The organism is Dickeya dadantii NCPPB 898 (assembly GCF_000406145.1).
In the GTDB taxonomy this organism is placed as follows: domain Bacteria; phylum Pseudomonadota; class Gammaproteobacteria; order Enterobacterales; family Enterobacteriaceae; genus Dickeya; species Dickeya dadantii.
The window spans coordinates 2,173,543-2,500,966 of sequence record NZ_CM001976.1 but is presented as its reverse complement, the minus strand read 5'-3'; the positions used below and the strand labels follow the sequence as shown (position 1 = coordinate 2,500,966).

The 327,424-nt window shown below is 55.8% G+C and carries 279 protein-coding genes, 2 tRNA genes, 8 pseudogenes, 1 riboswitch and 1 other annotated feature; of the genes and pseudogenes, 139 read left to right on the top strand and 150 right to left on the bottom strand.

Annotated features, from left to right (window positions below; all coding sequences use genetic code 11):
• Nucleotides 1-3,822 (top strand): hemagglutinin repeat-containing protein (locus DDA898_RS11440; protein WP_236616656.1); only part of this gene is annotated, 3,822 nt, incomplete at its 5' end.
• 3 nt (nt 3,823-3,825) lie between these two features.
• Nucleotides 3,826-4,074, top strand: a complete 249-nt coding sequence (locus DDA898_RS22310) for a YxzC family protein (RefSeq protein WP_107768298.1) — start codon at nt 3,826-3,828, stop codon at nt 4,072-4,074.
• Between the two features lie 42 nt (nt 4,075-4,116).
• Here DDA898_RS22310 and DDA898_RS22305 read toward each other — a convergent pair.
• Together DDA898_RS22305 and DDA898_RS11435 are read right to left on the bottom strand one after the other, a co-directional pair.
• Nucleotides 4,117-4,242: pseudogene (locus DDA898_RS22305) on the bottom strand (SymE family type I addiction module toxin); the annotation flags it as partial.
• A 145-nt stretch (nt 4,243-4,387) separates the two neighbouring features.
• Nucleotides 4,388-4,645 (bottom strand): SymE family type I addiction module toxin, encoded by a 258-nt coding sequence (locus tag DDA898_RS11435; RefSeq protein ID WP_071604597.1) that lies wholly within the window; start codon nt 4,643-4,645, stop codon nt 4,388-4,390.
• On the opposite strand from DDA898_RS11435, the pseudogene DDA898_RS11430 reads away from it, so the two are divergent.
• The 5 genes and pseudogenes from DDA898_RS11430 to DDA898_RS11405 all read left to right on the top strand — a co-directional run.
• Nucleotides 4,634-5,053 (top strand): annotated as a pseudogene (locus DDA898_RS11430) (tyrosine-type recombinase/integrase); the annotation flags it as partial. The gene DDA898_RS11435 and the pseudogene DDA898_RS11430 overlap by 12 nt on opposite strands.
• 34 nt (nt 5,054-5,087) lie before the next feature.
• Nucleotides 5,088-5,351, top strand: coding sequence for a type II toxin-antitoxin system ParD family antitoxin (locus DDA898_RS11425; protein WP_038912543.1), 264 nt, complete (start codon nt 5,088-5,090; stop codon nt 5,349-5,351).
• Nucleotides 5,348-5,659 carry a type II toxin-antitoxin system RelE/ParE family toxin gene (locus DDA898_RS11420; protein ID WP_038911234.1) on the top strand — a complete coding sequence of 104 codons (312 nt, stop codon included), beginning with the start codon at nt 5,348-5,350 and terminating at the stop codon, nt 5,657-5,659. The genes DDA898_RS11425 and DDA898_RS11420 overlap by 4 nt, the downstream gene beginning before the upstream one ends.
• A gap of 590 nt (nt 5,660-6,249) precedes the next feature.
• Nucleotides 6,250-7,128, top strand: a complete 879-nt coding sequence (locus DDA898_RS21750; RefSeq protein ID WP_050570251.1) for a DUF6883 domain-containing protein — start codon at nt 6,250-6,252, stop codon at nt 7,126-7,128.
• 20 nt (nt 7,129-7,148) lie between these two features.
• Nucleotides 7,149-7,340: a DUF4926 domain-containing protein gene (locus DDA898_RS11405; RefSeq protein WP_038911233.1), complete on the top strand. Its 192-nt coding sequence runs from the start codon at nt 7,149-7,151 to the stop codon at nt 7,338-7,340.
• 62 nt (nt 7,341-7,402) lie between these two features.
• Here DDA898_RS11405 and DDA898_RS22300 read toward each other — a convergent pair.
• From DDA898_RS22300 to DDA898_RS11385, 5 genes and pseudogenes are all read right to left on the bottom strand, one after another.
• Nucleotides 7,403-7,498, bottom strand: a pseudogene (locus DDA898_RS22300) (SymE family type I addiction module toxin); the annotation flags it as partial.
• A 14-nt stretch (nt 7,499-7,512) separates the two neighbouring features.
• Nucleotides 7,513-7,716 carry a SymE family type I addiction module toxin gene (locus DDA898_RS23200; protein ID WP_038911232.1) on the bottom strand — a complete coding sequence of 68 codons (204 nt, stop codon included), beginning with the start codon at nt 7,714-7,716 and terminating at the stop codon, nt 7,513-7,515.
• Nucleotides 7,717-7,848: 132 nt separating this feature from the next.
• A complete protein-coding gene (locus DDA898_RS11395; RefSeq protein WP_038901269.1) occupies nt 7,849-8,970 on the bottom strand; it encodes an ABC transporter substrate-binding protein in 1,122 nt (373 codons plus the stop codon).
• Nucleotides 8,971-9,612: 642 nt separating this feature from the next.
• A complete protein-coding gene (locus tag DDA898_RS22290) occupies nt 9,613-10,224 on the bottom strand; it encodes a hemagglutinin (protein ID WP_071604534.1) in 612 nt (203 codons plus the stop codon).
• 403 nt (nt 10,225-10,627) lie between these two features.
• Nucleotides 10,628-10,807, bottom strand: coding sequence for a hypothetical protein (locus tag DDA898_RS11385; RefSeq protein WP_038901267.1), 180 nt, complete (start codon nt 10,805-10,807; stop codon nt 10,628-10,630).
• A gap of 182 nt (nt 10,808-10,989) precedes the next feature.
• Here DDA898_RS11385 and DDA898_RS11380 point away from each other — a divergent pair, with 182 nt between their 5' ends.
• Complete coding sequence (locus DDA898_RS11380; protein ID WP_038911231.1) at nt 10,990-12,705, top strand: type III effector HrpK domain-containing protein; 1,716 nt, start codon at nt 10,990-10,992, stop codon at nt 12,703-12,705.
• A 38-nt stretch (nt 12,706-12,743) separates the two neighbouring features.
• Here the strand turns inward: DDA898_RS11380 and DDA898_RS11375 are convergent, their stop codons facing one another.
• The 4 genes from DDA898_RS11375 to DDA898_RS11360 form a co-directional block, all read right to left on the bottom strand.
• Nucleotides 12,744-13,418, bottom strand: coding sequence for an SDR family oxidoreductase (locus DDA898_RS11375; RefSeq protein ID WP_038911229.1), 675 nt, complete (start codon nt 13,416-13,418; stop codon nt 12,744-12,746).
• Between the two features lie 175 nt (nt 13,419-13,593).
• A complete protein-coding gene (locus DDA898_RS11370; protein ID WP_013318017.1) occupies nt 13,594-13,926 on the bottom strand; it encodes a hypothetical protein in 333 nt (110 codons plus the stop codon).
• Nucleotides 13,927-13,939: 13 nt separating this feature from the next.
• Nucleotides 13,940-15,670: a pectate lyase gene (locus DDA898_RS11365; protein ID WP_038911228.1), complete on the bottom strand. Its 1,731-nt coding sequence runs from the start codon at nt 15,668-15,670 to the stop codon at nt 13,940-13,942.
• 128 nt (nt 15,671-15,798) lie between these two features.
• Entirely contained in the window at nt 15,799-16,845 is a 1,047-nt protein-coding gene (locus DDA898_RS11360) for a hypothetical protein (RefSeq protein ID WP_038911227.1), read from the bottom strand.
• 222 nt (nt 16,846-17,067) lie between these two features.
• On the opposite strand from DDA898_RS11360, the gene DDA898_RS11355 reads away from it, so the two are divergent.
• The 7 genes from DDA898_RS11355 to DDA898_RS11325 all read left to right on the top strand — a co-directional run bounded on the left by DDA898_RS11355 (nt 17,068) and on the right by DDA898_RS11325 (nt 34,400).
• Nucleotides 17,068-21,945: an AvrE-family type 3 secretion system effector gene (locus tag DDA898_RS11355; protein WP_038911226.1), complete on the top strand. Its 4,878-nt coding sequence runs from the start codon at nt 17,068-17,070 to the stop codon at nt 21,943-21,945.
• Between the two features lie 36 nt (nt 21,946-21,981).
• Nucleotides 21,982-22,449, top strand: a complete 468-nt coding sequence (locus tag DDA898_RS11350; RefSeq protein ID WP_050570146.1) for a type III secretion system chaperone — start codon at nt 21,982-21,984, stop codon at nt 22,447-22,449.
• A gap of 286 nt (nt 22,450-22,735) precedes the next feature.
• Nucleotides 22,736-26,266 (top strand): exodeoxyribonuclease V subunit gamma, encoded by a 3,531-nt coding sequence (gene recC, locus DDA898_RS11345; RefSeq protein WP_038909821.1) that lies wholly within the window; start codon nt 22,736-22,738, stop codon nt 26,264-26,266.
• Entirely contained in the window at nt 26,263-29,937 is a 3,675-nt protein-coding gene (gene recB, locus DDA898_RS11340; protein ID WP_038909820.1) for an exodeoxyribonuclease V subunit beta, read from the top strand. Before recC ends, recB begins: the two co-directional genes overlap by 4 nt.
• The gene (gene recD, locus DDA898_RS11335; protein WP_038909818.1) at nt 29,934-31,979 is read left to right on the top strand and encodes an exodeoxyribonuclease V subunit alpha; all 2,046 of its coding nucleotides are present in this window, start codon (nt 29,934-29,936) and stop codon (nt 31,977-31,979) included. The genes recB and recD overlap by 4 nt, the downstream gene beginning before the upstream one ends.
• A 251-nt stretch (nt 31,980-32,230) precedes the next feature.
• A complete protein-coding gene (locus tag DDA898_RS11330) occupies nt 32,231-33,688 on the top strand; it encodes a diguanylate cyclase (RefSeq protein WP_081639196.1) in 1,458 nt (485 codons plus the stop codon).
• Between the two features lie 136 nt (nt 33,689-33,824).
• Nucleotides 33,825-34,400, top strand: coding sequence for a YceI family protein (locus tag DDA898_RS11325; RefSeq protein WP_038909817.1), 576 nt, complete (start codon nt 33,825-33,827; stop codon nt 34,398-34,400).
• A gap of 62 nt (nt 34,401-34,462) precedes the next feature.
• Here DDA898_RS11325 and DDA898_RS11320 read toward each other — a convergent pair whose 3' ends face one another.
• The 3 genes from DDA898_RS11320 to DDA898_RS11310 are packed head-to-tail and all read right to left on the bottom strand — an operon-like array spanning nt 34,463 to nt 36,352.
• Complete coding sequence (locus DDA898_RS11320) at nt 34,463-35,266, bottom strand: anti-sigma factor family protein (RefSeq protein WP_038909816.1); 804 nt, start codon at nt 35,264-35,266, stop codon at nt 34,463-34,465.
• On the bottom strand, nt 35,263-35,778 hold the full coding sequence (locus DDA898_RS11315) for a sigma-70 family RNA polymerase sigma factor (RefSeq protein ID WP_171851947.1): 516 nt from the start codon (nt 35,776-35,778) through the stop codon (nt 35,263-35,265). Before DDA898_RS11315 ends, DDA898_RS11320 begins: the two co-directional genes overlap by 4 nt.
• Nucleotides 35,779-35,800: 22 nt before the next feature.
• On the bottom strand, nt 35,801-36,352 hold the full coding sequence (locus tag DDA898_RS11310; RefSeq protein ID WP_033111862.1) for a tetratricopeptide repeat protein: 552 nt from the start codon (nt 36,350-36,352) through the stop codon (nt 35,801-35,803).
• 262 nt (nt 36,353-36,614) lie between these two features.
• Here DDA898_RS11310 and dbpA point away from each other — a divergent pair, with 262 nt between their 5' ends.
• A complete protein-coding gene (gene dbpA / locus DDA898_RS11305) occupies nt 36,615-37,988 on the top strand; it encodes an ATP-dependent RNA helicase DbpA (RefSeq protein ID WP_038909815.1) in 1,374 nt (457 codons plus the stop codon).
• A gap of 369 nt (nt 37,989-38,357) precedes the next feature.
• Complete coding sequence (locus DDA898_RS11300) at nt 38,358-39,599, top strand: glycoside hydrolase family 30 protein (RefSeq protein WP_038909814.1); 1,242 nt, start codon at nt 38,358-38,360, stop codon at nt 39,597-39,599.
• A 663-nt stretch (nt 39,600-40,262) separates the two neighbouring features.
• Here DDA898_RS11300 and DDA898_RS11295 read toward each other — a convergent pair.
• The 5 genes and pseudogenes from DDA898_RS11295 to pth all read right to left on the bottom strand — a co-directional run bounded on the left by DDA898_RS11295 (nt 40,263) and on the right by pth (nt 50,267).
• Nucleotides 40,263-41,383 (bottom strand): IS3 family transposase gene (locus DDA898_RS11295; RefSeq protein ID WP_152490683.1). Its coding sequence is split into 2 segments (ribosomal slippage): nt 40,263-41,140 and nt 41,140-41,383, totalling 1,122 coding nucleotides; the frame shifts between segments, so codons are not numbered across the junction.
• Between the two features lie 272 nt (nt 41,384-41,655).
• Nucleotides 41,656-41,814 (bottom strand): annotated as a pseudogene (locus tag DDA898_RS23660) (recombinase family protein); the annotation flags it as partial.
• Between the two features lie 82 nt (nt 41,815-41,896).
• A complete protein-coding gene (gene proA, locus DDA898_RS11285) occupies nt 41,897-47,791 on the bottom strand; it encodes an anti-phage protein ProA (protein WP_038911224.1) in 5,895 nt (1,964 codons plus the stop codon).
• 667 nt (nt 47,792-48,458) lie between these two features.
• Nucleotides 48,459-49,550 carry a redox-regulated ATPase YchF gene (ychF, locus tag DDA898_RS11275; RefSeq protein ID WP_013317999.1) on the bottom strand — a complete coding sequence of 364 codons (1,092 nt, stop codon included), beginning with the start codon at nt 49,548-49,550 and terminating at the stop codon, nt 48,459-48,461.
• A gap of 129 nt (nt 49,551-49,679) precedes the next feature.
• A complete protein-coding gene (gene pth / locus DDA898_RS11270; protein ID WP_013317998.1) occupies nt 49,680-50,267 on the bottom strand; it encodes an aminoacyl-tRNA hydrolase in 588 nt (195 codons plus the stop codon).
• Between the two features lie 253 nt (nt 50,268-50,520).
• Here pth and ychH point away from each other — a divergent pair, with 253 nt between their 5' ends.
• On the top strand, nt 50,521-50,790 hold the full coding sequence (ychH, locus tag DDA898_RS11265) for a stress-induced protein YchH (RefSeq protein WP_013317997.1): 270 nt from the start codon (nt 50,521-50,523) through the stop codon (nt 50,788-50,790).
• Between the two features lie 228 nt (nt 50,791-51,018).
• On the opposite strand, the gene DDA898_RS11260 is transcribed toward ychH, so the two are convergent.
• Entirely contained in the window at nt 51,019-51,921 is a 903-nt protein-coding gene (locus tag DDA898_RS11260; protein WP_038909813.1) for a LysR family transcriptional regulator, read from the bottom strand.
• Between the two features lie 179 nt (nt 51,922-52,100).
• Here DDA898_RS11260 and DDA898_RS11255 point away from each other — a divergent pair, with 179 nt between their 5' ends.
• Nucleotides 52,101-52,886, top strand: a complete 786-nt coding sequence (locus DDA898_RS11255) for a type 1 glutamine amidotransferase domain-containing protein (RefSeq protein WP_038909812.1) — start codon at nt 52,101-52,103, stop codon at nt 52,884-52,886.
• 339 nt (nt 52,887-53,225) lie between these two features.
• On the opposite strand, the gene prs is transcribed toward DDA898_RS11255, so the two are convergent.
• From prs to lolB, 3 genes are all read right to left on the bottom strand, one after another.
• Nucleotides 53,226-54,173, bottom strand: a complete 948-nt coding sequence (gene prs / locus DDA898_RS11250; protein ID WP_012769780.1) for a ribose-phosphate diphosphokinase — start codon at nt 54,171-54,173, stop codon at nt 53,226-53,228.
• Between the two features lie 129 nt (nt 54,174-54,302).
• Nucleotides 54,303-55,175 (bottom strand): 4-(cytidine 5'-diphospho)-2-C-methyl-D-erythritol kinase, encoded by an 873-nt coding sequence (ispE, locus tag DDA898_RS11245; RefSeq protein ID WP_038901247.1) that lies wholly within the window; start codon nt 55,173-55,175, stop codon nt 54,303-54,305.
• Nucleotides 55,176-55,178: 3 nt separating this feature from the next.
• Nucleotides 55,179-55,799 (bottom strand): lipoprotein insertase outer membrane protein LolB, encoded by a 621-nt coding sequence (gene lolB, locus DDA898_RS11240; protein WP_013317992.1) that lies wholly within the window; start codon nt 55,797-55,799, stop codon nt 55,179-55,181.
• Nucleotides 55,800-56,008: 209 nt separating this feature from the next.
• Between lolB and hemA the strand changes: the two genes are divergently transcribed.
• From hemA to kdsA, 5 genes are all read left to right on the top strand, one after another.
• Complete coding sequence (gene hemA / locus DDA898_RS11235) at nt 56,009-57,265, top strand: glutamyl-tRNA reductase (RefSeq protein ID WP_038909811.1); 1,257 nt, start codon at nt 56,009-56,011, stop codon at nt 57,263-57,265.
• A gap of 47 nt (nt 57,266-57,312) precedes the next feature.
• The gene (gene prfA, locus DDA898_RS11230; protein ID WP_038909810.1) at nt 57,313-58,398 is read left to right on the top strand and encodes a peptide chain release factor 1; all 1,086 of its coding nucleotides are present in this window, start codon (nt 57,313-57,315) and stop codon (nt 58,396-58,398) included.
• Complete coding sequence (gene prmC, locus DDA898_RS11225) at nt 58,395-59,246, top strand: peptide chain release factor N(5)-glutamine methyltransferase (RefSeq protein ID WP_038909809.1); 852 nt, start codon at nt 58,395-58,397, stop codon at nt 59,244-59,246. The genes prfA and prmC overlap by 4 nt, the downstream gene beginning before the upstream one ends.
• A 221-nt stretch (nt 59,247-59,467) precedes the next feature.
• Nucleotides 59,468-60,277, top strand: coding sequence for an invasion regulator SirB1 (gene sirB1, locus DDA898_RS11220; protein WP_013317988.1), 810 nt, complete (start codon nt 59,468-59,470; stop codon nt 60,275-60,277).
• A gap of 56 nt (nt 60,278-60,333) precedes the next feature.
• On the top strand, nt 60,334-61,188 hold the full coding sequence (gene kdsA / locus DDA898_RS11215; RefSeq protein WP_038909808.1) for a 3-deoxy-8-phosphooctulonate synthase: 855 nt from the start codon (nt 60,334-60,336) through the stop codon (nt 61,186-61,188).
• A gap of 76 nt (nt 61,189-61,264) precedes the next feature.
• On the opposite strand, the gene ydgH is transcribed toward kdsA, so the two are convergent.
• Nucleotides 61,265-62,215, bottom strand: a complete 951-nt coding sequence (gene ydgH, locus DDA898_RS11210) for a DUF1471 family protein YdgH (protein WP_038909807.1) — start codon at nt 62,213-62,215, stop codon at nt 61,265-61,267.
• A gap of 510 nt (nt 62,216-62,725) precedes the next feature.
• On the opposite strand from ydgH, the gene pntA reads away from it, so the two are divergent.
• Both pntA and pntB read left to right on the top strand, forming a co-directional pair.
• Nucleotides 62,726-64,258 carry a Re/Si-specific NAD(P)(+) transhydrogenase subunit alpha gene (pntA, locus tag DDA898_RS11205; protein ID WP_013317984.1) on the top strand — a complete coding sequence of 511 codons (1,533 nt, stop codon included), beginning with the start codon at nt 62,726-62,728 and terminating at the stop codon, nt 64,256-64,258.
• A gap of 10 nt (nt 64,259-64,268) precedes the next feature.
• On the top strand, nt 64,269-65,657 hold the full coding sequence (gene pntB, locus DDA898_RS11200; RefSeq protein WP_038909805.1) for a Re/Si-specific NAD(P)(+) transhydrogenase subunit beta: 1,389 nt from the start codon (nt 64,269-64,271) through the stop codon (nt 65,655-65,657).
• Nucleotides 65,658-65,744: 87 nt separating this feature from the next.
• Here pntB and uspE read toward each other — a convergent pair whose 3' ends face one another.
• From uspE to sodC, 6 genes are all read right to left on the bottom strand, one after another.
• Nucleotides 65,745-66,710, bottom strand: coding sequence for a universal stress protein UspE (gene uspE / locus DDA898_RS11195; RefSeq protein WP_013317982.1), 966 nt, complete (start codon nt 66,708-66,710; stop codon nt 65,745-65,747).
• Nucleotides 66,711-66,843: 133 nt separating this feature from the next.
• Nucleotides 66,844-67,596, bottom strand: coding sequence for a fumarate/nitrate reduction transcriptional regulator Fnr (fnr, locus tag DDA898_RS11190; RefSeq protein ID WP_013317981.1), 753 nt, complete (start codon nt 67,594-67,596; stop codon nt 66,844-66,846).
• Between the two features lie 163 nt (nt 67,597-67,759).
• On the bottom strand, nt 67,760-68,299 hold the full coding sequence (ogt, locus tag DDA898_RS11185) for a methylated-DNA--[protein]-cysteine S-methyltransferase (RefSeq protein ID WP_038909804.1): 540 nt from the start codon (nt 68,297-68,299) through the stop codon (nt 67,760-67,762).
• A gap of 173 nt (nt 68,300-68,472) precedes the next feature.
• Nucleotides 68,473-70,416, bottom strand: a complete 1,944-nt coding sequence (locus DDA898_RS11180) for a methyl-accepting chemotaxis protein (protein ID WP_038909803.1) — start codon at nt 70,414-70,416, stop codon at nt 68,473-68,475.
• A 65-nt stretch (nt 70,417-70,481) separates the two neighbouring features.
• Complete coding sequence (locus DDA898_RS11175) at nt 70,482-70,742, bottom strand: hypothetical protein (protein WP_038909802.1); 261 nt, start codon at nt 70,740-70,742, stop codon at nt 70,482-70,484.
• A 1-nt stretch (nt 70,743) separates the two neighbouring features.
• Entirely contained in the window at nt 70,744-71,268 is a 525-nt protein-coding gene (gene sodC, locus DDA898_RS11170; protein WP_013317977.1) for a superoxide dismutase family protein, read from the bottom strand.
• Between the two features lie 456 nt (nt 71,269-71,724).
• Here sodC and DDA898_RS11165 point away from each other — a divergent pair, with 456 nt between their 5' ends.
• The 3 genes and pseudogenes from DDA898_RS11165 to tnpA all read left to right on the top strand — a co-directional run.
• On the top strand, nt 71,725-72,294 hold the full coding sequence (locus DDA898_RS11165) for a hypothetical protein (RefSeq protein ID WP_038901242.1): 570 nt from the start codon (nt 71,725-71,727) through the stop codon (nt 72,292-72,294).
• 234 nt (nt 72,295-72,528) lie between these two features.
• A complete protein-coding gene (locus tag DDA898_RS11160) occupies nt 72,529-74,505 on the top strand; it encodes a methyl-accepting chemotaxis protein (protein WP_038909801.1) in 1,977 nt (658 codons plus the stop codon).
• A gap of 201 nt (nt 74,506-74,706) precedes the next feature.
• Nucleotides 74,707-74,910: pseudogene (gene tnpA / locus DDA898_RS22270) on the top strand (IS200/IS605 family transposase); the annotation flags it as partial.
• 41 nt (nt 74,911-74,951) lie between these two features.
• Here the strand turns inward: tnpA and DDA898_RS22265 are convergent.
• Nucleotides 74,952-75,353: pseudogene (locus DDA898_RS22265) on the bottom strand (helix-turn-helix domain-containing protein); the annotation flags it as partial.
• A gap of 134 nt (nt 75,354-75,487) precedes the next feature.
• On the opposite strand from DDA898_RS22265, the gene DDA898_RS11155 reads away from it, so the two are divergent.
• Both DDA898_RS11155 and DDA898_RS23195 read left to right on the top strand, forming a co-directional pair.
• Nucleotides 75,488-75,946: a GNAT family N-acetyltransferase gene (locus DDA898_RS11155; RefSeq protein WP_038911222.1), complete on the top strand. Its 459-nt coding sequence runs from the start codon at nt 75,488-75,490 to the stop codon at nt 75,944-75,946.
• A gap of 83 nt (nt 75,947-76,029) precedes the next feature.
• Nucleotides 76,030-76,101: pseudogene (locus tag DDA898_RS23195) on the top strand (IS200/IS605 family transposase); the annotation flags it as partial.
• Between the two features lie 158 nt (nt 76,102-76,259).
• On the opposite strand, the gene ulaA reads toward DDA898_RS23195, so the two are convergent.
• On the bottom strand, nt 76,260-77,537 hold the full coding sequence (gene ulaA, locus DDA898_RS11150; RefSeq protein ID WP_038909799.1) for a PTS ascorbate transporter subunit IIC: 1,278 nt from the start codon (nt 77,535-77,537) through the stop codon (nt 76,260-76,262).
• Between the two features lie 235 nt (nt 77,538-77,772).
• Nucleotides 77,773-78,279 (bottom strand): phenolic acid decarboxylase, encoded by a 507-nt coding sequence (locus DDA898_RS11145; protein ID WP_013317972.1) that lies wholly within the window; start codon nt 78,277-78,279, stop codon nt 77,773-77,775.
• A 167-nt stretch (nt 78,280-78,446) separates the two neighbouring features.
• Here DDA898_RS11145 and DDA898_RS11140 point away from each other — a divergent pair, with 167 nt between their 5' ends.
• The gene (locus DDA898_RS11140; RefSeq protein ID WP_013317971.1) at nt 78,447-79,340 is read left to right on the top strand and encodes a LysR family transcriptional regulator; all 894 of its coding nucleotides are present in this window, start codon (nt 78,447-78,449) and stop codon (nt 79,338-79,340) included.
• Nucleotides 79,341-79,396: 56 nt separating this feature from the next.
• Here DDA898_RS11140 and DDA898_RS11135 read toward each other — a convergent pair whose 3' ends face one another.
• Entirely contained in the window at nt 79,397-80,521 is a 1,125-nt protein-coding gene (locus tag DDA898_RS11135; protein ID WP_038909798.1) for an ROK family protein, read from the bottom strand.
• A 349-nt stretch (nt 80,522-80,870) separates the two neighbouring features.
• Between DDA898_RS11135 and DDA898_RS11130 the strand changes: the two genes are divergently transcribed.
• The 6 genes from DDA898_RS11130 (at nt 80,871) to DDA898_RS11105 (ending at nt 86,576) form a co-directional block, all read left to right on the top strand.
• Entirely contained in the window at nt 80,871-81,953 is a 1,083-nt protein-coding gene (locus DDA898_RS11130) for an ABC transporter ATP-binding protein (RefSeq protein ID WP_038909797.1), read from the top strand.
• Nucleotides 81,950-82,804, top strand: coding sequence for an ABC transporter permease (locus tag DDA898_RS11125; RefSeq protein ID WP_013317968.1), 855 nt, complete (start codon nt 81,950-81,952; stop codon nt 82,802-82,804). Before DDA898_RS11130 ends, DDA898_RS11125 begins: the two co-directional genes overlap by 4 nt.
• A gap of 3 nt (nt 82,805-82,807) precedes the next feature.
• The gene (locus tag DDA898_RS11120; protein WP_038909796.1) at nt 82,808-83,641 is read left to right on the top strand and encodes an ABC transporter permease; all 834 of its coding nucleotides are present in this window, start codon (nt 82,808-82,810) and stop codon (nt 83,639-83,641) included.
• A 35-nt stretch (nt 83,642-83,676) separates the two neighbouring features.
• Nucleotides 83,677-84,810 carry an extracellular solute-binding protein gene (locus DDA898_RS11115; RefSeq protein WP_201765860.1) on the top strand — a complete coding sequence of 378 codons (1,134 nt, stop codon included), beginning with the start codon at nt 83,677-83,679 and terminating at the stop codon, nt 84,808-84,810.
• Between the two features lie 159 nt (nt 84,811-84,969).
• Nucleotides 84,970-85,728 (top strand): glycerophosphodiester phosphodiesterase family protein, encoded by a 759-nt coding sequence (locus DDA898_RS11110; RefSeq protein WP_038909795.1) that lies wholly within the window; start codon nt 84,970-84,972, stop codon nt 85,726-85,728.
• 83 nt (nt 85,729-85,811) lie between these two features.
• A complete protein-coding gene (locus tag DDA898_RS11105; protein WP_013317964.1) occupies nt 85,812-86,576 on the top strand; it encodes an inositol monophosphatase family protein in 765 nt (254 codons plus the stop codon).
• A 75-nt stretch (nt 86,577-86,651) separates the two neighbouring features.
• On the opposite strand, the gene DDA898_RS11100 is transcribed toward DDA898_RS11105, so the two are convergent.
• The 6 genes from DDA898_RS11100 to DDA898_RS11075 form a co-directional block, all read right to left on the bottom strand.
• Complete coding sequence (locus DDA898_RS11100; protein ID WP_038901235.1) at nt 86,652-88,208, bottom strand: ferritin-like domain-containing protein; 1,557 nt, start codon at nt 88,206-88,208, stop codon at nt 86,652-86,654.
• Nucleotides 88,209-88,323: 115 nt separating this feature from the next.
• Nucleotides 88,324-90,162, bottom strand: coding sequence for a GMC family oxidoreductase (locus DDA898_RS11095; RefSeq protein WP_038909794.1), 1,839 nt, complete (start codon nt 90,160-90,162; stop codon nt 88,324-88,326).
• Entirely contained in the window at nt 90,159-90,617 is a 459-nt protein-coding gene (locus DDA898_RS11090) for a hypothetical protein (RefSeq protein ID WP_038909793.1), read from the bottom strand. The genes DDA898_RS11095 and DDA898_RS11090 overlap by 4 nt, the downstream gene beginning before the upstream one ends.
• A 567-nt stretch (nt 90,618-91,184) precedes the next feature.
• A complete protein-coding gene (locus DDA898_RS11085; RefSeq protein WP_038909791.1) occupies nt 91,185-93,689 on the bottom strand; it encodes a putative virulence factor in 2,505 nt (834 codons plus the stop codon).
• Nucleotides 93,686-96,676 carry a virulence factor SrfB gene (locus tag DDA898_RS11080; RefSeq protein WP_038901231.1) on the bottom strand — a complete coding sequence of 997 codons (2,991 nt, stop codon included), beginning with the start codon at nt 96,674-96,676 and terminating at the stop codon, nt 93,686-93,688. Before DDA898_RS11080 ends, DDA898_RS11085 begins: the two co-directional genes overlap by 4 nt.
• Nucleotides 96,677-96,678: 2 nt before the next feature.
• Complete coding sequence (locus DDA898_RS11075; protein WP_038909790.1) at nt 96,679-97,995, bottom strand: SrfA family protein; 1,317 nt, start codon at nt 97,993-97,995, stop codon at nt 96,679-96,681.
• Nucleotides 97,996-98,404: 409 nt separating this feature from the next.
• Between DDA898_RS11075 and DDA898_RS11070 the strand changes: the two genes are divergently transcribed.
• The 9 genes from DDA898_RS11070 to DDA898_RS11030 all read left to right on the top strand — a co-directional run bounded on the left by DDA898_RS11070 (nt 98,405) and on the right by DDA898_RS11030 (nt 111,193).
• On the top strand, nt 98,405-99,262 hold the full coding sequence (locus DDA898_RS11070) for an SDR family oxidoreductase (RefSeq protein ID WP_038909788.1): 858 nt from the start codon (nt 98,405-98,407) through the stop codon (nt 99,260-99,262).
• A gap of 364 nt (nt 99,263-99,626) precedes the next feature.
• A complete protein-coding gene (locus DDA898_RS11065; protein WP_038909787.1) occupies nt 99,627-101,060 on the top strand; it encodes a serralysin family metalloprotease in 1,434 nt (477 codons plus the stop codon).
• Between the two features lie 151 nt (nt 101,061-101,211).
• A complete protein-coding gene (locus DDA898_RS11060; RefSeq protein ID WP_081639194.1) occupies nt 101,212-101,574 on the top strand; it encodes a protease inhibitor Inh/omp19 family protein in 363 nt (120 codons plus the stop codon).
• 16 nt (nt 101,575-101,590) lie between these two features.
• Complete coding sequence (locus DDA898_RS11055) at nt 101,591-103,318, top strand: type I secretion system permease/ATPase (RefSeq protein ID WP_038909786.1); 1,728 nt, start codon at nt 101,591-101,593, stop codon at nt 103,316-103,318.
• 13 nt (nt 103,319-103,331) lie between these two features.
• Entirely contained in the window at nt 103,332-104,678 is a 1,347-nt protein-coding gene (locus DDA898_RS11050; RefSeq protein WP_038901224.1) for an HlyD family type I secretion periplasmic adaptor subunit, read from the top strand.
• Between the two features lie 12 nt (nt 104,679-104,690).
• Complete coding sequence (locus DDA898_RS11045) at nt 104,691-106,079, top strand: TolC family outer membrane protein (RefSeq protein WP_038909784.1); 1,389 nt, start codon at nt 104,691-104,693, stop codon at nt 106,077-106,079.
• 211 nt (nt 106,080-106,290) lie between these two features.
• Nucleotides 106,291-107,736 (top strand): serralysin family metalloprotease, encoded by a 1,446-nt coding sequence (locus DDA898_RS11040; RefSeq protein WP_038901222.1) that lies wholly within the window; start codon nt 106,291-106,293, stop codon nt 107,734-107,736.
• 150 nt (nt 107,737-107,886) lie between these two features.
• The gene (locus tag DDA898_RS11035; protein ID WP_038909783.1) at nt 107,887-109,326 is read left to right on the top strand and encodes a serralysin family metalloprotease; all 1,440 of its coding nucleotides are present in this window, start codon (nt 107,887-107,889) and stop codon (nt 109,324-109,326) included.
• 433 nt (nt 109,327-109,759) lie between these two features.
• A complete protein-coding gene (locus DDA898_RS11030) occupies nt 109,760-111,193 on the top strand; it encodes a serralysin family metalloprotease (protein WP_013317949.1) in 1,434 nt (477 codons plus the stop codon).
• A 326-nt stretch (nt 111,194-111,519) separates the two neighbouring features.
• On the opposite strand, the gene DDA898_RS11025 is transcribed toward DDA898_RS11030, so the two are convergent.
• From DDA898_RS11025 to DDA898_RS11015, 3 genes are all read right to left on the bottom strand, one after another.
• Nucleotides 111,520-113,388 (bottom strand): potassium transporter Kup, encoded by a 1,869-nt coding sequence (locus DDA898_RS11025; RefSeq protein ID WP_038909781.1) that lies wholly within the window; start codon nt 113,386-113,388, stop codon nt 111,520-111,522.
• A gap of 309 nt (nt 113,389-113,697) precedes the next feature.
• Entirely contained in the window at nt 113,698-114,819 is a 1,122-nt protein-coding gene (locus DDA898_RS11020) for an ABC transporter substrate-binding protein (protein ID WP_038909780.1), read from the bottom strand.
• Nucleotides 114,820-115,061: 242 nt separating this feature from the next.
• Nucleotides 115,062-115,622: a TetR/AcrR family transcriptional regulator gene (locus tag DDA898_RS11015; RefSeq protein WP_038909778.1), complete on the bottom strand. Its 561-nt coding sequence runs from the start codon at nt 115,620-115,622 to the stop codon at nt 115,062-115,064.
• 441 nt (nt 115,623-116,063) lie between these two features.
• On the opposite strand from DDA898_RS11015, the gene DDA898_RS11010 reads away from it, so the two are divergent.
• Nucleotides 116,064-116,690, top strand: coding sequence for a TetR/AcrR family transcriptional regulator (locus DDA898_RS11010; RefSeq protein ID WP_013317946.1), 627 nt, complete (start codon nt 116,064-116,066; stop codon nt 116,688-116,690).
• Between the two features lie 540 nt (nt 116,691-117,230).
• On the opposite strand, the gene DDA898_RS11005 is transcribed toward DDA898_RS11010, so the two are convergent.
• The 6 genes from DDA898_RS11005 to DDA898_RS10980 all read right to left on the bottom strand — a co-directional run bounded on the left by DDA898_RS11005 (nt 117,231) and on the right by DDA898_RS10980 (nt 122,644).
• Complete coding sequence (locus DDA898_RS11005) at nt 117,231-117,833, bottom strand: PqiC family protein (RefSeq protein WP_050570145.1); 603 nt, start codon at nt 117,831-117,833, stop codon at nt 117,231-117,233.
• A 2-nt stretch (nt 117,834-117,835) separates the two neighbouring features.
• Nucleotides 117,836-119,506: a PqiB family protein gene (locus tag DDA898_RS11000; RefSeq protein ID WP_038909777.1), complete on the bottom strand. Its 1,671-nt coding sequence runs from the start codon at nt 119,504-119,506 to the stop codon at nt 117,836-117,838.
• On the bottom strand, nt 119,503-120,123 hold the full coding sequence (locus DDA898_RS10995; RefSeq protein WP_038909776.1) for a paraquat-inducible protein A: 621 nt from the start codon (nt 120,121-120,123) through the stop codon (nt 119,503-119,505). The genes DDA898_RS11000 and DDA898_RS10995 overlap by 4 nt, the downstream gene beginning before the upstream one ends.
• Nucleotides 120,116-120,745, bottom strand: a complete 630-nt coding sequence (locus DDA898_RS10990) for a paraquat-inducible protein A (protein WP_038909775.1) — start codon at nt 120,743-120,745, stop codon at nt 120,116-120,118. Before DDA898_RS10990 ends, DDA898_RS10995 begins: the two co-directional genes overlap by 8 nt.
• Nucleotides 120,746-120,877: 132 nt before the next feature.
• Complete coding sequence (locus DDA898_RS10985; protein ID WP_038909774.1) at nt 120,878-121,543, bottom strand: DUF3313 domain-containing protein; 666 nt, start codon at nt 121,541-121,543, stop codon at nt 120,878-120,880.
• Nucleotides 121,544-121,951: 408 nt separating this feature from the next.
• On the bottom strand, nt 121,952-122,644 hold the full coding sequence (locus DDA898_RS10980) for an expansin EXLX1 family cellulose-binding protein (protein ID WP_279629682.1): 693 nt from the start codon (nt 122,642-122,644) through the stop codon (nt 121,952-121,954).
• A gap of 410 nt (nt 122,645-123,054) precedes the next feature.
• On the opposite strand from DDA898_RS10980, the gene DDA898_RS10975 reads away from it, so the two are divergent.
• Complete coding sequence (locus DDA898_RS10975; protein WP_038909824.1) at nt 123,055-123,573, top strand: ClbS/DfsB family four-helix bundle protein; 519 nt, start codon at nt 123,055-123,057, stop codon at nt 123,571-123,573.
• Nucleotides 123,574-123,716: 143 nt separating this feature from the next.
• On the opposite strand, the gene tehA is transcribed toward DDA898_RS10975, so the two are convergent.
• The 3 genes from tehA to DDA898_RS23900 form a co-directional block, all read right to left on the bottom strand.
• Entirely contained in the window at nt 123,717-124,679 is a 963-nt protein-coding gene (gene tehA, locus DDA898_RS10970; protein ID WP_038909773.1) for a dicarboxylate transporter/tellurite-resistance protein TehA, read from the bottom strand.
• A 326-nt stretch (nt 124,680-125,005) separates the two neighbouring features.
• Nucleotides 125,006-125,380 (bottom strand): EamA family transporter, encoded by a 375-nt coding sequence (locus DDA898_RS23510; RefSeq protein WP_201765894.1) that lies wholly within the window; start codon nt 125,378-125,380, stop codon nt 125,006-125,008.
• Nucleotides 125,343-125,702, bottom strand: coding sequence for an EamA family transporter (locus DDA898_RS23900; RefSeq protein WP_201765893.1), 360 nt, complete (start codon nt 125,700-125,702; stop codon nt 125,343-125,345). The genes DDA898_RS23510 and DDA898_RS23900 overlap by 38 nt, the downstream gene beginning before the upstream one ends.
• 51 nt (nt 125,703-125,753) lie before the next feature.
• On the opposite strand from DDA898_RS23900, the gene DDA898_RS10960 reads away from it, so the two are divergent.
• The 3 genes from DDA898_RS10960 to DDA898_RS10950 all read left to right on the top strand — a co-directional run bounded on the left by DDA898_RS10960 (nt 125,754) and on the right by DDA898_RS10950 (nt 128,390).
• On the top strand, nt 125,754-126,509 hold the full coding sequence (locus DDA898_RS10960) for a LysR substrate-binding domain-containing protein (RefSeq protein ID WP_081639246.1): 756 nt from the start codon (nt 125,754-125,756) through the stop codon (nt 126,507-126,509).
• A gap of 329 nt (nt 126,510-126,838) precedes the next feature.
• Nucleotides 126,839-127,843, top strand: a complete 1,005-nt coding sequence (locus DDA898_RS10955; RefSeq protein WP_038911221.1) for an acyltransferase — start codon at nt 126,839-126,841, stop codon at nt 127,841-127,843.
• A gap of 73 nt (nt 127,844-127,916) precedes the next feature.
• Nucleotides 127,917-128,390: a DUF2441 domain-containing protein gene (locus DDA898_RS10950; RefSeq protein ID WP_038911220.1), complete on the top strand. Its 474-nt coding sequence runs from the start codon at nt 127,917-127,919 to the stop codon at nt 128,388-128,390.
• Between the two features lie 215 nt (nt 128,391-128,605).
• Here the strand turns inward: DDA898_RS10950 and DDA898_RS21740 are convergent, their stop codons facing one another.
• Nucleotides 128,606-129,058 (bottom strand): GNAT family N-acetyltransferase, encoded by a 453-nt coding sequence (locus DDA898_RS21740; protein ID WP_050570249.1) that lies wholly within the window; start codon nt 129,056-129,058, stop codon nt 128,606-128,608.
• Between the two features lie 260 nt (nt 129,059-129,318).
• Here DDA898_RS21740 and DDA898_RS10940 point away from each other — a divergent pair, with 260 nt between their 5' ends.
• The gene (locus DDA898_RS10940) at nt 129,319-130,152 is read left to right on the top strand and encodes a mannosyl-3-phosphoglycerate phosphatase-related protein (protein ID WP_038911219.1); all 834 of its coding nucleotides are present in this window, start codon (nt 129,319-129,321) and stop codon (nt 130,150-130,152) included.
• 17 nt (nt 130,153-130,169) lie between these two features.
• The gene (locus DDA898_RS10935) at nt 130,170-131,396 is read left to right on the top strand and encodes a glycosyltransferase family protein (RefSeq protein ID WP_038911217.1); all 1,227 of its coding nucleotides are present in this window, start codon (nt 130,170-130,172) and stop codon (nt 131,394-131,396) included.
• Between the two features lie 31 nt (nt 131,397-131,427).
• Here the strand turns inward: DDA898_RS10935 and DDA898_RS10930 are convergent, their stop codons facing one another.
• Entirely contained in the window at nt 131,428-132,198 is a 771-nt protein-coding gene (locus DDA898_RS10930; RefSeq protein WP_038911216.1) for a class I SAM-dependent methyltransferase, read from the bottom strand.
• A 374-nt stretch (nt 132,199-132,572) separates the two neighbouring features.
• Between DDA898_RS10930 and ydfG the strand changes: the two genes are divergently transcribed.
• From ydfG to DDA898_RS10915, 3 genes are all read left to right on the top strand, one after another.
• Nucleotides 132,573-133,322, top strand: coding sequence for a bifunctional NADP-dependent 3-hydroxy acid dehydrogenase/3-hydroxypropionate dehydrogenase YdfG (gene ydfG, locus DDA898_RS10925; RefSeq protein WP_038902665.1), 750 nt, complete (start codon nt 132,573-132,575; stop codon nt 133,320-133,322).
• Nucleotides 133,323-133,597: 275 nt separating this feature from the next.
• The gene (locus DDA898_RS10920; RefSeq protein WP_038911215.1) at nt 133,598-133,957 is read left to right on the top strand and encodes a DUF1283 family protein; all 360 of its coding nucleotides are present in this window, start codon (nt 133,598-133,600) and stop codon (nt 133,955-133,957) included.
• A 77-nt stretch (nt 133,958-134,034) separates the two neighbouring features.
• Nucleotides 134,035-134,322 carry a DUF1161 domain-containing protein gene (locus DDA898_RS10915; RefSeq protein WP_038911214.1) on the top strand — a complete coding sequence of 96 codons (288 nt, stop codon included), beginning with the start codon at nt 134,035-134,037 and terminating at the stop codon, nt 134,320-134,322.
• 242 nt (nt 134,323-134,564) lie between these two features.
• Here the strand turns inward: DDA898_RS10915 and bioD are convergent, their stop codons facing one another.
• The 3 genes from bioD to DDA898_RS10900 form a co-directional block, all read right to left on the bottom strand.
• On the bottom strand, nt 134,565-135,236 hold the full coding sequence (gene bioD, locus DDA898_RS10910; RefSeq protein ID WP_013317926.1) for a dethiobiotin synthase: 672 nt from the start codon (nt 135,234-135,236) through the stop codon (nt 134,565-134,567).
• A 188-nt stretch (nt 135,237-135,424) separates the two neighbouring features.
• Nucleotides 135,425-136,642, bottom strand: a complete 1,218-nt coding sequence (mlc, locus tag DDA898_RS10905) for a sugar metabolism global transcriptional regulator Mlc (protein ID WP_038901199.1) — start codon at nt 136,640-136,642, stop codon at nt 135,425-135,427.
• A 116-nt stretch (nt 136,643-136,758) separates the two neighbouring features.
• Entirely contained in the window at nt 136,759-137,673 is a 915-nt protein-coding gene (locus DDA898_RS10900; RefSeq protein ID WP_038901198.1) for a LysR family transcriptional regulator, read from the bottom strand.
• A gap of 138 nt (nt 137,674-137,811) precedes the next feature.
• Here DDA898_RS10900 and DDA898_RS10895 point away from each other — a divergent pair, with 138 nt between their 5' ends.
• A complete protein-coding gene (locus DDA898_RS10895) occupies nt 137,812-139,062 on the top strand; it encodes an MFS transporter (protein WP_038911213.1) in 1,251 nt (416 codons plus the stop codon).
• A gap of 181 nt (nt 139,063-139,243) precedes the next feature.
• Nucleotides 139,244-140,170: a DNA replication terminus site-binding protein gene (gene tus, locus DDA898_RS10890; RefSeq protein WP_038911212.1), complete on the top strand. Its 927-nt coding sequence runs from the start codon at nt 139,244-139,246 to the stop codon at nt 140,168-140,170.
• Nucleotides 140,171-140,173: 3 nt separating this feature from the next.
• Here tus and fumC read toward each other — a convergent pair whose 3' ends face one another.
• Nucleotides 140,174-141,571 carry a class II fumarate hydratase gene (gene fumC, locus DDA898_RS10885; RefSeq protein WP_038911211.1) on the bottom strand — a complete coding sequence of 466 codons (1,398 nt, stop codon included), beginning with the start codon at nt 141,569-141,571 and terminating at the stop codon, nt 140,174-140,176.
• A 177-nt stretch (nt 141,572-141,748) separates the two neighbouring features.
• Between fumC and manA the strand changes: the two genes are divergently transcribed.
• On the top strand, nt 141,749-142,933 hold the full coding sequence (gene manA, locus DDA898_RS10880) for a mannose-6-phosphate isomerase (protein ID WP_038911210.1): 1,185 nt from the start codon (nt 141,749-141,751) through the stop codon (nt 142,931-142,933).
• 58 nt (nt 142,934-142,991) lie between these two features.
• Nucleotides 142,992-144,548, top strand: coding sequence for a YdgA family protein (locus DDA898_RS10875; RefSeq protein ID WP_038911209.1), 1,557 nt, complete (start codon nt 142,992-142,994; stop codon nt 144,546-144,548).
• A gap of 197 nt (nt 144,549-144,745) precedes the next feature.
• On the opposite strand, the gene DDA898_RS10870 is transcribed toward DDA898_RS10875, so the two are convergent.
• On the bottom strand, nt 144,746-145,210 hold the full coding sequence (locus tag DDA898_RS10870) for an Lrp/AsnC family transcriptional regulator (RefSeq protein WP_033111848.1): 465 nt from the start codon (nt 145,208-145,210) through the stop codon (nt 144,746-144,748).
• A 113-nt stretch (nt 145,211-145,323) separates the two neighbouring features.
• Here DDA898_RS10870 and DDA898_RS10865 point away from each other — a divergent pair, with 113 nt between their 5' ends.
• A complete protein-coding gene (locus DDA898_RS10865; RefSeq protein ID WP_038911208.1) occupies nt 145,324-146,265 on the top strand; it encodes a DMT family transporter in 942 nt (313 codons plus the stop codon).
• Nucleotides 146,266-146,527: 262 nt separating this feature from the next.
• Nucleotides 146,528-147,553, top strand: a complete 1,026-nt coding sequence (gene add, locus DDA898_RS10860) for an adenosine deaminase (RefSeq protein WP_038911207.1) — start codon at nt 146,528-146,530, stop codon at nt 147,551-147,553.
• Between the two features lie 92 nt (nt 147,554-147,645).
• Here the strand turns inward: add and DDA898_RS10855 are convergent, their stop codons facing one another.
• The 7 genes from DDA898_RS10855 to DDA898_RS10825 all read right to left on the bottom strand — a co-directional run bounded on the left by DDA898_RS10855 (nt 147,646) and on the right by DDA898_RS10825 (nt 155,315).
• Nucleotides 147,646-148,107, bottom strand: a complete 462-nt coding sequence (locus DDA898_RS10855; RefSeq protein ID WP_038901189.1) for an SgcJ/EcaC family oxidoreductase — start codon at nt 148,105-148,107, stop codon at nt 147,646-147,648.
• Nucleotides 148,108-148,283: 176 nt separating this feature from the next.
• Complete coding sequence (locus DDA898_RS10850) at nt 148,284-149,285, bottom strand: bile acid:sodium symporter family protein (protein WP_013317914.1); 1,002 nt, start codon at nt 149,283-149,285, stop codon at nt 148,284-148,286.
• A gap of 153 nt (nt 149,286-149,438) precedes the next feature.
• Nucleotides 149,439-150,488, bottom strand: coding sequence for an oxidoreductase (locus DDA898_RS10845; protein WP_013317913.1), 1,050 nt, complete (start codon nt 150,486-150,488; stop codon nt 149,439-149,441).
• Between the two features lie 207 nt (nt 150,489-150,695).
• Entirely contained in the window at nt 150,696-151,646 is a 951-nt protein-coding gene (gene araC / locus DDA898_RS10840; protein WP_013317912.1) for an arabinose operon transcriptional regulator AraC, read from the bottom strand.
• Nucleotides 151,647-151,713: 67 nt separating this feature from the next.
• Complete coding sequence (gene araH, locus DDA898_RS10835; RefSeq protein WP_013317911.1) at nt 151,714-152,700, bottom strand: L-arabinose ABC transporter permease AraH; 987 nt, start codon at nt 152,698-152,700, stop codon at nt 151,714-151,716.
• Nucleotides 152,701-152,718: 18 nt separating this feature from the next.
• The gene (gene araG, locus DDA898_RS10830; protein ID WP_038902664.1) at nt 152,719-154,242 is read right to left on the bottom strand and encodes an L-arabinose ABC transporter ATP-binding protein AraG; all 1,524 of its coding nucleotides are present in this window, start codon (nt 154,240-154,242) and stop codon (nt 152,719-152,721) included.
• Nucleotides 154,243-154,331: 89 nt separating this feature from the next.
• Nucleotides 154,332-155,315, bottom strand: a complete 984-nt coding sequence (locus tag DDA898_RS10825) for an arabinose ABC transporter substrate-binding protein (protein WP_038911206.1) — start codon at nt 155,313-155,315, stop codon at nt 154,332-154,334.
• A gap of 382 nt (nt 155,316-155,697) precedes the next feature.
• On the opposite strand from DDA898_RS10825, the gene DDA898_RS10820 reads away from it, so the two are divergent.
• The 10 genes from DDA898_RS10820 to nth all read left to right on the top strand — a co-directional run bounded on the left by DDA898_RS10820 (nt 155,698) and on the right by nth (nt 166,193).
• Nucleotides 155,698-157,383, top strand: coding sequence for a ribulokinase (locus DDA898_RS10820; RefSeq protein WP_038911205.1), 1,686 nt, complete (start codon nt 155,698-155,700; stop codon nt 157,381-157,383).
• Nucleotides 157,384-157,437: 54 nt separating this feature from the next.
• Nucleotides 157,438-158,949: an L-arabinose isomerase gene (araA, locus tag DDA898_RS10815; protein ID WP_038911204.1), complete on the top strand. Its 1,512-nt coding sequence runs from the start codon at nt 157,438-157,440 to the stop codon at nt 158,947-158,949.
• Nucleotides 158,950-159,472: 523 nt separating this feature from the next.
• Nucleotides 159,473-159,688 (top strand): transcription modulator YdgT, encoded by a 216-nt coding sequence (gene ydgT / locus DDA898_RS10810; RefSeq protein WP_013317906.1) that lies wholly within the window; start codon nt 159,473-159,475, stop codon nt 159,686-159,688.
• A gap of 280 nt (nt 159,689-159,968) precedes the next feature.
• Nucleotides 159,969-160,550 (top strand): electron transport complex subunit RsxA, encoded by a 582-nt coding sequence (rsxA, locus tag DDA898_RS10805; protein ID WP_013317905.1) that lies wholly within the window; start codon nt 159,969-159,971, stop codon nt 160,548-160,550.
• Nucleotides 160,550-161,140 carry an electron transport complex subunit RsxB gene (rsxB, locus tag DDA898_RS10800; RefSeq protein ID WP_013317904.1) on the top strand — a complete coding sequence of 197 codons (591 nt, stop codon included), beginning with the start codon at nt 160,550-160,552 and terminating at the stop codon, nt 161,138-161,140. The genes rsxA and rsxB overlap by 1 nt, the downstream gene beginning before the upstream one ends.
• Nucleotides 161,133-163,172 carry an electron transport complex subunit RsxC gene (gene rsxC / locus DDA898_RS10795; protein ID WP_038911202.1) on the top strand — a complete coding sequence of 680 codons (2,040 nt, stop codon included), beginning with the start codon at nt 161,133-161,135 and terminating at the stop codon, nt 163,170-163,172. The genes rsxB and rsxC overlap by 8 nt, the downstream gene beginning before the upstream one ends.
• The gene (gene rsxD / locus DDA898_RS10790) at nt 163,173-164,225 is read left to right on the top strand and encodes an electron transport complex subunit RsxD (RefSeq protein ID WP_038911201.1); all 1,053 of its coding nucleotides are present in this window, start codon (nt 163,173-163,175) and stop codon (nt 164,223-164,225) included.
• Between the two features lie 12 nt (nt 164,226-164,237).
• Nucleotides 164,238-164,867 (top strand): electron transport complex subunit RsxG, encoded by a 630-nt coding sequence (gene rsxG, locus DDA898_RS10785; RefSeq protein ID WP_038902663.1) that lies wholly within the window; start codon nt 164,238-164,240, stop codon nt 164,865-164,867.
• Nucleotides 164,864-165,556, top strand: a complete 693-nt coding sequence (locus DDA898_RS10780) for an electron transport complex subunit E (RefSeq protein WP_013317900.1) — start codon at nt 164,864-164,866, stop codon at nt 165,554-165,556. The genes rsxG and DDA898_RS10780 overlap by 4 nt, the downstream gene beginning before the upstream one ends.
• 1 nt (nt 165,557) lies before the next feature.
• A complete protein-coding gene (gene nth, locus DDA898_RS10775; RefSeq protein WP_013317899.1) occupies nt 165,558-166,193 on the top strand; it encodes an endonuclease III in 636 nt (211 codons plus the stop codon).
• Between the two features lie 96 nt (nt 166,194-166,289).
• Here the strand turns inward: nth and cysB are convergent, their stop codons facing one another.
• Both cysB and topA read right to left on the bottom strand, forming a co-directional pair.
• The gene (cysB, locus tag DDA898_RS10770; RefSeq protein WP_013317898.1) at nt 166,290-167,264 is read right to left on the bottom strand and encodes an HTH-type transcriptional regulator CysB; all 975 of its coding nucleotides are present in this window, start codon (nt 167,262-167,264) and stop codon (nt 166,290-166,292) included.
• 336 nt (nt 167,265-167,600) lie between these two features.
• Nucleotides 167,601-170,207: a type I DNA topoisomerase gene (gene topA, locus DDA898_RS10765; RefSeq protein ID WP_038911200.1), complete on the bottom strand. Its 2,607-nt coding sequence runs from the start codon at nt 170,205-170,207 to the stop codon at nt 167,601-167,603.
• 441 nt (nt 170,208-170,648) lie between these two features.
• On the opposite strand from topA, the gene DDA898_RS10760 reads away from it, so the two are divergent.
• Both DDA898_RS10760 and DDA898_RS10755 read left to right on the top strand, forming a co-directional pair.
• Nucleotides 170,649-170,918, top strand: coding sequence for a YciN family protein (locus DDA898_RS10760; RefSeq protein ID WP_038901182.1), 270 nt, complete (start codon nt 170,649-170,651; stop codon nt 170,916-170,918).
• 441 nt (nt 170,919-171,359) lie between these two features.
• A complete protein-coding gene (locus tag DDA898_RS10755) occupies nt 171,360-171,953 on the top strand; it encodes a YolA family protein (protein ID WP_038901181.1) in 594 nt (197 codons plus the stop codon).
• A gap of 236 nt (nt 171,954-172,189) precedes the next feature.
• Here DDA898_RS10755 and DDA898_RS10750 read toward each other — a convergent pair whose 3' ends face one another.
• Both DDA898_RS10750 and sohB read right to left on the bottom strand, forming a co-directional pair.
• Nucleotides 172,190-172,681, bottom strand: coding sequence for a hypothetical protein (locus DDA898_RS10750; protein WP_038911199.1), 492 nt, complete (start codon nt 172,679-172,681; stop codon nt 172,190-172,192).
• A 483-nt stretch (nt 172,682-173,164) separates the two neighbouring features.
• Entirely contained in the window at nt 173,165-174,211 is a 1,047-nt protein-coding gene (gene sohB / locus DDA898_RS10745; protein WP_038912536.1) for a protease SohB, read from the bottom strand.
• A 284-nt stretch (nt 174,212-174,495) separates the two neighbouring features.
• Here sohB and DDA898_RS10740 point away from each other — a divergent pair, with 284 nt between their 5' ends.
• Together DDA898_RS10740 and cobO are read left to right on the top strand one after the other, a co-directional pair.
• Complete coding sequence (locus DDA898_RS10740; RefSeq protein WP_038911198.1) at nt 174,496-175,257, top strand: YciK family oxidoreductase; 762 nt, start codon at nt 174,496-174,498, stop codon at nt 175,255-175,257.
• Nucleotides 175,258-175,278: 21 nt separating this feature from the next.
• A complete protein-coding gene (gene cobO, locus DDA898_RS10735) occupies nt 175,279-175,869 on the top strand; it encodes a cob(I)yrinic acid a,c-diamide adenosyltransferase (RefSeq protein WP_013317891.1) in 591 nt (196 codons plus the stop codon).
• Between the two features lie 69 nt (nt 175,870-175,938).
• Here the strand turns inward: cobO and rluB are convergent, their stop codons facing one another.
• The 3 genes from rluB to rnm form a co-directional block, all read right to left on the bottom strand.
• A complete protein-coding gene (rluB, locus tag DDA898_RS10730) occupies nt 175,939-176,829 on the bottom strand; it encodes a 23S rRNA pseudouridine(2605) synthase RluB (protein ID WP_013317890.1) in 891 nt (296 codons plus the stop codon).
• Nucleotides 176,830-177,020: 191 nt separating this feature from the next.
• Complete coding sequence (locus DDA898_RS10725; protein ID WP_038911197.1) at nt 177,021-177,641, bottom strand: L-threonylcarbamoyladenylate synthase; 621 nt, start codon at nt 177,639-177,641, stop codon at nt 177,021-177,023.
• A 91-nt stretch (nt 177,642-177,732) separates the two neighbouring features.
• A complete protein-coding gene (gene rnm, locus DDA898_RS10720) occupies nt 177,733-178,605 on the bottom strand; it encodes an RNase RNM (protein WP_033111846.1) in 873 nt (290 codons plus the stop codon).
• A gap of 251 nt (nt 178,606-178,856) precedes the next feature.
• Nucleotides 178,857-178,956, top strand: a sequence feature (Trp leader region).
• A 22-nt stretch (nt 178,957-178,978) separates the two neighbouring features.
• On the opposite strand from rnm, the gene DDA898_RS10715 reads away from it, so the two are divergent.
• From DDA898_RS10715 to DDA898_RS10685, 6 genes and pseudogenes are all read left to right on the top strand, one after another.
• Complete coding sequence (locus DDA898_RS10715) at nt 178,979-180,541, top strand: anthranilate synthase component 1 (RefSeq protein ID WP_038911196.1); 1,563 nt, start codon at nt 178,979-178,981, stop codon at nt 180,539-180,541.
• Nucleotides 180,541-182,137: pseudogene (trpD, locus tag DDA898_RS23655) on the top strand (bifunctional anthranilate synthase glutamate amidotransferase component TrpG/anthranilate phosphoribosyltransferase TrpD). Before DDA898_RS10715 ends, trpD begins: the two are co-directional and overlap by 1 nt.
• 8 nt (nt 182,138-182,145) lie before the next feature.
• Nucleotides 182,146-183,531: a bifunctional indole-3-glycerol-phosphate synthase TrpC/phosphoribosylanthranilate isomerase TrpF gene (trpCF, locus tag DDA898_RS10700; RefSeq protein WP_038912535.1), complete on the top strand. Its 1,386-nt coding sequence runs from the start codon at nt 182,146-182,148 to the stop codon at nt 183,529-183,531.
• A 17-nt stretch (nt 183,532-183,548) separates the two neighbouring features.
• Nucleotides 183,549-184,739 carry a tryptophan synthase subunit beta gene (gene trpB, locus DDA898_RS10695; RefSeq protein ID WP_038911194.1) on the top strand — a complete coding sequence of 397 codons (1,191 nt, stop codon included), beginning with the start codon at nt 183,549-183,551 and terminating at the stop codon, nt 184,737-184,739.
• Complete coding sequence (gene trpA / locus DDA898_RS10690; protein ID WP_038911193.1) at nt 184,739-185,548, top strand: tryptophan synthase subunit alpha; 810 nt, start codon at nt 184,739-184,741, stop codon at nt 185,546-185,548. The genes trpB and trpA overlap by 1 nt, the downstream gene beginning before the upstream one ends.
• Nucleotides 185,549-186,022: 474 nt before the next feature.
• On the top strand, nt 186,023-186,748 hold the full coding sequence (locus DDA898_RS10685; RefSeq protein WP_038911192.1) for an oligogalacturonate-specific porin KdgM family protein: 726 nt from the start codon (nt 186,023-186,025) through the stop codon (nt 186,746-186,748).
• Between the two features lie 79 nt (nt 186,749-186,827).
• On the opposite strand, the gene ompW is transcribed toward DDA898_RS10685, so the two are convergent.
• Nucleotides 186,828-187,460, bottom strand: coding sequence for an outer membrane protein OmpW (gene ompW / locus DDA898_RS10680; RefSeq protein WP_013317880.1), 633 nt, complete (start codon nt 187,458-187,460; stop codon nt 186,828-186,830).
• A 256-nt stretch (nt 187,461-187,716) separates the two neighbouring features.
• Between ompW and DDA898_RS22255 the strand changes: the two genes are divergently transcribed.
• From DDA898_RS22255 to yciA, 4 genes are all read left to right on the top strand, one after another.
• Nucleotides 187,717-188,079, top strand: a complete 363-nt coding sequence (locus tag DDA898_RS22255) for a YkgJ family cysteine cluster protein (protein ID WP_071604529.1) — start codon at nt 187,717-187,719, stop codon at nt 188,077-188,079.
• A gap of 118 nt (nt 188,080-188,197) precedes the next feature.
• On the top strand, nt 188,198-188,950 hold the full coding sequence (locus tag DDA898_RS10675; protein WP_038911190.1) for a YciC family protein: 753 nt from the start codon (nt 188,198-188,200) through the stop codon (nt 188,948-188,950).
• Nucleotides 188,951-189,143: 193 nt separating this feature from the next.
• On the top strand, nt 189,144-189,704 hold the full coding sequence (locus tag DDA898_RS10670) for a septation protein A (protein ID WP_038901171.1): 561 nt from the start codon (nt 189,144-189,146) through the stop codon (nt 189,702-189,704).
• Nucleotides 189,705-189,755: 51 nt separating this feature from the next.
• Nucleotides 189,756-190,178 carry an acyl-CoA thioester hydrolase YciA gene (gene yciA / locus DDA898_RS10665; RefSeq protein WP_013317876.1) on the top strand — a complete coding sequence of 141 codons (423 nt, stop codon included), beginning with the start codon at nt 189,756-189,758 and terminating at the stop codon, nt 190,176-190,178.
• A gap of 79 nt (nt 190,179-190,257) precedes the next feature.
• Here yciA and tonB read toward each other — a convergent pair whose 3' ends face one another.
• The gene (tonB, locus tag DDA898_RS10660) at nt 190,258-191,016 is read right to left on the bottom strand and encodes a TonB system transport protein TonB (RefSeq protein ID WP_038911189.1); all 759 of its coding nucleotides are present in this window, start codon (nt 191,014-191,016) and stop codon (nt 190,258-190,260) included.
• A gap of 208 nt (nt 191,017-191,224) precedes the next feature.
• On the opposite strand from tonB, the gene DDA898_RS10655 reads away from it, so the two are divergent.
• Nucleotides 191,225-191,521, top strand: coding sequence for a YciI family protein (locus tag DDA898_RS10655; RefSeq protein ID WP_038911188.1), 297 nt, complete (start codon nt 191,225-191,227; stop codon nt 191,519-191,521).
• Between the two features lie 129 nt (nt 191,522-191,650).
• Entirely contained in the window at nt 191,651-193,354 is a 1,704-nt protein-coding gene (locus DDA898_RS10650) for a methyl-accepting chemotaxis protein (RefSeq protein WP_038911186.1), read from the top strand.
• Nucleotides 193,355-193,423: 69 nt separating this feature from the next.
• Here DDA898_RS10650 and DDA898_RS23190 read toward each other — a convergent pair whose 3' ends face one another.
• The gene (locus tag DDA898_RS23190) at nt 193,424-193,600 is read right to left on the bottom strand and encodes a YciY family protein (protein ID WP_139348305.1); all 177 of its coding nucleotides are present in this window, start codon (nt 193,598-193,600) and stop codon (nt 193,424-193,426) included.
• Between the two features lie 242 nt (nt 193,601-193,842).
• Here DDA898_RS23190 and cls point away from each other — a divergent pair, with 242 nt between their 5' ends.
• Together cls and DDA898_RS10640 are read left to right on the top strand one after the other, a co-directional pair.
• Entirely contained in the window at nt 193,843-195,303 is a 1,461-nt protein-coding gene (gene cls, locus DDA898_RS10645; protein WP_038911185.1) for a cardiolipin synthase, read from the top strand.
• A 54-nt stretch (nt 195,304-195,357) separates the two neighbouring features.
• Nucleotides 195,358-195,681 (top strand): HI1450 family dsDNA-mimic protein, encoded by a 324-nt coding sequence (locus tag DDA898_RS10640; RefSeq protein WP_013317870.1) that lies wholly within the window; start codon nt 195,358-195,360, stop codon nt 195,679-195,681.
• A 105-nt stretch (nt 195,682-195,786) separates the two neighbouring features.
• On the opposite strand, the gene oppF is transcribed toward DDA898_RS10640, so the two are convergent.
• From oppF to DDA898_RS10610, 7 genes are all read right to left on the bottom strand, one after another.
• Nucleotides 195,787-196,791 carry a murein tripeptide/oligopeptide ABC transporter ATP binding protein OppF gene (gene oppF, locus DDA898_RS10635; RefSeq protein ID WP_013317869.1) on the bottom strand — a complete coding sequence of 335 codons (1,005 nt, stop codon included), beginning with the start codon at nt 196,789-196,791 and terminating at the stop codon, nt 195,787-195,789.
• Nucleotides 196,788-197,777, bottom strand: coding sequence for an ABC transporter ATP-binding protein (locus tag DDA898_RS10630; protein WP_033111842.1), 990 nt, complete (start codon nt 197,775-197,777; stop codon nt 196,788-196,790). Before DDA898_RS10630 ends, oppF begins: the two co-directional genes overlap by 4 nt.
• A 16-nt stretch (nt 197,778-197,793) precedes the next feature.
• Nucleotides 197,794-198,702 carry an oligopeptide ABC transporter permease OppC gene (oppC, locus tag DDA898_RS10625; RefSeq protein WP_013317867.1) on the bottom strand — a complete coding sequence of 303 codons (909 nt, stop codon included), beginning with the start codon at nt 198,700-198,702 and terminating at the stop codon, nt 197,794-197,796.
• A gap of 12 nt (nt 198,703-198,714) precedes the next feature.
• Nucleotides 198,715-199,635 (bottom strand): oligopeptide ABC transporter permease OppB, encoded by a 921-nt coding sequence (oppB, locus tag DDA898_RS10620; RefSeq protein WP_013317866.1) that lies wholly within the window; start codon nt 199,633-199,635, stop codon nt 198,715-198,717.
• A gap of 91 nt (nt 199,636-199,726) precedes the next feature.
• Entirely contained in the window at nt 199,727-201,370 is a 1,644-nt protein-coding gene (gene oppA, locus DDA898_RS10615) for an oligopeptide ABC transporter substrate-binding protein OppA (protein ID WP_038901165.1), read from the bottom strand.
• Nucleotides 201,371-201,682: 312 nt separating this feature from the next.
• Nucleotides 201,683-202,057, bottom strand: coding sequence for a hypothetical protein (locus DDA898_RS23185; protein WP_013317864.1), 375 nt, complete (start codon nt 202,055-202,057; stop codon nt 201,683-201,685).
• Between the two features lie 186 nt (nt 202,058-202,243).
• Nucleotides 202,244-202,888, bottom strand: coding sequence for a YchE family NAAT transporter (locus DDA898_RS10610; RefSeq protein ID WP_013317863.1), 645 nt, complete (start codon nt 202,886-202,888; stop codon nt 202,244-202,246).
• A gap of 547 nt (nt 202,889-203,435) precedes the next feature.
• On the opposite strand from DDA898_RS10610, the gene adhE reads away from it, so the two are divergent.
• The gene (gene adhE, locus DDA898_RS10600) at nt 203,436-206,138 is read left to right on the top strand and encodes a bifunctional acetaldehyde-CoA/alcohol dehydrogenase (RefSeq protein WP_038911184.1); all 2,703 of its coding nucleotides are present in this window, start codon (nt 203,436-203,438) and stop codon (nt 206,136-206,138) included.
• A 573-nt stretch (nt 206,139-206,711) separates the two neighbouring features.
• Here the strand turns inward: adhE and DDA898_RS10595 are convergent.
• A complete protein-coding gene (locus DDA898_RS10595; RefSeq protein WP_013317860.1) occupies nt 206,712-207,311 on the bottom strand; it encodes a thymidine kinase in 600 nt (199 codons plus the stop codon).
• A gap of 386 nt (nt 207,312-207,697) precedes the next feature.
• Here DDA898_RS10595 and hns point away from each other — a divergent pair, with 386 nt between their 5' ends.
• Nucleotides 207,698-208,105 (top strand): histone-like nucleoid-structuring protein H-NS, encoded by a 408-nt coding sequence (gene hns / locus DDA898_RS10590; RefSeq protein WP_013317859.1) that lies wholly within the window; start codon nt 207,698-207,700, stop codon nt 208,103-208,105.
• Nucleotides 208,106-208,473: 368 nt separating this feature from the next.
• Here hns and galU read toward each other — a convergent pair whose 3' ends face one another.
• The 3 genes from galU to rssA all read right to left on the bottom strand — a co-directional run bounded on the left by galU (nt 208,474) and on the right by rssA (nt 211,567).
• A complete protein-coding gene (gene galU, locus DDA898_RS10585; protein WP_038911183.1) occupies nt 208,474-209,385 on the bottom strand; it encodes a UTP--glucose-1-phosphate uridylyltransferase GalU in 912 nt (303 codons plus the stop codon).
• Nucleotides 209,386-209,585: 200 nt separating this feature from the next.
• Nucleotides 209,586-210,602 (bottom strand): two-component system response regulator RssB, encoded by a 1,017-nt coding sequence (gene rssB / locus DDA898_RS10580; protein ID WP_038901161.1) that lies wholly within the window; start codon nt 210,600-210,602, stop codon nt 209,586-209,588.
• 59 nt (nt 210,603-210,661) lie between these two features.
• On the bottom strand, nt 210,662-211,567 hold the full coding sequence (gene rssA, locus DDA898_RS10575; protein WP_038902660.1) for a patatin-like phospholipase RssA: 906 nt from the start codon (nt 211,565-211,567) through the stop codon (nt 210,662-210,664).
• A gap of 168 nt (nt 211,568-211,735) precedes the next feature.
• Here rssA and DDA898_RS10570 point away from each other — a divergent pair, with 168 nt between their 5' ends.
• From DDA898_RS10570 to DDA898_RS10560, 3 genes are all read left to right on the top strand, one after another.
• Entirely contained in the window at nt 211,736-212,203 is a 468-nt protein-coding gene (locus DDA898_RS10570) for a YchJ family protein (protein WP_038901159.1), read from the top strand.
• 79 nt (nt 212,204-212,282) lie between these two features.
• Nucleotides 212,283-213,134 (top strand): formyltetrahydrofolate deformylase, encoded by an 852-nt coding sequence (gene purU, locus DDA898_RS10565; RefSeq protein ID WP_013317855.1) that lies wholly within the window; start codon nt 212,283-212,285, stop codon nt 213,132-213,134.
• Between the two features lie 147 nt (nt 213,135-213,281).
• Nucleotides 213,282-213,366 (top strand) — tRNA-Tyr (locus DDA898_RS10560).
• A gap of 199 nt (nt 213,367-213,565) precedes the next feature.
• On the opposite strand, the gene DDA898_RS10555 is transcribed toward DDA898_RS10560, so the two are convergent.
• On the bottom strand, nt 213,566-214,186 hold the full coding sequence (locus tag DDA898_RS10555; RefSeq protein WP_013317854.1) for a trimeric intracellular cation channel family protein: 621 nt from the start codon (nt 214,184-214,186) through the stop codon (nt 213,566-213,568).
• A gap of 21 nt (nt 214,187-214,207) precedes the next feature.
• Nucleotides 214,208-214,302: riboswitch (glycine riboswitch) on the bottom strand.
• Nucleotides 214,303-214,531: 229 nt separating this feature from the next.
• Here DDA898_RS10555 and xthA point away from each other — a divergent pair.
• The gene (gene xthA / locus DDA898_RS10550) at nt 214,532-215,338 is read left to right on the top strand and encodes an exodeoxyribonuclease III (RefSeq protein WP_038901158.1); all 807 of its coding nucleotides are present in this window, start codon (nt 214,532-214,534) and stop codon (nt 215,336-215,338) included.
• A gap of 48 nt (nt 215,339-215,386) precedes the next feature.
• On the opposite strand, the gene DDA898_RS10545 is transcribed toward xthA, so the two are convergent.
• The 3 genes from DDA898_RS10545 to DDA898_RS10535 all read right to left on the bottom strand — a co-directional run bounded on the left by DDA898_RS10545 (nt 215,387) and on the right by DDA898_RS10535 (nt 218,346).
• Nucleotides 215,387-215,779 (bottom strand): DUF1496 domain-containing protein, encoded by a 393-nt coding sequence (locus tag DDA898_RS10545; RefSeq protein ID WP_038911182.1) that lies wholly within the window; start codon nt 215,777-215,779, stop codon nt 215,387-215,389.
• Between the two features lie 5 nt (nt 215,780-215,784).
• Entirely contained in the window at nt 215,785-217,710 is a 1,926-nt protein-coding gene (locus DDA898_RS10540) for a DNA topoisomerase III (protein ID WP_038911181.1), read from the bottom strand.
• A gap of 84 nt (nt 217,711-217,794) precedes the next feature.
• Nucleotides 217,795-218,346 (bottom strand): NAD(P)H nitroreductase, encoded by a 552-nt coding sequence (locus tag DDA898_RS10535; protein WP_038911180.1) that lies wholly within the window; start codon nt 218,344-218,346, stop codon nt 217,795-217,797.
• Nucleotides 218,347-218,611: 265 nt separating this feature from the next.
• On the opposite strand from DDA898_RS10535, the gene sppA reads away from it, so the two are divergent.
• From sppA to pncA, 3 genes are all read left to right on the top strand, one after another.
• Nucleotides 218,612-220,462 carry a signal peptide peptidase SppA gene (gene sppA / locus DDA898_RS10530; protein ID WP_038911179.1) on the top strand — a complete coding sequence of 617 codons (1,851 nt, stop codon included), beginning with the start codon at nt 218,612-218,614 and terminating at the stop codon, nt 220,460-220,462.
• 123 nt (nt 220,463-220,585) lie between these two features.
• The gene (gene ansA / locus DDA898_RS10525; protein WP_038901154.1) at nt 220,586-221,605 is read left to right on the top strand and encodes an asparaginase; all 1,020 of its coding nucleotides are present in this window, start codon (nt 220,586-220,588) and stop codon (nt 221,603-221,605) included.
• 59 nt (nt 221,606-221,664) lie between these two features.
• The gene (gene pncA / locus DDA898_RS10520) at nt 221,665-222,306 is read left to right on the top strand and encodes a bifunctional nicotinamidase/pyrazinamidase (protein ID WP_038911178.1); all 642 of its coding nucleotides are present in this window, start codon (nt 221,665-221,667) and stop codon (nt 222,304-222,306) included.
• A gap of 45 nt (nt 222,307-222,351) precedes the next feature.
• Here pncA and DDA898_RS10515 read toward each other — a convergent pair whose 3' ends face one another.
• Together DDA898_RS10515 and msrB are read right to left on the bottom strand one after the other, a co-directional pair.
• Nucleotides 222,352-222,681 (bottom strand): YeaC family protein, encoded by a 330-nt coding sequence (locus DDA898_RS10515; protein ID WP_013317846.1) that lies wholly within the window; start codon nt 222,679-222,681, stop codon nt 222,352-222,354.
• A gap of 64 nt (nt 222,682-222,745) precedes the next feature.
• Nucleotides 222,746-223,162 carry a peptide-methionine (R)-S-oxide reductase MsrB gene (gene msrB, locus DDA898_RS10510; RefSeq protein WP_013317845.1) on the bottom strand — a complete coding sequence of 139 codons (417 nt, stop codon included), beginning with the start codon at nt 223,160-223,162 and terminating at the stop codon, nt 222,746-222,748.
• Nucleotides 223,163-223,510: 348 nt separating this feature from the next.
• Here msrB and gapA point away from each other — a divergent pair, with 348 nt between their 5' ends.
• Entirely contained in the window at nt 223,511-224,506 is a 996-nt protein-coding gene (gene gapA, locus DDA898_RS10505) for a glyceraldehyde-3-phosphate dehydrogenase (RefSeq protein WP_013317844.1), read from the top strand.
• Nucleotides 224,507-224,788: 282 nt separating this feature from the next.
• Nucleotides 224,789-225,661: a D-hexose-6-phosphate mutarotase gene (locus DDA898_RS10500; RefSeq protein WP_038911177.1), complete on the top strand. Its 873-nt coding sequence runs from the start codon at nt 224,789-224,791 to the stop codon at nt 225,659-225,661.
• 48 nt (nt 225,662-225,709) lie between these two features.
• On the opposite strand, the gene DDA898_RS10495 is transcribed toward DDA898_RS10500, so the two are convergent.
• A complete protein-coding gene (locus tag DDA898_RS10495) occupies nt 225,710-226,561 on the bottom strand; it encodes an aldo/keto reductase (protein WP_038911176.1) in 852 nt (283 codons plus the stop codon).
• 114 nt (nt 226,562-226,675) lie between these two features.
• The gene (locus DDA898_RS10490; RefSeq protein WP_038911175.1) at nt 226,676-227,425 is read right to left on the bottom strand and encodes a MipA/OmpV family protein; all 750 of its coding nucleotides are present in this window, start codon (nt 227,423-227,425) and stop codon (nt 226,676-226,678) included.
• A 449-nt stretch (nt 227,426-227,874) separates the two neighbouring features.
• On the opposite strand from DDA898_RS10490, the gene DDA898_RS10485 reads away from it, so the two are divergent.
• Both DDA898_RS10485 and DDA898_RS10480 read left to right on the top strand, forming a co-directional pair.
• Complete coding sequence (locus DDA898_RS10485; RefSeq protein ID WP_013317840.1) at nt 227,875-229,809, top strand: PrkA family serine protein kinase; 1,935 nt, start codon at nt 227,875-227,877, stop codon at nt 229,807-229,809.
• Nucleotides 229,810-229,845: 36 nt separating this feature from the next.
• Entirely contained in the window at nt 229,846-231,120 is a 1,275-nt protein-coding gene (locus tag DDA898_RS10480; protein WP_013317839.1) for a YeaH/YhbH family protein, read from the top strand.
• Between the two features lie 18 nt (nt 231,121-231,138).
• Here DDA898_RS10480 and DDA898_RS10475 read toward each other — a convergent pair whose 3' ends face one another.
• Entirely contained in the window at nt 231,139-231,378 is a 240-nt protein-coding gene (locus DDA898_RS10475) for a hypothetical protein (protein ID WP_152490682.1), read from the bottom strand.
• 191 nt (nt 231,379-231,569) lie between these two features.
• On the opposite strand from DDA898_RS10475, the gene DDA898_RS10470 reads away from it, so the two are divergent.
• From DDA898_RS10470 to DDA898_RS10455, 4 genes are read left to right on the top strand one after another with little or no spacing between them, the layout of a single operon-like run.
• Nucleotides 231,570-232,373, top strand: coding sequence for an ATP-binding cassette domain-containing protein (locus DDA898_RS10470; RefSeq protein ID WP_050570248.1), 804 nt, complete (start codon nt 231,570-231,572; stop codon nt 232,371-232,373).
• Nucleotides 232,374-232,377: 4 nt separating this feature from the next.
• A complete protein-coding gene (locus DDA898_RS10465; RefSeq protein WP_038911173.1) occupies nt 232,378-233,193 on the top strand; it encodes an ABC transporter ATP-binding protein in 816 nt (271 codons plus the stop codon).
• A gap of 26 nt (nt 233,194-233,219) precedes the next feature.
• A complete protein-coding gene (locus tag DDA898_RS10460) occupies nt 233,220-234,734 on the top strand; it encodes an ABC transporter substrate-binding protein (protein WP_438830414.1) in 1,515 nt (504 codons plus the stop codon).
• Nucleotides 234,731-236,473 carry an ABC transporter permease subunit gene (locus tag DDA898_RS10455; protein WP_038911171.1) on the top strand — a complete coding sequence of 581 codons (1,743 nt, stop codon included), beginning with the start codon at nt 234,731-234,733 and terminating at the stop codon, nt 236,471-236,473. Before DDA898_RS10460 ends, DDA898_RS10455 begins: the two co-directional genes overlap by 4 nt.
• Before the next feature lie 109 nt (nt 236,474-236,582).
• Here the strand turns inward: DDA898_RS10455 and DDA898_RS10450 are convergent, their stop codons facing one another.
• Together DDA898_RS10450 and DDA898_RS10445 are read right to left on the bottom strand one after the other, a co-directional pair.
• On the bottom strand, nt 236,583-236,831 hold the full coding sequence (locus DDA898_RS10450) for a GlsB/YeaQ/YmgE family stress response membrane protein (RefSeq protein WP_013317833.1): 249 nt from the start codon (nt 236,829-236,831) through the stop codon (nt 236,583-236,585).
• A 339-nt stretch (nt 236,832-237,170) separates the two neighbouring features.
• Entirely contained in the window at nt 237,171-237,587 is a 417-nt protein-coding gene (locus DDA898_RS10445; protein ID WP_374069511.1) for a cupin domain-containing protein, read from the bottom strand.
• Between the two features lie 385 nt (nt 237,588-237,972).
• Between DDA898_RS10445 and DDA898_RS10440 the strand changes: the two genes are divergently transcribed.
• From DDA898_RS10440 to DDA898_RS10420, 5 genes are all read left to right on the top strand, one after another.
• On the top strand, nt 237,973-238,311 hold the full coding sequence (locus DDA898_RS10440) for a YebY family protein (protein WP_038911168.1): 339 nt from the start codon (nt 237,973-237,975) through the stop codon (nt 238,309-238,311).
• Between the two features lie 901 nt (nt 238,312-239,212).
• Nucleotides 239,213-240,337 carry an FIST N-terminal domain-containing protein gene (locus DDA898_RS10435; protein WP_038901141.1) on the top strand — a complete coding sequence of 375 codons (1,125 nt, stop codon included), beginning with the start codon at nt 239,213-239,215 and terminating at the stop codon, nt 240,335-240,337.
• Entirely contained in the window at nt 240,330-241,445 is a 1,116-nt protein-coding gene (locus DDA898_RS10430) for a sensor histidine kinase (protein ID WP_038911167.1), read from the top strand. Before DDA898_RS10435 ends, DDA898_RS10430 begins: the two co-directional genes overlap by 8 nt.
• Nucleotides 241,436-242,533 carry an HDOD domain-containing protein gene (locus DDA898_RS10425; protein WP_038911166.1) on the top strand — a complete coding sequence of 366 codons (1,098 nt, stop codon included), beginning with the start codon at nt 241,436-241,438 and terminating at the stop codon, nt 242,531-242,533. The genes DDA898_RS10430 and DDA898_RS10425 overlap by 10 nt, the downstream gene beginning before the upstream one ends.
• Entirely contained in the window at nt 242,526-243,668 is a 1,143-nt protein-coding gene (locus DDA898_RS10420) for a response regulator (RefSeq protein ID WP_038911165.1), read from the top strand. The genes DDA898_RS10425 and DDA898_RS10420 overlap by 8 nt, the downstream gene beginning before the upstream one ends.
• A gap of 368 nt (nt 243,669-244,036) precedes the next feature.
• Here the strand turns inward: DDA898_RS10420 and DDA898_RS10415 are convergent, their stop codons facing one another.
• The 4 genes from DDA898_RS10415 to copC all read right to left on the bottom strand — a co-directional run bounded on the left by DDA898_RS10415 (nt 244,037) and on the right by copC (nt 247,388).
• Entirely contained in the window at nt 244,037-244,777 is a 741-nt protein-coding gene (locus DDA898_RS10415; RefSeq protein WP_038911164.1) for a DNA/RNA non-specific endonuclease, read from the bottom strand.
• Between the two features lie 551 nt (nt 244,778-245,328).
• Nucleotides 245,329-245,838, bottom strand: a complete 510-nt coding sequence (gene ftnA, locus DDA898_RS10410) for a non-heme ferritin (RefSeq protein ID WP_013317823.1) — start codon at nt 245,836-245,838, stop codon at nt 245,329-245,331.
• Between the two features lie 287 nt (nt 245,839-246,125).
• Complete coding sequence (gene copD, locus DDA898_RS10405) at nt 246,126-247,004, bottom strand: copper homeostasis membrane protein CopD (protein WP_038911163.1); 879 nt, start codon at nt 247,002-247,004, stop codon at nt 246,126-246,128.
• Between the two features lie 3 nt (nt 247,005-247,007).
• Nucleotides 247,008-247,388, bottom strand: a complete 381-nt coding sequence (copC, locus tag DDA898_RS10400; protein WP_038911162.1) for a copper homeostasis periplasmic binding protein CopC — start codon at nt 247,386-247,388, stop codon at nt 247,008-247,010.
• Nucleotides 247,389-247,549: 161 nt separating this feature from the next.
• Between copC and DDA898_RS10395 the strand changes: the two genes are divergently transcribed.
• Nucleotides 247,550-247,780, top strand: coding sequence for a DNA polymerase III subunit theta (locus DDA898_RS10395; protein WP_013317820.1), 231 nt, complete (start codon nt 247,550-247,552; stop codon nt 247,778-247,780).
• A gap of 517 nt (nt 247,781-248,297) precedes the next feature.
• Here the strand turns inward: DDA898_RS10395 and DDA898_RS10390 are convergent.
• Nucleotides 248,298-250,349: a S9 family peptidase gene (locus DDA898_RS10390; RefSeq protein ID WP_038911161.1), complete on the bottom strand. Its 2,052-nt coding sequence runs from the start codon at nt 250,347-250,349 to the stop codon at nt 248,298-248,300.
• A 279-nt stretch (nt 250,350-250,628) separates the two neighbouring features.
• Here DDA898_RS10390 and purT point away from each other — a divergent pair, with 279 nt between their 5' ends.
• Nucleotides 250,629-251,807, top strand: coding sequence for a formate-dependent phosphoribosylglycinamide formyltransferase (gene purT / locus DDA898_RS10385; protein ID WP_038911160.1), 1,179 nt, complete (start codon nt 250,629-250,631; stop codon nt 251,805-251,807).
• Between the two features lie 233 nt (nt 251,808-252,040).
• On the opposite strand, the gene DDA898_RS10380 is transcribed toward purT, so the two are convergent.
• Together DDA898_RS10380 and zwf are read right to left on the bottom strand one after the other, a co-directional pair.
• Nucleotides 252,041-252,682: a bifunctional 4-hydroxy-2-oxoglutarate aldolase/2-dehydro-3-deoxy-phosphogluconate aldolase gene (locus DDA898_RS10380; protein WP_038911159.1), complete on the bottom strand. Its 642-nt coding sequence runs from the start codon at nt 252,680-252,682 to the stop codon at nt 252,041-252,043.
• A 153-nt stretch (nt 252,683-252,835) separates the two neighbouring features.
• Nucleotides 252,836-254,311 carry a glucose-6-phosphate dehydrogenase gene (zwf, locus tag DDA898_RS10375; protein WP_013317812.1) on the bottom strand — a complete coding sequence of 492 codons (1,476 nt, stop codon included), beginning with the start codon at nt 254,309-254,311 and terminating at the stop codon, nt 252,836-252,838.
• Between the two features lie 365 nt (nt 254,312-254,676).
• Here zwf and DDA898_RS10370 point away from each other — a divergent pair, with 365 nt between their 5' ends.
• Together DDA898_RS10370 and pyk are read left to right on the top strand one after the other, a co-directional pair.
• Complete coding sequence (locus tag DDA898_RS10370) at nt 254,677-255,546, top strand: MurR/RpiR family transcriptional regulator (protein ID WP_013317811.1); 870 nt, start codon at nt 254,677-254,679, stop codon at nt 255,544-255,546.
• Nucleotides 255,547-255,724: 178 nt separating this feature from the next.
• Nucleotides 255,725-257,167 carry a pyruvate kinase gene (pyk, locus tag DDA898_RS10365; RefSeq protein ID WP_013317810.1) on the top strand — a complete coding sequence of 481 codons (1,443 nt, stop codon included), beginning with the start codon at nt 255,725-255,727 and terminating at the stop codon, nt 257,165-257,167.
• Nucleotides 257,168-257,310: 143 nt separating this feature from the next.
• Here the strand turns inward: pyk and DDA898_RS10360 are convergent, their stop codons facing one another.
• The 5 genes from DDA898_RS10360 to znuA all read right to left on the bottom strand — a co-directional run bounded on the left by DDA898_RS10360 (nt 257,311) and on the right by znuA (nt 262,345).
• The gene (locus DDA898_RS10360; RefSeq protein WP_033111838.1) at nt 257,311-257,715 is read right to left on the bottom strand and encodes a hypothetical protein; all 405 of its coding nucleotides are present in this window, start codon (nt 257,713-257,715) and stop codon (nt 257,311-257,313) included.
• 200 nt (nt 257,716-257,915) lie between these two features.
• Nucleotides 257,916-258,308 carry a hypothetical protein gene (locus tag DDA898_RS10355; RefSeq protein WP_038911158.1) on the bottom strand — a complete coding sequence of 131 codons (393 nt, stop codon included), beginning with the start codon at nt 258,306-258,308 and terminating at the stop codon, nt 257,916-257,918.
• Nucleotides 258,309-258,740: 432 nt separating this feature from the next.
• Entirely contained in the window at nt 258,741-259,727 is a 987-nt protein-coding gene (lpxM, locus tag DDA898_RS10350) for a lauroyl-Kdo(2)-lipid IV(A) myristoyltransferase (RefSeq protein ID WP_033111837.1), read from the bottom strand.
• A 152-nt stretch (nt 259,728-259,879) separates the two neighbouring features.
• Complete coding sequence (mepM, locus tag DDA898_RS10345) at nt 259,880-261,292, bottom strand: murein DD-endopeptidase MepM (RefSeq protein WP_038911157.1); 1,413 nt, start codon at nt 261,290-261,292, stop codon at nt 259,880-259,882.
• A gap of 15 nt (nt 261,293-261,307) precedes the next feature.
• Entirely contained in the window at nt 261,308-262,345 is a 1,038-nt protein-coding gene (gene znuA, locus DDA898_RS10340; RefSeq protein WP_050570247.1) for a zinc ABC transporter substrate-binding protein ZnuA, read from the bottom strand.
• Nucleotides 262,346-262,420: 75 nt separating this feature from the next.
• On the opposite strand from znuA, the gene znuC reads away from it, so the two are divergent.
• A complete protein-coding gene (gene znuC / locus DDA898_RS10335; protein ID WP_038911156.1) occupies nt 262,421-263,179 on the top strand; it encodes a zinc ABC transporter ATP-binding protein ZnuC in 759 nt (252 codons plus the stop codon).
• Nucleotides 263,176-263,997: a zinc ABC transporter permease subunit ZnuB gene (gene znuB / locus DDA898_RS10330; RefSeq protein ID WP_050570246.1), complete on the top strand. Its 822-nt coding sequence runs from the start codon at nt 263,176-263,178 to the stop codon at nt 263,995-263,997. The genes znuC and znuB overlap by 4 nt, the downstream gene beginning before the upstream one ends.
• A gap of 139 nt (nt 263,998-264,136) precedes the next feature.
• Here znuB and ruvB read toward each other — a convergent pair whose 3' ends face one another.
• The 7 genes from ruvB to aspS form a co-directional block, all read right to left on the bottom strand.
• Nucleotides 264,137-265,141 (bottom strand): Holliday junction branch migration DNA helicase RuvB, encoded by a 1,005-nt coding sequence (ruvB, locus tag DDA898_RS10325; RefSeq protein ID WP_013317802.1) that lies wholly within the window; start codon nt 265,139-265,141, stop codon nt 264,137-264,139.
• A 7-nt stretch (nt 265,142-265,148) separates the two neighbouring features.
• The gene (gene ruvA, locus DDA898_RS10320) at nt 265,149-265,766 is read right to left on the bottom strand and encodes a Holliday junction branch migration protein RuvA (RefSeq protein ID WP_038911155.1); all 618 of its coding nucleotides are present in this window, start codon (nt 265,764-265,766) and stop codon (nt 265,149-265,151) included.
• Between the two features lie 208 nt (nt 265,767-265,974).
• Nucleotides 265,975-267,006: a HoxN/HupN/NixA family nickel/cobalt transporter gene (locus DDA898_RS10315; RefSeq protein ID WP_038911154.1), complete on the bottom strand. Its 1,032-nt coding sequence runs from the start codon at nt 267,004-267,006 to the stop codon at nt 265,975-265,977.
• Nucleotides 267,007-267,299: 293 nt separating this feature from the next.
• Entirely contained in the window at nt 267,300-267,821 is a 522-nt protein-coding gene (gene ruvC, locus DDA898_RS10310) for a crossover junction endodeoxyribonuclease RuvC (protein WP_038901125.1), read from the bottom strand.
• Nucleotides 267,822-267,861: 40 nt separating this feature from the next.
• Nucleotides 267,862-268,605: a YebC/PmpR family DNA-binding transcriptional regulator gene (locus DDA898_RS10305; protein WP_013317798.1), complete on the bottom strand. Its 744-nt coding sequence runs from the start codon at nt 268,603-268,605 to the stop codon at nt 267,862-267,864.
• Between the two features lie 23 nt (nt 268,606-268,628).
• Entirely contained in the window at nt 268,629-269,072 is a 444-nt protein-coding gene (gene nudB / locus DDA898_RS10300) for a dihydroneopterin triphosphate diphosphatase (RefSeq protein WP_022633428.1), read from the bottom strand.
• Nucleotide 269,073: 1 nt separating this feature from the next.
• Nucleotides 269,074-270,864, bottom strand: a complete 1,791-nt coding sequence (gene aspS, locus DDA898_RS10295; RefSeq protein ID WP_038911153.1) for an aspartate--tRNA ligase — start codon at nt 270,862-270,864, stop codon at nt 269,074-269,076.
• Nucleotides 270,865-271,192: 328 nt separating this feature from the next.
• Between aspS and DDA898_RS10290 the strand changes: the two genes are divergently transcribed.
• The 4 genes from DDA898_RS10290 to cmoB all read left to right on the top strand — a co-directional run bounded on the left by DDA898_RS10290 (nt 271,193) and on the right by cmoB (nt 274,404).
• A complete protein-coding gene (locus DDA898_RS10290; protein WP_038901123.1) occupies nt 271,193-272,005 on the top strand; it encodes a DUF72 domain-containing protein in 813 nt (270 codons plus the stop codon).
• A 169-nt stretch (nt 272,006-272,174) separates the two neighbouring features.
• Complete coding sequence (locus DDA898_RS10285) at nt 272,175-272,570, top strand: MAPEG family protein (RefSeq protein WP_038901122.1); 396 nt, start codon at nt 272,175-272,177, stop codon at nt 272,568-272,570.
• Between the two features lie 122 nt (nt 272,571-272,692).
• Complete coding sequence (gene cmoA, locus DDA898_RS10280) at nt 272,693-273,436, top strand: carboxy-S-adenosyl-L-methionine synthase CmoA (RefSeq protein ID WP_013317791.1); 744 nt, start codon at nt 272,693-272,695, stop codon at nt 273,434-273,436.
• A complete protein-coding gene (cmoB, locus tag DDA898_RS10275) occupies nt 273,433-274,404 on the top strand; it encodes a tRNA 5-methoxyuridine(34)/uridine 5-oxyacetic acid(34) synthase CmoB (RefSeq protein ID WP_038911152.1) in 972 nt (323 codons plus the stop codon). Before cmoA ends, cmoB begins: the two co-directional genes overlap by 4 nt.
• An 85-nt stretch (nt 274,405-274,489) precedes the next feature.
• On the opposite strand, the gene DDA898_RS10270 is transcribed toward cmoB, so the two are convergent.
• From DDA898_RS10270 to DDA898_RS10260, 3 genes are all read right to left on the bottom strand, one after another.
• Nucleotides 274,490-274,786 (bottom strand): hypothetical protein, encoded by a 297-nt coding sequence (locus DDA898_RS10270; protein ID WP_013317789.1) that lies wholly within the window; start codon nt 274,784-274,786, stop codon nt 274,490-274,492.
• Nucleotides 274,787-275,089: 303 nt separating this feature from the next.
• Nucleotides 275,090-275,854: a copper homeostasis protein CutC gene (gene cutC, locus DDA898_RS10265; protein ID WP_038911151.1), complete on the bottom strand. Its 765-nt coding sequence runs from the start codon at nt 275,852-275,854 to the stop codon at nt 275,090-275,092.
• 202 nt (nt 275,855-276,056) lie between these two features.
• A complete protein-coding gene (locus tag DDA898_RS10260) occupies nt 276,057-276,629 on the bottom strand; it encodes a VOC family protein (RefSeq protein ID WP_038911150.1) in 573 nt (190 codons plus the stop codon).
• A gap of 702 nt (nt 276,630-277,331) precedes the next feature.
• Here DDA898_RS10260 and argS point away from each other — a divergent pair.
• Nucleotides 277,332-279,062, top strand: coding sequence for an arginine--tRNA ligase (argS, locus tag DDA898_RS10255; RefSeq protein WP_038911148.1), 1,731 nt, complete (start codon nt 277,332-277,334; stop codon nt 279,060-279,062).
• Nucleotides 279,063-279,181: 119 nt separating this feature from the next.
• Here the strand turns inward: argS and murJ are convergent, their stop codons facing one another.
• The 4 genes from murJ to rimJ form a co-directional block, all read right to left on the bottom strand.
• Nucleotides 279,182-280,717, bottom strand: a complete 1,536-nt coding sequence (gene murJ, locus DDA898_RS10250; RefSeq protein ID WP_038911147.1) for a murein biosynthesis integral membrane protein MurJ — start codon at nt 280,715-280,717, stop codon at nt 279,182-279,184.
• A gap of 224 nt (nt 280,718-280,941) precedes the next feature.
• Nucleotides 280,942-281,865, bottom strand: coding sequence for a Gfo/Idh/MocA family protein (locus DDA898_RS10245; protein ID WP_038911146.1), 924 nt, complete (start codon nt 281,863-281,865; stop codon nt 280,942-280,944).
• Between the two features lie 38 nt (nt 281,866-281,903).
• Nucleotides 281,904-282,548 (bottom strand): YceH family protein, encoded by a 645-nt coding sequence (locus tag DDA898_RS10240; protein WP_038911145.1) that lies wholly within the window; start codon nt 282,546-282,548, stop codon nt 281,904-281,906.
• Between the two features lie 25 nt (nt 282,549-282,573).
• On the bottom strand, nt 282,574-283,158 hold the full coding sequence (gene rimJ, locus DDA898_RS10235) for a ribosomal protein S5-alanine N-acetyltransferase (protein ID WP_013317780.1): 585 nt from the start codon (nt 283,156-283,158) through the stop codon (nt 282,574-282,576).
• Nucleotides 283,159-283,468: 310 nt separating this feature from the next.
• Between rimJ and mdtH the strand changes: the two genes are divergently transcribed.
• From mdtH to DDA898_RS10220, 3 genes are all read left to right on the top strand, one after another.
• On the top strand, nt 283,469-284,674 hold the full coding sequence (gene mdtH / locus DDA898_RS10230; protein WP_013317779.1) for a multidrug efflux MFS transporter MdtH: 1,206 nt from the start codon (nt 283,469-283,471) through the stop codon (nt 284,672-284,674).
• A gap of 216 nt (nt 284,675-284,890) precedes the next feature.
• Nucleotides 284,891-285,538: a glutaredoxin 2 gene (gene grxB / locus DDA898_RS10225; RefSeq protein WP_038911144.1), complete on the top strand. Its 648-nt coding sequence runs from the start codon at nt 284,891-284,893 to the stop codon at nt 285,536-285,538.
• 134 nt (nt 285,539-285,672) lie between these two features.
• Nucleotides 285,673-286,236 carry a lipoprotein gene (locus DDA898_RS10220; RefSeq protein ID WP_013317777.1) on the top strand — a complete coding sequence of 188 codons (564 nt, stop codon included), beginning with the start codon at nt 285,673-285,675 and terminating at the stop codon, nt 286,234-286,236.
• Nucleotides 286,237-286,270: 34 nt separating this feature from the next.
• On the opposite strand, the gene DDA898_RS10215 is transcribed toward DDA898_RS10220, so the two are convergent.
• Together DDA898_RS10215 and DDA898_RS10210 are read right to left on the bottom strand one after the other, a co-directional pair.
• A complete protein-coding gene (locus DDA898_RS10215; RefSeq protein WP_038911143.1) occupies nt 286,271-286,849 on the bottom strand; it encodes a TorD/DmsD family molecular chaperone in 579 nt (192 codons plus the stop codon).
• Between the two features lie 45 nt (nt 286,850-286,894).
• Nucleotides 286,895-287,632 carry a phosphatase gene (locus tag DDA898_RS10210; protein ID WP_038911142.1) on the bottom strand — a complete coding sequence of 246 codons (738 nt, stop codon included), beginning with the start codon at nt 287,630-287,632 and terminating at the stop codon, nt 286,895-286,897.
• A gap of 272 nt (nt 287,633-287,904) precedes the next feature.
• Here DDA898_RS10210 and DDA898_RS10205 point away from each other — a divergent pair.
• Together DDA898_RS10205 and DDA898_RS22245 are read left to right on the top strand one after the other, a co-directional pair.
• A tRNA-Ser gene (locus DDA898_RS10205) sits at nt 287,905-287,994 on the top strand.
• 300 nt (nt 287,995-288,294) lie between these two features.
• The gene (locus tag DDA898_RS22245; protein WP_071604527.1) at nt 288,295-288,714 is read left to right on the top strand and encodes a hypothetical protein; all 420 of its coding nucleotides are present in this window, start codon (nt 288,295-288,297) and stop codon (nt 288,712-288,714) included.
• 18 nt (nt 288,715-288,732) lie between these two features.
• Here DDA898_RS22245 and DDA898_RS10200 read toward each other — a convergent pair whose 3' ends face one another.
• Entirely contained in the window at nt 288,733-289,659 is a 927-nt protein-coding gene (locus DDA898_RS10200; RefSeq protein ID WP_038911141.1) for a carbon-nitrogen hydrolase family protein, read from the bottom strand.
• A 101-nt stretch (nt 289,660-289,760) separates the two neighbouring features.
• Here DDA898_RS10200 and DDA898_RS10195 point away from each other — a divergent pair, with 101 nt between their 5' ends.
• The gene (locus DDA898_RS10195) at nt 289,761-290,702 is read left to right on the top strand and encodes a LysR family transcriptional regulator (protein ID WP_038912530.1); all 942 of its coding nucleotides are present in this window, start codon (nt 289,761-289,763) and stop codon (nt 290,700-290,702) included.
• A 122-nt stretch (nt 290,703-290,824) separates the two neighbouring features.
• Here the strand turns inward: DDA898_RS10195 and DDA898_RS10190 are convergent, their stop codons facing one another.
• Nucleotides 290,825-291,580 (bottom strand): DeoR/GlpR family DNA-binding transcription regulator, encoded by a 756-nt coding sequence (locus DDA898_RS10190; RefSeq protein ID WP_013317771.1) that lies wholly within the window; start codon nt 291,578-291,580, stop codon nt 290,825-290,827.
• 181 nt (nt 291,581-291,761) lie between these two features.
• Between DDA898_RS10190 and DDA898_RS10185 the strand changes: the two genes are divergently transcribed.
• The 4 genes from DDA898_RS10185 to DDA898_RS10175 all read left to right on the top strand — a co-directional run bounded on the left by DDA898_RS10185 (nt 291,762) and on the right by DDA898_RS10175 (nt 294,392).
• Nucleotides 291,762-292,367 (top strand): NUDIX hydrolase, encoded by a 606-nt coding sequence (locus DDA898_RS10185; RefSeq protein WP_038901110.1) that lies wholly within the window; start codon nt 291,762-291,764, stop codon nt 292,365-292,367.
• A 57-nt stretch (nt 292,368-292,424) separates the two neighbouring features.
• Nucleotides 292,425-292,550 carry a hypothetical protein gene (locus tag DDA898_RS23800; RefSeq protein WP_269077945.1) on the top strand — a complete coding sequence of 42 codons (126 nt, stop codon included), beginning with the start codon at nt 292,425-292,427 and terminating at the stop codon, nt 292,548-292,550.
• A gap of 500 nt (nt 292,551-293,050) precedes the next feature.
• On the top strand, nt 293,051-293,689 hold the full coding sequence (locus DDA898_RS10180) for a ribonuclease T2 family protein (protein ID WP_038911139.1): 639 nt from the start codon (nt 293,051-293,053) through the stop codon (nt 293,687-293,689).
• A 214-nt stretch (nt 293,690-293,903) separates the two neighbouring features.
• Nucleotides 293,904-294,392 (top strand): NUDIX hydrolase, encoded by a 489-nt coding sequence (locus DDA898_RS10175; protein ID WP_033111831.1) that lies wholly within the window; start codon nt 293,904-293,906, stop codon nt 294,390-294,392.
• Nucleotides 294,393-294,503: 111 nt separating this feature from the next.
• Here DDA898_RS10175 and DDA898_RS10170 read toward each other — a convergent pair whose 3' ends face one another.
• On the bottom strand, nt 294,504-295,616 hold the full coding sequence (locus tag DDA898_RS10170) for an NADH:flavin oxidoreductase (RefSeq protein ID WP_038911138.1): 1,113 nt from the start codon (nt 295,614-295,616) through the stop codon (nt 294,504-294,506).
• A 100-nt stretch (nt 295,617-295,716) separates the two neighbouring features.
• On the opposite strand from DDA898_RS10170, the gene DDA898_RS10165 reads away from it, so the two are divergent.
• Complete coding sequence (locus DDA898_RS10165) at nt 295,717-296,121, top strand: winged helix-turn-helix transcriptional regulator (RefSeq protein ID WP_236615328.1); 405 nt, start codon at nt 295,717-295,719, stop codon at nt 296,119-296,121.
• Nucleotides 296,122-296,158: 37 nt separating this feature from the next.
• On the opposite strand, the gene cueO is transcribed toward DDA898_RS10165, so the two are convergent.
• Nucleotides 296,159-297,811 (bottom strand): multicopper oxidase CueO, encoded by a 1,653-nt coding sequence (gene cueO / locus DDA898_RS10160; RefSeq protein WP_038911136.1) that lies wholly within the window; start codon nt 297,809-297,811, stop codon nt 296,159-296,161.
• A gap of 307 nt (nt 297,812-298,118) precedes the next feature.
• Between cueO and DDA898_RS10155 the strand changes: the two genes are divergently transcribed.
• Nucleotides 298,119-299,153 carry a cyanophycin synthetase gene (locus DDA898_RS10155; RefSeq protein WP_038911134.1) on the top strand — a complete coding sequence of 345 codons (1,035 nt, stop codon included), beginning with the start codon at nt 298,119-298,121 and terminating at the stop codon, nt 299,151-299,153.
• Nucleotides 299,154-299,253: 100 nt separating this feature from the next.
• Here DDA898_RS10155 and DDA898_RS10150 read toward each other — a convergent pair whose 3' ends face one another.
• The 6 genes from DDA898_RS10150 to cmoM form a co-directional block, all read right to left on the bottom strand.
• A complete protein-coding gene (locus DDA898_RS10150) occupies nt 299,254-300,564 on the bottom strand; it encodes an NAD(P)/FAD-dependent oxidoreductase (RefSeq protein WP_038911133.1) in 1,311 nt (436 codons plus the stop codon).
• Between the two features lie 103 nt (nt 300,565-300,667).
• On the bottom strand, nt 300,668-302,107 hold the full coding sequence (locus DDA898_RS10145) for a hypothetical protein (RefSeq protein WP_038911132.1): 1,440 nt from the start codon (nt 302,105-302,107) through the stop codon (nt 300,668-300,670).
• A gap of 299 nt (nt 302,108-302,406) precedes the next feature.
• Nucleotides 302,407-306,843, bottom strand: coding sequence for a chromosome partition protein MukB (gene mukB / locus DDA898_RS10140; protein ID WP_038911131.1), 4,437 nt, complete (start codon nt 306,841-306,843; stop codon nt 302,407-302,409).
• Nucleotides 306,840-307,574 (bottom strand): chromosome partition protein MukE, encoded by a 735-nt coding sequence (mukE, locus tag DDA898_RS10135; protein WP_013317759.1) that lies wholly within the window; start codon nt 307,572-307,574, stop codon nt 306,840-306,842. Before mukE ends, mukB begins: the two co-directional genes overlap by 4 nt.
• A complete protein-coding gene (gene mukF / locus DDA898_RS10130) occupies nt 307,555-308,877 on the bottom strand; it encodes a chromosome partition protein MukF (protein WP_013317758.1) in 1,323 nt (440 codons plus the stop codon). The genes mukE and mukF overlap by 20 nt, the downstream gene beginning before the upstream one ends.
• Complete coding sequence (cmoM, locus tag DDA898_RS10125; protein ID WP_038911130.1) at nt 308,874-309,713, bottom strand: tRNA uridine 5-oxyacetic acid(34) methyltransferase CmoM; 840 nt, start codon at nt 309,711-309,713, stop codon at nt 308,874-308,876. Before cmoM ends, mukF begins: the two co-directional genes overlap by 4 nt.
• A 152-nt stretch (nt 309,714-309,865) precedes the next feature.
• On the opposite strand from cmoM, the gene elyC reads away from it, so the two are divergent.
• Entirely contained in the window at nt 309,866-310,645 is a 780-nt protein-coding gene (gene elyC, locus DDA898_RS10120) for an envelope biogenesis factor ElyC (RefSeq protein ID WP_038911129.1), read from the top strand.
• A gap of 40 nt (nt 310,646-310,685) precedes the next feature.
• Here the strand turns inward: elyC and DDA898_RS10115 are convergent, their stop codons facing one another.
• The 7 genes from DDA898_RS10115 to DDA898_RS10085 form a co-directional block, all read right to left on the bottom strand.
• A complete protein-coding gene (locus DDA898_RS10115; protein WP_038911128.1) occupies nt 310,686-311,582 on the bottom strand; it encodes a YcbJ family phosphotransferase in 897 nt (298 codons plus the stop codon).
• Between the two features lie 263 nt (nt 311,583-311,845).
• A complete protein-coding gene (pelN, locus tag DDA898_RS10110) occupies nt 311,846-313,165 on the bottom strand; it encodes a pectate lyase PelN (RefSeq protein WP_013317754.1) in 1,320 nt (439 codons plus the stop codon).
• A 299-nt stretch (nt 313,166-313,464) separates the two neighbouring features.
• A complete protein-coding gene (gene kdsB, locus DDA898_RS10105; protein WP_038901097.1) occupies nt 313,465-314,217 on the bottom strand; it encodes a 3-deoxy-manno-octulosonate cytidylyltransferase in 753 nt (250 codons plus the stop codon).
• On the bottom strand, nt 314,214-314,396 hold the full coding sequence (locus DDA898_RS10100) for a Trm112 family protein (protein WP_013317752.1): 183 nt from the start codon (nt 314,394-314,396) through the stop codon (nt 314,214-314,216). The genes kdsB and DDA898_RS10100 overlap by 4 nt, the downstream gene beginning before the upstream one ends.
• Nucleotides 314,397-314,434: 38 nt before the next feature.
• Nucleotides 314,435-315,448 carry a tetraacyldisaccharide 4'-kinase gene (gene lpxK, locus DDA898_RS10095; RefSeq protein ID WP_038911127.1) on the bottom strand — a complete coding sequence of 338 codons (1,014 nt, stop codon included), beginning with the start codon at nt 315,446-315,448 and terminating at the stop codon, nt 314,435-314,437.
• Complete coding sequence (msbA, locus tag DDA898_RS10090; RefSeq protein WP_013317750.1) at nt 315,445-317,193, bottom strand: lipid A ABC transporter ATP-binding protein/permease MsbA; 1,749 nt, start codon at nt 317,191-317,193, stop codon at nt 315,445-315,447. Before msbA ends, lpxK begins: the two co-directional genes overlap by 4 nt.
• A 38-nt stretch (nt 317,194-317,231) precedes the next feature.
• Nucleotides 317,232-319,484 (bottom strand): ComEC family protein, encoded by a 2,253-nt coding sequence (locus DDA898_RS10085; RefSeq protein WP_236616734.1) that lies wholly within the window; start codon nt 319,482-319,484, stop codon nt 317,232-317,234.
• A gap of 344 nt (nt 319,485-319,828) precedes the next feature.
• On the opposite strand from DDA898_RS10085, the gene DDA898_RS10080 reads away from it, so the two are divergent.
• Complete coding sequence (locus tag DDA898_RS10080; RefSeq protein ID WP_038911125.1) at nt 319,829-320,194, top strand: hypothetical protein; 366 nt, start codon at nt 319,829-319,831, stop codon at nt 320,192-320,194.
• Between the two features lie 67 nt (nt 320,195-320,261).
• On the opposite strand, the gene DDA898_RS10075 is transcribed toward DDA898_RS10080, so the two are convergent.
• Nucleotides 320,262-320,600 carry a DUF496 family protein gene (locus DDA898_RS10075; protein ID WP_013317748.1) on the bottom strand — a complete coding sequence of 113 codons (339 nt, stop codon included), beginning with the start codon at nt 320,598-320,600 and terminating at the stop codon, nt 320,262-320,264.
• 494 nt (nt 320,601-321,094) lie between these two features.
• Between DDA898_RS10075 and sbcB the strand changes: the two genes are divergently transcribed.
• Nucleotides 321,095-322,525, top strand: a complete 1,431-nt coding sequence (gene sbcB / locus DDA898_RS10070) for an exodeoxyribonuclease I (RefSeq protein ID WP_038911124.1) — start codon at nt 321,095-321,097, stop codon at nt 322,523-322,525.
• Between the two features lie 139 nt (nt 322,526-322,664).
• Here the strand turns inward: sbcB and DDA898_RS10065 are convergent, their stop codons facing one another.
• The 6 genes from DDA898_RS10065 to DDA898_RS10040 form a co-directional block, all read right to left on the bottom strand.
• Nucleotides 322,665-324,032 (bottom strand): APC family permease, encoded by a 1,368-nt coding sequence (locus DDA898_RS10065; RefSeq protein ID WP_013317744.1) that lies wholly within the window; start codon nt 324,030-324,032, stop codon nt 322,665-322,667.
• Nucleotides 324,022-324,291 (bottom strand): hypothetical protein, encoded by a 270-nt coding sequence (locus tag DDA898_RS10060; protein WP_013317743.1) that lies wholly within the window; start codon nt 324,289-324,291, stop codon nt 324,022-324,024. The genes DDA898_RS10065 and DDA898_RS10060 overlap by 11 nt, the downstream gene beginning before the upstream one ends.
• Before the next feature lie 253 nt (nt 324,292-324,544).
• On the bottom strand, nt 324,545-325,297 hold the full coding sequence (locus DDA898_RS10055) for a flagellar brake protein (protein ID WP_033111827.1): 753 nt from the start codon (nt 325,295-325,297) through the stop codon (nt 324,545-324,547).
• A 222-nt stretch (nt 325,298-325,519) separates the two neighbouring features.
• The gene (gene citG, locus DDA898_RS10050) at nt 325,520-326,428 is read right to left on the bottom strand and encodes a triphosphoribosyl-dephospho-CoA synthase CitG (protein ID WP_038901092.1); all 909 of its coding nucleotides are present in this window, start codon (nt 326,426-326,428) and stop codon (nt 325,520-325,522) included.
• The gene (citX, locus tag DDA898_RS10045) at nt 326,406-326,948 is read right to left on the bottom strand and encodes a citrate lyase holo-[acyl-carrier protein] synthase (protein ID WP_081639244.1); all 543 of its coding nucleotides are present in this window, start codon (nt 326,946-326,948) and stop codon (nt 326,406-326,408) included. The genes citG and citX overlap by 23 nt, the downstream gene beginning before the upstream one ends.
• On the bottom strand, nt 326,945-327,424 hold a 480-nt coding region (locus DDA898_RS10040), incomplete at its 5' end, for a citrate lyase subunit alpha (protein WP_038911123.1). The genes DDA898_RS10040 and citX, both read right to left, overlap by 4 nt.

Below are 327,424 nucleotides of genomic sequence, written 5' to 3'. Positions count from 1 at the left end.
GCGCGGGACGGGCGGGGCCGCGGGTCGCTGACGCGCACCGATATCGGGCAGGCGGGCTTAATCAGCGCACAGGGCGGGCTGACGCTGCAGGCGGGGCACGATATCGCGCTGAACGGGGCGCAGCTGAGCGCGGGCGGGCCGCTGCAGCTGGCGGCGGGTAATGACATCCGGCTGACGGCGCTGAGCACGATGACGGACACGGTACGTCAGGATGGCGGGGCCACCACCGAGCGGCGCCGTCAGGGGCTGGTGCAGAGCACGGTGGCCAGCGGGGGCGACCTGAGCCTGAGCGCCGGGCGCGACCTGAGCGGCACGGCGGCGCAGCTGAGCGCGGCGGGGACGCTGGGGCTGTCGGCGGGTCGTGACCTGAGCCTGCTGTCGGCCGGTGAGGAGCAGTTCAGCTCGAACGCGTGGAATCGTCATCAGGACTGGCAGCAGACGGTGACGCAGCAGGGGACGGTGCTGAACGCGGGCGAGGGGCTGAGCCTGCGGGCGGGTCAGGACCTGACGCTGCAGGGGGCGCAGGCGGAGACGCGTGGCGCGCTGACGGCGCAGGCGGGGCGCGACCTGAGCCTGCTGTCGGCGACGGAAAGCCGGCATGATTTTTTTGAAGAAACGACGGTGAAGAAGGGCTTCCTGTCGAAGACCACCACGCACACGCTGCGGGAGACGCAGCAGACGACGGAGAAAGGGACGCTGCTGTCGGCGGGCAGCGTGGCGCTGACGGCGGGGCACGACATCGGGGTGCAGGGCTCGGCGGTGGCGGCGGACGGGGAGGTGACGCTGACGGCGGGGCATGACATCACCACGGCGGCGAGCGTGGAGACCTACCGTAACTACGAGGAGCAGAGCCGCAAGAAGAGCGGGGTGTTCAGCGGGGGCGGGATAGGGTTTACCATCGGCAGCACGTCGCTGCGCCAGACGCTGGAGTCGGCCGGGACGACGCAAAGCCAGAGCGTCAGTACGCTGGGCAGCACCAGTGGGTCGGTGCGCCTGAATGCCGGGCAGGATGTGGCCCTGACGGGAACGGATATCATCGCGGCGCGGGACATCGACCTGAGCGGACGTAATGTGTCGGTGACGCCGGGGCATGATATCCGTCGTACCACGCAGACAATGGAGCAGAAACAGAGCGGTCTGACGATTGCGCTGAGCGGTAGCGTGGGCGGTGCGCTGAACAGCATGGTGGAAACCGTGCAGGCGGTGAGTCGCGAGAGCGACAGCCGGTTAAAAACCCTGGCCGGGGTGAAAGCCGCATTAAGCGCCGGGCAGGGTGCGCAGGCCGCAAGACTGGCGATGGCGCAACGAGAGGCGGCCGGCACGAAGGCGGCGGCAGGCGGCGGTGAGGATGGTGCACAGCCGCAGGCGGTCGGGGTGAGCATTTCGTACGGCAGCCAGTCGTCCTCCTCGCAGCAGACCCGGACGCAGGACACGGTGTCCGGCAGCAGTGTGACCGCCGGCGACAACCTGCGTATTCGTGCGACCGATGGCGATATCACTGTAGTGGGCAGCCAGTTGAAAGCCGGGCAGGACCTGACGCTGTCTGCCACGCAGGATATCCGGCTGCTGTCGGGGGCGAACACGCAGCACACCGAGGGCAGCAACCAGAGCCGGGGCGGCAGTATCGGGGTCAGTATCGGCGTCAGCGCCTCGGGGAGCTTCGGGCTGAGCGTGAGCGCCAGCGTCAATGCGGCGAAAGGCAACCTGCGTGGCGACGGGCTGGCACACAGCGAATCGCTGCTGGAAGCCGGCCGGGCCGCGATACTGAGCAGCGGCCGTGACACCACCCTGCAGGGGGCTCAGGTGGACGCCGGGGCGATAACCGCACGGGTGGGACGTGACCTGCTGGTACGCAGCGAGCAGGACAGCGACCGTTATGACAGCAAGCAGCAGAGTGTCAGCGCCGGGGTGACGATACCGATTTACGGCGGTGGTGGCGGGGCGAGCTTCAGCTTCAGTCGTGACAAGGTGCACAGCAACTTTGACAGTGTGCAGGAGCAGTCCGGTCTGTTTGCGGGCAACGGCGGCTACGACATCAGCGTCGGCAGCCACACGCAACTGGATGGCGGGGCGATAGCCTCCAACGCCAGCGCCGACAGGAACCGGCTGGAGACGGGGACACTGGGCTTCAGCAACATCGACAACCGGGCGGAGTACAGCGCGTCACATACCGGGGGCGGGTTCAGCACCAGTGCGCCGGTGGGACTGCAGGTGCTGAGCAACGTGGGCGGCCTGATGCTGGCAGGGGCGAATCAGAGTGGTTCATCGGCGGGAACCACCTACGCGGTGGTGAGCGACGGGGCGCTGATTATCCGCGACAAGGCGGGCCAGCAGCAGGACGTGAGCGGTCTGAGCCGGGATACGGCAGGGGCCAACAGCGGGGCACTGAACCCGATATTTGACAGGGAGAAGGTTGAAGGCAAACTGCGGCAGGCACAGGTGTTGTCGGAAATCGGTGCGCAGGTGCTGGATATCGCATCGACGGAAGGGGCGATAAACGCGACGAAGGCCGCGAATGCGAGGCTGGCGGCAGCCCCGGCGGAAGCGCGACAGGCGAAGGCGGACGAGCTGGCGACGGCCTCGCCGGGCAAGGCCGTCACGCAGGATGCGGTGACGCAGGCGCTGTATCAGGATTACTACAACGCGTCGCTGAACGAGTCGGTTTATCGTACGGGCGGTCCGGTGCGTCAGGGTATCCAGGCGGCGGTGGCGGCGCTGCAGGGCGTGCTGGCGGGGAATGTGGCGCAGGCGCTGACGGGGGCGGCGGCGCCGTACATTGCGGAGGAAATCCACCGTCAGACGACGGACGCGAAGGGCAACACGGATGTGGCGGCGAACACGCTGGCGCATGCGTTGCTGGGCGCGGTGGTGGCGCAGGCGGGCGGGAATAACGCGCAGGCGGGCGCGGCCGGTGAGGCGGGTGGCGAGCTGGCGGCCCGGGCGCTGATGGAGGCGTTGTACCCCGGGAAGAAAGCGGACGAACTGAATGAAGACCAGAGGCAACTGCTGAGCACGCTGTCGACGATAGCGGGCGGTCTGGCGGCGGGGGTGGTGGGTAATACCGGCACGGACGCGGTACAGGGCGCGCAGTCGGCTCAGGTGGCGGTGGAGAATAACTCGCTGGGGGATATTGCGCAGGCGCAGTCTGAAGGCAAGACGCTGGAGCAGAAGGCCGGTGAGTATGTTGAGGCGGAGAACGAACGCTACAAGAAGGAAAACTGTGCCGGATTAAGCGCGGAAGCCTGCTCGGTGAAGATGTACGACGAGCGGCGTGAAGCACTGAAAGAAACCCTTGCAGCCGGTGCAGATTTTGTGCCGGTGATAGGTGATATCAAGAGCGTTGCGGAAGCGCAGAGTGCGCTGGATTATCTTGCCGCCGCGGTAGGGTTGATACCGGGCGCAGGGGATGCGGCGGGCAAAGCCATCAAAGCGGCTGAGGCAGCGCTGAAGAAAGGGGAACTTGCTGAAGTCTCTAAGCTGATTAATCGGGCAAGCAGTGAAGTTTCTGCTGCCAGTTCCTTGCACGGTGCCCAACTTGCGGAATACTACAGACAGGCAGAAAAATACGGCCAAGATGGTATTAAATCACTAGAGGATGGACGTTTTAGATTTTATGGGAATACGACACCTGCTAAAACTCAAGGAGAAATGGTAGGTGCTCGATTAGTGAGAGAATGGGATCCGACTACTGGGCAAACTAGGACATGGTATGAAACGTTGGATCATTCAGGGAATGTAAGAAGTGTTGCTCCTAAGCCAGTAACTGACGAAAAAAATCATCATATTTTTGACGCTGATGGTAATTACCAGGGTAGGAGATAAATTATGAATACTCTTCCTAGTAGGCAAATGCTTAAGCAGATAATACAACAGCTAATTGCAGGTGTAGTGAATCGTTCACAGGTGTCTGAATGGGCTTTTTCAATCATAGATAATGATGACATTAGAGTGACAGATCAGGTCGTTTGGAAAACTCTAGAGTGTTTAGGTGCTGTGGATCTTCCTTCGACAGATCGTGATTATCTTTATGGGAAAGATGATTTTATCTGCTGGTTAAAAGAATTAGATGAATAGCAATGATCCCGGCCCCTGCGCCGGGATCGTCGTTTTTACCGGTTAGATCCTGAGTTCCGCCTCAATTACCAGCCGCCCGCGCTCCACGGTGACGATAACCGGCTGGCCAGTGTTAAAGCCGAGATCTTCCAGCCAGCGGCCCTTGAGGGTGAGTTGCGGCAGCGGGTTGCCTGAAAATACGTCAGTCTCCGGACAGGAAATGTTTTGTCATTACCGTAATGCCGACGGTATGACAAAACCATCCGGTCAGGGCCATGCCCCGACACCCCAGCGTTAAAACAAAAACCCCGGGTCTGGCCGGGGGTGGTGTTGGTTACTCGGCGAACGTCAGGCCGCCGGGGTAATGCCTGATCCAGTTGGCGGCGGCGTCCGGGTCAAAGGGTTCGATGCTGAGTCCTTCCAGACAGTGCCACAGCTCGCGGGTGTTCTGGGCGGTGATGACCATGCAGCCGGGCATGACCCGTATTTTTAACGGCATCCCGTCGGTAAAGCCGGCTTCGGTAAGCCAGGCACCTTGCAGCGACACCGCCTGAAAGCGGGTGCTGGGCTGGCTGGCGTTGTGAGGCCGCAACTGCTGGTCAATCCGCACTGCCCGGCACTGTTCGTGGCACTGGACGGCGTGGAAGGACTGACGCCGAACGGCATCACCAGTCTGGTGAGTCATTACATCAGGGCATCGGGAATAGCGAAATGGGGAAGCTGCCACCTGTTCCGGCACACGATGGCGACGCAGATGCTGGAGAACGGGGCGGACCTGCGGTGGATACAGGCGATGCTGGGCCATGCGAGCGTGGAGAGCACGCAAATCTACACGCAGGTCTCAATCCGGGCGTTGCAGGAGGTTCATGCGAGTACCCATCAGGCAGAGCAGTCGGACAGTGATGAAACCGGGCTGCTGGCTGACCTGATGGCAGATGATGACGCGCATCAGGACGAAGGGGTTGACGGCGCGGCAAAGGGAGAAAATACTAACAGATAGTAATAGATACTATCCTGTGGGGTTGGAGGTAATGATGGCAACCAGTATCGCGTTAAGTCCGTACTTCGAGCAGTTTATCCGTGAACAAATCGACAGCGGGCGTTACAACAATGTCAGCGAAGTGGTACGCGCCGGGCTGCGGGCGCTGGAAGATCGGGAGCAGCAGATGAAGCTGGATGCGCTGCGGGCGGCGGTAGAGCTGGGCGTGAACAGCGGTCCGGGCAAGGAGGCACAGGCGGTGTTTGGTCGTCTGTCGGAGAAATACCGCCGAATGGCGGAAGGTGAGCAGCCGGAATGAACGTGAGCATATCGCCGCTGGCCGAGCAGGATATCGAGGCGATAGGCGACTATATCGCGCAGGACAATCCGGTGCGGGCGGTGAGCTTCGTGGAAAGCCTGTACCAGCAGTGCATCCTGATAGGCGAGAACCCCTGGCTGTATCGTGAGCGCCCGGAACTGGGGAGCCACATCAGAAGTTGTACTTACGGGCGTTATCTTATCCTGTACGGCACAACGGAAACGGAGGTGCGGATAGAGCGTGTGCTGCATGGTGCGCGTGATATCGACAGTCTGTTCAGTGTGTTGCCGGACAGCCCGCAAAGCTAGCGCTCTCCGGGTGAGCCAGCCGGGAGCGGAGCGGTAGACAGCCCGGCAGGCTGACTGCCGTCAGGCGGCGTCGTGGGTGAGGCGCGGCGCGCAAGGCTGCGCCTTCCGCTGTCGGCTCCGGTGTTCCTTCTTCAGCACTTAGGTCAACCCCCAACCCCAAAGAAGCAGCCGGCGCTCCGCTGAAAGGCGTTACCTCGCCCCCGCCCCAACCCCGCTGCGACTTGCTGCGCCCGGCTCGTAGTCGTAGGCTCCTTGCTCGTTCCCGTGCGGCCCTCGCCGGGGGCCTCCCCGATGGCTACCTTGCGGGTTGCTGTCCGGCGTGGTCATGCAGGTGCGTTATCACCTTAACCGCCCACCATGGGTTGAGATGGAACCTCCAACACCGGATGGCAGCGACTGCCGCCGCTGCTATGATGCGTGGGTTGCAGGCGAAAGCCACAGCAGGGCGGTAGCGTATCGGGGGTCAAAACCGCGTATCGGGGCTTCGGAGTCCGGTTATCAAAATGCATCAGGGAAAACCGGCTGTAACCGGCTGACGGCACAGGGAAAAGTGGTGCTCGGCGGCTGACTTCGCAACGGATGACGTTGTTGTGGAGAATAACTATCTGAGCAGCACGGACAAGAGCCGCCAGACGTATCTCAACCACAAAGAGAACCTGACCGAGCAGGAAAAACAGGATCGCGATGCGCTAAATCGTAAGGATCTGGAAACCGATCTGGCTGTCATGCAGGCCTGTCATGGCGGAGAAGGTGACTGCCAGACAGAGAGGGCAAAAGCGAAAGAGGCGCTGGATACTTACATCAATCTGTCGTACCAGAACCCCAAAGAGGCACAGGCTGGTTATCAGCAAATTCAGACATTGCTGAACTCCACAGACCCGAATGCAAAAGATGTCTTTAACGTGCTGGAAGGCTATACCCAGGCGTTTATGCGCTTCGGGTATACAGAAGAGGAAGCCAAAGCACGGGCCGGGGTTTATGTCGGTTCAGTGTACACAGCCGGTGGCATTAGTGCTGTTGTTGCATCAGGGGCACTGGCGAAGCAGTTTGGGGAAGATATAGCTCAGGTAGAAAAACCGTCTGATGTTGGTAAAACTGAATCAATGGCTGCTAATGCTGGCAAGGGAAGTGCTAATACAGCCAAAAATACACCTGAAACACAAGCAAGCGTTGATAAAAAATTAGCTACCTATCTATTGGAAAAAGAGCACCCTGTTGGAGGCAGTAAAGCTGAATGGTTCGATAGTGCGCTTGGATTTAATAAGGAAAATTCGAGTGAGCTTGCAAAACAGATTGTCTTTGATCCTAAAACAGCGATTAAAACATCGGATACGCAATTCGGTACTAAATATGACCAAGTAATACCAATAACTGGTACTAATGGTAGAACTATTAACGTTAAATTTGGTTGGATAGAGAACAATGATGGTGTTGTCAGATTAGTTACCGCTATTCCGGCTAAAAAATAATCATATGTTGGTATTATTGTATGATCAGAGAATATGATGTTGTTGAGGCTAAAAAAGACTTGTCGGACACAGTGCTAAAAGGATGTAAAGGCGCTGTTGTCATGATTTATCAAGAGCCTACGTTAGGTTATGAAGTGGAATTCATTGATAATAAAGGTGATACATTGGATGTATTGACTGTTTATCCTGATGATATTGGGTTATTAGGGTAAAAACATATCTTGCCACTTATAAACGATCCCGGCCCCCGCGCCGGGATCGCTTTTTTTACCAGTTAGATCCTAAGCTCCGCCTCAATCACCAGCCGCCCACGCCCCACGGTGACAGTAACGGACTGGCCGGTGTTGAAACCGAGGTCTTCCAGCCAGCGGCCCTTGAGGGTGGTTACCCGGCGAACGTCAGGCCGCTGGGGTAATGCCTGATCAAATTGGCGGCGGCGTCCGGGTCAAAGGGTTCGATGCTGAGTCCTTCCAGACAGTGCCACAGCTCGCGGGTGTTCTGGGCGGTGATGACCATGCAGCCGGGCATGATTCGTATTTTTAACGGCATCCCGTCGGTAAACCCGACCTCGATGAACCACTCCCTCACTTAACGGCGATCATCATCGGTTGGTCGATGCAAAAACCCAGCAACCCGCACTCTTTACGGATGAACTGCCGCTACAGTCCGTCCCCCAGCCTAAAAAAAGGGACCCCATCGGGTCCCCTCAATACGTTCAACTTAGTTCGCCAGCGGCACCTCTGGGTGCAGGCCGAGCCAGCCTGGGGTCGGGTCGCCTTTGGCTTCGCCTACGTACAGGCTCATCTGTGCGCGGAAGCGCTCGACCGCGCCACGGTCGGACATGAAGTCAGCAAACGCCTGCGGGCGGGTGTTGCTGTATTCCCAGATGTGCTTGTAGCCAGCGGGTGGCGCCACATCGGTGCGTACCGACCACATGCGTGATACCTGGGTTTGCGTTTGCGGATCCAGCAGCCAGCTCAGGTACAGTTTGGCGCTTTCCGGGTGTTTGGCCTGTTTGAAGATGGCGGCGCGTTGCGCCCAGGAGACAAACGGGTCGGTCTTCGGCAGCACAAAGCGAGTCACTGAACCTGCCGCCGGAACCAGAGCGCCGGAGCTGGTGAAGGTGGCGCTGTATTTGCCGGTAGTGATCTGAGCGCCGGGTACGTTGGTGCCGCGCACGTAGACCGGGTCCTGCTCCTGCAGTTTTTCAACAAATTCCCAGCCGTATTTATCCACGATCTGCTTGTACCAGAACAGCACCGCGTCGTCGTCGTTAGGGTAGGCCAGAATCAGGTTGCCTTTCAGGTCGGGGCGCAGATAGTCGTTTGCTTCTCGCGGCCAGGATTTTTCATTCAGTAGCTGGGTGTTGACCAGGTTGCTGAAGGCGATGACATACGCGCCGATCCAGGCACCGTCCGCATCACGGAACTCCGGGTAGACCTTGTCCCAGCCCACCGGTTTGTAGTTCAGCAGCACGCCCTGCTTTTTCCAGCGTGGGAAATCCTGCACCGTTTGCAACTGCACCACATCCGGAATCAGGGTGTCGGTCGCCAGTTGGTTGTCGATACGCGCGTCGTGGTATTTGCTGTAATCGACGATGACGTTCAGTTTGATGCCGGGAAACCGGTTCTCAAACGCCTGTTTGAAGCCCGCTTGCTGCGACTGTACATCGCCGCCGGCATAAACGGTGACCGTACCGCCTTCCTTCAATGCGCTCTGATAGATTTCATCCAGCGAACGGGTGTCCGGCGCGACAGCCGCCTGACTTTGCCCGGCGCTGAGGCCGGCCATCATGGTCAGCATCAATGCGGTTTTCTTCAGGTACTTCCCAGTGTATTGCATAGTCGTTTCCTTTACTTGGGACAAAAATCCGGGCCGACGTACGTGGCGTAAGTAGACATTGAACGGCGACCACGGCGTGACCGGCGCATCACCAACGAATGACGCGCCGGGCTGGCCCGGCGATGCGGGATCGCCAGAGCCAGAATCAGGGGGGATTACGGCGGAGAGCCAATAACGAATGAAAAGAGGTGGCAGGCGAGACGGGTGAAAACGGTGAAGGGCATGGCGATATGAGTTGGCGCATGGCGGCGGAAGGCACGTTGTACTAGCTTGCCGGTTACCCATCTGGAACGCGCATGGACCTTCATCGTGATATCTCCCATCTGAGGCTTGTTTTTTCCCCTTTATCCGTAAGGGAATTGAAAATCGAGTGTATCGGATTCAATAAAAACGAACAGGAAGAAAAAATGAACGATATAGTTAAAAATGTTGAATGATTAATAAGGATAGCTTGTTCTGATTAAAGCGTGGTTGCTGGTGTTAAATGATATATCCGCGAGGGTGGAATAATAGAATGGTTATATTTTCTAATAATTTTCCATTGGGTAATGTAATGGTCTGATTATGACGAAAGTAGAGGCAGATCACAGACAATCGATTGTGATATGAAAACGCCCTGCCAGGCAGGGCGGAATAATGTTATCAGGCGGCGGTATTAACCAGGTTGCCCTGTGACGAGAACGACGCCAGCGAGGACGAGAAGCTTTGCAGGAAAGACGACAGCGACGCGCTGCTGCTGTCGCCGCCCAACGCGCTGACCATCGAGCTGAATGCGCTCTGCAATTCGCTCAATTGGCTGCTGGAAACCGAACTGCTGCTGGAGGACGAATCGGAAGAGAGCGCGCTGATCAACGAGGACAGATCGTTCTTCATCGGGTTGTCGGACAAGGACGACGAGTTGGACGACGCGCCGATGCTGTGCAGCGTATCCATCAGCGTGTGCAGGAAGGTCGCCACGGCTTCTTTCGCGCTGGACGACGAGGTGTCCGACGTGCTGTCCGTTGAGGATGTCGAGGACGTGGTGGAACTGGTTGCGCTGGTTTCCGCGGTGCTGCTGGTGCCCAGCGTGATACCGATGGAGGACAAGGCGCTGGTCAGCGCCGCAAATAATCCCCCTTCCTGATCGTCGTCCGGTTTACGGTAAGGGATCGCCGTAGCGGCAGAGGATGTGGAGGATGACGCGGAACTGACGCCGGATACCTGCCAGACGGAATTATATAATCCCGAATAGTTGGAGGAAATGGACATCACCATAGTATTTCTCCTTGTAATATTCGCCAGAAAATTAACTGCTGTCTTACGTGTTAACGTCGCGGAGATAAAAGACACGACGCCATATAGGTATATAGAATAATTGAAATTATTTTACTATCAGGAGGGATTCTGCGATGCAGCTGGCTAATAAAGCCCAAAAATCAATCAAATGAAAAGGCGGTGAATTATTTGTCATTTAAACGGATAAACAAAAAATGAACGTAATTTTCGTAAGGAACAAGAAAGAAGAATAGCATGCCGTTCACAGGTTGAAATATATAAAGCGAAAGGTAAGGAAAGCGTAAATTTATTATCAGGAAATAATAAATGGCGAAAGCGTTAATAACGGAACCTGCGGCGGGCGCTCCGTATCCCAGCCAAAAAGACGCGCCCGACAGGGCGGTCAGAGTTCGAAGCCGGGCGCCACTTCCTTCAGCGGTTTTCGGCAGGCCGCCGGTAGTTCAGATTTAGGCACCTGCGCGGAGCAATCCGGTTTAAACGGATTGAGCGACTCGCGATTAACGTAGATCAGCAGCAGAAGCAGAATGAGCAGCACGGTGCGCAGGCGTTTTCTCTTTTTCATGTTTATGTGTCGGATTGTGTCAACAAAGGGGCGTCAGGTTACTGAAGTGATTCGTTATTGTCTCGCTTTGCAAACTTTTGTCATCACCGTTATTGCGCCAGATCGTTCAGGGAACCGAACGGGTTTGTGATCCACTCAGAGAAGGGGACGTTATTGAACACATTCTGAGGGGAATCGACACCATGAGTCGTATTGATAACCGTATCGGCCTTTGGCCTGGCGCCGGACCGGCTGCGCAGCCGTTGACCACACCTGAGCATCGCCCGTCGCTTTTGCCTGCCCCCAAAGGGCAGGCGGTGGAGTTTGGCGGCCCTTCGCCGTCATTGGCGGCATTGCCTGCCGCGCCTGTTGCGGCGGCGGGTCGAACCCGCGCTGCGCCGCCGGCAACCACGCTGGCCGCGGAGCAGGCGACCGCCATGCTGGATCGGTCGAGTTACAGCGACGCCAAGGCGCTGGAGAAATGGATGCCGTTGCTGGGTTCGTTGCCGGCGCAGGAGCGGGAGGCGGCGGCTAAAGCGCTTAACCGGCCGATTGCCGCCGCCAACATGCTGAAAGCGGGTGGCGCGGAAGCGGACGTGGCGATGATCTACCTGCGGGCGAATCCGGCGCTGATGACGGCGCTGGATACGGGCAAAGACGGCGGTAAAGCCGATGGATACATTTCCCGGCGGGATATCGGCGCGTTCATAAAAAACATGACGCGCAGCGCCCAGAGCGCGCAACGTAGCCTTGATGATTATCGGCAGGCGCATCCGCAGGCGGACGCACGCTCGTTAAGGCTGGTGGAAACCTCGGCGCTGTTGCTGGCTAATGAGCCGTTGCTGCGCGCGGCCGACCCAAACCGCTCGGCGGCAAACGCCGACCCGCAGAGCGTCTCGTCACTTTCCCGCCAGACCGATTTGGCCGCGCTGGCCAGCGGCAATCCGCTGCTGTCGCCGGAGTTGCAAAATGCGGCCCGACTCTGGTCGCATCCAGGGCTGTTTGGCCTGCTGGAACATGCGGACGTGAAGGGGGAAAAGCTGGCGCGGGTGCCGCATGACGGCAAGCTGTCGGCGGGCGATATCAGAAGCTGGATAGCGGTTCAGGCGCCGGCGAATGATGAGCAGGCGACAGCGCTGTTTCACGATGCCGCCGCGCTGGGGCTGGCGGGCAAAACCGATATCAGCCGTCTGAATGATGACGTGTTTACCCATCCCGATCGTTACAGCGGCGCGCAGAAAGCGGCCACGTTGGTCAAATTACAACAGACGCTGGAGCAGGTGGCGGCAGGTCGACAGTATCGCAAGACCGACGAAACCGAACGGGTGTTGAATGAACGAATCGGTCAGCTACAGCAGGACGCCGATGTGGTGCGGCACTTTGAACAGGCGGTACCGGCCGACGTGTTACGGCTACAGATGTCGGACCCGCAGCTGGCGCTGTTAGCGCGTCAGGGGAATGGCGGCCGGTTGACGCCGCCCACGACCGGGCTTGACGGGGTGAACACCGTCGGCCAAACCGCGGCGGATCGCCGTGCGTCAGGCGGTGCGCAACTGGCCGGGCGGATGGAACGTCACCTGATGGATGCCGCCAAAGCGTCGTTGCATGTCACCGATCTGAGCAAGGCGGCCGGCAGCAAAACCGCGATTGGCCTGGCGGGGCGAGTGGGTGCCGCGGTAGCCGGCAAGGTGGTTGGCGCGGTGGCGGGTGAAGCCGCCGGCGCGGCGGCGGCTTCAGCGGTGGGCGCGGCGGCCGGGCCGGTGGGGTGGGCGGTCAGCGGCGCGCTCAGTATTGGGATGGGGATTGCCGAACTGGTCAATTTCTTCAAGGCGAAGAGCAAGCTCAAACACCGCCGGGCGGACTTTGCCAACACCGTCAACCCGACGCTGACGCAGTTCAACATCCCCAAACCGCGTTGAATCACGCCGTGTTATCCGTTGCGTTTAAACGGGCGGCATCACCACGCCAGCAGGTTGCCGGCATAATCGACAAAATGGTGACCGCCTTTGCCCTGATAACGCGCTATCTGTTGCAACAGACCGCTGACGCTAGTTTCCACCGTCAGCGGTGCGCTGCCGCCGCCGAGGTCGGTCTGCACCCAGCCGGGGTGTAAGGATAGCAGCGTGATCTGACGGCCGGACACCGCGTCGCTCAGGCCGCGCGTCAACATGTTCAGCGCCGCCTTGCTGGCGGCATAGAACGGCAGCTCCGCACCGGCATTTTCCGTCAGGCTGCCCAGCCGAGAGGTCATGAACGCCAGCGTGGCGTGCGGCGCCAGATGCGGCAGCAGCGCCGATGCCAGCGCGATCGGCGCCAGCGTGTTGGTCAGGAACAGCGGAATGAGCTGCTCGGGGTCGACAGCCGTCAGATCCTGTCGCTCCGGGCCATAGACGCCTGCATTAATCAGCACCAGATCAAAACTGTCCGACGCCAGCGTCTGGCAAAATGCGGTACGCTGCGCGGCGTCATTGATATCCAGCGCCAGCCAGCGCACCGGCAGGCTATCGGTGGCGGCGGAAGGCGAGCGCCGGGTGGCGGTGACGGCCCAACCCTGCTGATGCAAGGCGGTGGCGATGCCTAATCCCAGCCCGCGGGAAGCGCCGATAATCAATGCGCGTTGTCCTGAACCCATAACCTGTCACCTCCTGAGTGGTCTGATTACTGTCGGATGATGTCGCTCGAATAGCTGAAGAGAATAATTGTACGCGGCACCGGCGCGGCGTCACAAGCTGAAACAGGCCGCCGAACCCGAGGCATAAAAAAGCCAGCGTCTGGCGCTGGCTTGTGATGAGGGTAATGTCGGTAAGCTACAACGCATGCCGCTGCTGTTGCAGGGCGATCAGGTGGTCCGCTATCTGGCGAATTACCCAGAACGCCGTCTGTCCCACGTCGCTGTTCATTTCCGGATTCAGCGAAGTATCCACGCTTTTCAGAAAATCGGCTTCCAGTGAATCGACAAAGGCATCGAAATCGAACTGGCCGCTGCGCGGCAGTTCTTTCTGGCTCAACACCAGATTGAGACGCCGGGTCACCATCTGAATGGCCTGCTCGAATGCCTGACGCTGCGCTGGCGTGATATACCCACCCTGATCGACCAAATCGGTCCAGCGGGTAGGGAGGTCGGTATCATGCTCGGTCATGGTGTGCTTCCTGTCAGCTTACTTGCAGGTTGGTGGATTTGGGGACTTTGTAGTGATTGTTGACGTTATCCAGATTGGCGTTGTTAACCTTCACGTTCAGCCCTTCGCTGTCGCTTTTCACAAATGAGAACTTGCCGTTCTGTGCATCGATGTTGCTCAGGTTGAGGTTCCAGTTACCCTGCTGACCGCCATTGGTGCGAACGAAGGTACCGAAATCTTTCGCCTTGAAGTTATCGACGTTGAAGTTAGCGTCGGCATTCAACTGGAACACCTTATCAGAGGCGCCCTGTGCGCTGCTGTTGGTGATGGAGACGTTGGCCGGTTTGCCGGTGTTGCTCTTCACCGTCAGCGCGTCTTCACCGACGTTGGTCCAGTGTACGTTGTCGATTTTGGCGTCGCCGTGCAGGTGGATACCGTCAGCCGCGTTGTTGCCGAAAATCACGTTTTTGACGGAACCGCCGTCAGCTACTTCAAACAGCGGTTTCTGGCCTTCTTTCTGGCCGCCATCGCCTAATGCCGGGCCGGCAACGTAGGTTTTACCTTTACCGTCAAACACTTCGCCCGGACCAACCTTGATCGGCTCATTGACTACGATAGCGTTGGCATTATCCGCGGTGGGGAAAGACACCGGACCTGCTTTACCGGCGCTACCGGTGGATGCTGCGCTGTTGGTATCGCCTGCCGCGCTGGCGGCACTACCCCCACCGACGGTTGGCGTGGAGCCGCCGCCCACTGACGGCGCTGCGCCACCACCGGTGCCGCCGCCCACTGACGGCGCTGCGCCACCACCGGCGCCGCCGCCCACTGACGGCGCTGCACCGCCACCGGCACCGCCGCCCACTGACGGCGCTGCACCGCCGCCGGCGCCACCGCCCACTGACGGCGCTGCACCACCACCGGCACCACCGCCCACTGACGGCGCTGCACCGCCACCGGCGCCACCGCCCACTGACGGCGCTGCACCGCCACCGGCACCACCACCAACCGATGGAGCTGCGCCACCGCCGTTATTGCCGGCCGCGCCGTCCTGCGGCTGACCAAATTGGTTTTTCTGGTTTTCCATCAGCATGGCGATCAGCGCCATCAGGATTTTCAGCAACGGATTGTCGCTGATTTGGCCGCCGCCATCCTGGGTAGGGGAGATGCCGTTGCTGAGCGCGCTTTCGCCGCTATCCTGCAGCAGCGATTTGCCAAGACCTTCCAGGTCGGATGTGCCGCCTGTGCCCTGTGCTCCACCGGCTCCCTGTGCCCCACCGGCTCCCTGGGCGCCGCCCGCGCCCGGCGCGCCGGAAAGTCCGCCGTTGCCGCTCGTACCGCCGCCCTGTCCGTTGCCTTGCAGTCCCTGACCGCCCTGCGCGCCGTTTTTCGGCATGAGGATATCCATCAATTTAGTCAGAATATCGCCCAGGCCATTCTGACCCTGTTGTCCGCCGCCCAGCCCCTGATTGTTACCCAGACCGCCGTTTTGCGCACCGCCGGCGCCGCTGTTGCCGCCGATCGCGTCGTTGCTGCGCTCCAGCGGATTATTGCCGCTGCCTTGCGTACCGCCGTTGTTGCTCAGCAGGGCAGTCAGAACGATCGCCAGCGCTTCCAGTAATTTGGTGTCCTGCGAAGAGGATTTATTACCGGAAAGCCCGTTATTGCCCAGCCCGCTGTTGCTGGTACGGTCCGCGCCGCCCAAACCGCCCAGTCCGCCTTGCAGGCCTGCGTTGGGGATACTGAGTGTGATACTGATGTCAGCCATAATTTGCCTCTTTACCCAAAGATGAGATGCCGTTCCCAAAACAGGCAGACCCCTGCCTGCCATAAGATAAGTGAAAGAAGCGCCTGATAAGTTCCACGAGATGGATAACGATCAGGCGCATGGGATGGTTAAACCGTGGCTTTCCCGGTATCGGCGCCAACGGCATCCGGCGCAGGCGTCAGGCCGGGCTGATTGCCACCCGCGCCAGGTTGCCCTTTGCCGTCAGCCAGTTCGCCGGCGTTATTACTGGCTCCTGCCGCGGCGATACCGCCGGTTTCAGGGGCGGCACCGCTGAGGATGGGGGCTGCACCGCCGCCAACGGCAGGCGCCGCGCTGGTCGCGTTGCCAACGCCGGGTGCGGAACCGCCGCCGGCACCGCCACCGGAAACCGGAGCGGCGGCGCCGGAGCCGTTGCCGCCGCCCGACCCGCCTTGCGGCTGGCCGAACTGGTTTTTCTGGCTTTCCATCAGCAGCGCCACCAGCGCCAGCAGGATTTTCAACAACGGGTTGTCACTGATCTGACCGCCGCCGTCCTGCGTCGGGGAAATGCCGTTGCCGAGGCTGCTTTCGCCGGTATCCTGCAACAGCGATTTACTGAGGTCCTCCAGTCCGCCGGTGCCGCTCGCACCGCCAGCGCCGGATGCGCCCTCGGCACCCTGCGCACCGGAAGCCCCACCGCTGCCGCCGGCACCGCCCAGACCGCCGCCCAGACCATTGCCCTGGCCGCTTTGCGCCCCGTCTTTCGGCATCAGCATATCCAGCAGTTTGGTCAGAATGTCGGTCAACCCGTTCTGGCCCTGACCGCCGCTCGACCCGAGCCCACCGCCCAGTCCGCCCGAGCCGCTTCCCAGACCATTGTCCAGCCCGCCGCCTAACCCATTGCCCTGACCGCCCCCGAGCGCGTTGCCTGCGCCGCCGCCACCGAGCGCATCGCTGCTGCGGCCGAGCGGACTGTCGCCGCCCTGACCGCCGTTGTTATTCAACAGATTGGGCAGCAGGGCGGTCAGGACCACCGCCAGCGCCTCCAGCAGTTGATTTTCCTGCGCAGTCGATTTTTTGCCGGAAAGCCCGTTATTGCCCAAACCGCTATTCAGATTGTCTGCGCCGCCAACGCCCCCCAGTCCGCCGTTCATGCCGGCACTGGGAATACTGAGCGTGATGTTGATATCAGCCATAGTTCGCCTCTTTTCATCAGGATGTGGACGCCCGTTATGGAAAACGGGCGTGTGTCAGCACGGCAAATGCCCGCTGTTTGCTGAGTAAGAAAAGCGCGGCGGCGGTTCCGCGCCGTTATCGGCGCAGCCGCAAAGAAATTCCGCGGCGGACGGGAACCGGCGGCGGTGGCATACCACTCAGCAGTCATAACCCCCATTTATCCAGCACACGGGAGAAGGCCAATGTTGGGCAATATCAATCATATTCAGCGTCAGCAATCGGTGATGGACACACAGCCCGCCGCCGCGAAAGCAACTCATGCTCTGACGCAAGGCAGTGCGTCGGTGTCCGGGCAGTCCTCCTCGACGTCGTTGCAGCGGGAAGGAATGCAGGCCAGGATGACGTCGGTCAGTCAGCAACCGTCGTTGCCAAAAAACGAAGGCGCGCAGATTGGCCGCTCTCCCAATCTGAAGGACATGCAGTCGGCTATCGACCGTGCTCTGTCGCCCGCACCGGCGAAAGATCAGGTGTCGCTGGATAAAAAGGGCCAGCTTACGCTGGGCGATGGGGTGCCCGATCACCTGAAAACGCTGTTGTCACAGACGATAGGCAAAAACAGCCTGCCGTTTGTGGCGCATCAGGCCTCGGAAGACGGCAGCCAGCATGTACTCATGGACAAAAGCGGCCGCCTGTTCAGCCTGCAACAGTCCGGCGACAGTCTGGTGGCGTTGCACACCAGTACGCCGACGCAGGCCGCCAAAGCCGGCGAGGCGCTGTCGGGCAAGAATCAGGCCAGCTACACGCTGGGGATGGACGACACCCACGTACGCGCGTCGATCGTCAATCGTAACGGCGTCAACACCATCAACCTGCCGCAGCCCGGTCAGGCCGCGCAGGCGCAGTTGACCGGAGTGCATACCGACCCGGCGCACGGCAATGAAAAACTGCAAATACATGACAAGGCGCTTTATAGCCTGAACGCCGACCAGGTATGGGAGAAGAAAAGCGACACCCCGCACAGTCAGCTTGCCGGACAGGCGGATGGCAAGCTGTATGCCGTCAAGGATGATAAGACGCTGACCAACCTGTCGGCGGGGCACGATTCGGCGCCGTTTGCCGACAAAATCAAGTCGTTTTCGGCCAATGCGCAGGGCAATGTGGCGGTACTGACCGAAAAAGAGGACAACACTGCGCAGATTCATCTGTTGCCGAAAGCGGATGCACCTGCGGCGGATCGCCAAACCCTCGACCTGAAACTGGACGGTCAGGTGGCGCTGACGCGCGGCAGTGAGCAGGTGAACGCCAAAGCGGTCGGGCTGGAGGGCAATCGGCTGTTTGTCGCCGATGACGAAGGCAAGGTTTTCGCCGGCAAACTGCCGCAGGACGGCGGTAACGCCGTCAAACTTGAACCGTACCACAGTCCGGCGCTGGAGGCGGCGTTTGGCGAGAATCACAAGGTGCAGGGGTTTGTGGCGGGCGAGCACGGCACCATGCACGCGCTGGTCAACGACGCCGCCGGCCAGAAGCATCTGGCGCCGCTGGCCGACGGCAGCAAACCGGGGGAAACCGAAGGGTTCAAACCCGGCTGGAACCTGAGCGACGCGCTGGTGGTGGATAACAAGGCCGGGTTAAATGCGGTGCGGCCACAGCCCCACGATGTCATGGACATGGGGCGGCTCGGCACTATGGCGCTGCATGAAGGCAAAGTACACTACCTCGACAGCACCACCCAGAGCTGGACTAAAACCGACGTCGGCGCCAGCCAGTTGAAACGCGGGCTGGATAATCAGGCGTATGTGCTGGATGAAGGGCAGTTGAAGAAGCTGTCCATCAACCAAAAGGCGGACAGCGTCACCCACGGTGACAATAACGTGTTTGCCGTGACGCAGGGGCGCAACTCGCCGTCGGCGGGCGACCCGCTGACGGGGCTGGAGAAAAACAGCGGCACCACCGCGCTGGCAGTGGTGGATGGCAATAAGTTCGTCACCGCCAATGATCAGGGCGAGTTGCAATTGCACCTCAATAAGCCCGGCCTGCAGCGCGCGGCGGTGCCGCCCCAGCCGTTACCGACCGCCGGTTTGAGCGGCGAGGTGAAAGATCTGGCGCTGGATAAGGATCAAAACCTGTTTGCCCTGAATAAGGACGGCCAGTTATTCAAACTGGATAAACAGGCGTTACAGGGTAACGCCGAAGCGCGCGCCAATGCCCAATGGCAGCCGGTGACGCTGCCTGACAATGTCAAACCCGAACACCTGTCCACCACCAAAAACCATGAACCGGCGATCTCCGAAGACGGTCATCAGCAGCATCAACTGACCCAAAGCGGCTGGAAAACCGCGGTGCCGGATACGCAGCCCAACCACCCGCAGCCTCGTGCGGCTGAAACCACCTATGACCGACTGGCCGGCGCCACCAAGGCGGTGCACATTCCGTTGACGAATCTCACCGGTAAAGTGGAGGCGCAGGTTCTGGGGCGCTCCGGTATGGAAAGCCACAAGCTCAACAGTAACTTCGGCGACTTCCTCGGCGCTTATGTCAAAGAAACCGCCAAAGAGATGGTGAGAAAGCCGGTTGACGCCGCCCAGCACCAGATCAAAGGGCGCGAAGGGCTGTCATCGGTCTATGACGCGCAGGCGACGATGTTCAAAAAGCTGGAACAGGCGGTGTCATCCCATACCTGGAGCCCCAAACGCGACGACCTGCAAAGCCGGATGGAGAAACTTGACCTGGGCGAGGCGGGCAAGCCGCTGATGGCGGAGCTGAAATCGTTCCAGAACGACCTGGAAATGAGCGCCGCCAAGTCCGCGACCCTGCTGGGTAAACATCAGGGCGTGTTGAAGAACAGCGGCGAGGTGAACGAAAACTTCAAGCCGTCAGCCTTCAAAGCGGTAGCGCAATCCATCAATGATAAGCGCTCCGGCAAGGATCTGAGCGTGGCGTTATCGACGGTGATGAACGCGGCGCCGTTGTCCAAAGACAGCAAGGCGGGGGAATTGCTGAACACCTTCGTGGATAAGAAGCTGGATATGAGTTACCAGAGCGACAAGGTGGCGGCCGGGCCGCGCCGTGATTTGGGCGATGCGATGGCGCTGACCAAATCCCGTCTGGCGCTGGATGTGATGACCGCAAGCAGCCTGCACGGCATTGTCGATAAGCTGGAAGCCTTGTCCGGCAAGCAACCGACCGCGGCTGACCTGAAACCGATTCAGGCGGCGCTCGGCGAGCTGCGTGACCAGCAGTACGGCGGCAACGAGGTGAAAAAGGTCACCGATATGGGCTTTACCCGTTTCGGCGCGCTGGAAGCCGATTACGATGCGGTGAAAACCTTTACCCAGGCGTTCGGCAATGACAAGAGCGCGGTGAACCTGACCTCACAGAAATCATTGGATGCTGAGAATAAAACCGATCTGGCGAAGAAACTGAAAGACACCGTCTTATCGCTGGATAACGGTGAAAGTCTGGCCGTCAACCGTAGCTACAATGCGGGCGCCAGCACCGCGTATGTGCCTAAACAAGCCAGGGTTTTGGTTCACGCCACCACGTTCCCGATTATTCCCAGCGGCGGTGTGACGGGGGACCGTAGCTACAGTTTGAGTTTCAGCCGCGGCGATAACGGCATTGACGTTAACTTCGGGCGTAACGGCGGGCTGAACGCCAAGGTGGGCGTGGCGACGGGGCAATCCCCCAATGACGCCAAGAAAGGTTTTGACTTTGATGATAAAAAACACGCGCTGGCGCTGGATGTACGCTTTGGCGGCAGCGTCACCGCCGGGTTGGGAACCGTACAGCAAAACGGCCTGAAGTTTACGCTGAGCGAAAAAGAGCTGCCCGGTTTTGTCGACAAGCTGATCGATGGCAATGTAAATCCGTTGGATCTGGTCACCAGGGGCAATGACCACCGGGTTAAAGAGGGCTTCTCGATTAAATTCGATCTGGATGCCGCGCTGACGGCCGATGCGCGCGCCGAGGTCAACCTGGCGGATAAACCCAGCGCGGCGCAAAAAGGCAAAGTGCCGACGTCGGCAGGACGGCTTTCAGTCGGTTTAGGGGCCGGAGCGAACCTGATGTCGGCCAGCCATGAGCACAGCACGGTACGCGGTGAGTTCACCGAGCAGAATGCCACCACCAATAACCGGGTGCGCTTCATGAACCAGGTCAACGTGGGTGCGAATGCCACGGCGTTCGCCGGTATCACCAACCCTACGCCGAGCGGTTCGTGGACCGCGCCGATAACCAGCAACGCTTCCGTCACCATGACGGTGGATACCAAAACCAACCACAGCATCAGTATGCAGCTTAAAGCCGCGCAACCTGTTGAAAACCGGGATATGGATAGTTTGCTTTCGTCGCTGGAGAAAAAATTTACCGATCCGGAAACTCAGCAGGTGTTGAAGGGGGTGAAAGACTTGACGGACACCGGAGAAAAGCTGGCGATACTGAACAAGCATTTTGAGGCCAAAACCCCGGCCGATGATGGGCAATACGGTGCAATAAAGGACCTGCACACCAAAACCCGGCAGCATGAAACCGCGGAAAAACAGGGGGTAACGCTGGACAGCGCCAGCTACAGCACCACTTACGCCAACCTGTCGAAACTGGATAGCAACGGGATATTCCATGCGCTGCGTAAGCTGGTCAGCGATAACCTGCCGCCCACCAACGCCGAGCGCATTCACGGCTTCATGGAGGAAAACCCGGCGCTGAAAGCGGTGGTGCAGAAGATGCAGTCGCTGACCAACGCCACCGCCGGCGTCAGCCTGGAACTGAAAGACGAGGTGAAGGCGAAAGTCGAACAGGGCATCCAGAACAATACGATGGGTAAAGATGACATCGCGGCGATTTTCCGTGACAGCAACAACCTGCGTATCAAGTCGCTCGACTTTACCCAGACGGTGAAAAACAAGGAAGGGCTGGCGTTCCCGCTGCCGATTGTCAGCGCCGGCAGTAGTGCCGACGTCAGCATGACCAAGCTGCTGGGCAAGATCAATTTCAGCTACGGTCAGAACCAGAACAGCCCAAGCAGCTTCAGTCTGGAAGGGGCGATCGCCAAAGCCAATCCGGAAGTCTCTCAGGCGGTCAATCATATGAATCAGCAGGGCATCACGCTGGCGAAACAGTAATTCGGCAACGGAACGAACAACAACAGGAGCAATACGATGACATCAACGCACTTAGCCTCAACGCCTTCAGCCTCAACGCAAGCGACCTCGGCACAACAACTGGCGGCGCGGCTGCTGCAACATTTTAGCCAGTTCAACCGGCAGCGCCTGACGCTGAATAACGGCATCTGTGTACTGAACGGCGCGGACGGTCGGGAGGCGGCGGTGATTGAAGTGCCGGCGCACAGCGACAATCTGCTGCTGCACTGCCAGGTGGTGAGCCTGAAAGGCGAAGACCGGCTGGCTGTCTACCGCCTGATGCTGCTGCTCAATTTCGAGATGGCGGCGATGCGTGGTTGCTGGCTGGCGCTGGATGAGTACGACAATCTGCGCCTGTGCAGTCAGTATCCGCTCGACAAACTGGATGAAGCGGGTTTCAGCGCGCTGATGAACGGCTACATTCGGCAGGTGGAAGAAACCCGTACGTTTATCGAACGGACGCTGGCGGAGATTCAAGCCGCCTGAGCGCATTGCTGACAACATTGACGGCAAAGAGAGGAGCATACGGCAAAGAGAGAAGCGGTCATCGTCTCTCTTTGCCTTTCTTTGCGGTGCCGACAGCGCCCCATCCCTGATACAACCGTATCAGGAAAATCACACCGGTTAGGTTGCCTGAATCTCAACTGACTTCGCCGGCAACGCCCTGATATTGTTCGCGGTATCCCACCCAATCCCATTGAATGCTAAGATATTCGCTGGTCCGCCGTAATTCGGTGAGGCGTTAATGCAACCCAGTTGTCCAGAGAAAACGATGAGCGAAAACAGGTTACAACCCGGTTTGATGGCGATCCACAGCAACCATCCTGAAGCCCTGCGCGACGTACTGGTGTCGTGGATGGCGGCTAATCCGCTGGGCGGGCTGGAAAACGAGCTGATTCTGGTGCAAAGCAACGGCATCGGGCAGTGGCTGAAACTGGCGCTGGCGCGTGATGTCCGTGACGGCGGATGCGGCGTGGCGGCAGCGTTGGATGTCGAGTTACCGTCGCGTTTTTTCTGGCAGGTCTACCGCTCGGTGCTGGGTCACGATCAGGTGCCGGAAACCTCGCCGTTCGATAAATCGCTGCTGGTGTGGCGGCTGGTGCGGTTGTTGCCGGAGCTACTGGCGCAGCCTGAATTCGCCGCGCTGGCGCGATTTCTGCAACAGGATGCCGATCTACGTAAACGCTACCAGTTGGCCGAACGACTGGCCGACCTGTTTGATCAGTATCAGGTGTATCGCGCCGACTGGCTGGCTGACTGGACCGCCGGGCGTGATGTGCTGGCGACCAGCCGGCGCGGCGTGGAGCCATTGCCGGACGATCAGCGCTGGCAGCCGCTGCTGTGGCGCGCATTGCTGGCCGATACCGGCGAAGCGCTGTCCGGCACCAGCCGCGCCGCGCTGCATCGCCGCTTTCTGGATGAGGTAAAACGGCGGGGCGACGGCGACCGGCCGGCGGGATTGCCGTCCCGGGTGATGGTATTCGGGATTTCATCGCTGCCGCAGCAGGCGCTGGAACTGCTGGCGGCCATCGGCCGCTGGACCCAGGTGTTTATGTGCGTGCATAACCCGTGCGAGCACTACTGGGGCAATATTATCGCCGACAAGGATCTGCTGCGCGCCGAACGCGCCCGCCAGCAACGCAAACCCGGCATGCCGGAGGCGGTCGCGCTGGAAGAGCTGCATCAGCATGCCCACCCGCTGCTGGCGGCCTGGGGTAAACAGGGGCGGGATTACATCGGCCTGCTGGATGAATACGACCAGCGCGAGCAGTACGAATCGCTGTTGCAGCCGCTGATTTCACGCATTGACCTGTTCGACAGCAACGGCGAAAGCTGCCTGCTCAATCAACTACAGGACGACATTCGGGATTTGCGACCGCTGGCGGAAAGCCGAGCGCGCTGGCCTGCCATCGATCCGCATCAGGATCGCTCGATCCGTTTTCATGTCGCTCACAGCGCGCAGCGCGAAGTGGAAGTGCTGCACGACCAACTGCTGGCGGCGTTTGCCGCCGACCCGACGCTGCGCCCGCGCGACGTGATTGTGATGGTGCCGGACATCAACGGCTATGCGCCGCACATTCAGGCGGTGTTTGGGTTGATCGACCGGCAGAAAGACCCGCGTTATATCCCGTTTAGCGTGGCGGACCGCGGGCCGCGCCAGAACAACCTGCTGCTGGCGGCGCTGGAGCGGTTGTTGAATTTGCCGCAGTCGCGCGTGGCGGTCAGCGATGTGCTGGATTTGCTGGAAGTGCCGGCGGTGCGCCAGCGTTTTGCCATCACCGAAGAGCAGTTGCCGCTGCTGCAACGCTGGATTCGGGCCGCCAACGTGCGCTGGGGGCTGCACGCCCGCCAGCGCCAGAGCCTCGACTTGCCCGACGCGCCGGAACAAAACAGCTGGTTTTTCGGCCTGCGCCGCATGCTGCTGGGCTACGCGGTGGGTACCGGCGATGCCTGGCGGGATATCGAACCGCTGGATGAAATCGGCGGGCTGGATGCGGTACTGGCCGGTCAACTGGCGTTGCTGCTCGACCGGCTGGATTACAGCTGGCAGCAGCTGTGTCAGCCCGCGACGCCAACGCAATGGGGCGAACGGTTACGCGCGCTGCTGAGCACGTTTTTTACGGCGGATGAGGGCGAGGACGGCTTTATGCTGCTGCAACTGGATGAAGGGTTGCAGAACTGGCTGGAGGCCTGCGAATCGGTGGCGCTGGAACAGGCGTTGCCGCTGTCGGTGGTGCGGGAACACTGGCTGGGGCTGTTTGAGCAGTCGAGCCTGACCCAGCCGTTTTTTGCCGGCGCTGTTACCTTCGCCACCCTGATGCCGATGCGCGCCATCCCGTTTCGCCACGTCTGCCTGCTGGGCATGAACGATGGCGACTATCCCCGCAACCGGGTGCCGCTGGACTTCGACCTGATGGGGCAGGATTACCGCCCCGGTGACCGTTCCCGCCGCGAAGACGACCGCTATCTGTTTCTGGAGGCGCTGCTGTCGGCGCGTGAACGTTTATATATCAGTTGGGTGGGACGCAGCATTCACGACAACAGCGAGCGGCCGCCCTCGGTGCTGGTGGCACAACTGCGCGACCATTTGAGTAACGGCTGGCAGACCGCCGACGAGCAGGATGTGTTGTCGGCGCTGACGGTAGAGCACCGGTTGCAGCCATTCAGCCCGGATTATTTTACCGCCGGCAGCCCGTTGTTCAGCTATGCCCGCGAATGGCGCGCCGGGCTGTTGCCGCAGGATGACGGGCTGTTGCCGCAAGATAGATTGTTGCCGCAGAACGCGCCGGCGACGGAAACCGCGCTGGACGAGTATCGGCAGGACGGTGTGCTGACGCTGCGCCAACTGGCGGATTTTGTCCGCGACCCGGTGCGCAGCTTCTTCCGTCTGCGGCTCAATGTCTGGTTCGAGCAGGCAGACGCCACCAGCCAGGATCAGGAGCCGTTTGCTATCGACGCGCTGGAAAACTGGCGCCTGCAACACGAGCTGATTCAGGTGCAGCACGCGGCGTTACGCCAGCGTATCCCCCGCGAGCAGGCGCTGGCGGAACAGCTGGCGCGCATCGCCCGGCGCGGCGAACTGGCGCCGGGCGGCTTTACCGCGGTGCTGGAGCAGGATTTGGCGGAGCCGATGGCGGATCTGTTCACCCGTTACGAGCAGGAACGGGAAAAATGGCCTGAAGCGACGGCTGACGAAGCGCTGTCGCTGCCCGATGTCCCGCTGGAAGACTGGCTGAACGAGCTGCGCACAGACGGGCAGGGCAACCGGTGCCGGCTGGTGCTGGAAAGCGGTGGGTTGCTTCATCCCACGCGGCGCAGCTATCGCTTCGACAAGCTATTGCCGTTCTGGGTGGCGCATCTGGCCGGGCACCTTGGCGGGCAACCACTGCACAGCACGCTGGTCAGCAAAAACGGCACCGTTTACCTGCCGACGCTGGAGCCGGAGCAGGCGAAAGTATACTGGCAGGCGCTGGTGGATGCCTGGCGGGAAGGCATGCGTTACCCGCTGCCGCTGGCGGTGAAAAGCGGATTTCGCTGGCTGGAGACGGGCGGAGAACCGGATCAGCCGCCGGACGGTGAGGCGGGCAAGGCGGCACGTCAGTGTTATGAGGAACATGATCCGGCCAACCGCAAGTTTGCCGAATCGGCGTCTAACGCCTATCTGGCGCGGGCTTTCCCGAGTTTCGACCACCTGTGGGCCAACGGCGAGTTTGCCCGCTGGACGCAGCAACTGCTGGCGCCGCTGTACCTGACGATGAAAGCGGCGTCGGCGAAGAATAAAAAATCAGGAGGCCAGCCATGACGGCGCGTGCGTTACCTTCTCCGCTGGATGTGCTGCGCTTTCCGCTCGCCGGTAGCCGGCTGATCGAAGCCAGCGCCGGCACCGGCAAAACCTTCACCATCGCCATGCTGTATGTGCGGCTGGTGTTGGGGCACGGCGGCGAGCAGGCGTTCTCTCGCCCGCTCAATCCGCCGGACATTCTGGTGGTGACCTTTACCGATGCCGCCACCCGCGAGCTGCGCGACCGTATTCGCGCCCGGCTGGCGCAGGCGGCCGCTTACTTTCAGCCGGATGGCAAGGATGACGCGGTCGATCCGCTGCTGGGCGAACTGCGCGCCGACTACCCGCCGGAACAGTGGCCGGACTGCGCGCGCAAATTGCAGCTGGCCGCTGAATGGATGGACGAAGCGGCGGTGTCCACCATCCACAGCTGGTGTAATCGGATGCTGGGCGAACACGCCTTTGACAGCGGCAGCCTGTTTAACCAGACGCTGGAAACCGACCAGAGCGATTTGCTGCTGGAGGTGGTGCGCGATTACTGGCGCACGTTCTTTTTTCCGCTTGATGCCCGCGATGTGCTGGAACTGCGCGATAGCTGGCCGTCGCCGGAACACTTTTATCGCAGCGTGACGCCGCTGCTGGAGTACGCCGACGAGATTGGCATCGACGAGCTGCCCGCGCAGATTTTCAGCGCGGTCCGTGAAGAAAAAACGCGCCGTCTGAGCGCGCTGAAAGCGCCCTGGCCGCAGTGGTGCGTCGAGTTGCGCGACCTGTTGAACGACGCGGTGGCACAGAAAAAGGCGAATGGTCATAAGCTGCAGGCCCGCTATTTCGAGCCGTGGCTGGACAAACTGCACCACTGGGCCACCAGCGATGAGACGACGCTGGATATCGGCACCGGCTGGACGCGGCTGACCCCGCAAGGGTTGCGGGAGTGCTGGAAAGTGCCGGAAGAGGCGCCGCAGCATCCGGCCTTGACCGCGATGGAGACGTTGCCGCAGCAGCTGAGCGAATTACCGGAGCCGCGCAGTCAGTTACTGCGGCACGCCTGCCGTTGGGTCAGCCAGCGGTTTCGCCACGAGCAGGAGAGCCGGGCGCAAATGGGGTTTCAGGACCTGCTGACCCGGCTGGATGCCGCGCTGCGCAGCGACAACGGCGAACGGCTGGCGCAGCGTATTCGCCGTCAATTCCCGGTGGCGATGATCGACGAGTTTCAGGACACCGATCCGCTGCAATACCGCATTTTCGATACCCTTTACCGGGTGGCGGACAACGACCCGCAGCAAGGGCTGATTCTGATCGGCGACCCGAAACAGGCGATTTACGCGTTTCGCGGCGCCGATATCTATACCTATTTGCGCGCCCGCCGCGATACCGACGGGCGGCATTACACGCTGGGCACTAACTTCCGATCCACCCAGGCGATGGTCGGCGCCGTCAATCAGGTGTTCATGCAGGCGGAAAATCGTGCCGACGGCGCGGGGGCGTTTCTGTTTCGTCAGCCGGACGGCGACAATCCGGTGCCGTTTTTACCGGTGCAGGCCAACGGCCGCGACGAGGCGTGGGTGCTGGACGGCGCTGACGCCGCGGCGTTGACCTGCTGGACGCTGGCGACGGACGAACCGCTGTCGTCGGCGGAATACCGCCAGCGCATGGCTGCCGGCTGCGCCCGCGAAATGGTGCGGCTGCTGCAACTCGGCGGGCAAGGCCGGGCCGGTTTTGCCGTACCGGGGCAGCCGCTGCGCCCGGTCAAACCGGGGGATATGGCGGTGCTGGTCAATACCGGGCGCGAAGCGATGGCGGTGCGGGCGCAACTTTCCGCCCGTGGCGTGCGCAGCGTGTATCTGTCGGACCGGGAGTCGGTGTTCGACAGTCCGCAGGCCGGCGAACTGCACTGCTGGCTGGCGGCCTGCGCCGACCCAGAGAACGATCGGCTGCTGCGCGCCGCGCTGGCGACCCCAGCGCTGGGGCTGAGCTGGCAGGCGCTCGACCGCTTAAACCACGACGAGCAGGAGTGGGAACGCCGGGTGATGCAATTTGACCACTACCAGCGCTGCTGGCAACAGCAAGGCGTGTTGCCGATGCTGCGGCGGCTAATGTGGGATTTCGATGTGCCGCGCCGGCTGCTGGCCGCCGATAATACCCGCGCGCTGACCGATATGCTGCACCTGTCGGAATTGCTGCAACAGGCCAGCGTGCATCTGGACGGCGAGCACGCGCTGATCCGCTATCTGGCGGAGCAGCGCCAGGCGGATAACCCCGGCGGCGACACCCTGAAACTGCGGCTGGAAAGCGATGCCGATCTGGTGAAGGTGGTCACCGTCCACAAGTCCAAAGGGCTGGAGTATCCGCTGGTGTTTCTGCCGTTTGCCTGTGCGTTTCGCACCGTCAGCCACCGGGACGTGCCGCTGAAATTTCATGATGATGACGCGAAGCCGCGCCTTGAGTTGATTGCCAGCGACGAGGCGGTGCAGCGTGCCGACCATGAGCGGCTGGGCGAGGACCTGCGTAAATTTTATGTGGCGCTGACCCGCGCCCGCTACGCCATGTGGCTTGGCATGGCGCCGCTGAAAGAGCTGGAGAAAAGCGCGCCTGGTTACCTGCTCGGCGCCGGCGAACCGCTGGAACCGGCGCAACTGACGCAACAACTGTCGACCTGGTGCGGCGCGGACAGCCAGATTGCGCCGTTGCCGGAGACGGATGACGCTGTCTATCGCGCCGAGCTGCATACGCCGGCGTTGGGGCAGGAGCCGCCGTTGCCGGATATGCGCAGTCACCGCTGGCGTATCACCAGCTATTCCGGTTTACAACTGGCACCGGAAGGGCATTACCGCGAGTTTCGTGAACCTGCTGCGGGCGACGAGCCCGAAGTGCAGAGCGCGAAGCAGGAAACCTTTAGCGAACCGCAGGCGTCGACGGAGCGTCTGCCGCCGTTGCCGTCCGGCTTCGACATGTACAGTTTTCCACGCGGCGCGGCACCGGGCAGTTTTCTGCACGGCCTGCTGGAGTGGGCCGGGAAAGAGGGCTTCGCCTTGCTGGCGGCGGATCGGCCCCGGGTGGAGGATCAGGTGGCGCGGCGCTGTAACCGGCAAGGCTGGACGCAGTGGATACCGATGCTCACCGACTGGTTGATGACGCTGCTTAGCCAGCCACTGGCGTTGCCGACGCAACCCGGCAGCGCAGTCTCGCTGGCCGGGCTGACGCAGTATCAGGTGGAAATGGAGTTCTGGTTTGCGCTCAATCAGGTCGACACCCAGATATTGGATCAACAGGTCAGGGCCGCCACGCTGGCGGGTGAACCGCGTGCGGCGCTGATGCGTGAACAGCTTAACGGCATGCTGAAAGGGTTTATCGATTTGGTGTTTGAACATCAGGGGCGCTACTACGTGCTGGACTACAAATCCAACTGGCTGGGGGCGGACGCCGCCGACTATGACCCACCGCGTATGGCGAGCGACATGCTGGATCACCGTTACGATCTGCAACTGGCGCTGTATCTGTTCGCGCTGCACCGCTTGCTGAAATCCCGCCTGCCGGATTACGACTACGACCGTCACGTCGGCGGCGCGTTATACCTGTTCCTGCGCGGCAGTCAGGCGCCGGGCGGCGGCGTGTGCGCCGAGCGGCCGGACCGATCGCTGATTGAGGCGCTGGATCGCCTGTTTAGCGGCGAAACGGAGGCGACGGCATGAACATAACCCGTTATGACGAATTAACCCTGTTGCTGGACCAGTGGGTTGAGTGCGGCTGGTTGCGGGAGCTGGATCGGGCGTTGGTGCGCTTTCTGCATCAGGAGTGCCCGGAGGCGTCGCCCTTGTTGCTGCTGGGCGCGGCGCTGGTCAGCTATCAGCTTGGGCGCGGGCATGTGTGCCTCGATCTGGACGCCACGCTTGCCGACAGCGGGTTTTCATTGGCGCTGCCGCCGGAAGGCGATCGCAGTGAAAATCGTAAGATTGCGCGCCCGGCGGAGGTTCTGGCGGGCGTTACCCTGTCGTCCTGGCAGGCGGCGTTGCAACAGCCGCAACTGGTATCGTCGGGGGAAGGCAGCACGCCGCTGGTGCTGGTCGGCGCGCGTCTGTATCTGCGCCGTTACTGGCGATACGAGCAGGATGTGCGCCACGCCATTACGCAGCAACTGACACAAAACGACGCGCTGCGGGCGGCGATAACGCCAGCGGCGCTGCGCCAGCGGTTGGATGCGCTGTTTCCTGCCACCGCGGCCGGCTCCGCCAACTGGCAGAAACTGGCCTGCGCGCTGGCGGCGGGCAGTGCCTTCAGCATCATCACCGGCGGGCCGGGCACCGGGAAAACCACCACCGTGGTGAAACTGCTGGCGCTGTTGCAGTCGCTGGCGATGGAACAGCACGGCAAGCCGTTGCGGATTCGGCTGGCGGCGCCCACCGGCAAGGCGGCGGCCCGTCTGAACGAGTCGATTGCCGGGGCCATTGCCGGCCTGACGCTGGATGGGCTGGCGCAGGGAGAGGTTATTCGGGAGCATATCAATAGCGAGGTGGTGACCCTGCACCGGTTGCTGGGCAGCCGGCCGGATACCCGGCATTTCCGTCATCACGCCGATAATCCGTTGATGCTGGATGTGCTGGTGGTGGATGAAGCGTCGATGGTGGATCTGGAGATGATGGCGGCGCTGCTGGCGGCGATGCCGGCCCGGTCCCGCCTGATTCTGCTGGGCGATAAAGATCAACTGGCGTCGGTGGAAGCCGGCGCATTGATGGGCGAACTGTGCCAGCGCGCCGCACAAGGGCATTACCTGCCGCAGACCCGCGACTGGTTACGCGAGGTGGCGGGGGACGCGCCGGACGATTCGCTGCTCGACCCGCAAGGCAGCGCGCTGGATCAATCCATCGCCATGCTGCGTCACAGCTACCGCTTTGGCGCTGACAGCGGCATCGGCCAACTGGCGGAGGCGGTGAACGCCGGCGATGCGGCGGCGTTGGCGTCTGTCTGGCGGCAGGGGTATGCCGACCTGGCGCGCCTGACGTTGACGGCGAATGATAACCGCGCGCTGCGTGAATGGGTTATTGACGGCGCCGCCGATCGGTTCGGCGCTCAGCCCGCTGCGGCGGCGCCGGTGGGCTACGGCAACTACCTGAGACGGATGGCCTCGACTCGGCCGGCGCTGACGGCGCCGCAAAGCGAGTTCGACATCTGGGCGGCGCAGATTCTGGATGCCTTCGGCCAGTTCCAACTGTTGTGCGCGTTGCGCAACGGGCCGTGGGGCGTCGACAGTATGAATGGGCGCATCGCCCAACTGCTGTATCGGGACGGCTTGCTGGCGGCCTGGCAAGGCTGGTATCCGGGGCGGCCGGTGATGGTGACCCGCAACGATTATAGCCAGCGGCTGATGAACGGCGATATCGGCATCACCCTACAGGTGCCGCTGCTCCAGCCGGACGGTTCATGGGGGTGGGCGACCAGGGTGGCGTTTCCGGCCGGCGATGGCTCATCGGGTATCCGCTGGGTGCTGCCGGGGCGACTGCCCGCGGTGGAAACGGTGTTCGCCATGACGGTGCACAAATCCCAGGGGTCGGAATTCGCCCACACCGCCTTGCTGCTGCCGGATTCTTTAAGCCCGATCCTGACCCGCGAACTGGTGTACACCGGTATTACCCGCGCCAAACACGCGTTCAGCCTCGGCTGCGTGGGGAAGCACAGCACGGTGCTGGCGGAGGCGGTCGACCGGCGGGTGTTGCGGGTAAGCGGACTGGTGGAATAAACGGCGGTTATTATTAAGGCGGCATTATTGATTATGCGATGGTGCCGCCTTTCCGTAGCGATTAGTGCCGTATTATGGCGTTTTTTTAACGAATCATTACCAAAATAAGTAATTTTATTAATGTATTGGCGCTGAAATACATTTGGGAATTTGAGGTAAGTTGGGTACACTCCGTGGCGTCAAAAAGGGGCCACGAGTTTGTCAGGCGACGTCGTAGGACAATATGAAAACAACTTACTGTTAATTTAATAATGCATACTGAACAAAGTGATAATAATGAATTGCTGCTCGCTGAGTGGCAAGAGCTGGTTAATTTGACGTCTTCTGACGCTCATGAATTATTACGCGATTTATGTGAAGAAGAATTGCGTCAGCTGGTCAGCGTGTTTTACGACTATATGCTTCAGGATAAAAAGGCCAGTCTGTATCTCAATACCCAACAAGTCGCCAACCAACTCAACGAAAGTATGTATCACTGGCTACGTTCGGTATTGGGCAGCGCCACCGAGTCGTTATCGGCATTGCTGGAACGGCAGCAGCAGGTTGGCGTTATTCATGCGCGCATCGGTATTCCGACCGACCTGGTGGCCAGAGGCGCGCGTAAACTGAAAAATGAACTGTTCAGGTTATTGGACAGGAAACGCAACCTGGATGCCGCGCTGATTAATCAGGCGGTCTGTTTTAGCAGTCTGGTTATCGATACCGCGATTGAGGCGATGACCACCGCGTATTCTCCCGGTTACAAAAGCGCGATGCGCGATCAGGAACGCTATCGTATTTTGTCGATTTATGACGATGTGAATGTTGAACGAGAGCGGCAACTTGGCGCATTAATGAATTGGGAAAATCAGTTCATTTATAACGTGGCGACTGGGCTACCGTCTGAAGAGATTGTCCTGCTGGAAAAATCGGAATTTGGTCTGTGGTTTTTTCATAAAGGACGGCATTTGTTCAATGGTCCGGATTTATTGAAAAAGCTGGAGGCATTGATCCGGCAGGTGGATAATCGGGTGAGGGAGACATTTCCCCACCACGTCGAAAATACGGCGATACGCACTCAATTATTACGCGACGTCCGCCAGTTAGTTGGGCAGGTTAATTCAATACTCTGTTCCATGTTTGATGAACTGATTAAATTCGAAAACGGTAAGGATCCGCTGACTAATCTGCTCAATCGCCGCTTTATTCCGACCATTATGCGGCGGGAAATCGCGCTGGCTATCAGCTCGGGAAAGCCGTTTATTCTGGCGATGATTGATATCGATCATTTCAAAAAGATCAATGACAATTACGGGCATGAAACCGGTAATCTGACACTTAAGACAATCGCGACGAAAATATACGAAAGTGTGCGAAGCAGCGATTATGTCTTTCGCTATGGCGGCGAAGAATTCATGGTGCTGCTGGTCGAAACCCAGACGTCGCAAGCCGCCATGATCTTTGATTCGATTCGTCAATTGATCGCCGGGTTATATATTCCGGCAACGGCGGAAAAGGGCATCTCGGTAACCATCAGCGTTGGTATTGCCGAGTTCGATAACCACCCGGATTATCAGCAACTGATCAAAAAGGCCGATAACGCGTTATATCAGGCCAAGGCCAACGGCCGAAACCGTATCGAGATATTCGGATATTCGGTTAACTCAGAACACTCCCGGTATTTGCGCCGTTTGTCCGACCGGGAAATTCATCTGGCGTTTACTGTGTGAAAAATCAGCGCATGATTCATTTTTACGGTGAATGTCCGGGCCTTGATGCGGCCGTTTTTTGTCTGTCCCCAGGGGGAATGAATAAAGTAGCACCTTGAAGCGTTTACGCGTTGTCTGCTTTGAGGAGCTTCCCGTTATGATGCGCATCATTCCCGCAGTGGCCGTTGGGCTGCTGATAAGTTCAACGCTACACGCCACTCCCCTCAACTACACTATTTCAACGAATAAGACCGCCATTGCGTTGTCATGGCGCGCATTTGGCGATACCTCACAGGCGCATCTGGATGGCGTAACGGGGGACGTCACACTGGATTCCGCGAAGGAAACCGATGATCGCATTGAAGTGAAAATCCCCGTTGCTACGCTTGAAGCGTCCAACTCCCTGCTGACCTACCAGTTGAAAAGCGGTATGTTTTTTGACGCAAAACACTATCCCTGGATTGTTTTCACCAGCAATAGGGTTGTGGCGCAAGGGCATGGCCACTTTCGGGTGTTTGGTTCGCTGTCGGTAAAAAACATTCAGCGACCCGTCGTTCTGGAAACCACGCTGGAGGAATATACGGGCGCATCGCCGACCGGGGGGACGTTGTTTCTTCATGCGACAACCGCTATTTCACGTTCGGCCTTTGATATGGATCGGTTTATGGCGCTGGTGGATGACCGGGTCGCGATTAACATTGATATTCAGGCGCAGGTCCGGCGCGCATTATGAAACCCCTTCCTCCACGCGCTGGCTAGCGGGGCGTGGAGGGAAGGGCATCGTTGGGCCACAGGTTAGGTCAGTGAGGTCTGCAACCTGAGCGCGCTATCGCTAAGCTGCGAGACGGGATTGCGGCCGATCAATACGAACTGATAGCCCCCGGCATACCACCAGGCCAGATGCATTCCATGTCGCTGTTCATGGTTGATCGAGGTTGCGCTTTGTTGACGATCAGGGGAAATGCACAACGCCATCGGCCCGTAATCGGCATGCATCCAGGCAATCTGTGCGATTGAGGTGCTGTCGTAGCGCAGCATACGTACCATTTTCAGCTCCGCGCCTTGAATAGTAAGCTGCTGTTCGCTCAGATGTAGCCCAATGTCCTGCGCGGTACGCGCCAGTCCGCGAGCCAGCACGGGCGATGCGCTGTCCATATCGAGCAGCGTTTCCGCGCTGTATAGCGACATGTAGCGGGCCTCAAGATCGCGAATTTTCTCGCTCTCGCTACGCACCGCCGAGGCCGGGCGCGCCAGATACCCCAGCCCTGAACCCATCACCAGAAAACTGAGCGAGGCGGCAATCAGCGAACGGCGGCTAACCCCGGTGCGCGGTGAGGTTTCTCCCGCCGAGGGCGTCGTTGTTAGCAGTTGCTCAAGCCGATGCTGCATGCGGGCCTGGGGCGCGTCATCGAGCAACGGCTCGAAGGCTTCTTTAAACGCCAGATCGCTTTTCTGCAGCGTAGCGATGCGCACGGCAAGTTGATCGTCGCTTCTGAGCTCTTGTTCGAACCGCTGTGCATCGGTGTCATTCATCTCACCGTCAAGCCAGGCAACGATGGCTTCGTCGCTGTAAGGGGGAATAAAACTCGTTGATCTCATGAACGTTTTTCCTTCTCGGACACCGGGGCGTCAACCGATTGGGCCAGAATGGTCCGTGCCGCCGCCAGCCGGCTCATAATCGTGCCGATCGGTACCGATAACGTGTCTGCCGCCTCCTGATAGGTAAACCCTTCGACATAAACTAAAAATATGGCGTTGCGTTGCGCTTCAGGCAGCGCGTTTACCCGTTGCATGATTTTCTGGTAATGCCGGCGATCGTCATTCAGCGCGTGGGTATCCGGCGCCAACAATTCATCGCTTTCGACAAATCCTTGCCCCATACGCACGCGGCGGGCGCGCAGGTCGGAAATCCAAATAGAGTGAAGAATGGAAAATAGCCATCTGTCGATACGGGTACCCGGCGTAAATTGCGCGCTCTTTTCGAGCGCGCGAACGCAGGTGGACTGAACTAATTCTTCAGCAGCGTCGTGACTGCGCGACAGCACCAGACCATAGCGCCACAGGCGTGTCAGATGCGCGGCAAGCTGCTGGCGAACTTCACTGGTAGTGATTTTTTTGTCCTCGTGCTGATACTCAGGATTCAGGATGCCCGTTAATCGCGGCCTGTAAATCGCGATACTCTTCGCAGTTTTGGCCGCACAGACCGGCGATCGTTTTCAGTTGTTCCCGCGCCAGATCGGGGCGGCCTTTCACCAGCCACGCTTCGCCGAGATATTCGCGCACTTTCGCATAATTCGGGTTAAGCGCCAGCGAGCGTTGATAATAGCCGATGCCTTCGTCGGTACGCCCGAGTTTTCGCGTGGCGTACCCCCGGTAGTTCCAGGCTTCGGCGGTATTGCCGTTTTTCAGGGTATCCAGCAGGTTCAGCGCCGCCTGATACTCACCTTTTTTAGCCAGATGATAAGCATAGTTCGTTTTATCCTGATCGCTAAGACGGCTGGTTTTCTCCGGCACACACTGTTTCGTGGCGCTGTTATAAATCTGGCCGGCCGGGCAGTCGGGCGTTTTACGGTTGGTGTCGTCGTCGCCGGCAGCAAACACCTGCGGGACGTGCAAAGAAAACAGCAGTACCGGGATAGCCAGACGACGGGCAATGGAAGGTTGGAAGCGGGAGACAGGGTTCATCGTATTTACTCCAGGGTTAATGAATGCGCGGTGTGAATGATGAGTTAACGTCTCGGCATTCGTTTTTATTCGCCGCTCATTTCTCTTCGAATATTTCTTGTCGAACATTTCTTTTCGAAAGTCTCTCTTCGAAAAAAGTGACCTGAGCTAACCCTGCCTTGCGATATTAGCCGAACCCGATGGCGGCGAGGTGAAAACTCCTCACGGCGCGGCAGGAAAGGGATGGTATCATTGCCGGCTTATTTCATCTGGAATTCTCACCGTGACCTCATTTGCTGAACTTAACGCGCTTCCTGCGGAACAACTCACCACCCTTAACGAGCTGGGCTACCTGACCATGACCCCGATTCAGGCCGCGGCGTTACCAGCGATCCTCGCAGGTAAAGATGTCCGCGCGCAGGCGAAAACCGGCAGCGGCAAAACCGCGGCTTTCGGGCTGGGCCTGTTGCAGCAGTTGGATGCCGGGCAGTTCAACACCCAGTCGCTGGTGCTGTGCCCGACACGCGAACTCGCCGATCAGGTCGCCAATGAACTGCGCCGGCTGGCGCGCTACCTGCCGAACATCAAGGTGCTGACGCTGTGCGGCGGTGTGCCGTTCAGTCTCCAGCGCGACTCGCTGATCCATGCTCCTCACATCATTGTCGCCACGCCGGGCCGACTGCTGGATCACCTGAAAAAGGAGACGGTAAGCCTTGATGCCCTGCAGACGCTGGTGCTGGATGAAGCTGACCGGATGCTCGATATGGGTTTTGCCGACGCCATCGATGAGGTTATCGCCCACGTGCCCGCTCAGCGTCAAACGCTGCTGTTTTCCGCCACCTGGCCGGATGCCATTGCCGCCATTAGCCACCGTATTCAGCGCGATCCGCTGACCATCGCAATCGACACGGTGGATGAACTGCCGGCGATTGAACAGCAGTTCTATGAAGTTTCCCGCAGCGGTAAAATCGATCTGCTGCAAAAACTGCTCAGCCGCGAACAACCGGCTTCCTGCGTGGTGTTCTGCAATACCAAAAAAGATTGTCAGGCGGTATACGATGCCCTGACCGACAGTAACCAGAGCGTGCTGGCGCTGCACGGCGACATGGAACAGCGTGACCGCGACCAGACGCTGGTACGCTTCGCTAACGGTAGCAGCCGCGTGCTGGTGGCAACCGACGTTGCCGCGCGTGGGCTGGATATCAAAGCGCTGGAGATGGTGATTAACTACGAGTTGTCGTGGGATCCCGAGGTGCATATTCACCGCATCGGCCGTACCGCCCGCGCCGGTGAAAGCGGGCTGGCCATCAGTCTCTGCGCGCCGGAAGAGGCCCAGCGTGCCAATGCGCTGGAAGAGATGCTGAATATGAAACTCAGCTGGCATCCGCTGCCGACCGGATTACGCATCACCCCGCTGGAAGCGACGATGGCGACGCTGTGCATCGACGGCGGCAAGAAAGCCAAAATGCGTCCCGGCGATATTTTGGGCGCATTAACCGGCGACATGGGGCTGGATGGCGCTGATATCGGTAAGATTACGATTCATCCGATGCACGCCTATGTGGCGGTGAAGCAGTCGGTGGCGCGCCACGCGTGGAAGCAGTTGCAGCAGGGGAAAATTAAAGGGAAGGCGGTGAAGGTCAGGTTGCTGAAGTAAGGTGAGAAAAAGCAATCATGCTGTGCTCTGATGGGCCTTGACTAACTGGTGATATAGGGTTTTCTGGCCGCTCCTGCGGTCAGAACCTGCTCTGGTTTTCTCGTTTTATACTTTAGGAAAAAGACAGGAAAATAAGATAACGTCATTATTAGCCCGCATCTGATTAATCTGCTGATACTATTTACCCAATATAGAAGACGGGGATGCAGATTTTAGCGCTAGAACTAAATATAAAAATGGAATATAAATAAGATGCCATCAAAATTAAATATAGGTGGCTTTTGTTTGTTGTATTTATAGCTTTTCAGGAATAATAAAGTTAGTTTTTATAATTGTTTCCCAATATTCATGTTATTAAGGATGGATGCTATGAATGGAAATGTAACTTGCTGGGTTCGCCATTGTTTGAGTGCGGCTATTGTGGTTTCAGTCACGGCAGGAGCGTTTTCTGCCTATGCTGATACAGTGAAGATTGACGCAAAAGTTAATTACCAGACAATTCAAGGTTTTGGCGGGATGAATGGTGCTGGGTGGATAAATGATCTGACAACAGAGCAAATTAATACTGCATTCGGTAATGATGCTGGCCAGATAGGGCTATCAATTATGCGAATAAGAATTGATCCCGACTACAATAAATGGAATATACAAGTTCCGAGTGCGCGTAAGGCCGTCTCGCTGGGGGCTAAATTAATGGCTACCCCCTGGACGCCACCCGCGTATATGAAAAGCAACAACAGTTTGATAAACGGTGGGCGTTTGCTTCCGGCACATTACTCTGCCTATACCTCGCACCTGCTGGATTTTTCCAAATACATGCAGACTAACAGTGCCCCCATTTATGCTATTTCTATACAAAACGAGCCCGACTGGAAGCCTGATTATGAATCCTGCGAGTGGAGTGGTGATGAATTCAAAAACTATCTCAAATCGCAAGGATCTAAATTTGGTTCACTCAAAGTCATTGTCGCGGAATCGTTAGGTTTTAACCCTGCATTAACTGATCCGGTATTGAAAGATAGTGACGCATCAAAATATGTGTCAATCATCGGTGGGCACCTGTATGGAACGACGCCTAAACCGTATCCGTTAGCACAGAATGCAGGTAAGCAACTGTGGATGACCGAACACTATGTTGATTCCAAACAATCGGCCAATAACTGGACCTCAGCCCTTGACGTGGGTACTGAACTGAATGCCAGCATGGTGTCAAATTATAGCGCCTATGTCTGGTGGTATATCCGTCGCTCGTATGGATTACTGACTGAAGACGGTAAAGTCAGTAAGCGTGGTTACGTGATGTCGCAATATGCCCGGTTTGTTCGCCCTGGTGCCCTTCGTATTCAGGCTACGGAAAATCCCCAGTCAAATGTTCACCTTACAGCCTACAAGAACTCGGATGGAAAAATGGTTATTGTTGCTGTAAACACGAATGACTCAGACCAAATGTTGTCGCTGAATATCAGTAACGCTAACGTCGGTAAATTTGAAAAATACAGCACATCAGAAGTGCTGAATGTTGAATATGGCGGCTCATATCAGGTCGATGACAGCGGCAAGGCGACGGTATGGCTGAATCCGTTAAGTGTGACCACCTTTGTCGGTAAATAATCATTTGCATTATCCCGACCAGCTCTGACATATCAGCCTGAAAGCGTGAGAGTTACCGATGGTGGCGCCCTGATGCAAACACCTGATGCAAACAAAGGTAACTCTCATTTTTTACGAAAAAAATTATGCTCATAACTGAATATCTGCGAGCATCATGGTTTCTTATACATTTCTTATAATGCTGTTGTACCCGACTACCATAAAGATGGAAACTGTTTATACGCGTTTTTCAACGCGCCTCCACAAGACCTGGTAAGACAGCATAAAAAGAAAAATCCACGCAACTGCGTGGATTTTATGGGTTTGTCGGCCTTCATGAGATTCAGTGAATCCTCATGAAGACAACAGAAGAAAATTAGACGTTGAACTGTGATTTTAAGTTTAAAATTTTGATAAATAGTTTATTTATTTTTATACTCATTCATGTACTCACTTTGATTTGTGTCTTCCTCTAAGGCTAGCTACCACAACACCTGTTTATCCATTTTGGACTAATGTCTTCGAGATGACTGTGTCGCCGGGGGCCGTTTATCTGAATATGTACCGCTACACATTCAAACGCAACCAGCCCGTAGAGTTACCTAGGGAAAACACAGACACTCAATACGTACTGTGACGGTACGTCAGCGCAAACTGACCTGCCCCCAGTATTAGATACAACGATCAGTTAGTAATGTCGGTTTGTTTACCTTCTAATTTTCCATTTCTCCAGCTTGCTGCAAATTCAGACGGCGTCTGGTAATTCAGCGATGAATGAGGTCTGGACTCATTATAGTCCTGCCGCCAGTCATTAATGATTTTCCGGGCATGAAGAATATCGCTGAACCAGTGTTCATTCAGGCATTCATCCCGAAAGCGACCGTTGAAACTCTCAATAAATCCGCTCTGCGTTGGCTTACCTGGCTGGATAAGTCGCAACTCCACACCATGCTCAAAGGCCCATTGTTCGAGCGCGCGGCAAGTAAATTCCGGGCCCTGATCGGTTCTTATTGTCGCCGGATAGCCACGAAAGAGCGCGATGCTGTCCAGAATACGCGTGACCTGAACGCCTGAAATACCGAAAGCAGCAGTGATCGTCAGACATTCTTTCGTGAAATCATCCATACAAGTCAGGCACTTAATCCGGCGGCCGCTGGCAAGTGCATCCATGACAAAATCCATCGACCATGTCAGGTTCGGCGCATCCGGGCGAAGAAGCGGAAGCCGCTCAGTCGCCAGACCCTTACGGCGCTGTCTGCGTTTTACGCCCAGGCCATTGAGATGATAGATGCGGTAGACCCGTTTGTGGTTAACGCAAAGGCCTTCACGACGCAGAAGCTGCCAGATACGCCGGTAACCGAAACGTCGGCGTTCCATTGCCAGTTCGGTGATACGTGCAGACAGATACGCATCAGTAGCCGGGCGGTGCGCATCATAACGGCAGGTCGACAGGGACAAACCTGTCAGCCTGCAGGCACGCCGTTGCGACAGACCTGTCGCTTTGCACATCACTGTCACGGCTTCCCGCTTCTGGTCTGTCGTCAGTACTTTCGGTCCCAAGCCACCTGTAGTGCCTCTTTATCCAGCATGGCTTCGGCGAGCAGCTTCTTGAGGCGGGCGTTCTCTTCTTCAAGTGACTTAAGCCTTTTTACTTCAGGTAATTCCATGCCACCAAACTTCTTACGCCACGTATAAAACGTGGCGTCGGAGATGGCGTACTTACGGCAAAGTTCGCGGGCGGAAACACCCGCCTCGGCTTCGCGAAGAATATTGATGATCTGTTCGTCGGAAAAACGCTTCTTCATGGGGTTGTCCTCATGTTGCTGATGAAGACATTACTAACATCGTCGTGTGTTAATCAATGGGGAGCAGGTCAAACCCCCCAGCGGGGAGTTACTGCGTCTTACAGTTAAATAGAACAGCTAATAGTGATTGAACTCTATCCTTTATAGAGTCGACAATGCGAAGTATCTGAGCGGCGCAATGAGCGATGAGCGGAAGTTTGCGATTCTTTGAAAGCAGTTTTTAAGCGTCACTAACGTAGCCGAGTATTAATCAATGAGGAGCTGGTCACGGCCTCACGAATCCCTGAATAACCTGACACCGGAAGAGTACCGGCAGGGCTGGTTAAATCCACTTCTCCGAGTGCTAGGCAATTAACACGTATATCGGAAGTCGCCAGCTGTTCCACTGTTTTTCGAATATCCATCGCATTACGACCAAGGCGGTCAAATTTGCGCAGGTGGGAAAAAAAACAAGGGACTGAAGAATTGAATGATGGCTATTCCTGTCGATAACCCAGGAATAGCCTGTCTGACTTAGAGTAATGACTCCAGTTTTTGTCTTGCTTGGCTTGTTAGCCGCTTAATGCCCAATGATCGGGTGATATCTGCAATTTTGTACTCGCCTTTTGTATTCAGCACCAATGCGCGTAACTCTTCTGCAGGGATAGCATCAATCTGGCGAATATCATTTTCTGTCGCAGGCAAACGGAATGTATTCCAGTCTGCCTGCTGAGTTGTGGACTGCCAGACAAAATTTTCACCAAAATGATCTGTCGCAACATGATAATGCTGATCCACCAACTCCATCACCCTTTCACGAATTAGCCTGCCAGCACGATTGAAACCGTGGACGCGTGCAATGCGCTGCACCAACGTTGTTTCCAGCAGTGGAGATTCAGCTTTCACCACTGAGTCGATGAGCCCTCTCAGCGTTTCGTCATACCCACCAATGTAGAAGCGTTCGGCATCAACTCTGCTATTCCATTCTTGCAGGTCATTAACGATGTATTTAGCCCCCTGAGCGGGTAAGGTAATTTCCGGGGTCGGTGATGAGGCGTATTTTAGCTCTGGCACAGCGGTCTCTGCGCTATCGTCGTCTTCAGACTTTTTACTGGGTTGCTTTATCACTTCGACAGGTGCTGAGATTTCTTCATCGTTGGCTCCCTGCGCAATGGCGGTAGTTACGAGGAGATCATCCGACTCTGCAATCGCGGTTGTTTCACCGCTAATATCAGCAGGTTCCTCTGCCTCCGCCGTATGCATTGCATCAGTGGCTCTGGATTCTTCAAGCAGATCTCGAATGGCCGAATCAAGTCGCTCAAGCGCACCTTCTTTATCAATCCACCACTCCGTTGACCAGAGGCGTAATAATTTCCAGCCGAGGCCTTGCAGGATAGCGCTGCGAACTTTATCACGATCGCGGGCTGTGGCTGCGCTATGGTAGGTGGCGCCATCACACTCAACGCCGACCAGGTAATCGCCCGGTTTATCCGGATGAACGATCCCCAGATCAATACGGAAACGGGAGACACCTATTTGCGGAACAACATGCCAGCCTTTTCTTCTCAGACCACTAGCAACCGCTTCTTCAAAAGGTGAGTCATAGCCGCCAACCGAACCACGAACAGCCTGTGCCAATGCTACCGGGCCCCGTTGAGCAAATTCGATGAAATGCTTAAGGTCGGCGACAGCACGTGCGCTGGTTCGATTGAGGTCGATCATTGAAGAGTCGAATGAGGTAAATACCATCATCTCCTGACGCGCACGCGTGACGGCAACATTCAGGCGTCGCCAGCCTCCTTCACGATTGAGTGGGCCAAAGCTCATGGACATCGTATTGGCACCGGGTTCTGTAGGGCCGAACCCAATACCGAGCATAATCAGATCGCGCTCATCGCCCTGAACTGTCTCAAGGTTTTTAACCACCACGGGTTCTTCAAGCTCTTGCTGAAAGAAGGGCTCAATTGCAGGATGTTGCTGACGGGCTCTATCCAACAAGTCATTGATCAGTTTTTGTTGTTCGGTATTCAGGGTAATAATGCCAATCGACTTACCTGAAGCGACAAATTTTTTATCCGTCAGACGTTTTACGGTCTCTGCGACGATGGCTTCGGCTTCGGCCTGATTGTGACGACCTTTACCTTTCGAATAAACGCCAGCAACTTTGCACCACTGAACAGCACTTTGTCGCGTTTCCGACGCAGGGAAGGTGATCAGGTTCCCGTCATAATAGCGGTGGTTAGAGAAGGTGATCAAACTTTCATGGCGACTACGGTAGTGCCAGCTCAGGCTATGGTTGTATAACCCGGCGGCAAGGCATTCATCCAAAATGCTTTCCATATCCTCTTCAACATCATCGTCCACATCACTTGCCCCACGATTGAAGAAACTGGTTGGCGGCATCTGACGTGGGTCGCCAGCCACGACAACTTGTTTACCACGAGCCATTGCGCCAATGGCGTCCCAGGGGGATATCTGTGATGCTTCATCAAAGATCACCAAATCAAACAAAGCCTGGCTGGAAGGCAAAAATTGCGCTACTGAAAGAGGGCTCATAAGCATACAAGGTGCAAGTTTCGACATTGCATCGCCCATCTCTGCGGCCATTTGCCGAACAGGCTTATGACGACGAGATTTCTGTAGTTCATGCTTCAGTAAGGCAAAGCCACCCTGTTTGTCTATTTCGTTTTTTGCGGGGATCACGCCACACAGGCGGGCACGAATGTAACGAACCGTTAACTTTGCTAGGCGATCGGTATGCTGGCGATATGCCTCAATGTCACTCATATGTTCGGCCGGAACAAAATTATGCAGTAGCGGTTCCGAATCAATGACCCATGAGGCGAACCAGCGACAATAGGCAGTTTCGAAAATCTCTGAGGCACTCGTTTCTGAGGTATCAAGATGAGCCAGCGCATCCAGCATGGGCATCAGCCCCTGAGAAATGGCTTCTTCCCGCACGCGACTCCAGTCACTCCATGCTTTCAGTGCTGATGAATTCTGCATTATGTTTAACGCACAGTTCCGCAATGTGGGGATAGACGGATTTTCTTCTTGCGTTTTTATCAGGCCACAGAAGGTTGTTTTGGCTTCGCTAAACCCGGTAAGTGCAGTACGAAGGTTCTGGCATAAATTCGCAACCACACCGGCCGCACCCAGCAAATCATTGGCATCAATGACTAGGGTTTTAACGGCAGTGCGAATCCCTGCAAGTTGTTGTGGTGAAGACGCTAACGTACCGAGTTTGTTGCGGATCTCTTCCGCGAGTGCCACCGTCGCTGCTAATTTTGTGTAATCTGTTGCCAGACTGCTCCAGCCCGGTAGCGTTGCCGTCTCGCTACTTATCGCCGTCAGACGTTGTGACAACGGCTGCAGTAGATCAATAACAGGTAAATCGGCAGCCAAATCCGGTGCTGAACTGAGCGCATGTTGCTGCATTACACCCTGGATAACTTTTTTGCGTGCGCTGGTGGCGAAGAACCAGAACTTTTTACCCGCTTGCGTTAGTGCTTGTTGGATTTGCGGCACGTTGACGTGTTGCCAGCTATCCGCAGGATAGTTGACTGACAACCGTTCTTTAGTGGTGGTTATCTCCTGCAGCAGGGCGATTGCTGTATGGGCAGCCTGAATGCGGGCTGTCGCATCGGGAGTGAACATAAAACTGAGATCGATGTCGCCTGCTTTGGTCAGGAGTTCGCAAAAAGCGAGCAGCTGTGCCAGTTTTGCTGGCTCTTTGACGTCCAGTTCAAGTCCACTTGCCTGCAGTAGCGCATCAGCCGCTTGTTCTAGGTTTTCTATTTTTCCGGGCAGAGCTTTCGCACTGACAATCAGTGATGACTGCCATCCGTTCGTCCAGTCCGTTTGTGCAATGGCGGCAAAATGTTCGCCGTGTTGTTGAAAAGCAGCACGGTTAAGCTCCAGGCGTCTGGCTATCTGCCTGAAATATTCCATCTGTTCTGCGGTATGCAGCGTATCAGCCGGCCATGTAAATAGCGGTGTTGCTGCACTGACATCTTTTATAACTCGACCCATTGCATGATGTAGCGTTAAACCGTTAGGCCAACGTTTATGAAGCAAACGGACAACTTCGTTAAGCTTGTCACGAAGAGTTTGCAACTTGCTTGCTTCCTCTTCCCATTCCTGGGTGGTCAGCACGTCGCGTACGTCCCACGCGCGTTCGAGTTGCTTGAGGAAATCCATCTTCGAGGTTTTACTGGAGTGTAATTCTAGGCAAAACTCACCTAATCCTTGCGCCTCCAACCTGCGGTAAACGACATCCAGAGCGGCTTTTTTTTCAGCCACAAACAGCACGCGTCTACCCAGCGCAAGGTTGTGCGCAATCATATTGGCTATTGTTTGCGACTTGCCTGTTCCAGGCGGCCCGTCCAGCACAAAATCGCGACCTTTTGCCGATGCCACTACAGCTGCAACTTGCGACGAGTCTGCAGGTAATGGCAAAAAAAGTTCCTGTGTTCCTATTTCGTCATCTAGTTTATCGACATCTATGATTTCACCGCTCTTTTGCAACGTGGCATTTTCCTGTCCACGCTCAATCAGGTATTTGACCAACGGGCTTTCCATCAGTTGCGGCGTGCGGTCGACGAGATCCTTCCACATTAGATATTTGGCGAACGAAAAGGTACCAATCACGACATCGCGAGTGACCTCGAAGCCCGGGATATCACGGACTGCGCGGCGTATAACATTCCATATACCATCAACATCAATACCGCTTTCATCGGTTGGTAATTCGCCATCCAGCCCGTTGATGGTCAGCGCGAAATCGTTACGCAGTAGCTCGAGTAGCGTCAGATTGAAGCGAGGTTCTTCTTCCAGCAAGCGCATTGTCACACCAGAGAGCGCACTTTTCCGATCCAACTGAATGGGCAGAAGAATGAGTGGCGCGAAATAACTCTTAGGGTCATCGGCAGCCTTTTTCCATTTAAGGAAACCGACAGCCAGAAAAAGTGTATTGGCACCGCCTTCTTCGAGGTCACTTTTGGATTTGCGATAGAGATCAATTAGTGAAGATTCAAGGCGTTCTTGTTCAAGAGGGGAGACGACTTCGCCACGTTCCAGCGCGTTTTGTGCATACTCATCACGTAAGTTTTCATGCGTCTGTTGCTGGTATAATTCTGCATCCCGACCGCCCATTTCGAGATTTGGCAAAGAGACAATACGCAGACGCTTGCCTTCCGCAAGTTTATCTTCAAGCATCCCAGGGTTAGAACATACCAATCGGATGCCTTTCGCACTTTCCGGCAGATGCAATAGGCGGTTCCGGGTTGTTAAATCCAACAATTTTCGTTGCCATTGGACCAGCCGGCTGGTTGCACCTTTTTCATCAGTGATGTCGATCTCAATATCAAATGAAGGCAGCTGCGGCGCATCTTCAAATCCATGAGAAATGATCTGTTCCGTGTCGGCAGTCTGCCCTGTCGTACACAATGCTCCCAGCGCCAACGGGCGGATTTTTTGCATTCGAGCACGCCGTACATCAATGGCGGCGTAGAATTTTTTTTCTGTCAGATGCTGGAGAGCCTCTACGGAAGCCTGAGTAAACGATGCCGGGTACGCTTGTGTTGCCAGCGTCGTTTCAAATACGACCATCTCTTTTAAATCGATTCGCTTACGTACGGCGGAGACATCTTCGGTGACGAGTTGCGCAAACTCTTGCGGTTGCAACCACAGGCCGACAAAAGCATGACCTTCCGTTAAAAAGACCAGCGGATTTAGACCGAGTTGTTCTAGCGTGGATGCAAATAAGAGTGTGGTATCCAGACATGTGGCGACCCTTGCCTCCACGATGGCTCCGGGTGTACGAATCTTCTGACCGTTGTGTTCAAAGCTGGCAGGGGGAAGAGCGTAACTGATATTCATGTTGCAGATGGCAGTCCAGAGGGCGGAGGCTATCTCCCAGACCCGAGTTCTGGATTTGCTTTCGTAGCCATCCAGGGCTTCTCTTTTCCCTGCACTACGAAGAACATCCGATGTGGCTTTAAGCAGGCGATCAATCGCAGGGTCGTTAGGCGTAATGAAAGACGGCAACAATTCAACCATTGCATCGCCGCCCCATTCATTTTTTGCCAGGGCTTCAAGCGGATAATTAACGGTAAAAAGTTCATCCTCTCCCTGACGTAAACACAGCGTAATTTCGCACACCACGCTTTCAGTCAGTTCAGCCAGCCATTTTGCGTCGAGCTTAACATCGCGATCGCGAATATCTAGTGAGGAGTGAGGAAGCAAGCGATCAATTTTCCACTGTTTTGCTTCCAGCACCGCAGGTGTTGTCTGCAAATGCAGCGTTAAATCCTGGTACGTTTGGTCAGATTCGTTATGTAATACCAGTTCACGTAACAGGGGAACCGCATTTTGGTGCGAAGTGAATCCCAGCTTATGGGCGACACTGACATATGCCTTAATGCTCATAAAATTCCGTCTCCAATGAGAATATATCACTCAGGCCATGTTTATTGATGGAGGAGCCCGGTGAACACAAATCCTGCTGAATAGGGCTACCAGGCCAACTTATCGTCGACATGATATATAGCCTTAAGAATTGTCTTAATGCTTTATACGATAAAGGATAAAAGCCACCTAAGCCACATGAAACTTGGGATTTACCAGCAGTTCACAACGTCTATTAGCGCTATTTATTGCAGCAATAAGGTGGTGGATTGTTCCAGCTTCGATAAGCCAGTTATTGACAGGATAATGCGACTAATATTTCCCGCGAAGAATATATTCATTAAAAAAACAAACGGTTAAATATTATCGGGCTATTTTCTCTGCGACCTATTTTGTCAGTGTGTGATGGTGTAAGCACACCCGTTTTGGTTCCACGTACTTTTTGATATATCCGGTTTTTCAGCCATCATGCCGGTATTCTGCTGGCGTCAGATTATTCAGGGATTCATGGGGCTGTTTGCGGTTGTGGGGTCAGTCCAGGGCCAGTCCAGGATCGTCTACCGGGGAGGGGGTCAGTCCATTACATGAGACATTACGAAAAGAAAAATCCACGCAACTGCGTGGATTTTATGGGTTTGTCGGCCTTCATGAGAATCAGTGAAGCCTCATGAAGACAACAGAAGAAAATTTAGACGTTAAACAAGAAGTTCATAATATCGCCATCTTTAACGATATATTCTTTCCCTTCTGAACGCATTTTACCGGCTTCTTTGGCGCCTTGTTCACCTTTGTAAGTGATGAAATCATCAAAGGCGATAGTCTGGGCGCGAATAAACCCTTTTTCGAAGTCGGTGTGAATTTTACCGGCCGCCTGTGGGGCAGTGGCGCCAACCGGGATGGTCCAGGCGCGAACTTCTTTTACGCCAGCGGTGAAGTAGGTTTGCAGGTTCAGCAATTCATAACCCGCGCGGATTACGCGGTTTAAGCCTGGCTCTTCCAGACCCAGCTCCGCCATGAATTCATCGCGCTCTTCATCATCAAGTTCAGCAATGTCGGATTCAACCGCGGCACATACCGGCACTACCACGGAACCTTCTCTCGCTGCGATTTCGCGAACCTGATCCAGATAAGGGTTGTTCTCGAAGCCGTCTTCATTAACGTTGGCAATGTACATTGTTGGTTTAAGGGTCAGGAAGCTCAGATAGCGGATCGCCGCTTTCTCTTCCGCGCTTAGATCCAGCGCGCGCAGCATACCGGCGTTTTCCAACTGCGGCAGGCATTTTTCCAGCGCGGCTTGTTCAACTTTCGCGTCTTTATCGCCGCCTTTGGCTTTCTTCTGTACGCGATGCAGCGCGCGTTCACAGGTGTCCAGATCCGACAACGCCAGCTCAGTGTTGATGGTATCAATATCATCGGCAGGGTTCACTTTACCGGCAACGTGGATGATATTTTCATTTTCAAAGCAACGTACCACGTGGCCGATGGCTTCGGTTTCACGGATGTTGGTCAGGAACTGGTTGCCCAGACCTTCGCCTTTGGAGGCGCCTTTCACCAGACCGGCGATATCCACAAACTCCATGGTGGTGGGGACGGTACGCTGCGGTTTGACAATCTCGGCCAACTGGTCGAGGCGCAGGTCCGGCATCGGCACTACGCCGGTGTTGGGTTCGATAGTACAAAACGGAAAGTTGGCCGCTTCGATACCGGCTTTGGTCAGCGCGTTGAACAGAGTGGATTTACCCACGTTAGGCAGCCCAACGATACCGCATTTGAATCCCATGTTTATGTCACCTTAAAAATCACTAATCATCAGGCTTTGTTTGGAAAAAGCCTGTCATAATGGAAAAAGTCAGTCTTAATGCCAATTATACACATAATGTGGCATGAACTCGATTCGCCCGATCGCCCATCATGACGCTTTGAACGCGTGCAGGCGGTTCATGGCTTTGATCATGTCTTCCTTCATCAGGATATCGGTGCAGCGCAATGATTCGTCAATCGCTTGATCGATCAGCGTCTGTTCGCTGGCGGGCGGTTTGCCTAGCACAAATCCCACCACCTTGTTTTTATCACCCGGATGGCCGATGCCGATGCGTAAACGGTGAAAATTGGGGTTGTTGCCGAGTTTGCTGACGATATCCTTCAACCCATTGTGGCCGCCGTGACCGCCACCGAGCTTCAGTTTGGCGACGCCGGGCGGCAGGTCCAGTTCATCGTGCGCCACCAGAATTTCATCGGGCTGGATGCGATAGAAGGTTGCCATCGCCGCTACGGCTTTGCCGCTCAGGTTCATGAACGTTGTGGGCACCAGCAGGCGTACATCGTTACCCGCCATAGACAGACGTGCGGTATAGCCGAAAAATTTACTCTCTTCTTTCAGCGGCTGTCGGTAGGCTTCCGCCAGGCGGTCAATGTACCAGGCGCCGGCGTTATGGCGGGTGGTGGCGTATTCGGCACCAGGGTTCGCCAGACCTACAATCAATTTGATACCACTCACAATTTGATACCACTCACAGTTTGATACCACTCATAATTTGATACGACTCACATGATACGTTTTTAGGGGAGCCTAAGGTCACGACGTATCAGGATAATTGGTAAAACCGTTAGTGTAACGCAGGGGCACTTGATCACCAACATGTGATCCTTCACGCAACCCCATAGTGAAGTGCTGCTTATACTGTGAATAAATCAGAAAGACACGCAGCAATATTTTGGTTATTTCCACTGGATATTTCTGGAGGTGAAATATGAAACGTAGAAATGCTGTGATGATGGGCAACGTATTTATGGGATTAGGTATGTTGCTTATGATTGCCGGAATAGCTTATTCGATAGCTAATCAGCTGCCTGAATTGAATTTGCCGGGTTCGCTCTATTACGTGGAGTTACTGGCTATTTTTGCCGGCGCTATTTTGTGGCTGGCGGGCGCGCGTATTAGTGGACGGGAAAATGTGACGGATCGTTATTGGTGGCTGAAGCACTTTGATAAACGCTGTCGTCGCGAACGGCATCCCTGATTAACAAGTAACGGCTATATCCAATAAGCGCCAACTGGTGGAAACCGGATGGCGGCAGTGTCGCTTTATCCGTCGACATGTTTATACCCATAATACTTCAAGTTGCAGGTGCTCTGGCTTTGCTACTCGGTCCCCCTGTGTTTCGCTGCTTTGGGACCGTATTACAAGGCTAAAATGAGCCTTGTCCTGCAATTTGAATTATTTTAAACATAAAATATATTATAAATTTTAAACATTCATTATACGGGAACATGTCTCAATAAACGCGCGCAACTTGGGTTGATTTCTGCCTGCTTTCGAAAAATAGAGAAAAAGACCATCATTTCCTGGGGAACAGTCAAGCAGTGCGGGCTCCAGGCTTCCCGTTGCCAGTTCGCGCGAAGTGTGGAATGTAGACGAGTAGATGAGGCCGACCCCTTTAACAGCAAGGTTACGCATAAGTTCACCATCATTGACCGTAATGGCTCCTGTCGGGTCAATACGTACTGTTTCATTGTTCTCAATAAATTCCCAACGATAAATATCGCCTTTTTCCGGGCGACGAAACCGAATACATTCATGATGAACAAGATCATTGGTGACTTTAGGTTTCCCATGTAGTTTGAAATAGGCTGGAGCCCCAAAAACCGCCCATTGAAAAGGCCTGGAAAGTCGTATCGCAATCATATCCTGCTCAATGTATGAACCGATCAAGATACCCGCATCATAACCCTCAGAAATAAAATTGTTGTGGCGATTACTGACAGTAATATCCAGGTTTACATTTGGCCATTCCTGGCGGAATGCGGGTAATAAAGGTTCAATAACATGCGGTAAGGCCAGACGCTCTACGATTAACCTCAATGTCCCAGCCGGAGCCTTTGACGACTGAACCGCGTCTTCGAGACTTACTGAAATTGCACGCGCAGCGGGCTCTATCTTCAAGAGCAGGTTCTTTCCGGCCTCTGTCAATGCCATTTTACGCGTTGTCCTATGAAAAAGGAGCATGCCAAGGCGATTCTCCAATTTCTGCAACGCTTGACTGACTGAACCTGGTGTTTTGCCAAGATCGATAGCCGCTTTCCGAATACTAAGCCTTTTCGAGATAGCCAGAAATTCCGGCAACCCATCAAAATCATTGTTTTGGCTCATCTCGAATCCTCTCGTATTATTTTCATCTCGTTCGCGTATTTATATTCTGTGGTAATAATTCACCTTAATACAAGGCTATTGGCATGTTTTTTTAAACAATCTGTTCCGTTTTAGCCGTCTACCTCTGGGTTTTGAACTCAGATACAGTGAGGACACACCAACAATCCGAAGGAAATCATATGTCACTTGCAACGTATTTTGTGCGTCTCATCATCGCCATTACCGTATTCTCGGCATCTGTTATTGCGGGGGCTGCCCAGGAAACTCAACAACAGGAAAAGATATTAATTGTCGTCTCCAGTCTGGATAAGAAAACAGAAAATCTCGTTGGGGGATTTTGGTTTCCAGAATTGACTCATCCAGTAAAGGTCTTTGATAAAGCGGGTTTTGACTTTGACATTGCAAGTCCCAAAGGTGGCTTGGCTCCTTTCGATGGTTTCGACTTGAAAGATCAGGCTAGCCTGGATTTTTGGACCAACCCCCAACACCGAAACAAGCTTGGTCAAACGATTAAATTATCGGATGTTGACCCATCAAAATATTCTGCGATTCTGCTCGTCGGTGGTCATGGTCCGATGTGGGATTTTGTAAATAATACTGAACTCAATAATATTGTGCGAACTATGTACGAAAACAAGGATGTTATTAGTGCCGTTTGCCATGGCCCGGCAGGGCTCATAAATGTGAAACTCAGCAACGGTGAAAGCTTAATCAAAGGTCGTCGCCTCACAGGATTTACAGCAGCGGAAGAGGTTTCCCGGCAGTATGACAAGATCGTGCCATTTGAACTGGAAGGTGCTTTGAAGAAAGGCGGGGCAAAGTTTGAAGAAGCACCAATATTTGAGAACAACGTTGTTGTTGATGGGCGTTTAATTACCGGACAAAACCCAGCTTCTGCAACGGCGCTTGGGGAGGCTGTGGTTAAAGCGTTACAAGCCAGGACTCAGCGCAAAGTCGCTCTATAACCGATCATTCCGGTCTATACCCCAAATAATTCGAGTTGCAGGAAGGCGGCAAGTGAGTGAATCTCGATGAGCTTATTCAGACAAGTTATTCGGGTGAACGACAAATCTGCCGGGAGCAGATTTGAACGCAGCTTGCTGCGGCCCTGAAAGGGCGAGGCCCAAGGAGGGGCCGAGTAACGTAGCCAACACACCTGCAACTTGAAGTATGACGGGTATATTAAGGATCCTGTTGAACGATTGAGTATTTCAGTAAAAATACGGAAATGTTCTTCATCTCTAATAAAAACGCCACCGGATAATCATTATCCGGTGGCGTAGTCATTGCAGCCGAAATATCGATTAGTGCTCGAACATCGCAGAAATAGATTCTTCGTTGCTGATACGGCGGATGGCTTCTGCCAGCATACCTGATAAAGTCAGCGTGCGTACGTTCGGCAGCGACTTGATATTTTCCGACAGCGGAATGGTATCGCAGACAATCACTTCATCAATAACAGAGTTCTTGATGTTCTCGTAAGCGTTGCCAGAGAAGATCGGGTGGGTGGCGTAGGCGAAGACGCGTTTAGCGCCACGCTCTTTCAGGGCTTCCGCCGCTTTGCACAGGGTACCGCCGGTGTCGATCATGTCGTCGACCAGCACGCAATCGCGGCCGGCGACGTCACCGATGATGTGCATCACCTGAGAGACGTTGGCGCGCGGACGGCGCTTGTCGATGATCGCCATATCGGTGTCGTTCAGCAGTTTGGCGATAGCGCGAGCGCGAACCACGCCGCCGATATCCGGAGAAACCACGATCGGGTTGTCCAGATTCTGTTGCAACATGTCTTCCAGCAGAATCGGGCTGCCGAACACGTTGTCTACCGGTACGTCGAAGAACCCCTGAATCTGCTCGGCGTGGAGATCCACCGTCAGGACACGGTCAACGCCGACGCTGGAAAGAAAGTCAGCCACGACTTTGGCGGTAATCGGCACGCGGGCGGAGCGTACACGGCGATCCTGACGTGCATAGCCGAAGTAGGGGATGACAGCGGTAATACGTCCTGCGGAAGCGCGGCGCAGGGCATCAACCATTACGACCAGCTCCATCAGATTGTCATTGGTGGGAGCACAGGTCGACTGGATGATGAAAATATCACCACCGCGTACATTTTCGTTGATTTGTACGCTGACTTCGCCGTCGCTAAAACGACCAACAGCAGCGTCGCCCAGACTGGTGTACAAACGGTTGGCAATACGTTGTGCTAGTTCCGGTGTGGCGTTACCAGCAAAAAGCTTCATATCAGGCACGAGAAGAACCTCAAGCTTGCGTCCAGAGAAATATTCCGCCTGCGGAAGGCCGTGTGTCGTACCGCAAGCAGGATATACATACGGGTGTATGGAAAAGATCGCTAGAACATCACGGTCGGCGGTGGTGTTTTAGCAATCCTTGAATTGCCCGGAAAGCCGCCGCTGCAGCGGGGAAACGTTAACACCACGCGCAACAAAACCATGCAATCCTTCCGGGGCCCGGTTTAGCACCTGACGAGCGGCGGACTCGGTGTCGAATTCGGCAAACACGCAAGCGCCGGTGCCGGTCAGGCGCGACGGTGCGTATTCTAACAGCCATAAAAGTCGCTCTTCAACCTCACGAAAACGTTTTCTTGCGACAGCTTCACAATCGTTGCTGAAAGTTTGTGTCAGTAATTGTGACAGCGGGCGTACCGGCGTATCTCGCGTCAAATCCGGATCGGCAAAGATGAGCGGGGTGGGAATGCTGACGCCGGGGTGCACCACCAGATACCATTTTTCCGGCGGCGACGCGGGTGTTAACCGTTCTCCCACGCCTTCGGCGAACGCGGCGTGCCCATGCACGAATACCGGCACATCCGCCCCCAGCTTCAGGCCCAGTGCGGCCAATGTGTCGACCGGTATCCGGCTGCCCCACAGCTGATTCAGCGCCACCAGTACCGTGGCGGCGTTAGACGAACCACCGCCCAGGCCGCCGCCCATCGGCAGACGTTTGTCGACGGCGATATCGGCGCCGGCAAACGGCAATCCGGCCTGTCGACAATGGTCCTGCAACTGGCGGGCGGCGCGAACGGCCAGATTCTGTTCATCGGGAACGCCGGGCAGCGGTGTCAGTAAGACGATTTGCTGATCCTGCCGTGGCGTAATGGCCAGGGTGTCGCCGTAATCCAGAAACTGAAACAGCGTCTGCAGATTATGGTAACCGTCCGGGCGACGACCAGTGATGTATAAAAACAGATTCAGTTTGGCCGGGGAAGGCCAGCGGTTGCATGCGGTCGCCATGAGCTATTGCGTCGTCCAGTTGTCCATTTTCAGTTTGATGCGTTGCTCGCCCTGGGTCAGTTCCAGATTCTGCGGCAACGGCAGTGGACCGTCAGTATAGGACAGGTAGGACACGTTCCAGTGCTGGTCGCCCTGCTGATAGTTCACGCTGCGCAGCAGAGCGCGTTCATCCAGAGCGAAATCCTGCGCGTCGCCCGGCAGACCGAGCATCCACTGGCGCAAATTATCGAGCGGAATCGCCATGCCGGTGAGCTGCTGAACCATGTGCTGCGCGTCTTTACCCATGTAGCGCTTACCTTGATTGTCGGTAATCTGCACCAGGTCCGGGCTGACTTGTAGCTCCAGTTCTGTGCCCCCTAGCGGATTGCTGAGCAACAGACGGTAACGCTGTGGAGAAGGCTGTTGCCAGAAGAAACGGGCGTACAGCTTTTTCCTATCGGAAATATAGGCGAAGGAGCCGCGGGTCTGATACTGGGTCAGATTTTGTACTTTTTGCTCATGTTCGCGCCACTCGGGAGAGGTCGGTTTTTTACCCGGCAAGGTGGGCTGCGTCAGGGTACAGGCTGTCAGTAACACACTCGCCAAAGGCAGTAACCGTAAGGCGCGAACGGGATTATTGGGCATGTCGAAAAGGTCCTGTTACAAGCATCATGGGTTCACAACAAGGCGTCACGCTAGCGGGGTTGACTGGCAGCGTCAATGCCTGTGATGCTGCCCGGCGCGGTGGAACAACGTGAATGTAGTCGCCCAGGGTCACTTTTCTTGCCCGCAGGCTTCAAGTAGAATGCCACTCAGATGAAACCCATACTAACATCGGGATTACTCTGTAGACCATGACCCTGCTTGCGCTTGGCATCAATCATAAAACAGCACCAGTCTCTCTGCGGGAACGTGTAGCGTTCTCTCCGGACAGACAGGGGCAGGCGCTGCACAGTCTGTTACAGCAACCGCTGGTTCAGGGCGGGGTGTTGCTTTCCACCTGCAATCGCACCGAACTTTATCTCAGCGTGGAAGAGCAGGAAAACCGGCGCGAACAGTTGATCGCCTGGTTGTGTGATTATCACCGGCTCAGTCCTGATGAAATCCGTAAAAATCTCTACTGGCACGAAGGCAATGCTGCCGTCAGCCATCTGATGCGCGTCGCCAGCGGACTGGATTCGCTGGTGCTGGGCGAACCGCAGATTCTGGGGCAGGTCAAGAAAGCCTTCGCCGATTCTCAGCGCGAACGTTCATTGTCAGGCGAACTGGAGCGCATGTTCCAGAAGTCGTTTACCGTCGCCAAACGGGTACGCACCGAAACCGATATCGGCGCCAGCGCGGTGTCGGTGGCGTTTGCCGCCTGTACGCTGGCGCGGCAGATCTTCGAATCTTTGGCCGACGTCAATGTCCTGCTGGTGGGCGCAGGCGAAACCATCGAACTGGTGTCCCGTCATTTGCGCGAGCATCGCGTGAAGCGGATGGTGATTGCCAACCGGACGCGCGAGCGTGCTCAGTTGCTGGCCGAAGAAGTGGGCGCCGATGTGATTACGCTGGCGGAACTGGGTGCTTATTTGCCGCAGGCGGACATCGTCATCAGTTCTACCGCCAGTACGTTGCCCATCATCGGTAAAGGGATGATGGAGCGTACGATGAAAACCCGCCGTAATCAGCCGATGCTGATGGTGGACATCGCCGTACCGCGCGACATCGAGCCTGAAGTCGGGCGATTGCCGAACATTTATCTGTATAGCGTCGATGATCTGCAGGCGATCATTCAGCACAATCTGGCGCAGCGTAAGGCGGCGGCCATTCAGGCTGAGTCCATCGTGCAGCAGGAGTGTTCGGAGTTCATGGCCTGGCTGCGTGCGCAGGCGGCGGTGGACACCATCCGCGACTATCGTTCTCAGGCCGATCGCCTGCGTGATGATATGACCGCCAAAGCGCTGGCGGCGATACAGAACGGCGGCGATGTGGATGCCATCGTGCAGGAACTGGCGCACCGGCTGACCAATCGCCTGATTCATGCTCCCACCCGGTCATTGCAACAGGCCGCCCGCGACGGCGATCTGGAGCGTTTGCAGATTTTGCGTGACAGCCTCGGTCTGAACTAGCATTCTTCTTCCCCCATAATGATTCAACACAGGATTGAACTGCCCGCATGAAGCCTTCTATTGTTGCCAAACTGGAAGCGTTACAAGAGCGCCATGAAGAAGTGCAGGCGCTGCTGGGAGAACCCAGCGTGATTGCCGATATGGACCGTTTCCGGGCGTTGTCCCGCGAGTACGCGCAACTTACCGACATTACCCGTTGCTTTCAGCGCTGGCAGCAGACGCAGGACGATCTCGCCACGGCCGAACTGATGCTGGATGACCCCGAAATGCGCGATTTGGCGCAGGACGAACTGAAAACGGCTAAAGCGGCCAGCGAAGAACTGGAACAGCAATTACAGGTGTTGTTGCTACCGAAGGATCCGGATGACGAACGCGGTTGTTTCCTTGAAATTCGCGCCGGCACCGGCGGTGACGAAGCCGCGCTGTTTGCCGGCGATCTGTTCCGTATGTACAGCCGTTATGCCGAATCCCGCCGCTGGAAGGTTGAAGTCATGAGCGCCAGCGACGGCGAACACGGCGGCTACAAAGAGATGATCGCCAAGGTAGCGGGCGACGGCGCCTACGGCCAGTTGAAATTCGAATCCGGCGGCCACCGGGTGCAGCGGGTACCGGCCACTGAGTCGCAGGGGCGTATCCATACCTCCGCCTGTACCGTCGCGGTGATGCCGGAAGTACCGGAAGCGGAACTGCCGGATATCAACCCTGCCGATCTGAGAATCGATACCTTCCGCTCCTCCGGCGCCGGCGGGCAACACGTCAACACCACCGATTCCGCTATCCGTATCACCCACCTGCCGACCGGCATTGTGGTCGAGTGTCAGGATGAGCGTTCACAGCACAAGAACAAAGCCAAAGCATTGTCGGTGCTGGCTGCCCGCATTCGCGCCGCGGAAATGCAAAAGCGCCAGCAGGAAGAAGCCTCGACCCGGCGTAACCTGTTGGGCAGCGGCGACCGCTCCGACCGTATCCGCACCTACAACTTTCCGCAGGGAAGGGTGACCGATCATCGTATCAACCTGACGCTCTATCGGCTGGACGAGGCGATGGAAGGCAAACTGGATATGCTGATTCAGCCTATCGTGCAGGAATATCAGGCGGATCAACTGGCGGCGCTGGCCGAGCAGGATCAATGAATTATCAGGACTGGCTGAAACAGGCGGCAGCCCGACTGCAGGCCAGCGACAGCCCGAAGCGAGACGCCGAGATTCTGTTGGAACATGTGACCGGAAAAGGTCGCACGTTTCTGTTGGCGTTTGGTGAAACCGAGTTGACCGATGGCGAGGGCTCGGCGCTTGCAGCCTTGCTGGCGCGCCGCGCCACCGGCGAGCCGATTGCCTATCTGGTCGGGCATCGGGAGTTCTGGTCGCTATCGCTGGCCGTATCGCCGGCGACGCTGATCCCGCGTCCGGATACCGAATGTTTGGTTGAACACGCGCTGGCGCATTTGCCCGCCGGTGCCTCATCGGTGCTGGATTTGGGCACCGGCACCGGAGCGATTGCATTGGCGATTGCGCATGAGCGGCCGGATTGTCAGGTGGTGGGGATTGATCGTCAGCCCGACGCGGTGGCGCTGGCCAATCATAACGCCAGTCAGTTGGGAATCGCCAATGCCCGGTTTTTGCCGGGAGACTGGTTTTCGCCGCTGAATGGGCAGCGTTTCTCTCTGATTGTCAGCAATCCTCCCTACATTGACGAGCATGACCCGCACCTGTCGCGAGGCGATGTGCGTTTCGAACCCGCCAGCGCGCTGGTGGCGAGAGAGGCTGGGCTGGCTGATTTGCGGCAAATTATCCGGCAAGCGGGGGGATTTTTGCTGGATAGCGGCTGGCTACTGCTGGAACACGGCTGGCAGCAGGGCGATGCGGTACGGTCATTACTGACGCAGTATGGTTTTGTGCAAGTGAAAACCTACCGCGATTATGGCGATAATGAGCGAGTGACGCTGGGGCAATGGCCCGCCGGGGCAATCTACGGGCGTTGAATGCGGCCTCAACCTGCGTTGCCGGGGCTTGAGCCGGATCACATTGGTAATGATTAGCCATGATTATCGCTCGACGTTCTGGACAGACCTGCTGACGAGCGCCAGGTTTGGCATTATTATCTGATCCGCTGGCTTCCGCGCCCGCAAGGCGTGCATGGGCTGATGAATAATTTGCTTTTTCAGGCGTGCAGCTGACGTTATCTTTGCTTGATGGAATAACTATGAGTTCTATTGCTGATTTTGAATTTAACCAGTCCCCCTTAAGTGAAGGCGTGATTCTGGTTTCCCAGTCAATACGCCGCGATTTTTCCGCGCAGGAAGTGAGACAAAATCTGCAGCAACTCGTTGAAGAAGCGCGGGCGGTCATCTCCGCCGATCTGGATCAGGATCAACAGCTGGAACAGCTCATTGAGCTCTTCTTCCATTCCTGGGGCTTTGGCGGCGCCAGTGGCGTTTACCATTTGTCCGACGTACTGTGGCTGGACAACGTGCTGGCTACCCGACAGGGGATGCCGGTATCGTTGGGAATTATCTTCCTGCATATCGCTAATCAGCTGGGGTTGCCGCTGATGCCGGTAATTTTCCCGACCCAGCTGATTTTACGCGCCGACTGGCTCGACGATGAAATGTGGCTGATTAATCCGCTAAACGGCGACACGCTGAGCGAACACGTGCTGGAAGTGTGGCTAAAAGGCAACATTGGTCTTTCCGCCAGGCTGATGGACAGCGATCTGGATGAAGCGGAAAACGTGATGATTGTCCGCAAGCTGCTGGATACGCTCAAGGTCGCGCTGATGGAAGAGAAACAGATGGAGCTGGCGCTGCGCGCCAGTGAAGCCGTGCTGCAGTTCGACCCGGAAGATCCGTATGAAATCCGTGACCGTGGCCTGATTTACGCCCAACTGGAATGCGATCATATCGCCTTGTCAGACCTGAGCTATTTCGTGGAACAATGCCCGGAAGATCCGGTTAGCGAAATGATTAAGGTGCAGATTCACTCTATCGAGCAGAAGCAGATTGTGCTGCACTAGTTCGGTAAAACGCCTGAACCCCGATCATCTGATTTATCCGACAATAAGGTAAGTTTATGAACAATAAAGTGGTTAACATCGGAGATATCCCGGTTGCCAACTCTCTGCCGTTTGTTCTGTTTGGCGGCATGAATGTGCTCGAATCCCGCGATCTGGCGATGCGGATTTGCGAGCACTATGTCACGGTAACGCAGAAACTGGGTATCCCCTATGTTTTCAAAGCGTCTTTTGATAAGGCGAACCGCTCTTCCATCCACTCTTACCGTGGTCCGGGTCTGGAAGCAGGGATGAAGATTTTCCAGGAACTGAAGCAAACTTTTGGCGTGAAAATCATTACCGATGTGCATGAGCCGCAGCAGGCGCAACCGGTATCCGAAGTGGTGGATGTCATTCAGCTGCCGGCGTTCCTCGCCCGCCAGACTGACCTGGTGGAAGCGATGGCGAAAACCGACGCGGTCATCAACATCAAGAAACCGCAGTTCATCAGTCCGGGGCAGGTCGGCAATATCGTGGATAAATTCCGCGAGGGCGGCAACGAGCAGGTGATTCTGTGCGATCGCGGCAGTAACTTTGGCTACGACAACCTGGTGGTGGACATGCTGGGCTTTAATGTCATGAAGCAGGTTTCCCACGGCGCGCCGGTGATTTTTGATGTTACCCACGCGTTGCAATGCCGCGATCCGTTCGGCGCCGCGTCCGGCGGACGTCGTGCTCAGGTGGCCGAACTGGCGCGTGCCGGTATGGCGGTCGGAATTGCAGGGCTGTTTATTGAAGCACACCCGGAACCGAACAGCGCCATGTGCGACGGCCCTTCCGCTTTGCCGCTGGCTAAACTGGAACCGTTCCTGCAGCAGATGAAAGCGATCGATGAACTGGTCAAAAGCTTCCCGGAACTGGATACCAGCAACTGATTTACCCGCAGATGTAAAAAAACCGCCAACAGGCGGTTTTTTTATGCATCGAACCATGGTTATTTGTACAAAACGATTATTTATACAAGTCGGCGCTGATGGTGTAGTGGTCGCCGTTTTCCTGCCACTCTTTGGTGATGTGGTAGAACTTGGCGCCTTTTTTCGCCGCTCGCTTCGCTACCTCTTCAGAAATATCCGTGGGGCTACTGAAGCTATCACGGAAGCTAATGGAGTCAAACGGTGCCATCTGTGCCGCCGTCGCGTTATTCAGCTCCTGAATTTTTGTGCCATCGGGCATGGTGACGCTGTAACGTGATCCGACAGAGGAAGACTGGGTCTGGAAAAAGTTACCCACTTTATTACTCAGGCTAGAAGAGGTAGCTACGCCAGGGATTTCCACTTTGGAAGCCGCTGCGCCGCCAGCGGCAATCGCTGCTTTGCCGGCTTCCGAGTTTGCCGGGATGGCGTCCGGGCTTTGCACCTGACGTTTCGGCGCATCTTTTTTGTAGACGAAAGCGGTGATGGACTGGGTTGCGCCGCTGGAGTTGATATCGACCTGACGCACGATATAGAAGGAATACGCGTTTTTCTGCTTGGCTGCTTTGCCAATGGCTTCATTCACTTCCGGCTGGTTGCCAAAATAACCGGTGACTGTGACCGTGTCATAGGGTTCCAGACGTACCGCGTCATCTTTCGGCAGTTCTTTCACGCCGCTGAATTCACGGTAGTTGGTGTCTTTGGTCGCTTCCGGCGCGTCCTTGTGGTACAGATCCACGGTAACGGCCCAGCGCCCACCGTTCACTTCCGAGGTGCTTTGGATATAAAAAGCCGCCGCGCCACGCTCATCCGCCTTTTTAGAGGCATCGGACGCTGCTTCGTAAATGGCATCGTAACGACCTAAAAAGGTAATACGCTCAAAGGGTTTTAGTGATTCTGCTTTCTCTGGCGTAAGTTCCTGCGCAGCCTGCGCCGAAAACGCTACTATTGATAAAAGAGTTGATGCAACAACGCTAGTTTTCAGCTTCATAAAAAATCCTTTCGCCTGACGCATACGGTGAATACGTACCAAGCCATCTTCTGTGGTAGCCGCTGATTATGGCACGGAACCTGACGTTATGCCTCTGCATTTTAAGCCAAATCCCGCAAAACCGCTGAGTTGATAATGGAAGAAGAGAAAAATGGAAATAATCACTATTAATAACCGAATTCCTTTTATAAACGATATTTATCAGAATCAGTGCGCTTAACAAAGCGTTAACAGGGGCTTTTTGTGAGATGGCTCGAAACATTAATATGGTAATAATGTTAGAAAAATCTGTTTTAGCTGTGATTTTTAACCATAAATAGCCATCGTCACCTGTCAAAATTCTGCTTTTAGAACCTAATGGTTTTAGCGGTGGATCATTAATTCCATTTTAAGTAGGTTATAAAGGGACTTATCGCTATCGCCTGAGGGTGCTGGCAACGGCGACAAGTTAGTTTTTAGGTGATTGACACAACCATATAAAACCTTCGTGACAACGAAAAGGGATTCACAATGCGTATTGGTGTACCAAAAGAGAGGTTGGCCAATGAAGCCCGTGTCGCAGCCACGCCAAAAACGGTGGAGCAGCTGCTGAAACTGGGCTTTGAGGTCGCCATTGAGCGTGGGGCCGGAAAACTCGCCAGTTTTGAGGATGAGGCTTACGAGCAGGCCGGCGCAACGATTCTGGATACGGCGGCTGTCTGGCAGAGCGATATCCTGCTCAAGGTTAACGCCCCGCTGGATGAGGAAGTGGAATTGACCCGTGCCGGAAGCACGATCATCAGCTTCATCTGGCCGGCGCAGAACCCGGCATTGCTGGAAACGCTGGCGGCCCGCCAGGTGACGGTGCTGGCGATGGATTCCGTTCCCCGTATTTCGCGCGCACAGTCGATGGATGCGTTGAGTTCAATGGCGAATATTGCCGGTTATCGCGCCATTGTCGAAGCCGCGCATGAATTCGGCCGTTTCTTCACCGGTCAGATCACGGCGGCGGGTAAAGTGCCGCCGGCCAAGGTGCTGATCATCGGCGCGGGCGTGGCGGGTCTGGCCGCGATTGGCGCGGCAGGCAGCCTGGGCGCCATTGTGCGTGCGTTTGATACCCGCCCGGAAGTGAAAGAACAGGTTAAAAGCATGGGCGCCGAGTTCCTGGAGCTGGAATTCGAAGAAGAAGCCGGCAGCGGCGACGGCTACGCCAAGGTGATGTCTGAAGCCTTTATCAAGGCGGAAATGGCGTTGTTCGCGGCGCAGGCGCAAGAGGTGGATATTCTTGTCACCACGGCGCTGATCCCCGGCAAACCGGCTCCGCGCTTGATCACCAAAGAGATGGTGCAGAGCATGAAACCCGGCAGCGTGATTGTCGACCTGGCGGCCCAGACCGGCGGTAACTGCGAGCTGACCGTCGCGGATCGGGTCACGGTGACGGAAAATGGTGTGAAAATCATCGGTTATACCGATCTGCCGAGCCGTTTGCCGACCCAGTCTTCACAACTGTACGGCACCAATCTGGTGAACCTGTTGAAGCTGCTGTGCAAAGAGAAGAACGGCGAGATCGAGATCGATTTCGAGGATACCGTCATCCGTGGCGTAACGGTCATCAAGGCCGGCGAAATCACCTGGCCGGCGCCGCCGATTCAGGTTTCCGCTCAGCCGCAACAGGCCAAACCGGCCGCGGCGGCCGTCGCGCAGCAGGACGCTAAACCCGCGTCGCCCTGGAAGAAATTTATTTTCATCGCTATCGCGATTGTGCTGTTTGGCTGGCTGGCGAATGTGGCGCCGAAAGAGTTCCTGTCGCACTTCACCGTATTCGCGCTGTCCTGCGTGGTGGGGTACTACGTGGTCTGGAACGTCAGCCACGCGCTGCATACGCCGTTGATGTCGGTCACCAATGCCATTTCCGGCATCATTGTGGTGGGCGCGTTGTTGCAGATCGGACATGGTGGATGGGTGTCCTTTTTCTCTTTCATCGCCGTGCTGATCGCCAGCATCAATATTTTCGGCGGGTTTACCGTCACTCAGCGCATGCTGAAAATGTTCCGCAAGAATTAAGGGGTAACGGATGTCTGGAGGACTAGTGACGGCAGCGTATATCGTTGCTGCAATTTTGTTTATTTTCAGCCTGGCTGGCTTATCCAAACACGAGACGTCCCGTCAGGGGAACATTTTCGGCATCAGCGGGATGACCATTGCGCTGCTGGCGACCATTCTTGGGCCGAACGCCGGCAACGTGGGGTGGATTATCGCGGCGATGGTGATTGGCGGCGCTATCGGCGTGCATCTGGCTCGCAAAGTGGAAATGACCGAGATGCCGGAGCTGGTGGCGATTCTGCACAGTTTTGTCGGTCTGGCGGCGGTGCTGGTCGGTTTTAACAGCTTTATCGGCGAAGGCGATATTGCCGACCCGATCATGGAAAATATCCATCTGACCGAAGTGTTTCTGGGGATTTTCATCGGTTCGGTAACCTTTACCGGCTCGATCGTCGCGTTTGGCAAGCTACGCGGTTTGTTCTCATCTAAACCGCTGATGTTGCCTAACCGTCATAAGCTGAATCTGCTGGCGCTGGTATTGTCATTCCTGCTGTTGCTGGTGTTTGTTAAAACCGGCAGCGTAGCAATGCAGGTGTTTGCGCTGTTGCTGATGACGCTGATTGCGCTGGCGTTTGGCTGGCATCTGGTGGCGTCTATCGGCGGCGCGGATATGCCGGTGGTGGTTTCCATGCTGAACTCCTATTCCGGTTGGGCCGCGGCGGCCGCTGGCTTCATGTTGAGCAACGATCTGCTGATCGTTACCGGCGCGTTGGTCGGGTCTTCCGGCGCCATCCTGTCTTACATCATGTGCAAGGCGATGAACCGGTCGTTCATTAGCGTGATTGCCGGTGGTTTCGGTACCGATGGTTCTTCCACCAGCAGTGATGAGGCGGTGGGCGAGCATCGTGAAACCACGGCGGAAGAGGTGGCGGAACTGCTGAAAAACTCCACGTCGGTGATCATTACACCGGGGTACGGCATGGCGGTGGCGCAGGCACAGTATCCGGTGCATGACATTACCGCCAAACTGCGGGCGCGCGGCGTCAACGTGCGTTTCGGTATCCACCCGGTGGCCGGGCGTTTGCCGGGGCATATGAACGTGCTGCTGGCGGAAGCCAAAGTGCCTTACGACATTGTGTTGGAAATGGATGAAATCAATGATGATTTCGCTGATACCGACACCGTGCTGGTGATCGGCGCCAACGACACCGTCAATCCGGCGGCGCAGGAAGATCCGCATAGCCCGATTGCCGGTATGCCGGTGCTGGAAGTGTGGAAAGCGCAAAACGTGATTGTGTTCAAACGGTCGATGAATACCGGCTATGCCGGTGTACAGAACCCGCTGTTCTTCAAGGAAAACACCCAGATGCTGTTTGGCGATGCCAAAGAAAGCGTCGAGGCGATTCTGAAAGCGCTGTAATCCCGCCAGGCGGTTGGTTGCAGCAACACAACGGGGGCCATCTGGCCCCCGTTGTCATTTAATGGTGTGTGCGACGAACGGCAGCCGTCAGGCGTTTTCGTCCGGGTGGTCGGCTTCCCCTTGCAAGGTCACCGGAGAGACGAAATCGTCCGGCTTGATAGCCAGCAGATCGCACTTCAGGTGATCAATCACATGCTCCACCGTGTTGCCGATAAACGCAGCGGACAAACCGGTCCGCCCCAGCGATCCCAGCACCACCACGCCCGCTTGCAAATGTTCTGCCAGGTCGGGAATCACTTCTTCCGGCAGCCCTTTTTCCACATGGGTAACCCGCTCGTCCAGGTTGAATTTCTGTCGCAGTGATTTCATCGCCAGCAGGTGCTGACCACGAATGGCGCCGTTGTAAACGCCGGGGTCGAAATCCGGCAATTCGATGGCGATATTGATGGGCGTGACCGGATAGGCGCCCACCAGATGGACCTCGGTCTGATTGACCTGCCGGGCCAGATCCAGCGCTTCCGACACCAGCTTGATATTGAGCGGATCGTGATACGGGTCTTCGCTGGCCAGATTGACCGCCACCAGCGCACGGCTATCTTCCGGCCACGGCTGATCTTTCACCATCCACACCGGGCAAGGGCATTTACGCAACAACTGCCAGTCGGTCGGAGTGAAAATCACCGCTTCCAGCCGGTCGTGCTGATGAGCCATTTTGAGCAATAAGTCGTGTTTGCCGGCAATGACCTCCTGAATAATGGCTTCATAAGGTTTGTTATGCCAGACTACCTTGATATCAATAGCGATTCCCGCATCAAGATAGTATTTACACTGTTCCGCAATCCATTCGGTTCGTTGGGCGATAACCCCTTGTCTCATCTCGGTTCTTTCATCCGGAGAGAGCAGGGTGGTCATTTCGTAGGAAAAGTCGTAAATAGGCAAAAATGCCTTGATACGGCCACCAAGCCGCTGGACCAGATAAACGGCCCGTCGTAACGCGGGCTGGTCATCCTGATTGGGGTCAATAGCTACCAGTAAGTTCTGATACTTCGCCATAGCTCCTCCTGTTGGCTGTCACGCTGCAGCCTGCCCGTTAAGAGTAACGCAAGGAAATCGCTTTGAACAACTGGTGATGAAGACCGGATCGACAATTCAGAGCAATCATTGATCCGGTCAGGGGATGGGGGTGCTACGCTTTGCTACGTGAGTTGCCGGCCAGTTCGGCCAGCGTTTCGATATTTTCGATGGTGATGTATTTGCCTTTCACCGCCAGCATGCCGCTTTTCTGGAAACGGCCGAGCAGGCGACTGATGGTTTCCACCGTCAGGCCAAGGTAGTTGCCGATGTCGCCGCGGGTCATGGTCAGGCGGAATTCGCGAGGTGAGAAGCCGCGCTGGGCGAAACGGCGGGACAGGTTGTAGATGAACGCCGCCAGTCGCTCTTCGGCGTTTTTCTTTGACAACAACAGGATCATGTCCTGATCGCCACGGATTTCGCCGCTCATCAACCGCATCATCTGCTGACGCAGATTAGGCATTTTGCCGGACAGGTCATCCAGCGTTTCAAACGGAATCTCGCACACCATGGAGGTTTCCAGCGCCTGAGCAAAGCTGGGGTGCTGGGCGTTGCCGATGGCGTCGAACCCGACCAGATCGCCCGCCAGATGGAAACCGGTGATCTGCTCGTCACCCTGTTCGGTGATGGTGTAGCTTTTGATGGTGCCTGAGCGGATGGCGTACAGTGATTTCAGTTCATCACCGGCCTTGAACAACGCTTGCCCTTTCTGGATGGGTTTCTTCCTTTCGATGATGTTGTCGAGCTGGTCAAGTTCATGCTCGTTCAGCGTGAAAGGAATACACAGCTGGCTGATGCTGCAGTCCTGACAATGGATTGCGCAACCGCCAGACTGAATGCGTCGGATTATTCGCTTTTCAGGAATCATAGACTTTACTCAGGCGATAATTGATATCGGTCAATTTTAACAGCTTTTATTGAGTCTGATAAGATCTGCTATCTCTGGAACTGACCAATAAATAGTGAGCTTATTAATATTTTTACCATCACATTCGGATTTTTTACCCTGCGGCTACATCATCCACGGTAAGTTAATGGTCGGTATTGAATAAATTCCGCTGTGGCAAATACCCTTCGTGGGTTAATAACCATTGTTTGCGATGAATGCCGCCGGCATAACCGGTGAGCGCGCCTTGCGCACCGATAACACGATGGCAGGGGACCACGATGCTGATCGGGTTGGCGCCATTGGCCAGACCAACGGCGCGCGCGGCGCCCGGTTGGCCGAGTCTGGCGGCCAAATCGCCATAAGTGGTTGTACTGCCACAGGATATAGTGCGAAGCGCCTGCCATACCTGGTGCTGAAAGTCGGTGCCGGCGGCGGCTACCGGCAGCGTTTCAATGATATGCAGGTCGCCGGCGAAATAGGCGCGCAGAGCATCGGTTAATCCACCAGGATTATTACAGGCTTTTAACACGAATGGATCGTGGCGATAACGCTTATTCAGAGATTGAGATAATTTTTCTTCATATTCACGCCATTCCACCGCCCTAAGGTGATAATTTTCATCGGCAATCAATAATAATTCCCCGATGGGCGTTGGTAGCGTGTCAAATAAAAATGTCTGCATGGATATCGTGTTGTGAAACGTCGGCCAATTACGATGACGTGGTGACCTGATTTAAGCGTGGTCAGCATTGTCGCTTTAATAGCGCTGTCTGTCACATAAAAACTGCATGATTTTTCAGGGAAGCGCCGGAGGCGGCGGGTGGGAAGAACGGCCGCCGCCGGTTGAGGGCCGATTTAGGAGGAGGCGAGTTTTTGCAGGGTGGTCAACTGGTTGACGGCATCCTGCATAGCATCCATACCTTTGGCAAGATCCTTCAAATTACCCAGGTTAGCGGTCATATTGGACCGGTCTTTCTCGGTTTCCGCGCTCATATCGGCGATTTGATTCGCCGCCGAGATGCTTTTATCCGCCATCTGCGTTGTCGTCGTTACCGTCTGCTGTGCAATGGTGCGAATATGCGCGATGGTTTCAACGGCTTCGTTGATGCTGTGAGTGGTGGCATCCACCTGCTCTTTGGATGAGCTGGCCAGTTTGCGTACCTCGTCGGCGACCACGGCGAATCCCCGGCCCGCCTCGCCGGCGCGCGCGGCCTCCACCGCCGCATTCAGCGCCAGCAGATTGGTTTTATCCGCAATGGCGTTAATGCCGCTGGTGATATGACTGATGCCTTTTGAAATACGCTCCAGATCGTTGAGGCCGGTTTCAAGCCGGATCTGCGCTTCCTGCGTCTTTGCGGCGGATTCGCTAATCGCGCGAATACTGGTCTGGGCCACATCCAGCGTATCGCTTTGTCGTAACGTTGCCTGCTCAAGCTGCGGCATGGCCGTTAGCAATGGCGCCAGCGCCTGCTCGTAATCGACCACTTGTTTGACCACCGCGGACTGAATGTCATGCAAGGCTTCCCAACGCCGCAGGGAACGCTGAGCGTAGTGGCCAGCATACGCGGCGTATTCGACCGGGAAGTGCGTCATCGCCTTAACATCACGACTGAAAAATGCCAGCGCAGATAGCGTCTGGTTGATCGGCACACCCAGAATTTCACCAAAACTGGAAAAACCCGCCGCGGGGACCTGATCAAAGAATTGGGCCTGTTCCAAATTGGGGTTGCCCGCACGGCGTAGTACACAGTCATTGAGTAGAACAAGATCCGGTTTGCCATATTGCGATATGAACTGTTGCCAGTCCCGCTCGGTTGTGGCGATAAAATCCGTTGACTGCATAAGATACAGACGGTCGCCAAACTCCAGATCGCAGAAAAAGGCAATGCGGTCTTCTTTAATCGATGCGATGGATCGGACGAAGTATTCATCGTTGACTTTAACCGCAAAGGTTTTTCCTGTCAGATGCTGGCTGATTTGGTTCGGCGGGCAGCGCAAACATGAGGCGATCGCCTCAATGATGGGTTGCTCATGGCCGTTGGCGTCAAAGACGGACTTAACCGTGCGGGCGACGGGGTCGGCTTCCGCCACCAGCCAGCTTTGTTTTGTCGGATCAAAGTTCTGGCTCTTGAACGGCGCAAAAGACTTACCGGGCGCCATCTGGCAGAACACAATCACGGCTTTTCCTTGCAGCACCGTATTGTCCGCACCGATGTAGGTTCCGCTGAAATCGAGCCGCCCGCCTGCCGCGCCGCCAATGGTCAGACAGGGGAAACGGCGGCAGGCATACCAGGCTTGCATCAGAAACCCTTCCGACGCAGCCAGGCCATCGCAATAAATCAGCGCAAACGTGTTATCCGAAGAGAGCGGCAAACTGACATCCAGGCGTTCCAGTTCTTGCCTGATGGCATCGATCCTGGCGCGGGCGCTGGGTTTGTCATGCATGTGCAGATCCACCAGATGCACTTCATGTTTAGCGATCAGTGATTGGGGCATCCACAGCCAGCTGCCATACGGACCGTTCATGTCGCAGTAAGTGGAATTATTGCGCTGGCTGCATAATGCGCCGGTGGAGGAAAGGGTGATAACGGTGCGATGGGGGGCAGAGAAACGTTGCCAGGCGCGGTTGACCTCTGAAAAATTGGCTTCAGGTGGCACAAATACCAGCAGCAACCCCGGTTTTGATGGTAACCCGAGGGCTGACAGCGAGGAGGGTAAAGCATCGCAGCGATAGGCCCCACGTGCAGGGCGGTTCCTTTTTAAACCCGGGATTGCGATATGGCTCAGGAAAGATGACATGATATTCCCACTCCCTATATTTAAATTAATTTAATGGGAAGCACAGTTCATCCTACGAGATGCTTTCAGGGTATAGGGTGATCTCGATCACCTGCTATCAACGGTATAAGCAAGAAATTCATTTCCGTGTACAGGATCACATCGGTAATAACCTTGGCATCAATAAGGTAATAAGTGGTGATAGAAATGATTAATAACGACAGATTATAATTAATAAAATCTAATGTTTTCGGTGTTTTATCAGGAATGCCGCGCAAACAAAGGGGGACTGAAAAACGTGCAGAGATGGCCGACGCCGCCGGTTGGGCCGCGTCGGTTGACAACATGTTATTGAATAACGCCGCAGGCGATACGCATGCCGCCGCCGCCCAGCTCTTTTGGCATATCCGAGTAGTTATCGCCGCCGGTATGGATCATCAGCGCGTGGTTTTTCACCTCCGATAGCGATTTCAGCCGTGGTGCCAGCACCTCGTAACTGGCGGTGCCGTCGGCATTGACCACCAGCCCCGGCAGGTCGCCAAGGTGGCCTTTGTCGTTGTAAGGGCCAAGATGTTTGCCGGTTTTTTGTGGGTCCAGATGGCCGCCGGCCGCCAGTGCCGGCACCTTGTTGCCGTTCTGCTCGCCCGGCGCGCAGCTGGCGTTGGCATGCACGTGGAAGCCGTGAATGCCCGGCGGCAATCCTTTCAGGCTGGGGCTGAACAGCAGGCCGTATTCTGTTTCGGTGATGGTAATATCACCAAGCGTATTGCCGTCTCCGGTCGGCAGCGCCTCTTTTAGCGTTACCGTGGTGCTTGCCGCGCCGGCTATCGCGCTAACGAACAGGCTGGACAGAATCAATGCTTTCAGTTTCATGATGTTCCCTTCTTTTCCATTGTCATGGGTTTTCAACGTGTTGGTTCACTGCACCGCGCAACCGGCGGCCATGCAGAGGACTGAGTCGTATCGGGTCACCCAACAAAACTATAGTTGCCGTGGTACAGTGCGCCAGTCTTTTAAGTGACGTTGTCACTTATTGATTCGCTGTTGATCACCGAGTGATGCGGCAAAAGGCGTGTATAACCTGCTCTGGGTTCGGCTTCGTTGCTGATGTGCATGTAGAGCGGAACAGGGTGAACGGATGAGCGCCGGGAAAATGCCGCGCGGCGGGCTACCGATGGTCGCGCTGAATTGCGGATACTGCGTCAGAGCAACCGAATTGCGGTAAAAATTGACGCTATCACACTGATAAAAAAACAATTCGATATATAGTGTTATCAGGGGATGGTTTGTATCAAAAAATCAGACGCATTTATTAAAGGAGAGAAGAACATGAGTAAGGGCGTTATAACGAAAGGGCTGTGCGGTCTGTTGCTGGCTATGCCGCTCTATGGTTTTGCCGACAACGGCAATCCGGACCTGATCGCCGGTTATACCTCTCAACAGCTGGGCGACGCACTGCCGGCCGTTGTCGATGGTTTGAAACGGCAGAAGGTGGAGGTGGATGCGAAAGAGCATTCGGTGCAGGCGGAGTATGTGGATACCGCAACCAAGCGTAAGGCGCTGGTAACCGTTTATATGCCGCCATTGACCAACGGGCAGACGGCGGCTGGCGATAGCGAACTGGATGTCGTGGTCGCCAGTTCCGAGAAAGAGATGCTGCGCCAGCGTATCCGGCCGGAAAAAAAGGATCTGGTCGCTGACGGCACGCCGAAGTTCCGTTGCCTGCTGACCATTCTGAATGACCAGGTGGTGCATTCGCTGTGCTCTGCCGTGGTGAAAGGTCGCATCATCGAAATCCAGCCGGTAACGCTGGTGGACAACAAAATGTTTGAGCCGGCCCAGCAGCGTCAGGCCAGTACAGTTCTGGCGATTGGCAAAAGTCTGGCGGCGGTCAAATAATCCTATTTCCTTGCCCGACTGCTTAGCCCTTGCCTTCCGGCAGGGGCTTTTTGGGTGTTGATTAACGCGGTTTGATGATGAGAGCCAATCACTTCTGATTGCAATAAAGCATTATTTTGCGTTAAGTGTGATTCTCGTCACTAGATTTTGCTAAAAAAACATCATTATCTTCCGATAAGTAAAAATATCTGTCGCCTTTATCACGGCGCATTCCACCCAGTCGGAGAAGCAAGGATGAGTGTGTTTGGGAATTATGTGCGAAATCTAAAGATCTCTCACAAGATGTATGGCGGATTTGGCCTGGTGCTGCTGCTGGTTATTCTGGCGTCGGCCTTCAGCTCGGTTCGTTTTTTCATGATTCAGGATTTATATATTAAAAGTTCGATCATGAATGAAATGGGAAACTTTATTGATCTTACCCGAATTGCCCGGATTAAATTCACGTATACGCTCAATAATGACAACCTCAACAACCTGAATAAATACCTTGAACAGGCTCGTCAGCTAAATGAAAAAGCCAACGCGCTGCGCTGGGATGCGACGTATCAGAGCGATTTCAGCAATGTGGCGCAGGACTTTACGGAATACGCCAAAAATATCGATCGTGTCAAAAGCAGTGTTGACGGCATGAACGATGTCACCAAAGAGATCGCCGCGCTTGACCAGAAAGAAGCCCTGAGCGATGCGTTCTACGTCAGTTCTAGCGATATCAATCTGTTACGGCAATATCATCAGACCAGCGTGCTCTACGCACAGTTGGTGGATAAAGTGCATCTGTTGCAAAAAGAAGGCAGCGAAGCGGCGTTTAAATCGATGCAGGGCGTTTATGATCAGGCGAAAAAATCCTTCGACGGCCTGAATGGATTGCTCCCTGCGGAGGCTAAAAATAGCGTCAGCGAACTCGGTAGCCGAATTGAGCGCTATAACCAGAGCGGCGTGAAATATAACGATAAGGTTAATCAACTGAGAACGACCGATTCCGCGCTCAGAGCGACCGGGGATAAGCTGATTAACGACATCGACGGGATTCTCAAAAAAATCGGCGCTCGTAACAACGATATTATCAATAACTCGGTATTCCAGACGATTATTTCCGGCATTGCCGCCGCAGTGTTGGGGCTGTTCATTGCCTGGTCGGTCACCCGCCAGATTACCCGACCGGTGATCGCCAACCTGAAACTGGCGGAGAAGATCGCCGGCGGCGATCTGTCGGCCAGCGTGGTGGTGGAGCGTCATGATGAACTGGGGCAATTGACGCTGGCGATGATGTCGATGACTGAAAAACTGCGCCAGCTGATCGCCGACATTCGGCACAGCGTCTACAGCGTGGCGAAAGCCTCTTCGGATATCGCCGCCGGCAACAACGACTTGTCTTCGCGTACCGAGCAGCAGTCGTCGGCGATTGTGGAAACCGCCGCCAGCATGGAACAGTTGACCGCTACGGTGAAAAACAACGCCGACAATGCCCGCCATGCCAGCCAGATTTCCGAGCAGGCTTCCGGTAACGCCAATCGGGGCGGTGAGATCATCCACAAGGTGATTCAGACTATGGATGACATCTCCGGCAGTTCGAAAAAGATTTCCGATATTACCACCGTCATCAACAGCATTGCGTTCCAGACCAATATCCTGGCGCTGAACGCCGCGGTGGAAGCGGCGCGCGCAGGGGAGCAGGGGCGCGGTTTCGCGGTGGTGGCCGGTGAAGTACGCAATCTGGCGCAGCGCAGTTCTCAGGCGGCCAAAGAGATTGAAGGGCTGATTTCAGAATCGGTGACCCGGGTCAATACCGGGACGGTGCTGGTGTCGGATGCGGGGAGCGCGATGGATGACATTATGGCATCCGTTAAGCGGGTCCACGACATCATGGGCGAAATCGCTTCGGCGTCGGATGAACAGAGCCGTGGCATTGCGCAAATAGGCGCGGCGGTATCGGAAATGGACACCACTATTCAGCAGAACGCTTCGATGGTGCATGAATCGTCCGCGGCGTCGAATTCGCTGGAGGATGAGGCGGCGAATCTGTCGCGGCTGGTGTCGGTCTTCCGCCTGTCGCCACAGGATGAACCGGCGCTATCCGGCCACGCCCCGGCGCTGGTACGCCCGCGGATGACGGATAGCAGCGCGCGGATGACAGATAACAGCGCCCGTACCGCCGCGTTGCCCGCCGGCCGTCCAGCCAGCTCGTCATCGGATAACTGGACGACGTTCTAAGCCGGCGTTTCGGTATCACCAAGAAAAACGGCAGGCCACCAGAGCCTGCCGTTTTATTGTCTATAGAAAACCCCCAGCTAGGCTGGGGGTTCCGTAAAGCTTCCAGCTTTGGGGCGGATATAAAAACCCCTTTTGATTTGTTAAAACACCTTGCGGTCTGGCAACTGCAATGGTCAAACAAGAAATCAAAAGGGGGTCCCAATGGGGGACGAAAAGAGCTTAGCGCACACCCGCTGGAACTGTAAATATCACATAGTTTTCGCACCGAAATACCGAAGACAGGTCTTCTACGGTGAGAAACGGCGGGTAGTAGGGAGTATCTTAAGAAAACTGTGTGAATGGAAAAATGTGCAGATTCTGGAAGCCGAGAGCTGTGCTGATCACATACATATGATACGCAGTGTGGGGGCAGCTCTGCGCCATACCAGACCAGCAGCGGGCAGCTAGCGACGAACCGTAGAGGAATGTAACGGACATCCGGTTATATCCCTGATTTTTATCGCCAGCAGTTCCGTGCTCCAGCGTGAACGCTGATAACCAAAATCGCCCGGAGAATATTTTACAAGTTCACGCAGCAGTGCACAGATATGTTCAAACGGCCAGCGGCGGCCACGCCCTGCGGGTAAGGATTTCAGGCCTTCCACACCATATAACGTAAACCAGTTAATCCATCGCCCCACGGATGAGCGGGCGCAACAGAGTGTTCTGGCAACATGGCTGACACTGTCGCCCCGGTGCAGCATCAGCATGGCGGTCAGTCTGCGGGCATGGTTTTTATCCTTTGTTCTGTGAATAGTTTTCTGCATCATGCGTCGTTCAGTACGGGAAATGAAAGCTATAATTGGCATTGCTCAGTCCGGCTGGTGATTTGGAGTCTCTGACGATTGGTCAGATCCCGCAACCGGGACTGAGTTCCTGAAAAAATACGCTACTGCCTGAATATGGGCAGCCATATAAGCAAACTCACAGGAGCGGTGCTGGAATGCAAAACATCAGGGTTGAACGTCTTTCATCAGTAACTGAGACTCTGGTTTCCGATTTGACGAATTTACTGTCTGAGCTGTCAGAAACAGCATCAGATCTGGAAGTCGATGTTATTAAAGGAATTATTAACTCTGAACCGGTACAAATATTTGTGGCTTATGACGATGCAATACCAGCACCAGCGGGTATGTTGACATTAGTTTGCGTAACACTGCTGTCGGGTAAGAAGTGTATTATTGAAGACGTGATTGTCGGTACCCGGTTCAGACGAAGAGGGATCGCCTCTGAATTACTTCATTCTGCTATTGTTTACTCACGTACCTACGGAGCACGTTATATTGATCTGACGTCCCGTTCAGAACGTGTAGCAGCAAATGAGCTTTATAAAAAGACAGGCTTCATCAAACGGCAGACTAATGTGTACAGACGAATATTGCTGGAAAAGCTGGATCTTTGATTGTCGTTTAAACACTTCAATATTGAGGGGTACCTTCAATTTGGTGTAAGTTCCGGAAGTGATCTACTATTAGGAACAGTTATTTAGAGCAGGATAAACTGGGCGAACAGTTATCAATCCCGTATCCAGGTAGCCCGTTTACGGGCCGTAAGTAACGGATTTGGATGCAAATGTCAGATTGCGATGCGCCTGTTAGGGCGCGGCTGGTAACAGAGCCTTATAGGCGCATATGAAAAACCTCCGGCTATGCCGGAGGATATTTATTTGGGATGGATTGTTTTGATGGATTGTTTGGGGTGGATTGAACGAGACGTCAGTTAAACCAGCGCAGCAGATGATCCAGAATCAGCGCCGGTAGCGTGAAATCCGGGTCGGCGAATGTGACGCCCTGCGCGCCGAGATGCGAAAACAGCGGCAATGTCAGCGCCGGCAGCACGCACAGCAGCAGGCCATTCAGACTGCTGGCGATAATCGCGCCGCGCACGCCGCCGGTGGCGTTGCCGAAAATGGCGGCGGCGCCGCCGGTGATAAAGCTGGCCATGATGCCGGGCACGATAATCGGCAGTCCAACCAGCGGGAACAGCAGAATACACACCAGCTCCACCGAGAAGCTGATCAGAAAGCCGATCAGCGTGGCGTTGGGCGCTTTGGTAAACAGCACCATCACATCGACCGCCGGAATGGCGCCGGGGGCGAACACATTGGCGAAGCCCTTGAACGCCGGCACGATTTCAGCCGTGAACAGGTTTACGCCGGCCTTGGCCAGATACAGCCCGCAGGCGAAGGTGGCGGACTGTTCCAGAATAAAAATCACTACGTTTTTATCCGCCGCGCCAGCGCCGTACACCATCACCATAGCGTCGCTGATTTGCGGCCGGGTGGCGAACAGGCAGGAAAGCAGCAACAGCACCAACATGGTCAGCAGTGTGGCGACATTCGGCTCGCGGAGAAAGTCGAAGCGCTGACTGAGCGTCAGGTGCTCGGTGTTGCTGTTTTTGTTGCCGAACCATTTCCCCATATAAGACCCCAGCACATAAGACGAGATGGCGGCATGGGAAATGGCGTATTCGTTGGAACCGATGATATCGCGGCTGAACCGGCTGAGAATATAGGGCGACGCGGCCATGTAAAGGCCGATCAACAGCGAGGACACCACAATGATAGTGGTATTGCTGTAATTAAGCTGAATCAGTACCGCGGTGAAGGCAAAGGCCATGAACAGCACCAGATGCAGCGACAGGTAGATGTATTTCAGCCGGGTGAATCGGGCCAGCAGAATATTTAGCACCATGGCGAACAGCAGGATCAGCGCGGCGGTCGCGCCAATCTTGTCAATGGTCGCCGCCATAATCGCTTCATTGCTGGGCACCACGCCGACAATATCGAAGGCGTGAGAAAACAACGAACTGAAGGCGGTCAGCACTTTCATCAGAATGCTGCCGCCAATTTTGATCATGGTGAAACCGATAAAAGACAGAAACGTACCGGTAATCAGGCGGGAAAGCGGGGCGCGCTGAAACAGCAATCCGAGAAACGCCACGATGGCGATAATCACCGCAGGGGTTTTGACCAGACTAAGCAAAATATCCATATTTCTTCATCCATAAATAAAGTGAACGGTTATTCTGTAAACCGTGAAAACAGGCGGTATTCACGCGGGACGAATGATTTTTGCATTTTTCAAAATGGCGTTCCACTTCAATTTATGGCGTTGCCGGTCAATTAGGTGAAGTCTGGTTTTGCCCGATGCAGACGTATTACGTAGGGGGAATACGGTACGGCAGGAAAGAAAAAACGGCGGACCGGACGGGCCGCCGTGGGGGGACTTAACGCAGATTCTGCGGGAAATTATCCGGCAGGTCGCTGGCCGGGCAATTGATGACGCTGTTATCGTTTTCGCCGCAGTCGCGCACAAAGGTAATGGTGGCGAATTCGTCAATCACTTCAGTCGGGTAGGCCGGGCCTGCCGCACGATAGGACTCCATCAGCGGGATGTGATCGTTCTGGAAGCAGACGGTTTTTTCCGGGTTGTTGATCACCCAGCGGGGGAAGAAAATGGTGCCGTGGAAAATCCGATCGCCCAGATTGATGATCAGGCTTACGTCGGTGCCGGTTGGTTCCGTCCAGGAGATCTTGCAGACGTCGCGGGCGACGCGGGCGATAAACACTTGCTGGTCTTTCACCCAGCGATTGCCCACGATGCCGCTGTGGATACGGTAATCCAGCGTGTGGTCATTTTTCACGTATATCTCGTAATTCCAGCCGTTGTCGTAGGTATAGACCAGATGTTTTCCCACAAAACCGCTGAGATCCTGTTTGTCGAAGCTACTCATACTGTTTTCCTTCTGTTGACTTATCTGGAGTATAAAAGCGGATTAAGTTGATTAATAACGCTGTTTTTAGCGCTAATTAATTCGATAATTAGATGAATTGAGGTGATGAACCGAACGATAGGTTCGGTGCATAAACAGTCGTTAGGTATACAAAGGCGGGCTGAAGCATGGTGTTGACGAAAACCACACTGGAACAATGGACGCTGCTGCAGGCGGTGGTGGAACTGGGCGGCTTTGCCGCGGCGGCGCAAGCGTTCAACCGCAGTCAATCTTCGGTCAGCTATCAATTGTCGTTGATGCAGGAGCGGCTGGGGGTGTCGCTGCTGGCGCCATCCGGGCGCAGAACGGTGCTGACGGCGCAGGGGCAGCAATTGCTGGCGCAGGTTATCCCGTTGCTCAATGCCTTTCAGGCGCTGGAGTCGCGGGCGGAGGTGCTGCGACGTGGCGGACGAGCCAGAATCGACCTGGTGGTGGACAGCATTTTTCCCAAGTCCACGCTGTTTGGCGCACTGCGCGATTTTCAGTCTCGCCACCCGCATACGCAGGTGCACCTGATGGAGGTGCTGCGTAGTGAAAATCGGGCGCAACTGGCGGATCGTCAGGCGGATATCTGGCTGATTTCCCGGCCGTGGGACGGCATCAATCGGGGAAGGCTGCTGATGGAAATGGCGTTTGTGGCCGTAGCACGGGCCGATCATCCGTTGCACCGGTTAGCCGCGCCGTTGGCGTTTCAGGATCTCGCGGCATATCCGCTGATTGAAATCATCGACCGACAACAGCAAAAAGACAGTTTGCGTAAGCCGGCCAGCGCGGAAAACTGGACGTTCACCACGGTGGAAGCCGCGATAGAAGCGGTCATGCATGGCGTCGGTTATGGCTGGATGCCGGAGGCGCGTATCGCACCCTGGCTGGCTTCCGGCGAGCTGAAGCCGTTGTCGCTGCCACAGGGCGGTCGGCGTTTCACCCCGTTATATCTGGTGGTAGAGGAAGAAAAGCAGCCCTGCGACGCCGAGGTCGCCACCCTGGTGACGCTGCTGACGGCCGCGTCGACGCCGGTTTAAACGTGACGCCGTCACTCATAATCTCTGGTTTGCAGTTGGCTTACGCCAAACGGGCGTCAGGCGAAATAACGTGCTTTAAGCGGCATCAACGCCGCGCCAATCACCGACGGGTCGTGCTGGATCTGGCTTAGCAACAGTTGGGGATATTGGGCGGCGAGACCGTAACGTGGCGGCTGCTGGATCGGCGGCACGTCGAGCAGCATCTTGCCCAGCGCCGTCGGCAATTCACCGCCGAACACGATGGCGGCCGGGTCAATCACCGCCCGCAGCGCGTCAATCGCCCGGTTCAGGTATGGCCTGACCTCCGCCACCCAGTCGTCTACGCCCGGCCATTGCGGGTCGAACTGCTGGCGCAGGGCGCTTACCCGCTGGATATCGATACCGCGCGCATTAAGCCGCTTGATCAGTTCACCCAGCGCCGGACGGGAGGTGAATTCCTGCTCGGTATAAATGCGGCTGATCTCACCGGCATTGCCGAACGCACCGGAAAACGGCTGCCCATTGAGGATGAGGCCGGCGCCAAAGCCGTAATTGAACGACAGGTAGCCGAAGGTGGGATAGTACAGCCCCGCGCCCAGCACCGATTCGCCAATTGCGCCGGTAGTGGCGTTGTTCTCCGTCCAGACGTCCAGGTCGAACAACGTTTCCAGTTCGCTTTTGAGATCCACCAGTGACCAGTCGCGCAGCGGCTCCGGCGCATTGAACAACCGCTTTTCTTCCATCAGATAACCGGCGATGGCAAACCCGATGCCGACGACCGTCGACGCCGGAATAGCGTAGTGTTGCAGCGTCTTGCGCACCCGGTCTTTCAGCGTAAACATCGCCCGAGTGCGGTCATTCAGCGCGATATCCAGCGTTTCTTCATGCAATACCTGGCAACTGAAATCGCACAGGCAGAACGCCAGCATATCCGTATTTACCGAAATGCCGATGCTGTAGCGCGCGGCGGGCGCCAGTTCCAGCGCCGGACTGGGTTTGCCGCGTCCGTGCACGATGCATTCGCCCAGCCGTAGCAGCCCGCGCTCCAGCAGGCTGTCGATGATGCGGTGCACCGACGGTTGGGTGAGGTTGGTCAGCGGAGAAACCGCCGAGCGCATGATGTTTCGATGGCGGCGAACAATGTCCAGCACCATGCGTTCGTTCACGGTGATGCTTTCGTTATGGTGAAGTATTGACCGCATCAGACGCAGGTTCCAGCGCGAGTGTTCATGGTGTGCAGTTCCTTTTTATATCGCCAAATCGTGCAGTTAAACCAGCACCTGCGGGGCATTGTCGCTAGTGTATATCATGTTAATTATTAAACATTATGAATGATAATTGCGCCATGCATGATATGCAACCCGGAAATAAAGATAGTCACAGTGAAAATTTAGATATTTATTTTTATATCAATAGATTGATTCATGATTTTCCCATTACATTCTTGCAACATATCTGTCATTATTATTATGCATACTGCATTATAAGTTGAATTAATGACGTTTTCACCTTGCTGAACATGATGCCTTGCGACTCACGGGAGACCATGTAATGAGTAGACTGGAAGTGGAACGCGCCAGTGTGGCTTACGGTGACGTTCCTGTCCTTAGAGGGGTGTCGTTTGACGTTAACGAGGGGGAGTTCGTCACTCTGCTGGGGCCATCCGGGTGCGGCAAAACCACGCTGCTGCGCGCCATTGCCGGTTTTGTCCCGCTGGACGGCGGGCGCATTCGCATCGGCGGCCGGGAAATGAACGGCCTGGAGCCGGAAAAACGCAATACGGCGATGTGCTTTCAGTCTTATGCGCTGTTTCCCCACCTGACGGTATCGGAAAACATCGCCTTTGGGTTACAGCAGCGCAAAGTACCACGTGAGGCGTTGAGTCATCGGGTGGTGGAAACCGCGCTGACCGTAGCGATGGCCGGGCATCTGGATAAATTACCCACCCAGCTATCCGGTGGTCAGCAGCAGCGGGTGGCGCTGGCGCGCTCAATGGCGGTGCGCCCGGATGTGATGCTGTTCGACGAACCGCTGTCCAATCTGGATGCTCGGCTGCGTGAACAACTGCGGTTGCAGATCCGTACCTTACAGCGTAAGCACGGTTTCACCGCGGTTTATGTGACCCACGACCAGGCGGAGGCGCTGGCGATGTCCGACAAGGTGATCGTGATGCACGGCGGCAGCGTAATTCAGTCCGGAACCCCGCAGGAGATTTATCACCGGCCGGTTAACCGCTTTGTGGCCGATTTTATCGGCACCGCCAACATCATGGTGGGCACGGTTACCGCGCGGGATGGGGACGCCGGGCAGTATCGGGTCGACACCGCGCTGGGTGAATTCGTGGTTGCGTCGGACGAGCCGCCGGCTCAGCAGCGGGTCTATCTGTGCTGGCGGCCGGAAAACGCCTGCCTGCTGTCGTTGCCCGCGCTGGGGCAGAATATCTTCTCGCTGCGGGTTAAACGCCAGACCTTTCTCGGCAACCTGACGGATATCGAAGGTTGTCATCAGGATAGCGACAGCGTTCATTACCGGATTCAACTGCTGGGTTATCAGCCGCTGCTGGAAGGGGAAACCTATTATTTTTCACTGCCGCCCGGCGCGTTGCAGTTTTTGCGCGAAGCGGTGGCGGCATGAGATCGTCGCTGATGGCTTACCTGATGCTGCTGCCGGGGCTGGGGATCATCGTGCTGGCGATGGGCGCAGTGTTGGGGATGGCGTTTTCCCAGTCGCTGGGGTTCTTTAATTTTGCCGGCGACAGCGGGTTATCGCTGCGTTTCTGGCAAACCATGCTGACCGACGAACAGCTGTGGCGCTCTTTTTTCTACTCGGCGCGCATTGCGCTGGTTAGCGCGCTGCTGTCGGCGGCGCTGGCCTACCCGCTGGCGATTTGGCTGCGCAAGCCGTTTCCGGGGGCCGTCACCCTGCGTGCGTTGCTGAAAGCGCCGCTGCTGGTGCCGGGGCTGACCGCGGCGTTTCTGTTCGTCAATTTCATCTCTTATCAGGGGTTTCTCAACGTCGCCATGCTACGACTGGGGCTGACGGAGCGGCCGATTCGTATGCAAAACGACGCCAACGGCATCGGCGTGATTCTGTTGCAGGTCTGGAAACAGATGCCGTTTGCGTTGCTGTTGCTGAGTGGTTCGGTTCAGGCTATCGGCGACACGGTGCTGGACGCCGCCCGCAATCTTGGCGCCGGCGCCTGGGTTCGTTTTCGTCGCATCGTGCTGCCGCTGACGCTGCGGGCGTTGCAAACGGCGATGATGCTGATCTTTATCGGCGCCGCCGGTGATTTTTCCTTTCAGTCGGTGGCGGGGCCGGTCAACCTCAACTCCATGTCGCAACTGATGCTGCGGGTTCAGCAGTCGGGCGCTGAAGGCTGGAATCAGGCGGCGGTGGTGGCGGTGATGCTGATGTTGTTGTCGCTGGCGGGGGCCGGGTTGTTGGCGGTCGCGGCCCGCGCGGCCGTGCACAGAATAGGGAAATAACCGATGCAGCAGACCGTGATTGACCGACTCAACCGCCTGCTGGTGGTGGTGATCCTGCTGTTGGGGACCGTGTGGTTGATTCTGCCGTTTGCCATGGCGGTGCTGTGGTCATTGGTGGATCCGTCTCACCCGTGGGCGTACCCGGATGTCTTCCCGCCGGTGTTGTCGCTGCAGCGCTGGCGTGAATTATGGAACAACACCTCGCTGCCCGATGCGTTGTTGCACAGCTATCTGCTGGCGCCGATGGTGACGCTGACCTGCCTGCTGCTGGCGATGCCGACCGCTTATGCCTTTGGCCGCCTGTCGTTTCCCGGCAAAGGGCTGGCACAGGCGCTGACGCTGCTGCCGATCGTGTTGCCGGGGTTCGTGGTGGCGGTGTTCTTCTCCTCATTGCTGATGCGCCTGGGGGTGTACTCGCGGTTCATGGGGATTTTCCTCGGTCATACGGTGCTGTTTCTGCCGTACGCCATCCGCATTCTGAGCGTCTCTTTCAGTCAGGTCCGGCAGGATCTGGTGGATGCGGCGCGCAACCTGGGCGCATCCCGGCGGGAAATCTTCCGGGTGGCCTACTGGCCGGCGCTTCAATCCGGGGCGCTGGCGGCGATAATCATGGTGTTCATTCTGTCCATCGAAGAGTTTTCCGTTTCCTACATTGTGGGCGCGCCCGACTTTATCACCGTGCCGACCATTCTGTATTCGTACCTGGGTTATAACTTCATTCGGCCTAATGCGGCGGTGGTGTCGCTGATTCTGGTGGTGCCTAACGTGTTGTTGATGCTGCTGATGGAGCGCTGTCTCAGACATGTTCCGGCGTCTGCGTTCGTCAATAAGGGATAACGATGATGCCGCTTAATCATTCAGGGGAATCTTGCATGTTCATTCGACTCAGTCTGTCAAAAATAGGGCGACTGGCGGCGTTGCTGGTACTGTTGCTGCCGTTACTGCGGGTGCAGGCCCAGACGCCGGATTTGTCTAGCCTGTCCTGGCAGGCGGTGGAAGCGCAGGCGCGTCAGGAAGGTCAGCTTGTCTGGTTCAACTGGTACTATCAGGACCGATTGCGCGAAGAGGTGAAGGCGTTCGAGAAACAGTATGGCATTCGGGTCACCATTCCCGATGGCGAGGCGATGGCCAGCATCAACAAACTGCTGGCGGAGCAGCATCGTGAGCAGGGCGATATCGACGTGATCTCGGTGGGCGGCAGCCAGTTCGGGTTACTTAACGGACCCAAACTGTTCTGGGGGCCGCTCAAAGCCCGATTGCCGGCCGGCGACAAACTAAGCTACCAGATCGAAGGGGTTGATACCCAGGGCTACGCGGTGGCGTTCTGGGGCAATCAGACCGTGATCGCCTACAATTCTGCGCGCATCGACACGGCCGATCTGCCGCATTCGCTGCCGCAGTTCGAACAGTTTTTGGTGAAAAACCCCGGTGAATTCACCTTTAACGTAGAGAATGGCGGCTCCGGTCCGGCGTTTATCGAATCCGTTACCCGGGCGTTGGTCACCGACGTCAACTACCGTGACGGCAATGCCGCGCCGGCGGTGTTGCAGCGGCTTGCGCCCTCCTGGAGCTGGTTCAACCGTTACAAAGGCAGCATGGTGATCAGCGCGTCCAATGCCGACAGCATCACCCGACTGAATGCCGGCGAATTTAAGCTCGCCGCTTCATGGGAGGATTTGGTGCTGTCGCTGCAACACAAAGGCGAAGTGTCGCCGGATATCAAATTCTACCTTCCTGATTTTGGCATGCCGGGCGGCGGCAATGTGGTGGGGATCCCGGCCAACGCCAAACATAAGGCGGCGGCATTACTGTTCATCCACTGGCTGACGCAGCCGGACACGCAACGGCGCTTTCACTCGCAGTTCGGTACGGCGCTGCTGACGCCGGCGGACGACGGCGCTCAGGCGACGGATTCGCTGGATCGGTCGCGCAGTTTCGCCTGGGCGGCCAAGCCATTGGGCGACGAAATCAAAAAGCAGTTTATTCAAAACGTGATGCTGAAATGACATCGCGCGGCCTTGTTATGACGCTTGACGTGATGACGTTTGAACAACAGACGTTTAAAAACCGTTTGTTGTATCCGACGCGGGCAAGGCCAAACGCATTTTTAATTCAACATATTTTCTTACTCAACACCGATGTATTGAAACACCAGGGAAACCATTATGTCTGATGTGATAACCGATCACCTTCGTCACCACCGCGTGGTGAATGATGCATTAATCGCCCACCGCGGCGCCTCGGCGCTGGCGCCGGAGAATACGCTGGTTGCCATGCGTAAGGCGGCGCAACTGGGGGCAAAGTGGCTGGAGGTGGATGTCAAACTGACGCGGGATCGCCAGCCGGTGATCATCCATGATGATCGGGTGGATCGCACCACCAATGGGCGCGGTCTGGTCGCCGGCCTGACGCTGGCGGACATTCGCCAGCTGGAGGCGCGCGCGCAATTCGGCGACGCGTTCGCCGGGGTAACCATCCCGACGCTGCAGGAGCTGATTGCATGCGTGCTGGAGCTGGATATGGGATTGCAGCTGGAACTGAAACCGACCGCAGGCGACGACGTGGAAACGGCGGAGGTGGCGCTGGGCGTACTGAAATCAATGTGGCCCGCCAACCGCGAGCGGCTGTTTCTGTCGAGTTTTTCCGTTCGTTCCATTCAGGCGGCGGCGCGGCTGATGCCGGATGTACCGCGGGCGTTTGCCGTGGTGGTGCCGCCCAGGCGCCCGGTGGCGTTGTTGCAGGAAACCCATTGCCAGATTTTGCACTGCCTGTCGGAGCTGCTGGATGACGAGGCCCAGCACATCCTGGCGGACAGCGATATCGAATACGCGGTGGCAGTCGTCAATGATGCCGCTCAGGCCCGGCGCTTCCTCGATAATGGCGCCCAGACGATCCTGTCTGATATTCCCGATTTGCTGGGTTGATAACCAAGCTGGGGTGAGAACCAAGCTGGGGTGAGAACCAAACTGGGGTGAGAGCCAAAGTGGGTTGATAACCGGAGGATATAATGTCTGATTTGCAGTTGCGCTTTGAGACCGCCAACACGGTCATGGAGGAAGCGGCGTTGCTGGCAAGGCAGTTGTTTGCCCGGCGTGACAGCGTGGTGGTGGAACAGAAATCCGCCAATGATTTTGTGTCGGATGCGGACCGGCAGGTCGAGCAGTTGATCCGCGACCGTCTGCGGGAGGCGTTTCCGCAGGACGCTATTCTGGGCGAAGAAATGGGCGGCGAAGCCGGCGATAGTTTCTGGGCCATCGACCCGATAGACGGCACCACCAACTTTTTGCGCGGTTTGCCGCTGTGGGGCATTTCGATCGGGTATGTCGAAAACGGGCTGGCGATGGTCGGCACCGTTGCGTTGCCGATGTTGAACCTGACGCTGTCGGCGGCGATAGGCTGCGGCGTATGGCGTAACGGGATGCCGTATCGCCGTCAGGTGCCGTTCAGCGAGGTTCGGCTGGTGGCGCTGGGGGAAAGTAATAAGTGGGCGGCGGCGGAAGTGGCGATGCTGGACGGCTACCTGCGTGATGAAGGCTGGGCGGTGGCGCGCTATCGCTGCGCTACTGTCGGACTGGGGTTTGCCGCGTTGGGGTTTACTGACGGTTACGTGGAGAAAAACACCAGCATCTGGGATATCGCCGCCGGGGTGGTGATCTGTACGGAAGCCGGGCTGGTGGTGAAATATCGCGGAAGTTATGAGGTGGGCGGTATGCATGTGGCGACCGCCATCCCCGACGTGCAGCAGATCGTGGAGCCGTTCTTCAGTCTGTGAGGCGAAAAAAGTCTGTGAAGCGAAAAAAAAGCACCGCCGGGCTGGCGGTGCGGGAAAGAGAAGAAATCGTGCGCGTTACTTGTTGATGAACGAGCGCGGTTTCGGCGGCGTAGCGGCCAGCGCGGCCTGAATACGCATCGGGTTGAAGTAGTTGCGCATCAGCCGGATACGGTGGTCGTCGGTGAACTCATAGCGTATCGCCCAGTCGTAACTGTAAGGCACGCGGGTGGATTTGGTGATCCCCTGCTGGCTGCCGTAAGCCATTGCCTGATTGTCGCTGAAGAAGACTTTTTCCACCACTTCGCTGCTGAATTCTACCGTCTGGCTCATCAGCGACCAGAAACGGGAGAAACCTTCGTGGCCGTAGAACACGCCGGTATAAGGCACATCCACCGGGCCGGTCATGTCCCACACCAACTGTTCGCTCAGGCAGGTGAGCGCCATCGGCAGGTCGCCCGCGGCATAGGCCTGACCGAGTTTCTCCAGCGTAGCCTGGTTGTTGGAGAACGTGACCGCCTGACTCTTGGCCTGAAAACGCGGCGGCGGCGGCGGGGTATACTCGAACGTCGGCGCCGCGCGGTAGGCGTTGTCGCCGGGGAACGGATGGGAGACGATCGCCCGGAAATCCTCCCGCAGCGCGCCCATCGCCATCACCGCCGGGGTGAGTTTTAACGGGCGGCCGGACAGCGCCAACTGTAGGTTTTCCAGCAATTCGCAGTAGCGACGGTTGAAGCGCACAATCGCCTTGTGCAACTCGCCTTCCGGATAGTCGCTGACTTTGGCCGCGCTGTGGGTTCTGACGGCCTTGTCCCATTCGATCGTCAACGGTTCGCCGGTCGGGCCGCTGGCGATGGTGTCGCCGTGGGCGTACAGCCGCTCGCAGTAGATTTCGTTGAAGCGATAATAGTGCGGGACGTCATTGTCTTCGCCCTGCCAGATATTGTGCGGCGAGCCTTCGCCCTGATCGCAAATCTGACGCAGGCTGGCGACCGCGCTGTCCAGATCGGTCACCGGAATGACGGCGCCGTAGGAACCGTGGCAGAACTGCTCCGGCTCAATCTGGCGGGTGGGGTCGCCGCAGAACACGGCCTTTTCGCCGAAAGATTCCACCGCCGCCCGCAGGCGTGATTCGATATAGACGTAGTATTCGCCGATCGACATGTCGCTGCAGACATGGCTGGCTACCACGTCCGGACGCACGTATTTCGGGTGTTCGATTTGCATCGCCTGATGTATGGCGTGCTGAGAAAACGGGTGTAGCTGAATTTCCAGATCTTCGATGCCGAACGGCAGCGTGGCCGGGTAATCGGGCAAAAAATCGTGGCCGCTGATATTTGGCGTGCCGCCCACCGCATTCAGCAGGTTGCCGACCATGACAAAATGCAGCATTTCTTCAATCACGACGGAATGAATCACCTCGGGGACACGCGGATCGATGTCGTCATTCATCGTATAAAGCATTGTAAGGTAGGGGGGGATTACCGCGTGTTCCAGCACCATCGCTTTTTGCAATAAGTCCCGGATATCGTCTAACTCGTGCGCCAGATCCTTATGGCTGGTTAATTTGACGTAGCCTTTTTCCCTGAACATAGCATCCAAATCTTGGTGTGTGGCGTGTTCGTTTAAGTTCATGATGTTATTCCGTCTTAGTCAGTGGCGGCAGTGACGAAGTGTGTAGTTAGTCTTATCTATTTATTCGTAGCATGAAACCCGAATATCATCATCTTTTGTAGCGCTTTTTTCGCGTTTAACGTGTGCTGGCACACATTCTGTCCAGTTCGGAAAGAATTGTGCGCGCGGCCCATAGCGTCAACGCCGCCAGCGTCAGGGTGGGCGGCGCCGTTCCCATGCTGACCATGTTGCCGGCTCCCACCAGATAGAGATTCTTATGAATCCAACTGCGTTGCTGGCGATCAACCACCGAATGATGGGGCGAGCTGCCCATACAGTGCGTGCCGGCGATATGCCCGGCGCCGACAAACGCCAGCGGCTGCCCCTGACAGGTAAAGTAGCCGGGGTCGTCGGGCGAGTAATGACTGTGATCGCGAATGCCGGCGTGCCGGCAAATCTGGCGCATAGCGTTGCCGGCGCGCGCGACGCCGGTGCGGGTGTACAGCGACAGGTCATAGTGGATGACCGGACGATGATTGCCCAGCGCGTCGCGGTAGTCAGGATGAATGGTCACCCGGTTATTGTATTCCGGCAACTGTTCCACCAGGCAGCGGGCGCTGAATTGCCGCGACAGCCGTTCGCGCATTTGGCTGCGTAAGCGGGCGCCGCACAACGGCTCCGCCAGCAGGTGTTCGATATCGTGGTATAAGGCGTTGACCGGCCAGCGCCAGCCGTCGTTGCTCAGCTCGATGCGATAGGCCGCGCGATGCGCGCGGGCCGGGCCGCCCCGCATGGCTTCAATCCCCGAAGTGGCGAGCGGGCCGCGCATCGGCCACAAGGGCGCGTCGGCCCGGCCCCAGACCGGCAGTACCGGGTGATCCATCAGATGACGCCCAACCAGATCGTTACCTTTACAGGCATCGGACGCCAGCAACAGCACCGCATTGGCAATGGCGTTGCCGGCCAGCACATAGCGTCGGGCGCTGACGGTATGCAGGTGATGCAATGCCGTTTCCTGATGCACATAATGGCGAAACTGAACGCCGGTGATGGCATCGGTCGATGGGTCGATCAGCAACTTGTGCGCTACGCTACAGGTGACGACGTCCAGCAATGCCGGATCGGCGTCTTCCAGCGTTTTCAACGCGTTGTAGCGAGCCTGCGTCGGGCAGAGCGGCGTGCAATAGCTATTGCCGGAGCAGCGCAGGCCGAGATGCGGGCTGCCTGCCGCGCCGCGAGGATGATAGCCGCGGCCGTGTTCGTAACCGGGGTGCGGCACGCCGTTGCGCGCGGACGGCGTGCCGCGCAGGGTCAACGGTGTCGCCTGTCCGTCTTCCATAACCGTCATGCCGTTGAGGCGGCGCGCCAGCTGTCGATCGCCCCAGGCAGGGGGCAGACCTTGCATCGGATAGACATAATCCGGCGGAAACCGGATTCCCAGATACGCCTGTTCCTCTACATTGGCCGAGACGCCCAGTTCGTACTCCGCCGCCCGATACCAGGGTTCAAGATCGTTGTAGCGCAACGGCCAGTCCAGCCCGATACCGTAGCGGCTTTGCAATTCGAAATCTTCCGGCAGCATGCGCATGGCGCTGCCGAGCCACTGTAGCGACGTGCCGCCGAGCTGGCGGCAGTAGGTGGAACTGAATGGTAACGGACCACGTTGCACCAGATAGCCGCGGTCGTCATAGCCGTCGGGCATCAGGGGCTGGAGGGCGGTATCGTGCGGCGCCGGCGCGTTGACGTTACGTGGGCCGGATACCTGATGGTTTTTGCCCGGATGCTGGCGATAACGCTGCAGCGTATGCCGGTATCCGGCGTAATGCAGGTTATCACCGTCGCCGGCCTCCAGTATCAGGCAGCGTTTTCCCCCGCGGGTCAGGGTTTTTGCCATCAGCGAACCGGCAATGCCGCCGCCGACGATCACCACGTCGTAATCGGTCTGCTCAGCCTGATGAGGGGTGATGAGATTCATCCGCGCGTTCTCCACTCCGCAATGGGCGGTTCGGCCCAGGCGCCGAATTCCTGCTGCCGGATCGCCTGCGGGTGGGCGTGGATGGCTTGCCAGATCAACGCCTCGCGCCAGGCGGCGTCGCTGAGAAAACAGGCGGCGGCGTCCGACTTCGAAGAAATGGGCACCCACTGGCCGGTGTACCATAAACGCAGCAGGCTGCGGGCGACCGGGCCGAGCGTCAGCGATGTCAGCACCGTGGCTTCCAGCCAGTTGAGCCGTAATGCGTCATCATCCGGTTGCGCCGCAAAGTCGTGCAGCAGTTGTTTGAACGGTGCGGCGGCGTTGTGCTGCAGCCAGGTGAAATAATCGTGAGCCAGTCCGGTGCCGGTCAGTTCAAACTGACTGAAACCGGTAAGCAGGGCGGATAGGGTCAGAAAATCGTCAAAGGCGGTGTCGGGTTCACTACTGTTACTCATGATGTGTTACCTGTGCCATGTCGTGAACAGCTGAGAGAAAACCGCGCGTCTGAGCGGTGTCAGGCGTCGTGGAACGGGGATCACTATCGTTTTTCGGCGACGTTGCCTAAGGCGACATCACCCGCAGTCTGGTATGCCAATACAGGTGTCAGAACACACCCAATGGATAACTGCAACCCGATATCCCTGGAAGAAGGGCCGTTCTGTTTTCCTTTGCAGGAGCAACAGTCCGGTCGTCATGATGGTGGAAAAAAGAACGGGGTAGCCTGCGTGCCTTTTTTAGCGTTGACAGTATTTTTTAGCGTCAACAGTACTTTTTAACATCGACAATATTGTTTTAAACCGGGCGAATCAAAGAAAAAACATGATAATAAAAGTATTCGTTACCTATTCGGTACGGCAGTGCACACCCCGTGTAAAACTATGACGTGAGAGTCGTATTTTTGCAAGACCAGCCTGATTTATAACGTGATTTTATCGAAATTTTGGATAAGGAAAGCAGCATAATTATTTGATTGTGTAAACTTTTATGCTGAAAGGGCGGAGCGTAATGCTCCGCCGCAGGGGTCAGCTTTCGGTCGGTTTGATCAGACCCAGAATCGTTCCCAGACGTTCGCGCTGTTTGGGTTTGATGTCACGCCCAGCCGCATAGCCGGCGTTCTGGATAATCATCTCGTTCAGGCCGATCAGCCAGTCATAAATGTAATAGGCGGTATTGTTGACCGGCGTCGCCGACAGTTTGGTCAACCGTCGGGAGGTGCCGAAGTTGGCCGTTTGCTTTTCCGGCTTGGCAAAGATCTTGTTGCCTTTGTTGACGCGGCTGTCCGGTCGGCCGGCCTCGGGCACCTGCTGAAAGCCTAGCCAGGCGACGAAATCGCCGAGCACGTTGAGCGCGCGCGAAACCTGTCGATCCGCTTTGCTTTCCCGGTTAATACCCAGTTGCCCGGAATCCAACAGCATGGTTTGCAGCTCATCGTCAATCTTCAGCCGCACGCTGGCCGTAATCAGTTCCTCCACCAGCATTTCGATGGTGGGGCGGTTAATCCCCAGTAATTCAATGATGGCGACGTTTTCCGGTAGGTTGCGCAAGTGGTTGATCCAATACCGGTACAGATTACGGGCGAACTCCGCTTCATAGCTGTGGTTTTCGGTTTGCTCTTCCTCGGTCGGCGCCGGCGCGACGACAGTTTCGTCTTCTTCGCTCGGGTCGGCGTCATCGCTGAACAGGTCGATATCCATCCCGACGCCAAACGGTTCATAGCTGACCAGCGGCACCGCCGTATCCTGCGCTTCCTGATAGGACGCGAAGTTGCGTTGCGCCTGTTCCTGTTGTTGCAGATACAGCCGACGTAGTTCATCGCGGGAAGGCAATAGCCGTTCCAGCAGTTCGCCGTGCACGCCGGTTCGGGTTTGCAACGCTTTGAGCATCGACTCGGCGATATGCTGTTTGTGCGCCGGGTCATCGGCGCCGGCCGGCTGATACCAACTGCCAAGCAGGTTATCGGACAGCTCGCGCTGCAATTCGCTCAGTTGTTCGTTGATGCGCCCCAGTTTGACTTCACGGCGAACCTCCGCGTCCAGCCAGGCCGCCATCCTGTTGATGCCGCGCTTGTCCATCGCCAGCATGGTGCCCCAGGCATCGCCGGGGTTACCCACGTAACGCTGTACCGCTTCATCGTTGTTATAGCCGTGGGTGAAACGCCGGTCATGACGGGTCACCGCCCAGATCAGGCCGGGTTTGCGGCGACTACGGACTTGCGGGTTTTCACCCTGGGTATGACGCACCCAAAAATCCAGCGCCCGGCCGACGTGGCGTACGTCCGCTTTGCAGGCGGCGGCGGTACAGACCATCAGCAGATTCATTTCCTGATCGTCGGTATAACGCTCCAGCAGATAGGCGCGTTTGGCGCGCAGCAATGCACGGGACAACGGGTGTGGCTTGAGGCGCAACAGCCGCTCCGGGTTATCCTCGTCCGGCTCGAATTCCGGCTCGTCCTGCAGGCTGAAACCGGGAAAATCGAGCAGGTCCACCTGTTCGAACAACGTTTCCTTTGGCGGTGACAGCAGCGGAATTTGCACTTCAGCCGCCAGCATGAGCAGTTCCGCCAGCGACAGCTCTACATTTCTGGCCGCGCGGCCGTTGACGATGGGGCGCACCTGCGCGCTGAGATCGGAAGGGCTATTGAGCCGGTCGAACAGGTTGGCGTTGAAAATACCGCTGTCGGGTTGCAGTGATTCATCCACCAGCAGGCTGATCGGCGCCAGTACCTTGCGGGTGCCGGACAATTGCTCCAGCGTGTGGGCGAAATGGCGGTAGAGCGAAGTGTATTCCGACTGTTCGCCCCACAGAACCGAGAACAGGCTGGCGCGGTCGTCGATGCTGAGGTGCGGCGCCAGCTCCACCGCCAGCGGCCAGAATTTGCGTTCCAGCGGCTTTTGACGCCGGGCGTCGTGGCGCACCAGATAATCCCACAACGCGACCACGTCATCGCCGTCCAGCCCGGGCACCGCTTCCTGCTGGCGGTGCAACGACAGGGTTTTCAGGTGCTCGGCGATATGCTGTTCGTCAAGCTCCGGCGCCGGGTTCTGACTGTCTTCCAGTACGAAGGCATAGGCCATAATTCGGGCGATATCGGCCTCGTTGAGCAACTGGACCTGTACCGGATTCGGGGTGTTTTTGCCTTCAGCCTGCCGGGTAAAGCGGGTGACAAAGGCCGGTTGCTGGTTGTCCGGATTGATGTTTTTCTGGTAATCCAACGTAACGCCGCCGATAGAGGTTTCAATTCGTCCGTTTTCGTTACCGGCCAGCGAGGTCAGCAGATAAGTTTTGCCGCCCTGAGCCAACCCGAACATGCCCATGGCGATCTCTTTTAACGACGAATCGGACAGGCCGCGGGCCTTGTTGCGACAGCGCCGCAGCTTGACGATAAGCCGATCGGCTTCCATATCCAGGCGGGGAACGTTGCGCCGGGTTTCATCCACCCAGGCGATCGCCTGATCCACGCCTTGCGAAACGGACTGTAACTGACGGCTGAGACGGCTCGACAGCTGTTTGGGCGTTAATGGTTTCATTTCTTGAAGACGCTCCCGCTATCGATCCAGTAATGTGCCATGCCGGAAACCGTGCTGGACAAGGTGTTGAGTTTCAGCCTTAGCTGATGCGGCGAAATGGCGAGCCCGGAGCCTAGCACCGCGTCGGCGATCTCGACGCGTTCCGGCGTGAGGTTATCGTCGCCCGGCACCACTTTCAGGCGCACGTGCAGTACGCTGTCGCCGGCCACCTTGCGGGCCAGTTCCGGATCGACGATCGACAGCGAGTAGAGCGGTGAAGCGGGCCAGCGTTCGTTGTCCAACTGGCGAAAGCCGAGGCACAGTGAGCCGCGTACTTCGAAACCGGACTGATCGTCCAGCGTGAAATCGGCGTCATCCAGATCGATATCGTTATAGTAGACGTTATCGGTGGTGAGGGTGTGGCTGCTGTCCAACATACCGAGGTAGCGCACGGTGGAATAGGGTTCGAAATCCCCGGCTTTGAAGTAGAAACCGGGCAGACGCAGATCCAGCGCCAGCAGGCACAGCATCGCGCCCACCGCGGCGGTGGATTTCGGGTTTTCGATACGCCCGCGCTTGTTAAACGGATACCAGTCGCTGGTGTGATAGCCATCCAGCGACATCATGCGGTTAATCGGCAGCGGCTGCAGGTGGCGGAACAGCGCCTGAATACCCGGAAAACGGGACGGACGGCCGGTCAGCAGCAGCACGTCGCAGGCATACAGCGACACCACTTCCGACATCAGCCGCAGGTGCTGGGTAATGCTCATGCGGTTGGCCAGAAATTCGCTGTGCAGCTTGCCAAGACGCAGAATCAGCGGCACCTGCAGAATATCGAACGGCGTTTCCTCGTCCGGCAATTCACGCTGGATCTCGCTGTTGACGTATTCCAGTACTTTGCGCGTCGGCGCCTGCGGCAGCATTTCGCCGAATGTGGTGTCGATTTCCGCGTTCAGATCGAGCGGGTCGAACTGTTCGTAGGCTTCCAGAATCGCTTGACCGATAGGAATGAACATTTGCAGCGTGACCTGCTGGCGCAGCGTCAGCTGGCCGTCCATGCGGCCTTCGCTGCCGAACAGCCGGGTCATCAGGCTGTCCGGGCTGGTGACGCCGGCTTTTTTCAGCGCGACCTGCAACGCCGGCAGCACATACAGCTGGATCACATCCAGCAGAATGTCATCGCCGGCGACTTTAAACCCTTCACGAAACAGCAGACGGGGGATGATTTTGACGTTGCTGCCGACGCCGTCGTCCAGCCAGTATTGGGTAATCGCCAGATCGGTGGTGCCGCCGCCGATATCGATAGACGCGATGCGCAAGGTTTTCCCCGGCTGTTCGTCGTCCGCCAGTTCTTTGTCCGGCCGCGCCATGCTGGCGAAGAACGCCTCCGCCCGGCCGCCGAAATTCACCTGCGCTTCGTTGTAGAGGTACACCATCTGTCCGCAGGTGGCTTCATCCCACTCCATCTGGACTTCCGGCACCGGCATGCTGCTGTGGCGCTTACCCTCCACCGTCAGGAAATCCTCATCGGCCGGGTGCCAGCCCATCGCTTTCCACACCAGACCGATCGCTTCGATCATCCGCCGCCGGAAGATCTCGCGTTCCGGTTTAGGCATCGCCGAGGGCAGGGTCAGAATAATGTTGCGTAACTGACGCGGCGCGTTGGCGTGAATCATCTTCAGGCGTTGGGCGGGGCTGTTCATTTGCATCAGCGCCTGCGCCAGCAGTTCTGAGAGCATGAACGTCATCACCGAACTGCGGCTGTAGTGCGGGTCGAACACCGGCAGGCGTTCGTCCAGCGGCAGGCTGAACAGCGGCTGGCCTTCATCGTTGACCAGCATGGTCAACGGCATGGCGGTCGCCAGCGGCTCCTGCTGACGCGGGCTGTTGGTCTGGCTGAAACGCCAGCCCGGCACATACGGCTCTTCGTCCCACAGATAACGGCGCGGGCTGGAAATACCGCTGGAACCCTCGGTTCCCTGACGCTGTAGCGCCAGACGGCTGGCCTCGCGCCCGACGCGGGTAATCGACGGCCAGACAAACGCATCGTCGCGGCCGCTTTCGAAGGAGAAGTTTTGCTTGCCGAAGCGCGCCTGGGCGAACTCCACCCGGCTGTCGAACAGCTCGTTGTACAGATAATGAGGCTGGCTCAAATCGCGGATCTGTAGCTCGTAGGTCTGCTTGAGGCCGTTGCTTTCGTCGGCGTGATCCTCCACCAGGATCCCGGCGGTGTGGGAGTTACCGACGTCAAGAATCAGATCCACATTGATGGCCGGCTCTTTCAGCGTACCGCTGGTGATGCGGATTTCCGGCACATCCAGCAGCGTCGCCATAATATCCAGCAAATTCAGGTAATGCGCCTGATATTCGAATTCACGCAGATTCTGGCGGATATCGCGGGGTTTGCGGCTTTCCACCACCAGCGCCTGCTGGGAAAATGCTTCGCGCAGCCAGCCGTCCACCCAGGTCTGGTCGAGGAAATCGTCCAGTTCTTCACTGTGGTAGGCCAGCGTGAACAAGCGCCCGGCGTTGATGTCGCTTTCGCTGGGCGCCAGCGCTTCCAGATCGTGACTTTCCGGATAAACACGGGTATCGAAGGCCAGACAGAGGCGGTGGGTGTTGCCGTCATCGTCCGGCTCGCCCAGCTCCAGCACCTGTACCCGCGCCCAGTTGTTTGGGCCGCCCATGAAGGTCCGCGGCGGGTTAAAACGGAAAAAAGGCAGCGGCAGCCATACGTTGCTCAGCAGACGCAACGACTGTTCCAGCGTGTAACTGGATTCCGGATTGACCGCTTCCGGCAGCACCTGCATGGCGCTCGGCAAGGCGTATTTTCCGCTGTGTTCGTTGTACGTCAGCCGCAACAGCGGCCCGTTGGCGCTCTTGCGAACAAAGCGATTGGCGAAGCTTGACCGGGCCGGCGGGAGCTTTAACGCAAAATCGAGAAACTGAATACCGCTATTCTGAATCAGCGTAATTTGTTGTTTGTAATCTGTCAGGGTTGCCAGCATGGTTATTTGCTCTCACGCTTAATCGTCATCGGTAGCTCTGTGTCGGCATCGTAGCGGCCTTTACATTCTGCGGCCTCGCTCGATTCTTGCCGGGTGCAGACGATTTCCGGCATCGGATAACGGGAACCATCGCTGCAGCGCGCCCGATAGCGGCTGTTGATCACCAGATTGCCGGACTGATGCAACCCGGCTTCCACCTCAGCCTGGCAGGTGACTTTTTCGCTGTAGTTAAAGCGAACCCGGCCTTTGCCGTCTTTGATCTGGTAGCGGAGAACCGGCGGTTTGCCGGTCAGCGGATTTTTCATGGAAACGACCGCCTGCCAGTTGCCGTCGAGGAAACGGATGGAGCCGATTTTTACTGCGTCGGCAGGCATCACCAGCGCGCCTTTCGGCGCGGCGCTCATCTCGACATGGGCGGGGGCTTCCGGCGCTTTTTCTTCGGGTTTCTTCTGTTCAGCCAGCGCTGGCGGCGTCAGCAGCGTCGCTACTTGCAACGGCAGATTCGGCGGTGGAAGCGTATCCGTCGGCGTAGCGCTCAGCGCGCGTTTTTCCGGTTTGATGGCGGTCACCGCCGGCGGAGCGTTGTTTTCGGGTTGAGAAACGCAACCGCGGATCTGGAACGCCAGCGTCGCCAACAGCGCGGCGCCCGGCGCCAGCAACCAGATGCTGGTCCAGACCCGGCGCGGCGACGGGGCGGCTTGCGGCGGAGCGACCGGTTCGGCAACCACGATCGGTTCCGGTTCGACCGGCGGCGGCGGTTGTTCCGGTTCGGGTTCGGCGACCTGTGTGGTCACTTCCGGCAGCGGTTCCGGAACCGGCTCGGGAATGTCGACCGGTTCAACCGGGCGCAGGCACTCCAGCACATCAGCGCGGGATTTTTTGCCCAGGCTGACGAATCCCCAAAAGGTGATGACCGGTTTATCGTCCACCAGATAGACATGATTGGAACCTGGAAACTGAAAGGCTTTCGACAACAATACCCCGAAGAGTTTCTGTGCCGGCTTGTTGGATTGCTGCGCCCGCTCGCTAATGGCGCCAACGGTGCCGAGATACTGTTCCAGCACCAGCAACGCCTGCTCACGCTGTTCGTCGCTGGCCGCCATCCAGGAGGTTATCTTGCCGGCGAAGGGCGCATACCAGTCGATGCGGTCGCCATCCTCGTTGGGTTGGGGGATGGCCAGACAGTCCGCGATGTGCTGTTGTTTGCGAAGACGCAGTGTCTCCCGTAGTTGCAGCGCCGAAGCATAAACGGGCTGGCCGTTCTCTCCCAACGCAAGAAAATCGTCTAAATTTCCACTGCGTAAAAATAATTTTGCCACGCCAAAGAGACCCTTTGTGATAAACCGTCAAGGCAGAAAATCGTGTTCAATATCTGCGATTATAATTCTGATGATCACGAATCAAATACGTAAAGAAGTGACAAATATGACAAATATTTGCGTCATCAGCTCTCTGAAAAAGCAATATCGCATAAGTGCGATGTGACTGAAACTAAAAAACCGGCAGGTCGATTATCTTACAGGTTACCCGGTAGCATGCCAGCTGGAAGGCGGCGGCGAGCATTCTGTGATGTTGTCGGCATTTTTATTCAACACTAACCTTTTTGTTAGTACTTACTAAAAGTTAGCTTTGGTCATATGCTGCTGGCAAGAGCTTCAGCCTGTTCTGGCGTTGAGAGCATGCGGGTTGAAGCGTGGCGTAAGGTTTTCTCATTAACAGGAGTACGTGATGTTTGCGATTACAGGAGCAACCGGCCAACTGGGCCGTCTGGTGATTGATTCGCTGGTGAAATCGGTGCCGGCAGAACAGATCGTTGCGGTGGTGCGCGACCCTGCCAAGGCCAGCGCTCTGGCCGCGCAGGGGATTCATGTGCGACACGGTGATTATGATCGGCCGGAGACGCTGGTCAGCGCGCTGAACGGGGTAGACAAATTGCTGTTGATCTCATCAAGTGAAGTCGGCAAGCGCGAAACCCAGCACAAGGCAGTAATTGACGCGGCGAAAAAAGCCGGTGTCGGGCTGATTGCCTATACCAGCCTGCTGCACGCGGATACCTCGTCGCTGGGGCTGGCGGCCGAGCATCTGGCGACCGAGAGTGCGCTACGCACCTCCGGCATCCCTCATGTTATTTTGCGTAACGGCTGGTATACCGAAAACTATGCCGCCAGCATCGCGCCGGCTCTGGCGCACAGCGCGTTTATCGGCGCCGCCGGCGAAGGTCGCATTGCTTCCGCGGCGCGCGGCGACTATGCGCAAGCGGCGGCAATAGTGCTGCAACTGCATGGTCAGGAAGGGAAGATTTACGAGCTGGCCGGCGATCACAGCTACACGCTGGCGGAGTTTACCGCGGAAGTTGCGAAGCAAAGCGGTAAACCGGTGCAGTATATCAACCTGTCCCAGGCTGATTTCGCCAACGCGCTGAAAGGTGCGGGATTACCGGACTTTCTGGCCGATATGCTGGCGGACTCCGACGCCGGTGCGGAAAAAGGCGGACTGTTTGATGATAAGAACGCGCTGACGACGTTGCTGGGGCGCTCGACAACGCCCTATGCCGAGGTTATCCGCGGTACGCTGGCATCGCTGTAATTTTTTTTCATGTTATTAAATACCGTGGCGCGCTGGCGACAGATGCGCCACTTTTTATTCTGCCAATTTCCCCTTCCTCAATGTTCTGTCTGGTTTTTTTTCGTAGTCTGAACGCAAGGTAATAAAACGTCGATTTTCCTGACAGAATCTTGTCATTTTATTTCTGTTTTACTAACCTGTCTGTGTTGTCAGTCTATGCCGCATTTCAAGCTGATTAATGCATCACAAGGCGTATTCACTTTCAATAGGACAAAAAGTGAATAGGGTAAACAGTGAATAGACTCGTGTTTAGTCGCGGTGTTGCCAACATATCTACAATTTGAAGTATTACGGGTATAAAGACGAATTTCATGGAGGAAATGTTATGGCTTTATATGGAAAGAAGACCGATCTTTCTTCCGCATCATCCGGTGGCTATACCGGCGTGGCGGATGTCTATCAATTATGGCATTACCACGCCCGCGGCAATGGCAACATCGGCGATAAGCCGTCCTATACGTTGGAGCAGGCCCGCGATCAAATCACCCGCGGCAATATTACCTGGAATGGCGAAAAGGTTTTCGGTAAATCCGCCGCGCTGACTTACTCTTTTCTTCAGTCGGTCGCTGATAGCGACATGCCTGATAATTTCAAAGGCTTTGTCAAATTTAATGCCGCGCAGATTCAACAGACCAAACTGGCATTGCAATCCTGGGCTGATGTGGCGAACGTCACATTTAGCGAAGCTAAGGATGGTGAGCGCGCCACCATTCAGTTTGGCAACTATACATTAACCCCGGACGGCAATACGGATAACAACAGCCAGGCGTTCGGTTTTTATCCCGGCAATTGGAAATGGGCCGGCTCAGCCTGGTTTAATTATAATCAGGCCGACAATCAGCGGCCGGATATCAATGAATTTGGCCGTAATACGCTGACGCATGAAATCGGCCATACGCTGGGGCTGTATCATCCTGGAGATTATGACGCTTCCGACGGTAATCCGGGCTATAAAGACGTGACCTACGCGGAGGATACCCGCCAATTCAGTATTATGAGCTACTGGAATGAAGGGTACACCGGCGGCGATTTTCATGGCTATCATGCCGCCGCGCCGCTGATGGATGATATTGCAGCCATTCAAAAATTGTATGGCGCCAATATGTCGACCCGCACGGGCGATACGGTATACGGGTTTCATTCCAATAGTGGTCGTGATTTTTATACCGCGACAGACAGCAAAACGCCGCTGATATTTTCCGTTTGGGATGCCGGCGGCAACGATACCTTTGATTTCTCCGGTTACAGCGCGAATCAGCGTATTAGCCTGATTAGCGGCACCTTCTCGGATGTCGGCGGGCTAAAAGGCAATGTTTCCATCGCCGCGGGCGCGGTGATTGAAAACGCGATTGGCGGTTCAGGCCATGATGTGATTGTGGGTAATCTGTCTGATAATCGTATTGACGGCGGTGCCGGCAATGATGTGCTTTATGGCGATGGCGGCGCTGATATTTTAACCGGTGGCGCCGGTAAAGACATTTTTGTTTATGCCTGGGAAAAGGATTCGCTATCGTCGGCGCCGGATACCATTACCGATTTCCAGCGTGGCGAAGACCGGATCGATTTATCTGCATTTAATAAAAATCATGATCTTCGCTTTGTGGATAATTTCTCGGGAAAAGGAAACGAAGTGGTGTTGAATTGGGATAGTCAGTCTCATCAAACCAATATGTGGTTGCATTTAAGCGGGCACGAGACGGCTGATTTTCTGGTCAACATTGTCGGTGCGGCATTACAACCGTCGGATGTTATTGTTTAAAAATAACGGGAACGCTCCCGCTATTTTCGGGTTTGTTGAATAACGGCAGGTGTTTTCTCTTATCGGAAATATGCCTGCCGTTATCAACATATTTAACCAGATGGTTTCAATTATTAAACGCGTTCACTGATGACCGAATGATGGGAATATCATGAAACAGCTTATTATTGCGACATTATTGAGTGCACTGAGTGGAGGATGTATGGCGAGCAGTCTGAGATTGCCGTCCGCGGCGGAACTGAGCGGGCAGTGGGTATTGAGCGGCGCAGAGCAGCACTGTGATATCCGGTTGAACACCGATGTGCTTGACGGCACGACCTGGAAGCTGGCTGGCGACAGCGCGTGCCTGCAAAAATTGCTGCCGGAAGCGCCGGTCGGTTGGCGGCCGACGCCCGACGGCTTGACGTTGACGCAGGCAGACGGCTCGGCGGTGGCGTTTTTCAGCCGCAACCGCGATCGCTACGAACATAAGCTGGTTGACGGCAGCGTTCGCACCCTGAAAAAGAAAGCCTAAGGGAGAGAGCCCTGCCGTGAATGCTTCCTCTGAGCGAGATCGTTCGTTGTTCGGCGTGCTGCGCCAGTTCCGCCGCAGTTTCTGGAGCGTCGGGATTTTCAGCGCCGTCATCAATGTGCTGATGCTGGCGCCTTCGGTATATATGCTGCAGGTGTATGACCGGGTGCTGGCGTCCGGCAACGGTATAACCCTGCTGATGCTGACGTTGCTGATGGCGGGACTGTGCGCCTTTATGGGCGCGCTGGAGTGGGTTCGTAGTCTGTTGGTGGTGAGGCTGGGCACCCGTATCGATCTGGCGCTCAATCAGGATGTCTTCAATGCGGCCTTCGCCCGTAATCTGGAGGCCGGCGATGGCCGCGCCGGGCTGGCGCTGACCGACCTGACGCTGCTGCGCCAGTTCATCACCGGCAATGCGCTGTTCGCCTTCTTCGATGTGCCCTGGTTTCCGCTGTTTTTGCTGGTGCTGTTTTTGCTGCACCCCTGGCTGGGGATGCTGGCGCTGGGCGGCACCGTGGTGCTGGTGGCGTTGGCCTGGCTGAACCAGCATCTGACCAATCAACCGCTGGCGGAAGCCAATCAGCAATCGCAACAGGCGACCCATCTGGCTGACGCTCAGTTGCGCAATGCCGACGTTATTGAAGCAATGGGGATGCTGGGCAACCTGCGTCGGCGCTGGCTGGCGCGTCATTACCGTTTTATTTCCCTGCAGAATCTGGCCAGCGAGCGTGCCGCCGCGGTAGGCGGTGCGTCCAAATACAGCCGTATTGCGTTGCAGTCGTTGATGCTGGGGCTGGGAGCATTGCTGGCGATCGACGGCAAGATCACGCCGGGGATGATGATCGCCGGTTCGATTCTGGTTGGCCGGGTACTGAGCCCGATCGATCAGTTAATCGGGGTATGGAAACAGTGGAGCAGCGCGCGCATTGCCTGGCAGCGCCTGACCCGGCTGATCGCCGCCTATCCGCCGCGCCCGGCGGCAATGGCGCTGCCTGCGCCGGAAGGGCATCTCAGTGTGGAACAGGTGTCGCTGCGCACGGCGCAGGGCAATACCCGACTGCAGAACATCCATTTCTCGTTGCAGGCTGGCGAAACGCTGGTGATTCTCGGCGCGTCCGGTTCCGGTAAATCCTCGCTGGCGCGCTTGCTGGTCGGCGCGCAGTCGCCGACGCAAGGCAAAGTGCGTCTGGATGGCGCTGATTTGAATCAGGTGGACAAAAACACGTTTGGTCCGACCATCGGCTATTTGCCGCAGGATGTGCAGCTGTTTAAGGGCTCGCTGGCGGAAAACATCGCCCGTTTTGGCGATGCCGATCCGGAAAAAGTGGTGGCGGCCGCAAAACTGGCGGGGGTACATGAACTGATTTTGTCGCTACCCAATGGCTATGACACCGAATTGGGCGATGGCGGCGGCGGTTTGTCCGGCGGCCAGCGGCAGCGTATCGGTCTGGCGCGTGCCATGTACGGCGATCCTTGCCTGCTGATTCTGGATGAACCGAACGCCAGCCTTGACAGCGAAGGCGATCAGGCCTTGATGCAGGCGATTGTCGCGTTGCAGAAACGCGGCGCCACCGTGGTGTTGATTACCCATCGCCCGGCGCTGACGACGCTGGCGCAAAAAATTCTGATCCTCCATGAGGGCCAGCAGCAGCGTATGGGACTGGCGCGGGATGTGCTGACGGAACTGCAACAGCGCAGCGCCGCCAATCAGGCCCGGATGAACCCCACGGCCGCAATGCCGCAATGACAGGGATCTCGTGATGACAGGCATGGATATAACCACTCAGGATGAATTGAACGAAGCAGCAATGCGCGATCGCGCCAGCCGGGATGAAGAGCGCGCGTTACGGCTGGGCTGGTGGCTGGTGCTCGCCGGTTTTGGCGGTTTTCTGCTGTGGGCCTTGCTGGCGCCGTTGGATAAAGGGGTGGCGGTGCAAGGCAATGTGGTGGTGTCCGGTAATCGCAAGGTGATCCAACACATGCAGGGCGGCATTGTCGACCGGATTCAGGTGAAAGACGGCGACCGCGTTGCCGCGGGTCAGGTGTTGCTGACGCTGAATGCGGTAGATGCCCGTACCACCAGCGAAGGGCTGGGCTCCCAATACGATCAATTGATTGCTCGTGAAGCCCGACTGCTGGCGGAACAACGTAATCAATCGTCGCTGGCGGCGACGCCCCGGCTGACTCAGGCGCGCCAGCGGCCGGAAATGGCCGCCATCATTGCGTTGCAGGAAGATCTATTGCGTAGCCGGCAGCAGTCGCTAAAGCTGGAAATAGACGGAGTGCGCGCCAGCATCGATGGCCTGGAGACGTCGCTTGGCGCATTGCAAAAGGTGATGAGCAGCAAACAGTCCGAGCAGGCGACGTTGAGCCAGCAGTTGCAGGGACTGCGGCCGCTGGCGGCGGATAACTATGTTCCGCGTAATAAGATGCTGGAAACGGAGCGCTTGTTTGCGCAGGTCAGCGGCGAACTGGCCCAGACCAGCGGCGAGGTAGGGCGAACCCGGCGTGATATTCAGCAGCAAAAATTGCGCATCGCCCAGCGTCAGCAGGAATACGACAAAGAGGTCAACAGCGAATTGTCCGACGTACAGGCCAAACTGAATGAGGTGATCAGTCAGCGCGAGAAGGCGGATTTCAATCTGGCCAACGTGCAGGTCCGTGCACCGGTTGCCGGCACCGTGGTGGATATGAAGATCTTCACCGAAGGCGGGGTGATCGCCCCCGGGCAGGTCATGATGGACATCGTTCCCGAAGACCAGCCGCTGCTGGTGGATGGGCGCATTCCGGTGGAAATGGTGGACAAGGTGTGGTCCGGGCTGCCGGTGGAACTGCAGTTCACCGCGTTTAGCCAAAGCACCACGCCGCGAGTGCCGGGAACGGTGACCCTGCTTTCCGCTGACCGGCTGGTGGACGAAAAGGACGGCACGCCGTACTACGGTTTGCGCATTCAGGTGAGCGAAGAAGGCAAGCGTTCGTTGCACGGGCTGGAAATTAAACCTGGTATGCCGGTGCAGGGGTTTGTCCGCACCGGAGAGCGTTCGTTTATCAATTATCTGTTTAAACCCCTGATGGATCGCATGCATCTGGCGTTGACGGAAGAGTAACGGAAGGAAGCAATGCGAAGGAAAGCGGTACTACTGACGGTCGTGTTATCTCTGTCGGGCGGCAGCGCCCAGGCGATGGGGCTGCTGGATGCATGGGAACTGGCGCTGCGTAATGACGCACAGCTGCGGGCGGCCGGTTTCGAACGAGACGCCGGGCAGGAAGAGGTGGCGATCGGCCGCGCCGGGTTGCTGCCGTCGCTGCAATATACCTATGGCGCTAATTACAGTCATTCCAAGGTGACGCAACGCGATCGGACGCTGAATAACACGACTAAACGTGACTACGATAACTACGTATCGACGTTGACGCTGCGTCAGCCGCTGCTGGACTATGCCGCCTGGGCGCGCTACCAGCAGGGCGTCACCCGCAAACTGATGGCCGATCAGCGATTTCGCGATCGCAGTCAGGACCTGATGGTGCGTTTGTACCAGTCCTGGAGCGAGGCATTGCTGGCGCAGGAGAAATTGATGCTGCTGGATGCGCAGCGCCGTGCCTATCAGGAGCAGTTGGCGCTGAACCGTCGCTTATTGGCGGCGGGGGAAGGCACGCAAACCGACCTGCGGGAAACGGAGGCGCGTTACACCGTCACTGAAGCCCAGCGTATCGAACAGGAAGATACGCTGGATGCCGCTATGACCGATCTGGAAAACATGATGGGTTCGCCGTTGCAAATTCAGGATCTGTCGCCGTTGGCGCTGGATACGTTGCCGGATAATGTCACCGAAAATCGCTCGCTGTCGCAGTGGCGCGAACTGACGGTGCGGCACAACGCAAAGCTGGCGGTACAGCGTGAAAACGTCGATTACAGCCGCTACGAAATTGAGCGTAATCGCGCCGGCCATCTGCCGACATTGGATTTGGTGGCGTCCACCCGCAACAGCTTGTCGGAGTCTGAATACAACTACAACCAGAAATACGACACCCAGACCGTCGGTTTGCAGGTGCGCGTGCCGCTGTATTCCGGCGGCGCCGTTTCGGCCTCGATGCGTCAGGCAGCGGCGGAATACCAGCAAAGTCAGGCGGAGCTGGATAACCAGACCCGGCAGACCTTTGCGGAATTACGCCGTCAGTTCAACCTGTGCGCCAATGGGGCCGCCAAAATCCGAGCCTGGCAGATGAGCGTGGCCGCCGCTGAGGAAGCGATCCGCGCGACGCGGCAGAGCGTCGCCGGCGGCGAGCGCATCAATCTGGACGTGCTGATGGCGGAACAGGAGTGGTATAACGCCCGCCGCGAGCTGACGGAAGTCAAATATCGCTGGTTACAGGCCTGGCTGAATTTGCGCTATACCGCCGGAACGCTGAATGAGCAGGATATGATGCAATTGGCTGCCTGGTTTCAATCTGCGCCTGTAATAAATAAAACCGGAATAAACGCGGCCACCGGTAATAAAACGAATTAGCGGTAACCTTTGGCGTTAGTTGGTTGTGGTGTCTATGAAAACTGATGGTTTTCTCTACAAAAATTGATTGCAGTTTCCACGAAATTTCTTTCGCAGCCCGCTGCGAGAGATGGGTATGTCATTAAATTAGCCGTGATGATAATTGCCGGCGATTTAATGGCGAAACAAGGCATTCTGACAGTAATGCGTCAGACTTTATGGAAGAAGTGATATGCAACAAAACGAAAAAGCTTCGTTAAATACCTCTGCCGCTGCCGCCAAGGCGGGAAGTTATACCGGCTATGCCGATGTGTATGATTTTTGGTATTACCATCAGCGCGGCGACGGTCTGACTGTCAATGGTAAACCGTCTTATACCACCGATAAGGCGGTGAGCGAGGGATTAACGCGGCCGCATACCACCTGGAACGGTGATAACGTATTTGGCAAAGCGGCAAATCTGACCTACTCGTTTCTGAACACGTTTAGCTCGACGCCTAACGGTCATACCGGCCCGGTAAAATTTACGCCGGTGCAGATGCAGCAGGCAAAACTGTCATTACAGTCCTGGGCGGATGCGGCGAACCTGACGTTTACCGAAGTCAGCCCCAATCAAAAAGCCAATATCACATTCGCCAACTATACGCGCAATGCCGACGGCAGCCTGAATACTGATACCCAGGCTTATGCGGCTTATCCAGGTACGCATCCGGTATCCGGCAGCGCCTGGTTCAACTACAACCAGTCCAGCATTCGCAACCCGGATACCGATGAGTATGGACGTCATTCGTTCACGCATGAAATCGGTCATGCGCTGGGGCTGAGCCATCCGGCGGAGTACAACGCCGGCGAAGGCGATATTAGCTACAAAAACAGCGCTGCCTATGCGGAAGACTCCCGTCAGTTCAGCATCATGAGCTACTGGGAAGTGGAAAACACCGGCGGTGACTTCAAAGGTCACTACTCGGCAGGTCCGCTGATGGATGATATCGCGGCGATCCAGAAGCTGTACGGCGCCAACATGACCACCCGTACCGGCGATACCGTGTATGGCTTCAACTCCAATACCGATCGTGATTTCTATACCGCGACCAACAGTAGCAAGGCGTTGGTTTTCTCGGTATGGGATGCCGGCGGCACCGACACCTTCGACTTCTCCGGTTACAGCAACAACCAGCGTATCAATCTGAATGAAGGCTCGTTTTCGGACGTGGGCGGCCTGAAAGGCAACGTGTCGATCGCGCACGGCGTGACCATCGAGAATGCTATTGGCGGTTCCGGCAACGACATTCTGATTGGTAACGGCGCAGATAACATACTGCAGGGCGGCGCGGGCGACGACGTGCTGTACGGCAGCACTGGCGCGGATACGCTGACCGGCGGCGCCGGACGCGATATCTTCGTCTACGGCAGCGGTCAGGATTCCACCGTGTCGGCATACGACTGGATTACCGATTTCCAGACCGGTATCGACAAGATCGATCTGTCGGCGTTCCGCAACGAAGGCCAACTGAGCTTTGTGCAGGACCAGTTCACCGGCAAAGGTCAGGAAGTGATGCTGCAGTGGGATGCGGCCAACAGCACGACCAACTTGTGGCTGCATGAAGCGGGTCACAGCTCAGTGGATTTTCTGGTACGCATTGTCGGCCAGACCGCGCAATCCGATATTATTGTGTAATCAACCACTGAAAATATTAAACAGGGTGGGTTAACCATCCTGTTTAATAAGATTTCCACGGGAATCTTATTATCATGTCATTCTGGCAGGGCGTTGCTCGTCCTGAATAAAGGATGACAGTATTCTTTTATCGTATTTCCAGAGGATTTTATGGGAAAAAATCTGTCTTTACGTCAAGATGACGCTCAACACGCATTATCCGCGAATACCAGCAGCGCGTATAATTCCGTTTATGATTTTCTGCGTTACCACGATCGTGGCGATGGCCTGACGGTCAATGGCAAAACATCCTATTCCATCGATCAGGCCGCGGCGCAAATTACCCGGGAAAATGTCAGCTGGAATGGAACCAATGTATTTGGCAAGTCGGCCAATCTGACGTTTAAATTTCTGCAGTCGGTCAGCTCCATTCCATCCGGCGATACCGGTTTTGTGAAATTTAATGCAGAGCAAATTGAGCAGGCGAAACTGTCGCTGCAATCCTGGTCGGACGTAGCCAATCTGACGTTTACCGAAGTAACGGGAAATAAATCTGCTAATATCACCTTTGGTAACTATACGCGTGATGCGAGTGGCAACCTGGATTACGGTACTCAAGCCTATGCCTATTATCCGGGTAATTATCAGGGGGCGGGCAGCAGCTGGTACAACTATAACCAGTCTAATATCCGTAATCCGGGGTCGGAAGAATATGGCCGTCAGACCTTTACCCACGAGATTGGTCATGCGCTTGGCCTGGCCCATCCGGGTGAGTACAACGCCGGCGAAGGTGACCCGAGCTATAATGACGCGGTGTATGCGGAAGATAGCTATCAATTCAGTATCATGAGCTACTGGGGCGAGAATGAAACCGGTGCCGACTACAACGGTCACTATGGCGGCGCGCCGATGATTGACGACATCGCGGCGATTCAGCGGCTGTATGGCGCCAACATGACCACCCGTACCGGTGATAGCGTGTATGGTTTCAATTCCAATACCGATCGTGATTTCTATACTGCGACCGACAGCAGTAAAGCACTGATTTTCTCAGTATGGGATGCCGGCGGCACCGACACCTTCGACTTCTCCGGCTATAGCAACAACCAGCGTATCAATCTGAATGAAGGCTCGTTTTCGGACGTGGGCGGCCTGAAAGGCAACGTGTCGATCGCGCACGGCGTGACCATCGAAAACGCCATTGGCGGTTCCGGCAACGATATTCTGGTGGGCAACAGCGCAGATAACATACTGCAGGGCGGCGCGGGCAATGACGTGCTGTACGGTGGTGCCGGCGCGGATACGCTGTACGGCGGCGCCGGGCGTGATACGTTCGTTTACGGCAGCGGTCAGGATTCCACCGTGGCAGCGTATGACTGGATTGCCGATTTCCAGAAAGGCATTGATAAAATCGACCTGTCGGCGTTCCGCAACGAAGGTCAACTGAGCTTTGTGCAGGATCAGTTCACCGGCAAAGGTCAGGAAGTGATGCTGCAGTGGGATGCGGCCAACAGCATCACCAACCTGTGGTTGCATGAAGCAGGGCACAGCTCGGTAGACTTCCTGGTACGAATTGTCGGTCAGGCGGCACAGTCCGATATTATTGTGTAATGATATTCTGAAAATATTGCACAGGGCAGTTTATCTGCCCTGTTTAATATTCCATTCTGCATTAGGGTAGAATTCATTCCTGAAATTATTTTCTCTGTATTAAATCCTCTCGATAAAATTAACCGTTTTAACAAGCAACCGTTTCTTTTTTATTTGCCATCATTCAAATAACTTATTCCACTTTAATCAATTAGCATCGTATTGAAGCCGTGGGTTAACTCTCCAGTAAATAGAAAATTGATTAACGACTCTTTACAAAAACATTACAGTGGCTTATATAAATAATTAGCGCCAGTGACGGCGTTGTTTGTCTGTGTCAAATATCATCAGGCTTATATGCTGAAAAATATGTCATTAGATTGGCAGAGGTGTTCTTTATCTAAAAATTTAATGATTATGGCATTTTATGATTATTCATACCAATGAGGGTTTTATGGAAAAAAATCTGTCTTCACGTGATGATGACGCGTTGCATTCATTATCCGCCAGCAGCAGCTATGACTCTGTTTATGATCTGCTGCATTATCACGAGCGGGGAAATGGATTGACGATTAACGGCAAACCATCCTATTCGATTGAGGATGCGGGCGAACAAATTACCCGCGACAACGTCAGCTGGAATGGTTCGAATGTATTTGGCAAATCCGCCAATCTGACCTTCAAGTTTCTCCAGTCCGCACGCTCCACGCCGGACGGCGATACCGGGTTTGTCAAATTCAATGCCGCACAGGTCGCTCAGGCCAAACTGGCATTACAGTCTTGGGCGGATCTGGCCAACATCACCTTCACGGAAGTGACAGGGAACCAGTCGGCCAACGTCACCTTTGGCAACTATACCCGTGACTCCAGCGGTCGTCTGGATTACGGCACGCAGGCGTACGCTTATCTGCCGGGGAGCGGCAGCGCGTCCGGTACCACCTGGTACAACTACAATGTGGACAACATTCGCAGCCCAGACAAAATGGAGTACGGCCGTCAGACGCTGACGCATGAAATCGGCCACGCGCTGGGCCTGAACCATCCGGGTGACTATAACGCCGGCGAAGGGAACCCCACCTATAGCGATGTGACCTATGCCGAAGACACCCGTCAGTTCAGCATCATGAGCTACTGGAGTGAGAAGAATACCGGTGGGGATTTCAAAGGCCATTATGCCGCCGGCCCGATGTTGGATGATATCGACGCCATTCAGCGCCTGTACGGCGCCAATATGACTACTCGTACCGGCGATACCGTGTATGGCTTTAACTCCAACACCGATCGTGATTTCTACACCGCGACCAGCAGCAGCAAAGCGCTGATTTTCTCGGTATGGGACGCGGGCGGCAACGACACCTTCGATTTCTCTGGTTACAGCAATAATCAGCGTATCAATCTGAACGAAGGGTCATTGTCTGATGTCGGCGGGCTGAAAGGTAATGTGTCGATCGCGCACGGGGTGACTATTGAAAACGCGATTGGCGGCTCCGGCAACGATTTGCTGATCGGCAACAATGCCGACAACATTCTGCGCGGCGGTGCCGGCGACGATATCCTGTACGGCGGGGGCGGGGCAGACCGTCTGTATGGCGGCAGCGGTCGTGATACCTTTGTGTATACCGCCGTGTCCGATTCCAAAGTGGCGGCGCCGGACTGGATTCTCGATTTCCAGACCGGTGTCGATAAAATCGACCTTTCTGCGCTCAATACCGGTAATAACCTGCACTTTGTTAATCAGTTCAGCGGCAGCGGCGGTGAGATCCTGCTCAACTGGGATTCGTCAGCCAGCGTCAGCAATCTTTATCTGAACCTTGATAACAACACCTCGCCGGAATTCCTGGTGAAGATCGTGGGTCAGGTATCGCAGACAGCCGATTTCGTTGTGTAACTGTCTGATCACCGAAGGGCGGCTATCCGCCCTTTATTTTTTCACTTTCTCATTGAGAATTTATCTATGTCGCTCTGCCTCGTTAAACTCATTTAGTTACAACAACCTATTTAGTTACAACATACTTATATTTTTAATACCCTCGGTAACTTGAAACATTGGCGTGATTATCGTCAGGCAGGAGGGGAAATGTGGGTTTTACGTATGGCGCAAACGTGGAACGAGTTACGGCCTCTCCTTTGTCGGGCAGGAAGAGGTTGGGATAAACGCGAGGACAGGCAGGGAAATATGCCTGTCCTCCATCGTAAGTGACTAATTATAAATGACTAGATGGCGATGCGTCGACCGATCTCGATCACCTGATTACCCGGCAACTGGTAGTATTCCGTGACATGCAGGCAGTTTCGCATCATCCAGGCGAACAGGTAGGATTGCCAGCGCGGCAGGGCGTCCGTACTGTCTTTGGCGACGATCGACTCATGGCCGATATAATAGGTTACGGATTCATGATCGGCACAGGCTTTCAGCGGCGGCGTTTGCCTGAGCAGTTCGGGAATATTGGGTTTCTCCATAAATCCGTAGTAGGCCACGCCTTGCCAGAAACCGGGAAATTTTTCGGTTAACACCAATTTGTCTTCCTCCCTGACGCGCGGCACATCCAGCACCTGAATGGTCAGGGCGATGATCTTGTCATGCAAGGCCTGGTTACGTTTGACATGCCAGCGCATCACCGGCGGCGCGACATTCTGCACGCGGGTTAAAAATACGGCGACGCCCGGCACGCGCGAAATGCCATCAGCCTGTAGCGATGAGAGAAACTCGTCTACCGGCAGCGTTTTTTCCGCCACGGTCTGCGATACGCGGGTCACACCCCGACGCCAGATAAACATCACGCAGAAAATCAGCATCGCCAGCAACAACGGAACATAGCCGCCGTCGAACACTTTCAGCATATTGGCGACGCAGAATCCCACATCGATCAGGATAAAAATGGCGGTGATGCTGAGACTCAGCATCTTGTTCCAGTGCCAAATCTTACGCATTGCCATATATAACAGCAGCGTCGTCATCAGCATCGTGATGGAAACGGCAATACCATAGGCGGCGGCCAGCCGTTCCGAAGACTGGAAGAGGATGACCAGGCTGAGCGTAACCACCATCAATAGCCAGTTAACGGTGCCCAGATAGATTTGGCCGTAGCTTTGCTCCGCCGTCTGGGTGATTTTCATTCTGGGCAACCAGCCGAGCTGAATCGCCTGCCGCGTCATGGAAAACGCGCCGGAAATAATGGCCTGACTGGCAATGATGGTAGCCAGCGTGGCGAGAATCACCAGCGGTATTTGCAGCGCCGGAGGGCACAGGCGAAAAAGAATATTATTGTTGGCGTCGGTGCCGGATAAGATAAATGCCGCCTGACCGGCATAATTGAGCAGCAGGCAAGGTAGCGCCATCGTATACCAGGCAATCCAGATGGGCTTACGGCCAAAGTGCCCCATATCGGCATACAGCGCTTCCGCCCCGGTGACGCACAGGAACACGCCGCCCAGAATCAGCAGGGCGATATGCCCGTGGGTAGCGAAAAATGTCAGCGCATGGACGGGGTTCAACGCCCAGAGCACGGCCGGATAATTCATGATGCTCCTGATGCCCAGCAGAGCCAGCGTCGCAAACCATAGCAGCATCACCGGTGCGAAAAACCGACTGATTTTGGCTGTACCCATTGGCTGAATGGCGAAGATAAGGACCAGCAGGACTATTGTCAGCGGCAGGATGTAATCGGTGGTTTCCGGCAAAACCAGCTCCAGTCCTTCCAGCGCCGACAATACCGAGATCGCCGGCGTGATCGCGCCGTCGCCATAGATAAAGGCCGCGCCCAGCAGCCCGGCGGCAATAATCCATTTCTGGCGTTTGGCCTGATTATTCTGCAACAGCGACATCAACGCCAGCACGCCGCCTTCGCCTTTGTTGTCGATCCGCATGGCAAACAAGGCGTACTTGATCGAGGTAACGATGATCAACGTCCAGAACAGGGTGGAAAGCAGGCCCAATATGGTTTCCGGTCGGCTGCCATCGCCGGCCAGTTGTATCACGGTATTGAAGGTATAAAGCGGGCTGGTACCGATATCGCCAAATACAATGCCCAGAGCGGAAATAGCCAGCAAACCTGGTGCTTTTTCTTGCTGCGTATGCGTCATATGCACATCCCGGTGAATGGTTAGAATCAGGAAAAATGCCGTGTAATCATAGTGTAGTCGGTTACGTTCATCCGGACGTGACGGCGCCGAAATTCTGGATAACATAAGAAGACTTAATGTGAAGAAGACTTAACGTGACGCGAGATGTGATGAGATTTAGCTTGCGGGCGGAACGGGTTTTCTGCGGAATAAAAAAGGGATTCCGTGACACGGCGGAATCCCTGGCAAATGAGCGATAGGTCATTCACTCACGTATTACGTGGCGGATAACATATTACATAGTGGATAACGTATTACATGGCAGATAACTCAGTGCGGCAGCGCCTGTTCCGGGTGAAGGCCGAGCCAGCCCGGCGACGGTTCGCCTTTGACTTCGCCCAGATACAAACCGATCTGCGCTCTGAAACGTTCGACTGCCGCCCGGTCGCTCATGAAACGCTCGAAGGCTTCCGGACTGGCATTCTTGTATTCCCAGATGTGCTTGTAACCGGCCGGCGGCGCCACATCGGTGCGAACCGACCACATATACCAGACGTCGGTCTGGGTTTTCGGGTCCAGCAGCCAGCTCAGATACAGCCTGGCGGATTCCGGATGCTTAGCCTGTTTAAAGATTGCCACGCGCTGCGCCCAGGCGACAAACGGATCTTGTGCCGGCAGCACAAAGCGGGAACTGGCTTTGGCGTCAGGAACCAGCGCGCCGTCAGTGGAGAAGGTTACCGCGGACTTGCCGCTTTCCACATCGTCCGCCGGCGCCTGGGTGCCACGTACGTAAACCGGCTCTTGTTCGCTGAACTTCGCCACATAATCCCAGCCGTATTTATCCACCACCTGTTTGAACCAGAACAGCACGGCGTCGTCGTCGTTCGGGTAGGTGACAACGATTTTTCCTTTCAGGTCAGGGCGCAGGTAATCATTGGCTTCACGCGGCCAGGATTTCTGATCGACCAGCTTGGTGTTGACCACATTACTGAACGCATCGACGAAAATGCCGGTCCAGGCACCGTCCTGATCCCGGAATGCCGGCCAGATCTTGTCCCAGCCCGCCGGCTTGTAGTTCAGCAGTGCGCCTTCTTTTTTCCAGCGCGAATAATCCTGCAACGTCTGTAGCTGAACGACGTCCGGAATCAGGCTGTCGGTCGCCAGCTGGTTATCGATGCGGGCATCATGAAATTTGCTGTAATCCACGATGACATTCAGCGTCATACCCGGAAAGCGTTTTTCGAACGCCTGCTTGATGCCATCCTGCTGGCCCGCGGTGTCGCCGCCGGCGTAGACCGTGACTACACCGCCTTCTCTTAGCGCGCTCTGGTAAATCTGGTCCAGCGATCGTTGTTCCGGCGTAGTGGCGGCATTCCCGGCAAAGGCTGCCGTGCTTCCCGCGAGCGCCAGCGTTAATCCGGCTGCCTTCATCGCGTTATTCACATTCTTCATACGATAGTCCTTGGTTACGTGTAGGTACTTTTCCCATTTAGGTATTTTTCCCGCGCAGGGACTTTCCCCATGCCGGTATTTTTTCCATGTAGGTACTTTTCCCATAGAGGTACTGCTCCAGTTTTCGCCGGTCGTTTATTACCGGCAAAGTCATGCCTGCCGGGGCAGTTCACCGCCCCGGAGGAACATGTATCGTTTCAATTTCAATGGGGGCGGGTGGCAATGACCCGCACAGATGTGCGTTAAGGACCGATGGCGGACCTGTTGGTGACGATGGCGTGAAACGCCGCCTGAATCACATCCGCATCCGGCAAGTCATCGACGCCGCTCAGAATGCCGCGCATCAACCAGGCATCGGTGAACGACACCGCCGCTTGCGACACCGGGCGGCTGAAACCGAAATGCTCGCTCAATATCGTTTCGTGGGCATGTAGCCACTCGGCGGCGTGCGCCCGCAGGAAGGGGCGGGAAACCGCGGCCACGAACAGTTCGTACTCACGAGTCAGCCTTGAGCGCTCGCCGATAGTCCAGAATACGAAATCGGTCAGGATCGCGGCAGGGTCGTCGGTTCCACGCAGCGAAAGCCAATGCCGGGTGCTGACCGCAAAGTCTTCAATCGCCTGATGCATCACCGCGGCCAGCAGATCATCCAGCGTTTTAAAATGGTAGGTGGTGGCGCCCAGCGACATCTGCGCTTCTTCAGCTACAGCCCGATGCGTACAGGCGTGCAGACCATCACGCCGAATGATGGCCGCGGCGCTGCGTATCAGTTGTTCTGCTGTGATTTCACTTTTCGATCTCATGGTTCCTCTCCGGGCGTCAGCGGGAATGCCAGCCCACGATGACAGCGGGCGATATCGGGCGTTCCGTAATCCGGCCTGCATCGTATCCTTGCTGGCAGTGAGAAGAGAATAGCGTGGATTTGACAATCTTGCTCAAAAAAACAGAATGAACTTTTGGATCAAAAAACCATTTATGATTTTATATTCAGAATTTAATTCTTATTTATTTTCATAAAATTTAATTTTACGGACTTAAATATCTATTTTAATACAAATGTACGATTTTAACTGCTGGGCGCGCTGTTACCGAAACTCGACTTACACATACGGGAGATGGTCAACGCCGCGCGGTTTCTTGGGGGGCCGGAATGTGGCATACTGCGACATAATTAAACTGTACTGTCCGGTTACCTAAGAATAACGCTGACTACATCATTCCGGACAGGTGCCAGAGGAGGCGTAATGCGAACACTGACTGAGGAAAAACGGCAGGCCATTATCGATGCCGCCGCCCAATTGTTTCAGGAAACGGGATACGAACGGGCGTCCATGAATGAGGTGGCTAAACGAGCAGGGGGGTCGAAGGCGACGCTCTATAACTACTTTCCCTCAAAGGAAGCGTTGTTTGAGACGGTTGTACGCACCTACAGTACGCGCTTTTTGACGGACGCGGCGGCGGAGCTCGACATGCCGGAAGACGGGCAGCGTTCTCTGGAGATCAAGTTGACGCGTTTTGGTGAAAAAATGATGCATGTTCTGACCGGTGGCAACCCGGCTTTGCAAATTTATCGCATTGTGGTTGGCGAGGCGGGCCATTCAGATATCGGTGCCTTGTTTCAGGGGTCGGGGCCGAAAGAGAGCATGGCCAGGTTGGCCGATCTCATGGCCGAGGCTATGCAAACCGGCGAACTGGCTCCGGCAGATCCCATGCTGAGAGCCATGCAGTTTACGTCGCTGGTCAAAGCCGAAGCGGATGCGGTGCTGTTGCAGCGTGAACTGCCTGATTATTCGACCGATCGCGTCAAAGAAATGGTGAGAAACGGTGTCCAGCTTTTCCTGCATGGGGCATCCCCGCAGGCAGGGAAATGAATCGCCAGCGGGCTGGTTGCCCATTGGGACAATAAATCCAACATTTTCCTCGTTAACCTCATCTGCGTGGCGTTTGCTCAACGGCATCGTACGTCACGCAGCGATATTTTTTGGTACGTCTTCATCCCTCTTTTTCAGACAATCAACGCCTTGACAGTGTTTTTTCTTTATATAAACTAAACCGTACAGTTTATTTATTGAGGGTGGAGTATGAAAATTCTGGCGTTGGCAGGGTTTGCTGCGGCTGTCTGTATGCTGACCGGTTGTGTCTCCCTGTTTTAGGGGGAAGCCATCTTATTCGGTTACGAGTGAGGAAAGAACATGAGAATTATTGGGCTGGTTTGTATCGTCATGGCCGCCATGATCCTGAACGGTTGTCTGTCTATCGGCAGTCATATTTAGCGCGCCGCCTCTGGGCGTGAAACAGGAGCCAGGTCGGGTGACCGAACTGGCTCTTCTTCAGGAAACACCAGCTATCGCTGCATCGGCGTATCCTCTGATCGACGTATCCTCTGTTTGTTTACACGTCGCTTTTCCGTTTCACGATTGACACGCCATATTCCCATCTTGTTGCCATTGCCGGGCGGTTTCCGCCATCTGTGTCGCGACTCGCTCAATAATCTTCTGCCAGGCAGAAAACAGTTGCGTGAGATCGCCGGCGGCGCTTTCCGTCAACTGGCTGCGGCAAGACAGTTTGAGGTGCTTATCCCCGCTTTTGGCGGTCAGGCTCCAGTCGGCGTCGAGCGAGACGAACTGACCGGGCCAGCTGTCAAAACGCCGAATCTGCATGCGGACCCGCAGTACAGGGATATCGCGCGGCAGCGGCTGCCCAGATGCATTAGAGGCCCCCGGCCGCTGAGCCAGCAGTGATGACAGCGCCGTGTGAATCTCATCGCTTAGCGGACTCAGCCAGCGATCGCCGTCAAGGATCATGGCGCCGTCCTGACCAGTGCGAATCACCACCTGCTGTCGGTCCACCTGCGCCGGTACATCGACCGGTAATACCTCAATCGCGAATGGCGCCGGGGGCGATACCGCACCGGCGGTCGGGGGAAGTAGCGTATGGTAGCGAACCTGCGGGGAGCGGCAGGCCGGTAGCGTCAGCGCCACAATGACAGTGAGCAGCGGCAGTATCAATCTCATGGCTATTTTCCTTTGGGGGAAGCAGAACGGTCATCCGCTGCGTTAGGGGCTGAATCCGATGAGCGTCCACGCAGTAGCGACTCCGGGTTACGCTCCAGTTGCTCCGTAAACTCGCGTAGGGTGCGCAGCGTCCGGCTTGCTTCCTGTAACGTCTGAGTGAAATGAATCAGCAATGGCGAGTCTTCCGCGATGAGTTCCTGGGCGTTTTCCGTCGTCAGTTGCGTTTGTTTCATCAGGCTGTTGGCGGTCGGCAAGGTCTGGTTATTGACCAACCGCAGCGTCTTGTTCAATTCAACCAGGGTGTTGTTCAGGTTATTGCCGATAGACTCCAGCGGCATGTTGTTAACTTTGGCGACGATACCGCCCAATTGCGCTTGCAGTTTATCCAGCCCGCCGCTGACGGTCGGTAATTCGATGGGGCGGGCGTTTGGATTAAAGCGGACGTTGGGGGCATCAGGCACAAAATCGAATGAAACATACAGTTGCCCGGTCAACAGGTTGCCGGGAACCGCCTGGGCCCGCAGGCCGTGGGCGACAAGGTCACGGGTGAACAGGGCGGCTTTGTTCACTGTTTCTGCGGGCGAAGGGGATTCAGATGGCGATGAACCGGGCAGTTTATCCAGCAAATTTCCCAGACGAGCGGGGTAGACCTCAACATCCACGATCGTCGGGAAACGATAGCCAGTGGGATTATAATCCAGCGTGATAGCCGTAACCCGACCAATGGTGACGCTGGAAAATTCTACCGGCGCGCCGATGTCCAGCCCATGTAACGCACGTTCAAACCGAAGCCGGAATGGAATCGCCTGCCCATCCGGCGCCGACATGGCGGACTCCTGATCCGGTGCCAATCGATAGCTGACGGGGGAGTTAATCGCCGGCGTTTTATCGCTATCTTTATTGCTCTCCGGGGTGGCAAACGCGATGCCGCCGGCCAGCACCGCAGCCACGGTCTGCGTTTTCAGGCGAAAGCCGTTGGCACCGACGGATAGGTCGACGCCGCTGACATTCCAGAAACGGGTGTCAGGCTGCACCAGTCGGTCATAAGGCGCATCGATGAAAACCTGTAAACTGACGCCACGGCCGTCTTCTTTCAGATGATAAGAAGCAAGACGTCCCACCTGTACCCGGCGGTAGTAAATCGGCGAGCCGATATCCAACGACCCCAAATCGTCGGCGTCGATGACAAAATGGCTCCCTGGCATGTCATTGATAATGGCGGGCGGGGTTTCCAGACCGGTAAATTCGCGCCGGGTTTCCGATGAATAGCCTTTATCCACGCCGATATAGGCGCCGGATAACAGGGTATCAATGCCGCTGACGCCGCTCATCCCCACGCGTGGCCTGACTACCCAAAACCGTGAGCCGCTGCGCGCCAGATTCTCTGCGCTTTTGTTCAGTTGCACCCTGACCAGAACACGGGAACCGTCATCGTTAATAACGATATCTTTTACTATTCCGACCGTGACGTCTTTGTATTTAACCGTGGTTTTACCGGCTTCAAGCCCTGTCGCACTGCGAAAGGAAAGGGTGATGTCAGGACCGGCGGACAGGCGAGACTGAACCAGCATAGCGAGGCTGATCGCCAGCGCGATAACCGGGACGAACCAGATAGCGGCATGACGCCAGCTGCGGCGAATGGCGGTGATCTCACCCGGTAACATCGGATTCATTGCTCCTCCTCCCAGATCGAACGCGGATCGAAACTCATGGCGGAGAGCATGGTCAGGATAACCACCAGTCCAAAAAACAGGATGCCGGGGCGGGGTTCCGCTTCGCCCAGCGAATGAAAGCGAACCAGGCTGCACACCACTGCCACGACAATCACATCCAGCATGGACCAGCGGCCGATCCATTCCGTTATGCGATAGAGCCGGGTGCGTTCGCGTCTTGCCCAAGCGCTTTTCCGACGAGCGGTGACCAGCAGGAGTATCAGGGACAGGAACTTCATGCAAGGGATCACCACGCTGGCAACAAATATGATCAGGGCAATGCCATACGAGCCATGCTGCCAGAAGTCGACGACGCCAGACATAATCGTGCTTTCGCCGCCGCTGGCGAGCTGGCTGGTGTGCATCACCGGTAGGGTATTGGCCGGAATGTAAAAAATCAGGGCGGCAAGCAGCAGAGCCCACGACAGGGCGGTGCTGCCTGGGGAATGTGCATCAAACCGGGTGTGGCAACGTGGGCAACGGGCGTTACGGTCATCCGCCGCCGGTGCGTCGAAAACCAGCCCGCAAACCGGGCAATCGCAGACATTCATCTGACGGGCTGACGGCACTTTATGCATGATGCGCCTTTCCGTGATGAACGGTCGCGCCAAGCGCCCACAGCCAACGATTCTCCTGACGGGTAATGATAAAAACCAGTATCAATGAAGCCACCAGAAACCACCCTCCGGGCTCGACAGAGACATCCAGCAGACCGGACAGTTTCCCCGCCGCGACCAAAAAACCGGGCAGACCCACTTCCATCATGTTCCAGGGGCGTAACCACCTCAGCGTTTTCATGATGGCGATAAAGCCCGGTGCCCGCCGGCGGGCGCTTGCGAACAACAAAATCCAGGTTAACAGCATGATTTGTAAAGAAGGGGCAAGAATAAGGAACAGCACCGCGCACCACGCCAGAAGGGCGGTATCACCCTGAGCAAGCGACCACATGGATTGCCAGAGCGTCACGTTATGGGTTAATCCATGAAAACTCACCGTCATGACAGGCCAGGCATTAGCCATCAGAAAGGTGATGGCGGAAGCAAAAGCCAGCGGAAGCAAACGTGCCGGGTCCATCGACGAGGAGCGATAAAGAATGGCCAGACAGCGCACACATTGCGCGACATCGTTGCCGACCAGCGGGCGGAGGCGATACACGCCACCGCAGTGTGGGCAGGCGATTAAATACGGGTAGCTTTTCATCGCGGTGGACAATACTCAGCAAGATAAGGGGGGAAACAGATAACCGGCTTTCGGTTATCTGTTGTTTTTAACATTTACCGGTATGCCCGCGGTGACGCCTTACAGGCGACTCGGCCGGTCAACGGGGATCGCTTATTTCAGTATGCCGGCCAGCTCGTCTGCACCTTTATCGATCCCGACTTCTGCCGCGCTCAATGAGCCAATGGTGGCAGAAACGTTCATGGCGTTCGGGTATTGCTTAGCGACATAGGCATGAAGCAAGCGATTGGAAGTAGAGTCGTAGATCTCGACAGCATAACTCACCGAACCGCTGAACATGCCCTCTTTGCCACGAATAGATTGCACGATGTTGTAAGGGCCGCCGGCAAGGTCGAACTTGGTGAATGTCCCTACCACTTGCGTCGTGGTTTCGGCACCGGTAAGCGTCAGTTTCAGACGTAAAGCATCCGGCGCAGATGCTGTCGCCTGCCTGAAGCGTGGGCGCAGCGCCTCTTCGAACTTTGTTTGCATATAGGCGGCAAGTTGTTGCCTGTCAGACACGGACAGGTCGCCAAACTGATTGTCGCTGCCTGAATACACCACGACAGGCTCAATGATAATGCTGTTGTACTTTTTCCAGTCAACCGGCGCGGCGTACTTGAAGGGGATTCGGTCGGATGCATCACCGCTGTTAGGGGTCAACTGGGCTGATGAACCAATACCGGTGTAGCGTAAGGGTTGCTGGCTACCAGAACAACCGGCCAAAAAGATGGCGAGGGTCACGATGGCTGGCTGGGCGGCCCGTGCGAATGCTTTCATTTGACGTATCCTGTGATAAAGAACTTATTGTTGAGTGACGTAACACTGACTTCCCTGGTGAAGGCGGAAACCTTCTCTATACGGCGTTAGCCTTCTGATTAACCCCACTTACCGGGTGAGCTAACGCCAACACATTAACTAAACCGTACGGTATAGTTTTGCATTGACATTTAAGGCCTGTCAAGGGAATGTTGCGGGCACTCAGCATGGCGTTGGCTATCTGGGGGCAGGCGAGGTGTGTCAGCAGGCAGCGCCCGCGTTGACGAAAAACACGGAGTGGATAAAACCAGTTTGCAGGCAAAACGTGGGCGGTTTAGTGGAAAAAGCGAAGAGGGCCAGAGGAGAGAGGAAAGAGCTACCGGTATCACCGGTAACTCTTATTTGCTCAGTATCCTGTCATCATAGAAATTAAGGCAGTTGTACTTTTCCGGTGATCAAATAGGCGGACGACGTGCTGTCTGACATCGGCGGGAGCGTATCGCTTAAGATATTACCTTTGAGATCGGTAAATTCGATCGGAATATCATTTTTACCAACGAACTCCAAAATAAAATGATTGTAATCTGTTTTTGGCGCACTGACCCACTGATTGCCTCGCAGATACTTCATCCCAATAATCGGATATTTGACATTTCTGAATTGTACTGCAGCCCAATAAGGATTAGATCCTTCTTTAACTCTGTACACCACATTACCGCTTATCGGTGCCTTTACTAATTCCCATTGGATATTAATTTTACCATCCTGCAAATTACCAATTTTCTCGAACGCATTGAATGATAGATCCAGTGCACAATCGCCGCCTTCAGGGTATAAGTCAGTGACATACACCGTTGTACTTCCCTTAGGCCCGGTAACTTTGAGATAAGCGCCGGCGAGCGCCGCTTTAACTCCTTTATAGTCCAGTTGCGCTCTGTTTAACGCGGTTATCTCCATATTGGCAGGGATTGGGTCCAATAATAAAGCGCCGCCGGAATAACCTGAACCCGTGGCAGTCGCATAGCCGTAGCAGATATCGCCAAGTTCCCAGGCAGCCTGGGCACTATGGGCCAGAGGTAATAACAGTGAAGATATTAATAAAGCCTTTTTGAATGTCATCATAGTCATGTCCATATATTATTTGATGTAAGATGAGAAGCACATCCCGCTTCACATTAAACATTGTGTAATATTTATATTTCAGTGAATAAGATAAATCCTAAAAAAATTAAAGACAACGATTCATCATAGAAAAAGAAATTATTCGTCATTGTGTGGATTAAATATAAATCCGGGAGGAATAAATGGGAAATAATGTGATGTAACGCAATGATATCCATATATTCAATTGAGAACTGATGGGAATTTTATGGCAACGACCAGAATTATTCCTCACCAGCCTGACCGTTGCGTTTTATCGATCCGAACCGGTGTTTTTTATGGTGCTTCCCCTGTAGTGGCAGGTGGGTCATAATTGATTGTTTTCCAGACACCACACCGGCATCTTTTTTAAAACTGAGAGGGCGTTCTTGATGGGCGTGCCACAAACAAAATCCGAACTACTTTTCGCTATTGATAAAAATTTCACGAAATTAATCGGTTACCTCAATGCGATTCCGCCAGAGCTCACTGCGGATAAATCGCTGGATGGCCATGCAAAAGGCACGGAGATGAGTGTTTGTGAGCTTGTTTCGTATTTGCTGGGATGGAACACTCTGGTTGTAAAATGGATTAGCGGTGACGCAACAGGGCAACCTGTTGATTTCCCAGAAACCGGTTACAAGTGGAATCAGCTCGGGCTTCTGGCGCAGAAATTTTACTTTGATTACAAAGGATTAAATTACCAGACGTTAATCAATAACCTTCAGTCGGTAAAAGACGAAATAGTGAGGCTGATTGACGAGCGCACTGATGAAGATCTGTATGGCAAGCCATGGTATGGCAAATGGACAATGGGACGTATGATCTCATTGAACACGTCATCACCCTATGCCAATGCTAATGGGAGATTAAGGCAGTGGGCAAAGAACAATCACCTGCGTTTAAAGTGAACATCTCAAATTGACGGTGATGTTCCATTATGGCAGTTAAACATCAGATCAGGAGCCTTCCACCCGGATAGCGGAAGACTCTTTTTCATACCGTATTATCGCATCAGGCCATTGTGATTTTTAAGCGCGGGGAAAATAGGGGGTCAATTACTGTTTTCCCTGATGATTAATTTCCCGCTGAATAAAAGAGACGCTGTTTTTATCATAAGGAGTACGATAACCAGATTAGAGGCAATAAATAACGGGAATGATATCCAGTATAATGCTCCGCCCGGTACAGCATTCCCCAGTCGGATGGACGTTGTCGCCAATGACGCGACACCAAATGAGAAACTCCAGAATGAGGGGTTAAATGGCTGACAACAGTACCAGGGAATCAGCCTTATCATAAACAGCATCTGTAACAGGCCATAACCGAACAATAATTTAGCAAAAACATCCGCCTGGCCGCCATTCACGCTTAACCAGGCGCTGCAGGCCACAAAAGCCGGAGCCATCTGAATGCCGAGCGACGTCCGTACGGCTGGGGACATTTCATCAAGATTTCGTAACCGACTCAGAATTGCGGGTTCAAGGCTAAGCCAGGAAAAAATCCCGGCCCCAAGAAACAGGATCCCGACATCCTGGAACCCCAGCGCCCCACATGCCATCGCACTGATAAAATTATTCGCGACGGTTGGAAGATACAGCCCCGGCGTAGTGGCTTCTCTGGGATGTTTCCCTTTCCATAATCCTGCTGTTTGCCAGGCTGAGTAGGTGAGTTGGATAGCGACAGCAATCAGGAAAAGGCCGAGAGCTATCGGGTGATTCCATGGCGCAATCCCTATCGCGACAAGCATCGACGTCGCCGGCGCCAGGCTCACAAAACTGCTTTTGAGCGGGTGTCTTATCTCCTGAAGAAGGCTGTCGGCATGCCGGAGCATTCTTATAATCAACGCCAACATCAAGAGCGCCCATATGATTATTGCCAGAAAGATGAGGGTATTAGCGGGTATGGTTGTGACGGGCCAGATAGTCGCCGCGAACCGCCAGGAAAATCCCAATCCAATGATGCCAAGGACGATGCCAAAGTAACCAGCGGGGAGGTTAATGTGTGAGTTGTTCATCACCAGTCTCCTGAAAATTCAAAATTATTAAAATATTTATTGATGCAGCATTCATGAGGTCAGGAAGAGGCCATTATTTATCGCTTTCTTGCCGGTGTTCAAAACGCCGTCCAGTTATGGGCGGGTATACTCATATAGTTATCAACGAATGTCTATCTCTTGCGAAAGGAACTCATCGGCTAACTTTTTGTTATAACTTGAAAATAACAAATGCTGAAAAATAGACGATAAATACGAATATCGTTTACGCCAGGCTCACTGCCTGCACATGAAAATCAGCTGACGCATAAAAAAGCCAGTCAGCGGTTTAACTGACTGGCATTACCCTAACTTTGCGCTAATACGATGCTAAAAAGTACCAAGCCGATACCCAAACTTTGAGTCATCGTCAGCGATTCCGAGGCAAGAGTAACCCCCATCAGCACACCGGTAACTGGGCTTAATAGTCCGACAAGTCCAACCGTGCCGGCCCCCAAATACCGAAACCCGGCGAACAAGCAAGCATAGCTGAAAGCAGTTGAAATCAAACTGATATAGGTGAAGGCGATGAGCTCGCTGCTACTAACTGCAGGCGGGGCACCTTCTGCCAGAATGGCGACAATGAGTAGTTCTACACCACCGGCCATGAGCTGCCATGCCGTTGTTGCAAGGACTGGCGTACCGTCACCCCATCGTTTGCCTAGTACGGCACCAATCGCCATTAGAATAATCGCCCCAAATGAAGCAGCTACCCCTACAGCATCGATTGCCTCCCCCCTTAGCCCCCACAATCAATAAGATACCGATAATTCCAAGGGCCGCGCCGCCCAGAAATCGGGCGTTGACACGCTCGCCCATTAGTAACCAGGCAACACCTGCAAACACCAGTGGGCTGAGCGCGCCGATGGAGGCGGCAATGCTCGAAGGTAATCGCTGGGCAGCGATATAAAGTAGAAGGAAGAACAGCCCCATACTCAGGGAACCAAGCACGGCAGAACGCCACCACCACTTGCCAGAAGGTAAGCGCCGAACGATGAGAAGCAATGCAATACCCGCAGGTTCGAGGATCCGTTACTGGTACGACGCGGCGGCAAAATGGTGCTGACGGCTCGCGCCAAGGCATTGATGCAGCCGTTACATGACGCCCTGACTAGCCTGAACGGCCTGTTGGGTGGCTCGATGGCGTTTGATCCGTCTCAGGCCCGCGGTCGTTTCCGGATTGCGATGTCGGACTACGCGACGCGCATTGTGTTACCCCGGCTGGCGCGACATGTTCGCGAGTTCGCACCGGGTCTGGATCTGGCCGTCAGCCAGGTTAACCGTGATGCGATGTTGGTGCAGTTGACGGATGGGGAGCTGGATTTAGCGTTGGGATTGTTCCCGGATGCGCCGGATCACATTCGGGTGCAAACGCTGTTCTCCGACGGTTATATCAGTGTGGCGGACAAGTCAACACTGCCTGTCGATGGTGGGTTATCGCTGGAAGAGTGGTTACGGCGCCCGCACATATTGGTGGCCCTGCGCCCGGACTCCAATGATGAAATTGAAAGAGCATTGGCGTTAATCGGCCTGGAACGGCGAATCGCCGTCGTGTTGCCCCATTGGGGAGCGGCGGCCGAACTCTTGGTCGGCACCGATCTGATTCTCACCGTTGCCAGCCGGACGGTGGAGCACATACAGCGGCACAACGCCTTGCACCAGTTTACTCCGCCGCTGAAGCTTTCCCGTTTTGCCTATCAGCAAGGATGGCATGTCCGCAGTGAAAATGACGCGACCCATCACTGGCTGCGTCAGGCAGTGTTGAGCTGTAGTCAACCAGAAATCGATGACGCCTTGCTCACAAACCATTAGGGCAAAATTTCTTTTATAATGTCATAGCGTGTTTTATGCGTGGAATGCTATTTTTACTGTGATATGATTAAGCTATTATCCCGTTAGGATTATTTTAATTGTCACTCTTTAACCTGGGTAATCCTCGATATCTTTACATATTCCGGGTTACTCCTTACGTTCGTCCATTGTTCCGGACAATCCCCTTGTCCGTTAAAATGTGCTATTTAGGTATAAGCCGGCTACGCCAATGACCGTTTATTAGTTGGGATAGATTCTAATTATTATCTATAAAACATAATATACTGTTGATTATTTTATAAGAAATATAACAAAGAGAACATAATAGAATGGAATGGCTCTATATAGCTAGAATCGTGTCAACTTTCGCTGTTATTGTTTTGCATCTCTCTGCTTATACCGTGGCTCTGGCCGATCTTGGGACTTTTCCCTGGTGGGTTGGGAATTTATATGACTCATTAGTTCGCTGGTGTGTTCCGGTTTTCATTATGATTAGCGGGGCGCTATTACTTTCCCCTGAAAAAGTCGACAACCTATCCGGTTTTTACAAGAAAAGGATAGGAAAGATACTGGTTCCGTTGTTGTTTTGGTCTTTTTTCTTTATTTTATGGAGTATAGGGAAGGCTAAATTCAATGGCGGAGGGGAAGGGGATATACTAAAAAATATTATGAATGGAAGGCCTTATTATCACATGTGGTTTTTGTATATGATAATAGGACTGTATGTATTCACTCCACTTGTTAAAACTTTAGTGACCAACACAAGCGAAGAGAGGCTATTGTTTTTTATTTTCCTGATGTTTGTGTGTTGCTCCTTAAGTGATATGTACAATTTTTTTACCGGAAATGATGATTTCTTGTTTATCGGTGAGTTCATTTATTATATTCCGTATTACATTCTTGGCCACTTGATCGCCAGAAAACGCACAGCCAAACCCATTTCTATTTATATTGCTTTGTTTTTAATTTCACTGATTTTGACTTCTGCAGGTTGCTATTTATTATCGTCTTTTTCAGGAAAAGAAGTTGGCCTCTATTTTTATAACTATTTAAGTTTCAATGTTATACTCATGTCTGTTTCTTTTATGTGGATTTTGAAACTGTCCCACTTGAATAAATCCCACAACGATAAATTAAAATTCTTATCTGATATTAGCCTGGGTGTTTATTTGATTCATCCTATTTTTATTGAGGTTTTTTACTATCTGGCTGCAAGGCGATGGGTTGACTATTCCATCATTTCAATACCACTGCTGTCCATTATCGTTTTCTTGTGCTGCATCGCTTCGGTTTTTTTGATAAAGAAGGTCCCTTACTTAAGAAGAGTGGTGTGATTTTAGGAATCCCGACGTGTAATACTGGCTGGTGAAGTGTAGTACTCGGAATACAAACAACATGAGATTTTGAATGCAATATTTCCACATCGACACTTGCTATCAATCTGCAGGTAAGAAACTCCTTGAAATAGGGCAAACTATCAGTACCAACAGCCTGTCCTTCAATCCTTACTATGAGCAAATATGTGATATTCATCATGTGATTCCAGTATGCAGGCAAGATCGCAGGCTCAAAGAATTTCTCTGTAGTCATGACGTTAAACGTTTCTCAAGCGAAGAACTGGCGAGTAATTTTCACAACGTTATTGATACGTATATTCGCCTACTCAGAGAGATGGAGTTTGAGAACGTGCGGCGAGAACAGTTCGCTGACCACCCATCCCGAACACGCTGTATATGGTTAACTGACAATCTCGAAGACGCATACTACTGGTATAAACGCCTGAATAAACCAGGGCCTTCACGCATTGTGGAAGTGAAAGTGGATGGTAATCTCTGCGAGGCTGATGGCCGACACCTGAGCACTGAATCAAGTTCATTATAGGAACTACGCGCGGCCGCACAGAAATACTGGAGCGGAATTCCACATCGCAATCCAGAAAGAGAGATCCTGCTGGAAGGGGTGATGACAGTCGTCAAAATAGTGGGCTAATGGCTTTTAAGAGGTTCAGCCGTATGCTGTCAGTTAGCAATTTAACATAATATACATTATGCGAACCAAGATGAGATCAGGCGGGTTCTGGCGTTCGGGCTGGTCAATCAACTTAATGTTTTTTCCAGCCTGAGGATCTCCGTCGATTCACTGACTTGCCTGAACCCATGACGCTGGTAAAGGCCTTTGGCCGGGTTATCCCGAAAGACACAAATGCGAAGGCTTTTTAACCCCTGCTGTTGTACTCGCCCTTCGATTTGTTCTAATACCCATTTCCCAATCCCTTTTTCTTGCCATTGTGGGTAAAGCTGCAAATCATTTATCAAGCAAAACGAATCCTGGCTATCAATCAGCTGGCTGACAAAACCGGCGGTCTGTTGGTGAGAACAGATAACCAATACATCGAGTGAATGCAGTAAGTTACCGTAACGTTCTCCATTCCAGATCAGGCCATAACGCCGATAGTTATCCATCATATTTGATCTGCTTAACTCCTCTATCCATCGGTAATCGGTTTTACTGGCCGTGATTAGCCGCAGATCTTGCGTCTTGATCGTCATGGAAAATGTCTTTAGCTTGAGTCCATCAATAGCTTTTACCTTATGCTCAGCCCTAATCTTTTACCAGCAGTTTACTTCAACGGTCATTTTGGCGATGAATTTGCGAAAACTGTGATCTGCGCATAGGCTTAATAAAGCACTCAAATCATTTTCATCAGAATAATCAGGCAAATAGCGTTTCCTGCCCGATCCGCATGTCAGTTTGTCTTGTGCCGTACTCTGGATAAATCGCTACCTGTTGAGCGCTTATAGGAGACGAAATGCCTGAATCGGCTAAAAAATGGGTCATTTTTACTGATCTTGATGGTTCACTGCTGGATCACGACACCTATCGCTGGGATGAGGCTCGCCCTTGGCTGAGACGGCTACTGTCTCACCGTGTGCCGGTAGTCATCACGACAAGCAAAACCGCGGCAGAAATTATGCCGATTCAGCAGGCGCTGGCATTGCACGACATGCCCGCCATCGCGGAAAACGGCGCTCATATTCTGCTACCGGTATCCTGGCAAATGCGTTCGTCGACATCGCCGCCGCCAACTTACCGTACCTATCCCGACATTTGCCGGCAGTTGCAGACGTTACGCGAGCAGTACGGTTTCCTGTTCCACGGTTTTGCCGATATGGACGATGCCGCCGTGGCGGCAGCTACCGGACTAACGCTGTCGCAAGCGGCACTGGCTCGCCAGCGCACCGCGTCAGAACCCGTGCTGTGGCAAGGAAATGCGGCATCACTCGACATGTTTAAGGCATGTCTGGTCCAAAAACATTTGTCGGTGACCGAGGGCGGCCGCTTTTTCCACGTGATGCATGAAGGCATCAGTAAAGGCACCGCCGTGAACTGGCTGAAGCGGCATATTGACGCGACTGGTAATGCTTCGCCAGTCACCCTCGGTTTAGGCGATGGACCGAATGATATTTCACTGCTGGAGGCAACCGACTATGCCGTCATCATTAAGGGACGGGTTAGCGATAAAGTGACATTGTCACCTGGTTATTGTGGTCAGTCTTATCGCACTCAGGCTACCGGACCGGCTGGCTGGAGTGAAGGATTAACCTACTTTCTCAGCCGTTATGGGGTTGAACTGCTTGATTGACAAAGGGGGAGCGCAACATGAGCGAGTTTTATCAGGATGGTATTATCACCAACTTTCATAATCTTACCCGACGCAGTGTAGAGGAACTGGAATACGAGCTGCAGGTGTTTTCTGGTCAGAGCAGCATGGGGCTGATCCTCCCTTCCCTGTTTTCCGAACTGGAAGGACCCGCGCTGGACAAGATCGTCGATATGCTGGCCCAGGTTCCCTATCTATCTGAGATTGTCATCGGGCTTGATCGGGCGGACCGCGATCAGTTTCTGTTTGCCCGGCAATTCTTTTCCCGTCTCCCACAGCGGCACCGCATTTTGTGGAATGACGGACCTCGACTGACCCGGCTCAGCCAGGAACTGGCAGACAAGGAACTGGCGCCGGTGGAACAGGGAAAAGGTCGCAATGTCTGGTTTTGCGTCGGTTATACTCTGGCGTCGCGCCGTACCGCGTGTATTGCGCTGCATGATTGTGACATTGTCACCTATGACCGCGCCATGCTGGCACGCCTGCTCTACCCGATCGCCAACCCTTATTTTCATTACGACTTTTGTAAAGGCTACTACGCCCGGGTAGCCGAGGGAAAATTGAACGGTCGTGTTGGCAGGCTATTGGTATTCCCGCTGCTGAAATCGCTGCAAAGCGTTTACGGTAATTCGGATTACCTCGACTATATGCGCAGTTTCCGTTATCCGCTATCCGGCGAATTCGCCATGCGCAGCCATGTACTGCGTAATTTACGGATCCCGAGCGACTGGGGGCTGGAAATCGGAATGCTGTCGGAAATCCATCGGGGAACGGCGACCAGTCGTATCTGCCAGGTGGATATTGCCGATAACTATGATCACAAACATCAGCCGATATCAGAAAACGACCCCAGCTCCGGGTTGCAGCGTATGGCGATGGACATCACCAAAGCGCTGTACCGCAAACTGGCGATTCAGGGCGTCAATATCACTACCGATTCATTCCGGGTGCTGCGCGCCACCTACTACCGCACCGCACTGGATATGATCGATTCGTTTGAACACGATGCGCGCATGAACGGCCTGCATTTTGACCGGCATACCGAGGAATCGGCAGTAGAACTGTTTGCCAATGTCATTACCCAGTCGGGCCAGGCCTACAGCGAAAGTCCGGGTGATAAACCGTTTGTACCCAGCTGGAACCGGGTTCAGTCGGCATTCCCTGATATTCTGGAGCGGCTGTACGATGCCGTTGAGGCAGATAATCAGGAAATGAACGATGCTTGACTCAAGGTATCGCCCCGACGGGGCGATAAACTTAACCCTGGCTGGCGACGATAAAAGCAATATCGGTGGTGAAGGAGCCATCCTGTCGAATGTCATAATGGCGAGTGACTTCGGCAGACATCTGTTGCTGCAGAGCGCGAATGGCAGTGACAAAATGCTCAGGAGTTCGCATGCGCGTCACCCAGCTCTGGAACTCCAGATGCAGGCGCGACGTTTGCAATGAACGCACTGTCAGCCCGGCCTCACTCAGCAGCGTCAGCCATTCACCCGGCGTATAGTTACGTACGTGTGAAGTATCGCGCAGCATTTCTACGGTTTGCAGATACACATCCAGCACCGGGTGCCCAGGTGAAATCACATCCATGAGAATCGCTTCTCCTTCCGGTTTCAACACCCTTTTCACTTCCCGCAGGGCTTGCCCGACATCCTGCCAGTGATGGGCCGAATAGCGGCTGATCACCACGTCAAAGCTATCGTCAGCAAACGGCAAGGATTCCGCCATCGCCTGTTGCGTCCGGATATTGGTCAGGCCTTTTTCCTGCGCGGCGCTGGCGACGACATCCAGCATACGCGGCGACAAATCGCATGCCACCACGTTGCCGACCAGGCTGGCAACGGTAAAGCTGACATGACCGGCGCCGCAGCCCAAATCCAGCACGCTGACATGGTTCTTACCCTTCAGACGTCGAGCCAGTTCGACCAAATCCTCTCCCTGCGCGTGAACGGCACTGCTCAGATAGGCGCTGGCTTGCTCGCCAAACTGTTTTTCGACGGACTGCTGGTGACTTTTGCTGCTTTCCATGAGTATTCCTTACCAGTGTTATCAATATCCAGGCCAATAATTGCCCCAAAAAACCAATTACCTCGACAAAACAATATAGTGCGAAAAAACCGCGGGTGGCAAACCTGTTTTAGCCGGGCTGCGATCCTTCCCGAGGTTATGTTTGCAAAATACAGCAAGGAGATACCCCGCCTGCGAGGCTTCCCGAAAAGATCAATGCTGACATAGAGATAGCGATAAGGTTAAGGTATGCTCATTGTCATAGTGGTATCACCGCGAACGATGAGATGGGCTCTTTGCGATAAAGCGGCACGGAGTAAGTGGCACAGCGTCATCGGGTTGCTCAGGATCATTGCAGTCAGTAATTGCAGTCAGGAATGAAAGAGGAAAAACGCATGATTATTTTTGTTACCGGCGCAACGGCGGGATTTGGTGAAGCGATTACCCGGCGGTTTATTCAGGAAGGTCATCAGGTTATCGCCACGGGCCGCCGCCAGGAACGTCTTGATGCTCTGAAAGCTGAGTTTGGCGCGGCGCTTCTCACGCTGCGTCTCGATGTGCGCGATCGACAGGCTATCGAGCAGGCCATCGGCTCCCTGCCTGCCGAGTGGCGCAATATTGACGTGCTGGTCAACAACGCCGGTTTGGCGTTAGGGCTGGAGCCGGCGCACAAAGCCAGCGTCAGCGATTGGGAAACCATGATCGATACCAACAATAAAGGGCTGGTGTTCATGACCCATGCGCTGCTGCCGGAAATGGTGAAGCGCAATGTCGGTCATATCATTAATATCGGCTCCACTGCCGGCAACTGGCCTTATCTGGGTGGGAATGTCTACGGTGCCAGTAAGGCGTTTGTGCGCCAGTTCAGTCTGGGGCTGCGCGCCGACCTGTCTGGTACCCGGGTGCGGGTAACCAATATCGAGCCGGGTCTGGTGGGGGGAACCGAGTTCTCTGCCGTACGTTTCAAAGGGGATGATGCCAAGGTCAGCCAGACTTATGACAAATCCAACCCATTGACGCCGGAAGACGTGACGGAAGCGGTATTCTGGGTGGCGACGCTGCCGGCTCACGTAAACATCAACACGCTGGAAATGATGCCGGTGAGCCAAACCTACGGCGGCCTGAAGGTTAATCGCGACGAGTAACCCCTGCCTTTGCATTTCGGCGCGGCAGCGGTTAACCATTGCCACGCCGTACGCCAACAGCGCGGGGTGATTAAGAGATCAAACTCGGTCTTTGCTGTTCATTGGGTGACCCTGTTCAGGGATATAGCCGCGCTGCCGGGTGTGGACGGCAAAGGCGTATTCCTGAATATTTCGGGTCGGTTATAGTTTGGTTATGGCGGCGGATGTTATAGTCAACGTAATGATTCTTGGTTATGACAACGAACGTATTTACAGAATTCCTGTCTGGGTGAAACATGCAGAAAAAAACACGTAACTTACTACTCCTTCTTCTTACTTCATCGCTGTTTAGTTTGAGTCTCTTGCAGTCTGCACAGGCCGCGCAACATATCATTATTGATAACGGCAACAGTGCGTTATCCAAAGAAGCGGCGCGTCAGAGCAGCGAAGACTGGAACGAAACACGCACCTTGCGTAATAAGCTCAACAAGCATCTCGAAAAACGCGTCGACAAGGCGGACAGAGATTTTGACAAGGCCGATATGGCCGAAGCGCTTGAAGAGAAATGCAAAGCCAGTTCCAACTTCAATGCTTACTGGGAACCCAGTTCATCGCGTTGTCTTGACCGTCGCTCTGGCCGCCCAGTAACGCCTTGATTTTTTGACCTATACTTTCAACGGGTTTATCGGCTCACGCTGGGCGGGTAAACCCGTTGACTCGACAGGAGGATGTGATGAAGAAAACAATACTGACCGGTGCGTTGTTACTGCTGCTTACACCGTTCCTGGCACAAGCGTCCTGTGAAAGTGTTCGTGATGATATCGCCCGTAAGATTATCGCCAACGGTGTACCTGAATCGGGTTTCGAGCTGGATATTGTGCCTAATGATCAGGTCAGTCAGCACGGCGGGCAGGTTGTTGGCCATTGCGAACAGGATACGCAAAAAATCGTCTATATCCGTCTGTCGGATGACAACGATATGTTGTCTCAACCTACGTCGCCGGCCGGTAAATCTCGCTGACCGGTTTCTAAAAAACGCGTTGCCAATGGCAGTGAAACAGCTAAAAAATACAAAGGCTTGATACCAACGCTGTGGTTGGTGACTCTGGTTGGTGATTACAAGGGGGACAGGGTTCTCCCTTTTTTGCCCTTCATTCAGTCGAGTGAAGAGCGCGCAGGTACGGATAATCGGGTGTTGTTAATCGGGTGTTGTTATAAAAATACCCTGCTCTTTGGGATAAGGAACAGGGAATGTTTGCCAGATTAGAACGACTGGTTAATAGCGGAAAGGTCAATGTACGCGGACAGGTCCCGCTGCTCGGCGCGGGGCAAATACGGTAATTCGCCCAGTTGAGGCGCGGGGATTTTTTCGCGCAGAGCCTGAATGATTTCGGCATAGTTGGCCAAACCGGGATTGATGCGGTTCGCCACCCAGCCCACCAGCGGTAGCCCATCGTTAATAACGGCTTGCGCCGTCAGCAGCGCATGGTTGATGCAACCCAGTTTGATCCCGACCACCAGCACGACCGGCAGTTGTTCCTGAACCACCCATTCCGAATAGGTTCGCATGTCGTTCATCAATGTACGCCAGCCACCGCTGCCTTCGACAACCACCATATCCGACAATTCGCTGAGCTGGTTTAGCCCTTCGGTCATTGCACAGTAATTGATCTCCAGCTCACTGGCGCTGATTTCATCTTCCTGCAGCGACACCGGATTAACCTGCTGATAAGACAACGGGATAGACGACGCTTCCTGCAACACCAGCGCATCTTTGTTACGCAGCCCCTCTTCCGTTTCCGTACAGCTCTTGGCTACAGGTTTATAACCTACTACGGTTTTGCCCGTTTTCGTCAGCGCCTGTAATAACGCCTTCGACACTACCGTTTTTCCTACGGCTGTATCCGTTCCTGTAACAAACATACGCTTTAACATGAAAACACCACTCCGGCAGGCCCCACCTGAAAAAATAAACCTCAAAAAACTTACTGATGAAGTCCAAAGTCTAGGGGATGGGCCGCCGGAGCGGCTTGCGTTAGCGCAATGTTTTGTCGGTCAACGGGAAACCGCGCTTTGCGTACATGAATATTGCACGATATTGATATTGCGCGATTGATTAACGATTAGCCCTGCATCAGTTTAATCAGCAAGGAGCCGTTATAGAGCGCATCTTTGATCAACGCAGCACCAGGCACGGTCCCCTGATTGTAGAAATGGGTGGACGTCACCTGCAGGTGGTGGCTATAGGCCGGCAACGCCTGGCGGCGAACGCAGTCGATGATGGCGGGATACAGGATATCGGCGGCCTGATTCAGCGGTGAACCGATCAGAATTTTTTCCGGATTGAACAGGTTAACCATGATGGCGGTAATCCGCCCCACGTTATTACCGACATCAACAATGATATCTTTCGCCAGTTGATCGCCCTTCAGCGCGGCGTCGCACAACGACTCTACCGTTAACGGCGATCCGTGCAGTAGCGAACTCATTGACCCTTTCAGGCGCTGTTGGGCCAGTTCCAGCATGCTTTCTATGCTGGCGACGGTTTCCAGACAACCGTGATTACCGCAATAACAGCGTTTGCCGTAAGGGTCGACCTGAGTATGACCGATTTCCACCAGTGTTCGGCTACCGGCATGCAGGATACGGCCGCCGGTAATGACGCCGGCGCCCACGTTATGGTCGATGACAATCTGGATGACGTTCTGGCAACCGCGTGACGCGCCAAACAGCGCCTCCGCCATAGTCCAGGCGCAGATATCATGCTGCAAATAGACCGGTACGCCGGTGCGCTTTTCCAGTGCCGGGCCGATCGCCATCTCTTCCACGTCGTAAAACGGCATACGATGGATGATACCGGTGGATGAATCCACCATTCCCGGCGAGGTGATGGCGATAGCCGTCAGGCGCTCCAGTTTGCGCTGATGACGAATAAAAAACTGGTCGATTTCAGCCAGGATGCGGTCAAGCAGCGACTGTGGATGTTCCGTCGGTAAATCAACCTGCTCTTCCACAACCAGATGGCCGCTGAGATCGCGCAGAGCCAGCGTCATCACCTGGTTGCCGATCCGTACCGACAGGTAGTGCCAGGCTTCGGTATCCAACACCAGACCGATAGCCGGGCGCCCGCGACTGCCCATATCCTGATACTCCGTTTCCCGGACCAGATGGGCTTCCATCAGTTCGCGCACAATCTTGGTGATGCTGGCAGGAGCAAGCTGGGCCTGTTTTGACAACTCAATGCGGGAGATGGGGCCATTTTCATCGATCAGCCGATAAACGCCACCTGCATTCATCTGTTTAATCTGATCGATGTGTCCCGGCTGACCACTGACAATCACTCTGAAACGGCTCCTGCGAATAGGCGTAATCGGTATTTTTTACGCTGTAAAATAAAAAACTGAGGCTATGGTGGGGCTTTTGTAAATAGCCGTCAAATATTTGATTCGATATGTGATTAACCGCACATATTTTTGGCGGTACTGCCCAGCATAAGTGTGATCAACGTCTGAGCGGCGGTGTTCAACGGCCGATGTTGATGGGTAACTAACCACATTTCACTGATAGCGTCTTTTTCCTGCAACGACAGGTATTTGACGCCATCAACCCGAATACGGCGGAATGACGCCGGCAGCAGGGACACCCCCAGACCGGAAGACACCAAGCCGATAATGGTCATCGCCTCGCCCACCTCCTGAGTGATGTAAGGGGTAATGCCGTATTTCTTGAGCAACGTCAGCACCTCGTCGTACAGCGCGGTACCCACTTCACGGGCGAAAAAAACAAACGGCTCACTGGCCAGTTGCTGAATACTGATGTGACCGCCGGGAGCGGCGGCCAGCGGATGCTCTTCATGTACCACTGCGACCATCGGTTCATGCAACAACAGCTGATGGCGTAACGTTTCCGGCAGCGGATTGTTGCGCATCACGCCCAGATCCAGCTTGCCGTCAAGCAGCGGCTCAATCTGCTGTTTGGTGTTGATCTCCAGCATCTGGATATGCACTTCGGGGTAGCTCTGGCGAAACTGCAACAAACTGCGCGAAACCTGTTTGACGAAAGGCGCCGACGAGGTGAAACCGATATTGAGTTCCCCTATTTCCCCGCGCTGGATGCGGGCGGCGCGCTCCGCCGCCTGATTCACCTGATTGATGATCGCCCAAGCTTCCTTCAGGAACAGTTCGCCCGCCTGGGTCAGGCGCACGTTGCGATTATTGCGCTCCAGCAACTGGGCGCCGATCTGCTCTTCCAGCGCCTGTATCTGCTGGCTGAGCGGAGGTTGGGATATATGCAGCTTTTCAGCGGCTCGTCCAAAATGAAGTTCTTCCGCTACGGCAACGAAGTAGCGTAAATGTCTGAGTTCGATATTCATATTTATAAAGTATCATTATTAATGATTAATATATTATACAAAACAATCGAGCCAATTCTATGATGCGCTCACTGATGTTTCTGCCGCATTTTTTCCGGATAAGGATTGATTTTGAGTACCCCGCTGTCAGCACAAGGAATGTCCGCTTCTGTCACCGATGACATCCAACCTCAACGCTTGACTCACTCGCCCGTTTATAAAAACCCGTTTATCACCCGAGGCACGCCGACGTTCATTCGCGTTACGCTGGCGTTGTTCTCCGCCGGCCTGGCGACGTTCGCCTTACTGTACTGCGTGCAACCGATACTGCCGGTGCTGTCGCAGGCCTTTGGCGTGTCGCCGGCAACCAGCAGCCTGTCGCTCTCTGTCTCCACTATTACCATGGCGGTCGGGTTATTGTTTACCGGCCCGCTGTCGGACACCATCGGGCGCAAAAATGTGATGGTGGTGTCTCTGTTGCTGGCCTCGGTTTGTACCCTGATTGGTTCGATGATGACTAACTGGGCCGGGCTGCTGGCCATGCGGGCACTGGTCGGCTTATCGCTCAGCGGCGTGGCGGCGGTGGCGATGACCTACCTGAGCGAGGAAATTCACCCCAGCGTGGTGGCATTCTCCATGGGGCTATACATCAGCGGCAACTCCATTGGCGGCATGAGCGGACGCCTGCTGACCGGGGTGATTACCGATTTTTTCAACTGGCGTGTGTCTATTGCTTGTATCGGCGTGGTCGCGTTGCTGGCCTCGGTGACGTTCTGGCGAATATTGCCCGACTCACGCCATTTTCGCGCCGGCTCACTGCGCCCCAAAACGCTGTGGATCAATGCTCGCCTACACTGGCGTGACGCGGGTTTGCCGTTGTTGTTCGCCGAGGGATTCCTGCTGATGGGGAGCTTTGTCACGCTGTTCAACTACATTGGCTACCGCCTGCTGGGTGCTCCCTATAATCTGAGTCAGACGGTCGTCGGGTTGTTGTCGGTGGTCTACCTGACCGGCAGTTACGCGTCTCCCCGCGCCGGGGCGATGATTGCTCGCTTTGGACGCGGACCGGTGCTGGTCGGCAGCATTGCCCTGATGTTGTCCGGCCTGCTGTTAACCCTGTTCAGTTCATTACCAGTAATGTTCGTCGGGATGATGCTGTTTGCCGCGGGGTTCTTTGCCTCCCACTCGGTCGCCAGCAGCTGGATTGGCGTGCGGGCGCTGCGCGCCAGAGGACAGGCATCGTCTCAATACCTGTTCTGTTATTATCTGGGGTCGAGCCTGGCCGGTACCTCCGGCGGTTTCTTCTGGTATCACTACGGCTGGACCGGTCTGGTGCTGTTTCTGTCATGCCTGCTGATGCTGGCACTGTTGCTCGGGTTTAAACTAAAGTCCCTGAAAAGCAGGGTGTAATTCACGAACAATGGTATTATTTGCGACTCACCGAGCCTGAACGCGCCGGCCGGTGAGTCCCATCTCCCCGCTACTCTCCGTTTTCTTCGCTGCTAAAACGATAATGACGTAGGTTGCTAAACTTAGCGTTTAGTTTAGAATGCATAAGTATGTTGTAACTAAATAAATGATGGGTGTAATAATGGCAGCCTACGACCTGATCGAACGCATGAATCATTGCTTCACCACCCTTGAGGCGCAATTGTCTGAAATGCATCAGTTGTTCCGGACATTTCGCTTCGCCGGCGGGCATATTTTTACGCTTCCGCCAGTGGAGAAAGGCACCGAGCACGATCCGGTTACACAGATTCACGTCACGCCGGTCACCGGCGATGACGCGTGCGATATCGGCTTGCCGCATTTTCGTCATCTGTTTATTCATCACCACGCAGAAACCGTCAGCAGCAAAGCGGCGATTCGCCTGCCCGGCGTACTGTGTTTTCGCGTTGAGCAGCAGGAATACCGGCAGGCTCATCGGCTAATTACCGACATCAACGCGCGCAAAAAAGAGCTGGAACAGATCATTACGGTGGAATCCGGGCTGGAACCGGAGCAGCGTTTCGATTTTGTTCATACGCACCTAAAAGGGCTGATCACGCTGAGCGCCTACCGCACCATCACCCTGCTGGTCGATCCGACATCGGTGCGATTTGGCTGGGCGAACAAGAACATCATCAAAAATCTCACCCGGGATGCCTTGCTGGAAAAGCTGGAGAAAAGCCTGCGCGCCGGGCGCAGTCAGGCGCCGTACAGCAAGGAACAGTGGGCATCGTTGCTGGAGCAGGAAATACAGGATGTAAAACGCCTGCCGGAGCAGGCGTCGCTGAAAATTAAACGGCCGGTGAAAGTACAGCCTATCGCCAGAGTCTGGTATCAGGAGCAGCAGAAACAGGTGCAGTATCCCTGCCCTTCGCCGTTACTGGTGCTATGCCGCCAGGACGCCGTCCCCGTAATGGGCGAACTGAACGACTATGACGCCGATAACATTCAGCATCGGCACCGCCCCAAAGCCAAACCATTGCGGCTATTGATCCCTAGGCTGCATTTGTACACCGATGACGGCATATGAACGTCACGACTTCATACTGCCAACCATGTCTTCCGGGCGTACCCACTGGATGAACTGTTCTTCGGTCAGGTAGCCCAACTTTAACGCCGACGCTTTCAGCGTCAGCCCTTCTTTATGCGCTTTTTTGGCGATCTCCGCCGCTTTGTCATAACCGATGTGCGGATTGAGCGCCGTCACCAACATCAGCGACTCGTTCAGTAACTGATTGATACGTTCGCGATTCGGTTCAATCCCGACGGCGCAATGCTCGTTGAAACTCTTCATACCGTCGGCCAGCAACCGTACCGACTGCAGGAAGTTGTGGATCACCATCGGTCGGAACACGTTCAATTCAAAATTACCGGACGCGCCGCCCAGGTTTACCGCCACATCGTTCCCCATCACCTGGCAACACAGCATGGTCATGGCTTCACACTGTGTCGGATTGACCTTGCCCGGCATGATGGAACTGCCCGGTTCGTTTTCCGGAATGGCGATTTCACCAATACCACAACGCGGCCCGGACGCCAGCCAGCGGACGTCGTTGGCGATCTTCATCAGCGACGCCGCCAGCCCTTTCAAGGCGCCGTGCCCGTGAACCAGCGCATCGCAGGTCGCTAACGCTTCAAACTTGTTCGGCGCGGTGACAAACGGGTGACCGGTCAGCGAGGCCAGTTCCGCCGCCACCCGCACCGCGTATTCCGGGTGCGTGTTCAATCCGGTGCCGACCGCGGTGCCGCCCAACGCCAGTTCGCACAGGTGCGGGATACTGTTTTCGATATGACGCAGGTTGTGCGTCAGCATCGCCACCCAGCCGGAAATCTCCTGCCCCAGCGTCAGCGGCGTCGCATCCTGCAAATGGGTGCGGCCTATTTTGACGATATCGGCGAATTGCACGGCTTTATCCGCCAGCGTTTGCTGCAACACCTTCAGTTCAGGGAGCAGGTGTTCCCGTACCACGGTAACCGCCGCCACATGCATCGCCGTAGGAAAAACATCGTTAGAACTCTGGCTCTTATTGACGTCGTCGTTCGGGTGCACCAGCCGCTCATTGCCCCGAACGCCGCCCAGCACTTCGCTGGCCCGATTCGCCAGCACTTCGTTCATATTCATATTGGTCTGAGTACCGGAACCGGTCTGCCAGATAGCCAGCGGAAATTCGCCGGCATGCAGCCCGTTCAGCACTTCATCCGCCGCCTGGAGAATGGCGTCGCCTTTATCCGCAGGCAACAGCCCCAAATCCATATTCACGCGGGCGGCCGCCCGCTTGGTTTGCGCCAGCGCCACGATCAGCGCTCTCGGCATTTTCTCTTCCGAAATACGGAAATGCTCCAGCGAACGCTGGGTCTGAGCCCCCCAAAGGTGCGCTGCCGGCACGGCAATCGGCCCCATGGAGTCTTTTTCGATTCGAGTGTCTGACATGGTTTCTCCTTTGTAAAACAAGTCACTTTCAGATGAGTGCGAATTTTTACCCTTCTGGAATCATGGCATATAAAGCATTAACATGGCGTGCATTAAGATGGTGCAGCCATTCCTCGCCGAAGTCTCCACCGTCGCCGTTATGGAAATTAACAATCTGTTTAATGACAGGAAAATATTATGCAAAAAATGCGCAACAGTGTGCAGAATTACGCCTGGGGCAGTAAACATGCGTTAACTGAACTGTATGGGATTGAAAACCCAGACAACCTTCCAATGGCCGAACTGTGGATGGGCGCACATCCGAAAAGCAGTTCCCTGCTGCTTGACGAGCAAGGGCAAGCGCACAATCTGCGTGAGTTGATCAATAGCGATCAACCCGGTTTTCTGGGTAACGCGGTGGCCCAGCGCTTTGGCGAGTTGCCGTTCCTGTTCAAGGTTTTGTGCGCCGAACAACCGTTGTCGATTCAGGTTCACCCCAGTAAATCCGCCGCCGAGGCGGGATTCGCTCGGGAAAATGCCGCCGGTATCGCGCTGGACTCGCCCCAACGCAATTACAAGGATGCCAACCACAAACCGGAACTGGTCTTCGCTCTCACGCCTTATCTGGCGATGAACGGCTTTCGCGAGCTGGCCGAGATCGCCAGCCTGTTGCAACCGCTGGCCGATGCCCATCCGGCGATCGCCGCGTTTTTGCAGCGCCCGGACAGCCAGACGCTGACGACGCTGTTCTCCAGCCTGCTGAGCATGAACGGCGAACAGAAAGCGCAGGCCATCGCAGAACTGCAACGCGTGCTGGACGGTCAACACGGCGAACCCTGGGACACCATCCGATTTATTGCGCAGTTTTATCCCGATGACGGCGGCCTGTTCTCTCCGCTGCTGCTGAACGTCGTCACGCTGAAACCCGGCGAAGCCATGTTCCTGTACGCCGAAACCCCGCACGCCTACCTTCAGGGCGTGGCGCTGGAAGTGATGGCCAATTCAGACAACGTCCTGCGCGCCGGCCTGACGCCCAAGTACATCGATATCCCCGAGCTGATCGCCAACGTCCGTTTCGAATCGAAACCTGCCGCTTCTCTGCTCACCTCGCCGATAAAAACGGCCAACGAGCTGAGTTTCCCTATTCCGGTCGATGACTTTGCCTTTTCACTGCATTATCTTACCGATGCGCCGCAGACGCTCAGCCAGCAGAGTGCGGCGATTATCTTTTGCGTCGAAGGCCAGGCGGTGCTGGAAAAAGGGGCTCAGCAGGTCACACTGCTGCCAGGCGAATCCTGCTTTATCCCCGCCAGCGAATCGCCGGTTCAGGTTCAGGGGCAGGGTCAGATTGCCCGCGTCTATAACCGGCCTTTAATGGCATAAAGCCCTGTACTCCCCGATGAGGGATACGAAACCGTGAATCAACAAGGAAATATATAGCGTGGCCAAAAAAACAGTGGTAGCGGCAGGAATCGTTATTGCACTTGCAGCGGCCTGGGGGGGCGCCTCCTGGTTTACCGGTAAGCAGATTGAGCAACACATTGGCGAAGTCACCGACAACCTGAACAACGGGCTGAAAAACGCCTACCCGCAGGCGGGCATCAAGGTGACGTTCCGCGACTATCAGCGCGGCATCTTCAAAAGCCAGGTAGCGCTGGTCGTACAGTCTGACGGTTCCGACGCCCGTCAGCACCTGTTGGCCGCAAACGAAGAAGTGGTGTTTAACGCGACCGTCTTCCACGGCCCTTTCCCGCTCACCGCCAGCCAGTTTAGCCTGAAGCCGGCGATGGCGGCCGTGCACGGCGAACTGGCCAACACCGACTCGGTGAAAGCGCTGTTTGAGCTGACCAAAAACAAACCGTTCATCACCGCCGATAGCCGTATCGATTACAGCGGCGATACGCACTCCGCCGTCACGCTGGAAGCGCTGGACGTGCAGAGTCCTGACATGAAGGCCAGTTTCAGCGGCACCACGCTGCTGGTAGATCTGGCCGGCGATCTGCGGGCGGGTAAAGTGATCGGCAATGTCGCCAATCTGGCGATGGAAAAACCCAACCTGCACGGGCAGAACGAAAAGCTGACGCTGCAGGATCTGGCGCTTAACAGCGATACCCGCAAAGGCAAATTCGACCTCGAAGTCGGCGACGTCAAGCTCACGCTGAAAAAACTGGCGCTGGACGTTCAGGGCGGCGATAGCCTGGCGCTGAACGATTTCGCGCTGGTCAATCACACCACGGAAGATGACGCCAACCTGGCCGGACAGATGACGCTGACCCTGGGCTCGGCGCTGTTCCGCGATCAAAATCTGGGATCGCTGAACATGAACGTCAACTTCGCCGGGCTGGATGGCAAAGGCACGCGCCAGTTCATGACCGAATACCAGAAAAACCTGCAGTCGCTGTTGCAGAATATCGACCAGATCACGCCGGAGGTCTACGACCAGCAACTGGCCGCGCTGGTTCTGCACAACCTGCCGCAACTGCTGAAAGGCAATCCAAGCGTCAAGATTGCACCGTTCAGTTGGAAGAACGCCAAAGGCGAAAGTACCTTCACGCTGGCGCTGGACCTGACCGATCCGCTGCAGAAAAACGCGGCGCCGACCGGCAATCTGTCCGATGAGGAAGCGATTATTCGTCAGTCGGTGAAAAATCTGGATGCCCGCCTCAACGTGCCGCTGGACATGATCACCGAACTGATGGTGCAAACCGCGCCGAAAGCCTCTTCCGACGACGAGAAAAAACAGCTGGAACAGATGGCGCGTCAGCAGACGCAACTGATGGCGAACATCGGCCAGATGAGTCAGGTCACCGTGACCAAGGACAACGCCATCACCAGTTCGCTGCAGTACAGCGACGGTACCGTGACCTTCAACGGTCGCAAGATTCCGCTGGGAGAGTTTATCGCGCCGTTCATCACGTTGCCGTCGGAGAACGTGCCTGAAGAAGGCGATGATTCCGCGCCGGAAGAACAGCAGTCGGACGCATCAGTCAGCCCATAACCGCCCGCCGGCGCCGACAAGGCGCCGGTTTCGTCGGGCTTACCCACACAGGCCCAACTCGTCTCCCCTTGCTGATGCGGCTGGTTTCCCGCCGCTCAGCCACCCAAAGGCGTGTTCTGCGGGAGGTGACCCGCGTTACGTCAAGCCGTAATGGACAAAACGCGACAATTACGACTTACCTTGCGACAGCGCCAACATCACAGACGAGGAAATACCTTTGACCGTTTAACCATCCCATACGCAAAACTAGTCTCGATTGAAGCAATACCGCCAATTTTCTGTAGTTTATCCCGCACGAAGCGTTCGTAATCGCGGAGGCTACTGACCAACACGCGCAACAAATAGTCTGCATCACCCGCCATGACATAGCAGTCCATAATGTCGTCAATTACACCTACCGATTGCTCAAATGCCTGTACCGATGCTTCAGAATGACGCTCAAGGCGAATTCGCACCAGAGCGGTAATCGGCAAGCCGTAGGCCTCTTCATTAACGATAGCGGTGTAGCCAGTAAGAATTCCTGCCTTTTCCAACTGCCGTACTCGCCGCAGGCATGGTGTCGGAGACAGATTAATTTTCTCCGATAAGTTTTGGATCGTCAGCCGTCCGTCTTGCTGCAAGAGCATAACGATTTGTCGATCCGTTGCATCGAGTTTGTTCATAAATTAGATGAATCCACCAATATAGTATTAATAAATAGAAGATATAGCAGTAAGTCACCACTGAAAAATATGTAATATGATCAAAATAAAGACTATTACCGTGGGGGAACCAAATGCAAGTTGAAAACGTAAAAAACACGCAGACGGCTCAGTCTTACCGGTCGGAGCAAGCCCAACCTGCCGGAATGATTTTTGGTTATGTGGCGATGGCCATCGCCGTGATAGCGTGGTCGCTATTCGCAGTTTCCATCAGGGCCATTAGTGCTTCGCCACTGTCCATTGCCGACGTTGCGCTGTTCCGGTTTGGCATACCTGCCCTGCTGTTGTTACCCTGGCTCCCCGCGCGCCTGTATCAACTATCAAACCTTCGCCCACGTGAAATCATCGCCGTACTTGTCGGCGGCGGCGTCCCCTATTTCTTTATCGCATCGCTAGGCGGCCACTTAACGACAGCCGCGCATGTCGCCGCTTTGATCGCCGGCACGTCACCCCTTTCAGTCGCCTTGTTAGCTTTTGTCCTGTTTCGACATCGCGTCGGCACGACACAATTGCGTGCCATTCTGCTTATTTTGGTAGGTGTCGTCTCCATGGTCTTGCCGGGATTCAGTGCAACCATGATTAGCGGCAGCGCCATGCTGCTTTTGGCCAGTCTTTTGTGGGGTGGCTATACGCTGGCGATTCGTCGAAGTGGACTCGATACGATAGGATGCGTCTTGTTGCTCAGTCTCCCATCCGCCTTGCTGTTGCTTGGTTTAATGACGACAGGCGTTGTCGAATCGCATCTCAGTCGCGTCACTTTGCACGAGATGCTGCCTTTCCTGCTGATACAAGGATTGGGTACGGGGATTATTTCCAGCTTGAGTTATACGGTTGCCGTGCAGAAACTCGGGCCAAACCGCAGTGCGCTGATAGGGTCGTTATGTCCAGCGCTAGCCTATTTACTCGCTGTTCCGTTGCTTGGAGAGCGTTTTTCTTTGCCTAATGTCTTTGGCGTCGTCGTCATTACGTTGGGTGTCATTCTTGCCAATGCACCATTTAACCGATCTTCCAGATAATTAACTGCTCGCATAGGATGACGCCAGCCCGTCAATATATCCGAAATATCCGAGCTGGCGGTATTTGCACGTCTGAGCGTAACCTGCGTAATCTCGCCCTTGATACGAAAATTTCTTTTTATCAATAGAAATATACGTAACTTTATTCTTATACTGCACAACAAGTTATCAGCCCCTGACCCTCGCGGTGCGGCGGTGCCATGCCAGCATCATGAGGAATACCGCCTGCTGATGGATTTTCTTAATAATAAAAGAGTAAAACATGATTAATCCGCACATTCCGCTGACGGATATCCATCGCCATCTTGATGGTAATATTCGTCCTCAGACCATCCTTGAATTGGGCCGCCAGTTTACTATCGACCTGCCGGGTCACGACCTGGCTTCACTGCGCCCTCATGTCCAGATCGTCGACAATGAACCTGACCTACTACGTTTTCTGCAAAAACTGGACTGGGGAGTGGCCGTTCTGGGATCGCTGGATGCCTGTCGCCGGGTGGCTTACGAAAACGTTGAAGACGCCATACGTGCCGGACTGGATTATGCTGAACTGCGCTTTTCCCCCTACTACATGGCCCGTAGTCATCAACTACCGCTGGAAGGCGTAGTAGAAGCGGTGATCGACGGCATCGCAGCGGGCTGCCGCGACCATAACCACGACGTCATGATACGCCTGATCGGCATCATGAGCCGCACCTTTGGTACTCAGGCTTGTGAACAGGAACTGAACGCACTGCTGGCCCACAAAGACCATATCGTCGCCATCGATCTGGCGGGTGATGAGCTTGGCTTCCCCGGCGAATTGTTCACCACCCACTTTACCCGCGCCCGAGATGCAGGCTGGCACCTCACCACCCATGCCGGCGAGGCCGCTGGTCCGGAAAGCATCTGGCAGGCGATTAAGCAACTGGGGGCCGAACGCATCGGCCACGGCGTGACCGCCATTGTCGATCGCTCGTTAATGGAATACATGGCCGAACACCAGATTGGCATCGAGTCCTGCCTGACTTCCAACCTGCAAACCAGCACGGTAAAAGCGATGAACGAACATCCGCTGGTGCATTTTTTGCGCCACGGTATTCCAGCCACCATCAATACCGACGATCCGGCGGTTCAGGGCATCGAAATTCGTCATGAGTATGAGGTCGCCGCCCCACAGGCCGGTCTGTTGCCGGAGGATATCCGTCAGGCTCAGGAAAACGGGCTGCGTATTGCATTTATCTCCGAACAGGAGAAACAGTTGTTGCGCCAGCGGGTACAGCAACAGCAAGCCATACCAGCCGGATAACGCCGGCCTGACGCCATTACGCAAAAAGCGGATACCACTGGTATCCGCTTTTTTTCACACAGACAGCGTTATCGTACGCTATCCCGGTATAATCAGTCCTGCGGCCGTACAGACGAGTGATGGCTGGTAATCAACCATTTGCCATCGCTGAAGGCATAGGTATAGGTGTAACGCGCTTTAGCCTGTGAATTATCATCGCCAAAGGTAAAGGTGTAGTTACCGATATCCAATGCTTCGTTACAACCGATTTTGATAACGCGGTTATCAATTTTACCAACAGGCTTTTTCGGTAAGAAATGCTCAAAGTAATCAATACGTTCAGCATCTGTTGTCCGCATTTTTCCAGACAGCGTCGGCAGTAATACTGCATCGGCGGCATAATTGGCGTTAACTTTCTTGGCATCACCGGTCTGCAGCGATGCATTCCAGCGATCAAACAGACTGGCGATAGCTTTCTCGTCAGTCTTGACACAGGTTTCGGTGTTGGCTGCATAAGCCTGGGAAGTGGCGACAGCACTGAGCAAACTCAGTGAAAGCAAAACTTTTTTATACATGTATGTCCCTCATAAATAACGATTAATTGAAATATCCTTGTATCTGTGAGCCGCACAAACCCGCCTCACATTCGTCCAATATAATAAAGATTTACTTTGTTGACTATCCCATAAAGTAACTATCCATTCAATAGTCACTTTCAATGGAATGACCACTTAATTACTTGGCTTATCAATTACTTTTCGGTCGCCGCTGCTGAATCACCCGACGGTGCGGTGCGCTTCGCATACCGCTGTGCCAGCGTCGCGCATACCATCAACTGAATCTGGTGGAAAATCATCAGAGGTAGCACCATTGCACCGACGGCCGCCGCAGGAAACAGCACATTAGCCATTGGTATACCGTTCGCCAGACTCTTTTTCGATCCACAGAACACGATGGTGATTTCATCCGGGGTACTGAATCCCAGTTTACGCGCCGCCAGCGTAGTGCAAACCAGCACAATTCCCAGCAGCACCAACGAACACACCACCACCGCCAACAGCGACCAGCCATTAATCTGGTGCCAGATCCCCTGTACCACCGCCTCGCTGAACGCCACATACACCACTAAAAGAATCGATGACCGGTCAGTGATATTGATCAGTTTACGATGGCGATCAACCCAACCACCAATCAGCGGACGAGACAGGTGACCGATAACAAACGGCACCATCAACTGCATGATAATCGAACCGATTGCATGCAGCGTATCAGTTTGCCCTCCCTGGGTATGCATTAGCAATCCGACCAGTACCGGCGACAGGAATACCCCCAAAATGCTGGAGGCCGATGCGCTACAGATAGCCGCCGCAACGTTGCCGCGCGCCATGGACGTAAACGCAATCGCCGATTGTACGGTGGCCGGCAGCGCGCACAGATACAGAAAACCGAGATACAACCCCGGCGTTAATATCTGCGGCGACAGAAATGCCATGCCGATCCCCAACAGCGGGAACAGAATGAAAGTGCTGGCAAACACCACCAGGTGTAAACGCCAATGGCCCATCCCGGCGGTGATGGCATCGCGAGACAGCTTGGCGCCATGCATGAAAAACAGCAGTGCGATTGCCGCATTGGTCAGGTTTTCAAAGAAAACCTTGGCCCAGCCTTCGCACGGGAAAATGGATGCGGTGATCACCACCGCAATCAAGACCAGCAAAAATTTGTCAATTTTTAAGCGTTGTAACCATGCCATAGCGTGTTTGCATCCTCAGACATAAAAAATACAGGCGATCCTAAGATCGCCTGTTTAAACAATGCCCCACTATCGGCAATAAACACCCATAATGCAAGGCTGAACCCCGCCCTGCGGTCGGGGTTTTCCGTCACAAATCATGACGACTCCCGATCAGTTGTTTTTCAGGGTCATCGCCTTTTTCTGTTCATGAGAGGTCAACCCCAGCTCAATCAGTTCCATCACTTTGATGGCTTGCTCGACCGGCACCGGGTTGTCGCCACGCCCCAACAACGCATCACGGATCTCGGCATAGTAGGATTGATAATGTCCGGGAATAGTCGGCACCGTCTGCTCAGCCAGCACGCCGTCGCGATGCAGCGTCAGGATACCGTCCCGGCTGTCCTGCCCCCAGTCGCTATGGGCTTGCGGCTTCTCGCCTTCTTTCAGCCGTCCTTCCTGCGGGTCAAGACCGAATTTCACATAACTGCCCTGGGTGCCGTGGACGATATAACGGGCGCCTTCCGCCGCCGCCAGCATGGTGCTGTGTACCACCACCCGACGCTGGGGATAGATCAAAGTGGCGTGGAAATAATCCGTGGACTTGCTGCCCGGCCGCAGCTGCGCCAGATCGGCCTGAATCGCCACCGGCAGGCCGAATAACTGCAACACCTGATCAATCAGATGTGGAGCCAAATCGTACCAGATGCCGCTGCCTTCGCCGCCCTCTTCACGCCAGCGCTGGCGCACTTCCGGGCGATAGCGGTCAAATGCAGACTCCATGTACACCACATCGCCCAGCACGCCGGTTTTCAGCAACTGCTTCAACGTCAGAAAGTCGCTGTCCCAGCGCCGGTTATGAAAGACGGAAAGCAGCTTACCCGTATGTTCCGCCTGCTGATGCAGCTCCCGTGCTTGTGACAACGTCACGGTGAAGGGTTTATCAACCACCACATGCTTGCCGGCGGCCAGCGCCTGGCGGGCCAGCGGGAAATGGGTGTCATTCGGGGTAGGTATCACGATCAGGTCGATATTCGAATCATTGAACAGTTCCTGCGGCTCGCGCACAACCCGCATTGAGGGCCAGTCAGCCTGAACCTTACCGGCATCACTGCTGGACACCGCCGCCAGTTTCATTCCTGACGTGGCGGCAATCAGCGGCGCATGAAACGTCTTACTGGCATAACCATAGCCCAACAAACCAACACGGATGGTATCCGTCATAGATTTCCCCTCATTGGCGGATCTGAAAATCAGACCCGTTATTCTCATGAAACTCGGCCGCGCATCGCAATCACGTTTTATGCTGTATCGCGATTCACAGCCTAGTATAGCACCGGGGAAATTGATGGTTATCGGACGGTTCCGTGATCCGTATCGGTCATGGCCGCCGTCGGCGGCCATATCTTATTATACAATGCCGTCAGACAGTTACGGCGTGACCAGCCACGGATGCGGCGTGGATGATTCCCCGCGCCAGATGGCCGCTTCCGCCGGTTTTTCCAGCGCAGGATGATGGATTTCGCTGTTGCGGCGGCGGAAATCGCTGGGGCTGACCCCCACCCGTTTGCGAAATACCCGGGAGAAATAGAGTTGGTCGTCATAGCCGACCACCCGCCCGACGGCGGCGATTGATTCCTGCGTGGTTTGCAGCAGCAGTTTGGCGCGAATCACCCGTTGGTCTTCCCGCCAGCGCAGAATATTCACCCCCACCTGCTCGCGGAACAGGTGCGCCAGCCGCGACGGCGACAGGCAAACGTGACGCGCCACCTCATCGATACGCAGTTCCCCAGCCAAATTGCCGGTAATGAACTGGCACGCTTCGATCACCCGAGGGTCCATAATCCGCTGCGGGCTCTGCGGATCTTCTTCCATCGCCCGCAGCAGCAGGCGTTCCAGCAGATTCATCGCCAGCTCTTCGGCAAAACGTCGGCCGGAACGGTGGGTCTGTTCGATATTGGCGAACAGCTTATCAAACTCCTGCAGCAATCCGGTGCTGGAGAGCGTCAGCCGCCCGACGTCGCACCCTTTACTGTGCCACTCCAGCCAGTCGGCCCAGTAAGCGCGCGGCCGGAAATAGACCCAGCGGTGATACCAACTGTCGCTGCCGGGCGCGCGGCCGTAATAGTGGCGCGATCGGGGCGGAAACAGCAGCAGGTCGCCGGGATTGCAGAAAAAGGTGTCATCGCCGTCCAGCACTTTGCCTTGTCCCTTGATGGTCAGGTTAATGATGTAACCTTTCATGCCATCCGGGCGATCGATGAAGAAATCCAGCGGCCCGCCCGCCAGAATCGGCGTCAGCCCGGCCACCAGATAGGCGTTAAACGCATAACCGGGCAGCAACGGGTTGGGCTGGGACTCATGCGCCATGCGGTGATACATACGGCCTCCTGAAAAAAGATTCTCGTCTGTCATGGATAGCGCCGGCCCACGCCAGCGCATCCGTCCATCAAACCGTTTTCTTCGCCAGTTGTTTGTAGCGGTCAAAGATCACCGCCGCCAGCAGAATCAGACCACGCACCACATACTGGGCAAACGGCGAGATATTCAGCAGATTCATGGCGTTTTCCACCGTCCCCAGAATCAGCACCCCGGCCACCACATAGGATATCTTGCCGATGCCGCCTTTCAGTGACACTCCGCCCAATACGCAGGCCGAAATCACGATCAGTTCATAACCGATCGACGTCATCGGCTGGCCGCTGGTCATGCGCGACGCCAGGATGATGCCCGCCGCGGCGGAAACCAGCCCGGACAGGCCGAAAATAATGATTTTGGTCCGCACCACCGGCACCCCGGCCAGCCGCGCGGCCTCCTCGTTGCCGCCGATCGCCAGCGTGTTGCGGCCAAAGGTGGTCTTGTTCAGCAGCAAACCGAACAGCACCATGCAGAAAACCGTCAGCCAGATCGGCGCCGGTAATCCCAGCCAGTTAGCGTATCCCAGCGTGAAAAAACGCTCGTCTTCGATACCGACCGCCTTACCGTCAGAGATGATGTACGCCAGACCGCGCACAATCTGCATCGTAGCCAGCGTGGTGATCAGGGCGTTGATTTTTAGCTGGGCGATAACAAATCCGTTAAGCAGGCCGAACGCGACGCCCAGCAATAGCCCGGCGCCAACGCCCAGCCACAGGCTTTCGCTAACGTTGATAACCACCGCGGTGGTTACACCGGCGCAGGCGATCACCGAGGCGACCGACAGGTCGAAATCGCCGGAAGCCAGACAAAACAGCATGCCGCAGGCCACCATGCCCGACATGGAAATCGCCAGCCCCAGCCCTTTCATATTGATGAAAGTGGCAAAATTCGGCACGAATAACATACAAGCCAGAAACAGCGCAGCAAACACCACCAACATGCCGTAGTTATCCCAGATGCGGGACAGGCTGAGGCCTTGAGATTTGCTGGCGCGGGAAGGGGAACTCACCGTAGACATTCATCGACTCCTTGGCGGTCAGGCAACCGCGGGTTCAGTGGCGGTCGTTTTCAACATCGCCAGACTCAGGACCGTTTGTTCGCTGGCCTCATCGTGCAGCAGCTCGCCGGAAATGGCGCCCTCGCGCATCACCACGATGCGGTCCGCCAGCCCCAGCACTTCGGGCAGGTCGCTGGACGCAAACAGCACGGCAATACCCTGACGGGCCAGTTCATAAATCACGTGGTAAATCTCGTGCTTGGCGCCGACGTCAATGCCGCGGGTCGGTTCGTCCAGCATGATCACTTTCATCTCTTCCGACAGCCAGCGGCCGAGAATCGCCTTTTGCTGGTTGCCACCGGACAGGTTCATGATCAACTGCGCCGGCGACGGCGTTTTGATATTCAGCGCCTGAATATGGCGGTCGGCGTTTTCTTCCTCCCAGGCTTCATTGATGATGAAACCGTTTTTGATATGTTTGCGGCGAGCGCTGATATTGATGTTATCCCGCACCGAGTGCACCGGAATGATGCCGTCGGCTTTACGGTCTTCCGGGCACAACATCAGTCCGCGGCGGATCGCGTCGCCAGGCGAACGGGCGTGTAACGGTTGCCCATCCAGCCGCACCTCGCCGCTGGTAATGCCGGTAGCGCCGAACAGCGCCTTCATCAGTTCGCTGCGCCCGGCGCCCACCAGCCCGAACAGGCCGACAATTTCGCCGCTGCGCACCGACAACGAAATCGGCGACTTCACCCCGATCGCTTTCACCGCCTGCAGTTCGAGCCGCGGGTCACCATGCGGACGCGGCTGATAGCCGTAGATATCGCCCAGATTGCGTCCCACCATCGCCTGCACCAGTTGCTCGTGGTCAACCTGCTGCATGTCGGCGAAGGTTTTGACATAACGTCCGTCTTTGAACACGGTAATGGCATCGCTGAGAGCAAAGATCTCCTCCATCCGGTGCGACACATACAGAATCACCCGGCCTTCGCTGCGCAATTCGCGGATCACCCGGAACAGCTGTTCGATTTCCCGCGCCGACAGCGAGCTGGTCGGCTCGTCAAAGGCGATGATCTTGGCATTGCGCGCCAACGCCTTGGCGATCTCCACCATCTGCCACTGGCCGATGGACAGGTATTTCAGCGGCGTATCCGGGTCGATATCCAACCCCAGATGCTCCAGTTGCAAACGCGATTCATAACGCAGCAATGAGCGATTCACCAGCCCGCCTTTATGCGGCAACTGCCCCAGATAGATGTTCTCCGCCACCGTCATTTCCGGCACCAGATGCAGCTCCTGGTAGATAATCGCCACTCCGGCGTTCAGCGCGTCCATCGTATTGGCGAAGCGCGCCGGCTGCCCTTTAATATGAATTTCTCCCTGTGACGGCGTGTAATTGCCGCTCAAAATTTTCAGCAATGTGGATTTTCCCGCGCCGTTTTCCCCCATCAGCGCATGGATTTGTCCGGCATGGCAGTCGAAACTGATGTCATCCAGTGCCTTGACGCCGGGAAAAACCTTGCCGATCCCGCGGAAGGATAAATAAGGTGACTGTACGGTCATTTCAGCATCCTCAATGGTCTGCGCCGCCATGTATGACGGCGCGGCCAGTGTCCGCCCCCGCCGGCTAAGGCGGGATTGGACAAAGTTCATTACATCAGGCCTTTCTTCTGCAGTTCGGTTTTGAAGTTATCGCGGGTGATCAGCACCACGTCGGTCACTTCGGTGAATTTCTGCGGCTCGACGCCTTTGGTCACCCAGTCATGCAGCATCTGGATGCTCTTGTAGCCGTGCACGTCCGGGCTGGGCAGCAACGAGCCGTAGAAGCCGGTCGGCTGTGCCTTGGACAATTCGCTGACCGCGTCCACCCCGTTGATGCCGATGCCGATTACATTGCCGGCCTTGAATCCCTGCCCTTCAGTCGCCCGCACGCCGCCCAGCACGGTGTTGTCGTTCATGCCGACCACCAGCCAGTTTTTCACGTTCGGATGCTGCACCAGCAGCGAGTTGGCGGCGTCGAACGCGCCGGGGATATCATTGGATTTGGTGGGTACCTGATAGATCTGTTTTTCCGGGAATCCGGCCGCTTTCAGCGCGTCCATCGAACCGGAAGTACGGCGGCGGGCGGTATCCAGCTCGTTGGCGGTGATCGCCATGACTGCCGTTTCCTGCAGTTTCCAGCCGCGTTTCTGCATCTCTTTCCACAGCTCCAGCCCCTGACGCTCGCCAATCTTGGTGGCGGCCATCATTACCAGCGGTACGCTGTCCATCGGCTGCCCTTTGGCGTTGACGAACTGATCGTCCACCGCGATCACTTTCAGGTTATAGCTGCGCGCTTTGGCTACGATGGCCGAGCCCAGCTTCGGGTCGGGGGTACAGATGACAAACCCTTTGGCGCCGCTGGCCGCCAGGCTGTCGATAGCATTGAGGGTCTTTTCGCCATCCGGTACGGCGATCTTGATAACGTCAAATCCCAGGTCTTTACCGGCTTTGTCAGCGAACCGCCATTCGGTCTGGAACCAGGGTTCTTCCGGCTGTTTGACCAGAAAGCCCAGCTTCATGTTTTCCGCGATAGCTGATTGTGACATAACCGCGGCCAGGCCAATCGCTGCCAGAACCTTAGTGAATTTATGCATGGTCTTCTCCGCTCATTGTTATCTTTAACACGCTGGCAACCGGGGATGCCCTCACGTGTGTAAACGCTCCCAGCAAGATATTCCTTTTTGTAGCGATGAAAAAACAAAGAGTTATTGTTATTCCATCCTCCACTTTCCTTCAGACGCGTAAGTTGTAGCTGTTATTTTCATCACGAAGAGAGAGCATTATCACATTCAGAAACTACAGCCGATTCGTACATAGATTCAGCGAATTTAACCAGCCATTAACTTATGACCGCCATCACAAAACTCCTGTTTGTGACAGAAAAATGCATACTTCCAGCCAACCGCTCCTCACGGCGCCAGAACGGCCTGTCTATCGTAAACAGCGTGATCCCTACGATTAACAGGAGCAGCAACGATGAGTGCGGGCGCCATTACTCTCGGTCTTGATTTTGGCAGCGATTCTGTCCGTGCGCTGGCGGTGGATTGCCGCAGCGGACAGGAGCTGGAAACAGAAGTGGTTTACTATCCGCGCTGGCGCCAGGGACAATATTGTCACCCCGCCAGCAATCAGTTCCGCCATCATCCGCTGGATTACATCGAATCGCTGGAGCTGGCGATCCGCGCGGTGGTGGCGCGGCTTACTCCTGAGCAGCGCCAGCAGATAATCGGTATTGGCGTCGACTCGACCGGATCCACCCCGGCGCCGATTGACGAACAGGGCAACGTGCTGGCACTGCGTCCGGAATTCGCGGACAACCCCAACGCCATGTTCGTGCTGTGGAAAGACCACACCGCGATTGACGAAGCGGAAGCCATCAACCAACTGTGCCGCAGCGGCCAGTTCCCGGATTACACCCGCTACATCGGCGGGGTGTACTCGTCGGAATGGTTCTGGGCCAAAATTCTCCATATCAGCCGGCAGGATCCCTCTGTGCGTCAGACGGCGGTATCCTGGATAGAATTATGCGACTGGGTGCCGGCCCTGCTCTCCGGCACCACCGCGCCTGACGCCATCCGCCGTGGCCGTTGCAGCGCCGGACACAAATCGCTGTGGCATCCCGACTGGGGCGGCCTGCCGCCAAAAGACTTTCTGCAGGCGCTCGACCCCTGCCTGACCGAAAAACTACAGTATCCACTGTTTACCGATACCTGGACCGCCGATCGTCCGGTCGGCACGCTGACGCCGGAATGGGCGCGTCGGTTAGGCTTATCGGAACAGGTCGTTATCGCCGGCGGCGCCTTCGATTGCCACATGGGCGCCGTCGGTGCCGGGGCGCAACCCTACACGCTGGTCAAAGTGATCGGCACCTCGACCTGCGACATTGTGATCGCCGATGCGGATCGAGTCGGCGACAAAACGATCGCCGGGATCTGCGGCCAGGTGGACGGCAGCGTGGTGCCCGGTTATATCGGTCTGGAAGCCGGGCAATCCGCCTTCGGCGACATGTACGCCTGGTTTGGCCGCGTGCTGGGCTGGCCGCTACAGCTGGCCGCCCGCGAACACCCCGACTGGCAGCCGCAGCTGGAACAGCTGCAATCCAGCCTGCTGACGCAGCTGACGCAAGCCTGGGCCGACGCCCCGTCGCTCGATCACCTGCCGGTGGTGCTCGACTGGTTTAACGGCCGCCGTACACCGTTCGCCAACCAGCGACTCAAAGGGGTGATCACCGATCTCAATCTCGGCACCGACGCGCCGGCGCTGTTTGGCGGGTTGATCGCCGCCACCGCGTTTGGCGCCCGCGCCATCATGGCCTGTTTCGAATCTCAACAGATCCCGGTGGAAAACCTGCTGGCGATGGGCGGCATCGCCCGTAAATCCACCACCATCATGCAAGTCTGCACCGACGTGATGAACCGCCCGATGCAGATCGTCGCGTCGGATCAATGCTGCGCACTGGGCGCCGCCATCTTCGCCGCCGTAGCCGCCGGCGTTCACCCGGACATCCCGATCGCCCAGCAGCATATGGCCTGCGGCATCGAACGTACCCTGATGCCCGATCCGAAACGAGTCGCCCGTTATCAACAGCTGTACGAACGTTATCAGCAGTGGTGTCGGCTGGCGGAGCCCGCCTACAGCCCCCAGACCGGGGCAGACCATTGAGCGTTTGCCGAACATCACTTTTACATCCCTTTGGGAACCCAAACAGGAGTCATCATGGAACAATTTAAGCCGCTCGAAGTCTGGTTTGTGATTGGCAGTCAGCATCTTTATGGCCCGGAAGCGCTGCGTCAGGTGAAAGAAAACGCCGAAAAAGTGGTGAATGGCCTTAACCGTGACGCCAACCTGCCGGTGCGGCTGGTACTTAAACCGCTGGTCAAAACTCCGGATGAAATCACCGCGCTGTGCCGCGACGCTAATTATCAGGATAACTGCATCGGGCTGCTGGCCTGGCTGCATACCTTCTCGCCCGCCAAAATGTGGATTGGCGGTCTGAGCATCCTCAACAAACCGCTGCTGCAGTTCCATACCCAGTTCAACGCCGATATCCCCTGGGACACCATGGACATGGACTTTATGAACCTGAACCAGACCGCCCACGGCGGGCGTGAGTTCGGTTTTATCGGCGCGCGCATGCGCCAGCCCCATCAGGTGGTGGTCGGCCACTGGCAGGATCGTCACGCCCATGAGCGCATCGCCAAGTGGATGCGGGTGGCGGCGGCGTTGCAGGAAAGCCGTCAGCTCAAAGTGGCCCGTTTTGGCGATAACATGCGGGAAGTGGCGGTCACCGAAGGCGACAAAGTCGGGGCGCAAATCCAGTTTGGTTACGCGGTCAGCGCCTGGGGGCTGGGAGACCTGGTCGGCGTGGTGGACGATGTCAGCCAGGGCGACGTGAATACGCTGATTGAAGAGTACGAAGCCAGCTACACCCTCAGCGAAGCGCTCAAACTGCATGGTCCGAAACGGCAAAATCTGCTGGATGCGGCCCGCATCGAGCTTGGGCTGAAACGTTTTCTCGATCAGGGCGGCTTTAAGGCTTTTACCACCAATTTCGAAAACCTCTATGGCCTCAAGCAACTGCCCGGCGTGGCGGTGCAACGTCTGATGCAACAGGGATACGGTTTCGGCGCCGAAGGCGACTGGAAAACCGCCGCGCTGCTGCGCGTAATGAAGGTCATGGCGCAGGGGCTGCCCGGCGGCACCTCCTTCATGGAGGATTACACCTACCATTTCGCGCCCGGCAACAATCTGGTGTTGGGCGCCCATATGCTGGAAGTGTGCCCCAGCATCGCCAGCGAGGAAAAACCGCTGCTGGATGCACAATACCTTGGGATCGGCGGCAAAGCGGATCCGGTGCGATTGATCTTCTCCGCGCCGGCCGGAGCGGCGCTGAACGTCAGCGTGATCGATCTGGGCGATCGTTTTCGCCTGCTGGTCAATCAGGTGGATACCGTCGCCCAGCCGCATCCGTTGCCGAAACTGCCGGTCGCCCGCGCACTCTGGCAGGCGCAGCCGTCGCTGGAAACGGCAGCCGAAGCCTGGATTCTGGCAGGCGGCGCCCACCATACCGTGTTCACCCAATCGCTCGATCTCGATTATCTGCGGCTGTACGCTGACCTGCACAACATCGAATTGACGTTGATTGATCAGGGCACCACCCTGCCGGCCTTCAGAGACGGGCTGCGCTGGAACGAGCTGTACTACAAACTGTGCGGGCACCGGGCATAATAGCGGCGCTCCGTTAAGTCACCCATCATGACAACCCATGCCGGCACGCTGGTGCCGGCAGTTAGCGATTTCAGTTATTGTATTCATGTCGACACATCCAACCTGGCAATACGTGATATTCCGAATAATGAAATAAAAATCGCCATTATTCCGCCTGAATATCATCGTATTTAAATGAAACAAAATGTTTTCATTAATATGAAAGGAAATAATAGCGCAGCAAAAAAATGTGACACAGATCGAATGGCTAGCATGAAAAACGTCATAATATGAATAAAATGTTAACCGGCGTATTCCAGAATTTTCTATTGCTGTATTTTTAACCGCATTGAAATTAATGGGGTGTGTTAATTAACTCAATGATAAAGCTACGATATTCGGCATCAGTAAGAAATGAAGTAGATTTATGCCTTTTTATTACGGTTGACTATTATAAGCTGCGCTTCTGAATTCAGTGCTGGACAGAACCGCCGGAGCGAATATACTGAATTCCCTTTAAACTCTATTTGATTATTTTATGCAAATGAGTGTCTACGAATATTTATTGAAATTCAGAAAAGTGAATACGTTGGAAAGTCTTGAGAAATTATTTGACCATCTGAACTATTCTCTTACTGACAATCACGACATCATCAATATGTATCGTGCCGCCGATCATCGCCGCGCGGAATTAGCCGCTGGCGGAAAGCTGTTTGACATCGGGCAAGTGCCGAAATCCGTCTGGCATTTTGTGGTCTGATGGTAACGGCGTCCTGATGGTACAGCTGCGCTGAGAGTACAGGTAGTACTGGTGGTCTGATGATACAGCATGGATGCGCGTGCCGCCGCGCGCTCTTCCCGCCTTCTCTTTCTCGCACGTCTCTTGATATTTTCTTACCTTTTATATCGCGTTATATCACGCACGCTTACCTTTTATCGCCCCCTTGATAGCGCGATTGCCTAATATCCCTACAGAGGGTAAGTTGCCGAACGCCGGACAATGCCCGATAATACGCCGGTTTTATTTTGTAGGCACTGTAATGAGCGAATATGTCTTGCTGTTTGTTGGCACGATTTTGGTCAACAACTTCGTACTGGTGAAATTCCTGGGCTTATGCCCGTTCATGGGCGTGTCCAAAAAGCTGGAAGCCGCCATCGGCATGGGGTTTGCCACCACATTTGTGATGACGCTGGGGTCGGTGTTCTCCTGGCTGGTCAACACTTATGTGCTACTGCCGTTAAACCTGCTCTATCTGCGCACGCTGGCCTTTATCCTGGTTTTTGCCGTGGTGGTGCAATTCACCGAGTTGGCGGTGCGGAAAACCAGCCCGGCGCTCTACCGTTTATTGGGTATCTTTCTGCCGCTGATCACCACCAACTGCGCCGTTCTCGGCGTCGCGCTGCTTAGCGTGAATCAATCGCACAATTTTCTGCAATCAACCATCTATGGTTTCAGCGCCGCCGTCGGCTTTTCACTGGTATTGGTGCTGTTTGCCGCGCTGCGCGAACGCCTCGCCGTGGCCGATGTGCCCGCGCCGTTCCGTGGCTCGTCTATCGCACTGGTAACGGCCGGCCTGATGTCGCTGGCCTTTATGGGCTTTACCGGTCTGGTGAAACTCTGATGATTACCATCTGGGTAGCCATAGCCGCGCTCAGCGCGCTGGCGCTGGTGTTCGGGTTAATCCTGGGCTTTGCCTCGCGCCGCTTTCAGGTGGAAGAAGACCCAGTGGTTGAGCAACTGGACGCCATGCTGCCGCAAAGCCAGTGCGGCCAGTGCGGTTATCCCGGCTGTCGCCCCTACGCCGAAGCGATCGCCCTCAATAATGAGCAGATCAACAAATGCGTGCCGGGCGGCGAACCGCTGATGCTTAAGCTGGCGGAGCGGATGAGCGTCGAGCCGCAGCCGCTTGACGCAGAAGCGCCGCAAAAACCGGAGCCGCTGGTCGCCTGGGTCGATGAGGACAACTGCATCGGCTGTACCAAATGCATCCAGGCCTGCCCGGTGGACGCCATTGTCGGCACCACCCGCGCCGTACATACCGTCATCCGCGATCTGTGCACCGGCTGCAACCTGTGCGTGCCGCCCTGCCCAACGGATTGTATCGAATTAAGACCCTTAGCCCCGACGACCGCCAGTTGGAAATGGAATCTCGATGCCATTCCGGTGCGCGTTATCCAGGCGGAAAACCGTGTGATCGAAAATCATGTTTAAGCTGTTCGCCGCCTTCAGAAAAGACAGAATCTGGGATTTTTCAGGCGGAATCCATCCCCCGGAAATGAAAACCCAATCCAGTCAGGTACCGCTGCGGCAAGTCCCTATGCCTGACTATTTGATTATCCCGCTCAAGCAACATCTCGGGCCGGAAGGCGACCTGTGCGTCAACGTCGGCGATCCGGTACTGCGAGGGCAGCCGCTGACACGCGGCACTGGCCGCATGCTGCCGGTGCACGCGCCGACCTCCGGGACGGTACACGCCATCCGCCAGCATATGAGCAATCACCCATCCGGGTTGACCGAGCTCAGCATCATTATTATTCCCGACGGTCAGGACCGTTGGTGCGAACGCCGCCCCGTCACCGATTACCGTCAGGCGACGACGTCCGCATTAGTCGAACATCTGCATCAGGCCGGCATCGCCGGGCTGGGCGGCGCCGGCTTTCCCACCGCCGCCAAACTGCAAGGCGGCCTGCGCGGCATCGACACCCTGATTATCAACGCCGCCGAGTGCGAGCCCTACATCACCGCCGACGATCGTCTGATGCAGGAGTGTGCGCAGGAGATCGCGCAGGGGGTCGACATCCTCGACCATCTGCTGCAACCGCAACGTATCCTGCTGGGCATCGAAGACAACAAACCGGAAGCTATCGCGGCGCTGCGCGCGGCGCTGGTGGATTACCCGCGCATCCAGATGCGGGTCATCCCCACGAAATACCCGTCCGGCGGCGCCAAGCAGTTGACCCGTATCCTGACCGGCAAAGAAGTGCCCTTCGGTAAACATTCGGCGTCTATCGGCGTATTGATGCAAAACGTCGGCACCGCGTACGCCGTCAAGCGGGCGGTCATTAACGGCGAGCCGCTGACCGAACGCGTCGTCACCCTGACCGGTGATGCGTTGCGCCAGCCGGGCAACGTCTGGGCCAGACTGGGCACGCCGGTGCGTCATCTGCTGCGCCACGCCGGCTACCATGTCACCACCACTCAGCCGATGGTGATTATGGGCGGGCCACTGATGGGATTCACCCTGCCCGCGCTGGACGTACCGATCATCAAGACCAGCAACTGTATTCTGGCTCCAGCCCGCGATGAGATTCAGGCGCAGGAAGAGGAACAAGCCTGCATTCGTTGCGGCAAATGTGCCGATGCCTGCCCGGCCGGGCTGCTGCCGCAGCAGCTTTACTGGTTTAGCCGGGGACAGGAGCACGAGAAGGCGCGCCAGCATCATCTATTCGACTGCATCGAATGCGGCGCCTGCGCGTACGTTTGCCCCAGCAATATCCCGCTGGTGCAGTATTACCGTCGGGAAAAAGCCGAGATTCAGGCGTTGGATCTGGAATCCCGCAAGGCGGTGGAAGCCAAAGCGCGCTTTGATGCGCGTCAGGCCCGTCTGGAACGGGAAAAACAGGCGCGCGAACAGCGCCATAAACAGGCCGCCGCCAGCGTAGCTTCCACCGACAAAGACGCGGTGATAGCGGCGCTGGAACGAGTGCGCGCCAAACAGGCCACGGTTGTTCAGGCCGAAATCCGCATTGAACCGGGCCAACAGCCGGATAACCGCGCCGTGATCGCCGCCCGCGAAGCCCGCAAGGCGCAGGCGCGCGAACATCAGGCGGAAAAAGCGCTGGGCACGCCGCAAGACGACGCGCCGAAAGCCGCCATCGCAGCGGCAATCGCCCGGGTTCAGGCTCGCCGGGATGAACAGCAGGCAACGACAAGTCCCTCGGAACTTACGCCCGCTGTCGCCACCAACGATGATGCCGACCCACGCAAAGCCGCCGTGGCGGCCGCCATTGCCCGCGTCAAAGCACGCAAGGCCGCGCAGTCCGGTAGTGCGGAAAACGTGACATTGTCACCCAACGCATCGGCATCCACCGTGGCGCAGGCGCCGGAGAGTGAGTTCCCAGCCACATCGGCTGACACCGCTCCGACCGAGATCATCGACCCACGCAAAGCGGCCGTGGCAGCCGCCATCGCTCGGGTTAAAGCACGTAAGGCCGCCGCATCGCAGGCGTCGCAAGAGGATTAAATGGCTTTCAGAATCGCACCCTCACCGTTTACCCATAACCGCCAGTCCACCCGCAATATTATGCGCTGGGTTCTGGCCGCCTGTGTGCCCGGCATCGCGGCGCAAGCCTGGTTTTTCGGTTACGGCAACCTGATCCAGCTGGCGCTGGCCAGCGTCACCGCGCTCGTTACCGAAGCGGCGATATTGTCATTGCGAAAACGCCCGGTGCTGGAAACGCTGCAGGACAGTTCCGCCCTGCTGACCGCCGTTCTGCTGGCCATCAGCCTGCCGCCGTTTACGCCCTGGTGGATGGTGGTGCTGGGCACCACCTTCGCCATTATTATCGCCAAACAACTGTATGGTGGGCTGGGGCAAAACCCATTCAACCCGGCGATGATCGGCTATGTGGTGCTGCTGATCTCCTTTCCGGTTCAGATGACCAGCTGGCTACCGCCGGATGGACTGCAGGCAGCGCCGGTCGGGTTCCAGGATGCGCTGGCGGCGATCTTCACCGGGCACGGAGCGGCGGGTCAGACGATCCAACAACTGATTCAGAGCGTGGATGGCGTCAGCCAGGCCACACCGCTGGATGCATTCAAAACCGGTCTGCGCAGCGGTCATCAGCCCGATGTATTACTGCATCAGCCGTTATTTGGCGGCGTACTGGCCGGGCTGGGCTGGCAATGGATTAATCTGGCATTTCTGGCCGGCGGCCTGTTTATGCTGCTGGTGCGGGTCATTCACTGGCAGATTCCGTTCAGCTTCCTGCTCGCGCTGTCGGTATGTGCGCTGGCGGGTTGGTATCTGCATCCGGACGTCAGCGCCCCGCCGCTGCTGCACCTGTTTTCCGGCGCGACCATGCTGGGGGCGTTTTTTATCGCCACCGACCCGGTTACCGCCTCCACCACGCCCAGAGGTCGCCTGATTTTCGGCGCGTTGATCGGCATGTTGGTATGGACCATCCGCACCTACGGTGGTTACCCTGACGGCGTGGCTTTCGCCGTGCTGTTGGCCAACATTACCGTGCCGTTGATCGACTACTTCACCAAACCGCGCGCTTACGGCCATCGCTAAGGACGAATTATGCTGCTGACCACTATGCGCCGCCACGCCACCACGCTGGCGCTGTTTGCCGCCTTGACCACCGGGTTGACCGCACTGGTCAACGCCCTGACCGAGAAAACCATTTCACAGCAGGTCATTGCGCAACAGCGCACGCTGCTGGACCAGGTGCTGCCTGCCGATCGCTATAACAACGATTTGCTCAGCGAGTGTTATCTGGTCAGCGACCCGTCGCTGGGTTCCTCCTCGCCACACCGCGTGTACATCGCCCGCCGCGACGGCGCGCCGGTCGCCGCCGCGCTGGAAAGCACCGCGCCTGACGGTTATTCCGGCGCGATCCATCTGCTGATTGGCGCGGATTTTCATGGTACCGTGCTGGGCACGCGGGTCACCGAACATCATGAAACGCCTGGACTGGGCGACAAGATCGATATCCGCATTTCCGACTGGATAACGCGTTTTACCGGCCAGGCCATCACCGGTCCGCAGGACAGCCGCTGGGCGGTGAAAAAAGACGGCGGCCAGTTTGATCAGTTTACCGGCGCCACCATCACCCCGCGCGCGGTCGTCAATGCGGTGAAACGCGGCGCCTTGTTTTTACAAACCTTGCCGCCGCGGCTGTCCACCCTGACGCCATGTGGAGATAAACCATGAACCAGACCAAAGAACTGGCTTTGCAGGGATTGTGGAAAAACAACTCGGCACTGGTGCAATTGCTGGGGCTGTGCCCGCTGCTGGCGGTGACCTCCACCGCCACCAATGCGCTCGGGCTGGGGCTCGCCACCACACTGGTGCTGACATGCACCAACATTGCCGTTTCCGCGCTGCGACGCTGGGTGCCGGGCGAAATCCGCATTCCGATTTACGTCTTGCTGATTGCCTCGGTGGTTACCATCGTGCAGATGCTGATCAACGCTTACGCCTACGGTCTGTATCAATCGCTGGGGATTTTTATCCCGCTGATCGTTACCAACTGTATCGTGATTGGGCGCGCGGAAGCCTTCGCATCGAAAAATACGGTGATGCTGTCGGCGCTGGACGGCCTGTTCATGGGGCTGGGCGCCACCAGTGCGCTGTTTGTGCTGGGCGCGATAAGAGAGATCCTCGGCAACGGCACGCTGTTTGACGGCGCCGACCTGCTGCTGGGCAGTTGGGCACGGGTGTTACGGGTCGAAGTGGTGCACATGGACTCACCGTTCCTGCTGATGATTCTGCCGCCCGGCGCCTTTATCGGGCTGGGGATGATGCTGGCGGCCAAATATCTCATCGACGAAAAACGCAAACAGCGCCGTGCCCGTACGGTACGGCTGTCGCCCCTTGGCTCATCTACGCTGACGGAATAACATGAACAAAGAGAAACGGATTGCCATTCTTAGCCGCCTGCGAGACAACAACCCGCATCCAACCACCGAACTGAAATTCAGTTCGCCGTTTGAGCTGCTCATTTCGGTGCTGCTGTCCGCGCAGGCCACCGACGTCAGCGTCAACAAAGCCACGGAAAAGCTCTATCCGGTGGCGAATACGCCGCAGGGGATGCTGGATTTAGGCGTAGACGGCGTGAAGTCCTATATCAAGACCATCGGGCTGTTCAACGGCAAGGCTGAAAACATCATCAAAACCTGCCGCATTCTGCTGGATCAACATCAGGGCCAGGTGCCGGAAGATCGCGCCGCGCTGGAAGCCCTGCCCGGCGTCGGGCGTAAAACCGCCAACGTGGTGCTGAATACCGCCTTTGGCTGGCCCACCATCGCGGTGGATACCCATATCTTTCGCGTCTGTAATCGAACCCACTTTGCACCGGGAAAAACCGTCGAGCAGGTGGAAGAAAAATTACTGAAATACGTCCCGGCGGAATTCAAGGTCGACTGCCACCACTGGTTGATCCTGCACGGCCGTTATACCTGCGTCGCCCGTAAGCCTCGCTGCGGCGCCTGTCTGATAGAAGACTTGTGCGAATATAAGGAAAAGGTCGACATCTGACCGGCGCCTCTTTTATGCCGTAATGCTATTCAATAATGACAAGGGCAGGTTCTCACCTGCCCTTGTTGCATCATGCCGCGGAGTGAAACGGACGCATTACTTCACCGGCAGTGTAACGTCCTTGAACATGGCTTCGATTTCTTCATTGGAACGCAGCGAAATTGCTGTATCCACCACATCCCGCGTCAGGTGCGGCGCAAAGCGATGAATAAAATCGTACATGTAGCTGCGCAGGAACGTGCTGCGACGAAAACCGATTTTGGTGGTGCTATAGCTGAACAGGTTATCGGCGTTGATGGCCACCAAATCCGGATCGCTGGCCGGGTCCACCGCCATGTTGGCGATGACGCCGACGCCCAGACCCAGACGGACGTAGGTTTTGATCACATCGGCATCGGTCGCGGTAAACACGATGCGCGGCGTCAGTCCGGCCCGGTTGAACGCGGTATCCAGCTCGGAGCGGCCGGTAAAACCGAAGGTATAGGTGACGATCGGGTATGCGGCCAGCTCCTCAATGCTGATATCGGTTTTACCCGCCAGCGGATGATCCGGTTTCACTACCACCGCGCGGTTCCAGTGATAGCACGGCAGCATGATCAGGTCTTCATACAAATGCAGCGCTTCGGTGGCGATGGCAAAATCCGCTGAGCCTTTGGCCACGGCTTCGGCAATCTGCATCGGCGAACCTTGATGCATATGCAGCGAAACGCGTGGATAACGCTCGATAAACCCTTTGATCACGTCAGGCAGCGCGTAACGCGCCTGAGTATGCGTGGTGGCGACATACAGCGAGCCTTTGTCAGGATAGGTGTGCTCGCCTGCCACCGCCTTGATGGCATCGACCTTGGACAACACCTCACGGGCGATACGAATGATTTCCTGCCCGGCGGGCGTCACCTGGGTCAAATGTTTTCCGCTGCGTGCAAAGATCTGAATACCCAGTTCATCTTCAAGCATCCGAACCTGTTTACTGATCCCCGGCTGGGAGGTGTACAACCCCTCGGCGGTCGAGGAAACGTTCAGATTGTGATTAACAACTTCAACGATATAACGAAGCTGTTGCAGTTTCATAAGTTATCCCATTCCGTAATATGTCATGCGCGGCGGCATCTGTATTGTTGACGTTATCTGCGTTGACAAGCGGGTGACTGCTCAATACAACGGTATAGATTCTCGCCACTTAAATGCCATTTAAGCATAAAAAAATATTTTATATAACCACTTTCTGTATTACTTAGACAGCACTGCTACTGGAAAACGGGTTTTTATTTCCTTTTTTGTTATCGGCTGCCAGCGGATGATATTCATGGTTCATGGATCAAAAAAGCCAGCCTATACAGGCTGGCTTAACGTAATGTAACCGCAAACCGATGGAAAAAATGCGGTTTTAGTCAATTATCGGCGTAATTAGCGGCTGCTTTCCACCCACTTGCCATCCACATAAAATGCCGACCATCCGGTAGCTTTGCCCTCTTTTTCAGAGGAAACATACTGCTGTTTGGTTTTGCGACTGAACCGTACCAGCGTTTTGTTGCCTTCCGGATCGGTTACCGGCGCCTCGGCCAGATAGCGCAATTTCTCCGGCAAACGATCGCGGAAACGCACCAGCTCTTCCACCAACGGCGCGCGGGTTTCTCGCGATTTCGGGAAGGTGTTGGCCGCCAGGAATACGCCGGCGGCGCCATCGCGCAGCACAAAATAGGCGTCGGATTTCTCGCACGCCAGCTCCGGTAATGGCACCGGATCTTCTTTCGGCGGCGCCACTTCTCCGTTACGCAGAATTTTGCGGGTATTGCCGCAGCTTTCGTTGGTGCAGGCCATATATTTGCCGAAACGCCCCATTTTCAGGTGCATTTCCGAACTGCACTTCTCGCATTCCACCACCGGGCCGTCATAACCCTTGAGGCGGAATTCGCCTTGTTCGATCTCATAACCATCGCAGGACGGGTTATTACCGCACACGTGCAGTTTGCGCTGATTGTCGATCAGGTAGCTGTCCATCGCCGTACCGCATTTCGAGCAGCGGCGACGAGCGCGCAGCGCATTGGTTTCCGCCTCATCGCCTTCCAGCACATTCAACACTTCCGCTTCCGGAATCAGGTTGATGGTGGTTTTGCAGCGCTCTTTGGGTGGCAGCGCGTAACCGGAACAGCCGAGGAACACCCCGGTACTGGCGGTACGGATCCCCATTTTGCGGCCACAGGTCGGGCAATCAATGCTGGTCAGCACCATCTGATTCGGCTTCATGCCGCCTTCGTCCGGCTCTTGCTCGGCGGTTTCCAGTTGTTTGCTGAATTCGGCGAAGAATTCATCCAGCACCGCTTTCCACTCAGCCTGGCTGTTCGCCACCAGATCGAGGCTGTTTTCCATACGGGCGGTAAAATCATAGTTCATCAGCTCGCGGAAGTTATCCTCCAGCCGATCGGTAACGATCTCCCCCATCTTCTCCGCGTAGAAACGACGGTTTTCCACCCGCACATAGCCACGATCCTGAATGGTGGAAATAATGGCGGCATACGTGGAAGGACGGCCGATACCGCGCTTTTCCAGCTCTTTGACCAACGATGCTTCGCTGTAACGCGCCGGCGGTTTGGTAAAGTGCTGGCTTGGCAGCAGTTTTTCCAGCGACAGGGATTGCCCCACGTCAATGGCCGGCAACGTACGATCTTCGTCGCCTTTGCGCAGCGCCGGCATCACTTTGGTCCAGCCGTCGAAACGCAGGGTACGCCCTTTGGCGCGCAGCTGATAATCGCCGGCGCTAACCACCAGTGTGGTGGAATCATACTGGGCCGGCATCATCTGGCAGGCCACAAACTGCCGCCAAATCAGCTGATACAGCTTCTGCGCATCCGCTTCCATGTCTTTGAGTTGATCGGCCAGCACTTTCACATCGGAAGGGCGAATGGCTTCGTGCGCTTCCTGCGAGTTTTCCTTGCTGGTGTAGAGGTTGGGCGCTTCCGGCAGATAGCGTTTGCCGAATTCATCCTGGATATAGTCGCGCGCCATCGCCAGCGCATCCTGACTCAGGTTGGTGGAATCGGTACGCATGTAAGTAATGTGGCCGGCTTCATACAACCGCTGCGCCATCATCATGGTCTTTTTCACGCCGAAGCCCAGACGGGTACTGGCGGCCTGTTGCAGAGTAGAGGTAATGAACGGCGCGCCCGGCTTGCTGCTGGTCGGCTTATCTTCACGCTCGGCTACCACATAGCTGGCTTTTTCCAGCAGGCTGACCGCCGCTTGCGTTTGCGCCTGATTAACCGGCCGGAATGGTTTGCCGTTGTGATGCGTTACCTGCATCTGCAGCGCAATGTCCGGGTTCGCCAACAAATCGGCATGCAATTCCCAGAATTCTTCCGGCACAAACGCTTTGATTTCTCGCTCGCGTTCCACCACCAGACGTACCGCCACCGACTGCACGCGCCCGGCGGACAGCCCGCGGGCAATTTTTTTCCACAACAGCGGCGACACCATGTAACCCACCACGCGATCCATAAAACGGCGCGCCTGTTGGGCGTTGACACGGTTGATATTCAGCTCGCCCGGATTCTCGAACGCCTGACGAATGGCGTTTTTGGTGATCTCGTTGAACACCACGCGGCTGAACCGCTTGTCGTCACCGCCGATGATTTCCCGCAGGTGCCAGGCAATGGCTTCCCCTTCGCGGTCAAGGTCGGTTGCGAGATAGACGTGATCGGCGTTCTGCGCCAGCGTTTTCAGTTCAGATACGACTTTTTCCTTGCCGGGCAGGATCTCATAATTGGCCTGCCAGCCGCGATAGGGATCCACCCCCATACGGTTGACCAGCGCGGTTTTTTCATCTTTTTTCTTGACCGCTTTTTTGGCTTTCTCCCCGTTGGCCTCAGCGCTTTTCTTGCTCGCCGAACCGGAGCCGCTGGTCGGTAAGTCGCGTACATGCCCCACGCTGGATTTCACCACGAAATCATTGCCAAGGTACTTATTAATCGTTTTGGCTTTTGCCGGGGACTCGACGATAACGAGAGCTTTACCCATAATATATTGTTACCTACTGAATTCTTTGAAAAAAGAAGAAATTTTCTCAGTTATTCGCTCTGGCTTTCCAGCCGGCGTAGCCTGAACCATCATGGTTGCGGGAAAATCGTTCTGTTGGTGCGTCGACGGCGCGCCGCACGCACTCACCGCGCAGCAACCCTATGATCATTCAGGATTATTCGTTTACTGCACCGCCCTCTGCGGTAACCGGTTCCGTCCCGGCGCAAAGCAATTATTCCGCTTGACGATGCAAAATCCCACACTCTACCTGATAAATAACACCACGCAACCTAATTAGCATGTAAAACCCGTTTTCGCCAATCGTTACTCTCGTATTTATCGGCAAACAGGCGACTAAGAATCAGTCAGTTTGCGATAAATTCCGTTCAGGCGATACAATAGCGTCAGCAAAACAAGGGTTATTTGCAGGAGAGAAATCCCATGTCTGGTTTGACACACATAAATGAAGAAAAAACGCCGATTGGCCGTGAAGCCTTGCTGCTGGAAGCCAATGCACTGATTAAAAACCACGAAGATTACCTGCACGGCATGCAGGCCGATGCGGTTGACCAAAAGAACGGCGTGCTGGTGTTCCGTGGCGAGTACTTTCTCGACGATGATGGATTACCGACGCACAAGACCACGGCGGTGTTCAATATGTTCAAACACCTGGCACATGTTTTGTCGGAAAAATATCAGTTAATCGATTAACACCCGAATCGCGCCGGGCGCTGCCTGCTGATGTGGGCAGTACCCGGTGTTTTCCCCGATGTATACCGCAGGGATCACCGCGTGATTCCGTCATTGTGCTGCTCCGATCATTCTGATTCGTTGAGCGCTCTGCCCCACACAGGCGTTTATTCTATATACATCCAAAGATGAGGTTGATACCGGGCAGCTCGCATTATGTTTGAATGGACATCGCCATCAACACAGACACAGCATTATTTAAAATAAGCAGCAAAATTATTTTTTAAAAAATATATCACCATTAATTTTAAAAAATATAACTTTAAATGAACTGATTTCAAAAAACAAATTCAAAACAATTAAAAACAAATTTTTCAATTTATTTACAAACCAAAGGTCGTTATTTATACTCGCCACCGATGCCACACAGGCATTAATTAAAAATCACTTACGGAGAGTGTTATGAAAAAGCAATTCGGATTGCCTTTGTTATTGTCACTCGCAGCAATTTTTAGCCATGCCGGCTATTCGCAAACCATCAATAATACCGATGAAGCAGGTCCGCCGATCGAATTAGGTCTGACGGCGTTTGATTCACTGGAAAGCAACAGCCCACTGTCTGCAGCCAGAGACACATCCCGCGCCTCCACCTCCGGCGCCTTGCGGGCCCCCGCTCCGGCGCTGTCTCGGGTTACCGTGTATGCGGTTGGTTCATCAAACTGCGGCTGGGAATATATGACGTCTGTCGGCCAGCTCTCAACGACCTGTGACCACGGCGGCGCCCAGCTCAGAGTAGCGGTGCAGGAAATTGGTTACGGCAACAACCCCGTTGCCTGGATGAATGGCGGTATATTGCCCCGTTCGGCCAATTATCAAACTGACGGTATTTGTATTGTCGGGAATCAGTACACCTTCCCTTGCCCGGCTGGATATACTGTTGTTGGCTGGATGTACTATTACAATTTGGACGGGACTGATAACGGCCAGTTCAAATTCCAGGACACCTCCACCAACGCGCCGAGAAATACATTGTTCACACAGACCTATATTAAATAATTCGTCATCTGAACGGTCCATTCGGGCCGTTCTATCTAAATAAAACATCCCGCACTGACCACATACCGCGACTCAAAAAAGAAACCTAGCCTGGCATTACTATAAATACAGCACGCGATTATCAGAAATTAAAAAATAAAAATCCATAGCCCGCAGTCATGCATGACTATGGATAGAAATAACGGCAAAAATAATATGGTTAATGACGGAATTGCTCGGTGCGCTTATCCCCCCGCTTACGCGCGAACGTCAGACGCTATGGTCTGCCCTTGCAAGCGGCGTAACGCATCGATCGTACGCTGCAGACCATCCGCGCTTTGGCTATCGTTACGCGACAACGCAACGGCCATGTTCTGCTGCAAGTTATTAAACACATTCATCGGCTGCTCTGAATAAGCCAGAGCGGAGGTTCCCATTACCCCAGCGTTAGACAGTTCGGTAGAGCCCATCATGCCAACCAGGGGTGTCGTTTGATCAAGATCCAGTTGACCGCTGCGAATCAGACGATTGACGGATTCATGCAAGGCGGTGGGCGTCATTCGGGTAAAGTCATAGGTATCGGCCTGCGCAGACGAAGCCGTGACCGGCTGACTGGTCGGGGACGACGCGTTAATATTCGCGGCCAGCAGCGCGGCGAATGCCGACGTCTCTTCCGTGCGGCGAGTAGCGTTATCTGCCTGAGAACGCTGATTGACCAACAGGTTGTATTCTTCAGAATCAATTTTCATCGCATATCCTTACGTCTGTCATAGAAAGCAAAGCTCGCCTGTCCTGTGGACAATGCTTTGCTGACACGTAGATTGTCGGTTAAGTAGCTATTGTCTATGAGAAATCAAAATCAGAATCAATAAATAAACATAAACAATCATACTTATTTCACCTGATTGCAATGATGAAAATTTATCCAATTCCTGTTAATGTAAAAATATTAAATAAAATCAGTTATTTAAAATAAATGCTAGTTATTCGCGTAAAATAAACCGCTAAGAATAATTAATAATGATAATGAATTGGCGGAACGGTAGTCATGGATAGATCGGTGGCGCTCAACAATAAAATTCAGCGTCTGGAGATACGAGGAGTCGCGATTAAACCGCCGGGAACCGGTTTACCCACCTGTCCGGCCGGTAACAGTGCGCGGATGGCATTGTTCAACAGGCTACGGCACGGACAGGCAGGCAACTACGTTGACTTAATTACAGTTGAGGTAATCACAGTTGAGGGTTATTGCCTCGCTGCCACCAACGCAGCATCAGGCGCTCCAGCGCATCGCCGGTGCTGCCGGTCAGGCGATCCAGCAGGCGTTTACGGCGGGTATAGCGCACCGCCAGCACTTCGTGGTTTTCCATCTCCTCAATCAGCAGATCATCGCTGGTGCCGATAGCATCCACCAATCCCATCGCTTTGGCCTGCGTGCCGAACCAGTGCTCGCCGGTGGCAACCGACTCAATATCCAGCGACGGGCGCATCTCGCTGACAAACTGTTTGAACAACAGATGTGTTTCATTCAATTCCTCGCGAAACTTCTCCCGACCTTCTTCGGTATTTTCGCCGAACAGCGTCAGGGTACGTTTGTACTGACCGGCTGTATGTAATTCCACATCGATATCTTTGCTTTTCAGCAGCCGGTTGAAGTTGGGGATCTGCGCCACCACGCCAATCGACCCGACAATGGCGAACGGCGCCGCCACAATGCGATCCGCCACACACGCCATCATATAGCCGCCGCTGGCCGCCACCTTATCTACCGCCACCGTCAGGCGGATACCGCGCTGGCGAAAACGCTGGAGCTGGGAAGCCGCCAGCCCGTAGCCATGCACCACACCGCCGGGGCTTTCCAACCGCAGCAGCACTTCATCTTCCGGCCGGGCCACCGCCAGCACCGCGGACACCTCTTCACGCAGCGAACTTACCTCGCCGGCATCCATGCTGCCGTTAAAATCGAGCACATACAAACATGGACGAGCGGATTTATCTTCCCCCCGTTTGGCGCGTTTTTTCTCCTGCCTGGCGGTTTCCTTTTCTTCTTTCTTCTGCTTTTTCTCCAGCAGGCTGCGCGCGGTATCGCTCATGGCGGCGGACTGCATCTCTTGCCGCATTTCACTGTATTGTTCGCCCAGATTAATCACCTGCAGTTCGCCCTTACGATGGCGCTTACGCTGCGTCATACCGACTGTCAGCACCACCAATGCGCCGATGGCGACGACAAGGGTGACGACTTTTGCCAGGAATAAACCATACTGAGAAAGTAATTCCACAAATACCGCCTTCATTGACCAATGTGATATATGACGTTGATTCTTCAACAACCATTACGGTTCCAGCGCGGCGCGCCGAGCTTCTAACCTAACGTATGACGGACGCGATGGCGATGATCTTCATACATAAATTGTACTTTCCGCTGCTTTTTGCCGCACAAACTGTGAGAAAGCCGGACCTTCTGATTGAAAACACCTATTGTTTCAGGCATAAAACACCCATCATGGCTTTTTTCGGAAACACCTCATCACTCTCGGGATGATGACAGCCAGAGGACACCGTTTTGCATTACCAACCCAAGCACGACCTGCTGCAACACCGTATCATTCTGGTCACCGGCGCCGGTGACGGCATTGGCCGCGAGGCGGCGCTGACCTACGCGCGCTACGGCGCGAAGCTGGTGTTGCTGGGGCGCACCGAAAGCAAGTTGCAGGAGGTGGAGCAGCAGATACTGCAGGAATGCGGCGTCCACAGTTACCTGATTCCCTGCGATATGCTGACCGCCAGTCACCATGATTTTATCCAGATCGCCGGGCAGATCGGTCAGGCGCTGCCGCGACTGGATGGTGTTTTGCATAATGCCGGTCTGCTGGGCGACGTCGTACCGATGGAAGAACAATCCGCCACCGTCTGGCATCAGGTGATGCAGGTCAACGTTAACGCGACCTTTATGCTGACGCAGGCGCTGTTGCCGTTGTTGCTGAAATCAACCAGCCCGTCGCTGATTTTCACCAGTTCTAGCGTCGGCCGTCAGGGACGCGCCAACTGGGGCGCCTACTCGGTATCCAAATTCGCCACCGAAGGCATGATGCAGGTACTGGCCGAGGAATACCGTAACCGCAATTTACGGGTCAATTGCATCAACCCAGGCGGCACCCGCACGCCAATGCGCGCCGCCGCGTTCCCCGATGAAGATCCGGATAAACTCAAAACCCCGGCCGACATCATGCCGCTTTACCTGTACTTAATGGGAGATGACAGCCGCCGCAAAACCGGCATGAGTTTCGATGCCCAACCCGGCCGCAAGCCCGGCCCGGCCGAGTGATTACACAAAGGATACCGACTCATGAGCGACGATCGTCATCAGCAACGCCAGCAACGGCTGAAGGAAAAAGTAGACGCCCGCATCGCCGCCGCCACTGACGTGCGCGGCACCCTGATCGTGTTTACCGGCAACGGCAAAGGCAAGACCACCGCAGCCTTCGGCACGGTGACCCGGGCGGTGGGCCACGGCCTGAAAGCGGGGGTGATCCAGTTTATCAAAGGCGAATGGCCGAACGGCGAGAAACAGTTGCTGCAACAACACGGGGTGGAATTTCAGGTGATGGCGACCGGCTTTACCTGGGAAACCCAAAATCGCCAGACCGATACCGACGCGGCCAGGCGTGTCTGGCAGCATGGCTTACGTATGCTGGCGGATGACTCGCTTGATTTGGTGGTGCTTGACGAATTGACCTACATGCTCAGCTACGACTATTTGCCGCTGGACGAAGTGCTTGCCGCCCTGCGACAGCGCCCGGCGCACCAGAGCGTGATCGTTACCGGCCGAGGCTGCCATCGCGATGTGCTGGAACTGGCGGATACGGTGACGGAAATGCGGCCGGTGAAGCACGCTTTTGATGCCGGTATTCAGGCCCAGCAAGGTATCGACTGGTGAGGGGCAAATAACAACGGAAGGATGACGCTGCGCCCGCAGGCGCAGCATTAGGCGGCAACGTAGTCGCTCTTAACCGTTGCGTTTTGGCGCGCTACGGCGACCGCTAGCCGGGCGGTTGCTGACGCCTACCTGGCTGTGGCGTTTCACCGCACGGCGGATCTGATTGGCTTTCACCCGGCGCCGCTCGCGCTCCACCGGCAATTTGCTGACCGTTTCCGGCGTCAGTTGCACCAGCTCACGCAGGTAGTTAACGTCGGTCAGTCCCATTTCCATCCAACCGCCGCGCGGCAGCCCTTTCGGCAGTTGAATGTCGCCGTAGCGCACACGAATCAGGCGGCTCACCTGCACGTCGACCGCTTCCCACAAACGACGTACCTCGCGGTTGCGGCCTTCGGTCAGGGTCACGTTGTACCATTGGTTCAACCCTTCGCCCCCCTGATAGCGGATCGAGCGGAACGCCGCCGGACCATCTTCCAGTTGTACGCCTTTGCTCAGTTGGCGGATTTTGTCGTCGCCCACTTCGCCGAACACGCGCACGGCGTATTCACGTTCCACTTCACGACTGGGGTGCATCAGGCGATTCGCCAGCTCGCCGTCAGTCGTAAATAGCAACAGGCCGGAGGTATTCACATCCAGACGCCCTACCGCTACCCAGCGGTATCCCTGAATACGCGGCAGACGATCAAATACCGTTGGTCGCCCTTCCGGGTCGCTGCGGGTACAGAGTTCCCCTTCCGGCTTGTAATACATCAGCACACGGCACACGGATTCTTCGGTTTCGCGCACCGACACCACATGCCCGTCGATACGGATTTTGGTCGCCCGGGTAACCTCGACACGGTCCCCCAGCGTGGCAATCTTGCCGTCGACGCTAATGCGCCCGGCTTCAATCATACTTTCAATTTCGCGGCGTGAACCGTGCCCTGCACGCGCCAGCACTTTCTGTAGCTTTTCGCTCATTGAGCAACCTCTGATGTCGCCTTCACAGGCGTCGGGGGGAATGTCATGATGACCAGAAATCGCGTTAACTCATGAAAAAATAAAGAGTTAACGCATAATTTCGCGATTATACCTTGATTCGTGCCGTTTGTATGCCAAATGTTGACAACGATAAATACGCCCTGGTAAACGCCATCACCGGCGTTTCGGCGTTACAGGAAGGGCATCACATCGCCGGTGCCTTCACGCACCACCACCGGCACGGACTCGGTCAGATCGATCACCGTGGTGGGCTGTTGTCCCAAAAAACCGCCGTGAATAACCAAATCCACCCGCTTGCCCAACTGCTCCTGAATTTCTTCCGGATCGGACTCGGCAAAGTCATTGCCCGGCAGCATCAGCGTGGTCGACATTAGCGGCTCATTCAACGCCGCCAGCAGTTCCAGCGCTATCGGGTTGGACGGTACGCGCATGCCGATGGTTTTGCGTTTCTCATTCATCAGGCGACGCGGCACTTCCTTGGTCGCTTTGAGAATGAAGGTGTAATTGCCGGGAGTATTATTCTTCATCAACCGGAACGCGGCGTTATCCACATAGGCGTAAGAAGACAACTCCGACAGATCGCGGCACATCAGGGTGAAGTTGTGGTTCTGATCCAGATCGCGAATGCGACAGATGCGCTCCATCGCCGCTTTATCTTCCAACATGCACCCGAGTGCGTACCCTGAATCGGTGGGGTAAACAATCACCCCGCCCTTATGCAGGATTTCCACCGTCTGATTGATCAATCTCGGTTGCGGGTTCTGCGGATGAATATAGAAAAACTGACTCATGCTACGTCCTCTGCCTTCTGAAGGCGTCCCTTCCCGCCAGGCGACACCGCCATAACGGGTTGAACGAATGCTGTCGGATACGTACCGAGGCTTAACCGGCCAACGCCGGATGTTGCCAGACCGGCTCAACGCCGGCGGGCAGCCACAGTTTTCGCCCCAGTTCTATCCAGGCGCAGGGCTGATGAAAATCCGAACCCTGCGACCCCAGCAAATGGTAATCCTGCGCATAACGCGCCAAATGTGAACGCTCGTCCGGCGCCTGTTGGCACTGGGCGATCTCCATCGCTTCCCCACCGCACTCGGCAAAGTGTCCGATCAATCGTTTCAGCCACTTGGCGGTCAAATCATAGCGACCGGGATGCGCCAGCACCGCGACTCCGCCCGACTGGCGGATAGCGTCCACGGCTTGCTGTATTGTACACCACTGCGGCGGCACATAACCGGTTTTCCCTTTGGCCAGATACTTTTTAAACACTTGCGCCACCGTTGCGGCTTTCCCCAACTCCACCAGATAACGCGCGAAATGCCCGCGGGTGATCATGCCGCCTTCCGCCAGCCGTGACGCCCCCGCCAGCGCATCCGGAATCAGCGCCTTTTCCAGCCGCTGCGCAATCTGCCCGGCGCGCAGCTCGCGGTACTGCACCTGCTGCTGCAGTAATGACGTCAGCGCCGGATGCCGGCAATCCAGCCCCAGCCCGACGATATGAATCTCATGGTTTTCCCACACGGTGGAAATCTCGACGCCGGAAATCAGCCGCAACGGCAGCGCCTGCCGCTGAATAGCGGCATACGCTTCATCCAGCGCCGCCGTGGTGTCGTGATCGGTGATCGCCAACACGCTGACGCGCATGCTTACCGCGCGCTGCACCAGTTCGGTTGGCGTCAGCAAACCGTCGGAAGCCGTGGTGTGGCTGTGCAGGTCATACAGGGGAAACGTCGGTGATACCGGCAACTCGTCAGGCACGTCAGGAGTCTCTCTGTTCAGGAAATTTCAGGCGGCATGATGCCACCAACCTGGTCAAAAAGGAAAAAAGATCGGTTGGTCCGAGTCGGGTTGCCGGCCGGACATCCATAGCCGGACATGCCCCCGAAAAAATCGTATGAAATGTTATTGACTTCCCCGCCACGTTCCAGTTAACTAGTACACAAGTTCAAGCACACAGATAAATGAGGACAATGGCGATGACGGTAACGACCCTGACCCTGAAAAATCATGCTGGTTGGTGGCGCTTCTCCCTGTTACGGGCGAAGAGATGACGCATAGCCATTTTCTGACATGCATATCCTGAAGCCCGCTGATAGCGGGCTTTTTTATGGACAAAATACGAGTAGACATCATGCAAACACCACAACCTGAACTTGAGCTACTGCGCGTCGGTGCCGAATACCGCAACGACCCCAGCGCGATGTTCCACCAACTGTGCGGTGCCCGCCCGGCCACCCTGCTGCTGGAGTCGGCGGAGATCGACAGTAAACAGAACCTGCAGAGCCTGCTGATCGTCGACAGCGCCCTGCGCATTACCGCCCTCGGCCCACAGGTGTCGATTCAGGCATTAACCGCTAACGGCGCAGCGCTGTTGCCGCTGTTGGATAGCGCCTTGCCTGCCGATGTCATCGTCGATGCGCGCCCGAACAGCCGCGAACTGACCTTTCCAACCATCGACATTATGCAGGACGAAGACGCACGTCTGCGTTCCCTGTCGGTATTTGACGCGTTGCGTCAACTGCTGACGCTGGTGGCATGCCCGGAACATGAGCGTGAGGCGATGTTCTTCGGCGGGCTGTTCGCCTACGATCTGGTCGCCGGCTTCGAAAGTCTGCCGCCGCTCAGTCAGCAGCAGCGCTGTCCGGATTACTGTTTCTACCTGGCCGAAACCCTGCTGGTGGTGGACCATCAGCAACGCGTCACCCATCTGCAGGCCAGCCTGTTTACCCCTAACGCCGCGGAACGCCAGCGCCTGCAACAGCGTCTGGAGCAGTTGCAGCATCAGTTGCGCCAGCCTGCCCCGGCGTTGCCGTGCCAGACGGTGGACACCATGACGCTGGCCTGCAACCAGAGCGATGAAGATTACGGCGCCGTGGTCAGCCAGATGCAGCAGGCGATCCGCATCGGCGAAATTTTCCAGGTGGTGCCGTCCCGCCGTTTCTCGCTGCCGTGCCCATCGCCGCTAGCCGCCTATCAGACCCTGAAAGACAACAACCCCAGTCCTTACATGTTCTACATGCAGGATCAGGATTTCACTCTGTTCGGCGCGTCGCCGGAAAGTTCACTCAAGTACGACGCCGTCAGCCGCCAGATCGAAATCTACCCTATCGCCGGCACTCGCCCGCGCGGCCGTCGCGCCGACGGTTCGCTGGACCGGGATCTGGACAGCCGTATCGAACTGGAAATGCGTACCGACCATAAAGAGCTGGCCGAACACCTGATGTTGGTGGACCTGGCACGTAACGATCTGGCGCGCATCTGCGAACCCGGCAGCCGCTATGTAGCGGACCTGACCAAAGTAGACCGTTACTCGTTCGTGATGCATCTGGTGTCCCGCGTAGTCGGCACCCTGCGCGCGGATCTGGATGTGCTGCACGCCTACCGCGCCTGCATGAACATGGGCACGCTGAGCGGCGCCCCCAAAGTGCGCGCGATGCAACTGATCGCGGAAAGTGAGAAAACCCGCCGCGGCAGCTACGGCGGCGCGGTAGGCTACTTCACCGCCCGCGGCGACCTCGACACCTGCATCGTGATCCGTTCCGCTTATGTGGAAGACGGCATCGCCACCGTGCAGGCCGGCGCCGGCGTGGTGCTGGACTCTCACCCGCAGGCCGAAGCCGATGAAACCCGTAACAAAGCCCGCGCGGTTCTGCGCGCGATTGCCAGTGCGCATCATGCCCGGGAGGTGTTCTGATGGCCGATATCCTGCTGCTCGATAATATCGACTCCTTTACCTATAACCTGGTCGACCAGTTGCGCGCCAGCGGCCACAACGTAGTGGTGTACCGCAACCAACTGCCTGCCGACGTCATTATCGACCGTCTGCAGCATCTGGAAAAGCCGGTGCTGATGCTCTCGCCCGGCCCCGGCACGCCGTCTGAAGCCGGTTGCATGCCGGCACTGCTGCAACGTCTGCGCGGCCAGTTGCCGATCATCGGCATCTGTCTGGGCCATCAGGCCATCGTCGAAGCCTACGGCGGCCATGTCGGTCAGGCCGGTGAAATTCTGCATGGTAAAGCCTCCAGCATTGAACACGACGGACAGGCGATGTTCAACGGCCTGCCCAGTCCGCTGCCGGTGGCGCGCTACCACTCGCTGGTAGGCAGCGACATCCCGGCCGGGCTGGTGATTAACGCCAGTTTCAACGGCATGGTGATGGCGGTACGCCATGACGAACATCGCGTTTGCGGTTTCCAGTTTCACCCGGAATCCATCCTCACCACTCACGGCGCACGTCTGCTGAACCAGACGCTGGACTGGGCTCTGGCCTGATTTGAAGGAGATACCACTGATGCAACCGATTCTTGAAAAACTGTACCGTGCCGACATCCTGAGCCAGGCAGAAAGCCAGCAGTTGTTTGCCGCTATCATTCAGGGTGAACTGGATCCGACGCAACTGGCCGCGGCGCTGATCAGCATGAAGGTGCGCGGCGAGCATCCGGATGAGATTGCCGGGGCCGCCACCGCGCTGCTGGCCGACGCCAAGCCGTTCCCGCGCCCGGACTACCTGTTCGCGGATATCGTCGGCACCGGCGGCGACGGCACCAACAGCATCAACATCTCCACCGCCAGCGCGTTTGTGGCCGCCGCCTGCGGGCTGAAAGTCGCCAAGCACGGCAACCGCAGCGTCTCCAGCCGCTCCGGTTCGTCGGATCTGCTGTCGGCGTTCGGCATCAAGCTCGATATGCCGGCGGAGGTATCGCGTCAGGCGCTGGACGATCTCGGGGTGTGTTTTCTGTTTGCGCCGCAATACCACACCGGTTTCCGTCACGCGATGCCGGTACGTCAGCAGTTGAAAACCCGCACCGTGTTCAACGTGCTGGGGCCGCTGATCAACCCGGCTCGCCCACCGCTGGCGCTGATCGGCGTCTATCGGCCGGAACTGGTGCGGCCGATCGCCGAAACCCTGAAAGTGCTGGGATACCAGCGCGCGGCCGTGGTGCACGGCGGCGGCATGGATGAGGTCGCCATCCATGCGCCGACCCAGGTCGCCGAACTGCGTGACGGCGAGGTGGAAACCTACCAGCTAACGCCCCATGATTTCGGGCTGGATTCATATGCACTGGATGATTTGCTGGGCGGCACGCCGGAAGAAAACCGTGATATTCTGGCCCGGCTGCTTCAGGGCAAGGGGCAACCGGCGCACGACGCGGCTGTCGCCGCCAATGTAGCGCTGTTGCTAAAACTGTTCGGACAGGAAGATCTGCGGCAGAATGCCCGGCAGGCGCTGGACGTGATTCACAGCGGTCAGGCATACCAGCGCGTGCTGGAACTGGCGGCCAGAGGATGATGAAGAAAATGCAGGAAACCGTATTAACCAAAATTGTGCGCGACAAAGCGCAGTGGATCGCCGAACGGCAGCAACGACAGCCGCTCGACAGCTTTCAGTCACAGGTAACGCCCAGCTCGCGCCACTTCTATCAGTCGCTGAAACAGGCCAGTCCGGCGTTTATCCTGGAGTGCAAAAAGGCCTCGCCATCCAAGGGGTTGATTCGCGCCGATTTCGACCCGGTCGCCATTGCGCGGGTTTATCAGGATTACGCGTCCGCCATTTCGGTACTGACCGACGAGAAGTATTTTCAGGGCGATTTTGCTTTCCTCACGCAGGTCAGCGCGGCGGTGGCCCAGCCGGTGCTGTGCAAGGACTTCATTATCGACCCGTACCAGATCTATCTGGCCCGTTACTATCAGGCCGATGCGATTCTGCTAATGCTGTCGGTGCTGGATGATGCACAGTATCGCCAACTGGCGCAGGTAGCGCACAGCCTGAATATGGGCATCCTGACGGAAGTCAGCAATGAAGCCGAACTGGAACGCGCTATCGCGCTAGAAGCGCGCGTGGTCGGCATCAACAACCGCGACCTGCGCGATCTCTCTATCGATCTGAACCGTACCCGCACGCTGGCGCCGCGTCTGCCGGCTGGAGTGACGGTGATCAGCGAATCCGGCATCAGCCGCCACGCCCATATTCAGGAACTGAGCCAGTACGCCAATGGCTTTCTGATCGGCAGTTCGCTGATGGAAGAACACGATCTGACGCTGGCAGTACGCCGGGTCATCCTCGGCGAAAACAAGGTGTGCGGGCTGACCCGCCCCGACGATGCCACCGCAGCCTTTCAGGCCGGCGCGGTGTACGGCGGGCTGATTTTCGTCGCTAACTCCCCGCGCTACGTGACAACGTCACAGGCACGTGCCGTGATGGCGGGTGCGCCCTTACGTTATGTCGGCGTATTCCGTGACGCGCCGCTGGCCGACATCGTGGCAACCGCGTCGTCGCTCCAGCTGGCTGCGGTTCAGTTACACGGCCACGAAGACCAAGCTGCTATCGCCGCCTTGCGTGAGCAACTGCCCGCAACCTGCCAGATCTGGAAAGCGTACAGCGTCGGCGACACTCTGCCTCCATTAACGCTGGCGCAGGTTGACCGGGTGCTGCTCGACAACGGCAAAGGCGGCAGTGGTCAGTCGTTCGACTGGTCATTGCTGCAGGGTCAATCGCTGCAACAGGTGCTGCTGGCCGGCGGCCTCGGCCCGAGCAACGTGGCACAGGCCGCGACACTCGGCGTCGCCGGGCTGGATTTCAACTCTGGCGTGGAGTCGCAACCCGGCATCAAAGATCCGCAAAAAATCGCGGCGGTATTCCGGACGCTGCGTACGGCACAACCGCGCCGTACCTCTCATGAATAACAAGATACAGGCTGATTATGACGTTACTTAATCCTTATTTTGGTGAATTTGGTGGTCAGTACGTACCACAGATCCTGATGCCGGCCCTGCGTCAGTTGGAAGAGGCATTTGTCAACGCGCAGCGCGACCCGGCGTTTCAGGCCGAATTCAGCGACCTGCTGAAAAACTACGCCGGACGGCCGACAGCGCTGACTTTGTGTAAGAACCTGACCGCCGGCACCCGCACCAAACTCTATCTGAAACGCGAAGATCTGTTGCACGGCGGCGCGCACAAGACCAACCAGGTACTCGGGCAGGCGCTGCTTGCCAGGCGCATGGGTAAAACCGAAATCATCGCCGAAACCGGCGCCGGCCAACATGGCGTCGCCACCGCGCTGGCCTGCGCCCTGCTGGGGCTGAAATGCCGTGTGTACATGGGCGCCAAAGACGTGGAACGCCAGTCGCCGAACGTGTTCCGCATGCGGTTGATGGGCGCGGAAGTGATTCCGGTACACAGCGGTTCCGCCACCCTGAAAGACGCCTGCAACGAGGCGCTGCGCGACTGGTCTGGCAGCTATGAAACCGCCCATTACCTGCTGGGCACCGCTGCTGGTCCACACCCTTACCCCACCATCGTGCGGGAATTTCAGCGCATGATCGGCGAGGAAACTAAAGCCCAGGTGACAGAAAGAGAAGGTCGTCTGCCGGATGCGGTACTGGCCTGCGTCGGCGGCGGCTCCAACGCCATCGGCATGTTTGCTGATTTCATCGACGAGCCGTCGGTGCGGTTGATCGGTGTGGAACCGGCAGGATTGGGTATCGAAACCGGGCAGCACGGCGCACCGCTAAAACACGGTCGCGTCGGTATCTACTTCGGTATGAAATCACCGATGATGCAGACCGAAGACGGCCAGATCGAAGAGTCGTACTCCATTTCGGCCGGTCTGGACTTCCCCTCCGTCGGGCCGCAGCACGCGCACCTGAGCAGCATCGGGCGGGCGGATTATGTGTCGATCACCGACGATGAAGCGTTGACCGCATTCCGGGAATTGTCGCGTCACGAAGGGATCATCCCGGCGCTGGAATCCTCCCATGCACTGGCCCATGCGCTGAAAATGATCAAAGCGGAACCGGAAAAAGAGCAAATTCTGGTGGTCAACCTGTCCGGCCGTGGCGATAAAGACATTTTTACGGTTCACGACATTCTGAAATCCCGGGGAGAGATTTGATGGAACGCTACCACGCTTTGTTTAAACGGCTGTCGGAGAAACAGGAAGGGGCGTTTGTGCCGTTTGTCACGCTGGGCGACCCATCCCCCGAGCTTTCGCTGCGCATTATCGACGCGCTGGTGGCCGCGGGTGCCGACGCGCTGGAACTGGGGATTCCGTTCTCCGATCCGCTGGCGGATGGCCCGACCATTCAGAACGCCGCGCTGCGCGCTTTCGCCGCCGGCGTCACTCCGGCCCACTGTTTTGAAATGCTGGCGACCATCCGCCAGAAATACCCTGACCTGCCTATCGGCTTGTTAATGTACGCCAATCTGGTGTTTAGCAACGGTATCGACGCCTTTTACCAGCGTTGCGCCGAAACCGGCGTTGATTCAGTGCTGGTAGCCGACGTACCGGTGGAAGAATCGGCGCCGTTTCGCGCTGCGGCGATGAAGCATGGCGTCGCGCCCATCTTTATCTGCCCGCCGAATGCGGACGACGACCTACTGCGTGAAATTTCATCCTTTGGCCGTGGTTATACCTACCTGCTCTCCCGAGCAGGCGTAACCGGCGCTGAAACCCGCGCCCAACTGCCGTTGCACCATCTGCTGGAAAAATTGCAGGAATACCACGCGGCCCCGCCGCTGCTTGGTTTCGGCATTTCCGAGCCGTCGCAGGTGCAAAAAGCGCTGGAATCCGGCGCGGCCGGCGCCATCTCCGGCTCAGCGATTGTCAAAATCATCGAGCAATACCATGCCCAGCCGGATGAAATGCTCGCAAAACTGACCGATTTTGTCCGCGGTATGAAAGCCGCCACCCGCGCTCGTTAATCTTTCCGCACAAAATATTACAACATCAAGCGCCATAACCTATCGAAGAGGTTATGGCGCTTTTTATTGGCATATGGCGAATGGCGCCCCACACAACACAGATCATTTTTGTCACAAAATAATAAAGAAACTAACAACCATGAATACTTTAAGAATACAATAAATTTTAATTTATAAAATATATTAGCATACAAATAATCCACATGATTTAGATTATGTTTTAATATGTAAAAAATCAATTCAATTTATTTTTAAATATTAATAAAACGTCTAATTTTCGCTTTTCTACCAAAGCAATAAATTTTCACTCTGTAAATAGACGAACATCACACAAATGAAATAGCTTTTCATTTTCTTGTTTTACCGATCTCGCTCACACATTTGTAAATAATAATAAATAGAATTGAACTTGTGTCGAATCAGACACCATTGCAAAAACTTCAAAAATAATTATCTCTGATGAGGGTGATAACAATGAAATTTAAAATTCTGACGATGATGGTAGCGTCCGTTGTAAGTATGAGTTCGATGGCGGTCACATTCGACTATCGCCATGAGATGAAAGATACGCAAAATGCAAATCATCAGGATCGTCTGCTAATTTCGCACCGTTTTGAGAATGGGTTCGGTCTGTCTTCTGAAGTGAAGTGGAAGCAATCCAGTAATGACAATACGCCAAACAAGCCTTATAACGAACAAGTCAGTAACGGTACTGAAGTCACTGCCAGCTATCTGTATAAATTTAATAAAATGTTTAATGCAGAAGCCGGTTTCAACCTGGTTTCCGATAACACCGGTAATAAATACCGTCCTTATATCAAAGGTGGCGTAAACTTTACCGACAATATTTACTACACCCTGCGTTACCGTCCGTTCTACCAGCGTATGGATGATAAAATCCTCACATCAGGCGCTGATACCACGATGAAAGGCTATACTATCACCAGCGTACTGGGCTATAAGTTCCTGGACAACTTCACTGTTGAATACGAACTGGAATACAACAAAAATACCAAAGCAGGTTCAACTGGTTTGATTTATGACAATGATAACGACAACCTTACTCATGATGTGAAGCTGGCTTACAAGATTGACAAAAACTGGACTCCGTATATTCAGGTTGCCAATGTTGAAGGCCCATCCAAAACGACTGATGAACGCCAGACCCGTTACCGTGTCGGTGTCCAGTACAACTTCTGATACCCGTTCCGTGTATCACCAGACGTAAAAAAGGCGGAACTTCGGTTCCGCCTTCTCTTTTTGTTTTTTACTTCGTTTATCAGAATTTGTAACCGAAGCCAAACATAAATACCCAGGGATCCAGCCGGGTTTTGATACTCTGATCCTGGCCGGCAGCCTTGAATTTCACGGTAGTGTCGATATCCATCCACCACACCGACATATTCAACAGCCAATTTTTATTCAGGTTGTAATCCAGACCAGCTTGCGCGGCAACGCCCCAGGAATTTTTCAAGCTCAGGTCGCTCAACCCGGCATCTTTACCTGTCTGATTAAATTTCTCGTCAAAGAACATGGTGTAGTTCAGACCAACGCCCAGATAAGGACGCAGCTTGTCCGTGCTCTGCCCAAAATAATACTGCGCCATCAGCGTCGGCGGCAGGTGTTTGACTTCGGCGATCGGCCCAACATTACCTACGCCGACCTTGTGCTGGAACGGCGTTGCCGCCAGCAGCTCTACGCCGATATTATCCGTCACCATGTAACCAAGGGTCAGTCCCAGTTGGGTATTGTTATCTACGTTGAATGAACCCAGCCCCAACACATTGTCAGAGCTTTCAACCGGACGCACCGTCGCCGTTCCAGTACGAACAATCACATCGCCAGCCTGATGAGCCTGTGCCAGTGCCGGCATCAATGCGGCTGCCATCATCAATAAAGAAACCTTCTTCATTACCCACTCCATTTGTAAGGTTAATATCCGGGCGAACTATACCTACTAAGGGGTAAATTTGTTTGAAGCCAGATCACATCCTGACGGGATTTTTGCCGCAGTATGTCATCAATCAAATAACCCTCAAGCACCCAAAAAACAAAGAATTGACCCAAATCAAAAAACACAAAAAAGGAGCTGCGCAACCCGATGTTCGGGCGTAGATTCTTCTTTTCACCAGTGATTCAACGCGATTGAGGCCGGTGGGTAATCAACTATGAGCGATAACGTCAACCCCTGTATGGAATGCGGCGCCTGTTGCGGTTACTTTCGGGTGTCTTTTTACTGGTCGGAAGCTGATGACGGGGGAGGAACCGTTCCCGCCGCGCTGACGGAGCCGGTAACGCCATTTCTGCGTTGCATGGCTGGCACCAGTAGTAAACCGATTCGCTGCTGCGCACTGGAGGGTGAAATCGGCAAATCGGTCAGCTGTCGTATTTATGCCCAGCGGCCCACGCCTTGCCATGAGTTTGTACAATCGGGAGAGAATGGTCAGCGCAATGACGCTTGCGATCGGGCTCGCGCGGCCTATGGTCTGCCACCGCTGATCCCAGCCAGGTTACCGCTGCCGTGTTCATGAGTTGGAATAAAAAGTAGAACGTCACGCCGGGGTGCCACGGAACAGCTGAACGGGTTACAATAGCCGGATAATATTTTTTGCTAAAAGCCCTATTGCTAACCTTTGCCAAGGAGTTTTCATGCCTATCACGGCCAGCAGATTATACCGTGACACCTTGAATTTTACGCGTAACCAGTTTTTCAGCATCCTGATACTGGCGCTGCTGACGTCCCTGATCACCGTCATCCTCGGGCACGTCTTTACACCCGGCAACGATCAGTTGCAACTACTCAACAGCAGCAATGTCGATCTGTCCTCCATTGAGCAACCCGGCATCAGCGACATCATCCAACAGCTTTCCCCCGAGCAACAAATGGTACTGCTGAAAGCCTCCGCCGCCGGCACTTTTGCCACGCTGGTAGGCAATGCGCTGCTGACCGGTAGCATCCTGATGCTGATCCAACTGGTATCGGCGGGCCATCAAACCAGCGCCCTGCGCGCCATTGGCGCTTCGGTGCCGCTGTTGCCCCGCCTGTTTTTGCTGATACTGGTTTGTACTCTGTTGATTCAGTTAGGTATGTTATTGGTCGTGGTTCCGGGGATTTTGTTATCGATTGCCTTTAGCCTGTCGCCGGTGATCGCCGTCACCGAAAAACGTGGGATCTTTGCCTCCATGCGCACCAGCAGCAAGCTGGCGTTCGCCCACTTCCGCCAGACCGCGCCGGCCGTCATCCTGTGGCTGTTGGCCAAAGTCGCGCTGCTGTTGTTGCTGGCCCGGTTGCCGATGGTATCGCCTACCGCCATGGCCGTGATTCTGAATGGCATTAGTAACGTGCTTTCCGCCATGCTGCTGGTCTATGTATTCCGCCTGTACATGCTGGTACGCGACTGAATTCGCATATCTTATTCCGGAGTAGCAACGGCGCTGCTCCGTTATCGTCGCCCGTCATAACGTAATTTTCTGCAAATTGTTACGATAAATCGGGAATCGCGCTGCGCAAACGGCGATAATAATTCAGAAATAGCCTGGCCCTTTTGGTACATGCGGACCACCACACCACACGGGTAAGTGACGGATTAACATAATGAAGCAACTTATTGATTTTATTCCTCTTATTGTTTTCTTTGTCTGTTATAAGCTGTATGACATCTATGTCGCCTCCGGGGCATTGATTGCTGCAACGGCAGCGGCGTTACTGTTAAGTTGGTTTATTTACCGCAAAATCGAAAAGATGATGCTGCTGACTTTCCTGATGGTTGCCGTATTCGGCACTCTGACGCTGGTATTCCACAATGACCAGTTCATTAAATGGAAAGTGACCATTATTTATACGCTATTCGCCGTCGCCTTGCTGTTCAGCCAGTTTGTGATGAAGAAAACCCTGATTCAACGCATGCTGGGCAAGGAACTGTCATTGCCGGAAATGGTATGGGCGAAACTGAATATTTCGTGGGCGATATTTTTCCTGCTGTGCGGTCTGGCTAATATTTATATTGCTTTCTGGTTGCCGCAAAGCGTTTGGGTTGACTTTAAAGTATTTGGCCTCACCGGCCTGACTCTGGTATTTACATTACTGTGCGGCGTTTACATTTATCGCCATCTGCCGGCCGAGCCGGAAAAAACGGAAAACGAAAGCGACAAATGATCGCCCGACACAGACTGACATTGACTACTCACAAGCGGATTCGTTGACCCTATGAGCAAACAAGACGCATTACCTCACGGCGAACTGGTGCTGCGCACGTTGGCCATGCCGGCGGACACCAATGCCAACGGCGATATTTTCGGCGGCTGGCTGATGTCGCAGATGGATATCGGCGGCGCCATTCAGGCCAAAGAGATTGCAGAAGGCCGCGTCGTCACAGTGCGAGTTGACGGCATGACGTTTCTCAAACCTGTCGCCGTCGGCGATGTGGTGTGCTGCTATGCCCGGTGCGTCCGTACCGGCCGCAGTTCGATGACCATTAATGTTGAAGTGTGGGTGAAAAAGGTGTCGACCGACCCTATCGGCCAACGCTACCGTGCCACCGAAGCGCTGTTTACTTACGTTGCCGTGGATGAAGACGGCCGACCGCGCGAACTGCCGGAAGGGAAAAGCCACTTCGAACCTGAGCAATAATCATAAATAATTGCTAATCACAAACAATTAAGGCACCGCTGGCGGTGCCTTAATTTTTCAACGTCAGCTGTGCAGCGTCTTACTCCATCGCCGCGCCGCCATTGATTCTGAAGATGATCGTCACCACCAGATCTTTCCCCGGCTTGCTCTCTTCATAACGCCATTTACGCATGGCCTGCTTGATATCCCGCTCAAACATATTTTTAGGTTCGGCCGACAACACGCGGACATTATCCACCCGCCCTGCGTCATCGACATCAAACTGCACCTTAACCCGGCCTTCGATGCGCAAGGCGAACGCCCGAGCCGGGTATTCCGGCTGAGTCCGACTCAGTGGTCTTGGCCCCGAGGGCTGAGCGCTGGCGACCGGCGCCTGGCTGACCGGCGCTGTATTCCGGCTGACGGTCTGGCTGGCAGACGGCGTCGCCGTCGGCTGCGGCGCGGTTTCACGCGGCGTTTCCTTCGGTGGTTCCACCTTTTTCACCGGCTTGGGTTTCGGCTCCGGTTTCGGCTTTGGTTTGGGTTGGGGTTTCGGTTCCGGCAGCGGCACGGGAACCGGTTTTGGCAACGGCGGCGGCTCGGGTTGTATTTCCGGTTCTGACGTCGGCTCCGGCACTTTTTCCGGTTCTGGTTGAGGCGCCGCCGCCGGGGCCGGCGCGGCCTCCACGGGTGCGGTATTGACCATCACGACCTGAATCGGCTGCGGCGTCGACGGCAGCTTGACCGATGTATTAAATGAAGCAAACAGCAACCCGGCAATCAATGACCCATGAAAACCCACGGAAACCAGCATCGGCCATGAATATCGGCGGGTCAGGAAAAATGTTTTCTGCGGCATAGTTATATGATGTCCTCTCACTGCGCAAGTTTAAATGCAAATGACAATCATATTCAATAGAAGCCGATCAATTCCCGCACGGGTGTTGCAACCCACTTCGGTTTTAGTGCCGCAAAACCGGACCGACGGTAACAGGGATTGTCCTGTCGGTATCATCGCGTATGATGACGGTTCCGTCTCAACATGGTCTGACAGACCGAGGTTTACCATGCTGTATGTGATTTATGCCACCGATGTACCCGGCTCGCTGGAAAAACGCCTGGCCGCCCGCCCCGCACACCTCGCCCGCCTGCAAACATTGCGGGATCATGGACGCCTGTTAACCGCAGGACCATTGCCGGCCATCGACAGTGAAGATCCGGGCGCCGCCGGATTTACCGGTTCAACGGTGATTGCCGAATTCCCGTCGCTGGAAGACGCCCGCCAGTGGGCAAACGAAGATCCCTATGTCGCCGCCGGCGTCTACGAATCTGTCAGCGTCAAGCCGTTCAAAAAAGCATTTTAATCCAAATTTGACGGAGGTCATGGCATTTTCACCAAACATTACCTCCGTTTCCCTCTTAAATATCTGAAATATTTTAGTCATTTAATGATGTTATGTTGGCGGCAATTTATCTATAGAGAGTAGATTGTCATGTCAACATCCGCCCCGTCACGCTCCGGTTTTCTGGGCAGAGTGCGTCAGTACCGCCTGAGTTTTCTTTCCGGTCTGTTGCTAATCATCGGGTTGTTTTCCTTACTTCAGCTATTGTCCGTAGGGATGATATCGAAAACCATGACTGAAGTGCGCCAGGACAGCGCCGCCAACGAAGCCTTGCGTCAACAACAGGCGCTGATGGATCAGGCCCGCATGGAAGTGATGAACGCCAGCGATAAACTTAATCGTGCCGGCATTTACCTGATGTTTGACAAAGAAACCGGGTCGGTCGGCAGTTGGAACAGCCTGATGACCGAAGCCGAAGAGTCGTTAACTCACGCGCAGGCGTATTACCAAAAGCTGGAACACTTTTCTGGCGCCGCTCGCAATGACGCTGCCTTCAACGAGCTAAAAAGCAGCTATCAGCAGCTCTATAACGGACTGCTGGAACTGGCGCAAGGCATCAAAAAAACCAATGAAATCGATATCTTCTTTGCCGTTCCCATTCAGGCTTACCAGACCCTGTTTACCCAAAAATACGCGAGTTACCTGCAGGGAAACGACGTCCGCCAGAAACAGCATGCTCAGCAACTGTTGAATAATCTTGATGATGCCCACACCCTGTTTATCGTCATTCTGGGGCTATTGCTGGCGATTTCGCTGGTGGTCTGGATTGGCGTAAACAAGGTGATCGTTCATCCGCTTAAGCGCATTACCGACCACCTGAGGCTGATCGCAGCCGGCGATCTATCCCATGACATCGGCATAGAAAGACGTACAACCCGTGAAATCGCGCTGCTAAACAGCAGTGTGGTGCAGATGCAGGGCGGGCTGGTGGAACTGATAAGTCAGGTTCGTCAGGGTATGGGAACCATGATGCGGCAGGTCAGCCATGTCACCACCGACAACCGCCAACTGTCCGAACAGGCCAATCGACAGTCTGAAGAGCTGAAGGTCACCACCGAGCACATTATCCAGCTCAGTCAGCATCTGGAACAGAATGCCCAGTACACCGAGCAAGCCGGCCATCATGCGGAAGAAACCAGTCATATCGCCGAACAGGGCGAAACCATGATGAACGACGTCAGAAACGCGATGCAGAATATTTCCAGTCGCAGCAAGGAAATGACGGAAGTCATCTCGCTGATTGAAAACGTGGCGTTCCAGACGCACATCCTGTCGCTTAATGCCGCCATTGAAGCGGCTCGGGCCGGCGAGATGGGCAAAGGTTTCTCGGTCGTCGCCCGCGAGGTAGGCACGCTGGCTTCACAGAGTAGTCAGTCAGCCCAAAACATCAATGCGTTGATTCATGAATCGGACAGCAGCGTCGCTACCGGCGCCAGACTGGTCGGTCACCTCAACGACAGTCTGCAGGAAATCATTCAGGCGGCCAAAGGCACCAGTACATTCCTGAATGAAATCACCGATATTTCGCAACAACAGAATCAGAGCATCCATGAAGTGAGCAACCGTATCCGTTCACTCAACGATACAGTGAAACAGAATGCCCTACAGGTGGAGACCTCTGCCCGCACCTGCCTGCAGTTACTTGAGCAGACCGAACAGCTCAATCTGTCGGTATCCTTGTTCCAGTTGCCCGGCACGGAAGCAGCGGTGGTCCAGCCTGACGCGCTTCGCGCCGCGCCTGCTCCGGTCGCCAATGGCTATGTCGCCCTGCCGCAACACTCGCCAGCGCTGTAATCGCCTCTGGATAACAAAAAAAGCCCAACGATCTGACGACCGTTGGGCCTGACACCGACTACCCGGTAGTTACCACTCGTAGGCCACCGCATACAGCAACGCACGCCGCTGCTGTTTCTGGCCCAGGTAACGCACGTGGTGGATATGCCGGTAACCGCGCGACTGGGCCTCAAGCCAGCGGCTGCGACGGCGCTGCACCTGACGTTGCATACGCCAACGGCTGACTTCATTCCGGCTGCGTTTCATGGCTCGACTCTTGTTTCATGGTAAAACTCTTGTTTCATGGCACAGCTTAGTAATAAGCATGATGGACTGGATCATTATATCCCTCTGATATTCTCCGCCAAGCGATACGGCAGGATTTTCGAATCCGCACGCAGGCCCTTCATGCGCTATAGTATTCAGAGTAAAGGACTTTCCCCTTTGGGGAACTATGCATACACTTGAACAAGTAAACATTTCGCAGCAGGGAACCGTGCATTGTTACTATGACAGCATTTTATACTGTACTGAGCGGATTACTGGTTTTCAGCTATTGGCTGCTCGTTGCCAGCATTACGCTGCGTATTCTGATGAAAAGGCGTGCGGTTCCTTCCGCTATGGCCTGGCTGTTGGTGATTTATATTCTGCCGTTGGTCGGTATCGTCGCTTATCTGTTATTTGGCGAACTGCATCTGGGGAAACGCCGTGCAGAACGCGCCCGGCAAATGTGGCCGGTTACCGCGCAGTGGCTCCGAGAGCTGAAAGAATACCGCCGCATTTTCGCCACTGAAAATAGCGAAGTGGCTCGCTCGTTGTTTCAGTTGTGCGAACGTCGCCAGGGCATTGGCGGCATCAAGGGCAATCAGTTGCAGTTGTTAACCTCATTCGACGACACCATCAGGACGTTGATCCGCGACATTGAGCTGGCCCGCAATAACATCGAAATGGTGTTCTATATCTGGCAGGCCGGCGGCTTGGTGGATCAGGTGATGACCGCCCTGCTGGCGGCGTCGCGTCGCGGGGTCAAATGCCGTATCCTGCTGGATTCGGCCGGTAGCGTACAGTTTTTTCACAGCACCTATCCGGAGATCATGCGCGCCGCCGACATCACGGTGGTGGATGCGCTACAGGTCAACCTTCTGCGCGCGTTCCTGCGCAGAATGGATTTACGTCAGCACCGCAAGGTGATCCTGATTGACAACCGCATCGCCTACACTGGCAGCATGAACATGGTGGATCCGCGCTATTTCAAGCAGGATTCCGGAGTGGGCCAGTGGGTAGACCTGATGGTGCGCATCGAAGGCCCGGTGACCACCACCATGGGCGTGATCTATAGCCTTGATTGGGAAATGGAAACCGGCCAGCGCCTGCCGCCGCCGCCGCCCGACGTGAATATCATGCCGTTTGAGCAAGAGCGCGGCCATACGGTGCAGGTTATCGCCTCCGGCCCCGGCTATCCTGAGGATATGATCCATCAGGCGTTGCTGACCGCCGTTTATTCCGCCCGTCATCAGTTGATCATGACCACGCCCTATTTTGTGCCCAGCGACGATCTGCAACACGCCATCTGCACCGCAGCGCAGCGCGGCGTCGACGTCAGCGTTATCGTGCCGTACAAAAACGACTCCATGATGGTCGGCTGGGCCTGCAAAGCCTTTTTCACCGAATTACTGGCGGCGGGCGTCAAAATCTATCAATTCGAAGGCGGGCTGCTGCACACCAAAAGCGTACTGGTCGACGGCCAGCTCAGTCTGGTGGGTACCGTCAATCTGGATATGCGCAGCCTGTGGCTGAACTTCGAAATCACGCTGGTGATTGACGACGATGAGTTTGGCAGCGATCTGGCCTGCGTGCACGAGGATTACATGTCGCGCTCTCGCCTGCTGAACGCCAAAGAATGGCTAAAACGCCCCTACTGGCAGCGTATTGTCGAGCGGCTGTTTTACTTTTTCAGTCCGCTGCTGTAATCGCACCGTCCTTCATGCTCTAATACCCCCATCACGTTTTAACAGGAATGTTGTATGGATTTAAATAACCGCCTGACAGAAGATGAAACGCTGGAACAGGCTTACGATATCTTTCTGGAACTGGCGCCGGATAACCTGGATCCAGCAGATATCCTGCTGTTCAACCTGCAGTTCGAAGAGCGTGGCGGTGCGGAACTGTTTGATCCGGCGGAAGACTGGCAGGAACACGTGGATTTCGACCTGAATCCTGACTTTTTCGCCGAGGTAGTGATTGGTCTGGCCGAGCAGGAAGGTGAGGAAATCAATGATATTTTCGCCCGTATCCTGATCTGCCGCGAAAAAGACCACAAGCTGTGCCACATTCTGTGGAAAGAGTAACAGCTGCGATCGCCGCCTAATTGGCTGTCCAGCGACGAATAGCAAAACGCCCCTGATGGGGCGTTTTGTTTATTATAGAATGTTGCCTAAATGAATCGCGCCGGATTACGGCAGCGGATCCACCTTCAGGCAGGACACCGCATGACGGAAGCTGCCTTCCAGCACCGGCCGGGTTTTGGTGCATTCCGGCCCAACAACCGGGCAACGGGTGCAGAATACACAGCCTGTCGGCGGATTAATCGGTGACGGCAGGTCGCCTTCCAGCAGTTGAATCTGCTTGTTACGCTCTTTGTCCGGATCGGGAATCGGCACCGCCGACATCAGGGCGCGCGTATAAGGATGCTGCGGATTGTGGTACAGCTCGTCATAAGTTCCCAGCTCCACCGCATGGCCCAGATACATCACCAGCACGCGGTCGGAAATGTGTTTCACCACCGACAAATCGTGGGCGATAAAGATCAGCGACAGCCCCATTTCCCGCTGTAGCTGTTGCAGCAGGTTCACCACCTGTGCCTGAATCGACACGTCCAGCGCGGAAACCGGTTCGTCACAGATGATCAGCTTCGGCTCCAGAATCAGCGCGCGGGCAATACCGATACGCTGGCACTGACCACCGGAAAATTCGTGCGGGTAGCGGTTGATCAGGTTCGGCAACAGACCGACTTTCATCATCATCGCTTTGACGCGATCTTTCACTTCCTGACGCGGCATCTCCGGGTGGTAGGTACGCAGCGGTTCGGCGATAATTTCGCCGATGGTCATGCGCGGGTTCAACGACGCCAGCGGATCCTGGAAAATCATCTGAATATCGCTGCGTACACTGCGCCATTCGGTATCGCGCATCCCCAGCAGGTCTTTACCCAGCCAGCTAATACGCCCGCTGGTGGCCTTCACCAGCCCGATGATCGCGCGGGCCAGCGTGGACTTGCCGCAACCGGATTCGCCAACCACCCCCAGCGTTTCCCCTTCGTACAGTCGCAGGGTAACGCCATCGACCGCTTTCAGCTTCCTGGCGGGCTGCCAGAACCACTGTTTATCATCGCGGATATCAAAGTGGACTTTCAGTTCATCCACTTCAAGCAATACTTTTTTGTTTTCCAGCTCGTTCATACTAATTCCCCCACACTCCGGAAACAGGCACGCAGACGGCCCTCGCCAAACGGCGTCAATTCAGGCGCCTGCTGGCACCGGTCCTGTGCATAGGGGCAACGCGGCTGGAAAGGACACCCTTTCGGCAAGCGCAACAGGTTGGGCGGATTTCCAGGAATAGTGGCCAACTCCTCATTCTCCTCATCAAGACGGGGAATCGCTTTCAGCAAGCCAAGTGAGTATGGATGAGTCGGTTCGTAGAAAATCTCGCGCGCGCTACCGTACTCCATGGTACGGCCGGCGTACATCACCAGCACCTTGTCGCAAATACCAGCCACCACGCCCAGATCGTGGGTAATCATAATAATGGCGGTGTTGAACTCGCGCTTCAGGTCGTTAAGCAGTGTCATGATCTGCGCCTGCACCGTCACGTCGAGCGCGGTGGTCGGCTCGTCGGCGATCAGCAGTTTAGGACGGCACAGCAGCGCCATCGCAATCATGACGCGCTGACGCATCCCGCCGGAAAACTCGTGCGGGTACATGCGCATACGTTTTCTGGCCTCCGGCATTTTCACCGCGTCCAGCATGCGCACCGATTCGTCGAACGCTTCGCTTTTACCGAGTTTCTTGTGCTGCATCAGCACTTCCATTAGCTGATCGCCGACGCGCATGTACGGGTTCAGCGACGTCATCGGGTCCTGAAAAATCATGGCGATCTCTTCTGCACGCAGGCGATTAAGCTCGCGCTCCGGCAGGTTGAGAATCTCGCGGCCGTTGAAACGGGCGGAGCCGCCGATGCGGCCGTTAGCGGCCAGCAGCCCCATCAGCGCAAACGCCGTCTGGGATTTACCAGAGCCGGATTCTCCGACGATCCCCAGCGTCTCACCGGCGCTGAGAGAGAAATTAAGGTCGTTTACCGCCGTGACATCACCGTCAGGCGTACTGAAGGTCACGCGCAGATCTTTAACGTCAAGCAGCGCTTCACGAGATTGTGACGTATTCATCATGGTATGAAGCGCCTCCTTAGCGGTCTTTCGGGTCGAGGGCATCACGCAGGCCATCGCCGATAAAGTTGAAACAAAACAGGGTCACCACCAGGAAACCGGCGGGATACAGCAGCAGCCACGGCGCCACTTCCATTGAATTAGCGCCATCGTTCAGCAGCGCGCCCCAGCTGCTCAGCGGCTCCTGGGTGCCCAGGCCAAGGAAACTCAGAAAAGATTCGAACAGGATCATGCTCGGCACCAGCAGCGACGCGTATACCACAACCACGCCCAGCACATTCGGCACGACATGGCGCAGCACGATGCTGCGGGTGGATACACCGCACACCAGCGCGGCTTCAATGAACTCTTTACGTTTCAGGCTCAGGGTCTGGCCGCGAACGATACGCGCCATATCCAGCCAGGACACCATGCCGATGGCCACAAAAATCAGCAGAATATTTTGCCCGAACAGGGTCACCAGCAGGATAACGAAGAACATGAACGGGAAGGAGTTGAGGATCTCCAGCAGACGCATCATGACCGAGTCCACTTTCCCACCGATATAGCCGGACGCGGCGCCATACAGCGTTCCCACGATCACCGCCACCAGCGCGGCGGCAACGCCGACCATCAGAGAAATACGTCCGCCGATCGCCACGCGCACCAGCAGGTCGCGGCCGGACGAATCGGTGCCGAAATAGTGTTTGGACACCATATCAGGCGCGCTGGACATCATATTCCAGTCGGTATCGGCATAGTTGAACGGCGCCACCATCGGGCCGACGACGACAAACAGCGTGATGAGCGTCAGGACAAACAGGCTGGCCAGCGCCGCCCGGTTGTGCATGAAGCGACGGCGCGCATCCTGCCATAGACTGCGCCCTTCCACTTCCAGTTTTTCGCTAAAGTTGTCCAGCGCTTCGCGGTTACGTTTATTCCAAAACATCAGTGATTTACCTTAGTAACGGATCTTCGGATCGATGACCGCGTACAGCACATCGATGACCGCATTAAACAGAATGGTCAGCGCGCCCACCAACACAGTCAGGCTGAGCACCAGCGAATAGTCACGGTTAAGCGCCCCGTTAACAAACAACTGACCGATACCAGGTAAACCGAAAATAGTTTCAATCACCATGGAGCCAGTGATGATCCCCACGAACGCCGGTCCCATGTAGGAAAGCACCGGCAGCAGCGCCGGCTTCAGCGCGTGGCGCAGAATAATCCGACGCAGCGGCAGCCCCTTAGCGCGCGCGGTGCGGATAAAGTTCGAATGCAGCACTTCAATCATGGAGCCACGGGTAATACGGGCGATGCTGGCGATATAAGACAGGGACAACGCCACCATCGGCAGAATGATGTATTTCGGCGCGCCCCCGTTCCAGCCGCCCCCTGGCAACCAGCGCAGGGTTATCGCGAAGATCAGCACCAGTAGCGGCGCTACCACAAAGCTCGGGATCACTACCCCGGTCATGGCGAACCCCATTACCGTGTAGTCCCATTTACTGTTTTGATTCAATGCGGCAATCACGCCGGAGGTCACCCCCAGCACCACTGCCAGCAGAAAAGCGGCGGCACCCAATTTAGCCGACACCGGAAAAGCCCGGACGACCAAATCATTTACCGAATAATCTTTGTACTTGAAAGACGGCCCAAAGTCGCCTTTCAGCAACTGCACCAGATAATTACCGTACTGTTTGATCATGGGATCGTTCAGATGGTATTTGGCTTCGATATTCGCCATAACTTCAGGGGGAAGATTGCGTTCTCCAGTAAACGGACTTCCCGGGGCCAGTCGCATCATGAAAAACGAGATGGTAATCAGGATGAACAGTGTCGGGATTGCTTCCAGGCAACGACGGAAAATAAATTTTAACATTGACCTTACCTATAAAACCGGTCTGAAAATTTCGCTTCTGTTTATCAAACCGAATAAGGGCTGGGTGCCAACCGACACCCGCCCTTCATCATTAATGCTTGATAATATAAAGGTTTTTAACGTTGATGTTATCCAGTGGATCTTTACCGGTTACACCGCCCACGTAAGGCTTAATCAAACGGGTATTGGCGTAGTAGTACACCGGAACCACCGCAGCGTCTTTTTCCAGCAGCGTCTCAGCCTGTTTGTAAATGTCGGCACGTTCGCTGTCGGTTTTCGCCGCCAGGGCTTGCGCCATCAGCTTGTCGAAATCCGCGCTCTTGTAATGCGCGGTGTTGCTGCTGCTGTTGGCGATCATGATGTTCAGGAACGTGGTCGGTTCGTTATAGTCCGCGCACCAGCCGGCACGAGCGACGTCAAATGTGCCCTGATGACGGCTGTCCAGGAAGGTTTTCCACTCCTGGTTTTCCAGCTTCGCGTCTACACCGATATTGCTTTTCCAGATGGAAGACGCGGCAATCGCCAGTTTCTTGTGCAGATCGGACGTGTTGTACAGCAGGTTGAAAGTCAGCGGTTTTTCAGCAGTGAAGCCTGCTTCGGCCAGCAGTTTCTTCGCTTCGGCATTACGTTTTTCACGCGACCAGCTCACCCACTCCGGCGGCGTCAGTTTGCCGTCCATGCCGTCGATGTACGGCGGGGTGAAACCAAACGCCGGGGTGTCGCCCTGACCTTTCACCTTGTTGACCAGAATGTCCTGATCCAGCCCCAGTACCAGCGCCTGACGCACGCGGGCATCGGTAAACGGCGCTTTCTGATTGTTGATCTCATAGTAGTAGGTGCACAGATACGGATCCGCCTTCACTTCGCTGGGGATCTCTTTCTTCAGCTTCTGGAACAGCTCGATCGGCAGGTTGTTATACGTCATGTCGATCTCGCCGCTACGGTAGCGGTTCACGTCCGTCACTTCGGAGGAGATCGGCAGATAAGTCACTTTATTGATGATGGTGTTGGCGTTATCCCAGTAGTTCGGGTTGCGCTCCAGAACGATCTTTTCGTTCACCACCCATTCTTTCAGTTTGTAGGCGCCGTTGCCCACCCAGTTAGCCGGCTGGGTCCATTTGTCGCCAAACTGCTCAACCGCTTTTTTGTTCACCGGGAAGGTGGACGGGTGCACCAGCAGTTTATAGAAGTACGGTACCGGTTCGCTCAGCGTCACTTCCAGCGTGTGATCGTCGATCGCTTTCACGCCCAGCGTGTCAGGTGATTTTTTGCCCGCGACGACATCATCGATGTTAACGATATGACCGAACTGCAGATAACTGGCGTAAGGCGATGCTGTTTTCGGGTTGGAAACACGCTGCCAGCTGTAGACGAAATCCTGTGCGGTGACCGGATCGCCGTTGGACCATTTTGCGTCTTTACGCAGATGGAAGGTCCACACTTTGAACTCTTTATTGTCCCAGCTTTCCGCAACGCCCGGCGCCGGGTGGCCATCCGGAGAGGTAACCAACAGCCCTTCCAGCAGGTCGCGCGCAATGTTGGATTCCGGCACGCCTTCCATCTTATGCGGGTCCAGCGAGGCGACCTCGGAACCGTTGTTGCGCACCAGCTCCTGCTTCTCAGCCAGTTGAACGCCGGCCGGCACTTTAGCGGCCCAGGCGGAAACGCTGGCAGAAGCAGTGATAGCAGCGAGAATGCTGACCGCCAGTCTTTTTTTAATTGTGTTGTTTACCATTATTTACCTTGCTCCTGTTCTACTGTTATCGCCCGATCAGGCACATAACTTTTTTTACGTATTAAACGGACAGACATCATCGCCACCAGAGGAACGAATCTGGCAACATGGCCGCTCAATCACATCTAAATTGTTTTATCCACGCAGCACAGCCAGATACGTCATAACGCCGCGCCAACGTGTTGGAAAAATCAACAGAGATAAAAACAGCACATTCCGGCAACCCAAAAACCGCCGTAGCCTTTTCCCAGACTCGGCAGCTCACAGCCATTTCCACTCTTCCCTGATGGTACGCCCCCCACAAAAAGACGGTCACGGATAAGGCTCTAATAAAATTAACTTATCCATAACAGCCAAGGGGAATAGCGTGATGCCGAACGTATCAGAAGAATCCGTCTTCGCCAATAGATTTTGCAGCCTGTTACTTAAATTTCTTTTCCATCTCGGAAAGTCACAAAATGGCTTAAGCACGTAAATGGATATAAAAACATCCGTGACGAGCGTCACGGCGGTAAAGATTCGCCCGGCAGCAGATTGTCCAATAACTTGTAAGTATGAAAGAATTAACACTAGATCAGGGTAAAAAACACACGATAAAACACTCCCGCACACAATAACACCATTACCGGCGCCGCCCCCTTTGCATGTGAATAAATTAACAGCGAAAGCGCATACGCGTCTTGCCATAATGCCTGTCGCCTTTTACGCCATATGCATTAGCTTATCTAAGGCATGCGATTAAAGAATGAAAATAAGCCACACTCTCTGGAGTGATAAATAATAGTAGTCGATAGGCTTTCCCCGGCCCGATTATTGCCGGGGAATAAACATAAGGAAAAAGTATCAATAAAAATAAAGTAGCAGCCCTTGCGGCTATAGCAAACCGGGAAACAAGGTGCGAATTCCCGTGACGATAAATTCGATGCCGAGCGACATCAACAGCAGCCCCATGATACGCGTCACCACGTTAATGCCGGTCTGCCCCAGTAGCCGCACCAGCGCCGGCGCCGCTCTGAACAACAGCCAGCAGCAGAATGCAAAAAATGCAATCGCCAGCGACAACCCCAGCAGATTTTGCCAGCCGTGATAACGGGAACTCCAGACAATGGTGGAACTGATCGCCCCCGGCCCGGCCATCAGCGGCAACGCCAGCGGCACCACGCCAATACTTTCCCGATTGGCGGTTTCTGTTTTCTCCTGTTTATTCTGTTTATCCTCACCCAGCTTGCCGCTTATCATCGACATGGCGATGGTTACAATCAGAATGCCGCCCGCAATCCGAAACGAATCAATGGAAATGCCGAACAACCGCAAAATCATGTCGCCGAAAAACAGCGCGCCCCAAAGAATGATTACCACGGAGACATTCGCTGTCAGATTGGTCTTCGACCGCCCTTCCGCCCCCTGATAACTGGTCATGCTAATAAAGATGGGCAGAATGCCCACCGGGTTAATCAACGCAAATAATCCGATAAAGAATTTGATGTAACCGGAGAAATCCAGAACAGGCTGAATCACATTCCACCTCTGAAGATTATTGTCAACGCCGGGAATCCCTGATAAGCCACAGCTAATGCCGTGATATCTCCTACAGTAATGTAAAGCGCCGCGCGCCTCCATCCTCCGCCCAGATAATTATTCTCTGCCTCTATTCAGATTTTCGATACAAATCGATATAAACCCACTCATATTATGGTCATTTATTTTTAACAAATCACCGATACAAATGATATTGATTCTCAATCGTGCCATGCTGAATGGTGTCAGCATTGAAATTTAGCGAGAAGGATCACAAAAAACCGGCTAACAACGGGGTATTCTGCCTTCATCGTAGCAAGACGGACAACGACAGCCGATTCTGTCGTCAAATCGCCGGCAACTTTAGGAATCAAATAGAGAAACCGAGATTGCTGTTATTAAACCAGGCGATCGCATTTATCAGGAGCGCTTTGAGTCAATGGATAATCACCGCAGCCAAATTATCAGGTGCGTCAACCGTTATCTATACTGCTTATTTACCGGGCTGACCATTGACTGAAAGAGCTTAACATTACAGGAGAGCATTATGGCCGTAACAAACGTTGCTGAACTTAACGCTTTGGTCGAACGCGTCAAAAAAGCGCAGCAGGAGTTCGCAAACTTCTCGCAAGAGCAGGTCGATCAGATCTTCCGCGCCGCCGCGCTGGCTGCTGCGGATGCCCGTATACCGCTGGCGAAAATGGCGGTCGCCGAATCCGGCATGGGTATTATTGAAGATAAGGTGATCAAAAACCACTTCGCTTCCGAGTACATCTATAACGCTTATAAGGATGAGCAAACCTGCGGCGTGCTGTCCGTCGATGATACGTTCGGCACCATCACGATTGCCGAACCTATCGGCCTGATCTGCGGTATCGTTCCGACCACTAACCCGACCTCCACGGCTATCTTTAAAGCCTTGATCAGCCTGAAAACCCGCAACGGCATTATTTTCTCCCCGCATCCGCGCGCAAAAAATGCCACCAATAAAGCGGCGGATATCGTCCTGCAGGCCGCGATCGCCGCGGGCGCGCCTCGTGACATCATCGGCTGGATTGATGAGCCGTCAGTGGAGCTGTCCAATCAGCTGATGCATCACCCGGATATCAACCTGATCCTGGCAACTGGCGGCCCGGGCATGGTAAAAGCAGCCTACAGCTCCGGTAAGCCGGCAATTGGCGTGGGCGCGGGCAACACCCCGGTGGTGATCGATGAAACGGCCGATATCAAACGCGCCGTAGCATCGATTCTGATGTCCAAAACCTTCGACAACGGCGTGATTTGCGCTTCCGAGCAGTCGGTAATCGTGGTCGATGAAATCTATGATGCGGTGCGTGAACGCTTCTCGACCCACGGCGGTTACCTGCTTCGGGGCAAAGAGCTCAGCGCGGTGCAAGGCATTCTGCTGAAAAACGGCGCGCTCAACGCCGCCATCGTCGGCCAACCGGCCATCAAGATTGCTGAAATGGCCGGTATTACCGTGCCTGCCAGCACCAAAGTGCTGATCGGTGAAGTAACGAACGCGGACGAGTCCGAACCGTTCGCTCACGAGAAACTGTCCCCGACGCTGGCGATGTACCGGGCGAAAGACTTTGAAGACGCGGTCGACAAAGCGGAAAAACTGGTCGCCATGGGCGGCATCGGCCACACCTCCTGTCTGTACACCGATCAGGACAACCAGCCTCGTCGCGTCAACCATTTTGGCGACAAGATGAAAACCGCCCGTATCCTGATCAATACGCCGGCTTCTCAGGGCGGGATCGGCGATTTGTACAACTTTAAACTGGCGCCGTCGCTGACGCTGGGTTGCGGTTCATGGGGCGGTAACTCCATCTCCGAGAACGTCGGGCCGAAGCACCTGATCAACCGTAAAACCGTGGCTAAGCGAGCAGAGAATATGCTGTGGCACAAACTTCCCAAATCTATCTACTTCCGCCGCGGCTCTCTGCCGATAGCGCTGGAAGAAGTGGCGAGCGACGGCGCGAAACGCGCGTTCATCGTTACTGACCGTTTCCTGTTTAATAACGGCTATGTCGACCAGATTACGTCGGTGCTGAAACAGCAGGGTCTGGATACCGATGTCTTCTTTGAAGTGGAAGCCGACCCGACGCTCAGCGTCGTTCGCAAAGGCGCCGAACAGATGAACGCCTTTAAACCCGACGTCATTATCGCGCTGGGCGGCGGTTCGCCGATGGATGCCGCCAAGATCATGTGGGTTATGTACGAACATCCGGATACCCATTTTGAAGAACTGGCGCTGCGTTTTATGGATATCCGCAAACGTATCTACAAGTTCCCGAAAATGGGCGTGAAAGCCAAGTTGATCGCCGTGACCACCACTTCCGGCACCGGTTCTGAAGTGACGCCGTTCGCCGTGGTGACCGATGACGCCACCGGCCAGAAATATCCGCTGGCAGACTATGCGCTGACGCCGGATATGGCGATTGTCGACGCCAATCTGGTGATGAACATGCCGAAGTCGCTGTGTGCGTTCGGCGGGCTGGACGCGGTGACCCACTCGCTGGAAGCCTATGTATCCGTGCTGGCGAACGAATATTCCGACGGTCAGGCGTTGCAGGCACTGAAACTGCTGAAAGATAACCTGCCGACCAGCTACCGTGAAGGCGCGAAAAACCCGGTGGCCCGCGAGCGCGTTCATAACGCGGCGACAATCGCCGGTATCGCCTTCGCTAACGCCTTCCTGGGCGTCTGCCACTCCATGGCGCACAAGCTGGGTTCGGAGTTCCATATCCCGCACGGCCTGGCCAATGCCCTGCTGATTAGCAACGTGATTCGCTATAACGCCAACGATAACCCGACCAAGCAGACAGCATTCAGCCAGTACGACCGTCCGCAGGCACGCCGTCGTTATGCCGAAGTGGCCGACCATCTGGGCCTGGGAGCCGCTGGCGACCGTACGGCGCAGAAAATCGAAAAACTGCTGGCCTGGCTGGAAAGCATGAAGAAGGAACTGGGTATTCCCACCTCTATTCGTGAAGCCGGCGTACAGGAAGCCGATTTCCTGGCCAAGGTGGATAAACTCTCTGAAGATGCGTTTGACGATCAGTGTACCGGCGCTAACCCGCGTTATCCGCTGATTGCCGAGTTGAAACAAATCCTGCTGGATTCGTTCTACGGCCGTCCGTTTGTCGAACATGCGGTCACCGAAACCAAAACCGCCCCAGTTGCGGCCAGCGTGCCCGCCAAGGCGGAAAAAGCCGAGAAGAAAGAGAAAAAAGCCGTTAACTGATATCGCTGACGGCTGCATACTCAAAGCCCTGTGCACACGCGCAGGGCTTTTTTTTGGGTAGGGAATGGGATTGGTCATACCACAACAAGAATGACGCCCCGCTACCGTCATCACCCGCGAGAGACACCGTCTGCAGCGATACAGATTTCTGAGATATAGTCCGCCACCAACGCACCATCCCCTGTAATCCGGCAGTCAGCTCCAGCACGCCGTAAGTATCTCGTTATAGCCACTATCCCGCTACAGCCACTAGCGCGTAACAGCCACTATCGCGTTACAACAACATCCATTACAGCGACGGAGAGCGTTACGCCGGTAAAACGGGGTTGATGCATCAGGGCTGCTGGCGAGGGGATTATTCGGCTCAGAAAACGAATTGCGGTCCGGAAAACGCATCAATAACGCCGAGGGAGCACGTCTGCGAAAACAACGGCAAAAAGCAGCAAATACGCATCTGGTAACGAATATTTAATTTATATTATCAATTTTTACCAGGAGCGATAACCGGATAATCGCTTCATCTACCCGGTTATTAATAAGCCAGGCTAAATGCTTAGCCTATATAGATATGGATTATTCCGTTTCTACTCGGGTCAATCCCAGGGCGATTTTATAATGCTTCCGACACACCGACACGTAACTCTCATTTCCGCCGATAACGACTTGCTCACCTTCAATGACGGGCTTGCCATGCGAATCCACCCGCAATACGTGATTCGCTTTACGCCCGCAATGGCAGACGGTTTTAAGTTCGACCAGTTTGTCTGCCCACGCCAATAAATAATGACTGCCGCTGAACAATTCCCCGCGGAAATCGGTACGCAGACCATAACAGAGGACCGGAATGTCTAATTGATCGACGACATCACACAGCGCATTCACTTGTTCACGTGTCAAAAACTGACTTTCATCAATTAACACACAGTGAATAGTTTGCTGACGATGCGCCAACTCAAGCGTCTGGAATAAATCTGTCTGTTCGTTAAACAATAACGCCGGTGAAGAGAGACCGATGCGGGAACTAACGACGCCGACTCGCCCGGAACGGTCATCTATTTCAGCCGTAAACACCAGGGTCCGCATTCCCCTTTCCTGGTAGTTATATGAAGACTGTAACAGTGCGGTGGATTTCCCTGCATTCATCGCGGAATAATAAAAATAAAGCTGCGCCATGGCTCCTCGTTCAACGGCATTCACCGGTCAGTAATCGTTAAAATTTATTGTAACATAGGTATTGCCGCTGACGAGGGTTTAGTCGCGTCCGGCTCAGGCTCCGCACACACCCTTAATCATTCTGTGGTTTGGTAATATAGATAGTTCCATCATGGGAGTTCAAAGAAACTATCGATACGCTCCACATGGCTATTTCCGCTGCAGATCGCGCTAACAGAATGTATTAACTGGCTTGTCCGAAATTTATATTGGCCGGTCAACGCATGATTTTCGTTTTAAATTTGCTAAATTTTAACAACCTGACAATTTTACCTATTGCAGAAAATAAAACGGCACTCTATTATCTCTGTACTGTCACCGTTAATATTTATTTTGAGATTAATCCAATGAGCGAAGCACTTAAGATTCTAAACAACATCCGCACCCTGCGTGCCCAGGCAAGAGAATGCAGCCTCGAAACGCTGGAAGAAATGCTGGAAAAGCTGGAAGTCGTGGTGAACGAGCGCCGCGAAGAAGAAAACCAGGCTCAGGCAGAAATTGAAGAACGCACACGCAAATTACAGCAGTATCGTGAAATGCTTATTGCCGATGGCATTGACCCGAACGAATTACTGCAATCTTTGGGTTCAAGCAAAGTTGCCGGTAAAGCCAAACGTGCAGCACGCCCGGCTAAATATCAGTACACCGACGAAAACGGCGAACTGAAAACCTGGACCGGTCAGGGCCGTACTCCGGCAGTTATCAAGAAAGCAATCGAAGAACAAGGCAAGTCTCTGGATGACTTCCTGCTGTAATTCACAGCTCGATAATAAAAAAACACCCTTTCAAAGGGTGTTTTTTTATTGCGCTGATTCAGAAACGCCTCATACTGACTATACCCATCATACTGCAAGCTGCAGGTGTGTTGACTTTATTACTCGGCCCATTCATGGGCCTCCCCCCTTCGGGGCCGCAGCGAGCTGCGTTCAACTCGGTTCCCGGCACGTCGCCGTTCACCCGAATCACTTACCTGCGTAAATTCATCGGGATTCACTCTCTTGCCGCATTACAAGGCTCATCATGAGCCTTGCCCTGGAGAGCCAACGCGTTGCGTTGTTCAACACGAAATGCGTGTTGTCCTGCAACCCAAATATTTGGGGTATAAAAGTACAGGGGGAGAAGATTAATTGGCGTCTTCTTCTATCGCCTCTTTCAGCCACTGAGTAAAATCTTCACCCAGAGCGTCATGGCGAAGACCATATTCCACAAATGCGGTCATGTATCCCAACTTATTACCGCAGTCATGACTTACCCCTTTCAGGTGATAAGCTTCAACGGTTTCTTTTTCCATCAGCATAGCGATAGCATCGGTCAACTGAATTTCATTACCGGCGCCCGGTTCTGTTTTCTTCAACAGATCCCAGATTTGTTCGGACAGCACATAACGCCCTACTACCGCCAAATTAGACGGCGCTTCCGACGCCTTGGGTTTTTCCACCACGCCGACCATCGGCGCGCTGTCGCCCGGTTTTAATTCCACGCCTTTGCAATCCACCACGCCGTAGCTGCTGACATTTTCCACCGGCTCAACCATAATCTGGCTATGGCCTGTGCTATAAAAACGTTGCAGCATTTCACTGAGGTTGTCTTTCTTCAGATCGGATTCATATTCGTCGATAATTACGTCCGGCAAAATAACCGCCACCGGCTCATCGCCAACCAAAGGATGAGCGCAAAGTACCGCGTGCCCCAATCCTTTCGCCAGCCCCTGACGAACCTGCATAATAGTGACATGCTCCGGACAAATAGACTGAACTTCTTTCAGCAGCTGGCGCTGAACGCGTTTTTCCAGCATGGCTTCCAGTTCAAAGCTGGTATCAAAATGGTTTTCTATTGAATTCTTAGAAGAATGTGTAACTAAAATTATTTCATTGATACCGGCAGCAATACATTCATTAACCACATACTGGATTAACGGCTTATCGACCAGCGGCAGCATTTCTTTGGGAATGGCCTTGGTAGCAGGCAACATACGCGTCCCCAACCCAGCCACTGGAATGACCGCTTTTTTTACTTTTTTATTAACAGTTGACATAAACAACCTCGTATATATCGTTCAAATAATGAGCTTTATTTGTCCGGCGCATAAAACCGCGAAAGTATATCAGGTTCAATGCGCGATGCTCGACCAATCTGGATGCGTGATTAAAAATCATAAGCCACATACTAGGGAATAAAAAATAATAACGATAGATGCACCTAGTCTGAAGTGCGGGGAGGTTTGCAGATATCGGATTAGTCCGTAGAAAGCATCAGGCGCAGACGACCACCGCTGCCCCACATCTGGCATTGCCATGACTCGCACTGATAGCTGATTTGATTAAGATAAGCGGCTTCCAGCGTACCCAACGGCACACCGTTATTTAGCCCAATGTGTTGCTCTTCCACACTCAGGGTGGCATGCAATCCCGCCGAAATCAGAATCAGCCGTTTCAGTTCCCGGTGATAGTAACCGACCAGCAAGGGAAACTGCCCTTGCAAATTCGCCTGACGTAATAATTGGTTAACCTGATTGAGCAATACCGGCAATTCGGGCAACCGGCGCTGCTGATGCACCAGATGCTCCTGCAACAGGCTGTTGAACAGCGCCCGTAGCAGCAACGCCGCCAGCACGCCGTGATTGTTGGCCGCCAGCGTCACATCAAGACAATAAAACGCCAGGTCGTCCCCGGACAGCGCCGCAATGTCGAGCACCAGCCCTGGGCGGTCCGCCGCCATCAGTTGTCGGTAATTAACCCGGCAGCGCGCCAGCGTCTGTTGAACCGGCGGCTGCAACTGTTCCAGCAGTTTCAAGGCGGCCCCCGGCGATTGATTCAGCGTATCCAGGTCATGCATCAGCTGTTCGACTTCATTGGCCTGCGAAGTAAACATCGTTGGGTACAGGCAGGCCATGACCGATTCGCGCAAACGGGTGTAGTCATGGATAGGTTTGAGCAGCACATCCTGAACGCCAAGGCGCAATACCCTGGCGATGTCCGCCAGATGACTGGTGGCGGACACCACCAACACCGGCGTGATGATATCGTGCAGCCGCAGCCGCTCGACGAATTCGAAGCCGCCCATCATGGGCATGTTGAGATCGCAGATAATCAGGTCGGGCGACTGATGAGCCATTTTTTCCAGCGCATCCTTGCCGTTATCCGCCTCATGCACGTCTGCGCCCAGAGATGTCAGATAACCGGCCAGCACGGAACGGAAAACAGCCTCATCCTCAACAACCAAAATGTGTTTTCCCGTCAGTGGTTGCGCCATCAATGACCCCTTGCACCGCTCATCATCATTCGTTGCCGAATCCTAAATCGGAAATAACCCTATACACCATGGTTCACCAGCGGCAACAGCAGCTCCCGCTGTTTCTCCACCGCCAGCCTGCCGGACTCAATAGCCTCTTCCGCTCGATGAAAATCCAGCGTGGCGATTTGCGGGCAATAAGGTTGAATCAATACATCCGGAGGATCGCCCGCCATACGATTCATTTTCAGGCGATTCTCCAATATCTGTATAGAAGTGCTCATGATCTCCATCGCGGTGGGCGTCGCTTCCGTCTGCCGACGAAAACGGTGAGACAGACGAGACCGAAGACGCTGACGCCAGCCGTGCGGCGCGGCAATCTCCTCCGCCTGAACCGCCGGCCTGGTAGACAACAGATTATGCGGCAGCAGGCTGGCATCGTGCTGCAAATCCACCGCAATCACCACATCCGCACCCATCGCGCGAGTCAATGAGACCGGAATCGGATTAACGACGGCCCCATCCACCAGCCAGTAACCATTGAATTGCACCGGAGACAATAACCCCGGCATACTGCAGGAGGCGCGAATAGCTAAATGTAAGTCCCCTTGCGTCAGCCAAAGTTCCCTTCCCGTGCTCAGATTAGTTGCCACTGCTCCATATTTGATAGCACACTCTTCAATATGTTGCGTACGTAGCAAATGCTTTACATGGTTGAAAACGCGATCGCCCCGCAATAATCCGCCACGCCGCCAGGAAAAGTCCATCAGACGAATGACATCCCAGTAGCGAAAGCCGCTCACCCAGTGCGCCATACTGTCCAGACGATGTGTGGCGTAAGCGGCGCCGACCAGCGCCCCCACCGAACACCCCGCCACCACGTCAGGCACAATCCCCAGATCCTCCAGCGCCTTCAGCACGCCGATGTGCGCCCATCCTTTAGCCGCACCGGACCCCAATGCCAGACCGATAGTTACCTTCCGCATGGTACTCATGGTGCTCCCCCTGTGTCTTATTCTAGGCGCTACCCTGCCGTTATGTACGCACCGGACAGGATTATTGCGATACGCGAACCCTATTGGGTAACATAGCGCACGCCTTATCAGTGGCGTCTCAATTATTTAAGCTTATTGCAGAATTTTGCAGGAGATATTGTGTCCGAATGTTGCCCATGCGGCAGTGATCAGCCTTACGAACACTGCTGCCAGCCCTATCTGCGTCGTGATGCCCAGGCCCCGCGCCCTGACCTACTGATGCGTTCACGGTATAGCGCCTACGTCAAACAGGATGTCGATTATCTGGTCGACACCTGGCATCCGGATTGCCACGCGGAAAACTGGCGAGCCGACATCACCACAAGTTGCACCGACACGCACTGGCTCGGTCTGCGGATACTGGACGTCGCGCCGGGAAAAACGGTGGACGAAGGCTACGTCGAATTCGCGGCCAGCTACAGCGCAGCCGGGCATCCGGACCGCCGGGTGCTGATGAGGGAACGTTCTCGCTTCCTTCGTTATCGCGATCGCTGGTACTATGTCGACGGCGTTCACCTGCAAACCGGCAGGAACGACGCCTGTCCGTGCGGCTCCGGCAAAAAATACAAAAAGTGCTGCGGACAATAATACCCTTGATTATCGCGGTGATTCCGGCATCGCGTAACGGCAACATCTGATTTTATGTTTTGGACAGGATCCCAATTCCATGCAATCCCAGAATATCCAACGAAAAATTTTACGGACAATCTGCCCTGACGCGAAAGGGCTTATCGCCAAGATCACCAACATCTGCTACAAGCACGAGCTGAATATCGTGCAGAATTCGGAATATGTTGATCACCGTACCGGTCGTTTCTTCATGCGTACGGAATTGGAAGGTATCTTCAACGACACCACACTGCAGGCCGATCTGGACAGCGCCTTACCGGAAGGCTCCGTGCGCGAACTGACCAGCGCCGGGCGTCGCCGTGTCGTTATTCTGGTGACCAAGGAAGCCCACTGTCTTGGCGATCTGCTGATGAAAAGCGCCTACGGCGGTCTGGATGTCGAGATCGCGGCGGTAATCGGTAACCACGAAACGCTGCGTACGCTGGTAGAACGCTTTGATATTCCATTCCATCTGGTCAGCCACGAAGGCCTGACGCGCGAAGAGCACGATCTGAAAATGATCGCGCAGATCGACCAATATAAACCTGACTACGTGGTGCTGGCGAAATACATGCGCGTGCTGACGCCCGCTTTTGTTCAGAACTACCCTAACCGGGTTATCAATATCCATCATTCGTTCCTGCCGGCGTTTATCGGCGCGCGCCCGTACCACCAGGCTTACGAGCGCGGCGTGAAGATCATCGGCGCCACCGCTCATTATGTGAACGACAATCTGGATGAAGGCCCGATCATCATGCAGGACGTGATCCACGTTGATCATACTTACACCGCGGATGACATGATGCGCGCCGGTCGCGACGTGGAAAAAAACGTGCTCAGCCGGGCGCTGTACCACGTATTGGCCCAGCGGGTGTTCGTTTACGGCAACCGCACGATTATCCTGCGTTGATTAGCCCTTCGCCGCCCTTCGCCTACAATTACAGCGGGCGGCATAAAAAACCGGCAAACGAACTTGTTTTTGTTTTTTCGGTCTTTACAGGGGCGCGGCATTTGATATGATGCGCCCCGCTCGACACGAAAGAGCAATCAGGCCAGTGGTGGGGTTCCCGAGCGGCCAAAGGGAGCAGACTGTAAATCTGCCGTCACAGACTTCGAAGGTTCGAATCCTTCCCCCACCACCATCTCCAAATCGCTACGACATATCATTACCGCATCCAAACAAACTCATCGCATCCAAAAAAGAAATCACCCACAAGCGCCGCAGGAAAACACATCGTGGCATTATCACGACGGCTTCATCGCATCATGAAAAATCGCCATGATTACTCTGCGATATTCATATACCGATGCCGTGGTGATAGTACGGACAAGATAACGTGATTACTCTTTCCAGCGTTCCGGCATATAGCTGAATACCGGCAACTGCCAGGACCAGAAAATAGCCGCCAGACGCAGTGCTAACCCGACAGAAAAAGAGATCAGTTGGTTGAGATCGTGGTTGATGCCGATTTCGCGCAGGCCAAGGTAAACCAGCGCCACCAGCAAGGAAACGCAGGCGTACAGCTCTTTGCGCAGCACCATCGGCGTCCGATTGCAAAAAATATCGCGCAAAATCCCACCGAAGATACCGGTGGTAATCCCTGCCATCACCACCACGGTCGGCGAATACCCCAGTTCAATCGCCACATTGCAACCGATAATGGTGAATGCCACCAGTCCCATGGCGTCCAGTACCAGAAACAGCCGGTGCAGGTGGTGCATCACGCGCGCAGCCAGCACCGCCAGCAGCCCGGCGCCAATCGTGAGGTAGATATAAACAGGATGCTGTGTCCAAACGATGGGATAGTTACCCAGCAGAATATCGCGCACCGTACCGCCGCCCAGCGCGGTAATAAAAGCGATCATCGAAACACCGAAGATGTCCATATTGCGGCGGCCCGCGGCCAGCGCGCCGGACATACCCTCAGCGGTAATAGCGATCAGATAGATATAGGTCAGCACACAGGTACCCTTGTGGAATGTGCCCCTCCCTCTGTCCTTTTACCTGAGAGTTTACGCGGTAAAACCGCTTGCCCCTTCGGTGGGTTGTCTGGCAACCGCTCTCCAGTTGGCGTCATAGAAATGTGCAGTAAGGTAGCCTGAGCGATTATGGGAGTTTGCGCCTTCGGCGGGAAGAACGTGGCCTTCCACTCTCCTGCAAGCCGCGGAGTATACGGGCTATCGCCGCCCGGTTCAACCAGCCATCACCGATAGTTATGACTGCTGATACGGCAGCGTAGCCGCCGTGACTCGACTGCCGCCTTTCTGCTACCATCAGGGCACGTTTTTTTAACAACGGCAGCGAACATGAAGTTTGTTTCTTTCAATATCAACGGGCTGCGCGCCCGACCGCACCAGTTAGCCGCAATTATCGAACAACATCAGCCTGATGTGATCGGTCTGCAGGAAACCAAAGTCCACGACGATATGTTTCCGCTCGATGAGGTGAAACAGTTTGGCTATCACGTCTTCTACCACGGTCAGAAAGGCCATTACGGCGTGGCGCTGCTGACCAAAGCCGAACCGCTGGCGGTCCGGCGCGGATTCCCCACTGACGAAGAAGACGCCCAGCGCCGCATCATCATGGCGGACCTGGCGACGCCGCTCGGTACGCTGACCGTGGTCAACGGCTATTTTCCGCAAGGCGAAAGCCGCGACCACGCGGTAAAATTCCCGGCCAAGACCCGTTTCTATCAGGATTTGCAGCATTATCTTGAACAGCACCATCAGGCGGACCAGCCGGTGCTGATTATGGGCGACATGAACATCAGCCCGACCGATCTGGATATCGGCATTGGCGAGGACAATCGCAAGCGCTGGCTACGCACCGGCAAATGTTCTTTCCTGCCGGAAGAGCGCGAGTGGATGGAGCGGCTGAAGAACTGGGGACTGATCGATACCTTCCGCGCCGCCAACCCCGAATGTCAGGACCGGTTTTCGTGGTTTGATTACCGCTCGGCCGGGTTTGACGACAACCGCGGCCTGCGCATCGATCTGATTATGGCTACAGCGCCGCTGGCCAGCCGCTGCGCGGCCACCGGTATTGATTATGCTATCCGGGGAATGGAGAAACCTTCCGACCATGCGCCGGTATGGGCGGAATTCACGTTCTGATGACGCAAGCGGGGCTGCAAGCAGCCCCGCTATCATCCGGTACGTTTACTACTGGTCTTTGATAATGCGCCATACCAGATTGTTGGTGCCGAGATTGTCCTTATCGCGCTGGCATTGCAGCAACACCCCTTCCGCCCTGACCACCGAGCCTTCAGAGTAGTTTCTGTTCTGGTAAATGCAGCAACTCATGCAATTAACCTGAGCTTCACGCTGTACGTTGCCGCCATTGCCGTTTCCCCAGATCACCTGAGGAGGCACCGGCACCACCACTTCGGTGTTGGTGCTCCCCTGCGTTGTGGATGCCGTGCCGTAGGTACTGCTGGTATTGCCCGGCAACACCACCGGATTCCCCTGCGTAATCACCGTGGTTTGCGTCGCCGCCTGCGTAGCGGAAGATAACAACAAGCCTGTTGCCATCAGGAAGGTGCCCCATGCTTTCATCTGCGTTACTCCTTTGTGCTGGCTGAACGTGACTGGCGACGTTTCCGCCCTGCGGGCGGAGCGCGTTTCACCGGCGGTAATCCTCTGAATGCCGTGATATTACCACTTTGCCGGGCCTGCTGAATAAGTTCGTGCAGCGACTGGGTCAATGGCTGCATGAAATCCTGATAGCGGCAACGCTTTTCGCTAATCTGCGTCAGCGTGGCTTCCCAGTGTGCGGTCATATCCGGGTGCGCCGCCATCGGCGGCAAGGCGTGGATCAACGCCTTGCCCGCTTCGGTGGAGTGAATATAACGCCCTTTCTTTACCAGAAACGCGCGTTTGAACAATAACTCGATAATGCCTGCACGTGTGGCTTCGGTGCCCAACCCGTCGGTTTCACGCAGGATTTTCTTCAATGCTTTGTCCTGCACAAAACGCGCGATACCGGTCATGGCGGACAGCAGGGTCGCATCGGTGAAGTGCCGGGGCGGCTGAGTCTGCCGTTCCACCACCTCGCCGCGCTCACACAAAAGTTCATCGCCTTTCGTCACCACCGGCAGCGGCATCCCTTCGTTTTCCTCGTCCCGCTCTTTGTGACCAAGCAACGCTCGCCAGCCCGCCTCCGCCAGAAATCGCGCCTTGGCGACAAACTTGCCGCCGGCGATATCCAGATCGATAACGCATTTACGAAACACCGCATCCGCACAAAACTGCATCAGGTATTGCCGGGCAATCAGCCCATAGACCTGGCTTTCCGATTCCGTCAGCGAGGTGCGGGCGCTGCGCGCCGTGGGAATAATAGCGTGGTGGGCATCGACCTTGCTGTCATCCCAACAGCGGTTGCGGCGCTCGGGATCAACGGCAGGCTGCGGCAGCAAATCCGGCTGATGCGCCGCAATCGCGTTCAGCACCGCCTGCCGCCCGGCAAAATGCTCCTCCGGCAGATAACGGCAATCCGAACGCGGATACGTAATCAGCTTATGCGTTTCATACAACCGCTGGCAGACATCCAGCACCTGCTGGGCGCTAAGGCCAAAACGTTTGGCGGCTTCAATCTGCAAGGCGGAAAGAGAATACGGCAGCGGCGCGGTTTCCGATTCCCGTTTATCATTATAGGCGGTGACCCAGGCCGGCTGCCCTTCGATGCGTTTGACAACGTGCTCGGCCAGCGGGCGATGCAGCAAACGCCCCTCTTCGTCCTGATACGGTTCGCAGGATTCGCTGGGTTGCCACAAGGCGATAAACCGCTCGTCGGCCGGCGTGACGATGTGCGCCTTCACCTCGAAATAGTCGCGTGACACAAAATTGTCGATCTCCTCATCGCGCCGTACCACCAGCCCCAGCACCGGCGTCTGCACTCGACCGACCGACAGCACGCCTTCGTAACCGGCGTTTCGTCCCAGCAGGGTATAAGCCCGGGTCATGTTGATACCGTACAGCCAGTCGGCGCGCGAGCGGGCCAGCGCGGAGACGCACAGCGGAACGAATTCCCGGTTTTCACGCAGGCGCGACACTGCCCGCTCCACCGCCTGTGGATTCAGGTCGTTGATCAGACAACGGCCCACCTGCTGGCGTTTTTCTTCCGGCAGCGACAGATACTCCAGCACTTCGTCCACCAGTAACTGTCCTTCACGATCCGGGTCGCCGGCATGAATGATTTCATCCGCCTGAGTCAGCAGCTTTTTTATAACATTCAGCTGTTTACTGACAGAGGGCCGCGGTTGCAGCAGCCATTTCTGCGGCACAATCGGCAGGTCCGCCAGTGACCAGCGCGCGTAACGGGCGTCGTACACATCCGGTTGCGCCTGCTCCAGCAGGTGCCCCACGCACCAGGTCACGACATCCTGCTCGCCACAGGCAATAAAGCCATCGCTGCGCCGATGCGGTTTAGGCAGCACATCGGCAATGGCTCTGGCAAGACTGGGTTTTTCCGCAATAAACAGTCGCATGTCACACCGCAAGGCAGAACGGAGATTGCCTGATTCGCCCCCCGTCAGGCGCGCAAATCAGGGGAAACATCGTCAATACAGAAATTAGAAATAGCTGACAAACTTCGCGCTATCAACGGGCGTGATCGCGGCGGAGGCTTTAAGCTGAGGCGTCCCTAAATAAAGGAAACCGACGATTTCATCCTGCGCGCGGCAGCCAAACGCATCGCGCACCAGCGGATGATGAGTCCAGGCGCCGCTGCGCCAGATACCGTTGAACCCCTGTGCCAGCGCCGCCATTTGCATGGCCTGTACCGCGCAGCCGGCGGACACCACTTGTTCCCAGTGCGGCACCTTCTGATTTTCTTCGCAATGCGCCACCACGGTAATGATCATCGGGGCGCGGAACGGCACCTGACGCGCTTTTTCGACGCCAGCCTCGTCCAGATTATCCTGCAATGCCGCCTTAACCAACAGATCGCTGAAGCGAGATAACCCCTCATCCTGAATAATAGAGAAACGCCACGGCTGCAGTGCGCCATGGTCCGGAGCCCGCAGGCCCGCGCGCAGAATATTCTCCAGCACGTCGCCCGCCGGCGCAGGTGCCGCCAGACGAGACGCCGAACGGCGATTCAGTAGCAATTCCAGAGCATCCATCACATCTCTCCTGTCATGAAAATCTGCTGTCGGTGAATAAGATCCGGTTGCGCGCCACGGTAGCACAGGTAGAAGATTTGTTACAAGTTAGCGCCTTGCCGCTGCCCCCGCGGCAAGATAAATAGCTGACTTTTATCCTATCGCTCATTAGGATACCGCCAGTGCCCCGCGTGCGGGTGCAATGGCGCTGATGCATTTCGGCAGCGTCATCGCCCGGCGAATCAGGGGTGCTGCTTAAACCCAGTTTTCTTTTGACGGAGTGGACATGCGCACAATGTGGCGAATTTTCAGTGGAATATTCAGGTGGGGATGGCGCCTGCTGAATTTTATCCGCGAATTTATCCTCAACCTCTTTCTGGTGTTTTTGATCCTGGTCGGCATCGGGGTCTATAGCCAGTTCAAAACTCCGCAGGCAGAGCCGGTGCGAGGAGCGTTACTGCTGGATCTGACGGGCGTAGTAGTGGATAAGCCGTCCGTTAACAACAAACTGCGTCAGTTCGGACGGGAGTTCTTCGGCGTGTCTGGCAGCCGTCATCAGGAAAACGCGCTGTTTGATATCGTCGACAGCATCCGTCAGGCCAAAGACGACAGCAACATTACCGGCATGGTGATGGATCTGTCCGACTTTGTCAGCGCGGATCAGCCTTCGCTGCAATACATCGGCAAGGCGCTGCGTGAATTCCGCGATGCCGGCAAGCCGATTTTCGCCGTCGGCGACAACTTCAACCAGACGCAATATTATCTGGCCAGCTTTGCCAACAAAATCTATCTGACCCCGCAGGGAAATATCGACCTGCACGGCTTCGCCACCAATAACCTTTACTACAAGACGCTGCTGGACAAACTGAAGGTCACCACGCACATCTTCCGCGTCGGCACTTACAAGTCAGCGGTCGAGCCGTTCATCCGCGACGACATGTCGCCAGCTGCGCGTGAAGCCGATAGCCGCTGGATTTCCACCCTGTGGCAGCATTATCTCGATACGGTGGCGGCCAACCGTCAGATCACGCCGCAACAGTTGTTCCCCGGCGCTGAAAACCTGCTCGCCGGCCTGCGCGCGCTCAACGGCGACACCGCTCGTTATGCGCTGGAAAACAAGCTGGTAGACGAGGTCGCCTCCCGTTCGGTGATTGAGCAATCGTTCATCAAAGCCTTCGGGTGGGACGCCAAGAACAAAAACTTTAATTTCACCAGCATCTATGATTACGCGCCAACCCCACCGGCCGCCAATGCCAACGAAATCGCCGTGGTGTTTGCCAGCGGCACCATCGTCGACGGCAAGGAAACCCCGGGGTACGTCGGCGGTGACACCACGGCTGCGCAGATCCGCAACGCTCGTCTGGACCCGAAAGTCAAAGCCATCGTTCTGCGGGTGAACAGCCCCGGCGGTAGCGTCACCGCATCGGAGCTGATTCGTTCAGAACTGGCGGCGGCGCGGCAGGCGGGCAAACCGGTGGTGGTTTCCATGGGCGGCATGGCGGCTTCCGGCGGTTACTGGATTTCCACGCCGGCCAACGCCATCATCGCCAGCCCCAGTACCCTGACCGGCTCGATCGGGATTTTCGGCGTTGTCACCACCTTCGAAAATTCGCTGGATAGCATCGGCGTACATACCGACGGCGTCGCTACTTCTCCGCTGGCCGCGCTGTCCCAGACCAAAGCCTTGCCGACGGAAGCCAGCCAACTGATGCAACTCAATATCGAGCGCGGTTATCAGAACTTTATTTCACTGGTGGCGGAGTCACGCAAGAAAACGCCGCAGGAAGTAGATGAGATCGCGCAGGGGCATGTTTGGGTCGGCAGCGACGCCAAAACCAACGGACTGGTGGATCAACTGGGCGACTTTGACGACGCCGTGAAAAAAGCGGCGGAACTGGCCAAGCTGGAACAGTATCAATTGAGCTGGTATTCCGGCGAGCCGGACTTGCTTGATGCGATGTTCAATCAGGTCAGAAGCTCGGTCTACGCCATGCTGCCTTCAGCGTTACAGGCCATGGTGCCGGCGCCGGTGGCCCAACTGGCGCAGACGGTTCGCGCGCAAACGTCGGTGCTGGAGGCGCTGAACGATCCGCAAAACCGTTACGCACTGTGCCTGAATTGCGGCGACGTGCGTTAACGTTTCTTTGATTTGAACAGCCCGGCTTGACCGGGCTGTTTTTAGCGCCGAAACCTTTTTATAATCCCGGCCTTTCACGGCTAACCGTTTCTCTAACCAACAGTGTCCCGACCCAGACTATCCATGCAAAAGAAATCCATTTATGTCGCCTACACCGGCGGCACCATCGGTATGCAGCGCTCCGCCCACGGTTACATCCCGGTTTCCGGCCACCTGCAACAACAGTTGGCGCAGATGCCGGAATTTCACCGTCCGGAGATGCCCTCGTTCACGATTCACGAATATACGCCGCTGATCGACTCATCCGATATGACTCCGTCTGACTGGCAATCGATTGCGGATGACATCCAGCAACACTATGACCAGTACGATGGTTTCGTGATTCTGCATGGCACCGACACCATGGCATTCACCGCTTCCGCCTTGTCTTTCATGCTGGAGAATCTGTCCAAACCGGTTATCGTGACAGGGTCACAAATTCCGCTGGCGGAACTGCGCTCCGACGGGCAAACCAACCTACTCAATGCGTTGTACGTGGCGGCCAATCACCCGGTCAACGAAGTCAGCTTGTTCTTCAATAACAAACTACTGCGCGGCAACCGCACCACCAAAGCACACGCCGACGGCTTTGACGCCTTTGCCTCACCGAACTTTCCGCCGCTGCTGGAAGCCGGTATCCACATCCGCCGCCTGACGCCGGCCAACCCCGACCCGATTAGCGGGCCGCTGATCGTGCATGCCATCACGCCGCAGCCGATCGGCGTGGTGACAATCTATCCCGGCATCTCCGCCGATGTGGTGAGCAATTTTCTGCTTCAGCCGGTAAAAGCACTGATTCTGCGTTCGTATGGTGTCGGCAACGCGCCCCAAAGCTCGGGCCTGCTTGATGAGCTGCGCCGCGCTTCCGAACGCGGCATCGTGGTGGTTAACCTGACGCAATGCATTTCCGGGCGGGTCAACATGGACGGTTACGCCACCGGCAATGCGCTGGCGCAGGCCGGCGTTATCAGCGGGTTTGATATGACGGTTGAAGCGGCTCTGACGAAGCTGCATTATCTGTTAAGCAGGAACGACCTTTCTCCCGACCAGATTCGTCAGCTAATGCAGCAAAACCTGCGCGGAGAACTGAGCGACAAGGATTAAAGCGCCTGCAACCACAACACACGGCATCCAGGTCATAAAAATAGTAAGAAGAACACCATATGAACAGAGCACTCTTACTGGTGGATATCCAGAACGATTTCTGTGCGGGCGGCGCGCTGGCCGTCTCGGACGGCGATAGCGTGGTCGCGGTGGCAAATCAGGCTATCGCCGCTTGCCAGCAGGCCGGAGTAACGATCATTGCCTGCCAGGACTGGCACCCGGCGGATCACCGCAGTTTTGCCGTTAATTCCGGCACCCAAGTGGGTGATGTGGGCGAATTGGACGGTTTACCGCAAATCTGGTGGCCGGTGCATTGCGTACAGGGTTCGCCCGGCGCCGACTTACATCCCGGGCTGAATCAGCAGGCGATAAATTGGGTAGTACGCAAAGGAACGCATCCCTTTATCGACAGCTATAGCGCATTTTTCGACAACGGCCGCCGCACCCGCACCGAGCTGTATGACTGGTTGAAAGCCAGAGACATTACCCGGTTGACCATCATGGGGCTGGCAACCGATTACTGCGTCAAATATACCGTGCTGGATGCGCTGGCGTTGGGTTATCAGACCGAGGTGCTGACGGACGGCTGCCGCGGCGTTAACCTGCACCCGAAAGACAGTCAGCAAGCGCTGGAGGTGATGGCGAAACACGGCGCCACGCTGCTCGAACTGCCAGCGTTTATCGCCTCGCTCAGCCAGTAGTTCCTGCACGCATCACGCCAGTCGCCGATGCTGGCGTGAGCGGGTTTAGTCCTGCGGTTTCAGGGTGGTAATAGGTTCCAGGGTGGTAATAGATTCCAAAGCGGCAGCAGGCTTTAGGGCAGTAACGGTATCGCCGGCAAAACGCTGCTTTAGCTCTTGCTTACTTTTCATTTCGATTTCACCGCGGGTGTTGATCGTCATGTGGTCCGCCTCGGCGTTATTACGCGCCTGCCACAACATGACCATCTGCAAGGCATTTTCCTTTTGCTCCGCCGTCAGGGGTACCCCATCCGGCCATTTTCCCAACTCCACCGCCGTCACCAGACGCTGGTAGATTTCCGGGGTCATACTGTTTATTAAATCATCCAGTTGCATGTTTTTCTGCCTGAAGCCAGATTTTAGCTGAAACGTTTCAAGTCAAAGTATTGTATTAGCGATGTTAACCATCCGTCTGTTGCCCGTTTTCCGTATCGATAAAGCTGAGCGACGCGGAGTTCACGCAATAACGTTCGCCGGTGGTGTCCTGCGGGCCATCGGGGAACACATGCCCCAGATGCGCATCGCAATGGCCACAGCGGATTTCGATACGCTGCATATGGTGGGAATTGTCTTCCAGATAGCGAATAGCGTCCTCCGCCACCGGGCGATCGAAGCTAGGCCAGCCGCAGCCGGAGTCATATTTGTGGTCGGAATAAAACAGCGGCTGATGACAGCACAGGCAGTGGTAAACCCCGGTACGCTTGTTATGCAGCAGTTTGCCGGTGTAAGGACTTTCCGTCCCCCGCAGCTGCGTAACGTGCCGCTGCAGATCGGTTAACTCGTCCAGATTACGTGGTGAAGCAGTTATCTTGGTCATCAGGTTCTCACTGAAACACGGTTTTTCGCCAGCGCGATGATGCATAATTCTAACAAAAAGTTAACACCGCCACAGCCTATTTTGACCTACACTCATCCCTATGCGGCAAAGGCACTTTTAATTGTGATCTCAATCACAATTACACCTATGGCAGGTGTTTTAATGCCTGTGCATTCCTCATATGATTAGGTTATGCACTTTAATTAGGCTGATAGCTGTTGATCGCGCAACTGTTGAACGGACTTTTGACTTACCGCAACGATTGACACGATTCCGCTTGACGCTCAGTAAGGTTTTTGTAATTTTACAACCAACCTTTTATTCACAAACCAATAGCTGGTGGAATATATGACTATCAAAGTAGGTATCAACGGGTTTGGCCGCATTGGCCGTATCGTTTTCCGCGCTGCCCAGGAACGTTCTGACATCGAAATCGTTGCCATCAACGATTTGCTGGATGCGGATTACATGGCGTACATGCTGAAGTATGACTCCACCCACGGCCGTTTCAACGGCACCGTTGAAGTGAAAGACGGTCACCTGGTTGTCAACGGCAAAACCATCCGTGTTACCGCAGAGAAAGATCCGGCTAACCTGAAGTGGAACGAAATCGGTGTTGACGTTGTTGCTGAAGCAACCGGTATCTTCCTGACCGACGAAACTGCACGCAAACACATTCAGGCTGGCGCCAAGAAAGTGGTTCTGACCGGTCCGTCCAAAGACGACACCCCGATGTTCGTTATGGGCGTTAACCACGCCGCTTACGCTGGTCAGGACATCGTTTCCAACGCGTCTTGCACCACTAACTGCCTGGCGCCGCTGGCTAAAGTCATCAACGACAAATTCGGTATCGTTGAAGCGCTGATGACCACCGTTCACGCCACTACCGCTACGCAGAAAACCGTTGACGGCCCGTCTCACAAAGACTGGCGCGGCGGCCGCGGCGCGTCTCAGAACATCATCCCGTCCTCTACCGGCGCTGCTAAAGCTGTAGGTAAAGTGATCCCGGCTCTGAACGGCAAACTGACCGGTATGGCGTTCCGCGTACCGACTCCGAACGTATCCGTGGTTGACCTGACTGCCCGTCTGGAAAAACCGGCTACTTACAAAGAAATTTGTGCCGCTATCAAAGCCGCTTCTGAAGGCGAGCTGAAAGGCGTTCTGGGTTACACCGAAGATGACGTGGTTTCCACCGATTTCAACGGCGAAAAACTGACCTCCGTGTTCGATGCCAAAGCAGGTATCGCACTGAGCGACACCTTCGTGAAACTGGTTTCCTGGTATGACAACGAAACCGGCTATTCCAACAAGGTTCTGGACCTGATCGCCCACATCTCCAAATAATGTGGCGATGAACAGATGATGAAAGGGCGACATAAGTCGCCCTTTTTTATTGGGTATATACCCGTCAGACTTCAGGTTGCAGGTGCGTTGGCTGCCCTCACTCACCCCAATCACTTACTTATGTAAGTTCCTGGGGATTCATTCGGTTGCCGCGTTACAAGGCGCTTAACGAGCCTTGCCCTGTCGGGCCAACGCACTGCGTTGTTCAACACGCGAGCGTGTTGTCCTACAACTCGGATTATTTTGGGTATACAACAAGACCATCAAGGCAAAACCAATACCATGAACGATAAAATTTATTCACTTCCCATCAATAACGCGATCACCACACACCTGAGCCAGCGCCAGCTGGACCAACTGCCGATTATCGTGGTGGATCATCCGCAGGTTCGTGCCGCTGTCGCACTACAGGGCGCGCATCTGATTAGCTGGCAGCCCAAAGGTGAACAACCGGTGCTGTGGCTGAGCGACAATACGCCATTCGAGCACGGCGTGGCGATTCGTGGCGGCGTGCCCATCTGCTTCCCCTGGTTTGGTCCGGCCGCACAGCCCAACCACGGTTTTGGCCGACTGCTGGCGTGGGAATTCACCTCGCACAGCGAAGACGCCAACGGCGTTACTCTCACCTTCACGCTGCGTGATTCCGAACAAACACGCGCCGCCTGGCCGCACGCGTTTACCGTACTGGCGCGCTTCCATTTAAGCGCGCAGGAATGCCGCATGGAACTCGAATGCCACGGCGACTACAGTATCACCAGCGCGCTGCACACTTATTTCCAGATTGGGGAGATCGGCAAAATCCGCATTAGCGGTCTGGGCAACACCTTTATCGACAAGGTTAACGATGGCAAAACCGACACCCAGCAGGGTGACCTGACCTTTGCGACCCGTACCGACCGCATTTATACCCAGCCAGCGTCACTCAGCCTGATTGAAGACCCGGTGTTGCAACGCACTATTGAAGTGCATCACGTTCACCACAGCGACGTGGTGGCCTGGAACCCGGGCGCAGAACTGTCTCGCACCATCAGCGACATGACCGATGACGGCTACCAGACTTTTGTGTGTGTTGAAACCGCGCGCGTTACCCAGCCGCTCGTGGCAACCACGCAAGCACCGGCACGTCTTACCTCCACCATTCGTCTGCGTAAATAATCTCTTTTCTGCTCTGCTCATGGCTGGCGAAAGCCAGCCATGCTTCGATTACACCACATCCAGCGGCAGCTTGCGGCGTGGGGCGGGATAAGCCTCATCCAGTATGGCAAGATCCTCAGGTGACAACGTCACTTGAAGCGCAGCGGCATTTTCTTTGACATGCGCCAGCGTACCGGCTTTGGGGATGGCGATGACGCCAGGCTGGCGCGTCACCCAGGCCAGCAACACCTGTGCGGGCGTCAGCGCATGTTGCTGCGCCACACGCACCACCGCCGGATGAGCAAACAGGTTATGGCGCAGCTCACCGGCCTGCGCCAGCGGACAATAGGCCATGACGGGAAGCCGCCGTTGCTGACACCAGGGCAGCAGGTCATACTCAATGCCCCGAGACGCCAGATGATACAGCACCTGATTGGTCTGACACTGTTCTCCGCCCCGGTATGACCACAGTTCTTCCATGTCATCGGTATCCAGATTAGAGACGCCCCAGCGTCCAATCTTGCCCGCCTGCTGCAACTTTTCCATCGCGGCGATGGTATCCACCAGCGGAATGCCGCCGCGCCAGTGCAGCAAATACAGATCGATATGATCGGTTTGCAGGCGTTTCAGGCTACGTTCACAGGCGGCAATCGCCCGCTCGCCGCCCGCATTATGCGGATACACTTTGGAGACCAGGTAGACACGGTCGCGGCGGCCGCGAATCGCCTCTCCCACGACTTCTTCCGCCCCACCTTCGGCGTACATTTCCGCCGTATCGATCAACGTCATACCCAGATCGATGCCGGCCTGTAGCGCGCTGACTTCGCTGCTCCGCCGTTGGGCGCTTTCGCCCATGAACCAGGTTCCCTGACCAACCGCGGGAACGGCGTTTCCATCCGGAAATGTTACCTGTTTCGTCATGTTATTCCTCCTCTGTGCTCAGGGTAACAAACCCCGGCCGCTCCATTAATGTGCAAATGGGGTGAATCCACCCCATTTTTGTGCAGCCGATGCACAATCACCACGCAATTCGCTTCAGAAGGTATAACTGACACCGCCTCCCAGCATCAGGTTATAGCTTTTATCGACCATCGGGCTGCTTTTGATCTCATCCGACAGCCGGATATAGCGCCCGCTGACCCAGGTACTCCAACTGGTATTGATTTTGTAGCCGGCGTTAAGTTCGACATATGGCGACCAGCCATCATCCGGCTGATAATCGCGCAATCCGGAGCGGGCCGATTCGTCGCCGGTGACGCCATAATAGTAGCGATTCTGGTTTTCGCTCGACCAGGTAATCCCCACGCCCGGCGTCAGGCTCCAGTCGCCGTCGTTGAAGCGGTAAAGGTAGGCGGAGTCCCACACCAGGCCGTTGCTGTAATCCAGCGTGTCGCCGGCCAGCAAGGTGCGCAAGGTACCCCATTGCGCATCGTAACGATAGGATAACCCCGCCATCAGCGTACCGCGCCGACGCTCAAGCTGCTTCATCTGGCTATCATCGCTATCGCCCGGCTTGAAGCCGAATGGGTTGTAATACGCCGTCAGCGACAGCTTGTTCTGCGCGTCATTCCACAGATAATACCCGCCCTGCAGGCCGCGCAGATAAAAGCTCTCGCTTTCATAAGTCACCATCGGAAAAGCATAAACATGACCGCTATCGCCACGGTATAGCGGGGTTTCGCCGACCGCGCCCAGCCCCAGAGCGAACTCGTCCGCAAAGGCTGCCGGAGCCGCCGCCGTTCCGGCCAGCGCTGCCGTTAAGAAAGTTAATACGCAATTTTTCACGATTGTCGGTTCCCATTCAGTGTTACGTATTTGATCACTTCCAGCAGGATAGCAGCGCCGGAGTCCTACATACATCACATTAATGTGAAAGATACATAAGTTATAACGATTTCGTCTGCCTGCTGGCACCCCGCATCAGGGCTGCATTGGCAGATAAAAAAGCCGGTTGCGAGCCGCCGCGCCGAAGTGAGTCATTGAAATATCTTAAAAATGCGACGAAAGAATAGAGGAAATTTTATGGATGCAAACTACGCTTTAAACAAGGAGGAGGATTTCCGCTGAGTGTAGCCGGGCGCCGGTTGTCCACCCTTTCCCGCCAGCCAAAGTTGGCATAAGGGTTGCTGTATCTCAGTAAGCGGTCTTCTTCCGGGAGAGCCATCCATTAAACAGGCTGTAACATATCATTCGCTCTCTTACTCTGTGTTAATCGACGAAGGACGGGCAACGCTATGAACATATTTGATCATTATCGCCAGCGTTACGACGCTGCCAAAGACGAAGAGTTCACTCTGCAAGAGTTCCTTACCATCTGCCAGCAGGATCGCAGTGCGTATGTGAACGCCGCTGAGCGATTGTTAATGGCTATCGGTGAACCTGTTATGGTCGACACCGCTTTGGAACCGCGTCTGTCTCGTTTATTTTCCAACCGGGTAATTGCCCGCTACCCTGCGTTCGAAGAGTTCTATGGTATGGAAGAAGCCATCGAACAAATCGTCTCCTACCTGAAACACGCCGCACAAGGGCTTGAAGAGAAAAAACAAATTCTCTATCTGCTGGGGCCGGTGGGTGGCGGTAAATCTTCGCTGGCTGAACGGTTGAAATCGCTGATGCAACGCGTTCCTATCTACATTCTGAGCGCTAACGGCGAGCGCAGCCCGGTCAACGACCATCCGCTCAGCCTGTTTAACCCGCTGGAAGATGCCTCGATTCTGGATAAAGAATATGGTATCCCGCGCCGCTATCTGGGCACCATCATGTCGCCCTGGGCGGCCAAACGGCTGCAGGAATTCGGCGGCGACATCACCAAATTCCGCGTCGTCAAGGTATGGCCGTCCATTCTGGCCCAGTTGGCTATCGCCAAAACCGAACCGGGCGATGAAAACAATCAGGACATTTCCGCGCTGGTCGGGAAGGTGGACATTCGTAAGCTGGAGCATTTCGCCCAGAATGACCCGGACGCCTATGGTTACTCCGGCGCGCTGTGCCGGGCCAACCAGGGCGTGATGGAATTTGTGGAAATGTTCAAAGCGCCGATCAAGGTGCTCCACCCGTTACTGACCGCGACGCAGGAAGGTAACTATAACGGCACCGAAGGTATCGCCGCCCTGCCGTTCAACGGCATTATTCTTGCCCACTCCAACGAATCGGAATGGGTGCAGTTCCGCAACAACAAAAATAACGAGGCGTTCCTTGACCGTGTCTACATCGTCAAAGTGCCTTACTGCCTGCGCGTTTCCGAAGAGGTCAGAATTTACGACAAACTGTTGGTAAACAGTGAGCTGAGCCGCGCGCCCTGCGCCCCCGGCACGCTGGAAACGCTGGCGCGCTTTTCGATTCTGTCGCGGCTGAAAGATCCGGAAAATTCCAGTATCTACTCCAAAATGCGGGTATACGATGGCGAAAGCCTGAAGGATACCGACCCGAAGGCCAAGTCGTATCAAGAGTACCGTGATTACGCCGGCGTCGACGAAGGTATGAAAGGGCTTTCCACCCGTTTCGCCTTCAAGATCCTCTCCCGTGTGTTCAACTTTGATCACAGCGAAGTGGCGGCCAACCCGGTTCACCTGTTTTACGTGCTGGAACAGCAGATTGAGCGGGAACAATTCCCGCAGGACGTGGCGGAAAAATACCTGGAGCACCTGAAAGGCTACCTGATTCCGAAATACGCTGAGTTTATCGGTAAGGAAATCCAGACCGCCTACCTTGAATCCTACTCGGAATACGGTCAGAACATTTTTGATCGCTACGTGACCTATGCCGACTTCTGGATTCAGGATCAGGAATACCGTGATCCGGACACCGGCCAGCTGTTTGACCGCGAGTCTCTGAACGCCGAACTGGAGAAAATCGAAAAACCGGCGGGTATCAGCAACCCGAAAGACTTCCGCAACGAGATCGTCAACTTCGTGTTGCGCGCCCGCGCCAGCAACAGCGGCCGCAATCCGAACTGGACCAGCTATGAAAAGCTGCGTACGGTCATTGAGAAAAAGATGTTCTCCAATACCGAAGAGCTGCTGCCGGTGATTTCGTTCAACACCAAAACGTCGACGGAAGAGCAGAAAAAACACGACGACTTTGTCGATCGCATGATGGAAAAAGGCTACACCCGCAAACAGGTGCGTTTGCTGTGCGAATGGTACCTGCGTGTGAGGAAGTCATCCTGATGCCGTACATCGACAGGCATGTCGTTTGGGGGAAACATGGCCTATTTCATTGATCGGCGTTTGAACGGCAAAAACAAAAGCGCGGTTAACCGCCAGCGTTTTTTGCGCCGCTACAAGTCGCAAATAAAACAGTCGATTGCCGGGGCCATCAACAAGCGTTCGGTTACCGACGTGGAAAACGGAGAGTCTATCTCGATCTCCAATTCAGATATCAGTGAACCGATGTTCCATCAGGGCCGCGGAGGGATTCGTCACCGGGTACACCCCGGTAACGACCACTTTGTGCAGAACGACAAGATCGAGCGGCCGCAGGGTGGCGGAGGCGGCGGATCCGGCCAGGGCGACGCCAGCCAGGATGGCGAAGGTCAGGATGAATTCGTGTTCCAGATATCCAAAGACGAGTATCTTGACCTGCTGTTCGAGGATCTGGCGCTGCCCAACCTGAAAAAAACCGAACACCGGCAACTCAACGAATACAAAACCCACCGTGCGGGGTACACCGCCAATGGCGTCCCCGCCAACATCAGCGTGGTGCGTTCGCTGCAGAACTCGCTGGCGCGCCGCATGGCGATGACCGCCGGTAAACGGCGCGAACTTCACCAGCGGGAAGAAGATCTGGCGTTACTGGAAAACACCGAGCCGGTACAGTTGCTGGAGGAGGAGCGACTGCGGCAGGAAATCGCCGAGCTGCGCCAGCGCATCGCCAGCGTACCGTTTATCGATACCTTCGATCTGCGTTACAAGAACTACGAGCGCCGGCCGGAACCGTCAAGCCAGGCGGTGATGTTCTGCTTGATGGACGTGTCCGGTTCGATGGATCAGGCCACCAAGGACATCGCCAAACGTTTCTACATCCTGCTGTATCTGTTCCTGAGCCGTACCTACAAAAACGTAGAAGTGGTGTATATCCGCCACCATACGCAGGCTAAGGAAGTGGATGAGCAGGAGTTCTTCTACTCTCAGGAAACCGGCGGCACGATTGTCTCCAGCGCCCTGAAACTGATGGAGGACGTGGTCAAAGAACGCTACGATCCTGCGCAATGGAACATTTACGCCGCGCAGGCTTCCGATGGCGACAACTGGGCGGACGACTCGCCGCTTTGCCGTGAATTGCTCGCCACTCACCTGCTGCCGGCGGTGCGTTACTACAGCTACATCGAAATTACCCGTCGCTCACACCAGACGCTGTGGCGGGAATATGAGATGTTGCAGAACAGCTTTGACAATTTCGCCATGCAACATATTCGCGATCAGGACGATATCTACCCTGTCTTCCGAGAAATCTTCCACAAACAAACCGTCGACAACTAACCTGCCGCAGCCAGCTGTTCACGCGCTGGCTGTTTTCCCTTCTGTGTGGTGTCTTCCCTGTTTACCGGTGTCTGTATTACCGGCGGCTATGTCGCCATGAGTTCCACCGTTAAACCGCGCCTTTCCGCCGAAGACCGGGGCGCTATCCGGCACGGAAACACCGCAGCCAGCCTCACTGACGACGATGACGCTTTCCGTCAGGATACCAACCGTGTTCTGCGTCAGGTATCCGCGCGCATGCAACAAGAAGATCGCCACTTTATATCCGCGCATCTATCCGCGCATCGCCGCTGCCTGACCGCCTCTTACGCCCCGCTGCGCCAGCCGTGGATGGCATCAGGAATACCGCTTCCCACACCTTTCCCCTCTTTAATAAGGGTTTTTATTTGAAATGTTATGTTATAACATAAACATCACTGCAATAAATTTTCACATTTTCGGAGCGCCGTGTGCTGGATGTCAGGCAGTTAACACTTTCTATCAATGGGAGCCGCAAGATTCATGACGTCAGTTTCTCCCTCGCGCCCGGTGAGCGCGTTTGCCTGCTGGGCGGCTCCGGTTCCGGCAAATCCCTGACGGCGCGTTGCCTGCTGGGCGCGTTGCCTATCGGTAGTCAACTCAGCGGCAGCATTCGTCTTCAGGGCCACGACGTGGCGGGATTGCCGTTGTCGCGGCGTCCGCCAGATGAACGCCCGGCGGCCATTTTTCAGGATTCGGCCACATCGCTAAACCCGTTATTTACTATTGAAGCGCAACTGCGCATGGCGCTAAAACGCCAGTCGACGCATCGATCGCTGCCGGATTTACTGCGATCGGTCGGCTTTGCCGATCCGCACGCCGTGCTCGCGCGCTACCCCGGCGAGCTATCCGGCGGTCAGCGTCAGCGCCTGTGTATTGCGCTGGCATTACTGTGTGAACGTCCACTATTGATCGCCGATGAACCCACTACGGCGCTGGACGTGGTCACTCAGGCGCAGGTACTGCACACCCTGTTGGCCAGGCTGCACCAATCTCCGCACACCAGCCTGCTGTTCATCACCCACGACATCACGGTGGCGGCCATGATCTGCCAGCGCGCGCTGGTAATGGAAAACGGCCGGTTGGTCGAGCAAGGCGAAATGCGCCGGTTGCTGACGCATCCTCGCCATTCTTATACCCGTGCGCTGGTATCGGCGGCGCGTCAGGCATCCGCCGGCGCTGCCTTTTCCCGCCAGAGCCGCACGCCGTTCGCACCATGCGCACAGGCCAGTTAATGTTATGCGCCACACCTCTAGCATGCTGAGTGAAGCCCCTTTTTTACAGCTCAATCAGGTCAGCCACCATTATCGAACGGCGGGTGTGTTTACGCGTCGGGCAACGGCTACCCCGTCTCTACAACACGTCAGTCTCGACCTTCATGCGGGAGAACGCGTGGCGCTGGTGGGCGCATCCGGCTGCGGCAAATCCACTCTGCTGAAAATTCTACTGGCGCTGGAGTCGCCGGATCAGGGCACGGTGCATTATCAGGGGCGCGAGGTACGCCCGGATCGCGTATCCCGGTTGCGCTGGTATCGACGGCTGGTGCAGTACATCCCGCAGGATCCAGCGGGATCGCTGGCGCCGCACGCCTCGGTATGCGCGCTGATCGCCGAACCACTGCGGCAACTGGGGATGACGGAAAACCTGAAACAGACGGTCTGTGACGTGCTGGAGCAAGTCGACCTGCCGTTAACCCTGCTGCATCAGCGGGCCGAGTCGCTATCCGGCGGTCAGGCCCAGCGTGTCGCTATTGCCAGAGCCATTGCGCTACGCCCGGCGTTTCTGCTGGCGGACGAACCGGTGAGTGGGCTCGACCTGCCGCTGCGCCAGCAAATCACCACGCTGCTCGATACGCTGTCGCGCCGTCACGGCATGGGATTATTGCTGGTTTCCCATGACCTGTCGGTCGTGGCGGCACTCTGCCAGCGGGTATTGGTGATGTACAACGGCAGTCTGGTGGAAGACCGTCCGCTGCCCGAACTGCTCGCTGAGCCATTCCATTTTCATACTCAGGCATTGCTGGCGGCCGTACCGACGTTGCCGGCTTTTGATTGATCTTTTCAATACCATAAGGAATGCGTATGTTTCGCTCCCCTTCTCTGAAGGTGGCTGCCACGCTGGCATCCACCCTGTTGCTCACCGCTTGTTTTGACAAACCGGAGCCCACCGCCACCGGTGCGGACTCGTCGCGTATTCGTCTGGCGATGCTGCTGCCGCCGCGTTCAGCGCTGTCGCCATTCAGCGATGATGCGTTCAAGCTGTCGCGCTGGCGCGCCGGCGAAACGCTGGTAGTGCTTGATGCCAACGGCGATGCGCAACCCGCACTGGCAACCCACTGGCAACAGCTCGACGAGCTAACCTGGCGCTTTACCCTGCGCGACGGCGTCAAATTTCACGACGGCAGCGACTTCAACGCCAGCGCCGTGGTCAACGCCCTGACCGCCGCCACCCGCGCCACGCCGAAACCACGTATCCTTGACGGCGTGACGCTGAGTATAACGGCGGAAGACGCGCGCACCGTGCAAATTAAAACCGCCACCCGCGACCCGTTGTTGCCACAGCGTTTGTCCAGCCCTCAGTTAACCCTACTCTCACCCGCCGCCTACGGCGCCAACGGCGTGGTCAGCCCGGTCAAAACCGGTACCGGTCCGTTCGTTCTGACGCAGGTTAACGGCACCAGCAGCGCCCGGTTGGAACGTTTTGACGGTTACTGGGGCAGCAAAGCCACGGCGCCGGGTATTGATGTCGATTTCGTCCCGGACAGCGCCGCCCGTACCGCCGCATTACGCACCGGCACGGCCGATTTGGTGGAAGCGATACCGGTTTCGCAAGCGCCGCTGCTGGACCCAGCGCTGGTGCATGAGGTGCCGATGCCGCGTACCAACACGCTGTACCTCAACACCCGGCGCGGCGTTTTCAGCGATCCGGGCCTGCGGGCCGCGGCGCGTGATGCCATCCGCCGCGACATTCTGGTCAAAAACGTGTATGAAAACCGGGCCGACGTGGCGGTCGGGCTGCTTGGCCCGGCGGTACAATGGGCCGCCGCACTGCGTCAGCCGGTGGCGGCGCCCACCGCAGCCCGTTCCCCGAATGGCGCGACGATCACGCTGGCAACCTTCAGCGACCGGGCAGAACTACCGGAAGTGGCGGTTTATCTGGCCCAACAGTTAACCGCCGCCGGCTTCACGGTTAAGCAGGAGGTCCGCGAATATTCGCAGATAGAGGCGGATGCGCTGGCCGGCCACTTCGATGCCTTTATTTTATCTCGCGCCACCGTGCTGGATTCCGGCGATCCGGTGGCTTACCTGTATAGCGATTTTTCCTGCAAAGGCTCATTCAATATTTCGCAACTGTGTGATCCAGAAGTGGACGACGCGCTGAAACAGGCTGCCGCCACCCCTGCCGGAGAGGCGCGACGCCAGGCGATCATGGCCGCCGAACATCTGATTCTGGCGACTAACGCTGCCATTCCGCTGCTGCACGAACGGGTGATTCAGGGTGAATCCGCCCGCTTGCGGCAGGCTATCCGGGACCCGCGTGAACGCACCCTGATCGACGTACAGACCCACATCGATGGAGCGCCGGCCAAGCCATGAGCAATTCGCGGTTTCAGTTGCCTGCAACACTGCGACCCTCGCTGCTGGTCATGGCATCACGCCTGCTGACCGCCCTGACCCTGATCGTGTTGATCGGGCTGCTGCCCTGGTTGTCTGACGCCGACCCGGCGCTCAGTCTGCTGCGCGCCCGTTCCAGCGAGCAGGAGGCAACAGTGGAAGCGCTGGATGCCATTCGTCAGCATCTGGGGCTGGCGCAGGGGCCGTGGGCGTTCTTGAAGAACTGGTTAAGCGGTTTATTGCACGGCGATGCCGGCCTGTCCTGGGTATCCGGCAAACCGGTGTTGCCCGGTATGTTGGAGGCCGCAGGCGTGTCGCTCACACTGATGCTGGCGGCATTGGCGGTGGCGTTCCTGCTGGCTATGCTACTGAGTTGGCCCACTCTGCAACGCGGGCTGAGCGGCGATAACCGGCGCAGCAGCGGTGCACTCGCCACCGCGTTCATCGCCATGCCGGAGTTTCTGCTGGCGTCGTTCCTGCTGATCGTCGGCGCGGTCTGGCTGAAACTGTTGCCGCCTTATGGCTGGCAATCATGGCAACACCTGATTCTGCCCGCGCTGGCGCTGGGCATTCCGGCAGGCGGCCTGCTGGGTAAACTGTTCAGCGATGCGTTGACCGCCACATTCAGCGAGCCCTGGCTGCTGACCTGGCATATGGCCGGCATTTCCCGCCGTGACTGCCTGCTGGGCGTCGTTCGTCGCGCTCTGCCCGCTATTCTGCCGCAGGTCAGTCTGGTGCTGGTCGGGCTAACCGGAGGCGCGGTCGCGGTAGAAAAGGTGTTCGCCATTCCCGGTCTGGGACGGGCAACGTTAGGAGCGGCGGCGGCTCAGGATCTGCCGGCATTGCAATGTGGCGTGCTGATTCTGCTGGCTATCGCGGCGATCGCGGGGATGGGTTCGGCGCTGCTGCGCCGCTGTCTGCTTGGTCATGCGCTGAAAAACGGCTTCCTCTCTACGCCCGCCGGCGCCATTCAGGTGACGCGCCGTCATTATCGCTTGCCGTTGCTCATCACGCTGTTGCTGGCGGCGATAGTACTTACCGGCCTGTCGCGCGATCCCTTCGCTTCCGACTTTGCCCGTCTGCAGCCGCCTGATTGGTCATTGCCGTTCGGCGCCGACGCCACGGGCCGCGACATGCTGGCCAGGGTCGCGCACGGCGCGTTATCCACCCTGTTCACCGCGCTGGCGGTGACGCTCTGCTGCCTGTTGCTCGGCCTGCTTCTCGGGTTGTGTCCTCACCTGCTCAGCGGCCCGGCCGAGGTGGCCAACGCCATGCCGCCGGTGATCGCCGGCATGGTGGTCGCTGCATTGTACGGCCCCTCAACATCAGGCGCGGCACTTGCCGTTGTGCTGGTTGCCTGGGCGCCGCTGGCGGCGCATACCGCGTCACTGGTGACCGAAATCACCGCCCAACCCTATATTCGCATCACGCCGCTGTTTGGCATGAGCCGTTTTAGCTGTCTGATACGCTATGTTATTCCGGCGCTGATTGGGCCGGTCACCCGCCACGCGATGCTACGCCTGCCCGGCATCGCGCTAGCGCTGGCATCGCTGGGCTTTCTGGGATTAGGCGAACAACCGCCGACGCTGGAATGGGGACGCGTACTGGCGGAAGGCATGCCCTATGTCGAACGCGCCTTCTGGACGGTATTGCCGCCGGTTTTCGCATTGATTCTGCTGTCGGTACTGGCTGTTTCGCTCAGCCAATGGTCACGACGCTAAAGGCAACATCAGGTTGTGCATACCGCACAACCTGATGTTATTGGATAGCGCCTGGCCCGGTCAGGGCGGGCAAAAGCGCGGTCATGGAAAGAGACTGTCGGGCGTCACCTCAGTCACGCACTTTACGATAAACCCATAACACCACAATGGCGCCGACTACCGCCACTGCAAAGCTGCCGATATTAAAGCCATCGACTTTGCCAAAACCAAAGAACGTGCTGATCCAGCCGCCGACCACCGCACCGACCACGCCCAGTAATACGGTCATGAAAAAACCACCGCCATCTCTGCCCGGCATGATCCACTTTGCCAAAATACCGGCAATGAGACCGAAAATAACCCATGAAACAATTCCCATTGTGTCCTCTCTGTCAGTCGCGCATTAGGCGGTGTTCCACAATAATGATGTGTAACCGCGAAGGTCTATACCTATAAAAGCGTAGCATAAGATACCTCGCTTACTTTGCCGCGACGTCTTACGCCACCTCTGGCGCTCATGACTCAACACCGCAGCTCGGTAAAATAAATAATATCAAGAGGGGGTGACAGCAACTTGACAGTCGAGCCAAACAGCAGAATAACCACGCTCTTTTACCGGAAATAAAAAAGCGCCCGAACAATCATTCAGAGCACCTCTGTTATCCGTATCGGCACGGATGGCGGCAATATTTATCTACCTGTAATAGGTAAGAGAAGATTATTTATCGGCAACAAAATAATCATGATCATCGGTCATCGGAATATAGACCCTGACCCACTCATCGCCTTCCATCAGTTCCCAGCTATGTCCTTCACCGTTGATATCCTCAGCCAGCAGAACCGTTCCCGGCGACAGGATAAATGTAGAACCGTCACTAACTTTGAATTTCAGCTTACCTTTCAACGTAATGACATATTGCTTTCTCGGCGCCGGATGCGTGTTTTTTTCCCACTCTTCAACCGAATTATTAACCCAGAATTTTTGTGAGGGTATTTTCTCCAGCGCAGGAATGCTGCCTTTCAGATAAGCCGAATGGTTATCCGGTGTAGTAATGAGCTTAATTGCCGGGATACGAGAAAGCGTGGTTGACGTTTCCGCGATGCCTTTCAACGACATCAACGATACTATTGCCATGAATAGAAATATTTTAAATTTACGCATTACCGCCTCAACATCCTGTTTAATTTAACGTCCCAATGACCACTAGTCATCTCTTTAAAAATTTCGCCGTGAATTATACGAGAATTATTTGTCAGGTAAACAAATACACATTTTGAATATATCTATTTGTTCAATAGACAATAACGATGAAGATATACCCAAAATAATTCGCGCCGCAGGACAAAACGCTCACGTTTTGAACAATGTAACGCGTTGGCCGACTCGACTTCATCAGACCCGGCCGTTATGATCGCTCTTGCGGGCCTGCGACTCGTCGTCTCTTCGTGACGTGTATCGCCTCGCCCGACGGTAGACCTGAGGTCATCTCCCGCCAGGGAGCTTTACATGGAATATCACAATGAAAAAAGTAGTGCTGTCGCTTATTGTCGCTGTGCTGTCGGTTCAGGCGTTGGCCGCGCCACAACTGGCGAACCTGAGCAAGCTGGAATATGGCCCGCGCTGGGCATTCAACCGCGAAGAAGTTCAGTTGATCTGTCGGCCTGGCCATACAATGTACGTGATCAATCCCAGTACGCTGGTGCAATACCCGCTCAATGACGTGGCGCGTGAGCAGGTCAACACCGGCAAGGTGAACGCTCGTCCGCTGGAGACCCTTCTTCTGGATGACCCGCAGAATCCGGGACAAAAAATGAGTCTGCAACCCTTTATCGACCGGGCCAAAGACCTCTGTCAGTAGCGCATATAGCACTCCGGAAGAGAGAGTGGATCACGAATACGCGGGTTTGCGCTGGTTGTCACAAAGTGTACAGATTGTTTCAGTATTGGCTGTCAAAAACCGGGCCAGACTGGAAAACGAAAGTGAGTCGTCTACGCTTAAAGTGCGGGCTGCGATGCAGCCTGCAACAAATGCCAACTTTTAGCGCACGGCTCTCTCCCAAGAGCCATTTCCCTAGACCGGGCACAGGAATCGTGTTCGGTCTTTTTTTATATCATTGATTTTAAAAAATATTGTTCAGCCCCAAAATACCCGAAATTGACCCGACATTCCGTACCCGATGTAAATATAACCTGCAATTCCTTGATGCTAATGGCTTTTCAATAACAAGGATGTAACAAAAAAATTCAAGCCAAATGACGCGAATAACCTATCCCCAATCAGCACCTCAATCAGTGCCCGCAATGCAGATAACGCAGCGCTCGCCGACCTGACGGGATAAACGTCGTCAGCCTCTCTCAGTAGCCACCGCGTGTTCAGCGTTGATCACGTGTACCGGTTGAGTACTGTTTAGAGAACATTACCATTCGCTATTTTCGTGACGGTGGATAAATGCGTGGGATTAGCGACGGGCCGGAGCGCCTGACTATTCGCGTGGGTGCCCCGTCTGGTCGCATGGGGGGCTCTCTCCTGGCTGGCTGCGCTGAGCTTTTTTACCGCCAGCGTACATCCGCAGGATGACGACAGCTGGCAGCCCTGTGGGTACTTATAGATAAGATAAAATTCTGCATATTTGCTATTTGCACCACCGCCACCTAACCTCTCTGGAGAGGGATAACCGACAGAAGGATACTGACAGAGGGTAACTGAAGAATGCAGGAGCGCAGGCGAAGGTTTCTGCTTAGCATCGGGAGAACTCGCCATGAATGTCCAACCCAAATATGCCAGTAGCGAATCGCCGGATCCGGTCCAGGCTGTCGCCGAATTTGCCAACCAGATTGGTCATGAAGGCATCGATACCGTCATTTTCTTCTGCTCCCCAGACTACGACCTGGAGGTTCTGGGCCGGGAGTTGAAGAACACCTTCTCCTGTCCCTGTATAGGTTGTACGTCCTCTGGTCAGATTGGCACCGAAGGCTTCCAGCACTCCGGACTGTTGGGTCTAGGATTAGGCGGCGGCTTTCGCATCCACTCCTTTATGATTCAACCTTTGGTTAACTATACCGCGGTCGTGGCCGATATCGCCGAAGCCATTCGCCGCGATAGCGAGGCCAGACCGAACCTGCATCGCTTTGGTCTGCTGCTGGTCGACGGCCTCTCTATGGTCGAAGAACGTCTGGTAGCGAACCTCTACCAGCAGATCGGCAACGTTCCTATAATCGGCGGCTCCGCTGGCGATGACCTGCGTTTCGAAAAGACGCATGTCTATGATGGAAATGGGCGGTTTATTTCCGACGCCGCCGTATTCGCCGTTATCGAGACGCATTCCCCCGTCACCACCTTTAAGGTCCAACACTTCGAACCCAGCGAGATAGAGCTAGTCATCACCGAGGCCGATCCGGAGAAGCGGCTCATCCTGGAGATAAACGGCGAACCTGCCGCTCAGGTTTACGCTGAAGCTCTGGGTCTTACGGTGAACGAATTGACGCCGACCGTATTTTCCCGTAATCCGCTGATGCTCTCCTTCGGCGATGAACCCTACGTCCGTTCCATACAGAAGTGGAACGACGATCTTTCTCTCACTTGCTACTGCGCCATCGAGGAGGGACTGATCGTCGCCATCGGCAAAGCGGAGGACCCGGTCCAAACCCTCAGACAGGCCTTTGACAAAGTCCGCGAGACGATCCCTGAACCGGCGGTAATCATCGGCTGTGATTGCATCCTGCGCCGACTCCAGTTCGAACAGGAAGGGCTTGAACAGCAGATCGGCAGCGTAATGGCGCAGAACCGGGTAATCGGTTTTTCCACCTACGGCGAGCAATATAACGGGTTGCACGTGAACCAAACTTTCACAGGTATCGCCATTGGAGGACCGAACGTTGACTGAAGGAACATTTTCCGAAGCGTCCGCCAGCGGTTTGTCCACCGCCGAATACCAGCGCAAGCTCACCGCCCGGGACAAGACCATCGAAGTCCTCAAGCGCCGCATCGCACAAGAAGCCAGACACAGCCACGCTACGCCTTTTGCCATCCTGGAGCAAAACGTGGGTCTGGAGAAGGTGGTCGCCCGCAAGACCCTGGAGTTAGAGAACGAGCGCCAGGAGTTAGAAAAAACGCTGACCGAGTTGCGCTTCACCCAGGCTCAGTTACTACAGGCTCAGAAGATGGAATCCATCGGCCAGCTCGCCGCCGGTATCGCCCACGAGATCAACACGCCAACCCAGTACGTTTCCGACAATGTGGGTTTCGTTAAAACGGCCACCGTTTCCCTGCTAAGCCTGTTGGACTCCGCGCTGGCGTTGGCCGATGCCGCACGCGGGAAAATGGCTGATGAGCCCGTGATGGCGGAGTTCGACGCCGTTCTCAAGCGCACTAAACTGGATTTTCTGCGCCGCCAGATCCCAAACGCCTTAGACGAATCGCTGGAAGGACTTGGTCATATCGCCAAGATCGTGGCCGCCATGAAGGAATTCTCCCACCCCTCTCACAGCGAGAAGGAATTGGTGGATGTGCGCGAGGTCATCAACACCACGGTGACCGTCGCCCGCAACGAATGGAAATACGTAGCGGAACTTGAAACCAGCTTCGAGGACGACTTGCCGCAACTGCCGTGTCTGCGCGACATGATCGGCCAGGCCATTATCAATCTGGTGGTGAACGCCGCCCATGCCATCGCTGATACCATCCAGGAAGGCATCCGGGAGAAAGGGCGCATCATCATATCCGCGGCGCGGGACGGCGAGTATATGGAGATCCGAGTCAAAGACGACGGAGGCGGCATTCCTGCGGGGATCCGCGACCGCATTTTCGATCCCTTCTTCACGACCAAGGCAGTAGGCAAAGGCACGGGTCAGGGGCTCGCGATTGTCTATTCGACCGTGGTGGACAAACATGACGGGCTGATCCGTTGCGAGTCTGAAGACGGCGTGGGGACGACATTCATCCTGCAACTGCCCCTTCACTGCCACAAAGAGGATTGCCCCGCATGCAAGTGATGTTCGTCGATGACGAAAGTCGGGTGCTCTCCGGTATTGAGCGGGCCCTCATGATGCAAGACACCGAATGGGAATGCCGCTTCGCCAATAGCGGCCAGGAGGCACTTGCGATGCTGGAGGAAAAGCCGGCCGACGTGGTGGTATCCGACATGCGAATGCCCTTCATGGATGGCGCTGAATTACTTACTCAAGTACGCGACCGCTGGCCCGGCACCATACGCATCATCCTGTCCGGCTATTCTGAACCCGATGCCACCGTGCGTATGGTGGACGTCGCCCACCGGTTTGTATCCAAACCCTGTGACAGCACGGTGCTGCTGGAGATGGTAGGAAGCGCTCTGGCCCTGCGCGACATGTTCCAGGACCCAGCGGTGGTCGAGATAGTAGGCCGCACCAGCCGGCTGCCGGCGTCCCCCAAAGTGTTCATCGAAGTATGCCGTCTCATTGCCAACCCCGGCAGCGATATCCGACACATCGCCGAACTGCTGGGCAGTGACCCTGCGCTGAGCGCCAAGATTATGCAGCTTGCTAATTCGGCCTATTTCGCCAGAGGCGGTCGCATTAATGACATCGGAAACGCCATCACCCATCTGGGTCTGGATCAGGTGCAACTGCTTGTTCTGGCGTCTCAGGTCTTTGCGGACGCGAAGCTCGACCCTTATGTGGATCGGCTGCAACAACGCGCGCTGCTCGCCTCAACCCTGGCCGCCAGCATCTCCGGCCATCAGGGACTGGAGCCGACCGCGGCCCTACTCGCTAACATTGCGCTGCTTATCCCCGAGCTGAGGGAGTCTGACAACGAGGCAACCACGACTCGCGACAACACCCCAATACACGCCGCAGTAGGCGCGTATCTGCTGGCGCTGTGGGGTTTACCTATGGACATCGTGGAAGTTGTCGCCTGTCAAACACATCCCTCCCGTTCCGCGGATAAAACCTTTGGTGCGATTGGTGCGGTGCATGTAGCGGTCGCTCTGGCCAATAACAGCGCCCCGGACCTGAACTATCTTGAACAAACCGGCGTGCTGAACAAACTGCCACAGTGGCAGGATATGCTCGCCCACACTCAGGAAACTCTCGATGACTGAAACTGCCTTACCCCGGGTATTGTGCGTAGACGACGAACCCAATGTACTCGCTGCGATGGAACGAAACCTCTTTGGCGAATTCGACGTCGTGGTGGCTCACAGCGGTGAAGCCGGCCTGGACGCCGTTCGCTGGGGCAAGCGTTTTGCCGTGATCATGTCCGACATGCGCATGCCTGGCATGGACGGCGCCACCTTCCTCGCCAAAGCGCGAGAAATCTCCCCCGGCAGCGTGCGTATCCTCCTCACCGGGCAGGCCGATGTGGAATCCTCCATCGCAGCCATCAACAAAGGGGCCATCTTTCGCTACCTCTGCAAACCGTGCCCCAAAGAGGAACTGGTTGCGGCGCTTAACGACGCCGTTGGTCAGTACCGTCTCATCTGTGCGGAAAAGGAATTACTGGAAACCACCCTCACCGCCTCGGTCAAGACACTGACTGAAGTACTCGCCATGGTTGCTCCATGGGCTTTTCAGCGGGCGGCCTTCGCCCAGTCTTGTGTTCGCCACGCGCTGACCAAGCTGGAGTGGCCCGATGGATGGATATACACCATCGCCGCCTCATTGAGCCAAATCGGCTGTGTGGGTATTCCCGCCGATATCGTCCAGGCCGATGCAGCCCAGCGCGACCTCTCGGAGGACGAGAAAAAACTCCTTCAGGAGCACCCGGAGGTCGCCGGTCGCCTGGTGGAGAATATCCCCCGCCTCGAACGGGTAGCCGAGATCATCCGCCATCAGGCCGGGGCTGCCCCGTCCAACGCCCCAACAGAAGTTATCCGCGGCGCTCACCTCTTGCGCGCCGCTCTGGAACTGGAACGCCATGCGGCCCGGGGGTTAAGTCTGGAACATCCCAGGGAAATCCTGCGCGTGGCGCGGCCTGCTATCCCTGAATACATCATCAAAGCGTTGGTTGATTTCCGCTCCAACGTGGCTGGCACCCGCACGGTGCGCATTTGCGAATTAAAACCCGGCTGGGTGGTGGATGAAGACATCCGCACCACCAACGATTTGATGGTTCTCACCAAGGGCCATGAACTCACCGACACCGCCATCTCCGCCCTTCAACACCTCCTCGCCGCAAACGCCGTTAAGGAGCCAATCAGGGTGCGTGGAATTCCGGATACCGCAACGTCTTCGTGACGTCATGGGGGATACAGCCATAATGTGCCAAACCCGAAATAGCGGAAACTGGCGACAATGAATAGCCTAATGCCCGGTGAACAGGCGCCGAACAAGAAGTACGGTGTCATTTGAAGTAAACCGCCGGGTCTGGCATCACAATCAATGAAAATGAATAATAATATTATTATTGGCCGTTCGGTAATCGACCGGTTGATATTCGCTAAAAACCCACTGATTGCTCAGTGGGCCGTTTCCCTGGCGTTCAAATTAGCGTTTAGCGTTGACATCATGGCATCAGAAGCGGTTATTTTATAGACGTTTTTACAGATCAATTTTTTAGAATTGATCGCTGTTACCGATCGGTTTCACCATCACCTCCGTATAAATTAGCGATGCTTGTCGGAGTCCTCACCGCCATTCAGGGCTGTTTCATTTATTCGCCGGGTTGGAAATGGGTCTATGGAATACCGCGTGGAAAAGTCACTGATCGACAGGCTGGTGACAACACCGGTGGTGTTATCGCCCACAAAAACCTGTTGGACTGACTGGCTAATAATGGCTTTATAAATCAGGGTCGGTACCGATACCCCGTTGCCGATTCTCTTGCTGCCGAATACGGCGCCCGTCACCACCCATATTTCGCCATCCTGCAACGCCAGTTTGCGAACCGATGCTTCGATTTTACGCCAGGATATCCGGTTCAGTTTCGGCAACTGCGGCGTCATATTCGACATGGAAAAAGACTCATGCTGCGCCAGAGAATTTGGCATATCTCCCGCCGGCGTCATATGCCCCTGATCGTACCCTGAGGACTCGTAATCGTCAGTCGCCGAACGCACAGCCCGAGGGATCAATGGCTCAACATGGAATGAGTCACGCCTGGAAATAGTCTCCGCGGCTCTGACCCGTTCGGCGGTTAAACGCTGCGCGGAAATTAATGGCGCTTTATTCGCATAACTATAAAGCACGACAAATTCAGTGAAACAAATCTCTTCGTCATAATGAATATTGGGTGTTTCGTCATTGAGGAATTTACCAGGGCATAACGACTGGCCTGCCATTACCGGGAAACACGCCATCATCAGCATTAATGACAATAAATAGCGCGTCATTTTTTTCCATGCCATCGGTTTGCTCTCTCATGCGGAAATACGGTGAATGCGTTTAATCCTGTCGGATATCGGCTTGTCGTACCGATTGCTAATCGGCGACTCCCAGACTGGACCAACGGGAAACACTGTGATTATTCCGCCGGCTGTCGAAATAATCGCGTGTATCCGGCTCGTTCCGCTTTCACCAAACCACAATGTCCGCAGCGATGGCGCATGAGCATATGGTTAACGGCTACCTCACCATGCCTGAGTAATATTCAGGTGAAGAAAAAATGATTACAAGCTGACGGAGGGCAAGGTTTATACACAGAAACTCATACCTGGGGGCAGAACAAGTATTGGCGTATTTTTATAAAATGACCGTGTTGTTATAAAATGACGGTATTGTTATAAAATGACGGTATTATTATGAAATGGCGTTGAAATTGTGGGCACATAGAATGACGGTGAAAATTACCGGGAATATACCGTATGCGGTGCGATATCGATAATATCTATATTCGAGAGAAACAGGCGGAAAATAACAATAAACCGGGCAGCCAGATAATCCAGCCGCCCAGCAATGATCAGGCAGACGGTGTGGCGGATGCCGCCATTTTCTTCAGATCCTGATCAATAAAGAACAGTCCGCCTTCCTGAGCATTCACCATGCCCATCTTGTCGAGAATAGACTTGAACAGTTTTTCTTCTTCATGCTGTTCCGCTACGTACCATTGCAGGAAGTTGAAGGTAGAGTAATCCTGCAGCGTCATGGCTGCATGAGCCAGCTCATTGATTTTACTGGTGATCAATTGCTCATGTTCATAGGTCAGCTTGAACACATCCTGCAACGAGCTGAAATCAACCGGCGGCGCGGCGATTGCGCCCAGCACAGGCATGCTGCCGGTATCGTCCAGATAATCGAACAGGCGCTGCATGTGCTCCATTTCTTCACGAGAATGCGATTTCAGGAAAGTCGACGCCCCTTCAAAACCTTTGTCGCCGCACCAGGCGCTCATCTGCAGGTATAAATTGGCGGAGTAAAATTCAAGATTAAGCTGCTCATTCAGCTTCTGAATCATTTCTTTTTTTAACATGACCATTCCTTATTTTTACTGGCAGGTGACTGATGGATTCGCATTATGCCTGCAAACAATAAAATTTAAAACATTCCATTAACCATTAAATGAATAATTTTGTTATAAATTCAAAGTATTATCATTTAGTCATGATAATGATTTTCATTATGGGAAAATGTTCGAAATTAAGATTTGATAATTATTTTCATTACCAATGTTTGTTATTAGAGAATATACCTGGTGCATTTATCCCACTCGTGCAACACGAATACAGACGATATTTCCCGCTCACGCTCTCGCACAATTCAAACCGGCGACAGCGTGGCAAAAAAGCTGACCAGCGCGATGATCAGAACGGCTAACACCAGTTCCACTGCGGTGAGTCGCAGAAAATAACCATACGCAGCGCCATTTGCCCGCTGAAAACGCGGCACCACCCAATACCGATTGAATAACGCCAGCAGCGCCATCACGGCCACCAGCAGAACTTTCACTGCCAGCAGAACGCCATAAAGCCCTGTACCCGCAAGCGGCCAGCCGAGAATCAGCCTAGTATTCACCAGCCCGGTCAGGATCGCCAATGCAACGGCCAGGTGACCATAACGGGAAAAACGCATCATCGTCAGGATAGCGTCCGTTCGCGTCTGCGTCAGACGCGCATCCTGCAACACAAACAGCAGTGGAGGCAGCCCTCCGACCCAAAACGTCACCGACAGCAAATGCACGACCTGATTGATGCCATGCCGTACGCCAGGCCATCCTTCCAGCATCGCCGCGTGCCCCACCCATCCCATGCCGCATAGTTGCACTATGCCCAGCATCAGCACGCCTGCTTGCCGGTAATGGCCACGCCAGAAAAACACCGCGCAGGCCATCAGCGCCAGTACGGGTTGCCAAAGCCACATTTCCCCGAAGCGAGTGCCCAGCACGGCGCGCCAGATGCCGGCATCACCGATATTACGCCAGTCGCCACTCATCAATCCGGTTTGCGCCGCCAGTATGGCTACGGCGGTCAATAACGCCGCCACACAGCTGATTGCCATCAGACCATGCAGTTGCGACGCTAGTCGCACCCGGTACGCTCGGGGAGCCAGCAACGTGCTGTAACAAGCTGAACCGACCAGCAACATAAGGCTGGAGAAATGTCCGAGGCGCAATAACGTGTAAAGCCATTCCAGCGTCATCGCTTACTTAACGCCGAAGCGATAGCTTCCTTCAGTCTTGTGACCATCAACGGACAACACGTGCCAGCTAACCTGATAACTGCCGCTGACCAACGGCTTCTCCAGCGGTACCAACAGAACGTTGCGATGACCGATTTCCACGGTCGCCTTTCTCACGGGTACGTTCTGCCCCGCCAACGTCAATTCAACGCCGCTAAAAGCCGGCTCGATCTCTTCGGAGAACGACAGCATCAGAGAAGCAGGCGCGTTTTGCACCGGAATATCCTTATCCGCCGCTGGCGTCTGGCTTTTGAGGTGCGCATGCGCCAGCGCCGCATGGGAAATAACCAGGCTCCCCACCAACACCGCTGCATTCAGGGCCGGAAAAATTTTACGTTTCAACATGATGTTATCCTTTCTGACGATCCTGATTGCGTTCAGGAGACCAAGAATCAGCGGCAAGGATACGAGCCACCTGCCGCCTTGTCGAGGGACAGGACAGTAACAGAATTTGCCAATTGCACACTTCTGCTTTAAGTTTGTGGCGCAACAGAGAGGAGGCAATCATGGGATACAATCTGGCCGAACTTCCTTATGAAGAAATGGAAAAGGTCAATGTGGATCTGGCGGCATCCGGCGTGGCGTTTCGCGAACGCTACAACATGCCGGTGATCCCGGATGAAATCGAACAGCAGCAGCCCGCGCACCTGCGCACCTATTTCCGGGAAAGGGTCAGCTATTACCGGGAGATGTCCCGCCAGTTCTCCACCCTGCCTTACGACCCCAACAGTAAATAACAATTTTGTTTTCCGACATGGCTTCGGAGAGGCGTTATCCGGTACGGCCGGGTAGCGCCTGTTTACCGCCTGATTCCGGTTTCATACGGCCTTACCTGAACCGGATGCATAACTCGACGACCGCCCGCCAAAAAAACGTTTTTTTTCTTGCATCCCTGCGCAAACAGGAGGTTAATAAACAGGCAAACCAACCTTTTACCAAGCGAGGCTCAACATGAGTAAAGGACTGGACAGCAAGAAAAACGCCAAGAAAAAACCGCTGAAAACCGCCGCGCAGAAACGGGCGGAAAAGCGGGCTAAACGGGCTCAACCACAGTCTGAAACCAACTGAGTTGCCGCCGTTCTTCTGCTCCGCTGAACGGTTTGTCATCAAGGCAACATTTCTGCGATCACCCTCTGCCTCCCGACACCCGGTGATCGCAGTTTCAAACGCTGACCGACCTCTCTTGTTCCCCTATTCCGGCACTGCATCCATTCTGAGAATGCTTGCGAAGGTTACACGCCTGGTATCAGGGCGCTATTTCAACACCGGCTGGTGATTCAGCACCATCAGCAGGAAGGTGAACTCCTGTGCGATATCTTCAAACTGTGCCAGCCGGCCGGATTTCCCGCCATGCCCTGACCCCATATCGGTGTGCAACAGCAACAAATGGTCATCGGTTTTCAGTTCGCGTAGTTTCGCTACCCATTTGGCCGGTTCCCAGTACTGCACCTGAGAATCATGCAAGCCAGTGGTCACCAGCAGGTGCGGATACGCCTGCGCCGACACGCTGTCATAAGGGCTGTATTGTTTGATGTACTGGTAATCCCGCGCATGGTTCGGATTACCCCATTCGTCGTATTCACCGGTGGTGAGCGGAATGGACTCGTCCAGCATGGTGGTGAGCACGTCGACAAACGGTACCTGCGCCACCACGCCGCTAAACAGCGACGGCGCCATATTAATCACGGCCCCCATCAGCAACCCGCCCGCGCTGCCGCCCATCGCGAAGGTTTTGGTCGAATCGCCATAGCCGCGCGCCAGCAAGGCCTGCGTGACGTCAATGAAATCCGTAAAGGTATTCATCTTGTTGGACAGACGCCCCTGGTCATGCCATTGCTGCCCCAGTTCGCCGCCGCCGCGAATATGCGCCAGCGCATACACGAAGCCGCGATCCAGCAGGCTAAGACGACTGCTGCTGAATTCCGGATCCATACTGCTGCCATAAGCGCCGTAGCCATAGACCAGCAGCGGGCTTTGGGCCAGTTCGCAGTCTTTGTGATACACCAGCGAAACCGGCACCGACTCGCCATCGCGCGCCGTTACCCACAACCGCTCGCTCCGGTAATTTCCGGCATCAAAGTTTTTCACCTCTGATTGTTTGAGCGCCACCTGAACACCGGTTGCCATATCCAACTCATAGATAGTCATCGGCGTGGTCATAGAGGAATAGCCGTAACGCAATTGCGTACTCTCCGGCGTCGGGTTATAGCTCAGCCAGGTCACGTAGGCCGGGTCGCTAAAGGCAATCTGGCGGGACGCCTCCGTCTGCCAGTGAATATAACGGATGTGGGTCAACCCGCGTTCGCGTTCTTCGACCACGTACCAGTCGTCAAACAGCGAAAACCCTTCCAGCACCCGTTCCTGACGCGGGGCGATCAACGCGTCCCATGTCGACTCGCTGGCGTCGTGGGCACGATAAAAACCAAAGGTTTTGCCGTCTTTGTTGGACCGGACATAGAATGCGTCACGGAAATGATCGACCACATACTCGTGATCCGGCCGTCGCGGCACAAACAGCTGTGGTTTGGCTTGCGGATCGGCAGCGTCCAGCAACAGAATTTCCGTGCTGGTGGTGCTGTCGAGATAAATCAGGATATAACGCTCGGACGTGGTTTTATCCAGACTAAGGTAGAACGCGTCATCCGTTTCTTCGTACACCAGTTCGTCCTGCTGCGGATCTTCCCCCAGACGGTGGCGATAGACCTGATAAGGCAGCAAGGTCTGCGGATTTTTACGCACATAATAGAGAGTCCGGGAGTCCGCCGCCCACTCACTGCCGGCCGAGACATTTTCCAGCCGATCCGCCAGCCACTCGCCGGTGTCGAGGTCGCGAAACGTCACCACATACTGCCGACGGGACAGCAAATCTTCCGCCACGCTCATCAGTCGATTATCAGGGCTGACGCCCAGCGCGCCCAAACTGTAAAACTCGCTGCCGTCCGCCCGCTGATTGCCATCCAGCAATACCTGCCAGGCGTCGCTTCCCGTCTCCTGCTCCGGCTGACGCTGATAGATGGCGTAATCTTTGCCGGGCTCATAGCGGCTCTGGTAACGATAACCGCGTTTCACATAGGGTACGGAGACGTCTTCACCGGGGATCCGCGCCACCATTTCCTCATACAAGCTCTGACGCAGTGCGGCATGGGGCGCCATGACCCGATCGCAATAGCGATTCTCTTCCTGCAGCCAGGCCAGCACATCCGGGTTGTTGCGTTCGTCATCTCGCAGCCAATAATAATTATCGATGCGGGTATCGCCATGCATCGTGATTGCATGCGGGCGTTTTTCGGCTTGCGGCGCTTTCATCCACGTCACTCCTTTCCATTCATTGATCAGGCTCTGCCTCTCATCCGTACCACACTGGCGAGCCAACGGTGGTGAGACGGCGAATGCCCAAAGCCTGTCATGAATCATCGGGGGAATCCAGCTTGTGCCGAGATCTGCATGAATTTTCACTCGATTTTGCGTACCGGTACGCGAGTAATGCCAAACGCAAACGTTTTCGTTTATACTGCGGCCACGTTCGGGCCCCCGGTCTGCCCGTTTTTACTACAAGCTTTTTACAACACCATCAGGTATCAGGTTATGTTAACAATGGGAACAGCCCTGCGTCCCGGAGCCACTCGCGTTATGCTGCTAGGCTCCGGCGAGCTGGGAAAAGAAGTGGCGATTGAGTGTCAGCGTCTGGGTATTGAGGTTATCGCGGTCGATCGCTACGCCGATGCGCCGGCCATGCAAGTCGCCCACCGTAGCCACGTCATCAATATGCTGGATGGCGAAGCGCTGAAACAACTGGTGGCGCAGGAACGTCCGGATTACATCGTGCCTGAAATCGAAGCTATCGCCACGGATATGCTGGTCGCGCTGGAACAACAAGGGCAGCGCGTAGTGCCGTGCGCCGAAGCCACCCGTCTGACCATGAACCGCGAGGGCATCCGTCGGCTGGCGGCGGAAACGCTGGGCCTGCCGACGTCCAGTTACCGTTTTGCCGCTGACGAAGCCGCGTTCCGTCAGGCGGCCCATGAGTTGGGTTTTCCCTGTATCGTCAAACCGGTGATGAGCTCATCGGGGAAGGGCCAGAGCCTAATCCGATCGCCGGAACAACTGGACCACGCCTGGCGCTATGCGCAGGAAGGCGGCCGGGCCGGCGGCGGAAAAGTGATTGTGGAAGGGTTGGTAAAATTCGATTTCGAAATCACGCTACTGACCATCCATGCGGTTGACGGACTGCACTTCTGCGAGCCGATCGGCCATCGTCAGGAAGATGGCGACTACCGCGAATCCTGGCAGCCGCAGCAGATGAGCGAGCTGGCGCTGACGCGAGCTAAAGAGATCGCCGGTAACGTGGTGAAAGCGTTGGGCGGTTTCGGCCTGTTTGGCGTAGAACTGTTTATTTGCGGCGACGAGGTCATCTTCAGTGAAGTTTCGCCACGCCCGCACGATACCGGCATGGTGACGCTCATTTCGCAGGATCTGTCTGAGTTTGCGCTGCATGTGCGCGCGTTTCTCGGTCTACCGATCGGCGCGATTCGCCAGTACGGCCCGTCAGCCTCCGCGGTGATCCTGCCGGAATTGACCAGCAGCGATGTGCGCTATCAGGGGCTGGAGCAGGCATTGCGGCCGTATACCCAGATTCGCCTGTTCGGCAAGCCGGACATCGGCGGGCGTCGCCGTATGGGCGTCGCACTGGCGACCGCCGATAATACGGACGCCGCCGTACAACTGGCGAAGACCACCGCGTCAGCCGTCAAGGTGAGCGGCTGAGGTCCTATCAGGCTCATGCGCCGGCATGAGCCTGAATTCTCTCCCGATAACGCCAGAATCGTACGCCAGACAATGGTTTCCAGACAATGGTTTCCAAACAACGGTTTCCAGACAGCGGTTTGTTGTGACGACCGATGTCGCTTAAACAGGCTCAACGCGGTTTGTCGGCTCGCCTACCGAGCACAAAAAAGCCCGCGAAAGCGGGCTTGGGAAAGAATAAGGGAAAACATCGATCAGGCTGTCGCGCCGGCAACAGCTTCACGCGCCAACGCCGTGATGCGATCGTAATCGCCGCTTTCCAGCGCATCGGCCGGCACCAGCCAGGAGCCACCGACGCACAGCACGCTCTTCAGCGCCAGGTAGCCGCGGTAATTCTTCAGTGAGATCCCACCGGTCGGGCAGAAACGAATCTTGCCGAACGGACCGGCAATCGCCTGCAGCGCTTTTACCCCGCCGTTAGCTTCCGCCGGGAAAAATTTAAACTCGCGCAAACCGTAATCCATCCCCAGCATCAGTTCGGATACGGTGCTGATCCCTGGGATCAATGGAATAGTGCCTTCCGTTGCGGCTTTCAGCAGCGGCTCGGTCAGGCCGGGGCTGATGGCAAACTGCGCACCGGCTGCGGTCACTTCCGCCAGCTGTTGCGGGTTGGTGACCGTACCGGCGCCGACGATAGCATCCGGCACTTCCTGCGCGATCAGGCGAATCGCCTCTACCGCACACTCGGTACGCAGCGTCAGCTCCAGCACACGCACGCCACCCGCTACCAGGGCTTTCGCCATCGGTACCGCGTGTTCCAGTTTGTTAATCACAATCACAGGAACAACCGGACCGGCTGTCAGAATCTGTTCCGCACTGGTTTTCCAGTTTTTCATCGAGGGTAATCTCCAGTCATGCCCAACGGGCATCGATTAATGATCTGGCGCGCCCCTGCCACAGGGATCCGCGGTTACCCACGGACGTCCGACCGCACCGTCAGCTAAAAAACGCTAACGGCTTCGCCCCGCCTGCCGACGGGGCAAAACCGCTTATTCCACTTCGTTCCAGGAACGCCCATCTCGGGTAATCATGGCGACGGACGCGACCGGCCCCCAGGTCCCGGCCTGATAAGGTTTGGGGGAATCATTGTCCATTGCCCAGGCATCCATAATGGAATCCACCCATTTCCAGGCTTCTTCCACTTCGTCGCGGCGCACGAACAGCGCCTGAATACCACGCATGGTTTCCAGCAACAGGCGCTCATAGGCGTCCGCCAGATGTTGCTGGTTAAAGGTTTCCGAGAAGCTCAGGTCGAGCTTGGTGGTCTGCAACCGATGTTTGTGGTCCAGCCCCGGAATCTTGTTCAGAATCTGAATTTCTACCCCTTCGTCCGGCTGCAGGCGGATGATCAGCTTATTCTGCGGCAACTGCTGATAGGAATCATGGAACAGGTTAAGCGCCGGGTTTTTAAAGTAGACCACCACTTCCGAACATTTTGACGGCAGACGCTTGCCGGTGCGCAGATAAAACGGCACGCCGGACCAGCGCCAGTCGTCGATATCGACGCGAATGGCCACGAAGGTTTCGGTATTACTGGTCTTGTTGGCCCCTTCTTCTTCCAGGTAGCCCGGCACTTTTTTGCCCTGCACAAAACCGCTGGTGTACTGCCCGCGGACCGTCACTTCATGCACATTGGAACGATCGATACGGCGCAGCGAACGCAGGACTTTCACCTTTTCATCACGAATGCGATCGGTGCTCAGATCCGCCGGCGGCGACATGGCAATCATGGTCAGAATCTGCAACAGGTGGTTCTGGATCATGTCGCGCATTTGCCCGGCCTGATCGAAATACCCCCAGCGCCCTTCAATACCCACCTCTTCCGCCACGGTAATCTGCACGTGATCGATAGTGCGGTTATCCCAGTTGTTGGCGAACAGGGAGTTGGCGAAACGCAGTGCCAGCAGGTTCAGCACGGTTTCCTTGCCGAGATAGTGGTCGATGCGGTAGACCTGACATTCGTTGAAAAACTCCGCTACCTGATTGTTGATCACCCGTGACGACGCCAGATTGGTGCCCAGCGGTTTTTCCATCACCACGCGTGCCGGCTCCTTGTTCAGGCCGGCCTGCCCCAGACCGCGGCAGATAGCGCCGAAGGTGCTCGGCGGCATGGCGAAATAATTGATGGTGGTGCGATTTTGCTGATCGAGCATCGTACCCAACCGTTTGAATCCCTCGGTGTCTTCCACATCAAGGTTGCAAAAGTCGAGCCGATTGCTCAGGGTTGTCCACAATGCCGGGTCGAGCGGCTCCTTGAGAAAGGTTTCCAGCGCTTCGCGCACCACTTTGATATAGGCGTCTCGGTCCCACTCCGCCCGTCCCACGCCGATAATGCGGGTTTCCGGATGAATATGGCCTGCTTTTTCCAGTTGATACAGTGAAGGCAGCAATTTGCGGCGCGCAAGGTCGCCCTTTGCACCGAAAATAACCAGGTCACACGCCTGGGCTGTTGACGTTACCGCCATTTTCAATCTCCTCATTGCAGGACGCTGTAATTTTATTACATTAATAATGTACTCTTTTTGACACAAACCAGTAAACCCGTAATAAAACCACATTATCGGCTGATTCCGATACTACAAGGCCTCAGAACCTATTGTGCCGATGAAGAAAACGGGTCTGGCATCTGCCTAAAAGAGAAATTTCCCATCGTTTCTGACAGCCAGTTACTATTTTGAAAGTTAGACACACGTCATATTCTGACAAAAAAAGCTGATGACTTGTTGTGTCGACCTCTGCCAACCGTTACGGGCTCGTAGTATATTTCACAAAATCCGCATCGATTTCACCTTTGGCTGAAATCCAAAATACCATAGATGGTCGTTGTCATATGAATATGCTGGAAAAAATCCAGGGTCATCTGGAACTGCTGAGCAAATCGGAACGAAAAGTGGCGGAAGTCATTCTCGCGTCGCCTCAGACAGCCATCCACTCCAGTATCGCCACCCTCGCCGGCATGGCCGAGGTCAGCGAACCCACGGTTAACCGCTTCTGCCGCCGGCTGGATACCAAAGGCTTTCCCGATTTTAAACTGCATCTGGCGCAGAGTCTGGCCAACGGCACGCCTTATGTGAATCGCAACGTGGAAGAAGACGATTCGGTGGAGTCTTACACCAGCAAAATCTTCGAATCCACCATGGCCGGGCTGGAACATGTGAAATCCTGCCTGGATATTCAGGCTATCAACCGCGCGGTGGATTTGCTCACCCAGGCGCGCAAGATTTCCTTCTTCGGCTTCGGCGCCTCGGCGGCGGTGGCCCACGATGCGATGAACAAATTTTTTCGCTTCAATATTCCGGTGGTTTACTTTGATGACCTGGTCATGCAGCGCATGAGTTGCATGAATTCCGGCGAAGGCGACGTCGTAGTGCTGATTTCGCACACCGGGCGCACCAAAAGTCTGGTGGATATGGCGCGGCTGGCGCGGGAAAACGACGCCACCGTTATCGCTATTACGTCGGACGGCTCCCCCCTTTCGCGGGAAGCCTCGCTTACGCTGCGGGTCGAGGTGCCGGAAGATACCGATGTTTATATGCCGATGGTGTCGCGTATCGCCCAGCTAACGCTGATTGATGTGTTAGCCACCGGTTTTACCCTGCGGCGCGGCGCAAAATTCCGCGATAACTTGAAGCGGGTCAAGGAAGCATTGCGCGAATCGAGATTTGATAAGGAAGAACGATTCAGCAACCCGTTTAACTAATTATGTTATAACATCGGGTGGCAAGGGGTGATGCCCACGGGAAGAAATCCTGTCACTCAATCATAATTACAGGCACGGCATCCGGCAGTGCAGAGCGGCAGAAACGGTTCCTATGCGATGTCCTCTCCTGACGGCGTTACCACATTACAACAAGTTTCACCAGTCAACGGAGTTATACATGTCCAGACGGCTCAGAAGAACCAAAATCGTTACCACGCTGGGGCCGGCTACAGACCGCGACAATAATCTGGAAAAGATCATTGCCGCAGGCGCAAACGTAGTCCGCCTGAACTTTTCTCACGGCTCGCCGGAAGATCATCTTCTGCGTGCCAACAAAGTTCGCGAAATTGCGGCTAAACTTGGCCGTCACGTTGCTATTCTGGGCGACCTCCAGGGCCCCAAAATCCGTGTTTCCACCTTCAAAGAAGGGAAAATTTTCCTCAACGTGGGCGACAAGTTTCTGCTGGACGCCAGCCTTGGTAAAGGTGAAGGCGACAAGGAAAAAGTCGGTATCGACTACAAAGGACTGCCCCGCGATGTGGTTCCCGGCGACATCCTGCTGCTGGATGATGGCCGTGTGCAGTTGAAAGTCCTGGCCGTGGACGACATGAAAGTGTTCACCGAAGTCACCGTCGGCGGTCCGCTGTCCAACAACAAAGGCATCAACAAACTGGGCGGTGGCCTGTCTGCCGAAGCACTGACCGAAAAAGACAAGGCCGACATCATTACCGCGGCCAAAATCGGCGTGGACTTTCTGGCGGTGTCATTCCCGCGTACCGGCGAAGACCTGCACTATGCCCGCCGTCTGGCGCGCGAAGCCGGCAGCAACGCCAAAATCGTCTCCAAAGTGGAGCGTGCGGAAGCGGTGTCAACCGATGAAGCCATGGACGACATCATTCTTGCCTCCGATATCGTGATGGTCGCTCGCGGCGATCTGGGCGTGGAAATCGGCGACCCGGAACTGGTTGGTATCCAGAAAAAACTGATTCGACGCGCTCGCCAGCTGAACCGTGCGGTAATTACCGCGACCCAGATGATGGAGTCGATGATCACCAACCCGATGCCGACCCGTGCCGAAGTGATGGACGTCGCCAATGCCGTGCTGGACGGCACCGATGCGGTGATGCTCTCGGCGGAAACCGCGGCCGGCCAGTACCCGGCGGAAACCGTCGCGGCCATGGCGAAAGTCTGCCTGGGTGCGGAAAAGATCCCCAGCATCAACGTATCCAAACACCGCCTTGACGTGCAGTTCGACAACGTGGAAGAGTCGATCGCCATGTCCGCCATGTATGCGGCTAACCACCTCAACGGCGTTACTGCGATTATCGCCATGACTGAATCCGGCCGCACCGCGCTGATGATGTCCCGTATCAGTTCCGGCCTGCCGATTTTCGCCATGTCTCGTCACGAGCATACGCTGAATCTGACCGCGCTGTATCGCGGCGTCACGCCGGTGCAGTTCACCAGCTACACTGACGGCGTAGCCGCAGCTAACGACGCGGTGATCCTGCTGCGCGACAAGGGCTTCCTGGTGTCTGGCGACCTGGTTATCGTGACCCAGGGTGACGTAATGGGCACGGTCGGCACCACCAATACGGTGCGTGTGCTGCGGGTGGAATAATCACGTAGCAAATAGCAATATCACAACGTTCGTCGAACGTTCATTCAGTTAAAAAGCGGGGCGCAGTTATCGCGCCCCGCTTTTTTTTGTTATCGCCTATCTTGTTCTGCGGCGTAGCCCCCTACTTCACTCGCCTGAGCCGCCTATTGACTATCCAGCCCGCCAGACAGATTAGCCCGGCTGGAACTGGATTTGCCGTTGCTATAATCAACGTCATAACCGCCGGAGAGGTTGGCACGGCTGGAGCTCGTTTTACCGTCGCTATAACGGGTATCCAACCCGCCTGACAGGTTCGAGCGGCTGGTGCTGTAGGTGCCGTCACTAAAGTGGGTGTCATAACCGCCGGACAGATTAGCCCGGCTGGTGCTGGTCCGCCCATCGCTGTAGCGGGTATCGAACCCGCCCGATAAATTGGTACGGCTGGTGGATGTCGAGCCATCGTTATAACGGCAGTCCTGACCACCGGATAAATTGGCCCGACAGCTGTCAGCCTGAGAAAAAGGGATGTGTGCAGTCAGTAATGCAAGACATAAAAGTGATCGATTCATAAAACCCAACCTTTCTCCAAAAGGAATATGCCGTCGTATTTCCCGGTCAGAAATAACGCTTTGGTTATTTTTCAATAATCCATTCGTTATTCCCGACCGGGTTAATTATTGCCATCTACGCGAATACTACTATTCCTTTTATTATCGCGCGATGTTCATCTTATTGTACGCTGACTGGCAGACGAGTTTTCTGGGTACCGCTATTGCTGACTTGTCGTATCGTCCTTTTTTTCCCCGGTGCTGGTTTTAGTCTTTTCCTTTGTACTGGTGCTGGCAGCATGATGTTTTTTCACCATTTTTTTCGCCGGTTTTTCTTCACCTTTCACAGGAGTTTCCGCGGCGACTTTTTCGGTCTTCGCCACATTCTCTACGTCAACATTCGCTTTCACCGCTGAAACGTCACGTTCAGCCTTGGTTGCCGCATCAGTATTCGTTTTATCCACCGCCTTGCCCAGCGCAGATTCGGCGGATGCCGGTACCGCACTGGTTGCCGTGGCGTCAGTTGCGCTTTTTTCCACCGTGGTGGTCGCTGCGTTGGCAGTTGCATAGGTTGTTGCCAGTAAAACGCCTAAAAACAGTGGTTTCAGATTCATGATAAAAATCCTTTAGCAGAGATTCTTTTATTAGCCTGAACTAAATAGGCGGATAAATTATTCCGCAGTATTTACGGTGGCTAACGGTTGAAGTCATACATGCAGTGACCTCGGGGGCTATTAAATCAAAAGCAATGACAAAAAGAATATGGAATATTCCGAGAAAGAATTATCGCTAAACAACACTATTTTTAAAGATTCTTATAAGTTCCGAAAGATATAAAATGAAATAAGGTTTAACTGTTACAGATTATGTATTCTTGCCAGCAGTTCATCATGTTTGAATAAATAATGGATTGATTATTCAATCACATAAAAGCCGTGCAGGCCATGAATAGCGTTTATGCCGATACCACGCCGGAGGCAGGCAAAAAAAAGCGGAGCTCCAGCTCCGCCTTCGTTTTTTTACTGATGTGGCCGCCTTACGGTTCCCTATTTCTTGCGCGGATACAGGTCTTTACGCAGATAGGGTTCGGTTTCCCCCGGCTTACGGGTTTTCAACAGTTTCAAAATCCAGGTGTACTGTTCCGGGTTAGGCGTTACCAAAAGTTCAACTTCTTCGTTCATGCGGCGGGCAATCGTGTGATCATCAGCGCCATTAATATCGCTCATCGGCGGACGAATATAGACATCCAACTGGGAGGTTTTGCCGTCATATACCGGAAATAGCGGCACGATTTCAGCGCGACATACCTTCATCAGTCGGCCGACAGCGGGCAACGTGGCTTTGTAGGTCGCAAAAAAATCGACGAACTCGCTGTGCTCTGCTCCATGATCCTGATCCGGCAAATAGTAGCCCCAGTAACCTTCACGCACTGAGCCGATAAAAGGCTTAATGCCATCGTTACGGGTATGCAGACGTCCGCCAAAACGGCGGCGCAGGGTATTCCACAGATAATCCTGCAGCGGGTTTTTCTGATTGTGTATCATGGCGGCCATTTTCTGCCCGCGCAGGCTCATCAGCATAGCGGGCACGTCTACCGCCCAACCGTGCGGCACCATGAAAATAACGTTACGCTGCTGTTCACGCAGCGCATCGACAATCTCCATGCCATGCCAGCGGACGCGACGCTCAGCCCGGCTGGCGGGTAATATCGCCAGCTCCACCATCATCAGCATCGCCTGCGGCGCCGTCGCAAACATCTGGTCGATGATATGCTCGCGTTCGTTTTCCGATAGTTGCGGCATACACAACAGCAAATTGATGCGGGCACGCCGTCTCGCGCCTTTGGAAAACCGCCCAACCAGTCGGCCTAACGCGCCCAGTACCGGGTCACGCAAGCGGGCCGGAATACAGGCAATCAACGCCGTCACACACACAACCAGCCACAGCGCCCAATAGCGCGGATGAAAGAAGGCCGGCGTAAATTGCGGGATAAACTCAGCGTTGGTTTTCTTCTCTTTTTTCTCTTGTTCCATGCAACCACTCTTCATCACAAAATCGGGTTAATGATAATCGCTGCCCGACGTTTTGCAATTGAACACGCACCGGTCCGATATCGCCCGTGCGACATAAATAAAAAAACAGCCGGCAGCGCAAACTGCCGGCTGTCACTTACCCGCAACGGTGCTCAGTCCAGTTGCAATTGAGGCAAGACTTCTCGCACATGCGCCAGATAATCGCGGCGCTCTTTGCCCATCAGCCCTTCGGAGCGCGGCAGTTTCGCCGTTAGCGGATTGACGGCTTGTTGGTTGACCCACAGTTCATAATGCAGGTGCGGACCGGTGGAACGCCCGGTATTGCCGGACAGGCCGATACGATCGCCACGCTTGATCTTCTGCCCCGGTTTAACCAGCAAACGGTTCATGTGCATGTAACGGGTGGTGTATTGCCGCCCGTGGCGCACAGCGACAAAGTTACCGGCTTCACTGTCCCGCTCAGCCACCACAACCTCGCCATCACCGACGGCCAGTACCGGCGTCCCCACCGGCATGGAGAAATCAACGCCACGGTGCGGTGCGATACGGCCGGTTACCGGATTAAGGCGACGTGGGTTGAAGTTGGAGGATACCTTGAACTGCTTCATGGTCGGGAATCGCAGGAAACCTCGGGTCAGGCCGGAAGCTTCGCGGTCATAGAATTTGCCGTCTTCAGCGCGGAACGCGTAGTAGTTTTTCCCGCCGGTACGCAACCGAACGCCCTGCAGCTCGCTTTGTTCGCTACGGCCATCCAGTATTTCACGGGAAATCAGCACGGCAAAACTGTCATCTTTACGCAGTTTGCGGAAATCCAACTGCCATTGCAGCGCACGAATCACTTCCCGCACTTCGCTGCTGGTCAATCCGGCAGCCTGCGCGCTACTGGCGAAGCTGCCGTCCAGACGACCGATCAGCACCTTGTTCTGCCAGTCCCCTTCCACGTTCTCGATTTCTTCACGGAAGGCATCGCCGTTTCGGGTATAGGTACGGGTTTCCCGGCGCGACACCTGCCAGGTCAGAGTTTGCAGCGCGCCATCGCTATCCAGCGTCCAGGTCAGCTGCTGGCCGATCTTCAGATTCCGCAGCGCCGCATTACGATCCGCCAGAGCGGCAATATCCGACATATCAATACCGTATTGCGTCAGAATACTGCTCAGCGTATCGCCGGTAGACACCACATACTCATGCGTGTCGTCAGCGTCTTTGTCGTCCAGCTCGTCTTTAATGATGCCATTGGTGGTGGATGGCTGATCCAACGGTTCGCTGTTGGCTTCGGTCACATCCGCCGTCGGTGCCGATCCGGCGTTCTGCGACGCCGCTACCGGCGGCAATGGGTTGCTATCCAGGGGTTCACTGGCTGGAGGGTTCAGAGCCTGGCTCTGAGTTTGATTTTTTTCGCTTTCCGCGTCTTTTACGATAACAGGTGCGTCATTGACCGGGGGATATGTCATCGGCCGCCAGACCGCAGCGGCCAGTGTGACGACGGTCAGTGACCCCAGCATCACGCGGTGAGGCCGGGGAAGGCTGTTATACGCCAGAGCGATAGTTCGGACTATCTGCTGCACTTGTTCCTATCCTCATTATTTTTCCTTCAGGCAGCTCAAATACTGTTCGGACAGTTGCAACAGGAGCCGCGCATAGCTGTCCTTATCCAGTGCAATGTCACTTCCCAACGGGTCCAGCACGCCGATGCGCACGTCAGTTCCCCTGGCGACAGCATTGATGACCGCTGGCCTGAATTGTGGCTCAGCAAAAACGCAAACCGCTTTATGCTCAACCAACTGTGTTCGTATCTGGTTTAAACGCTGTGCGCCGGGCGCAATAGCCGGGTTGATAGTAAAATGCCCCAGTGGGGTCAACCCATAATGCTGTTCGAAGTAGCCGTAGGCATCGTGAAACACGAAGTAACCCTTGCCACGCACAGGCGTCAGCATATTAACAACATTTTTATCTGTCTGCGCAAGTTTCTCAGTGAATTTACGCAGGTTTGCATCCAGTTTGTCTTTATTCTGCGGCATGAGTTCCAACAATTTTGCATGAATAGCGACGGCAGAAGCCTGCGCCATCTCCGGCGATAGCCAGATATGCATATTGAACTCACCGTGATGATGCCCGTCATCATCGCTATCCTGATGATTTTCAGGCTCATTGGCGTGATCATGCCCGTTGTCGGCATGGTTATCATGATCGGAGTCATGCTGCGCACCGTTTTCCACCGCGCCATGTTCAGGATGTGACTCCCGTAACAATAGCGATTTGACGGCCGGTTGCAGGCTCAAGGCGATTTGACGTTCCGCCGGCAGCGGTTGCAACGCCTTGGGCAGAAACGCTTCCATTTCCGGCCCAACCCAAATCACCAGTTCTGCCGATTTAAGACGCTGTACATCGGACGGGCGTAGTGCATAATCATGCGGCGACGCGCCATCCGGCAACAGCACTTCCGTGGGCGTAACGCCATCAGCGATCGCCGCGGCGATAAACGCCAGCGGGCGAATCGAGGTAACCACGGCGGCAGAGGCAACCGACGTGGCAGACAACGACGCCAGTAATGTACCGGCAGCAAGTACGGTGTTCAGCCATTTGGTGTTTAGCCATTTATAGTGAGTAACTAGCAACATACCCAATCATCCGTCGATTTATCAATAAAAACGCGTTATATTATAACGTCACACACCCTCTGCAAACAGAATTCTATGTCAACGCTGGTTTCACTGGAAAATATTGGCGTGCAGTTTGGCAACAAACCGGTACTCAATGATATTTCTCTCACATTGCAGGCTGGTCGTATTCTGACGCTGCTCGGACCTAACGGCGCGGGGAAATCCACGCTGGTCCGGGTTGTTCTGGGATTACAGACCCCAACCCGCGGCACGCTGACTCGGGCTGCGAATATCCGCATCGGCTACGTGCCGCAAAAATTGCACCTGGACCCAACCCTGCCTCTGACCGTCAAACGTTTTATGCAGTTGCGCCCCGGAGTCAATAAGCAGGACATCATGCCGGTATTGAAACGCGTGCAGGCGGGTCATTTGCTTGAACAACCGATGCAAAAGCTTTCCGGCGGCGAAACCCAGCGTGTTCTACTGGCACGAGCTATTCTCGCCCGCCCGCAGTTGCTGGTGCTGGATGAGCCTACCCAAGGGGTGGACGTCAACGGTCAGCTAGCACTTTACGAGTTGATTAACCAGTTACGGCAGGAGTATCAGTGCGGCGTGCTGATGGTCTCCCACGACCTGCATCTGGTAATGGCAAAAACCGATGAAGTCCTGTGTCTCAATCAGCACATCTGCTGCTCCGGTACCCCGGAAGTGGTGTCGCTGCACCCGGAATTTCTGGCTATGTTCGGCCACCGAGGCGCCGGACAACTGGCGATTTACCGCCACCATCACAATCACCGTCACGATCTGAACGGAAAAATCATTTTAAAGCGACAGGATGGTAATCACGCATGATTGAGTTGTTGTTGCCCGGCTGGCTGGCAGGGGTGTGTCTGGCGGTGGCGGCGGGGCCGCTCGGTTCTTTCGTCGTGTGGCGCCGTATGTCCTATTTTGGCGATACCCTCGCTCATGCCTCATTACTTGGCGTTGCGCTGGGACTGTTGCTGGACATCAACCTGTTCTATGCGGTGATTGCGATAACCCTACTATTGGCCGTGGGGTTGGTCTGGCTGGAACGCCGCCCCGGACTGGCGATCGATACCCTACTCGGCATCATGGCGCACAGTGCGCTGTCGCTGGGTCTGGTAGTAGTCAGCCTGATGAACAATGTTCGCGTCGATTTGATGGCTTACCTGTTTGGCGACCTGCTCGCGGTCACCAGTGAAGACTTATTGCTGATCGGCCCCGGCGTGGTGCTGGTGCTCGGCGTATTGGGGTGGCAATGGCGCGCCCTACTTTCCATGACCGTCAGCCCGGAGCTGGCGCACGTCGACGGCATCGCCATCGCCCGCACTAAACTGTTGCTAATGCTGATCACCGCCCTGACCATCGGTCTGGCGATGAAGTTTGTCGGCGCGCTGATCATCACCTCGCTGCTGATTATTCCTGCCGCCACCGCACGTCGGTTTGCCCGCACGCCGGAGCAAATGGCCGTTTACGCGATGGGCGTCGGCATTATGGCCGTCACCGGCGGACTGGCTTTCTCAGCCGGCGCCAATACGCCCGCCGGCCCTTCCGTTGTGCTATGCGCATCGCTGCTGTTTATGTTTAGTCTGCTGAAAAACAAGCTGCCTGACGCAGCCGTATTTAGGCTGTTATATGCTGTTATATAGAGAAGAGGCCACTCAGCCTGTCGGTTTTTTTACCTGCCACCTGCCTGCAAATGTATTTTAACCTTGCAGGACTTATCGCCAGCCGACCGGCTGGCGATAACGAGGGATAACGATGAAGACGGCCTGCGACTCCGCTTTTCTATTCTTCGCGGGTCAGACCGAAATGGCGATAGGCGTGCTGTGTAGCGATGCGGCCACGCGGCGTGCGTTGCAAGAATCCCTGCTGAATCAGATAAGGTTCCAGCACATCTTCAATGGTTTCACGCTCTTCGCCGATCGCCGCCGCCAGATTGTCCAACCCCACCGGGCCGCCCATGAATTTGTCGATGACCGCCAGCAGTAACTTGCGGTCCATGTAATCAAACCCTTCGGAGTCAACCGCCAGCATATCCAATGCCTGAATCGCTACCGTGGCTGAAATCGCACCGTCTGATTTCACTTCGGAGAAATCCCGAACCCGGCGTAACAACCGGTTGGCGATACGCGGCGTACCGCGCGAACGGCGAGCCACTTCCAGCGCGCCGTCATCGGTCATATCCAGCCCCAGGCACTGGGCGCTACGCTTTACGATATGCTGCAAATCAGCGACCTGATAGAATTCGAGCCGCTGCACGATGCCGAAACGGTCGCGCAGCGGCGAGGTCAGCGAACCGGCGCGTGTTGTCGCCCCCACCAGAGTAAACGGCGGCAAATCCAGCTTGATGGAGCGCGCCGCCGGCCCTTCGCCGATCATGATATCCAACTGGTAATCTTCCATCGCCGGGTAGAGCACTTCCTCCACCACTGGCGACAGCCGATGAATCTCGTCGATGAACAGCACGTCGTGCGGTTCAAGGTTGGTAAGCAGCGCCGCCAGATCGCCCGCCTTCTCCAGCACCGGCCCAGAGGTCGTGCGCAGATTCACGCCCATTTCGTTGGCGACAATATTAGCCAGCGTGGTTTTACCTAACCCCGGAGGACCAAAAATCAGCAGATGATCGAGCGCATCGCCGCGCTTACGGGCTGCCTCGATAAAGATCTCCATCTGCTCACGCACCACCGGCTGCCCGACGTACTCTGACAACAGCTTCGGCCGGATCGCGCGATCCTGCAATTCTTCGTCGGCAACGACGCCGGGTGAAATTAGACGATCGGCTTCAATCATACATACCTCACAGCGCAGCGCGCAGCGCTTCCCTGATCAGGGTTTCGCAGTCGGCCCCCTGCCGCGCCACTTTGCTCACCATCCGGCCGGCCTCCTGCGGTTTATACCCGAGGGCGACCAGCGCCGCTTCGGCTTCAGCCTGCGGATCCGCCTCCGGTTCCGTCTTGCCAGCCGCTTCCGGCAAGGCAATATCGCTGGCGGCGTTGAACAGATCGCCGTTCAACCCTTTAAAGCGGTCTTTCATTTCTACGACCAAACGCTCCGCCGTTTTCTTGCCCACGCCCGGTAATTTTACCAGCGCGTTGATTTCCTGACGCTCCACCGCGCTGACGAACTGCTGGGCCGACATGCCGGACAAAATCGCCAACGCCAGTTTCGGCCCCACGCCGTTCACTTTGATCAGTTCACGGAACAGCGAACGCTCTTGTTTGTTGTTGAAGCCAAACAGTAATTGAGCATCTTCACGCACTACAAAGTGGGTAAAAATCACCGCTTCCTGGCCGAGATCCGGCAACTCGTAAAAGCAGGTCATCGGCATATGAACTTCATATCCGACGCCGCTGGCTTCAATCAGAACCAGTGGCGGCTGTTTTTCCAGTACGATGCCTCTGAGACGACCTATCACGTGATGTTTTCCTTAATCTGGCTGACGTAAACGTGGCGTATAGCTTATAACACAAAAAAAGAAGGCGGATACAGAAAAGCTGGATGCATATCCAGATATAAGGCAGAGCGGGAATCCCTCTCCGGCGCCGGCATGAAAGCCGTGAAACGCCGGAGAAAAAATGCCGGCCGTCTCCCGGCTCATCAGAGAAACCGGCCGGGAAATGCGGCTACGCTATCGGGCTATTCAACGCATCGTAATTTTTCCAGCGATAGTTACACAATGAGATCACCCAGCAGGCGACAAACAGCGTCACGACATAAAATCCGGCATTGCCGAGTTGCTCGTTGAACGCGCCAACCATACCCCACCATCCGGTATGCAGATCCAGTTTATCCGCCAGCAATCCGAGCGCCTCCATACCACCGATGAACACCGCCACCACTACCGACGTCGCGGTAATAGTCAGGTTGTAGTAGAGCTTGCGCTGAGGTTTACGAAACGCCCAGCCGTAGGCCCCGACCATCAGCACATTATCCAGTGTGTCCACCAATGCCATACCACAGGTGAACAGCGCCGGAAAAATCATGATCGACCACATCGACATGCCCTGCGAAGCGCCCGCGGCGGAGATGCCTAATACGCCGATTTCAGTGGCGGTATCAAACCCCAGACCAAACAGCAGGCCAACCAGATACATATGCCAGCTTTTGTTCACCAGCCGAAACGTGGCGCGAAATATCCACCCCATCACACCAGCGGCCGGCACAGCATCAGTCTGTCTGAGCGCTTCCAGCCTTCCCTGCTTGAACTGTTGGAAACGAACCCAGACACCACGCAGAATCACCAGATTCACCAGCGCCATCAGCAACAGAAACCCAGCGGAAACCGATGTGCCGATAACGCCGCCGACTTCATGAAACCACGCCATATCATCCTGCAATGCGGCAGCCGTTGCGGCCAGCGCCAGCGACGCTAAAATCACAATGGAAGAATGCCCTAGCGAAAACCAGGCACCCACCCCCAATGGCGTCTTTCCCTCCTGCATCATTTTGCGGGTGACATTGTCGATAGCGGCGATATGATCCGCATCCACCGCATGGCGCAGGCCGTAACACCAGGCCAGCAGACTGGTGGCCATCAGAGCGGCATGTCCATGGAATAATCCCCATGCCAGCAGCCACACCAATATATTAAACATGACCAAACAGCCCACTATCGCCACCGCACGTGGATTGTTCCTGAATAAAATCGACAACATGCAATACCTCTGTATCAGTCCGGCGGACTATCACCGTCGGGTAAATTGCGAGTATGAGATTTTATGAATTGTTCATACGGCGCTGCGTTATCCCAGATCAAAACAGGAAACGGTTGCACAGCTGAGAGGCCTAAATCTCCCACAGCACCAGAATCAGAATTAGCAAACAATGCACATCAGAAAAGGAGTAGCTCAGGAAAAGCGAGAGGATGAATCGGGCGGCGATCTGACGACAGGTTTTGGTCAAGCCGCCCGGAATTAAACGATCACGTCATGCAACGGATATCAAGCAGTCAGCGAATACGCCCGCGCGCCAGCGTCAGTTTGTCATCGCTGATACGCGAGAAATTCTGGCTGAAATGGCAGTGCGTAATGGCAATCGCCAGTGCGTCGGCGGCGTCGGCCTGCGGGCTGGCGGGCAGTTTGAGCAGTGTTTTCACCATGTGTTGCACCTGGCTTTTTTCTGCTGCGCCGGTGCCGACCACCGTTTGTTTCACCTGCCGTGCGGCGTATTCAAACACCGGCAACGACTGGTTTACCGCCGCGACTATCGCTGCGCCGCGCGCCTGCCCCAGCTTCAACGCCGAGTCGGCATTGCGAGCCATAAAAACCTGCTCGATAGCGAAATAGTCGGGTTGAAACTGGGTAATGATTTCACTGACGCCGGCATAAATCAGCTTGAGACGCGTAGGCAGATCATCCACCGCGGTGCGGATACACCCGCTGCCCAAATAGCTGATCTGCCGGCCTTGCTGACGGACGATGCCGTAACCGGTGACGCGGGAACCGGGGTCGATGCCGAGAATAATACTCATCGTTTCCCCCCGGTTTCCTGCTGAGCAAGGAAAACAGCCATTACAACAGTGCCGCTACCTCGTCGGAGATCTCACCGTTATGGTAAACCTCCTGCACGTCGTCGCAGTCTTCCAACATGTCGATAAGACGCATCAGCTTCGGTGCGGTGTCCGCGTCCATGTCCGCTTTGGTGGACGGAATCATCGACACTTCGGCCGACTCGGCCACCAGACCAGCGGCGTCCAGTGCGTCTTTTACCTGACCGAAGCTTTCCCACGGCGTGAATACGTCGATCGCGCCATCGTCATAAGACACCACGTCGTCTGCGCCGGCTTCCAGCGCCGCATCCATCACCGTATCTTCATCCAGACCCGGCGCATAGGAAATCACGCCTTTTTTAGTGAACAGGTAGGATACGGAACCGTCGGTTCCCAGGTTGCCGCCGCATTTGGTAAAGGCATGACGAACTTCGGACACGGTGCGGTTACGGTTGTCGCTCAGACACTCCACCATCACTGCGGTGCCGCCCGGGCCGTAACCTTCATAAATGATGGTTTCCATATTGGCGTCGTCATCGCCGCCCACGCCGCGCGCAATCGCCCGGTTCAGGGTATCGCGCGTCATGTTGTTGGACAGCGCTTTATCGATGGCAGCACGCAGGCGGGGGTTGGAGCCGGGATCGCCGCCGCCCAAACGGGCCGCGGTAACCAGTTCGCGGATAATCTTGGTAAAAATCTTGCCGCGTTTGGCGTCCTGTGCTGCTTTGCGATGCTTAGTGTTGGCCCACTTACTATGACCTGCCATAAAAATCTCCGAAAAAAGCCTGTTCAGGCCGGATCAATAACAAATTCTTCAATCGCCTGCCGGTTGCTCCAGGATTTGGTCAACCGCGCCGCGTCGGGCGCACCCAGCCACTGATAAGCCAGATGTTCACTGATCTCCACCGGGCGCTCATCAGGTAACGCCAGGCAGAACCAGTGTTCCAGGTTATGCGTGACGCCAGGGGCATAGCGACGTCTCAAATGAGCAAAAAGCTCGAATTCCACACTGCGTTGACAGTCAACCAGCGTCAGCGCCTCGGCAGCGATGTCGATGTTAACTTCTTCCTTCACTTCACGCTGTGCGGCACATCGCGCGCTTTCATCCTCCTCCAGGCTGCCGGTAACCGACTGCCAGAAATCCGGATCATCGCGCCGCTGAAGCATCAGCACCCGTCCGGTATTCCGGGCATAAATCACCACCAGCACCGAAACGGGTCGCTTATAGTTCATCTTACTGATTCTCTGCGTCCTGCGCGGCTTTGCCCTTACCGACCACGGCGATGGAGAGTTCCTCCAGTGCCGACGGGTTGGCGAAGCTCGGCGCTTCGGTCATCAGGCAGGCGGCTGCTGTGGTTTTCGGGAACGCGATCACGTCGCGGATATTGTCGGTGCCGGTCAGCAGCATCACCAGACGGTCAAGGCCGAAAGCCAGACCGGCGTGCGGCGGGGTGCCGAATTTCAGGGCGTCCAGCAGGAAACCGAATTTTTCGCGCTGCTGCTGCTCGTCAATGCCGAGAATACGGAATACCGTTTGTTGCATCTCGCCACGGTGGATACGCACCGAACCGCCGCCGACTTCGTAGCCGTTCAGCACCATGTCGTAAGCGTTGGCGATAGCGGCCGTCGGGTTGGCTTCCAACTCTGTCGGCGACATATCGCGCGGCGCGGTGAACGGGTGGTGCATCGCGGCCAGGCCGCCTTCGCCGTCCTCTTCGAACATCGGGAAGTCGATGACCCACAGCGGCTGCCAGCTGTTTTCATTGGTGATTTTCAGGTCGCGCCCCAGTTTCAGGCGCAGCGCGCCCAGCGCGTCCGTCACCACTTTGGCGCTGTCGGCGCCGAAGAACAGGATGTCGCCGTCTTCCGCCGCGGTACGCGCCAGCAATGCCGCCAGAATACCGTCGTTCAGGAACTTGGCGACTGGGCTCTGGATACCGTCCAGACCGTTGGCCTTCTCATTAACCTTGATGTAAGCCAACCCTTTGGCGCCGTAGATTTCGATAAATTTAGCGTATTCGTCAATCTGTTTACGGCTCAGCTGTGCGCCGCCCGGTACGCGAATGGCGGCAACGCGGCCTTTCGGATCGTTGGCCGGGCCGGAGAAGACCTTGAAGTCCACATCTTTGAGCAGGTCGGCCACGTCCACCAGTTCCAGCGGGTTACGCAGGTCCGGTTTGTCGGAACCAAAACGACGCATAGCTTCGGCAAACGTCATGATCGGGAAGTCGCCCAGATCCACACCGTGGATTTCCAGCCACAGCTCGCGCACCAGTTTTTCCATCACTTCACGCACCTGCGGCGCGGTCATGAAGGAGGTTTCCACGTCGATCTGGGTAAATTCCGGTTGACGGTCGGCACGCAGGTCTTCGTCGCGGAAGCATTTGACGATCTGATAATAACGGTCAAAACCGGACATCATCAGCAACTGCTTGAACAACTGCGGCGACTGCGGCAGCGCGTAAAATTTGCCTTTGTGCACACGGCTCGGCACCAGATAGTCGCGGGCGCCTTCCGGCGTGGCTTTGGTCAGCATCGGGGTTTCGATATCAAGGAAGCCGTGGCTGTCCATGAAACGGCGCACAAAGCTGGTGATGCGGGCGCGGGTTTTCAGGCGCTGAGCCATCTCAGGACGGCGCAGGTCAAGGTAACGGTACTTAAGGCGCGCTTCTTCGCTGTTGGTTTGGTTGGCATCCAGCGGCAGCGGTTCGGCCCGATTGATGATGGTCAGCGCGGTCGCCAGCACTTCCACTGCGCCGGTCGCCATCTCTTTGTTGACCTGATTGTCCGGACGGGCGCGCACTACCCCGGTCAGTTGGATGCAGAACTCGTTGCGCAATTCGGAAGCCAGAGTGAAGGCATCCTGACGATCCGGGTCGAAGAACACCTGCACCAGACCTTCGCGGTCACGCATATCAATAAAAATCAACCCACCCAGATCGCGGCGGCGATTAACCCAGCCGCACAACGTTACTTCCTGGCCCACATGGGACGAATTCAACAGCCCGCAATATTCAGTACGCATTACGATGTCCTTTTACACCGCCGCCGGTGCCCTGTTTCACGCGCCAGTTGGCGGCGACACGGGGTCTGCGAACCGGTCGGCATGGTTTTTCTGGATTACAGTCCAATGAAAAAAGGGGAGCATTATAAAGGAATTTCCCCATAACGATAAGTACGATGGTAGCGGTCTGCGGGCCGCCCCGCATACTCTTTTTTGCTTTTTGCCGCGCTTTTGCCTGTCGGTTACACAATTGCGGGGTATTATGCTAAAACCCTGTTACATCAGCCGTCATGGCGGCCTGCTGTTTCAGGATGTTCACTCGCAGAGAAACCTATCGGGACAAGGATTTATGTATATCGGTTTACCGCAGTGGCAACACCCCGGTTGGAACCGGCTGGGCCTGCGCGATCTGGCGGACTATGCCCGCTACTTCAACTGCGTGGAGGGAAACACCACCTTTTATGCGTTGCCGTCGGCAGAGTCCGTGCTGCGCTGGCGGGATATGACCCACGATGATTTCCGTTTCTGCTTCAAATTTCCCTCGGTCATCAGCCATCAGGCCGGTTTGCGCCATTGCCAGCAGCCGGTGACGGAGTTCTTTCGCTGTCTGGAACCAATCCAGCATCGGCTCGGCCAGCTGTGGTTACAGTTACCTTCCGCCTTTGGTCCAGACCGGCTGGACGACCTGTGGCAATTTATGTCCTCGCTGCCCGACGGGTTCTGTTACGGCGTAGAAGTTCGCCACCCACTGTTTTTCGCCAAAGGCGATGAAGAACGCCAGTTTAATCAAGGGTTGCATCAACGCGGACTCAACCGGGTGATCATGGATAGCCGGCCGGTGCATCATGCCGCCCCCACTAGCGAAGCGTTGCGGGATGCCCAGCGCAAAAAGCCGAAAGTGCCGCTGCATGTGGTGCGCACCGCCGAAGAGCCGCTGATCCGGTTTATCGGCAGTGAAGACCCGGACGACAATCTGCGCTGGTTCATGCCCTGGCTCGCCAAACTGGCGGAGTGGCAAGCGCATTCCCCCTATCTGTTTATCCACACCGCCGGTACGGCCAGCGCGCCGGAGCTGGCGCAACGGTTATGGCCGCATCTGAGCACGGTGATTTCCGGCCTGCCGCCCTGTCCGGACTGGCCACAGCAGTCATCGCTGTTTTAAGACGTCATGTCTGAAAACCCGTGGGCAAAAATCGCCGTCGGCTCTTATCACAATTTCTTATTAATAGCGTTTGATATCCGCCAATTTCACCTACAATATCTCCGCGTTATACAGGCGACAGACAGGCTATATAGCCTCCGCCGCTTTTGGTCAGGCAATGGAGTGAAAAATGGTAAGCGCGCTTTATGTGGTGCTCAGCGCATTGTTGTTAGTCAAATTGTCGGTTGATGTGGTGAAACTGCGAATGCAGTACCGGGTGGCCTATGGCGACGGTGGTTTTTATGAATTGCAGACCGCCATTCGCGTCCATGGCAACGCGGTGGAGTACATCCCTATCGGCGGCCTCTTGTTGGTGCTGATGGAGATGAATGGGGCGATGAATGCGATGATTCATCTGTGTGGAATTATGTTGTTGCTCGGACGGTTATGTCACTTCTACGGCCTGCGGCATCGTGAGCTTAACTGGCGGCGCTCCGGTATGACTGCCACCTATGTTTCATTGCTGCTAATGATTCTGTTCAACCTCTACTACCTGCCCTGGGATCTGGTATTTACCCTGCGTTAATCCTGCCCGGTATCCACGGTAAGGCCTGCGGACTGCACCTTACCGTCTTTCTCTCATACATCTTTGCCCCATCTTTCTGCTAGAATGCGCCCTTGTTTTTCCCTGTATGCATTTTCCCTGCTATGTCAAACCGCGATATGCTTTTTTCCGCGCCCATCGCCAATCTGGGCGACTGGACGTTTGATGAACGCGTTGCTGAAGTGTTTCCGGACATGATTCAGCGATCCGTTCCCGGCTATTCGAATATTATTTCCATGATCGGCATGCTGGCGGAGCGCTTTGTTCAGGCGGACACCCAGGTCTACGATCTCGGTTGTTCGCTGGGCGCCGCCACCCTGTCGATGCGCCGCAATATCCGCGTACCTGGCTGCCGAATCATCGCCATCGATAATTCGTCGGCCATGGTGGACCGCTGCCGCCGCCATATCGAGGCGTTTCGCGCCGATACCCCCGTCGAGGTTCGTGAAGCGGACATTCTGGATACCGATATTGAAAACGCCTCGCTGGTGGTGCTCAATTTCACGCTGCAGTTTGTACCGCCGGCCAGCCGACTGGCTTTGCTAAAGCGAATCTGGCAGGGGTTGCGACCCGGTGGCGCGCTGGTGCTGTCGGAAAAATTCAGTTTTACCGACGCCTCGATCGGCGAATTGCTGTTCAACATGCATTTGGATTTCAAACGTGCCAACGGCTACAGCGAACTGGAAATCAGCCAGAAACGCAGCATGCTGGAAAATGTCATGCTCACCGACTCGGTGGAAACACACAAGGCTCGCTTGCGTGAAGCCGGCTTCAGCCACAGTGACGTGTGGTTTCAGTGTTTTAACTTCGGTTCCCTGGTGGCGTTGAAAGCGGAGCACGGTTCATGATCGATTTCGGCAATTTCTATCAGTTGATCGCCAAAGGCCCGCTCAGTCACTGGCTCAATACGCTTCCGGCCCAGATCAGTCAATGGCAGCAGGAATCGCTGCACGGCGAATTCAAACACTGGGTTAATACCGTAGAGCACCTGCCGACGCTGACGCCAGAGCAGCTTGATCTCGCCCACGGCGTCACCGCCCAACTGAATACGCCGTTGTCGGTCCGCCAGCAGGCGGGCATTGAGAGCCTGCTGCGCAACCTGATGCCCTGGCGCAAGGGGCCGTTTTCGCTCTATGGCGTCGACATCGATACCGAATGGCGTTCCGACTGGAAATGGGATCGGGTGTTCCCGCATCTCAGTCCGTTGCAGGATCGGTTGATTCTGGATGTCGGCTGCGGCAGTGGTTACCACCTGTGGCGCATGATTGGCGCCGGTGCTCGTCTGGCGGTCGGCATCGACCCGATGCAACTGTTCCTGTGCCAGTTCGAATCGGTGCGCAAGCTGCTGGGCAACGATCAGCGCGCTCACCTGCTGCCGCTGGGTATTGAGCAACTCCCGGCACTGGCCGCGTTTGATACCGTGTTTTCAATGGGCGTGTTGTACCACCGGCGCTCTCCGCTCGACCATCTGTGGCAACTCAAGAATCAACTGGTTTCCGGTGGGGAACTGGTGCTGGAAACGCTGGTGGTGGAGGGCGACGAGCACTGCGTTCTACTGCCGGGCGAGCGTTATGCCCAGATGCGCAACGTCTATTTTCTGCCGTCGTCCGCCGCGCTCGCGCGCTGGCTGGAAAAATGCGGTTTTGTCGATATTCGTGTGGTAGACCAGTGCGTCACCACGCTGGAGGAGCAACGTCGCACTAGCTGGATGCGCACGGCTTCGCTGGCGGATTTTCTCGACCCGGACGACCGCAGCAAAACCCTTGAAGGCTATCCGGCACCGTTACGGGCAGTGCTGGTCGCACGCAAACCCTGATCGGTAACCGTCAAAGTCACGGCGGCGCCGCACGTTAGTCAAAATACCAGACCGACGCGACGCCGCCGCCCAATAATGCCAATAATCAGTTCCGATTTTTGACGATCAGCTCAATGGCCGCATCCTCGGTCATATCGGTATTCTGGATCTCGACGTTAATATCCTGACTGCTGGTTTCATTAAAAAGCGTCGTATTGCCGACGGTCTGGAAATCGCCGGTTATCGCATCTCCCCTTTCCACTTCATAAATGTCCAGCAACTTAGCGACGATAAACCCATCTTCCGGATCGCGGATAACGATGAAACCAATGCGATGCTCATGATGCACAACGATTCCACGCATAACAGGATTCCTTTTGGCTGTTGGGATAACCGGCAGCATACCACCGGCTCAGAGCGATAAAAGATAAGCGCATAACAATTCAACACATTTTCTGGGCGCGATCACATTCAATCCGGTAATAACCGTGACGTACAACAACTGGCGCACAATAACTATAGCTTACAGCGAATAATCAAGCGGTCGGTCGACGCACCGTTACATAGCAGAAAATACATGGCAGAAAAAAAGCCCCGACAAGGCGTCGGGGCCTGGTACTCGCAAGCAGACCGATAAGGGGAATGCTGCGCGGCAAAGGGCATCGGGTGGGTGCCAGACGGTGCCAACGCCCCATGCAGGCACGGTCTAGGAGGCGGATGTCGCAGAGGGAGCCGTTTCCGGGCTCAAGGCATTTTTCATGGCCGCCACAACATCACCATCAACACAGTAGTGCTGGAATTCATCCATTTCAGTTTCGGAACAGAGCGTAACGCCCAATTTGCGATAACGCATCGGCGACGGCAACCATTGGCCTGCCGAGGTGTGCAACTCCTGAATACCACAGGCGCGGAATTTATGCAGGTTAGTCAGTCGTACGCCTGCCCCTGCCATAATGATAGGACCACAACCGGCCGCATTAAGTTCCCGTAACAACGTTAACCCATTTTCGGCGCTTTGCTGCTGGCCGGACGTCAGCACGCGGGCGACGCCCAAATCAGCCAGTTGATTCAGCGCCAGACGCGGGTTCAGGCACATGTCGAACGCACGATGGAATGTGACCGCCAGCCCTTCGCACCGCGCCATAATCTGCCGCATACGCGCCATGTCAATGTGTCCTTCCTCATCCAGAATCCCCACCACCAACCCCGGAAACCCCATCGACCTGATCTGATCGATGTCATACAGCATCGCCGTAAACTCATGATGACTGTAACAAAAGTCACCGCCACGCGGCCGCACCATCGGGTGCACCGGAATAGTCAGCGTTTCCCGCGCCTGCCGCAATACGCCATAGCCAGGCGTCAGACCGCCCTCACGTTGCGCAGCGCAGAGTTCTACCCGATCCGCCCCCGCCTGCTGCGCCGTCAATGCGCAATCCAGGCTATAACAGCAGACCTCCAGCATTGTCATACCTCCCTCCCTTGCCCAAAAATAACGAAACCGGAAAAACAACGCATTTCCGAAATAATTGCCCGCGCATCACGATATGCCGGCGCAATACAGGCCTAATACTGGCATCCCCTCGCCAGCGACGGAGAGAGGCGTGTCACACTGGCGACAGGATTTGAGCGAGGAATATGACACGCCACACAATTTACAAGCAGCGAGTAACTTACTGACCGGCCGACTGTTCGCTGGCCACGATCTCCTGAATGCGATAGGGATGAAATTTCAGCGTGACCCGCCCGTTAGTCACCGCCAGCGTCGGATTGGGCAGGCGTTCATGCTCACCCTGCGGATGGTTGAATTTCAGTTTAATACCGGGTGCGGTCAGGGCCGCGTCCGGCAGGCAGGCCAGCGCACGGGGATGCAAGGTAGTCGGATCACCGGGCAAAACCAGTTCCACGTGTTCCCACCCTTCATGCGGATAATGTTTACTACCCGGCCACGGCAGTTCCACACAGTCAATCCGCCACGGCCCCACCGTTAACGGTTGATGAAGAGTAAATAGACAGATAGGCCGGCCGTTGATCATGTTTTCCGACAGCAAAGAACCACAGGTCAGCAGCGCCGTACGCCATTGCTCCGCCGTACTGTTCTGATGGCAGCGCAGAGAAATGTGGTCGGCTTCAAATGCGGCAAGGTCAAGTTCGAGCTGCCGCGCGAGTTGCTGAAGTTCAGTTTCAAAACGGGAAAGGTCATTCATTAAGGAGGGGGGAAGCGTCGACGGTAACAAAGCGGTCATTATTTCCTCATTAACCCGAATAAATAGTTTATCCACTCTAATTTAACATAGGCAGAAATAACCTCCATCTTTTTGCGACTTTGGTATCATACCATGCTGTCATTAGCCCGACTTTCTTGTCTTTTCATGCCATTATTTGCAACAATAGACAAACTTCATTTCAATCAAAGAATAATATCAACAATTACTATTAACAAAATGACAGAGATATAATAAAAATTACAATTCCTTGATTTTTAATGAATTTAAAAACCCGATGAGAGTATTCTTAAATATTCTCTGTAACATTGAGAAATAAACAAAAAACGGATAACTTCGAAACTACCCAACCTCCAGTAAATCACCAAAGGGCATTTACCATGATGATAATAACCTTCTCTATGCTAGTTGTCATTGCCGGTTATTCACTGTTCCGTCATTTTAAAACGATGCAGAGCACGCGACTGGGCACAGACCGTCGACACAAACGACGTTAAATTTTTTATTAATACCCCCCTTCCGCTATTCAGGCTTGCCGGAAAGCCGCGCCTTTCACCTTAAATTTTATTATCGATAATGACAGCAGCTATCTCGCCGCATTATCGGATTTATTGTTTTATTTTTATTGACGCCCCGCCCGGGGCGCTTGTCATGGTGCTCTGCTGACTACACAACCCAAATATGGTATAAAGAAAGGCTTGATTCGTCATTTAGGGTAAACCGGTGAATATTCAGGCTCTTCTTTCAGAAAAAGTCCATCAGGCAATGATTGCGGCGGGCGCGCCCGCTGACAGCGAGGCAATGGTTCGCCAGTCAGCAAAAGCGCAATTTGGTGATTATCAGGCAAATGGCATCATGGCGGCCGCCAAGAAACTGGGTATGGCCCCGCGCCAGCTTGCCGAGAAAGTATTACAAACGCTGCAGTTGGATGGCATTGCAGCCAAAACGGAAATTGCCGGTCCCGGTTTCATCAATATTTTTCTCGACCCCCAATGGCTATCCGGCCAGTTGGAACACGCGCTGACCGCCCCGAAACTGGGCGTCTCTGCGGTTGAGCCGCAAACTATCGTCGTTGACTACTCAGCTCCCAACGTGGCTAAAGAGATGCACGTCGGCAACCTGCGCTCGACCATCATTGGCGATGCATCCGTACGTACCCTGGAATTCCTCGGCCATAACGTTATCCGCGCCAACCACGTTGGCGACTGGGGTACCCAGTTCGGTATGTTGATCGCTCATCTGGAAGATGTGCAAAACGGCAACACCAGCGATCTGGAACTGGCGGATCTGGAAGCGTTCTACCGTGAAGCGAAAAAACACTACGATGACGACGCCGTCTTCGCCGAACGCGCCCGCGGCTACGTCGTGAAATTGCAAAGCGGCGATGAGTATTGCCGTTCAATGTGGCGCAAGCTGGTGGATATCACCATGGTCCAGAACCAGCGCAGCTATGACCGCCTGAACGTGTCGCTGACGCCAAATGACGTCATGGGTGAAAGCCTCTACAACGCCATGCTGCCGGAAATCGTGGCGGACCTGAAAGCCAAAGGGCTGGCGGTGGAAAGCGAAGGCGCCATCGTGGTCTATCTGGACGAGTACAAAAACAAAGAAGGCGAAGCGATGGGCGTCATCATCCAGAAAAAGGATGGCGGCTACCTTTATACCACCACCGATATCGCCTGCGCCAAGTACCGTTACGAGAAACTGGGCGCCAGCCGTGTGCTGTACTATATCGACTCCCGTCAGCATCAACACCTGATGCAGGCCTGGAGCATCGTGCGCAAAGCCGGTTACGTGCCGGAATCCGTCAGCCTGGAACACCACATGTTCGGCATGATGTTGGGTAAAGACGGCAAGCCGTTTAAAACCCGCGCCGGCGGCACCATCAAGCTGTCTGAACTACTGGACGAAGCCTACGAACGCGCGCTGACGCTGATTGCCGGCAAAAATCCGGAGATGGAGCGCGGCGAACTGGAACAGCTGGCGCAGGTGGTGTCGGTGGGCGCGGTCAAATACGCCGACCTGTCGAAAAACCGCACCACCGACTATATCTTCGACTGGGATAACATGCTGGCGTTTGAAGGCAACACCGCACCCTATATGCAGTATGCCTACACCCGCGTTTCATCGATATTTAAACGTGCCGGGGTGGAAGAAGCCAGCCTGACCCAGCCGATTACGCTGACCGCCGAGCATGAACAAGCGCTGGCGACCCGTCTGCTGCAGTTCGAAGAAACCGTTACCACCGTGGCTCGCGACGGCACGCCGCATGTGATGTGCGCTTACCTGTACGATCTGGCCGGGCTGTTCTCCGGTTTTTACGAAAACTGCCCGATCCTCAACGCCGACAGCGACGGCACACGTCAAAGCCGCCTCAAACTGGCGCTGCTGACCGCCAAAACGCTGAAAACCGGCCTGAATACGCTCGGCATCCAGACCGTCGAGAAGATGTAATCCGCATCGTCTTCATCGCAATAAAAAAGCCAGTCAGTTAACTGACTGGCTTTTTTCTGCCGCAATACCCTGTCAAACCCATCCATTCAGGCGCAATCAAGGTGCCTGAATGGATAGCATCAGATACTCCGGCGGGAAAAATCCTTCGGGCGGAAGCCCAGCAAGGCCAGCATGGCGAAGTAACTGCCGGCGCCGGCGACAACCACCGCCAACAGGCGCAACAGACGCATGGTCATGTTGCCCTGCTCCCAGGGCGGCATCCACAGGCATAACGCGATCAGAACCAAAGACATGACTATAACCGCAATGACCAGTTTGGTCAGAAACGCCGTCCAGCCCTGCTGGGGTTCAAAGATGCGCTGACGACGCAACTGCCAGAACAGCAGCCCGGCATTGATACAGGACGCCAGACCAATCGACAGCGACAGCCCGGCATGTTGCAGCGGGCCGATAAATATCAGGTTCATCAACTGTGTCATCGCCAGCGTCGCCATACCAATTTTCACCGGCGTTTTAATATCCTGCCGGGCGTAAAAACCCGGCACCAGTACTTTTACCAGAATCAACCCCATCAGCCCGACAGAGTAAGCGACCAACGCACGCTGGGTCATCAGGGCGTCAAACGCGCTGAATTTACCGTACTGGAACAATGCCACGGTTAGCGGCTTAGCCAGCAGCCCCAGCGCCACCGTAGCCGGCAACGCCAGCAGGAAACAGAGGCGCAGCCCCCAGTCCAGCAGCCGGGAATACTCCTGATGATTACCGCTGGCGACGCTTTTAGACAGCGACGGCAGCAGAATCGTCCCCAGCGCCACGCCCAACACGCCGGACGGAAACTCCATCAGCCGATCGGCGTAGTACATCCAGGACACCGCCCCCTGGCTGAGGAACGACGCAAAAATAGTGTTGATGATCAGTGAAATCTGGCTGACCGACACGCCGAGAATCGCCGGCGCCATCAGCTTCATCACCCGGCTGACGCTGGGGTCGCGGAACTTGATGCGCGGCAGCACCAGCATGCCGATTTTCTTCAGATGCGGCAGTTGGTAGCCCAGTTGCAACACCCCGCCGGCGACCACCGCCCAGCCCAGCGCCATCACCGGCGGGTTAAACCAGCGAGCGCCCAGCAACGCAAAACCAATCATGCTGATGTTCAGTAACGTAGGCGCAAACGCCGGCACCGAAAAGCGGTTCCAGGTATTCAGCACCGACCCCGCCATCGACGTCAGCGAAATCAGCAAAATATAGGGAAAGGTAATCCGCAGCAGCGCCGAGGTCAGCTCAAAGCGTTCCGGCGTCGAGGCAAACCCCGGCGCGGTCACCATGATCACCCAGGGCGCGGCCAGCATCCCGGCTACCGTCACCAGCGCCAGTATCAGCGTCAGCATCCCGGATACATAGGCCAGAAAGGTGCGCGTCGCCTCCTCGCCCTGCTGGCTCTTGTATTCCGCCAGGATCGGCACAAACGCCTGAGAAAACGCGCCTTCGGCAAAAATGCGCCGCAACAGATTCGGCAGCTTGAACGCCACAAAAAACGCGTCGGTCGCCATACCGGCGCCGAACACGCGGGCGACGATCGCGTCACGCACGAACCCCAGCACACGGGAAAGCAGGGTCATGGAACTGACCGCAGCCAGTGATTTCAGTAGATTCATTCAGTTGTTCTGACTATCAGTTATTCTGACTATGGGAAAGAGAGGGATGGCGGGAAAAACCGGCTCGCCCGCCATATCCACGACGGTCAAACCGCCCGTGACGGCCCGTATCGGCAGCAGAAGTTCTGACTCCTGACCATGCCGCCGCACCGACTATCGCGGCACACAGCCTAGTCGATTGCACCGCCAATAGCCACACGGATGCCCGATGGTCGCCGTTTTTTTCAGCGTTCTCTCAACAACATCTCGATCACCCGCTGCGCACGCAACGCCTGATCGCCGGAGGTTAACGGCGACGTGTGTGCAACCACCGCGTCGATAAAGTGCCGGACCGCGCCCACAAAGCCGCGCTGCTCCAGCGTGCTCTGCCAGGACGGCGTCGGATGCAGCGATACCGTGCCGTCGTGCTCTTCACGCCACTCGCGCAGGTTATCCACCTGATACCAGCCGCCGTCATTGACCAGCTGTACGCTTTCACGCTGGCTGCCGGCCTGACGGTGCATGCTGGTGGTGATCATCCCCTGCGCGCTCTGGAACTGGTGCTCGGCGTAAATCAACTGCCCCTGCGGGTTGCAGCGTAGCAGGCCGCCGCACAGCGTGGCCGGCGCGTCCGGCGTTTCCGCCAGCCACAGGGCGGTGTCCACCACGTGCAGATAGTCATCCAGCAGGGTAAACGCCAGCGGATGCGGCCCGATATTATCGACGCGGTGTTTTTCCATGCGCAGGCTGTCCGGGGCCGGCCGCAGTTGCCTGAGCCGTTGATAAAGCGGCGCAAAACGGCGGTTGAACCCCACCATCAGCAACAAATTGCGGCTGGCCGCCAGCGCCACCAGTTCTTCCGCCTGCGCCAGCGTTTCCGCCAGCGGCTTATCCACATAGACGTGTTTGCCCGCCAGCAGCAGCGTTTTAACCACCTCATAGTGGCTGGCGGTGCTGCTGTGCACAAACACCGCATCACACTGGCTGCTCAGCGCCGCCAGCGAGGAAAAACAAGCGATACGGTATTGCTGGCACAGTTGCCGGGCTCGTTCCTGCCCCGGCGACCAGGCGCCCGCCAGTTGCCAGTGCTCAGCCTGTGATAAGATCGGCAAATAGGCCTTGCGGGCGATATCGCCCAATCCAGCCACCCCGATGCGTAATGATTTCATGCTATCGCTCCCGGTAACGTGCCGCATTCAGATCGCCGTCAGGCAAGGCGCGCCTGCAACGCGGCCAGTTGCGCCCGCAACTCGGCGACGTCGTTTTCCAGTACGGAAACCCGCGCGGCCAGCCCGCCTTCGGCCGGTTCATCGACTGACTCAGCGGGCGCGACATCCGCCGCCTCGCCGCTGAACAGATGCATGAACCGACTTTCACGCTTGCCCGGCTCCCGCGCCAGCCGCGCCACAAATGGCCCGTCTTCGCGCTGTTGCAGGTGCTGCAACACGTTTTCCAGCTCGTCCATATCGGCAAACTCGTATAAGCGGGCCGCCCGGGTACGCAATTCGCCCGGCGTTTGCGCGCCGCGCAGCAGTAAGGTGGTCACCAGCGCCACTTCGGCCGGTGAGAACTTCAGATCGCCGAATTCGGAATTGCAGAAGCGGTGTTCATATTTCATCACCCGGTTGCCGAAGCCGCTGACGGTACGCAGAAAATGCCGTTTAACCAGCAGATCAAGCGTTTGCTGCACCTCGTTTTCGGTTAGGTCCATCACCGGTTCGCGGTTGGTTTTCTGATTACAGGCGGCGGTCAGGCCATTCAGGGACATCGGGTACTGCTCTGGGGTAGTGACCTGTTTTTCCAGCAGGCAGCCGATTACCCGCGCTTCGCGGGGCGTCAGTTGATATTTCATGGCACATCCTCATTGACCCGCATGCTCAGCGCATCGGCGTCCATTCATTATTGGTCAGGGCGGTCAGCACATGGTCCTGCCACTTGCCGTCAATCAACAGGTAGTTTTTGGCGTAGCCTTCCTTTTCGAAGCCAAGCCGGGCCAGCAGGTTGCCGCTGCGCTGATTGTGCGGCATATAGTTAGCCATAATACGGTGCATATGTTGCTGACGCTGCATGTAACGCAGAGCCGACTGCAACGCCTCGTACATCATCCCTTGCCCCTGCCATTTTTGCCCCAGCGAATAGCCGAGGTAGCAGGCGTGAAAAGAACCGCGCAGCACATTGCTGAAGTTGGCGACGCCGCGCACCTCGTTTTCATCCGGGTCCAGCAGCAAAAAGTAGTAGGCGCTACCCTGTTTGTGCATATCGCAGATCACACTCAGCCGCGCCTGCCAGCCGGAAGGATAACAGTGGCTGGCATCGCGCACCGGCTCCCAGGGTTTCAAAAAATCACGGTTTTCCGCGTAATACTCAGCCAGACGCCAGGCATCGCGTTCATGCGCCAGACGGACCACCAGCCGATCCGTGGTCAGACGGACCCTGGGTGTCGTTGAGCGATAGCCAAACATGCCTTCCCCCTCAGGTGACGGATTGTCGATGAAGAAATTTTATTGATGCGATCAACGCCGACGCGGCGGACGCCATAAAAGGATAAATCACCAATAGCGCTTACTATAACCACATAAATTCCATAGCGTAAAACCATGACCGCCGAGTTATTGCACAATCGATACGCCATACTGATTTTTTTTCGTAAACTGCGCGTCAGACAACGGTTGAACGATAAAAAAATTTATTAGCCGGGTACTCTATCGCAACGGCGCAATCGGCGAGAGAATAGCCAGGCTGCATTCTTTTCTTCTTTCCTTGTGGTGAAACATGTCATTGATGACGCAGGCCCGCAGCCTGGGTAAATATTTTCTGCTGTTGGATAACATGCTGGTGGTATTAGGTTTCTTCGTGGTATTCCCGTTGATTTCCATTCGCTTTGTCGACCAGATGGGCTGGGCGGCGCTGACCGTCGGGATCGCGCTCGGCCTGCGACAATTCACCCAGCAGGGGCTTGGCATTTTCGGCGGCGCTATCGCCGACCGTTTCGGTGCCAAACCGATGATCGTCACCGGCATGTTGCTGCGCGCCTCCGGTTTTGTGTTCATGGCGTTGGCCACCACGCCACTGATGCTGATCCTCTCCTGCGTGCTGTCGGCGCTGGGCGGTACGTTGTTCGAGCCGCCGCGCAACGCCATGGTCATCAAGCTGACCCGTCCGCACGAGCGTAGCCGCTTCTTCTCGCTGTTAATGATGCAGGACAACGCCGGCGCGGTGATCGGCGCGCTGATCGGCAGTTGGCTGATGCAGTACAACTTTTCCGTAGTGTGCTGGGCCGGCGCGGCGGTATTCGTGCTGGCGGCCGCGCTAAATGCCCTGCTGCTGCCCGCCTACCGCATTTCCACCATCCGCACCCCCATTCGTGAAGGAATGATGCGGGTAATGCGCGACCGTCGCTTCGTCGTCTACGTGCTGACGCTGACCGGTTACTTCATGCTGGGCGTACAGGTGCTATTGATGATGCCGATCATGGTCAACGAACTGGCGGGCACGCCGTCCGCGGTGAAATGGATGTACGCCATTGAAGCCGCGCTGTCGCTGACGCTGCTTTACCCCATCGCCCGCTGGAGTGAAAAACGTTTCCGTCTGGAACAACGACTGATGTTCGGGCTGTTCATCATGACCCTGAGCCTAATTCCGATGGGCATGATCACCAGTTTGCAATGGCTGCTGGGCATGATCGGGCTGTTTTACATTGGCTCCATCATCGCCGAACCGGCGCGGGAAACGCTGGGGGCATCGCTGGCCGACGCCCGCGCCCGCGGCAGCTATATGGGGTTCAGCCGTATGGGGCTGGCGCTCGGCGGCGCGCTCGGCTACAGCGGCGGCGGCTGGCTGTTTGATACCGGAAAGGCGCTCGGCCAACCGGCCTTGCCCTGGTGCATGCTGGGCATCATCGGGATGTTGACCCTGGCCGCGCTGTACTGGCAGTTCCACCTGAAGCGCATCGAACCCGCCATGCTGAACGAGCACTGAATCAACCGCGTTAAACCCCACCATCGCACGGGGCGCTATCATCGCCCCGCTTTTATCTTCAATTTCCAGCTGTTGCGGCGCACAGGTGTTTCTAAGGACATTTGTTACTACGGACATTGCACATGGACGAGCCGACGCTGACGATAGATAATCCCGCACGACATCATGATCACGGCAGCGCCCGATACGGCGCCGCTCAACCCAAGGAGTTCCGGTATGAAACTGTTTGTCTATGAACATTGTCCTTTCTGCGTGAAGGCGCGCATGATTTTCGGCCTGAAACAGTTGCCGGTGGACGTATGCGTGTTGTCCAACGAGGATGAAGCCACGCCGATTTCGATGGTCGGTCAGAAAATGGTGCCGATTCTGCAAAAACAGGACGGCAGCTACATGCCGGAAAGTCTGGATATCGTGAAATACATCGACGAGCTGGACGACAAACCGGTGTTGACCGGCCCGACCAACCCGGCTATCGACGCCTGGATTCGCCGCGTGTATGAATACGCGCCGCGCCTGCTGATTCCGCGTTTCTCTCGCGCCGATTTCGAAGAGTTCGCCACCGACGCCGGCCGCAACTACTTTATTCACAAGAAAGAGGGGCAAATCGGCAGCTTCGATACCCACTTCAGCCAGTCGGCCGCGCTGATCGGCCAACTGGAAGGCGACCTGCAAGCGCTGGCGCCGCTGATTGTGTCACCGCAGGCTTGCAACGGCACGCTGTCGCTGGATGACATCAATCTGTTCGCCCTGCTGCGCTCGCTGACTATCGTCGCCGACGTCAATGTCCCGGCAGCTATCGCCGCCTACTGCGACACCCTGTCTCAACACGCCGACATCGATCTGCTGATCGAACAGGCGCAATAACCCTTGTTGCCGCCGTCACTACCGGCTGACGGTGGTGTTTAGGCCTATTCCGATTGGCGATATCAGCGGAATAACGCACCCTGCCGGCATCCTTCGCCCGACGAGGGAATCATGGAAAACAAGAGGTTATAACAATGAAAAAATCGGGACTGGCCGCTCTGGCGCTGTTGGGAACGCTGCTGGTAAGCGGTTGCAACCAGTTGGCGCAATACAGCCTGAGCGAGCAGGAAATCAATCAGTATTTACAACAGCATAATGACTACCAGAAGCAACTGGGCGTTCCCGGCGTGGTGGATGCACATATTACGCTGACCGAGCTGACCAGCCAGATTGGCCGCGCGGAACCCGGCAAAGTGACGCTGAGCGGTACCGCCAAGGTCGATATCAGCTCGCTGTTGGGTAAACAGCAGGCAGACATGAAACTGACGCTCAAAGCCCAACCGGTATTCAACAAGGACGAGGGTGCCATCTATCTGAAAGATATGGAGCTGGTGGATTACAGCGTTCAGCCGGAGAAATTACAAACGGTGCTGCAAACGCTGACGCCCTACCTGAATCAGTCGTTGAAAAGTTACTTTGACCAGAAGCCCGCCTACGTGCTGAACCCGGAGCACAGCAACAAAGAAGCACTGGCGAAGAAACTGGCCAAAGGCATCGAAGTGAAACCCGGCCAACTGGTTATCATGTTGACCGATTAAGGAAAAAAGGGTGGCAATAATCGCCACCCTTTTTTCACTCTTCAGGCGCCTCGTCATCCGTCTCGTCGTCTTCCGCTTCCGCCAGTTCATCGCGCATCGCTTCCAGCGCTTCACGGCAAATGATCGCCAGCGTGCGATAAAACGCGGTGGTGGCATGGCTTTCCACCTTACCCAGAAAACGATCGCTCCACGCCAGCAGATAGCGATCGAAAAACTCTGATTGCGCGGCGGTTTCATCTTCCTGCGCCTGATCTTCCAGCCAGGATGCGGCCAGCAGCAAGGCGCCGAAATGGTCTACCGGACCGTCGCCCAGCGGCATGCCGCGCTGTTGCAAAAACGCGCGCACTTCGGCCTCTTGTGCTGCCGGTTCCCAACTGGAACGGTGCGGCGGCACCGACGGCTGCGCGCCGAACAATGCCTCATAATCAGCGCCCATCGCCGGCAAATCAACGCTGCGCTGCCAGCGCGCCATCAGCTCGTCCTGCGCCAGCGGCCATTGCTGTGCCAGCTTGCCTTGCGCAATCAGGTTAAACAACGGCGCCAGCAGCGGATCCTGCGGCGGGCGGTTAAACAGCGTGCCGAGAATGCGGCACACCACGGAAAATTCATTCATCTTATCAACCTGTAAAAGACATGACGTCGCGCTTAGGTGACAATGTCACAAATCCGCAAACTCCGGGATCGCGGGTTTCCCGCGCAGTTCCAGAAAATCCAGCACCCGGCGCGGGCTGACATTCAACACGCGATCCTGCGGAAAATCAACGTCCCGCATAATGCGTTCGCAATGCGGGAACTCACCCAGCGACCAGGCGATATGCGAATCCGACCCCAGCGCCAGATAACCGCCGGCGTCGCGCACCGCTTCAGCCACCGCAAGACAATTCGGCTCGCTGCCCTTACGGGAATGGGTAAAAGACGAGTTATTCAGTTCCAGCGCCACGTTATATTTGGCCGCGGCTTGTGCAACGGCGCGGATATCGATCGGGAATTTCGGGTTGCCGGGATGGCTGATGATATGCACCGAGCCCTGCGCCATCGCGGCAATCATCGCTTCGGTATGGGTATCGCGGTCCGCCGGAGGAAACACCGGTTCGTGGAAACCGGCGATAACCAGATCCATGCAATCCAGCATCGGTCCGGTGCAATCAATATCGCCCGCCAGATTCTTGATGTTGGCTTCAATGCCGCGCAGGATACCGATGCCGTCCACGACGCGCGGCCAGACGCGCATATTGATGAAATGCCAGTAGTGCGGCGCATCCGCCATATCCGGGCCGTGATCGGTAATGGCGAACAGGCGGATCTGTTTGGCTTTGGCTTCGGCTACGTAGTCATGCAGGGTGCTGTAGGCGTGGGTACTGGCGACGGTGTGCATGTGTAAATCGACGGGATACATGGTTTCTCCTGACTCGGCATTGATAAGCCAGCATAGCATTTATCCTGCACCGGCACAGCCGAGGCGTCGGCACGATAACCGCAAATTAACAGAAGTGAAACATACGCCGTCTTGTTGCACACCCGGACTACGAGCCGACAAGACGGACTGGCGAGTAAAGCAGCAGATTGCGCTAAGTTTGGCTAAACGCACGTTTTTATGAAAGAAGTGTGTTGACGCTGCAGCGGATTTTCCCTAGAGTAGCGCCCCGTTGCCCCTGCTGGCGACGAACCGGTGAGGTGTCCGAGTGGCTGAAGGAGCACGCCTGGAAAGTGTGTATACGTGAAAACGTATCGAGGGTTCGAATCCCTCCCTCACCGCCAGATTAAAAACAAAAACCCCAGACTTCCGTCTGGGGTTTTTGTTTTTAAACCGGTGCTGGGGCGGACGAGAACCCACGACAGGGTTCGACAAAACGGCCTGCCGTTTTGGACCGCCGCAGGCGGCCCGCAGGGCGAGCGCCACGCGCGAGTCAATCCCGACCGGGCCGGTTCAACCCTCACCCGCCTTTTCCAGACGCAAGTCTGGGGTTTTTGTTTTTAATCCGATGATAGGGCGGACGAGAACCCACGACAGGGTTCGACAAAACAGCTTGTCTTAAGCCACATCAAGCAGAGATTCGTATGTTTGGAAAAGTTAAATTCCACCCGTGGATAAACCTGACAAAAAGACGGGATATCGCCGGAAAAGATCTTCCCGGCGTATATATGATCGCCAGAAGTGAAACTGAACCTTCTGATTATCGTTCCGACAACACATCCATCATCTATATCGGCGAAACGACAAGTCAAACGCTTGGTAAGCGAATTCATCAATTTGCTATCTCTGCCTTTAACGAGAGGCCCGGTCATTCTGGCGGCAATACTTTTCGCAGAAGCAAAAAAGTATTCGGGGATGTGCCAGAAAGCATGCTTTGGGTATCTGTATGCCCTATCCAAATAGACGATATTTATACATCAGCATACATAAGATATTTAGAGCGCAGGCAAATTCTGAAGTTTGTTTGCGCTCACGGTGCGTTACCCGCGTGCAATAGTAAGTAGTATTTACGGTTAACAAGACTAATCCCCCCTATACCGCACCGCCCTCCGCTCGCGCTCATCCACCGTCAGCGAAAATACATCTGGCCGGGCGTAGTGGCCGACCACATCCAGATCGTAGCGGGCGCCGGCCAGCAGGTCGGTGTCGATTTCCGCCGTCAGTAAACCGGCCTGACCGGTCAGCGGCCCGGCCAGTACGTTGCCCAGCGGATCGACGATCAGGCTGCCGCCGTTGATCAGTGGCCGTTGCGGATCCCAGCCGGGCACCTCAATGCCCAGCTCGGCAGGCGACGGTTGCACCTGGCAGGCGCTAACCACGAAGCAGCGCCCTTCGTGGGCGATATGCCGCATCGAGGCGTGCCAGATGTCGCGCTCGTCCACCGTCGGCGCGCACCACACCTGTACGCCTTTGCCGTACATCGCCATACGCAGTAGCGGCATATGGTTTTCCCAACAGATCGCCGCGCCGATTTTACCCACCGGCGAATCCAGCACCGTCAGGGTGGAGCCATCGCCCTGTCCCCAGATCAACCGCTCGGTGCCAGTGGGCATCAGCTTGCGGTGCTTGCCCGCCAGCCCGGCTTCCGGCGTGAAAAACAACGCCGTGCAGTATAAGGTGTTGCCGTCGCGTTCAATGGCGCCCACCACCAGCGTGGCGCCGGTACGAGCCGACAACGCCGCCAGCGCCGCGCACTCTTCGCCATCCAGATCGACGGCATGATGGTAATACTGTGCAAACGCCTCGCGCCCTTGCGGCAGGCGATAGCCCAGATAGGTGCCGAACGTCTCACCTTTCGGGTATCCGCCCAATAGCGCTTCCGGCATCACCACCAACGTCGCGCCGCTACGCACAATGTCCCCTTCCCATGCCAGAATCGCTTCCAGCGTCGCCGCGTTGCCGGCAGGTGAACTCCCGATTTGCAATGCTGCCACCACCGATGTCGCCATTGTGTGTTCTCCACTCAGTTGAGATGGCCCGACAGGCCAGCGATAGTGGTATGCTGCCTGTCCCGCTGAGTTGAATGAAGCCCATTTCGTTGTTGATTGATATGAATGAAATAAATATCAGCAGTCTGGATTTAAACCTGCTCAAGACCTTTGAAGCGTTATACGAGGAAGGCAGCGCCAGCCGCGCCGGGTTACGCCTCGGCATCACCCAGTCCGCCGTCAGCGCGGCGTTGAAACGGCTGAAGCAGTGGTACGGCGACCCGCTGTTCGTGCGCACCGGCCGGGGATTGATGCCGACGCCGCGAGCGCACGAGCTGCAACCGCTGGTCAGCGATGCGCTCAACAAATGCCGTGAAACGCTGACGCTGTTGCAACCCAACCCGCAGGCGTATGCTGGCCGCACCGTTACTTTGGGGCTGTCGGATGATTTTGAACTGGCGCTGGGGCAGGCGCTGATTGCCCGCCTGCAACAGCGGGCGCCGGGATTGCGGCTGGTGTTTCGGCAGGCCCACAGCCAGATCGCAGCGGACCTGCTGCTGCGCCACGAACTGGATCTGGCGCTGACGGCCGGCGGTTTCAGCTACCGTTCGCTCTCGAAGGTACAGGTCGCCAGCGGTGGTTATGCCTGTCTGGTGGCTCGTGACGTGACCGCGCTGTCGCTGGAGCGGTTTATTCAGACGCCGCACCTGCTGATCTCTCACGGCGGGCATATCGGGCTGGTGGATGAACAGCTGGTGGAACAGGGGCTCAGCCGGCGTATTGCCGTTTCCACCACCCATTTTGCCGCGATTCCCTGGCTGTTGCAGGATGATACCCTGCTGGCTACGCTGCCCGCCCACGCCGCTCAGGCCATCGCGGCCCGCGCGCCGCATCTGCGATGCTTACCGTGCCCATTGTCCATGCCGGATTACGCCATCGAACTGGGATTCCGGCCGACCGTCATCCGTGACAGCGCGATTCGTCTGGTGCGTGAAACGCTCAGCCAACTGGCGAGCGAGTTTCAGTGGTTCGCGCCTGCGCGCCCCTTACCTGAGCAGCGATAGTCGGCGTTTGGACTCGCGCATAATCCGCCTTATGCACGTTTTTGCACGTTATCTCCCGCGTGAACCACGCCAGGAGGAATGACGGCGACACGTCTTATTGCCGAGTCTAATTATTGCCGCGTCTAAGCCCGAATAAGACTTAACCCGGCCTGTGCAAAAGGCGCGGTAATCTCATCAGGGACGGTGGATTCCACAATCAGCGTGCTGGTCATGGCTAATTCGCCAATCGCATAGCGGGAGGCCACATTCAGCTTATCCTGCGTCGCCATGACGACGGTTTCCGCCGCACGTGCCGCCAGCGCCCGCTTGATATACGCCTCTTCCAGATCGCCGGTGCTGAACCCCGCCTGCGGATGCACGCCGGTCACTCCCATGAAAAATACGTCGGCCCGAATCGTCGCCAACGCTTCCACCGCGGCGGCCCCCACCGCCACCAGCGAGTGTTTGTAGAGCCGCCCGCCAATCAACACCACCTCAATGCCGGGATGATTGACCAGCGCCACCGCCACACTGGGGCTATGGGTCACCACCGTGGCGGCAAGCGTAAGCGGCAGACATTTCACCAGCTCGCCGCTGGTGGTGCCGCCGTCAATCATCACTACCTGCCCCGGCAGGATCAGGGAGGCCGCGGCCTGCGCCAGTTGATGCTTGGCGCCTATCGCCATGCGGCTGCGCGCGTCAAAGCTGACCACCGTACCGGAGGCGGGCAGCGCGCCGCCATGTACCCGCTGCAAGCGGCCCTCGCTGGCCAGCTCCCGCAAATCACGCCGGATGGTATCTTCCGATACGCCAAACGCCTCGCTCAATTGTTTCGCCAGCACCTGCCCTTCGGCCGCCAGTTGTTCCAGAATCCGCTGTTTACGCTGCGTGGTCAGCATGGTGTTCTCCAGCTAAGTCATTTATACCCTGTTCTACCTGATAATGCCTGACTTTGCACGTTTTGTTGTTATTTCAGTCTTTTTAGTCGCACCATAATGCACGAATATGCATGATTACACTTGAGGATGCACGAAATATTACGTTAGGATAACCGCTCACACCTTGTTCAGGAGAGTCATGATGCTCACCACCAGAGAGCGGATACGCATTATCGACAGCGTTGTACTGGCTAACGACTGGTACCTGCTGAAAAAAACCACCTTTGACTTTCTACGCCGTGACGGCACCTGGCAGCGGCAGAGCCGGGAAACCTACGATCGCGGCAACGGCGCCGTCATCCTGCTCTATCATCGCCAAAAACAGACGCTGCTGCTGACCCGCCAGTTTCGCTTTCCGGTATTCGTCAACGGCCACGACGGGATGTTGATTGAAGCCGCAGCCGGGCTGCTCGACCACGCAGAACCCGAGGTGCGCATTCGTGCCGAAGCGGAGGAAGAAACCGGCTACCGGGTATTCAATGTCCGCAAGGTGATGGAGTCGTACATGAGCCCCGGTTCGGTTACGGAAAAACTCTATTTCTTTCTGGGCGAGTACGACGACCACTCGCGCATTGGCACGGGCGGCGGCGTGGAAGACGAAGGCGAAGACGTGGAAACGCTGGAAATGAGCCTGCCGCAGGCACTGGCGGCGATTGACGATGGCACGATCATGGACGCTAAAACCATCATGCTGGTGCAATACGTCGCGCTGCATCGCTGCCTGCCGTTCGATGGCACGAAGCGCTAATGCCAATTCATTGAATTTTTATAAATTTTCAGCGAGTGTGATAGTTCGCCGCTCACCGTGACGCGATGGACTGGTTACGTCGGCATCGCTCTGGTCGATCTGAACGCGCTCAACACCTGTATGGCGCGTGTTGCCGAGCGATCGGCGGTAAAAGCGCCGCTGGCGGCGGAACAGCACGACTGATGGTTATTCATGTGCGCACACACCGCGCACATTTTTTCCACACGCTTTTTCCCATAAACTTTTATCCCCTACACTTTTTCCCCTTAACACTGCGACATCAAAAAATAATTAGGCCAGGAATTACTTGTCGAACTTATTTATTTCATCTCGATTATTAAGCGTCTTTCTTTTTTTAGAATCACCACCAACGATAAATCCGACCTGACATTCATAACGCACCAACCCATTTATTTTATAGACTTTTTTAATAAATACTTTTCTGAAAATTGACATTTCGCGTTTTTATCTTCATACACTATTACACCTGCTCTCGATTATCGCGCAGGTTTCCGGCTATTTATTCTCCATTTTCGATCTTAAAAAATAAGGTCAATGGCAAGGGTTTATTGATTATTTATCCGCTGTCCGGCTGCGCCTGTAGCATCCGGATGCGCTCATCAACATAAATTGGGCACGATAATGCGTGCCTGACACACAGAGATATACGACAGGAGAGGGTTATGAAGAAAATTGGTTCGTTGCTGGCCGGATTGATGCTGGCTGTCGGCATCATATCCAGTCCCACCGTTCAGGCTAAAGGTCAGGCAGGCGTATTTGATTACTACCTGCTGACCTTATCCTGGTCGCCCACCTTTTGCCTGACCCACGCCAATAACGAGCAATGCACCAAAGGGTATGGCTTTGTGTTGCACGGGTTATGGCCGCAATATGCCAACGGCGGTTGGCCGCAGGACTGCCCGCCGATTACCGCACTCACCGCGCAGGAGCGCAAATACGGTAATACCCTGTTCCCCACCGATGCCCTGCTCACCCACGAATGGAGCAAGCACGGCACCTGTAGCGGACTGGGAGCGAACGGTTACCTGCAAGCGGCAGATAATGCGTTGACCAAGGTGAAGATTCCGGCCAGTTTCCAGGCACCGACCAAACCGTTACAACTGACGGCGCAGCGGATTCTGACCGCGTTTCATCAGAGCAACCCCACGCTTGCGCAAGGGAGTATCGTCGCGATTTGCAGCGGCCCGGAACTGTCTGAAATCCGCGTCTGTATGGACAAAAACCTGAACGCCCAATCCTGCGGTAAAGCGGTAAAAACCCAGTGTCGCGACGGCAATATTCGCGTCCCTAACGTGCGTTAACCTGCTTTACCGCGCTGATCGCATGCTCAAACGCGCCTTTTAGCCCGCCTTGCCGGTGGGCTTATGTCAATTAACGCCTACACATCGAATAACAATATTTACTTTTGTAAAGATTTCTATTGTATTTATTCTATATGTGAAATATCACTGTCATCCCGGATCGCTAGCATGCCCGGTTGGACATACCCTATTCACCCCAGTGCAGGTATACAGCATGTTTTTGTTTTCACCCCAGGACAGCACCTACACCAGGATGTTGTGTCAGTTTGAATTTCAGGCGCAACAGGAAGGGATTACCCGTCAGACAATGGCTGCCGCAGTAGTATTCCGGGGCGGAATCCTGCTGGTACGCCGCAGCGCCAACGATCCGGTGCAGCCCGGCCACTGGGAGATCCCCGGCGGCAGCCGCGAGCCCGGCGATCACAACCTGCTTGCCACGCTGATGCGAGAATTGCAGCAAGAAACCGGCCTGCGGTTACGTTATATCCGCCACTATCTGGGTTTTTTCGATTATCTGGCGCCGGTTAACGAGAAAGTTCGCCAGTGGAATTTTTTGGTCGACGTGATGCAGGAAGAGGTGTGTCTGAACGACCAAGAGCACGATGCCTGGCAGATCGTCCGTCAGTCTACGGATATTCCGGAAGACTGCTCCATCAGCGAAGAGAGCCGCTTTGTCGTCAACGCCGCGATTCGGATGTTATAGCTCGTAGATGTTTATAACCCATAGATGTTTATAACCTATAGATATTTATAACCGTAAATATTATAACCAACCCATAAACGATGGCCCCGGCACACCGGGGCCTTGTAATGCTTACACCAACTGGCCGAGAGACGCCGGCTCGAACCCTTTGAGGGCTTCCAGTTCCTGCTGACGGACTTTCGCCGCCCAGTTTGGATCGGTCAGCAGCGCACGCCCCACCGCGATCAAATCAAACTCATCACGTGCCATGCGTTCCAGCAGCTTATCGAGACCAGCCGGGTTGGAGCCTTTGCCGGCAAAGGCGCTGAAGAATTCATCCGACAGCCCGACGGAACCCACGCTGATCGTGGCCGCACCGGTCACTTTCTTCGCCCAGCCGGCGAAGTTCAGGCCGTTCTCGCCATCCACATCCGGGAATTCCGGTTCCCAGAAACGACGCTGGGAACAGTGCAGAATATCCACACCGGCGGACACCAGCGGCGCCAGCCAGTCTTCCAGCGCCAGCGGAGTCGGCGCCAGACGGGCGCTGTAATCCTGCTGTTTCCACTGACTGACGCGCAGAATCAGCGGGAAATCCGGCCCCACCGCTTCGCGGACGCTCTTCACCACCTCAGCGGCAAACCGTGCGCGTTGTTTGACCGTCGCGCCGCCGAACGCATCGGCACGCTGGTTGGTTCCTCCCCAGAAGAACTGGTCAATCAGGTAGCCGTGCGCGCCGTGCAGCTCCAGCGTATCAAAGCCCAGACGTTTCGCGTCGGCAGCGGCGCAGCCAAACGCGGAAATGGTATCGGCAATATCTTCATCGGTCATGGCATGACCGCGCTCTACCTCCGGCGAGAACAAACCGGACGGGCTTTCGATGTAATCCGCTTCCCACTCCACACCGGGATACGGTGCCGAACCGACGTGCCATATCTGCGGCCCCATTTTGCCGCCGGCGGCATGAACCTCGTTAATGACTTTCTGCCAGCCGTTCAGCGCGCGTTCGCCGTGGAAGAACGGAATGCCGGGGTGGTTGCGCGAACCGGGACGATCCACCACGGTGCCTTCCGACAGAATCAACCCCACCTCGCCCTCCGCCCGGCGGCGGTAATAGGCGGCAATATCATCGCCCGGAATACCCTCAGGTGCGAAGCTGCGGGTCATCGGCGCCATCACAATACGGTTTTTTAATTCCAGTGTTTTCAGCGTAAAAGGACGGAACAGAACATCAGTATTGGCCATGTGATTCATCTCCTTGGGCATGAATCCGTGATGGTATACAATGTAAACCGGGTGTCAATCAGGCACATAAATGCTACCAGGTAGCCTACAGGAAACCACCATGCTGAAATCTTGCGCATCCCCTTACTCCCACGCCAACTGCCCCAGCCGTTTTTTGCTGGAACAGATCGCCGATAAATGGTCGGTGCTGGTGCTGGGCGCGCTGTGTGAGAAGCCGCTGCGCTTTAACGAAATCAAGCGCAGCCTGGAAGGCATCACGCAAAAGGCGCTGACGCAGTGTCTGCGAAAGCTGGAACGCAACGGCATTGTGGAACGCCGGGTGTTGGCCTTCTCGCCGATTGCGGTGGAGTACCACATCACGCCGCTCGGGCATACCCTAAAAGAGCCGTTTCGGGCGCTTTACCGCTGGACGGTGGAATACCTGCCGCAGGTAGCGCAGGCGCGGGAAGTCTTTGATCAACGTCAGGAAGAACAGGCCAGAGCGATGTCCGACGCCAGCGCGTAAAGGCCGTTAATGCACGGACATCGCCTTTGTGGCGGTATCAGGATACGGTAAACGACATCATCATGCCGGTGTCTTCATGCTCCAGCAAATGGCAGTGCGCCATAAATGCCCGCTCTTTCGGCGCCGGATGATTGAACTGCACCAGCACCTCGCTGTGCGATCCTTCCACATGCACAATGTCTTTCCAGCCACGCCGGTGTGCGGCGGGCGGTTTGCCATTTTCCGACAGGATGCGAAAACGGGTGCCGTGAATATGAAAGGGATGCAGCATCATGTCGCCTTGCCCGGAAATGTTCCACACCTCAACATCGCCGCGTCGGACGTCAAACATCGGCTGCCCCATCTGGAACGCCACGCCATTGATGCGGTTGCCGGACAGGATATCCAACGGCGCCTGCCCTGTCTGGTGGTTCATACCGCCGTGGTTCATGCCTCCCTGCTTCATGGCGCCATGATTCATGTTCATACCGCCGTGCTGCATTGCGGATGATGACATATTCATCTCGCCGCCATGCGACATCCCTTGCATCGCACCGTGCCCCGTCATATCCATGCCTGCCATGGCCTGCATGCCATAGCGCTGCATCAGCGCCTGCATGCCCAACATGTCGAGCTGCGGATCCATCGCCAGCTGTAGCTGGCGCGTTTTCAGCCCCGAGGTTGACGGCAGCGCCGGCAGTGCCGCCAGCGTTTCCGGCAACGTGCCGGCACCGGGTTGCAGCGTTGGCTGAATACGCAATACCGGCACGGGCTGATCAAACGGCGGCACGCTCATCCCCATCTGCGTAACCGGTAGCGTCACCATATCGAACGCCTTACCGTCACGCGCATCCACCAATACCTCAAAGCGCTCGCCCATCAGCACGCTCAATGCGCTCACTTGCACCGGCTCCGCCAGCAGACCGCCATCGCTGCCAATCACATACAGCGCTCGGCCGTCGCTGGCCGCCAGCGTCAGCGATCGCGCGTTACAACCGTTCAGGATCCGCAAGCGCAGCCACCCGCGCGGCGCGGCATGCTGCGGATAGCGCGCGCCGTTGGTCAGCATCACCTCGCCAAACCAGCCGACCGCTGCCGACATCACATCCAACTGGTAATCAATCTGCCCTTTCGCATCCAGACGTTTGTCCTGCAGGATCAACGGAATATCGTCCACGCCCCACTGCGACGGCAGCGACAACGCCCGGCTGGCGGTGTCCTGAATCAAAATCAGGCCGCCCAGCCCCATCGCTACCTGAAGACCGGTCACCCCGTGGGTATGCGGATGAAACCACGCCGTCGCCGCTGGTTGCGCTACCCGGAACGCCGCGGTCCAGGTTTTGCCCGGCGCGATCTCCGCCTGCGGGCCGCCATCGGCATCGCCTGGAATCTCCAGTCCATGCCAGTGCAGCGTGGTGGTTTCAGGCAGAGTATTGGTGACGTTGAGGGTCACCGCCTGCCCTTGCTCCAGTTGCAACGCCGGCCCCAAAAAACCACCGTTAACGCCCCAGGTGGCGGTATCCATGCCCGGCAGCCAACGCATGCTGCCGGTCTGCAATTTCAGGGTGATATTGCCGCCCGCATCCGGCGCCAGCAATGGCGGCACCGGCAAAGCCGGCCGTTCGGCGGCCCATGCGGAACGGCTCCACCAGGGCAGCAGACTGGATACTCCCAGCATAGCGCTCAATTTGATAAACTCGCGGCGACGCATACGTCTCTCCTCCATGCAGATATCATGCGGGAATAAGGTTGGTGATGACTGGCAGACTGCACCTTCCAGTAACGGGAAGGTCAAGCGTTTTATTCCATTCATCACAAGATACAATGGCGAAGATATTTTTTTATCGAGGATATTCTTTTATTTGTCTTTTTTATCAGCCAACCACTTCAACCTCGCGTTATTTTCGCTCAGACCACTCTGATTTTATTCCGGTGCATTTCATCTCCCACTCCTCGTTGCGATAATAACGCCTAAGACAATGTCATTATCGGAAATACACTGTATAGCGAGATGAAAAATGAATTATCCCTTTGTTTCCGCTTTGCTATCAGAAATAGCCCCCACATTAGGCATTCAGATCGAGTTCGAGCCGGAATTCAACTTCGTCGGTGAAATAATATTTCCTGACGGAAAGACACATCTATTTAAAAACACCAATCTCAACCTTAACCCTTCCGCCTCTTCAGCTATCGCACAGGACAAGTTCTACACCAAATATCTTCTTCAAAAGAAAGGATTTAACGTACCGCGAGGGAAAACATTTTTTTCGAAAGCACTCAATAAAAAACTGGCGCGGGAGAACCGAAGAGGCATTGAAGACGCCGCGCAGTTTGCCGGGTCGCTGGGGCTCCCGGTGTTTGTTAAACCCAACAACCTGAGCCAGGGCGCTGGGGTAACGAAAGTTTATGAGATGCAATCGATGTCGGCCATCTGCCGCCGCCTTTTTTCCCGCACGGATGTGCTGCTGGTGGAGCAGGAATGCCAAGGCCGGGATTACCGGGTGGTGGTGCTGGGTGACACCGTTATTTCGGCGTACGAACGATTTCCGCTGGCGGTCTATGGCGACGGCAACCAGACTGTCCAGCAACTGCTGGTCGCGACGCAGCATACTCTGCCCCTGCACGGGCGCCCCAGTAGCCAGATTGATCCACGCGACCCACGCATTGATATCAAACTGGCCGACCTGGGTCTGAACCGGAAAACCATTCTGCCGGCGGGGCAAAAAACATTTCTGCTGGATAACGCCAATCTCTCCACCGGCGGCACCTCGGTGGATATTACCGACGCCATTCACCACAGTTTTGCCGCGCTGGCGATTGCCGCCACCGAGTCGTTAGGGCTTCGTCTCGCCGGCGTTGATATTATTTGCCATGACTTATCTACAGATGCCGGTGCGCAACTCTGGAATATTATCGAAATCAATTCCGTACCGGGGTTAAACAATTATGCCGCGCTGGGGCCGCACCAGTTGGCGCGAGTTAAAGCGCTTTACCGGGCCATCCTGCTGCAAATACAACAGGACAACGCCATACAAAAGCCTGAATCTGGCTGATAAAAATAACGCCCGGAAAATTCAACCCCAGAGACGCCGTTATGGAGGGAAATATCATTCTGGTTTGATCCGCCGCCATCCGTAGCGGCGTTCTGGCTGATTATTCCTTCCGCCCCAACCAACGTTCTTTCAGAATACTGCCGCGCACGCCCATATCGAGCAACGGACGCGGCGGAATATAGCTGGGTTGACCTAGCGCCTGCATATCGGCAATCAGCGGATTATCGACGCCGGTCGCCAGGTCCGCCAGCGTGCTGCCGGCAATGGTCTGCTTAGAGATGCCGGCGCCGTTGCACCCCACGGCGGCATACAGATTATCACTGTATTTTCCCCAACCCGGCGCACCATTACGAGTGACGCTGATCATGCCGGACCAGGTATGGGCGATCGACACCTCGGCCAGTTGCGGGAAGCGGGACAGGAAGATCGCCTGATGTCGTCGCGTTATCTCCGCGGTGTAGCGTGACGTGACAGTGTAACTCGGCACATAGGTCACATGCTGGCGAATCAGGAAGCGGTGATCGCGGGTATAGCGCAGCGTGGCGCCCGCAATGGCATTGGCCGGCGTCATCCCCCACTCGTCAATCTGGCCGATACGCTGTTGCTGCTCCGCCGTCAGCGGTTCAGTAAGCGTGGCAAACGTCGACAACCCCACCACCTGACGGGAGAACATCGGCAGTTGCCGGGCGCAGCCGTTAGTCGCCACCATCAACTGCCTGGCACGCACCTCGCCGTAAGGCGTGCGCACCCGCACCGTTTTGCCGGGCTGAATCTCCAGCGCCGGCAAGCGCTCATACAGCGTTACGTTGTCGGGCAGGCTATCCACCAGCCCCCGTACCAATGCCGCCGGGTTAAGCAACACGCAATTTGGCGTATGGATCGCCGCATGGTAATAGGACGTACCCAGCTTGCGAGCCAGCGCATCGCCCTGCAATAGCTGGTAGGGTTCTGACAACGCCTGCAATTCGTGGGTGTACTGTTCCAGCAATCCATTCAGTTCAGGACGAACAATACAATGATACTTACCGTGGCGGTTCCAGTCGCAATCAATGCCGTAACGAGCGATGAGCGTTTCCAGTTGCGCTAACCCGGCGTGCAGCAGGCGGCGATAGTTGGCGGCTTTTTCCAGTTCCGCGGTGGAACTGCCGATATTGTGCGGCAGGTCGATGGCGAACCCGGAATTGCGCGCGGACGCGCTGTCATCGACGTCAACGGCATCCAACACCACCACCTGCTCATGCGGGCGGTTTTCCGCTATCCGGCGGGCAAACGCCAGCCCGGCGTAACCTGCGCCAATCACCAGCCAGTCGGCGGTGATCGACTGGCGCAGCGCCGGCTTCGCTACTCGCGGCGGCAACATCGCCGACCAGCCATTGATGTTGGCATCCAGAGGTAATGCATTGATATTCAATTTATTCGTCCTGATACATTTCGCCATAAAAATCGGGCTGTATCACTCAGCCCGAATAGGTTTGTTATCAATATTATACCGCCCCGACGACGGCGTGCGTCACTCAGAAATCAACGATAACGGTCGTTCCCGGATCTGTGCCCACATAGACCCCACCCATATCCTTCAGATCCTGCACGGTTATCTTCGCTTTGGCCTCATAGCTGACCGTACCGCCGGACTCCACCCGTTCCAGACGCAGCTTGCTGGCGACAATATCCTTTAAGGCTCCCCATGAGGAGGTCCAAATCCGAGTGGCGGTATAGTCCGCGTTATTGCCCCCCACATGCGCTTTCAGGGACTGCCCTTCACCGGCACCGAGCCCCATGACATCACACACTTCCACATAAGCCACCGCCTTGCCGCCCAGAATGAACTCCCGTTCGGCTCCTACCTTCGATTTAGCCGTCGTTCCCGGCATCGCCGTGATCACCTGCGGAGACGCATAATCCTTTATGCTGAACCCCAGCAAAGGCTCGCTAGGATAAGGGCTGGCAACACCAGCGGTATTCAGGAACGCGGTCAGTTTATCCATGCAGGTTTTCACCTCCAGCTCGACTTTCAACTTGGTTTCATTGCTCTTGATGATTCGGATATCTTTGCCATTCACGCTATCCATCGGCGCGCCGTCAGGGTATTTCATGTTGTACCATTCCGACGCCATGCTACCGGCATAATGCGGTAACCACTGCAACCGGTTATAGACCACTTTGCGACCGCTGTTCAGCATATTCCAGGTTGCCAGAAAGCACTTCGCACGGTTGCTGCTAATCTCTTTATCCGGCGTATCCAAATAAGGAACCAACGCCTCGCCCGGCTCCACATCGACAATCAGGTAAAGGTCGCGGGCTTCGTCGGCAGCATTCTGGGGGCGATTATTCAGCAACATAGCTTTGTGCAAACCAAACGCTCGCAGCAGCCCATAGGGTATGGTTTTCAACCGACTCTCCCGCAACGACAATTTGCCTTTCACTTTCGATAAATCTGCGTCGGCGGGCGCGACGGCATCGTCCAGTTTCCGATGCTCCCGGTTCATCAACCAGGCGCTGCAATCAATGGCAAAACGGATTTTTACCGTTCCTTTTCCCTGCGCCTCTAGCTCTTTGATCAGGTTCGCCGCCCCGGTGGTGATAGCCCAGTCATTCATCAAGGGTGAATTCAGGTGAAGATGGATCAGCCATTCGACATTCTGAAATCTCACTGCATCCGACGTCGCGGCGTCACTCAACGTCTTCGCCCACGCCTTCATGGTCGCCAGCCCGCTCATCAGTTGGTTGGAAATGATCAGAATCGTGCCGATGGCTTTGCCTGCGGAAATCGCATTGTGACCAAATCTTTTCGTTTCATGCGTTTGTAGCAGAATGCCCGACTTGTTCAGGGCGTTATACCCTTCGGCGTTCGGGTTGTTGGTCATCACGTAATTGCTGATGTTCTTCACGTAATTTGACACTACCGCGTCATCCGCCAGCGGTGCCAGTTTATAGGGTGTCAGTCTGTCTACCATGTTCATCTCCATGAGTCTGCACATCGGAATAGCATTGCCAGCGCGGTGAGGAACAGCGATCGCCGCACTATCACCGCGCTGACGCCCACAGAGAAATTACGTAACGCAGGCCGGTATGACTCGGCGAAACGCCGCGCCTGCCAAGGGGAAAATCGCATTCGGATGAAAACACGGCAGGCGCAGACGAAAATGCCGCACCGGCGAAGAGACGGGAATCGCGAGGGACAATGCGCCATACCGACGGTATGGCGCATTATTATGCAGAGGAGCGTTATGCCGAGGAGAGTGACGCCAGGAGATTACGGCGTCGGCAGATTCTCTTTCGTTTCGGCGCCAAATCCGCGCAGCCCGACCACGTGCACGTGCTCGTGGTTCTGGAACACTTTTCGCACCAGCTTGTAGGTGGTGCCTTTTTCCGGGCTGATGTTCTCCGGCGCGGCGATAATCAGCTGCATTTCCAGCCGTTCGCACAGTTCGAACAAGGTGGCGATGGATTTGGCGTCCAGACGCGCCGCTTCGTCGAGGAACAGCAGACGGCACGGCGAAATGTCCTTGCCACGCAGGCGACGGGATTCTTCTTCCCAGCTCTGCACCACCATCACCAGAATCGACATCCCGGTACCGATGGCCTCGCCGGTGGACAGCGCCCCGCTCTCGGCGCGCAGCCAGCCGTCGGCGCCGCGGTTGACTTCCACTTCCATCTCCAGATAGTTGCGGTAATCCAGCAGCTCTTCGCCGATGGTCTGCGGCGTGCGCTGCCCCATGTCGATTTCCGGGTTCAGGCGCTGATACAGCTTCGCCAGCGCTTCGGAGAAGGTCAGGCGGGTACTGTTGAACAGGTCCTGATGCAGTTCCTGCTGCTCGGACAGCACATTGAGCAGCGTGGTGTGGGTCTCACGGACGTTGACGTTCAGCCGCACGCTCTTCACCTGACCGAACGCGACCGCCTGCAGCCCCTGGTTGAGCATGCGGATGCGGTTCTGCTCGCGCTGAATGGTCTTGCGGATGATGTTCGCCACGCTGCGGGAACTGATCGCCAGCGTCTTCTCGCGGGCGGTCAGCTCTTCGGTCAGCCGGTTCAGCTCGATCTCCATCTGTTCGATGGCTTCCACCGGGTCATCGGTGCGGATGATATCCTGACGGATACGCTCGCGCAGATGCTGGTACACCGCGATGTAGAACTGTACTTTGCGCTCCGGCCGTTTCGGGTCTTCCGACATGCGCAGCACATCGCGCAGATGTTCGTTGTCCGCCACCGCCTGGCGCAACGCCCCCAGCGCCTTATCCGACATAGAGCGTAGATCGTCGCCGTTCATGTACGCCAGTTCGCGACGATGCAGACGGCGTTCGACGCCGTTGTCTTTCACCAGCCGCATCACCGCACACCAGCCCGCTTTGGCGGTCACCACCTGCTCACGCATCACGTGGTAATCTCGCTCCAGCTTGCGCAGTTTCTTCTGCAGGCCGTCCATTTCCGCTTCACAGAAGGTGATCTGTTTCTCCAGTTGATTGCGGCGGGAACGGTTGGCGCTCAGCGCCGCGTGCAGTTCGTCGCGGCGCTGACGGGCGCGCGCTTCGGCGTCCGCATCGGCGCGCACGCCGATGTCCGACAGCTCCTGCGTCAGCTCCTTCAGCATGTCGCGTTTGGCGTCATAAGAGCTCTTCAGCGACGCCTGCAACTGGCTGTACTGGGTCAGTTGCGCCTGCTGCTGACGCAGTTGCTCGCGGGCGCGGGTACGTTCCTGCTCCGCCTGCTCCAGCCGCTGACGCAGTTTATCGTTGAGATCGGCGTTGGCGTTCAGCATGCCCGCCGAATCGGTGTAGCTGAAATGCGCGCGGCGCTGCACCACTTCGGTCAGGGCGAACGCCTGCTGTTTGGCGGCGCGCTGCGCCGCCTGCGCCTGCGCGTAATCTTCGCGCATCTGCTCATGCTGTTGCGGGTCGTTCTGCAACACCGCCGCCAGCGGTTCCAGTTTCACCAGCGACGCGCCGTGCTGCTGCATGAAACGGGCCGCCTCTTCGGCTTCGTCCAGCTCTTCGCGCAGCGCTTCCACCCGATCCGCCAGCGCGTCGTCGCACAGCAGACTGATGCGCGGAATCAGGCGGTTCAGCATGCCGGCCTGCTCTTTGGCTTGTTCGTACTGCTGACGCTGCTGCTGATTTTCGTTATCGAAATTGCTGATGGCGCGTTCCAGCTCGCTGCGTCGGCTGCCGATCTGACGCATCTCCGCTTCCGGATCCGATTCGAACACCACCGCCAGGTGGCTGCCGATAAAGCGGCTGAACGCCTGATGCAGGCGCTGAATCTTCTGCACGTCAAACGACAGCGTGGCGTACTGCTCGGCCAGTTGCTCGCGCTCTTCACGCAACCCCTCCAGCCGCTGCTCGCGTGCGGCGCGGCCGAACAACGGCACCTCAGGGAAGCGCGAATAGCGCCACTGGCGCTCGGCGATTTTCACCACCACCGCTTTTTCCAGCTCTTCCGCTTCGAACACGCTGTCGTCGAACGATTGCGGATCCCCTTCGATCAGGTAGAGATCTTCCGGGCAATCGTCCAGGCCGGCCAGCTGTTCGCGCACCAGCGACAGATCCGCCACCACAATGGCATGACGCGCCGGGCCGTATAGTGCGGAGAAGTACGGCGCGTCATCCAGCGTGACGTCGTCATAAATTTCGGATAACAGCACCCCGCCAAACCGTTCCGCCAGCGCGTTAAGGCGCGGATCTTCGGAACCGCCCGGCTGGCTCAGGCGCTCAATCTGCGCATCCACCTGCTGCTTGCGCACCGCCACGCTGTCGCGCTCCACCGTGGTTTCACGTTCACGCTCCAGCAGTTGCTGCATGAATTCGGTGACCTGCTGACTGTCGGCAAAGTTTTCGCCGCTCTGCTCGCCAAGCTGGGTCAGGGCTTCCTGCGCCGCCAGCCATACCGGCGCGCGGGCGGTCAGCTGCGTGATACGCTGTTGAATTTGTTCCAGTTCCTGACGCAGCGCCAGACGGTGCTCGCCGGCTTCCGACACGCGGACGGACAGGTCTTCGATACGGGCTTCCAGCTCCTGCTGCAGGTCGTCGAGATCTTCCGGCTGGTAGTCCTGACCGCTGCGCTTAACGAACTCCTGCAACAGACGCTCGGCGTCCTGCTGCTCGCGCTGGCGTTGCTCCAGCTCCGACAGCCGCATGCGCAGCGGCTGCACCTGCTCGGCCAGATAACGCTGGGAAGAACTGTCGCGCAGCAGGTCGCGGGCCACGTCCCAGGCTTCGCTGCGGCTGATGCTGCCGGCAATGCGGCACACCAGTTGGTACGCCTGTTCGAACTGGCTGTTGGCGGCGTCCGCCACGCTCAGTTTCTGCTCCAGCATCAACAGCAGTTCGGTGGCTTCCTGCTCTTTGGCCTGGAAGCTGTCTAGCCATTCATCGGCGTTGTCCGGCGTCAGTTCCGGCACCTGGCACAGGCTGCGGGCGCGCTCCAGCGCCTGCTGCGCCTGGTTGTACTGAATGGCGCGCGTCTGCTGCACGTCCAGCGCCTGCTGGTAGTCGGCCAGTTGGCTTTTCAGTTCGTCCACTTCCTGCTCAGCGGCATCAGCGCGGGCTTCGCTCTCTTCCAGTTGATCGCGCGCCTCTTCCACCACCTCGTTTTGCTCTTCCAGTCGGTAGCTCAGCTCTTCCAGATCGGCGTTGTAACGCTCGATCTTCTCCTGCTGACGCATCGCGGTCTGCACCAGATTGAGGTGATCGCTGGCGGCCTGATAATCGGTTTCCAGATCGCTTTCGGCGCCGCTTTGCTCTTGCAGCTCACGCGCCATTTCCACATGACGGGTCTGCTCGGTAATCAACTGCTTGCGGCTGGCGAACAGTTCACGTCTCAGCGCCAGCGAGCCATCCAGATGAATACGGCGCTCGTTGGCGTGGCGCATGTAATCCGCCGCCACGTAGGAGGTGGCCTCGGAAATCAGGTGCTTGAACAGGTCGCGGTCCGACTGGGTAACGCGAATCGCTTCCAGCGTCATGCGGTTTTCGCGCAGCGCGGCTTCCATATCCTGGAAGGCTTTGCGCACCCCGCTGTTTTCCGGCAACAGGTAATCGCGCAACGAGCGGGTGATGGCGCTGGAAATCCCGCCGTACAGCGAGGCTTCGATCAGGCGGTAGAACTTGCTACGGTCCGATGCCGAACGCAGCCGACGCGGCACGACGCCAAGGTCAAACATCAGCGAATGGTAATCGGTGATGGAGTTGAACTGCTTGAACTGGACGCCTTCGTACTCGTCGAGCCGGTCTTTCACGTCCTGCAATGACAAGACCCGCGCCTGACGCTCGCCCACCGTCTGGGTGAGGATTTGCGTCGGCGAGACGGCGACCGGCAATCCCTGAATGGTGAAGGGTTTGATATCGACCTTGCGGTCGCGCCCGGCGACCTGCTGCAACCGAACCCCGACCAGCACACGCTGATGGCGGGAGTTGACCACGTCCAGCACCGAGTAACAGACGCCGGCGCGCAGCTTGCCGTGCAGCCCCTTGTCGCGGGAACCGCTGGTGGCGCCCGCTTCCGTGGTATTACGGAAGTGCAGCAGCGTCAGGTCCGGGATCAGCGCGGTGATAAACGCCGCCATAGTGGTGGATTTCCCGGCGCCGTTGCCCCCGGACAGGGTGGTAACCAGTTCGTCCAGATCAAAGGTGCGGGCAAAGAAACCGTTCCAGTTAACCAGCGTCAGTGAGCGAAATTTACCGCGTTCAATCATTCCTGTTCATCCTCAGCACGTTGATCATCACTGGAAGCGTTATCGCCGGCGCCGTCGCCGTCCTCGCTATCGTCCAGCGATAGGCTGCCATCAACCGGCATGGCTTCGCCGTCGCGAATCATCCGCAGTTGCGCTTCACGCGGATCGTCGCCGCTGCGCACATCGGCGCCGAAGCGGAACACCGCCTCGGTAATGCGGAATTTGCTGCTGTCGGCCCCCATGAAATAAATCATGCCGAGACGGCGTAACCGGTTGAGCGAGGTGCGGACTTTTTCCTGCAGTTTCTGCCGGTCGAGGTCCGACCCGGTGGAACGCTGGTTCACCAGCTTCAGCAGTTTGTTTTCGTCCGCCAGGCTCAGCAGTTCCTCATACAGCTCCTGCTGGCTGAAAATCCCCTCGTGCGCCAGCCGTTCCGGGCTGAGGTAGAGGTAGCACAGGATCTTGCCCACCATCATGTCCAGCTCGGACAGCACCGAACGCGGGATCAGCGTGGTGGAGCGCGGGCGCAGGTAGAAAAAGCCTTCCGGCGCGCGAATCAGCTCCACGTTGTAACGGCCGTAAAACTGTTCCAGCTCATCCTGAAAATCCATCAGGAAAACGTGATTTTCCAGTTCTTCCACGCCAATATGGCGTCCGGCGCGCAACTGACTGTCCAGCGCCGGAAACAAGGTGTTGGAAAGCGCGGTCATCAGCCGCGCGGATACGTGTTGTTCAATATTTATCGATGACATGGGCCTGCACCTTGGCTCCGTAATCATTGATTGCCTGCCACAGCGCAGGCAATCCTGTGAAATCAGCTTCGGCCACGCCCAGGCGAACCGCCTGGTCGACCACGATTCGGGCAACATCGAAATGCTGCGAGCGCGGGTACTGCGTCAGGTACTCCCGCACTACGTCGCCCAGATTAAGCGGTATTTGTTGCTGTTTGTATTTCTGTAGCGCCTGCTCGATCATCGCGGCGATCTGCTCGCGGATTTCGCTGAAGGCTTCATACTCCAGGTCCGGCGGCAATTCGCCGGTGACCTCTTCGGAACGCAGCGCCAGCTCCTCGTCGCGCATATCCAGCAGACGGTCGGCATTGGCGTAAGTCAGCGCCCACGGCGCCTCGAAATAGCTCTGTACCGACTGGCGCAAACGCTGCGAAAACACGCGGTTTTTATCCATATCGATGGCGGTACGGATGAATTTGTGCACGTGGCGGTCGTAGCCGATCCACAGGTCGATGCTCTGCTGACCCCAGCTAATGATGCGGTCGAGTTTGCCCTGCAGGTCGAAGACCAGATTGTCGACAAACGCCAGCTCCGCCTTACCGAGCGTGGCGTCCTGAATACGCAGCAGACTGGTCTGTAGCTTGTCGCCCGCCGCTTCCAGCGTATCCTGCAATTCCCGCAGGGTATCGGAAGTCTCGGTCAGCAGCTTTTCGCAACTGGAAATCGCGGCGCGCCAGTCCTGATTGAGCAGCCCGGCGATATTCTCTTTCACTCCTTGCTGCTGCTCATCCATTACCCGCTGCGACAGGTCGATGCTGTCGAAAATCTCCGCCACCGAATACTTGAGCGGAGCGAACACGTTGCGGTGCCAGTGGAACTCATCGCCGCCCTCTTCGGCCGCTTCCGCCGCCCGCCCCAGTTCCTGCGCCACGATCGACAGTTGCATCGACAGGCGCAGCGCGGAAAACTCGCGCTGACGAATGTAATAATCAGTGATGCCGATCCCCAGCGGCGTCAGGCGGTAAATCGCGTTGCCGTCCGCCAGTTCGCTGGTAAAACGGTTGATCAGACGCTGACGCACCAGATCGTTGATCGCATTATTGGCGCGCACCGGAATGGTTTCGTTGGTCTGCTCGAAGCCCTTACTGACGTGACGAAAGGCGTCCACCAGTTCCCCCTCGCTCATTTCGCCGTCCATGCGCTCGCCGTTCAGGGTGGCGATAGCCAGCAAAAACGCCAGACGCTCGGTGGGCAGCGTAATGGCGAAGTCATTTTTTCTCGCCCAGGCAACCAGTTCGGGTACGGTCTGGGAAAAATCACTCATAATGCATCCTTCACAGGGGGCTTGTGCGCCATGACATGCTTGTGCGCCATGGCATGCTTGTGTGCCATGACATGCTTGTGTGCCATAACATGAATGTAGCGCCCCAGGCTAACAAAGGGCTCCTGCCGACAGTAGCGCTGTTCCAGCGCCAGCAGCAGGTCAAAATCGTCAATCTGTTGTTGCTTGTTTTGCAGGTAATCATGAAACACCCGTATGCCGGTCTTGCCGCTCAGTTGTAGCCCCAGTTCATCGAGCCACTGGTAGACCTGCGGCGGGTCAAGCGGGTGATCCGGCGACAGCGAACGGCGTTTGCGCTTGGGCATGCCGGCGTCTACATAGCCGAAATTGCCCAGCACCATATTACGCATCACCAGCGCCTGATGGTTGTAAAACATCAGCGACAGCGCGCCGCCCGGCGCCAGACAGTCGGTCAGCGCCCGCAACGCCTGCTGCGGCTCCGCCACCCACTCCAGCACGGCGTGAAACAGCACCAGATCCACCGGCTGCGACAAATGCGCGCCGACATCCTGCGCGGCGCACCGCACGAAGCGCATATTATCAGCCACTCCGTGCTCCTGCGCCGCCTCTCGGGCGCGCGCAATCATCTCATCGGACAGATCGCACAACAACACCTGATGCCCTAACGCAGCCAGACGGCGAGACATCGGCCCTTCGCCGCCGCCCGCATCCAAAATGCGCAGCGGTCGCGACGGCAGGCGCGTCAGCAGGATTTCCAGATCCTGCCACAATACCGCCTGACGCAGCCGCCCTTTGGTGGTGCCATAAATGTTTCGGGCAAACTTGTCAGCGATATCGTTAAAATTACGATCCTGCATTCCACGGTTCCGCATGATGGGTGACTGCACTACCTAAACAACTGGTTTTTCTCTGAACCTGACATTCTGTCACAGGCTGGCCTAGAATAAATGGTCTGAACACCCTAATTTAACCCGTATGGTGTTTTTTCACTCAAAGTGGATGCTATTTTATGCTGTTTGCCGTCAAAAAATACATCGGTAGCCTGTTATTGCCGCTACCGTTGCTGATGCTGATGATGGGCTTTGCCCTCGCCCTGCTGTGGTTTTCCCGTTGGCAGAAAACCGCCCGGATCCTGCTGACCGGAGGCTGGCTGGCGTTGCTGTTGCTGAGCCTGCAACCGGTGGCCGATCGGCTGTTGCTGCCGCTGGAATCCCGTTACCCCGCCTGGACGCCGGATTTCCCCAAAGTGAATTACATTGTAGTGCTGGGCGGTGGTTACACCTTCAACCCGGACTGGCCCCCCAGCGCCAACCTGATCAACAACAACCTGGCGCGCGTCACCGAAGGCATCAGGCTATGGCGCGCCAATCCCGGCGCCAGGCTGATCTTCACCGGCGCAGCCGCGCAGGGCAATCCCGTTACCAACGCCAGCACCGCGGCCCGCGTCGCCGAAAGTCTGGGCGTCCCGGCGCAGGATATCCTGTTAGTGGATCAGGCGCGAGATACCGAAGAAGAAGCGGCCGGAACCGAAGCGCTGGTCGGCAAACAGCCGTTCCTGCTAGTGACGTCAGCCAACCATCTGCCGCGCGCCATCCGATTTTTCCAGGCTCGCGGGCTGCACCCGATCCCAGCGCCGGCCAACCAGTTGGCCATCACGTCGCCGCTTAATCCGTGGGAGCGGGTATTTCCGTCCGCACTCTATCTGTCGCACAGCGAGCGGGCCTGGTATGAAGGATTGGGTCTGATCTGGCAACAAATGAAAGGCATCACGCCGCCGCCGGAATCCTGATGCCTGCACGCGGGCGGGCGAGGATCGCCCGCGTCATCGGCTATTCCAGCCAGGGCAGCAGTTCGCGGGTCGCGGTGTCGAATAAAGGGCGATCCAACTGCCCGGTGTGGATGTAGCGGGAAACCGCGGCCCATAAAATGTACAGCCAGCGGCGGCAGACGAAGGATTCTGCCAGCGGTGCCTGCTTCTGGTAGTGGTAAAACAGCTGTTCCGGCATGCCAGGCTCTTCACACAATCGGAACAGGTCGTACTCACGCGGCGCCCACAGCATCATACCGGGATTGATCATCGCCAACAGTTGATCACTGCGCGGATCTTTCAGCATGCTGCGCAAAGTCAGGTTGCCGTGTACCAATACACTATTGTCATCGAAATCCGCAAACAGCGCGGGCAGGCTCTGCCGGGAACGGTACAGCACGGCGCGATCCTGCTGCGTCAACTGCGCGGCGTTGACGTTCATCAGCGTAGCCCACAGTACTTCCAGCCGCTGGCGATACCAGTTCGGCCAACTGTTTTCCTGTGTGCTGTCCACCGTGCCGACGCAACCGTGGCTATCGATCCGATGCCAGGTCAGCATACTTTCGACAATCTGATCCATCAGCAGCGTCCAACGCTGAGGCGAACGGGTCGGCGCTTCTACCGACACGCCGCGCAAGCGCTCGATAAGCAGCAGTTCCTTATAAGGCGTCTGATGGGTCATCACCATCCCGTAGACCGTCGGCAGCCTGACTTCGCCTTCCCGGGCCAGCATGGTCAGCTTGTAGGCCTCTTGCCCGGCGATCCCCTGGCAGATATAGCTTTTCGCCAGCAGCGGCATAGCGTTGCCCGCGCGATCATACAAGGCATACAAATGCGCATAGGGTTGTTCACTGATGCGTTCAAGACGACTGAGCGACTCGCCCAGCACGGTACTCAACTCGGCTTTTAACAGTTCCATAGGCGACAAGATCTCGCTATTGCAGGCACGCTTTGCCACTTATCATGCGAGCAGTACACAACAATTTCCCAAAGACAGATCAAAGAAAACGGGATATGTAGCGACGCATGCCGGTTAACGAAATGTGATTATTACGTATAGACAGCGCGTCCCGGCCGCTATTACCGTCGTTATCGGCAAAAAAATGCCCGCTAAAGCGGGCATACGTTACGTCATCCGGCAGCCCCTTCGGTAAGTGCCGCGGATAGCAGCGGTTTCGCCGCTTATTTCAGTTCAAACGCACCCAGATCCGGCGCAGCGCCTTTATAGGCAATCTTAACGTCGCCGCCCTTGTCGACCATCCAGCTGTCTGACGCCAGACGCAGGTGCTTCAGCACCGGCAGACTACCATCAGCCTGGCGCGCCGCATCCCAGCCCGTGGTGGACACACTCTGGAATTCAGTATCGGAAATCGCGTTGCTGAAGTTCCAGGAGTTGTAGCGCATGTTGGCGCCATCGGTGTAGGCCAGCGATTGCGAGCGAGCGGCATAGGAAATGTTGTTGCGCAGCGTGCCCAATGCGATTGCGTTACCGCTCGCATCAATGCCCCGCATGCTGTAATTGACGGTGTTTTTGAACGAAGTGTTGTTGAAGAAATCATTCGCCACCGGATGATGGTTGGCATAGAAACCCGCGGCTTTGTTCAGGAACGCCACCGAGTTCCGCACGACGTGCTTCGGCGCATTACTCACGTACTGAGCACCGTAGCCCCCGGCTTTGAAACCGTTGCCGTTACCGGCGGGCAGCGACGTGGTGGTGCCCGGCAGGTAACCGTGCGACCAGGCCCAGGAGTTCTCAATCGTCACCGAAGAGTAGGCGTTGATCAGGTCAAAGCCGTCATCCGAGTTGGCCCAGGCGCGGCAACCGCTAAAAACGTTGCCCGGCATATTGGCGGCAATGTGCGCGCCAAAACCGTCGCCACTCTGGCCTGCGCCATTGGAAGTCAGAGGGTCATAATTATGATGAGAATCGGTGTTAAGTACGGTGTTGTTGGCCCCGTTCTTTAAAAACAACCCGGTCCCCATGATGTGGTGGATGTTGAGTTGTTCGAAACGGTTGTTGCTGCCGTTAATCCACACGCCCCAGGATTCGTGGTTCTTGTTGTTATTTTGCGGCACCCCTTTGATTTCCAGCCCTCTGAGGGTAACCCAGCTTGCTACTACGTTAAATCCTTTAACGCGGCAATCATCTTTCATCTGGCTAAAATCAAACACGGGTGTTTCGCCGGTATAAGCAACGTATTCGATGCGGTTACCCGAAGTCCCACTCTTATTCAGGGTAATAGCGTTCACGATATCCGTCTGGCTGGCGCAGCTGTTAAGCCCGGCGGTGAAGTTGTAGGTTCCGCCGCGGACCCACAGGCGGTCGCCGGGAGAGAGCGTCTGCTGTGCGCGAGCAAAAGATTTCCAGGGGGCGCTCTTGCTGCCGTTGGCAGAATCGCTGCCGTTCGGCGCCAGATAATACTCAGCGGCCAAACTCTGTGCCGCCGTCCCAGCGAGTACAAATCCAATTATTGCGGGTAAAAACTTTTTATTCACTTTCATTGTGTCACTCCATCCTTAAGTAAAACAAAACCCAAAGCATTTACCGCCATCGGATAAATGCCGACCAATAATAAGCCATGATTAATAATTGCGCACCTGCGGCAAGGATTTTTATTATTCCTGCTTATTAATTTATTAATTAAGCTATACCATTCGTGGCATAACAATAGCGTCAATTGATTAGCGGAATTTCTGACCGGGCTTTCTGGCTACAGTAATAGCCGACAACACGTGGGATAAAAAAAAGCGTATGTGCTCGCAGCGCATACGCTTATCGGAAATGAGAATAAAGGCGGGTGTCAGTTTGCCGCCATCACCGCTCTGACGCGTGCCAGATCTTCGGGCGTGTCCACCCCCACACTCGGCACTTCTTTAGCAACCGCCACATGGATTTTCTCGCCATACCAAAGCACACGCAGTTGCTCCAGCATTTCGATTTTCTCCAGTTGGCTGGGCGCCCAGCCGACATACCGACGGATAAACCCGGCACGGTAGGCATAAATACCGATATGTCGCAGGAAATGGTCGCCAATGGCATCACGGGATTCGGCAAACCGGTCCCGCTCCCACGGAATGGTGGCGCGAGAAAAGTAAAGCGCATACCCTTCGGCATCCGTCACCACTTTTACCGCGTTTGGGTTGAACGCTTCTTCACACGTGGTAATCGGCACCGCTAGCGTCGCCATACCCGCGCGGCTACCAGCCAGATTGTCCGCCACCTGACGGATGATCACCGGCGGAATCAGCGGCTCATCACCCTGCACGTTGACGATGATTTCATCATCGGCAAAACCGTAACGGTCGATCACTTCAGCCAGTCGCTCGGTGCCGGAATTGTGATCCGGGCTGGTCAGGCAAACTTCACCGCCCGCCAGTTCAATGGCGCGGGCGACATCAGCGTGATCGGTCGCCACGACTACACGGCTGGCGCCAGACTCGCGGGCGCGCTCCATCACGTGCACCACCATCGGTTTGCCATGAATATCCGCCAGCGGCTTGCCCGGTAACCGGGTGGATGCATAGCGGGCGGGAATAATTGCAGTAAACGTCATTGTGCGATCTCATCCGGCGCCAGCGTGCGGGCTTCATTTTCCAGCAAAACAGGAATGCCGTCCCGCACCGGGTAAGCCAGCCCTTCGATTTTGCAAATCAGTTCCTGCTTTTCTTTATCAAAAATCAGCCGTCCGTTACACACTGGACAAGCCACGATTTCAAGCAAACGATGATCCATGCTTCCTCCATCAAGAAGCGGTTATCAAAAATAGCCGGTCACCCGGTTTTCGTCTGGCGCGATACGCTACGCGCATCAATCAGGCGCGTCAGACGCTGTAGCAGTAACGCCGATTCCGGCGCTGACAATTCGGCGTCAACCGGCAGGTACCACCAGTTGGCGCGAGCAAAGGCGCGGCATTTCACCGCATCCTTTTCCGTCATGATCAAGGGCTGCTGATCATTGGCGGTCAGCGCCTGCAATTCTTCCGCTTGCCAGTGCTGATGGTCGGCAAACGCCACTTCACGCACCAGCGTACATCTCTGTGCTTTCAGCGTAGCAAAGAAGCGCGGCGGATGACCGATCCCCGCCATAGCGACCAGCGGAGGCAATGCCGATACCGTGCGGCGTTCCCCGGTCAGCAGATTAACCGCGTCGCCTGCCGTGAGTTGCATGGCGATTTCACCGCTTTTCGCCTCGCCGCCATTAACAATGACAGCGTCAACCGAACGCAGGCGCGAGGCTCGTTCCCGCATCGGCCCGGCCGGTAACCACCAGCCATTGCCAAAGCGGCGCACGCCATCCACCACCACCAGTTCCATATCCCGCGCCAGCGCGTAATGTTGCAGGCCGTCATCGGTCACGATAACGTCCAGTGGCTGATGCGCCAGCAACGCTTCCACCGCGTCACGCCGTTTGGGCGCTACGGCGACCGGCGCGCCGGTGCGCTGGTAAATCAGCACCGGTTCATCGCCGGCCTGAGCGGTAGTGACTTCATCGGTGACCCGCAGCGGATAACTATCCGTCTTACCACCGTAACCACGCGAAACCACGCCGACGCGATAACCCTGCTGTTGCAACTGCTCCACCAGCCAGATCACCACCGGCGTTTTACCATTGCCGCCGGCAGTCAGGTTTCCCACCACCACCACCGGCACTGGCGCTCGCCACACGTTGCGCCAGCCGTAACGGTAACTCAGCCGGATAAGATGGCTAATCAAGCCATAGAGTAACGACAGCGGCAACAGCAGCCGGTACAGTGGGGAACGCCCCGACCAGATGCGTTCAATCATGCGCCAAACTGCAGTTTGTGTAGTTGGGCATACGCCCCGTTTCGGGCCAGCAACTCGCTATGCTGACCGCGTTCGATGATCTGCCCGTCTTCCACCACCAGAATTTCGTCTGCCTTCTCAATGGTGGACAACCGGTGGGCGATCACCAATGCGGTGCGGTTTTTCTGCAATTCATCCAGCGCGGCCTGAATAGCGCGCTCCGACTCGGTATCCAGCGCCGACGTGGCTTCATCCAGCACCAGAATCGGACAGTCGCGCAACAGGGCGCGGGCAATCGCGATACGCTGACGCTGGCCGCCGGACAGCAGCACGCCGTTCTCGCCAATCACCGTATCCAGGCCATGTTCCAGCCGGCCAATGAAGTCCATCGCATGCGCCATTTTAGCGGCACGCTCAATATCCTCGCGGCTGTAGCGATCGCCACAGGCATAAGCGATATTGTTGGCGATCGTATCGTTGAACAGGTGGACATTCTGAGACACCAGCGCAACCTGGCTACGCAATGACGGCAAGGTGTAATCGCGCAGGTCATGCCCATCCAGCAAAATCTCGCCGGACTGGATATCGTAAAACCGGGTGATAAGGTTGGCGATAGTGGATTTGCCTGAACCGGAACGCCCCACCAGCGCTACGGTTTTCCCTGGTGGGATATGCAGGCTGATATTTTTCAGCGCCAGCGTTTCTTTGCCCGGATAAGCGAAGTTGACATCACGGAACGCGATATCGCCCTTAGCATGTTCTAGTACGCGTGTGCCGGTATCTTTTTCCTGTTCCATGTCCAGAATGGTAAACAGGGTTTGGCAAGCCGCCATACCACGCTGGAACTGGGCATTGACGTTGGTGAGCGACTTCAGCGGTCGCATCAGGGTAAACATGGAGGAGAACACCACCGTGATGGTACCGGCGGTCAGGGTTTCCATCACGGACGGAAAGCTGGCGGCGTACAACACGAACGCCAGCGCCAGCGAAGCAATCAGTTGGACTACCGGGTCGGAAATGGAGGACGCCGATACCATCTTCATGCCCTGTTGGCGCATGCGATTGCTGACTGAGTCAAAACGCTCCACTTCCACCGTCTGTCCGCCGAAAATCAGCACTTCTTTGTGCCCTTTCAACATCTGCTCGGCGCTGGTCGTCACCTGCCCCATGGTGTTCTGCATGCTTTTGCTGATGCTGCGAAAACGCTTGGACACCACCCGCATACTGTAGGAGACGATCGGCGCGATCAGCACCAGAATCAGCGACAACTGCCAGCTGTACCAGAACATCAGCACAAACAAACCGATGATGGACGCGCCTTCCCGCACCACGGTTACCAGCGCGTTTGACGACGAGGCGGCCACCTGCTCGGAATCATAAGTAATGCGGGACAGCAAGGTACCGGTAGACTGCTGATCGAAGAAGGAAACCGGCATACCCATAATGTGGCTGAACAGTCGACGTCGCATGTTCATCACTACTTTGCCTGATACCCAGGCCACACAATAACTGGAAATATAACTGGAGATGCCGCGCATAATCATCAGTCCGATGATAGCCAGCGGCATCCACACCAGCACGCTGCGGTCGGCCTTACCGAATCCGTCATCCAGCAGCGGCTTGAGCAGGGACAGCATCAGCGTATCGCCGGCAGCGTTAACCACCAGCGCCACCGCCGCGACCGCCAGCCCGGCTTTGTAAGGGGTGATCATCGGCCATAGGCGACGAAACGTCTGCCATGTGGAGAGATCTTGATCATTAATCATGCAATAAACCTGAGCCTTTGATAAATAGCCGTCTATTATTACTCATTATCCCGGCTAGCGCCAAACCACTGATGATACCAGCGAGGTGATATTTCACCCCGGTAGCGCAACATTTCAGTGCCTTCGTCGAAAAAACGCACACTCAGCTGTCCGTCGCTGGCGGTATCATGCCAGCCATCTCCCCTTTGACGGTAACGACGCACCACGCTGACAGCCGGCAAACGCCACGGATTGTATCGGGAGTTGGACGACAACGCCTGCTGCGCCCCCACCGCCCGTAAAAATGGCGGTGATGATGAGGTGGTGCTGCCATGATGCGGCACCTGCAAAATATCCGCCGCCAGCATTTCGCGTTGGGTACGCAATAGCATGGCTTCATCTTCATGTTCCAGATCGCCCGTCAGCAGTACCCGATAGCGGCCATCGTCCACCCGCACCACGCAGGAATCATGATTGCCGGCCTCTCGCACCGGCAACGGCGGCCAGATAACGCTAAACGTCAACCCTTGCCAGCGCCACCGTTCGCCTTGTATACAACGCCGATGCCCTGACTCAAGCAACGGACTGTATACCGGCACAGACGGAAACGCGCGCTGTAATGCCGACAGCCCGCCGCGGTGATCCAGATGGCTGTGACTGAGGGTGATGCCTTCCAGTTGTAATCCCCGCCATTTAAGATAAGGCAGGATTTCACGATCGGCCATGTTGCCGCCGTCCCAACCGGGCCCGGTATCATACAACCAGGCTTTGCCCTGTCGTTCAATCACCACAGCCAGCCCGTGGCCGACATCCAGCATGTCAACCCGCCACGACGGCGCGGGGGATTTGGGGCGCAGCAGCATCACCAGTACCAGCGCCAGCACGCTGAACGGATACGTTCGCCACCAGGCAAAACGCCAGACGATCACCGCCAGCCATCCCGCCACACTGTAAGGCACCGTATTTTCGCCCAGTGATAACCAGCCCGGCGGCATGGCCTGCAACGGCAGGAAAACCAGCGCCAGCGATCGATCGGCCAGCCACCACAGACCGTGCGCCGCCAGCGGGATAGTCATCAACGGCAACGCCAGCAGAATCAATGGCGTTGTGATGAACGATACCAGCGGCACCGCCCACAGATTGGCCGGCAACGAGCTCAGGCTGACGCCGTGAAACAGCAACACTTGCAACGGCATCAGCAACAGGGTGATTCCCGCCTGCAAATGCAGTCCGCGCAGCCATGCCCAGCGTTTAGGCCGCTGTAGGTGCGGCGGTAGCGGCGCCCATTGATACCAAAAGATCAGGGAGGCGACCGCCAGCGCGGAGAGCCAGAAGCTGTCCGATAGCACGCTCAGCGGGTCACTGACCAGAATCAACGCCACGCACCACAGCCACACCTGCCACGATGAAACCGAGATGCCACGCAATCTGAGCAACGTCCAACATGATAACGCCAGCGCAGCTCTTACCGCCGGCGGATTTCCCCCAGCCAGCCAGACGTATCCCCAGGCGCAGCAGAGTCCACACCACAACGGCGCACGATGTTCGATCCAATGAACCGGCAACAGATATTGCGCCGCACGAACCACGCCCCAGCCAGATAGTGCCGCCAGCACGATATGCAGCCCGGATATCGCCATCAGGTGCATGATTCCGGTCTGCCGAAGCACGTCGAGAATTTCATCTTCCACCACCGTCATTTCACCGACCGCCAGCGCCAGTATGATCGAGCGCCACGGCAATGACTGCGTTTGCCGTTCCGCCTTTTCAACCAGACGCTGGCGCAAACCGCACTCTGGCGCCAGTACAGCGGCGGAGAGTATCCGCCCGGTCAATGGCTGCGTCTTAGCCAGCGCCCAACGCTGACGGTCAAAACCGCCTTCGTTCAACCGGCTGTGCACCGGACGCAGCCGTAGCCGGACGTCCCACTGCTGCCCCCCGCACCAGTCCGCCATCTGCGGTTGCGCATCCAGCCGTGCATAGAGCGGCGGAAACACCCAGCGCCCGTTGATCTCCCACAAGCGCACCACGACCTGTCCGGCATCCGCCTGCGCGAACCGGACGCTACTGACGCTGACCCTTGCCGTCACCGGTCGCTGGGTAAACTGTTCCACCTGATTCAGTATCACCCGGCCGCTGTAGAGGCTCCAGAGCACCCCCAGCGCCACCAGGCCGACCGGATAAAAACGCGTCTTCAGCAACCACAGCGCAGGTAGCCCCCACGCCAGCGAACGCCTATCCGGCAAATCCGGCAATATCAGCAACAACAACGGGCCCGCTATCAACGTCGCCGCCAGTTGGTTCAATGAAATTCTGATGGTCTGTCCCTTACCATTTATCGCCGAATTTTCGGCTGTCATCCTGTCTGGGACGCAGTGTGCCAACCGATGCCCCCCGGCAACAGCAAGGAATCACAACCCCGGAACCGGCTACGCAAACAACCGCAACGGTTGCATTCGATTGCAACAACAATGGGAGACGGTATGAACGCGGGAAATGCCCGCCGGCTCTTGCCTTGACAATCAGAAGCGGTTCATTGAATGGTGTGTCGCAGGTCATGCCTGACGGTTATGATTAATCGTTGCGCAAACAAAGGTATGCCACGGACTATGTATGCCACGGACTATTGGCGAAAAACGAAAGGGAGCATCGACATATGACAAATAAAAACAGGATTCTCATCATCAGCGTATTGGCGTTGTCAGCCTGTTCGACAGCGCCACGGAACGAACCGACCGATACTGCCTTCCGGCATGTGGCGCGCGCCGCCAACGAATGCACTGCCGATTTACTGGCCCAGGTAAAGAATCTTGACGGGAAATATCGGGTAATGACACGGTATTACATCAAAAACCAGACTATCAACACCGACGGCGGCGGCAAGATTATCGATACACAAGTGCGGGAAATTCCCGCCATCAACGCAGACGCGCTGGATAAAGGCGAGAGCGGCAGCGCATGGCGCGACTGCATGATGCGGAAAAACGCGCTGGCGCCGGAAATCGTGATGAGCCAGTCGTAGACAGCTGGAATAATCAGCCCACCCCAAAAGCATCAGGGCCGGAAACCGGCCCTGAACATCAGTGAAATTATTTCGCCTCCACCGGCGGTTTAATTTCACCCATTTCCTTGATTTTACGGGACAGCTCGCGACGCTCTTTCGACAGTTCCGCGTTTTTGATGATGTATTCATCCACACGGTCTTCATAGTCGCTACGCATGTTGGCGATAATGTTCTGGATATCTTCGATCGACATACCCGGCTTGATGTACTCGCTCAGGTTATCCAGCAGCAGCACACGTTTCTGGTTATCGCGGATTTTCTTTTCATTATCCGCAATTTCACGCTGCAGCTTGTTCTTACGACGGAACATACGCACGAATTCCAGCACATCCTGGAAACATGGCTTAGTGTTACCCTTCTCCATTTTTCTACCCTTACTTAACGATCAAAATTCGTTATGCGGAGACCGCGTTACTCCAGGTGTATCCCGCAATAATGCGCATCGTCCTCCGTCCTGGTAGCAACGTGTGGACTACGCCAGCCACGCGCACCATTGCGGAACATAGACTCACCATACAGGTTAGCCGCTATCGTCGACAAGGTGGTTTTCTCATATCGCCGATGCAATTGTTGTCTTTATGTGCACCCTATCACTCCCGCGTTCTGATTGCACCTGACTCGATTCAACACCACAGGCATCGCACACGTCGGCTTCTGTCAGGCGACAGGATGGTTTACCATGACGACTTTGTGTTGTCCGTCACCATTTTTACTGAAAGAACGACAAGTTGCCTTTAAACTGGCGGGCCGTTCCGCATGGCGCTTACGCCAGGCAAAAACGGCGGTGACAAACACGCTTCGCGGCGGTATGACTGATTTCCCAGCGCTTGCCGTCGCCAGGCTGAACAGAGAGAAACCGTGCAAAATCAACACACCGAACCCACTTTTTTCATTCATGACTATGAAACCTTTGGCAAGCATCCGGCCAAAGATCGTCCGGCGCAGTTCGCCGGCGTCCGCACCGATTTAAATTTTAATGTGATTGGCGAGCCGGTGGTGATCTACTGCCAGCCAACCGACGATTACCTGCCCGACCCGGAAGCGGTGATGATTACCGGTATCACGCCGCAGGTGGCGCAAAGCCGAGGGACGCGCGAAGCGGAGTTCGCCCGGCATATCCATGAAGCGTTCAGCGCGCCGGGCACCTGCATCATGGGGTACAACAACATTCGGTTCGATGACGAAGTCAGCCGGAACCTGTTCTATCGCAACTTCTACGATCCTTACGCCTACAGCTGGCAAAATGGCAACTCTCGCTGGGATTTACTGGACATGCTGCGAGCGTGCTATGCCTTGCGCCCGGACGGCATTGTCTGGCCGGAAAACGACGACGGTTTTCCCAGTTTCAGGCTGGAACATCTGACACGCGCCAATGGCGTCGAACATACTCAGGCACACGATGCCATGTCGGATGTGTATGCCACCATCGCCATGGCGCGCCTGCTCAAACAGTCGCAGCCAAAACTGTTCGACTATCTCTATGCGTTGCGTAACAAGAATAAAGTCAGCGCGTTAATCGATATTCCGCAGATGAAGCCGCTGGTGCATGTTTCCGGCATGTTTGGCGCCGCGCGCGGTAATACTAGCTGGATCGTGCCGCTGGCCTGGCACCCGGATAACCGCAACGCGGTCATCGTCTGCGATCTGGCGGGCGATATTCAGCCGTTGCTGGAGCTGGATGCGGATGAACTGCGCACCCGGCTTTATACCCGCCGTGCTCTGCTGGCGGAAGATGAATCGCCGGTGCCGATCAAACTGGTTCATATTAACAAGTGTCCGGTTCTGGCGCCGGCCAGCACGCTGCGACCGGAAGACGCAGAGCGGCTGGGTATTGACCGTCAGCGCTGCCTGAACAATCTGCAATTGCTGCGTCAGCATGGCAGCGTACGAGAGAAAGTGGTGGCGCTGTTTGCCGATGCCCCGCCGTTTGAAGCGTCAACGGATGTGGACTTGCAGTTGTACGACGGCTTTTTCAGCGACGCCGATCGCGCCGCGATGGACATCATCCGTAAAACCGACTCCCAGCATCTTCCAGCCCTCAATCTTCAGTTTGCCGATCGCCGGGTGGAAGAATTGCTGTTCCGCTACCGGGCGCGCAATTTTCCCGGCACACTTGATGAGCAGGAACAACAGCGCTGGCTGGCGCATCGTCGGGCCGTGTTTACCACCGACCGGGTGCAAGATTACTTTGATGCCTTGAATCAGTTCTACCAACAGCACGATGGCGACGAAAAGAAAACGGCGTTGCTGAAAGCGCTGTTTGCCTATGCTCAGCAACTGCTGACTTGATATTCTCACAGGCGTGCCGACGCGTTGCTATCGGATAGGTACCCCGGATAGATAACCGTTCGGATATGCAAAAAAACAGGCTCTCATGAGAGCATGAGAGCCTGTCGATAGCGTTTGTCGTATTATATCGTCCGACAAATTACGCCAGATCTTCGTTGTACTGCGGCACCGGCTGCCTGAAGCTGCGCGTCACGAACATCAGGTAGAGTAAACCAATCGCCGCCCACACCAGCCCCAGCGTCATTGAGGTACTTTCCAGATTCAGCCACAGCGCACCGACGGTCAATGCGCCCATGACAGGCAGAATCAGGTAGTTCACGGTGTCTTTCAGCGTCTTGTTACGGCGCTCACGGATATAGAACTGAGAAATCACCGACAGATTCACAAAAGTGAACGCCACCAGCGCTCCGAAGTTGATCAACGCCGTCGCGGTAACCAGATCGAACGAAATGGCGGATAGCGCGATAACGCCGACCAGCAGGACGTTCAGCGCCGGTGTCCGCCAACGCGGATGCACATAGCCGAAGAAACGCTCCGGGAATACGCCGTCACGTCCCATCACGTACATCAGTCGGGATACGCCGGCATGCGCCGCCATGCCGGACGCCAGTACGGTGACGCAGGAGAAAATCAGAATGCCGAACTGGAAGGCTTTACCCGCCACGTACAGCATGATTTCAGGCTGAGAGGCATCCGGATGTTGAAAGCGTGAAATATCCGGGAAGTAGAGCTGCAGGAAGTAGGACACCACCACGAAAATTACGCCGCCGAGCAGCGCCGTGAGGAAAATGGCTTTCGGAATAACGCGGCCTGCATCTTTCGTCTCTTCAGACAAAGAACTGATGCCGTCAAAGCCGAGGAACGAAAAACACAGGATCGTCGCGCCAGTGATCATCGGCACCACATGGGCGTTATCGGACCAGAACGGGCGGCTACTGGTCAGCGTACCGGCGCCTTCGCCATGCGCGACGCCATAAATCACCATACCGGTGATGGCGACCATCACCGCGACCTGCAGTACAACGATCAGACTATTGAAGTTAGCGACGGTTTTGATGCCGCGCAGGTTGGATAGCGTCATGAACCCCACCAGCAGCACGACAAAGATCCACGACGGGATGCTGGGAATCAGGGTTTCAAAGTAGATTTTCGCCAGCAGGATGTTGATCATCGGCATGAACAAGTAGTCCAGCAACGACGACCACCCCACCATGAAGCCGACAGTCGGGCTGATGGCTTTCTGGGCATAAGTATAGGCCGAGCCGGCTGACGGGAAGCGGCGCACCAGTTTACCGTAGCTGAGCGCGGTAAACAGAATGGCAATCAGCGCAAACGCGTATGCGGTGGCGACGTGACCATCGGTCAGACCGGAAACGATACCGAAGGTATCAAACAGCGTCATCGGCTGCATGTAGGCCAAGCCCATCATCACTACAGGAACCAGAGTCAGGGTTTTACGCAGTTGTACCCGCGATGTGGAGGTGGAAATAGTGGAATCAGTTGTCATGACGCAGACCTCCCTTAACGGCAGCGATCTTATCGGCGCCAATCATCAGCCATGAATCCGTGATGAATGACGAAGACGCCGTGCGGCGATGTTTCAGGTATCCGGAACATCCGGAAGCGAACGGACGAACGGTGTCGTCATCGCCGAGGTGAGCAGCGGATACGCCGCCCGCTGTCAGGCACGCCAGCATGGCGCCCTTGTCGCTGCGTTTGCAGCACCAGCCGGCGGGCACCGGCTCCAAAACAACTGATTGCCCCATTATGTCTCTCTATTAACTCTGCGCAGCCCGTAGCATGCGTTTTACCGATATCCGTCCGGTGCCATCAACAGCACCGGCCTCTTTTAATGAAATACAAAAAATAATGAAATACAAAAAATAACCGACGCGATATTGATGCGTCGGTTTTTTCAGGGCGCATATTTTGCCCCAGCCGGCAATCAGAGACAAGACCTGTGAAGTCAATCGTGTACGACTTGCACGGTCCCCCTGTCGCCGGAGCGGATCAAGCCACTCAGCGCAGCCGTTTGCGCTTTTCGTTTTGATCCAATTCCAGCTCGGTGATCACCTGTTGCAACCCCCGCTCCTGCGTGGCACTTAGCGCCGAAAACTTGAAGCTCAGGCGTTCGATCTGCTTCACATCGCCTTTACTGTCAACAACTTTGGTGGTGGCATGATTGACAAACTGCAGATCCAGGCAGAACTGCCCGTAGCTGGCGAGATCCACATCAATGTTTTTCAGGATCATCCCCGGCTCAAACAGCTCCGCTATGGCGCTGTCGTCGGTGTACATCGACAACCCACCCAGCGACAGATCTTTTAGGCTAAATTCGAAATGGGTATTGTCCGGCAGTTCTCCCCGACAGTTCATTGGCGGCCAGGCAGGCGAGTTGATACGGAAAAAGTTACGGCGCTGGATATAGTACAGCACGTCGGGAACCGCCGCGCAGAAAGCGGGAAGGCCGTCATGATCGACCGTTCTGATGATCGTGGTACGAAATTCAACCTTGGCGCCAGCCGTTTCTGCCGCAAACTCAAGCTCACCCGCAAACAGCGCCCGGCTGTTTTCACGCTCTAGCCCGCCGAGGTCAAAAAGAAACTCCTCCTCGTCGGAATTAACCTCAAGGATCTTGCTGATGAACTGACCGTGCGTGTGATACACCATTACTGTGGCGTCTTGCTTTTGCAGTCCGCGCAATGTGGCGCAAATAGCCATTTTATTACGCCTGGCGTACTGCTCTTTCATATTGTTATCCACTACATCCATCCCCACCGTCAATTGAATGGTTAATCCGTCATTCAGTGTCCCAAAACCCCAGGATACAGCATGGCACTAGTATCGACATTCATGCCATCAACTTTAGGGTTTTATCCGTTCATTCGCTTATGCGCTGTACGCCCGAAACATCCGGGATACAAAAGCCCCGCCAGCGCGAGGCGAAAACGCATAAAAAGAATAGGAGGACTGTTCGCCAATAATAGACGAGGTTCAGACGTGAGGATAGTGAGAAAGCAGCCAGGTTAGCGCCAGCAGATCGGCGCTGCCGCCGGGGCTGATGTTGCGCTCGACCAGCGCCTGATTCATGTCCTGCAGCCCCTGCCGGGTGACGCCGACGGACAATAGCGCCCGCGCCCGCGACTGCACGAACGCCAACCCTTCGATTCCGCCACGGGAAACCACGTTGGTATCCGGGTTGTGGGCCATTAATACCACCAGCGTCTGCAATAAGGCGGAATCGTCGTCCTGCCCCTGCGCACGGGCGTGCAGATAGGCGGGCAGCGCATACTGACGCACGGTAGCAAAGCCGCTGGCGGCTTCTCCCCGTGCACCGGTCAAACCGTGACGCCGGAACAGATGCTCTCCCGCGGTCGCGGTGTGCTGGCTGTTCTCCAGCTCATTACGCACCAAATCGGCGCTCATCTGTGCGGCACACTGACACAGGCTGCCCCGCGTCAACTGTAGCCGACGTCCCGCCAGCCAACCGGCGGCGCTGCACAGCAACCCAAACGCAAAAATGCCGCCTTTATGGGTATTCACACCCCCCGTCGCGGCCAACATTGCCTGTTCGGCGGCGATGCCAATCGGTCGTACCTGCGGCAAAAGCTGGGTTATCGGCAACGCGCTATGCGCCATACCCGCTTCGGTAAAGCGTGAAAACCAGGGAGTCAGCGCAGCGATGCTGGCTTGAAACAGCGGCACATCCATATCGCGATGAGCGCCGTTGTTATCCCGATCCACCAGACCGGGTTTTGGCGTCAGCATCACCTCGACGGTCAGGGCGGCAGCCACCTGCTGATGAATCGTGGGGATTGCCACCAGCGCACCGGTGGCATCAGGAAATAGTGTTGTCAGTAACGGAGAGGAAACACTCGACTCAGTGTGCGTTAAACCAGGCATGGAGGATACCCTCGATTTTTTCAATCACGTCCGGTAACGCATGGCGGCGCGAACGCGCGCAGGCATGCGCCGATTCATCACAGAGTATACACCGACGACGATCATGCGCCAGTAACGTCCGGCTAATCGACCCTTCCTGCGGGCAAAACACGTCAAAATCCCACAGCCGCCCCAATGGGTGCTGCTCTTCTAGTGCAATGGCCGCCGCCTTAACGCTTAGCGCATCCTTGGTGATAACCCAGAATGCCTCTGCGCCGGTATCCAGCCAGTGCAACTGCTGCTCCAGCGCTCCCCAACCGCGCGCCAGGCACAAGTCATTGAACGCCGCTACCGCTTCCGCCATCGCCCGGCGATACAGCGGCGAATCTTTAACCGGTCCCGGCGTCACCAGCGTCAGCGACACCAGCGTCGACTGGTGCCGCGCCAGCAGTTGCTGCTGGCGGACACTGCGGCGTTCCTTCGCCGCAAGCAGGCTTTCCAGTGAAACAGCGACCGGCGTGTCTATCGCTATATCGCTCACTCGTTGTCCTCTTTAACCTGACGCACCACGTCAATCACGCTGCCGTCACGGTAGCGGATCACCCCGACGATGCGGTCGTGGAATTCGATGGCCTTCGGTTCGCCCACCAGCTGGATCGCCCGCTGGTACAATTCTTCAATCGACATCACGCGCAGACCGGCGCTGACCAGCCGCTCCGCCACCTCCGGACGCGCCGGGTTGACGGCGATGCCGTGGTCGGTCACCAGCACGTCGATGGCGCTGCCCGGCGTCACGCAGGTCGTCACCTGACGCACCACCGTCGGAATACGGCTGCGGATCAACGGCGCCACCACGATGGTCAGGTTGGCCGCCGTCGCCACGTCGCAATGGCCGCCGGACGCGCCGCGCATCACCCCGTCGGAGCCGGTGATCACGTTGACGTTAAACTGGGTGTCGATTTCCAGCGCGCTCAGGATCACCACGTCCAGCTGGTCGCAGCAGGCGGCCTTGGCACT

Excerpts from the sequence above, each read along its gene's own strand:
- DDA898_RS22310 (WP_107768298.1), top strand. The coding sequence starts at position 3,826 with ATGAATACTCTTCCTAGTAGGCAAATGCTTAAGCAGATAATACAACAG.
- DDA898_RS11425 (WP_038912543.1), top strand. The coding sequence starts at position 5,088 with ATGGCAACCAGTATCGCGTTAAGTCCGTACTTCGAGCAGTTTATCCGT.
- DDA898_RS11420 (WP_038911234.1), top strand. The coding sequence starts at position 5,348 with ATGAACGTGAGCATATCGCCGCTGGCCGAGCAGGATATCGAGGCGATA.
- DDA898_RS11405 (WP_038911233.1), top strand. The coding sequence starts at position 7,149 with ATGATCAGAGAATATGATGTTGTTGAGGCTAAAAAAGACTTGTCGGAC.
- DDA898_RS11395 (WP_038901269.1), bottom strand. The coding sequence starts at position 8,970 with ATGCAATACACTGGGAAGTACCTGAAGAAAACCGCATTGATGCTGACC.
- DDA898_RS22290 (WP_071604534.1), bottom strand. The coding sequence starts at position 10,224 with ATGGTGATGTCCATTTCCTCCAACTATTCGGGATTATATAATTCCGTC.
- DDA898_RS11385 (WP_038901267.1), bottom strand. The coding sequence starts at position 10,807 with ATGAAAAAGAGAAAACGCCTGCGCACCGTGCTGCTCATTCTGCTTCTG.
- DDA898_RS11380 (WP_038911231.1), top strand. The coding sequence starts at position 10,990 with ATGAGTCGTATTGATAACCGTATCGGCCTTTGGCCTGGCGCCGGACCG.
- DDA898_RS11375 (WP_038911229.1), bottom strand. The coding sequence starts at position 13,418 with ATGGGTTCAGGACAACGCGCATTGATTATCGGCGCTTCCCGCGGGCTG.
- DDA898_RS11370 (WP_013318017.1), bottom strand. The coding sequence starts at position 13,926 with ATGACCGAGCATGATACCGACCTCCCTACCCGCTGGACCGATTTGGTC.
- DDA898_RS11365 (WP_038911228.1), bottom strand. The coding sequence starts at position 15,670 with ATGGCTGACATCAGTATCACACTCAGTATCCCCAACGCAGGCCTGCAA.
- DDA898_RS11360 (WP_038911227.1), bottom strand. The coding sequence starts at position 16,845 with ATGGCTGATATCAACATCACGCTCAGTATTCCCAGTGCCGGCATGAAC.
- DDA898_RS11355 (WP_038911226.1), top strand. The coding sequence starts at position 17,068 with ATGTTGGGCAATATCAATCATATTCAGCGTCAGCAATCGGTGATGGAC.
- DDA898_RS11350 (WP_050570146.1), top strand. The coding sequence starts at position 21,982 with ATGACATCAACGCACTTAGCCTCAACGCCTTCAGCCTCAACGCAAGCG.
- recC (WP_038909821.1), top strand. The coding sequence starts at position 22,736 with ATGAGCGAAAACAGGTTACAACCCGGTTTGATGGCGATCCACAGCAAC.
- recB (WP_038909820.1), top strand. The coding sequence starts at position 26,263 with ATGACGGCGCGTGCGTTACCTTCTCCGCTGGATGTGCTGCGCTTTCCG.
- recD (WP_038909818.1), top strand. The coding sequence starts at position 29,934 with ATGAACATAACCCGTTATGACGAATTAACCCTGTTGCTGGACCAGTGG.
- DDA898_RS11330 (WP_081639196.1), top strand. The coding sequence starts at position 32,231 with ATGCATACTGAACAAAGTGATAATAATGAATTGCTGCTCGCTGAGTGG.
- DDA898_RS11325 (WP_038909817.1), top strand. The coding sequence starts at position 33,825 with ATGATGCGCATCATTCCCGCAGTGGCCGTTGGGCTGCTGATAAGTTCA.
- DDA898_RS11320 (WP_038909816.1), bottom strand. The coding sequence starts at position 35,266 with ATGAGATCAACGAGTTTTATTCCCCCTTACAGCGACGAAGCCATCGTT.
- DDA898_RS11310 (WP_033111862.1), bottom strand. The coding sequence starts at position 36,352 with ATGAACCCTGTCTCCCGCTTCCAACCTTCCATTGCCCGTCGTCTGGCT.
- DDA898_RS11300 (WP_038909814.1), top strand. The coding sequence starts at position 38,358 with ATGAATGGAAATGTAACTTGCTGGGTTCGCCATTGTTTGAGTGCGGCT.
- proA (WP_038911224.1), bottom strand. The coding sequence starts at position 47,791 with ATGAGCATTAAGGCATATGTCAGTGTCGCCCATAAGCTGGGATTCACT.
- ychF (WP_013317999.1), bottom strand. The coding sequence starts at position 49,550 with ATGGGATTCAAATGCGGTATCGTTGGGCTGCCTAACGTGGGTAAATCC.
- ychH (WP_013317997.1), top strand. The coding sequence starts at position 50,521 with ATGAAACGTAGAAATGCTGTGATGATGGGCAACGTATTTATGGGATTA.
- DDA898_RS11260 (WP_038909813.1), bottom strand. The coding sequence starts at position 51,921 with ATGAGCCAAAACAATGATTTTGATGGGTTGCCGGAATTTCTGGCTATC.
- DDA898_RS11255 (WP_038909812.1), top strand. The coding sequence starts at position 52,101 with ATGTCACTTGCAACGTATTTTGTGCGTCTCATCATCGCCATTACCGTA.
- ispE (WP_038901247.1), bottom strand. The coding sequence starts at position 55,175 with ATGGCGACCGCATGCAACCGCTGGCCTTCCCCGGCCAAACTGAATCTG.
- lolB (WP_013317992.1), bottom strand. The coding sequence starts at position 55,799 with ATGCCCAATAATCCCGTTCGCGCCTTACGGTTACTGCCTTTGGCGAGT.
- hemA (WP_038909811.1), top strand. The coding sequence starts at position 56,009 with ATGACCCTGCTTGCGCTTGGCATCAATCATAAAACAGCACCAGTCTCT.
- prfA (WP_038909810.1), top strand. The coding sequence starts at position 57,313 with ATGAAGCCTTCTATTGTTGCCAAACTGGAAGCGTTACAAGAGCGCCAT.
- prmC (WP_038909809.1), top strand. The coding sequence starts at position 58,395 with ATGAATTATCAGGACTGGCTGAAACAGGCGGCAGCCCGACTGCAGGCC.
- sirB1 (WP_013317988.1), top strand. The coding sequence starts at position 59,468 with ATGAGTTCTATTGCTGATTTTGAATTTAACCAGTCCCCCTTAAGTGAA.
- kdsA (WP_038909808.1), top strand. The coding sequence starts at position 60,334 with ATGAACAATAAAGTGGTTAACATCGGAGATATCCCGGTTGCCAACTCT.
- ydgH (WP_038909807.1), bottom strand. The coding sequence starts at position 62,215 with ATGAAGCTGAAAACTAGCGTTGTTGCATCAACTCTTTTATCAATAGTA.
- pntA (WP_013317984.1), top strand. The coding sequence starts at position 62,726 with ATGCGTATTGGTGTACCAAAAGAGAGGTTGGCCAATGAAGCCCGTGTC.
- pntB (WP_038909805.1), top strand. The coding sequence starts at position 64,269 with ATGTCTGGAGGACTAGTGACGGCAGCGTATATCGTTGCTGCAATTTTG.
- uspE (WP_013317982.1), bottom strand. The coding sequence starts at position 66,710 with ATGGCGAAGTATCAGAACTTACTGGTAGCTATTGACCCCAATCAGGAT.
- fnr (WP_013317981.1), bottom strand. The coding sequence starts at position 67,596 with ATGATTCCTGAAAAGCGAATAATCCGACGCATTCAGTCTGGCGGTTGC.
- ogt (WP_038909804.1), bottom strand. The coding sequence starts at position 68,299 with ATGCAGACATTTTTATTTGACACGCTACCAACGCCCATCGGGGAATTA.
- DDA898_RS11180 (WP_038909803.1), bottom strand. The coding sequence starts at position 70,416 with ATGTCATCTTTCCTGAGCCATATCGCAATCCCGGGTTTAAAAAGGAAC.
- DDA898_RS11175 (WP_038909802.1), bottom strand. The coding sequence starts at position 70,742 with ATGTTGTCAACCGACGCGGCCCAACCGGCGGCGTCGGCCATCTCTGCA.
- sodC (WP_013317977.1), bottom strand. The coding sequence starts at position 71,268 with ATGAAACTGAAAGCATTGATTCTGTCCAGCCTGTTCGTTAGCGCGATA.
- DDA898_RS11165 (WP_038901242.1), top strand. The coding sequence starts at position 71,725 with ATGAGTAAGGGCGTTATAACGAAAGGGCTGTGCGGTCTGTTGCTGGCT.
- DDA898_RS11160 (WP_038909801.1), top strand. The coding sequence starts at position 72,529 with ATGAGTGTGTTTGGGAATTATGTGCGAAATCTAAAGATCTCTCACAAG.
- DDA898_RS11155 (WP_038911222.1), top strand. The coding sequence starts at position 75,488 with ATGCAAAACATCAGGGTTGAACGTCTTTCATCAGTAACTGAGACTCTG.
- ulaA (WP_038909799.1), bottom strand. The coding sequence starts at position 77,537 with ATGGATATTTTGCTTAGTCTGGTCAAAACCCCTGCGGTGATTATCGCC.
- DDA898_RS11145 (WP_013317972.1), bottom strand. The coding sequence starts at position 78,279 with ATGAGTAGCTTCGACAAACAGGATCTCAGCGGTTTTGTGGGAAAACAT.
- DDA898_RS11140 (WP_013317971.1), top strand. The coding sequence starts at position 78,447 with ATGGTGTTGACGAAAACCACACTGGAACAATGGACGCTGCTGCAGGCG.
- DDA898_RS11135 (WP_038909798.1), bottom strand. The coding sequence starts at position 80,521 with ATGCGGTCAATACTTCACCATAACGAAAGCATCACCGTGAACGAACGC.
- DDA898_RS11130 (WP_038909797.1), top strand. The coding sequence starts at position 80,871 with ATGAGTAGACTGGAAGTGGAACGCGCCAGTGTGGCTTACGGTGACGTT.
- DDA898_RS11125 (WP_013317968.1), top strand. The coding sequence starts at position 81,950 with ATGAGATCGTCGCTGATGGCTTACCTGATGCTGCTGCCGGGGCTGGGG.
- DDA898_RS11120 (WP_038909796.1), top strand. The coding sequence starts at position 82,808 with ATGCAGCAGACCGTGATTGACCGACTCAACCGCCTGCTGGTGGTGGTG.
- DDA898_RS11115 (WP_201765860.1), top strand. The coding sequence starts at position 83,677 with ATGTTCATTCGACTCAGTCTGTCAAAAATAGGGCGACTGGCGGCGTTG.
- DDA898_RS11110 (WP_038909795.1), top strand. The coding sequence starts at position 84,970 with ATGTCTGATGTGATAACCGATCACCTTCGTCACCACCGCGTGGTGAAT.
- DDA898_RS11105 (WP_013317964.1), top strand. The coding sequence starts at position 85,812 with ATGTCTGATTTGCAGTTGCGCTTTGAGACCGCCAACACGGTCATGGAG.
- DDA898_RS11100 (WP_038901235.1), bottom strand. The coding sequence starts at position 88,208 with ATGAACTTAAACGAACACGCCACACACCAAGATTTGGATGCTATGTTC.
- DDA898_RS11095 (WP_038909794.1), bottom strand. The coding sequence starts at position 90,162 with ATGAATCTCATCACCCCTCATCAGGCTGAGCAGACCGATTACGACGTG.
- DDA898_RS11090 (WP_038909793.1), bottom strand. The coding sequence starts at position 90,617 with ATGAGTAACAGTAGTGAACCCGACACCGCCTTTGACGATTTTCTGACC.
- DDA898_RS11085 (WP_038909791.1), bottom strand. The coding sequence starts at position 93,689 with ATGAAACCATTAACGCCCAAACAGCTGTCGAGCCGTCTCAGCCGTCAG.
- DDA898_RS11080 (WP_038901231.1), bottom strand. The coding sequence starts at position 96,676 with ATGCTGGCAACCCTGACAGATTACAAACAACAAATTACGCTGATTCAG.
- DDA898_RS11070 (WP_038909788.1), top strand. The coding sequence starts at position 98,405 with ATGTTTGCGATTACAGGAGCAACCGGCCAACTGGGCCGTCTGGTGATT.
- DDA898_RS11065 (WP_038909787.1), top strand. The coding sequence starts at position 99,627 with ATGGCTTTATATGGAAAGAAGACCGATCTTTCTTCCGCATCATCCGGT.
- DDA898_RS11060 (WP_081639194.1), top strand. The coding sequence starts at position 101,212 with ATGAAACAGCTTATTATTGCGACATTATTGAGTGCACTGAGTGGAGGA.
- DDA898_RS11050 (WP_038901224.1), top strand. The coding sequence starts at position 103,332 with ATGACAGGCATGGATATAACCACTCAGGATGAATTGAACGAAGCAGCA.
- DDA898_RS11045 (WP_038909784.1), top strand. The coding sequence starts at position 104,691 with ATGCGAAGGAAAGCGGTACTACTGACGGTCGTGTTATCTCTGTCGGGC.
- DDA898_RS11040 (WP_038901222.1), top strand. The coding sequence starts at position 106,291 with ATGCAACAAAACGAAAAAGCTTCGTTAAATACCTCTGCCGCTGCCGCC.
- DDA898_RS11035 (WP_038909783.1), top strand. The coding sequence starts at position 107,887 with ATGGGAAAAAATCTGTCTTTACGTCAAGATGACGCTCAACACGCATTA.
- DDA898_RS11030 (WP_013317949.1), top strand. The coding sequence starts at position 109,760 with ATGGAAAAAAATCTGTCTTCACGTGATGATGACGCGTTGCATTCATTA.
- DDA898_RS11025 (WP_038909781.1), bottom strand. The coding sequence starts at position 113,388 with ATGACGCATACGCAGCAAGAAAAAGCACCAGGTTTGCTGGCTATTTCC.
- DDA898_RS11020 (WP_038909780.1), bottom strand. The coding sequence starts at position 114,819 with ATGAAGAATGTGAATAACGCGATGAAGGCAGCCGGATTAACGCTGGCG.
- DDA898_RS11015 (WP_038909778.1), bottom strand. The coding sequence starts at position 115,622 with ATGAGATCGAAAAGTGAAATCACAGCAGAACAACTGATACGCAGCGCC.
- DDA898_RS11010 (WP_013317946.1), top strand. The coding sequence starts at position 116,064 with ATGCGAACACTGACTGAGGAAAAACGGCAGGCCATTATCGATGCCGCC.
- DDA898_RS11005 (WP_050570145.1), bottom strand. The coding sequence starts at position 117,833 with ATGAGATTGATACTGCCGCTGCTCACTGTCATTGTGGCGCTGACGCTA.
- DDA898_RS11000 (WP_038909777.1), bottom strand. The coding sequence starts at position 119,506 with ATGAATCCGATGTTACCGGGTGAGATCACCGCCATTCGCCGCAGCTGG.
- DDA898_RS10995 (WP_038909776.1), bottom strand. The coding sequence starts at position 120,123 with ATGCATAAAGTGCCGTCAGCCCGTCAGATGAATGTCTGCGATTGCCCG.
- DDA898_RS10990 (WP_038909775.1), bottom strand. The coding sequence starts at position 120,745 with ATGAAAAGCTACCCGTATTTAATCGCCTGCCCACACTGCGGTGGCGTG.
- DDA898_RS10985 (WP_038909774.1), bottom strand. The coding sequence starts at position 121,543 with ATGAAAGCATTCGCACGGGCCGCCCAGCCAGCCATCGTGACCCTCGCC.
- DDA898_RS10980 (WP_279629682.1), bottom strand. The coding sequence starts at position 122,644 with ATGATGACATTCAAAAAGGCTTTATTAATATCTTCACTGTTATTACCT.
- DDA898_RS10975 (WP_038909824.1), top strand. The coding sequence starts at position 123,055 with ATGGGCGTGCCACAAACAAAATCCGAACTACTTTTCGCTATTGATAAA.
- tehA (WP_038909773.1), bottom strand. The coding sequence starts at position 124,679 with ATGAACAACTCACACATTAACCTCCCCGCTGGTTACTTTGGCATCGTC.
- DDA898_RS23510 (WP_201765894.1), bottom strand. The coding sequence starts at position 125,380 with ATGGCGATTGGTGCCGTACTAGGCAAACGATGGGGTGACGGTACGCCA.
- DDA898_RS10960 (WP_081639246.1), top strand. The coding sequence starts at position 125,754 with ATGGTGCTGACGGCTCGCGCCAAGGCATTGATGCAGCCGTTACATGAC.
- DDA898_RS10955 (WP_038911221.1), top strand. The coding sequence starts at position 126,839 with ATGGAATGGCTCTATATAGCTAGAATCGTGTCAACTTTCGCTGTTATT.
- DDA898_RS10950 (WP_038911220.1), top strand. The coding sequence starts at position 127,917 with ATGCAATATTTCCACATCGACACTTGCTATCAATCTGCAGGTAAGAAA.
- DDA898_RS21740 (WP_050570249.1), bottom strand. The coding sequence starts at position 129,058 with ATGACGATCAAGACGCAAGATCTGCGGCTAATCACGGCCAGTAAAACC.
- DDA898_RS10940 (WP_038911219.1), top strand. The coding sequence starts at position 129,319 with ATGCCTGAATCGGCTAAAAAATGGGTCATTTTTACTGATCTTGATGGT.
- DDA898_RS10935 (WP_038911217.1), top strand. The coding sequence starts at position 130,170 with ATGAGCGAGTTTTATCAGGATGGTATTATCACCAACTTTCATAATCTT.
- DDA898_RS10930 (WP_038911216.1), bottom strand. The coding sequence starts at position 132,198 with ATGGAAAGCAGCAAAAGTCACCAGCAGTCCGTCGAAAAACAGTTTGGC.
- ydfG (WP_038902665.1), top strand. The coding sequence starts at position 132,573 with ATGATTATTTTTGTTACCGGCGCAACGGCGGGATTTGGTGAAGCGATT.
- DDA898_RS10920 (WP_038911215.1), top strand. The coding sequence starts at position 133,598 with ATGCAGAAAAAAACACGTAACTTACTACTCCTTCTTCTTACTTCATCG.
- DDA898_RS10915 (WP_038911214.1), top strand. The coding sequence starts at position 134,035 with ATGAAGAAAACAATACTGACCGGTGCGTTGTTACTGCTGCTTACACCG.
- bioD (WP_013317926.1), bottom strand. The coding sequence starts at position 135,236 with ATGTTAAAGCGTATGTTTGTTACAGGAACGGATACAGCCGTAGGAAAA.
- DDA898_RS10900 (WP_038901198.1), bottom strand. The coding sequence starts at position 137,673 with ATGAATATCGAACTCAGACATTTACGCTACTTCGTTGCCGTAGCGGAA.
- DDA898_RS10895 (WP_038911213.1), top strand. The coding sequence starts at position 137,812 with ATGTCCGCTTCTGTCACCGATGACATCCAACCTCAACGCTTGACTCAC.
- tus (WP_038911212.1), top strand. The coding sequence starts at position 139,244 with ATGGCAGCCTACGACCTGATCGAACGCATGAATCATTGCTTCACCACC.
- fumC (WP_038911211.1), bottom strand. The coding sequence starts at position 141,571 with ATGTCAGACACTCGAATCGAAAAAGACTCCATGGGGCCGATTGCCGTG.
- manA (WP_038911210.1), top strand. The coding sequence starts at position 141,749 with ATGCAAAAAATGCGCAACAGTGTGCAGAATTACGCCTGGGGCAGTAAA.
- DDA898_RS10870 (WP_033111848.1), bottom strand. The coding sequence starts at position 145,210 with ATGAACAAACTCGATGCAACGGATCGACAAATCGTTATGCTCTTGCAG.
- DDA898_RS10865 (WP_038911208.1), top strand. The coding sequence starts at position 145,324 with ATGCAAGTTGAAAACGTAAAAAACACGCAGACGGCTCAGTCTTACCGG.
- add (WP_038911207.1), top strand. The coding sequence starts at position 146,528 with ATGATTAATCCGCACATTCCGCTGACGGATATCCATCGCCATCTTGAT.
- DDA898_RS10855 (WP_038901189.1), bottom strand. The coding sequence starts at position 148,107 with ATGTATAAAAAAGTTTTGCTTTCACTGAGTTTGCTCAGTGCTGTCGCC.
- DDA898_RS10850 (WP_013317914.1), bottom strand. The coding sequence starts at position 149,285 with ATGGCATGGTTACAACGCTTAAAAATTGACAAATTTTTGCTGGTCTTG.
- DDA898_RS10845 (WP_013317913.1), bottom strand. The coding sequence starts at position 150,488 with ATGACGGATACCATCCGTGTTGGTTTGTTGGGCTATGGTTATGCCAGT.
- araC (WP_013317912.1), bottom strand. The coding sequence starts at position 151,646 with ATGTATCACCGCATGGCGCATGAGTCCCAGCCCAACCCGTTGCTGCCC.
- araH (WP_013317911.1), bottom strand. The coding sequence starts at position 152,700 with ATGTCTACGGTGAGTTCCCCTTCCCGCGCCAGCAAATCTCAAGGCCTC.
- araG (WP_038902664.1), bottom strand. The coding sequence starts at position 154,242 with ATGACCGTACAGTCACCTTATTTATCCTTCCGCGGGATCGGCAAGGTT.
- DDA898_RS10825 (WP_038911206.1), bottom strand. The coding sequence starts at position 155,315 with ATGCATAAATTCACTAAGGTTCTGGCAGCGATTGGCCTGGCCGCGGTT.
- DDA898_RS10820 (WP_038911205.1), top strand. The coding sequence starts at position 155,698 with ATGAGTGCGGGCGCCATTACTCTCGGTCTTGATTTTGGCAGCGATTCT.
- araA (WP_038911204.1), top strand. The coding sequence starts at position 157,438 with ATGGAACAATTTAAGCCGCTCGAAGTCTGGTTTGTGATTGGCAGTCAG.
- ydgT (WP_013317906.1), top strand. The coding sequence starts at position 159,473 with ATGAGTGTCTACGAATATTTATTGAAATTCAGAAAAGTGAATACGTTG.
- rsxA (WP_013317905.1), top strand. The coding sequence starts at position 159,969 with ATGAGCGAATATGTCTTGCTGTTTGTTGGCACGATTTTGGTCAACAAC.
- rsxB (WP_013317904.1), top strand. The coding sequence starts at position 160,550 with ATGATTACCATCTGGGTAGCCATAGCCGCGCTCAGCGCGCTGGCGCTG.
- rsxC (WP_038911202.1), top strand. The coding sequence starts at position 161,133 with ATGTTTAAGCTGTTCGCCGCCTTCAGAAAAGACAGAATCTGGGATTTT.
- rsxD (WP_038911201.1), top strand. The coding sequence starts at position 163,173 with ATGGCTTTCAGAATCGCACCCTCACCGTTTACCCATAACCGCCAGTCC.
- DDA898_RS10780 (WP_013317900.1), top strand. The coding sequence starts at position 164,864 with ATGAACCAGACCAAAGAACTGGCTTTGCAGGGATTGTGGAAAAACAAC.
- nth (WP_013317899.1), top strand. The coding sequence starts at position 165,558 with ATGAACAAAGAGAAACGGATTGCCATTCTTAGCCGCCTGCGAGACAAC.
- cysB (WP_013317898.1), bottom strand. The coding sequence starts at position 167,264 with ATGAAACTGCAACAGCTTCGTTATATCGTTGAAGTTGTTAATCACAAT.
- topA (WP_038911200.1), bottom strand. The coding sequence starts at position 170,207 with ATGGGTAAAGCTCTCGTTATCGTCGAGTCCCCGGCAAAAGCCAAAACG.
- DDA898_RS10760 (WP_038901182.1), top strand. The coding sequence starts at position 170,649 with ATGTCTGGTTTGACACACATAAATGAAGAAAAAACGCCGATTGGCCGT.
- DDA898_RS10755 (WP_038901181.1), top strand. The coding sequence starts at position 171,360 with ATGAAAAAGCAATTCGGATTGCCTTTGTTATTGTCACTCGCAGCAATT.
- DDA898_RS10750 (WP_038911199.1), bottom strand. The coding sequence starts at position 172,681 with ATGAAAATTGATTCTGAAGAATACAACCTGTTGGTCAATCAGCGTTCT.
- cobO (WP_013317891.1), top strand. The coding sequence starts at position 175,279 with ATGAGCGACGATCGTCATCAGCAACGCCAGCAACGGCTGAAGGAAAAA.
- rluB (WP_013317890.1), bottom strand. The coding sequence starts at position 176,829 with ATGAGCGAAAAGCTACAGAAAGTGCTGGCGCGTGCAGGGCACGGTTCA.
- DDA898_RS10725 (WP_038911197.1), bottom strand. The coding sequence starts at position 177,641 with ATGAGTCAGTTTTTCTATATTCATCCGCAGAACCCGCAACCGAGATTG.
- DDA898_RS10715 (WP_038911196.1), top strand. The coding sequence starts at position 178,979 with ATGCAAACACCACAACCTGAACTTGAGCTACTGCGCGTCGGTGCCGAA.
- trpCF (WP_038912535.1), top strand. The coding sequence starts at position 182,146 with ATGCAGGAAACCGTATTAACCAAAATTGTGCGCGACAAAGCGCAGTGG.
- trpB (WP_038911194.1), top strand. The coding sequence starts at position 183,549 with ATGACGTTACTTAATCCTTATTTTGGTGAATTTGGTGGTCAGTACGTA.
- trpA (WP_038911193.1), top strand. The coding sequence starts at position 184,739 with ATGGAACGCTACCACGCTTTGTTTAAACGGCTGTCGGAGAAACAGGAA.
- DDA898_RS10685 (WP_038911192.1), top strand. The coding sequence starts at position 186,023 with ATGAAATTTAAAATTCTGACGATGATGGTAGCGTCCGTTGTAAGTATG.
- ompW (WP_013317880.1), bottom strand. The coding sequence starts at position 187,460 with ATGAAGAAGGTTTCTTTATTGATGATGGCAGCCGCATTGATGCCGGCA.
- DDA898_RS22255 (WP_071604529.1), top strand. The coding sequence starts at position 187,717 with ATGAGCGATAACGTCAACCCCTGTATGGAATGCGGCGCCTGTTGCGGT.
- DDA898_RS10675 (WP_038911190.1), top strand. The coding sequence starts at position 188,198 with ATGCCTATCACGGCCAGCAGATTATACCGTGACACCTTGAATTTTACG.
- DDA898_RS10670 (WP_038901171.1), top strand. The coding sequence starts at position 189,144 with ATGAAGCAACTTATTGATTTTATTCCTCTTATTGTTTTCTTTGTCTGT.
- yciA (WP_013317876.1), top strand. The coding sequence starts at position 189,756 with ATGAGCAAACAAGACGCATTACCTCACGGCGAACTGGTGCTGCGCACG.
- tonB (WP_038911189.1), bottom strand. The coding sequence starts at position 191,016 with ATGCCGCAGAAAACATTTTTCCTGACCCGCCGATATTCATGGCCGATG.
- DDA898_RS10655 (WP_038911188.1), top strand. The coding sequence starts at position 191,225 with ATGCTGTATGTGATTTATGCCACCGATGTACCCGGCTCGCTGGAAAAA.
- DDA898_RS10650 (WP_038911186.1), top strand. The coding sequence starts at position 191,651 with ATGTCAACATCCGCCCCGTCACGCTCCGGTTTTCTGGGCAGAGTGCGT.
- DDA898_RS23190 (WP_139348305.1), bottom strand. The coding sequence starts at position 193,600 with ATGAAACGCAGCCGGAATGAAGTCAGCCGTTGGCGTATGCAACGTCAG.
- cls (WP_038911185.1), top strand. The coding sequence starts at position 193,843 with ATGACAGCATTTTATACTGTACTGAGCGGATTACTGGTTTTCAGCTAT.
- DDA898_RS10640 (WP_013317870.1), top strand. The coding sequence starts at position 195,358 with ATGGATTTAAATAACCGCCTGACAGAAGATGAAACGCTGGAACAGGCT.
- oppF (WP_013317869.1), bottom strand. The coding sequence starts at position 196,791 with ATGAACGAGCTGGAAAACAAAAAAGTATTGCTTGAAGTGGATGAACTG.
- DDA898_RS10630 (WP_033111842.1), bottom strand. The coding sequence starts at position 197,777 with ATGATGAATACGTCACAATCTCGTGAAGCGCTGCTTGACGTTAAAGAT.
- oppC (WP_013317867.1), bottom strand. The coding sequence starts at position 198,702 with ATGTTTTGGAATAAACGTAACCGCGAAGCGCTGGACAACTTTAGCGAA.
- oppB (WP_013317866.1), bottom strand. The coding sequence starts at position 199,635 with ATGTTAAAATTTATTTTCCGTCGTTGCCTGGAAGCAATCCCGACACTG.
- oppA (WP_038901165.1), bottom strand. The coding sequence starts at position 201,370 with ATGGTAAACAACACAATTAAAAAAAGACTGGCGGTCAGCATTCTCGCT.
- DDA898_RS23185 (WP_013317864.1), bottom strand. The coding sequence starts at position 202,057 with ATGGCAAGACGCGTATGCGCTTTCGCTGTTAATTTATTCACATGCAAA.
- adhE (WP_038911184.1), top strand. The coding sequence starts at position 203,436 with ATGGCCGTAACAAACGTTGCTGAACTTAACGCTTTGGTCGAACGCGTC.
- DDA898_RS10595 (WP_013317860.1), bottom strand. The coding sequence starts at position 207,311 with ATGGCGCAGCTTTATTTTTATTATTCCGCGATGAATGCAGGGAAATCC.
- hns (WP_013317859.1), top strand. The coding sequence starts at position 207,698 with ATGAGCGAAGCACTTAAGATTCTAAACAACATCCGCACCCTGCGTGCC.
- galU (WP_038911183.1), bottom strand. The coding sequence starts at position 209,385 with ATGTCAACTGTTAATAAAAAAGTAAAAAAAGCGGTCATTCCAGTGGCT.
- rssB (WP_038901161.1), bottom strand. The coding sequence starts at position 210,602 with ATGGCGCAACCACTGACGGGAAAACACATTTTGGTTGTTGAGGATGAG.
- rssA (WP_038902660.1), bottom strand. The coding sequence starts at position 211,567 with ATGCGGAAGGTAACTATCGGTCTGGCATTGGGGTCCGGTGCGGCTAAA.
- purU (WP_013317855.1), top strand. The coding sequence starts at position 212,283 with ATGCAATCCCAGAATATCCAACGAAAAATTTTACGGACAATCTGCCCT.
- xthA (WP_038901158.1), top strand. The coding sequence starts at position 214,532 with ATGAAGTTTGTTTCTTTCAATATCAACGGGCTGCGCGCCCGACCGCAC.
- DDA898_RS10545 (WP_038911182.1), bottom strand. The coding sequence starts at position 215,779 with ATGAAAGCATGGGGCACCTTCCTGATGGCAACAGGCTTGTTGTTATCT.
- DDA898_RS10540 (WP_038911181.1), bottom strand. The coding sequence starts at position 217,710 with ATGCGACTGTTTATTGCGGAAAAACCCAGTCTTGCCAGAGCCATTGCC.
- DDA898_RS10535 (WP_038911180.1), bottom strand. The coding sequence starts at position 218,346 with ATGGATGCTCTGGAATTGCTACTGAATCGCCGTTCGGCGTCTCGTCTG.
- sppA (WP_038911179.1), top strand. The coding sequence starts at position 218,612 with ATGCGCACAATGTGGCGAATTTTCAGTGGAATATTCAGGTGGGGATGG.
- ansA (WP_038901154.1), top strand. The coding sequence starts at position 220,586 with ATGCAAAAGAAATCCATTTATGTCGCCTACACCGGCGGCACCATCGGT.
- pncA (WP_038911178.1), top strand. The coding sequence starts at position 221,665 with ATGAACAGAGCACTCTTACTGGTGGATATCCAGAACGATTTCTGTGCG.
- DDA898_RS10515 (WP_013317846.1), bottom strand. The coding sequence starts at position 222,681 with ATGCAACTGGATGATTTAATAAACAGTATGACCCCGGAAATCTACCAG.
- msrB (WP_013317845.1), bottom strand. The coding sequence starts at position 223,162 with ATGACCAAGATAACTGCTTCACCACGTAATCTGGACGAGTTAACCGAT.
- gapA (WP_013317844.1), top strand. The coding sequence starts at position 223,511 with ATGACTATCAAAGTAGGTATCAACGGGTTTGGCCGCATTGGCCGTATC.
- DDA898_RS10500 (WP_038911177.1), top strand. The coding sequence starts at position 224,789 with ATGAACGATAAAATTTATTCACTTCCCATCAATAACGCGATCACCACA.
- DDA898_RS10495 (WP_038911176.1), bottom strand. The coding sequence starts at position 226,561 with ATGACGAAACAGGTAACATTTCCGGATGGAAACGCCGTTCCCGCGGTT.
- DDA898_RS10485 (WP_013317840.1), top strand. The coding sequence starts at position 227,875 with ATGAACATATTTGATCATTATCGCCAGCGTTACGACGCTGCCAAAGAC.
- DDA898_RS10480 (WP_013317839.1), top strand. The coding sequence starts at position 229,846 with ATGGCCTATTTCATTGATCGGCGTTTGAACGGCAAAAACAAAAGCGCG.
- DDA898_RS10465 (WP_038911173.1), top strand. The coding sequence starts at position 232,378 with ATGCGCCACACCTCTAGCATGCTGAGTGAAGCCCCTTTTTTACAGCTC.
- DDA898_RS10460 (WP_438830414.1), top strand. The coding sequence starts at position 233,220 with ATGTTTCGCTCCCCTTCTCTGAAGGTGGCTGCCACGCTGGCATCCACC.
- DDA898_RS10455 (WP_038911171.1), top strand. The coding sequence starts at position 234,731 with ATGAGCAATTCGCGGTTTCAGTTGCCTGCAACACTGCGACCCTCGCTG.
- DDA898_RS10450 (WP_013317833.1), bottom strand. The coding sequence starts at position 236,831 with ATGGGAATTGTTTCATGGGTTATTTTCGGTCTCATTGCCGGTATTTTG.
- DDA898_RS10445 (WP_374069511.1), bottom strand. The coding sequence starts at position 237,587 with ATGGCAATAGTATCGTTGATGTCGTTGAAAGGCATCGCGGAAACGTCA.
- DDA898_RS10440 (WP_038911168.1), top strand. The coding sequence starts at position 237,973 with ATGAAAAAAGTAGTGCTGTCGCTTATTGTCGCTGTGCTGTCGGTTCAG.
- DDA898_RS10435 (WP_038901141.1), top strand. The coding sequence starts at position 239,213 with ATGAATGTCCAACCCAAATATGCCAGTAGCGAATCGCCGGATCCGGTC.
- DDA898_RS10425 (WP_038911166.1), top strand. The coding sequence starts at position 241,436 with ATGCAAGTGATGTTCGTCGATGACGAAAGTCGGGTGCTCTCCGGTATT.
- DDA898_RS10420 (WP_038911165.1), top strand. The coding sequence starts at position 242,526 with ATGACTGAAACTGCCTTACCCCGGGTATTGTGCGTAGACGACGAACCC.
- DDA898_RS10415 (WP_038911164.1), bottom strand. The coding sequence starts at position 244,777 with ATGGCATGGAAAAAAATGACGCGCTATTTATTGTCATTAATGCTGATG.
- ftnA (WP_013317823.1), bottom strand. The coding sequence starts at position 245,838 with ATGTTAAAAAAAGAAATGATTCAGAAGCTGAATGAGCAGCTTAATCTT.
- copD (WP_038911163.1), bottom strand. The coding sequence starts at position 247,004 with ATGACGCTGGAATGGCTTTACACGTTATTGCGCCTCGGACATTTCTCC.
- copC (WP_038911162.1), bottom strand. The coding sequence starts at position 247,388 with ATGTTGAAACGTAAAATTTTTCCGGCCCTGAATGCAGCGGTGTTGGTG.
- DDA898_RS10395 (WP_013317820.1), top strand. The coding sequence starts at position 247,550 with ATGGGATACAATCTGGCCGAACTTCCTTATGAAGAAATGGAAAAGGTC.
- DDA898_RS10390 (WP_038911161.1), bottom strand. The coding sequence starts at position 250,349 with ATGAAAGCGCCGCAAGCCGAAAAACGCCCGCATGCAATCACGATGCAT.
- purT (WP_038911160.1), top strand. The coding sequence starts at position 250,629 with ATGTTAACAATGGGAACAGCCCTGCGTCCCGGAGCCACTCGCGTTATG.
- DDA898_RS10380 (WP_038911159.1), bottom strand. The coding sequence starts at position 252,682 with ATGAAAAACTGGAAAACCAGTGCGGAACAGATTCTGACAGCCGGTCCG.
- zwf (WP_013317812.1), bottom strand. The coding sequence starts at position 254,311 with ATGGCGGTAACGTCAACAGCCCAGGCGTGTGACCTGGTTATTTTCGGT.
- DDA898_RS10370 (WP_013317811.1), top strand. The coding sequence starts at position 254,677 with ATGAATATGCTGGAAAAAATCCAGGGTCATCTGGAACTGCTGAGCAAA.
- pyk (WP_013317810.1), top strand. The coding sequence starts at position 255,725 with ATGTCCAGACGGCTCAGAAGAACCAAAATCGTTACCACGCTGGGGCCG.
- DDA898_RS10360 (WP_033111838.1), bottom strand. The coding sequence starts at position 257,715 with ATGAATCGATCACTTTTATGTCTTGCATTACTGACTGCACACATCCCT.
- DDA898_RS10355 (WP_038911158.1), bottom strand. The coding sequence starts at position 258,308 with ATGAATCTGAAACCACTGTTTTTAGGCGTTTTACTGGCAACAACCTAT.
- lpxM (WP_033111837.1), bottom strand. The coding sequence starts at position 259,727 with ATGGAACAAGAGAAAAAAGAGAAGAAAACCAACGCTGAGTTTATCCCG.
- znuA (WP_050570247.1), bottom strand. The coding sequence starts at position 262,345 with ATGTTGCTAGTTACTCACTATAAATGGCTAAACACCAAATGGCTGAAC.
- znuC (WP_038911156.1), top strand. The coding sequence starts at position 262,421 with ATGTCAACGCTGGTTTCACTGGAAAATATTGGCGTGCAGTTTGGCAAC.
- znuB (WP_050570246.1), top strand. The coding sequence starts at position 263,176 with ATGATTGAGTTGTTGTTGCCCGGCTGGCTGGCAGGGGTGTGTCTGGCG.
- ruvB (WP_013317802.1), bottom strand. The coding sequence starts at position 265,141 with ATGATTGAAGCCGATCGTCTAATTTCACCCGGCGTCGTTGCCGACGAA.
- DDA898_RS10315 (WP_038911154.1), bottom strand. The coding sequence starts at position 267,006 with ATGTTGTCGATTTTATTCAGGAACAATCCACGTGCGGTGGCGATAGTG.
- ruvC (WP_038901125.1), bottom strand. The coding sequence starts at position 267,821 with ATGAGTATTATTCTCGGCATCGACCCCGGTTCCCGCGTCACCGGTTAC.
- DDA898_RS10305 (WP_013317798.1), bottom strand. The coding sequence starts at position 268,605 with ATGGCAGGTCATAGTAAGTGGGCCAACACTAAGCATCGCAAAGCAGCA.
- nudB (WP_022633428.1), bottom strand. The coding sequence starts at position 269,072 with ATGAACTATAAGCGACCCGTTTCGGTGCTGGTGGTGATTTATGCCCGG.
- aspS (WP_038911153.1), bottom strand. The coding sequence starts at position 270,864 with ATGCGTACTGAATATTGCGGGCTGTTGAATTCGTCCCATGTGGGCCAG.
- DDA898_RS10290 (WP_038901123.1), top strand. The coding sequence starts at position 271,193 with ATGTATATCGGTTTACCGCAGTGGCAACACCCCGGTTGGAACCGGCTG.
- DDA898_RS10285 (WP_038901122.1), top strand. The coding sequence starts at position 272,175 with ATGGTAAGCGCGCTTTATGTGGTGCTCAGCGCATTGTTGTTAGTCAAA.
- cmoA (WP_013317791.1), top strand. The coding sequence starts at position 272,693 with ATGTCAAACCGCGATATGCTTTTTTCCGCGCCCATCGCCAATCTGGGC.
- cmoB (WP_038911152.1), top strand. The coding sequence starts at position 273,433 with ATGATCGATTTCGGCAATTTCTATCAGTTGATCGCCAAAGGCCCGCTC.
- DDA898_RS10270 (WP_013317789.1), bottom strand. The coding sequence starts at position 274,786 with ATGCTGCCGGTTATCCCAACAGCCAAAAGGAATCCTGTTATGCGTGGA.
- cutC (WP_038911151.1), bottom strand. The coding sequence starts at position 275,854 with ATGACAATGCTGGAGGTCTGCTGTTATAGCCTGGATTGCGCATTGACG.
- DDA898_RS10260 (WP_038911150.1), bottom strand. The coding sequence starts at position 276,629 with ATGACCGCTTTGTTACCGTCGACGCTTCCCCCCTCCTTAATGAATGAC.
- murJ (WP_038911147.1), bottom strand. The coding sequence starts at position 280,717 with ATGAATCTACTGAAATCACTGGCTGCGGTCAGTTCCATGACCCTGCTT.
- DDA898_RS10245 (WP_038911146.1), bottom strand. The coding sequence starts at position 281,865 with ATGAAATCATTACGCATCGGGGTGGCTGGATTGGGCGATATCGCCCGC.
- DDA898_RS10240 (WP_038911145.1), bottom strand. The coding sequence starts at position 282,548 with ATGAAATATCAACTGACGCCCCGCGAAGCGCGGGTAATCGGCTGCCTG.
- rimJ (WP_013317780.1), bottom strand. The coding sequence starts at position 283,158 with ATGTTTGGCTATCGCTCAACGACACCCAGGGTCCGTCTGACCACGGAT.
- mdtH (WP_013317779.1), top strand. The coding sequence starts at position 283,469 with ATGTCATTGATGACGCAGGCCCGCAGCCTGGGTAAATATTTTCTGCTG.
- grxB (WP_038911144.1), top strand. The coding sequence starts at position 284,891 with ATGAAACTGTTTGTCTATGAACATTGTCCTTTCTGCGTGAAGGCGCGC.
- DDA898_RS10220 (WP_013317777.1), top strand. The coding sequence starts at position 285,673 with ATGAAAAAATCGGGACTGGCCGCTCTGGCGCTGTTGGGAACGCTGCTG.
- DDA898_RS10215 (WP_038911143.1), bottom strand. The coding sequence starts at position 286,849 with ATGAATGAATTTTCCGTGGTGTGCCGCATTCTCGGCACGCTGTTTAAC.
- DDA898_RS10210 (WP_038911142.1), bottom strand. The coding sequence starts at position 287,632 with ATGTATCCCGTCGATTTACACATGCACACCGTCGCCAGTACCCACGCC.
- DDA898_RS22245 (WP_071604527.1), top strand. The coding sequence starts at position 288,295 with ATGTTTGGAAAAGTTAAATTCCACCCGTGGATAAACCTGACAAAAAGA.
- DDA898_RS10200 (WP_038911141.1), bottom strand. The coding sequence starts at position 289,659 with ATGGCGACATCGGTGGTGGCAGCATTGCAAATCGGGAGTTCACCTGCC.
- DDA898_RS10195 (WP_038912530.1), top strand. The coding sequence starts at position 289,761 with ATGAATGAAATAAATATCAGCAGTCTGGATTTAAACCTGCTCAAGACC.
- DDA898_RS10190 (WP_013317771.1), bottom strand. The coding sequence starts at position 291,580 with ATGCTGACCACGCAGCGTAAACAGCGGATTCTGGAACAACTGGCGGCC.
- DDA898_RS10185 (WP_038901110.1), top strand. The coding sequence starts at position 291,762 with ATGCTCACCACCAGAGAGCGGATACGCATTATCGACAGCGTTGTACTG.
- DDA898_RS10180 (WP_038911139.1), top strand. The coding sequence starts at position 293,051 with ATGAAGAAAATTGGTTCGTTGCTGGCCGGATTGATGCTGGCTGTCGGC.
- DDA898_RS10175 (WP_033111831.1), top strand. The coding sequence starts at position 293,904 with ATGTTTTTGTTTTCACCCCAGGACAGCACCTACACCAGGATGTTGTGT.
- DDA898_RS10170 (WP_038911138.1), bottom strand. The coding sequence starts at position 295,616 with ATGGCCAATACTGATGTTCTGTTCCGTCCTTTTACGCTGAAAACACTG.
- DDA898_RS10165 (WP_236615328.1), top strand. The coding sequence starts at position 295,717 with ATGCTGAAATCTTGCGCATCCCCTTACTCCCACGCCAACTGCCCCAGC.
- cueO (WP_038911136.1), bottom strand. The coding sequence starts at position 297,811 with ATGCGTCGCCGCGAGTTTATCAAATTGAGCGCTATGCTGGGAGTATCC.
- DDA898_RS10155 (WP_038911134.1), top strand. The coding sequence starts at position 298,119 with ATGAATTATCCCTTTGTTTCCGCTTTGCTATCAGAAATAGCCCCCACA.
- DDA898_RS10145 (WP_038911132.1), bottom strand. The coding sequence starts at position 302,107 with ATGGTAGACAGACTGACACCCTATAAACTGGCACCGCTGGCGGATGAC.
- mukB (WP_038911131.1), bottom strand. The coding sequence starts at position 306,843 with ATGATTGAACGCGGTAAATTTCGCTCACTGACGCTGGTTAACTGGAAC.
- mukE (WP_013317759.1), bottom strand. The coding sequence starts at position 307,574 with ATGTCATCGATAAATATTGAACAACACGTATCCGCGCGGCTGATGACC.
- mukF (WP_013317758.1), bottom strand. The coding sequence starts at position 308,877 with ATGAGTGATTTTTCCCAGACCGTACCCGAACTGGTTGCCTGGGCGAGA.
- cmoM (WP_038911130.1), bottom strand. The coding sequence starts at position 309,713 with ATGCAGGATCGTAATTTTAACGATATCGCTGACAAGTTTGCCCGAAAC.
- elyC (WP_038911129.1), top strand. The coding sequence starts at position 309,866 with ATGCTGTTTGCCGTCAAAAAATACATCGGTAGCCTGTTATTGCCGCTA.
- DDA898_RS10115 (WP_038911128.1), bottom strand. The coding sequence starts at position 311,582 with ATGGAACTGTTAAAAGCCGAGTTGAGTACCGTGCTGGGCGAGTCGCTC.
- pelN (WP_013317754.1), bottom strand. The coding sequence starts at position 313,165 with ATGAAAGTGAATAAAAAGTTTTTACCCGCAATAATTGGATTTGTACTC.
- kdsB (WP_038901097.1), bottom strand. The coding sequence starts at position 314,217 with ATGACGTTTACTGCAATTATTCCCGCCCGCTATGCATCCACCCGGTTA.
- DDA898_RS10100 (WP_013317752.1), bottom strand. The coding sequence starts at position 314,396 with ATGGATCATCGTTTGCTTGAAATCGTGGCTTGTCCAGTGTGTAACGGA.
- lpxK (WP_038911127.1), bottom strand. The coding sequence starts at position 315,448 with ATGATTGAACGCATCTGGTCGGGGCGTTCCCCACTGTACCGGCTGCTG.
- msbA (WP_013317750.1), bottom strand. The coding sequence starts at position 317,193 with ATGATTAATGATCAAGATCTCTCCACATGGCAGACGTTTCGTCGCCTA.
- DDA898_RS10080 (WP_038911125.1), top strand. The coding sequence starts at position 319,829 with ATGACAAATAAAAACAGGATTCTCATCATCAGCGTATTGGCGTTGTCA.
- DDA898_RS10075 (WP_013317748.1), bottom strand. The coding sequence starts at position 320,600 with ATGGAGAAGGGTAACACTAAGCCATGTTTCCAGGATGTGCTGGAATTC.
- DDA898_RS10065 (WP_013317744.1), bottom strand. The coding sequence starts at position 324,032 with ATGACAACTGATTCCACTATTTCCACCTCCACATCGCGGGTACAACTG.
- DDA898_RS10060 (WP_013317743.1), bottom strand. The coding sequence starts at position 324,291 with ATGGGGCAATCAGTTGTTTTGGAGCCGGTGCCCGCCGGCTGGTGCTGC.
- DDA898_RS10055 (WP_033111827.1), bottom strand. The coding sequence starts at position 325,297 with ATGGATGTAGTGGATAACAATATGAAAGAGCAGTACGCCAGGCGTAAT.
- citG (WP_038901092.1), bottom strand. The coding sequence starts at position 326,428 with ATGCCTGGTTTAACGCACACTGAGTCGAGTGTTTCCTCTCCGTTACTG.